At 39.1% G+C, this 461,373-nt stretch carries 374 protein-coding genes, 1 tRNA gene and 2 pseudogenes (2 of these 377 only partly in view); 155 read left to right on the top strand and 222 right to left on the bottom strand.

The features are described 5' to 3' along the window. The 16 genes from BUR11_RS14855 to BUR11_RS14780 form a co-directional block, all read right to left on the bottom strand. Window positions 1-1,031, bottom strand: the 5' portion of a protein-coding gene (locus BUR11_RS14855) for a serine hydrolase domain-containing protein (RefSeq protein WP_074225768.1). It extends 46 nt beyond the left edge of the window; 1,031 of the gene's 1,077 nt are visible here — the first part of the coding sequence; it begins with the start codon at window positions 1,029-1,031; its stop codon lies off the left edge, out of view. Window position 1,032: 1 nt separating this feature from the next. Next, complete coding sequence (locus BUR11_RS14850) at window positions 1,033-1,956, bottom strand: serine hydrolase (RefSeq protein WP_074225767.1); 924 nt, start codon at window positions 1,954-1,956, stop codon at window positions 1,033-1,035. Between the two features lie 92 nt (window positions 1,957-2,048). Further along, entirely contained in the window at window positions 2,049-2,477 is a 429-nt protein-coding gene (locus BUR11_RS14845) for a hypothetical protein (RefSeq protein ID WP_074225766.1), read from the bottom strand. Between the two features lie 151 nt (window positions 2,478-2,628). Further along, window positions 2,629-4,605: a pyrroloquinoline quinone-dependent dehydrogenase gene (locus BUR11_RS14840; protein ID WP_074226149.1), complete on the bottom strand. Its 1,977-nt coding sequence runs from the start codon at window positions 4,603-4,605 to the stop codon at window positions 2,629-2,631. Between the two features lie 293 nt (window positions 4,606-4,898). Beyond that, window positions 4,899-5,819, bottom strand: a complete 921-nt coding sequence (locus BUR11_RS14835) for an alpha/beta hydrolase (protein ID WP_074225765.1) — start codon at window positions 5,817-5,819, stop codon at window positions 4,899-4,901. Window positions 5,820-5,989: 170 nt separating this feature from the next. Further along, complete coding sequence (locus BUR11_RS14830) at window positions 5,990-6,526, bottom strand: dihydrofolate reductase family protein (RefSeq protein WP_074225764.1); 537 nt, start codon at window positions 6,524-6,526, stop codon at window positions 5,990-5,992. Between the two features lie 39 nt (window positions 6,527-6,565). Beyond that, window positions 6,566-8,425, bottom strand: a complete 1,860-nt coding sequence (locus tag BUR11_RS14825; RefSeq protein WP_074225763.1) for a sulfatase family protein — start codon at window positions 8,423-8,425, stop codon at window positions 6,566-6,568. Between the two features lie 229 nt (window positions 8,426-8,654). Continuing rightward, window positions 8,655-10,229, bottom strand: coding sequence for an amidohydrolase family protein (locus BUR11_RS14820; RefSeq protein ID WP_074226148.1), 1,575 nt, complete (start codon window positions 10,227-10,229; stop codon window positions 8,655-8,657). 142 nt (window positions 10,230-10,371) lie between these two features. After that, window positions 10,372-11,736, bottom strand: coding sequence for a D-arabinono-1,4-lactone oxidase (locus BUR11_RS14815; RefSeq protein ID WP_074225762.1), 1,365 nt, complete (start codon window positions 11,734-11,736; stop codon window positions 10,372-10,374). A 117-nt stretch (window positions 11,737-11,853) separates the two neighbouring features. Next, window positions 11,854-12,249, bottom strand: coding sequence for a group I truncated hemoglobin (locus BUR11_RS14810; protein ID WP_074225761.1), 396 nt, complete (start codon window positions 12,247-12,249; stop codon window positions 11,854-11,856). Window positions 12,250-12,342: 93 nt separating this feature from the next. Further along, window positions 12,343-13,437, bottom strand: a complete 1,095-nt coding sequence (locus tag BUR11_RS14805; protein ID WP_074225760.1) for a nickel-binding protein — start codon at window positions 13,435-13,437, stop codon at window positions 12,343-12,345. Window positions 13,438-13,542: 105 nt separating this feature from the next. Next, complete coding sequence (locus BUR11_RS14800; RefSeq protein WP_074225759.1) at window positions 13,543-14,358, bottom strand: alpha/beta hydrolase; 816 nt, start codon at window positions 14,356-14,358, stop codon at window positions 13,543-13,545. A 174-nt stretch (window positions 14,359-14,532) separates the two neighbouring features. Then, window positions 14,533-15,528, bottom strand: coding sequence for an SAM-dependent methyltransferase (locus BUR11_RS14795; protein ID WP_074225758.1), 996 nt, complete (start codon window positions 15,526-15,528; stop codon window positions 14,533-14,535). Window positions 15,529-15,798: 270 nt separating this feature from the next. Then, window positions 15,799-18,309 carry a YbcC family protein gene (locus tag BUR11_RS14790; protein ID WP_074225757.1) on the bottom strand — a complete coding sequence of 837 codons (2,511 nt, stop codon included), beginning with the start codon at window positions 18,307-18,309 and terminating at the stop codon, window positions 15,799-15,801. A gap of 39 nt (window positions 18,310-18,348) precedes the next feature. Further along, entirely contained in the window at window positions 18,349-20,013 is a 1,665-nt protein-coding gene (locus tag BUR11_RS14785; RefSeq protein WP_074225756.1) for a proton-conducting transporter transmembrane domain-containing protein, read from the bottom strand. A gap of 14 nt (window positions 20,014-20,027) precedes the next feature. Next, a complete protein-coding gene (locus BUR11_RS14780) occupies window positions 20,028-20,333 on the bottom strand; it encodes a hypothetical protein (RefSeq protein ID WP_074225755.1) in 306 nt (101 codons plus the stop codon). Window positions 20,334-20,423: 90 nt separating this feature from the next. On the opposite strand from BUR11_RS14780, the gene BUR11_RS14775 reads away from it, so the two are divergent. Continuing rightward, window positions 20,424-21,317 (top strand): LysR family transcriptional regulator, encoded by an 894-nt coding sequence (locus BUR11_RS14775; protein WP_074225754.1) that lies wholly within the window; start codon window positions 20,424-20,426, stop codon window positions 21,315-21,317. A 288-nt stretch (window positions 21,318-21,605) separates the two neighbouring features. After that, complete coding sequence (locus BUR11_RS14770; RefSeq protein ID WP_074225753.1) at window positions 21,606-22,316, top strand: twin-arginine translocation signal domain-containing protein; 711 nt, start codon at window positions 21,606-21,608, stop codon at window positions 22,314-22,316. Window positions 22,317-22,366: 50 nt separating this feature from the next. Here BUR11_RS14770 and BUR11_RS14765 read toward each other — a convergent pair whose 3' ends face one another. The 8 genes from BUR11_RS14765 to BUR11_RS14730 all read right to left on the bottom strand — a co-directional run bounded on the left by BUR11_RS14765 (window position 22,367) and on the right by BUR11_RS14730 (window position 33,030). Then, on the bottom strand, window positions 22,367-24,550 hold the full coding sequence (locus BUR11_RS14765) for a xanthine dehydrogenase family protein molybdopterin-binding subunit (protein WP_074225752.1): 2,184 nt from the start codon (window positions 24,548-24,550) through the stop codon (window positions 22,367-22,369). 3 nt (window positions 24,551-24,553) lie between these two features. Then, window positions 24,554-25,015 carry a (2Fe-2S)-binding protein gene (locus BUR11_RS14760; RefSeq protein ID WP_074225751.1) on the bottom strand — a complete coding sequence of 154 codons (462 nt, stop codon included), beginning with the start codon at window positions 25,013-25,015 and terminating at the stop codon, window positions 24,554-24,556. Between the two features lie 201 nt (window positions 25,016-25,216). Then, a complete protein-coding gene (locus BUR11_RS14755; protein WP_159439232.1) occupies window positions 25,217-25,864 on the bottom strand; it encodes an energy transducer TonB in 648 nt (215 codons plus the stop codon). A gap of 385 nt (window positions 25,865-26,249) precedes the next feature. Further along, window positions 26,250-27,293 (bottom strand): adenylate/guanylate cyclase domain-containing protein, encoded by a 1,044-nt coding sequence (locus BUR11_RS14750; RefSeq protein ID WP_074225749.1) that lies wholly within the window; start codon window positions 27,291-27,293, stop codon window positions 26,250-26,252. A gap of 175 nt (window positions 27,294-27,468) precedes the next feature. Continuing rightward, window positions 27,469-27,801 carry a DUF3291 domain-containing protein gene (locus tag BUR11_RS14745; RefSeq protein WP_074225748.1) on the bottom strand — a complete coding sequence of 111 codons (333 nt, stop codon included), beginning with the start codon at window positions 27,799-27,801 and terminating at the stop codon, window positions 27,469-27,471. Window positions 27,802-27,946: 145 nt separating this feature from the next. Beyond that, window positions 27,947-29,068: a SphA family protein gene (locus BUR11_RS14740; protein ID WP_234982176.1), complete on the bottom strand. Its 1,122-nt coding sequence runs from the start codon at window positions 29,066-29,068 to the stop codon at window positions 27,947-27,949. 69 nt (window positions 29,069-29,137) lie between these two features. Next, window positions 29,138-30,574 carry a DUF1214 domain-containing protein gene (locus BUR11_RS14735; protein WP_074225747.1) on the bottom strand — a complete coding sequence of 479 codons (1,437 nt, stop codon included), beginning with the start codon at window positions 30,572-30,574 and terminating at the stop codon, window positions 29,138-29,140. 50 nt (window positions 30,575-30,624) lie between these two features. After that, a complete protein-coding gene (locus BUR11_RS14730) occupies window positions 30,625-33,030 on the bottom strand; it encodes an arylsulfatase (protein ID WP_084560989.1) in 2,406 nt (801 codons plus the stop codon). Between the two features lie 599 nt (window positions 33,031-33,629). Here BUR11_RS14730 and BUR11_RS14725 point away from each other — a divergent pair. Genes BUR11_RS14725 through alr form a run of 3 tightly spaced genes read left to right on the top strand, consistent with a single transcriptional unit; the run spans window position 33,630 to window position 38,006 of the window. Beyond that, entirely contained in the window at window positions 33,630-34,853 is a 1,224-nt protein-coding gene (locus BUR11_RS14725; protein WP_074225746.1) for an ATP-grasp domain-containing protein, read from the top strand. Window positions 34,854-34,866: 13 nt separating this feature from the next. Further along, complete coding sequence (locus tag BUR11_RS14720; RefSeq protein WP_074225745.1) at window positions 34,867-36,855, top strand: hypothetical protein; 1,989 nt, start codon at window positions 34,867-34,869, stop codon at window positions 36,853-36,855. Continuing rightward, entirely contained in the window at window positions 36,828-38,006 is a 1,179-nt protein-coding gene (alr, locus tag BUR11_RS14715) for an alanine racemase (RefSeq protein WP_234982175.1), read from the top strand. The genes BUR11_RS14720 and alr overlap by 28 nt, the downstream gene beginning before the upstream one ends. Window positions 38,007-38,056: 50 nt before the next feature. On the opposite strand, the gene BUR11_RS14710 is transcribed toward alr, so the two are convergent. From BUR11_RS14710 to BUR11_RS14645, 14 genes are all read right to left on the bottom strand, one after another. Beyond that, on the bottom strand, window positions 38,057-39,547 hold the full coding sequence (locus BUR11_RS14710; protein WP_074225744.1) for an alpha/beta fold hydrolase: 1,491 nt from the start codon (window positions 39,545-39,547) through the stop codon (window positions 38,057-38,059). Window positions 39,548-39,606: 59 nt separating this feature from the next. Continuing rightward, window positions 39,607-40,167, bottom strand: a complete 561-nt coding sequence (locus BUR11_RS14705) for a Crp/Fnr family transcriptional regulator (protein WP_074225743.1) — start codon at window positions 40,165-40,167, stop codon at window positions 39,607-39,609. A 37-nt stretch (window positions 40,168-40,204) separates the two neighbouring features. Continuing rightward, window positions 40,205-41,377: an alpha/beta hydrolase gene (locus tag BUR11_RS14700; RefSeq protein WP_074225742.1), complete on the bottom strand. Its 1,173-nt coding sequence runs from the start codon at window positions 41,375-41,377 to the stop codon at window positions 40,205-40,207. A 288-nt stretch (window positions 41,378-41,665) separates the two neighbouring features. Beyond that, window positions 41,666-42,046 (bottom strand): group I truncated hemoglobin, encoded by a 381-nt coding sequence (locus tag BUR11_RS14695; protein WP_074225741.1) that lies wholly within the window; start codon window positions 42,044-42,046, stop codon window positions 41,666-41,668. A gap of 335 nt (window positions 42,047-42,381) precedes the next feature. Then, on the bottom strand, window positions 42,382-43,236 hold the full coding sequence (locus BUR11_RS14690) for a TolB family protein (protein WP_074225740.1): 855 nt from the start codon (window positions 43,234-43,236) through the stop codon (window positions 42,382-42,384). A gap of 206 nt (window positions 43,237-43,442) precedes the next feature. Further along, the gene (locus BUR11_RS14685; RefSeq protein ID WP_074225739.1) at window positions 43,443-44,312 is read right to left on the bottom strand and encodes an amidohydrolase family protein; all 870 of its coding nucleotides are present in this window, start codon (window positions 44,310-44,312) and stop codon (window positions 43,443-43,445) included. Window positions 44,313-44,559: 247 nt separating this feature from the next. Further along, window positions 44,560-45,093, bottom strand: coding sequence for a YybH family protein (locus tag BUR11_RS14680; protein WP_159439231.1), 534 nt, complete (start codon window positions 45,091-45,093; stop codon window positions 44,560-44,562). 175 nt (window positions 45,094-45,268) lie between these two features. Beyond that, window positions 45,269-45,985, bottom strand: coding sequence for a hypothetical protein (locus BUR11_RS14675; protein WP_074225737.1), 717 nt, complete (start codon window positions 45,983-45,985; stop codon window positions 45,269-45,271). A gap of 2 nt (window positions 45,986-45,987) precedes the next feature. After that, window positions 45,988-47,142 carry a serine hydrolase domain-containing protein gene (locus BUR11_RS14670; protein ID WP_074225736.1) on the bottom strand — a complete coding sequence of 385 codons (1,155 nt, stop codon included), beginning with the start codon at window positions 47,140-47,142 and terminating at the stop codon, window positions 45,988-45,990. A gap of 100 nt (window positions 47,143-47,242) precedes the next feature. Next, window positions 47,243-48,037, bottom strand: a complete 795-nt coding sequence (locus tag BUR11_RS14665) for a LytR/AlgR family response regulator transcription factor (protein WP_074225735.1) — start codon at window positions 48,035-48,037, stop codon at window positions 47,243-47,245. Between the two features lie 178 nt (window positions 48,038-48,215). Then, window positions 48,216-48,425 (bottom strand): GDCCVxC domain-containing (seleno)protein, encoded by a 210-nt coding sequence (locus tag BUR11_RS21320; RefSeq protein WP_074225734.1) that lies wholly within the window; start codon window positions 48,423-48,425, stop codon window positions 48,216-48,218. A gap of 240 nt (window positions 48,426-48,665) precedes the next feature. Then, window positions 48,666-49,181, bottom strand: a complete 516-nt coding sequence (locus tag BUR11_RS14655; protein ID WP_074225733.1) for a nuclear transport factor 2 family protein — start codon at window positions 49,179-49,181, stop codon at window positions 48,666-48,668. A 152-nt stretch (window positions 49,182-49,333) separates the two neighbouring features. Next, entirely contained in the window at window positions 49,334-49,537 is a 204-nt protein-coding gene (locus tag BUR11_RS14650) for a hypothetical protein (protein WP_074225732.1), read from the bottom strand. A gap of 27 nt (window positions 49,538-49,564) precedes the next feature. Further along, complete coding sequence (locus tag BUR11_RS14645; protein WP_200800414.1) at window positions 49,565-50,404, bottom strand: MBL fold metallo-hydrolase; 840 nt, start codon at window positions 50,402-50,404, stop codon at window positions 49,565-49,567. A 581-nt stretch (window positions 50,405-50,985) separates the two neighbouring features. Between BUR11_RS14645 and BUR11_RS14640 the strand changes: the two genes are divergently transcribed. Both BUR11_RS14640 and BUR11_RS21420 read left to right on the top strand, forming a co-directional pair. Beyond that, complete coding sequence (locus BUR11_RS14640; RefSeq protein WP_084560987.1) at window positions 50,986-52,689, top strand: alpha/beta hydrolase-fold protein; 1,704 nt, start codon at window positions 50,986-50,988, stop codon at window positions 52,687-52,689. Window positions 52,690-52,946: 257 nt separating this feature from the next. After that, window positions 52,947-53,999 (top strand): response regulator transcription factor, encoded by a 1,053-nt coding sequence (locus BUR11_RS21420; protein WP_074225729.1) that lies wholly within the window; start codon window positions 52,947-52,949, stop codon window positions 53,997-53,999. 289 nt (window positions 54,000-54,288) lie between these two features. Here the strand turns inward: BUR11_RS21420 and BUR11_RS14630 are convergent, their stop codons facing one another. The 4 genes from BUR11_RS14630 to BUR11_RS14615 form a co-directional block, all read right to left on the bottom strand. Further along, window positions 54,289-55,065: a DUF6090 family protein gene (locus tag BUR11_RS14630; RefSeq protein ID WP_143186022.1), complete on the bottom strand. Its 777-nt coding sequence runs from the start codon at window positions 55,063-55,065 to the stop codon at window positions 54,289-54,291. 446 nt (window positions 55,066-55,511) lie between these two features. Further along, the gene (locus tag BUR11_RS14625; RefSeq protein WP_074225727.1) at window positions 55,512-57,380 is read right to left on the bottom strand and encodes a DUF5060 domain-containing protein; all 1,869 of its coding nucleotides are present in this window, start codon (window positions 57,378-57,380) and stop codon (window positions 55,512-55,514) included. Window positions 57,381-57,693: 313 nt separating this feature from the next. After that, complete coding sequence (locus BUR11_RS14620; protein WP_074225726.1) at window positions 57,694-58,323, bottom strand: hypothetical protein; 630 nt, start codon at window positions 58,321-58,323, stop codon at window positions 57,694-57,696. A 15-nt stretch (window positions 58,324-58,338) separates the two neighbouring features. Next, a complete protein-coding gene (locus BUR11_RS14615) occupies window positions 58,339-59,628 on the bottom strand; it encodes a condensation domain-containing protein (protein ID WP_074225725.1) in 1,290 nt (429 codons plus the stop codon). A gap of 658 nt (window positions 59,629-60,286) precedes the next feature. On the opposite strand from BUR11_RS14615, the gene BUR11_RS14610 reads away from it, so the two are divergent. Then, entirely contained in the window at window positions 60,287-61,654 is a 1,368-nt protein-coding gene (locus BUR11_RS14610) for a hypothetical protein (protein ID WP_200800413.1), read from the top strand. A 138-nt stretch (window positions 61,655-61,792) separates the two neighbouring features. Here the strand turns inward: BUR11_RS14610 and BUR11_RS14605 are convergent, their stop codons facing one another. From BUR11_RS14605 to BUR11_RS14435, 39 genes and pseudogenes are all read right to left on the bottom strand, one after another. After that, entirely contained in the window at window positions 61,793-63,187 is a 1,395-nt protein-coding gene (locus tag BUR11_RS14605) for a sodium:solute symporter family protein (protein ID WP_074225724.1), read from the bottom strand. A gap of 7 nt (window positions 63,188-63,194) precedes the next feature. Continuing rightward, window positions 63,195-64,385, bottom strand: a complete 1,191-nt coding sequence (locus BUR11_RS14600; RefSeq protein ID WP_074225723.1) for a serine hydrolase domain-containing protein — start codon at window positions 64,383-64,385, stop codon at window positions 63,195-63,197. A 343-nt stretch (window positions 64,386-64,728) separates the two neighbouring features. Further along, on the bottom strand, window positions 64,729-65,715 hold the full coding sequence (locus BUR11_RS21310; RefSeq protein ID WP_234982174.1) for an alpha/beta hydrolase: 987 nt from the start codon (window positions 65,713-65,715) through the stop codon (window positions 64,729-64,731). Window positions 65,716-65,718: 3 nt separating this feature from the next. Next, window positions 65,719-66,324, bottom strand: coding sequence for a hypothetical protein (locus BUR11_RS21305; protein ID WP_234982173.1), 606 nt, complete (start codon window positions 66,322-66,324; stop codon window positions 65,719-65,721). Window positions 66,325-66,555: 231 nt separating this feature from the next. Next, window positions 66,556-70,185 carry an amidohydrolase family protein gene (locus BUR11_RS14590; RefSeq protein ID WP_074225722.1) on the bottom strand — a complete coding sequence of 1,210 codons (3,630 nt, stop codon included), beginning with the start codon at window positions 70,183-70,185 and terminating at the stop codon, window positions 66,556-66,558. Window positions 70,186-70,325: 140 nt separating this feature from the next. Beyond that, a complete protein-coding gene (locus BUR11_RS14585; protein WP_074225721.1) occupies window positions 70,326-71,366 on the bottom strand; it encodes a response regulator in 1,041 nt (346 codons plus the stop codon). Then, window positions 71,363-71,758 (bottom strand): response regulator, encoded by a 396-nt coding sequence (locus tag BUR11_RS14580; protein ID WP_074225720.1) that lies wholly within the window; start codon window positions 71,756-71,758, stop codon window positions 71,363-71,365. Before BUR11_RS14580 ends, BUR11_RS14585 begins: the two co-directional genes overlap by 4 nt. A gap of 46 nt (window positions 71,759-71,804) precedes the next feature. Further along, complete coding sequence (locus BUR11_RS14575; protein ID WP_074225719.1) at window positions 71,805-73,205, bottom strand: sensor histidine kinase; 1,401 nt, start codon at window positions 73,203-73,205, stop codon at window positions 71,805-71,807. Window positions 73,206-73,275: 70 nt separating this feature from the next. After that, window positions 73,276-76,974, bottom strand: a complete 3,699-nt coding sequence (locus BUR11_RS14570; protein WP_143186020.1) for a sensor histidine kinase — start codon at window positions 76,972-76,974, stop codon at window positions 73,276-73,278. A 541-nt stretch (window positions 76,975-77,515) separates the two neighbouring features. Next, on the bottom strand, window positions 77,516-82,801 hold the full coding sequence (locus BUR11_RS14565; RefSeq protein ID WP_074225717.1) for a protein kinase domain-containing protein: 5,286 nt from the start codon (window positions 82,799-82,801) through the stop codon (window positions 77,516-77,518). Between the two features lie 85 nt (window positions 82,802-82,886). Continuing rightward, window positions 82,887-85,130: a carotenoid oxygenase family protein gene (locus tag BUR11_RS14560; protein ID WP_074225716.1), complete on the bottom strand. Its 2,244-nt coding sequence runs from the start codon at window positions 85,128-85,130 to the stop codon at window positions 82,887-82,889. Window positions 85,131-85,339: 209 nt separating this feature from the next. Continuing rightward, a complete protein-coding gene (locus BUR11_RS14555; protein ID WP_074225715.1) occupies window positions 85,340-87,475 on the bottom strand; it encodes a tetratricopeptide repeat-containing sensor histidine kinase in 2,136 nt (711 codons plus the stop codon). An 84-nt stretch (window positions 87,476-87,559) separates the two neighbouring features. After that, entirely contained in the window at window positions 87,560-93,730 is a 6,171-nt protein-coding gene (locus tag BUR11_RS14550) for a S8 family serine peptidase (protein WP_074225714.1), read from the bottom strand. 483 nt (window positions 93,731-94,213) lie between these two features. Continuing rightward, window positions 94,214-97,495 carry a sensor histidine kinase gene (locus BUR11_RS14545; protein WP_074225713.1) on the bottom strand — a complete coding sequence of 1,094 codons (3,282 nt, stop codon included), beginning with the start codon at window positions 97,493-97,495 and terminating at the stop codon, window positions 94,214-94,216. 11 nt (window positions 97,496-97,506) lie between these two features. Beyond that, entirely contained in the window at window positions 97,507-101,409 is a 3,903-nt protein-coding gene (locus BUR11_RS14540) for a sensor histidine kinase (protein ID WP_074225712.1), read from the bottom strand. A 46-nt stretch (window positions 101,410-101,455) separates the two neighbouring features. Continuing rightward, the gene (locus tag BUR11_RS21365; RefSeq protein ID WP_262481254.1) at window positions 101,456-101,581 is read right to left on the bottom strand and encodes a hypothetical protein; all 126 of its coding nucleotides are present in this window, start codon (window positions 101,579-101,581) and stop codon (window positions 101,456-101,458) included. A 5-nt stretch (window positions 101,582-101,586) separates the two neighbouring features. After that, on the bottom strand, window positions 101,587-105,000 hold the full coding sequence (locus tag BUR11_RS14535) for a sensor histidine kinase (RefSeq protein ID WP_084560985.1): 3,414 nt from the start codon (window positions 104,998-105,000) through the stop codon (window positions 101,587-101,589). Between the two features lie 90 nt (window positions 105,001-105,090). Next, a complete protein-coding gene (locus BUR11_RS14530; protein WP_143186018.1) occupies window positions 105,091-105,453 on the bottom strand; it encodes a hypothetical protein in 363 nt (120 codons plus the stop codon). Between the two features lie 164 nt (window positions 105,454-105,617). Continuing rightward, window positions 105,618-105,761 carry a DUF6090 family protein gene (locus BUR11_RS21300; RefSeq protein WP_262481255.1) on the bottom strand — a complete coding sequence of 48 codons (144 nt, stop codon included), beginning with the start codon at window positions 105,759-105,761 and terminating at the stop codon, window positions 105,618-105,620. An 88-nt stretch (window positions 105,762-105,849) separates the two neighbouring features. After that, a complete protein-coding gene (locus BUR11_RS14525) occupies window positions 105,850-106,584 on the bottom strand; it encodes a DUF6090 family protein (RefSeq protein ID WP_074225709.1) in 735 nt (244 codons plus the stop codon). 23 nt (window positions 106,585-106,607) lie between these two features. After that, complete coding sequence (locus tag BUR11_RS14520) at window positions 106,608-107,285, bottom strand: DUF6090 family protein (RefSeq protein WP_143186017.1); 678 nt, start codon at window positions 107,283-107,285, stop codon at window positions 106,608-106,610. Between the two features lie 35 nt (window positions 107,286-107,320). Beyond that, complete coding sequence (locus tag BUR11_RS14515) at window positions 107,321-108,073, bottom strand: DUF6090 family protein (RefSeq protein ID WP_074225707.1); 753 nt, start codon at window positions 108,071-108,073, stop codon at window positions 107,321-107,323. Further along, the gene (locus BUR11_RS14510) at window positions 108,070-108,807 is read right to left on the bottom strand and encodes a DUF6090 family protein (protein ID WP_074225706.1); all 738 of its coding nucleotides are present in this window, start codon (window positions 108,805-108,807) and stop codon (window positions 108,070-108,072) included. The genes BUR11_RS14515 and BUR11_RS14510 overlap by 4 nt, the downstream gene beginning before the upstream one ends. After that, window positions 108,804-109,286 (bottom strand): hypothetical protein, encoded by a 483-nt coding sequence (locus tag BUR11_RS21115; RefSeq protein WP_143186015.1) that lies wholly within the window; start codon window positions 109,284-109,286, stop codon window positions 108,804-108,806. Before BUR11_RS21115 ends, BUR11_RS14510 begins: the two co-directional genes overlap by 4 nt. Window positions 109,287-109,373: 87 nt before the next feature. Beyond that, a pseudogene (locus BUR11_RS21295) lies at window positions 109,374-109,562 on the bottom strand (DUF6090 family protein); the annotation flags it as partial. A gap of 11 nt (window positions 109,563-109,573) precedes the next feature. Then, on the bottom strand, window positions 109,574-110,362 hold the full coding sequence (locus tag BUR11_RS14500; RefSeq protein ID WP_074225704.1) for a DUF6090 family protein: 789 nt from the start codon (window positions 110,360-110,362) through the stop codon (window positions 109,574-109,576). A gap of 124 nt (window positions 110,363-110,486) precedes the next feature. Then, the gene (locus tag BUR11_RS14495) at window positions 110,487-111,257 is read right to left on the bottom strand and encodes a DUF6090 family protein (RefSeq protein WP_143186013.1); all 771 of its coding nucleotides are present in this window, start codon (window positions 111,255-111,257) and stop codon (window positions 110,487-110,489) included. After that, entirely contained in the window at window positions 111,257-112,000 is a 744-nt protein-coding gene (locus BUR11_RS14490) for a DUF6090 family protein (RefSeq protein WP_074225702.1), read from the bottom strand. Before BUR11_RS14490 ends, BUR11_RS14495 begins: the two co-directional genes overlap by 1 nt. Next, window positions 111,997-116,733, bottom strand: a complete 4,737-nt coding sequence (locus BUR11_RS14485; RefSeq protein WP_074225701.1) for an ATP-binding protein — start codon at window positions 116,731-116,733, stop codon at window positions 111,997-111,999. Before BUR11_RS14485 ends, BUR11_RS14490 begins: the two co-directional genes overlap by 4 nt. Continuing rightward, window positions 116,723-117,844: a sensor histidine kinase gene (locus BUR11_RS14480; protein ID WP_074225700.1), complete on the bottom strand. Its 1,122-nt coding sequence runs from the start codon at window positions 117,842-117,844 to the stop codon at window positions 116,723-116,725. The genes BUR11_RS14485 and BUR11_RS14480 overlap by 11 nt, the downstream gene beginning before the upstream one ends. Continuing rightward, window positions 117,845-118,984, bottom strand: coding sequence for an FIST signal transduction protein (locus BUR11_RS14475; RefSeq protein ID WP_074225699.1), 1,140 nt, complete (start codon window positions 118,982-118,984; stop codon window positions 117,845-117,847). Between the two features lie 24 nt (window positions 118,985-119,008). Next, window positions 119,009-120,148, bottom strand: coding sequence for an FIST signal transduction protein (locus tag BUR11_RS14470; RefSeq protein ID WP_074225698.1), 1,140 nt, complete (start codon window positions 120,146-120,148; stop codon window positions 119,009-119,011). A gap of 23 nt (window positions 120,149-120,171) precedes the next feature. Further along, entirely contained in the window at window positions 120,172-121,332 is a 1,161-nt protein-coding gene (locus BUR11_RS14465; protein ID WP_074225697.1) for an FIST signal transduction protein, read from the bottom strand. Beyond that, window positions 121,329-126,749, bottom strand: a complete 5,421-nt coding sequence (locus BUR11_RS21290; protein WP_234982171.1) for a sensor histidine kinase — start codon at window positions 126,747-126,749, stop codon at window positions 121,329-121,331. Before BUR11_RS21290 ends, BUR11_RS14465 begins: the two co-directional genes overlap by 4 nt. Then, window positions 126,746-132,052, bottom strand: coding sequence for an ATP-binding protein (locus BUR11_RS14455; RefSeq protein ID WP_074225696.1), 5,307 nt, complete (start codon window positions 132,050-132,052; stop codon window positions 126,746-126,748). The genes BUR11_RS21290 and BUR11_RS14455 overlap by 4 nt, the downstream gene beginning before the upstream one ends. Window positions 132,053-132,442: 390 nt before the next feature. Continuing rightward, the gene (locus BUR11_RS14450; RefSeq protein WP_074225695.1) at window positions 132,443-133,750 is read right to left on the bottom strand and encodes a hypothetical protein; all 1,308 of its coding nucleotides are present in this window, start codon (window positions 133,748-133,750) and stop codon (window positions 132,443-132,445) included. A 48-nt stretch (window positions 133,751-133,798) separates the two neighbouring features. Continuing rightward, complete coding sequence (locus tag BUR11_RS14445; RefSeq protein ID WP_074225694.1) at window positions 133,799-135,964, bottom strand: hypothetical protein; 2,166 nt, start codon at window positions 135,962-135,964, stop codon at window positions 133,799-133,801. A 36-nt stretch (window positions 135,965-136,000) separates the two neighbouring features. After that, entirely contained in the window at window positions 136,001-137,944 is a 1,944-nt protein-coding gene (locus BUR11_RS14440; RefSeq protein WP_074225693.1) for an adenylate/guanylate cyclase domain-containing protein, read from the bottom strand. Then, window positions 137,931-139,472 (bottom strand): FAD-dependent oxidoreductase, encoded by a 1,542-nt coding sequence (locus BUR11_RS14435; protein ID WP_074225692.1) that lies wholly within the window; start codon window positions 139,470-139,472, stop codon window positions 137,931-137,933. Before BUR11_RS14435 ends, BUR11_RS14440 begins: the two co-directional genes overlap by 14 nt. A gap of 479 nt (window positions 139,473-139,951) precedes the next feature. Here BUR11_RS14435 and BUR11_RS14430 point away from each other — a divergent pair, with 479 nt between their 5' ends. Further along, on the top strand, window positions 139,952-142,876 hold the full coding sequence (locus tag BUR11_RS14430; RefSeq protein WP_084561040.1) for a WD40/YVTN/BNR-like repeat-containing protein: 2,925 nt from the start codon (window positions 139,952-139,954) through the stop codon (window positions 142,874-142,876). 100 nt (window positions 142,877-142,976) lie between these two features. On the opposite strand, the gene BUR11_RS14425 is transcribed toward BUR11_RS14430, so the two are convergent. Beyond that, window positions 142,977-143,507, bottom strand: a complete 531-nt coding sequence (locus tag BUR11_RS14425) for a VOC family protein (protein ID WP_074225690.1) — start codon at window positions 143,505-143,507, stop codon at window positions 142,977-142,979. A 57-nt stretch (window positions 143,508-143,564) separates the two neighbouring features. Then, window positions 143,565-144,290 carry a DUF6090 family protein gene (locus BUR11_RS14420; RefSeq protein WP_074225689.1) on the bottom strand — a complete coding sequence of 242 codons (726 nt, stop codon included), beginning with the start codon at window positions 144,288-144,290 and terminating at the stop codon, window positions 143,565-143,567. 255 nt (window positions 144,291-144,545) lie between these two features. Here BUR11_RS14420 and BUR11_RS14415 point away from each other — a divergent pair, with 255 nt between their 5' ends. Continuing rightward, entirely contained in the window at window positions 144,546-147,839 is a 3,294-nt protein-coding gene (locus BUR11_RS14415; protein WP_074225688.1) for a WD40/YVTN/BNR-like repeat-containing protein, read from the top strand. Window positions 147,840-148,149: 310 nt separating this feature from the next. Here the strand turns inward: BUR11_RS14415 and BUR11_RS14410 are convergent, their stop codons facing one another. The 25 genes from BUR11_RS14410 to BUR11_RS14290 all read right to left on the bottom strand — a co-directional run bounded on the left by BUR11_RS14410 (window position 148,150) and on the right by BUR11_RS14290 (window position 174,989). Further along, window positions 148,150-148,866, bottom strand: a complete 717-nt coding sequence (locus tag BUR11_RS14410; RefSeq protein WP_074225687.1) for a DUF6090 family protein — start codon at window positions 148,864-148,866, stop codon at window positions 148,150-148,152. Next, window positions 148,863-149,588 carry a hypothetical protein gene (locus BUR11_RS14405; protein WP_074225686.1) on the bottom strand — a complete coding sequence of 242 codons (726 nt, stop codon included), beginning with the start codon at window positions 149,586-149,588 and terminating at the stop codon, window positions 148,863-148,865. Before BUR11_RS14405 ends, BUR11_RS14410 begins: the two co-directional genes overlap by 4 nt. A 111-nt stretch (window positions 149,589-149,699) precedes the next feature. Continuing rightward, window positions 149,700-151,385, bottom strand: a complete 1,686-nt coding sequence (locus tag BUR11_RS14400; protein ID WP_074225685.1) for a potassium channel family protein — start codon at window positions 151,383-151,385, stop codon at window positions 149,700-149,702. A gap of 168 nt (window positions 151,386-151,553) precedes the next feature. After that, window positions 151,554-152,291 (bottom strand): DUF6090 family protein, encoded by a 738-nt coding sequence (locus tag BUR11_RS14395; RefSeq protein ID WP_074225684.1) that lies wholly within the window; start codon window positions 152,289-152,291, stop codon window positions 151,554-151,556. A gap of 123 nt (window positions 152,292-152,414) precedes the next feature. Continuing rightward, window positions 152,415-153,026 carry a hypothetical protein gene (locus BUR11_RS14390; protein WP_074225683.1) on the bottom strand — a complete coding sequence of 204 codons (612 nt, stop codon included), beginning with the start codon at window positions 153,024-153,026 and terminating at the stop codon, window positions 152,415-152,417. 76 nt (window positions 153,027-153,102) lie between these two features. Then, window positions 153,103-153,846 carry a DUF6090 family protein gene (locus tag BUR11_RS14385; protein WP_074225682.1) on the bottom strand — a complete coding sequence of 248 codons (744 nt, stop codon included), beginning with the start codon at window positions 153,844-153,846 and terminating at the stop codon, window positions 153,103-153,105. 1 nt (window position 153,847) lies between these two features. Next, complete coding sequence (locus tag BUR11_RS14380) at window positions 153,848-154,537, bottom strand: DUF6090 family protein (RefSeq protein WP_143186011.1); 690 nt, start codon at window positions 154,535-154,537, stop codon at window positions 153,848-153,850. 115 nt (window positions 154,538-154,652) lie between these two features. Next, entirely contained in the window at window positions 154,653-154,844 is a 192-nt protein-coding gene (locus BUR11_RS14375) for a hypothetical protein (RefSeq protein ID WP_074225680.1), read from the bottom strand. Between the two features lie 91 nt (window positions 154,845-154,935). Next, window positions 154,936-155,688: a hypothetical protein gene (locus BUR11_RS14370; protein ID WP_074225679.1), complete on the bottom strand. Its 753-nt coding sequence runs from the start codon at window positions 155,686-155,688 to the stop codon at window positions 154,936-154,938. 2 nt (window positions 155,689-155,690) lie between these two features. Continuing rightward, a complete protein-coding gene (locus tag BUR11_RS14365) occupies window positions 155,691-156,479 on the bottom strand; it encodes a hypothetical protein (protein ID WP_143186009.1) in 789 nt (262 codons plus the stop codon). After that, on the bottom strand, window positions 156,460-156,915 hold the full coding sequence (locus BUR11_RS14360; protein ID WP_234982170.1) for a nuclear transport factor 2 family protein: 456 nt from the start codon (window positions 156,913-156,915) through the stop codon (window positions 156,460-156,462). The genes BUR11_RS14365 and BUR11_RS14360 overlap by 20 nt, the downstream gene beginning before the upstream one ends. A 9-nt stretch (window positions 156,916-156,924) precedes the next feature. Beyond that, the gene (locus BUR11_RS14355; protein ID WP_084560984.1) at window positions 156,925-157,461 is read right to left on the bottom strand and encodes a DsrE family protein; all 537 of its coding nucleotides are present in this window, start codon (window positions 157,459-157,461) and stop codon (window positions 156,925-156,927) included. Between the two features lie 22 nt (window positions 157,462-157,483). Next, the gene (locus BUR11_RS14350; RefSeq protein WP_084560983.1) at window positions 157,484-159,517 is read right to left on the bottom strand and encodes a S9 family peptidase; all 2,034 of its coding nucleotides are present in this window, start codon (window positions 159,515-159,517) and stop codon (window positions 157,484-157,486) included. A 109-nt stretch (window positions 159,518-159,626) separates the two neighbouring features. After that, window positions 159,627-160,943 (bottom strand): APC family permease, encoded by a 1,317-nt coding sequence (locus tag BUR11_RS14345; protein ID WP_074225676.1) that lies wholly within the window; start codon window positions 160,941-160,943, stop codon window positions 159,627-159,629. Between the two features lie 4 nt (window positions 160,944-160,947). Then, window positions 160,948-162,246, bottom strand: coding sequence for an APC family permease (locus BUR11_RS14340; RefSeq protein WP_074225675.1), 1,299 nt, complete (start codon window positions 162,244-162,246; stop codon window positions 160,948-160,950). A gap of 142 nt (window positions 162,247-162,388) precedes the next feature. Beyond that, window positions 162,389-164,086: a gamma-glutamyltransferase gene (gene ggt, locus BUR11_RS14335; RefSeq protein ID WP_074225674.1), complete on the bottom strand. Its 1,698-nt coding sequence runs from the start codon at window positions 164,084-164,086 to the stop codon at window positions 162,389-162,391. Window positions 164,087-164,104: 18 nt separating this feature from the next. Further along, entirely contained in the window at window positions 164,105-165,748 is a 1,644-nt protein-coding gene (locus BUR11_RS14330) for an arylsulfatase (RefSeq protein ID WP_074226141.1), read from the bottom strand. Beyond that, window positions 165,741-167,660, bottom strand: a complete 1,920-nt coding sequence (locus BUR11_RS14325) for an adenylate/guanylate cyclase domain-containing protein (RefSeq protein WP_074225673.1) — start codon at window positions 167,658-167,660, stop codon at window positions 165,741-165,743. Before BUR11_RS14325 ends, BUR11_RS14330 begins: the two co-directional genes overlap by 8 nt. A gap of 205 nt (window positions 167,661-167,865) precedes the next feature. After that, window positions 167,866-169,197: a DUF418 domain-containing protein gene (locus BUR11_RS14320; protein ID WP_234982169.1), complete on the bottom strand. Its 1,332-nt coding sequence runs from the start codon at window positions 169,195-169,197 to the stop codon at window positions 167,866-167,868. Between the two features lie 48 nt (window positions 169,198-169,245). Beyond that, window positions 169,246-170,316: a DUF3500 domain-containing protein gene (locus BUR11_RS14315; RefSeq protein ID WP_074225672.1), complete on the bottom strand. Its 1,071-nt coding sequence runs from the start codon at window positions 170,314-170,316 to the stop codon at window positions 169,246-169,248. 17 nt (window positions 170,317-170,333) lie between these two features. Next, window positions 170,334-171,212, bottom strand: a complete 879-nt coding sequence (locus BUR11_RS14310) for a dioxygenase family protein (protein ID WP_074225671.1) — start codon at window positions 171,210-171,212, stop codon at window positions 170,334-170,336. An 11-nt stretch (window positions 171,213-171,223) separates the two neighbouring features. Beyond that, window positions 171,224-171,988, bottom strand: a complete 765-nt coding sequence (locus BUR11_RS14305; RefSeq protein ID WP_074225670.1) for a hypothetical protein — start codon at window positions 171,986-171,988, stop codon at window positions 171,224-171,226. A gap of 237 nt (window positions 171,989-172,225) precedes the next feature. After that, complete coding sequence (locus BUR11_RS14300) at window positions 172,226-173,266, bottom strand: methyltransferase (protein WP_074225669.1); 1,041 nt, start codon at window positions 173,264-173,266, stop codon at window positions 172,226-172,228. A gap of 212 nt (window positions 173,267-173,478) precedes the next feature. Continuing rightward, window positions 173,479-173,895: a DUF3052 family protein gene (locus tag BUR11_RS14295; protein WP_074225668.1), complete on the bottom strand. Its 417-nt coding sequence runs from the start codon at window positions 173,893-173,895 to the stop codon at window positions 173,479-173,481. 11 nt (window positions 173,896-173,906) lie between these two features. Beyond that, window positions 173,907-174,989, bottom strand: a complete 1,083-nt coding sequence (locus BUR11_RS14290) for a P1 family peptidase (protein WP_074226139.1) — start codon at window positions 174,987-174,989, stop codon at window positions 173,907-173,909. Window positions 174,990-175,177: 188 nt separating this feature from the next. Here BUR11_RS14290 and nth point away from each other — a divergent pair, with 188 nt between their 5' ends. From nth to BUR11_RS14275, 3 genes are read left to right on the top strand one after another with little or no spacing between them, the layout of a single operon-like run. Continuing rightward, window positions 175,178-175,843, top strand: coding sequence for an endonuclease III (gene nth, locus BUR11_RS14285; RefSeq protein ID WP_074225667.1), 666 nt, complete (start codon window positions 175,178-175,180; stop codon window positions 175,841-175,843). Then, window positions 175,843-177,618 carry an asparagine synthase (glutamine-hydrolyzing) gene (asnB, locus tag BUR11_RS14280; protein WP_074225666.1) on the top strand — a complete coding sequence of 592 codons (1,776 nt, stop codon included), beginning with the start codon at window positions 175,843-175,845 and terminating at the stop codon, window positions 177,616-177,618. Before nth ends, asnB begins: the two co-directional genes overlap by 1 nt. Beyond that, a complete protein-coding gene (locus BUR11_RS14275) occupies window positions 177,615-178,838 on the top strand; it encodes a glycosyltransferase family 4 protein (protein WP_074225665.1) in 1,224 nt (407 codons plus the stop codon). The genes asnB and BUR11_RS14275 overlap by 4 nt, the downstream gene beginning before the upstream one ends. On the opposite strand, the gene gldB is transcribed toward BUR11_RS14275, so the two are convergent. Next, window positions 178,801-179,805 (bottom strand): gliding motility lipoprotein GldB, encoded by a 1,005-nt coding sequence (gene gldB, locus BUR11_RS14270; protein ID WP_074225664.1) that lies wholly within the window; start codon window positions 179,803-179,805, stop codon window positions 178,801-178,803. The genes BUR11_RS14275 and gldB overlap by 38 nt on opposite strands. Before the next feature lie 106 nt (window positions 179,806-179,911). Here gldB and BUR11_RS14265 point away from each other — a divergent pair, with 106 nt between their 5' ends. The 11 genes from BUR11_RS14265 (at window position 179,912) to BUR11_RS14215 (ending at window position 193,307) form a co-directional block, all read left to right on the top strand. Beyond that, window positions 179,912-180,916, top strand: a complete 1,005-nt coding sequence (locus BUR11_RS14265; RefSeq protein WP_074225663.1) for a radical SAM/SPASM domain-containing protein — start codon at window positions 179,912-179,914, stop codon at window positions 180,914-180,916. A gap of 129 nt (window positions 180,917-181,045) precedes the next feature. Further along, window positions 181,046-183,634: an SLBB domain-containing protein gene (locus BUR11_RS14260; protein ID WP_074225662.1), complete on the top strand. Its 2,589-nt coding sequence runs from the start codon at window positions 181,046-181,048 to the stop codon at window positions 183,632-183,634. After that, the gene (locus BUR11_RS14255; RefSeq protein ID WP_074225661.1) at window positions 183,634-184,701 is read left to right on the top strand and encodes a GumC domain-containing protein; all 1,068 of its coding nucleotides are present in this window, start codon (window positions 183,634-183,636) and stop codon (window positions 184,699-184,701) included. Before BUR11_RS14260 ends, BUR11_RS14255 begins: the two co-directional genes overlap by 1 nt. A gap of 13 nt (window positions 184,702-184,714) precedes the next feature. Continuing rightward, window positions 184,715-186,004, top strand: coding sequence for an oligosaccharide flippase family protein (locus BUR11_RS14250; protein WP_074225660.1), 1,290 nt, complete (start codon window positions 184,715-184,717; stop codon window positions 186,002-186,004). Next, a complete protein-coding gene (locus tag BUR11_RS14245; protein WP_074225659.1) occupies window positions 185,988-186,923 on the top strand; it encodes a glycosyltransferase family 2 protein in 936 nt (311 codons plus the stop codon). The genes BUR11_RS14250 and BUR11_RS14245 overlap by 17 nt, the downstream gene beginning before the upstream one ends. Continuing rightward, window positions 186,914-188,317 carry a hypothetical protein gene (locus tag BUR11_RS14240; RefSeq protein WP_074225658.1) on the top strand — a complete coding sequence of 468 codons (1,404 nt, stop codon included), beginning with the start codon at window positions 186,914-186,916 and terminating at the stop codon, window positions 188,315-188,317. The genes BUR11_RS14245 and BUR11_RS14240 overlap by 10 nt, the downstream gene beginning before the upstream one ends. 158 nt (window positions 188,318-188,475) lie before the next feature. Next, window positions 188,476-189,606, top strand: a complete 1,131-nt coding sequence (locus BUR11_RS14235) for a glycosyltransferase family 4 protein (protein WP_143186008.1) — start codon at window positions 188,476-188,478, stop codon at window positions 189,604-189,606. Further along, window positions 189,603-190,502, top strand: a complete 900-nt coding sequence (locus BUR11_RS14230) for a class I SAM-dependent methyltransferase (protein ID WP_074225656.1) — start codon at window positions 189,603-189,605, stop codon at window positions 190,500-190,502. Before BUR11_RS14235 ends, BUR11_RS14230 begins: the two co-directional genes overlap by 4 nt. Continuing rightward, on the top strand, window positions 190,495-191,655 hold the full coding sequence (locus BUR11_RS14225; RefSeq protein WP_074225655.1) for a glycosyltransferase family 4 protein: 1,161 nt from the start codon (window positions 190,495-190,497) through the stop codon (window positions 191,653-191,655). Before BUR11_RS14230 ends, BUR11_RS14225 begins: the two co-directional genes overlap by 8 nt. Continuing rightward, entirely contained in the window at window positions 191,631-192,806 is a 1,176-nt protein-coding gene (locus BUR11_RS14220; protein ID WP_074225654.1) for a glycosyltransferase, read from the top strand. Before BUR11_RS14225 ends, BUR11_RS14220 begins: the two co-directional genes overlap by 25 nt. Before the next feature lie 87 nt (window positions 192,807-192,893). Then, window positions 192,894-193,307 (top strand): OsmC family protein, encoded by a 414-nt coding sequence (locus tag BUR11_RS14215; protein WP_074225653.1) that lies wholly within the window; start codon window positions 192,894-192,896, stop codon window positions 193,305-193,307. A gap of 195 nt (window positions 193,308-193,502) precedes the next feature. Here BUR11_RS14215 and BUR11_RS14210 read toward each other — a convergent pair whose 3' ends face one another. The 6 genes from BUR11_RS14210 to BUR11_RS14185 all read right to left on the bottom strand — a co-directional run bounded on the left by BUR11_RS14210 (window position 193,503) and on the right by BUR11_RS14185 (window position 198,684). Continuing rightward, window positions 193,503-193,925: a hypothetical protein gene (locus BUR11_RS14210; RefSeq protein ID WP_143186007.1), complete on the bottom strand. Its 423-nt coding sequence runs from the start codon at window positions 193,923-193,925 to the stop codon at window positions 193,503-193,505. Between the two features lie 3 nt (window positions 193,926-193,928). After that, on the bottom strand, window positions 193,929-194,702 hold the full coding sequence (locus tag BUR11_RS14205; protein ID WP_074225651.1) for a DUF4221 family protein: 774 nt from the start codon (window positions 194,700-194,702) through the stop codon (window positions 193,929-193,931). Between the two features lie 4 nt (window positions 194,703-194,706). Beyond that, on the bottom strand, window positions 194,707-195,660 hold the full coding sequence (gene rlmF, locus BUR11_RS14200) for a 23S rRNA (adenine(1618)-N(6))-methyltransferase RlmF (RefSeq protein ID WP_074225650.1): 954 nt from the start codon (window positions 195,658-195,660) through the stop codon (window positions 194,707-194,709). Between the two features lie 139 nt (window positions 195,661-195,799). Continuing rightward, window positions 195,800-196,291 (bottom strand): CIA30 family protein, encoded by a 492-nt coding sequence (locus BUR11_RS14195; RefSeq protein ID WP_074225649.1) that lies wholly within the window; start codon window positions 196,289-196,291, stop codon window positions 195,800-195,802. 75 nt (window positions 196,292-196,366) lie between these two features. Beyond that, window positions 196,367-197,098, bottom strand: coding sequence for an SIMPL domain-containing protein (locus tag BUR11_RS14190; RefSeq protein ID WP_074225648.1), 732 nt, complete (start codon window positions 197,096-197,098; stop codon window positions 196,367-196,369). A gap of 101 nt (window positions 197,099-197,199) precedes the next feature. Next, a complete protein-coding gene (locus BUR11_RS14185; protein WP_234982168.1) occupies window positions 197,200-198,684 on the bottom strand; it encodes a M14 family zinc carboxypeptidase in 1,485 nt (494 codons plus the stop codon). 86 nt (window positions 198,685-198,770) lie between these two features. On the opposite strand from BUR11_RS14185, the gene BUR11_RS14180 reads away from it, so the two are divergent. After that, complete coding sequence (locus BUR11_RS14180; protein WP_074225646.1) at window positions 198,771-199,781, top strand: dipeptide epimerase; 1,011 nt, start codon at window positions 198,771-198,773, stop codon at window positions 199,779-199,781. A 47-nt stretch (window positions 199,782-199,828) separates the two neighbouring features. On the opposite strand, the gene BUR11_RS14175 is transcribed toward BUR11_RS14180, so the two are convergent. Together BUR11_RS14175 and BUR11_RS14170 are read right to left on the bottom strand one after the other, a co-directional pair. Further along, window positions 199,829-200,524, bottom strand: coding sequence for a response regulator transcription factor (locus BUR11_RS14175; RefSeq protein ID WP_074225645.1), 696 nt, complete (start codon window positions 200,522-200,524; stop codon window positions 199,829-199,831). Next, window positions 200,521-202,236, bottom strand: a complete 1,716-nt coding sequence (locus BUR11_RS14170; protein WP_074225644.1) for a sensor histidine kinase — start codon at window positions 202,234-202,236, stop codon at window positions 200,521-200,523. Before BUR11_RS14170 ends, BUR11_RS14175 begins: the two co-directional genes overlap by 4 nt. A gap of 215 nt (window positions 202,237-202,451) precedes the next feature. Here BUR11_RS14170 and lysA point away from each other — a divergent pair, with 215 nt between their 5' ends. The 4 genes from lysA (at window position 202,452) to BUR11_RS14150 (ending at window position 208,431) form a co-directional block, all read left to right on the top strand. Further along, window positions 202,452-203,684 (top strand): diaminopimelate decarboxylase, encoded by a 1,233-nt coding sequence (gene lysA / locus BUR11_RS14165; protein WP_074225643.1) that lies wholly within the window; start codon window positions 202,452-202,454, stop codon window positions 203,682-203,684. Between the two features lie 231 nt (window positions 203,685-203,915). Continuing rightward, entirely contained in the window at window positions 203,916-204,959 is a 1,044-nt protein-coding gene (locus BUR11_RS14160; protein WP_074225642.1) for a PorP/SprF family type IX secretion system membrane protein, read from the top strand. A 376-nt stretch (window positions 204,960-205,335) separates the two neighbouring features. Further along, a complete protein-coding gene (locus tag BUR11_RS14155; protein WP_074225641.1) occupies window positions 205,336-207,402 on the top strand; it encodes a T9SS type B sorting domain-containing protein in 2,067 nt (688 codons plus the stop codon). A gap of 3 nt (window positions 207,403-207,405) precedes the next feature. Further along, window positions 207,406-208,431: a PorP/SprF family type IX secretion system membrane protein gene (locus BUR11_RS14150; RefSeq protein WP_074225640.1), complete on the top strand. Its 1,026-nt coding sequence runs from the start codon at window positions 207,406-207,408 to the stop codon at window positions 208,429-208,431. A gap of 12 nt (window positions 208,432-208,443) precedes the next feature. Here BUR11_RS14150 and BUR11_RS14145 read toward each other — a convergent pair whose 3' ends face one another. From BUR11_RS14145 to BUR11_RS14130, 4 genes are all read right to left on the bottom strand, one after another. Next, complete coding sequence (locus BUR11_RS14145; RefSeq protein ID WP_074225639.1) at window positions 208,444-209,106, bottom strand: hypothetical protein; 663 nt, start codon at window positions 209,104-209,106, stop codon at window positions 208,444-208,446. A gap of 1 nt (window position 209,107) precedes the next feature. Continuing rightward, a complete protein-coding gene (locus BUR11_RS14140) occupies window positions 209,108-209,623 on the bottom strand; it encodes an RNA polymerase sigma factor (protein ID WP_074225638.1) in 516 nt (171 codons plus the stop codon). Between the two features lie 100 nt (window positions 209,624-209,723). Then, entirely contained in the window at window positions 209,724-210,641 is a 918-nt protein-coding gene (locus BUR11_RS14135; RefSeq protein ID WP_074225637.1) for a mechanosensitive ion channel family protein, read from the bottom strand. Between the two features lie 430 nt (window positions 210,642-211,071). After that, complete coding sequence (locus BUR11_RS14130) at window positions 211,072-212,097, bottom strand: glycoside hydrolase family 43 protein (RefSeq protein ID WP_074225636.1); 1,026 nt, start codon at window positions 212,095-212,097, stop codon at window positions 211,072-211,074. Between the two features lie 399 nt (window positions 212,098-212,496). Here BUR11_RS14130 and ileS point away from each other — a divergent pair, with 399 nt between their 5' ends. The 4 genes from ileS to BUR11_RS14105 all read left to right on the top strand — a co-directional run bounded on the left by ileS (window position 212,497) and on the right by BUR11_RS14105 (window position 221,207). Further along, entirely contained in the window at window positions 212,497-215,871 is a 3,375-nt protein-coding gene (ileS, locus tag BUR11_RS14120) for an isoleucine--tRNA ligase (protein WP_074226138.1), read from the top strand. A gap of 16 nt (window positions 215,872-215,887) precedes the next feature. Further along, window positions 215,888-216,529 (top strand): lipoprotein signal peptidase, encoded by a 642-nt coding sequence (locus tag BUR11_RS14115; RefSeq protein WP_074225634.1) that lies wholly within the window; start codon window positions 215,888-215,890, stop codon window positions 216,527-216,529. 222 nt (window positions 216,530-216,751) lie between these two features. Then, entirely contained in the window at window positions 216,752-219,676 is a 2,925-nt protein-coding gene (locus BUR11_RS14110; protein ID WP_074225633.1) for a DEAD/DEAH box helicase, read from the top strand. A 184-nt stretch (window positions 219,677-219,860) separates the two neighbouring features. Further along, entirely contained in the window at window positions 219,861-221,207 is a 1,347-nt protein-coding gene (locus BUR11_RS14105; protein ID WP_074225632.1) for a PhoH family protein, read from the top strand. A gap of 63 nt (window positions 221,208-221,270) precedes the next feature. Here BUR11_RS14105 and BUR11_RS14100 read toward each other — a convergent pair whose 3' ends face one another. Further along, the gene (locus tag BUR11_RS14100) at window positions 221,271-222,035 is read right to left on the bottom strand and encodes a DUF6090 family protein (RefSeq protein WP_074225631.1); all 765 of its coding nucleotides are present in this window, start codon (window positions 222,033-222,035) and stop codon (window positions 221,271-221,273) included. A gap of 384 nt (window positions 222,036-222,419) precedes the next feature. Between BUR11_RS14100 and BUR11_RS14095 the strand changes: the two genes are divergently transcribed. Further along, entirely contained in the window at window positions 222,420-222,665 is a 246-nt protein-coding gene (locus tag BUR11_RS14095) for a hypothetical protein (protein ID WP_143186003.1), read from the top strand. Window positions 222,666-222,744: 79 nt separating this feature from the next. Here the strand turns inward: BUR11_RS14095 and BUR11_RS14090 are convergent, their stop codons facing one another. From BUR11_RS14090 to BUR11_RS14060, 7 genes are all read right to left on the bottom strand, one after another. Beyond that, on the bottom strand, window positions 222,745-223,500 hold the full coding sequence (locus BUR11_RS14090) for a LytR/AlgR family response regulator transcription factor (RefSeq protein WP_074225629.1): 756 nt from the start codon (window positions 223,498-223,500) through the stop codon (window positions 222,745-222,747). A gap of 133 nt (window positions 223,501-223,633) precedes the next feature. Then, a complete protein-coding gene (locus BUR11_RS14085) occupies window positions 223,634-224,368 on the bottom strand; it encodes a LytR/AlgR family response regulator transcription factor (RefSeq protein ID WP_074225628.1) in 735 nt (244 codons plus the stop codon). Window positions 224,369-224,383: 15 nt separating this feature from the next. Next, window positions 224,384-225,439 carry a sensor histidine kinase gene (locus BUR11_RS14080; protein WP_074225627.1) on the bottom strand — a complete coding sequence of 352 codons (1,056 nt, stop codon included), beginning with the start codon at window positions 225,437-225,439 and terminating at the stop codon, window positions 224,384-224,386. A gap of 80 nt (window positions 225,440-225,519) precedes the next feature. Further along, entirely contained in the window at window positions 225,520-228,351 is a 2,832-nt protein-coding gene (gene uvrA, locus BUR11_RS14075; protein ID WP_074225626.1) for an excinuclease ABC subunit UvrA, read from the bottom strand. Window positions 228,352-228,501: 150 nt separating this feature from the next. After that, window positions 228,502-229,779 carry a M24 family metallopeptidase gene (locus BUR11_RS14070; protein WP_200800412.1) on the bottom strand — a complete coding sequence of 426 codons (1,278 nt, stop codon included), beginning with the start codon at window positions 229,777-229,779 and terminating at the stop codon, window positions 228,502-228,504. Window positions 229,780-229,852: 73 nt separating this feature from the next. Further along, window positions 229,853-230,794: a lytic transglycosylase domain-containing protein gene (locus BUR11_RS14065; protein ID WP_074225625.1), complete on the bottom strand. Its 942-nt coding sequence runs from the start codon at window positions 230,792-230,794 to the stop codon at window positions 229,853-229,855. Then, window positions 230,794-231,516: an LOG family protein gene (locus BUR11_RS14060; protein ID WP_074225624.1), complete on the bottom strand. Its 723-nt coding sequence runs from the start codon at window positions 231,514-231,516 to the stop codon at window positions 230,794-230,796. Before BUR11_RS14060 ends, BUR11_RS14065 begins: the two co-directional genes overlap by 1 nt. Before the next feature lie 175 nt (window positions 231,517-231,691). Here BUR11_RS14060 and BUR11_RS14055 point away from each other — a divergent pair, with 175 nt between their 5' ends. The 4 genes from BUR11_RS14055 (at window position 231,692) to BUR11_RS14040 (ending at window position 233,848) form a co-directional block, all read left to right on the top strand. Beyond that, window positions 231,692-232,288 (top strand): YkgJ family cysteine cluster protein, encoded by a 597-nt coding sequence (locus BUR11_RS14055; protein WP_074225623.1) that lies wholly within the window; start codon window positions 231,692-231,694, stop codon window positions 232,286-232,288. A gap of 61 nt (window positions 232,289-232,349) precedes the next feature. Continuing rightward, window positions 232,350-232,721, top strand: a complete 372-nt coding sequence (locus BUR11_RS14050) for a phage holin family protein (protein ID WP_074225622.1) — start codon at window positions 232,350-232,352, stop codon at window positions 232,719-232,721. Next, on the top strand, window positions 232,705-233,097 hold the full coding sequence (locus BUR11_RS14045; protein ID WP_074225621.1) for a hypothetical protein: 393 nt from the start codon (window positions 232,705-232,707) through the stop codon (window positions 233,095-233,097). The genes BUR11_RS14050 and BUR11_RS14045 overlap by 17 nt, the downstream gene beginning before the upstream one ends. Continuing rightward, entirely contained in the window at window positions 233,066-233,848 is a 783-nt protein-coding gene (locus BUR11_RS14040; protein ID WP_074225620.1) for a geranylgeranylglyceryl/heptaprenylglyceryl phosphate synthase, read from the top strand. Before BUR11_RS14045 ends, BUR11_RS14040 begins: the two co-directional genes overlap by 32 nt. On the opposite strand, the gene BUR11_RS14035 is transcribed toward BUR11_RS14040, so the two are convergent. The 6 genes from BUR11_RS14035 to panC form a co-directional block, all read right to left on the bottom strand. Further along, window positions 233,834-234,760, bottom strand: coding sequence for an AraC family transcriptional regulator (locus tag BUR11_RS14035; RefSeq protein ID WP_074225619.1), 927 nt, complete (start codon window positions 234,758-234,760; stop codon window positions 233,834-233,836). The genes BUR11_RS14040 and BUR11_RS14035 overlap by 15 nt on opposite strands. A 141-nt stretch (window positions 234,761-234,901) precedes the next feature. After that, window positions 234,902-236,041, bottom strand: coding sequence for an acyl-CoA dehydrogenase (locus tag BUR11_RS14030; RefSeq protein WP_074225618.1), 1,140 nt, complete (start codon window positions 236,039-236,041; stop codon window positions 234,902-234,904). Between the two features lie 98 nt (window positions 236,042-236,139). Continuing rightward, window positions 236,140-236,826 (bottom strand): zinc metallopeptidase, encoded by a 687-nt coding sequence (locus BUR11_RS14025; protein ID WP_074225617.1) that lies wholly within the window; start codon window positions 236,824-236,826, stop codon window positions 236,140-236,142. A 28-nt stretch (window positions 236,827-236,854) separates the two neighbouring features. Next, entirely contained in the window at window positions 236,855-237,859 is a 1,005-nt protein-coding gene (locus BUR11_RS14020) for a lysylphosphatidylglycerol synthase transmembrane domain-containing protein (RefSeq protein ID WP_074225616.1), read from the bottom strand. Then, window positions 237,859-238,206: an aspartate 1-decarboxylase gene (gene panD, locus BUR11_RS14015; RefSeq protein ID WP_074225615.1), complete on the bottom strand. Its 348-nt coding sequence runs from the start codon at window positions 238,204-238,206 to the stop codon at window positions 237,859-237,861. Before panD ends, BUR11_RS14020 begins: the two co-directional genes overlap by 1 nt. Before the next feature lie 21 nt (window positions 238,207-238,227). Further along, complete coding sequence (gene panC / locus BUR11_RS14010; protein ID WP_074225614.1) at window positions 238,228-239,076, bottom strand: pantoate--beta-alanine ligase; 849 nt, start codon at window positions 239,074-239,076, stop codon at window positions 238,228-238,230. A 130-nt stretch (window positions 239,077-239,206) separates the two neighbouring features. Here panC and BUR11_RS14005 point away from each other — a divergent pair, with 130 nt between their 5' ends. From BUR11_RS14005 to BUR11_RS13985, 5 genes are all read left to right on the top strand, one after another. Continuing rightward, window positions 239,207-240,019, top strand: a complete 813-nt coding sequence (locus BUR11_RS14005; protein WP_074225613.1) for a glycogen/starch synthase — start codon at window positions 239,207-239,209, stop codon at window positions 240,017-240,019. Beyond that, window positions 239,979-241,349, top strand: a complete 1,371-nt coding sequence (locus BUR11_RS14000) for a DUF4270 family protein (protein ID WP_074225612.1) — start codon at window positions 239,979-239,981, stop codon at window positions 241,347-241,349. Before BUR11_RS14005 ends, BUR11_RS14000 begins: the two co-directional genes overlap by 41 nt. Before the next feature lie 119 nt (window positions 241,350-241,468). Continuing rightward, the gene (glmS, locus tag BUR11_RS13995) at window positions 241,469-243,310 is read left to right on the top strand and encodes a glutamine--fructose-6-phosphate transaminase (isomerizing) (protein WP_074225611.1); all 1,842 of its coding nucleotides are present in this window, start codon (window positions 241,469-241,471) and stop codon (window positions 243,308-243,310) included. A 152-nt stretch (window positions 243,311-243,462) separates the two neighbouring features. Next, the gene (gene prfA / locus BUR11_RS13990) at window positions 243,463-244,539 is read left to right on the top strand and encodes a peptide chain release factor 1 (protein ID WP_074225610.1); all 1,077 of its coding nucleotides are present in this window, start codon (window positions 243,463-243,465) and stop codon (window positions 244,537-244,539) included. 84 nt (window positions 244,540-244,623) lie between these two features. Beyond that, window positions 244,624-245,154 carry a GNAT family N-acetyltransferase gene (locus tag BUR11_RS13985; protein WP_074225609.1) on the top strand — a complete coding sequence of 177 codons (531 nt, stop codon included), beginning with the start codon at window positions 244,624-244,626 and terminating at the stop codon, window positions 245,152-245,154. 14 nt (window positions 245,155-245,168) lie between these two features. Here the strand turns inward: BUR11_RS13985 and BUR11_RS13980 are convergent, their stop codons facing one another. Next, window positions 245,169-247,979 carry a YCF48-related protein gene (locus BUR11_RS13980; RefSeq protein ID WP_084560981.1) on the bottom strand — a complete coding sequence of 937 codons (2,811 nt, stop codon included), beginning with the start codon at window positions 247,977-247,979 and terminating at the stop codon, window positions 245,169-245,171. A gap of 205 nt (window positions 247,980-248,184) precedes the next feature. Here BUR11_RS13980 and BUR11_RS13975 point away from each other — a divergent pair, with 205 nt between their 5' ends. From BUR11_RS13975 to BUR11_RS13935, 9 genes are all read left to right on the top strand, one after another. Then, window positions 248,185-248,838, top strand: a complete 654-nt coding sequence (locus tag BUR11_RS13975) for a Tll0287-like domain-containing protein (protein ID WP_074225607.1) — start codon at window positions 248,185-248,187, stop codon at window positions 248,836-248,838. 325 nt (window positions 248,839-249,163) lie between these two features. Then, on the top strand, window positions 249,164-252,316 hold the full coding sequence (locus tag BUR11_RS13970; protein WP_074225606.1) for a SusC/RagA family TonB-linked outer membrane protein: 3,153 nt from the start codon (window positions 249,164-249,166) through the stop codon (window positions 252,314-252,316). A 13-nt stretch (window positions 252,317-252,329) separates the two neighbouring features. Next, entirely contained in the window at window positions 252,330-254,189 is a 1,860-nt protein-coding gene (locus BUR11_RS13965; protein WP_074225605.1) for a RagB/SusD family nutrient uptake outer membrane protein, read from the top strand. Window positions 254,190-254,355: 166 nt separating this feature from the next. After that, window positions 254,356-257,694: a VCBS repeat-containing protein gene (locus BUR11_RS13960; protein ID WP_074225604.1), complete on the top strand. Its 3,339-nt coding sequence runs from the start codon at window positions 254,356-254,358 to the stop codon at window positions 257,692-257,694. A gap of 59 nt (window positions 257,695-257,753) precedes the next feature. Beyond that, window positions 257,754-258,713: a formylglycine-generating enzyme family protein gene (locus BUR11_RS13955; protein WP_074225603.1), complete on the top strand. Its 960-nt coding sequence runs from the start codon at window positions 257,754-257,756 to the stop codon at window positions 258,711-258,713. 19 nt (window positions 258,714-258,732) lie between these two features. Next, the gene (locus BUR11_RS13950) at window positions 258,733-260,043 is read left to right on the top strand and encodes a Gfo/Idh/MocA family protein (protein WP_074225602.1); all 1,311 of its coding nucleotides are present in this window, start codon (window positions 258,733-258,735) and stop codon (window positions 260,041-260,043) included. A 2-nt stretch (window positions 260,044-260,045) separates the two neighbouring features. Further along, a complete protein-coding gene (locus tag BUR11_RS13945; RefSeq protein ID WP_074225601.1) occupies window positions 260,046-260,963 on the top strand; it encodes a hydroxypyruvate isomerase family protein in 918 nt (305 codons plus the stop codon). Window positions 260,964-260,971: 8 nt separating this feature from the next. After that, window positions 260,972-262,003: a WD40/YVTN/BNR-like repeat-containing protein gene (locus BUR11_RS13940; RefSeq protein ID WP_074225600.1), complete on the top strand. Its 1,032-nt coding sequence runs from the start codon at window positions 260,972-260,974 to the stop codon at window positions 262,001-262,003. Between the two features lie 145 nt (window positions 262,004-262,148). After that, on the top strand, window positions 262,149-262,883 hold the full coding sequence (locus BUR11_RS13935; protein ID WP_074225599.1) for a 1-(5-phosphoribosyl)-5-[(5-phosphoribosylamino)methylideneamino]imidazole-4-carboxamide isomerase: 735 nt from the start codon (window positions 262,149-262,151) through the stop codon (window positions 262,881-262,883). 60 nt (window positions 262,884-262,943) lie between these two features. On the opposite strand, the gene BUR11_RS13930 is transcribed toward BUR11_RS13935, so the two are convergent. Continuing rightward, window positions 262,944-263,300: a hypothetical protein gene (locus BUR11_RS13930; RefSeq protein WP_074225598.1), complete on the bottom strand. Its 357-nt coding sequence runs from the start codon at window positions 263,298-263,300 to the stop codon at window positions 262,944-262,946. A gap of 74 nt (window positions 263,301-263,374) precedes the next feature. Here BUR11_RS13930 and BUR11_RS13925 point away from each other — a divergent pair, with 74 nt between their 5' ends. After that, window positions 263,375-263,713 carry a tRNA-binding protein gene (locus BUR11_RS13925; protein ID WP_074225597.1) on the top strand — a complete coding sequence of 113 codons (339 nt, stop codon included), beginning with the start codon at window positions 263,375-263,377 and terminating at the stop codon, window positions 263,711-263,713. On the opposite strand, the gene BUR11_RS13920 is transcribed toward BUR11_RS13925, so the two are convergent. Continuing rightward, window positions 263,710-264,033: a Rieske (2Fe-2S) protein gene (locus BUR11_RS13920; RefSeq protein ID WP_074225596.1), complete on the bottom strand. Its 324-nt coding sequence runs from the start codon at window positions 264,031-264,033 to the stop codon at window positions 263,710-263,712. The two genes, BUR11_RS13925 and BUR11_RS13920, sit on opposite strands and share 4 nt — an antisense overlap. 113 nt (window positions 264,034-264,146) lie before the next feature. Between BUR11_RS13920 and BUR11_RS13915 the strand changes: the two genes are divergently transcribed. Next, window positions 264,147-264,908: a hypothetical protein gene (locus BUR11_RS13915; protein WP_074225595.1), complete on the top strand. Its 762-nt coding sequence runs from the start codon at window positions 264,147-264,149 to the stop codon at window positions 264,906-264,908. Between the two features lie 58 nt (window positions 264,909-264,966). Here BUR11_RS13915 and BUR11_RS13910 read toward each other — a convergent pair whose 3' ends face one another. Genes BUR11_RS13910 through BUR11_RS13900 form a run of 3 tightly spaced genes read right to left on the bottom strand, consistent with a single transcriptional unit; the run spans window position 264,967 to window position 267,833 of the window. Beyond that, complete coding sequence (locus BUR11_RS13910) at window positions 264,967-266,109, bottom strand: cysteine desulfurase family protein (RefSeq protein ID WP_074225594.1); 1,143 nt, start codon at window positions 266,107-266,109, stop codon at window positions 264,967-264,969. Between the two features lie 38 nt (window positions 266,110-266,147). Beyond that, window positions 266,148-267,542, bottom strand: a complete 1,395-nt coding sequence (gene glmM, locus BUR11_RS13905) for a phosphoglucosamine mutase (protein WP_074225593.1) — start codon at window positions 267,540-267,542, stop codon at window positions 266,148-266,150. Window positions 267,543-267,602: 60 nt separating this feature from the next. Then, window positions 267,603-267,833 carry a hypothetical protein gene (locus BUR11_RS13900; protein WP_074225592.1) on the bottom strand — a complete coding sequence of 77 codons (231 nt, stop codon included), beginning with the start codon at window positions 267,831-267,833 and terminating at the stop codon, window positions 267,603-267,605. A 72-nt stretch (window positions 267,834-267,905) separates the two neighbouring features. On the opposite strand from BUR11_RS13900, the gene mazG reads away from it, so the two are divergent. The 4 genes from mazG (at window position 267,906) to fumC (ending at window position 271,108) form a co-directional block, all read left to right on the top strand. Next, entirely contained in the window at window positions 267,906-268,706 is an 801-nt protein-coding gene (gene mazG, locus BUR11_RS13895) for a nucleoside triphosphate pyrophosphohydrolase (RefSeq protein WP_074225591.1), read from the top strand. A 56-nt stretch (window positions 268,707-268,762) separates the two neighbouring features. Then, window positions 268,763-269,143 (top strand): RidA family protein, encoded by a 381-nt coding sequence (locus tag BUR11_RS13890; protein WP_074225590.1) that lies wholly within the window; start codon window positions 268,763-268,765, stop codon window positions 269,141-269,143. A gap of 6 nt (window positions 269,144-269,149) precedes the next feature. Then, complete coding sequence (locus BUR11_RS13885) at window positions 269,150-269,635, top strand: hypothetical protein (RefSeq protein WP_074225589.1); 486 nt, start codon at window positions 269,150-269,152, stop codon at window positions 269,633-269,635. A gap of 72 nt (window positions 269,636-269,707) precedes the next feature. Then, the gene (gene fumC, locus BUR11_RS13880; RefSeq protein ID WP_074225588.1) at window positions 269,708-271,108 is read left to right on the top strand and encodes a class II fumarate hydratase; all 1,401 of its coding nucleotides are present in this window, start codon (window positions 269,708-269,710) and stop codon (window positions 271,106-271,108) included. Window positions 271,109-271,151: 43 nt separating this feature from the next. On the opposite strand, the gene BUR11_RS13875 is transcribed toward fumC, so the two are convergent. The 5 genes from BUR11_RS13875 to BUR11_RS13850 form a co-directional block, all read right to left on the bottom strand. Beyond that, complete coding sequence (locus BUR11_RS13875) at window positions 271,152-272,480, bottom strand: dicarboxylate/amino acid:cation symporter (RefSeq protein ID WP_074225587.1); 1,329 nt, start codon at window positions 272,478-272,480, stop codon at window positions 271,152-271,154. 18 nt (window positions 272,481-272,498) lie between these two features. Next, window positions 272,499-273,575 (bottom strand): chorismate synthase, encoded by a 1,077-nt coding sequence (gene aroC, locus BUR11_RS13870; RefSeq protein ID WP_074225586.1) that lies wholly within the window; start codon window positions 273,573-273,575, stop codon window positions 272,499-272,501. Next, window positions 273,575-275,020, bottom strand: a complete 1,446-nt coding sequence (locus tag BUR11_RS13865; protein ID WP_074225585.1) for a BatD family protein — start codon at window positions 275,018-275,020, stop codon at window positions 273,575-273,577. Before BUR11_RS13865 ends, aroC begins: the two co-directional genes overlap by 1 nt. Before the next feature lie 368 nt (window positions 275,021-275,388). Further along, window positions 275,389-276,618 carry an ammonium transporter gene (locus BUR11_RS13855; protein WP_074225583.1) on the bottom strand — a complete coding sequence of 410 codons (1,230 nt, stop codon included), beginning with the start codon at window positions 276,616-276,618 and terminating at the stop codon, window positions 275,389-275,391. A gap of 31 nt (window positions 276,619-276,649) precedes the next feature. Further along, window positions 276,650-276,988, bottom strand: a complete 339-nt coding sequence (locus tag BUR11_RS13850) for a P-II family nitrogen regulator (RefSeq protein ID WP_074225582.1) — start codon at window positions 276,986-276,988, stop codon at window positions 276,650-276,652. Between the two features lie 279 nt (window positions 276,989-277,267). Between BUR11_RS13850 and BUR11_RS13845 the strand changes: the two genes are divergently transcribed. Beyond that, window positions 277,268-278,173: a nucleotidyltransferase family protein gene (locus BUR11_RS13845; protein ID WP_074225581.1), complete on the top strand. Its 906-nt coding sequence runs from the start codon at window positions 277,268-277,270 to the stop codon at window positions 278,171-278,173. 25 nt (window positions 278,174-278,198) lie between these two features. Here BUR11_RS13845 and recF read toward each other — a convergent pair whose 3' ends face one another. Further along, a complete protein-coding gene (gene recF / locus BUR11_RS13840; protein ID WP_074225580.1) occupies window positions 278,199-279,299 on the bottom strand; it encodes a DNA replication/repair protein RecF in 1,101 nt (366 codons plus the stop codon). 91 nt (window positions 279,300-279,390) lie between these two features. Here recF and pdhA point away from each other — a divergent pair, with 91 nt between their 5' ends. From pdhA to BUR11_RS13815, 5 genes are all read left to right on the top strand, one after another. Beyond that, complete coding sequence (gene pdhA / locus BUR11_RS13835) at window positions 279,391-280,410, top strand: pyruvate dehydrogenase (acetyl-transferring) E1 component subunit alpha (protein ID WP_074225579.1); 1,020 nt, start codon at window positions 279,391-279,393, stop codon at window positions 280,408-280,410. 113 nt (window positions 280,411-280,523) lie between these two features. Continuing rightward, entirely contained in the window at window positions 280,524-281,237 is a 714-nt protein-coding gene (locus BUR11_RS13830) for a tetratricopeptide repeat protein (RefSeq protein WP_074225578.1), read from the top strand. Window positions 281,238-281,319: 82 nt separating this feature from the next. Then, window positions 281,320-281,796: a 6,7-dimethyl-8-ribityllumazine synthase gene (gene ribH / locus BUR11_RS13825; RefSeq protein WP_074225577.1), complete on the top strand. Its 477-nt coding sequence runs from the start codon at window positions 281,320-281,322 to the stop codon at window positions 281,794-281,796. 123 nt (window positions 281,797-281,919) lie between these two features. After that, the gene (locus tag BUR11_RS13820) at window positions 281,920-283,239 is read left to right on the top strand and encodes an aspartate kinase (RefSeq protein ID WP_074225576.1); all 1,320 of its coding nucleotides are present in this window, start codon (window positions 281,920-281,922) and stop codon (window positions 283,237-283,239) included. A gap of 59 nt (window positions 283,240-283,298) precedes the next feature. Then, entirely contained in the window at window positions 283,299-283,625 is a 327-nt protein-coding gene (locus BUR11_RS13815) for a DUF6787 family protein (protein ID WP_074225575.1), read from the top strand. Here BUR11_RS13815 and recG read toward each other — a convergent pair whose 3' ends face one another. The 3 genes from recG to BUR11_RS13800 form a co-directional block, all read right to left on the bottom strand. Beyond that, window positions 283,626-285,719, bottom strand: a complete 2,094-nt coding sequence (recG, locus tag BUR11_RS13810) for an ATP-dependent DNA helicase RecG (RefSeq protein WP_074225574.1) — start codon at window positions 285,717-285,719, stop codon at window positions 283,626-283,628. A 78-nt stretch (window positions 285,720-285,797) separates the two neighbouring features. After that, on the bottom strand, window positions 285,798-286,868 hold the full coding sequence (locus BUR11_RS13805; RefSeq protein ID WP_074225573.1) for a phosphotransferase enzyme family protein: 1,071 nt from the start codon (window positions 286,866-286,868) through the stop codon (window positions 285,798-285,800). Window positions 286,869-286,959: 91 nt separating this feature from the next. Beyond that, entirely contained in the window at window positions 286,960-288,480 is a 1,521-nt protein-coding gene (locus tag BUR11_RS13800) for a choice-of-anchor I family protein (RefSeq protein ID WP_074225572.1), read from the bottom strand. Window positions 288,481-288,827: 347 nt separating this feature from the next. Here BUR11_RS13800 and BUR11_RS13795 point away from each other — a divergent pair, with 347 nt between their 5' ends. Continuing rightward, on the top strand, window positions 288,828-290,603 hold the full coding sequence (locus BUR11_RS13795; RefSeq protein ID WP_074225571.1) for a sodium:solute symporter family protein: 1,776 nt from the start codon (window positions 288,828-288,830) through the stop codon (window positions 290,601-290,603). Here the strand turns inward: BUR11_RS13795 and gldD are convergent, their stop codons facing one another. Beyond that, window positions 290,604-291,176: a gliding motility lipoprotein GldD gene (gene gldD / locus BUR11_RS13790; protein ID WP_074225570.1), complete on the bottom strand. Its 573-nt coding sequence runs from the start codon at window positions 291,174-291,176 to the stop codon at window positions 290,604-290,606. Between the two features lie 76 nt (window positions 291,177-291,252). Here gldD and BUR11_RS13785 point away from each other — a divergent pair, with 76 nt between their 5' ends. After that, a complete protein-coding gene (locus BUR11_RS13785; protein WP_074225569.1) occupies window positions 291,253-291,783 on the top strand; it encodes a DinB family protein in 531 nt (176 codons plus the stop codon). 54 nt (window positions 291,784-291,837) lie between these two features. On the opposite strand, the gene BUR11_RS13780 is transcribed toward BUR11_RS13785, so the two are convergent. The 3 genes from BUR11_RS13780 to BUR11_RS13770 form a co-directional block, all read right to left on the bottom strand. Beyond that, entirely contained in the window at window positions 291,838-292,440 is a 603-nt protein-coding gene (locus BUR11_RS13780; RefSeq protein WP_074225568.1) for a nitroreductase family protein, read from the bottom strand. Between the two features lie 65 nt (window positions 292,441-292,505). After that, complete coding sequence (locus tag BUR11_RS13775; protein ID WP_074225567.1) at window positions 292,506-294,020, bottom strand: S10 family peptidase; 1,515 nt, start codon at window positions 294,018-294,020, stop codon at window positions 292,506-292,508. A 34-nt stretch (window positions 294,021-294,054) separates the two neighbouring features. Continuing rightward, the gene (locus tag BUR11_RS13770) at window positions 294,055-296,295 is read right to left on the bottom strand and encodes a TonB-dependent receptor domain-containing protein (RefSeq protein ID WP_074225566.1); all 2,241 of its coding nucleotides are present in this window, start codon (window positions 296,293-296,295) and stop codon (window positions 294,055-294,057) included. A 214-nt stretch (window positions 296,296-296,509) separates the two neighbouring features. Here BUR11_RS13770 and BUR11_RS13765 point away from each other — a divergent pair, with 214 nt between their 5' ends. From BUR11_RS13765 to BUR11_RS13715, 11 genes are all read left to right on the top strand, one after another. Then, window positions 296,510-299,617, top strand: a complete 3,108-nt coding sequence (locus BUR11_RS13765; RefSeq protein ID WP_074225565.1) for a PVC-type heme-binding CxxCH protein — start codon at window positions 296,510-296,512, stop codon at window positions 299,615-299,617. A gap of 47 nt (window positions 299,618-299,664) precedes the next feature. Continuing rightward, window positions 299,665-300,843, top strand: coding sequence for an FG-GAP repeat domain-containing protein (locus tag BUR11_RS13760; RefSeq protein WP_074225564.1), 1,179 nt, complete (start codon window positions 299,665-299,667; stop codon window positions 300,841-300,843). 226 nt (window positions 300,844-301,069) lie between these two features. Further along, window positions 301,070-303,118, top strand: a complete 2,049-nt coding sequence (locus BUR11_RS13755) for an alpha-L-fucosidase (RefSeq protein WP_074226136.1) — start codon at window positions 301,070-301,072, stop codon at window positions 303,116-303,118. A 113-nt stretch (window positions 303,119-303,231) separates the two neighbouring features. Further along, window positions 303,232-303,804, top strand: a complete 573-nt coding sequence (locus tag BUR11_RS13750) for a gluconate 2-dehydrogenase subunit 3 family protein (RefSeq protein ID WP_074225563.1) — start codon at window positions 303,232-303,234, stop codon at window positions 303,802-303,804. Next, a complete protein-coding gene (locus tag BUR11_RS13745; RefSeq protein ID WP_074225562.1) occupies window positions 303,797-305,506 on the top strand; it encodes a GMC oxidoreductase in 1,710 nt (569 codons plus the stop codon). Before BUR11_RS13750 ends, BUR11_RS13745 begins: the two co-directional genes overlap by 8 nt. Before the next feature lie 319 nt (window positions 305,507-305,825). Next, window positions 305,826-306,209, top strand: a complete 384-nt coding sequence (locus BUR11_RS13740) for a hypothetical protein (protein WP_074225561.1) — start codon at window positions 305,826-305,828, stop codon at window positions 306,207-306,209. A 2-nt stretch (window positions 306,210-306,211) separates the two neighbouring features. Continuing rightward, window positions 306,212-306,679: a hypothetical protein gene (locus tag BUR11_RS13735; protein ID WP_074225560.1), complete on the top strand. Its 468-nt coding sequence runs from the start codon at window positions 306,212-306,214 to the stop codon at window positions 306,677-306,679. Window positions 306,680-306,952: 273 nt separating this feature from the next. Beyond that, a complete protein-coding gene (locus BUR11_RS13730; RefSeq protein ID WP_074225559.1) occupies window positions 306,953-307,471 on the top strand; it encodes a hypothetical protein in 519 nt (172 codons plus the stop codon). A 622-nt stretch (window positions 307,472-308,093) separates the two neighbouring features. Beyond that, the gene (locus tag BUR11_RS13725; protein WP_143186001.1) at window positions 308,094-309,425 is read left to right on the top strand and encodes a hypothetical protein; all 1,332 of its coding nucleotides are present in this window, start codon (window positions 308,094-308,096) and stop codon (window positions 309,423-309,425) included. After that, entirely contained in the window at window positions 309,413-309,838 is a 426-nt protein-coding gene (locus BUR11_RS13720; RefSeq protein WP_074225557.1) for a hypothetical protein, read from the top strand. The genes BUR11_RS13725 and BUR11_RS13720 overlap by 13 nt, the downstream gene beginning before the upstream one ends. Window positions 309,839-310,347: 509 nt before the next feature. After that, the gene (locus tag BUR11_RS13715; protein ID WP_074225556.1) at window positions 310,348-311,001 is read left to right on the top strand and encodes a hypothetical protein; all 654 of its coding nucleotides are present in this window, start codon (window positions 310,348-310,350) and stop codon (window positions 310,999-311,001) included. Window positions 311,002-311,008: 7 nt separating this feature from the next. Here BUR11_RS13715 and BUR11_RS13710 read toward each other — a convergent pair whose 3' ends face one another. Next, window positions 311,009-311,959, bottom strand: a complete 951-nt coding sequence (locus BUR11_RS13710; RefSeq protein ID WP_074226135.1) for a pyridoxal-phosphate dependent enzyme — start codon at window positions 311,957-311,959, stop codon at window positions 311,009-311,011. 288 nt (window positions 311,960-312,247) lie between these two features. On the opposite strand from BUR11_RS13710, the gene BUR11_RS13705 reads away from it, so the two are divergent. Next, entirely contained in the window at window positions 312,248-312,916 is a 669-nt protein-coding gene (locus BUR11_RS13705; RefSeq protein ID WP_084560980.1) for a peptidoglycan DD-metalloendopeptidase family protein, read from the top strand. Here the strand turns inward: BUR11_RS13705 and BUR11_RS13700 are convergent. Beyond that, a complete protein-coding gene (locus BUR11_RS13700; RefSeq protein WP_074225555.1) occupies window positions 312,913-313,683 on the bottom strand; it encodes a type III pantothenate kinase in 771 nt (256 codons plus the stop codon). The two genes, BUR11_RS13705 and BUR11_RS13700, sit on opposite strands and share 4 nt — an antisense overlap. Window positions 313,684-313,758: 75 nt before the next feature. Between BUR11_RS13700 and BUR11_RS13695 the strand changes: the two genes are divergently transcribed. Then, window positions 313,759-314,235, top strand: a complete 477-nt coding sequence (locus tag BUR11_RS13695; RefSeq protein WP_074225554.1) for a GNAT family N-acetyltransferase — start codon at window positions 313,759-313,761, stop codon at window positions 314,233-314,235. 73 nt (window positions 314,236-314,308) lie between these two features. Here BUR11_RS13695 and guaB read toward each other — a convergent pair whose 3' ends face one another. The 4 genes from guaB to BUR11_RS13675 form a co-directional block, all read right to left on the bottom strand. Continuing rightward, window positions 314,309-315,787 (bottom strand): IMP dehydrogenase, encoded by a 1,479-nt coding sequence (gene guaB / locus BUR11_RS13690; RefSeq protein ID WP_074225553.1) that lies wholly within the window; start codon window positions 315,785-315,787, stop codon window positions 314,309-314,311. Window positions 315,788-315,922: 135 nt separating this feature from the next. Then, window positions 315,923-316,375 carry an ABA4-like family protein gene (locus tag BUR11_RS13685; protein WP_074225552.1) on the bottom strand — a complete coding sequence of 151 codons (453 nt, stop codon included), beginning with the start codon at window positions 316,373-316,375 and terminating at the stop codon, window positions 315,923-315,925. Window positions 316,376-316,441: 66 nt separating this feature from the next. Then, window positions 316,442-317,629, bottom strand: coding sequence for an RsmB/NOP family class I SAM-dependent RNA methyltransferase (locus tag BUR11_RS13680; RefSeq protein ID WP_074225551.1), 1,188 nt, complete (start codon window positions 317,627-317,629; stop codon window positions 316,442-316,444). 56 nt (window positions 317,630-317,685) lie between these two features. Beyond that, a complete protein-coding gene (locus tag BUR11_RS13675; RefSeq protein WP_074225550.1) occupies window positions 317,686-318,528 on the bottom strand; it encodes a hypothetical protein in 843 nt (280 codons plus the stop codon). 57 nt (window positions 318,529-318,585) lie between these two features. Here BUR11_RS13675 and prmC point away from each other — a divergent pair, with 57 nt between their 5' ends. Continuing rightward, on the top strand, window positions 318,586-319,425 hold the full coding sequence (gene prmC / locus BUR11_RS13670) for a peptide chain release factor N(5)-glutamine methyltransferase (RefSeq protein ID WP_074225549.1): 840 nt from the start codon (window positions 318,586-318,588) through the stop codon (window positions 319,423-319,425). On the opposite strand, the gene BUR11_RS13665 is transcribed toward prmC, so the two are convergent. Together BUR11_RS13665 and BUR11_RS13660 are read right to left on the bottom strand one after the other, a co-directional pair. Beyond that, window positions 319,426-320,037, bottom strand: a complete 612-nt coding sequence (locus tag BUR11_RS13665; RefSeq protein WP_074225548.1) for a thiamine pyrophosphokinase — start codon at window positions 320,035-320,037, stop codon at window positions 319,426-319,428. Window positions 320,038-320,042: 5 nt separating this feature from the next. Then, a complete protein-coding gene (locus BUR11_RS13660) occupies window positions 320,043-321,032 on the bottom strand; it encodes a dipeptidase (protein ID WP_074225547.1) in 990 nt (329 codons plus the stop codon). 119 nt (window positions 321,033-321,151) lie between these two features. Between BUR11_RS13660 and BUR11_RS13655 the strand changes: the two genes are divergently transcribed. The 3 genes from BUR11_RS13655 (at window position 321,152) to BUR11_RS13645 (ending at window position 324,392) form a co-directional block, all read left to right on the top strand. Then, window positions 321,152-321,664 carry a 3-hydroxyanthranilate 3,4-dioxygenase gene (locus tag BUR11_RS13655; RefSeq protein WP_074225546.1) on the top strand — a complete coding sequence of 171 codons (513 nt, stop codon included), beginning with the start codon at window positions 321,152-321,154 and terminating at the stop codon, window positions 321,662-321,664. Between the two features lie 64 nt (window positions 321,665-321,728). Then, window positions 321,729-323,015 carry a kynureninase gene (kynU, locus tag BUR11_RS13650; protein WP_074225545.1) on the top strand — a complete coding sequence of 429 codons (1,287 nt, stop codon included), beginning with the start codon at window positions 321,729-321,731 and terminating at the stop codon, window positions 323,013-323,015. A 24-nt stretch (window positions 323,016-323,039) separates the two neighbouring features. After that, window positions 323,040-324,392 (top strand): FAD-dependent oxidoreductase, encoded by a 1,353-nt coding sequence (locus BUR11_RS13645; RefSeq protein ID WP_074225544.1) that lies wholly within the window; start codon window positions 323,040-323,042, stop codon window positions 324,390-324,392. Window positions 324,393-324,495: 103 nt separating this feature from the next. Here BUR11_RS13645 and BUR11_RS13640 read toward each other — a convergent pair whose 3' ends face one another. The 5 genes from BUR11_RS13640 to tpiA all read right to left on the bottom strand — a co-directional run bounded on the left by BUR11_RS13640 (window position 324,496) and on the right by tpiA (window position 330,376). Next, window positions 324,496-326,037 carry a GH3 auxin-responsive promoter family protein gene (locus tag BUR11_RS13640; protein ID WP_074225543.1) on the bottom strand — a complete coding sequence of 514 codons (1,542 nt, stop codon included), beginning with the start codon at window positions 326,035-326,037 and terminating at the stop codon, window positions 324,496-324,498. Next, the gene (lptB, locus tag BUR11_RS13635; protein ID WP_074225542.1) at window positions 326,037-326,774 is read right to left on the bottom strand and encodes an LPS export ABC transporter ATP-binding protein; all 738 of its coding nucleotides are present in this window, start codon (window positions 326,772-326,774) and stop codon (window positions 326,037-326,039) included. Before lptB ends, BUR11_RS13640 begins: the two co-directional genes overlap by 1 nt. 1 nt (window position 326,775) lies before the next feature. Continuing rightward, window positions 326,776-328,500 (bottom strand): single-stranded-DNA-specific exonuclease RecJ, encoded by a 1,725-nt coding sequence (gene recJ, locus BUR11_RS13630; protein WP_074225541.1) that lies wholly within the window; start codon window positions 328,498-328,500, stop codon window positions 326,776-326,778. Window positions 328,501-328,779: 279 nt separating this feature from the next. Further along, a complete protein-coding gene (gene prmA, locus BUR11_RS13620) occupies window positions 328,780-329,607 on the bottom strand; it encodes a 50S ribosomal protein L11 methyltransferase (protein WP_074225539.1) in 828 nt (275 codons plus the stop codon). Between the two features lie 7 nt (window positions 329,608-329,614). After that, complete coding sequence (gene tpiA / locus BUR11_RS13615; RefSeq protein ID WP_074225538.1) at window positions 329,615-330,376, bottom strand: triose-phosphate isomerase; 762 nt, start codon at window positions 330,374-330,376, stop codon at window positions 329,615-329,617. A gap of 74 nt (window positions 330,377-330,450) precedes the next feature. On the opposite strand from tpiA, the gene BUR11_RS13610 reads away from it, so the two are divergent. Continuing rightward, a complete protein-coding gene (locus BUR11_RS13610; RefSeq protein WP_074225537.1) occupies window positions 330,451-330,960 on the top strand; it encodes a regulatory protein RecX in 510 nt (169 codons plus the stop codon). Here the strand turns inward: BUR11_RS13610 and crtD are convergent. Next, window positions 330,957-332,432, bottom strand: coding sequence for a 1-hydroxycarotenoid 3,4-desaturase CrtD (gene crtD / locus BUR11_RS13605; protein ID WP_074225536.1), 1,476 nt, complete (start codon window positions 332,430-332,432; stop codon window positions 330,957-330,959). The genes BUR11_RS13610 and crtD overlap by 4 nt on opposite strands. Before the next feature lie 156 nt (window positions 332,433-332,588). Here crtD and BUR11_RS13600 point away from each other — a divergent pair, with 156 nt between their 5' ends. Further along, window positions 332,589-333,446, top strand: coding sequence for a hypothetical protein (locus BUR11_RS13600; protein ID WP_074225535.1), 858 nt, complete (start codon window positions 332,589-332,591; stop codon window positions 333,444-333,446). Between the two features lie 71 nt (window positions 333,447-333,517). Here BUR11_RS13600 and BUR11_RS13595 read toward each other — a convergent pair whose 3' ends face one another. From BUR11_RS13595 to BUR11_RS13530, 14 genes are all read right to left on the bottom strand, one after another. Further along, the gene (locus BUR11_RS13595) at window positions 333,518-334,984 is read right to left on the bottom strand and encodes a glycine--tRNA ligase (RefSeq protein ID WP_074225534.1); all 1,467 of its coding nucleotides are present in this window, start codon (window positions 334,982-334,984) and stop codon (window positions 333,518-333,520) included. A 139-nt stretch (window positions 334,985-335,123) separates the two neighbouring features. Then, window positions 335,124-335,567 carry an outer membrane insertion C- signal gene (locus tag BUR11_RS13590; RefSeq protein ID WP_074225533.1) on the bottom strand — a complete coding sequence of 148 codons (444 nt, stop codon included), beginning with the start codon at window positions 335,565-335,567 and terminating at the stop codon, window positions 335,124-335,126. Between the two features lie 52 nt (window positions 335,568-335,619). Further along, on the bottom strand, window positions 335,620-336,666 hold the full coding sequence (locus BUR11_RS13585) for an oxidoreductase (protein ID WP_074225532.1): 1,047 nt from the start codon (window positions 336,664-336,666) through the stop codon (window positions 335,620-335,622). A 3-nt stretch (window positions 336,667-336,669) separates the two neighbouring features. Then, on the bottom strand, window positions 336,670-337,296 hold the full coding sequence (locus tag BUR11_RS13580) for a response regulator (RefSeq protein WP_074225531.1): 627 nt from the start codon (window positions 337,294-337,296) through the stop codon (window positions 336,670-336,672). A gap of 65 nt (window positions 337,297-337,361) precedes the next feature. Further along, the gene (locus tag BUR11_RS13575; RefSeq protein WP_074225530.1) at window positions 337,362-338,117 is read right to left on the bottom strand and encodes a sensor histidine kinase; all 756 of its coding nucleotides are present in this window, start codon (window positions 338,115-338,117) and stop codon (window positions 337,362-337,364) included. Then, window positions 338,104-338,862 carry a histidine kinase gene (locus BUR11_RS13570; RefSeq protein WP_074225529.1) on the bottom strand — a complete coding sequence of 253 codons (759 nt, stop codon included), beginning with the start codon at window positions 338,860-338,862 and terminating at the stop codon, window positions 338,104-338,106. Before BUR11_RS13570 ends, BUR11_RS13575 begins: the two co-directional genes overlap by 14 nt. 93 nt (window positions 338,863-338,955) lie before the next feature. Further along, window positions 338,956-339,735 carry a histidine kinase gene (locus BUR11_RS13565; RefSeq protein ID WP_074225528.1) on the bottom strand — a complete coding sequence of 260 codons (780 nt, stop codon included), beginning with the start codon at window positions 339,733-339,735 and terminating at the stop codon, window positions 338,956-338,958. 60 nt (window positions 339,736-339,795) lie between these two features. Beyond that, a complete protein-coding gene (locus BUR11_RS13560) occupies window positions 339,796-340,554 on the bottom strand; it encodes a histidine kinase (protein ID WP_074225527.1) in 759 nt (252 codons plus the stop codon). 2 nt (window positions 340,555-340,556) lie between these two features. Then, window positions 340,557-340,961, bottom strand: a complete 405-nt coding sequence (locus tag BUR11_RS13555; RefSeq protein ID WP_074225526.1) for a molecular chaperone DnaK — start codon at window positions 340,959-340,961, stop codon at window positions 340,557-340,559. A 251-nt stretch (window positions 340,962-341,212) separates the two neighbouring features. After that, complete coding sequence (locus BUR11_RS13550) at window positions 341,213-341,599, bottom strand: molecular chaperone DnaK (RefSeq protein WP_074225525.1); 387 nt, start codon at window positions 341,597-341,599, stop codon at window positions 341,213-341,215. Window positions 341,600-341,879: 280 nt separating this feature from the next. After that, complete coding sequence (gene secDF, locus BUR11_RS13545; protein ID WP_074225524.1) at window positions 341,880-344,849, bottom strand: protein translocase subunit SecDF; 2,970 nt, start codon at window positions 344,847-344,849, stop codon at window positions 341,880-341,882. A gap of 94 nt (window positions 344,850-344,943) precedes the next feature. Next, on the bottom strand, window positions 344,944-345,303 hold the full coding sequence (locus tag BUR11_RS13540) for a hypothetical protein (RefSeq protein WP_074225523.1): 360 nt from the start codon (window positions 345,301-345,303) through the stop codon (window positions 344,944-344,946). A gap of 62 nt (window positions 345,304-345,365) precedes the next feature. Further along, window positions 345,366-345,986, bottom strand: a complete 621-nt coding sequence (gene udk / locus BUR11_RS13535; protein WP_074225522.1) for a uridine kinase — start codon at window positions 345,984-345,986, stop codon at window positions 345,366-345,368. Window positions 345,987-346,016: 30 nt separating this feature from the next. After that, window positions 346,017-346,598, bottom strand: a complete 582-nt coding sequence (locus BUR11_RS13530) for a non-canonical purine NTP diphosphatase (RefSeq protein ID WP_074225521.1) — start codon at window positions 346,596-346,598, stop codon at window positions 346,017-346,019. Between the two features lie 139 nt (window positions 346,599-346,737). On the opposite strand from BUR11_RS13530, the gene BUR11_RS13525 reads away from it, so the two are divergent. Continuing rightward, complete coding sequence (locus BUR11_RS13525; protein ID WP_074225520.1) at window positions 346,738-347,301, top strand: LOG family protein; 564 nt, start codon at window positions 346,738-346,740, stop codon at window positions 347,299-347,301. Window positions 347,302-347,483: 182 nt separating this feature from the next. Beyond that, window positions 347,484-347,987 (top strand): hypothetical protein, encoded by a 504-nt coding sequence (locus tag BUR11_RS13520; RefSeq protein WP_074225519.1) that lies wholly within the window; start codon window positions 347,484-347,486, stop codon window positions 347,985-347,987. 72 nt (window positions 347,988-348,059) lie between these two features. Here BUR11_RS13520 and gndA read toward each other — a convergent pair whose 3' ends face one another. Further along, window positions 348,060-349,472: an NADP-dependent phosphogluconate dehydrogenase gene (gndA, locus tag BUR11_RS13515; RefSeq protein ID WP_074225518.1), complete on the bottom strand. Its 1,413-nt coding sequence runs from the start codon at window positions 349,470-349,472 to the stop codon at window positions 348,060-348,062. 314 nt (window positions 349,473-349,786) lie between these two features. On the opposite strand from gndA, the gene zwf reads away from it, so the two are divergent. Together zwf and pgl are read left to right on the top strand one after the other, a co-directional pair. Continuing rightward, complete coding sequence (gene zwf / locus BUR11_RS13510; RefSeq protein ID WP_074225517.1) at window positions 349,787-351,313, top strand: glucose-6-phosphate dehydrogenase; 1,527 nt, start codon at window positions 349,787-349,789, stop codon at window positions 351,311-351,313. 42 nt (window positions 351,314-351,355) lie between these two features. Next, window positions 351,356-352,072, top strand: coding sequence for a 6-phosphogluconolactonase (pgl, locus tag BUR11_RS13505; protein ID WP_074225516.1), 717 nt, complete (start codon window positions 351,356-351,358; stop codon window positions 352,070-352,072). A gap of 152 nt (window positions 352,073-352,224) precedes the next feature. Here pgl and ruvB read toward each other — a convergent pair whose 3' ends face one another. Then, window positions 352,225-353,259 (bottom strand): Holliday junction branch migration DNA helicase RuvB, encoded by a 1,035-nt coding sequence (gene ruvB / locus BUR11_RS13500; RefSeq protein WP_074225515.1) that lies wholly within the window; start codon window positions 353,257-353,259, stop codon window positions 352,225-352,227. Between the two features lie 122 nt (window positions 353,260-353,381). Here ruvB and BUR11_RS13495 point away from each other — a divergent pair, with 122 nt between their 5' ends. The 5 genes from BUR11_RS13495 to acs all read left to right on the top strand — a co-directional run bounded on the left by BUR11_RS13495 (window position 353,382) and on the right by acs (window position 359,420). Continuing rightward, window positions 353,382-354,446, top strand: a complete 1,065-nt coding sequence (locus BUR11_RS13495) for an FAD:protein FMN transferase (protein ID WP_074225514.1) — start codon at window positions 353,382-353,384, stop codon at window positions 354,444-354,446. Window positions 354,447-354,559: 113 nt separating this feature from the next. Further along, complete coding sequence (locus BUR11_RS13490; protein WP_074225513.1) at window positions 354,560-355,312, top strand: ZIP family metal transporter; 753 nt, start codon at window positions 354,560-354,562, stop codon at window positions 355,310-355,312. Window positions 355,313-355,499: 187 nt separating this feature from the next. Continuing rightward, window positions 355,500-355,763: a DUF4212 domain-containing protein gene (locus BUR11_RS13485; protein ID WP_074225512.1), complete on the top strand. Its 264-nt coding sequence runs from the start codon at window positions 355,500-355,502 to the stop codon at window positions 355,761-355,763. 27 nt (window positions 355,764-355,790) lie between these two features. Further along, window positions 355,791-357,476: a sodium:solute symporter family protein gene (locus BUR11_RS13480; protein WP_074225511.1), complete on the top strand. Its 1,686-nt coding sequence runs from the start codon at window positions 355,791-355,793 to the stop codon at window positions 357,474-357,476. Window positions 357,477-357,527: 51 nt separating this feature from the next. Further along, window positions 357,528-359,420, top strand: coding sequence for an acetate--CoA ligase (gene acs / locus BUR11_RS13475; protein WP_074225510.1), 1,893 nt, complete (start codon window positions 357,528-357,530; stop codon window positions 359,418-359,420). Between the two features lie 34 nt (window positions 359,421-359,454). On the opposite strand, the gene BUR11_RS21235 is transcribed toward acs, so the two are convergent. After that, a complete protein-coding gene (locus tag BUR11_RS21235) occupies window positions 359,455-359,628 on the bottom strand; it encodes a hypothetical protein (protein WP_200800411.1) in 174 nt (57 codons plus the stop codon). A 106-nt stretch (window positions 359,629-359,734) separates the two neighbouring features. Between BUR11_RS21235 and BUR11_RS13470 the strand changes: the two genes are divergently transcribed. The 4 genes from BUR11_RS13470 (at window position 359,735) to BUR11_RS13455 (ending at window position 364,229) form a co-directional block, all read left to right on the top strand. Beyond that, a complete protein-coding gene (locus BUR11_RS13470) occupies window positions 359,735-361,681 on the top strand; it encodes a DUF294 nucleotidyltransferase-like domain-containing protein (protein ID WP_074225509.1) in 1,947 nt (648 codons plus the stop codon). Continuing rightward, window positions 361,678-362,346, top strand: a complete 669-nt coding sequence (locus tag BUR11_RS13465) for a 3'-5' exonuclease (RefSeq protein WP_074225508.1) — start codon at window positions 361,678-361,680, stop codon at window positions 362,344-362,346. The genes BUR11_RS13470 and BUR11_RS13465 overlap by 4 nt, the downstream gene beginning before the upstream one ends. Before the next feature lie 133 nt (window positions 362,347-362,479). After that, complete coding sequence (locus tag BUR11_RS13460) at window positions 362,480-363,721, top strand: hypothetical protein (protein WP_074225507.1); 1,242 nt, start codon at window positions 362,480-362,482, stop codon at window positions 363,719-363,721. A 19-nt stretch (window positions 363,722-363,740) separates the two neighbouring features. After that, the gene (locus BUR11_RS13455; RefSeq protein WP_074225506.1) at window positions 363,741-364,229 is read left to right on the top strand and encodes a HEAT repeat domain-containing protein; all 489 of its coding nucleotides are present in this window, start codon (window positions 363,741-363,743) and stop codon (window positions 364,227-364,229) included. 47 nt (window positions 364,230-364,276) lie between these two features. Here BUR11_RS13455 and BUR11_RS13450 read toward each other — a convergent pair whose 3' ends face one another. Next, on the bottom strand, window positions 364,277-365,674 hold the full coding sequence (locus BUR11_RS13450; protein ID WP_074225505.1) for a DUF4403 family protein: 1,398 nt from the start codon (window positions 365,672-365,674) through the stop codon (window positions 364,277-364,279). 71 nt (window positions 365,675-365,745) lie between these two features. Here BUR11_RS13450 and ytxJ point away from each other — a divergent pair, with 71 nt between their 5' ends. Together ytxJ and BUR11_RS13440 are read left to right on the top strand one after the other, a co-directional pair. Further along, window positions 365,746-366,087 carry a bacillithiol system redox-active protein YtxJ gene (gene ytxJ / locus BUR11_RS13445; RefSeq protein WP_074226133.1) on the top strand — a complete coding sequence of 114 codons (342 nt, stop codon included), beginning with the start codon at window positions 365,746-365,748 and terminating at the stop codon, window positions 366,085-366,087. Between the two features lie 122 nt (window positions 366,088-366,209). Beyond that, the gene (locus BUR11_RS13440) at window positions 366,210-369,065 is read left to right on the top strand and encodes a TonB-dependent receptor (protein WP_074225504.1); all 2,856 of its coding nucleotides are present in this window, start codon (window positions 366,210-366,212) and stop codon (window positions 369,063-369,065) included. A 299-nt stretch (window positions 369,066-369,364) separates the two neighbouring features. Here the strand turns inward: BUR11_RS13440 and BUR11_RS13435 are convergent, their stop codons facing one another. Beyond that, complete coding sequence (locus BUR11_RS13435; RefSeq protein WP_074225503.1) at window positions 369,365-369,931, bottom strand: fasciclin domain-containing protein; 567 nt, start codon at window positions 369,929-369,931, stop codon at window positions 369,365-369,367. Window positions 369,932-370,130: 199 nt separating this feature from the next. On the opposite strand from BUR11_RS13435, the gene BUR11_RS13430 reads away from it, so the two are divergent. Next, complete coding sequence (locus BUR11_RS13430; protein ID WP_074225502.1) at window positions 370,131-371,159, top strand: phenylalanine--tRNA ligase subunit alpha; 1,029 nt, start codon at window positions 370,131-370,133, stop codon at window positions 371,157-371,159. 77 nt (window positions 371,160-371,236) lie between these two features. On the opposite strand, the gene ccsA (BUR11_RS13425) is transcribed toward BUR11_RS13430, so the two are convergent. From ccsA (BUR11_RS13425) to BUR11_RS13405, 5 genes are all read right to left on the bottom strand, one after another. Next, window positions 371,237-373,756, bottom strand: coding sequence for a cytochrome c biogenesis protein CcsA (gene ccsA, locus BUR11_RS13425; protein WP_074225501.1), 2,520 nt, complete (start codon window positions 373,754-373,756; stop codon window positions 371,237-371,239). 25 nt (window positions 373,757-373,781) lie between these two features. Further along, window positions 373,782-374,198, bottom strand: coding sequence for a cytochrome c maturation protein CcmE domain-containing protein (locus tag BUR11_RS13420; protein WP_074225500.1), 417 nt, complete (start codon window positions 374,196-374,198; stop codon window positions 373,782-373,784). A 12-nt stretch (window positions 374,199-374,210) separates the two neighbouring features. After that, a complete protein-coding gene (locus BUR11_RS13415) occupies window positions 374,211-374,453 on the bottom strand; it encodes a CcmD family protein (RefSeq protein WP_143185999.1) in 243 nt (80 codons plus the stop codon). A gap of 3 nt (window positions 374,454-374,456) precedes the next feature. Next, entirely contained in the window at window positions 374,457-375,131 is a 675-nt protein-coding gene (gene ccsA / locus BUR11_RS13410) for a cytochrome c biogenesis protein CcsA (protein WP_074225499.1), read from the bottom strand. A 178-nt stretch (window positions 375,132-375,309) separates the two neighbouring features. Continuing rightward, window positions 375,310-375,975: a heme exporter protein CcmB gene (locus tag BUR11_RS13405; protein ID WP_074225498.1), complete on the bottom strand. Its 666-nt coding sequence runs from the start codon at window positions 375,973-375,975 to the stop codon at window positions 375,310-375,312. Window positions 375,976-376,150: 175 nt separating this feature from the next. On the opposite strand from BUR11_RS13405, the gene htpG reads away from it, so the two are divergent. The 9 genes from htpG (at window position 376,151) to BUR11_RS13360 (ending at window position 385,742) form a co-directional block, all read left to right on the top strand. Next, complete coding sequence (gene htpG, locus BUR11_RS13400) at window positions 376,151-378,037, top strand: molecular chaperone HtpG (protein WP_074225497.1); 1,887 nt, start codon at window positions 376,151-376,153, stop codon at window positions 378,035-378,037. Window positions 378,038-378,156: 119 nt separating this feature from the next. Continuing rightward, complete coding sequence (locus BUR11_RS13395) at window positions 378,157-378,573, top strand: RrF2 family transcriptional regulator (protein ID WP_074225496.1); 417 nt, start codon at window positions 378,157-378,159, stop codon at window positions 378,571-378,573. 75 nt (window positions 378,574-378,648) lie between these two features. Then, window positions 378,649-378,921, top strand: coding sequence for a DUF2061 domain-containing protein (locus BUR11_RS13390; RefSeq protein ID WP_074225495.1), 273 nt, complete (start codon window positions 378,649-378,651; stop codon window positions 378,919-378,921). Then, window positions 378,896-379,600 (top strand): phosphoadenylyl-sulfate reductase, encoded by a 705-nt coding sequence (locus BUR11_RS13385; RefSeq protein ID WP_074225494.1) that lies wholly within the window; start codon window positions 378,896-378,898, stop codon window positions 379,598-379,600. The genes BUR11_RS13390 and BUR11_RS13385 overlap by 26 nt, the downstream gene beginning before the upstream one ends. A 98-nt stretch (window positions 379,601-379,698) precedes the next feature. Continuing rightward, window positions 379,699-380,598 (top strand): sulfate adenylyltransferase subunit CysD, encoded by a 900-nt coding sequence (gene cysD, locus BUR11_RS13380; RefSeq protein WP_074225493.1) that lies wholly within the window; start codon window positions 379,699-379,701, stop codon window positions 380,596-380,598. Between the two features lie 156 nt (window positions 380,599-380,754). Continuing rightward, window positions 380,755-382,011: a sulfate adenylyltransferase subunit 1 gene (locus BUR11_RS13375; RefSeq protein ID WP_074225492.1), complete on the top strand. Its 1,257-nt coding sequence runs from the start codon at window positions 380,755-380,757 to the stop codon at window positions 382,009-382,011. A 135-nt stretch (window positions 382,012-382,146) separates the two neighbouring features. After that, window positions 382,147-384,246 carry a nitrite reductase gene (locus tag BUR11_RS13370; protein WP_074225491.1) on the top strand — a complete coding sequence of 700 codons (2,100 nt, stop codon included), beginning with the start codon at window positions 382,147-382,149 and terminating at the stop codon, window positions 384,244-384,246. Next, window positions 384,243-385,013 (top strand): uroporphyrinogen-III C-methyltransferase, encoded by a 771-nt coding sequence (cobA, locus tag BUR11_RS13365; RefSeq protein WP_074225490.1) that lies wholly within the window; start codon window positions 384,243-384,245, stop codon window positions 385,011-385,013. Before BUR11_RS13370 ends, cobA begins: the two co-directional genes overlap by 4 nt. 153 nt (window positions 385,014-385,166) lie before the next feature. Beyond that, on the top strand, window positions 385,167-385,742 hold the full coding sequence (locus tag BUR11_RS13360) for a precorrin-2 dehydrogenase/sirohydrochlorin ferrochelatase family protein (protein ID WP_074225489.1): 576 nt from the start codon (window positions 385,167-385,169) through the stop codon (window positions 385,740-385,742). 24 nt (window positions 385,743-385,766) lie between these two features. On the opposite strand, the gene BUR11_RS13355 is transcribed toward BUR11_RS13360, so the two are convergent. After that, window positions 385,767-387,401: a DUF885 family protein gene (locus tag BUR11_RS13355; protein ID WP_074225488.1), complete on the bottom strand. Its 1,635-nt coding sequence runs from the start codon at window positions 387,399-387,401 to the stop codon at window positions 385,767-385,769. A 241-nt stretch (window positions 387,402-387,642) separates the two neighbouring features. Here BUR11_RS13355 and metK point away from each other — a divergent pair, with 241 nt between their 5' ends. Further along, a complete protein-coding gene (metK, locus tag BUR11_RS13350; protein WP_074225487.1) occupies window positions 387,643-388,896 on the top strand; it encodes a methionine adenosyltransferase in 1,254 nt (417 codons plus the stop codon). Between the two features lie 73 nt (window positions 388,897-388,969). On the opposite strand, the gene BUR11_RS13345 is transcribed toward metK, so the two are convergent. From BUR11_RS13345 to BUR11_RS13330, 4 genes are all read right to left on the bottom strand, one after another. Next, window positions 388,970-389,455 (bottom strand): hypothetical protein, encoded by a 486-nt coding sequence (locus tag BUR11_RS13345; RefSeq protein WP_074225486.1) that lies wholly within the window; start codon window positions 389,453-389,455, stop codon window positions 388,970-388,972. A 634-nt stretch (window positions 389,456-390,089) separates the two neighbouring features. Further along, window positions 390,090-390,575, bottom strand: coding sequence for a hypothetical protein (locus BUR11_RS13340; protein WP_074225485.1), 486 nt, complete (start codon window positions 390,573-390,575; stop codon window positions 390,090-390,092). Window positions 390,576-390,795: 220 nt separating this feature from the next. Continuing rightward, window positions 390,796-391,779, bottom strand: a complete 984-nt coding sequence (locus BUR11_RS13335; protein ID WP_074225484.1) for a D-alanine--D-alanine ligase — start codon at window positions 391,777-391,779, stop codon at window positions 390,796-390,798. A gap of 173 nt (window positions 391,780-391,952) precedes the next feature. Continuing rightward, complete coding sequence (locus BUR11_RS13330) at window positions 391,953-392,192, bottom strand: hypothetical protein (RefSeq protein WP_074225483.1); 240 nt, start codon at window positions 392,190-392,192, stop codon at window positions 391,953-391,955. A 107-nt stretch (window positions 392,193-392,299) separates the two neighbouring features. On the opposite strand from BUR11_RS13330, the gene BUR11_RS13325 reads away from it, so the two are divergent. The 3 genes from BUR11_RS13325 (at window position 392,300) to atpC (ending at window position 394,746) form a co-directional block, all read left to right on the top strand. Next, window positions 392,300-392,779 (top strand): C40 family peptidase, encoded by a 480-nt coding sequence (locus BUR11_RS13325; RefSeq protein WP_074225482.1) that lies wholly within the window; start codon window positions 392,300-392,302, stop codon window positions 392,777-392,779. A 154-nt stretch (window positions 392,780-392,933) separates the two neighbouring features. Then, window positions 392,934-394,436 carry a F0F1 ATP synthase subunit beta gene (gene atpD, locus BUR11_RS13320; RefSeq protein WP_074225481.1) on the top strand — a complete coding sequence of 501 codons (1,503 nt, stop codon included), beginning with the start codon at window positions 392,934-392,936 and terminating at the stop codon, window positions 394,434-394,436. Between the two features lie 64 nt (window positions 394,437-394,500). Further along, a complete protein-coding gene (gene atpC, locus BUR11_RS13315; protein WP_074225480.1) occupies window positions 394,501-394,746 on the top strand; it encodes an ATP synthase F1 subunit epsilon in 246 nt (81 codons plus the stop codon). A 196-nt stretch (window positions 394,747-394,942) separates the two neighbouring features. Here atpC and BUR11_RS13310 read toward each other — a convergent pair whose 3' ends face one another. Further along, window positions 394,943-396,283 carry an alpha-L-fucosidase gene (locus BUR11_RS13310; protein ID WP_074225479.1) on the bottom strand — a complete coding sequence of 447 codons (1,341 nt, stop codon included), beginning with the start codon at window positions 396,281-396,283 and terminating at the stop codon, window positions 394,943-394,945. A gap of 151 nt (window positions 396,284-396,434) precedes the next feature. Between BUR11_RS13310 and rpsU the strand changes: the two genes are divergently transcribed. The 4 genes from rpsU (at window position 396,435) to BUR11_RS13290 (ending at window position 399,654) form a co-directional block, all read left to right on the top strand. Beyond that, on the top strand, window positions 396,435-396,629 hold the full coding sequence (rpsU, locus tag BUR11_RS13305; protein WP_074225478.1) for a 30S ribosomal protein S21: 195 nt from the start codon (window positions 396,435-396,437) through the stop codon (window positions 396,627-396,629). Window positions 396,630-396,848: 219 nt separating this feature from the next. Beyond that, a complete protein-coding gene (locus tag BUR11_RS13300; RefSeq protein WP_074225477.1) occupies window positions 396,849-397,733 on the top strand; it encodes a tyrosine-type recombinase/integrase in 885 nt (294 codons plus the stop codon). 35 nt (window positions 397,734-397,768) lie between these two features. Next, window positions 397,769-398,074 (top strand): ribosome hibernation-promoting factor, HPF/YfiA family, encoded by a 306-nt coding sequence (hpf, locus tag BUR11_RS13295; RefSeq protein ID WP_074226131.1) that lies wholly within the window; start codon window positions 397,769-397,771, stop codon window positions 398,072-398,074. 68 nt (window positions 398,075-398,142) lie between these two features. Continuing rightward, window positions 398,143-399,654, top strand: a complete 1,512-nt coding sequence (locus tag BUR11_RS13290) for an ArnT family glycosyltransferase (RefSeq protein WP_074225476.1) — start codon at window positions 398,143-398,145, stop codon at window positions 399,652-399,654. On the opposite strand, the gene BUR11_RS13285 is transcribed toward BUR11_RS13290, so the two are convergent. Further along, window positions 399,651-401,327, bottom strand: coding sequence for an ArnT family glycosyltransferase (locus BUR11_RS13285; protein ID WP_074225475.1), 1,677 nt, complete (start codon window positions 401,325-401,327; stop codon window positions 399,651-399,653). The genes BUR11_RS13290 and BUR11_RS13285 overlap by 4 nt on opposite strands. 119 nt (window positions 401,328-401,446) lie before the next feature. Here BUR11_RS13285 and BUR11_RS13280 point away from each other — a divergent pair, with 119 nt between their 5' ends. Next, window positions 401,447-402,400, top strand: a complete 954-nt coding sequence (locus BUR11_RS13280) for a glycosyltransferase family 2 protein (protein ID WP_074226130.1) — start codon at window positions 401,447-401,449, stop codon at window positions 402,398-402,400. Window positions 402,401-402,459: 59 nt separating this feature from the next. After that, window positions 402,460-403,356, top strand: a complete 897-nt coding sequence (locus BUR11_RS13275) for a lysylphosphatidylglycerol synthase transmembrane domain-containing protein (protein ID WP_234982167.1) — start codon at window positions 402,460-402,462, stop codon at window positions 403,354-403,356. Here BUR11_RS13275 and BUR11_RS13270 read toward each other — a convergent pair. Then, window positions 403,351-403,767: a hypothetical protein gene (locus BUR11_RS13270; protein ID WP_074225474.1), complete on the bottom strand. Its 417-nt coding sequence runs from the start codon at window positions 403,765-403,767 to the stop codon at window positions 403,351-403,353. The two genes, BUR11_RS13275 and BUR11_RS13270, sit on opposite strands and share 6 nt — an antisense overlap. 64 nt (window positions 403,768-403,831) lie before the next feature. Between BUR11_RS13270 and pyrF the strand changes: the two genes are divergently transcribed. The 5 genes and pseudogenes from pyrF to BUR11_RS13245 all read left to right on the top strand — a co-directional run bounded on the left by pyrF (window position 403,832) and on the right by BUR11_RS13245 (window position 408,639). After that, window positions 403,832-404,647, top strand: coding sequence for an orotidine-5'-phosphate decarboxylase (gene pyrF / locus BUR11_RS13265; RefSeq protein ID WP_074225473.1), 816 nt, complete (start codon window positions 403,832-403,834; stop codon window positions 404,645-404,647). 137 nt (window positions 404,648-404,784) lie between these two features. Next, window positions 404,785-405,825, top strand: a pseudogene (locus BUR11_RS13260) (DUF2851 family protein); the annotation flags it as partial. A 268-nt stretch (window positions 405,826-406,093) separates the two neighbouring features. Next, complete coding sequence (locus BUR11_RS13255) at window positions 406,094-406,732, top strand: acetyltransferase (protein ID WP_074225472.1); 639 nt, start codon at window positions 406,094-406,096, stop codon at window positions 406,730-406,732. 67 nt (window positions 406,733-406,799) lie between these two features. Then, on the top strand, window positions 406,800-407,795 hold the full coding sequence (trhO, locus tag BUR11_RS13250; RefSeq protein WP_074225471.1) for an oxygen-dependent tRNA uridine(34) hydroxylase TrhO: 996 nt from the start codon (window positions 406,800-406,802) through the stop codon (window positions 407,793-407,795). Continuing rightward, window positions 407,776-408,639 (top strand): nucleoside phosphorylase, encoded by an 864-nt coding sequence (locus tag BUR11_RS13245; RefSeq protein WP_074225470.1) that lies wholly within the window; start codon window positions 407,776-407,778, stop codon window positions 408,637-408,639. The genes trhO and BUR11_RS13245 overlap by 20 nt, the downstream gene beginning before the upstream one ends. A gap of 6 nt (window positions 408,640-408,645) precedes the next feature. Here the strand turns inward: BUR11_RS13245 and BUR11_RS13240 are convergent, their stop codons facing one another. Both BUR11_RS13240 and BUR11_RS13235 read right to left on the bottom strand, forming a co-directional pair. Next, window positions 408,646-408,921: a hypothetical protein gene (locus tag BUR11_RS13240; protein WP_074225469.1), complete on the bottom strand. Its 276-nt coding sequence runs from the start codon at window positions 408,919-408,921 to the stop codon at window positions 408,646-408,648. Window positions 408,922-409,035: 114 nt separating this feature from the next. Beyond that, window positions 409,036-409,665: a response regulator gene (locus BUR11_RS13235; RefSeq protein ID WP_074225468.1), complete on the bottom strand. Its 630-nt coding sequence runs from the start codon at window positions 409,663-409,665 to the stop codon at window positions 409,036-409,038. A gap of 504 nt (window positions 409,666-410,169) precedes the next feature. Here BUR11_RS13235 and BUR11_RS13230 point away from each other — a divergent pair. Continuing rightward, window positions 410,170-410,886 (top strand): DNA alkylation repair protein, encoded by a 717-nt coding sequence (locus BUR11_RS13230; protein ID WP_074225467.1) that lies wholly within the window; start codon window positions 410,170-410,172, stop codon window positions 410,884-410,886. Window positions 410,887-411,097: 211 nt separating this feature from the next. Here the strand turns inward: BUR11_RS13230 and BUR11_RS13225 are convergent, their stop codons facing one another. Both BUR11_RS13225 and BUR11_RS13220 read right to left on the bottom strand, forming a co-directional pair. Beyond that, window positions 411,098-413,008 carry an ABC-F family ATP-binding cassette domain-containing protein gene (locus BUR11_RS13225; protein ID WP_074225466.1) on the bottom strand — a complete coding sequence of 637 codons (1,911 nt, stop codon included), beginning with the start codon at window positions 413,006-413,008 and terminating at the stop codon, window positions 411,098-411,100. A gap of 139 nt (window positions 413,009-413,147) precedes the next feature. Further along, window positions 413,148-414,377: a 6-bladed beta-propeller gene (locus BUR11_RS13220; RefSeq protein WP_074225465.1), complete on the bottom strand. Its 1,230-nt coding sequence runs from the start codon at window positions 414,375-414,377 to the stop codon at window positions 413,148-413,150. 489 nt (window positions 414,378-414,866) lie between these two features. On the opposite strand from BUR11_RS13220, the gene BUR11_RS13215 reads away from it, so the two are divergent. The 3 genes from BUR11_RS13215 to BUR11_RS13205 all read left to right on the top strand — a co-directional run bounded on the left by BUR11_RS13215 (window position 414,867) and on the right by BUR11_RS13205 (window position 418,606). Continuing rightward, window positions 414,867-415,352, top strand: coding sequence for a peptide deformylase (locus BUR11_RS13215; RefSeq protein WP_074225464.1), 486 nt, complete (start codon window positions 414,867-414,869; stop codon window positions 415,350-415,352). Window positions 415,353-415,504: 152 nt separating this feature from the next. Then, on the top strand, window positions 415,505-418,324 hold the full coding sequence (carB, locus tag BUR11_RS13210; RefSeq protein WP_074225463.1) for a carbamoyl-phosphate synthase large subunit: 2,820 nt from the start codon (window positions 415,505-415,507) through the stop codon (window positions 418,322-418,324). 24 nt (window positions 418,325-418,348) lie between these two features. After that, window positions 418,349-418,606, top strand: a complete 258-nt coding sequence (locus tag BUR11_RS13205) for a DUF4834 family protein (protein ID WP_074225462.1) — start codon at window positions 418,349-418,351, stop codon at window positions 418,604-418,606. A 13-nt stretch (window positions 418,607-418,619) separates the two neighbouring features. Here BUR11_RS13205 and BUR11_RS13200 read toward each other — a convergent pair whose 3' ends face one another. Together BUR11_RS13200 and BUR11_RS13195 are read right to left on the bottom strand one after the other, a co-directional pair. Continuing rightward, window positions 418,620-419,807: a class I SAM-dependent methyltransferase gene (locus tag BUR11_RS13200; protein WP_074225461.1), complete on the bottom strand. Its 1,188-nt coding sequence runs from the start codon at window positions 419,805-419,807 to the stop codon at window positions 418,620-418,622. Further along, window positions 419,807-420,796, bottom strand: a complete 990-nt coding sequence (locus tag BUR11_RS13195) for an aspartate-semialdehyde dehydrogenase (protein WP_074226128.1) — start codon at window positions 420,794-420,796, stop codon at window positions 419,807-419,809. The genes BUR11_RS13200 and BUR11_RS13195 overlap by 1 nt, the downstream gene beginning before the upstream one ends. Window positions 420,797-421,041: 245 nt before the next feature. On the opposite strand from BUR11_RS13195, the gene BUR11_RS13190 reads away from it, so the two are divergent. From BUR11_RS13190 to scpB, 4 genes are all read left to right on the top strand, one after another. After that, window positions 421,042-422,817 (top strand): lamin tail domain-containing protein, encoded by a 1,776-nt coding sequence (locus tag BUR11_RS13190; protein WP_074225460.1) that lies wholly within the window; start codon window positions 421,042-421,044, stop codon window positions 422,815-422,817. A 67-nt stretch (window positions 422,818-422,884) separates the two neighbouring features. Beyond that, window positions 422,885-423,055 (top strand): hypothetical protein, encoded by a 171-nt coding sequence (locus tag BUR11_RS21175; protein ID WP_159439229.1) that lies wholly within the window; start codon window positions 422,885-422,887, stop codon window positions 423,053-423,055. Window positions 423,056-423,308: 253 nt separating this feature from the next. Further along, on the top strand, window positions 423,309-423,692 hold the full coding sequence (locus BUR11_RS13185) for a TraR/DksA family transcriptional regulator (protein ID WP_074225459.1): 384 nt from the start codon (window positions 423,309-423,311) through the stop codon (window positions 423,690-423,692). An 8-nt stretch (window positions 423,693-423,700) separates the two neighbouring features. Next, a complete protein-coding gene (gene scpB / locus BUR11_RS13180; RefSeq protein ID WP_074225458.1) occupies window positions 423,701-424,261 on the top strand; it encodes an SMC-Scp complex subunit ScpB in 561 nt (186 codons plus the stop codon). 42 nt (window positions 424,262-424,303) lie between these two features. Here the strand turns inward: scpB and BUR11_RS13175 are convergent, their stop codons facing one another. The 4 genes from BUR11_RS13175 to era form a co-directional block, all read right to left on the bottom strand. Then, on the bottom strand, window positions 424,304-424,927 hold the full coding sequence (locus BUR11_RS13175) for a SprT-like domain-containing protein (protein ID WP_074225457.1): 624 nt from the start codon (window positions 424,925-424,927) through the stop codon (window positions 424,304-424,306). A 65-nt stretch (window positions 424,928-424,992) separates the two neighbouring features. Continuing rightward, window positions 424,993-425,190 (bottom strand): hypothetical protein, encoded by a 198-nt coding sequence (locus tag BUR11_RS13170; protein WP_074225456.1) that lies wholly within the window; start codon window positions 425,188-425,190, stop codon window positions 424,993-424,995. A 76-nt stretch (window positions 425,191-425,266) separates the two neighbouring features. Next, a complete protein-coding gene (gene der / locus BUR11_RS13165) occupies window positions 425,267-426,580 on the bottom strand; it encodes a ribosome biogenesis GTPase Der (RefSeq protein ID WP_074225455.1) in 1,314 nt (437 codons plus the stop codon). Between the two features lie 2 nt (window positions 426,581-426,582). Next, window positions 426,583-427,476: a GTPase Era gene (gene era / locus BUR11_RS13160; RefSeq protein ID WP_074225454.1), complete on the bottom strand. Its 894-nt coding sequence runs from the start codon at window positions 427,474-427,476 to the stop codon at window positions 426,583-426,585. 315 nt (window positions 427,477-427,791) lie between these two features. Here era and BUR11_RS13155 point away from each other — a divergent pair. After that, a tRNA-Met gene (locus BUR11_RS13155) sits at window positions 427,792-427,864 on the top strand. Between the two features lie 220 nt (window positions 427,865-428,084). Here the strand turns inward: BUR11_RS13155 and BUR11_RS13150 are convergent. Beyond that, on the bottom strand, window positions 428,085-429,461 hold the full coding sequence (locus tag BUR11_RS13150) for a Fic family protein (RefSeq protein WP_074226127.1): 1,377 nt from the start codon (window positions 429,459-429,461) through the stop codon (window positions 428,085-428,087). 444 nt (window positions 429,462-429,905) lie between these two features. On the opposite strand from BUR11_RS13150, the gene BUR11_RS21230 reads away from it, so the two are divergent. From BUR11_RS21230 to BUR11_RS13115, 7 genes are all read left to right on the top strand, one after another. Further along, complete coding sequence (locus BUR11_RS21230) at window positions 429,906-430,619, top strand: hypothetical protein (protein ID WP_200800410.1); 714 nt, start codon at window positions 429,906-429,908, stop codon at window positions 430,617-430,619. A 77-nt stretch (window positions 430,620-430,696) separates the two neighbouring features. After that, window positions 430,697-431,596, top strand: coding sequence for an RHS repeat domain-containing protein (locus tag BUR11_RS13140; RefSeq protein ID WP_200800409.1), 900 nt, complete (start codon window positions 430,697-430,699; stop codon window positions 431,594-431,596). A gap of 6 nt (window positions 431,597-431,602) precedes the next feature. Next, window positions 431,603-431,935 (top strand): hypothetical protein, encoded by a 333-nt coding sequence (locus tag BUR11_RS13135; RefSeq protein WP_143185996.1) that lies wholly within the window; start codon window positions 431,603-431,605, stop codon window positions 431,933-431,935. Beyond that, window positions 431,935-432,183 carry a hypothetical protein gene (locus tag BUR11_RS13130; protein WP_074225450.1) on the top strand — a complete coding sequence of 83 codons (249 nt, stop codon included), beginning with the start codon at window positions 431,935-431,937 and terminating at the stop codon, window positions 432,181-432,183. Before BUR11_RS13135 ends, BUR11_RS13130 begins: the two co-directional genes overlap by 1 nt. 141 nt (window positions 432,184-432,324) lie before the next feature. Beyond that, window positions 432,325-432,528 (top strand): hypothetical protein, encoded by a 204-nt coding sequence (locus tag BUR11_RS13125; RefSeq protein WP_074225449.1) that lies wholly within the window; start codon window positions 432,325-432,327, stop codon window positions 432,526-432,528. Between the two features lie 168 nt (window positions 432,529-432,696). After that, on the top strand, window positions 432,697-433,359 hold the full coding sequence (locus tag BUR11_RS13120; RefSeq protein WP_143185994.1) for a hypothetical protein: 663 nt from the start codon (window positions 432,697-432,699) through the stop codon (window positions 433,357-433,359). A gap of 192 nt (window positions 433,360-433,551) precedes the next feature. Next, on the top strand, window positions 433,552-434,019 hold the full coding sequence (locus tag BUR11_RS13115; protein WP_074225447.1) for a hypothetical protein: 468 nt from the start codon (window positions 433,552-433,554) through the stop codon (window positions 434,017-434,019). Between the two features lie 117 nt (window positions 434,020-434,136). Here the strand turns inward: BUR11_RS13115 and BUR11_RS13110 are convergent, their stop codons facing one another. Both BUR11_RS13110 and BUR11_RS13105 read right to left on the bottom strand, forming a co-directional pair. Next, window positions 434,137-434,409 carry a type II toxin-antitoxin system RelE/ParE family toxin gene (locus BUR11_RS13110; protein WP_074225446.1) on the bottom strand — a complete coding sequence of 91 codons (273 nt, stop codon included), beginning with the start codon at window positions 434,407-434,409 and terminating at the stop codon, window positions 434,137-434,139. 4 nt (window positions 434,410-434,413) lie between these two features. Beyond that, window positions 434,414-434,650 (bottom strand): ribbon-helix-helix domain-containing protein, encoded by a 237-nt coding sequence (locus BUR11_RS13105; protein ID WP_074225445.1) that lies wholly within the window; start codon window positions 434,648-434,650, stop codon window positions 434,414-434,416. Window positions 434,651-435,706: 1,056 nt separating this feature from the next. Between BUR11_RS13105 and BUR11_RS21105 the strand changes: the two genes are divergently transcribed. Then, window positions 435,707-436,024 (top strand): LamG domain-containing protein, encoded by a 318-nt coding sequence (locus BUR11_RS21105; protein ID WP_143185992.1) that lies wholly within the window; start codon window positions 435,707-435,709, stop codon window positions 436,022-436,024. Here BUR11_RS21105 and BUR11_RS13100 read toward each other — a convergent pair. Then, window positions 435,963-436,805: an AraC family transcriptional regulator gene (locus BUR11_RS13100; RefSeq protein ID WP_074225444.1), complete on the bottom strand. Its 843-nt coding sequence runs from the start codon at window positions 436,803-436,805 to the stop codon at window positions 435,963-435,965. The two genes, BUR11_RS21105 and BUR11_RS13100, sit on opposite strands and share 62 nt — an antisense overlap. A 172-nt stretch (window positions 436,806-436,977) precedes the next feature. Here BUR11_RS13100 and BUR11_RS13095 point away from each other — a divergent pair, with 172 nt between their 5' ends. From BUR11_RS13095 to BUR11_RS13075, 5 genes are all read left to right on the top strand, one after another. Continuing rightward, complete coding sequence (locus BUR11_RS13095) at window positions 436,978-438,141, top strand: cytochrome P450 (protein ID WP_074225443.1); 1,164 nt, start codon at window positions 436,978-436,980, stop codon at window positions 438,139-438,141. A gap of 4 nt (window positions 438,142-438,145) precedes the next feature. Then, complete coding sequence (locus BUR11_RS13090) at window positions 438,146-438,454, top strand: 2Fe-2S iron-sulfur cluster-binding protein (RefSeq protein ID WP_074225442.1); 309 nt, start codon at window positions 438,146-438,148, stop codon at window positions 438,452-438,454. An 8-nt stretch (window positions 438,455-438,462) separates the two neighbouring features. Further along, entirely contained in the window at window positions 438,463-439,704 is a 1,242-nt protein-coding gene (locus BUR11_RS13085; protein ID WP_074225441.1) for an NAD(P)/FAD-dependent oxidoreductase, read from the top strand. A 135-nt stretch (window positions 439,705-439,839) separates the two neighbouring features. After that, window positions 439,840-440,958 (top strand): alcohol dehydrogenase catalytic domain-containing protein, encoded by a 1,119-nt coding sequence (locus BUR11_RS13080; RefSeq protein WP_074225440.1) that lies wholly within the window; start codon window positions 439,840-439,842, stop codon window positions 440,956-440,958. A gap of 11 nt (window positions 440,959-440,969) precedes the next feature. Continuing rightward, complete coding sequence (locus tag BUR11_RS13075) at window positions 440,970-441,773, top strand: alpha/beta hydrolase (protein ID WP_074225439.1); 804 nt, start codon at window positions 440,970-440,972, stop codon at window positions 441,771-441,773. Window positions 441,774-442,202: 429 nt separating this feature from the next. Here BUR11_RS13075 and BUR11_RS13070 read toward each other — a convergent pair whose 3' ends face one another. Continuing rightward, complete coding sequence (locus BUR11_RS13070) at window positions 442,203-443,117, bottom strand: TolB family protein (RefSeq protein WP_074225438.1); 915 nt, start codon at window positions 443,115-443,117, stop codon at window positions 442,203-442,205. Window positions 443,118-443,502: 385 nt separating this feature from the next. Then, on the bottom strand, window positions 443,503-443,907 hold the full coding sequence (locus tag BUR11_RS13065) for a DoxX family protein (RefSeq protein WP_074226126.1): 405 nt from the start codon (window positions 443,905-443,907) through the stop codon (window positions 443,503-443,505). A gap of 493 nt (window positions 443,908-444,400) precedes the next feature. Between BUR11_RS13065 and argB the strand changes: the two genes are divergently transcribed. The 4 genes from argB to argJ are packed head-to-tail and all read left to right on the top strand — an operon-like array spanning window position 444,401 to window position 448,681. Continuing rightward, window positions 444,401-445,216 (top strand): acetylglutamate kinase, encoded by an 816-nt coding sequence (argB, locus tag BUR11_RS13060; protein ID WP_074225437.1) that lies wholly within the window; start codon window positions 444,401-444,403, stop codon window positions 445,214-445,216. Next, window positions 445,217-446,413, top strand: a complete 1,197-nt coding sequence (locus tag BUR11_RS13055) for an aspartate aminotransferase family protein (protein ID WP_317045268.1) — start codon at window positions 445,217-445,219, stop codon at window positions 446,411-446,413. Window position 446,414: 1 nt separating this feature from the next. Then, window positions 446,415-447,458: an N-acetyl-gamma-glutamyl-phosphate reductase gene (gene argC / locus BUR11_RS13050; protein WP_074225436.1), complete on the top strand. Its 1,044-nt coding sequence runs from the start codon at window positions 446,415-446,417 to the stop codon at window positions 447,456-447,458. Between the two features lie 11 nt (window positions 447,459-447,469). Beyond that, window positions 447,470-448,681, top strand: a complete 1,212-nt coding sequence (argJ, locus tag BUR11_RS13045; protein ID WP_074225435.1) for a bifunctional glutamate N-acetyltransferase/amino-acid acetyltransferase ArgJ — start codon at window positions 447,470-447,472, stop codon at window positions 448,679-448,681. Between the two features lie 77 nt (window positions 448,682-448,758). Here the strand turns inward: argJ and BUR11_RS13040 are convergent, their stop codons facing one another. From BUR11_RS13040 to BUR11_RS13025, 4 genes are all read right to left on the bottom strand, one after another. Further along, window positions 448,759-450,006, bottom strand: a complete 1,248-nt coding sequence (locus BUR11_RS13040; RefSeq protein ID WP_074225434.1) for an NAD(P)/FAD-dependent oxidoreductase — start codon at window positions 450,004-450,006, stop codon at window positions 448,759-448,761. 34 nt (window positions 450,007-450,040) lie between these two features. Then, entirely contained in the window at window positions 450,041-451,045 is a 1,005-nt protein-coding gene (locus BUR11_RS13035) for a 4-hydroxyproline epimerase (protein WP_074225433.1), read from the bottom strand. Window positions 451,046-451,132: 87 nt separating this feature from the next. Next, window positions 451,133-452,587, bottom strand: coding sequence for an aldehyde dehydrogenase (NADP(+)) (locus BUR11_RS13030; protein WP_074225432.1), 1,455 nt, complete (start codon window positions 452,585-452,587; stop codon window positions 451,133-451,135). Between the two features lie 121 nt (window positions 452,588-452,708). Continuing rightward, window positions 452,709-453,599, bottom strand: a complete 891-nt coding sequence (locus tag BUR11_RS13025; protein WP_074225431.1) for a dihydrodipicolinate synthase family protein — start codon at window positions 453,597-453,599, stop codon at window positions 452,709-452,711. Window positions 453,600-453,732: 133 nt separating this feature from the next. Between BUR11_RS13025 and BUR11_RS13020 the strand changes: the two genes are divergently transcribed. From BUR11_RS13020 to BUR11_RS21170, 3 genes are all read left to right on the top strand, one after another. Next, on the top strand, window positions 453,733-454,599 hold the full coding sequence (locus BUR11_RS13020) for an AraC family transcriptional regulator (protein ID WP_074225430.1): 867 nt from the start codon (window positions 453,733-453,735) through the stop codon (window positions 454,597-454,599). A 210-nt stretch (window positions 454,600-454,809) separates the two neighbouring features. After that, complete coding sequence (locus BUR11_RS13015) at window positions 454,810-455,355, top strand: hypothetical protein (protein WP_074225429.1); 546 nt, start codon at window positions 454,810-454,812, stop codon at window positions 455,353-455,355. A gap of 66 nt (window positions 455,356-455,421) precedes the next feature. Continuing rightward, the gene (locus tag BUR11_RS21170) at window positions 455,422-455,586 is read left to right on the top strand and encodes a hypothetical protein (RefSeq protein WP_159439228.1); all 165 of its coding nucleotides are present in this window, start codon (window positions 455,422-455,424) and stop codon (window positions 455,584-455,586) included. 55 nt (window positions 455,587-455,641) lie between these two features. On the opposite strand, the gene BUR11_RS13005 is transcribed toward BUR11_RS21170, so the two are convergent. Continuing rightward, window positions 455,642-459,286: an ABC transporter permease/M1 family aminopeptidase gene (locus BUR11_RS13005; protein ID WP_074225427.1), complete on the bottom strand. Its 3,645-nt coding sequence runs from the start codon at window positions 459,284-459,286 to the stop codon at window positions 455,642-455,644. A gap of 9 nt (window positions 459,287-459,295) precedes the next feature. Beyond that, window positions 459,296-460,183, bottom strand: coding sequence for an ABC transporter ATP-binding protein (locus BUR11_RS13000; protein WP_074225426.1), 888 nt, complete (start codon window positions 460,181-460,183; stop codon window positions 459,296-459,298). A 277-nt stretch (window positions 460,184-460,460) separates the two neighbouring features. On the opposite strand from BUR11_RS13000, the gene BUR11_RS12990 reads away from it, so the two are divergent. Next, window positions 460,461-461,373, top strand: the 5' portion of a protein-coding gene (locus tag BUR11_RS12990) for a VOC family protein (RefSeq protein WP_159439227.1). It continues 290 nt past the right edge of the window; the window shows 913 of its 1,203 coding nt (coding positions 1-913); the start codon lies at window positions 460,461-460,463; its stop codon lies off the right edge, out of view.

The raw sequence follows: 461,373 nt of genomic DNA, 5'->3' as shown, positions 1-461,373 counted from the left end.
TCCGGATCAGAAAAAGTAAGATGGATCATTCTTTTGACAATGCTTAGGCCATTTTGGCTATTGGTGAAGTAGACAAGCCCCACTTCTGTTTTGGGAGAAAAGATAAAGAAAGCTCTAAAAATGCCATTGTCTCCCCAATGCCAGATATATTGATCTCGTGAAGTAGTATTGATTCCTAGGCCTAAACCCCATCCCAGAGAAGGATCTTTGGAGTCCATTAGTGTTTCTTGGGAAATCATTCTTGACACCAATGCAGGATCTATCAAACTCGGGTGCATGAGTTCTATCAAGAATTTCGAATAATCCTCGGCAGTAGTGTGTAAGCTATAAGCTGCATTTGCCTTATTAGGCTTGAATTTTGGATTGGGTTCATTTTTTGGGTTATGTCCTACTGCAAAATCATCTGTTTCAGGAAAAGTCAGGAAGCTCCGTTGCATTTGCAAAGGTTGAAAAACAAATTCCTGAGCAATTTCTTCCAACCTTTTCCCTTCGATGTGTTCCATTACTTTTTGAAGGAATACGAAGCCCTCCCCTGAGTATCCAAATTTGGATCCGGGTTCGAATTTGATTTCTAACTTATTGCTATTCCTGTTTTTCCTCCAGTTTGGGAATCCCGTCTGGTGGGATAGCACCATTCTTGCCGTGATCATTTGATACCTAGGATCGGAAGCTACATCTGGATATTCCATGTACTGGAAAAGAGGCTTATCCAGGTCCAACTTTCCCATTTCTACTAACTTCATGGCACAAAAGGCAACTATGGGTTTGGTCAAGGAAGCGGCCTCAAAAATGGTTTGTTTACTTATTTTACCCTCCTTTCCTTGCTCCTTACTTCCGAAAGTTTTGGAATAAGTGATCTTTCCTTGGTCGAGGATGGCGATGCTGATGCCAGGTATGTTGGCACTATCCAAAATTGTTGGAAGGGAGCCTTCAATCTTCTGAACATTCACCTGGGCGGATATGGAGTGGGAAATTAGAATTCCCCAAAAAATGAAGTGAACACCAAATTTGAAAAGCTTAACCTTCCGCATGTCAATTTTGAGTCATGAAGTGATCATAAATAAGCTTTGAAACTTTAGCCAATTGATTGGTTCCTTTGTCAAAATCCTCTAAGTTTTTAGAAAGTAGTACAAGCACGTAACTTCTACCATCTGGCAAGTAAACAATTCCTGCATCGTGGTGAACACCCGTAATGGATCCAGTTTTATGGGCGACAGTAACATCCTTGGGTAGGTAAAAGGGAATTATTTCATTGAATTGTTGATCTTTCAAAATGGAGATCATTTCCTCGCAATCAGCAGGAGTACCAGCTTGATCCTCAGCGATGGCTTTCATAATCATCATTAGGTCATTGGCTGTAGTAGAATTGCTCAATCCCAGATCATAAGCCTTTTGATCTTCCACTCCTCTTAGGACTTCAATTTTGTCAGCACCCAATGTTCTCATCGTTGCGGTTACATTTTTTGCATCTACCAATTCAATTAATACATTGGTTGCCAAATTGCTACTGACCGTAATCATGCTATACGTCAGATCATTTATTGAAACGGTAGTTCCAATTTTACTGTAAATCACATCGTCACTATCATCTCCTATGTCCATGCTGTATGGACTCCCATCGACTATACTTTTGAATTCATTGACCAAAACAATGGAATCACTAAGATCCAATTTGCCTTCTTCTTGTTGTTTGTACAATTCGATCATGACAGGAACTTTCATCGTGCTGGCAGCATGAAATTCTTCAGATGCACGGATCATTAATGTATCAGAAGGATCAGCCAAATTGATATATGCCACAGCTACATCCCCTTGGATCGAGTCAAGCTGAGCTAGCACATTTTCCCTAAGACTTGGTATTTCTATAGGTTTCTTTTGGCAGGAAATTAAAGTGAAGAATGTTAGGATAATCGTTACTAGTTGAAAATAGGAAGGAATAGAAATCAATTTAATCATTTGTGCAGGGTTCACTTAAAATTAGAAATAGGGATCTTCTAATTTATGAAATCTGGTTTAGATCAAAGGGATGAAGAAGTATTAAAAAGTTTTCATTTGAGGATCCTAGCAATGATGAGACCTTCAACTAATGAGCCAAGCAATAGAACCACCAACTCCAGCAAATTCAATAATATGGGCTCTCCAATCAGTGTATGGTAAATGAACCATTCTTGGAATACCCAGTATAGTAACCAAATAGTAAACCCCCAGAATAAGCCTTTTTTCACCCAAGTGGTTCCGGGAATAGAGTTTTTAAAGAGGGAATAAAACCATGCATGGGCTATGCTCAAGATTACCATTCCTGCGATGGACAGGGCTAAGTTTCTCTCTGGAGTAAGTTGGATAAAAAGCTCGCTTTGTAAAGAGGGGTTATATAAAATAGAATGGATCGGTGGGCTCATAAAAAGAGCTCCCATGATACCTTCACCAACAAAACCTCCAATAAGTCCGGCAAGAATAATTTTGAATTTCCTCTCCATACGTATGTTAAAGATAGTCTTTAGGACGAAAACATTTCAATTTATTCATTTCCAAAACCTGCATTGGGATTCATTCAATGTACAAATGAAGGGTTTTTCAAAGTAGCTGAGTTGATCCATCAAATGATAGGGGAAATGGTTTTGTCCACTTCTATTTTAAACCTAAGGCAATAATTTTCGCTGGGCCTATTGATCCTCCCACTGCAAAGGCAATGTACTGTTTTCCATTGGCCATATAGGTCATTGGCGCACCTGTGACATTGAGAGGGAGTTCAAGTTCAAATATCAATTCCCCATTTTCCTTATCGAAAACCTGCATTTTTGGATCAAACTTGATGATTTCCTGGGTTTGTACTTCAGTTAACTTAGCTCCTCCCACCAGTGCTGGAACGTACTCCCAGTACTTACCTTCTTGGCCAATAAATAAAAGTGTTTTCGTCAATACTGGAGAGCCACGTAAATTCCATCCTAGCCTAGGCAAGTTCAAATCTTTTAAAAGGGGATGATTTCTTGGTCCTTCCCCCATGGGAGATTGCCAAATATGGTTACCCTCTTTCATATCTATTGCGGTGATCCTGCCATATGGAGGTTTTAAGAAGGGCAATCCATTTGGGCCGGGGAATCCGAAATTTTCCCATTCGTAATTAGCGTCTGTTTTAGATGGATCAGATTTGATGATTCTAAAAAATACCGGGAAGGTCATGGACGGGACATATAAAATTCCAGTTTCAGGATCTACCGCAGCGCCGTGCCAGTTGGCGCCGCCAAGTGCTCCGGGAAGATACATTAACCCATTCTCAGTAGGAGGAGTAAAAAGTTCACCTAAGTCCACCCCCTCTAAACTGGACCAGGCGTCCTCGAAAATTTTCGGTGTAAAGTCAATAATATCTTCTTTTGTGACTCCTTGTCTGTCAAATGGGGCTGGTTTGGTTGGAAAAGGTTGAGTGGGAGAAGTTCTTTCTCCTGGGACAGTAGATTGGGGTACAGGCCGCTCCTCAATTGGCCAAATGGGTTCGCCGGTTACCCTGTCAAAAACATAAGTAAATCCTTGCTTACTAACCTGAGCGACTGCTTTAACAGTTTTACCATCTTTGGTAATATCCAATAAGTTGGGAGCAGCAGGGAGATCATAATCCCATACACCATGGTGAACCATTTGGAAATGCCAAATTCGTTCACCGGTCTTGATATTTAGACAGACTAAGCTTTCGGCAAAGAGGTTGTCTCCTAATCGATTTCCTCCATACCAGTCGTTGGTTGGGGTGCTGATGGGAAGATATACATAGCCTAACTCCTCATCGGCGCTCATTCTAGTCCATACATTGGTGTTTCCAGTGAATTTCCAGGATTCATTTTCCCAAGTTTCATTTCCAAATTCCCCTTCCTGCGGAATAGTATGAAATACCCAAAGCTGTTTTCCGGTTTTCACATCAAATCCTCGAATGTCTCCCGGAGGTCGCATGCTTTGAGGGTTATTGTCTGTGATGGATGCGCCAATTACAATGATATCATTAGCGATAATAGGAGGAGTCGATACTCCGTAATGAGATGGGTCAAATTCTCTACCCAGTCCTTTGGAAAGGTCCACAATCCCCCCGTTTCCAAATGATTCGACCAAACTCCCATCCTTTGCATTCAAGGCAATCAAACGGGCATCAGGAGTACCAAAAATGATTCTTCCCTCCATGCCATCATCCCAATAGGAAACCCCTCGATGGATAAAAGCACCATGGGCTGGAGCATTGGACTTATAGGTCTCAGGGTCATAGGTCCAAATCGTTTCTCCAGTAACACCATGAATTGCTGATACAATTGCCGAAGAAGAACTTACGTACAATATTCCATCAATGGCAATAGGGGTCGCTTGGTAGATAGAAACTGGGAAATTGAACTGATTAACCAAGGCATTATCCGGGGAATCCCATGTCCATTTTATGGTTAGGTTTTCAACATTGTCTTTGTTGATTTGATCCAACGGGGAATACTTAGAATTGAATTTGTCTGAGGCATATGAGGACCAATTTACACTTTGGGTAATAGGAAGGGTACTATTACTATTCGGGCTGGAACATGCAAATAGAAAAATCCCAAGTACTGACCCCACTAAAAATGAATAAAAAGATTTCATTTCTTTATTGGTTAGGTAAAAATTTAAGCAAATGATGTCTACATGTACTAGCTTTAAAAAGGAAGAACTAGACAAGAAAAATTGAATTCCAAAAAACTTAGACCATTCATTTCTCTTGAGATAGAAAGCAAAGGCTTGTCTTTTAAATACAATTATTCTGCATCAAAATACAAAAAAATTATAAGATAAATACAATTTTATAAGAAAAAGCACATTAATCCTTAGGAATTAGTTAACAAAAAATCCCCATATTTTTATGGGGATTTTTAGAAATAGGTAGTGATCGAATGGCGCTATTCTGTCTTGGCAATAAGAAATTGATTGACATCTAGCCAATGAATAAAAGCATCGAACCAACGGTTACTAGTTCGATTTGGATTGCCTAATCCGAAACCATGACCTCCATTTTGATACAAATGAAACTCAACAGGGATTCCAGCTTTGTACCAAGAGTCGATTAACCCAAATTGACCTCTAAATAAAAAGTCATCAGAAGCAATGACATTAAACATTGGGGGAGCATCTTTTGGAACTTCTACAGGCCCCATCCCACCATAAATTGGACCTATAAATGCCAACTTCATAGTGTTGGAGTTTAAAGTAGAATGCATGGTGAGTCCAGCTCCAGCAGAAAATCCAATCATTCCAATTCTATTAGTGTCGACTCCCCACTCCTCAGCACGATCGAGGATCATTGCATAGGCAGCTTCCGCATCTTCAAGTTGGTTGGTAAGATCCATAGGTGCAGGGCGAGGGGCTGCATCTGAAGATGCCGCAGGAGTAGTAGGTCGAGGACGATTCATCCAGTCGCTAAAATCATCCAATGATTCAGGAGTAGGATGTAAGCGGTATTTGAGGACGAAGGCGGCGATTCCCTGTTTCGCAAGGGCCTCAGCTACTTCCCATCCTTCATTTCCCATAGAAAGCCATCTAAATCCACCTCCTGGAGCTACGATCACAGCTGCTCCATTGCCAGTTCCTGGCTCTGGAAGAAATGGAGTTAAGGTTGCAGTGGTAATATTTCTAGCCATTGGATCTCCCCATTGTCGAAACCAAGTTTCGGAGGCAGGTTGATCATCTACCCCACCGGTATTAAGTAAAATGGCATTCGGTTCAGAGGGGGTTTCTAAAGGGTAAATGGTTCCATCTTGGGCAAAAGCGGATGCAGTAATGCACAGCAAGCCAACAAAAGTGGCAATTTTTGTAAATTTCATAGGTTTATTGGGTTAATAGAACTAATTGATAGTTAGGTTTTTAAAAATATATGCTTTCCGTCAAATTAAAAATCTTTCTATCCTATTCTTATCAAATAATTAGTACCTCATTTAACGATGGTAACTTTAGATATAGGCTCTAATCCCATCAACCAGAAAGGGATGTTGATTTAATCTTTACTAATAGAATAGGTTATAATTTTTAGACCATCGTCGAAGGTTTCATCCTGGATTAAATCCAACTTTACATTTGTCTTGGAAGGACCAAAAAGGCGGGTTCCAGCACCTAGAATAATTGGGTTAAGCTTTATTTTTAATTGGTCGATCAGTTGGTGATCCAATAGCCATCCTGCAAATACTCCACCACCACATAAATAAATATCTGAGGAAGCAGATGCTTTAATTTCTTGAACCCGAGAGATTTTTCTAGGTTCCACATGGACCGATTCTGCTTTGGTTTCAAAGGTGAGCGAATCTGAAAATATATGATGCTGCATGTGTTGATAGGCTGCCTGACCTGGGACAAGACCGTATTTGTATCCAAATTCATAGGTTTTTCTTCCCATGATCACTGTCTTAAAATCTTTTAAATCCTCGAAGTATTTTTTTATTCCTTTTCCTCCAGAACCAAACATGCTAATATCTTCATTGGGACCAGAAATAAATCCGTCCAGAGAGCTTGCGACATAATAGATGATCTTTCCCATGTTTCACTAAGTTAGGTTACAAAAATTTCAGCAAAGGATTCAATCTCCTTTTAAATACGCTAGCCTTCTTTTCACTTCACTGTCTTGGATGACGGCAGATGTAATTTTGCTAGTATCCAATATGATTTCATAGCCATATTCAAAAGAATTCAGGAGAACAATCGAGTTTAAAATGAGCAAAGCTTCCATTGGTTTTTTGCTTTGGTACAAACTTTCTACCATCACTTGACTTGGGTCAGTTTGGTTGGAAATAGCTAAAAATTCGGCTGCTCTTACTCTGTTGATTAATTCCTCATCTTCTTTTGAGATTTCGGAAATGAGAGGGCTTAGATTTTTTGCCTCTGGACCAAAATTACTGGAAGTAATTAACCCCCAATACCGTTCCCAGGGATCCTTTGACATCAGACTTGTCTTTAAAAAGTTTTCAACTTTTTCAAAAGGCAAAATGCTCCAGTTGGCTATTTCTATATATCGTTGAATATCTTTTTGATGTGCTATTCCAAAATCTGTCGGATTTGAAAATGCCTGATCTATTAGTACATGCTCAGGGTAGAAAGAGAGGTCAGGCATTTCTTGGAGCCAGTTATTCAGTTCCATTCGTAGGTCCTCGACTATTTTTCTGTAGGTTGGATCTGAAATAAGATTGACCGTTTCGTAGGGGTCTGATTCTACATCAAATAGCATTTCTACTTCCTTTGGTTTGAAGAATGCAGCCTGTACCTCATTTAAGGCTCCTTTTTTATATAGTTCTTCCCATTCTTGATAGGCTAATTGGATGTAACGGTAATTATTCATCATCCCATCAAAATTGAAAGATTGATAATTTCTGATGTATTTGTATTTCCCTTTTCTTATCGCTCTTACCATATCGTACTTTTCATCGAATCGATCTGCATAGCTAAAGCTGGTATTTCTAGAAGCGATCATTTCTTTGGTAACATCGGCTCCTAAAAAGGGCATTCCATCCATTCCATCAGGAGTTTTTATACCTGCCAATTGAAGTACTGTAGGCCCTAGATCAATGAAGCTCACAAACCCATTCACCTTGCCTTGTTCTCCAATCTGGGCGAGGTTTTTATACTTCTCAGGCACATGAACCACCATGGGAACGTGCAATCCAGTTTCGTAGAGGTAGCCCTTACTTCCGGGAAGTACACCTCCATGATCTCCAAAATAAAAAATGAAGGTATTTTCCAATAAGCCGTCATTTTCAAGTTCTCGGATTACTTCACCTACTCTTTGGTCCATTTCTATGATCTTATCCCGATAATAGGAATTGGTGTAGCGGAATAATTCCGTATCCGGATGGTTGGGCTGGATTGAAAATGAACTTAGATCGGTTTTAGTGGGAGTAGTCTTCATCTTTTCTTCAGAAAAGTGCAGACTTGATTCATGGCTAACTCCAATATTAAAAACATGAAAAAAGGGTTGATCAGGTTTTCTAGATTTCCAACTTGCCTCTCGTGAAGACTCATCCCAAACCTCTTCTCCCTCGATGATATTATAGTCCTTTTTGTTGTTGTTACTCGTGTGATAGCCTGCTCTTCTTAAGTAAAAGGGAAACATTCGAAGGGAATCCGGCAGTGGAACAGTCTTGCTTTTTCTATGAAATTGAGAGCCGATTCTTGGAGCATAACTTCCTGAAATGATGGTGGATCTGGCTACGCTACAAACGGGAGCATTTGAAAATGCGTGAGTAAATAGCAATCCATGATCTGCCAAGCTTTCAATATTTGGAGTTGCTACGCCATTTTCATTGAAGAGCTTTAAATAATGCATGGAATTATCCTCAGAGGTAATCCATACAATGTTTGGAGGAGGTGTTGGATTATTTTGTGCAAGTAAGCTGTAGCAATTGATAATTAGAAGACTGCTCAGTAATAGGACTCGAAGAGACATCTTAAGTTTTTTGGAAGGTTGACGGGAATCAATTTGTCATATGGTAGATTCTGTTTTGTTGACTAGGAAGACATTCTAAATGAATCGATTCGAACCATGAAAAGTGATCCTTAAGTCATGATAAAAATATTGATTTTGAAGAAACATATCAGTGAAAGACAAAATCAAAAAAGGGTAAAAACCCCCAGAGAGGAAACCACTCTGGGAGATGTTTTTAAACAGGAAGTTCTTATTTCTTTTGATTTCGGACCATTTCTTTAATATCCTCTCGAAGTTGAACTGCATCGTAAACTATTCCATCTTTGATGGTGTATTTTACTCCACCCACTCGTTCCATTTCCCCAGTCTCATCATTGAGCTTCAAGAAGCCAGTTCCATAAAGTACCTTGAGATTTTCTATTGGGTTTTCATCCACAATCACCAAATCTGCCAATAGACCAGGACGAATAACCCCAAATTCAATTGGCTTTCCTTTGGGTTCAAAGATGGCTTGGGCTGCGTGAAGGGTTGCCCCTCTGATGACTTCCAATGGATGGAAACCTGCCTCTTGAAGTAATTCCATTTCTTCTATCAAACCAAAGCCCCAAAGATTGTAGATAAAGGAGGCATCGTCACTGACAGTAACCCTACCTCCCGCATTTTTATAGTCGTTCAAGAATGACATCCATACTCTGTAGAAATTTCGCCAGGCAGTTTCATCCCAAGAAGTCCAATTGTAAAAATAGGATCCATGGTTTTCACGGTTTGGTGTATAGAAATCCCAAAGAGAAGGCAAGGTGTATTCCTGATGCCATTCAGCATTTCGCTCTCGCATAAGATCTCTTCCGGCTAAATAGGCAGTCATCGTGGGATCTATAATGAAATCATGCTCCAAAAATTCCTGGATCAAAGCATTCCATTTTTCACTTCCTCTTGGATGAATTTTGTCCCATTGGTAAGCTACTTGACTAAAGCGATGCTGCTCGTCATTATAGTTGAATTCAGCAGGCCAATGCTGTATGTCTTCATCTTTATACAATGCTTCAAATAAACCGTAATAGTGGGTCATGTTGTCAAGGCCCATTCTTGCTGCATCCAAGGCATTGGTCTGAGCGACCATTGGCTGAGCGATATGAGCGACCGTTCCCATTCCATTTTCATGGGCAGCGTCGATGGCTGCTTGAAGCACATCTGGATCATGGTTAAAGAACTTGATTCCCTCTACTCCTTGGCTGGCAGCCCAAGAGACCCATTCTTTGGCTTTTTCAGGAGTATAAACAGGTCCTCCCTTCCAGTTTTCTCCTTGTCCCAAGGTATGAAATGCAACGATTCTGGGAGCCACAATTTCATTTGCTGCGGAGCGTTTTTTCTCGCTTTGAGTCCAAGCTACATTGGCAGCAGGGACTCCTCTAATCGTGGTAACTCCATGTGCCAAATACAACTTATAGGGATATTCTGAATTGGGTGACTTTTCAGCTCCCCCGATGTGAGCATGAAGATTGATGAATCCAGGCATAATGTAGGATCCATGAGCATCGATTTCCTTGGTGGCCCCTTGAGGTCTGGAAGCATCGTCTATTGGGACATTTGGAACTCCCACCTGTCGGATTTCCACAATTTTATTTCCTTCAATAACGATGTCGGCTGGTCCTGCTGGAGGAGCCCCTGAACCATCAATGACGATGGCACCTCTAATGATTAACCGTTCAAAGGGGCCTTCTCCTTCATCAGCTCTTCGATCTGGAGCAGGGTTGAGTTGAACTTGGGAATACACACTGGAACTTAGGAGTATGAGCCCAAGACAAAAAGTTAGTAGATGTTTCATATGCTTGGTGGTTGATTGCTTTAATAAAAACGCTAAAAAGTACTTGATTACCAAAGTTTTGAGGGAATCAGTCGAATTCCTGACAAAATACAATCAGTACCAGTTAATAAACAGCAAAACTTTAAATTGAATGAGTTGCCCGCTACATTTTATAAATATTCAAATCCAGATAACTATTTCGAAACTTTCCATCAGGATCATAGCTATTGGCCAAGGCTAGGAATTCAGGAAATTTCTCATACAAAACATGAAGGAGGGCAGGAGAAATCGTGAATAATTTGCCCCAGTGAGGTTTAACTCCGAATGGAGCCAGTACCTCTTCAATTTTTGGTAAGGTTTCCATTACTTCCTTGGTTTTTGGCTTCCAGGTAAAGTGAATGGCGATTGAATCTTGTTGATAGCATGGGCTCATCCAAAAGTTGTCTGCAGCGATGGTTCTAATTTCAGTAATCATTAAGTGAGGGTTAATTTCCTCTTTCAGTTTTTCTACTGCCATGATTGCCGCTACTGCGTGTTCTCTGGGAATAAAATATTCAGATTGCAATTCCTCTCCAGCACTTGGGGTGAATCCCATTTTAAAATGAGGAAGTCTATCGTACCAAGGACCGGGAACTCCCATTTGCTCTGAACAAGCTTCCGCAGATAGTTCTACGATGGGATGCAGGTTTTTAGTAGCTGCTTTTGCTCCATAAAAATCATCTCCCAACTCTTGTGGATTGTTGTCCATTCTTCTTTTTACCCAAACTTCGCTAACCTTATTATCCATCCAGTCTGTAAACAAGCTGACACTATAACCACTGGACATGATTTCATCAAAGTTATTTTCCACAGATGAGAGTGGTAAATCCTGGAAAACATCTTGTCTCACGTCAAAGGCATCCTGAATTGCTAATGTAACTTTACTGATAATACCAAAAGCTCCTAAGCCTACTACCACAGCAGGAAAGTCTGGGTGTTCTCGATTAATTTTAACCAGTTCACCTGTTGGCTTGATTAATTCTACTGCTACTACCGAGGTCGCTAAATTTCCATTATTTACACCAGAGCCATGCGTTGCCGTGGCACATGCACCGGCCACAGTAATATGGGGCAAAGAGGCTAGATTATGTAGGGCGTATCCTTTTTGATAGAGTTCTTCAGAAAAATCCCCATATCGAGCGCCTGCCTCTACGGTGAGGGTCTTATTTCCTTCATCCAGTGAGACAATTTGATTTAAGTTTCTGGTGGAGATTTGATTTTCCGGGCTATCGGCAATATTATTAAAACAATGTCTGGAACCTAAAGCTTTTTGCTTGTTTAAAGACTTGATTAGATTTTGTAGTTCTTCTACCGAGTTGGGCTCATATAGGTTTTTTGCTTGGTAGGTATAATTTCCAGCCCAGTTTTTCCTAATGATTTCTTGAAGGTCTTCTTTCGTTGTATTTTGGGGAGTACATGCTAAGTAGGGGGAAAGTAGACTCCCAGCAAAAAGTACTGATGATGTTTTGATAAATTCTTTCCTTTTCATATTCCTTATTTTCAGTAAGATAAAGAATTTTGAATGGAAAAGAGGAACGGAAAAATTGGATTTATAAGAGCCGTTTCAGTTTACTTTTTTTAAGTATCAATGAAAATCAGGATAGATTTATTGCCCAATGATCATCCCTTTTAGGGACTCAAGAATTTTGATCACCTCATTTTGGGAAGCCTCATCTATTTGATGCTTTCCCAATACCCCCATGATATCATCTACTACGCATGCATATTCCTCCGGAGTAATGTTCATCCCCTTATGGGTAGTCACCATATCTCTTCCTTTGTAAACTACTGGTCCACCACTTCCTTCACTAAAAAAATCTACGGTATGTTGGAGGATCACCTCTAGCTTTTCAGGAGTATCCTTGTAAGGAATAAAAATTGCCTGGATTTTGGGATTCTCCATATGAGCTTGAATCACATCTTCAACAATCCTCGTGATTCCATCAGTTTTTCCCAATCTATCGAAGAGGGAAACGTCTATTTGTTGAGTTGAGTTTGACATGGTTATCTATTGGTTTAAGAATTGAAAAATAAAGATTGGCAGTTCTCAAAAGTACCGCGATCATCTTCCCTCAACGTGCACAATTAGTTATTTTTACTGCACATTTGGTTCAGGATCACTGAATGTTTTTAAATAAGAGGAAGGAAGAGTCCCAAACTGTTTTCGGAAGCATTTTGAAAAATAAGTTCCGCTGTTAAATCCTGATTCAAAGGCGATTTCGGTGAGTGATTTTTCCTGCATGGTTAATTGATCCAATGCTTGATCCAGCCTGTATTTGCGTAAAAAGTTATTCGGGGATTTTCCAGTGAGTCGGATCATGTTTCGGTACATCAAAGTTTTGCTCAATCCCAATGTATGACCAAAATCTTCGACCTTCACTTGTGGGTTTTGCCATTCCTTTTTTACAAACTCTAAAAGATGATATAGTATTTTTAAATCCTCTTTAGATAAATTGATAGGCATATTTTTTTGTAGGCCTTTTTGGTTTATCAAATAGGAATCCGAAAGAATGATCCCATTTGTTTTAAAATAACTCAATGCGATTGACTTTGATATTACATGCTCAAAAAGATCATTGCCATCGCTGAGAGGCATGCCGGTAGATAGTCCGATTTTTATATTGAGTAGAGGCTTTCCAATTTTTAAATGCTTTACTAGCTCTTGGCCATAGCTAATCGCATCTTGAAGGTCTTTAAATGACAATAAAAATTGAGACCCAACTTTATTTCCTATGCTCCCTTCGTATTTGTTTAGCTTTTCTTTAAGGACATTCAAGAAGCTTTGAAGAATACTCTTCCATTTCAATACAGTTAGATCTCTTAGTTGTAGCGGTTCAAACCGAAGACACATAATCACCCTTTGTGCGGATTCATTGATTAATTCTTGTGTATTGGGAGAAGATTGAAAAGGGTCTTTGATCCTACCTAAAAAGGATTCAACTAAATGAGGGTCCACTTCTATGATTTGATTGGGAACTTCTCCATGGGCATGTTGATGCATCTTGTGAATTGCATCTTTATTGGGGGCCTCAATCAGACAAAAAGCTATTTTTTTGGATTCGTCAAACCAGTAGGTTAAACCCTTGCAATTGAACTTGGCTTGAATCTTAAGGTCTTCTTTATGCAAATCAGCCACGTTTTCTGCAGTAACATCTGCTGAAATATCGTGTCGGTCCATGTAAATGGGCATCGTTTTTTTTCTTAAGTGTTACAAAATTGAATCGTGGTATAAAAGCAGGACTTAGGCTACTATGAAAGAGAAAGAATATTAACTTATAGCCTGAGGAGGCTTTAATTATTTTCGTATGAATTCTAAAATTGGTCTATACAAACTGTCGGATACGTTCTGATAAATGGCATTGTGTCCATACTTTTCAAGAAGCAAGAGAGATCCATTCTCACCGGTATGTTCTAGGAGCTGTTGACTATGTTTATAAGGGATAGTATGGTCATTTTTACTGTGGACGAATAAAATAGGGAGCTCGATTTCTTCTACAAACTCTGCATTATTCCATAGATTGGGCCAGAGTAATTTGGAATTACTTGTAGCAATTTTTAAATCTATTAGGAGTTCTACAATGGAAGAAAAAGCAGCATGCACCACAAGCTTTTCGGGCGCAGGATCAAGTTGACTTGCAATGCCCAAAAGGGGAGTTCCTCCAAGAGAATGAGACATTGCAAAGCGCTTACTGGCATTTGGAGTAAGTAAAATAAACTGTTGGTATGCGGCTAATGCATCTTCAAATAAACTGGTTGAGGTTGTCTTTCCTGTACTATTTCCAAACCCGGAATAGCTAAATACAAATGAGGAAAATCCTTGCTCATAGAGATATTGTTGAACTTCCAGCCATTCATATAAAGCTTCCCCATTGCCGGTACAAATGAAAATTGCAGGAGCATTTTCATCCTTTTGGTAGTAGTTCGCAGCAAGAATTCTTTTTTTAATGGGGATTTTTATCTTTTGGATAGGTAAAGAATCCAGTGGGCTGGGTTTTTCTGGAACAGTAACGATTAAAGCTACAATTGCCTCTGTTTTGATTTGTTGAATTATGAAATAGGCAGCAATGATCGATAAAGCAACCAAACCTCCTATAGCTACAAATCTTTTCATAATTTCTTTCGGTTGAGCAACATCGACTTACAAAGAGAAAATACGCTTGCCTTTTAGCAAAGGGAATTCAGTAATTGTTGGATGATGGGTAAACACAAAATTAGTTACTGAATATACTAATATTTATTGTATAAAATTAGCCTGAGCAGGAGCTATAAATAAGTAGAGTGAATATCATTGAACCCTATATTTCAATTCAACTTCAGGCTCCAAATAGTAATTGAAAATCAATGATTGAGCATTAGCCGCACATTCTATAGGTAGTTCAATGGGTAAAGTAAGCGAGGATTCATTTCTGAAAAGAGCAATGTTCTTATAGATGTGGACAATAGTATCAAGGATAAATCGGTGATTGGGCTGAATTTCTATTGTAGAAATAGGGATGACGACATCAGGTAAAAAAGCGCTGGAAAGTTGTTCTTTTGATAAGGTAGATAGGGTTTCCCGAACATTTAAAATGGTGCTGATTTCTTCCTCTTCGGGGTCTTGTGTGTCGGAGTTTTTTCGTGAGCTGAGGTGAATGGTCACATTTTCCGGAATCAAGATCACCTCTGAATCAAATTGAGGCAGTAAATTATTCAAAATTGGAACATAACATTCCCGGTATAACAAGGCATCCAATGTTTCACTGATTAGAATATGGTAGTGGCCTGGATCAGGAACTTGAACAGTTACTGCATCTTCGAGAAAAGCCGTCTTTAAAAAGTCTGATAAACCTAAAGATTGGATTAATTTATTGGCTGAGTTGAGGGAATTTTCATTGATCTCTAGGAGAGTGAATTGAATCTCATCAGAAGAAAAAAGTGGAGCTATTAAGGTTAAAAAGGGGGCATATGGGCCGCATCCAGCATAAAAGACCTGAATTGCTTCTTCTGGGTGTAGCGCTTGCCTTTCTTTGATGGCTTGTAAAATAGCCTTGACAAATTTCACCGTTCGACGGTAATCCAATAGGCATTGAGCAGCATGATTAAGACCAAGCGCTTTTCCTTTTGAAGTTGGGACGGCGGCTAAATATTCAACTTTCAAGTCAAAGCCAGAAATATCAGTCAGCTTGGAAAAATGACTGTGGATATCATTAATTAATCGTTCGGCCTGAAGTGACTCTATCTCACTGTTTTGTAATGAAGAGCTGAATTGTTGGATTAATGTAATAGCTGGGTGATCTGGCATCTATAAGGATGGTTCATCTTTGTGAAAAGTTAATTGAAAATACTCAAGATAAACCAAAAACTTAGAGCACTCTAATAAACCCGAGGATAAGGGAGAAAAAACAATGAAGCTGTCTCATAAATACTTTTTATCACATTGAGCCCCCGGTAAATGTACGGGATCGAAATCTAATTTAATTCGCTGCATTAAACCTTCGAGATACCTGACTTTCGTCGCTCCAGTGCTCTGATTGACAAAATACTCGGCTTTTGAGACAGCCTCATAAGAAGTTTAGGCTACATGTTGGGTTAAGCTTTCCCATTTCAGGTTCCCTTTGTACCTATCGGAAATGTGGCCTTCCTCATCCATGGCCATTAGAAATATCCATTCATTATCGCATAGATTTTTTACAGAGGGGTGCTTTTCTAAGACCCCATTGATAGCCTCAAGAGGCGCATGAATAATCACCTGTAATCGATTGGGCTCATGTTGATAATTCTCTCCATCATGAACAGCTTGAAAAGGAAGCCCTACTCTTAAATCTCCGGAGAATCCTTCTATAACTCCCAGTCCAGATGTGACATTGTGTAAGGTTTTGTTCCCAGATCCATGGTGCTTGTTGTCCACAGTTGATCCATAATATTGGAGGTTGATCCAACTCGTCACAACCATAGGAGCAGTCATAATCAACTCGAGGATGGAGAAGCCTTGATCTTTTTTCCAATCATAAGAATGTAGGAAAGATTTTCCTTCTAGGTCCAGATTTCTTGTTTTCTCCCGGTTGGCAACCACAAATGTGGAGCAGCCAGCCAATCCCCATTCGGGTCGGGTTTCTGACCAATCCTTGCTTTTGGCAAAAATCATCTTTTCTACACTTGAATTCTTTTGACTTGACATTCGAAGTGCTCGCTCTGTTCTGGAAGCTTTCCCGGCATTTTTTAGGGAATTTTTCAGTTCTTCCAATTCTTGTGATCTGTGGGAGGGTACCTGCTGTTCATTGAAAATGGTCACCTCGTCAGTAGTAGTATCATGTAAACAGGCCAGGAAGATGGTCTGAACAGGGATGAAGATATTTTCTTGGAGTAAGCCGGTTCTTACTTCCCGGTTGTTTAACACGGCTGCTGCTACTTTGGCATTGGCCTCGCCTGTATGTCCTCCACAGGCCCCACAATCATATCCTGTGGCATGAGGGTTATTTACGGTACTAGAACCATGTCCGACTATTAGGACAAATTTTCCAAAATCATCCGTTAGCGACATGGCTTTTAAGGCATTTTTGGCCATTTGAATTTGTTGATCAAGTGGAATCCCTGCCGTGTCTGTTTCATGGTAATGTGGTTCCAATTGGACGGTTTTACCCTTTAAAATGCTGGAAGAAATTCCTTGTTTATCTGGATGGGGAACCGGTCTTGTCCACCGGAAGGAATCTGTGAAGATCTTAGGTAGATAAGAGATACCCATGGGACTCACAAAGCTGAAGCAGGTGACCGCTCCCGATTTGAATGATTTCCAAACATTTCCAAGTTGATGGGACAAAATACGTTCTTTGACTGCTTTCTCATGGGTTTCAGGATCAGGAAGCTGCTCCTCAATTGTAGGTCCTGTTTTCAGTAAAACCGGACATTGTGCCTCTCCACTTTGATGTCCTAGGGGTATGTAGTTGATCGGGAATCCGAAAAATCCGGCAAATCCCAGGGTTTCGATCGACTGATCCACTAATTCCAAGTTTCTTCGGAAGACTTCGGATCTTACATCGATGCAAAATACTGCCTGAGCCTTAGGCTGCTCTTTCTTTGTTTTATTTTCGCCTTTAATATTTTTAAATTTCTCTATCAGCTTACGTTGAGTAGCCAAATCAAATGCTTCTTGAAGAATCAGATTTTCGGTGAGTTGCTTGTTGACTTCCAAGTCTGCTTCACTTCCGATCCATTGATCTTTTAGATCTTCCCACAAAGTCATGATTTCAAAACCTTGAAGGCTTTTCAACAGACCAGCTTCCCAGCAAATCAGTACAGCAAGAAATTCCTCCATCATCCCATCTTTTCCTGCTGCTAATTGATTATCCCAATCTAATCTAGCTACATGAGCTGCCCATCCTCCTTGTTTCAGGAGTAGTCTATGAAAGTAAAATGAGGTTTGATCAACTGGTATTCCAAGTAATTCAATTGCTTTTTGAGCAGCTTGGATCGGATGGTCAGGAAAAGATTGGATGATTTTTCTAAAATCCTTTAAACCACTCAGCTCAGGAGTTTTATCAAATTGGGCTTCCGTTTTCCAAGCTTTGAAAATACTTTCCTTTTGATCTGCCGCAATCCAGATCGCCTGTCCCTTGTCGAAATAGGAGGCTGCCCATTGAGATATTCTGGAGGTGACAAAACGGTTCCAGTCCTTTTGGGTGACTTGCGTAGCTAAGTCTGCCACTGTAGAGACATAAATCATGGATTCATCGGAATCCTTGTTTTTTTCTACTGATTGAATAAACTCCTTATATCCTAGTTTGCTTTTTCTTTGCTTCAAAACCTGAAGAATGTCCTCCTTTTTCAAACTTCCTTCCTCGATTTTTTTGAGGTAGAAAGAGCTAGGAAGGGTCATTTGAATGTCTCCCGCTGTAGCCAATTCATGTGCTACCTGCTCAAATCTCTTTTCAGTAAATCCGAGGTAGGGGTTTACAGCTACAAAATTCTCCAACGGCCAGACAGGTGCGATTTTCTTTCCTGCTGTTTTCATGGATTTCATCAGGATTTTAAAATCCTGATCCAGATTTTCAAGTGTATTCATGGTAGAGGTTTTGAGATGGCTCATTTGATGACATTTAGCGGGTTGAATAATTCTAAACTTGGATTAAGCTTCTGCAAGAGTTTTTTCCAAAGTTTCCTCTTGTCGGGATTTTTGTTTAACTGTTCTTGAAATCAAAACCGGATGCTGAAGAGGTTTGTGCGTATACAGCGATCTCACCATTCTGTCAAATATGGTATTGATATATAACCCATTTCTAATATGAACCGCCAGTGCCAAGTAGGTAGGATTGGAGGATAGGGTAGGGGTAATGATTTGAATGAACACTGTAATTCCAAAGGCCATCAACATGATGCCTAATAAGATGCTTTCAAACAAATTGGGCTGAGTCAATTCTGGAACCTGAGATGAAAGCAGGAAGTGTGCACCTGATTCAAGGGTGAAGAAGGATAAGGTGACCAGGATTGATAATGCAATGGCTTTTAGGATCAGCTTCTTTCCTCCATTAGAATCTAATGCGGATGTAAAGAGTCGAGTCAGCCCCAAGATGATGATTCCTCCAATGGCGAGTAAGGATAGCTCTTTTTCTGGGTCTATGCCCCAAAGCATGGCGAACCCTGAATATAAGCCCAAAGCCAAAAGGGCACCCATCAATATTCTTATTGGACTACCAATTCGTTTGGAATTAATAACATTTGAAGCTCTGATTACCTCGATTACACTTCCTGAGGATAGGAAGGAATGGGCTTTATAAAAGGAATGTGAAACCAAGTGAAGCATCGCGGCAGGATATACTCCCAAACCACAAGTCATCAGGCTAAATCCCATGTGTGCCACACTTGAATATCCCAAAGCTGTTTTGACAGATGTTTGAGTAAGGAAAACTACCGATGCAAAAAGCGCGGTAAACCCTCCAATTCCGATTAGGATTCCCGATGCGTAAGTACTTGCATCCATTACAAAAGCCATTCTAATAATCAGAAATGGCCCTGCATTAAGTAGCCCTGCATGCAAAAGTGCAGATACAGGAGTAGGGGTTTCCATCACTTCTATCAACCAACCGTGGGTAGGGAATTGAGCAGATTTCAAGATAGCTGCCAATGCTAGTAGTACTGCAACCAGCTCGATTCCTGGCATGGAGATTCCAGTAGCCAGATTGGTTTTTATTGTTTGGAAAAGTACTTCCAAATTTCCAGTCCCAAATTTTGAATACAGTAGAATTACTGATGCCAAAAGGCTGACATCTCCAAGACGTGCCACAATGAATTTTTTGCGGGCAGCAATGATAGCACCAGGTCTTTCCTTGTAAAATACCAGTAATCTATGAAGAGACATGCTAGTGAGTACCCAAGCAATAAATAGTATTCCTAGGTTTCCGGAAAGGACCAAGAGCTGAACAGAAGCAATGGCTGCTGCCAGTCTTCCGATGAATGTTCCATGTCGGGAATCACCATCTAAGTAATTCAAGCTAAATCTGATCACAATAAATCCTAATAAGGCAATCATATTCAGCATAATTACACTCAGTGAATCCAATCTAATACTGAATCCCAAATCTGCTATTCCATAAAATGGAGATTCCAATAAGGAGTATTTGGCTACAAAAAAACCGCTTAAAGCGGCGATGGAAATACTTATGATCGAAGCAGCCGTTGCCAATTTTTTAAGAAAAAATGGTCGAATTCCCGGTTGGAACCAAGAAACTATTGCTGTCAAAATAAAGACAACAGGAGAAACTAAGGTGAGAGATGTAAGTAGGTTTTGAAGCATAGCTAATTGATTGCTTAAATAAGTTCTACAGAAATCGTGGAGGAAATTCTCAGGTTTCTACCCTGCTCTTTTGCTTCATTGATTACTGCATTAAACGAGGATAAGCAGGCTTTTAATTGCTGGATACGTTCGACTGAATGCTGATCCACTTCTCCAAACCTGATTTCGCTGCTAAAATTCCTGTGTTCGTGGAAATTTATCTTCTTGGAGATCATATGATAAATCATTTCAGAGGCATCCTCCGGAGAAAAATCTCCTTTGATCAAGTCATACTCTAGGAGTTCAACTGGTTTTTTTTCCGTTAATTCTGTTTGTATCATACTTCTTGTCTTTAGTTTTCGATACAAATTTTGGAAATCTTATTTATAAATTTTTATTTATATTTATTATAATATGCATAAACAATATTTATGAATTACACGATACATCAGTTACAGATCTTTTTAAAAGTAGTACAGACAAGGAGTATTACTAAGGCCTCTGAGGAGCTTTTCATGACGCAACCAGCAGTCTCTATCCAGTTGAAAAATCTTCAGGATCAATTTGAAATCCCTTTGACTGAGGTCATTGGTCGCCAGTTGTACATTACAGATTTTGGGAGGGAAATCGCCCAGGTAGCAGAGCGGGTGATACAAGAGTTGGATAATATCACCTATAAAACCCAAGCTTATCAAGGGATTTTGACTGGGCGACTAAGCATTTCTTCTGCTTCAACCGGGAAGTATGTCATTCCATACTTTCTATCAGGATTTATGGAATTGCATACCGGCATTGATTTGGTTTTGGATGTGACCAATAAAAGCCGTGTGATAGAGAGCCTAAAGAACAATGAAACCGATTTTGCCTTGGTGTCGGTTGTTCCTGAAAAGCTACCTATTGAAGAAGAGCTATTGATAGAAAATAAACTTTATCTTATTGGAAATCAAGATTTTAGAGATGAGAAAAAGCCCTTGATTTATAGAGAAGAAGGGTCTGCTACCCGATTGGCCATGGAAAAATATTTTGAGGAGCACCAAGGAAAGCAGAGAAAAAGGATGGAGTTGACTTCCAATGAAGCAGTAAAACAAGCAGTGATTGCAGGACTGGGTTATTCCATCATGCCCATGATTGGGATTCATAATGAATTAGTCAATAAAGAATTATTTATACTTGAATCTGTGGATTTACCCATCAAAACAGAATGGCGTTTGATTTGGCTCAAAGGCAAAAAACTTTCCCCCATTAGTCAGGCATTTCTAGAATTTATTCGTTCTGAAAAGCAACATATCCTGGAACAAAGCTTCAGTTGGTATTTAAGTCATTAACTCTCAGAATGTCATTTATATTTTTTGTTTCTATCATTATTTGGAGCTATCAATCCTAGAACCATCTCACACTATTGTGTGATTTTTTAAAATCACCTTTTTGGGTGTAGTATCCTTTTTTTGCTCTTCGCAACTTTGACTCATCATTATTCCTCACAATTGAAGAGGTAATGGAAAACTAGCTTCCTGAAATGGTATAGGGCAAGGAAGCGGATTGTTTTAAGTATCAGAAGTCCCCATCCTCAATTCTGCTTTTTAATCAATTTAAATCATAAACCACATTTTATTATGAAAGAGGATATCAAACAATCAAGAAGAAATTTCATTGGCTTAGTTGCCACAGGGGCGGTTGCCTCTGGTCTTAGTTTACTTCCTAACAGCCTTCAAGCTAAAATCAACAAAGATGCTTCATCCGGATTTGCCATGAGCAATATGGGGGCTGGTGGAGCGGAACTGGATGAGGAGATCAAAAAAATAGGGAAGAAGAAGCATCCAGTTTCCTACGATATCTCTCAAGCTATTCCATGGGGATTCATTTGGTCCAATGTGTATTATATGACTAATGCAGAGACTGGTACCCCAGGCGAACAGCTTGGTGTTTTTAATGTACTTCGTCATCACGGGATGATATTCGCCTTGAACAATGAGACGATTTCCAAGTATAAGCTGGGAGAATTTTTTGGGTATAATGACCCAGTTACCAAGCAACCTGCAGTAAAAAATCCTTACTATATCCCAGAGGATGGGGTTTTTCCACTTCCGGGTCTTGCTGGGATCAAAGGATTGCAGGATCAGGGTGCAGTTTTCTGTGTTTGTGATATGGCTAGAAAAGTAAATGCCATGTTTGTGGCCCAGAAGATGGGCTTGAAACAAGAGGAGGTTTATCAGGATTTTGTATCAGGAACTCTTCCTGGGATTCTACCTGCCCCTTCAGGAGTTTGGGCTTTAGGTCGATTGGCAGAGAATAAAATTGCCTATATCGATTCAAGCTTAGGTTAAAACAAAACACCTTCTGAAGTAAAAATTCGTCAGAAGGTGTTTTATATTTTTTATGAATTCAAAGCCTCTAAGACCCGTTCTGGGGTAAAAGGCATATGCCTTAAATGTTTGCCTGTGAGATGTAAAAAAGCATTGGCAATGGCCCCGGCTACCATCGGTGTAGCTGTTTCTCCGACTCCTTGAGGAGTTTCTCCGGACGGAATCAATACCGTTTCAATACTCTCAGGGGCATCTTGCATTCTCAACAAAGAATAATCATTGAAATTGCGTTGCTGAACCTGACCATTTACTACAGAAATTCGCTCCTTCAAGGCACTGCTAATCCCCATAATAATCCCACCTTCCATTTGCGCTTTGACATTATCAGGCTGTATGATGGTTCCTGCGTCTAGTGCGATCCAGACTCGATGTACTTTGATTTCACCGGTTTCCTTATTCAGAGAAATCTCACAAACTCCGGTTCCCAAAGAGCCATGTTCCACGAATGAAATCCCTTTTGCATAACCCTCAGGAGATGGTTCTTCCCAGTTAGAAATTTCTACGGCTTTCTCCAAGGTAGCCAAAGCCCTAGGAGAGTTGACCATCAACTTCCTTCGTAGAGCCACAGGATCCATTTGTTGATCATAAGCGATTTGGTCCAACATGGATTCTATGGCGAATTTATTTGGGCCATGTCCTACTGAGCGCCAATGTTTTAATCGAATCCCATGGGAAGTGGATCTCCAATCTGCGAATTGATTGGGTATGGCATAGTGATCATTTCGGATGCCACTGGCCACCAGATTTCCACCGTCTCCCACTACCGTGTGAGAAAAGGCCTGGATAGTTCCCGAAAAGTCTACACTTGCTTTGATTCGTTGAAGGGACATGGGCCGGTATGTTCCATAACGCAAGTCATCTTCACGTGTCCAGATCAATTTCACTGGTTTTGGAGCTACTTCCTTGGCCAATACTGCACATTCTTCCACAAAATCATTGAGGCTTCTTCTGCCAAAGCCGCCTCCCAGATATTGTAGATGAACGTTGACATTTTCAGGAGGAATTCCCAACACTCCAGGAACCCCAAGTTTAGTATCTGTCCCTTGTTGACTGCCCACCCAAACTTCGGCTTTCTGAAGATCTTCGGTAACCTGAATGACCGCATTTAAGGGTTCTAGTTGGGCATGATAGACATAATCGTTTTTAAAATCGGCTTGATAAACTTTGGAAGCATTCCGAAACGCTTGGTTTATATCCCCTTCATTGGTGATGACTTCCCCTGATTGATTTTGGTTGGCGATCTTTTCGTATTCTCTGTAAATTTCTTCTGAATTGAAGCCTGAAGCATTCGAGGTACTCCAATCGATTTTGAGCTGGTTTTTTGCCTTTAAGGCTTGTTCTAGCTTCGTGGCAATGATTCCTATGGCATAATCGAAAGGTACGATTTTGACTATCCCTTCCAATCCCATAATTTCAGACTCATTAAGTAAGGTTGGTTTGGCTCCATGAAGATTTCCTCTTTCCAGTACTCCATAAAGCATATTTGGGAGGCGAACATCAATCGCAAATTGGGCAGTGCCATCAACTTTGGATGGGATCTCAGTTCTGGGAATATCTGTTCCGATTAACTGAAAATTGGCTGCATCTTTCAATGCTACTTCAGACACATCTGGTAGCGTTTCCATCTCAGTTAGGTACGGGATCAATTCTGCATAACTTATCTTTTTTCCGGAGCTTTTATGGGTGATTATGCTATTGCTAGCGCTAAGCTCTTCTACCGGTACTTTCCAATGCTGAGCAGCAGTGAAAAGTAAAATTGTTCGAGCTTGTGCCCCTGCCTTTCGCATCACATTGAAATAGCTATTGGTAGTTCTACTGCCTACTGTAAACATTAATTTACTGCCCGGAGCCCAACCTGGAGAGCCGTAAATATCACTTTCTTGTGGAGAGAATTCTACATGTACCTTGGACCAATCTGCATCCATTTCTTCTGCAAATATCAAGGGTAAAGAGGTCATAGATCCCTGCCCCATTTCCGAAGCTGGATTATAGATTAAAATCTGTCCATCTTCTGAAATCTTTACCCATGCAGTAATGGCATGTTTTTCAAATTGCTCTTGGATTTTTTTGGTATCTGTACAGGAAACCAAAGCGGGAAAAATGCCCGATGCTCCGATAAATAAGGCAATTCCACTCGATGATTTCAGGAATTCTCTTCGATTCAAATTTCCAGTTTTAGATGATTTATAGGACATGGCTTATTGGCTTTGGGCGGCTAATTGGATGGCTTTGATTATCCTCAGGTAGGTTCCACATCGGCAAATATTACCATTCATATGTACTTTGATTTCCTCTGTTGAAGGGCTGGAAGTGTTTTCTAAGAGTGCTGCAGCCTGCATGATCTGTCCAGAATGACAATAGCCACATTGGGGGGCCTGAACCTCCACCCAAGCTTTTTGGAGAGGATGATCTCCCTTTTCGGATAATCCTTCGATGGTTTTGATTTTTTCTCCATTGGAAAAGTCTTCCACAGAAAGTACACAAGCTTTCATTGGGGTATTGTCTACATGAATGGTACAAGCACCGCATTGGGCTATTCCACATCCATATTTAGTTCCCGTCAAACCCAAATGTTCTCTCAACACCCATAATAATGAGGTGCCTTTGTCTACTTCCACGGTATGATTTTGATCATTGACCGATAGTTTATAAGATGGCATAATGTAAAATGGTTATCCTTCAAATTACTGAAATTAAGCCATTTGTCAATGGGTGGTATCTGTAATTTAAAGACAATAAAATCTTTCTAGTCCAAAATTTCTTTGCACTCATATAATAAAAAAACCAGATGAAATTTTCATCTGGTCTCTTCAAGCAATCAGGTAATAACCAATTACTTTTCATAATTAGGGATCATGATATTATTTCATGACTGCAGGTAATGTTGGGTTTTTCTGGAAATCAAAAGTGATAGGTAACACTTCTAGAGAAGATACTTGAACTCCTTCTACTGTAGCTGGTTCCCATTCTCCAGAAGTAGCTTCTACGGCCTCCACAGCCTGATTTTGAAGATCTTCTAAATAAATATCTACAGAGGTTTCAATGTTGCTGGAAGTGGTGGCAAATGGAATTTCTCCATCTTCATCTACTACAAATTTAACAAATATGGTACCTTCCACTCCCCAATCTTTTGCATCTTCAGGGTATTTCAGATTATTTACTACAGTTCTGGTCAAATCCCCTTTAAAATCCGCGGGATCGTCAACAGAGTAAAATACACCGACTCTGTTGGCTTTATTTTTCAGCATGTTTCTGTTGCTTTGGAGATCAAATAAGATTACCTCCAATCTTTTTCTATCCATGTCTGAGTCAACTCCTGTAACGATGACATCAGATATTTCTCCATCATTCATCGTGTATTCATAGGAGAAGGCTGGGTAATTTTTTGTGATCTTATGGAGTTGCTTCATGAATTCCATGTCTTGATCCTGCATGTGCTCCATTTCTTCCATCGTTAATGCTCCCTCTACCTGCGCATTTGCAGGTAGTACAAAAAGACTTAATAACAATGTTCCTATAATTATTAGTATGTTAGTATAATTTTTATTTTTCTTACTATATGTAAATTTCATTTCTTACTCCTTATTCTTTCTTTCAATGTAAAATAATATATAATTCAAGTGATTTTTATTTTCACTCTTACTATTACTACAAATATAATAGGTAAATCGTTCCATAATATTTAAAAAATATAGTTATATAATAAATTTTATATTAAATACATCTATTTATGTATCGTATAAAATAAATTAATTAACAATTATATATTTATTAGGGTAAGTTGAATTCTATTTAAGAATAAGGGAAACTATTATATAAACTGGGGCTTCTGGATGTTGAAAAAAATTGAGAAGGCAGTCGAAGGGTTTTGAATTCCAAATCTTACTAAGGGTGTTACTTGCTATTTGGCAGATGAACGGCGTAAAGTCGAGTTTGGCTTTCCTTTCCTTTAAGTTCGATGCTGCCCAGGGCTGAAAAATCAAAATCAGAATCCTTCCATTCATTTTTTAATCCTTCTGAAATCAAAAATTCCTGGTTGAACTCGTTGCATTTTCCTTGGATCCTTGCAGCAGTATTGATCGTATCTCCATGGTAAGCTATTTCTTTTTTGTATTTGCCTACCTCAGCCACCGTGACGATACCAGCGTTCATACCGGCTTTAAAATTAGGTAGGCAATCATAATTTTTTTGGTAGTAGTCTTTCCTTTTTATCAATTGCTTTTTGAAATTATAGTAGGCATTCAAACAGTTTTGTTCTCTTATCCCATCACGAAGTTTCCAGGTCAAAATGGCTTCATCCCCTACATATTGATAGATTTCTGCATCATTTTCCAGCACAACACCTAGGTCAATAAAGCAATCTTGAATCATCTGGCTATAGTTAACATGGCCTAATTTTTCTGCATGACTAGTGGAAGATTGAAGGTCAAGAAACATAAATATTCGCTCTTCTTCCCGAGGTGTATAGAATTTTCCACGAAAAAGATCCCAAAAGTTACTGCCTCCAAGAAAAAGATTTATGAGCCGCACGGCGTACATAAAAATATCTACACTGAGGATATAAAAGTAAATCGCGAAACTACCTGGTTCAAAGGCAAATTGAAGAAGACTAATGTTACTGCCGAAAATGAAATAAGCAATTATTACAATGGATGTTAAAAATATAATATCAAATAAAATACGTAGTAATGTCAGTTTTAGTAATGTGATCTGTCGGTATCCAATCTCCTCTGTTATGATCTGACCAATGGCTGAAATACTGCCAAAAATAGGTCCCATGAATAAGGAGGCGGAAATAGCTTCCCATAAATCCATCTTTACTGAACCTAGCTCTGTGGTGCCTTCTCCACGAACAATACTTAATAATATAAACCCCAACGTCCAACCAATGATGTATTGCTTCAGGATTTGAAATCTGCGTTTGTTCTGGAAATTCATGTAGTAGGATTATTTAAAAACTTCAGTCTACTTCAAGAGATTGATAGGAAAATTTTAATAATTAAATAAAAATTGGTTAGCCTGGTCTTCAAATTACTGAAAATTAGCTGATTGGCAAGTCATGGATATCGCTTTACCAAGGCAGGAGATTAGAAGGAAAGTTGAGAATTGGGCTTTAATATTGGATGGTATTTGCCTGTTTTAATAATTCCATTGCCTCTTTCCATGAAGGGAGTGTTTCGGCATCAATGGTGATTGTTCGGATTTCTTTTGCAATTCTACTGCTGGTTTTCATGGCTTGAAGATGAGGTCCACTTCTCGCAAAGGATTTTAACTCCTCCTCATTATTCCATAGGGTCATGGTATAATGTTTGGTCCAATATCCTTTTTTCTTAAAGCTTTTGCAGTCTGTATTTTTCAATTGCCGGATGATGCTAAATGCTTCGGAGGATAAAGCAAAAAATTGAAGTGGACCTCTTAATTCAATGGAAGTAATGGTAGCTTTCATGGTTTAAATAAATAGCTACCGAATATACGGTATTGAGAAGCTTAATGCTAGTCGCTTTATTCATGCAAGCTTCTATTTCCTGTGATATAAGTTGAATGAGCCAAAGATTTAAGCCTAAGAACTTTCAATTTCATTGTTTTGATGGTTATTTACTTGATTTTCCTGTAAATGCATTGGTTACAAATACGAAGTTCAATAGCCAAGAATTCATTTCGAAACGCTGTCTGGCACCATAATCCGTAGTGTATTTCAAATTAGCCATCAATCGGTTGCTCCAAAGCCAATATCCAGCATTGAATGCGATGGTATTTTTTTTGTCGTGGAAAGTTGGATCCCAATACACCTGCTCTCCTTTATCATCTGAAACTTGCCAGTTGTGTCCGCCCATTACTCCTACTTCCAGTCTTTCACTAAGGTATTGACTCAATCCCCATTCTAAGGAAAACCTGTTACCAGGAGTAACCTCTGCATCTTTTATTTTACTATTTGCTTCATAGGTTAAACCCAATAAAATGGCAGTGGATTTATCTGCAGTGGGATAAAAATATCCAAAACCTTGAAACTGATGGGTCCAAAATCCAAGGCCTAAACCATCCGATGAGCCAGTCTCATATTTGCCGGTAGGAGCATAAAAACCATAAAGGAAAGTGAAATCAATTTTTTCTTTGTCCCAAGACAGGCCAACAGGAGCAAAAAAAGTATCACTGAAACCTGAAACTTTACTTTTAGAGATGTTGGTATATACCGTGTCAATGACGATTCCATTCCGTTCTGTAATGAGTGAAGCATCTACAGACATGTAGCTTGGAGAAATACCAGCCATGAAATTAGCTCCTCCCAAAATTTTGAATTCAGATGCCCAAAAAATAGCGGGAATGGTTGTAAATCCATTCAAATCAATGTCTACGTTGATGTTCGGCAGTTTGGGATGGAATTGGTCAAGTTTAATGCTCTTGAATTTGTCGCCATTTCTATCCACGTATGTATTACTGGAAAAGGAGGAATTGTACCAAAGCACAAATAAGCCCGAAGGTGGATTTGCCATGTCCCGGATATTTTTCAATCCAGTAGTATAATGTCCTCCCTGAAATGGGGAGACTACTTGAGCCTTCAGATCAGCAATGGAAAATACCATCAGTGCTCCAAACAAGAAAAACAAGAATATCGATCTTTTTAATGTTCTGGAACGAACTTTTTGAGCACATTTTCCATCAAGGAAAGAGAGATCTTTCTCCTTTCCTTGATTAATGTTTTTGACTCTTTTCATGACTTTGTGATTTAGAGATTAGATTTCACTACATATGATTGATTTTTGAAGACAAAGATTTGATTTAAATTATTTTACCACCTTTACAGCTTTTGGGGGAGTCCAGGTTGTATATTTTTCAAGATCCGGTGCATAAACCCTTAATATGACATCAATATTCTGGTCAATTCTATTGATAGGAAGCCAGTTGTCCATGGGGATGTCGTCTGGTTTTTTCTCGGAAATGTAAATTTTAATTCCTCCGTCTGGATTCAATTGCATGCCTGAGTTTTCCCCTACACTGTATTTCTTATGGTCATTTGGGATGAAAAATCCATTCTCTGTATCATAGAGAGTCAGCGACCAAAAAGCAGTAGCTGGAGGGATTTCCTCTTTTGACATTTCAATGACATAATCATTCATAGCATTCATTGGAGCTCCATCTGAGGTTACCACAGGAGGATATACTGCCTCTTTGAGTGGTAGGCCTATAGGCCCTACAACAGATTGCAATACCATGGGTTCTAGAGTCATATTTCCTTTCAACTGAAACAACTTTGGTAATAGACTTTTACTTTCTTCTGGATTATTCATTTTAGCCAAAAACTCCTCTTTGATTTGGATGGATTTTTCCCGAAAACGCTTTCCATCTATCTTGTAAGCTGTTTCAGGATCATAAGTTTTGCCTGGTTCTATCCCCAAGGGTTTGTATGCAGTTAATACAGCCTTATCCAAAACCTTGGTGGTATCGAATGTGGTATGGTTGAAGATGAATTGCATCACCTCCAATAAGTTATGTTCGAATATATCTGCATCTGTGGCTCCATAATCGGGGAATTCAATGGGGTCTTCCGGAAGTTTTGGTTTACCCTGAAACTCCGAAAGTGTCATGCCTTTGATCTGATTAATTTGGTCTACAATCCTTTGAAACTTTTCTGGTTCGTTGGCATGAGGCATAACTCTTAGTACCACAGATACAAAATCACCTGTCATTTCGAAGATTTCGTCTACACCTTCTACAGGAGATCCATCGTAATTTTCTGTTCGCTGAGTATAGAAAAGAATAGTGGTTGGTTCTTTAAAATCACCTTCAGTGGTAGTAAGAGGCACATTGACATAATGATCATAGGCAGTGGCCATCAAGGAGACATATTTGGATTCCATGGCAGGAAATTCAAATACGGCGGCATCTTTTCGTAAGTCCAACATGGCCATTTGATACATCACATCATTGTTGGGCCTTGCAATGGCTTTTACGGTGTGGTCCAACAATTGGGTGTTTTTTAGGCCCTTATTATAGCCTTTAGTGGTCATACCTGATTTAGCTAGTGCAAATTTGTTGTTGACATTGTACATGGCTACATACTGGTAAGAGCGCTTGATTAAGTTTTCTACCTCAGCGTCGGTGAGCATTACATAGCCTTGTTCGCCGACTTTCAATTCCCCTGTTTTTTCGGTCTGCATTGAGCAGGCCCCCAGAAAAATAGATATACTAAAAGCAAATAGAAGAGTACTTAGAATTTTCATTGTATTGATTTTTGGTATGCCTTATTATTAAAGAGATAGCGGTTATTCTACTATTTTGAACCTGTATATTTTACTTGCATTTCATCTATAGTTCCGTTAAATCGGAAAGGAGCTCTGTCATAATAGTCTATGGAAACAGGTGATCCCAAGTCTATCCCTACATCCAAACAATCATTGGCGGTGAACCCTAAAGGAGCACTGACTGGGACTATCCCTTTGGCCACCTCTTTTCCATCTACATAGATGGAAACTTCTAAAGGTCCCGCAGGTCTTTTTTCTACATATTTCGTGATGACTTCAATCTTTTTTGCGCCTGGAGAAAGTTTGCTTTTGGCTTTTATGTGAGTCCGTGAGATTTCAAAGAGATTGTATTCATAGGATAGGATACCTTTTTCCATATACAAACTGAGGCCAGCAGAAAACCCACCCAAGGAATAGATTACCCCATCTGCATTTGCAGGGAAGTTTGCATTGATCGTCACTATATTTTCTTTGTTACCCAGAGCTGGAGCAGCAAATTCCGGCATTCTGGTCATGTTTCCGGCAAAAGTCCATTCAGTATATGGAGAGGAAATTCTCAGGTCAGGTCTCACCAAAGGAACAAATAATCCTCCGCCTACTGGCAAGCCTTTGTTTTGACCAAATTCAACCAAGAAAAGATCTTGCATTTCCCTAAGTTTCTTAGGCATTTGACCGGATAGATCATTGGCTTGAGACCAATCTTCCTCCAAATTAAAGAGCTCCCATTTGTCATCATTGGGGTTCCAGATCAATTCTCCTTTTTCATTAAACATTCCTTTAGGTATCCCAGGAACCCAAGGTTCCCTTGGTCCTTTAGCACTTGCAAACCAACCATCATGATAAATTCCCCGACTTCCCATGATTTCGAAATATTGGGTAAGTTTTTCACCTTTAGCTTGACCATTGTCGAAGCTGTACGACATACTTACTCCTTGAATAGGGTCTTGAGGGAAACCATTTACCACCTTGGGAGGAGTAATATTTAGGATATCATATATGGTAGGGACAATGTCATTCACATGATGAAATTGTGTATGTGGTTTTGAATCAGGCTTGATATTCTTGGGCCAACGGATGGCCATAGGATTTCTAGTTCCTCCGAAATGGGCGGCAATCAATTTGGTCGATTGGTATGGAGTGCTGCCTGCCCATGCCCAACCTCCATGGTACATGTTGTCAGTTTTTGGGCTACCAAGAACATCTAGCCCCCCTAAATCATTCAATGTTTTAATATGCTGGTCAATGGTAGTAGGTATTCCATTTTGGGCCAACAATTCACTGATAGTTCCTCCCTGCCCCTCTGCTGAAGCTCCATTATCACCCCAGATATAAAAGATGAGGGTGTTGTCACCATAACCCAAACGATCCACTTCATCGATTACCTTACCTACTTGTACATCGGTATGTTCTACAAAACCTGCGAAAACTTCCATTAACCTTCTTTGAAAAGGTTTTTCGCTTTCTGGAATATCATCCCAAGCCGGCAAAGTTGCTGGTCTAGGAGTCAATTGAGCATCTTGAGGAATCCATCCTTTGGCCTTTGCATTGGCAAATACACGTTCTCGGTAGGCGTCCCAGCCATCGTCAAATTTCCCTTTGTACTTGTCAGCCCATTCTTTGGCAACATGATGAGGTCCATGGACTGCACCCGGAGCCCAATACATGAAAAAGGGTTTATCTGGTGAAAATGCTTTATGGTCTTGAAGCCATTCAATTGCATCATCAGCGATATCTTCTGTTAAATGATAAGGTTTTCCATCTTTAGGTTCATTGGGGTGTACAATGGAAGTATTCCGAACCATATTTGGCTCATATTGAGAGGCTTCTCCAGCTAAAAAACCATAGAAATATTCAAAGCCATATCCGGTGGGCCAATAGTCAAAAGGACCCGCTGCAGTAGTGTATTGGGCAGGAGTATTATGCCATTTCCCCCAAGCCCCAGTGTGATATCCATATGCTTTTAAAACCTCAGGAAGCATGGCACTGGTTTTAGGCTGAACTCCTGAATAGCCATCCCAATCATTTGCCAATTCTGCAATTTGACCTGCTCCGACCATGTGGTGATTTCTTCCCGTCAATAGGGCAGCACGGGTAGGAGAACACATGGCTGTGGTGTGGAATCGATTGTAGGTAATCCCCTGTCCAGCGATCTTGTCCATTGTTGGAGTATTGATTTCCCCTCCAAACGTATTTGACTGAGCTGGACCTACATCATCAATTAATATGATAATGATATTAGGAGCGTCTTTACTTAAATAGCTTATTTCTTTGTTAGGGCTATAAATTGATTCCTGAATCGTCAAGCCTGGAGTTCCACCTGATTTCTTTTGTGGAAATGGGATCACCTCTTGAGCTATGCCAGTAGGAATTTGGCTAAAGATACCAAGTATAAATACTAGGCCTCCCCCTGCTTTTTGCAAAAATGAAGAATTCATAACTGAGCTAGGTTATTCGATTTGTTATATAATTGATTTGCGTATTCTCAGATCTTGTCTTCGTTTTAAAAACTGAATGGCGGACTATTTGTGCAGCGATTAGAATTGGGAAAAATTACTGACTACTGAAAAGAAGATTTCAATCTTTAATACAAATGTTAAGTTAGTCAATAAGGGTAGGATTAAATATGATTAAAATCATGTAATAACTTATTATAAATCAATTTGAAGCTCGTATAATATTCTGATAATCAACAGGTGTTAGAAAATAAATAGATGAGTTTGTACTTAAATTGTATTCCTTTATAACTGTTTTAAGCAGCTAGGTTATTTCCACAAAAAAATAGGTGCAGGTGTAAACTAGAATACAGTTTGAATCTGCTTTTTCAACTTCCTAAAATCCAAATTCATTCTAATATTCTAAGAATCCTTGTACTCTACTAAGGGATTGAAAATTTATGGAACGAACTTCTTGTAAGATCCCTTGTATAAGAGGATGTCTGATCTTTTGACTGATCTGTCCAATTCTCTATCACACCATCCAGTGTTGCATTAGACATCCAATTAATCAGTTTTTTAACCCTTAATCCATTTAAATCATGGCTAAATGTTTCGCACTAATGGGCTGGAGTTTGCCCGTCATAGAAAGTATGCAAAAAACAGGAAGACCCTTTGTAGTAGTTTCCTTTCCAGATTTTGAACCTTATGCACAAGAAAATAATATCCCTTTTCTTCCCTATCAACTGGATGAGTGGAGTGATAGCTCCAATTCCCTTGACCTTTATGAAAAGCTGAAAGCATTCGACGCGGATGTGGCAGTTCCTTTATACGAAGAAACAGTGGAATGGGCAGGAGCTCTTAACTCTATTTATCGTGGAGACCCACGTGTACTTAATAGGGCATTTTTATTTCGTAACAAGGCCATGATGAAGCGAAAAGCATTGATTGGTGGTTTACGAGTTGGACTGTTTGAAGAGGTATATAATAAAGAAGGTGTTAAGGCCTTTATGAAACGGTTGAATCAAGCAAACCTTCAGCTGGAAGGAGAAGAAGATAGCTGGGTACACATCAAGCCATTTGCTTCAGCAGGTACAGTAGGACACAGACTACTTCGCTCCATGAGTGATATAGACGAAAAATGTGAGGATAGTGATTTTCCTTGTTTGGCGGAAAGCCATTTGCCAGGTCGTGAGTTTTCATGTGAAGCATTTATCAACAAAGGAAAAATCAGATTCCTCAATATCACTGAATATGTGAAACTAGGTTACTCAAACTTTATCCCAGAAGGAAGGTATTTGGAAAGCAAGCGGGATTTGATCCACAAAGAAGTTCAAAAGATGGTAGACATCTTTGGAATCGAATATGGTATGGTTCACCCTGAGTGGTTCTTGACTGAAAAAGATGAGCTTAATTTCGGAGAAACTGCCTGTAGAATTCCAGGAGGTCATATCCTGGAATTATGTTCTAAATCGTATGAATTTGACGCCTTGGCTGCCTTTGTGATTAGCCATGATCCAAATATTACCGAGGAAGAATTGGATGAGATATTTCCTGCCAAAGATTTCAAACCCAAAAACTACCATGGAAATGTGATGATCTATCCACAGAAACGTCAGTTCTCCAAGTTAGAAATTCCTGAGTCCCTCAACAATGAGCCTTATTTCGTGGAGCATACGTTGATTGCACCTTATGAAGGGCAGAAGTTAAGTGCAGACCGAAATGGATTTGGTAATCACTTTGGAACCATCAATTTCAAAGGGGAGGATCCGGATCGGATGACTGAGCTTCTAAAACATTATGAGGAAGAAGAATTTTATGTATAATCTGAAGTAATTAATGGGATTGACGACCGAAAAGGTATTTAATAATTTCGATCAAAGTCTCCAGGAGTTTATCGACTCTGGAGCACTCACTAAGAAAGAGAAAGCAACCAAGTTGGCCAGCCACATTGATATTTTGAGTTTGACAAGATCAGGTCTTGCTTACCTCTATCACAAAAGTGTCGAGCTGGAGAAAGCGGGCTTTTTTCAGGGTACATCCTGGAATGATCCTGATAAGCTGGTTCCATTTTTAGTGAAAGGTACGCTCAAATATGGGCATCCCTCCTCTAGTTTTGAAACCCTATCCGAACTGCGCATGCTTCGCTATGCCAATGGAGAGGATGTCCACGAGCTACTTTCTGCAGAGGATGCGCAAAGCTTTCTAGAAGAAGTCATTGTGCATAATCTGGAATTTGCCCTTAGGGAGCCAAATGAGGAAACCCGAGTACGGATGTCGGACCGGGAGTTGAAAAAAGCCTTCAATCTCTTTGGCTTTATCATGTCTGAAATGGACCTCAATGGGGTCTATGGAAAGTTGGTGGATGAGGTTCAGATGGTTTGTGAGCAACGACCTATTCGGACCCAAAAAGCTCGGGAATTGATCAGCTTGGTCAATAGAAGATTTGATACTTCCGGTACTACTAAGAAGGATAAAGCGATTCGCATTTACATAGATGCGCTTTTCGCACCATCCGAAGGAGCCAAACTGCATGAAGGAAAAGAAGCCTATCTAGAGTTTTTAGATCAGGCTTCTGAAACGGAACTCGCATCGGAATCTCTTTCCATGGGGGAGTATATGAATGCCACAGGATTGGTAAGTGGATATCATGCCCTCATACTACGATTTATAGTTGAGAAAAATCCAAACTTGGTTCCAATTTGTCTGGATCTGAATGATCGTGGAATTGCCGAATGGGAAAAATTCCATGAAATGGTCTCCAACTTGATTTTGGAAACAGTCAGTTGGGACAATTGTCAATGTATTTATGGTTTGGCCAGGATGCTTGGCAAAAACCTGTTTTCCAGAAGGGCTGTTAGAATAGGTTTGGAAAACCTACGACGTATTAAAATCAATCCTCAAGTGGAGAAGAGGATTATGAAATCCTTGACAAACCCAGATGCGGAAATTACGGCACTTCAATATTTGATTGGGGGTACGATCAAGGTACTGGGTCAACCGCTTGGTGTGGGTCAAGGCAATAACCCTACCTGCCAATCGGCCAGAGGGATCAGTATGTGGAGTCAGCATTCTCCCGCAAAACTGATTGATATGATCATTACCGTGTCCACCCAAAACAACCTGATCATGCGATTTGAAAACCAAAACTTGGTTTCAAACAATCTGTTGAAAGGCTTGGTGGATCAGCTCGACTACAACTTGGATGTAGTATCTGTAGTGTTGGTTCCCCACTTGGATAAGATCTACAATGAAATGATGAGGTTATCCGCAGGTAGGTTAGACGACCCACACAAATGGGTCAATCCTGCGATGTACGGTCAGTGGATACAAGTTGGATTTGCTTCCTGTTACGATTACCTAAGTAACTCCATCATGGATTATCCAGGCTATCTCCGAATCTTTTATGGAGCTTTTCATCCCAACTACAATGGGAATCAACAAATGGTATATCCTAACCCCGTAGGAATTTTCATCACGAGCAATAAGGGAGATATGATCGGGTTTCACGCTGTATCCCTTCTTAGGGTTGATGAAACCAAAACCGGTGAATTGCGGGCTTATTTTCTCAATCCAAACAACGAAGGCCGACAGGACTGGGGACAGGGAATCAAGCCATCAGTGCATGGTCAAGGAGAAAAACAGGGCGAATCATCCTTGCCTTTCCATCATTTTGCTGCGCGAGTTTATGCCTTTCATTATAGTACTTTGGATGTGAGAAATAAGCTCAATGAGGTGCCCCAAGAAGAGCTCATTATGGTGGAAAAAATGGCTAGGGAAAGCTGGGGCAAATCGTATGTATGGAATCAACAAACAAAATTATGGTAAGACATTCGTCGAGAATAGAATTGAGTCAATCCTCGCTAACGAATAATATAAATTTCATCAGGAAAAAGGTCGGAGATGGGGTTCGGATTTCCTCTGTGGTCAAAGCTAATGCCTATGGCCATGGTATTCGATCTTTTGTAAAGATGGCCGAAAAAGCTGGAGTAGGTCATTTTGCTACTGCTTCAGCTTTTGAAGCAGAGGAAGTTCTGGAAGCCAAATCAGAGGTCAGTGATGTGATGATTATGGGTATTCTCTATGATGAGGATATTGAATGGGCAATCCGAAATGAAATTGAATTTTATGTGTTCAACTATGAGCGCCTACCGCTGGTGCTGGAGTTGGCAAGGAAGGTAGGAAAGCAGGCAAAAGTGCATATCGAGGTAGAGACTGGTGCCAACCGTACCGGAATGACCAAAAAAGAATTCGCTCCTACTTTAAGTTTTCTCAAGAAGCATCCAGAGGAGATTGCTTTCAAAGGTCTCTGCACTCATTTTGGGGGAGCAGAAAATTTTTCAAACTTATTCAAGATCAATGCACAGCATGAACGGTTCAAAGGGTTCCTAAAGCAATGCCAGCAAAAGAAAATTATTCCTGAAATCCGACACATCGCTTGCTCTGCGGCCGCCTTGGCTTACAAAGATACCGTGTATGACATGGTGAGAATAGGGGTAGCACAGTATGGATTCTGGCCCAGTCCCGATATTTATTATTCCCATTTGCAGGAAATCGGGAAGCAATCTGATGGAGCACTTAAGCGAATTTTTACCTGGAAAACTGATGTGATGGATGTCAGGGATGTGGAGGCTGGTGAGTTTATCGGCTATGGGACTTCCTATCAAGCTTCCCAAAACATGAAAGTGGCTGTGATGCCTTTAGGCTATTCCAATGGATATCCGCGAGCCCAATCCAATCGAGGACATGTATTGATCAAAGGAAAGAAAGCCCAGATTGTGGGATTGATCAATATGAATTTGTTTATGGTGGATGTCTCCCATATCCCGGATGTACAAGTGGGAGATGAAGTGGTGCTGGTTGGTCGGCAAAACAACAATACCATCAATATCAGCTCATTTACTCAAGTGACCCAGCTGTTGAATAATGAAATGTTGAGTCGCTTGCCTTCGGCGATACCTAGGAAGATTGTAAAGTAAGATTTACCCAATAGATAACAAACGTTACCTGCTTTCCATAGAGGGAAAAATCAATAATCTGTATAAAACTCCAGGTTCTCCAGCTCATTCAGACATAAGGGATTTGGTAATCTATTCGGGTTATTGAAAAACTCGCTTGCTGCTTCCATGGCGCAAGGATTACTCCAATTGGTGGTAGGGGTATGTTTCCATCCTTTAAAAATTAAATGGTAACTTTTGCTTAGATGAGTAGTCATTGATTCAGCCCATTTGACTGGAGTTTCATGATCATATTCCCCGCTGATTAACAAGACAGGGATATCGCTCTCCACTGGTTCATTTTCAATTTCAGACACAGTTTTCACTGACCAAATTTTACAGATTTCATCCTTGAAAACGACAGGAGACAATCCTGTTACTTCTGGGTATTTGTATGTTTCATTTTCAATTACTTCGCTTGAATTGAATGGGTTTTCCTCTGCACACCAAACAGAAAGTCTCATTCCCCTTCCGGCTCCATCTCCTGGCTCTTGAAACAAGCTGATTAATTGCTCCTTCACAGAGGATAAATCACCATCTAGAAGCTTATTGATCTCAAAGGGAATTCTTGCTACTTCTTCAGTGGAAGCAGATGAGAATATGGATATAAGATCTTTCCCTTTTAGATAGAATGTTTCTCTTTCCCCATTTTTAGGGTTTTGAACAGAAACCTCCAATGGATTTTTTGTTTTTTCGATGAGGTAATCAAAAAATCGTCTTTTTATCAAGGGGAATGCATAATTACAATTCTCCTCAGATTCACAGTCAGCAAGTAACTTCTCTGCGGTCTGTAAGAGATTGCCTACGCTTTCCTCATCATAGTTCACCTCTAAAGGAAGAGGGGAATCCATGACCACACTTCTGATCTTTTCAGGATAGTCACGCATTAGAACCTGAGCGATTTTTGTACTGTATGAAATGGTCAAAAGGTTGTACTCCTCGATTCCTAACACCTGAACAAGGTCATGTATGTCTGCTGCAATTTCATTTGTGGTAAAAGCATTTAAATCTATCCCCCTATTTTCCAGCTTCTCTTTGCAAGCTCTTGCAGCATTTTCGAAAAGTTCATCTTTGTTTCTTGAATCAAAATTCGGTTGGTTGGATTCATAAATTGCTAGTGACCATTCTGGGCAATCCAAGTGTGGTTCAGCATAGTAAGTTCCTCTTTGTTCTATCAAAATGAAATCCCTGTCATCCAGGTATTGGTAGGAATTCATATATTGAGCTGAAGGCATGGTACTTGATCCCGGACCTCCAACGGTATAGATGATCGGGTCTTTTTTTGGATTGGGATTTCGGCTTTTGAAAATGTAGACCGGGACCTTAATAGTTTTACTTGAAGGGGACTTCCTGTTTTCAAGAACTTCCAAATATCCAAAAGTATAAATCTGTCCTTTGGGAATTTTATGTGTTGGATTCTCTGAAATAGTAAAAGTTGGGGTAAAGTCAGATGCTTTTTTTTGCTTTAAACTAAAGCTTGAAATAAAAAGGAGAAATGTGGATAGATAGATCCCGAGTCGCATGTTTAGAAGAATTTATTCACAAAAAAACAATCCATTCTTTCACTAGGCATTCACAAATGTTAAGAAAAAGAATCTTTTTTAATTCTGCTTAAACTCTGTTCCGAGACGCCCAGATAGGAGGCGATGTACTTTTGAGGAACTTTCTGAAATAACTCCTTATTCTTTGCAACCAGTCCTTGGTACCTTCCTTTTAAATCGAGTGTTTGGATATCATTTAATTTTTCAACTGTTGACAGGAAGGCTTTTTCGGCGATGATTCTTCCAAGTTTTTGAAATTGTGGGTGAAGTTCATAGAGTTGCTCCAAGCCATCTTTCTGAAATTCGTAATAGGTAATTGGTGTTAGGGCTTCGACAAATAAAGATCCGGATTTGCCGGTTAAAAAACTTTCAAAATCAGTCGCGAACCAATTTTCAGAAAAAAAGTGATGGGTAAAATCTTTGCCTTCACTGATCTTAAAACCTCGTAAAAGCCCATTTTCTATGAAAAGGATTTTTCTACAGATATTTTGAGGGGTAAAAAGCAACTCACCTTTTGCCGCTTTTTTCTTTTTTGATGCATTGGAAAAGAGTTGAAAATTCTCTTCTGTAAGGCAGATTATTGAATTAAGCATCTCTTTCATAGATTCAATTTAAAAAATAAGTCTTGATCATGCCTTATTACTTACTTGCTCTTAAAATTTCAATCTTTTTCTTGGCATGTTCATGGGCGGGATTAAGATTTAGCGATTGTTGATAACTCTCAATTGCCCTTTCAGTATCACCTAAAGTTTCATATGCTTCTCCTAGGCTGTCAAAAGCATTGTAAGATTCAGGATAGTTTTGGGTATTTAGGAGAAAGAATTCCAAGGCCATGGCTTGCTCTTCCGGATTTTTGCTTTGAAGGAAACCATAACCGACTCTATTGACCAAGTATTCCGGAGGGTGAAAATCATTGGAAAGTCGTTGGGAAATCAATTGATACTGCTGTAGCAGTTGATCCATGCTTTCTATATCTCTGTAAGAAATCCCATATCCATCAAACATAGTAGAGATGCCCTGATAAAAGGCAATGGGAGGAACGGATCCATGATTTTCATGTTCGAAGTACTCCAATTTGGCGGGAAATTCCCCAGGGCTTTTGCTATGCAAAGACTCATATAATCTCACATGTCTATCTCGGTTTCTGATATTCCTTTTTCCCCAGTTTGCGGTGGCCAGATACAGGTATCGTTGATAAGTCTGATCGGTCACTGCTTCGAGTTTTTGGTCCATGGTTTCCGCATCCCAAGTTCCAAAGCTGGGGTCTACGGCTATAAATGCATTAAACAGCGTTTTTTCTTTCATATAAGCATGTGTAGCCAATAGGCCACCTAAGGAATGTCCGAATAGGATACGATAAGAATCCGTTCTGTAGTTGGCGTCCAACTCAGGAATCAGTTCTTCTTCCAAAAAACTTAAAAATTGCTCTCCACCTCCGGAAGTATTTTCCCGAACGGTGATGATTTTGTCTGGAGTAAAGTCCCTTCTTCGGTCCACATTCTGAATGGCTACTACGATCATTTCAGGAATAACCCGATTGCCATTGTAGCCTGTACTCATATAGTTTACCATCCCTGTGATGGACCGAAAATGTGCATTTCCATCTAGCAGGATCAGAAGTGGATATTTTTTATAGGAAGAGCCATCTTGAAGGTAAGATTCGGGTAAGTTGACCCAATATTCTCGATCCTCATTAAGTTGATCAGAGTGAATTTGGTGTACGGTACCGATGGAGATTTCTTTTATTTCTTGGGCTTTGATAAGTTGAATTCCAGATAAGAAAAAAATAAGGAGTAGGAGGTTTTTACTCATGCTTTTTGGGGTAAGGGGTTTAATTCCCTAAGATAATGGACTTTTTATTTTGGGTTTTAATCCAATTAATGTTGGATTGTGGCTATTTCACGGGAATTACCTAGTCAAGGTTAAAATTTTCCTTTTAGTGTTGATTTTAAGGAAGTAACTTCTTGATAACAATTCTATTTGTGATTAGGGGAATACTGTAATTAATAAAATACTGAAAAAGTTGAAAGTAAAATAGGCGTAGTAATCCCTACGCCTGAAGTTTTAATGAATTATTTATGGTCTAGGAGCGATGAACGATTATACTCCAACTATATCACCCCTCATCGTTTCAAGTATAGCAATGACCTCATCTCTGGTTGATGGATCCACACCATTTTTATCCAGAGCCCATATCGTATCTTCAGTTCCGCTATCCCATTCCTCGTCCGTAATATTTAGACCTGTATGGGCTGTACGCATGTCTCTTCCTGAATAAGAATGAGGTCCTCCAATACCCATAGAGAAAAATTCAAATACTAGTAGCTTTAGCCGGTCCATATCTATTTTTTCAAAATAATAGGCAATCATCGGGTTACTTGCATTCTTGTCTAAAACATCATCGACAATGATCTTAAGTTTCGTTTCGCCTCCTAATCGTTGATAAAGGGTTTGGTTAGAATGTGAAGCTTGAGTACTCATGGTTTATGTAGTTTAAGTTGAAAAATATATAAACTGCAACACGGCAATACGCGAAGCAAGAAATTAAAAGCAAACTCAAAACATGGAACAAATACCACCAAAAATCGAGGGAAGGATTTGCTATCGTACTAGATATGTGTCTGCGAATCGAGAAATAGACACAAAAATAAATTCAGCTAGTGAAAGGGAGAGTTGTAAAATGATGAAAATCAATCCCTTATATTAAAGTTAAGAAAAAATAGTAAAAAAGAGTAGGTGGTCTATGAATATTTTAAGATTATTTTTAAACTAAAGTTCAACCGATTTTTTTGATTTTAATTATTGCAAAAAGCTTATTAAAATATTCTTGGATCTCCATCAAAACCCTCATGGAAAGTTAACCTTTGCGTAGATTGGTCTTTCAAATCATACACATAAATCTCCCAGTTTCCTACTTGATTACTTCCAAAATAAAGGGAAGTTCCATCTGAATTCCATCTAGCAATTAATTCAGTTCCCACGCTAGAGGTGATATTTCTCAGCTCTTTGGTTTCCAAATTCATTATCAAAATGTCTTGATTCCCTGTTTCGAAATGGTCTGAACTGAAGACTAGAAGTTCATTATTTGGAGAAAGTGCTCCCCTTTCTTCATTGGAATCATAATGAGTAAGCTGGGTCATTTCCCTGCTATTTAGATCCATCACATAAATATCATTTGATCCGGATTGATTATTGGTAAAAGTAATTTGATTCCCGTCAAATGACCAGCTAGGATAGGAGCATGTGCCCAAGATTCCTTCAGTTAGGTTAAGAGTGCTGCTATCCTCTCGATTAAATAGATAGATGTCGCCTCCGCAAGGGTATAATTGTAAATTCCCTTCCGCGGAATATAATATGTTTTTATCATCCAACCTGCAATTTACAGGATGTTGGAGCTCTGATTCTATCCCTGTTTCAATATTGATAAGATGTCTGGTAATAACTTTTCCTTTTTGCCTTAAAAATGAGATTTCTTTAGAATTTACCCAGGTCGCAGCCCATTCTTCGGCATCAGAATAGGTGATTTGTTTTGGTGTTGGACTCTTTGGGGAAAGCAAATAAATATCGGAGTTCCCTGATCTATCCGAAGAGAATAAGACTAAATCAGTTTGCTTTTCTTGTACAGAAAAGAAGGGAAGAATTGTCAAAAAAAATAAAATGATGAGGTCCATGTCTTGCTACTTACCCCCTTGGTTAAGTTTTAGGATTAAACTTCTTGAATTTCAGAAAGATATGCTAAACTAACCGAATAGCGCTTTATTTGTTTCTCTTAATGCTTATTGAATCATGATATTTTCCAGTTTATCGACATGAAAAAAGAATTCATTTACCATGCATTTAATTACAGAAAAAAAGGGGGCTTGGTTAGAAACAAACTTCACTTTTTCAAATAATCCAATTCAAAAAATTCTAAAGCATTTTCATAAAATATTTTCCGTTTATCTTCTTCCGAAAGAAATTTGAAAGAATCAAGAGTTTCGATACTGGTTTTCACATTATCTGGCCAATACATTGCATCTGAACCATACATAATCCTGTCGATCATTCTTCCTTTTTTTGCCTTCATCAAAAAATCCTCTACATAAAGAGCGGTAGGAGTATCTTTTATCCATAGTAAAGCTCCTAAACCACAATACAATTGAGGGTACAATTCCATTAGGGCAAGGGAGTTGTCATAAAATAGGCCACCTGAGTGCATCAAGTATATTTTGAGCTTCGGATAGTTAATCAATACTTCCTCGATAAGTAATGGGTCTCCTAAGCTCAATCTAAATTTTTTGTATTGGTTTGAAATTCCAGGAGGTCCACCACCAGTATGAAGAGCAATAGGGATTCCTTCACGTTCACAAATGGCCAAATAAGGGGCGAATTTTGGATCTGCCAGTGTCAAGCCATTGAACATAGGCATAAATTCTCCCCAGACTTGAATTTTTCCTTCTTCGATCATCTTCTTAAACTCCAGCGTATCGAATTTCGGATAGTTATTGGACTCATAACCCTGTAAAAATTTTTCTTCCATTTCAGGATTATACATTCCTCCACTTTTCATGGCAGCCACGATGTTAAATTCTTGAAAGTTCTTTTTCATTTCCATTTTAAATTCCTCTAAGGTGGCAGGAGCACCTGGAATTGGGAAATAAGAGCGTTCTGTATACCCATGTAAGTGAACATCAATGATGGGTTTTACCCCATCTTGGGCAAATGCCAGGTTAGAAAAAAAGGTCAGGAATAAAAAAATACGTTTCATAATTTTGGGAGAGCTACTGTCAAAAGTTGATTTAGGTGTAAACGCCAAGTCGAGTTGTCCCAATAATTAATTCCCACAAACAGCCCCCGTTAGGCAAATGGACAATTCCCAAAAAGCGATCAATTAAATCAGGTGTTTCTTAAATTATTCATTTTCATTGTATTATGCAAGAAATGAAAGTCTGATAAAATGGGTTTGAAGAGATTGGGTAAACATAGTTTTTGGTAGAGAATCCCGTATAACCTTGCTATTCTTGCGGACTTGTTTCAGGACCTGATCCTGGTAGGGGCAGATCACTTACCGGCGCATCCCAAAGCACTTTCCATTCCTGATCTATTTTTTCCCACAACACCACATAGCTTCCATGATCTGTCATCGCTGGTATGGGTGAATTTTCATTTGGCGTAAATGAAAGCGTATAGGTTCCATATTCTGTTGCCAGATCTCCACTGGCCTTCACTTTCTCTGTGCTTAAATCAAAATCCCATTGACCAATTTCAATATTTTGATTCCACATCTCTTTAAAATTTTCATTTCCAATTATAGGAGGCTGATTAGGAGGTAATTGAATGCAGTCTTCTGCAAAATAAGAGGCTACAGAGTCGATTAATCCCGCAGCGTACCATGTTTCTATCTTCGCATTTTTTTCTTCAATGATTTTTTTGATTTGCTCTGAATATTCAGCACCTGATGGCAATTCTGGACTTTTGGAATCTTGGCAACTTGAAATAGAAAGGGAGAACAGTAAGGCAATAAGTAGGCTTGAAATAAGGTTTTTCATAAATTTTTGATCTTTAAAAAAGTGTCCATTATTTGATGCTGCCATAGAGATAATTACTTAAATCGAATATATCTCTATGTGCATCAATTGTTTATAGATCATAAAAGTTAGGAAATTCCTCGAATCCTTCAAGAGGAGCAGGGTAATTTTGTCTTCCAAACTCGTTTTAAAAGATTTAAAAACTTTTTAACCTCTGGTATTTTCGTTGAATGCCTCGATTGCTATCTGAAATCCCGGTCATTACTAATTTCTTTTCATCCACTTCGATTTTCCAGCTTTCAGGGCCCTGATCTCCTTGATGGGGGAGTAAGGTGATTTCTGGCCTATGCCCATTGATATGCCAATATCCTGAAAGTCTTTTTCCTTCTGGAGAAAAATTAATGTAGATCCTGTCCCAACGTATAAATAATTTATGTTTTCCCTCTCCATCGAATTCGTTTAAAATGGATTGCTCGTTTTCTGTGATTTCCACCAAATCCCAAATTCCTTCCAAATAATCTGCAGGTGACATCGGTAATTTTTCGATGGGTACTAACATCACTTTTACATGCATCCCCTCTTCTTCACGTTCGAAAATCATTTTTTCTCCTGTAAATGAGACGTCAAAAGCCCCGAAATCATCTGCCACATCTAAATTGTCTTGAGCAGCATACTTATTTGTTTCCGCGTCGAAATCCCAATGACCCTCCCCATTTTGTAACCATCCATTTCCTGCTTGATAGGTTCCATCTTGGTTTATTTTGAACCATTTGGCCACCGGCGTCATGTTTTCTTCTCCAACCATTACATTTTCAACTGCCCAAAATCCTAAGACCTTTTCTTTTTGGGCTTGAGCAGGGATAGAGAGGAGTAAAAGGATACATCCTAGGAGATAGTTCAATTCTTTTTTCATCTTTAGTTTATTAGAATGTTTACAATTGCTTTTGCGAGTTGGATTTCATTAGTCTTGCTTCCCACATTACTTAGGAAGCTGATGACATATGCTCCATGATTGATATTGATGAGCATGCCTTTGTACCCTTCCGTACTCCCCCCATGAATGATGTAGGGTTGAGTTATTCCTAAATCGACCATCCTACTTTTGTTTTCTTCGTTTATGACCACCCAGCCGTAACCATAGCTAAAGTTTTGGTCTATGGTAGCTTGGTGGTTTTGCTGCATCAAATTCAAGGATTTTGCAGATAACCATCCCGGATTATCCATGACATGGGCCCATCGGTTTAGGTCAGAGGGAGTAGAAAATATTCTTCTTCCTAGGCTTAAGTCAATGAACCTATTCTCATGCCAGCTTCCTGTCTGCTCTTGGTAGTTATATGCTCTGGCAAGTTGTGGGATGATGATTTCGTTTTGACTTTCAGAGACTGTATGTTTTAGTCCCAAAGGACGAGTCAGTTTTTCCTTTAACAGTTCTGCAAAAGGCATATCATAAGCTTCTTCCAAGAGGATAGCAAGGAGGTGATAGGCAAAATTGCTGTAGTAAAATTGTTGACCTGGGCTATTGATCGACTTGAGGGTACTGATGAAATCAACATAGCCCTCATTCGTAAAACGCAAACGCTTAAAAGGCAAAAAGAAATCTTCCTGTAATTCTTTGGCCACGCCATCATAATCAGGTAATCCCGAACTGTGACTCATGAGGTGATGGAGGGTAATGTCCGGGTGAAAACTTCCCTGATAAGAAAATGAAGATAACAAATCCACCAATTTATCCTCTAGGCTTAGCTTTCCTTCTTCTACACCTTTTAAAACAAGTGCAGCAATCATGGATTTGTTGACCGAAGCAATATCGAATTTGGTGTCATTCGCCACAGGAATCCCCCAGGTTCTATCTGCCAGTCCCAGGTAGTTTTCGTAGAGGGTTTTTCCTTTTTCGGTAATGACTACTCCCCCGTGGAATTGATTCTGTTGAAAATGTGCCTGGATCAGTGAGTCTATTTTTTGAGCTCGATCCGGCATAGAAGACACGTTGCCATCCTCTTTCTTTGATTGGCAGCCGATTGTGAAGCTCAAGAATATTCCCCAAAACAGCAGGTTTAAAATGTTCTTCATGGACTTTCGTTTTTTACAAATATGAAAGCCTAGAATGCTGTTTGACGAATAATTTGGCCGTTTTGGGATGAAAAATTTACTGGAGGGACGAAACGAAGGCTTAATTTAGAAAGTGTGTTTGAAACTGTTTGGATACAGGCAAACTGTGACCATTTATTTCAACATGTACTTTCCCTTTGAGTTGCTTTACAGCCTGAATATTCTTTCTATTGACCAAATAACTTCTGTGGGCACGCTCAATTTCTATATGGGTTTTTAATTCTTTTTCCAGCACCTTCAAGGGCTTTCGGATCAAGTGCTGCTTGCTTTGGTTATGAGACAGATAAAAAATGGTGATGTAGTTATCAGAAGAGTTTGCAAACATAAAATCACTCAACTTCACCTTTAAGAGGTCTTTGCCATTTTCAGATTGGAATAGTAAATAATCCGCGTCGATCCCTTTTGGTTTGGTTATGGCTTTTAGAACCAAATAAAATGATAGAGGGAGTACCATCATCAAAGGGAATTCTTTAATAATCAATCCATAGCCTATTAGATCCCACTCTTGCCAATTCCAGAAATAATTGAATAGGATAAAGATGAGATGGCTGCCCAACATCACCAAACCTACATACCAGGCGGTTTGATTCAGCCAGCGACCCTTTGCCCATTTTGGCTTGAGCCAAGTTTCGAATATTGTGAGATAGGTAAAAGTCAACACACCGAAACTGATGCTTCGAAATAAATGGGAATGGCCTGAGTATGACAGCCCTTTTTGAATTCCATAGGCCTCAAAAAAATACAGAAAATAGAAGACCGAAAAGCCGGAAAGAATCCCGAAAACAACTGGAAAATACTTGAATAAATAGCGTTTGTTAAAATTTATGGATCCTTCTATTTTCAATTCTTTGGTCACTATTTTTCAACCTGTTTTAGAGTGGAATACTTGATTACCATTCAAATCACTAAAAGAACTGAATGAAGTTTTGCCAAGTGATGTACTAATTTAGCAAAGATTCAGAGATTGAAAGTTTGTGTGTTTTAAGAATGCTTGGGGAGGATATAGTTTTAAGAATTATTAATTCAAATCAAAATTATCCACAGCAGTTCGTTCCTTTTTGAATCGGAGGACATTTCACTGTTCCATAACTGCAATAAACACAGCAGTCACCTTGTTTAGGTTTTAAAATTTTCTTACAGTTTTCACATTCGTAAAAGTATTGACATGCATCGGTAGGCATCCTTTCTTCTTTTTCATGTCCACAAGCAGGGCAAGTGATTGTCGATTGTAAAATAAGATTCATAGTTCTTTATTCAGAGCCGACGACAAGTTAGTAAATCCAACACACCTTTAAATGGGCGAAAGTTTACTTCAAAATAGCCGTTTTTTAAAAATTATTTAAAGATTAAACGAACTTGGCAAAGAGAAGCTGCATTAGGGTGGAAAGAATAGCATAAACATAAGAATTGAAAATCCCTAGAAATTGAAAATGCATAGATTCAAACTATTGTTATTTTGGTCCACACCTCGTGAGGGCTAATAATCAAATATTTGGGCGTTCTCGTTCATCCATTGTTACTTTGTCCCGAAGTAACCAGACTCCATTTTCTTTGGTGATTATATAGGTAGTATTTACTCTTCTTGTTGGGGTAACCACTTCATTTATGACTTGTCCTTCTCGTTCATGATATTGGTGAACTACTACAACATCAGGCCTTAAAAACTTAATTTCTGGATCAGAATAGTTCTTTGCGATCGATTGGGCATATCCGGGATTAGCATGGAGGAATTTGATGAAATTGATAATGGTGTCTTTTCCGTGGAAAACTCTACCGAATGCCTGTAACCAACGACCGTCTTCCGACCATATTTTTTCACGCTCCTCAAAATTCCCGCTCTTTGTTTGAATAGTGATTATATTTTTAATGTCTAGGCTGTCCTGTAGACTTATTTCCTCATAGTTATCTTCACCTGAACTAGGAATACCCTCGTAGTTCATTTCCTTTTGACCACAACTATACAAAAGAATTGCAATAAGAGATAATCCTAAGAATTTCATGGTTTAAATATTTTTTTGATACGTACTACCTTTGTTTTTGGTACAATGTATACATTTTCATTCTAGCTTAACTATCTAATTCTAAGCCTACTATTTGCTAGCTATTTAATTAGCATACAAATTGATTAACAGTTTTGTATCCTTAATGTCCTCTAATCCCAAAATACAGCAAGCTTCAAGAAAGCCAGAGAAATCAAAAAAACATCTTTCACAATCGTCTCATTATAATATCGTCCTTCTTTCCCATGATACTTGTTGGATATATCAAAAGCAAGACCCCATATTTTGGTGAATTTTGGGCTCATGATTTTGGCTTTCCATTTGAAGCCATCGCTTTGCTTGAAGTTAAGAGCCATGATAGAATGGATGTTAAAGCCCTTATTTTACCTTGCAATAGGCCCCGCTTTAATACCATTTTGTAAATCAAAAACATCACCTACAGATCCAACCACAGCATCACTACGGTCTAGTTCTAATAATCCTCTTAAAGTGTATAGCGAATTAATACCTGTACAGTGGGCTCCAATTATTTTCGAAACTCCAAAATCCCTAAGTTTACTTGCCGTCCAGTTCAAATGCTCTTCTGAGGCATTGAATAGATGAAATCCTCCAATAATCGCAAACACCTTTTCTTCTTCACTATTTGCAACAATATGATCAAGGGTATTAATAAGACCAGCATGCCCACACCCTGAAATCAGAACAAGTCCATTTTTTGTGTTTATCACCAAAGACTGATCTTCAGGTATAGTATCTTCTACCAGCCCACTGGCTGTTTCTATTTTACCATTTCCAGACCAATTTCGCTCATTATGAATTCGGTTTATAGGCCCTGTTATCCATACGCCTGGGAATAATTCCTGTTGATTTTCATAAATGTAAAACTCCACGCCATCGGCTTCTAATTCTTCTCGAATTGCCAAAATGGTATTTTCGGAATTCACCCTTTTACTAAATATGCCCTCTCCTACATGGATTCTTTTGAGAGCATTGGGGTTTTGTTTTTTCAACTCCTGTCTAAGGGTAAGAAGACCGCCAATGTGATCCCAATGATTATGGCTGAGCAAAACATCTTCTACATCAGATAAATCAATGTCCATTTCCCGCGCATTTTGTAAAACAGTTTCAGGTTTTGCCCCTGTATCAAAAAGTATTTTTTTTCCATCCACTTCAATTAATGCCGAATATCCCCATTCCCCAACACCTTTTAAGTTTACTAACATGGTGGATAAGGTTGTAACCTTTAATTGAGAAACGGAATGATCCTCTTGCTGACCAAAAAGTAAATTGGTGTTTAAAATGATTAGGAGGAGAAGCGCCAAATATTTTCTTATTACCATAAATCCTATATCTATTATTTAAAACACTTAGATACACCCGGATTCGATTTGACTATTGCCTTCCTACCAATCTTGTCCAAAGCGGTTTTTATGTAAAGTAAGAATTTCATGCTTTCCATCCTTTACACATTAAAAAAGGTTTTGATCTAAAGCATTGAAAGTCAAGTTACATAACTTGACTTTATTATTGGCTTGGCTTAATACCATTTTCTAAAGCAAAACATACTTATTGACGCTACTATTGCATCATTTTGGTCAAGTTCTAATTGGCCTTTTAGTGTGTATAGCGGATTAATAGCTGCACTGTGGCTTCATTTTTTTGAAGGCTAAAATACTTAATATTAATAAGTTACAGTCTGTTGAAATAAAAATCATCCTAGGGACTAGTACCAATTTCCACCTAGGTTTCTATCAACTGTGTCTAGTATGCGAGATACATTTGTTCGAAACAACCACATCACAAAATGAACCGAAAAATAATTGTATTCGCGCTATCAATGCTTTTTGTAGGGAAAGCATTTGCTCAAGAGAACGTAACCATCAAGGTCATTGTACCTAATAAAACCGATGAGGTTTTCATTACGGGTAACCAAGAATCTCTAGGAAACTGGGACCCAGGTGTTGTGAAAATGGATAAAGTATCAGATTTCGAGAGAGAAATCACAACAGCTATTACTTACCCTGCTGAGTTCAAATTCACCAAAGGAAAATGGGAAAATGAAGGGATTATTAATCAACTAGATAATAATCCGAATCAAAAATTATCTGATGCTAATTCCAAAAATATATTTGTCGTTAAGGGTTGGGCAAATGAAACTATTGCAGAGTCTTTAGGACTAGGATACAGCACTAAAATATTTCAATCCAACTATTTAGGAGCAGAGCGTTTAGTTAAAATTGCTTTACCTGAGAACTATGATCCTGCTAAAAAGTACCCTGTATTTTACACCACTGATGCTGGATGGAATATGTTTACAGTGGCCAAAAATTATATTTCTAATCTTTCTCTGGATGAATATAGGCTGATGCCTGAAAGTATTTTAGTGGGCATCGTTCATGGTACGACCAACGACCGCTCTAATAGAAATGACGACTTAGATGTTTATTACAAAGAAACTGGTCAAAAGTTTAAAAATTTCATTTTTGAGGAACTCGTCCCCTACATCAATAGGACATACAGCACTTCGGGTTTCAATGTGATGATCGGACATTCCAATGGGGCTGAGTACAATCACTTCCTTTTACTCGAGGAAGAAAACCCTTTCAGAGGATTTATATCGCTATCAACGAATTTCTTCGCCAAAGATGTCAGACAAGAAATAGGTGACCTCATGAAAAACTACCAGGGAAATAATCTTTATTATTTCGTGGCTAATGCAACAACAGATTCGCCAGATAGAATTGAAGCAGGAAATGATTATGAAGAAATTTATCAGGAAAATATGAATCCCAATTTCCAGTTCAAAAAGCAAACCTATGAGGCCAATCATAATTCAGTTGTACCTCTCGCATTAGTAGATGGGATTCAGTTTATTTTTAAAGATTACAGAAATGTAGAAAACTACAAGAATTTAGCTTCTTATCGAGACCATTATCTAAAAGATATGAAGGCTAATTATGGGATAGAAGAAGAGTATTCTATACGTGATTTAGAATCTTTATTGATGGATATTATAATGGGTAAGAAAAAAGAAGGGTTAGAAGAGTATTTAAAATTTGTTGAAGACAATAAATTATGGCAGCTCCCTAAAATGAGAGAACCAGGTGGGTATGATGGAGTAAACAAAGGGAATTTCTACTTCTTTGTAGAAGATTATAAGAAAAGTGCAGAAAGTTACAGACAGGCTTTAGATCAAATGCACACGCATACTGAATCTGTGGCATATTTTGGGAACTTTGATAAAACTGTATTAGCCTTTAAAAAAATAGAAGATTATGAAGGCTTAATGAATCTTTTGTTAGACACGAAGTTCTATTTAAACTCAGATAATGAACTTACGCCAAAGAGTGTAGAAAGCAATTTGTTGTATATCAATTATCAAATTGCTAAGCTAGCGAGTGAACATGATATTAACCGAAAAGAAGGTAAAAAAGCTCTAGCCTATTGTAAAGATAATTACAGGGAAAATAGAATCTTTACCGTAGAAGAACTTGAAGGATTACTATAGGTTTACTTGACTAAGATGGATTGATAGCATAAGCTTTCTAAGCTTAAATAATTAAAATGGAATGAGGCTAATAACAGGTTTGTTAGCCTCATTTTTATTTAAATAAGTTTCCGTGAAAACTGCATTTGGTTGTTTGTACTCTGTTAGGAAGTATTCAATTTCAGTTCAAACCGTCAAATCCTCATAAGTAAAGTATACATTGTTAAAGTTTCAGTTTGATTTTAACAATAATTGAAATTCTTTACTTTAGCCTTAGTATGAAGCGTAACTTATTCCTTTTCGGACTTCTATTCTTAGTTTTTAGCAATTTCTGTTTTGGGCAGTATTCTATTTCAGGATATCTGGATACTCCTACTAAAAACAAGAGGGTGTATTTAAGTCTGTTGAGGTTTAATGAACAAAATACAATTTATACGGAGCAAGTATTAATGTCTACTTTGACGGATAGCTTAGGTTATTTTTCTTTTGAGGGTAAATTGCTTTCCGATAAGTATGCACTTTACCGTATTCATGCTAGAGTTGATGAGAGTGGCCCCATATTACAAATGAGAGATGAAGGGGTATACAAGAACTTTCAGAATTTTGTATTTTCTAACAAGGATACCATCGTTTTTCGAAAAAATACTAGATCCTGGTTTTCCAGTTATACTACTACAAACCCTATTGATATTGAATTGCAAGAGTTCAATAGCTACACCCTTCAATTAAACAGGGAACTCTCTTCGGTAACGGACCCAAAACTACAAGATCAATCGTCTTATCAGATGCTATCTGAATTGAAGTCCTATGCCGATAGCAATGAGGTGCATCCTTTAGTGACTTTGGTTTTGCTTTCCAATGTTGAAGACCGTGTTCTGAAGGATGATCTTGAAAGCAACCCTGAGTTTTATGAAAAGCTCCAAGACAGCCTGAATGTCTATTACAATAATACCTCCTACGCAAACCAATTGGACGAATTATTTATTGATCTTTCTAAAACTGAAACACAAGAGGAATTGGAATTCTATAGACTACTGGCCTTTGTCCTGGGGGCTATTAGTTTTATTTTAGGTATAGGTGTGGTTTTTTTGTTAGTGAAATTAAAGCAAAAAAAGAACGTAGGGTTACCACAGGAAAACATCAATTTAACTAATCAAGAAGAACGTATTTCCGAACTCATTATTCAAGATAAAAGCAATAAAGAAATTGCAGACGAACTCTTCATTTCCTTAAGTACCGTAAAAACTCACATCAGAAATATTTACGCAAAGTTAGAAGTGGCGAATAGACAAGAATTTGTGGATAAGCTTAAAAACTATTCTAAGGATTAGTCTCCATTTATCGAAACAGTCTCTCGACCTCTTTTGGATAAGGATATAATATTAATCTAACTTTATTTTCTCTTTCCAACTTTCTTTCAATCAATTCGAGGAATAATCGTTAAAACTTAAGGTTGAATGGGTTGTGGTGGAGGGTTTAGCCCGCCGGTTTTCAGGGGTTTGGGTATGGATTCCAGCTTCTGCTTTAAAGTTAGCAACCGGTAAAAAGTTGTATGGAGAGGCTCAGGATTTCCAATTGAAACTGACTTGAAAATTATTTTTACTCGATATTGAGCATTCGCTATTTTTTAATCTCGGAAATTATTTCCTGAGCTAGTTCAATAGTTTGAATATAGAAATCAGATAATATTAATGTTTGGTATCTCCTGTGATTCACCATTATTTCAAATCTCTTATCTTCTATTACATTTTTTAATTTTCCGTCAATATTTTCTATAGGCCTTGGGTCATTTTTATACACATCAGCTTGCCTGTGCCAAGGATTTGTTTTATTGTAAATCCAATAAAAATTTTCTTTTACATAGGGCTCATACATTGTTTTAATTTCTGAATTGGCATTTATTTCTCTACTTTTTAATTGTTCGATATGCCTGTAATAATTGAATATTTTGACTTGTAAATCTTCATCTACAAATGACATACTATTCGAATTTAATAGTGCCGTTAACCCGCTATCATTAACTTCAATATTCCGTTCGAACATCAGATAGATAATATACATCTGAATATTTCTGTCAATTGGTTTTAGTGTCTTGAATTGGTCTAAAAAGATATTTGAATAGTCAACAGTGGTTTGCGTTTCAGCCAGTAGTTTTTCCGCTTGTACTATATCATCTTTTAGGTTTAGGCGAATTGTTTCTAAATGTTTATTCGCTTGATTTATATTATTTTCTTTTTCATTCCAGTTATTAATTCCTAATGCAATCAATATTCCGATCACCACTAGGGTTATTTCTCCCAAAGCATATTTCAAATATTTTCCCATTTTGTTTTTCTCCACCAGGTCCTGGCGTAATTTTCTAAAGAAATTTATCATTGCTTGGTCGAAAGGAAACACAAGTTTAGTGTTGATATAAAGGTGTTTATCCGGCTTTTTTGATTGGTCAAATGGATTAAGTCTTTGGATTTTAGGAGTTTTGTCTGAAAGGAATATAATCTCTTTTTTCGATTTTCTCTGTTTTTATCCTGAATGGTTTTAGATGATATTCAGCGCTCCTTCAAATCCATGATAGGCACTAATCACCAATTCTAAATTTTTCTCAGTTTCTCAAATAGGGCTATGGAAATAGTGAGCCTTTTATTGACTGGTATGACGGAAATGTTGTAGCCAATTTTTCTAATCAGAAATGGCTTGGCGAGAGGAATTTTAATTCCTAAAATTAGAAAAGCGTAGATGCACCCGATAGTTAGGGTGGTCTACGCTTAGGGGAGAGCAATTTGTGGGATTTGATCTTTTGCCTTTTGGTAGAAAACTTACATCAGAAATTAAATAATGGAATTATTTTAATTGGACCGCTTGATCAATACGACCCAATCTTGATCAGGGGCCGAAGTCTCAGTTTTAGGAGGATTTCCTAATGACCGAATTTGACCTCCGTCAATTTTATTCACCGAACCGATTTGTAATTGATCTCCTGTTAATGGATTAAACCATTGTACGGTAAAGCTTCCATTTGCGCTACTTAAATCAATCGTATAGGTCTTGGAGTTTGGTAAATAGATAGCATAAACTTCATTCTTTTTGCTCAGGCAATAGGCATCTTTCGAGTTTATCAAACTATGCTCAGGATGCATTTCCCAATACGGCAGGTAGGTGTTAAAAAACGTCTTCGCATAATAGGTGATTTCCCAGAGTCGGTCTCGCTGCCGCCAGTCTTCGGAGGTTAGATCGGTGTGTGGGTGTTGAGCCCCAAAATACCATTCTACGCCAGCTCCTCCTGATAGTAAAGTTCCCCAAAGTGCATAGCGTCGAAGTGTCGTATGATTAGGATCTTCTGCATCAGTTTTGGCACCGTCAAACCACATCCCAATTTCATCCATTGTGACTAGCCACTCATGTCCGGCATTTTTAGACCTTTCTTTAAGATCTTGTACCACCTCTGGTGCATTCTTCCGCTCGTCTTGTTGTAATGAAATCCCGTCCACATGAGGAAATCCAAGTAGACTGTCTAAAACTGTAGCTCTTAACTCTTCGGTAGGTAATGTATGGTTTACTACTGGGTGAAGATAAGGGTCATTCTTTTTAATAAATGTTGCTGTGGCCTTCCGCTGTGCATCCGTTTGAGCTCCGGTTGTAACCCATGGTGCAAGTCCATTTTCCTCTCCCAAATTCCAAATTAAAGCATTGTGATGTCCAAACCGGGCAATCAATTCATAAAGGTATAGCTGACGTAAAGGACCTGTATCACCACCGTCTAACATGGTTTCGTTTTCAGTCTCTTGGATCACCATATGTAATAGTATCCCTTTTGATTGCATGTGTTCAAATAGGATCTCCCATTGATCTAATTTACTCACATCAAATCGGGTAAAATCATCTGGGGCCACATAAGGCCATACATCTTTGCCATCACCTAAAATGTTTAGAGTCAAGAAATAGGCTGCATTCATGCCTTTTGACGCTAAATAATTGATGCCGCCGATCAATGATTTTCCTTTCCCATTTTGCCATGTGGGGTCTCCAGTTTTCCAATCTTTCAGGTGTGGCTCATAGGTATGAATTTCGCCCGAGGTAGCAGCTTCTCCCTCTCTTGCTTCCGCTTTGATACGATATGTATCATCAAAATCAATGTAAGCCAATAAGTTTTCAGGACTATTTGTACCGGCTTTAATCCAATATTTATCAGTGCCGGTAAATTTAAAGTACCCATTAGAGGCTTCTATTCGTCCATGAGCTCGAAAATCATTTCCTTCTTTATCTGATTTGGTCACTTGGAAATTGCCTTTGGCATTCGAGATAGAAACCAATTCGCCACTACTTGGATCATCGTTTAATGCAATGCTATCTCCCTTGAATAATTTTGCCGAGTATGACCAGGTCCCTATTTTATCGGGAGTAAAACGAACTTTCCAGATAGGACCTGCGTCTGAACTCGTTTCAGAAGCATTTCCGTCAGCGGCATAAAATCCACGGATCGTATATTGGGTTTCTTCGTTTTTAAATTCAACACTCAATCGATAGTTTAAAAATGGATTTTCCTGAGCCAATTCAGATGATTCTGGCCCTTTGAAGGAAAGTGTTAGGGTGTGCCACTGAATGTGGACTGTTGTGGTATCTAATTTTTCTGATATTGGTTCTGAATCGTCACAGCTTTGAAGAAACAGTATACTGAGGAGTGGAAAAAAAAGAAATACTTTAAAAATATACTTCATGGTTTATGCTAGTTGACTTCGCCTGGTGATATAGATTCTTTACCACTAATTTCAACAATTTTTGAATACTTCTCTTACTTACCCCTAAATGGCTGTCTTTGGTCGGAGGGAATTACAAATTCCTAAAAATAGAAAAGCGTAGATGCACCCGATAGTTACGGTGGTCTACGCTTAGGGGCATTTAAACTTAAAGAGAATTCATTCCAACTCTCCTTAATTTAAATCCCTATAAATTGGTAGGTTCGTTCACGTTTCTTTTAAAAAATTTTGCCAACAATATTCTGATTGGGTTATTTTTAACTTACTCTAATGATTACCTAATCAGAACGGGAATATAAAATCCCTTAATCTTGCTGTCGAAGGTTACCACTCCAGGTTGAAATTGAATAATCCCTGTTGGATTAAACTTACGCGAAATATGGGCAGGAAGTGTAATGGGGCGAGGGATTTCCAAGGTTTGTATCATCTCCATCTCTGAACCATCGTAGGACATTCGCATGAATGTTTTCCCGTTTTCGTCTTCTACAAGAGTTTGTTTAAAAGTATATGTAGAAACAGGTTTTCCTTTGGTATCCTTCATAAAATCGCCAAAATCTTTGTTTCCGTTTTTCGGGCGATTTTTATCTTCCAAATATTTTTTTGGAGACATCCCTTTGTTAGAGCTGCTTTCTGCTTTAATATTATTGACTACCAATCCTGGTCGTCCAGTTTTCCAGGCATTGTTCATTTTGAAATCAACATACATGCCTTTTCCCTCTACTTTGTCATTAAGAGATAACTCAAGACCAGAGTAGTCCATCGTATTTATAGAAAAGTCAAAACTAACTTCATCACTTATTTCAGCACGGATGTTGGGTATAGGAGGAAGTGGTTCTCTAATAAATCCCATCCAACCTAAATTGGTTATAATGAAAGCGCCTAAAAAAATTACAATCTTTTTCATCTCGTTTTAATTTACCTATTTATAAGGAGCATTTGCAATCTCTTCAAGGTTTTCTTTGATTTCCTCCATTATTTTTTCTGCTTGGTGGGCTTCCATTTCAGCAGTCAAATAGTTAAAATCTAGGCTGATAGAGCCAAACAAGATTTTTCCAAAGGCGGAAAATTCGGGCCCCAAAGGGTTATTTGAGATAAAAGCATTTACATTATGTAATTGAATCGAGCCATAATTTGATTCCAAATCCAACTTCCCTATAAAGCTGAGTGCTGCTACACCAAGTCGCATATTTTTTAGCTTCAACACCATCTTGATAACATATTTGCTCATTTTTGACATTATAAACACATCACCTTGCCTACTTGCCTTATAAATGTTGTTGCGAATATTTGTGGCCAATAAAAGAACAGACTGTTGAGGTGAAATTGGAATACTCAATCGCAGCATAGAAATATTACAACCCAACTCTTGTTCAGGAACAGGAGGAAGCATAGACGAACGTAGATCTGCAAAGCTAATCACTCTGACCAGGCGATTTCCTTTGTCAAAATGTCTATGATGATATACTTTCTGGACTATTGCAGCCAAAAGCACACTGTTTAGGCTAAGTCCTTCCCGACCGATTCTGACACTTAATTTTCTGGAAACTTCTGGTGACAATTTGAAGCTTAAGATGGCATTAGTAGAATTACTGGGAATCGGTGCTTTCACTCCTTTATTTTTATACCTCCATTCATCCTTCATTTGCCTTCCCAAAAATCTCACTAGTCGTTTAGCCAAATTCCATTTTTGAAAAGAAGGAGGAAACTTTGAAATCGTAGGAACCTCCGAGGACTCCGGAAGTGATAGTCCTCCCGCAAGGCTAAGCAATTCGTGCAGGAGCAATCGTGCTGAAATCCCATCGATGATGGCGTGATGAAAACAAACAATCAATTCACATTTAGCTTTTTCAGGGCTTGGAAGAAACCAGCATTTCATTAATGGCCCAGCTAGGTCAAAGGTCGTGTTCAACGCATTTTCTGTGACTCCTCGCCATGTATCTTCATCAGTTCGATTAATCAAACTAAGATCTATAGGTGAATTAGGGTTTAATAATTGAAAGTAGAATCCACCGTTTTTCTTCACTATTCCAGACCGGAGTAATACGTGTCGAGCTTGCAGTTGCTGTAACGCTACTTTTAGTGATTTGGAGTCTGGTCCTGATGTTAAATGAAGAGCACATACGACAGACAAAGGAAATGATTCATTAGAGAAGGTGAATGCTTGTTCAATTTCGCTAAGGTTTCTGACGTAGGATTGCTTAAAATTCATATACAATCAAAGATAGAAAAATCAGGATAGGCGAAATACATAATATTCGTAGTGGTTGTAGGAAGTGTTTTTTAATTAATTCTTGGTAAAAAGAACAGTTCAAACACTATATACTTATGTTTCTAAAGCCTTTCTCCTCAAGGTAGGTAGGACAGCTCTACATTTTCTTTATTTTTTCTCCTACTAAAGAAGAAAATCAGATCGTTTTTGAGGGAGTGATGAAAAATTAAAATAACTATGGTTTTTATAAACGCTATATATTTGAAATAGTGTTATGTTGCTTTCTTTTTTTAAGTAGGCAGATTTGGTGGAATTGATTAGAAACACTACCGCTTGAATACCCAAAGAAACCGCTAATGCCTATATACATTGTTAGCTAAGTACTTTGTTTATACCTTCATATAATTCCAAATACATACTCGTACCCAAAGTTTGCATCTATTTCAAATCCTTTGATTAATTTCTTTCATAAAAAAGGAAGGCTACTTGCCTGATTCAAATTATGGGGTAGCAAAGGATCGGCTGCTGTTTTCTTTGCTCTTTCGTGTAAAATGTATATTCATTTCAAACAATGTAGGGTTAATACAGTATCTAGGTTGATATCTTCTCCTCGACTTCGATTGAAATGAAACGATCACCCCGAGATACCCCTAAAAAAATGAGAAAATTACCACTGTTATTGATTCTGATATTTTTTTCCTTGAATCCTTCCGCAATTAGTCAAACATTAATTGGGAATAACAGCCTACCCAATAAACTCAGAGTGTTTATCGATGGCTGTGACCGGAGGGATGGAGGCTGCGATATGGATTTTATCAGAACGGAAATTACAGCTGTCGACTTCTATCTGGATAATCAATCGGCTGATGTTTTTGTGCTGATTAATAATAATAGATCGGGTGGGGGAGGAAGACAATATCAACTTCTATTCATAGGTCAACAAAACATCCATGCGGGAAGAACCGATACCCTTTATGTAAATAACAAACAGACGGATACCGACTTTGAGGTGCGAGAAAAACTTACTCGGTATATCAAATTAGGTTTAGCCCCTTTTGTTGCAAAAACCACAGCTGGAGAGAATATTGAAATAAATATGAAGACAGGGGGTGGCATACAAGAAGATACCCTTCAGGAAACCGTTGATCCCTGGAATTATTGGGTTTTTAATTTGGGGGGTGATTCTAATATTGAAGTAGAGGAATTGAGCAAGCAAATAAATTTTGGTGGAGAAATCGAGATTAACCGTATCACGGATGAATGGAAAATAACTGTGAATGGTAGAATAGACGAAAGGCTGAGAAGAACGATTCAAAAAGTACCAAGAGTAGATGAAAATGGCAATCCGGTTCTTGGAGAAGACGGTAATCAGATCATCGATGAAGTGGAAAATAGTTTTGATGTATCAGAATTTGGATTTAGTCACCAGCTGGTGAAGTCTTTTTCACCCCAATGGTCTTATGGGTATGATATTGCAGGTCGTCAGAATACTCGCTTTAATTATCAGTTTCAGACCAGCTTTAGACCGGGTATAGAGTACAATTTCTTTCCAGAATCCGTGCAGAATTCCAGATTTCTACGATTGAACTACGGGGTTGAAGTCAGGAATAATAAATATGTAGAAGAAACAATTTCAGGGGTTGTTAAAGAAACCAGGGTTCTCCATAGTTTGAGAGCTAGTTTGGGACTCAATCAGCGTTGGGGTAACCTGGAAGTAGGGTATCGTATTAGAAATTACCTAGATGATTTTAGCTCTTGGTCCACTGGGTTAAATATTAGTGCAGAAGTTCGTGTCACTGGGAATTTTTCATTTTTTATGAGGGTAGAGGGGAACTACGTAAAGGACCAGATTTACCTGGCATCGGGAGATTACACCGAACAGGATATTTTGAGTGGGAGGGTAACCCTACCTTCCGCATATAACATCGATTCCAGATTTGGGTTTAATTACCGCTTTGGTTCTAATCTCAATAACTTCGTAAATCGAAGATTTTTTGGAAGAGCCAATTTTGTTGGAAATGATTGATATATCATTTGATGGAATAAAGAACTAAAGGAAATTGAATGCTCTAGGAAAAGAGCATTGGAAAATAGGGATTCCAAATAGGGATGCCTTTGCACGTAGTGCTTTTACCTACTTCTTGTAAGTCAATTTTCTTGAAGCCTAAGGTGCTAAATTCATCGCTTTCTTGGTCAGGAAAAAATCACTTATTAAATAAGATAGAATACTAAGTGAAAAAGCCATTAACAACTCTGGCATGATGGAACTGAAAAACTGTTTCCAAATAATGTAGGAAATAAGTCCTACCAACATAGAAATAAGTGCCGATTGCCAATGCAACTTTTTCTTGAGGATTGAGAAAACAATTACGGGAATCATAACTGGAATGTAATATTCGGTTATGATCATAATTACTTCAAGAATTGAAGACAAATAACTAGCCAATATTATACAAATCACTCCCATCAAAAGGGTAAAAAGTTTTGCGATCTTAAGTTTTTGCTTTTCTGTCATCGGCTTCAATACGCCTATAATATCTTCGCTAAATAGGATACTACCTGCATTTAGTACAGTATCCTGAGACGACATGACTACCCCTAGCATGGCAATGATGAAAATGCCATAGAGGATGCCAGGAAAGTGTTCTGAAGCAATATGAAGTAATACTTGATCATTATTGTCAAGTTCAGGATACAAGTAATACCCTGTACTTCCAATAAAAACCATTAAGACTAGCCAAATAGCCATAAATACACCTGCGGCAACAGTCGAATTTCGACCAACTTTATTGCTTTTTGAAGCAAGAAACCTCCCCAGTCCACCTGAATCAAGGCCTGTTGAACTAAGAAGCCATAACAATCCGAAACTGAAGATCATAATTATTGGGTGCGAATCGAATGCACTTGATGTCTTGGAAGAAGTTGTCTCTAAGTAATCTTTCCAAATAAACCGGTCCTCTGATAATATCAAAATAGCCAATATGGGTATCAGAATTATAAAATGAACAAATTGAATTGAATCGGTTTGAATGGTTGCCCTAATACCACCAAAATAAGAATAGACTATTACAATTGTAGTCACTATTACTATAGACCATATTTTAGAAAAGCCAAAAACGTTATTTACCAATTCACCACCTGCATAACTCATCGCCACTGTGATAGATCCAAAAAAAAGAAGAGAGAAAACTCCAGTGACGATCCGAACTATTTTATGATTGTGACTTTTTATACCTCCAACTAAATCTCCAATTGAATAAATATCATTGAATTTATTTCTAATTCTGGGAACCAAAAAGACACCTACAAATGCTAAACCCAACCCGCAAAACGGAAGTAGATAAGCCATAAACATTCCTGAGGAGAAACCTTCCCTTACTAACCCCATAGACCAACCTGGCCCTATAAAAGAAGCACAAAGCGAAGAAAAAATAAGAAAAAAGCCAAGGCCTCTTCCAGCTACTGAATACTCTTCAAAATTTCCTTTTTTTCGGGTAAAAAGGATGAAGCTAGAATACAATATTCCGAAAATAAGAATTACCCATTGGCTTGAGTTCATAGGACCCTTATTGAGTGTTGGATTGAATCACAGCAGTTTTGGTCGCTTTCAAAATATCCTCTGTTTCTGCATCAAAAATATTCCAGGAATTGACTACTACTATGGTTTTATATTCCGGAAAAACCAGAAGGTATTGATTGCCAAAACCATGACAAGCCCAAATTTCTATACCATCTTGATCGTCTCTCCACCATTGATACCCATATCCTTTTTCTTTGTCGAAAGAGACCTGTTTTGTGACACTCTTTTTTACCCACTCAGAAGAAATTATCTGCTGTCCTTCCCATTTACCATCTCTTAGCATTAAAAAACCAATTTTCGCCAAATCTTGGGCTTCTAAATACAATCCACCCTCAGTATCGGTATATCCAGTGGGTGTTTTTTTCCAATGATAGTTTTCTATCCCTAGAGGTGTAAATAGATGTTTCTCTGCATATTCGTCAATGTATAATCCAGTTGCTTTTTTGATGATCCCTGACATTAGGTGACTCGCCCCGCTATTATAAACCCATTTAGTTCCTGGAATCGTGTCCATGGGTTGATTCAATGTAAACTGAATCCAATCTTGACTTGCTTCAAGCTGTCCTGTAGTATTTGTTGAATCTATTGGCCTGTCTATTTCGTGCCATTCCATCCCCAATTGCATAGTCAGCAAATTTTCTAAGGTTGCTGTTTTGAGAGATTCGTCAGCCATTGATAAGTCATAATCTTCAAAAAAATCAACTACTCTGACGTCTGTACTGCTAATTTTCCCTTCTTTAATTGCAACGCCAATCATGATAGAAGCAATTGATTTGGTAACAGATTGTAGGGTGTGAATCTTTTGATTTTGATAATATGGATGCCAATTGGGATGATAATAATTATAGTCTCCAAAAATCGTCGAATCTTCACAGGTTGCAAATCCGCATCCAAGAACACCTGACTTTCCTTTACTTATTTTTTCATAATCATTCGTAAATGATTGGTCAAATACCAATTTCCCGTTTTTTATTAAAAGCAGTTGGTCAACATTCCCGTAAACTCCATTTTCTATCCCACTTAGTAAATCATCAAAAGGAGCTTTATTCAAGCCTTCAGCTTCAAAAGTTGACTCTTTCCATGACTCTTTGGGAAACTGATTTTCTATATTTTGATTATCACATGATAATAGAAAAAAGAGAAGGATACTGGTAATAATTACATTCTTAAGATCCATTTTTTTATTATTGATAACGCTTGTAAAAATCCAAATCCAGATTGTCTACTACGTTTATTTTCAGGGGATAAAGCAATTAATATAAGGATTTCGGGTATGACTTCCTTGGGGATAGTGGAGAGTTCCGGTTTTATTTTTCCCCTAAAGCAAAAAAATCCCCCAGATCGCTCTGAGGGAATTGCAAATTTCTAGAAAACTTAGGTATTCCAGTTCGTTACCGTGATCTATGATTAGTGGGAGGTAGTTAGTTTCATTCTAAATCATCAACAATGATTAGTATCTAAAATATAGCGAGGGACGTGCTAGTAATTCAATTATACAGTACTGTATAATTTGGTTGCTTTTAATTTATCCCAATTAATGATATTAAACCATATGAAAGTGTTCCTCTCCAATTTAGGTAATTGTGGCCTCCTTTAAATTCACGATAATCTACCTCATATCCTTTTATTTCAAGGATATCTCGGAACTGTCTGTTCATTCCGAGCATGGATGCTCCTGCATCATAAAGTCCAATATCCATATAGAATTGGATGGGTAATCTTTCACTTTGTTTATACAGATTAATTAGTTTCCCATTATCCTCTGGATATATCCAATGATTTTCATTGTCAGATCCTTTTATCCAATATGAACCTGATTGGGAAAGAACATTTCCTATTACATCTGAATGTTTGAAGGCTATAAAACTTGAAGCAAAACCTCCACGGCTTGAACCTGCTAAAACTACTTTATCTGATTTAGTCTGAATGTTATATTGTGAGCGAATCCAGGGAATAAGTTCTAATGCGATATAATCACCAAATTTTTCACTGATTAAATCACTGCTTCTTTTTCCCATTGCCCAAACCAACACGGTTACAGTTGGAGTAATTTTGTTTTCCGCTAAAAGGTTATCCATGATAATTGGTGTTGGCACTCCTGACCTACGATTTGGTCTTGCTCCATAGGATTCTCCGTCAAAAACAATTAAAAGATTATGTGGTTTGGAGGAATCATAATTGGCAGGTGTATGTATGGTGATTTTCCTTTCTTCGCTAAGAATTTCACTTTTAATTGATGTAACCAATAATGTTCCTTTTTCTACTTTATTTCTTTCGGTTATATACGGTTGCTCAGGTGCGTTTGGCATTTCTAAAGTTCCGTCATAAGCATGCTGGATACTTCTGGACTCAATTTCATGATTTGGACCGGATGTATCTAGATTAAAATAATTGAACCCATAATTGAATCGAGCATCTTTAGGTACCCTTTGCGTTACAAAATGAAGTTTTGTATTTGGTAATCGTTGAAAACGTAATCCCAAAAAATCAGGACCTCCACTTAACATGACCTACTCAGTATTATCATTAGGTATGCAAAAGTAAGTGACCAGCATATCTGTATTACTTCCTTCTATTGACTCGATAATGTGTCTTTCAGGTTGGTTTTCAATGAATTTGTCAATGGCAGTATTATCTGTCAATGAAGATTCCCATAAATTGTATAGCGTTTCTGTTGGAAGTTCATTTTTGGTGATACGTTTAGTGTTTTCAGACAAGCTTAATATCTGCATCACCTTAAATGTGTAATTTCCAGTATTTGCTTCTTTATTGAGAGGGTGTACCATAAATTCGTACTCGCCTGATTGATTGGATGTAATGTCAATCAGTTCATCTCTAGCTGTTCCATTTGGGATGTCAATTTGTTTATAGAGTTCCCCATCAGGCGCGTAAACGTCAATGGCAAGATCAATTCCATCTTGGGTGAATTTTCCAATAATAGCCATTCCGTTTTCCAATTCAACTGTGTAGGAATGGCTCTCTTCAGAGGAGATGGTTTTATTTATTGTTTCATTTGCTACTAATTGCAAGCTTCTGCCTGCTTGTGCTGAAACGAGTTTAATAGAACAAATTGTAAGAAAAAGTATAGCTATTGCTGATCTATGAAGCTTATTCATTCAGTATTATTTCCTGTATTGGATAATTTAAAATATGAATAACACTTAATAAACCCAAGTCCGGCTTGTCAATTGTCAAGCTATTCGCCTGGTTTACAGGGGCTGGAATTTAAAAAAAGATTTTGTTGATGACTTCCTTGGCGATTCAGGATAGTTCAGAATTTTAATTTCCTCTAAAGGGAAAAAATCCCCCAGATCGCTCTGAGGGATTTCTATTAGTTCTAGAGTTTCTTACTTCAAACTGGTATTCGGAACAGGAGCGACTTTAGTCCAAGGACTTACATCCATCTTTCTGGGCGTTGGATAGACCTCATCCAAGGTATTGCCATCGTAGATTCTTCCGTTCTTCACCACATGGGAAATGCTATTGGTGTTTCGGATATTCTCCAATGGATTGCTGTCCATAATCACCAAGTCAGCCAGTTTCCCCACTTCGATACTTCCCAGTTCTTTATCCAATCCCAAAGCTTCCGCTCCGGAGATGGTTGCTATTTTCAGCGCATCGTGTGCTTCCATGCCTCCGCTGGCAACAGACCAAAGTTCCCAGTGATAACCCAAGCCTTGCAGCTGACCATGCGAACCTACACCAGCTAATCCACCTTGCTCGAAGATGGATTTGATACCTTCCGCATGCTTCATAAATACATGGTCTTCCGGAGCAAACCATCCACCTAATCCACCGGCTCTTCTTCTTGCCTTCGCATTCAGTTCCTCATACGGAGTAAAGCGGTTCAGCTTCGGATCATGAAGCGGGCTTTCAGTCGTGTAGTAATAGTTCTCTGCCCAAGGTCCACCGTAGGCTACCAAAAGGGTAGGAGTCACCGCCATCTTGCTTTCTGCAATGGTTTTGGTCACATCCTGATACAATGGATGGATAGGAATGGAATGCTCATGTCCCGGATAGCCATCGATCAGCTGGGTCATGTTTAGTTTGAAATCCAAGCCACCCTCAGTCGTAGGCATGAGTTCCTGCTCTTTGGCCGCCATAATCACCCACTGTCTATGCTGACGGTTGCCCACCAGATACATTTTGATGTACTGGGTATTGTAGTACTTGCTGTACTGCTTCAGTACATTTTTGGTCTGGTCTAGAGACTTTAGATTATACATCCAATAGCCTACACCTGGCCCTGTGCTATACACTCTAGGCCCTGGTACCATCCCTGCTTCTACCATATCTCCATAAGTCAATACGTCGGTAGTAGCTGTTTGTGGATCTCGGGTGGTGGTCACTCCATAGGCCAAGTTGGCTGCATAGATCCAAACCGAGTTTTTATGCAATCCCCAAGTTGGCCACATGTGCGCATGGGTATCGATAAAGCCGGGGGTAATGGTTTTTCCAGAAAGATCGATGACTTCGGCATTGCCAGCATCCAAAGTACCTGAAGCACCCACTGCTTTGATGCGATTATTTTCGATCAGAATATCTCCCTGCTCAATAATTTCATCCCCTTTCATGGTGACGATTCGAGCATTGCTCAATAAGACGGTTCCCTTTGGAATATCTTTTTGGTAATACACAGAAACCTGCTTTTCTACCGGTTTGTAGGTTTCTTTTTCTTTTTGCTCGGCTTTGTAAATGCTATCTGCTTTGGCTTTTTCTTTGTCGTTCTTTAACAATTCTGCCAAGGCTTCTTTTTTGGCTTTGGCTACCGAATCAGCTGCTTTTACTGCTTCAGGTCCCAAAGCTTTCAAGGCTGCCACGGAATCTGCTTCGGCTAGTTTCTTCGCTTTTTTGGCTGTCTTCACAGAATCTTCGATAAACTCAGCTCTGTCGATGTCATATACCCAGTGTCCATTGCCCAAAGACCAGTGAACTTTCTTACCATTGGCTTCCCAAGCAGGCCATTCTCCTCCGATTTCTGTGAGTTGACGGGAAGGGAAATTACTGGATTCCGGATTACCCACATTGATGCTAGGGGTTTTACCTGCCGTAGGAATCGTTACCACATACACATTGTTATTGACCTGAGCCAAGGCAAGATTTCCTTCTGGAGCCATCAAAATTGTACTGGCACTACTAGGTCTCATTTGAGGCTCCTGTGCTGAGGCTCCCTCAGGAAGCATGCAGTAATTCACTGCATCGGCATTGGACCTAGGAAGTCCCATCACATAGCGGATATCTGATGCTTCTTCTGGATTGGTGGTATGTCCATGATCATCATGGGATTCAGCAACTGACCCAAAAGGAGTGATGCCTGTGATTTTTGCATATTCCTTTTCGTCGGTTCCATCCCATCTGACACTTAGCAAGGTGCCACCAGGACCATTCAAGAATACTCGGGATGTGTCTTTGGTGAAATGTACGTTGCCATGATTTCCGGCATCCATGATCTTTCTGAATTCCCCACCAGCAGATGGGATCCACACCAATTCTGCTTCTGAACCATTGATTCCTGGGCCCTCCGCATCTTTCATGACTTGATTGGATGCTTTGAACACGGCGATTCTATTTCTTGGACTCCAAGCGGGCTGCATGTATAGCGCACTTTCGGAAGTAAGCTGAGAAACGCTGCCTCTGTTTCCTAAAGTAGCTTTGTAGATATGTCCTCCTTCGGTTTCATTCCATCCTACAAATGCCAGTTGGGTTCCATCAGGACTCCAAGTAGGCATGGCTTCGGTGAAATCATGATTGGTGATTCGTTTTGGTTCCCCATCCGGGTAGTCCATTACATATAACCTGTTTAGAGCAGTAAAAGCTAATTTCTTGCCATCAGGAGAAGGAACTGCATCTCGAATCTGAGTGGCTCTTGCAGCGGTAGTATCTTTGATTTCGTAGTTGAAATACAATCGAGGACCCATAGCCAGGTTCACATCCACTTCGAATGGAATTTCCTGAGGGCTCGCGCCATCCACGGAGATTTTCCAGATTTTACCATCATAAGAGGCGATGACATGTTTGCTGTCAGGCGTAAAGGCCATGGCTGGTAATACTCCTTGTGGAGCGATGGATTCTTGTTCGTCTCGCTGAACCGGGTAAGCCAACCAATTTTCTTCTCCTGTTTCCAGGTTTCTGAGTACCAAGCCGGTTTTTTCTTCCCAGCGAGAACCATAGACCATCCATTTGCCATCATCACTTAGGGTAGGTGTGAAAGCAGATCCATATCGGGAGGTAATCCGGTTGATTTCTCCTTTTTCAAAATCATAGGTTCCGATTTGGTATTGGGGAAGCAAGGCATTGTAGTTCCAAGATCCACTTCGCATAGAATAGTACACCTTTTTTCCATCCGGGCTGACAAAAGGATCGATGGTTTTAATGCTGCTCGGGTTTTCATTCAACTGAATGCCTCCGCCTCCATCTTTATGGTACATCCATAATTTGGAGATCCTTCTTCCTTTGCTGACCACGATGTATTCGGAGTCTGGAGTCCAGTCTGCACCAGGTACATCCCCATTTTTGTCTTTGGTGATCTGTACCGTGTCTTTTTTGACCAGATCGATGTACCAAAGGTTGTCGTTTCCGGCGCGATCAGAAGTGAAAAGGATTTTCTCTCCATCCGGAGAAAATCTAGGGTGGGTTTCATAAGCCATTCCGGTAGTAACCGGAGTTGCTTTTCCACCTTCGATCGGAATGGTGTAAATGTCTCCCAGCAGGTCAAAAGCCAAGGTCTTTCCATCCGGGCTCACGTCCACACTCATCCAAGTACCTTGTTTGGTATTGAATTTTACTTCTCGTTCGGGCTTGAGGGGAAGGTCTTTAAACTTCGGCGTTACAATGGAATCTTTTTTTGTGCTGTCTGTCTGAACCATTGTTGCGTGGTCCATTGGAAGTAGTTTCTTCGTTGGTTTTGGAATCATCGTGGCAAAACTCACCGATGCTCCCAAGGCAACCAACAAGGCAGGTTGGGTAAATTTTTTCATATAGTGGTATTTGGGTAAATAATCTACAGCATAATCTTGTTTGAAGGCAAATGATTGGCCCTGAAATTAAAAAAATTGACCGCTTGCGGCCAATTCTTTATTAATTACTGATTATTTGATTGCTGCTGTGGCTGAATGAGTTAGGAATTTACTTCATATACTGTGACAGGTTTTGCTTTATTTTTCAAGACCATTTCCCCAATCTTGGAGATCTTAAAATCATCTTTCACTTCATGTTGGTATTGTTCCAAAATTAGGATTTGCCCAGGGCTGGCTTTGGATTGCAGTCGGGATGCTACATTGACGGTATCCCCAATCACGGTGTAGTCCAATCTCTTTAGTGAAATGGATCCGATGTTACCAGAGACCATTTCTCCCTTATTGATTCCGATGGATACTTTGGGTTGGAATCCGGATTTTTCTGAAAACACCGGCATGGCGTTCATCTTATCCCTAATGGCGATACTGGCACGAATGGCTCGCTTTTCATAATCTTCTCCTTTGAACACTGCCATTACCGCGTCGCCAATAAACTTGTCTATAATTCCTTGTTCGGCGATGATTTCCCTCACCATCATGTCAAAATAATCATTGAGCTGGCCCACCACCACATTGGGTTCTTCGTTTTCACTGATCGCTGTAAACCCGCAGAGGTCAATAAAGGCCACCGCTGCTTCCATGGTTTCGTTTTCGATCAGCCCACTTTCTATTTCCCGGCCTCCCATAAAGTTCAGTACCGTTTCATCCACATACATCCTCAGGATGTTATTTTCCTTCATGGCTTTGAGGGTATCCTTGATCTGATTGATGTAGGTGATGGTTTTTTCAATAGTAATTTCCAGATCTTGAAAATCTACTGGTTTGGTGATAAAGTCAAAAGCACCCAAGTTCATGGCGGTACGGATATTTTCCATATCTCCATAGGCGGAAATGATGACCGTTTTCAATAGTGAGTTTTGTTCTTTAACCCGCGAAAGCAGGGTCAACCCATCCATTTCAGGCATATTGATATCACTCAGAATCATGTCAATATTCTTTGATTCCTCCATGAGTTCCAATGCTTTTTTACCGTTGAGGGCAAAATGGAATTCGTATTCCTGAGAACGGATTTTCTTTCTGAATTTCTGTCTGATCAATACCTCAAGATCCGCCTCATCGTCTACCACTAATATTCTGATCATGGCTTGTTTGATTTTTGTTTGTGAACCAAATTGGCGATTTCTTTTTTTAAATATTCAAAGTCAATAGGTTTGGTAAAAAACTCCTTTGCCCCTGAATCAATCGCCTTCTCATAGTTTTCGGTATCCCCATATGCGGATATCATGCTTACATTGATTTGTGGAAAACGTTCCTTAATTTTTTTCAACAGTTCCAAGCCCGTCATTCCGGGCATATTGATATCCGAAAACACATATACAACTTGGGGAGGATTTTCTTGTTCTAAAAAATCCAATGCTTCTTGTCCGGAAAAGGCAAAAGACAAGCTGATCTCTCCTTTCTTTATTTCTTTCCTGAATTTTTGACGAAAAAGTATTTCTACATCCGTTTCATCATCTACTATCAAAATATTCATTTTTCTTTCGTTAAAGTAAACTCATGATGACTTTTTACTCTTTTTTTTATTCTTCCGATTTATCTGATTTTTCCAGCTTATCCAGTGGAAGAATAATGGTAAAGGTAGTTTCCTCTCCTTCTACCGAATCCACTTTGAAATCTCCTCCATGAGCTTTGACAATATCGTAACTCAAACTCAAGCCTAAGCCTGTTCCAGACCCTGTAGGTTTGGTAGTAAAAAAGGGCTGAAATATTTTTTCTTTGATGGATTTAGGTATTCCACTTCCATTATCGGATACCGTAATTTTGATCTTATTATTTTCGAGAGAAGTGGTGACTATTACGGTAGGATGGTAGTTTTTTCCCTCCTCCGAATTAGGATCCAATTTGCTCTTTTTCTCATTGACCGCGAAGAAAGCATTGTTGACCAGATTTAAGATCAGCCTGCCGAAATCTTGTGCTACCACCTTCACTTTAGGAAGGTTGGGGTCTAAATTCAACTTGAAATCCGAATTGAAGCTTTTGTCTTTGGCTCGCAGCCCGTGATAAGAAAGCCTTAGAAATTCATCTGCCAGAGCATTGAGGTCGGTCAATTCCTTTTCCCCTGAATTGATTCGGCTATGTTGTAGCATTCCTTTGACAATGGAATCAGCGCGGTTACCATGGTGCGCGATTTTTTGTAGGTTTTGCGTGATGTCATCCACGATTTCCAAAGCCAGCTCATAATTTCCCGCCTCGATTTCTTCTTTCATCTCCACTAAAAGCTCATTACTCAATTCAGAGAAATTATTCACAAAATTCAGTGGGTTTTGGATTTCATGTGCAATGCCGGCGGTCAGTTCCCCGAGAGAAGCCATTTTTTCAGCGTGGATCAGTTGGGATTGGGTCGATTTTAGTTCCTGCACGATTTTCTCCAACTCGTTTTTCTGGGCAGTCAATTCTGCTGTTCGGGCTTTCACCTGTTGCTCAAACTGATTTTTTAACTGCTCAGTGATTTCCAGTTCCTTTTCCTTCTCCAGTGCCTTGATTCGCTCTTTCTCCAGGTTTTTCTTTTGCTTGGCATTGATAATCCACATAGCAATGGCCCAGATAAACGCAAATGCCTCAGCGGTTTCGAAGTAGGAATCCCATTTATTGTAAAAGTCCGGTGCCAGCGCCACAAAAATCTCCGTAATGATGGAAATGACGATAATTGGCAACCAGGCATAGACTACACCTTTCTTGTGCTCTAGCGCGGGAAATTGGAGGGTCACATAGACAATCGCACTGATCAATAGATATCCTGCGATGCTGGCAATGAAGGAAATGAGCGAAGGCATAGGAATCCACTCAATCACCATCAAGGCTATCGCTGCTATTATTCCATAATTGAATAAACGTTTCCACTCTTCAGAGACCTGAATAGTACCAAGGGGCCTCTTGAGAGTGAATAGAAGAATGATGGAAATGATATTTACTGAAAGCACGTCGTTTTTTTGTTGTTGTAAAAGCTATTAATTAGATAGTTTTAAAAGAATTAAAGTCCTTCCAAAAGAATTATTCTGGAATATAAATAGTAAATGCGGTTCCTTGGTCAGTTGTGGTACTACTTTTTACTCTCAAATCCCCTCCATGGGATTTAATGATGTCATAACTTAAAGAAAGGCCCAGCCCAGTTCCTTGCCCTGTTGGTTTTGTGGTAAAGAAGGGTTGGAATATCTTATTGATGATTTCAGTAGAGATACCTGGCCCATTATCCTCTATGGTAATTTCTGCTCCTCCCAAGATGTGTCTGGTGGTAATTTTAACATAGGGATGGTATTCAGTACCGTTTACTGCTTTCGATTTCTCGTTTACTGCATAAAATGAATTGTTTACCATATTCAGAATGACTCTTCCTATATCTTGCTGTATGACTTCCAACTGAGGTAGTTTTTTATCAAAGTCAGTAAGAAAATCAGCATTGAATGTTTTGTCCTTGGCTTTGAGTCCATGGAAACTCAAGCGTAGACATTCATCTGCCAGTGCATTGAGGTCTGTGGGTTCTTTTTTGCCCGAACCTACCCGACTATGTTGCAACATGGCTTTGACAATGGAGTCTGCTCGTTTTCCATGCAGGTTGATACGCTCAAGGTTTTGTTTGATATCCTCGGCAATGGCTTTGGTCTCTTCCATATCCCCATTTTCTAATTCCTCGATCATTTCATCCATCAGTTCATTGCTGACGTCGGAGAAATTATTGACAAAATTCAAGGGATTTTGGATTTCATGTGCGATTCCTGCTGTCAACTCTCCCAAGGAAGCCATTTTTTCAGCTTGGATCAATTGTGACTGGGTTTCTTTCAAGTGCTCATGGGAGGCTTCTAACTTTGCATAAGCCTTTTCAATTTCCCGCGCATGAGCCAATTCCCGTTCTCGGGCTTTCTTTTGTTCTGCTTTTAGTACTTGATTCTTTTGGTATCGGGATACAGGGTAAATCAATGATAGAAAGATCAGGGAATACAAACCATAGGCCCACCAGGTCCTAAACCAAGGAGGTAAAACGGTAAAGGTGTAATTGGTCGGGTTGGTCCACTCCCTTGTTTCTGTTGCTGCAGGTCCATTATATCTGGCCATGACTTTGAAGGTGTATGTTCCTTCACTGATATTACCAAAAGTGGCCTCGGATTTTTTGAGAATGGGGCTCCATTCCTGATCATAGCCTTCCAACATGTACCGATATTCAATTAATTCGGGTTTGGAAATTTCGTTGGTACCAAAATCAATCGTCAAGTGATTGTTTTTATAGGGCAGCTCCAAATTAAGTGGAATAGGATGGAATGGTGCGATACTATCGAACTCAATCGAATTGAATCGGTTTCGCATGGCTTCCCGTTCTTTTTCACTTAGGCTTCTTCCAAAAACACTGACCTCTTCATTGATTTGAGGAGCGGGAATGCCTTCACTTTCTGGATTATTTGCAGCTTGAGCCAAGAGGTTCCAGGAGAGGTTTTCCTCATTGATCTTTATTTGCTTCAAGGCTACCTCTGGTAAATCTTCATTTCTAAGTAAAGAGGAGTAATCCAACCTGCTCAAAGCCGTTTTGTTGCTCCCTGTGCCCGCCCAAAGAATGCCCCTGCTGTCCAAAAACATTCCTTTTTGACCGTCTGTTAGGTCTTTAACGGGATAGCCTGTGTTGGAATTAAAAAGCTCAAGGTTTTTGAGCTCCTGCATGGGCTCATTGGCTGTAGGGCTATCAAAAATCGCCAAGCCTAAGTTCGTACCAACGGCTATTTTGCCGGTTGGGAATGATTCGATTTGAAGGATGACATCATTGGGTAATCCTTCGGTAGTCGTAAAGGATTTGAAAAGATTTTCTGTTTCTGAGAAGTTTCCTTGAAGCAGGGCATTCAAATCATTGGAGCTGATAAAGTTTAATCCATGTTCAGTGCCGACCCAGAAATTCCCTGCAAAATCTTCCTCAATGCTAAGGACTGTGTTATCAATTAATCCTTGCTCTGTAGTGAGATTTGTAAAGCTTTTACCGTCAAAAATACTGATTCCTCCATCGGCAGCACCAAACCAGATTCTACTGGATTTGTCTTCTATAATACTGAGAATGGCATATCCTGCCAGGCCTTGATCTGGGGTAAAATTGGTAAATGATTCTCCGTTAAATTGAGTGACACCACCTCCATCGGTACCTATCCAGAGAATTCCATTTTTATCTTCCAAAATGCTAAAAACATCATACCCAGTGAGACCTTGGTCAGATGAATAGTTGGTAAAACTCTTACCATCAAACAAGCTGATTCCACCCACGCGACCTATCCATAGTTCTTCATTTTGGTTGGCATATAGGCTGAATATGACATCCGAAGCCAAGCCTTGGGCGGTGGTGTAGTTAATGAAATTTTTCCCGTTAAACTTGCTGATACCTCCCAGAGGTGTTCCAAACCAAAGGTTTTGCTGGGGATCTTCGGCTATGCTCATTACAATATTTGCCGCCAGTCCCTGAGAAGTGGTAAAGGTGGTAAAACCTAGCCCATCGTACCTGCTGATTCCTCCTCCATCGGTTCCAAACCATAATTTTCCAGAATTATCTTCAGAAATACTGAGGACATTATTGCTCGCCAATCCTTGTCCAGTGGTGTAAGTAGTGAATGTGTTTCCATCAAATTTGCTGATTCCTCCCCCTGAGGTAGCAAACCAGAGGTTTCCTTTTTTGTCTTCAGCAATATTTCGAATTAGGTTGCTGGCCAGCCCATCTTCAATGCGGTAGTTTTCAAAAGTTTCTCCATTATATTTTGTGATCCCTTCTCCTACAGTCCCAAACCATAAGTTTTCTTTGGAATCTTTTAAGATTACCCGAACCCGATCGCCTGACAGTCCTTCGGTAGCGGCAATGGAAATGAACTGATTACCATCATACTTGCTGACTCCATTTCCATAGGTACCAAACCACAGGTTGCCTTCTTTATCTTCTTCTATACTCACCACTACATTTCCAGCCAGCCCTTCTTCGGTGGTATAATTGATGAAAGTGTTCCCATCGTATTTGCTTACTCCTTCATTGGTGCCAAACCAGAGATTTCCTTGCTGGTCTTCTTTGATGATAAAGACAATATCATCCACCAATCCATTGCTGGTATTGAAATTAGTAAAACTTACTCCATCATATTTACTGGCTCCTCCACCTACAGTTCCAAACCAAATATTTCCACTTTGGTCCTCAATAATGGATCTTAAGTTATTGGCTGCCAATCCTTGAACTGTAGTGTAATTGGTAAATGTATTTCCATCAAAATGACTTACTCCTCCTCCTGAAGTACCAAACCATAAGTGACCTTGACGGTCTAATAAGGAAGAGTTGACCGCATCTAAAGCCAATCCGTCATCAGATGTGTAGGTAGTAAATTGTGCTCTTCCTCCTTCTCCAAGAATGAAGGGTCCATTTGTGCCCTCTACGGGATTTCCATCTTCATCCTGCAACACCATTAAAGGAGAGATAGTAGGTGGGCTGAGGTTAATCAGTTCTCCATCGTTGAAATAGCTTCTTTGTTCTGAGAAACTCAGAGGAACTCTTACTACTTGAGGTGCTTTTAATTTTGATATAAATCGAGGATTAGGCTGTAAAGAATCGGGTAATGCATCCAGTTGCACCACAGTTGGTTTGGAGATAGGGGTTTTTACCTCAGTTGCCGCTTTTTCTGGACTTTCTGAGCAAGAAAAAATAAAAACCAAAGATACTACAAATGAAAAATAATTGGTTTTCATTTGATGTGGTTTGATAAATACGTGAAGAATTGATGAATCATATACTTGTATTCCTCCTTTACAAATTTTTTCCAAATAGGGTGGAGGTCATGTAGGTTTCAAAAATCTGCATTTGAGAGCAACCTATGCTAAAGGTGTTTGCCTGGTATATCCTTTGAAAAAATGAAACCAGTTGTTCACCGAATGTGATCAATAGAAAAAGTACTTAGAGGTATTTCGCTTTTGTTGATTGGGTTTCATTTAAAAAAAGCTCACACAACTTTGTATTCAATTCTATCTAGCACCCTTCCTTCCTGTTTGGCATTTTAATCTACATTTTATTACGGGAATTTCCATAGGTATTCAGAAATAGAATCAAAACTAAATCCTTCAATATCAAGCAATAGGTAGCCTCAAAACTAGTTTTCGTAGTATGAAAAATGAGGATTGTTGGATTTTCAATTGAGAAGACTGGAGTTTTCTATAGCAGTCTAAGGCGAAATTGATAAGGTAGGGAAATCAAGATTTGTAGTATGAAAAGGAAAGGATACAGCGGAGTGATTTATTTCAGGGGCAATGAAACGATGAATTCAGCTCCTTCTCCTTCTTTACTTTGAACAGTTAATTCCCCACCATGGGAAATGATGATTTCATAAGCCAAAGACAATCCCAAGCCTGTTCCCGATCCTGTGGGTTTAGTGGTGAAAAAAGGTTGGAAAATTTTGTCCTTGATGGAATCAGGGATTCCCATGCCATTGTCTTTCACCTTGATCAGGATTTTTTTACCGCCATTTCCATGACTTTCCAGTTCCGTACTCACCTTCACAAGGGGTTGGTAGTCCACCTTCATTTCCTCATCCTTTAATTTCCGGTCGAGAACTGCATAAAATCCATTGTTTAATAGGTTTAGTAAGGCTTTCCCTATTTCCTGAGGAATCACATTGACTTTTGGGATCTTTTCATCGGTGGATATGTCCATTTCAATTTCTATATCCTTGGAAATGATGTTTTTATATTTTGCCAGAAAACTGTGGTAGGAGATTCGGAGGAATCCATTGGCCATAGCATTGAGGTCAGTCAGTTCATGTCTTCCTTGACCTTGCTTGCTATGTTCAAGCATATTTTTGACGATGGCATCTGCTTGTAAACCATGCTTTCTGATCTTTTGCAGATTGGATTTCACATGCGAAAGCAATTCTTGAAACAGAGATTCATCTCTGGAATCTACTGACTTTCGGTATTCCTCCAATAGCTCATCAATCATCTCATCACTTACTTCGGTGAAGTTGTTCACAAAATTCAATGGGTTTTGAATTTCATGTGCTATTCCCGAAGCCAATTCTCCCATGGAGGCCATTTTTTCAGAGTTTACCAACTGACGCTGTGCTTTTTTGAGGTCGTTTAAGGTTTGTTCCAAATCTTCTTTTTGAAGCTGGAGTTCTTTTGTTCTAAGCAGTACTTTTCTCTCCAGGTTTTCGTACAGTTGGGCATTGGAAATGGAAATCGCGATTTGAGTAGAAAGCGTCTGAAGTAATTCTTCATGTGAGCTGGTAAAAGCTCCTACCGAAAGGGAGTTTTCCAATAAAAGAATGGCGGATAATTTACCCTGGTGAATGACCGGAAGACAAAGCATGGACTTGACTTCCTTGGCCTTTAAATAAGGGATGAGTCCAAATTCCGGATGATTTTGTGCATCCTCCAGCAAGAGTGATTTTTGACTGTTTTGCACATAATTGATGATCTCCACAGGTAATTGAACCGTATCCGAAGGATAAGGAATTCCTTGTAGCAGGGTATAAAAAGGAGGGTTGATGGTTCCTTCTGCTTCTATTTTCCACACACCTTCGGTAAGCATCAGAAAATACCCTTTTTCTGCACCTGCATTTTCCAGAACCACTTCCATCATTTTTCCAAGCACCCCTTTGAGGGTTACTTGTTGGGAGATGGCGGAGGAGGCTTTGATTAGGGTATGTGAATCGAACATTTCCAGAGACTGGATGGTCCGTGTAGTTTCGCTGAGCGTTAAGGTTTTTTCTGTCTTCCCACTTTGGAAAAGGGTAGGGAAGTCTTGTTGAAGCTGATCCAGTTTTTTGCTGGCTCCATATTCCAAATAGGCCAGATATGCATCTTTGAGGTAAATTTCTCCAATTCGGATTTTTTGATTACCCAGCATCATTTTTCCAGCCTTTTCAAATGCGATGGCCTTCAATGGCAACATTTCCTGCTTTGATGCGAGGCTAATTACCGAATCATAAAGGTCCAAGGCTTCCAAAAGATGTCCTTTTTGCTCCAACTGAGTAGCCTGGATTAAATCAATTCGAAATTGAAAATTTTCTGAAATAGAAGCATTCCACTTTTCAAGGATCGCCAAGGACTCATCTATCTCAGCCGTTATTTCTTCAGAAGGTGTTTTTCCAGAAACTAACTCTAGGGCAATCAAGGGAAGATAGGTATAGTAGTCTGCTAAAACCGTGGAGCCGGGGAGGGCAGAAAGGTAGTTTTTGGCAATAGATACTTGTTCGTATGCAAAAGGAATATCTCCTAATAAATAGGAAGAGAAGCCCTTGTAAAGGAAGAAATAGAAACGCCCAAAATAGTTTTGCTCTTTCTCTAGATGTGAATAAATCACACTTTCCGAATCGATCGTTTCAAGTGAAGAAGGCCCTCCTAAATCTTTGATCATTTGGTAAAAAGCCAGAATGGTACTCTTCACAAATTGGTTTTTGGTCTTTTCTACGATTTGCAAACCTTGATAGAGCTTTTGATCTAGTTGGGCTAGTGAATTTCCAGCAGTAGTGATGGTCTGACCCATACCGGAAATATTATAACCTGCAAATTGCAGTTCACCCGATTGAAGTCCAGATATCAATCCTTCATCCATGTAAGTTAAACTATCCTTTGCAGGTCTGGCATAGATATTCAAGAAGGCCCCTAAGACAAAGCAGGTGTTACTCCTTTGGCGAAGGCTGTTAAGTTTTTTGGTGAGCTGATAGGAAAGGTCTCCATAATCGTATCCTTGTTGGAAATCGCTAAAAGCTAAACCACATAAAATTCCATATGAACTATAGGCAGTACAACTTTCTGCATTATTGCCATGATCAATAGAAATAGCCGTACTAGTTAACACTAAGTAAGACCATAAATTGCTTTGTCCGCTCAAGAAAGCTGGAGAAAGCATATTGACCAGAAGTTTGAGTTGGATATTGGGTATTTCCGAATCCGACAAGGTTCTATTCGAAAGGAGATCAATCGGCTTCTTGTTTGCCATTAAACCCATGATGGTTCCAAATCCCTGACCAACCGCTGCTTCTATAGATTGCTCCTCTGGAATAGTTAATCCAATCAATTCCAATCCTTTTGCTCCATAATCCAAGGCTTCTTGAAATTGGATTTTCATAGTAGAGAAAATAATCAGCTGATTATAAATCAAGGCTTTCTCTAAGTTGGTTTTACCGTATTTAATTGCCTCTTCGGCTAAATTAAATGCCTTGGATTGTTCTCCTGCGATAAACTCTACCTCGATTTGTGCGGAAAGAATTTTCCATTTCAAATCGTATTCTGTTACCCAAGGATCTTTATCCTCCAGAAGACTCGCCGCTTGGTTTAACAAATTCAATGATTCATCAAAGGCCACCGCATCTTTGGCCTTGATACCTGCCTCGTAGTTGTATTGGGCAAGTTTGATCTGCTTTTTAGGATCCTTAATTAAGGATTTTGCCCGGTTCAATTGATTGGTGATCAAAAAGGCCCAATCCTCTTTTGTTCGGTCCAGATTCAATTCATAGAATTCGCCTATCTCCAAATGGACTTTCTTTTTGTCCTTTAGGTAGAGGTAGGAAGCCTGTTGAATTCTATCATGAACAAAGAAATAATAGGAACCATCAAAAAGAAGGAAGGAATCATTAACCGCTGGAGCTAAATTTTCTATGAACTGGGTTTCGCTTACACCAAATAAACTTGCCATTTCTGAACTCGAAAAGCGATTTCCTATAGCAGCACCGGTTCCTAAATAGATTCGTACTTCGGCAGGCAGGCTTTCCATTTGCTTCATCAAGAAATCCACTACATTTTCTGTGGCGCTTTCAATGGCAATTCCTTCTTTATTCCATTTCCAAAGTCCTTGTTGTGTATCCGGATAGATAAGCCCTTTGTCGTAAAGGCTGGTGATGAAACGGTGGACATAAAATGGGTTTCCACTTGTTTTTTGGTGAATCTGATGAGAGACATCGGCTACCTCTGAGCTATCCCGCATCAAACAATAACTTAAAATATGAGTGATTTCAATGACTGGGAGCAGATCCAATTCTATTTGATTGAATTCCACCCCAAGTTTGGAAACATCCGAAAGCATCCGACTTAAGGGATGAGTTTCATCCACTTCATTGTCCCGATAAGCCCCAACGATTAAGAAGGTTTGATTTTGATTATTTTTCAATAGCTGGGCAAGTAAATTTATACTTGCTAAATCCATCCATTGTAAATCGTCTAAGAAGAGGGCAATAGGATAGGGTTGTGCTGTGAAGACTTTGATAAATTCCTCAAATACATATTCAAATCTATTTTGGGATTCCAGTGGGGATAAGGATTCTAAGGCATCCTGAACTCCTATGATTTTCTCCAGCGTAGGAAATACTTCTGTTAAAAGTTTTCCATTTTGACCAAGGGCATTGGTCAATTGATCTTTCCAAAAGGTCAGAGAAGTTTTGTGTTCCGTGAGTAATTGAGTGAGAAGACTTTCAAAAGCCTGAATTAATCCACTGTATGGGATTGGTTGATTAAGCAACTCGTATTTACCTTGGAGGAAAAATCCATTCTGTTCTAAAACGGGCCTTTTTAATTCCTGTATGAATGCGGACTTTCCAATTCCTGGAGCCCCTTTGACCAGAAGAAATTGGGTTTTCTTTTTATCCAGGCATTTCTTCCAATGGGAATTCAGCTCTTTTAATTCCTTATCTCTACCAAACAGCTGCCTAGGCAGTCTGAATATGGAAGAGAAGTCATGTTTCGCGAGCTCGAAATCAGGAATTTCTCCAAGCTCCTCAAAATAATCTGCACAGATGATGAGATCCCTCTCCAACCCCTCAGCCGATTGGTATCGATCGTCAGCAGATTTGGATAGCAATTTGAAAATAATCTTTTCCAAAACCGAAGGGATCGATTGCAAGTAATCTTTTAGTGGAGGAGGGGGTGAGGCTATGTGTTGGTGAATGATCTGAAATGAATCCTCACTGTCAAAAGGGAAAACTCCCGTAAGAATTCTATAGAACAAAACCCCAATAGAATAGAAATCTGTTCTATAATCTGTTAATCGATTGATCCTTCCTGTTTGTTCTGGTGAGAGGTAATGGATTTTTCCTCCTCCTATTCTTTCATTGCTGATTTCAAGGAAAGTAGCCGAAACCCCAAAATCGATTAAGCGAATGGCACTAAAGTCTTTGGACACTAAGATATTATCGGTACTGATATCGCGGTGAACAATTTTCTGACGGTGCATCTCGCCGAGTGCATGAACTATTTTAGGAGCTACTTTCAAAAAATTACCGATGGAAAGGTGCTGGTTGTTTTTGACAAAATTATCCAGAGATTTTCCATCAAAATACTCCTGGATGATCGCAAATCCATTACCAATTCTAACTAGCTCTAAGTAATGCGCTAGGCCTTCCCCGGTAATTCCTTCTCCTAGCTTGAACTCATTTTTGATCCGTTCAATTTTCTGAGGAGATGGAAAGTCATCCGAATGAACCTTTATAATTACTTTGACCCCGGTTTGATGATGTACCGCTTCATATACAGAAGTTTCGGAGTCTTCGTACAGTTTATTCTTTAATAAATATTCTCCTATGTTCATTTACTCAAAAACGATACAAGTAGTTGACTTGTAGTGGGTTGTATGCTGCAATTAATCTAAAATTTTGATGGAATCAAGGATTCCTTCAAAAGTGTGGGAAAATCTCCTTGTCGAAGAATTCCTGGATCTTGTGTTTGTCCAGCCAGATTTTATCAATCATGTATTGATAATCTTCTTTCACAGGAACTAGATAGGGATCTTCCGGATTGGTTTCCAAGGAAGGTGTCCATACCGAATGTAGGGTAAACGCAAAATTCAAGTCTTGGTGAGACAAAACGGTTTTGGGCCCATCTTTCAAATTGGCGGCATCAAATATCCAGACCTCTCTAAAGAAATTTTTCACGCCATTTACTTCATCTTCATTAATCATCAGTACAGTGATGTACCCATCAATTCCAGGTCTCGGGTTTTTGATAGTTTTTCTATGTGTAAACTGCAAAGACCTGATTTCATAGCCTTTGGGGAATTGAAAGTAATCCTCAAGTTCAAAGGTTTGGGCATTGAGTCGTACTAACTGATGAGGAATGCCTTCCTCAGAAAGTTTTTTCACCTCTGGAGCAGGCACCTTCCTATTGGGATAATCCTTATAAAGTTCATAAATGAATTCCGTCAATCTTCGTGGTTCCAATCCATAGCATTGGAAATAGATATCTGTAATTTCATTGCTTGGGATACTTCCGGAAATGATGTCTCGGAAGGTATAGATTCCAACTCCCCAAGTATGAGCTCCCAAGTCTTCAGGTTGATCCAGTTTTCCTACAGCATCCAGAATTTGTTCTGAAATCAGGCTTCCTTGTTCTCCATCCAATTCGTACTTGCTTATTCTACCAATATCCATGACACCCGCGGAGATGATTCCTGCCGTGTCTTTTTCTATATCGGATCCGTTTACCAGTTTATCGAAAGGCCTTACCCATTCTGCCAGACAGGCGGCACTGTTGCTGGCTCCATATAGCGTAAGCTTGCCGTCGGGGTTTTTATAATTTAGGTAGCAGTGGATAAACTCAGGTTCCAGTTTTATTTTCTTGGCAACCACAGTTTTCGAGCCCCCTTTTAAATCCTTTCTTGCTACAATGTAGACATAGGTGTACGGTTCCTGAGGGAGGGTTGTATGCTTACGAATGAAGTTGTCAATTTCATCATTGTGAGGAAATGGATTGTTGAACATCAAATCCATAGAAATTTTGAAAGCAGCGTCAATAAAGACAAAGTAATCCTCGGAAACAGTAGTTTGATGACAGCATTGCGTGATTTGCAGGTCATTTCCTTGTTCATCGACTAATCTCCAGGTCTTCAAATCTTTGGATCCATCAAACACATGCACATAAACCTCGTCTTTCACTGCAAACTCATTGGATGGTATTCCAAAGAATTTCATGACTTTCCCAAAGAATTTTGAAATGGAGTGTTTTAATTTTCTGAAAAACCTCTTGGATTTACTTTCATGGGAGGGGAATTTTTTATGAACATTCCCAAAATACTCATTCAGTTTTTCGCGGGCTTCTGTCTTATCCTCGATGGAACTCCAAGCTTTAACTTTACCCTCCAGGTCCTTCTCGATCGAATGGTGGTGTCTATGCAGGGAGGGCCATAGATTAGATTCTTGGAGTTGAAGTTTGGTAGATTTTGTATAGTTGACCGAAAAGAGTTCTTTGGTAACAGGGTCAAAGGCTGGGTGAGCTGTAGTTTGTAGTACCGGAAATGGCCAAGGTACAATGCCCGGAACCCCGTTGGCATATTCCTTTAAGTAGCCAATTGCAGTTTTAAGTTCTAAGGTCTTGGGATCAAATTCAAAAGGCCTTCCCACGTCGGTAGTAGCGACCAATCGATCAAATTGATCATTCCCATAACGGATAGGAGTGATGGCTGTAGATAGCAAGTCACAGCACCCTAACCAAAATGACATTCTGGTAATCCCCAGGTTTTTGAAAGCACTAAATCCTTGTTCCCATTTTGGGTATTGGGGATGACTTCCGTGCTTTAATGCTTCATCTGCGTAATAGGCTGGGGATTTTAACAATCTAGCTTTAAGAGAAACCTTTCCCTCTTGATCAAAATCATATCTCATTACAAATCCCCCACCTAGTAGAATCGGAGATCCATATTCTGGATTTTTACTTCCATCTGGAAATGTTTTGGGATAAGGATAAGGGGAGTTTACTGAGCCACTAGATGAGTTGATAAAAACATGGCCTGTGATATCATCCGGAATTTCACCATACACTACTTTCAACTCCAAATCCAAGGGATCTCTAGTTGAAGAAATCAAAGGTCTAATCGGTGGGTTTAATTCAGCCCTACCTTTTTGGAGATTATTAAGTTGAAACATAATTATAGATGAAAAACGTTGGTGTTTATCAAGATAAATAAAACTTTTCTTATTGTAACACTCATTTAAACAGCCATTAGTAAAACAATGTCTCATAATTAAACAATTGTTTCAACGCGGTTAATAGGTATATCACATGGACATAAATGTTTTTTGCAAATTTGATGGCCTATGATTAATCATGGTACCTCTGATCATTTCTCCAAAAATCAAGTGGGTAGGAAGATGGTAAATTCAGTGCCTTCCCCTTCTTTACTTTCTACCTTTAGCTCCCCATTATGGGCTTTAATAATGTCATAGCTTAAACTCAAGCCAAGACCTGTTCCAGAACCTGTTGGTTTGGTGGTAAAAAATGGTTGGAATACTTTGTCCTTGATAGACTCTGGTATACCACTGCCATTATCCTGAATGCACAGCTCTATGCCGTTATTAGTTTTTTTGGTTTTCACACGAACCATAGGGTGGTAATCAGGAATTCCGGTTTTTGATTTTTCGTTGACCGTGTAGAAGGCATTATTTACCATGTTGAGAATGACCCGTCCAATATCTTGGGGTACCACGATCACTTTGGGGAGTTCCTCATCTAATTCCAGTTCAAAGTCTGCATTAAAAGCCTTGTCCTTGGCTCTAATACCATGATAAGAAAGTCGTAAAAATTCATTGGCCAGTAAATTCAAATCGGTAGGTACTTTTTCTCTAGCATTGGATCTACTGTGTTCCAACATCCCTTTGACAATGGAGTCCGCACGCTTTCCATGCAATCTGATCCTGGATAGATTTTGTTTGATTTCTTCTCCGATGGATTTTGCTTCTTTATAATCACCTTTATCCAGTTCTTCCTTCATTTCATCCACCATTTCTTCACTAACCTCTGAGAAATTGTTTACAAAATTGAGAGGATTCTGGATCTCATGTGCTATCCCGGCGGTTAGTTCTCCCAAAGAAGCCATTTTCTCTGATTGGATCAGTTGGGCCTGGGTCGATTTCAATTTATCATAAGCCGAGACTACATTTTCTCTTTGGATGCGGATTTCTTCTTTTTGGATTTGCAACAGGCGGTTGGCTTTTTGCTTACTCAGATTATTTCGGAATAGAGAAATGCTGATAATGACAAACATTGCCAAGCCTCCCAAAGAAGCAAAAATGATCACTCTTTGGTTTAATACTTCTGCGTTTTTTAGCTCTGTATCCTTTTGAAGGAGTTCGATTTCAGCCTCTTTTTTGTCCAGCTCAAATTCAAATTGGAGTTGTTGTATTTTTTTTTCGGTACTTGATTTTGCTATTTCTTCTTTGACAGATTTGGCATTGATTTCATTTTCATATGCAGCCTTATAGTTTCCAATCTGTGCTTCTGTGTTTGCGAGATTTTCATAGATGTCCACCAATTCATTTTTGGCATCAATTTCTATCCCCAAGGTTTTAGCCCGCTCAAAACTGGAAATAGCTCCACTATAATCTTGCTGCTTAATCTGGGTTTTGGCCAGTCCTATTAGACTTTGTGTCAATTCGAACTTGGCATCCAACTTTTCTGAAATGTCCATTGCTCTTTGGTGGTATCCATAAGCATCCTGAAAATTTCCCAATTGAGAACTAATCTCTCCGAGTTGGGTGAGGGGGAAAGTGGCATCAATCGTTCCATCACATAATTTTAGAGCCTTTTGGTGGTAGAAGGTTGCAGAATCATAATTGGAATCTAAAAAATAGACTTCCCCTATATTCATGGCAGCTATGGCCATTCCCGACTCTAGATTAATTTCTTCGAATACCTGTAGCGACCTTTTAAAATAGGTTAGGGCTTCCTGGATGGTCGAATTGTTTTTACTGTAAACAGTCCCAATATTATTTAGAGAGGTTCCAATTCGAAGCTTATTATCTAATTGTTCGGATATATTAAGGGACTGAAAATGTAATTCCAGCGCTCTGGTACTGTTTCCAAGCCTAAAGTAAATGGAACCCTGGTTACTCAAAATATTGGCCTCCCCTGTTTGGTCACCAATTTCCTGGTAGAACTTTAAAGCTTCCTGAAAAGTCAGGATAGCTTCCTGAAAATTTCCCAGCTGGGCATAAGCTCTTCCTTTTAGATTGTAGGCATCGGCTAATCCTTTTTTGTAATCGACTTTTTCGCCTAATTGAATCGCTGAATCCATGTAATGGATAGTCATACTCAGATCAGTATCAAAGTATTCGCGACCTATATCTATATAGGCTGTGACCATTGTACTATCTTCATTTAATTCTCCAATGGACTGTACAAGACTATCTATCCTATTCGTTTGGGCAAAACTTTTGGGTAAATAGAGAGCTGCAAACAAAAATAGAATGAGCACATATCTAAAAGTAGTCATATAATGGTCCTGGTTCCTTAGTTTCTGCGAATTACGTTACCTTCATTTAGTCGGTGGATGTTTCGGTTGAATGGAAATGTTTAATTATGGGTCTTTGATGATATGAATGGTTTTCATCCCTTTTGTGGTATTGATATTGATAATGTAGAAACCGACATTCATTTGAGAGAAGTCCAACTCAAGTCTACTTTCGCTTTCGTGCCATATTCTTGGCAATTGACGGATTCTACCCATGGCATCAAGAATTACCAAAGAGAAATCACTTGGCTCTTCATCGACCAATCCTTTCAGATTTAGGTTCAATCGATCATTGACAGGATTTGGATAAGCAATCAATTCACTTGAAATTCCCTCTTGATCCAACTCCTTGCTGTTATAAGATAATGAAATTTCAGGATTGGTTTCTCCGGTTACTGGTTTTACTCTAGCGTTTTCAAAATTTGTCACAATTGGTCTGATTGCAATTGCTTGAGCCACCCAATGCTCACTTTCAGACGCCTCAGCACTTAAGGCTCCTGTTTCGCCTGCATCGCTTTGAATAAAATAGCTCATCATATTAGAGGTCAGACCTTGCTGATCATTCGGATCATCATACACTTCAATAGTACCTGCAGGTGGGATCCAGGTAGCATTTTTCTTGTTAGTGTAGAATAGCATAATCAGGGTATTACAATCCGTGGTGGTCAAGGATGGTGCAGTTCCTACAGAACCTTGGGATCCTGAATCTCCACTGAAGGTAACAATCGGCCCATCTGGATGATGGATATCTGCCCCTTCCACTCTTGTAATTCCCATGGTCCATTTTGGCGCTTGATTGATTCGGAACCCATAATTTTCTGGCTCATTATTGTTTTCCACCACTTTGTAATAGGTGACCATGGCGACTTGATTTTCCTGATTGACCCGCTGGATTAAGACCCACCCAGCTTCTTCAGGAGTTACTGAAGGGGCTTCTCCTTTTTCGAACATTAGTCCCACAATCAATAAATCTCCGATTTTGGTATTGGCAGGTTTTTTAATGATTGCAGGGTTACTGGAGCTTCCAGCTCCCATGGCGGTTTCAAAATCTCCAATTTCAGGAGCTTCATTGGCACATCCTACTATTAGGAAAGGCGCATACTCAGAACTTGCGAGATTGTAGTTTTCATCCCCTGCGAATTGTGCAATTACCTGATAGGTGCCAGGGAATACAGGAGCAAATGTCGTAGGCCCGTAGCTGGTTTGACCAACTCCTTCGTATTCAATGGAGATAAGTTTTTTATCCAGCAAATCTTCCTCTCCTCTAATACCATATGCGTAAGCGCTAGCTTCAATTGGTTCTCCTAAATATTCAAATTCACCACCGGTTACAATAACCGTAGGTGTAGCTTTTCCTACTGAAAGAATTCCTTTATTTATAGGATCAATGATATAATTTGAAGGTTCAATAGAGGTAATTTCCGGATCTATTTCATATGTCCCTACTGGAATCACCCCCACTCGTGGGAATGCAATTTCCTGATACAGCAGTTGATAGGTTACTGTATCCACGACGGATTCGGCATTTTCCTCTAAGGTGATTTCCACTTCTTCAGAATTGAGGAAGCTGGTGCTCATTTTAAATCCTTCAAATGAGGTACTTAATGGAGGAATAGAATCTCCATAAATCATGGTATCTGGTGTCGCTGAAGTTTCAGCAAGTAAGGAGGCAGGAGTAATGGTAAGATCAGCTGGTAGATAGTGTGAGATATAATTCCTGGATTCAAAAGTACCCGGGATAATTACTTGTGGCCCCACGTCAGTGCCAGTTACCATGGTGATGGAGAAGAATTCCAAGTTGAAATCATCGTTATTTTCTCCTGTTTCAGCACCAAAGTCATAGTACTTCCCGATTTCTGCATTTTCCCCTTCTTCAGCTAATTCCAGATCTTTTTCTCCAAAAATGACCAGGTTATTGAAGTTTGTTTCCTCTTCTTCACCTCCGGTACTATTGATGATTGTTCTGGAATTAATAATGCTTCGTCCATTAATGATGCTTCTAGCATTGATAATGGTCCGTCCATTGATGATAGTTCTTCCATTGATCATACTTCGAGCGTTAATCATGGTCCGAGCATTGATCATCGTTCTTCCATTAATGCTGACGGCTTGTAATTCTTGATTTTCAGGATCTTCTAGGTAATCTAAGAAGGAGTCTGAAGGAACATCAAATGCAGAATTGATAATGGTTCGCCCATTGATGATGGATCTGCCATTGATGATGGTTCTTCCATTGATAATGCTTCGTCCGCTGACCATGAAGCTTTTGTTAACAAAGCTTTCTTTGTTGATAATGGATCTTCCATTAAAGATTCCCAATGGAAGGCTATTGTCTCCTGTTCTTTTTGCAAGTTCCAAGTCCTCCATATACTGAGTAAGCACGCTGTTTTTCAACCCTGCCACATCCATGATTTTCGGATTGCTTTCTGGGCCTATGAGGCTATCTGCAATCAAAACCTCAAACTCCAATGCATCACCAATGGACTCTCCGTATTCTACGGCAAATTGATCGATCAGGTCTTTCGGCTTGATAGTGATCGGTAAGGCTTCCACGGTGATAATTCCAGGACCATAATTTCCAAAATCATCATTGGTTCCGTCATAGAAGAAAGTGCCATCTTCTTGAAGCACTCCTACATAATTGAAGAAATCTGAGTAGGTATAGGTAGTTTGAGGATGTGAAGCGGTTATAACATAAGTTCCTACTTCGGCCAAATTACCAGTAATGGTACTGGATAAGGTCAATAATTGTAAAGAAGAATTCGGATTCTCAGGATCCAAAGTCAATCCTACTTCCTCCAAGCTCAGCTCGCTTAATACCCAATTATTTTCAATTCTTTCATAAACACTTGCTGTAAAATCAGGAACTTCCTGTGCATATTTTTTGGATAGATCATCTGCCCGGATGGCTATGGTTTTTTTAACCACATCAAAGAAATATTCAGGTCCAGCAGTACCCCCATCTAGTTCACTATCAGAAATGGAATTATTGACGACTGTTACGCCTGGATTTCCTTCAAAAGTTGGTACTGTCACTTCCAAATAGCCGGTTCCAAATTCATCTACACCATATACAGCGTTTAATTGTTCTTCTCTCAAGTACACATTCGAACCTTCGTAAATATTGGTCCCCTGGATGATCAATTGAAACTCTACCTCTCCAGGATTTATTCCCTCCTCATACACCAATTCAATATTATTGGGATTAGGAGTTGCTAAGGTCAATAATGCTTTATCTGCCCGGACCATTCCCGCTCCGGAAAGGAAGTCTTCTCCAGGATCATGCATGTCTTGGGCCGTTGTTTTAAGTACTCTTCGGATGTCCCCTGGTGTGGTAGTTCCTATTTCGCCTTCCCAGTCGGGAGGAGAACTTTCTGGGTAATATTTGACTCGGGCTTGTTTGATCAAGGCAGCAAGAGCAGCTGCATGAGGAGCTGCGGCAGAGGTACCATAGAAATTTGGAAAATCATCACCCTCTAAATTGGGAGCACCCAAATTGACGGTGGTATTCACCCCATTGGGAGCTGTAAAATCTGGCTTTGCTCGAACTACCCCATTGGTGGTGGTTCCTCCTCGGGAGGAGAAAGAGGCTACTGTAAAGGGCTCTGTTCCACTAGGCACCAATGCTGGGTCAAATCCATATACTGAAGTATTGGCGTAAAGTACAGCGCCTATCGTCATGGCTCCTTCGGAATTGGCATGACCCACTACTGTGGATGCATTGATGCCATTTTGATCATTCGGATCCAGTTCACCTCTATATATTACATACTTAAATTTAATGCCTGTGTTTGTATCCAGGTCGTTGCAACTCTCGCATTCCCTTGCAATCAAGAGTTCGATGGTTGTTGGCTCTGTGATGGTAAAAGAAAGGATTTCAAAGGGGTCTCCATTGGCATTATCCCGATTAAAGCCAAAAAGTGGGACATCAAAGTTTTTCAAATAAATGTCTAGATCATATAAACTTCCTACCTGATCCACGGAATAAAGCGGGTCCTCCCATTGCAATGCAATCATATAAACAGCAGGCCCATTTTCTGCCGGGAAGACATTGATGGATTGTGTGGTGGATCCGTTACTAAACTGATGAACTCTTCCTTGTTCTTCCCAAGTACCGCTATTTAAAGGCAATTGAATAGTGGGATCGATTACTGGGTTAAAGGTCGATTCAAAGGATTTGATGCCAAAATTACCAGCAGAGGTAAAATAGGATACTCCTTCAGCAGTCACGTCATTGATGGCATTTGCGACTTTACCATCTCTAAAACTAGGTTCGGTCATATAAGATATGTCATCCACTAGAACATCACTTCCAGCGGCTGCTAAGTCCCGTATTCCTTGGGCAAAATCTCCTGCAGTAATTATTCCGGTACGGAAGGCCAACTCTGCTCCCGGAGCAATGTCATGGATGATTTGCATCATGGCACGACCTTCATCCGTGCCTGTTCCAAATCGACTTGGCAGATCTCTCAAGAAATAGATGCTTTCAGGTAAATCACCGTTTGAAATATCGGTCTCCAAGGTATTTACTCCTGCATCTGTTCGTGTAGCATAGCTATCCGAAAGCACCCCTATTTTTATTCCTGTACCATCAATGGGCTGATCTCCTTCAAAATGTGTATATCCGGCTCGTACCAGATTAGATCGCATGACCCGATCGCCTTGGGTAGTGGTTGCTCCTTTATTGGCTACAGGAGGAAATGCAGGTCGAACGTGGTTTATAATTTCGAAGTATTGATTTAATTCCAGCAGGTTTGCAATTGGGAAAAATCCAGCAATAATCAACGAGTTGGGATCTTGCTTAAGCTCTTCCTCGGTAGGGGTTACAAAGCCTAAGTTTTCTAAAATTGCCTTTGCTTCTGCAAATCGATCTTTAAAATAAACTACCTCAATGAGTACCTCATCCCCATCGATGTAGAATACTTCATTGGATTCCACGGTTTCCCCTTGATTGAATATTTCATTCAAAGCACTCAATTCAGAACCTATCAATTCATAGACTTTTCCTTGGGAACAAATTCCAAAAATCTGACGATCATTGACTGTAACTGTGAAAGATTCTGAAGTGCTGCAATTTCCGACAGTAGAAACTTCGAAGACATCTCCGTCAGTGACTAAAAGTTCCTCCGGAGTTTCGATTGTTTGACCATTGCGAACAAAAGTTACCTCTCCAAAATCTACAGAAACAAAATCATATAGATTTCCAATGGCAGTATTTCCTCCATTTTCAGTGCTACACAGTACTGCTTCAAATACAGAGAGGGTTGGTGGGATCGTATAGGTAACATCTAAGCTGCATTGGATGGGCAGGCAAGTTCCTTCATTTTCTATTGCAACGGCAACTGTTCCAGATCCTGCCCAATTGACTGTAATACTATTAGTACCTTGACCCGCACTGATTTCTCCCTCTCCGCTGATTGTCCAAACATAGGAAATACCTCCTTCGGGGGCATTATAGGTAGCTACAGATCCTTCACAAACTTCAGTTTCTCCTTCAATCAAGCATTCAGTTACGGATTCAAGAACTTCTGTCGCAGCCTGTACAGAACTGCTTTGGCTTCCTACGGATTTGTCGTCAAGAGAAACTACTCTGGTATGGTAAGGAGATCCGTTGATACTAGCGGCTGAATTACCCTCTCCCCAATCTTGAGCTTTGGCAATATGGCCTCCCCAGGCAATGACTGCAGTATTATTGGCCCCATTGTCTCCCTCTACAACAAAAGAAATACGAAGGCGGGTGATTGTTGTGGAGGAACTGTTCTCCTGTATCGTGTAAGATACATCTTCAATCGTTCCACCAAAAATGGCGAGTTTCCGCTCGTCTTCTGTAAGTTGATTAAAACTTGTTAAAGGTTGTGGAGTTCCTTCTGGTGCAGGAATTGTAGCCAAACTGGGAGTGCCTGTGTCAGGGATAACTTCCTCGCAGATTCTATTGAAATTGGTGATATAATCAATGGCATTTTTATCGTCCTTTTTGGTGTCCCATTCAATTTCTACTGTATGGATTCCTGCTTTAAGTTTGGAAATGGTAAGACGATAAGGAATGGATTGACCTTCAAAAAAATGGCTATTTCCGGAGTTGGAGTTTCCTGTTGACCAAATTACGGGACTTGTAGCTTCTTTATCGACTCCACCATTTTGTCCTTGCTCCAACTTGACTGATTGGGCATTGGAGAAATTTGATGCAAGTAAAAAAACTATCACTATCCCCTTTGCGAGCGTCAGTAATTTCTGCATAACATTCAGTTTAAAGAATAAAACGTTTTGTAGACCGTGTTTTTGAAAAATCAGAAATCAGGTAAAAAGTGTCAAAAACAACATTTTTCTACGAGTGAAAAACATTTAATATCTTGTGAAATATATTCTAAAATAAGAAAAATTCTTTCAAAAAGTTAGTAATCAGGAATTTATAAATCTTTAAAATATTGCCTGATTTTGGCGCTAAAAAGTTTTAAAAGACTGGAGATGGTTTTTTTTAATAATTTATTTTGGTTTCGAAAAATATATAAAAATACCAATATTAAAATTGAATTTTTTTTGAACCAACTAAGTAAAACTTACTTTGTGATTTTTTTAATTCTTGGACTCATTCCTTCAATAACTTTTGAAGGAATGAGTTTAGATTACAATTAGGCAGATATGCTTTTGGAGTAGTTCAGGAGATAAACTGCTTTTCCCAATTTGATGCAATGATAAAACGACCTTTTCATATCATTCGAATTAATTTGAAAAAGGGAGAGATATTATGAATTCGGTCATTTCCCCTTTTTTAGAAAAGACTTTAATTTTCCCGCCGTGTGCCCTAACTATATCATAGCTCAGCGATAACCCAAGACCTGTCCCAGAGCCTGTTGGCTTGGTGGTATAGAAAGGTTGGAAGATTTTTTCTTTGATGGAGTCCGGAATGCCTGGACCATTGTCCCTCACCGAGAGTTCGATCCCATTTGGAGTCTGCCTGGAGCTGACAATTACTTCTGGTTCGTATCCATTGTCTTGATGGCCATCTTGAACAAGTTGTGCTTTTCCATTGCTGGTGCTTTGGCTTCTATCTGCACAGGCATAAAAGGCATTATTCACCAAATTTAAAATCACTCTTCCGATATCTGAAGCCACTACTTTTACTTTAGGAAGAGTAGGGTCGAGATCAAGCTTGAAGTTTGCATTAAAACTCTTGTCTTTTGCACGAAGCCCATGATAGGAGAGCTTCAGAAATTCCTCAGCAAGGGAGTTGAGATCGGTTTCCTTTTTCTCACCGGAATTAGCTCTGCTGTGTTGGAGCATTCCTTTGACGATTAGATCTGCACGCCTACCATGTTGTTGGATTTTGGCCTCATTCTCCTTGATGGAGGCGGCAATTTGCTTCACTTCAGCAAGGTTTCCTTTTTCGATTTCGTCTTCTAATTCATCGATGAGCTCTTGATTGAGGTCGGAAAAGTTGTTTACGAAATTCAAGGGATTTTGAATTTCATGAGCAATTCCAGCTGTGAGCTCTCCAAGAGAAGCCATTTTTTCGGATTGAATTAGTTGAGCCTGTGTAGCCTTGAGTTCTTTATATGCTTTTTCAATTTCTTTGGCCTGAGCTAATTCCCGTTCCTGTGTTTTTACTTTTTCTCTTGCCAAAACCCTGTTAGTCTGGAATTTAACCAGCCCATAGACGATTAAGACAAAGACAATAAAGTAAATGAGGAATGCCCACCAAGTGGCATACCAAGGGGGAAGTATTTCAAAGGGGTAGGCGATCTCATTAGAGATGGTGTTAAAGGTGTTTTTTGCACGTACTCGAAAGGTGTACGATCCATAAGGGAGATTGGAGAATTCCCTTGAGACATTTTCTGTCCAGTCAGACCATTCTTCATCCAGTCCCTCTAAAAATGTCTGATATCGAATCTGATTTTCTTTTACAAAAAATGGTGCAGTAAAGTTAAAACTAATGGAATTGCCCTTATATGGAATTTCCACAGTTGATCCTCCGGACTGCATGCTAATCGGTAAAATATTCTCGCTCGTCGATGCAGAAGTGAAATAAAGTGGAAGCGGATGGTCTGTTCTATAATCTTTATTGGGATCAAGCCTGATCAGTCCGTCATCTGTACCAAACCATATTACCCCATTGGGTTCAGTAAATCCAGAGGCCACTGAACTGGCCGTAATCAAATTAAAGGGATAAGATTGGAGCTGAAAGCTTCCATCATCTTGCCGCACAGCCAAGCGTTTTTCTCCTTTGAAGTCTAAATATACATTGCCGGTTTCGCCCACTCCAAGGCCATAAGTGTCTAAGTTGATATTGGCTACCTCATCAGAGAAACTGAATACAGGGTCACGCTCAAATTCATTGATACTTGAATTGAAAAAATAGAACCCATCGATACCAGAAGTATATACTTTACCTTCGATCGGACCCACGGCAAGACCTGATAAACCTCTAACTCCGTCTTTTTCGCTGATTTCTGTTACCCTTGCGTTGGGAACATCTAGATTGCCAGATGCCGTTTTTTGGAAAACAATCCTAAATAGTACCCCTGCCTGGGTACCGCCCCAGAGTTCACCTTCTTGATTTTCGGCCAAACTATAGATCGATCGTTCCACACCGGAAATTGAGCCGATATTTTCATAATCATACTCTCCGTTGATCCCCTTTTCTCTCTTAAATACCTGAATTCCAAAACCACCACTAATAAACACATAACCTGGATGAAATTCCGAAATCACTATTTTAAGTGTCTGGTAGCTCTCCGTGCCTGGGATAATCTTGGAGGTTTTTCCCCTAATTGAATAAACCCCAACTCCAGTGCTCAACATCTGATTACCATCTGGAACAAGATCAAATACCTGAGTATTGGGAATTCCCTCTACCTGCTTGACGATCCCGTCGGACTTATCTAGGTACAACACATTAGTTGATGTTCCGATGTATAAATTGTCATCGTAGGCACCAAGAGATAATGGACTACCTATTTCATATTGATCAGAATCAAATCGAGAAATCGGTGAAAAGATTTCAATTTTTGAAAGGCCACTATTCGTACCCACCCATAAATTAGAAGTATTGTCCAGGAAAAAAGCATAGACACTTTGGTCGGTAATAGAATTTTTGGTGTTGAACTGGGATTTTATTTTCCCCTCTTGATCGATGATAAAAAAGCCATGACCCAAAACACTAAGGGCATAGGTGTTATCAGGAAGACTAAGTGCTTTGTATAAGCTTCTATCTTTTAGAAGAGGGTCGATTTCAGTTGGAAAAGGGATGAAATCCTGACCATCGTAATGATACAGTCCTCCTGAGAAGGCGCCTACCAAAAACCCCTTAGAGTCTTGATAGGGTAATAAAACCTGTACTCGATCCTCTCCCAAGAATTGACTGCCGGGAACCAACTCCAATGCGCCATTTTGTTCCTTAAACAGGCCCAGATTAATCTGATGGGCGTAATAAGTATCATTTAGGCTAAATCCATACATGAATTCGGTGTCCGGTTTCCAAACTTTGAGATTGCTTCCCTGATTTTCCGAAGCTGGCGTATAAATAAAAATTGCTTCTCGGGCTTGGAAGTAAATTTTCCCCTGACTTTCGCGAATCGACCAAATATCATTAAAAATCAAGTCCGAAGGATAGCCATCAATGAGTGATGTTTCTATGGTTTTTCCAGTGGAGTCAGTGGTGACAATACCAAAATCCCCAAGCGATCCGAAATAGAAGGTGCTATCAGAGGCAAGTAGAGTAGACCTAACATTGGTATTGAATTCAGTAGTAGGAGAGGAAAGGAGTTCCCAGTTTTTACCGTCAAATTTTTGAAGACCTGAACTTGTGCCAACAAATAAAAAACCTTCCTTATTTTGGTTCACATCCCAGATTTGTTGACCGGCAAAATTATCATCACCTACCACATAATTGGTAAAGCTAGGTACTCCTTTTGATGCATTAATTTGGCTGTAAGATTGGAAAGCCAGTAAACTTAAGATGAGCGTACTGGACAGTGCTAGATATTTCAAAAAGTCGTGTTTCATGATTTCATCTATTAAGGTTGAGTGTTTGGGGTCAACACTTCATTTATTTTTATTTGATCTGTTAATGGTAAGAAGAGGACCATTTCAGTACCCTCTCCATCCACACTTTTCACACGTAAGTCTCCTCCATGTGCTTTCACTATATCATAGCTGAGAGACAATCCTAGCCCAGTACCAGAACCAGTCGGCTTGGTGGTAAAGAAAGGTTGGAAGATTTTCTCTTTGATGGATTCCGGGATGCCCGAACCATTATCTTTTACTATGAGCTCGATTCCTTTTTTTACTTTTCTCGTGCTCACTACCACTTCTGGATGATAGTCATTTGATCCTGATTTCCCATTCTCCTTGACTGAACTTCGGCTTCGCTCAGAGCAGGCGTAAAATGCATTATTCACCAAGTTCAGAATCACCCTTCCAATATCAGAAGCCACAACATGAAGGTTTGGAAGATCAGGATCGAGCTTCAAGATAAAATCTGAATTGAATGTTTTGTCTTTGGCACGAAGGCCATGATATGAAAGTCTAACAAACTCATCTGCCAATGCATTGAGGTCAGTAAGTTCTTTCTCTCCTTTGTTGGTTCGGCTATGTTCTAGCATTCCTTTGACAATGGAGTCTGCACGTTTCCCATGGTGGGTGATTTTGTTGAGGTTGCCTTTAATTTCTGAGGCTAGGAGCTTGACTTCCTCCAACTCTCCTTTTTCCAATTCTTCATGAAGTTCATCTAACATTTCTGAACTTACCTCTGAGAAGTTATTCACGAAGTTGAGCGGATTTTGAATTTCATGGGCAATGCCAGCTGTAAGTTCCCCAAGCGAAGCCATTTTTTCAGATTGGATGAGTTGATTTTGGGTGGATTTCAGCTCTGCATAGGCTTTTTCTATTTCTTTGGCATGGGCGATTTCTTTGAGTCTGGTTTTCTCCCGTTCCTTTAATTGGATCCTTTTTCTAAATAGGGCAAAAACAGCTGCAATAATGCCTATTGCAATCAATAGGTAAATCAGATAAGCCCACCAAGTTTTCCACCAGGGAGGTAGTATTGTGATTTGTAAGTTCTTACCTTCTTCATTCCATATCCCGTAGGCATTGGAAGCGATGACTTTGAAAGTATAGGTTCCTGGCTCAAGGTTGGTGTAAGATGCAAAATTTCTATTATCATAAATCCAATCCTGGTCTAAACCTTCGAGCATATGCGCATATTGGTTTTTCGTAGGATTGGCATAATGAAGTGCCGCGTATTCAAAACTCAAATCATTCTGATCGTACTGAAGGCTAATTTCATCTGAGGAAAGTAAATCCACCTCCAATGGAGAGTTTTCTCCCATCTCGTACACGGAAAGATTGGATATCAATAAATTTGATATGATCACTGAAGGGGGAATTTTATTTGAGGCCACGGTGGAGAAAGTAGTAAGCCCATGATCTCCTCCGAAATAAAAATTACCTTCTCGAGTTTTATCCGCTGCAAGGGAAATAAAGGAATCACCGCCAAGACCATCATCCTCATTGTAATTAATAAAAGTGACTTTATCCAAAGCTTCACTTTGCATCATTTGGATTAGTCCATTTTGGGTTGAAAACCACATTTCTCCATTTTCCCCTGGCAAAACAGTTTCTATAAAATTGGTGGGCAGGCCATCCTGTTCTGTGTAGTAAGTGATTTCATCGCTTGCTATATCCAAAATATTAATCCCTCCATAAGTCGCCATCCAAAGCTGCCCATTGTATTCCATGACATCAAAAACCTGTGTATTACTTAAAGTTGTAGGGTCTAAAGGATCACTGGTATAGTATCTCACCGAATTGGTTTCAGGATCAATTCTAGTAACTCCTGCATTGGCACTGGCAATCCATATATATTTCTCACCCATTTCTATGTCAGAGATATTGGCATCCTGAATAATGATTTCGACATTCTGTTCATTGACATTGACTACGGTGGATTGTTTTGCTAATTCTCCGTCTTGCTTAAAAATAGCAATACCATAAAGTGGTAACAAGTCAGGTTCTAGATCATTCCAACTATTGAAATGGTGGCTATCATCTGATCGATACCGTAGAGAATAGGATCCAGGATTGAGTTCGACCTGAGTGATCTGAAGTCTATTTTTGAAAGCCCCACCTGCCCAAAGTGAATTATCTATCGATTCCATTCCAATGATGGTTTCTCCTGCGGAGTTTTGAAGCCATCCATAATCAGCCATACTTGCAGCATCTCCTTCTCCTACTGTTACTAGGTAATATGAGCCCCGTTCAGAAATTTCAAATCCTTGCGTTAGCTCTTCGGATTGCCCCACTTCCTTGATACTTGTAATCTCCTGCCCCGTCTGCAGCCAGGTTCTTACCTGATCGAGAATTTCATTGGGGTAGGTTTGGCTGTATTTACTTACTATTTCATTAAAATCATCTGAAGCAGGATTAAGTACTGTTAACCCGCCGTTGGTTCCAATCCATATATTCCCCTTTTTATCTTCTCGGATTACCCTTACTTGATCATTTGGCAACCCCTTTTTGTCGTCCTCATTGGTTCTTTTGTACCGTTTAAGTTCTTGGTAGTTTTGATCCATTTTAATCAACCCGTCCCCCCAAGTACCCACCCAAATGGTGCCATCGGCCTGCTCATAAATTGATCTAGCAGACCCTCCAAACATGTCATTTGCTGATGAGAATCCTACTTTTTGTATACTTTCATCTTCTTCATTGAAGATGTTTATTCCATTTCCACGAGTACCTATATAAATTTTCCCCGGTGAGATCTTGGAAGCAAAGAGTCCATACGTTCCTCCCTGGCTCAATGAATTTGGATCTTCTGCGTTGTGGCTATAAAACTTAAAAGGTTGATTGACAGGATCGTATTTGAATAGGCCTTCTGCGCGTGAACCGAACCAAAATATTCCACTTTTGTCAATCATCAATTCTGTCAATCGATTTGTCCAAAACCCAGTATTCATTTTCCGATTTCCAGGTATCAAAACTTCGGTGTATTGGTCGCTGTTTCCTTCAAACTTGAGTATGCCACGATAGTTGTTCAAAATCCAAATATTACCCTCAGAATCCTCCCTTATCGAATTTAAAAAAGTAGCAATATCTTCATTTCCAGAATCATAAGTGACTATTTCCCTGAGCTTGTTATTTGCTACATCATATTTGAAAATTCCTTGGCGGCTGGTAATCCAAAGAATTCCATCTTTGTCTTCATAGATTTCTGAAATGGTATTTTCAAAGCTGTTTAAGGTGTTTTCTATATCAAATTTTATGGGTCTAAACTCTGAAGCTCCTTTGGGAAGGTACATGAGACCATGGTTGGCTGAACCTCCCCATATTCCTCCTGCATTATCCTCATAAACAAACATGGATATGTAAGAATGGACTGCCGGCTTTCCATTTATATTTGCATAGGGGGCTTGGATCCATGTATCTGATTCCGGATCAAATTGAATAATTTCAAATCCTAAAGTACTGGCCCAAATTCTACCTTGAGAATCAGGAAGGACCTGGAGCGTTCTTGATGCTCCTGCTGTCTTAAAAGTGGAATCAATATTATAATTTTTGAAGGTGTTTTTTGCCCGGTCAAAGTAGGTAAGTCCAAATTCGTTAGCAATCCAAAGGTTGCGGTTGGCATCTTCCGCAATATCAAAAATCATATTATGTTGAAGGCTATTCGCATTTCCAATGATGTTACGGTAGGTTTTCCAGCTATAACCATCATATCGTTGAAGCCCATTTGAAGTACCAACCCAAATTAATCCATAACTATCTTGCATTACATCCATCACTTGAGGAGATGCGAGTCCGTTGGAGATAGAGATGGTTTCCAGTTGGATTTCCTGGGATTTAGCTTCAGGGATAGTTGCCCAAATCAAACCAAATAGAAAAAAGAAAAGTTGGGTTGAGTTTAAAATCGAATGGTTCATATTTGACCGGTTTTATTAATTGAAATTTTGGTTTGGAAGAGATAATTCATAGCGATCCAAACCTGTTATCGTACCTGTTGGAAATAGTCTCCAAATCTCCTTTAAGATGACTTCCCCAAAAGTTGTCATCTTTGATTTCTGCTACAGCTAATTGAATTTTGGTTCGTATCATAAATTCTAAGGTTCAATTGGCAAAATGATACTTATCTCTGTTTCTTCTCCCTCTATACTCTTGACTTGTAAGTATCCTCCATGTGCTTTCACTATATCATAGCTGAGAGACAATCCTAGCCCGGTACCAGAGCCTGTCGGCTTGGTGGTAAAGAAAGGTTGGAAGATTTTCTCTTTGATGGATTCAGGGATGCCGGATCCATTGTCACGGACGGAGATTTCTACCCCTACCTGACCGTCCGGCAGGCCTGAATGGGATGTGGTCGTCGTTGTTTTTACAGTAACCTCTGGTTTATAGACTTCTCCACCTTGAGAGCCAGTCCCGATATTTCGGGAGGGTTGGGGAGTATTTTTCGCTTTTTCATCTACAGCATAAAATGCGTTATTCACCAAGTTCAAAATCACTCTTCCTATATCGGAAGCCACTATCTTTACTTTAGGAAGATTAGGGTCAAGATCTAGCTTAAAATCAGCATTGAAAGATTTATCTTTTGCACGTAAACCATGGTAAGAAAGCCTTATAAACTCATCAACTAGCGTATTAATGTCGGTTAGTTCCTTTTCTCCTTTGTTGGTGCGACTATGTTCGAGCATTCCTTTGACGATAGAATCTGCTCGCTTCCCATGGTGGGTGATTTTGTTGAGATTACCTTTAATATCGGTAGCTAGGAGCTTGGCTTCTTCCAACTCTCCATTTTGCAATTCTTCTTGGAGTTCATCAATCATTTCAGAGCTTACTTCTGAGAAGTTATTGACAAAATTGAGGGGGTTTTGAATTTCATGTGCAATTCCTGCTGTCAGCTCTCCAAGTGAAGCCATCTTTTCTGATTGGATCAGTTGGGCCTGAGTAGATTTAAGTTCGGAGTAAGCTTTTTCAATCTCTTTGGCCTGAGCTAGCTCCCGATCTTTTGCTAATTCCCTTTCCTTTCTAGCGGCTCTTTTCCTTTGTTCCCGAATGAAGCCATAAGCGGCAAGGAAAAATAGGCATGAATAAAGTAGATAAGCCCACCAGGTTTGATACCAAGGAGGTAATACCTTTATGGATAACAGTTTAGGTTCTTCACTCCAGATCCCATCAAGGTTTTCTGATTTCAATTCAAGCGTATAATTTCCTGCTGGAAGGTTGGTAAAAACAGCATTTCCATTTGCATCTTGCCAATTGTCATCAAAATTGACCAATCGGTATTGCGTATTATTATTCCCGCTTCCCCCAAAGTGAATGGCCGCAAAATTGATATTTAAAGTGGTGATTCCAGGAGGAATAAGCAGAGAAGAAATGGTATGGTTTGGTTTCCTTTCTGTGGAGTCCAAATAGTTTTGGTAATTTTTACCATCTAGGGTTATTCCTCTAATAATGATTTTTGGAGGGTATGGATTAGTTTGAAGTTCACTGGGATCAAACACATTCATTCCACCATTTCCCGAAAAGTAGATTTTTCCAGATGGGCCACGATTTTTCAGTTTGGGATTGAATGAACTGGATTGAAGCCCCCTTTCAATACCAAATCTTACTGTTTTGCCAGTTTCTGGGAGGTATTGAAAAATGCCATCCGAAGTTCCAAAATAGAGGTACCCATCCACATCATAGCTCAAGGCTCTGATTTCAAGGTCTCGAAATCCAAACTCTTCATAAGTCTGCCAGAATTTTAATCCATTGTATTCCTCATCTGCATAGCCAAATCCATCCACTGTAGCAATCCAGACTCTTCCTTTCGTATCAAGAACCGGCCGAGAGGGTGAATAACCTAAATCTTCACCGAAGAATGTACCTTGTTTAATTACAGATTTAGATTTGGTGTCGATCAATATCCAAGAGCTTCCACCTTCAGTTCTTTGGACCAAAAGATTTTCCTGAGAATCAATCAATACTCCTCGAGGTCTGGAATTGGAAGAATCTTTGACCATTGCGGTGAATTTTTCTATTTCAGGATCAAAAAAATCTATTCCATCGGTATGACTGATCCAAAGTTTGTCCCTAGCATCTACATGAATTCCAAAAATCCAATTTTTACTTAAAGAGGTTGAATCATTTGGATCATTTCGATACCGGGTAATCAAACCTGTTTTTGGGTCTATCCGATTGAGTCCTCCATTTTGATCTCCAGGAGAGCCTGTTCCTATCCAAAGTGTAGAATCAGAAGTCTCTGCAATTGCCCAAGGATAGGGATGCGATAATTCTGACCCGAATGTTTTACCAGCAGGAGGATTATCCTGGGAAGCTCCAATTCTGTGGAGAATGCTCTTTCCATCTGCAGCAAAATGAATGAGTCCACTTTCCATAGAAATCCGCTGACCTATCCAAAAAGATCCATCTTCCAGTTCGTAAGAAGAAAGGATATCAGGGATGATTTTTCCTTGTTCATCCCGTAAAAGGCCAAAATCAGATTGATGCGTATTTAAAAGGCTGATTCCATAGGCGAATCTAGAGATCCATATGACCCCTTGTCGATCCAAATATAATTTGCATCCGTGATCACTGGACATTGGAAGTAGTTCTTTGTGGGTATTCGTACCAGAATGGATGGTTAAGGATTCCCCTGTTTCTACATTGATTTTGGTGATCGCATTCCGTTGGTTGAGCCATATAAATGGACCATGAATTATATAAGAAGCTTCACTCCCAAGGCCTCTTTCCTTCAATAGTTCAGGTTCACTGAATTTTTTAAATGTCCAAGGTTCAGTATCGGATTCCCGTGTAGCCAATCCACTCGGATTTAAAAGAACTGTGCCTGAATTCCCGTAAGGAAGAATGATAGTTTGGCGGTATTTGGCAAAGGATGTTTTATTTATAGTGTTTTCATCAAGAGGAAATTGTTCATAGTGAAATTTCCCATCAGGATGCCTCTTCCCCATTTTTGCCTCTTTCCCATTTTGAACTAAAATAAAATTTACTCTTCCGTTATCCCCAAGTTGAAGATTATATACTTCACCTGATTCCTGCCCAGGCTCTAAAATAAATTTTTGAGTTTCCGGGTCTAGCTTCATGATTCCTTTTGTGGTGGAGGCAAATACTTCACCTTGCTTTCCCAAGAGGACTTGGACATACCTCCTATTCAAATCAATATCCCAGTAAAATGAAAGGCTATCTTTATTGGAGTCATAATAAACCAAATCCCCATCTTCGGCTTCTATCCAGATCCCTCCCTTTTCATCTGCTTCTACATATCGGCCTTCATAAAAAATCTTTTTAAAATTTTTTCCATCAAACTGGAAAACTCCTTCCCAGGTACCCAGATAGATAAATCCGTAGGTGTCCTGAGTCACATCGGTGACTGAAGTACTTGGCAGTCCCTCATCTGATGTGATGTTGTTGAAAACTGCATTCTGAGAAATGTTCTGAGCGTTTAGAGCCAAAGAAATCATGGCCAAACCGCAGAACTGAAACATCATAAAAAATGGTGTTTGGAATAGCTTTTTCATTAAAAAAACTGTCTAAATAACATGTGTCAGAATGCCACTGGATAGATCAACTAATGAATGAAGAGAGTCGGGAAACAAGAATTCAAGTTGTTATTCCGCTGTTTGGTTTAGTTCTCCTTCAATCAAATCTATAATTCTAGTTAATCCCGGTCTGAGGATACGCTCCTTATATCCGGCCTCGGAAACACTCTTTTGGATAATAATTTTCAGAAGATACTGAATTTCAGGATCATTTGACATGGCTTCAAGGTCAAATTTTACAGAGGCATATTTTCTTGACTCATTGAAAGTGATGTTCACATCACCAAAATCGGGTTCCATGTATTTCAAGATATGCTCGGAATATTCTTGAATAGGCTCCTTGTTTCCCCCTTCTAACCTGAAGCTGTATTCCAAAAAAGTTTCATAACTGGACAAAACAGGTTTTAGGTCCTTATTTGTTATCAGACTCAAAGTCCCCGAGTATTTCATTTCTTCATCGGCAGGTTATGATGGATTGAAGTAGTGAACAAAGCCTGCTCTTTCTAAAGCAAATACGATATGAAAGCTGTCAAGCTCTTCAGGAAGGGTATTTAATAAAGTAGTTCTCTAGTATAAGCTTCCCTATTTTCTAAAAATTAAAAAATACGGTCCAAGCAGTTGAGGTTTTCTTGGTAATCCTGTCTGAGATTTTCTATTAAAATCGCTTTCTGGTTTTTTAGTTTTCTGTTTTCATTCCAAGTGTTGACTTCGAGTGCGATCAAAATCTCTAAAACAACCAGAAGGATTTCACCCAGAGCATAGTTGAGGTACTTACTTTGTTATCAACCAATAAAATTTTCCTCATATGGTTAATTACTCTTAATGTAATTAATTGGCTTTTTGCTGGAGGTATTCTTGAATCGACTTCATATTTTCCAAAGTGGAATCATAAACTTTTCTATAGGCCCAATTCCATCGATTGACACGCGATCTTCGGAGTAACAGAAAATCCTTAAATTCTTGCGAATTTTTCATCTTCTCAAAATCTATTGGGAAAATTTTTAAGTCAAAGATTTCAGAATCTTCGTTACGTTCCACTTTGAAAAATTCTTTTTGAATAGGTATGCTTCGAAATTCATTGAAATTTTTATCCTCCATAATTATTAAATCCAGATAGAACCTGGAGTTATGATAATGGGAATTGATTTGTTTTCTCAGTTGGTCATTAAAAGGAATCTGAATATTTCCAGATTTGATGGTTTCTAAGGCTTTCGTGTTTTGGATGAAGTACACTCCTCCGAATAATTGTGGGTCTACATCTTTTAGTTCTTCCCAACTTAAGAGGGGTTTTTCTAAAGCAACAAGGCTACTTTCAAAATTTTCTATGCGGCGTAATTGTAAGTGCATGAATGCAGTGTCCAACTGCATATCTTCAATTAATTCCAATAGCATCTTTCGCTCATAAATCTTTTCTTTTCTATCCTCATTCCAAGTATTAATGCTCAATGCTATTAGGATCCCGATGGTCACCAGGAAGATTTCACCTACAGCATAAGTCACATACCGAGTAATTCGATTTTGTTGAAGGAGTTTTTGGCGGATTTTGCGGAAGATTGAGATCATGATTCTTGAGTTTTGATCAGAGTTTAAGATGAAATTTCATTTTCAATCAAAGCAAGTATACCTTGGGCTTCAACCATGATCTTGGAATAATTCGAAATTTGACGAAGAATCAGTCCATTTTTGTAATACAGAGAATTTAGCAAAAATGGATCATCCCGGTAGGCTGCTATAGCTTTCTTTTTAAGTTTTGGATGATCTCTGACATGATCAAATTCCATGAAAAACTTCTCGATGTCACGACTATAATTTCTGAGAGAAAAATCTGTGCCCTCTTGAATGATTTTTATGGATCTATAATACAGCTGTAGACGTTGGGTCAGACTGTCATTTTGGATAATTTCAATCTGACCTGAGGATAGCAGATTTTCAAAAGCACTTTGATTGGGGTAGAACAATGGCACCCGAAATCTGGCACTACTAGAGGGATCTAAGTCATCGACCGAGTTGGCATCCATGATTTGATTGGACAGCTTACTCAGGTTTTCATAAATTGTGGAGTCCTCTTGGATTATTTCTTGTAGTAGATCAATGTCCTCTTGAAGATTTTGAGCTATCTTTTTCAGACTTGTTTGCTCTTTCTTCATGGTCTTTCGGGATTCATTCCAGTTATTGACCTGAAGTGCAATCAAAATTCCAATTACCACCAAGAATATCTCACCCAAGGCATAGAGGATATAGGAACGAATTTTATTCTGTTCCATAAGTTTTTTTCTGATTTGTCGAAAGAATTTAAGCATCAGTTTTTAATTCTTGATTTAAGTTCTTTTGCTATCATAGCTTCCCCTTTTCTGTTGGATTCAATTACAGCATCAAGCCTCGCTCTGTTATTTTTATAAACAAAACTGCGGAGATTGATCACTCTTAACAGATTCTCATCTCTGATATCATTTATATTGGGTACTTCACGCAAATAGGGTTTACCGACTTCATCCACAGTTAATTCATCTTTGATAAATTTCCTTAAATAGATCTTTATTTCCTCTTCACGTTCATCCTTGAATTCATTGATGAACAGGGCATAGCTTGGAAGTACTTGGCCGTATAGGTTGGAAATATAATTTCTCAAGGAATCATTCTTAATAATATCAAGTCCATTTGATTTCAAATTTTCATAGGGCCCAGAGTCAAATCTGTATAAGAAGTCGGTTAACATTTTGCCGACTAACCGCCTTATAGTTTCTTGGTCAGGCATTTCATTCATTTGAACATATTGTAAAAGACTATCTACCCCTTCTTTATTCTGCTGTACTCTGGGTTCAAAGAAGTTTTTGATCAAGAACAGATCATTATTCAGAGCATTTTGCATCTGCTTTAATAGGATGGTCTCGTACTGTTCAGCCCTACGTTGTTCATTCCAATTATTCACCTGAAGGGCAATCAGTATTCCTATCACCACCAAGAATATCTCCCCCAAGGCATAGAGGAGGTATCGAGTGATTCGATTCTGAGAGAAGGGTTTTTGGCGGATTTTGCGGAAAAAAGAGATCATAAGGAAGTATCAATTTCTTTTTGAATCAATTCGTGGAGCTCAGTTGCTTGGTTTTGAAGACTTCTAGAAAAGGAACTTTTGGTCTTCCAGTGAAAAGCATATCTAGATAAGGTGTTAATTACGACACGATCTCGTTGGATTTTTGAAAAATCATATCTGAAAGCATTTTTGGTTACGCTTCCACCAGCCTCAAACTTTAAATAGGGATCGATGAAAGTAGTTTGATTGACCTTTTCGTTTAGATCCTCGTAGATGGTGCTCACCAGTTTTTGTTGTGTGATGTATTTGCTCAACTCTTCTCGAAGCTCCAGATTATATATCAACCCCAACTGTCCAGAGCTTTTCATTTCCTCATAGGCAGATAATTCGGGAAGGTGGCGGGAAAGCCGAAAATAATTGCCAAATGCAAAGTCCAATATCTGCTTGTTCGAATCGTTGAATTCACCGGACTCTAAAAGTTCCACTGCCTCATCCAATTGGTTAGCTACTAAACTGGAATACTCTTCAATTTCCCCAAGGAAAATAATGATCTGATCCAAATCATTGCTAAGACGCTGGTGGAATTCCTTGGATTTTCTCTTTTCCAAGCGATCCTGATTCCAATTATTCACCTGAAGGGCAATCAGTATTCCTATCACCACTAAGAATATCTCACCGATGGCATGGGGGAGGTATCGAGTGATTCTATTTTGTTGAAGGAGTTTTTGACGGATTTTTCTAAAAAGTGAAATCATTTATTGAGCTTTTCAAGTTCTTCTATTAATTCATCTCGTAGCTTAATGGCAGATTCATTTAAGTCACGAGAGAACATCATATGGTGAGACCATTGCACCGAAAATTTAGAGAGATAATTCACGAACTTTATATCATTAGCCATCTCTTCAAAATTTGTCTTAATCCCTATTTCGACATAGTCCGTTGATACTACGCTCGTGTCCGGAATGGCTCGAATGTATTGATCTATATAAAACACATGTTCTGCAGCATGATGCCCCATTAAGACCAATACTTCATCCGTGGACAAGATTTCCTGTTCAAATTGTATGAGCTTTTTTCTTAAATCAAGATTGTCCATTAACTCTAGATCTCCATTACTTCTCATTTCTGTAATGGTAGAAAGGGAGGGGATTCGATAAGGTACTTGATAGTACAGATGCATCGTTCTTTCAAAAATCCGAGCTTTATCATCTGGTAGCTTTTTGGCTTCCAACATATCGATCGTCTGCAGAATTAATTTTCTAATGGATGACGACCGCCTAATTGACCGTTCAGTTTCGCCGATGAAAATATCAAGGTCTTCAATGATACGTTTATGATAGCTTATAGCTTTCATATTGGCCTGGCGTTCCTGGTTCCAGTTGTTCACCTGAAGGGCAATCAGTATTCCTATCACCACTAAAAATATCTCGCCTATTGCATAGACCAAGTATCGGGTTACCCTGTTTTGAATGAGAAGTTGCTGGCGAATTTTTCGAAAGAAAGAGATCATAGCTTGTCAAGTTATTTTACTAGCGAGTTGATTTCATCTCTGAGTTGTGCTAATAATGGCTCCAAATAGGTGTCCATATTTTGCCGATATAGTCTTGATAATTCCATATTTAGGGCAGTCATACTTCGAATCTGATAACCTGCATTGGCATCATTCCTAAAACCTTCAATGTCTATTCCCAATGATTTAAAGTGGTCTAAATCTTCTTCAGAAATCCCCTTCCTTCCTAAATCCCATATTGAATCCATGATTAAAGCGGAGAAGTATCGTTGGATAAATTTGTTGTATTCGGTTCTTCGTTGTTCTCCTTCCCTGTACACAAAGGATTCCAACCCATTTGTACGATTTAGATACTTTTCTAATAGTTCAATGATTGTTTTGTTATAAATAACATTTACCTCACCCGTTGAAACTAATTCTTGGTAAGCAGGAATATAGGGAGAATAACTACCCCCTCTTCCTATCAAAAAGATGTCCCAAATAAACTGGGCACTATCAGGTAAATTTGAATCTAACTTATTTAAAGATAAAAGTCTTTTACCCTGTTCAACCTTATAAGAAGTTAGATTAATAGATGAGTGTAAGCTGGCACTATCCCTTTCAATTTCCGAAAGAATCCTATAGAGGTAATCGATTTCTCTTTTTCTATCTTTCCTCTCCTCATTCCAGTTATTCACTTGTAGAGCAATTAGTATTCCGATCACGACTAGGAAGGTCTCCCCGATAGCATAGAGAATGTACGTTCGAGCTTTATTCTGTTCAATGAGTTGTTTTCGAATGACTCGGAAAAATTTTAGCATTTGAATCGTGGATTTTCGGGGTAAAAGGATTTTGCTGGTTTTGTGCGAAAGCAACTAATCCGTGTTGATCCAAGCATAAGGTAAATCCAGAGTTCAGACGAGATATGTCGGGTTACTTTGAGCATTATGGCTTCAACTCTTTATTTATAAAATTCAATACATTATTTACGTTACTTTCAATGGACAGCAACCATAGATGATTAATTGTATTTGTTATATGTATCTGATAGAGGCTTTTGTAAGTTTCTTCATTCCTAAAAAAGGCTTCTCCGCTTGTCTTAAGATCCAAGTCGGGATGCATATCAGCTGAAATGGAATATCCAAGGTTGTCTAACTGATCCACTGATTTCAACAGATCAGACCTAACTAAAATATCTCCATAATCGTTGGTCGCCATTATCCTAAGGATACTCTCTCCTATTTTGCTGTGCCCATTAAAGCTGTATTCAAGTGCACTCAGGGCATTAAACAGGCTGTCGCTTTTGATAAGGCTGAGCTTCCCGCTGGACTTGGCTTGATCAAGGGTAGTTTTGAAATTAACAAGCTCGGAATAGGAGACTATCCCTTGTAGCAAAAATTGTAATGAATCAGTAGGAATATCTTCTGTGCCAGCAGCATAATTGAGTAGTCTTTTATTGTAGATGAGTCGATTTTTAGAAGCCAACTTTTCCTCCTCAATAGCTGATATCAGCACATTAAAGTCCCATAGAAGCTGATTAAGCAGCTCAAGTCGTTCTTTGTTGGCAATACGGTTTTGGTTCCAATTATTTACCTGTAATGCGATAAGTATCCCAACCACCACTAATATGATCTCACCCAAAGCATAGAGGAGATAGGAGCGTATTTTATTTTGTTCCAAAAATGACTTTCTGATATATCGTAAGAATTTTACCATTATTTCGAGATCTCGTTTTCCACTAGCCTTTGAACCTCATTCATTTGCCTGAGTATGCCCTGTAAACGGGGTTTGACAGATGAAACTACATCATTACCAACTTCTATCAATTCCATAAACTCATCAGTATGAACCACCTCTTCAAAGGTTGAATAATCGAGGGATTCAATTATGACGCCATCAGGTCCGGGGGTTAGTTGCTGAGGAAAGACCCGATAAAAAAGTTCAAACTTTTCTAACATGTCAGGCCGTGCCAATTCATTTACATAGATAGACATCAGTTTGAAATTGTAGCTGTATAATCGAATCAGGTCGTTTCTGAGTTTTTCATTTTGGATCTTATCAACACCACCTGATTTCAGAGCCTCATAAGCACCATCTGAATAAGGAAAAAATAACCCTACAGTACCTAGATTATTGAGATGCTGCTCAAGGGAATCTCTGGGGTATTCGTTATCTATCCTCATATTCAGGAGTTCATTTAGACTTCTTTCTGCCATGATGAAAATATTCAGAGCGCTTTGTTTATCCTCAATCTCGCTAAGGAGTTCCCGGTTGATCTCTGAAAGCATTTCCAATTCATAGGCACCGTCTTTCCGGCTTTCATTCCAGTTATTGATCTGTAAAGCTATCAGAATCCCAATCACCACTAGCAAAATTTCCCCCAAGGCATAAACCAGGTATCTCGTTACCCTGTTTTGTGAAAGCAGTTTTTGGCGAATTTTTCGAAAGAAAGAGATCATTTTTTAAGGGGTAGATGAATAATAAACTCACTTCCAACTTGTTCATTTGTTTCTAAGTGTAATTCTCCACCATGTGCTTTGATAATATCATGGGTGATGCTGAGTCCTAGTCCAGTGCCTTCGGTTCCTTTTTTTGTAGTGAAAAAAGGCTGGAGAATTTTATCCTTTATTTCTTTTGGGATTCCGGGACCATTGTCTGAAATGGAGAAATGAATTTTGTCTTTCAATAAACTAGTGGTCACCGTAAGTTTGGGTAGATAATCATTCGTTCCTACGGTTTTGAGTTTTTCTCTCATAGCATCAAATCCATTATTGCAGAGGTTCAGAATTACTCTCGAAAAATCTTCACTGATTAGCGATACTTCGCCTACTTCAGGATCCAACTTGAATTCTATGTCCACATTGATAGGAGCTTTGCCTGCTCGCATTCCATGGAAGGAAAGGTTCACAAACTCCCGTACCATTGCATTAAAGGCTTTGTCCTCCCGCTTACCGTCAGAAGCCCGGCTGTGTTGCAGCATGGATTTGACAATGCTATCTGCTCGAGTACCATGTTCATGAACTTTGAAGAGATTGCTTTTTACATCATTCAGGATGGCAATGATTTCTTCTTTGCTATCCGAATCATCCAGATTTTCTAATTCTTCAAATACCTCCTCAATCAGTTCCCGACTGAGATCTGAAAAATTATTGACAAAGTTGAGTGGGTTTTTGATCTCATGAGCTATTCCAGCTGTCAGTTGACCCAGAGAGGCTAATTTCTCTTGTTGAACAAGTTGCTGCTGAGTGGATTTTAATTCTTTAAGGGCTTTCTCGGCTCGAGCTTTTGCTTTTTTCAACCGCTTCAAATCCTCTTTGGCTTGTGAAAGATCCTTGAACCTGGAGTAGGCTAAAGAGAAAACCAATGCTGCTCTCCGCAATAAGTCCCAACTTTCGCTAGAAATTTCACCCGGGGTAGCGGCTCCAATTGCCCCATTCGAAAATTTGGTCAAATGATAAGTGCGTTCGGGGATAGTTTTCCCATAATACCCTTGGATCGCAGGAGACTGTTCAGAACAATAGTTGATCCATTCTATGCGATTGGCTCCTTTCATGACGATAGAAGTATCCTGTTGCTCACTTTGGTAAAAAGATAGCATCTGTTGGCCTACCCATGTATCATTGTAATTCAGATTAAAATGATCAGCTACATAGGTTTTTTTTCCATCGCGGATATCTTTAAGCGAATACCAACATTCCGCATCTCCCTGAGAATTTTTATTGATGTAAATGGAACTAGTCTCTAATTCCTCTACTCCTAGAAGGCCCATTTCCTCCCGCATTACATTTGCCACCTCTACCAATTCCTCAGGTTCTTGCATGGCCATAGCCCTCGCTCTGACACGCTCCAATGCCAGTTCAATTTTTGCTTTTCTGGTTTGCTTTTCTGAGATAAGTAAATCCTCAAAACGTCTGTAAGCCAGGTCAAATACATTGGCAAAGCGGACCAATGTAGTTAAAGATTCTTCCGGAGGATTAGGAACCTGTCCTGCCAGGCTGAATCCAATTTCCCCGTGTGTAGTGCGTGCTATGACAAAGGTCAGGCCCCCTAAAGCCATAATATCCTCTTTGGTAGGCGCATGAGGATCTGCTTGTTCATATTTGCCATAGGTATTCATCTTATCGATATAATCCCAGGCTTCTTGCCCATTCAGGTCTAAAGCTATGATGGAGGAATCACTTTTCTCCCATGCTGCTAATCTAGGGATCTCATCGTGGACGAACTTTGGGACTGAAATGATCATGCCTATTCTCTCTCCATCCTCGGAGGTCATCGACATTTCATAGCTATCAGGAGTCCATTTCATATGCCAGAAGTAGTCTGCCTCATGTCCAAGGAGAACAAATTCCCTTCGCATGGAAACCATAATATCGAAAAGCTCATCTGAAAACCTCATGGCAGTCACTTGAGCTCGGATCCGTTCTAGACTAAGTTCCAGCTTTGCTTCTTTTGCTTGAGTCTCCGCCTTGGTGAGATCAAGAAACCTGGTGTAGGTAAGATCAAATGCCTGAGCAAAACGCTTAAATATTTCCTCTTCCTCACAAGGAACTTCAGTGATCATCACCAAATACCCAGTCTTGAAATAGGCAGCATGCAAGCGTTGCCATTTTGGTCTTGCAATGCCAGAAGCCTCCATATCTTGAAAAATTTGCTTGGTAATGGGAATTTCCATGAGCCAGTCGTAGTGCTCCTTTAGTTTTTCCCCTTCTAGGGTCACCGTTCGGTAAGGCACTCCCTTTTCCCATCCTTCGTAGAGATTTTCATGAGCATAGTCTCCTTCATTGGAAATGTAAAACGGTTTGATTAATCCATTATCCAAACTTAGCCACCATTCGTCCTCTCTGCGATCCTTTTCACAAAGCACAAAACCACAAGTCCAAAGATTATCAACGAGGGATTTTAACTCGTCAAACAATACGAGGGCAACCTCTCCCAATTCCTCAGCTCTTTGCATTCCCATGGTCCTAGATCTAACTCTTTCCAGAGCAGCCTCAATACGAGCTTCTTTTGCTTGTTCCTCTGCTTTTTGAAGGTCAAGGAATCTGGTATAGGTTTGTTCGAAAACCTTCGCAAAACGTCGGAATAAACCATGCGCTTCAGGCAGAGGTTCTAGTGTGATAAGTAATAGATTACCAGATGCAAAATTAGCCACGTGATGTATTTGCCTTTTTGGCATAGGATATCCTGCGTCTATTGATTTTTGAAATGCTTGGCTAAGCATAGGAAAGGATTGCAAATATTTGAAATAGGCTTGCAACTCATCCCCTGATAAGTCTTTGACCAAAAAATGCTCTCCTCTTTTCCATGATTCAAATTGGGATTGATGCCATTCATTTTCAGCAATAGGCATGATGAATGGAGGATTCATGGAACCATCAGCATTGCACATCCAAGAAATCAACTCATCCTTCTCCTCATCCCAAATAGTGAATCCACTGCTGTAGGTGTTCACTCCTAAATCATGCAATTGCTGAAAAAGTAAAGAAGATGCTTCCGCAAGTTCTTTGCTCTCTTGCATCGCCATCGTACGTGCCCTTACCCGCTCCAAAGCAAGTTGGATTTCTGATTCCCTAGCTTGTGCTTCTGCTTTTTGGAGATCGAGGAAGCGGCGGTAGACCAAGCCAAAAACCTTTGCAAATCGAAGTCCTATGCTCAATTCACTTTGCAAAAGCTTTCTCCTAGAAATGACATTAACGGAACCTTCGGCAAAAAAGAAACCATAATAAAATTCTCGTTCAGGAAATTCTTCTGGGGTGGGTACATTTAAACTAGTAGAGGCAATTTTGTAATATTTCTTTAGCTCTTTGCCGACCATTTCAGCAAAAAAGTAGTCTTCGCCATTTCTGGCTGCCGCTATATAATTTCTGTAAAAATAATGTTGTCCTCCCTTCGCCGATCCCAAAATTTTGGTTTCAGATTTTCCATCTTTTTCAGCCACTAGCCAAAGTTCTGCTTGATCCTTTTCAGTATCTATTAAGGCAATTCCTCCGCGCACAGAATCAATTCCCAATTTATTTAGCTCCTGAAATACAACTAGTGCAGTATCCCCAATTTCGGAGCTGGAATGCATGCTCATGGATCTGGATCTTACTCGCTCCAAAGCCAGTTGGATTTCTGATTCTCTAGTTTGTGCCTCAGCTTTTTGGAGATCTAGAAAACGGGTGAAGGCCTGCTCGAAAACCTTACCGAATCGCTCAAGAATATCTAAATCCTGCTCGGAAATATAATTTTCACTGACTGTTTGAAGGCCACTATATTTAAAAAATGTAAAGCCGGCTACATAACGTTCAAGGGCTTTATTGGCATCTTGGACATGCTTTGGAAAACGGCTGAACTCTGTCTTTGAGTAGAGATATTCATCATAGATTTTTTTCTCTTCTCCTTCTATGGTGTAAACAAATCGCTTTTTCTGAGCCTTCCAAGCATCCCACATCGCATGATGAAATGGATAATCTTCAAATTTCATGTAATAGGACTCCGGGTCTTTTCCTGTTTCCGGATTGGCAGCCCAAACTGTGTTACTCATATCTTCCTCATCAATAAGGTTGATGATACAAAACGTAAGTGTGAATTCCAGATTGGTAAACTCTTGAAGAAGCGTGTCCACAACAGAGGATAATTCGGAGGAATGATGCATAGCCAGACTTTGGGCTCTCACCCGTTCCAGAGCACTTTCGATTTTCAGCTCTCTGTTTTTCAACAATAATTCTTCTGTCTGTTGATCCACAAGGTTCTGGAGTGTTTCTCGCTCTCTGCGCCATTCTTCTAAGTGCCAAGGATCATTTTCTGTATTAGCGGCAGTAGAAGCATGCCAATGTGTTAATACCCATGTTCCATTGATAAATTCCATTGAGCAACTGGTTCTTAGCTCAAGGTGAATTGTCACATCCTCTGATGCCATATTCATATTTACCAGCTCAATGATGATGGCATGGTTGCCATCTAGAGAAAAGTGTGTGGTGATCCGCTTTCTCTCAATTTTCGAGTCAAGCTGACTCATTTGAATATATTGGGCTTTAAATAGCTTGTCTATTTGTTCAAAAGTAAAAAGTTGCTCATCCTTTGCAGTACCAAAAACTACTGCATCAGGGTGAATGATGTCACGTAAGTTCTCATAAGGAGTTAAGCAATAGCCTACATTGACGATACGATCGTAATTTTTTTCAAGTAGCTGTTCCTTCTCAGATCCCATTCTTTACATTTTTGTTTAGTTGAATGATAAAGCTCGAACCTTCTCCTTCTTTTGTATTTACAAGTAGTTCTCCTCCATGTGCCTTCACAATATCATAGCTCAAAGACAAACCTAATCCAGTCCCCGAACCAGTAGGTTTGGTGGTAAAGAAAGGTTGGAAGATTTTTTCTTTGATGGTGTCTGGTATGCCGGGGCCGTTGTCTTGGACAGAAATCTCGATTACCCCCCTCCGGATATCTCGAGACTGGCCCTGTTCCCCTGATAGTGGGGAGTAGATGCTGCTCACAGTTACGATTGGTTTATAATCGGAATTTCTGATTTCTGATTCCGCTTTTTCTTGAACTGTACTTCGACTTCGCTCAGCACAGGCATAGAAAGCATTATTCAAAAGATTGAGTAATACTTTTCCGATATCCTGAGGAATAACTGAAATCTGCGGAAGATTGGGGTCGAGTTCTGTTTTTAACTCGCAAATAAATTCTGGTTCCTTGGCCAAAAAAGATTGGTAAGTCAGTCGAATAAACTCCTCTGCCAAAGCATTCAAGTCGGTGGGAGCTTTTTCTCCCTTATTGGTTCGGCTATGCTCCAGCATTCCTTTGACGATGGCATCAGCTCGCTTGCCATGTAGGTTGATTTTATGCTCGTTTGCCTCTATGTCCGTGGCAATTAATTTGACTTCTTCTAAATCTCCTTTTTCGATTTCTTCTATAAGTTCTGCAATCAATTCTCTATTTACCTCAGAGAAGTTATTCACAAAATTCAGTGGGTTCTGTATTTCATGGGCAATTCCAGCAGTGAGTTGGCCGAGGGAAGCCATCTTCTCTGATTGGATCAGTTGGGCTTGGGTGGATTTGAGTTCTTCCAATGATTTTTCTAGCGCTGAGTTGGATTCTTCTATAGCCTTTCTTTTCAGCTCCAGTTCTTCTATAGTCTCCTCAAGTAGAATTGCGGTGGTTCGTTTTACTTTTTCAGTTCGATCTAGTTTGAATTCCAAAATGGTCAGTTCTTTATCTGCATCCTTCAGGGATTTAGTTAATGAAGATTTTTGCTCATCAGAGATGGCATCAAGCTGAAGAAGGGTGTCGAGAATTTGCTGGAGATGTTTGTTCATTTATTTTTCTTTTAATGCCACACAACAGGTAGTTAGGTTGTGCATTTCCAAGTTTCCTCCTGCCATTCTTCCCAATTCTGCATAGGAAAACATACCAATCATAGGAACATTCCAAACTTTCTTAACCCCTTCAATCTCAGCATTCATCATGGGTCCAAAGGAAAGTACTCTGCCAGCACAACTGAATACCACCAAGGCATCGGCTTCCGGCATTTCAGTGTCTTTCAGATTTTGAACACCTTTCACGACCTTCTCCATCACATCCCAGTCCGGCGGTAAGGAAAATCTTATTTTGGAGCCTTGTGGAACAGACCCACTTGTATAAAATGAATGGTCAGACCAATCCACAACCAGACCGGGGCGCATGACTGGATCACCTTTTTCACGTTGCAATTGCAGGGGGAAATTGGCAGCCAGCTCCAACAATACATCTTTGTTTTCTGGAGTGATATTTTCAAGCCCTCCATATTTGGTAGTGATATCGAGTGCTGGTTCGTTATCGATGGTGAACACATGGTTACCTTCGCTTTTGGTAACCGTTTTTTCCGTTCCCATGGCTTTCCAGCCACAGGTGGCAATCCCGCTGACTGATACTTTTTCTTCATCTAAAGCTAAACAAACCATCCCATGATCACTTTCCCATCCGTTTGTAAAAGCCCAGGTTTTACTAAAGGCCAAATCATCACCGGCAGCTCCACCAAATGCATTGACTTGTTCACCTGCGATTTCCTGAAGGCCCAGCAACACTTCTTCGCCATCAGTTGCCGCATTACTCACCGCCATGAGGAAAGCAACTTTTCCAAATTCCTTTTGAGCTTTTTCGGCAATGGATTTAGAGGTGTTCCGATAGTTATTATGCTGAAATTCAGCTGAATAAATTTTGAAATATTCTTTTTTCATATCCAGCAAAAGAATGGCCGCAGCACCTCCTTCAGTTTCCTCATCAATAAACTCACCATTGGTAGTTGAGCCAAAAATAGCTATTCCCGCTTGGTCGAGGTAGTCACAAATTGTCTTACGGTCTTGAGAAACAGACAGGAAAACGAATGCCAGTGTGGGCTTATAATTATCCTCTATACATTCATTGAGCGCTGCTTTAATTTCATCAGAAGATCTTCCTTTGATTGATTTTGCTTTCATTTTTTTTAATGTTTTTAAGTAAGACTACTTCTCTTTCAATGCTACCCAGCTTACAGTTGTACCCTGAAATTCGCAGCGGCCTTCATCCAATTTCCCAAATTCACCCAGTGAAAAAAAGCCGATCATAGGCTTTCCCCAGGTAGATGCCAGTCCTTCTATCTCTGTGGAAATCAAAGGTCCGAAAGTCCCTAACCTTCCTACACAGGAAAAAACCATCAATACATCGGCATCCGGCATCTCTTTTCTTTTACTATCCCTGGTGCTTTCCACCACTTTGTCAATCACATCAAAATCCGGTGGAAGGGAAAACCGGAATTGATCTCCTTCATTTACACCACCTGCTATCATGACGGATTGTTCGGCAGGATTAAAAAACAGCGCGGGCTTCATAATAGCATTTCCTGATGCCCTCTCGAACTGTAGAGGATAACCTAGATCTGTTGGAATAAATCCACTTCCTTCAGCATTCGCTCTAACTATATCTTTCCCTAAGAATCTTTGAATGACATGCATCGCAGGTTCATGATCAATAGTGAAAGCCCAGGAGCCTTCACTTTTCGTGATTTTTTTGGTTGTTCCTACAGGTTTCCAGCCTGAAACTGCCAGACCGCTTATTGCAACCTTGTCCTGATCAATAATGAGAGCTAGCAAACCACCTATACTTGATGCATCATTGGTAAAAACGACCCCTGAAAAATCAGCCGGATCACCGCTTCCACCACCTGCGATCAGGGTATCATGGCCTGCCGCATCCGTCAATCCTCTGATCAGTTCATCGTTGGAAACTCTGAAATCCAATGGTGAAATGATGAAGCCGGGATTAGCAAAAGCGTTTTTTCCAGATGTGCCTGCATTATACCCGGCTTGATAGGCAGTCGATCCCCCGTAATCGTTCAATACTATTTTAAAATGGTCAGGTTTAATATCCAATAGCATGACAAGGATATCCGCTTCTGTAATTCCATCTTCAGAAAATTTCTCCGGAGAGGTAATTCCGAAGATCTCAACCCCTTGTTTCCCAAAAATGGAACGGAGCTCTTCAGCATCCATTTTGTTGGTTAGAATGATAATGGCTAAGGTTGGAATGAAACCTTGGCTTTTGCATTCATCTAATTCCTTTTGAATTTCATTAGGGGTTCTTCCGTTGATGGTTTTTGCTTTCATCTATTCAACAATTTTTATTCAACTCATTTCTCTTTCAAAGCCACCCAGCAGCATGCCGTAGAATGAAAGTTTTGAGGGCTGTTTTTTGCCCTACCAAATTCACCATAGGTGAAGAAACCAGCCATAGGACTGTTCCATACCTCAGCCAATCCTTCGTTTTCTATCGTTACAAGTGGTCCGAGAGCCGGCTCTCTACCCGCACAAGAAAAAACCAATAAGGCGTCTGCATCCTTGCCTAAATTATTCCTGACTTTTCTTGCTTCATCGGTGATCTCCTGAACAATATCAAAATCCGGAGGTACCGAAAACCAAAACCTCTCACCCTCAACCATCTCCATATCCATGTTGAGCGCATTTTCTTCATAATCAATACTCATCGGAGATTTGATGAGAATATCATCGCTGCTTTCCCGCTCCACAATAAATGGGTAATAGAAAGATAGCTCGTTTAATACATTAAACTCCCGGTTTTCACCTTCCTTACCCTTGCCTAGATAATTCAAGTACATATCCACTGCTGGCTTTCCATCAATGGAATACAGAAGTTTACCTTTGCTGTGGGTTACTTTCCTAGAAATTCCTAGCCGTTTCCAGCCTGTAATGGCCATACCATTTAGTGAGACTTTATCAGCATCAAAAACCAAGACTATCAGGCCATGATTTGTTTCATGGGTTTTTGTAAAAACGGCCGTTCCTGCTAAGGTAAAATCGTCACCGGCCATCCCTCCAAAAAAGATCTTTTCCGGTCCTATTGCTTCGGTTAATTCTTGAACCAGAGTTATTCCGTCAAACAATTCAGAAGTTGGTGTTACGCCGGTACTGCAGACAATCATAGAGGGATTGACATACTGGCTAAGTGCGGAATTTGCCACTTGCTTTACAACTTCTTGAATACTTTGTACTCCTATTTCCTTCAATAAAATAGAATAAGAATCTCTTGCCAAATCCATCAAGAGGAGGGCCGTTTCTCCATTACTTTGGTGACCATTTACAAATTCACCACAGGAAGTAGCTCCAAACACGTCGATATCGTATTTGGAAAGGATTTCCCTTATCACTTGCCTGTCCTGAACTACAGAAATAAAAACAACGGCAAGGGTAGGGATGAAATCATCAGCAATAGCAGATTGTATTGCCTTTTGGATTTCCTCAGGAGATTTACCGTGAATGGATTTTGATTTCATGTGTTTAATTTGATTATAAACTTCGTTCCCCAATTGATCGATGTTTCTACCTTCAACTCCCCTCCATGCGCCTTCACGATATCATAAGATAAGGATAATCCCAAACCAGTTCCCGAGCCTGTCGGCTTAGTGGTAAAGAAAGGCTGGAAGATTTTTTCTTTGATGGAGTCTGGAATGCCTGGACCGTTGTCTTGAACAGAAAGCTCGATCCCTTTTTCAGTTTTCTTCGAACTGACAATTACCTCCGGTTTGAAGTCTTGGGGGGTAGTCTTAGCTTTTTCATGGACTGCGTAAAAGGCATTATTCACCAGATTGAGAATCACTCTTCCGATATCTGAAGCCACGACATTTACCTTTGGCAAATTGGGGTCAAGCTCCAGTTTAAAGTCTGCATTAAAGCTCTTGTCTTTTGCCCGAAGTCCATGGTAGGAAAGCCGTACAAATTCATCCGCCAGAGCATTTAAGTCAGTAGGAGCCTTTTCACCTTTATTGATGCGGCTATGCTCCAGCATTCCTTTGACGATAGCATCTGCGCGCTTACCGTGAAGGTTGATCTTGCTTAAGTTTTCTTTTAGGTCTTTGCCTATTGCCTTCGCTTCTTCTAATTCTCCATTTTCTAATTCCTCATTCATCTCATCGACCAACTCGTCACTGACTTCTGAGAAGTTATTGACAAAGTTCAATGGGTTTTGAATCTCATGGGCAATGCCTGCGGTCAGCTCACCCAAAGAAGCCATTTTTTCAGATTGGATAAGTTGGGCTTGGGTGGATTTCAGTTCGCTGAGGGTAAATTCAATCTTTGATTTTGCATCTTCCAACTGCTTGAAATCTTCGTATCGGGCATAGGCAACAGAAAAAGCATCTGCTAGATTCTGTACCAGATCAATTTGAGCAGGGGTTAAATCTGCAGCACTTCCCACATACAACATTCCTTGAGGGAAAGGGAGGAATTGTAATGTCAGTGATTCCGGAGCTTCTTCCCCTCCCTGATAGGTAATAGGGTTTTCTATCTGCTGTTGTTCCAGTAGCGTTTTTGCAAAAGCTAAAAACTCCTCTTTGTTCCAATGGGCAATGTAGGGCTGTTGTTTTCTCCAGTGTTGTACCCCATTGGAACTGATCTGATTGCTCTCATAGTCTAAGTTCAGGGCAGCTAATGGTTTGCCATCAGGAGTGGATAAATAAAAACGGATTTTCTCCTCTTTTTTATCGACTATCATCAAGCCGCATCGAAAGAAAGGAACCCCTAGTGTCAAAAGCTCTCTCCAAATCAGAGGGGTAATCCGCTGCAAATCCTCCGTTTTTCGCATGGAGGCGATTTCTGCTCTGACGCGATCTAAAGAAGATTGTTTGATAGCTTCCTTTTCACGAGCTTCAGCTTGTTTGATGTCTTTGAATCGGGTATAGGATTGATCGAAAACCTTTCCAAATCGTTCCAGAACAGAAAATTTGTCGTCAGATAAAGGTTCGATACAGGCAAGAAATAAGACTCCAAAATCATTAAATGTATTGTATAAATAGACTTTTTCAGGAGCTCTCATTGCTTCTTGGACTTCCTTGGGTAGTCTTCCCAATTCCATTTCATTGAAAAGTACATCACACCAGCTTACCATGTTTTCACCTTCCAAAATGTAAAGTTGTTTAGTTCTTTTTTCTTCCCAATATTTCCAATATTCCAGATAAACTGGATGATCCTGATTGGTAATTAAAAAGCTATCTGTTCCGCTTTCCGCTTCTGGATTGGCTGCCCACCAACGAACGGATTTATTTTCTGGATAATAAATCCAGATCACAGCACGCTCCATCTGTAATTCCAGATTGGTTAATTCTTCAAAGACCTTGGCAAGAATTAAATTCAGTTCGCTGGAATGTTGCATTGCCATTGATTGGCTACGTACTCTCTCCAGAGCAGCCTCGATCTGTGCTTCTCTTGCCTGTGCTTCTGCTTTTTGAAGGTCAAGAAATCGGGTGTAGGTTTGTTGAAAAACCTTATTGACACGGATCAAAATGTCATTTTCCTCCTTGGTATAAATGACTTTTTGATAATTGAACATCGTGATACCAGAGTACCTGCCCAATGCAGCGGAGCCGGATAACCCTGATCCTTTAGCAATAAAATCCCTACGACTTTTAGGGACATCTATACCAATTGCATTAGGGTAAAAGTGCTCAAAGTATTCATCCTTCGATTTTTTATCTTCATCAAAAGTGAAGAAATCCACACCATTTTTTCTGGCATTTTTATTTAACTGATGGATGGGGTGACCAAAGTAGGGTAGCTTCACTTGTTTAGGGTGTATGGCAGTACTTGCACCAATCCAGAAATTAAATCCTTGGTTGTCTTCGTCAAAGATGTCTATGTAGCAAGTATCAATGACCAGGTTTAATAGTTCAAATTGCTTGAAGAGTACTAGGATGACCTCTGATAATTCACTGGTCTTATGCATTGCCATTGAGCGTGATCTAATTCGCTCAAGAGCAGCCTCGATCTGTGCTTCCCTAGCCTGTGCTTCCGCTTTTTGGAGGTCGAAGTATCTATTGTACGTTAGGTCAATTACACTTACAAACCGCTGAATTATCTTAAGCTCCTCCTTGCTAAAAGGTTCTTGAGTCCAAGCATAAAAACTACCATGTTTGAATGGGAGGAAGTAACCGTATTGTACTTCATTTTTTGAAAACTTTGGTTTCGGTAAATCACCGTAACTTTCAAGAATAAGATCGTAATATTCCTTTAATTCCTGCCCATTTAGCTTTGGACAATAGATCTGCTTCTTACTCCAATGATCGAATATTGATTCTAAAACTTCATTTCCAGTCAATGATATTTTCCCAATCAATAGAAGATTGTTCCCTTGACCAGATCGAACTGTGGCATACATGGTTCCCTGTTTAGTTTCCTGCTCAATCAATCCTATCCCTGACCTTAATGGGGAGATTCCTAATGAGTTTAATTCATTAAAGACTACACTATTGGCATTTGCAAGATCACTGGTGTTGTGCATGGCCATGGCTTTAGACCTGACTCTTTCAAGTGCTGCCTCAATCTCTGCTTCTCTTGCTTGAGCTTCCGCTTTTTGTAGGTCAAGAAAGCGGGTATAGGTTTGTTCGAAGACTTTAGCGAAGCGATCAATTAGTAAATTCTCTTCTTCTGTGAATTGGTGATTAGTAAAATTGAAAACCCAAAGACCCGTGTTCTTCTGAATTCCCCAAGAGGTTTTAAATCCATGTTCTATCGATTGAATTTTCTGCCACCTTTCTTTGGTCACAGAAATTCCAAGATTTGTTTTATCGTACAAGTGATTATAAAAATCTAAGGTCTCCTGCCGAGTTAAATCAAAACTAGTGAAAGAGGCTCCCTTATCCCGCGCTTCCCAAAATTTTGAGAATAATGGGTGGTCAAAATAGGGGATATTCAACCGGGTCGGGTAAATCATGTCAGGCGTAGCTGACCAAAAATGGAAATCCTTTGATTGATCTTCAAAGGTGATTAATTGACAACCATCTATGGGTAGCCTTAAGTTTTGAAGTTGGCGGAAAGTCACTTCTACCACTTTCTCAAGCTCTTCACTTCGGTGCATGGCCATTGAAGCGGATCGAACACGCTCTAATCCGGCCTCAATCTCCGCCTCTCTAGCCTGCGCTTCTGCTTTTTGAAGGTCTAGGAAGCGGGTGTAGGCTTGTTCGAATACTTTGCCGAAGCGTTTAAAAATTTCTTCTTCTTCTTTTGTGAACTCAGTTAGACTGAACCTTTGAATTATCAGGATAGAGTTCTTTGATCGCACGACAGCTCTTACCCAGCCAGGTGTTTGATACACAAATTCCTGTCTGTCCTTTGGTATAATTTTAAAATCGGAATACTTAAATAACCACCTGAAAAACTTGTTTTTTTCTTCTTTCGAATATTTTTCAGTGTAAAACGGGAGACCATCTTCAGTTGGATGGGTTAAAATTCTGAAGTGCTCCTCAGAAAATGGAATGTGGAATTTATTAAGGTATCCTTGCCCTTCACGTGCGAACCAACTATTAAGACCTTCGTTAATATTTGAAAAGTCGGTGATAATTTGTGAACCATTAAATTCGATACCAAGCGCGATTTGCTCTCGATCTAGCACCCGAACCACGTCAACGAGTTCTTCACTTTTATGCATGGCCATGGAGGCCGCACGTACTCTTTCTAATCCGGCTTCTATTTGTGCTTCCCTAGCTTGAGCTTCTGCTTTTTGGAGATCGAGGAAGCGGGTGTAGGTAAATTCGAATGCTTTGGCAAAACGGAAAAGTATTTCAATGGCTTCCTTTTTCAAAGGCTCAAAACTCATGATGCCCAGGAATCCTTGCAAAAATCCGGCATCTGTCATCACAATTTGATCAGGCGGAGATTTAAATAGTTTTTGATAATCCTCATCCTTAACCACGTGGGGTAGGGTAGCGAGGAATGCCATGTAGTTAGCTAAATCCTCTCCTTTATAGAGACGGATATTAATGATTCCTCTGTCTTCCTTCCACTTCGTGTAAAATGCTTTTAATTGTGCTGATTCGTTCAATGGGGTAAAATGACTTCCCGACATGACCCGTCCGTCTGCATGAGTCATCCAGACTTCAACTATATCTGTCTTGGCATCAACATGACTAAAATAGGTTCTTGCTCCCTTTGGTAATAATTCTAATAGATCAAACTGCTGAAAAAAGACTGATACTGTCTCATTCAGTTCAGCACTATCTTTCATAAACAGTGTTCGGTTTCGAATTTTTTCAAGTGCTACTTCTATCTGTGCTTCTCTTGCCTGAGCTTCTGCTTTTTGCAGGTCTTGGTAGCGTGTATAGGTTAAAGAAAAGACCGTGGCAAACCTGGATAAAACTTGGAAGAGTTCCTTTGAAAGTTCTTTTTCTGTCATTACCCAAAGCGATCCCTCTGGAATAATCACATTGTTCAAATACAGCTCATCTGGAAAATTGGTGAGGTAGATAGGCGCTTCAAAAGTATCTTGCGCATAAATACTTTGGAAAAAAGCTTCTACCTCTGGTCCTTGGATATGCGTTACATGGGTATTTTTCTGTTGTATCCAATCTTCAAATAGCTTCCTAGTCCCAGGATGATGGTTCATATCGATAATTCCACCGGCGATAAATACCCCTTCATTGCCGACAGCCGCAGACCAAGATTCCATTTTGCAATCCGGATGGATGATGTTGAGCCCATTGACGAAGCTTTCAAAACCAAGTTTTTCAAGTTCTTGAAATAGTTTATTGATTGCCTCTCCAACCATTTCACTGGAATGCATGGCCATTGCCTTTGCTCTTACCCTTTCCAATGTTGCCTCAATCTCCAGCTCTCGATTTTTAGATTCCAACTCCAAGGCTTGTGCCTTGACGGACTGTTGGAGTCTTTTGATTTCCGCTTTTAATTGGGCCTCGCTTATCATTGGTTGTCTGGGTCTATTGGTAAAAAGAGAGTCATCTCGGTACCTTCTCCCACTGCACTTTGAACTCTAAAATCTCCGCCGTGTGCCTTTACGATATCATAGCTCAAGCTTAATCCTAAACCTGTACCAGAGCCAGTCGGCTTGGTAGTAAAAAATGGCTGAAAAATCTTTTCTTTCGCCGATTCAGGAATTCCGTTCCCATTGTCTTTTACAGATAATTCAATTCCATAAAGAATCTTTTTACTGGTCAATACCACCTCGGGTTGATAGGTGCCATTTGAAGCCTTTGCTTTTTCATTGACTGCATAAAAAGCATTGTTTACCAAATTCAGAATCACTCTTCCGACATCCTTTGCGATGATATTTACTTTTGGAAGCTCGGGATCTAATTCCAACTTAAATTCCGAATTGAAGCTTTTGTCTTTGGCACGAATCCCGTGATAGGAAAGTCGTAAAAACTCATCCGCCAAACCATTGAGGTCCGTCAGAGATTTTTCTCCAGAACTTGATCTACTATGGTCTAGCATGCTCTTAACAATAGAATCTGCTCGTTTGCCATGATGATTGATTTTGTGGAGGTTTTCTTTGATGTCTTCAGAAATGGCTCTTACCTCTTCCAAGTCTCCATTTTCAATTTCCTCGATTAATTCCTCCAGCATTTCACTGCTGACTTCTGAGAAGTTATTCACGAAGTTTAAAGGATTTTGAATTTCATGTGCAATCCCAGCCGTGAGTTCTCCCAAAGAGGCCATCTTTTCGGATTGAATTAGTTGGGCTTGTGTAGCTTGTAAATCCTTTAAGGTCCGTTCTAATCTTAATTTTTCTTCGATCAATTTTTTACCCTGCTCTTCTTTTTGTTGGAGATCAAGAAAACGAGTATAGGTTTGCTCGAAAACCTTGGTGAAACGCATGAAAATATCATGGGCCTCAGGTACCCGCTCATAGGTGATGAATAGTAAAAAGCCATGAGTAAAGCGTCCCAGATGATTCACCTGGAAAGTAGGCAAGGAAATACCTGCCGCATCAAATTGTTCTAAAACTGGCTTTAGCTCGGGGAGCTCTCCCAAGTATCGATAGTGTTCAACTAAATCTTCGCCTCCTTGCTCGTAAACAAAAAAATCTTGTTGGTCCAAAATAGCTTGGTGCCAAGGAAGCATACTTTCATGTTCAGTAAGCGGTAATCGAAAAGGAGTCTGAATTTCATTTTCACTGCTCATCCAACACATGGAGGATTTAAGGTCCTCTGATAAAATATTATATCCGCAACTCCAGGCGGGAATACCTAATTTTCTTACCTCATTGAATAAAACATTTGCAGCCTCTGGAAGCTCATCACTTTGCTGCATGGCCATCGTGCGGGATCTTATTTTTTCCAGAGCGGCCTCAATTTTGGCTTCTCTTACTTGAGCTTCTGCTTTTTGTAAGTCTTGGAAGCGCTTATAGGCCAAATCAAAAGCAGCTCCCATTTTTACCATAATGGATTCCATTTCGGCGGGAGGAGAAGTATTCAAAATGTCAACCGACATTTTTCCATTTGCCAATTTTACAGTGGGATGGAGTAAATATTCAAAAGTGTTAGTTGCTAAAAATTCAGCTACATTATCCGCCTCTTCTGCATTATATTGTTTCAGCCAATCGATCGTGATGGCCATATCTTTTGGATCCTGCTTTTCAACAAAATACTGTGCCGTATTATTCCAAATTCTTCGAACAAAGAACTTAGGATGGGTTTCTGATAATTTGAATTTCAAATCCAAAGTAACCTGAAAGCCATCAGCTGAATCTTGTACAGAAGTAAGGTCCCACATCCGGATCAAATCCTCTTCTTCCTTTAGATAAATCGTTGCAGCCACTACCCCTGAGATTTCCAAGCCAAGCATTTCATTTTTCAAAACATCGACCACCTCTAGAATCTGCGATGAGTTATGCATGGCCAATGCCTTGGCTCTTACCCGTTCAACTCCTAAATTTATTTGTGCTTCCCTGGCTTGTGCTTCTGCTCTTTTTAGGTCTAGATATCGTCGGTAGGTTTGACTAAAAAGAGAACTGAAACGATGAATAATTTGGATTAAATCAGTCGGAAATTCGATTGGGCTAAAGGCATAGAAAAAACCATGTTCGAATACAAAACCATAGTGGAACTCTCTTTTGGGAAGTTTTTCTAGTGGTATTTGGATTTTGTAATCAGGAGCTTGGTTCAGCATTTTATAATAATTGAGCAAATCCTCGCCTTCCAATACATAAGTATGGAGTGGAATCTGTTCCTTCCAAGCCTTCCTTGCACTTTTCAACAAAGGATGCCAAGACATTTCCAAATGCCCAATATGCAGTTTGAATTCTGCTCCAATTTTTGAGGCAGTCCAAAGCTGATTGTTTTCGTTTTCATGGTTTAGAATCCCGATACCAAAACGGGTTTTTTCATTTACCCCTAAGGCAGTGAGTTCCTCAAACATCATCACAATACACTTTCCAATGTCCTGGCTATTATGCATAGCCATTGTTTGGGCACGGACTCTCTCTAAGGAAGATTCAATTTGTGCTTCTTTTGCCTGAGCTTCTGCTTTTTTTAAATCGAGAAAACGCGTGTAAGTCTGTTGGAAAACTTTCCCAAATCGCATGAGAATCGCATTTTCTTTGGGGGTATAGGGCTTACTTTCGAAGTTTTCGATGTACAGCCCGATGTTATCTAATAATACGGTGGAAATCGCAAGTCCTGGATAGGATAAATAGATTTCTCGGAGACTATCCCCAGCACCAGGAATCAATTCAAAGAGGTCATTGTAAAACTTATTTTTTTCTTCAAAAGAATGGAGGTTGGCGAAAAAATTGCCTCCATTTTTCTTTGTCTCCAAAAAGCTGTTCCAGTGGGGACAATCAAAGTAAGGAAGTGTGATTTGAGAAGGAACCCCATTTTTATCTGCCAACCAGATAAACATGTCTTCCCGGTCTTTATAATCCAAGATAAATCCGGTATGCTCAACCAGGATATCCAATGAGACAAATTGTTCGAAAACCACCTGAATGACTTCTTGCAACTCCTCACTTTTCTGCATTGCCATACTACGGCTTCTAACCCGCTCCAGTGCAAGTTCGATTTGAGTTTCACGCGTTTGATGCTCTGCTTTTTTTAAATCCTCAAAGCGTTGGTAGGCCAAGTCAAATACTCTTGCAAATCGTACCAGCGTGTCCATATCCTCTTGGGGTGGATTAGGCACCGAACCAGGGAGACTGTAACCGATCTCTCCATGTGAGGTTCTTGCCATCACAAAAGTCAAACCTCCTATATGACGGATATCATCAAGCGTTGGAGCTTGAGGATCTACTTTTTCAAAATCTCCCCAGGTGATCATTTTATGCACATAGTCCACCGCTTCCTCTGCTTCCATTGCCAATACAAAAAGAGGGTCGGAGCTTTTTTCCCAATCGGCTACTGCCTGAATATCTCCGTGAATTTGTCTTGGCAAGCTCATGACCATCCCAATTTGAGTACCATCCCCTGATGTCATAGCCTTTTCATAGGATTCAGGAAGCCATTGCATGTGCCAGAAATAATGGGCTTCATGTCCAAGATTTACAAACTCTTTTCGCATGGAAACCATGATTTCCAAAAGCTCGGAAGATTCTCTCATGGAGGCGACTTGACCTCTTATCCGCTCTAGTGCAGATTCTATTTTTGCTTCCTTGGCTTGATTTTCCGCTTTTTCTAAGTCCAAAAACCTAGTGTATGCCTGATTAAATACCTTGGCAAATCGTATAAAGATGTCATGAGATTCTGGTACAGGCTTGTAGGTGATAAACAGTAAATGGCCATGGTTAAAAAATGCTACATGGTCAATTTGCCTTTCGGGAAGCGGGACTCCAGAATCATGTAATTCGGTTAAGGCATCTCCTAAAACAGGTAGAGATTTGAGGTAATCGTAATGTTCTTTGATGACTTCTGGACCAAATTCCTGAATGTAGAGGGGATTTCCTTTTTTACTTTCCTCATAGTATTTGAGGAAAATATTTTCCCGAGGTGTTTTGTAGAAGGGAAGGAATCCAGCAAATGAAGTAAACCATTCTAAATCCCAGGGGGTCCCATCAGCAGTTTCCTCATCATAGATATGAAAAGCACAACCCCAATTTTCAATCCCCAATTTTCTTATTTCTTCTTCCAAAAGAATGGATGCTTCTGCTAGTTCATCACTTTTTTGCATGGATAAACTTCTGGCTCTCAATCGCTCTAAAGCCGCCTCTATTTGCGACTCACGTGCAAGAGCCAAGGCATTTTGAAGATCCAAATAGCGCTTGTAGGTTAATTCAAAGGTGTTTTTGAACAACTTGAGAACACCTAGTTGATTCTGGTTGATAGGTTCATAGGTGGAAATTCCAATTGACCCATTTTCGAAAGAATAGAAATAATAGCTGAGAGTAGTCGTCGTATCCAAAGCTGGATCGTCTGCCTCTCCCATTCCTTTTCTATAATTTCTCCATTCCTCTAACTCTTTGCCTTTTACCTGAAATTCGGAGAATACGTCTTTCGAACTTCGGGTTTCTTGGATTAGGTTTTCAGTAAAGGGGTGACTTTTATACTCAATGGTGGTAAGGGTTTTGCCTGAATTTGGAGAAAAATCATAATTAAGGAAGGATTCAAGCTGGTCCTGATAAATATTGATCATGGTATTTCGAAGGGAGTCGAATCCATGTTTTTTAAGTTCAGTGAAGATACTTTCTGCGATATCCAATAAATCATCGGTACTACTCATACCCATGGCTATTGCTCTTATCCGCTCGAGTGAGTTTTGGATTTCCAAGTCTCTTGTTTTGTTTTCCAGCTCGGCCGTCCGTCGGATGATGGCTTCTCTCAGTTCCTTGTTTTCTGCACTGATTTGATCATATCCTATAGTTTCACCTTCATTTGCATTACTATCTGGAGTAGAAAAATGTTGGTAAATAAAAAGCCACCCTCGTTCAGTATGGTGTAGGGCGGATGAACATCGAAAACGGTCGTAATAGGTCCATTCAGTACCACTTAAGAAATAGGCATCAAAAAAGTGTGTAATGAATACGATATCCCCTTGTCGCTCAAAAGTTTTCTCGTTATTTCTAAGCTGTGTTTTTCCAGCTAGTTGGTCCGCTGTTTTCCGAAAGAAATCAGTAGTCTCTTTGCGGGATAAATATTCCTCATTATTGGTAGAGCCGATAAAATGATATCCATCGTCAAAATAGGAATCGTAGGTTTCTATATCTCCTGAAATATAACTGTTCAACCAAGTTTCATAAACTTGAGCTATTTCAGAAGCTTCTATATTACTCAACTTCATTTTGTTAAAAATTAAAATTTAAGTTGGTAGAAATTGATGTCCCAGATCTGAGAAAAATGATTTGATGATCTAAAAATCAATTACTAAACTCAAATACTAATACAAGTGGTAATCCTGAAAGAAAGCGGTCTGAACTCCTTCAAAAGCTTAGTTTCTACTAACTAGTTGGTGTTATTCTGTTTGGTTTAAACAAAATACAAAATCAAATGCTGATACCCGCTAAGAACTGATTGATTTTTAATTAATTGCAGAAAATAATTTAAAAACAACATTTTAAAAATGTAATTGAAAGGTAAAAAAATGCATTTACACTTGAGCTGTGTCAGTCTTTCTCGGGAGGTCTTTATTGTATTGATCCGCCGTTCTATGGGATGCTAATTTCTTACTAACCTATCCTAATCTGCTCCTCGTAAGAGTCTGAAAACTTTTGTCTTCATTTTTTTCCAGCAAAACCTTGTATATAACTTGGTTTACCCGAGTGGGGTAGATGGTACTGGAAGTAGGTCTTTGAGCTTCGATTCCTCCATATAAGTGACCAATTGTAGACACCTGATTTTTCAAAAGGCTATAATCAATAAGAGATTCTTCGTTTTTAAATGCTGAAGAAGGGATGAATATTGCATTGGCACCAAGAAGTCCTGGCATTTCTGGGTCTTGTGGAGGGGATTGAATGTATTGGTACATCTGACCTTTTGAAAAGATCATTTGAGTAATGCTTTTCACAAATGGAATTTTTGCTCCACTATCTCCATTTTCCCAAGAGTTTCCAGCAGTATGATATTGGTTCTGACCTATACCTCCTAATAGAACTGTAATGCAGCTATTGGATTCTTTGTCAAAAATACTTGCTTTGGCACAATTGTATTGATTGCTAAGCTGTTTCAAAGGGTCAACAGTAACTGAACATTCATCCTTTTTAGGGTCGTAATAAACGGGATTATAATACCCGTTCCCTTTGGGATCAAATACTCCTCCAAGTCCTGCTAGGAATGTTTTTTCATTTTGATAAATTTTTACTGCATTTAAATCCCTTCGGTGTAAACTTTCGTGTTTGATTTCCCGGACTAAGGTTATTTCTTGATCCTTAAGTTGAAATACTCGGATGGCTCCTGTGTAAAGACCAGATTTCCCGGGATCATATACGCCCTCAAAGCATTGTCCAAAACAGAGATAAAAGAAGTCTCCGATTTTCAGTAATTCTCCTCCCGTAACTTTTAAATGAGGGCTACAAGCTTTTGCTACAACAGCTTTTGAAGGATCTCCTTGTCGCTCAATTTCGATCATCAATTTTGGTAAGTCAAAAGCAATCAAGGAATCAAAAGTGTCATCACTCTGCTTATCCGTGGAATGTCGGGCTCCAAATCCTCCTACGATATAGAGGATGCTTCCATCTTGTTCAAATTGCATATTGGAAGAGAACAGCTGCTCCCATTCAGGATTCTTGAGGTCTAACTTTAATTCAAGAGATTCAAAACTGCTTAAATCTATCGCCCAAATCGATTGATTGACTCGGCTTTGTTTGAAGGGTTTTTGTAATTGATTTAAGCCATGAAAACCTTCATCTCTACCTCCAAGAATTATTAATTTATTATCCCAAACTGCCCAAGCTCCAGATTGTATCAAGGGCATCCTTTCAGGTTGGATCAAAGGCTCAAGCCGAATGGAAAAGGAAGGAAAATCTAAAGAATCAGTATGCATAAACTTTAGGGTTAATAGATGAAAAACTTGGTATGTGAAAACAAAGGATTACTCATACTTTTTAGCCCAGGCCAGAATCAATTCTCTTTGGGATCTGCTCAACTCCCTGGATCTTCCCATATATAACACGTCGTCCCAAAGGCTTGGATTTGTACGTTGTTTGACCATGCCTGCCATGATACCATTCTCCCATGCTTCTTTTGTAAAAGGATGGATTTCCGCCATGATTGGATACACCACATCGTAAAGCTTGAAAACCTCTTCGTACATGACTTCAAAAGTAGGAGGTGCATATTCCGGATGGTTTGGATTGGTATATTTTTCGTAATCTTTCTTCGGATAAACCCGTAGGGTAGCAAAACTTCCAGTATCCATGATGGTATAATTGGAAGTGGTGAATGTAGGGATTACATCGTCCGGATATTGACCCTTGTACACAAAGTAGTAAACCGCAGTGTTTTTTATTTTGATTTGATTGGATACCAAATGAACGATGTCTGTGTCTGCAACCTGCTGAGTCCACACATTGTCCGGTCCTTTTAAAGGATCATTGGCCGCCTCCGGAACAATGTATTCAGCGATATAAATCTCTATGGGTTGAACGATCGGTTTACCTCTTTGGAAAATCCTTAATCTACAAGGTTGCTTCTGCTCAGAGAAAGACATATAGCCCTCATCAGGATCGTCTCCTTCTTCCCCATAAAGACCCTTTTCGTCTGTTAAGATCATGTAGGTGGATTCTTTTAAAACAAGTTTTTCTGAGCCGTCAATTAACCCATACACATAGATGTACTCGTTTTCTATGGTGTCAATAGTAGCAGGATCAGTGATCACAAAATCGAATAAACAGCCCTGAGCAAATACTTTAGAAAGGGGATTATTCATTGGGTCTACCTGAATTGAAGCAAATTCCGAAGATGAATCGGGTCCGGTTCTAAAGCTTAATGTACCCAAGTTCAAAGTCTCAAAGGTTGCTTCCCCTCTTTTGGCGGGCTGAACTTTGTCAACCTGAAATGGAGGGTCCATCAATTCCGGCCAACTATTACCCATGTCCACAGAGAAAATGGATAAGGTTTCAGAAAGTTTACGGTTAGAGGCAATTGCTGGCGTCAATTGAATAGGAATCTTACCATCGTTACCTGTATTGGTAAAAATGGGCTGAGTATTCAATGCAATCAAATTTCTTCCCGATACGGCTGATTTCATATCTTCTTCATACCAAGGAGAAATACTTCCTACTGTAGTGGCTTGTGCAGGATTTTTGATTATTCCTTCGGGTTGATAGAGTTCTGGATCATATCTATTTTCAAATACTTCGAAGGTGGAAAAGCTGACAAAAACGCCTTTCAAAGGTCTGCCGTCATAATTATTCTGAGATTCGAAAAATGAGATCAGTTTGCTTTGTTCTGAATTTGGGATGGAATCCATAGGAATGCTCGAAACCCATCTTGCAGAACCTGCCATGGCTGGAAGCCAATTGACTACTCGCCAACTTCCATAGATCATTGCTGAAAATCGGAAGGGTTTACCTTGGAGAAATACTTGATCTGGTTCAGTTTCTTTGAATAAATTCACGGAAGAGCAAAAGATATTAGCATAGATGCTTTGGCTAGAGATGGTTTCCGCAATCACAGCAGTACTAATTCCACTATCCGGTTTCGTGTCTAGGTTAAATGCACAGGTTAGTAATTCTCCAATTTCTTTGGTTTGAGAAGGGTTGTTTTCTGTCCAGGTATTGACTTTACCTCCCTGATAGGTTTGGACACCAGCCACTTTTGTATCATACATTTTCACGCTCATGTCCCCATACATATTCCAATAGCCAGGTGGGTTTCCTATCAAATCGGCTCCTTCTACCTTTCCTAAGTCCTTGTCAGCCGCTTCATAATAAGGATTATAAGCAACATCCAAAGCTTTGGAATCTTTTCCCAATGGGTTTCTACACCAATCCCGTAGTTTGTCAATCGTATTGATAGGCTCGACTTCTATGTACCAATATCCATTCTCAACATCATGGATGATCTTGGGGTTAATTGTTGGCTTTACCTTTTCAGGAATAGCAGGATCAGAAAAGTATAACCTTGGGGGCAAAAAAGCTTTCGACCTTGTTTGGTCATACATGGTTAAAGGGAAATAATAAGAATTATTAATAGTAGGTACATTGATGTCAATTTTCCCACTAAAATGAATCCTTGGAAAGTCAAAAAGTCCCATAAAATTTTAAGTTTCTTACTAGTGATGCATGGTGTTTTATAATCTTTCGACAAAATACATGTCGATCATTCCTTTGTTTTTGGCCTCTATTTTACCTCGATAGGTACATTTAAAATCTTCTTTGACGTAATTATAGGTAGCTTCAGAAATATTTACTCTTCCGATTTCTCCAGAGCTTTCCATTCTACTGGCTAGGTTTACTGTATCCCCCCAGATGTCATAGGCGAACTTTTTTATGCCTACGATACCTGCCACTACTGGACCTGTATGAATTCCAATTCTCATCTCAAAAGGGGATTCCCCATTAGCGAGTTTTCGTTCTTTGTAGGATGCTAGGTATTCCTGAATTTCTAAACCGGCCTTGACCACGTCTCTGGCATGAGTTTGATTGGGAACAGGTAAGCCTCCTGCTGCCATGTAAGAATCACCAATGGTTTTTATTTTTTCTACATTGTATTTGCCCATGATTTTGTCAAAAGCGGAAAAACACTCATTGATTTCTTTGACCAAATCGGAGGGGGACATACTTTCTGATAAGTGTGTAAAATCCTGAATGTCAGCAAAAATTACTGTTACTTCTGAAATAAGTTTTGCTTTGGCTTTTCCCGTGTTTTTTAATTCTTCAGCAGTTTCTGCAGGTAAAATATTCAGAAGTAATTCATCACTTCTTTTTCGCTGATATTCTGCTTCATTTTTCTGTTTTACCACCTCTGCTGTTCTCTGCAATACTTTTTCCTCCAATTCCAGATTGACTTTTAATTGAAGCTTTTCATTTTCCTCCAATTGAGCGATGATCTTTTTCTGATTCTGTTCATTTTCCTTTTTAAGGATGTTGATCTGGTCTGCTAACGCAAATGACAACAACAGAACCTCAGACATATGACCAATAAAAATGGAATGGGTGGTGAAAAAATTACCTGAAATAACCCCATTCAAGGTAAGGATATACACTACTACCAAAACCAGAAATATTGACCATCCGATGAGGTAGTATTTTGCACTTTGAATTCCTCGGAAGTAGCTAATGACTGCGACTACAATAAAGTAAATACATGTGATCAAGCTTAGTAATTGTGCTAATCCCAGCCCTACAGGATAAGCGGGCGTAAAGTTCATGATGGAGATCAACCCATAGGCAATGATGGTGCCTACCCCTATATAGTAGATGACTTTTTGCTTCTTGGTGATCCGAAGAAAATTCATGGTAAACACCGTGATAATGATATTGGTGATACAAATCAAGAAGCCCAATCTAATATTCAGAATAGGGTGGTTTGGCCATAAAAACTGGAAGGAATAACCCTGTAATCCCATGTAAAAAATAACCGAACCCAGAATATATAAGAGGTAATAGAGGTATCTTTTTTCCCTAATAGAGAAATAAACAAATAGGTTATATAAGAAGGCAAACAGGATAGTACCGGCATAAAGACCCCAAAACAAATTGTGTTCTTGATTGTTCTGGGAAAAGACTTTATAGGTCGAGACTTCTATTGGTAAGAGAAGAGGGAATTTACTATGTACTTTTAAATAGATAGAACTCCTGCTTCCGGAAGCAATCGGTAATTTAAATTGGAAATTTTCTGATTGAATAAGTCGGTTTTTGAAGGGTTTGAGAAAGCTGCCCTCGAAATGGTTGGTAACTACTCCATCCGAAATGATGTATACCACAAGTTCCTCAAGAAGTGCATTGTCTAAGGTTAAATAAATTTCCTCCTCTGTTTGTCTTTCAAGGTCAAACCTGACCCATGCATCAAAACTGAGGTTTTCAAGGTTTAGAATTTTAGCATTGCTTCGTTCAAAAGAAAGACTTTGAACGTCTTCAATAGCCAAGGAATTTGTGGAATCTACATAATATTCAAGCTGAGGACCTAAAGTCACGCCTTCATTATCCCCAATTTTGATAAGGGATTGAGCCATCGAAAAGCTGATAGCAGCAAAGAATAAAACAAGAGATAGAATTGTTTTAATAAGCTTCATATTCAATAGCGCAATTTTCGAATAATGTGACTTGATTTGGATCCTCTATTAAATCAGGCCCAATGGATTGTTGATACCAAAAGAAATTATCTGGATCATATTTTTTCTTAATTTGAACTAGTTGGTTGTAATATTTGCCCCAATAGGCAGTTCTGAAATCCTCTTGTCCCCTGTATGGGTAGTTTTGATAGGAGCGACCATTTGCTAGTGGTTTCATAAATTCAAACAGATCATTGACCCATTTTTCACTAGCTCCCCTGTCATGGGTTTCTTTATTGAAAAATGCCTCCGTAAAGAAATCCATGGTGACATTTCTATGAATAAATGCACAGTTATCTTCAGGAATTAGACTTACGTTTCCACCATAGGCTTCCATGTCAATCATGGTGTATTGATTTGGCGCATGTTTGTAGAAAAATTTAAGAATGTCATACCAGTGATTGTAGCCTAATGGCTTATCGATATAGGTACTTCTACTAAATGCCATCACATCTTCCGGTATATCAGGAGTGCCTTCTAAAACTAGATTGTTGACCTTGGAATACTTTCCTTGATAGGAATCCATGGAAAACCCAGAGATATCCAATAATGGCTTTAAAGCATCCATAAAATCTTTTTCGGATCCTATCCAAGTCGCGCAGAAAAAGACCATTTTCTCCTTATTGTCATTACTTGAAATGATCGTTTCAATCCCCAGCTGGGGGAGTTTGCCGGGTTTTAAATAAGATTCCTGAATCGTAAATAGAACCTTGGCTGCAAGAGCAGGGTCTTTCTCGATGGGCCATCTCATTTGAACCCCAAAAATGGTTTCAAGGGGATGGAGCTTCAATTTTGTATTTAATAAGACTCCGAAATTTCCACCGGTTCCTCCTCGAATTGCCCAAAACAAATCTTTGTTTTTTTCTTCGTTTGCAATGACAATTTTTCCGTCAGCCAGCATTACTTTGACCTCCTTTACATTATCGCATCCCATGCCGTACATTCTGGAGGTTATACTGTAACCTCCTCCCATCATAAATCCTGATGGACATACCGTAGGACAATCCCCAGTAGGTGTATGAAGGTTGTATTGTTCAATTTTGGGGTAGAGATCCCCGAAATTTGCTCCTGATTCTACATCGGCAATTAATTGATCTTTGTCTACATGGATAGACTTCATCAGACTCAAATCGATCACCATTCCATCACAGACAGAAAAACAAGCTAAGCTATGCCCGCTTGACCTAATAGCCACCTGAAGATTTTCTGATTTTGCAAAAGTCAGGCATTTCCTGATGTCCGTGAAAGAAAGTGAATAGACAATTAGTTTAGGGTAAGTAGGGTATAAATCATCAAACTCCTGACGATCTTTATTATATCCCTTGGACCAAGGATATACTACTTTTCCATGAAGTTTCTCTTCCAGTTTGGCTAGTTTTTCCAATGATAATTTATAGCTGGAAGGAATCTTTTTTGAAGCCTTTTTGCTCCTTAAAAAATTTAGGGACTTGGCCTTTTTCTCTTGCAAAGGTGTCAATCGGTGACTCATCAGTTTACTAAGTATTGGTAAAAAAAAGTTATTATCTCAATGTAAGAATTTAGATCAATTAATGAGTGTTTGGGTCTTGATTTTATCCAATCCCTGATAAAAAAAATATAGAAATAATCTATTTGATAAATAGGTCAACTTATTATTTAATTTATTAAGCATCAGTTTATTTGAATAGATGGTTGCTTTTGGTCATTGGAGATGAGGTTTCTTTTATTGAATTAATCTGAATCAGGTTTGAAATATATTGATATCTTGAATTTCAGTTTCAAAAAAAGGAAGGCATTCTCATGAGTAGGCTAGTAGATCGCTTTCTAAAGCATAGTTTTTTTATCTTTCTATTTATAAGTAAAACCAATCTTTGCCAAATGCTTCAATTTCAACAACTCCGAATTCTATTAGTAGGGATACTTATTTTTTCTCTCTCCCCAATATTTGGGCAAGTTTCATCCTCTCACTATCAAAACCTTGAATACCGTATGATTGGTCCGTTTAGGGCTAGTAGAACAGTCGGGGGAGTGGGGATACCTTCCCAACCAAATGTGTTTTTTATGGGAGTAAATAATGGAGGGGTTTGGAAAACAGATGATTATGGTAGGACATGGAATCCTATTTTTGATGAGGCTCCTACGGGCTCTGTTGGAGATATTGCGGTAGCTCCCAGCGATCCTTCTATTTTATATGTCGGTAGTGGTGAAGGGCTTCATAGGCCTGATTTAGGGGTTGGAGATGGTATTTTCAAAAGTATTGATGGAGGAAAGACTTGGACCCACATAGGACTGAATGACATACAGCAAGTAGGTAGGTTAATTGTGCACCCAACTGATCCTGACATTGTTTTTGTCGCAGGATTAGGCCACCCTTATGGAGCAAACGAACAAAGAGGAGTGTTTAAGACAGTGGATGGTGGAGAGACCTGGAAAAAAGTACTCTATATCAATGAGAATACAGGTGCAATTCAGGTAGAATTTGACCCCAATAACCCATCAATTCTGTTTGCTGATATGTGGGAGCATCAGGAAGGCCCTTGGGAAAATGCAGCATTTTCTGGTCCTAATAGTGGGCTTTATAAAAGTACAGATGGAGGCGAAACTTGGAGAAAGATTACTAAAGGGCTACCGGGGGCTGATCAAGGCTTGGGAAGAATTGGGGTAGGAATTGCTCCAAGTAATTCCAACATTATGTTTGCTACTGTCGATGCCAGGGACAATGGAGGGATTTATAAAAGTGTGGACGGTGGAGAAAGCTGGTCTTTGATTCATCAAGACAGGAGACTTTGGGGTAGAGGAGGGGATTTTGCAGAAATTAAAGTTCACCCGAAAGACCCCAACCGGGTTTACGTTGCCAATATTGCCTCTTATACTTCTGCTGATGGTGGGAAAACCTGGTCTTCTCTGAAAGGTGCACCGGGAGGAGATGATTACCATAGAATCTGGATCAATCCATTAAATCCAGATATCATGCTTTTCGTGGCAGATCAAGGAGCAGTGGTTACAGTGAATGCGGGTCATACTTGGAGTTCTTGGTACAACCAGCCAACTACACAACTTTACCATGTCACTACTGATAATGCATTTCCTTATTGGGTTTATGGTGGTCAGCAAGAAAGTGGTGCCATCGGTGTTGCTAGTAGGGGAAACGGTGGGCAGATTAGTTTTAGGGAATTTATAGGTGTTGGAGCAGACGAATATGCTTACGTGGCACCTGACCCAAAGAATCCTGATATTATTTATGGAGGCCGTGTGATGCGTTTTGATAAGCGAACAGGCCAATCAACCAATGTAGCTCCGGAAGCTTTGCGTTCAGGTGATTACCGATTTGTGAGGACCATGCCTTTGCTATTCCATCCTGCGGATGATTCGATGCTTCTTTTTGGTACCAATGTATTATGGAAAACCACCAATGAAGGGCAAAGCTGGGAAATAATAAGTCCTGACCTGACCTACGAACAACCAGAGGTTCCGTCCAGTGTAGGCCATTACAAGACTCCTGAAATGGAAACGATGGCAAGAAAAGGGGTGATTTATGCGCTTGGGCCTTCTCCTTTGAATGTAGATATTATTTGGGCGGGTACAGATGATGGACGTGTACATTTGACTACTAATGGAGGGAAAGACTGGAAAGAAGTTACTCCTCCTGTGATGAGTTCTTGGGACAAGGTATCCCAAATAGATGCAAGCCATTTTGATGAAAAGACCGCATATATTGCCATTAATGCCATTCGAAAAGATGACATGGTTCCTTACATTTATCGGACGCGAGATGGTGGGGAAACGTGGGACTTAATCACGAATGGCTTGAATCCGAACGGTCCAGTGAATGTAGTCCGTGAAGATCCAGTCAAAGAAGGGTTATTATATGCAGGAACAGAGCGGGAGGTGTATTTTTCAATAGATGATGGGGAACATTGGCAGTCCCTCAGAAATAATATGCCAGCTACTTCTATTCGAGATATAGTGATTCATGAAAATGATTTAGTCGTAGGAACTCATGGTCGATCTGCTTGGATATTAGATAACATTGCTCCATTGAGAGAGATGGCTCAATCCCGAGGAAGGTCCGCTTATTTATTTACTCCTTCTGATACATATCGAGTAAGGTGGAATATGTTTTCAGATACACCTCTTCCTCCGGAAGAGCCGACCGGCCAAAACCCTCCCGATGGGGCGATTTTGGATTACCAACTCAATCAGTCGGCTCAGCAAGTCAAATTGGAAATTGTAGATGAACAAGAGCAAGTAATTAGGACCTTTTCAAGTGATCAGGAACCGGAAGAAATAGACAGCACAGCTTTGCCTCATCCTACCTATTGGATCAGACCAGAGCAAAAAGTAGGTGTTTCTCAGGGACACCATCGATTCATATGGGATTTAAAGTACGAAGCTCCTAGAGGTTCCAAGAGAGAGTTTTCAATTGCAGCAGTTTACAAAAACACGCCGAGTGCACCCCAAGGACCTTTTGTGAAGCCTGGAACTTACCGTGTACGATTGGCAGTGGATGGTGAGGTCTTTGAAAAACCATTGACGATCAAAATGGATCCCCGGGTAACTATTTCGGAAGAGGCATTACAAATGCAAACGGATTTGAGCAAAACTTGCTACGACAGTTACCATGAATTGCAAAGGATTGTTGAAGCGATAGATGCTTATTCCAAGCCAAGCGAGGAGCAATTGGCACTGAGAGGAATGGGAAGGGTAGGAAATCCAGATACTATGTATGGAAGTATCCGTGAGACAGATCCGGCTGATGAAACTTTGGTAGGCCTTCAGCAAAAGTTCCTATTTATGATGAATCTGATCCAAGCAGCGGATGTGCAACCTACCCAGCAAACCATTCGAGCGGTGAACTCTTTAAAAGAGAGTTTGGAGAAAATTAAATTGCGTTGGAAGGAGGTGAAAGAATAATTTGGGCGGAAAGTTTTGTTCTGCCCATCTAGCATTTTAATGAAGAGTACTATTTATATTCTAACAGTTTTAGGCTAGTGCTTAATAGGTTTTTAAGGAGTTAAATTCCTCCGGAGATAAGTTGGAGTAGCTCTATGGTCTCTCCGTCAGGTCCTGTGAAAAACATGGTTTTGGCTGTCACGCCCTCTATTTCAACCAAAGATAAAGGTCGTGAAAGTATTCCACCTGCTTCTTCCACACGCTTTCCTGCTGTTTCTATATCTTTCACTTCGACGCATACATGGAGATAATTTGCCGAACTGTTTTCAGGTTTAAATTCAGGGTTTTCGCCAACTTCTAATACAAAACCTTGCCCAGGAAATCTGAAAAAGGCCAAATTGATGTCAGACTCTGTAGAAACCCCATCAAGGTTTGTCCTTTTTAGTTTTTTGACATGCTTTGCTACTTCCAAATCGAATGCATTGGTATAGAATGCAATACTCCGATCCATATCAGCAACGCTCAAGTAAACATGATTGAACCGAGTCAAAGGCTGAAGGTCATTCGGTTTGGTCTGGCATCTAGCAAAAGCCAACAATATCCAAAATAGCTGAGCTCGTATAAATAAATAAATTGGGAATTGCTTTTTCATATTTATTTACTTTCTAATTCAGGAGACCTTTTTCTTTGAATCAAAGTAGAATTCTATTCAAGACACCTTCTTTTTGATCAAATTACGGAGTGCAAAATTTCTACTTTCCAGTTCTTCAAAGAACTCCATTGTTTCTGCAGCTTTAAGATTTGCCTCAAAAAGAACCTGTCCAAAATCATCCTGTAAAATTACTTTAGCGAATTGATCTAGATCCAATGGAGATTTTTCTTCTTTCTCATTGTCAAAAAGATAATCAGGGTTTAATGCCAAGTTTTTTGCTAAATAAGGCCTGACTGTTTCTTTGACCACATTGTCATATTGTAAATAAGAGTTGTCAACTCTTGCTAGGAATTGATAGTAGTCAAGAATTTCATTTATGATTTCATCATCCATTACTTGGGTGCCTATGTTTGGATGATTGCTTAGGGTAATAGAATGGTACCTAATTGAACCTCTGATTAATTGTGGATTTTCGATTTCAGAATATGAAAGAATTCCTTTTCCTGACATAAAGAGTTGCTTGTGGGTTTGCATCACAGCTGATAAATCAGATTCATAATCCTTGAGCAGTACCGAATCGGCCATCAGATCCACCATGAAATTTGACAATAGATTAAATTGGGCGGCATCTACTTTCCTGTTTTCATTCCAGTTATTTACCTGAAGCGCAATTAATATCCCGATCACAACTAGAAGTATTTCTCCCAAGGCGTAGGCTAGGTACCGAGTAAAGGTATTTGCTTTTAGAAGTTCTTGGCGGATTTTTCTAAAAAATGAGATCATTCAATTAGGGTGAGTTTCGCTTTTGTTGAAGTTAAGCATTTCTAGCATTTGTTTTTTTATCCTTCAGATTATCGAATGGCAAAAAACAGGGAAATGCCTAGGCACTAGGAGGATCTGTGAGTATCAAACATGAAATGTCCCCTCCCTATTGATTGGAACTTGATTTGGTTCAAGATGGCCTTTTGGGTAGAGAAACCTGCTATTTTCTAAGAATTTTTATAACTTCCTCTATACTACTGACCTAAGTAACTTCTTATGCTACAAAAAACCATCGCTTTTTCGCTGTTGCTTCTACTACTTACCGGTTCTGCTTTTTTCGCAGTAGCTCAAAAAAAGGAAGATGATAAACCTGCCATTTATAAAACCAATTGGAATAGCCTTTCCTTCCGATCCATTGGGCCTGCATTTACTTCGGGTAGGATCGCAGATTTTGCTGTAAATCCAGACAATCCAAGTGAATTCTATGTGGGTGTTGCCGCTGGAGGGGTTTGGAAAACTACCAACAAGGGACTCAACTTTGAGCCGGTATTCGACTCTGAGGGATCTTACTCGATTGGTGTGGTAGAGATGGACCCCAATAACCATAACGTCATCTGGGTTGGAACAGGAGAAAACAATAACCAGCGAAGTGTAGCTTATGGGGATGGGATCTATAAAAGTATGGATGGAGGAAAAAGCTGGGAGCATAAAGGACTCAAGGCATCAGAGCATATTGGGATGATTGCTATTGATCCGAGAAACTCGGATGTAGTATATGTGGCGGCTACTGGCCCTCTTTGGAGTGCCGGAGGTGATCGTGGATTGTACAAAACGACAGATGGAGGTGATAACTGGACAAAGATTCTGGATATTAGTGAGCATACAGGCATTCATGAGGTGCATCTCGACCCTAGAAATCCTAATGTGATTTATGCCGTAGCACATCAACGAAGACGCCATGTGTTTACCTACATCAGTGGAGGGCCAGAATCCTCTGTTTACAAGTCCACAGACGGAGGGGAGAATTTCCGCAAGATTGTCAAAGGACTTCCGAGTGGTGATTTAGGGCGAATAGGACTAGATATTTCACCAGCCAATCCAGACGTAATTTACGCGGTGGTAGAAGCGCAAGAGGATAAAGGAGGATTTTACAAATCCACTGATCTTGGAGAATCCTGGGTGCGCCAAAGTGACTATTCATCCAGCGGAAACTATTACCAAGAGGTAATCGCTGATCCAGTGGATGTCGACCTGGTCTATGTGATGAATACCTATGCGGCTGTTTCTGAAGATGGTGGGAAGACATTCAAGGAAGTTGGGGAGAAAAACAAACACATTGATAATCATGCCTTGTGGATTGACCCCAATAATCCCAATTATTTGCTCAATGGAAATGATGGGGGAGTTTATGAGTCTTGGGACCGTGGAAAAACTTGGCGTTTCTTCCCAAATCTTCCTGTGACACAGTTTTATAAGCTCGGAGTGAGCACTGACTATCCCTTCTACTATGTTTATGGAGGCACCCAAGATAATTTCAGCTTCGGAGGTCCCTCACAAACAACAGAGACTACCGGAATTAGTAATCGCGACTGGTTCGTGACAACACTGGGTGATGGTTTTGAACCACATGTGGATCCCGAAAACCCAGATATTATTTACAGTCAATCTCAGTATGGTAACCTGGCGAGATTTGATAGGAAAACAGGCCAGACCAAAAACATAGTACCTCAACCTTTGGAGGGAGATTACTCCTACAATTGGAATTGGGATTCACCTTTGCTGGTGAGCAGTCACGATCACAAACGCTTGTATTATGCTTCTGATCGAGTTCATCGAAGTGATGATATGGGCGAAAGCTGGCGTGAAGTGAGTGGCGATCTGACCAGAGGTATAGATCGAAACAAGCTAGAAGTAATGGGTAAGGTTTGGCCTATGGACGCGGTAGCAAAAAATCAATCTACTACGCCTTTTGGTAGCATTGTGGCCATTGCAGAATCTCCCATTGATGAGAATCTGCTTTACGCTGGCACCGACGATGGATTGATCCACGTGTCTGCAAATGGAGGAGAAAGCTGGACGCGTTACAGTTCATTTCCAGGCGTACCTGACATGACCTATGTGAATGAAATCATTGCTTCTGCCCATGATAAGAATACCGTATATGCGGCATTTAATAATCACAAACAAGGTGATTTTAAACCCTATATTTTGAAAAGTACGGATATGGGAAAAAGCTGGACAAGCATTAAAGCAAATCTGCCCGAAAAAGGATCCGTTTATGCTATTGCAGAAGACCCTGTAGCTGCAAACTTATTATTTGTTGGTACTGAGTTTGGGTGTTATACTTCGCTCGATGGAGGTCAATATTGGCAAAAACTGTCAAAAGGACTACCCACCATCGCTGTTAGAGATATCAACATTCAGGATAGAGAAAAGGACCTGGTATTGGGTACATTCGGAAGGGGATTTTATATTCTCGACGATTACTCGGCACTTCGTGAGTTGTCCAAGGAACTTTTAGAGAAAGAAGCACATATTTTCCCTGTTTCAGAGGCTTTACAATATGAACCTTATAGTCCCATCGCTGCAAGTAAAACCATCTCTTGGTTAGGCCCAAAAGGATTTCAAGGGGAGACGTACTACTTGGGTGAAAACCCTCCATTTGGAGCCGCCTTTACCTATTTTCTAAAGGAAAAATACCCTACGCTAGAAAGTGAACGAAAAAAAAGTGAGGATGAGAAAAGGAAAGCTGGTGAGACCGTTTATTATCCAAGCTATGAGCAGCTAATGGCTGAGAAAGAGGAAGAAAAGCCCTTCCTGATTTTTACCATTAAAGATGTGAATGGTGAAGTAGTTAACGAGATTAGAAGAGGTGCAACAGAAGGTATTAATCGAGTATTCTGGGATTTAAAATATCCTGCCATCGATCAAGTAAATACCAGTCTCGCAGATCCCATGAAAGATCTCCCATCAGGAATTATGGTACTGCCTGGAACCTATACTGTTGAGCTGGCAAAAAGTATCAATGGGGAAATAACCCCACTCACGGAAGCGGTACCCTTCGAGGTAAAAACATTGGATAATCAAATTGTCCCAATCGCAGATCCTGCAGCGATGCTCGCATTTCATCAGGAACTGATGGAGCTTTCCAAATCAGCAAATGGTGCGAGAAATTCTTATAATCAGTTGCGTGAAGCATTGAAATATTACCAGGCAGCTGCAAGAGTAGTGAAAAGCACCTCTTTGGATGAAAAAATTGATGCCATGGAAAATGTATTGGATGAGATTGAACTGACCATGTTTGGGGATCCAATCAAAAGAGAGCTAGAAATCGATCAGGCGCCATCGCTAAGTAGTCGGGTGAATACGGCAATATATTCTGGATCTACCAGTTTAACGGATCCCACCACTACTTCTAAAGAGGTTAAACGAATTGCAGAGAACTATTTGAATCCAGTCATTGCAAGTCTGAAGCAACTGGTAGAGGTTGATGTACCGGCCATCAATGCAGAGCTCGACGCAAATCAAGCTCCATGGACACCAGGAAGAATTATTGAGATAAAGAACTAAAATGAGGTTTCTGAATTTCGTTTCGCTCAACCCGGAATGACGAAGAAGGTTTATGTCAATCCGATTTTGTTGATCTGTGCAGGTAAAATAGATTCTAACCCGAGTCGAAACTTATTTTTGACTTTTTGGGGTTTCCTAAACGGTTATTTCTTTGATTGGTTTTCTATACCCATTTGTTGACTTGAAGCGCTAACATAGTTTCTATAACAACCAAAAATATTTCCCATACAGCATTTACTAAATATGTAGTGAGAAGTTGGTCTTCAGGAGTTTGTCTCGGATTTTTCTAAAAATTGAGATCATTTTTAAGTTAGTTTTTTAACTCGTTTTCAATGAGTTGCAAAATAAGAATGTTTAACGCTTTTACCTGATGTAATTCCTTTAGGGCATCGTTCATATGACTATATCGTTCTGATATATATGTTTCGAATTCAGGGTCTAAAATCAGTTTTTTATAGTTTGCAGGATGCTTGCTTGCCCCCATTTCCTTGTTTTTGAAACTTCTATAGGTCACTTTTGGAACATACTTTTCAATCACAAAGTCTTTGTTCATTCGGTGATCTAAACTCCATGACTCATTTTCATTGGCATCACTTACTATATCTTGCCAGCTGAATAATAAGTTTACCAAACTGTCATTTTGAATCAAATGAATATTACCAGAGGAAATGCCAGATCTTAATGCCCCAGATCTAGAATCGAATGTCCAAATCCAACTGGAATTTTGAAGAAGAAACCTCATGGTATCTTCAGGTATCAACTCCATATCTTTTTCTTCTAAAAGCAATAATCTCAGAGAGTTTTTGGAAACCAATTCATCATAGAAAATGACTTCATTTAATTGTGAGAGATTGGATTGGAACTCTTGAGTCAAGGCATTTAGAAGTAGGGCTTTTCTGATATTATCTTTTTTCTGCTCATTCCAGTTATTCAGCGCAAAAGCACCCAAAATACCGATGGTAATTACCAGTATCTCCAGAATATATTCCGGCCATTTTTCTTTGAGTGTGGTAAAGATTCTTTTCATGATTCAAGTCTTTGGATTTCTTCCTCCAAATCTTGAATCATAGATACCACTGATTTCTTAAGATTTGTATAAAAGAACTCGATATACGATCTGGTACGGTTTCTCTGGGTTTTGATGAAATAAAGGTACTCCTGGTCCCTTTTAAGGGATTCAAAGTCTATAGGAACCATGGTGCCTGAAAACGTATTATCCGAATTTGGATAATTCCAACCTTCTTCAAACCTTCCCTTCAGGATATGCCTCATCCCATACTGGACCTCTGCTAATTCCTCTGCCTCACCCTGTAGGAAAAAATCATATTGCGAATCATATATTGAAATCAGCTTAGTCCGAATATCCTGATTGGAAATAATGTCGAGTCCCTTGGATTTTGCAGTTTCAAAGGAGCTGGTGGAATGAACAAAATGCATCGGAAGAATTGAATAATTGAAATGGAATGCAAGTGAATCATGGTAAGTGCCGTCATTTTCCAATACCTCCAGGATTAGGTCTAATGAGCCCTTGCTTTTTCTGAGTTCACCCATATTTAAATCAATTTCCGCCAGATCGGTCATCAGTTCTATCTTGCAACCTTTCAGGATTTCAAGTTCTGCTTTTCGCCGGTTTTTGTTTTCCCCATAGTTTGTTAGCTCAAAGGCACTAAAGATGCCGATGATCAAAACGAGAATTTCCAGGATGTATTCCGGCCATTTTTCTTTGAGGGTGATAAGTAATCTTTTCATGTGTTTATAATTTTTTATGGCACATGCCCGCCCGGCTGACACCATTTGGGTGGGGAATCTCTCTAGGAGATCATCACAGTATTTACTGAATTCGACATGCTCGATTTCATATCAATTCAATAATTGACTTATCAATGAAACAGAGAATATGGTCAGCATAAACCAGCCGATAAACCCCTGGATTATTGCGAGGTATCTGGGTAATCCCTTGATGGGAATCTCTCCAAAACCTAGTGTAGTAAAGGTATTGATGGAGAGCATGAGTGCATTCAGTACTTTAATCAACAGATCATAAGTCAAGGCTAACAAAAAAGTTCCGGTCAGCAGAAATGACTTCCAAGCTTTTTGGCTTCCAGGAAGATCTTCCCAAGTCCCTTTTAAAATGTCGAATTTACTTAGGATTTTAGCAGTCATTCGTTTGCCAGAAACAGCCCAATGATAAAGAGGGAGAGCTGTTGCAGAAAAGAACCTCGGTATTGATTTTCCCGAATTCGAAATCAGAATTTTGAATTCTTCATACCCCATTAGGTCTTGTTTTCTTTCTTCGAGATAAACCTCGTGAACTCCGGCATTTCTCTGAAGGTATTTAATGAAAAAGCGGTAGCGATCCAAGATTCGGTTTTTGCCATGTGCATCCCAAGAATTGGGGAAGAAAAGGTAGATGAGGGCAAATCCTAGGATCACATAAATAGAAATCAAAATTGCTTTGGATGGACGTGTGCCATAATCACTAAATACACTCAAAAAGCGATTGAGCGAAAAAACCAGCCAGTTTTCAAAAGACCTATCTTTTTTATAATGGTATTGAGAATAAGCAGTTTGTTTATTTCTCATCTCTACATAGCAATCATTATAGCTGTCCATTTCCGATCTTGATTTATAGACCGCCAACAGTTTGGCATATTGTGCTATTACGTGATCATAGTTTGTTTTGGAAGAAAAGTCCTCAGCTTTGTTTGCGAAAAAATAGGTCTGATCTGTGAGGGACTGAACTCCAATTTTATGACTAATTTGACTGAATGGGAGATAGGTGTTTTCAGTTGGAAGCTTGCTGCCATCCAGATTGATAAATGAAATAGTGGAAGCTATTACTTCTAGTGTATTATCAATTTGAAGGCGACTTAATAATAGATCAGATTTAAAGGTGCTTTGGTGAATGCTAACAGTGTTAAACTTACTGGTTTCATTGAAGCTAACAATTTCTTCAAAAGTTGAATTTTTGATATAAACATTTGGGATACCCTGGTCACTGGAAAGCTCAAATGACTTATGAAATCGACAGTTATAAAAGAGGATATCCAATGGCTCTTGAGGATTGTTGTTTCTAAATTCATCTTTGAATTCACAATCATAATAAGCCAAATAAAAAAGCGTGTTGATGATACGGACTTGGTGTTCATTATCAAAGACGCAATTTTTAAAGGATAGTCTCCCATTTTTTATTCTAAAGAAATCTACTCGTTCTTTGAAATGTAAATTCTTCAATGATAAACCACTGAACAAGTACGGATCACCCATAAACTGAATATCCCAGATATTGATCCTTTTGTTTATAGTCATCCTGGGGAAGGAATCAACCGGTTCATAGGCAACGCTATCTGAAAAGGAAATGTAATCCTTGTCCTTTATAGGGTCAATCAAGATTTTAAGATTTCTCTCCCTGTAGATTTCGTCTGGCCAATTATTGACTTCTTCAACCCAATCGGTGAGAGATGGGATCGTTCTCCATTGTGCACCTTCCTGACAAAATGCAGTTTGGCTAAAAAAAAGTAGAAAGATAATAGTAAACTTCTTCAATTCGATTGGGCTGGTGATGGCTGATAAAAACTTCCAAGAAGATAAGGAAATTATTGGAAATCATGCATTTGGCTTCCCTTCAAAAAATACAATTTAAACTTTTGATAGAAGTAGTTTATTTCAATACAGGCCAACAATTAAGCAAGAAACAAATCATAATATATTCCTCTAACTGTTTGTCTCTTCAATCAATTGTTCCAATGTTTTCTTAGCAGTTTCTAACCATTTCTTCGTCAATTTGTACATGTACAGTTTATCGTCGATCAGGTTTTCGAATCTAACATCTGATAACAAACCGCTATTACTTTTGCCTAATGTTGAAGATTCGTATTTAAAGTCAGAATGGGTCGTATCGATATTCCTTAAGGATCCAAACTCTTTGACATAAGAGATGATTTCCTCGCCTGTCTCCTCTGACCTCAATTGCACTTCCAACATTTCATTTTGTTGTCTTGACCATTGATATAGTAATAGTTTTAATCGTTCGTTTTTTAGGTTAGTTATACTCCCCGAACTGGTTAAACTATTTAGAATATATTGACTTGGTTTCCAATTTGGTGATTGAAGGCCCGAAGCTATCCACCTATCGACCGAGTCTCTCAAATTAGGCGAGGGTTCCCTTGAGAAAGAGTCAAATAATTTTTCTAAGGAGTATATAACCTCTTCAACTTCGATTGATATAGAATCCAAGTCTTTCAGGTTGTCTTTAAATTCAACCTGTAGGTTTGTCAATAATTGAATTTCCTTTTCTGCATCTTTTCTATTTTCATTCCAATTATTTACCTGTAATGCAATCAGAATTCCAATAACCACCAGAAGGATTTCTCCCACAGCATATGCAAGGTACCTGGTCACTCTATTTTGAGCTAGGAGTTTTTGACGGATTTTGCGGAAGAAGGAGATCATTTGAGTTTGATTATTTCTGATTCAATCAAGTTCCTCAAGTTTTCTACTTGTTTTTGAATTCCCTTATTGAAAAAGGCCACTGCCCTCCAGTTTACACCAACTCTTGATAGTTTATTTTGGTATTCAAGATCTTGCCATTTTTTCAAAGTCATAAGAGAATGAAAGATTCAATGATTGTGCATTAGTTTCTGACCTGATGTACTTATCGTAATAAATAAGGTTGTTTTGAATTGATTGCCCTGCATTTCCCAAAATTAATTCGGTTGACTCAAGTAGGCTGATAAAGGCGTTCAGCTGGTTTCTGACCTCTAAGTTGTAAATCAAGTCTAGTTTCCCACTACTTTTCATTTCATCGTAGGTAGCCATTGGCAGGGCAGGATAGGTAAATCGGTAAAACTGTCGAATGGCAAGGTCAAATTTTACTTCTTCTCCCTTGGGAATGCTTTTTTGATCAAAACACAAAAGGGCGAAGCTAATAAGCTCCATAGACTCAGTTGCATCAGCAATAGAAGATTGAGTACGAATTTCTATCAACTCGAAATCCTCCAGAAGTCGTTGGTGAAGTTGTAAAGAGATTTTCTTATTAATCCGTTGTTGGTTCCACTCGTTAATCTGCAAGGCAATCAGAATTCCAATCACCACGAGAAGAATTTCACCCACAGCATATGCAAGGTACCTGGTCACTCTATTTTGACTTAAGAGTTTTTGACGGATTTTGCGGAAAAAGGAGATCATCTTAATTTTTTTTATGCAGATTTTTAAAACTTTTCAAGTTCTTCAAGAATCAGAATCACAGCCATGCCTTTACCAATTAGTTTTGACTTTCTTCAGAAAAGTATTTCTTAAGAATCTGAGTTGTCCTCTCTTGTGCTTGATTCAAATATGGCAATATGATTCTATAATAGTTCTTTTTGGAAGTACCCCAAGAGTTCAATCTGACTCCAATAGTTTCAATATTAGTCGCCTTCCATATTGCATCGGTGACTGGTCCATTTTGTAATAATTGAATATCGACCGGAATTGGTAGTTTAAAAGCCTCGATATTACTGAAATATAGATCAATATATTTTTCTGAATCGCGCTCAACAATTACTTGAAATGAATTTAGTTTAAATAGATCTTCTTGGAGGTCCAAACTTATAAGTTCAAGCCTTCCGGAGTTGGCAAATGAACGATAAGTGTTATTATTGAACCCACTAAATGGGGTAATAAAAGGCACCATTTTAGTATTTATTAAGCCTATCAAAGCATTTTTATCAGTCCCTATTTCATTGATGAGACTTTTAAACTGCGTTAATTGCTCACTTTCCAATTGAAGTTTTTGAATAGTGGCTTTTAGATAGGAAGTGTCTGCTTGGAGATCTTTCTTTAGGGAACTTCGAAAGACCTCACGTATTTTATTATTCTTTCTTTCTTCATTCCAGTTATTTACCTGTAAGGCAATGAGAATTCCAATCACCACGAGAAGGATTTCTCCTACAGCATATGCAAGGTATCTGGTCACTCTATTTTGAGCTAGGAGTTTTTGGCGGATTTTTCTAAAAAATGAAATCATTCTATTTTTTTTTATTCAATTCTTCCTCTATCATCTGGAGTGTTATTTTTAGAAAGTCTTTTAAGTTTAATTCGTTTATTGACACGTAATCATTGTTATGCTTGTGATGCCAAATTTGATTCTCAAACTCTAAATATTCTTCCTTAGCTATATTGAACTTAAATGGGGATTTTTCCTGGTAGTTCTGGAGATATTTTTTCTTATCAAAAGGAAGTTTTTTAGTAAGCTCTCCATTTGCTAAAGGGAAATGTTTCATTAAAAAAGGCATCATGTTCATGGTATAATTATCAGATCTAAAAAGAATATCCTCTTCTTGATCTATTAAGAGTGTCAGCCAATTAATAATCCGAGTGCGAAGGGCATCATTCTTAAGTAGGGTTAATTTTCCTGAATTCACGATTTCACTAGATACTCCTGTTTGAGCATCAAAAGAATTAAATGTACCAATCCTCACTAGTAGGTCATCCAACAAATCGGAATCATTTGCGATAGAATTGGATCTTATTAATTGGGTGAGTTGCACACAGGCCTCAGTTACTTTAGTATTGATAGTGATACTAAAGTTTAACTCCTCAAGATTATTTTCAAATTCATCTTTTAGCCCTAAAAGAATTTCTAATTCTTCATTATTTTCAATTCGCTGCTGATTCCAAGTATTTATCTGCAAGGCAATCAATATTCCGATTACCACTAAAAATATTTCTCCTATAGCGTATGCTAGGTATTGGGTGACCCTGTTTTGACTCAGGAGTTTCTGGCGGATTTTCCTTAAAAATGAAATCATCGTTTTTTATTATCGGAAAGGTTTAGCCTACTTTTCCATCCCCATCAATATCTTTCCCGAGTTCTTTTTCGAGGAGATGCAGCGTTTTTATTAACAAGAGTCTTGTCTTTTCAAGCTCTTCCTCTAAGTACAATACACGTTGCTCGATAGAAACTGCCTTTTCCTTTTGTTCTTCTATTTCACTTTGCTGAATTAAATCCCAAAACATTCCCATGATTTCCTAATTTTTTGTTTACATCCATTTCAACTGAATTTTTCAGAAGGTTTATAAAGTAAAAAATATAATATCGATATTTTTCCAGAGATTACCGAGATTCTAGCTCAGTAATAAGGTCCTCTGCCAAAGCAAGTTGAGACTCATACTCCTGAAGAGATCTCCCCATCATTGTCCGAACAACGGCGACATTATTGATAAGAATATCCAACGTGTTTTTATCGGGAATCTTGAGGTACATTTCTTTGGTTATAGGTTTGTTAAACCGTAATTCTCCAGTTACTTCAAAATTGATCAGAGTACCTGCTAACGGAACTAATTCCCATTCTGCCTTTTCAACAATTTCATCTCTAAAAACCGTTTTCTTCAGTTGGTTGTCATAGGCATTCATTTGATTGACCAGTATTTGATTAAAATAACGAAGCGTTCCAGATGATTTCATTTGGGAGTAGGTTCCGTCTGTTGGGGAAAAAGGGAAAGTGGTGAAAACTGTTGTCATACTTTTATAAATGGCTACTGTATCCCAAGATTCTTTTGGGGTGTGAAGCATTTGGAGGAAATTTTCGATCACCAAGTCTTTTTCTTCAGCGAAACTTATCGCTTCCTTTAATGCTTTTCTGTCCTGTTTTAAATCCTCCAGCATCGATTGGGTAAGTACTTTGGCACTTTGCTGCTCCACATAGGACTCCCGAAGATTTTCCACAAAAAAGCCGAGAACGATTGCCAGGAATAACATCAAAAATTCCTTGATATAGGATTCCCAGTTCTTTTTATCCAGACTTAATGGTTGAATAAACTGACTTCTTTTACTAGTGGGGTCTTGGTTTTTTGAGGACTTTCCCATAGTCAATTTAAGTTATATTCTTCGTGTACAAGGCTCAATAGTTCTTTGGCGCTTTTTCGTAAGGATTCTGCTCGATTACTATTGCCCAAGGACATTTTGGATATAAAATGAATTTGAAAGGCCAACTCATTAATGGTGTTGAAATCATCTGTAATCAACTGGGGATTAGTGGTGGGTAGGACAAATTTCATGGTTGCATCCATTGTCGCGTTAAGGTCATTGGAATTAAATACTTTACCTCCCATCTCTCGGAATGTTGATTTTGTTTTGCTTTCATTTTGGTCCCATTCTTCCAGGATCCTTACTTTCTTTTCATATTTGAGTAATTCATCGACAATGTTTCTTTTTTTGATTAGGCGAAGGTTTCCGGCATTTTTTAGCTGTTGGATGGTGCCATCAGAGTAGATAAATGGCTCTTCGTTAAAGACTTGCCTTGCCAAAAAGTATATCTGATTTCCAAATTGATTTCTTTCATCAGAAAGCATCATCACTGCTAAAGAATCCATGATTTTGCTCCTTTCTTTCATTGATGAGATATAAGATTTAAGATTAGTGGTGTCTGTTTTCAGATCTTCCATCAGAGAAACCATGTATTCTTTTTCAATCTTTTGGGCACTCAGAGATTCCCGGTAATTTTCAGCTAGGAAGCCACAAAATATTGCCAGAAAAAGCATGAAGAATTCTTTGAGGTAGGAGGTCCAACCTCGTTTTTCCTTTGGTTTTTTGGGAGTGGATTTATTTACTCCCTCTTCATTCTTTCCCATCATCAGGTCAATTAGGTAGTGTAACAAACAGCTGCGATTGGATCAGCCAAATTCCAGATTCCTTCGTCCATTGAGCGGAATACTTTCCACCTACAACCGATTCCTTTGATCCCTCTACAAACCCTTTCCAAGTTCCAGTTTCCCAGGCTAAATTGGATTCTGGATTTACCTTGATTTCATCAGGGGTTCTCACCCAATACATTCTTGGGCCGCTTGAATTTTTGATATATTCCATCAGCTTAGCTTTTCCAGATATCAAGGTTCCTGCTCCCGTAGTTATCAATACCTCCTCAGTCAAGAAAGTACTATTGAGGTCCTCATCAAAATTTCTTAATGCTTGATTGGATGCTTCCCTTTGGGTAAGGATTTGATTGATTTCAGCTTGCTGCCCAAATACTTGGAAAGTCTGAAGCATCAATATGACTAAGAAAAACTTTAAAAATGGCTTTATAAAAGGCTGCATAGGATAAGATTAAAGGCTGAACAATAAGTACCCTTTATTCATCAAATCAGTAGTTGCAGTAAATCTGGATACTGCCATTTCTATTCCAGGATAAATCATGGCAGGGTCAAGCCTTTGTTTCATCATGGATTGTCCACATACAATTACTCTGACACCATGTTTTTTAAACTCGTCCAAAAGTTCACTATTTGGATTTTCCACCCCAAATCGCTTTTTGTATTCTTCGTTCGAAAGGACAATAGACGTCGAACCTGAAAAAACTACGAAGGCCAGATCGATATTCTCCTTTGGTACGCCTGCATAAATATGCAGATTGTACATTCTGGCAGCATAGTCTAAATCATCTGATACCTTTTTTTTGTCTTCAATCCTGTTGCTAAATTCGATCACGAAATGATACTTCTTAGTAGGATCTGGTTTAATTGTTTCAAAGGGGACTTCGTTGACGCCTCCATATCCTTGAATGGCTGGATATACGATTCCTTGGGCATGTATGAATGCCATCACGGAACAGGTAATAATCAAAGTGAATAAGAGCTTTTTCATGGCAATGTGAGTTGAAGGGAAGTTATTTTTGATCTCTGTAGTGGTTGAACCAACTTAAAATAGAAGCTGATTTGCTCATGAGCATACTGGGTCTATCGACCAAACCGTGGGAGGCATTGGGAATGCGTACCATCGCGGTCTCCACCTCCTGTAATTTCAATGCTGCATAGAATTGCTCCGACTCGGCTATAGGAGTTCGGTAATCTGCTTCTCCAGTCAGGAGCATGGTAGGAGTTGTGACATTTCCAACAAAAGTAATCGGGGAGCGCTTGGTATAATTTTCAGGTTCTTCCCATGGATTTCCGGGAAACCAGTATTTCGTAAAAAATGCAGGGTTATCGGCATATAGGACATGTGTGGACCAGTTGATCACGGGCTTTGCAACGACAGCAGCTTTAAAACGATCGGTTTTTCCTACAATCCAGGCAGTCAGCAAACCACCGCCACTACCACCAGTGACAAAGAGGTTGTCGGTGTCTATATATCCTTTTTCAATGACCGCATCTACTCCGGACATCAAATCTTCATAATCATGATTCGGATAATCATGATGAATAGCGTTCCCAAATTCCTGCCCGTAACCGGTACTTCCTCTCGGATTGGAATAAAGCACGACATAACCTGCAGCGGCATATTGCTGAATTTCATACGAAAATGCAGGACCATACATGGCAAAAGGACCTCCATGGATTTCCAGAATGAACGGATATTTTTTATTTGGGTCAAAATTGGGTGGCGTTACGATCCATCCTTGGATTTTCAATCCATCAAAAGATGATTCCCACCAGATTTCTTCCACTTTTCCCAAATTACGGTAGGAGAACACATCGTCATTTAGAGCTGTTATCCTTTTGATTTCCCCATCAGACCAAACCGCTAAATCAGAAGGGTGTTCCGGGCCTCCCAGGGTAAATGCAAACTTAGCGTTGTCAGAAACTGAAAAATCACCGGCATTGTAAGGCCTCCCTAGATCCAAACCACCAAGCCCTTCTACCACTGTTCTTATTTTGCCGGTAAGCGCTACATGCCCAATTTTTGTATCGCCAAATTCATCATATTGAAAATAGATCCCTTTTCCATTTGCTTCCCATTGTGGATTTCCAGCATCTCGATCCAGATCTGCAGTCAGGTTTTTGACCCCTGAACCATCCATGTTCATTAAATAAAGATTTGTAACCTGATACCCTTGATACGAATCATCAAATCCTGTGTACGCAATCTGTGTCCCATCAGGAGAAAGTGCAGGTCCACTATCTGGCCCAAATCTCGAGGTCAATGCGGAGACATTTCCCGAATGAAGATCGAGTTGGTAGATTTCAGAATTGCCAGGTTCCAAATCATGATTTTCATGAAGATTGGCAGAAAAAAACAAGCTTGCTCCATCTTTACTCCAAATTGGGGAACCGTAATTGTTATCATCAAAAGTCCTTTGTCTCGCTGTTCCGCCTGATAATCCGATTGTAAATATCTGAGAATTTCCGGCTTTGAAATATCCCGCACCATCACCGCGGTAATTCATCTCATCGATATAGATGGGGACTTCATTCCAGTTAGCCCCTTCAGGCTTATTTGGAATGTTCAGTATTGATTTTTTGGCTTTAGGCACAAACTGAGTGAAAGCCAATTCCCGATTGTCATAGGACCAGGAAGCTGAACCTGGAGCATTGGCAGAATTGGTTAAAGCCACAGATTCTTGGGTGTCCAAATAGAGGACAAAAAGCTTCATCTTCTCATCTTGCTGATTGGATCGATAGGCGATTTTGTTACCATCATGAGACCAAACTGGGCCTAGGTCCCGATGATTCCCTTGAGTTAATGGGCGATTTTGAGTCCCATCAACATTACTGATCCAGAGGTTGGAATAATCTCTGTCAGTCATGATGTCTTTGAAATTTCTGACATAAACCACTTTGGTACCATCTGGTGAAATGGATGGGTTTGTTACATACTCCAGATCAAAAATGTCTTTGAGTTCCAAGTTTGATTTCTGCTGGGCATTTATCGGCAGGGATGATACAAGCGCTAATACCACTATTAGATAAAATTTAATATTCATATATAGTTGATTTTTAGATGAATGGAATGGGTTTTAGTATTGGAACAAGATTGGGGGAAAAAACACAAAATTACTTTTGTCATCAGAGGCAAGGTTTTCATGAAAAAAGCTAAGTAATTTCTTTTTCCCTTTTAATTTTCAGATAGTTAAGAGTAAAATAGATCAGGATTAAGGTGACAAGGGAAATGAAAACTCCTTGAATCTCCACCCATGGTAATCGTGAAAAAACCCAAGCCAAGGCAATCAAGGCAAATACTCCAATAAAGTATCCTCCTTTTACTTTGAATACTTCTGGACCTGTTTTTTTATCTATTAATCTAAATTTGAAAAAGGCTAGAATCGCACCGAAATAGATAAGGATGGAGTTAGCCGTGACTAAAATCAATAAGTATCGAAAGGTTCCTGTGCTTGCAATTACTAATTCTAATATTGCTAAGAATAGAATGGCGATAGCAGGCGTGCCATATTTGGGATGAAGTTTTGCGAATATTTTTGGTAAAAGGCCATCTACAGCCCCAGCATAAAGAATCCGGTTTTTAAGTAAAAAAATGGAGCTAAAGGTGCTCCATACTGCAATAAATGAGACTATAAGTATCAAAATAAACCCAATATTTCCAGCCAGGTTTTTTGCTAATTCTGCAAGAGGGGCATCCTGATTGTCGATCAAAGTCTGGCCAAGGACTCCTTGAACTGCCAAATGGATTAAACAGAAAATTAAAACCACTCCAAATATTCCAATCACGAATCCTAAAGGTGCGGTTCGCTTTGGGTTTTTCATTTCACCCCCGATACTTAATGCTAATTCACCCCCCAGAAAAGCGAATATCAAGAGAAGGGAAGCTTCTCCAATTTTGGAAAATTCAGGAAATCCAGTCCACATGATGTTTTCTATATTGATGGCTGAAAATCCGAAAATCACCAGTGCTAGAATTGCCAAAACCTTTGTGAAAGTCAGTAATTTCACAAAGACCATACTGTCCTTAATTCCTCGTACACTAAGCAGGGATATGATACCCAAAATCAATACGAAAAATAAGATTCTTGCCCAGGATTCCTGAAGAAGCGGAAATGAGGTGGAGGCAATATCCGCCATGGCATTAAGCAATGCCGCACATGCCAATACGGCCACTCCAAATAAATAGGTGATATTAGCTAGAAAACCAGCCAAAGGGCCAAATGCCCGCTCTATGTAAACATACATCCCTCCTGTATCGGAGATTCGACTACTTACTTCCGCGAAGCATAAGCCAAGGGCTAAAAAAATCAGTCCACAAAAAATATAAGCTAGAATACTTCCGTTTCCTAAAATAACAAATACCAAGGCTGGCAAGAGAAATATTCCACTTCCAATTGAGATACTAAGAACATTGGTGACTACGCCCAATATACCAATCTCACGTTTCAAGCCAGTTTGGTTGTTTCCCATCAAATCATGATTTTTTAGTTCGAATAGCTTTCACCATATAATAAATTACTGTCAATGCGAGGAAAAAAACGAAAAGACCTGTTTTCTCATATCCCGTCAAATTGGAAAGGAAAAAAAGAATAATACCTGCTGAAAGGATAGGCACCGTATTGCCGAATGGAATTTTGAAATCGCCTTTTTTGGCTTTTTGTTTTTTTCTCAACCAGATAACAGATAAACAAACTCCAAAATAAACCAACAGCATACTCGCTGAAGCGATAACCGCTAGTTGACGAAAGCCTCCCAATGTGGCCAGCGTAAAACCTAAACTCGCATAAAGCAGAATGGCCATGTATGGAGTTTTAAACCTTGGGTGAATTAATGCCAACTTATCTAGTGGTATGACTTTGTCACTGGCCAGTCCAAAAATTACCCTTGGAAGATTAAGGATTTCTCCGCTTAACATACCGAACATGGAAATTCCAGCGCCTACTAATAAAACAGAATACCCTATTGGTCCAAAAACCACGTTAGCCACTGCCGCTAATGGAGCCTCCTTATACTCAGGTAATTGATCTCCCATGACGCCTTGTGCCACGGTTTGAATTAAGACATATAGGATTAATACAAATAGAATTCCAGTAAAAATTGCTTTTGGAACGGTCTTTTGAGGGTTTTTGATTTCACCTCCAACTGATAAGCCTGCATCCCCACCCTGAAAAGCAAAGAACAATATTAGACAGGCCTGTCCAAATTGATTAAAGGAGGGAGCTGTTTCCCAATAAAGGTTGGAAAATGATACATCTTTCCAACTAAAGAGTATCAGTAATAAGATGGGGGTAAGTTTTGCAACCGTATTGATTTTGACCAAGCCGATTCCCTGTTTTATTCCAATGACATTTAGAAAAGCCAAACTGGAGAAAAACACAAACATTAAAAGGAATCTATTGACAGGGTCTGTAAAAACCGGAAAAGCTAAGCCGATCAACTCTACTAAGGCATTGGCCACAGCTGCATCAGAAAACACACTGCCCGCTACTATAAAAATGGCTGACAAAAATCCGGGGTAAGGACCGAATGCCGTTTCTATATAAGCATACCCTCCTCCAGATCGGGTGACTTTACTTCCAGCTTCTGCGAAGCAAAGCATGACCAAGGCGATCAAAAATCCACAGAAAAGGTAGACGATGATTCCCGAGGAACCCATGATTTCTGCAACAATGGCTGGCAAGACAAAAATCCCTGCCCCTACTATAATGTTGACAATGTTGGCAGAAAGCCCCCAGACGCCAATTTCTCTTTTTAAACCTGTTTCTTTTTCCACCTGTATTTGTTAATAATTATCGGTTAATTCCTTGTTTGTATTCTAAATCTCCAATATCAGCCTGAGCGGAGTCGAAGGCTATTTTTTCCTGATGATTCTATTCTGAATACTGCCTACTGCGACTGTCTTCTGCCTACTGAATTTAATATCCTCTAGCCGCTCCATCTTCACTTGAAGAATCGGCTGCCCCCATGTATACTTTTAAATTGGAATCGTATGTGATTCCCATCAATACACCAAGATTGGTAGTAGGGCGTAAAGTATGTCCCATATCTTCCAATGCTTTTCTTGTGTCTGGTGATAATAGATTTCTTTCGTAGAGAATTTGATCTGGTAACCATTGATGATGGATTTTCATAGCCTCAATGGCCCGGTCTATTCTCATATCATATACCAATACATTGAGCACTGTTTGGAATACGGTGTTGATAATGGTTCTTCCTCCTGGGCTACCAATGACTAAATAAGGTTTTCCGTCCTTGGCTACAATCGTTGGTGTCATGCTGGAAAGCATGCGTTTTTCTGGAGCTACCAGATTAGGGTCGGAGCCAATGAGTCCAGTGGAAGTTGTTACTCCGGGGATGGGATTGAAATCACCCATCTCATTATTGAAAATAAATCCGAGTTTAGAGGACCCCATTTTGACTCCATAAGAATTCTCCAAGGTATAAGTCATGGAAATAGCATTTCCATCTTTGTCTACCACTGAAAAATGGGTAGTATGATCACCTCCATAGAGCTGCCCAAATTTTGAAGAATCACTTTTCGAAGCATGTTTTAAATCCAGGTTTTTGAATCTTGCTTTGGCAAATTCCTTGGAAATTAACCTTTCAATAGGCATGTCGGGATTGAAGTCTGGATCCCCTAAAAATTCTGCTCTATCTGCGAAAGCTCTTCTCATGGCTTCGGCTACCAAATGCACATAAGCAGTAGAATTAAATTCCACGGAAGAAATATCGGCTGCTTCCAATAGGTTCATCATTTCGATCAATGCCACCCCACCCGAACTCGGGGGAGGCATAGAGAAAATCTCAAATTCTTTAAACTTGGTTGTTACCGGTTTTCTTTCTACCGCCTCATATTTGGCCAAATCTTCTTGGGTGATGATACCCCCATTTGCTTGCATGTAGGCCTCAATTTCTGCGGCTATTTTCCCCTTATAGAAACCATCTCTACCATGCTTTTTGATTTCTTCTAGGGTTTTTGCTAATGCTGGTTGCTTCCATAGTTCCCCGGGAGCGACCACATCGCCATCTGCGTTTCGGAAATAATCATTCATAATATCCCAAGAGTCATCTCCCTCTGACATTCTTAAAGCTGCCTTGTATAAACCCCAGGACATGGGGAAGCCTTTTTTCGCCAATTTAATAGATGGTTCAACCAAGTCTTTCCAAGGCAGTTTTCCATATTTTTGATGAGCTTGATAGAGCCCAGCTACTGTTCCGGGAACTCCCACTGACAATAATCCTCGATGATTGGAATTGTCCTTGATTTTGCCGTCTTCTCCCAAAAACATCGTCGGACTAGCAGCCAATGGAGCTTTTTCCCGAAAATCAAAAGTGGTCACTTCTCCATCTGAGGGTAGGTAGACGATAAAGCCTCCTCCACCTATATTTCCTGCTTCAGGATGGGTTACTGCCAATGCAAATGCAGTGGCCACTGTGGCATCTATGGCATTACCACCTTTTTTTAAAATTTCTACTCCCACTTCTGAGGCTAAATAATGGTCCGAAACCACCATGCCGTTTTGACCATAGGTCTGGGCAAAAAGGTAAGTTGGAAGGAATGTGCTTAAAAGTAGGCTAAGAGCTAAATAATTAAGGTAAGGGTTAATCTTCATGTAAAATATACTGGTGGTTTAATTTGATTCTGGACTTGGAGTGGGGTAAACGACTCCAACTTCTTTGGAAAAGCGTGCCCACTCGGAAAGCATTTCTTGGTATTTCTCTGGGTAGATTTCCTTCAAATCTTGTTGTTCCGCAAGATCAGTTTGGAGATTCGTCAACTGGAAATTTTCTATGAGAAAAGGCCGATCAATATTAACTATTTTCCAATCTCCTTTTCTGATCATAGAATAGCCTCGATGCTCTAATCCAAAAACGTAGGTAGAATCATGTACTGTAGCTGATTTTCCTGAGAGTAAGGGCAAAATTGATTTGCCAAGTAAGGGCTTAACTACTTTTCCTTTCCATTCATTTGGGTATTGTACATTGGCCAACTCATAGAAGGTAGGTGCAAAATCCATTAAAGTCAGGAATGAGTCATTGATTTTTCCATTATTTTCTACTCCTGGTCCTGAAATGATCATTGGAGTGTTGATTCCCCCTTCTGTAGTAAAACCTTTAAAATATCTGAAAGGGGAAGATCCGGCTTCAGCCCACTGAGCTCCATAGGAAATAAAAGAGTTTACTTTTCCCATTTCAGAATATTCATCCGAATAATGTTCTTTGATGAAAGGCCCAAAGTAATTATGGTAATAAAAATCCTCTGCGGCAGCGCCATTGTCTGACATAAATACTATCAGCGTGTTTTCGTATTGTCCTGTTTCTTTTAGATAACTGATCAATCTTCCAATATTGTAATCCAGATTGTCTACCATGCCGGCATATAGCTCCATCTTACGGGACTCCTTTTTTTGCTCCTCTGGAGAAAGAGAATCCCAAGCCTTAACACTGTGATGGGTTTTTGGAAGTACGGCATCTTGAGGAATCATTCCAGCTTTCTTAAGGCTTTCAAATCGTTTTTCTTTTAAGGATTCATACCCATCATCATAGCGTCCTTCATATTTCTTCCAGTATTTTTCATCCACTTGTAATGGCCAATGCGGTGAGGTGTAAGCTGCAAAAGTGAAAAAAGGCTTTCCATCTTCCCGGTGTCTATCAATGTATGAAATAAGTTTGTCTGTATAAAAATCGGTGGAATAATCTCCTTCCTTCCAGTCAGCTTTTTCTCCATCTTCAGTATATCCTGTAATTGCAGATTCCGAGAAAATGCCCAATTTACTATAGTGATTTGCCGCCCCTTCCCCGTTGATCGAAAAGGAATGCTCAAATCCTTTAGCCATAGGCCCATCTTCCAATCGATCTCCTAAATGCCATTTTCCTGCCATGTAGGTATGGTAACCTGCGGATCGTAGCAAGGCTGGCAATGGTATGATTCGATCCGTTAGATGACCTTCGTAACCTGGAACTTGGGTTTGTAATTGTTGTGATCCCATACCAGCAATATGGTTATTATTACCTGATAATAACATGGCCCGGGTCACCGCACAAAGAGGAGCAGTGTGAAATCGGCTAAACCGAATTCCACTGGCAGCCAATGCATCAAGGTTAGGGGTTTCTATATCTCCACCATATGCTCCCATATCTGCGTAACCCAAATCGTCTGCAACAATTAATAAAATATTAGGGCGAGAATCTGCTGATTCTTCTAATTGGTTATTAGTGCAACCAGAAAACCATATACTAATAAGAACTACTAGCCCAAGATTTTTTTTATACATCAATTTCCTTTTCATAAGATTCCAAATACCACATTTTCATATCACCTTTTCCTTTTACAGGTAGGGCTCCTCTTTCTGTAAAAGTGAATTGTGGATCCTCTTTTAATAGCAAATAGGTGTTTTCAGAAATATTTATTCTGTTTATTTCACAATTTGCTTCCATTCTTTGAGCAGTATTTACCGTATCACCCCAGATATCATATTGGAACTTCTTGATCCCTACTATTCCTGCTACAACTGGCCCCGTATTGATTCCACATCGCATATCGAATTTGATTTTTTTGGGAATATTTGGGTCGGCATTTCGCTCATCAATAAATTTCTTCATCTGAATTGCCGCTAAGGCAACTTCTTTAACTCCAGCTTTGGAATTGAGTCCCCCAGCTGCCATGTAGGCATCCCCGATAGTTTTGATCTTTTCTAAACCGAGGTTTACAATGATCTCATCAAATGTTTTGAAGCAAATATTCAATTCTTTGACAAGTTCTTTTGCGCTGAGATGTTGGGCTTTTTTGGTGAAGTCTGCAAAGTCTGTGAAAATAACAGTTACCTGATCAAAGTCTCTAGCGTCTGAACTTCCTTTTGCTTTTAGTTCCTCAGCTACTTCTGAAGGGAGGATGTTTAGCAAAAGTTTATCTGATCGATCCTTCTCTTTGGTAAGAACTTCTTTTGATTTTTTAATGAATTGGTACCTGAGGAAAAGCCCAACCACTAAAAGGAAAAGGAATAATCCGGAAATCATGAAAATGATCTTACGGCTTCTTTCTAATTCGAGACGTTCGTTGAAAATTAAATCACGCTCCCGCTTTTCTTGTTCATTTTTGATACTATCTAGAATTTGTTTTTTCTCGAATTCATAATTAAGCATCATCTGGGTGATACTTTTTGTATTCGATTCATTCAGGATACTATCCTTGAGTAAGGTTGCCTCCTTTAAATAAGCTAATTCAGCCCGATAATCCCCCATTTTTTCTGCTACCTCTTGAAGTCGTTCATAAGCCATTCGAAGTACTTTTACTTCTCTTGCTTTTTGGGCATGTTCCAATGATTTATCCGCATGGAATTTAGCTTTTGATAACTGATCAGTCTTTTGATAAAGATTGGCAAGTCGGTTATGAGTATAAGCGAGGCCGCGAGAATAGCCTAAAGAATCTCGAATTCGTAGTGCCTCGAGTAAAGTTTCTTCGGCTAGCTTAAGGTCTCCTTTGTTGGCATAATTATTTCCCAAATTACTGAGGGCTAAACCTATGGAATAGGGATTTTCATCCTCTTTTGCATATTCCAAAGAAAATTTATGGTAATAAATCGCAGAATCAAGCGGGCCTGTGTGTTCAAATATGATGGCTAGATTGTTATAGCTACTTTGAATGTTTTCTGGATTCCCTAAGGAGAGATCCATTTCCAACGCCTTCCTAGCATGATAAAAAGCCTCCTCGTAATCATGTTGATCATAATAAAGCAAACTGAGATTCGAATGGGAAGAAGACACACCAGTTAAATTGCCAGTAGATTCATAAATGTCCATGGCAGCCTGATGATTTTCAACCGCTTTTTCTATATCTCCGAAGCGGGCATAGGTATTAGCCAGAAAGTTATGGGCTCTTGCTTGCTCTAACCTTAAACCTAAACTATCCATTTGGACTATCATGCGCTCGATTAATTCTGTATCGGATTGAGTAGGATCCCGTTCTTGAAGGCTCAGCGTTTTATAAAACTCCCCGATGAGCAAAGCAGACTCATTTCCTTCTTTTTTTGCAAGAAGAATTGCTTCATCCGCAAATCGGATGGACTCCTCATAGTTATAATCTGAATAATAGGAATAAGCCTTTAAAAGGAGGCTATCTAAGTCTTGTCCTTTCAGTGAAAAAGAGATGATGAAAAGTAGAATAAATAGAAACCGAAATTTTGCCATAGCCAAAAAATTCTCATTCTCAATCCATAAGATTTGAGCTTAAATATTTAAGATTCAATAATTTATATTTTTTTTCCAAAGTCTATGCTGAATTCCACAATAAGTTACTTCTGAATTGGAAATTCAGTGTTCATGATCCATGGGCTGTTTTATTTGAATGTCAGCTCCGAAATCACTGATGTTTTTTTCTTCAACCTTTAGGCTTTTACTGTACTGCCAATGAAGGAGGGCTTATTTTTGGTCGTTTAAAGAGTTGTCTTTTCTGATAACTCAAGCTTCTCCAGAGCCATTCCATAGGGCCGAAATAGAAATACTTAAGCCAAATTGGACTTAGGATTAACTGAAAAATCCAGATACTGAAAACCACATAGAGTAATTCATATCGTTGGAGTTTACCGAACATTCCAAATCCTACCCCAGTGAAAATAAACATGCAGATAACAGAATGCATCATGTAATTGGTCAAGGCCATTTTTCCTACGGCTGCCATACTTTGTTGAAAACCCGCCAAAATTCCGGATTTACAGAAAATCATGATGGCACCCACATGTCCGAATGAGATAAAGAGCCTTCCCCAATAATAAGTGATATCGGATTTCGAAAAAGCCAATAAGGAGAAGTCCGCATTCAGAATGTTTTTCACTTCATAATAGTTGATGGCAAGGCCTAAGGCATAGCCTATGAGTGCCATAGATCCATAAAATCTATAGGACTTGGCACCTGAAAGTACATTCCACCGAAAAAGGGCAATCCCAATGAGCATCATACTCAGGACATCCCAAACATCACCTCGATAAGGCCAAACGGTGTCAAATTCAAAGTTGATAGGGGCAAGGAAAGCAACTACGCTAAAATATCCCTTGTGCATTTCTGCATTATACTCTGCAATAGCTTCGGGGGAGCGGTCTTTTTCTCTTTTTTCCCATCGCTCTGAAGCGCCTTTCAATTCCTTGGTCAGCTCTTTATCCTCAGCTTTGTAAACAGCAACTTCTTCCACATTTGCCACAAACTTCTTAGTGTCTTTATAATCCATATAATTCCAAAAAGTGCCGATGGAAATCAATAAAATAGACACTGCAATCAAACGTTTGGGGGCCATCTGTCTAAAAGAATAGACCAAGAAACCCATCAAGGCATATTGATAAAGGATCTCTCCCACCCAAAGTAAGAGGTATCCATGTATGAGACCGAAGACCAAGAGGTACATGAGCCTCCTGAAGTAAATGTCTGCGGCTTTGATCCCCGCATCCTTTTTTAAAAGCCTATCCAAAAAAATAAACATCCCTACTCCAAATAAAAGAGAGAACAAGGCGCGCATGGTGCCTTCAAAAAACATATTGGTAGTGATCCAGGTGTACAGATTATATCCGGTATATCCACCAGCCACCGTTGGGTCATTATAGGCTTTAGCTAATCCGAATCCGTTGATATTCATTAATAGAATACCAAATAGAACAAAGCCTCTCATGACATCGAGAGACTGAATGCGCTCCATCCCAAGGGTAGCAGCAATTTTTGGTGAAGTTTGATCTAGCATAGGTGATAAAATGGTACATGGGTAAAAAGAACTTTTTGGCTATTGGTATTAATTGTGATTATGTTCCATTCGATGCTTTCTCAAAAGATCGGCACCGAAATCGTTGTTGTTTTGTCTTAGGATAGAATGGATGTGGTTGGCATTATCCAAGAACCCTACATTGTCATATTCAATGATAAAATCTGGGCTATGGATGAGGTAATAGTGTGGTTTCATGGGTTCTAAACTTCCGATCCAAGAGAAATAAACTTGGTCCAATCCTCCTTCATGAAGAATAGCCATATACTCCTCTGCTTTTTGAGTTTCTAGATTTCCGATATATTCCTCAATTAAATAATGTAGTATTTTCTGCTGCTCGGGATTCAGTTCAGAGCCTTTGATTCCCCTAAAATCAGAAATCCATTGAGGTCGGTCTGGACTGGTTATGATATCTCCAGGGACCTTATCCTCAAATACAGCTTTGGCTTTTTGTTCATCATTAAGCAGGTTCACAAACCAAAACCCATAATCTTCTTCTTTACTCAAAGGTCTTAACCCAGCATATTGGGTTTGTTCCACCACTGCTGGATCAGATCCAAAAAACAGAGGAGTCATTGAATATTCTGAATCCACCATGGTCAGGTTGATAGAAATATGATGTCCCTCAAACTTTATTCCCCAGGTGCCTTCCGCTTTGGGCTCTCCCCACACTGCCGCAAAATAATTCCCATAATCCCAATTGAGTCCTCTGATCATCTGAATGGTATTTTCAGGAATCTTTCCCTCTTTGTATTGGATCTCAAACAATTCATGTAAAATATCATCCACCTGCATGATGCTGAAGGTTTTAAGATATCCTTGAGAGCTGAAAATGGCACTCAATACTTTATGGAACTTGATTTTCGATTCTTCTGAAAAATCTCCGTAGCGAAGGCCTGCTCTTGGTGCAAGGCCCAAAGGAAGATTGGTCCATTTGGTTCTCATGGAATCTTCCATGGTGAACAGGACTTGGCTTTTTTGATCTGGATCTAAGGAGCTTAGAAAGTCTTGTGTAGTATGGATAAGTTTTTCGGATGTTTGAGCTTTCAGGCCCAAACCAGTAACTGCCAGAATAACCAAAAGAAGAAGTGATTTTTTCATTTAATAAATAAGTTGCTTTAAGAAATTTTGGTAAAAGATCGTGATTTTACTTCTGAACCAGGTTGAAACATTTCCTGCTTTAAAACTCCATTCTGAAATATTAATCTTCTATAGGAGCCATCATGTAAGCCAGGGAACTCGAACGTATTATTTCCTAAGTAATCGTAAACAATTCCAAAGACCTCATTTTTTTGCCAAAGCCTTCCTTCCTTTTGGAAGAGTTCTAGGGAATCATCCCCATTTTCAGCCGTATACGTTCCCGTTAGTTTTTCCAAGGATGCTTCTTCCACATTTAATTTTTTGGAAAGCCCTACATGATATGTGACTATATTTCCATTCCTGCCATCGGGTGATATTTCCAACACTCTATTTTTTGCAGCATCATTAGATGCCCATGGATCTTTTTTGATGTTTTCATCTCCTGAAAAATAAAGTTGTGTCACTAGGGTTTGGTATCCTGCTGCCGTAACCATCATATGGTAATGTGCGGGTCTGATCAATCCTCCTCCAGCATCATAAGGAACTGGTAAAATGGTATCAAAAGCATATTGGCCCTTTGAATCTGTCATCACAGTTCCGCGGTAATTGTATGCGGGTGTAGAATTATCATAAACCCCTTCATGATCACAATGCCAGAGTTCAACTTTTGCATTGGCATAAGGAGTTGTGCAGTCCTCATTTAAGATAATACCTGTCAAATGAATGGGTTTCCCTTTGCTTCCCGAAATATTCAGATTACTTCTCATAGGACTATCAGGTCTATAAAAGGGCCCTAAAATATCTGTGGTAGTTTCACAATCTCCCACATATTTTTTACCGTCAAATCGAATAAATCCGAAAGAGCTGATTGCAACTACACTAAGGGCAGAGGCTTCGATAAATTTTCTTCGTTTCATTTTACTTGGGTTTAACTAAATAAGAATTTGACTAGGCTGGAGAATGGCTCTGTCTTTGGCACCAGCGTATAAAGCACCTGAAACAGAATGTAAACCCCCAGGGAAAAAGCAACAGGCATATAGTTCTTTTCTTTTCGGACATCCTTGATAAGTAGGTAGCAAAGAATCAAATCAATTAAAAAGAAAGAAGCATATTCTGCAGGAATGCCCGGAAGAATAAAGGGCATATCAAATAGGTAAAATAGTATGCGATCAAAGGTGGGACCTACGAAGGTGAGTACCGCTGCGATCATGTATCGAGCATGTAAGCTTGGGCTTTTCTTATTGTAAATAGCCAGCGTATAAAAAATGGCCAACCAGATCAAATAAACGATGGGTAGAGCTTGATAGGAACCCAGTAGAACTAAACCCTGCTCCAATGACATTGACTCCATACCTGAGGCTATATTTTCTGTCATCAGGCTCAATTGGGTTTGATAACTATGCCTGATCATGAGTAAGGAGGTAATAATCACGAGAGGCAATACCACATAGCTTAACTTTCCTACTTTACGGTGTAAAGAAATCTTTTTGTATTTGATGAGTAAGGGTTGGGCAATGGCCATGGCCATCCAGGTGCCCATAAAAGCAAAATGGATGTGAACTATACCAGGGAAGGTATAGGTGAGCTTTGAAAAATAGGTGACATAAAACCCTGCGAACGTGGCAAAAATAAATAGCATCAGCCAGTAACCCAGGTTTGGGTAAATTGCACTAATAGACTCTTTGGCTTTCATCAGAAAGAGAATTAATATGGGGTATCCGTTTTTTTCGGATGGAACAGATTTTTTGGTCTAGTTTTAAAAAGCACTATGGTAATCCAAATTAGAAAAACTCCTATGGGTTATTAATATACTAAAAAATGCAATTCATATGCTAAAAATATAAATTTCATAGATAAAATGTAGAGCCAGTTCAATTTAAGATAGAATTAGTTAAATCATGATTCCATATCATTTGAACTGGCATTTTTATTATTTGTAAGCGATTGCCGCACTAGCTGGTCCTTCCAATGGCATCAAATTGAAGGATTTGAAGCCCGCTTTTTCTCCCCAAGTACAAAAATCGCTAAAGGTATAATCAAATCCTCCTTCTGTTTCGATCAGCATGTTTAAACTCATCAATAAGCCAAAGACATTTTGCTTTCTCTCTTGATCGATGATGTTTTCGATTGCGACAAATACACCTCCTTCTGGCAAGGATGCGTATGCTTTTTTCATGAGACTTATTTTTTCTTCTTCATTCCAATCATGGAGAATATTACCCATTACAATCATATCAGCACTGGGTATCGGGTCCTCAAAAAAGTTTCCATCCATACTTTTCACCCGGTCCTCCAAATGAAATTTTTTGATAGTGGACCTGGTAATTGGACCCACAGGGGGGAGGTCAAAACTGGTGCAGGTCATATGTGGGTTTTCTTGCGCTACCAATAAGGATAGGTATCCCGCAGACCCTCCTGCATCGGTCAATGTGTTGATATTTGAGAAGTCAAATTGCTTCGCAAATGCCATGAAATTTCCCAGCTGCACTCCGGTCATTCCGTTTACAAAATTTTCTAAAAGGAAAGGATCTTGGTAAATCTCCTCAAAAATGTTAACTCCATGAACAGCTTCATTTTGAGGTTTGCCGGATTTCAATCCCACATCCAAATTGTCCCAAAACCCATATAATCTGGCATCCATCATTTCCAGAATACCTCCGATGTAAGTGGGTTTATTCTTATCTAGAAAAACTTCTGTGTCTGGACTGTTAGCATACAAGGCATTTTCCAATAAACCGGTTCTTTGAAGAAAGCCCAGACCGGTCAATGCATCCATGAAATCATAAAAATGCCGATCAGAACATTTTAAGTCCAACTGCTTTTTCAATCCCAATGCCGTTTGGTCGGGATGAGCAGCTAATTTGGTAAAAAGCTGGAATTTTACTGCAGTAAGTAAAGCCTTGCAAGCCATAAACCCAGATCCAATTTTTAATATATGTTCAGGTGTGGGATGATTTGATGAAGATTCCATTAGTGTTTTTGTTTATCAATTGAAAAAAGTACTAGTTGAGTAATCGGTTAGCTTGCAAAGGAAGCAAGGTGCAAACTGACAACAGGCCTAACAACTTTAAAAATTGGAGTTACTAGACTTAAAAGTTAACCGTTTTTATTAGAAAAGTTAAATTATTAACTACAAATATTTCAATATGAAATGGGTGGATAAAGAATAATACTAAATCCCAACTACCTATCCTTCAGTCGATACATAAATTTTAGCCCACTCCAATCCTGATCAATAGCAGCAACTTTGACATCTACCAACCCCACATCCAATCCATATTTCATGATTGGGTATTTATCGACTTCCGTAGGAATTCCTGAAGTCCTTTTAGGCCAACTTACCCAAGCCGCCCCAGTTTTTTTTAAGTGTTTTAATACATGCTTGAAACCACCTTTCAGCTCTTCTTTACTTGTCACAAAAAAATGAATCAAATCTACTTGGGGAGAAAATGGAGTATTTTCTTCGATTACGACTTCATTTGGGAAATCATGGAAAAACTGGATATAGGGCTTTGGTGAATAGAGAGCCTGGATCACCATTCCTGGTTTGATTCCAAGTTTTTTAGCTAGTGGTGTTCCTGAATATCCAATTTCTGTCATCGCAATTTCAATTATTTATACCATTCGATGATTTTTTCAGTAGGTAGTTTTTCCACCTTTTTCCCACCTTTCCCTTCCATGGTTTCAGCCGCAAAAAGTGAATTGATTATGGCTTCTTCCGTCGCTTCAATTACAGCCAAAAAAAGTGGAGTCATGTCGTCATTTCTAAGCGTTTCAGTTTGCATCAACTCTCCTGATTTTGCTGAATAAGGGATTCTTAATCCTTCAGCAGTACTGAAAGCAATCACATAATCTCCCGAACCATTGGAGGCTATTCCTCCAGTTTTTGCCAATCCCATCATGGCTCTTTTTGCCAATCGCTCTAAGTTCCGATCAGATAAAGGAGCATCAGTAGCCACTACAATCATGCAACTCCCATCTGATTTTTCCAGTGCATCTTTGAATGGGTATTTCCCTAATCGTTCCCCAACGGGAATTCCTCCAATCTGTAGGTTCCCACCAAAGTTAGTTTGAACCAATACACCCAAAGTATACCCTCCCAAGCTTTCAGGAAGTTTTCTAGAGGAAGTTCCGATTCCACCTTTCCATCCAAAACAAACGGTTCCGGTACCTGCCCCCACATTTCCTTGGGTTACAGGACCAGATTTGGCCGACTGGATCGTTTCTAAAACTTCTTCTACTGAAATATGCATTCCTCGGATATCATTCAAATACCCATCATTCGTTTCTCCTACCACTGCATTCACAGATTGTACCTGTTCGTTTCCAGGAAGATTCAAACTGTATTTTACGGTTCCCTCTATTCCTGCTGCCACGCTCAACGTATTGGTCAAAACAATCGGAGTTTCTAGGTTTCCCAATTCCTGTACTTGAGTAACTCCAGCTAATTTTCCAAAGCCATTTCCCACATAAATCGCGGCGGGTACTTTCTGCTGAAAAATATTTCCTCCATGCGGAAGGATTGCGGTCACCCCAGTTCGTATAGAATTCCCCTCAATTTTGGTAAGGTGTCCCACCTTTATTCCTGGCACATCTGTAATTGCATTGTAAGTTCCAGTAGGTAGAATTCCGAAGTGAATTCCCAATTCACGTGGTCCCTGCTGTGAAAAACTAGCTGAAGTGATGGAAATCATATATAGTGCGAATAATAGTTTAGGCAGTCCTAAGTTGGATCGGTTCAGTTGCATGATGAAAGATAAAATTGTCAGGACTCTTTTCCTCATTCCAATAAAGTTTTCTTAAAATTCAACTAAATTCTTCCCTTTGATACTTCAAATTTTCCAATTTAACTATCTTCAAAACTCAAAGAAATTTTGATTCCATGCTGAAGAAAGAACGGTACGAAGCTTTTATAAAACACTTTTCTGAAAATATGCCAGTGGCTGAAACTGAGCTGCATTATGAAAATCCATTTCAATTGCTGGTGGCAGTGGTATTATCTGCTCAGTGTACAGATAAGAGAATCAATATGGTGACGCCCGCGCTTTTCAGGGACTTCCCAGGACCGGAATATTTGGCAGCTTCCAATTTTGACGAGCTGTTTCCTTATATCAAATCTGTTTCTTACCCTAATAATAAAACTAAACACTTGTTAGGGCTAGGCAAAATGCTAGTGGAGGACTTTGGAGGGGAAGTTCCAGAGACAGTAGCGGAGTTGATCAAATTGCCTGGAGTGGGCAGGAAAACTGCAAATGTGATTACTTCTGTAGTTTGGAACCAACCCAATATGGCCGTTGATACACATGTTTTCCGGGTCTCCAAAAGATTAGGCTTAGTTTCCCAAACCGCCAAGACTCCCTTGGAAGTGGAAAAGCAGCTGATACGACACATTCCAAAAGAATATGTGCATGTGGCGCATCACTGGTTGATTTTGCATGGAAGGTATACATGCTTGGCTCGGAAACCGAAATGTGAGGAATGCTCCATTACCCATCTCTGCAAATACTTCGAGAAGAATTACGGCACTGTGACCAGATCTGAAAAGTAATGTGTGGGATTCATCTTTATTGGGGGAAGGGATCAAATAAAGCTGCTATTCAAAGCCTGATGGGCGAAGGTGCCTACCGGGGTCCAGATCAGGAAGTGGCGCTCAGTCCTTGGCCAGGAATGTGGGTAGGAGCAAATAGACTCAAGATCTTACATCCAGGTCCAGAGGCGGATCAGCCCTTTTGGTCTAGTGACGGAAAGACTTTGTTGGTCTGGAATGGTGAAATATATAATCATAAAACACTTCGTAGCTTATTGGAAAAGATGGGGATTGAGTTCTCCACCAATTGCGATACTGAAGTTCTGATCAATTGGATTCAGGTTTTTGGCGTCAAGGGACTAGAAAAGCTAGAGGGGATGTTTGCCTTGATCTTTGTAGACCTAAAAGATAATTCAATTTTAGTGGCGAGAGATCCAAATGGAGAAAAGCCACTCTATTACTCCCAGAATCAAGATAGATTGATCATTTCCTCGGTAGCAAGTGGCATAGCAAAACTTTCAGAGCCAAAGCTGGACAAAAAACAAATAGAGAATTATAGTTTTTTGAGGACCCCTATCCCGGGTAAGACTTTTTTTAAAGGTGTAAAAGAATGGAAGCCTGCCAGGTATAGCCATATCCAGCAGCATTCTACATTTAGATGGGACAACATCCCCATTGCTAAATCAAAAGCTCAGGAGTTTACTAAAAAGGAATTCAAGAGTATTTTATCTCAAGCGGTCACCACACAATTTCAAGCGGATGTTCCTGTGGGAATCATGCTAAGCGGAGGAATGGATAGCAGTTTGTTGTATTCGATTTGGTATGAACTATCCGGCACATCCTTACCAGCTTATACCATTCAGGTCGAAAAGAAATACAGAAAAAAATATGCTGACGGAGATGCTGCCATCGCATTGACCAAGAGGATCCCTATGGAGCATCATCTGATCCATGTGGACCAGCAGGTATTTTGGGATAATTGGGAGGCATATCTGATGTCATTGGATTTTCCAATTGGTGATTCTGGGGGATTCTTGACTTGGCTGATCGGAAAAGAAGCCAAAAAAAAGGTAAAAGTGTTAATTTCTGGAGCCGGAGCCGATGAACTATGGGGGGGGTATTCCAGACATGGAGCATTTGATTTTTACCTAAAAAATCAAAATTTATTGATGATGCTTCAGCCCTGGTTGAACTATTTGCCTATGGGAAGGAAGACAAAGAAATTTCTAAACTCGTTAGAAAATAACCCATCTAAAACTTTTCTTAATTTTACTGCTCTAGAGCCTATTTCCGATGATCTAGCTTCAGAATATGACCGGGTTTTCAACTCAAAATTGAGTCCATATAAAAGGGCATTAGATTTTGACAGACAAGTTTATTTAGTGCAGGATGTGCTCAAAATCCATGACCAGGCATTGATGGCGCATAGCCTGGAAGGGAGAGCCCCTTACCTTTCCGGAAGCATGCTTGCATTTTGGAATGAAATAAAGGAAGAATCCGTAATGAAAGGGAAAGTTTGGATCAAGGAGCTGCTGATTGAAGCAGGTTTGGAAATGGTTACTAAAAGGGGAAAATTTGGGTTTGGTTTACCTTTGCAAGAGTGGTTTGCAGAGGAAGGATCGTTTTCAAAAATGGTATTCAACCGATTGGAATTATTTGAAAAATCATATGGTGAATATATTCCCTCCCCTATTAGAGAGATGGTTCAAAATCCAGCACCTGCCGCCAAATCGCATTTTTTGATCTTATACAATATCTTTTTGTTGGCAGAATGGATTGAATTAAAAAAGCTATGAAAGTCATCTATATCCATCAGTATTTTCGGACTCCAAGCGAAGGGGGAGCTGTTCGGTCCTACCATCTGGCCAAAGGTATGGTGGATGCTGGGATCAATGTAGAAATAATTACAGCTGGAAAGCAAAAGGACTACGATCAGCGATGGATAGATGGGATAAAGGTGCATTATTTGCCAGTTGCCTATGATCAAAAATTTGGATTTTTTAAGCGAAGCAAAGCATTTTATGAGTTTAGTGTCCAGGCAAAAAAGCTTTTAAAAAAGCTGAGTAGACCTGATCTTCTCTACATTACTTCCACTCCTTTGACTACTGGGTGGATCGGACTTTGGGCCAAGCGAAAAATGGCAATTCCCTATATTTTTGAAATTAGGGATCTTTGGCCGCAAGCACCTATTGAGGTGGGAGCGCTTAAGAGCAGATTCCTGATCAACTACTTCCGCAGATTGGAGAAGAAAATTTATAGGAATGCCTTGAAATTGGTGGCGCTATCTCCTGGGATTGCAAGTCATCTCAGGCTAGTGAGTCCTACCTCTGAAGTGTTTCTGATTCCAAATTTCTCCGACATTCAACTTTTCAAACCAGAGCAAAAGAATACTACCATTCTGAATAAATATGGGCTTTCAGATGCTATAACGATTGCCTATACTGGGGCTTTGGGCCAAGTGAATGCAGTGGAAGAACTGTTGGATTTGGCAAAGTATGCTCAGTTCAAAAAGAAGAACTGGCAATTTTTGATCATGGGAACAGGAAGTTTGGAGATAGCATTAAAGAAAACTGCGGAATCAAATGGGTTGAAAAATGTTAAATTTATACCTTTTGGCTCTAAGGAGAAGGTGAAGGAGGTTTTATCCCTTGCTGATTTTGCCTGGATTTCCTTTGCACATTTACCTGTATTAAAAACCAATAGCCCCAATAAGTTTTTCGATGCCATTGCCGCAGGAAATGCAATTTTGGTCAACCACAAAGGCTGGGTTTATCAGCTTTCAAAACAGAATAAATTGGGGGTGTCATTTCTTCCCGGAAAACTGGAAGAGAGTTTTTTGAAATTGGAAAAGCTGGAAGAAAACTCGGCACTTTTGCTGCAGATGAAACAGAACTCCAGAACCTTGGCCGAACGGTATTTTTCTAAGGATTTGGCCGTTTCAAAGGTCTTACAGGTGATTGACCCTAGTAAATTCCCCGCTAATTTTGGGAACGAGGCCTATATCCTGACTGCCTAAAAATCTCCTCTGCATCTGGGTTATCCATCAATTCCGTTATGGTTACATCTTGGTTAAACTGATAATCATCCACGATGTTCCATCCTAACCATCTTCCTAACCGACCTGGGGCTTTGGTGCTGATGGCATCTGTAAATGGGGCTTCTCCCAAGTATTTGGTGATTTCAAAAGGATTGGTTTCGTACAGGAGTTCATTTTCTACAAAATGAGCCCAAATGTATTCCTCATTAGCATAGCATTCAGCAATTTCATCCTCGGTATACCCAATAATAAATTGGTCTGAAGTACAGGGCATAATGGCTTTGGTAAAATGATAGGCTTTGCCATAATAGATCATCTCTGCCAGCATGGTATTGTCCTGTGGATTGATTTCATTGAATTGAGATGAAATGGCCGTGACAATCATAGGTACGATGTAGGGACGAGCATAACGCTCGGCCATGTATCGTGGTAAGTCCGGCTGAAATGTGTGAGTGATGGGTAAATAATAATCCAATCCAATCACAATCATGTCCTCAGTAAGAATCAAATCTGAATTGAAGCCACTTAAAAAGGTATAAACTTTAGGAACCCGAAACTCGGGGAAGTAATATTTGATGGCTTTGAAGGCATTTTCTAGGTCTTTCTGTATCTCGGAAATATCTTGAAATTCCACTTTTACGGAATCATAAAGCACATTCATTGCAGAATCCTGATGAATGGCGAGTAGTTCTGAAATCAAAGAATCAGGACTTGAATAGAGACTTTTTCCTAAATATCCTTCCGCAAAATCCGGGTATTTTTCAAGTAGAAATTCAAAATCTTCTTTCGACTCAGCTGTGAAGAATTCATCTTCTAACCGGACAATTTCAAGGGTTAAGTCTTGATCTAATATCTCAGAGTCAAGTTCACATGCTACTTCCTTTTTCCCACAGGAAAAGGCGATGATTAACAAGAATACGTAAATCGAAAATCTTAGAAGCTTCATGAATGATGGTTTTGACTTTCAAAAGTAAGTAAACGATCGGAAGTACTTTTTATTAATTCAAAGAAATACACTTTGTAGCGACAAAGCATTTGATTTACTTGCTAAGGTGAAAAACAAATGGATTACAGCAAAAGCATTTCTCAACTACCTGACTTTTTGGAAAGTTTGGAATTATTTCTTGCTGCGAATTTCATTTCAAATTTCCAGAATCATAGGAAGGCCGATTCTATGGGGATTACCCACTACCTTATCCATTGAACCAACGACCAGCTGTAACCTCAGATGCCCGGAGTGTCCTTCAGGGTTAAGATCTTTTTCCCGTCCTACGGGGATGCTCCAGGATCAGTTGTTTGAAAAAGTCATCCTTCAATCCAAAGCCCATCTTAGCTGGCTACATCTATATTTTCAAGGAGAACCATTCTTAAATCCAAGATTTTTAGAAATGGTCAAATTTGCTGACTCTCAAAAGATTTTTACTTCAACTTCTACCAATGCGCATTATTTGAAAGAGGAGACCGTACAGGAAATTTTGAAAAGTGGGCTCAAGCAATTGATTGTTTCCATGGATGGAATCACGCAAGAAGTTTACGAACAATATCGGGTAGGAGGTGATTTGGAAAAAGTCAAAGAAGGACTAAGCCTTCTAATAGGAGAAAGAGAGAAATCAAATTCGATGTATCCTAGGATTGTACTTCAGTTTTTGGTGACTGGGCAAAATGAACATCAACTTCCTAAATTAAAGCAATGGGCCCAGGAGGTGAGGGTAGATGAATTGCAGTTGAAAACTACCCAGATTTATGACTTTGAAAATGGTTCTGAGTTGATTCCTTCTGATCTGGGATATTCTAGGTATGTGCCCAGTAATGATGGGAAATGGAAACTCAAAAAGAAGTTGGAAAACAAGTGTTGGCGGATGTGGCAAGGAGCTGTGGTTACTTGGGATGGTAAAGTAGTCCCTTGTTGTTTTGATAAAGATGCAAATCATGTCATGGGAGAATTGAAAAAACAACCTTTATTGGATGTTTGGAAATCTCCAGCTTATCAACTTTTTAGGAATCAATTACTTGCGGATCGTTCCCAGATTGATATCTGTCAAAATTGCACCGAATAGCCTGAAATCAGGAATACTAGAAAGTAGGTTTTTGGAACTATATTTGGTAGAAATAAGAAATTCACGGATTTTTAATGTCAATATTTGTTCGACGTACACCCAAGTTGATCGGTACAGCTAGCCTATAACATGATTTTAAAGAAAAGATTTTGGTACTTTTTTGCCTTACTTGCCTCCCTAGGATTGGCAACTCCACAGGTAATTGCTCAGCAAAACAGTGATTTCACCAAAATACAGGTGGATGATATGAGCGATGCCGAAATTCAGGAGTTATTGAACAGGTCCGCACAAGCAGGCCTTTCCATTGAGGAATTTTTGGAAATGGCAGAGTTAAGGGGAATGCCTACCATGGAAGTGACGAAGTTAAAAGCTCGTATTGCCAAATTGGATTTGGGAGAACGAGGTCTCAAAAGGTCCTCGGAAGCCTCCAAAAGAGATCCGAGAAAGCAAGCTGACTTTGATTTGATTGCTGGAGGGATTTTTCAGCCTCAAGCGGAAATGGAGGAGATCGACCCCGAGAATCAAATTTTTGGAACCTCCCTTTTTTATAATAAGAAGAGAAACTTGAGCTTTGAGCCAAGTTTGAACCAAGCAACGCCAAGCAGTTATATTTTGGGCCCAGGGGATTTGTTGTATGTAGATATTTATGGCGAATCTGAGCAGTATTATGAGGCAACAGTAAACCCTGATGGGTTTGTGCTATTGGATAATATTGGGCCGGTATCTGTTTCAGGAAAAAGTATTGAAGAGGCCACTGGCATTATTAAAAATAGGGTTTCCAGGTATTATACCGGGTTAACTGGAAGTAATCCATCTACTTTTTTGAACGTCACCTTGGGTGATGTTCGTACGATCAAAGTACATATTTTGGGTGAGGTAAGACTCCCAGGCACTTTCACTTTAAGTGCATTTTCTACAGTTTTCAATGCGTTGTATGCAGCAGGAGGGCCAAATGCAAATGGTACCATGCGTGCCATCAAATTGGTAAGAAACAATAAACAGATTGCGGAGATCGATGTCTACGATTTGTTGATCAAAGGGACGGCTGACTTGGATAAACAGCTACAAGATCAAGATGTGATATTGGTTTCTCCATTTATTTCCAGAGCAAAAATCAAAGGAGAGGTAAAGCGTCCTATGACCTTTGAAATCGCCCATGAGGACACCTTTGAGGATTTACTTCAATATGCTGGAGGATTTACGGATGAAGCATTTAAAGATCGGGTAGCCATTTCCAGAATTACCGGGAATCAACGATCAGTTTCGGACTTATATCAAAGCCAGTTTAACATGTTCCCCTTGAAAGGTGGAGATGAGATCACAGTTCAGCGAATTTTAAACAGGTATTCCAATCGAGTTCAAATCAAAGGGGCGGTTTATAGAGAAGGTACTTTTGCTTTGACCGATGGGCTGACCCTTTCTCAATTGATAAAGAATGCCGAAGGGCTCAGAGGAGATGCCTATACACAGCAGGCAAGTATCCTTCGAACCAAAGATGATCTTAGTACGGAAATGGTGCAGGTAAATCTCCAATCTATTTTGGATGGAACAGCTTCTGATATTCCTTTGCAGCGTGAAGACGTGGTTAGAATTGCCAGTATTTATGATATCAATAACGAAAAATATGTTCAGATTCTTGGGGAAGTAAAGCGGCCAGGAATTTTCCCTTATTCCTCTGAGATGAAAGTGGAGGAGTTGATAATCATGGCTGGGGGACTCCAGGAATCAGCCAATACTAATGATATTGAAATAGCAAGAAGGCTGGAAGATGCAGATTTAGGAACTTTGTCTGAAATTATCCCTGTCCAGGTCAATGCTGATTTGTCTTTCAATTTAGATGGAGAAGTACTACAGCCCTATGATCAGGTGATTGTAAGAAAAAGGGCAAATTTTAATATGCAGAAGTTGGTGGCAGTGGAAGGTCAAGTCAATTCGCCGGGTATTTTTGCCATTCAAACCAGTGAAGAACGAATTTCCGATTTGGTGAAAAGGGCTGGAGGACTCAACCAATTTGCGTATTCTAAAGGAGCTACCTTGATCCGAAGAACCGAATTTTTCAATACCGAATCCGAGCAATTAAGAAGACAGAGGAATTTGGAGAATTTGAAACTTCAATTGTTAGCTGATCCGAATAATTCCGAAGCACAGGAACAACTTTTGGAACGATTATTCAAAGACTTACCTAAAGAGAAAGACTCCCCAGTTGATACCCAGTTAGCTCAAAATAAAAAAGAATCCTTGGATCAAATTGCTTCGGAAACCCCTGGATTTGCAGTCAAAATCAAAGAAACAGAAGCGGTTGCTATTGATTTGGAAGCAATTGTAAATAACCCAGGTTCCGAAGATGACCTATTACTGGAAGAAGGTGATATTTTATCCGTACCCAAACTATTGCAAACGGTTAGAATGCGAGGGGATGTGGTGTATCCAACGACTTTAAGACATGAATCCAATAGAAGTTTGAAGCATTACATCAATGGTGCAGGAGGATTTGAAAGAAGGGCCAATAAAAAGCAAACCTATGTGGTTTATGCCAATGGGGCTGTAAAAAGAACCAAAGGATTCTTCGGAATCAGAAATTATCCTCCAGTAGAGCCAGGAGCTGAAGTAATTGTACCTACCAAAGGCCCAAAGATTCCATTGCGTTTAGGTGAGATTGTAGGAATCACCACTGGCTTGGCTACCTTGGCATTGGTCGTATCCCAAATTAACTGGTAATGGCAGGAGGAAAGCACTTTTCGGAAAATCAATTTACATTGAAGGAAGTTTTTCAAAACTTTTCCAGTTGGATCGCTTATTTCCTTTCACAGTGGAAAATTTTGATCCTAGCAGGGATTATTGGGATGGTACTTGGAGCTCTGGTTTCCATTTTTAAAAAACCGATTTTCAATGCCAGTACCTCTTTTGTATTAGAAGAAGGAGATGCAGCTAGCATGGGGCAAATGTCTGGATTGGCCTCCTTGGTAGGAGTAAATTTAGGCTCCTTGGGAAGCACTAGTGGTTTGTTTCAGGGAGATAATATCATGGAACTGTACCGCTCGGATAGAATGCTAGACGAGGCCTTACTTAGTCCATTCAATGAAAATGAACTCCTAATAGACCGTTTTATAGCATTTGAAGAGATTGATAAAAAATGGGCGTCAAAAGTAGATATTCCGTCCATGGATTTTTCTATTAACCGGGAGGACTTTACAGTATCTCAGGATTCAGTCGTCAAAGAAGTAGCGAAGCTTATTCGCGAAAATCAACTGAGTGTAACCAAGCCCGATCGGAAGTTGAGTATTATTCAGGTAACGGTATCTTCAAAGGATGAATTGTATGCTAAAGTATTCAATGAGCGCTTGGTAGAAAATGTCAATGAGTTTTACAAAGAGACAAAAACAAAGAAGACCAGTGAGAACTTAGCCATTTTACAATCTCAGGCAGATTCTGTGAGAGCTATTTTGGATGAAAGTATTGGTGCTTATGCCACTGCCACTGATAAAGTTCCCAATGCGAACCCATTGTTGAGTTCAGCCACCATAGAAAGTAAAAAGAGGCAAATTGATGTCCAGGCAACTGGGGCTGTTTATGAGGAAATCGTAAAGAATTTGGAGATTGCAAAAGTAAATCACCGTAATAATTCTCCCTTAATACAAATTATTGATTCACCAAGATTGCCGTTGGAGCGAACGGAGATACGATTGGTTAAAGGAATGTTTTTTGGATGTGCAATTGTTGGGATGTTGACCCTATTGGTGGTGTATTTCCGCCGATTGTATCACAAGCATGTGCAGGAAAGCTAAATGAAAAGCTGGCATGTTTGAAAAATTATTACTCCTTCCGATTGGCAATATTATCAGGAACAAATCCATTCAAAATTTTTTGTTTTTGGCGATTATTCAATCTTCCAATGTACTGATTTCCATTATTAGCATGCCTTTACTTATACAAAGTATTGGGGTCGATCAATTTGGGTTGGTAAACCTTTCGCTTGCGGTAATTATCTTGTTGAATATTTTGGTAGGCTTTGGGTACAATCTAAGTGCCCCACGTGAAGTTGCGATCAATCAAGGGGATAAGACGGCTTTATCTCATTTGGTATCCAATGTATTTTCTGCCAAAATCTTATTGGCAACAATCGCCACGTTAATCATTCTGATTTCGGTATTTGGACTGAACTTATTCAAAGAGTACCAGATGATTTTGGTTTTTTCCTCTTTAATGTTGTTTTCCGAGGCCACCCTCCCCCTTTGGTTTTTCCAAGGGATGGAGAAAATGAAGTTGATCAGTATTGCCAATATTTTTAGTAAACTGCTATTCTTGATGGGGATCGTCTTATTTATTCACAACCCAGGTCAAAGCAGGTGGGTGAATTTTATGATGGGATTCTTCGGTTTATCCATCAATATTTTATTGCTCTTTTATATCCACACTTTTATGGGGATCAGAGTGTATCGACCTGAGTTTTCAGCGATCCGAAAAAGCTTAAAAGATAATATTCTATTATTCTTTAGTAATCTGGCTAGCCATATTTCAATTAATGGAGGATTGATAATTCTAAGTTTCTTCTCCGTGGCGGAGACCTTGGGGATGTACTCTTTGGCAGAACGTGTGGTGATGGTTTTGAGAATGTTTCCTGCATTGATCATACAGGCGATTTACCCGAATGCAGCCAAATTATATAAAAGTGATGAGGCCGGATTTTATAAATTTTTGAGAAGTGTTTATTTCAGGGTACTCGCTTTTGGAGCATTTTTGGCAGGTGCAACCTATTTGACGGCTCCTTGGACAATTCAAGTACTTTCAAGATCTGAGTTGATTGAATCAGTTACGTATCTTCAATTGTTGGCCTTGGTTCCATTCTTGGCTTGCCTTAACATTGCCAATGTAATCATGATGTTGGTAGCTGATCTCAAAAATCTATTGTTTAAAGCCTCTTGGATGATGTGTTTGTACATGATTGTAGCGGCTACTATTTTGACCTCTATGATGGGGGGAGTAGGGGTGTGTATTGCCATTATTTCAACGGAGGTAATTGTCTTTTTAATTTGCATGGTGTTGTTGTATCAAAATAATAGAAAACTGATCCATGGCTTTTATACCTGAACCTTCGGTAGCTATTGTATTAGTAAACTGGAATGGGTTTGAGTTTACCGAAGCCTGTTTGCAATCGCTTCAACATCTTGAATTTCCTGATTACAAAATCATTGTAGTAGATAATGCGTCAGATAATCAGGAAGGAAGCCGTCTGAAAGCAGTATTTCCGGATATCCTTTTGATACAAAACGAGCAGAACCTGGGATTCACAGGTGGCAATAATGTAGGAATCAGGAAAGCTTTAGAAGATGGATACACTCATATCATGTTGTTGAATAATGATACGGAGGTAGAAGCTGATTTTTTGGGAGAAATGATTCGAAGGTTTCAGTCTAATTCCAAGTTGGGAATGGTTCAACCCTTGATCTGTTTTCTTCACGAAAAAGAACAAATCTGGAGTGCAGGGGGGAAATGGAATTCCTTTCTGGGTAGGGCAATTACCTTAGGTGACAGGAAATTTTTATCGAATGCCTACGTTGCTGATCGTCCTTTGGATTGGGCTACAGGATGCTGTATGCTGGTGACAAGGGAAGCATTATTGAAAGTTGGATTACTGAATGAGGGGTATTTTGCGTATTTTGAAGATGTAGAATGGTCCTTACGATTTCGAGAAAATGGATATGGGATTGCGCTGGCCTCCAAAGCAAAAATTTATCATGAAGCTGGGGCTTCTTCCAAAAAAAAGCATTCGGAAGGTACGTTGAGTGCCCGAGTGTTCTATCTGCATGTAAGAAACCAGTTATTCCTACTAAGAAGTGCCTGTTCTGGATGGGAGAAACCTTTTGCTTTTGCCTATCATTTCAGTAGGTTCTCATTATGGATGGGGTATTTTTTTATTCGGGGTAGGTTTCAGAAATTAAAATCTGTGGCAAGAGGGATCAGAGATGGCTTAAATTTTCCATTACAAAATCCATTGCAATGGCCTTGATTCTTTTTATTTTAATTGTCTTTGTAGTCGCTGCGGGTTTATTCTGGGTGGTTCAGGAAATTGCGTTTAAAGGAAATTGGCAATACTTTATTTATTTCCTAATCGGATTGCTTCCTTTTTATATTACCACCTTGAGTTTGGTGTATTTGACTACTGGCTCCAGTTCATTAGTGGGAGTTTTTCAGGTGTTGAAAGAAGCAATCGTACTTTTAGCTTTATTCTCCTTTATATTTTTTCGAAAGAATATCTTCGAATACCCTTTTCGATTACAATCGGTAGATTGGTTTATGATGGCGTTTTTGGCTCTGGGAAGTATTTATTTAGTTCTTCCTTTGGGACAAGCCTCTTTTATTAATAAAGCCCTTTATTTTAAGGGGATGCTGATTCCCGGAATTGTCTACTTTTTGGGGAGGAATACCACCTTCAACCAGGATGAGATTCGAGGTTTATTTCAGATGATTTTTGTCATCGCCATCGGGGCTTTCCTAGTCAATTTGTTTGAAAATTATCTGCTGAATGCCCATTTGCAACAATACACGGGATATGCGCTGTACAATCATGCTATCAATGATATTGATCCAACTGGAAATTTTGGATTGACTTGGACATTTGAAACTCAGGCCGTGACCAAGCGTTTGGCGAGTTTTTTTTCAGATCCATTGGAAATGGCCAGCTCCGTGCTGATGGGGTTTGCTGCCGGCTTAATTTGGTTTTTGACCAGTAAAAAGGAATATAATTGGTTGTACATCTTAGTAATGATTTGCTCTTTGGGAAGTCTGGTGTTTTCAGCTTCTCGAGCTGCATTTGGAGCCTTCTTCGTGATGATTTTCTTCTTGGCTTTGGTGTTTGGATTGTATAAGTTGATTGCCGCTGGATTTTTAAGTTTGTTAGCCTTTGGAGTCTATGTGATCTTCTTCGCTTCTGATGACTTTTACTTTTTTGTGGTGGATACCTTAACATTTGAAAATACTTCCAGTATTGGCCACGTGGTAGAATGGTTATTGGCATTGGATTCCATGATAGGAAACCCTTTTGGAATTGGACTGGCGATGAGTGGGAATGCTGGTAGTGTCTCAGATGAACTTCGTGTAGGAGGGGAAAATCAGTTTTTAATTTATGGGGTACAATTAGGATGGTTGGGCATGATTTTATACATCTTGACACTAACGTCCTCTGTTATATTGAGTTTACGTGTTTTCTATCGATCTGATAATACCATGGATGCCCGGATAGCATTTGTAGCAGCAGCTGTGAAAGTAGGCTTGTTATTACCTCTTTTTACCGCCAATGCTGAAATGTATACCTATGTTGCCTGGACTACTTGGTGGATGGCAGGGTATTCAGTTCATGCCTACAGCAGATTAAAAGTGGAGCAAAGAATGATGCTTGGATAAAATAGATTTTACAATTTTGAATGGGAGTGTGTGCAAGTATTCTCCTTGGTCGGTTTATTGCTTTATTCAGAATGGATATGAGACTACTAAGTACATGCTCAAAGTATCCCCAACTATTTTTCCTCCAAAATCTCTAAATTCGAGTCAAAATCAATCCTTTGAAAGTACTTTTAGACTTACAATATCTTAATGTAGCTACTACAGGCATCAAGACCTACATGATGGAATTGGCCCAAGCTGCATTGGACTTTCCGCATCCTGAAATAGAATGGATATTTTCCCATGATCCAAAATCCCAGGCTGCTGATCAGACTTTTAAAAATCCTGAATCCAAATTTCAGCGTCTGAATTATCATTTGGATTACTTTCGGTGGAAAGAGTTTCAACTTCCTGATTTAGTCAAGAAGGTTCAACCGGATATCTTAATCTGTCCTGATTTTGTTTCACCTGCTGCCAGTTTACCTTGCAAACGACTTACTGTCATTCATGATGCTTTTTTTTGGCAGATGCCCCAAAATTACCCGCTTTGGTGGAGGAAGTATTTTCTAAGCTTAATCCGAAAGGGACTAAAAGAGGATACAAAAATTATCACGACCACGGAATACTCTAAACAGGCTTTGATCAAGTATTTGGGTAATAGTCTTCCGATCGATGTGATTTACCAAAGTCCCAAAAGTATAAGTAAGGAAGTGGATCAGCTTCTGATTAAAAAATACTCATTGGACCGAACTCCTTATTTTCTGCATGTAGGGACTTTTGATAAGCGAAAGAATTTACCGCTTTTGGTAGAAGCATTTGAGGCATTTTTGAAAAGTCAGGAAGAAGCATTCAAATTGGTGCTTGCTGGAGGACCTGGGCAAAGTGTCCAAATGAATGATTATCCTTTGATAGAAAGACTTATTCTTGAAAAAGGGTTGGAAGATCGTGTGATTTTGCCGGGATATATCTCAGATGCCCAGATCAGGAGTTTATATCAACATGCTTTTGCCTATGTTTTTCCTTCTGAAAATGAGGGTTTTGGAATACCGATTCTAGAGGCGATGCGAGAGGGCATTCCGGTCATACATTCAGATCAGGAGGCCTTAATGGAAGTAAGTGGATCAGCGGGAATTGCATTCAAGACCGGTGATTTATCAGATTTGGCAGAAAAAATGATACTTTTGGGCCGGGAAAAGGCATTTCGGGAAGAATTGGTCAAAAAAGGTCTTCAACGAAGCAAAGAGTTTTCCCCTCAACATTTTATAGAAGCTTTTCAGCATTTGATTTTGAATGCTGCCCCTAGAATATGAGGCAAATTGCATGTCCAGTCTGCAACCAAGAACCTAATTCATCACCAGAGGAATTTTCAATTATTAATTGCCCTAATTGTCGGGTAAAGTGGACTTTTATTTCTGACGAATTAGATTCAGATGCACTCTATGAAGATGAAGTATATGCAGTGGTGGATAATAGACAATCTGTATTTGAAAAGCTGATTTTTCGTGAAGCTCGAATAGTCTTAAACAAAGCAAAACATTTACTTAAGCCAGCTCAAAATAAGTTGTTGGACTTTGGATGTGGAAAAGGGCAATTTTTAGCAGAGGCCAAAAAGTTAGGTTGGAATGGTATTGGTATTGAAACTGCCAGAGATAGAGCGGTTTTTGCTGTGGATAAGTATCAAGTGGAAGTGATACAAGAGTTTTATTCTCATGGAAAAGTTACTGGTCAACCATTTGATTTGATTACGCTTAACCATGTCCTAGAGCATCTCCCAGCCCCTATTTCAATGGTTAAGGAGTTGATTGAATCGAATTTGGCTGAAACGGGTCTATTGTATATTGAAGTTCCAAGGACTGATTCTTGGCAGGCAAACATTGCAGGAACCAAGTGGTTACATTGGGATATTCCCAAACATTTAAACCACTGGACGGAATCGGTATTGGTGAAACAGTTTGAGGATGTTGGATACAAGAAAGTAGGAGGAAAATCCTTTTCCATTCATTTGGGAGTATTAGGAATGCTTCAAGCTTTATTCAGCTTATTTGGATATAAAGACCATTTGATTTTGGCATTAAAAAAGAAGAAGACAGTTGGATTAATAGTGGGTGTTGCCTTGTTGACACCTGTCGCTTTTTTGTTGGAGTCTCTTGCTTCCGCTTTTGGGAAATCTGGTATAGTGGGAGTTTATTTTAAGAAGAATGGGTAAGAGGAGAAACGTACTTTTTCTTCAAAGTAGTTCAGAGCTGTATGGTTCTGGCAAAATCTTGCTCCAGGTATTGAGGATTTACAGAGATCAAGGATTGAATCCGGTAGTGGTCATGACTGGAGAAGGTCCTCTTGGTGAATTAATGGAGTCTGAAGGCTTTATCGTAAAAGTTCAAAATCTTGGGATTTTACGAAGGAAGTATGTGAATGCGAAAGGCTTGGTCAACCGATTTTCAAAAAATTACAAAGCTTACCAGTTTTTGGATCAACTACATCAGGAGTTTCAATTTGAATTAGTGTATTCCAATACCCTTGCAGTAATCGTTGGAGCATATTGGGCCAAGAAAAATAAACTTGCTCACATTTGGCATATTCATGAAATAGTCTTGGGTCCTGGTCCACTGGTGAAGTTGCTGGCAAAGATGTTGGATTCCAGTACCCCATATCCGATTGTGGTTTCGGAGGCGGTGAAAAATCATTGGGATACCAAGCTGAAAATGGCCAAACCAGAGGTGATTCACAATGGAATTCCATATGAGGAGTACATGGCTTCCTATTCAGATCCCAAAGCAGATTTAGGCTTGCCAGAGGATAAATTGGTGATCACCATGGTGGGGAGGATTAACCCTGGAAAGGGTCAACTTTTCTTTTTAGAAATTGCAAAGCGTATATTGCAGACTTATCCACAATGTCATTTTGTTTTAGTGGGTGATCCTTTTCCTGGATATGAATCAATCCAAGAAGAAATAAAATCCGTAATTAGGGACAATGGATTGCAAGAATCCGTTAGTGATTTAGGGTTTCGGAAGGATATTCCGGAAGTTTTAGCAGCAACGGATATTTTTATGTTGCCATCTATATTACCTGATTCTTTTCCCACAGTAATCTTGGAGGCAATGGCTTCTGCCAAGCCAGTAATCGCTACGCAATCTGGAGGAGCAGAGGAAATGGTTGAACCTGGTAAAAGCGGATTTTTGATTCCGATTGGGGATGTGGAAAAGGGAGTGGAAGCTTTAAAAACGCTGATATTGGATAAAGAAAAAATTAAAAGCTTTGGTGAAGCTGGAAGAAGTAAAGTGTTGATTGAATATAATTTGAATACATTTAAGGAAAAAATGCAAAAACACCTATGGAGGCATCTCAACGAAAACTAAAAGTAGCAATCATGGGTGCCAAAGGATATCCTTACGTTTACGGGGGATATGATACCATGGTGAAAGAGCTGGGAGAAAGGTTGGTTTTGAAAGGCGTACATGTTCGAGTTTACAACCATAAGGCCTTGTTTGTAGAGAAACCTAGGTATGTCAATGGAATTGAATGCATCTATACTCCAGCGATTGAGTCAAAGTATTTTACACAACTATCTCATACTTTTTTCTCTATGATCCATGCCTGTCTATCGGATGTAGATGTGATTTTTGTAGTCAATAGTGGAAATGGCCCTTTTGGGTTGATTTCTAGATTTTTCCGAAAAGCTACCTTGATTAATGTAGATGGTTTGGAATGGCTACGGCCTAAATGGAGAGGACTAGGATCTAAGTATTTTTTTTGGGCCTCCAAAATGGCGACCAAATATTATGATCGAATTATCAATGATTCGGATGAAATGCAACGGGTATATAAGGAATTATTTAATGCCGAATCTAAAGTGATTGCCTACGGTGCTAATCCAAAAGAGGAAGTGGAACCTTCACCGGTAATGAAATGGGGAATAGAGCCTCAAGATTACTTTCTGATTGTGGGTAGACTGGTGCCAGATAATAATGCTGATTTAATTATTCAGGGATTTTTGAATTCTGATTCAAAAAGAAAGTTGGTGATAGTGGGTGATGTTCCTTACTTGGATGATTATGCTCAAGTTTTGAAAAATATTGAAGATGATCGCTTGTTGTTTTTGGGTTACGTCACCGATCCTATTGATTTAGCTGCTTGGTACACCCATTGTTATGCCTATTTCCATGGACACGAATATGGTGGGACTAATCCTGCGATGCTGAAAGCCTTAGGGTATGGGTGTGCGATCTTAGCATTGGATACTCCTTTCAACCAGGAAATGCTTCAAGAGGGAAAACATGGCTGGTATTTCAAAAAATCAGTGGACTCTGTGAAGGACATTGTCGAGGCTGCAGAAAACAGCCAAGAACGTATGGATTATTTTCGGAAGACCGCTCGAGAGGGATTGGTGAAAAAATATAATTGGGATCATGTCACAGATCAATACCTGGAAGTATTTGAAGAATTGGCTGGTTTTAAAATCGAAAAAGTTTCCACTGAAAAAAGAAAACTGGAAGGGGTGGATAATTAATTTGGATCAAAGAGAATGGATTAATTCTGAACTTTGATCTCTAACTTTGGTTTATATAAGCATACTTTTAACCCTAAAAATAAAACCATGATTAGAAAAGCAACGGCCGTTTGGCAAGGATCCGGAAAAGACGGAAAAGGTCATTTGACTACGGCAAGCACAGTTTTAGACAAAACACAATATTCTTTTAAATCACGTTTTGAAGATGGGGTAGGTACCAACCCGGAAGAGTTGGTGGCTGCTGCTCACGCTGGTTGTTTTGCCATGAAATTAAGTTTTAATCTACAGGAAGCAGGCTTTACTGCTACTGAGCTGGATGTTACTTCCAATATCACTTTTGAGGAGGGTACACTTAAGAAATCCCATCTGGTGCTGAAGGCAACAGTGGATGACGTGACACAAGAAAAGTTTGATGAATTGGTAAAAGATGCTGAAGCAAATTGTCCAATTTCCAGAGCCTTGAATATGGAAATCTCTGTGGAGAGTACCCTTAATTCTTAAGGTAATTAACTGGGTAAGGGTGTGTCCCATATCCATAAAATGAAAAAAAAGCGACTTGATAATTCATGTCGCTTTTTTTTGAGTCTAGCCTTTGTTCCATTTCATCCTCCTCCAGTTTTCCTGCTTTTCGGGAGATAAAAATGTCCAAGCCAGAATTCTGCTTTTTTTATTGCCATGAGTCTTTTGGAGAATTGTTCAAGAATCTCTCAACTGTTTTAATTTTGCCAATAAAGATTCAAATTCCAAAATATCAAAGTGCAATGCACCTTCATTGCTTACTATTAATAATTGATCTTGAAAGTCAACAAAACCTTTATCAATTAATTTGTTTTTTTCATCCAAGTATACGGGTACAGGGGATTTTTCAAATAATGGATTTAATCTCATTGACTTGTTATTTTTGGCAATGATTAGGATTGCACCTTTTGAAATGTTTAGCTCACTTAGTTCATGGTATAAATGATCTAAACAGGTTTTGCAACCTTCGGGGTTAATAACTAGAATCCATTCCTTGGGTTCAGGAAATGACATAGTTTCAGATACTGAAGATTTGGTCGTTTTTGCACAACTCCAAATTAAAAGTAGACTACAAAAAATTATTATTTTTCTAATCTTCATAGTTTAGCCCCTCAAACTGAATGATATCATAACGGAGTAAATTTTCATCAAAATCCCCCCCCTATTAGGATTTTTTGTTGATACATACAATCCTTTTCGTCCTACGAAGTAGTTCCAACTTTCAATGTAGTTTGTCCCAAATGTATATTCTCCAATTATATCTAATTTATTATCTAAAATCAGTATACCAATTTTTGGGTTATTTGAGAGTTGTTGTCTTGGAGAGAGGTTAAATTTTCTGGAGTCAATTCCTGGGTAAAAGAAGCGGTAATATACTTTTCTAAACTTATCATAAAGCAATATTTCGTATCGTCCATTTTTTAGAGTTTTAATTATTTCTTCGTCTCCTATTGGGTAGCCTTCAATAATCCGAAAACTATTGATTTTGTTTGCCTTTGCTTCTTTATATTTTAGTAATTTTTCACCCTTTTTAGAAATTATCCATAACCGATGATCCATATGGGGAGAAACAATAATAGAGTCACCATTTTCAGCCCAATTAAGATCAGGACTTTTTTTTCCATTTGACCATTCATCAGTTGGTCTATTGATGTCTAACCATTTAATATTATCTTCTTTTCCCGAAAGTTCTACTTTAAAAAATGGTTTGGATTTTTTTACTTCTTCTTCAGTGGTCTTATATATGTCTTTGAAATTGGGCTGAGTTCCCCATAAAGAATTATTGGAAAATAAAAATGGAGTTTCATTTGTGGAAGCAATGTAATTAGCTTTATTCTCCGGGTCTAAAACCCTTATACTTTCTTTTTTTGAAAACACTTACTCATTTACTCCCCCATCGTCTTTTTCTCCAACCTTCCTGCTTTTCTGGATTCAGAAAGGTCCAAGCCAAAATCCTGCTTTTCTTATTTCCCTGGGCCATATCAATGATTCTTCTTTCCGATACTCTAGCTTTTTTCAAAGCTAGGATTAGTTCTTTGAGATGTTCTTCTTTGCTGACCAAGCTGGTAAACCAAAAGCAATTGTATTTGTATTCCACACTTTCCTTGATCATGGTTTTAATAAACGTGAGCTCTCCTCCTTCACACCATAATTCATTGCTTTGTCCTCCGAAATTGAGAGGTATTTTTTTTGCTACCTTGCCTTTTAAGTTTTTCACTTTTCTTCTACTTCCTGCTTCAGCTTCGGCCTGAGATTCGTGAAAAGGGGGGTTGCAAATGGAAATATCGAATACATCATCAGATCGGATAATTCCTTTTAAAATCAGGGCAGAGTTTTCCTGATAACGAAGGGTGATTTCTTGCTGGAGTTTCGGATTGGAATCCAGGTTTTTTTGAGCTGCCTGAAGAGCCTGGGTGTTAATGTCAGTTCCTACAAAGGACCAGTCATAAATCGCATTGCCCAAGATGGGATAAATACAGTTTGCTCCAGTTCCAATATCCAGCACTTGAACTTTTTCTGGAATAGTATCGGCATTGTACTGTGCTAATAAATCAGCCACATTATGAATATAGTCTGCCCTTCCTGGGATCGGAGGGCAAAGGTATCCTTCTGGGATATCCCAATTTGAAATCTGGTAGAAATGCTTTAGTAAAGCTTTGTTGAGTTCCTTTACTGCTTTAGGGTTGGCAAAATCAATACTGAGATCTCCGTATTTATTTTCCGAGACATATTGCTTTAAGGAAGGAAGGGAATGAATCAATTCAGGGAAATCGTAGCGTTCCCGATGGGTATTTCGTGGGTGAAGTTCGGATTTGGTCTTTTCTTGTTTTTTCAATTCAATCTACTTCAAAAGTATCAAGGCAAATTAATGTTAATCGACGGGTTTTAGTAGTTATCTAACAAGTAATCTCCACCTAAGTCTTGAGATTCAAGAGTAGATCTACCTTTTTTTACAATCAAAATCGATCAAAAAATCAGATTAGTTGGATAGACTTTATTTCCAAATGGAATTCTTGTTCCTTTTTATTACCTATCAAAAATGCTAACTCTTCAATCTGATCCTTATCGAAGTTTGGAATCGAAAGTGATCGCCCTCTAAAAGCTGGGTACATAGTAGTGAGTTCAATTTCAATTGTTTCCCATTCTCCGCTGGTTGTAAACTCAGCGATATAGGAATGGCGGTCATAGGAATTTGCTTTTACTCGAAATTGATACTTGTTTCCATCTCCCTTTAATTGGATTCTAATAGTGCTTTGGTCCTGAATTTGAAATGCCTCCCTATATCTCACCGAAGAAAAACCCCCATTATTTTCCAAGGAAACGAAACCTTCAAATACCCCGTTTCCGGATTCATTGACATAGAAATTGCCTGATGATCTTCCTCCCATTACCCCATCATCTACAACCCTCCAGTCTCTTGAAGGTGAATTTTTGTCAAACTGATAAAGGATAGTGGTCGAGGACATAAGTAATAATATGATTAAAGCTTTCACATTCTAATAAGGCCTTAATGGGTCTAATTGTTTGAAGCCAACCTTTTCTTAATCCACTTCAAAAACCAGTTTCATGGTAATAGAAGCGGTTTTGTTTTTGTCTGCGGTATTGAATGTACCACCCCAGGAATAGTCCTCCCCGGAATTTTGGCCAGTAATCTGAAAAATACCCATATTCGCTGAAATTAGGTCTCCAAGATCCCCTTTGGAGTTTTCTGCGATGCGCTCAGCTCGTACCCTGGCATCTTCTGTCGCTTTGGCTATCATTTCAAGTTTCAAAGATTCCAGTCCGGTATAATAATACCGTGGAGCTTGTGAATAGAATGCAATCCCCTGATTTAATAACTCTGTGATTTCACGACTGATCTTTTCAACTTTCTCTACTTCTTTAGATTCTATTTTGAGCGATTGATTCAAAGAATAACCATCAAATGTCTGTCCTAGGTATCTTCCAGTTTCGGAATAATTTTGCTGGTATTTTGGGTTGGTCTGAACGGCATTGAAGATCAACTTGTCTGCTGGGATCCCTTTGGAAATCAAGTAATCGGACACTAATTTCTTGTCTTTTTCCAAATCCTCGTAAGCAGATTTTAAGTCAAAACTTTCTCGGGAAAAATTCCCTTCCCAAACCACTAGGTCTGAAGTGAAGTTACTTTCGCCCAAACCGGTCACATTGATGGTGCCTTGAGGCCTATTTCTATTAATGATTGCATTTCCTAAGACGATCGAGGCAAGGACGATTGCCAAAGCAAATAGTATGGAGGACAGGTTCTTATTCATAGGGCTAAAAGTTGCTTTTGAACATGAAATAATACTCACTTGAATCATCAAAAAACCCGCCAATCAGCGGGTTTTAGTACTATGGAAACATTAATTAACAATTAATAGATTCTTTGCTTAAAGTCTTGCTGTTTAGGGTTTTCTAAGTCTATCAGATAACCATTGACAATGGCATATTTTAAGTCTCCATCTTTAGCTAAATAAAAGTTTGGGGCAGAACCTGTAGTCCATACACTTGGAAAAGAATCCACGCTTTTTAATACCAGAATAGGTAAGGAATGAAGGTCTTTAGATGCTCCATTTTTTACTTTCACTGCCAAATATCCTTGTTTCAATAAGTCTATTGCTTGGTTAAAATCTAATGAGCCAATGTCTTCCAAAGTAGATTCGTATACCTTGCCTTCTTCAAACTCAAACCCACTTGCATCAAAAACCTCCTGAGCATAATATACTTGCATATCGCCTAGATCTTCAATGGATCCAGATACGTAATAACCTCCTGGTACTTCAGATTCTCTCCTTCTGATGATAAGGTCTATTGGATATTTCTTTCCTTCTACCTCAACCTGCATTTCATTGATCATCAAATCTGCCAGTTTGGAATCGTTATCTGGGATTGCAAAATACTCCTCTGTAGTGAACTGTTCGTACCCTTGGGTTGCTATCTGGTGTAGGGCATCTAAAATGATCATGAAATTGAGTTGGCGGATATACTGCTTATCCGGATCTCCCCAATATCCTCCTGATTCGATCAGAATTGTGCTTGTTCCCCATTTTTGAATGTTATCTCCAAATGCCCTTGGTTCAAATGCGTCATCATACTTTCCTACCTGCCCCGGAACAACTTGTTGAAGGACTTTATTCATACCCACAATAGTCTGCATGGCCCTTTCTCTAACCTCATTCACATCGGTGGCGACATTGTATGCTGGGGCCAAAACGGAAATGGTTGCTTGTTTGTCAGTGCCTTCTACATTGTAATACACTTGCTGATCGTGTAGGTTAAAACCGAATTCTGGTTCGAAATCATCTCTCGCATTCTTTAAAATAATAGCTTCAGGGGAGATTTGAGAGATGGCGTCCCTGTTCAAATCAATGTCCAGACTATTTCTCCTTTTGAATGCCTCAGCACCGTCAGGATTAATCATGGGAATGAATTTGATATTCAAATTGCTTCTCAATGTGTTTCTGATATCTTCATACTCATCTCCACTGCCTTCCAAAAAGTTAAATAAGTCAAAAAGGGCCATGGTAGCAGTGCTTTCATTTCCATGCATTTGTGACCAAAGCATGACTTTCGTTTCCCCATTTCCCCAGTCTAAACTGGAAATACTTCTACCGTCAATGGAGTTTCCTAGAACTTGTGTTTCAAACTGACTTGCATGTTTTTGAATCAAAGGCTGTAGGTCTTCGTGCTTAAATCTTCGATGGGTGATTGCCGATTCCTTAAAATTGTTGAAAGCTGACTCTAAAGTTTCAATAGAAAGTGGTTCGGTAGTATTTTTATTTGCAGTTTTACACCCAATTAGGGAAATTAAAAACAGCAAAAAAATGCGAGTGTAAATGCCCTTTGAAACGCTCATCATGGTTGGATTTTCTTAATAGTGAAGAGTAAAACTAGCCAATGTGATTTAAATAGTATATGTCTTAAGCTCAAAATTTCAAATCGAGAATGAAGCTATCGTATTTTGTAGAAGATCTACCCCTCAAACATACATTTACCATTGCCCATCAAAGTAGGGATATTCAAGATACCTTGATTGTCAAACTGGAAGAGGGTGATTTGGTGGGCTTGGGTGAGTCCACTACCAATCCTTTTTATGGGATGACTGTAGAAAATATGAGTGAGGTACTGGATGCATTCCAAGGAGTAGTGGAGGGTGGAAACTGGGAAAGCCCAGAAGAATTATGGGAGCTAGGGAAAACGCATTTTAAGAATAATCCCTTTGCTCAATGTGCCCTAGATATGGCTGCTTGGGATTTATATACCAAGAAAAAAGGCAAAAAACTGTATGAATTTTTAAGGCTGAACCCTACAGATATTCCTACCACTAATTTTACCATTGGGATAGATACAGTTCCAAAAATGGTCTCGAAAATGAAAGAAGTCCATTGGCCTATCTATAAAATAAAGTTGGGGACATCGGATGATTTGGAAATAGTAAGGGAGTTAAGAAAGCATACGGATGCTATATTTAGAATAGACGCCAATTGTGCTTGGACTGCGGATCAGGCCATTGAATATTCGGTAGCACTTCAAAAACTAGGGGTGGAATTTATGGAGCAGCCTCTTGGTAAAGATGATTTGGATGGGATGAAGGAAGTATTCAAATATTCCAAACTACCGGTAATTGCAGATGAGAGTTGCATTGTGGGAAGTGATGTGAAAAAATGCCATGGGCTATTCCATGGGATTAATGTGAAGTTGGTAAAGGCTGGGGGAATTACTCCTGGGCTTCGAATGATCCATGAAGCAAAATCTTTAGGGATGAAAACCATGGTAGGATGCATGACAGAATCTTCTATTGGAATTACTGCCATTGCGCATATCGCTCCTTTACTGGATTATGTGGATATGGATGGTGCCATGTTGTTGGCAAAAGACCCTGCCACTGGAGTGAAGATAACGCCAGAAAAAGTAACCTTCCCTGATGGAAATGGTATTGGCGCAAGTTTAGTATAAAGCTTGCTTCTAGAATTAGATAAAGGCAGTGATTTCACTGCCTTTTTTTAGTCTTCTGAGACGATCAATTTAAAACCTTCTCCGTGTACGGTGATGATTTGAACCTTTGGATCATCCTTGAGCAGTTTTCGAATCTTGCTTAGGTACACATCCATACTACGGGCATTGAAGTAGCTGTCATCTCCCCAGATCTGCTTTAATGCATGACTTCTATTGACCAATTTATTAATTTCTGAGGCCAAAAGTCGGATGAGCTCATTCTCCTTGGATGTAAGTTTATGTTTGCCTTTAGGCCCTTCGAGGTATTGCTCATCGTAATGAAGAACAAATCCCCCAAATTCATAAATTTTTAATGGAGTGACTTCTGTACTTTTTTGGGTTCTCCTCAGGATTGCAGTGACCCGCAGCAACAACTCTTCCATGCTAAATGGCTTGGTGATGTAATCATCTGCTCCGATTTTTAACCCTTCAATAATATCGTCTTTTTGATTTTTTGCGGTCAAAAACAGCACAGGGAGATCCTCTTGTACTTTTTTGATTTCTTTAGCAAGGGTAAAGCCATCTTTTTTAGGCATCATGATATCCAATAAGCATAAATCGTATTTACCCTTTTTGAATTTATTCCAGCCTTCTTCCCCATCTCTGCATAAAGTTGGTTCATAGCCTTTCATTTCTAGATATTCCTGAAGAATATCCCCTAGGTTTGGGTCGTCTTCTACGACCAATAGTTTAGCTTTGCTCATTGCTTTTTGGGTAAAGTTATAGTGAACGTTGTCCCTCTTCCTACTTCACTTTCTACTTGAATGCCTCCCTGATGTGCTTCAAGCATGGTTTTTACATATGATAATCCTAAACCAAAACCTTTCACATCGTGAACGTTTCCGGTAGGAACTCTATAAAACTTATCAAAAATTTTCTTTTGGGCATCCTTAGACATCCCAATCCCATTATCTGTAATCTTAACGATGAACTGATCTTTTTCTTCCGTCGCTTCCATTTTTATGGTTGGCGTGTGTGGAGTGTATTTCAACGCGTTATCCAGTAAATTATTAAAGATGTGGGTTAAATGAAAAGCATCTCCTTCGACTGAAGGATCTTTTAGCCGATCTGTAAATGAAAGGGTTCCTCCTCTTTTTTCCACTTGAAGGCTGATATGCTGCATCGTAGATTCCAATAATTCACTCAGATTCAACTCCTCTATTTTTAATTTGAAATCTTGCTTATCCAAAGCAGCAGCCTGTAAAACTTTCTCTACTTGAGTGGTCAGACGTTTGTTTTCATCTTTGATGATCCCAAGGTAGCGCTTCCTGAATTTGTCTTGTGTAGATAATTCAGGGTCTTGTAATGCTTCTACTGCAAGACTCACTGTAGCTAACGGAGTTTTGAACTCATGGGTCATGTTATTGATAAAATCATTTTTGGTATCCGAAAGTGCTTTCTGTCGGATGATGACTTTGATCGCGTATATGAAACAGAATATGATTACTCCAATAAACAGGATGGAGCTTGAAATTGGAATCCACACTTGACGGATGACATGATAGTTCTTTTCAGGGAAGAATATATAAAGGAAATTTTCCTTACCTAGGATGTCATTTGGAAAGAGTTTAGCCTTGATTCCGTTTTGAAGTAGGGTACTTTGTTGGGTTACCGGACCTAATGGTAAAACTTCTCCATTGTCTTTTAAAAGTCCCAATTCAAAAGATTCGGTAATCCCTCTTTCCAAAAGATGGTTTCGTAGAAGCTCCCTTACTTGGAGCGTGTCTAGTCTATCCAAGATTTCTTTTTGTCCTGCCGCGAGTTCATTCCAGGTACGTTCCACCATGTCAATTTTGAAATTGGCTCGCCGGATTTTGTCTAGAATATCATCCGAAATATTTATTTCTGTCAATACTTCTGGAGCGGGGACTATTTCAACATTAGGCCTAACTCTTGTACTTTCTGCTTTACTTAGGTAGTTGAGTTGTCGTTCTTTTTCTTCTAAAAGAATTTCCATCTCATCTGGAGTAAACATGCTAGAAGCCAGTTCAGGAGTCATATAGGCAAAAAACATTTCCAATTCTTTCAACGCATTCATGTCAAACCCTCTAGATTCAAGGATTCTCCTGAAAGTTGGACTTACTTCCGGTGCTGTTTCATTGAGAAGCGTGTCCACAATAGAAGGTCTATTTCTATAGACGGGGCGTTGCTGGATCTGGAAAGTGATTGGTTCAATTTTTTCAAATAAGGATTCCTGAAAAAGTGAATCTTTCATCAAGTAGCTGAGTAAGACGTCAGAAGTCTCCCCTTTTTCCAATTGCTCTACTGTCCCGGATAACGCCATATACACGTTTTGGTCGAACCGCTCACGGTTGATCCTTACCGCATTTCTTACCCAATAGTATTGGAATCCCATTAGGCCAAAGCTGGCCAGGGACATCAAAACGATGATAAGAATTATGTTTCCTTTGGACATTTTACAAATTTAGCCTGATTCTTAGGGGTGAAATAGGGCTTAACAATATTTAACTGCTATTAAGGCACAAACGCTTAAGTTTTTTAGGAACAATCTCAAAATTGATTCCGTTCTTTAAATTATGATTTCTTAATTACATTTACGATAAAGGAAAAGAGGAGGCTTATGCCTCCTTTTTTTGTTATTTGGCTATCTTTGGGCGCAAATTTCAGATCATGTCAGCATCTCACAACCCTATTTCAATCCAAGGGGTTTCCTTGGAAACTATTGCAAAAGAATTTGGCACTCCAGTGTATGTTTATGATGGTGAGAAAATCACTAATCAAATACTTACTCTAAAGAAGGCATTTGAAAAGGTTCCTTTGAAGATTAAATATGCTACGAAGGCATTGACCAATATTTCGATTTTGAAATTGGTGAAAAGAGCAGGTGGTGAGGTAGATGCGGTCTCTTTGGAGGAGGTAAAAATATGTCTTGAAGCGGGCTATGAAGGGAAGGACGTCATGTACACCCCGAGTGGAGTGAGTATGGATGAAATCAAAGAGGTAGTTGGACTGGGCGCCATGATCAATTTGGACAGTATTTCAATATTGGAGCAATTTGGGCAGACATTTGGAGATTCAATACCGGTTTGTATCCGAATAAATCCGCATATTATGGCTGGAGGAAATGCGAAAATTTCCGTGGGGCATATTGCCAGTAAGTTCGGTATTTCCATCCAACAATTAGACGAAATCCTAGAGGTAGTAGCACGCTATCAGATGAAAGTGACAGGCCTCCATTTGCATACTGGTTCGGATATTCTGGATGCAGAAGTATTCTTGAAAGGGGGAAATGTTCTTTTTGATGCTGCTATGAAGTTTCCTGACTTGAAGTTTCTTGATTTTGGAGGAGGCTTTAAAGTGGGTTATAAGGAAGGTGATGTGGTAACGGATATCATGGCAGTAGGAAATCGGGTATCCGAAGCTTTTCTGGAATTTTGCGAGAAGTATGGGAGAGATCTGGAATTGTGGTTGGAGCCTGGGAAATTTGTCGTAAGTGAATCAGGATATTTATTGGTTGAAGCCAATGTGGTAAAAAAGACTCCGCAAATTACCTTTGTAGGAGTGAATTCTGGGTTGAATCATTTGATTAGACCCATGATGTATGATGCTTACCATGGAATTTATAATGTAAGTAATCCATATGGAAAGCCTGCTACTTACAACGTAGTGGGATACATTTGTGAAACAGATACCATCGCTGCTGGGAGAGCAATTGAGGAAGTTAGAAGGGGAGATATATTAGCTATCAAAAATGCTGGAGCATATGGGATAAGTATGGCCTCTAATTATAATTCAAGGTTAAGGCCGGCTGAAGTCTTGGTATGGGAAGGTAAAGCACAATTGATTCGAAAAAGAGAAGAATTTCAAGATCTTATTCGCAATCAGGTAATTCTTGATATTTAATTAGGAATATTTCCAAATAAAATCTCTTTGGTATAATTATTGAGTTTCAAAGCCATTAATTGACTTAATCGCATAGGAAAAATGCGTTTAATCATAACGGTTTGAAACCCAATAAGATTGTATTTCTCAATCATAAGCCCTAGTAGTTTCACAACCTACATTTCATTTTAAATTCACGGTTTTCCGTTGCAGGTATTTTACCTTTGCCGTATAGGGATCGTGATGAAGATTATGTTGAGGAAGATCTTAGGCGTATGTGTGTTTTTGATAGTACAATTTTTTGTACGGTTGGATATCTATGCCCAAGATACCCAGTACTCCCAGTTTTATGCAGCGCCTATTTATTTAAATCCTGCCCTTACAGGAGCAAGTGAGCTCACACGGATTGGTGTCAATTACAGAAACCAATGGCCTGGATTAGATCAAAGCTTCAATTCCTATTCCGCTTATATAGATCACTATATTATGGATTACAATTCGGGTATAGGGTTGATTTTTAATGGAAGCCAAGAAAGCATGGCGCAGCTTTCCACCAATGAAATTGGTTTATCCTATGCCTACCGTTTACAGATAAGCCAGGATATATTCTTCCGAGTGGGAGGGCAAGTCAGCTTTATGCAGCGGAATGCCTTTTTCTCAGACTTGGTATTTGGTAGTCAAATAGATATTGTAAATGGAACCATAGGGGGAATCACTGATGAATTGGATGGGGTACCGCTGGATTCCAAGTATAGCTTTATGGACTATGCGGTCGGGGGGTTATTTTATACCAACAAATATTGGTTAGGAGTTTCAGCCCATCACTTGTCGGAACCTAACCGGTCTTTTGTAGAAGGTCAAATTTCTAAACTCCCCATGAAGCTTTCTGCTCAAGGAGGCGTAAAGTTTGATTTAGGACATGGGGGGAGAGATTATTTTACTCATGCTTATTCCGAAAGATCTATTTCATTTGCCTTCAACTATAAGCAACAAGATCCTTTTAATCAACTTGATTTAGGTGCCCAAGTCTTTCTTGAACCATTAGTGTTGGGGCTTTGGTATAGAGGGCTTCCAACCAAGAACTCTTTGCCTAACAATGAGGCCGTAATTGGATTGGTTGGTGTGTCACTTCCTTCCGGATTGGATATTGGATATTCCTATGATGTGACTGTCTCAAAATTAGGACAAAAAAACAGTGGAGGTGCCCATGAACTATCCATCAGATATACTTTTTTATGGGGTGATCCAAAATCCAGAAACCAAAGAGGAAGAGTCATTCCTTGCTTTAAATACTAGCGTTGAGCAACATTTCGTAAACTTTTTTAAAAAAAAATCGAATTTTTTTAAAAAAATATTCAGAGCCTGATTTTCAGGCTTTTGTCTTTTATGATCAAAAAAAAGCATCATTTCATACTTTTTTTGATTATGGTAATTTTTTAATAAAAATGATACTTTTTCAAGTTTGAACTATTCCCTTTTGACTTGATTCCAATCTTTGGATATTAGAATTTTTCTGCACTTATTTTAAGATAAACACCAAACGAAAGAATATCATTTTGTTGTATACGATTTGCAAAAAATATTATTCTTAAAAACGAAATACAAAAACCCTATTATATAAGGCAATTTTACCCAATTGAAAATCAGGCGCTTGAGATTCAGGCGAAAAAAGATGAAGAAGGCATTTTCTACATATGGCTTAATGATATTTCTCCCCCTAATGGTGATGGGATATATCAATGCCATTCATGCGCAATCATCTTTGAAAGACCCTGATTTCGTGCAGGCTCGAACAATGGGAGCTTCCGGAATTCAGGTTGCTGTTTCAGGAAAACTTGCACTTTGCTCTCATTCAGAGAAAGGCCACATTAATTTAACGGTCACCGGAGGCGAGGCTCCATATACCTATAAGTGGAATACACTTGAAACAACCAAAGACCGTACCAATTTATACGCAGGAACCTATACTGTTGAAATTACTGATGCAAAAGGTGCTGTCCATAAAGAGAATATAATAGTTCAGCCTCCCTACCCATTGATTTTAAATCCTATTGAAATTACTTCAGCTACTTGTGGATCGGGGGCTGATGGTTCGGCTAAGCTTAGTGTGAAGGTAGGAAGAGGGGAGCCTTATAAAGTCACTTGGAGCAATGGAGTAGTGGATCAATGGGAAGTAGATGGCTTGGCACCAGGAACCTATTCAGTGAAGGTTGCTGATATTTATAATTGTGATGTAACGGTATCTTTTGAAGTAAAATCTGAATCTGAAGGTATTTCAGTACAAGAAACCACAAAAGACCTGTCTTGTAGTGGGATTGAGGATGGGGTAATCAACCTTTCTGTCAGTGGAGGACAAGCTCCTTATATATATAGCTGGAGCAATGGAGCTACTACCCAAAATGTGGATAATCTCTCTGCAGGTAATTACACAGTAATCATCAAAGATCAAACGGGTTGTTCCTTTACAGCAAATTACGAGGTGAAAAGTCCAGAGGAAATGACTTTAACTGAGTCAATCCTTTCTCCTAGCTGTGATGGAAATGCAAATGGAGAAATTGAGGTAGGAGTAATAGGAGGAAAAGCTCCTTATACTTACCAATGGAGCAATGGACAGAATTCAAAAAAGGCCACCAACCTTTCTTCTGGTAACTATTCTTTGCTTGTCTCTGATGCTTCTGGATGTACCATTGAAAAGCAGTTCAATCTTTCTAATTCTTCCAATCTGGATCTCTTTATTACAAATAGCCAACCTGTTTCTTGTGAGGGAGGTGAAGATGGCTTAGTAGAACTGGAAGTTCAAGGCGCTTCTGGAGAATATTCTATAGAATGGTCAGATGGGGTCAAGGGGCTTTCTAAAAGAGAAGATTTGGCTCCAGGTACTTATTCAATTTCTGTTAAAGATGGCTCAGGCTGTGAAATCAATAAATCTTTTGAGGTGAAGGGTTCTGGAAATATCAATGCAAGAATTGAAAGTATGCTTGATGTGGATTGTGAAGAAGGTTCTTTCACTGGAGTCGCTTGGGTCTCTATAGAAGGTGGTGTGGAACCTTATACCATCGAGTGGAATAATGGGAATACCAATGCCCGAGAGATCAATTATTTTAAAACGGGAACCCTAAAAGTAAAAGTAATTGATGCTACAGGTTGCTCAGTGATTACTGAGGCCAAAGTAGATTACCCTAATTTGAACACTCAGGGAAGCAGATTGAATTTCCAGTATAGAAAATTGGAAATTTCAAATGAACCAGAAGTTCAGGTGGATGAAGAAATAATTTTTGAGAGTGAAATCTCTGAGGAATTCATCGCCTGGGAATGGCATTTTGGAGATGGAAATAAATCATCTGAAAAAGACCCAATCCACATTTTTGAAAAAGCAGGGTCATTTGAAGTCACACTTACTGCCTTCGATATCTATGGCTGTTCAAGCATCGAAAAAAATACTGTTCAAGTAAATGTGCCTGAGGAAATGATTGTCATTCCGAATGCATTTACTCCAAATGGCGATGGCCTCAATGACGTGTTTATCCCCAAAATGAAGGCCGTTTCAAATTTCTCTATGGAGGTATTTAATACCTGGGGAGAAAGAATGTTTATGACCACCAGCCTGGAATCTCAAGGTTGGGATGGTACTTACAAGGGGCAGGCTTTACCTGCCGGTAACTACCTATATAAAATTACCTACACCAATGCTGCTGGCGAAAATCAAAGTCGCAGAGGCGGAATCACCCTTATTAGATAGGTTATGAAAAGAATTTTTACATTAATTATTTTAGGAATGCTGAGCCTGACTTTACAAGCTCAGGATGTGCAGTATTCCCAATTTTATGCAGCTCCTCTCTATTTAAATCCAGCGATGGCCGGATCCTCCGAAATGACTAGAATTGGAGTTAATTATAGGAATCAGTGGCCTGGCTTAGATCAATCCTTCACTTCCTATTCTGCATATGTGGACCATTATATGTTTAATATTAATAGTGGGATAGGATTAATTTTTAATAAATCCCAGCAAAGCATGGCCAACCTCAGTGTGTCTGAAATAGGAGCTGTTTATTCTTACAGGATGAGACTAGGGTTCCGTTCCTTTTTGAGGATTGGAGGGCAAGTTAGTTTTATGGATAGGGATGCTTATTTTGGAGATCTGATCTTCGGAAGTCAAATAGATGATCAAACTGGATCAATTGGTGATTTCAGTGGAGAAAACCTTGGCCAAGATGTTCGCAGGCAATTCATGGATTATAGCTTTGGGTTCCTTTACAACAATGAGAAGGTTTGGTTTGGAGTATCCACAGCGCATGTTACACAACCTAATTTGTCCTTTGTTGATGGTCAAAATAGTAAGTTACCACTTAAAGTTTCCGCTCATGGTGGGGTGAAATTTGATCTATCTGGTGGTTCATCTATTGCATTTTACAATCAAAAATCAGGGACCAAAGAGTTAACATTGGCTTTTAATTACAAAAACCAAAAACCTTTCACCCAATTGGATATGGGAGCCCAGCTCAATATTCAGCCTTTAGTTTTGGGAGTTTGGTATAGAGGAATTCCAGTTTCCAATTCCGAACAGCCTAATCATGAATCTATCATTGCCCTAGTAGGAATGTCATTAGGTGGAGGCTTAGATGTGGGATATAGCCATGATTTTACTATTTCTTCCCTTGGAAATGCTAATACGGGAGGTGCACACGAAATATCCCTTCGATATAGTTTCCTTTGGGGAAAAGCTTCTGGAGCTGGCAGAAAATCCTCTATGCCTTGCTTTAAATATTAAGAATTTAGCTGATTAAGAATCAGCTTTAAAATCTTTTAATTCTTGTAATTGGATTAATGATTTTTCAATGTGACTTATGCCGGCGCTTGAAATCACCCATTTTACCCATTTTTTTCCGGCATTTTTTGGTTTTATATACCAAAATAAGAATACTGCCAAACAAGCAAAGAGACCTGTTATTACATATTGAATAATTACCCAACTTGGATTCGCATGATTAGGAAACCATGAATTGCCCAAATGCCAAGTAGTGTAAAATGGAATTTGTAAAACCACAAATCTCGTACTGTTTATCAAGGATAGCTTGAGAGTCAATAGTTGTTCCTGTATATCTGCTACAGGCCTTTCAAAATTAATTTGACTAACCATAACCAAATGCCTGATGTAATCAATAAATACTTTTAGGTTTACCAGGAATATGGCCCCAATAGAGAGGACAAAGAAGTCTATTTTATAAGGGGTGGCAGCAACCCCGATCCCAAGAAGAGCTCCCAAAAATAAAATGTAAATGGCTCCAGTAACAATTCCGAGAACTTTTTCTGCTTTTAATCCTACCAATGCTTTTCTCGCTTTTTGGGAAATCTGTTCTTTGAGTAGTTGAGAATTGATATTCAATAGTTCATCTATTTTGTTTTCTTGTTTTTTCCAAAGTCTGAGTAATTCTTGATCTTCCATTTTACAGTTGGTTTAGTTTTTGAAACTTTTCTTTGATCACCTTTTTAATACGACTGATTTTCGTAGCGACATTAGACTCCGAAATCCCCATGATTTCTGCAATTTCCCTGTAGGAATTTTCATCGAGATATAATAGCATGAGTGCCTTGTCAAATGCATTTAATTCTGAAATAGAAGCATACAGAATACCAATCTGATGGTCTATTGGGTCCTCTTTCGTATTTATGAGTTCAATGAGGTCAACTTGTATCGCTTCATTGATTTTCTTACGCTTGGTTTCTTTTCTCAAGTAGGAGATAGCCACGTTTAGGGCAATTCTGTAAAGCCATGTGGAGAATTTAAACTTGTCGTCATAGTTTGGAAATGCTTTCCAGACATGGAAGGTGATTTCCTGAATTAAATCTTTTCTTTCCTCTTCAGAATTACAATAAGAACGAGCCACTTTATATAGGATTCCTTTATTGGTTTGAAGGAGTTCTATAAATTCGGAGGGCTTATCAACTTGCTTAGATTGCATCTGTTTTGCTTTTCTCAATTATTCGCAAAGCCATTTAAAAAATCACAGATGGATGAAAATTTTTTCAAGTAATTCGGTAAAATAAAGAGGATTGAGGGGATTAGCTCTTTTCTTTTTCCATTAATACACGGGTTTTTGGGAGGCATTCAGGATAATTTTTTTGAATGAATTCAATCATTTTTTCCCGAACATAAACTCTCAAATCCCAGGCAATTGGAGAATTTTTAGCACTTACCAAAATCCTTGTTTCTACTGTGTGTTCTTTCGTATCGCTGACCTGTAATACTTTTACTTTCTTGTCCCAAAGATCTGTTGTTTCCAGAATGCGGTCCAATTCTTTTCTGAGTTCGTTAAAAGGAATTGTATAATCTGTATAGAGAAAAACAGAGCCCAGTAAATCACCTGAAGTTCTTGTCCAGTTTTGGAAAGGGGTTTCCAAAAAATAGGTGGTTGGAAGTACTAATCTTCTTAGATCCCAAATTCTTACCACGATGTAATTCAGATTGATTTCTTCGATCCATCCCCATTCACCTTCTACTACTACTGCATCTTCCAGTCTAAAAGGTTGGGTAAAGGCAATTTGAATTCCGGCAATCAAGGTTCCAATAGCTTTTTGCGCAGAAAAACCGATAATGATTCCAGCGACCCCGGCTGAGGCAAAAAATCCGACCCCGACTTTTCTGACAGATTCAAAAGATAATAGTACTAACCCAATGGAGAAAAGAATGATAATGAAATTGGCGATTTTTACAAGGATATTGATCTGTGTATAGACTTTTCTTGCCCGGAGATTGTCCTCCTGAGAGATGTCATATTGTTTTAAAAACATGGACTTTACTATTTGCATCCCTACCAATAAGCACCAGGTAAATCCACTAATAATCAATACAGTATTGATAGAGGGTAAATAAGCCATCCATCCCTCCCAATCTTTAGATTGTCCTCCCAAATAAAGTTTCAATGCTGCAAGAATGATCGTAACCAACAATGGGATAACTAAGCGAGAATAAAGTTTCATATGCTAAAGTTTAAAGAATGAAGCTTGAACTGATTGGTAACTCCAATCATCTAAAAAGGCGATTTTGGGCGGTATAAGACTGGAAATTAGACAAATAGCCTTAGAAAGACAAGTTTGGTAGATCCTCTCGTTTATTTTTCCTAAAAGCCATGAATTTGTAAAATTCATAGAATCAAGACTTTTAAGATTACATTGCCATTTTTCTCAACAGTTTGATCTAATCCTCTTTTCGATTTTCTGATATTAAGATGAGTTCAATAAATATGTTCCCAGAAGTTAGATGGGAAAAAGGTTTTCTTATGATTCTGAGAGCAAAGAATCTGATATATCATAAAAAAACCGCTACCTAGGTAGCGGTTCGTTTTCATCTTATCCTTTCTTGTTTCTTTCAATTACAAAAGGCTTAATTTTAAATAAAGAAACTTTTCTCTTATTCAATAATAGGGTTGGCTGCTACTCCTTCAAATGTCATTTCAATGGGCTTAATGGTACCATCTTCATTGAATTCCATCACATCCACACAGGTTACTCGGTGATCTCTACCCTGATTAGGGATTGGTCTTCTATGGTATACCATATACCAGTCATCTGAATTTGGTTTTTGAATGACAGAATTATGACCAGCTCCAGTAGCTACGGTAGTATCTGATTCCAGAATGGTTCCAATTCGTTCGTAGGGTCCAGTCACCTTGTCTGATATAGCGTATGCAACTTTATAACTGTCGTTGGTCCATCCACCTTCTGACCACATGAAATAATATTTACCATTTCGGATAAACATGAAAGGTCCTTCTACATACCCTTCAGGAGTGATTTCGTGAAACAACTCTCCGTCTTCCCAAGGCTCAAATCCTGTAAAGTCATCATTCAATTTTCCAATGTTGCAATGGCTCCAACCTCCATAAAACATATAATATTGCCCATCGGTATCTTTAAATACAAATTGATCAATCGGTTGAGCATCATTGTAAAAATCATCAATCAAGGGTTTCCCTAAATAATCTTTGAATGGTCCAGCTGGTGAATCAGCAACTGCCACTCCAATACCTCCATAATGATTGATATCATTGTCAGGATCCCATCCTGCCCTGCTCGGTCTTTGAACATCATTGGCAGAAAAGAATAAGTAGTATTTGCCATCCTTTTCTATGGCAGCCGGGGCCCACATGGCTTGTTTAGCCCATTTTATGGCTGAGGTATCCAAGATGTTTTCATGTTTTTCCCAGGTTACTAAATCCTTAGAAGAGAACGCGTCAAAGTGAAGCTGGTCTGTATAGCCCGCCGAAAAGGTAGGGTAAATCCAATATTCGTCCCCAAAAACAATTCCTTCCGGATCAGCATACCAACCGGTGGAGATAGGGTTGCCAGATAAAACTTCAGCAGACTCTTCTTTTGGACTAGCGCATGAAATAGCCAAACTTACCAATAAGGTATAAAAAGGGATTTTTGTATTCATCAATAATAGAGGTTTGAAATTTCTTGAAAATTACAAACTCCATTTCAGAGCAAATAGTCACTGGTGTAAAATTCTCGATAAAAATGCCTGCTTGATTAAAATAGCCTAGAAAATCCTCCTAATTGGAGAAGCACTAAAAAGGCGTATAATTTCCAGAGGACCTTCACACTTGCTCATTTGTTTTCAAAAATAAAATCAGTCTTGCCCAATCCCGCCATTTTTTCCCTCCAACTCACATAAAAAGGGGTAATTCTCTTATCTTTGTGCCTGCTTTTGAGGAGCATGAAAACCTTTTGGTTTTCTTTCCGATAATAATGAGTCTGAACAAATTGGACTGTTGGGAGCTTAAAAAGCAATAATTGGAATCAAATCACCTACTTGCTTACAAGAAAGGATATTGTGAAAACATATAAAGAGTTCAAACAAGTCGATTACCCGGCTATAGGAGAAGACGTACTTCAGTACTGGAAAGACAATCAGATTTTTGAAAAATCTATTTCAAATCGTGAGGGTGCAGAAACCTTTACTTTTTTTGAAGGACCACCATCTGCCAATGGTACTCCAGGGATCCACCATGTCATGGCGAGAACCCTAAAAGATATTTTTTGCCGATATAAAACCTTGAAAGGGTTTCAGGTAAAAAGAAAAGGTGGTTGGGATACACATGGCCTTCCGGTAGAACTTCAAGTTGAAAAGGAATTGGGCATTACCAAAGAGGATATTGGTAAGAAAATATCTGTTGAGGAATACAACAAGAAGTGTAAGGAAACAGTCATGCGATTCAAAAATGAATGGGATGAATTGACTGAAAAAATTGGCTACTGGGTAGATTTGGATGATCCCTATATCACTTTTGATTCCAACTACATTGAAACGCTTTGGCATTTGCTGAAGAAGTTTTATGATAAAGGTTTGTTGTATAAAGGATATACCATCCAACCTTTTTCTCCAGCTGCTGGGACCGGATTGAGTTCACACGAGTTGAACCAACCAGGAACCTATAAAGATGTGAAGGATACTTCCATCACTGCTCAGTTTAAACTCAAGGGAGAGGACAACACCTTCATCCTTGCTTGGACTACCACACCTTGGACATTGCCATCCAACTCAGCCTTGGCAATTGGCGAGAATTTGGATTATGTGAAAGTAAAAACATTTAATCCATATACCCATGAGCCTTGTCAGGTGATTTTGGCAAAGGCACGTATTAATGCATACCTGAACCCAAAGGCGGCTGAACTTAAAGTAGAAGATTACAAAGCTGGAGATAAATTAATTCCTTTTGAGATCGTAGCTGAGTTCAAAGGAAAGGATATGCTAGGTTGGGAATATGAACAACTTTTTCCAATTGAAGCCTTAGCACTTCCTGCACCTGCATTTACTGTTGTTTCTGGAGACTATGTGACTACAGAAGATGGTACTGGTATTGTCCATTTGGCAAAGGCTTTTGGGGCGGATGACTTTAGGACGTTGGTTCAAAACGACGTGCCTGGTGTTTTTGTGAAAGATGAGCAAGGTAATGAATTGCCAATTGTAGATCGCCAAGGGAAATTCATTCCTGTGGTAGGAGAATATCTATCTGCAAAAATGAAAGAACATGGAATCACAGCCCATAAAGAATATGGGGTGAATGATTTCTATGTAAAAAATTATACAGAAGATGATGAGAATGCCGCTGATTTTAAAAATACAGATGTCATCATCTCCATTATTTTAAAGAATGAAAATAAAGCTTTTAAGGTAGAAAAGTATGAGCACAGTTATCCTCATTGCTGGAGAACAGATAAGCCTGTATTGTACTACCCATTGGAAAGCTGGTTTATTAAAACCACGGCCTATAAAGACCGTTTGGTTGAGTTAAACAAGACCATCAATTGGAAGCCGGAAGCAACAGGGACTGGACGTTTTGGAAACTGGTTAGAGAATTTGGTGGACTGGAACTTGAGTAGATCAAGATTCTGGGGGACTCCTTTGCCTATCTGGAGAACAGAGGATGGAACGGAAGAGAAATGCATTGGATCTATTGCTGATTTACAGGCTGAAATAGAAAAGTCTGTTGCAAAAGGATTCATGGAAAAATCTCCTTATGAAGGCAAAGAGCTTGACCTACACAGGCCTTATGTGGATGATGTGGTGCTGGTATCAGAAAAGGGTGAAAAAATGTTCCGCGAGCCAGACTTGATCGATGTTTGGTTTGACTCTGGAGCCATGCCTTATGCACAGTGGCACTACCCATTTGAGAACCAAGATGTTTTTAAAGCGAATTATCCAGCTGATTACATTGCAGAAGGAGTAGACCAGACAAGAGGTTGGTTCTTTACGTTACATGCAATCGCAGTGATGTTGTTTGACAGTGTGGCATTCAAGAATGTAATTGCAAACGGTTTGGTTCTGGACAAAAATGGAAACAAAATGTCCAAAAGATTGGGCAATGCAGTGGATCCATTCAAGACCTTAAAAGAATATGGTCCAGATGCAGTTCGTTGGTACATGTTGAGTAATGCCAACCCTTGGGACAACCTGAAATTCAATTTAGATGGTGTTGGAGAGGTACAAAGGAGGTTCTTTGGAACCCTTCAAAACACTTATAATTTCTTTGCTCTTTATGCAAATTTGGATGCTTTTGTATATGATCCATCCAAGCTTGTTCCTGTCAGTGAGCGTGCTGAATTGGACCAATGGATTGTGTCCAAATTACAGTCTTTGATCGTAGAAGTGGAGGATGCAATGGATAACTATGATGCTACCAAAGCTACCCGAGCGATCATGAATTTTACGGTAGATCAATTATCCAATTGGTATGTAAGATTAGCAAGAAAGAGATTCTGGAGGGGAGATATGAATACCGATAAGCAAGCTGCTTATGAAACCTTGTATGAATGTCTTCTTACGCTGACACAGTTGATGTCATCCTTCTCTCCATTCTATTCGGATTGGATGTACCAGAATTTGACTAAGTCCAGCAAAGAAGGAAAAGAATCCGTTCACTTGACGGACTGGAATAATGCAGATTCCAATTTGATCAATAAAGATCTGGAAGAAAGTATGGAGTTGGCTCAAACCATCTCATCTTTGGTTCACTCTTTGAGAAAGAAGGAAAAAGTAAAAGTACGTCAGCCTTTACAGCGAATATTGATCCCTATACTTAAGGAGAAAACAAAGGAACAAATTCAACATGTGGAAGAGTTGATTAAATCAGAAGTGAATATCAAAGAAATTGAATTCATTGACGATGCTTCCGGTATTCTTGTGAAAAGCGTGAAGCCAAATCTTCCTGTATTAGGCAAAAAGCTTGGTCCTAAAATGAGATTTGTAGTGGCAGCCATCAATTCATGGGGACAAGAAGAAATTGCTTCTATTGAGCGTGATGGAAAGATTTCTATTGATGTGGATGGAGAAGCTTTGGAATTATTGTTAGAAGAAGTATTGATCACTTCACAAGATATTCCTGGTTGGTCCGTTGCCTCTGATATGGGAGTTACTGTAGCCTTAGATGTCACCATCTCGGAAGAATTGAAGCAAGAAGGAGTGGCAAGAGATTTGGTGAACAGAATCCAAAACCTAAGAAAAGATATGGGGCTGGAAGTTCAGGATAAAATCAAAATTACCATCGAACCTTCTTCTGATTTGGTAATTGCTTCTACGGAGAATTTTGGAGATTATATTCAATCTGAAACTCAGGCATTAGGTCTTACTCTTGAAAAAGACCTTCAGGAAGCGATTACTTTGGAGATGGATGATTTTGAAATAGCAGTAAAAGTAGAAAAGGCCTGAGGTCAATCGATTAAGAATGAACAAATACATTAAATATTTTGGCATAGCATTGTTGGTGATCTTAATTGATCAAGCGGTGAAAATGCTAGTCCATTTCGAAATGGATTTCGGTTCGCCGGGTCAAATCCCGATTTTCGGTGATTGGTTTAAGCTTCATTATACCACTAATCCTGGAATGGCTTTCGGGATGGAAATCGGATCTGAATATGGAAAATTGATTTTGACTTCCTTTCGTTTGGTGGCAATGGCTGGAATAGGATACTATTTATACCATATTATCAGGCAAAAAAGTCACCCAGTATTTATTGTATGTATTGCGATGATTTTAGGAGGCGCGATAGGAAATTTGGTAGATTCCATATTTTATGGGGTTTGGTTAAATAATGCTCCATACAATGCTCCTTCACCGTGGTTTCATGGGCAGGTTGTAGATATGTTCTATTTTGATATATGGGAAGGATATATACCAGAATGGGTTCCAGTCTGGGGTGGTGATTATACTGCTTTATGGCCTATATTTAATGTTGCCGATGCTTCTATTTTTGTTGGAGTAGCAATCATCTTGATATTTCAAGGGAGATTTTTTCCAGAGCACAAAGAAGAGGAGCCCAAAAAGGAAGAAATAGAAGAAGTTAAATCTTCCGTAGAAAGTGAATAAAAGAAGCTCTCCTTTTGAATTCAAAAGGAGAGCTTTTTCTTTATTTTATCACTTTTTTTCATTGTTTGGTGAAAAAAGGGCCGTTCAGGCTCCATTCTGATCAATTTTTATGTAATTTTCAAGCTGGATTCATCGCAAAAAGTGATGAATACTACATTTTTGGTTGCTTTTGTTAAATCTCACTTTAATAAAAGACCGTGCTGTTATACTAAGACCCTGATTATGATAGTAGATCCAGAGAAACCCTTTGAGATTATTTATTCCCTTTTTAGTCATGAATACCTCGGCTTATTACTTGACTCTTTTGTAATCCAACTCGATGAACAAGGAAGGCTTTCTTTGGCGCATCAAAATATCAGTTCTGTCAATGCCCATGAGTTTTCTTCCAAATTGGATAAGGCAGATTTTGAGCTGATCAAATTAATGGACAGTATGCAGCAGGAAGTGGTGGTTAGAAAACACAACAAAAGAAACCTGAAACCAAAGGAATTTCTTCGTAAAATTTATGATGAGAACTCCGGGAATGAAACCATTCAAAAGCTGATTGAGGAGAATTTAGAGCATACTAGATCCAAGATATTTCCTTTGCTGAAAGGCAAGAGATTTTTTGAAATGGGTAACGATGGGAATCCAATTTGGAAGGAAATCGAGGTGACGGATCAGAAAGCAACCGTGTTATTCCACTTTAGGAAAAACGAAGAAAATACCCATTATTTTCCTACGATTAAATACAAGGGAGCAAAGCTGGAATGGCAGTATAAACATGGCTATTTAGTCTGCCACAATCCTGCTTGGTTAGTAGTGAACCAAATGCTGTTCAGCTTTGAAAAAGGCATAGATGGCAAAAAGCTTAAGCCCTTCTTAAATAAGAAGTTTATTGTCATTGATAAGCGCTTCGAAAGAGAGTATTATAGGAAATTCATTACCCAGTTACTTTCAGTGTTTGATGTTTATGCAGAAGGTTTTGATATCAAGGTAGAAAGAGGCAATCCACAGCCCATACTTTGTATTGCTGATCTTCCGGGGAATTCTGGAAAGGACCTCTTTGGTGAAGAAGTAGAAAAAAGCCAAGAGGATCAATTGGTGTTTTCTCTCAAATATAAATATGGAGACTATACGTTTGACTCTGCAGAATCCATCAACAATTCAGTACGATTAGAAGAAAATGGAGAGCATTACATTTTCCATAAAGTAATTAGAAGCAAAGAAAAGGAAAGAGCTATTGTTAAGTACTTGGAAGAACGAGGACTTGATTTTGTTCATGGTAAACGTGCAATGAGCAAATCCTTGGCTTTTGACTGGATCAGTGAGCATTTGGATAGGCTGGAAATCGAAGGGTTTAAATTTGAGCAAAAGGAAAGTCCAAAAGGGAAAACGTACCATATCGGTCGGGCTCAAATTTCGATCGAAGTAAACGAAAACATCGATTGGTTTGATGTAAATGCCCAGATCAAGTTTGGTATTTACCTGGTGCCATTTGCCAAATTGAGGAAACTATTAGTACAAGGGAAAACCGAATTTGAGCTTCCCAATGGAGAATATGCGGTGATTCCTGCTTCATGGTTTGTCAATTATTCAGAACTCTTTTCATTTTTAGAAGATAAAGGAGGAACGGGCCAAATGATGATGAGAAAACATCATTTGGCTTTAGCAAAGACTTTGGAGTCAGGAAACCTTGTTCAATTGACATTGAGCAGGAAATTGGAACAGCTCCGTGATTTTGAGACCATAGAGGAATATGAAGTTCCTAAGAAGTTTGCAGGAACCTTAAGACCTTACCAACATGCCGGCTATAATTGGCTTAGATTTCTTAATGAATTTAAGTTTGGTGGATGTCTGGCAGATGACATGGGTTTGGGTAAAACAGTCCAAACTTTAGCCTTGTTGGCGCATGAGGCAGAGGTGAATGAAGGACAAACTTCCTTATTGGTAATGCCTACTTCTTTGATTTACAACTGGGAACTAGAGGCTAGAAAATTCACTCCAGATTTAAAGATTCTGGTTTATACCGGCACAAATCGTATTAAAGACCCCTATCGGTTCAGTGAATATGATCTTGTACTGACATCTTATGGGATCATTCGGTTAGATATAGATATTCTCAAGGACTTCTTTTTCAACTATGTCATACTAGACGAATCTCAAGCGATCAAGAATCCTAATAGTAATATTGCTTCTGCGGTAAATCAACTGAAAAGTAAACAGCGATTGATTCTTACAGGTACACCTGTAGAAAATGGTACCATGGACCTGTGGTCGCAAATGAATTTTGTGAATCCTGGATTGCTTGGAACTCAACATTCCTTCAAAAAGCAATTCCTTTTGCCTATTGAGAAGCAAAATGATAAGAATAAGGCTACTAAGCTTCATTCAATGATTAAGCCTTTTATCATGAGAAGGCTAAAATCCCAGGTGGCTACGGATTTACCTGAAAAGATCACCAACGTGAAATATTCCGCCATGACTGCAGAGCAGGAATCGGTATATGAGGAAGTGAAAAGCTACTATAGAGAAAAGATTATTTCAGATATAAAAGCAACAGGAAGAAATTCACAGCAATTCACCTTACTAAGAGGTCTTACCCAATTAAGACAAATTGCCAATCACCCAAAATTGGTTAGAGATGATTATGAAGGAGAGTCCGGTAAGTTAGAAGATATTACTTATATGCTTCAGTCTACCATCTCGGAAGGTCATAAAGTACTGGTATTTAGTCAGTTTGTGAGGCATTTGGCGATCGTGAAAGAATATCTCGAGAAAGAGCAAATTCCATTTTCTTATTTGGATGGTTCAACTAAGGACCGACAGGCTCAAGTAGAGGCATTTCAAGAGCAAGAAGATATTAAGGTTTTCTTAATCTCGTTGAAGGCAGGTGGTGTAGGTTTGAACTTGACAAAAGCAGAATATGTATTCTTGCTTGACCCATGGTGGAACCCAGCAGTGGAAGCTCAGGCCATCGATCGAGCTCATAGAATAGGACAAGAAAATAAGGTGATTATATACAAGTTTATCAGTCGAAATTCTGTGGAGGAAAAAATTATGGCTTTGCAAAATAGAAAACTGGCACTTGCAGGGGAGTTAATTGGAACTGAAGAAAGCTTCATGAAGAGCTTGGATCAAGATGATATCGCTGCCTTGTTGGCTTAATTTGAAGTTTAGGCTTTTTAAAAGGGTGGGAAGATAATTTCCACCCTTTTTTATTCACTTGATAGTCAAATAAATAGGCGGTTTTTCAGTTTTTTTAATAATAATTTATTGTAGAAATGGAGGCATTACAAACAATATTTTTCTAAATTATACTAAGTCAGTACCATTAGAACCTACCGCACGCATGCCAAGAGCAAAAGCCGATAAAGATCGGAAAATCTTTGTGCTGGATACATCAGTAATCCTATATGCACACAACTCCATCATGAATTTTGCCGAACACGATGTGGTCATTCCGATCACTGTGTTGGAGGAACTGGATCAGTTCAAAAAGGGCAATGACACCAAGAATTTTGAGGCAAGGGAATTCATTCGATTATTGGATAAACTATCCAAAGATCAGATGATTCACAATTGGACTCCTCTGAATGGAAAGACGAGAGGAAACTTTCGAGTCTTAATGAATCCAGAGAACCAGATGAATGCCAATGAAATTTTTGGTGAAGAGAAGAATGATCATAAAATTCTGAATGCTGCGCTTTATCTCAAACAGCATGAAAAGAACAGGAAGGTCATATTGGTATCCAAAGACATAAATCTTCGACTCAAGGCGAAATCCCTGGAATTACTTGCTGAAGATTATGAAACCGGTAAAATTAAGAATATTACAGAGCTTGAAAATACCGGTAAATATGTCTTGGATAATGTAGATCCGGATGCGATTAATAAACTGTATGAAATTGGATACATAGAGGCGAAGTCGGTTTTAGGAACTCGAAAGAGGAAAGCCAATGCTTATTACATACTAAAAAGCGATAAGAATTCTGTTCTAGCCTATTTCAATCCGGAAGAGAATATTTTGGAGCGCGTGGATAAGAAATTGGCTTATAATATTAAACCGAAAAATGCCGAACAGACCTTTGCGCTTAATGCGATCACCAATCCCAGAATTCGTTTGGTATCTATTCAGGGGGTGGCAGGTACCGGAAAGACTTTATTGGCGTTGGCTGGAGCTTTGGAACAACGAAGAGATTACAAACAGATATTCTTGGCGAGACCTATAGTTCCTTTAAGCAATAAAGATATTGGGTATTTGCCTGGTGATATCAAGTCTAAGTTGAATCCATACATGGAGCCGCTTTGGGATAACTTGAAATTTATCCAAAACCAATACAAAGAGACCGATAAGGAATTTCAGAAAATCACTGAATTGGTCAACCAGGAGAAATTGGTGATCCAGCCTTTGGCTTATATCAGAGGTAGATCCCTGTCGAATATTTTCTTTATCGTGGATGAGGCTCAAAACTTGACACCACACGAGATTAAAACGATTATTTCCAGAGCAGGAGAAAATACGAAGATTGTTTTTACCGGAGATGTGCATCAGATTGATACTCCTTATTTGGATTCTCAATCAAATGGATTGTCGTATCTCATCGACCGGGTCAAAGACCACCCGCTATATGCTCATATAAAACTGGAAAAAGGGGAACGTTCTGAATTGGCAAACTTAGCCAATGAATTATTATAGAATAGTTTCCAAACAATTTAATAAGCTCCGATCAAATCGGAGCTTTTTTCTTTTAACCCTTCATCAATCTATTTCTTTCTGGATCAAACTTAAAATTTGTTCCATTTCCCGCATCAATGGTTGGTAATGCGCTTCTCCTGTGGCATAGCTAGCCAAAATGAACATCAGGATATTGTTTTCAAATGCCGAGGAGGACAATAGTTTCAAGTTACTTTGCTCTTTTTGCCCAATAGGGATATCCAATTGTTGGTAGACTCCAACTTGCTTTAAAACTGTTTGAAGGCTATTACCTTCGGTTCGAAACTCATTTAACACGTGCTCTCGTTGTATATCCAGTTCATTTTCCTGTCTCTTGATATCTTCTAGCGTAGAAATCCAATTGGTTAGCAAACGCCGTAATTCGGAGTTACTTAAAATTTTTAGATTCCCGGAATTGATCATTTCATTTAACAGGGAATTATTGGGATTAAAGGCGATGTCAGAAGAAAATGATTGATAGAGTAATTCTGAAAACTCTTTTTCTCCCGGGCTGTTGTTAGGGTCTGCGATATATGTCAAGATACTTTTTGCACCATCAATATTTCCTTGATTAACCTGGATTAATTCCTCCAGTTTGAGCTTACTTGTCTGGAACTCTTCCTCCAGCCCTTGGAGGTAAATTTGTTCGGTGTTTTTGTTGATTCTTTGTTGATTGAGATTGTTGATTCCCAACGCGATCAGAATGCCTATAACTACCAAAATAATTTCTCCAAAAGCGTAAACCAGGTATTTACTCACTTGATTCTTTGAAAGAAGTTGCTGTCTGATTTTTCTGAAGAATTTGATCATTATAAAAAGCTTAAGGTTTCAAACTTGCAGATTTCCCAATAAAGTAGCTGTAGGTAAACTTTACCTAGGTAATATAATTACAAATGCTTTTTACTCAAATGATGAGTTTTTTGTGTCCACTAAATGAAATGCATTATTTGTTGATTTTAAGGGTCTAAATAGGAAGCTTTTAGAATTTTAGGAATAGTCCTGAAAAAACTACTAAAAAGGGCAACCAAATTTTGTTTGGGTTTTTGTCCGTCAATGGGGATGTTGTGTACGTTATTGTACAGTCCAAATTAGGCAAACCTGCTCTAATTGCTGTTAAAGACCGATTTTACACTTTGGGTCACTTTTTGGCATATACCTATCATCGAAATTAAACCAACTATAAATACTACTGCCATGATAGCTACATATTTATCCCAAAAAAACATTTGTGCTGTACTTGGCTTACTAATGGCTTTCACCATTGTTTGGAAAGCTAAAACAGAAGCAAGTTCAATCACACAAGAGCATACTGCCCGATTTGAAAATACTAAACCAACGAATACTATCGGACAAAATGAGGATGTATATCACATCTACTTAAAAACACTAAAGCCTGAGAATCAAACTGAATTGATTGATCTCAGGCCTGTAAAATCTTAAAGATAATTACTCGTAAGGGTTAATTTGGTTGATTGTTTGGTTATCAAAAGAGGTGAGTTTTGCTCACCTTTTTTGTTTATTAACTTTCAGTAATAGTATTCAATTTGGAAAGGAAGCTATTATAATACTGTCTTCCTACTTGTACGACAGCACCTTGTTTGAGAGTGATTTCTTTGGTGTTGAAGAACTCAATTTGTCCTAAATGTACAATGTATGATTTCTGAACTCGTAAGAAATATTGGGAGGGTAGTATATCCTCAATTTCTTTCATCGACTTACGAATACTGAAATCCCGATTTTTGGTAAATATGGTGACCATATTTCCATTGGCTTCTACATAATAGATGTCATTATAGGGAACCCGTTCAAAAGCATTATCTGCTTTGATGAATACTGCATCAGTGACCAAGAAAGGACTGTCGTTGGTAGATTTAGACACCGCAGCTTCTGTGCTTGGCTTAGTACGCTTATTATAAAGAACAATTTCTACGATGGCATGAATGTCATTCGTGTTGAATGGTTTCACTATAAAGCCAGCAGGATTAATTCTTTTAGCTCTTTCGATGATGGTAGGGTCACTGTAAGAGGTCACATAGACTAAAGGCGCATCGACCATTTGTTTTACAATTTCACCTAATTCAATTCCATCTTTGTCACCTTTTAGTTTGATATCCATAAATATCAAATCTGGTCGGTATTTCTTGATGACTTTAATACATTGGTTTGCCGAGTTAGCGATATCAATATTGACATAACCCAAAAGTTCTAGTATCTCTTGGATATTTTCAGCAATACTGAGTTCGTCTTCGACTATTAAAATCCGCTCTTCTTTCATAAGACGCTTAAGGTATTCAGTTAGTGATGATTAGTTTTGGATGAAATTCATCGAACTATAATTTACACTAATTACCGAATTTAATGTATAAAATCAAATGCTTTTTTTTGCGTACGAAATTTTTGACTAAAGATTAAAGACTCATCATTTCCTTAAATCGTGCTGCTTGTCTTCTACTTACTTCAATTCTATCACCTCCTTTTAAGGTAACTACTAAGCCTCCATTAAACCATGGTTCTATCCCTTCAACCCATCCTAAATTAATGATATGCTTTCTACTGGCTCTGAAGAAGGACTTTTCGTCCAATCGTTCATCCAAAGCATTTAATGATTTATGAATCATCGGTTTGAAGTTGTCAAAGTATACTTTGATGTAATTACCATCTGATTCAAATAATCGGACATTTGAAAGTCTAACGAACCAGCATCTGTCACCATCTTTGACAAATACTTGATCGTCTAACGTAAGTTTTTTCTGATTATCGGAATAGGAGACTTCTTCCTTTTTGGACCCGCCTTCAATTTTGGTTGATAATTTATTAATTGCCTCTTCGAGTCTTTTAGGCTCAATAGGTTTTAATAAATAGTCTAGTGCATTCACCTGAAAGGCCTTCAAGGCATATTCATCATAGGCAGTAGTGAAGATCACATGAGGTACCTGGTCCAATTCCTCCAATAATTCAAAGCCTGTTTTTTCTGGCATTTGAATATCTAGGAAAATCACATCTGGATTAAGTTGGTCAATTTTTTCTTTGGCATCGTCCACGTTCACAGCTTCTCCGACTACCTCTACACTTTCCAATTGATTTAAAAGGGTGATCAGCTCTTTTCGAGCCAGTCTTTCATCATCTATTACAATTGCTCGCATGTTATTTTTTATTGATTACTCTAAGTTAACTCTTTGTTTTGGGATTTTAATTTCAGTGATAACGAACTGGGTTCCTGAGTTAAAGATACGCAATGTACCCTTTTCTCCATAAATGAGTTTGAGTCTCTGCAGGGTGTTACTGAGACCATGTCCGCCTTCTCGTTTGGTTTTTAGGGTAGGAGGGGTGATTAACCTGCCACTATTTTTTACTTGGATGTAGAGATCGTCATCGATTCCTTCTCTACATTTTATTTCAATGAGTCCTCCCTTGACTAAATTGGAAATGCCATGTTTGATTGCATTTTCCACAATGGTTTGAAGCATCATGGGAGGGATTTTATAGCTGTAAGCGTCCTCTTCGATGTTGTAAATTACTTCCAGGCGCTCCTCAAATCTAATGCTTTCTAATGCCAAATAATCCTTTACAGTCGCTAATTCATCAGCAAATTCAATCACCTGCTTTTTATCCATCATAAGGCTAAAGCGAAGTATATTGGAAATTCGGGTAATTGCAGATTTGGCTTTTACAGGATCTTCATCTACCAAAGCCCGAACGCTGTTTAAGGCATTGAAAATAAAATGAGGATTCAGCTGACTTTTCAAGTGGTTCAATCGAATTTCATTGATCTTGGCCTCGTATTTTAATGAGTTGTTATAATTATCAAGGAAATGAAACAAAAAGTAACATAAAAACCACAGCGCATAAAATAAGAAGCTTAGGAATAGATTAGCAGAAATAATTAAGAACCTGAAGTCTTCTTTTGGATTCAAAATTCCAAAACCAAGGTTGATAAATATTTGAGCGATGGTAGTTACTAAGCTTAGGGCCAGCAGTGCCAACAATACTTGCAGGAGTAGTTGGGGTAATTCTAATTTAAACCATTCATAGGTCTTGACGATATACCTTAAAAGATGGCTGGATAATAAGTAAAAAGCGGATAAAGTAATAAAGGCCCAAATTTGTGCGGGCGTAAGACTGCCACTGGATAAAGAGGCAAAGAAAATATTGATGGAAGCAAAGGATCCCCAGCCTATGATCTGTAGAATCCAATATAAACTAAATCTGTTCATTCGATTCCAAAGATAGTTATCACATAAGATTGATTTCCTTTAATGTGATAAAAGGAGTAAAGCATTGATTTTTATTCAGATCAGTTATTTAATTCTAACCTCAAAAACTTGGCTGTATGGCTTTTTGGGTTTTTTGCAACATGCTCTGGGGTGCCCTGATCTACAATCGTTCCACCCTTATTACCTCCTTCTGGACCTAAGTCCACAATGTAATCGGCCATTTTGATCACGTCCATATTATGTTCAATGATCAAGACTGTATTACCCTTATCTACCAATCTGTTTAAAACAAGCATCAACAGATCGATGTCCTGAAAATGAAGTCCAGTGGTTGGCTCATCCAAAATATAAAAGGTTTTCCCAGTATCTTTTTTAGATAATTCTGTTGCCAATTTTACACGCTGTGCCTCTCCTCCAGAAAGTGTGGTGGCATGTTGACCTAAGGTAATATAGCCTAAGCCTACATCATTGAGGGTGCTGATTTTCCTCAAAATTTTAGGTTGGTTTTCAAAAAACTCTACCGCTTGCTCAACGGTCATATCCAACACGTCGGAGATTGATTTTCCTTTAAACCTAATTTCAAGGGTTTCTCGGTTGTATCTTTTTCCTTTGCAGGTTTCACATGGAATATGCACATCTGGCAAGAAGTCCATTTCAATTAATTTCATCCCTGCACCTTCACAATCTTCACATCTTCCTCCTTTGACATTGAATGAGAAACGACCCGGTTTATAACCTCTGATTTTGGCTTCTGGGAGCTCCGTAAATAATTTACGTATATCCGAAAATACTCCGGTATAAGTAGCAGGATTGGATCTTGGGGTTCTGCCAATCGGGGATTGGTCCACTTCTATAACCTTATCCAGTTCCTTTAGCCCATCAATGCTTTTATAAGGCATGGGCTCTTTTTTAGAGCGATAAAATTCCTGACTTAATAAAGGGTATAAAGTTTCATGGATTAAAGTACTTTTCCCACTCCCGGAAACTCCGGTGATACAGATCATTGTACCCAGCGGAAGTCTAAGATCCACGTTTTTCAAGTTATTACCTGAGGCACCTTGAAGTACCAATTCTTTTCCTTTTCCCCCTCTTCTTACTTCCGGGATAGCATTTCCAAGTTTGCCCTGGAGGTATTTTGCTGTAGTCCCAGAAGAACTCAAGACTTCTTTAGGAGAGCCAGAAGCAACTACATGTCCTCCGTGTCTACCTGCACCTGGCCCCATATCAAGGACAAAATCAGACTCCAACATCATGTCTTTGTCATGCTCTACCACCAAAACAGAATTACCTAGGTCCCGTAAATTTTGAAGAGCCTTGATCAGTTTGACATTATCACGTTGGTGCAAACCAATGCTAGGTTCATCTAATATGTAAAGAACACCAACGAGCTGTGTACCTATCTGGGTGGCCAATCGAATTCTTTGAGCTTCTCCTCCCGATAAGGTTCTTAATGGTCTGTTAAGGGAAAGGTAATCCAAGCCGATATCCAAAAGAAAACCGATGCGTTTTCTGATTTCCTTCAAGACTTCACTTGCGATTATATTTTGCTTATCTGTAAGTCGGTCTTCTAAGCCTTCAAACCATTCACCCAGCCCACGAATGTCCATGACGGCAAGTTGACCGATATGTTTGTCGTCGATTTTGAAATGAAGAGATTCTTTTTTCAAGCGATATCCATCACAGTCTGGACATATTTGGGTGGTGGTAAACTCACTGACCCATTCCTGGATTTTGTCGGAGCTACCTTCTTGGTATTTTTGGAGGAAATTGATGATTCCTTCAAATGTAGTATGCCATTTGGTCCCAGGGTATTTGACAGAATCTACTGCCACTTCCATTTTATCCCCATTGAGTAAAATTTCTACCACTTCTTCGGGAAGATCTTTAATCGGGGAACTCATGGAGCATTTGTAATGCTTGAGTATTGCTTCGATTTTTTTGAAAATCCAGATATCCCGATATTCTCCCAAGGGAGCAATACCTCCTCTGGTAATACTCAAGTTTGGGTCAGGTATAATACTTTCACGAGTGATTTCTTCTTTGATACCTAAGCCATTACAGGTAGGGCAAGCTCCATAGGGGCTATTGAAAGAAAAGTTATTTGGGGCAGGCTCATCGTAAGAAAGGCCAGTTTCAGGGTCCATCAAATACTTAGAGAAATGATGGATTTCACCTTCTTCATCACGAACCATCATGACACCTTTCCCATGTTGCAATGCAGATTTCAAGGATTGAGTGATTCTAAATCTATCTGATTCTTCTGCAACGATACGGTCTATGACTATTTCAATATCATGGATTTTGTATCGGTCCACTTGCATTTTGGGAACCATGTCCAACACTACTCCATCTACCCGAACTTTGGAAAAGCCCATTTTTCGAATCTGTTCAAAAAGCTCTCGGTAATGTCCCTTACGTCCTTTGACCACAGGGGCCAATAAGTAGAGTTTCTTGTTGGCAAAGTTTGAAAACAACTGCTCTATAATTTGATCTTCGGTTTGTCGAATCATTTTTGCGCCGGTCAGGTAGGAGAATGCCTCTCCAGCTCTTGCGTAGAGCAAACGCATAAAATCATAAATTTCCGTGACGGTACCGACGGTAGACCGTGGGTTCTTGGAGGTGGTTTTTTGCTCAATGGCAATTACCGGTGAAAGCCCATTGATTTTATCTACATCAGGTCTCTCCAAGCCTCCCAAAAAAGATCTTGCGTAGGCAGAGAATGACTCCATATACCTTCTTTGGCCTTCCGCATAAATCGTATCAAAAGCTAGGGAGCTTTTTCCACTTCCACTCAGTCCTGTTACGACCACTAATTTATTTCGTGGAATTTTAAGGTCTAAGTTTTTTAGATTATGCTCTCTGGCACCAAAAATCTCAATAAATTCTTCTTGATTAGAAGTAGATTGACTCATAAATCGCTTGGCAAATACAATCGGCAAAGGTACGAAATTTAGAGGGTAAGAGGTAGTCGAATTCTAAAATGTAACCGGCTTTTAACTTGGTTGTTACATTTTCAGACATTTTCCTTCAAATTAAAGGTTCTTATCTCTAATAATTCGGTATTAAGCAAATGGCTGGCTGATTGAAGGGCTCGGTTGAGAAAACCATTTTGGACCAGATTCTGTCATGTAAACACAATCTTCGTGTCTTACTCCAAACTCCCCAACGATGGAGATGTTTGGTTCTATGCTAAAGCACATTCCAGGCTTGAGGACTAGCGAATTACCTTTCACAGCATTCCCCCATTCATGGCCATCCATTCCAATTCCATGTCCTGTTCGATGTGGCAATCCTGGCAATTGATACCCGGGGCCGAAGCCTGCATCGGTAATTACTTTTCTTGCGGCTGCATCTACCTCACCTAAGGTGGCACCTAGTTGGGCCGCTGCGAAACCAGCTGCTTGAGCTTCTTTTTCTAAATCCCAAATTTCTTGTTGCCTAGCGGTAGGCTCTGCTCCAAATACGATGGTCCGACTGATATCGGAATTGTATCCTTCTACTTCACACCCGCAATCTATAAGGACTACATCTCCTTTTTTAAGGATTTGGGGCTGTATGCTTCCGTGTGGAAAAGCAGATGCTTCTCCAAAGTTGGCTAAAGCAAATGCATGTTGAGCTCCCATTTTCTGGTGAGCCTGTGCTACTGCAGAGGAAAAGTCTGATGGGCTCCCACCTTCTCTTAAGAAGGTTAAACCGAGGCTCATTGCCTCAATCGTGATTTCTGTGGCTCTTTGCATCAAGGCGATCTCTGCCGGAGATTTGATGAGGCGGCAAGGAATCGTCACTGGATCTGCACTGATTAGGTTCAAGGAAGGGGCTACATTCTTCAATCCATCTACAATGAAAAAGCGGACTCTCTCTTCCATTCCTACATCTCCGCTGGTAATTCCAAAGTCACTTAGGGCTTGTTTAATCTGTAAATAAGGACTTTCATCTTCTTGCCAAGGATAAACTCGGTTGCCAATCTTGATGAGTTCTTTTAATCGATCCTCTTCAAAACCTGGACAAACATAGCTTACTTCACCAGATGCTGGAATCAGAGCAACCATCGGTCGTTCACTACCTCCCCATTTGATTCCTGTAAAATAATCCAAAGAAGTGCCGCCATCGAGTAAAATGGCTTTCATACCAATGCCATTCATTAGGTCCTGAGCCTTGGCTATTCTTGATTTTCTTTCTTCTACAGTAATCGGTTGAATGTCGGTAGTTCTTGAGCTGAGTTGTTCCAACGGAGATATATTTAGGTGGTTGACTTCTTTAGATTCACATGCGATGCCGCCGGCCATCATGCTGACTCCAGCACTCATTGCAGATAGGTTGATAAAATCTCTTCTTTTCATTCTTAGTAGTTTAAGGTCGTGTGGTTAACCAAATTAACTAATAAAAATAGGAAGTTGGGAGAATTCAGTTCATCTATTTAGGAAGGATAATCTCATAAGATTTACCTCTCCTTACATTTAAGTTTTTATCTCTTAGCCAAGGGTTGTACAGTTTCAATTCTTTATAGCTGCTTCCTTCGTTTTTAGCCCAACTAGCTAGGTTTTTAATATCTGAAGATACCGAAACGGTCTTCATTTCAGGGTTTTGATAAAAATCAGATGCTCGAAGATGGAAGCCAAATTCACCTGGATTTTCAAAAATCACTTTAAAGGCTAGAATCCTGAACATATACCTGCTGGTTTCATCATTCAAATACAGGTCATAGTAGTTTTGTTGAAGCTGCTCGGTTTGTCTTCTTGCAAAGCCCGTCTGTCCCATGTTATAACTTGCAGCCACTGCAGTCCAGTCACCGAATTTTTGATGGGCCTTCTTAAGGTATTTGCTTGCCGCCACCGTGGCTTTTTGAAGATGGTATCGTTCATCTACATCTTTGGAAATTTCTAAGCCATATTCTTTCCCTGTCGAAGAAAGAAATTGCCAAAAGCCTTTGGCTCCTGCAGGTGAAGCTACATTCATCAATCCCGATTCAGCCATGGCCAAATATTTGAAATCGTCTGGCACTCCATTTTCTTTTAAGATCGCTTCAATTTCCGGCAAGAATTTGGAAGATCGTTTCATCAAAAGGATCATGTTTGACTGCCAATAAGCATTCACATATATTTCTCTTTCCAATCTTTCTTTTACATCCGGAATATTCAGTGGGACTTCTTCTCCCGCAAAAGAAAGTTGTGATGGAATGTCAAACAACATCAAAGAATCTCTGGAGGGGCGGGGCATGGACTGAAGTACTCCCTCACTTGCGACAGGGTTTAAGAATGATGTGGTTGAAGGGGAGGTTTTGAATACTGCATATATAGCGAGTCCAAGAGACAAGACTACTAACGCATAAATTGGAATTAGTTTTTTTTGGGACATTAGAAATTAGGACTAAGAAGGTATTTGCTGTAGAAATCATCAATTACTTTAACAGCTTCTGTAGCATCTTCTACTATGCTGAAAAGCTCTAGATCTTCTTCATTGATGTAATTATTTTCCAAAATTGTGTTTTTGATCCAATCCAACAATCCTGTCCAATACTTCTTTCCTACTAAAACAATGGGAAATCTTCCGATTTTATTGGTTTGTATTAAGGTTAAGGCCTCAAAGAATTCGTCCATGGTACCGAACCCTCCAGGAAGTACCACAAACCCTTGAGAATATTTTACAAACATTACTTTTCTGACAAAGAAGTAATCAAAAGTTAAAAGTTTATCTCGGTCTATGTAGATGTTGTTAAATTGTTCGAAAGGAAGCTCAATATTTAATCCTACAGATTTTCCTCCTTCAGAATGGGCCCCTCTATTTCCAGCCTCCATGATTCCTGGGCCACCACCAGTGATTACTCCATATCCGTGTCGGACTAGTTTGGCTGCAATTTCTTCGGCCATTTTGTAATGCTGGTGATCACGAGGAGTTCTAGCGGAACCAAATACAGAAACACAGGGTCCAATTTTAGCCAGTTTTTCAAATCCTTCCACAAATTCTGACATCACTTTAAAAATCACCCAAGAGTCAGAACTTTTGATTTCATTCCAATCCCGTTCTTTAAAAGCCTGTCGGATTCTATCTTCGTGGTTTTGTTCGTCCGTATTGCTCATAATTTAAATCGTTTATTAAAGAAAACGATCTCTAGTTAAAAATGGACAGTCCATGCCAAGTTATTCCTTACTTTATTTTGGTAAATCTCTGTAAATCAGCTCAAAAAATTAAGTTCTTCGATTTGAATTTCGTGTCATTCCTTTCTGTAGATTTGCGCACTATTTGAACATATCGTTGAATCTCGAAGAAAAGTCTCTGGCCGTATTGAAAGTTTTCAAAGAGCTAGAGGAGGAAGCAAAGCAATTTACTTCCGGGAGTGGCTTAAGTTGTCTTACAGGATGTGGCGCTTGCTGCGCCAATCCCCAAATTCCAGCTTCAGCATTGGAGTTCCTACCCTTAGCATTTGATTTTTTTAACAAGGGCCTGGCAGAAACCATCCTAAGTCTTATTGAGTCTGGAGATGACCAAGGTAATTGTATCGTGTACCGAACCAATTCCATTTCAGGTAAAATGGGATATTGTACCAATTATGTAAACCGAGGGATGATCTGTAGGCTTTTTGCTGCATCTGCCAGGAAGAACAAATATGGTCAGAAGGATATTATCATTTGCAAGACTTTAAAGGAACAAAAGCAGGAAGCATATTTGGCTGTTACAAAGAGAATAAACGAAGATCTACCGATTCCAAGTGCTTCAAAATTTTACATGTATTTAGAGGAAATTGACGAATCTCTTTGCAAACAATTGCCGATAAACCAAGCCATAGCCTTTGCACTGGAACTAGTGTTGAGGTTTAAATACTACCAACAAGAGGTCGACCTGACTACTTGATTTTTTTGCTCTTTCGATTTCAAGTATATTGTGACATAAATCGGAACCGAATTTTGCCTTTATGCTAAAGATTGGAGAAATCATACAGACCTTAAAAGGTATTGTAGAAACTAAAATAGACATCGTAAAACTAGAAATCCAGGAAGAATTCTTAGGGATTGTTTCAAGACTGGTCCTGCTCTTTTTTATGTGTGCAGTTTTCCTTTTGGTCTTGCTGTTTTTTAGTTTTTCATTAGCTTTTTTCTTGAGCCAATATACCAATTCTCCTTACATGGGATTTTTGTTGGTCGGATTGATGTATCTCGCTTTTCTGGGCTTTTTATACTATACTCGATACTCAAAAACTATCCAGAGAAATGTTCAGGATGGCTTGAAGATTTTTATTTTAAATGCTAGAAAAGTCAAAAGAAAAGAAGATGAACCAGGAGCTTGAAAAGAAGGCTGAAGAGCTGGAGCAGACTTTGGCGAAGCAATTAGAGTTACTTAAAAAGGATTCTGAGGAATGGGTGAAAATTGGTGGCTTAGCTTTGGCGGGTGGGCTGATTGCCTTTGCTATCCTAAAAACCAAAAAGCGGAAGAAAAACCGAAATACGGAGAAAGCCTTAGCCTTATTGGAAAAAGAGGGATTGCTTACTGAAGAGTTAGAAGAAAAAATTAAAAGTAAAGCCAAGTCTAGCGGTTTTTGGCCTTCCCTAAGCCAGCGTTTATTAGTGTTGGGATTGGCTTATGCCAAGGAAAAGTATCTTCCAAATTTGTTTAGCGACCAGGCCTCAGAAGATGCTGAAAAGGGAGAAGAAGAAAGTCAGTAAGTTATTGAAGGAGATATGCCAGTTCAAGAGAAAAGGTCTGGCTTGGCTGATAGATCCAGATAAATGTCCTGATCCAGAAATCTTAGCCAAGAATTTTGCTTGGGTGAAAGATTCTGACTTGGATTTGATATTTGTTGGAGGAAGTAGCAATGGCAAAAAAGACTTTTCGACGGTGGTAGATGCTGTGAGGCAGATTGCTGGACCAATCCCAGTTGTGATTTTTCCAGGGTCTCAATTACAAGTGTCTAAAAATGCAGATGCAATTTTGTTTCTTTCTCTGATTTCTGGAAGAAATCCAGATTACCTCATAGGCCAACAAATTGCTGCGGCTTCTAAGATTTCTAAGTTGGGAATAGAGGTTTTGCCAACGGCTTATCTTTTGGTAAATGACGGGGAAATCACCAGTGTTCATGCGGTGAGCCAAACATTGCCCATTCTTAACTCCCAATCCATTTTAGCGAAAGATACCGCATTGGCAGGTCATTTTTTAGGGATGAAGTATGTGTTCCTTGACGCAGGTAGTGGTGCAAAAAGTCAAGTTTCTCCTCAAGTGATCAAATTGGTCAAGCAGGAGGTTCCTTGCCCGGTAATTGTGGGAGGGGGGATCGATACGTTGGATAAACTAAAGAAAACTTATGAGGCTGGGGCAGATTTGGTCGTCATAGGGAACTCCATAGAAAAAGACCCCAGCTTTTTGGCTGAGGTCTTAAACTATAAATCTGTATATAATCTATCCTTAAACGTTAATTAAGGATTCTCTTCTTCTCATTTTTCCAGCAGGCACACCATACATCATTTTAAATCTTCTACAGAAATAAGCGGTGTCTTTATATCCTACTTCTTTTCCAATATCTCGAATTGATTTCTTAGTGGTTCTAAGTAATTCCACTGCTGCTTCCATTCGCTGGTATTCAATGTAGTCTTGAGGATTGATTCCTGTCAACATTTTGAAATACTGGCCCACATAGTCTTCAGATACATTCGCAACTTTGGCAAGGATTTTATTGGAAAGATCTCCTCCCAAATTGGTTTTGATATAATTGAATAGATCAATCAATCGAGGGTCCTTGAAATAGGTAGAGTTGGTAGAAAGTTCTTCCAAGAACAATCTGTTTTTAAGAATATGTCTGAGCAATTCTATAACGAGAATTTCGGTCAAAGACTTTAATGCTCTTTCTCTACCCACGTGAGTTTGCTCCATTTCCTTCATTAAGTCCTCAATAATGGTTGCCAAGCGATCATTAAAGCGGATAATAAAAGGAGGTATGTCCAGCGAGTTGAAGAAATTGACAACGTCAAAAACCTTTGACTCAAAGCTGACCATGGAGATACAGTCGTCTTCTGTATTTTTGATCTCCCTAAAGCTTAAACTTTGAAGGTGTTTTTTCTTCGATTCAGTAAACTGATCTAGATTAATTTCACTTTTTTTAGCGCTTCCACCGATGGTAAGCACGGTCTTTTGACCTCCAGGTAAAAACAAAACCTCCCCTTCATTTACCAATTCTTGGTCTTCCCCAAACTTCAGGGTACCATGGTGTAGTAAAACAAGGGTATTGTCTGGTTCTTCGTAATTTACAATTGTCGCAGGCTTTTCCACGCGATAATTATTACCTCTTAAGAAGCGGACATTTATTGATTCAATTACTTTGTTGTAATATTCCATTATTTATTAGTAGAAAAACAGAATCACAAAAATATGATTTTTCTTACTTAATAACGTAAAAATTTGATAAAAGGTATATAAAAATAAAAGGAGGGTATAATTTTATGTTATTATACCCTCTGATAACTAGAAAAAACTGGATTATCTCAATATCCCTCTGGATATTACAATTTTTTGAATTTCGGAAGTACCTTCATAAATCTGGGTGATTTTTGCATCCCTCATTAATCGTTCTACATGGTACTCTTTGACGTAACCATAGCCTCCATGTATTTGAATGGCCTCTACTGTCACATCCATTGCTACTTGGGAAGCATATAATTTTGCTATCGCTGAAGCTTGCGAGTAATCTTCTCCTTGGTCTTTGGTCCAAGCTGCCTTGTATACTAGAAGTCTTGCTGCTTCAATTTGGGTAGCCATATCTGCCAGTTTAAACTGGATAGCCTGATGTTGACTGATCGGCTTTCCAAAAGCTTTCCTTTCTTTTGAATAAGCCAAGGCCAATTCATAGGCTCCGGCAGCAATCCCCAACGCTTGGGCAGCAATTCCGATTCTACCTCCATTTAAGGTTTCCATCGCAAACGTAAATCCAAATCCTTCTTCCCCAATTCTATTTTCTACAGGAACTTTAACATCGGTAAACATTAAGCTATGTGTATCGGATCCACGGATGCCTAATTTATCTTCTTTTTTACCAACCACAAACCCCTCCCAGTTTTTTTCAACTATAAATACAGAAATACCTTTATGTCCTAATTCTGGATGAGTTTGAGCTATGACCAGGTAAATGCTTGCTGAAGAACCGTTTGTGATCCAGTTTTTTGTCCCGTTGAGTAGGTAATGATCTCCATTTAAAACAGCTTCAGTTCTTTGAGAAGTGGCGTCTGATCCAGCTTCTGGTTCGGAAAGACAAAAAGCGCCTAAAACCTCTCCGGCTGCTAAAGGTTTAAGGTATTTTTCTTTTTGTTCCTCGGTTCCATATTTTTCAAGACCCCAACAGACTAAAGAATTGTTGACGGACATAGCTACAGAGGCAGAAGCATCTACTTTTGATAATTCCTCCATCGCAATGACATAGGAAAGCGTGTCCATTCCCCCTCCATGGTATTTTGGGTCTACCATCATTCCCAAAAATCCCAATTCGCCCATCTTTTTGACCTGTTCTTTTGGAAAAATAGCATGGGTATCTCTTTCAATGACTCCAGGTAAAAGCTCAGTTTGGGTAAATTCTTTTGCGGCCTCTCTAACTGCTAAATGTTCTTCTGTTAATTGAAAATCCATATTCAATAATTGGGTTTATGATCTTATTTTGGAAGATATAGCAAAAAAAGAAGAGGGACAAAAGCTTGCCCCTCTTCGAAATTCTTATTTGATCTGGATCAATCTCTATTTCCAAAAAACACCATAATATAGTATGCAAGTGTGGTAATAGAGGCTAAAGCCGCTACTACGTAAGTCATTGCAGCCCATTTTAAGGCATCTTTGGACATTTCATATTCCGAAGGAGTCACAATGTTTCTGTTTTTTACCCAAGCAAGTGCTCGATTACTAGCATCAAACTCAACAGGTAAGGTGACAATAGTAAATAGAGTAATCACAGAATAGGAGCCTACTACAATATATCCAATGAATGGGACAGGTAACCCTAAGGCAAAACCTCCAAATAAAGAGGCAATCAATACAATATTCAGAATCTTACTAGCGCTATTTTGAATAGGGACTAGAGTGGATCGCAAATTGAGCCAAGCGTAAGACGTGGCATGCTGTACCGCGTGACCACATTCATGGGAGGCAACTGCAGCAGCTGCAGCATTTCTACCATAATAAACATCTGGGCTAAGATTGACAGTTTTATTAGCGGGGTTATAATGGTCAGTCAATTGGCCCTCTACGCAGACAACTTGTACATCGTGGATATTATTGTCTGCAAGCATCAATTTAGCAATGTCAGCACCGGATAGATTGGCTTCCAGGCTGATTTGAGAGTACTTTTTGAATTTGCTTTTTAATCGATTGCTGACCGCAAAGCCGGCAATTGCAAAGACAATTACAATTAGGATAATCATAGTTTATTAATTTGCTATTGATAACGATTTATGCTTGTTCGGGTTGTTTCCAAGTTGGTAATTTCATCATAGAAAGCCAACTAATAATTCCCAGAACCAAAACAAGAATTAACTGGGTGCCATGGATGATGGCTGCGAAAATTTTACCATCAACCTCGGTTACTCCAAGTTGGATCAAAATAAAGGCCACAAGTGCATGGAAGGTTCCAATACCGCCTTGAACAGGTGCTACCATGCCAATACTTCCCATAACCATGACTAAAAGAACTTCTCCAGAGGACAAATTGGCAGTACTTTCAATTCCGAGAGATACTGTATACATGGTTAGAAAATAAATCACCCAAAGTACAATAGAGCTTATCCAAAACCCAAGTGGATTTTCTAGTTGGTTGATTCTTTTAATTCCACCGCCCATTTCCCGAAAGAAATGTTGGATTTTATTGATAAGTCCATGATCTCGGAACCTATTCAAAATAAACCGAACTACCAGGATTAGGATTAGGATACCGCCAATGACAATTGGTAGGTTAGATTTCAAACTTGCTAATAGATCATCTAGGTTGACCAATTGTCCTGCAAGTTCAAGGAACATGGAGTTTTGTAAAATGAATGCCAATAGGATGGTGCCAACCAAGCACAGTAGATCTACACTTCTTTCCAAAATGACTGTGCCCAATAAATGGCCCATAGAAATACCATTTGTTCTATTCAACACGCCGCATTTGGCAACTTCACCAGCTCTGGGTATTAAAAGATTGACTAAGTAACCAACCATGGTCGCATGATAGGCACGAGCGGGAGTAACTTTCTCTCCCTGTTCAGGATGAATCAGCAAGGTCCATCTCCAGCCTCTTAGAAAGTATCCAAAAAATGAAACAAAAATGGAAGTTCCTATCCAAAACCAATTACTGGATTGAAGTTGCTCTAATAAACTTTCAATCGCGATGTCTTTGTATAAAAACCAAAAAATCCAGACAGCTATTCCCAAAGAAATTGCGATCTGGATCCATTGTTTAAGTTTTTGATTGATCATCAAATAATTTTATTGCTATCGTCAGGGAATACTAACACAGGTTTGTGTTGTTTAGCTTCCTCTAGTTCCATTCCTGCATAAGAAATGATAATTACTACATCTCCTACTTGTGCTTTTCTTGCTGCGGGTCCATTAAGACAAACTTGACCGCTTCCTCTTTCTCCTGTAATTACGTAAGTTTCTAATCGTTCGCCATTGTTGACATTGACAATTTGAACTTTTTCGTTCTCGATCAGATTTGCAGCATCCATCAGATCCTCATCAATGGTGATCGATCCTACATAATTGAGTTCTGCTTGAGTAATTTTAACTCGGTGTATCTTGGACTTTAATACCTGAATTTGCATTGTATGAAATTTGCCGCAAAATTAAGGATTAATTGATAGGTTGTCTATTAATCTGACATTTCCTACAAACGAGGCCACGCAAATGGAGGACTTTTTATGTGGATCAAATTCACTGAAAACCTCAAATGTTTCAGGGTGAACCAGTTCAAAGTACTCTAATTGCGTCAGCGCCTCTTCCTCAAATAATTGCTGAACCTTGTTCCGAACCTCCAACCAACTTTCGCCGGTCAATAGTTCATTCTTTGCTTGATTTAAACTTTTTATTAGAAGCAGGGCCTTTTCTCTTTCAATAGAAGTTAATCTCATGTTCCTTGAGGAAAGCGCCAATCCATCTTTTTCCCTTTTGGTAGGGACCACTTGAATTTCCAATGGAAAAGAAAGGTCTAGCGCCAATCTTTTGATGATAGCAACTTGTTGGAGGTCCTTTTGTCCAAAAAATGCAATGGTGGGTCGTATGATATTAAATAGTTTGGATACGATAATTCCAACTCCACTAAAATGTCCCGGTCTAAATTCTCCCTCCAATACGTTTTCCAAGTTCCCAAAATTGAAACTTAATACCGGTGATTCTGGATAAATGGTTTCCATGGAGGGTAAAAACACATAATCCACTTCTTCCTGTCTTAATAAAGACAAATCTTGATCAGTCAGAACCGGATACTTCTCAAAATCCTCTGCATTATTAAATTGAATAGGATTGACGAAGATGGAAACAACAGTGATGTCGCAGGTTTTTTTAGATGCTTTGATCAAGTCTAAATGGCCTTCGTGAAGAGCTCCCATCGTTGGGACAAATCCTATTGATTTATGCGTTTGGAGGGTCTGAATCCAGTAATTATGCCATTCGGCCCCATTATTGAATACCTGCAAGGGAATAGGGTGTTTGATAGGTAAATAGCCGCAAAAGTAGATTAATATTTAGAAAAACAATGCGTTTTGGGCTTTTTTTATTATCTTTGTGTCGTTGTTTATCACCTAATAACGCTAAAATCCAAAGAGCATGTCTAAACTACGTATTCTCTACGTTGCCAGTGAAATCAACCCTTTTCTCGAAACTTCCGAAGTAGCCAATTTCCTAAGATCGCTTCCTCAAGCTATGCAAGAGCGCGGTATGGAAATTCGTATTTTGGTTCCAAGATTCGGTTTGATCAATGAAAGAAAAAACAGACTACATGAAGTAGTCCGACTCTCAGGAATCAACATCGCAGTCGGAGAAGAGGAAAAGCCATTAGTAATTAAAGTGGCGTCTATTCCAAACGCCAAACTTCAGGTTTACTTCATCGATAACGAAGACTACTTCCAAAGGAAGAGTGTATTCCACGATAAGCAGCAGAAGTTTTATGAAGATAATGACGAAAGAGCCATTTTCTTCTGTAAAGGAGTAATTGAAACTGTTAAAAAATTGGGTTGGGCACCTGATATTGTGCATTGTAATGACTGGATGACCAGCTTGATTCCAATGTACTTGAAGACCACCTATAAAAATGAACCTCTATTTAAGGAGACGAAATCTGTATTTGCTATTTATAACAACGGATTTTCTCATACCTTTGGCGATGATTTGTTAAACAAGGTTAAGATGGTAGACATAGATGATACTATTTTAGCACCTTTGAAAAGCAAAGACTTCGAAGGCTTTATCAGCATGGGTATGCAATATGCAGACATGGTGGTGAAAGGCGGCGAAGTGTCAGATAAATTGAACCAACTAATAGAGGATTTCTCAAAAGACAAGAAGTTTGAAATCAGCATCGAAGCAGAAGAACAAGCTCATGAAGAGCTCTACGGCATCTACACAAGTCTCGCCGGTTAAATTGGCCGTTTTGGCCCTCTTGTCCATTATTCTAACAAATTCTTGTAGCGACCCTGCCTCTGTAGGTATCGAACTTGGCCCCGGAAACGACCAAATTGGTGTGTTTTTCGAGGAGTTCGAATTCCCTGCAGAGGTAGTGTTGTTGGATTCGTTTAATACTACCAACAAAGGAAACTTGATCGTTGGGGTGGAAGAGGACGACTATTTCGGTAGAACAGAGGGCACAGGTTATACCCGTATGTATATCAGTACTGCAGCAGAGCGACCAGAATCTGAAGCATTTTTAGATTCTATGTTGTTTGAGGTAGACGTAATAAGTGTGAATGGTTCAAATCTTGATGAGCCAAAGCTCCTTTCTATCCACCGCTTGACGGAGCCAATACTCGATACAGTTTATTATAATTTTGATAAACTGGCCTACGAAGAAAGTCCAATCGCGTCAGGAGAATTTGTATTTGGAGAAGTGAAGGATACTGTGGTGTCCATGGCTGTCAATGAGGAATTCCAGGAAGAGCTATTTGGTAAAATGAAAAGAGGATTAGAGTTTGAAGATATTTTCAAATTCAGAGAATTTTTACCTGGAATGGTCTTCAAAGGAAGAGAGGGAGATAATACTTCTTTTGGAATCGATTTGAATGAAAAAACAAGGATAATCACCTATTACCATTATGCTGGGGATACGGTTTCTACTTCTTATGAGATCAATACTACTTCTTCGAGGTATTTCAATAATGTGGATAGCGACAGAAGTAATACTCCAACCAGTGTGGTTACCGAGCCGGGTAAAAATTATTCTACTGGATCCACAGTAGGTTTGAAATCCGGTCTTGGGATGATGATTAGATTGGATACCAGTCCTTTGGATGCATTCTTAGATACTTTATCTGGTATAACATTTAATCAAGTGTTGTTGACATTTGGGGAGATAGAGGAATTTCCAGAAGGCCAAACTCCACCGTCTTCTCTTGCTATGTATTATACGGATGCAAATAATAATTTCTTGCAGAGTAAGAACACAGTTTATCTAACTGTGCAAGCAGATGGGCAATCTCAAGTTTACACAAATGAAGATGGAGATGTCGTTCCAAATGTTACTGCTCCTGCATCAGTGAAATTTGATTCTGAATCAAATACCTATTCTCAATTAATCACATCGCATGTGAATGCTGTTTTCAGAGGTCAATTAACAAGGAGAGATTGGTTGATCTATGGAGGTTATATTAGTAGTCCTATAGGCATCAATAATGACCCATTCCGGGAGTCTTTAAGGCAATTCAAAGTGGGAAGAGATAAAGTAAAAGTTCGAGTTATCTATTCCAAGATTAGGTAACTCCAGATTTTAATAAATAATATAGGCCGGCTTCTTTCTTTTTAAGAAGTCGGCTATTTTTTTTGGCATGAATACTGTTTATTTGTGCAAGTTCAATTATTACTCAAGAATTTTTAAATATGTGTGGAATTGTTGCATATGTAGGCCAGCAAGATGCTTTGCCTATTATCATCAAAGGACTTCGTCGATTGGAATACAGAGGATATGATAGTGCTGGAGTCGCACTTTTGGATGATCAAGGATTAGGAATTTATAAGAAGAAGGGAAAAGTTTCCGAATTGGAAAAACACCTCCAAGGCAATGGAAACCTCCGTTCCAAGATAGGGATTGGGCATACCCGTTGGGCTACTCATGGAGAGCCCAATGATGTGAATGCACATCCTCATTATTCCTCATCGGAGCATTTGGCGATTATTCATAATGGGATTATCGAAAATTATGAAGTCCTCAAAAAGGATTTGGAGAAAAAAGGATATCAATTCCAAAGTGAAACGGATACCGAGGTATTCATCAAGTTTATTGAAGATATCTATACCAATAATGACTGTAGCTTGGAAGAAGCTTTAAGGTTGGCACTTCATAAAGTAGTTGGGGCATATGCTATTGTATTAATCAATAAAGATGAACCCGATACCTTGATTGCCGCAAGAAAAGGCTCTCCTTTGGTGATCGGGGTAGGTGAAGATGAATACTTCTTAGCTTCTGATGCTACTCCAATTATTGAATACACCAACAAGGTCGTTTATTTGGATGATTATGAAATCGCCGTAATTCGAGACAACAGGCTTCAAATCAAAACGATTGAAAATGTGGAAACCAATCCCTATATCAATCAATTGGAATTGGAACTGGAAGCCATCGAAAAAGGTGGATATGAGCATTTTATGCTCAAAGAAATTTACGAGCAACCTAAATCTATTGCAGATTGCTTGAGAGGTAGATTGGATGCAAAATCTGGGAGATTAGTCCTCGGTGGCTTAAGGGACTATATGAATAAGTTCCAAAATGCCGAACGGATCATTATTACTGCTTGCGGTACCTCTTGGCATGCCGGTTTGGTAGCCGAATATCTGTTTGAGGAGTTTGCCCGTGTACCTGTGGAAGTAGAATATGCTTCTGAATTCAGGTATAGAAATCCTGTGATAAGCGAAAAAGATTTTGTGATTGCAATTTCCCAATCCGGAGAAACTGCTGATACCTTGGCAGCTATCGAATTGGCAAAATCCAAAGGAGCGACCATTTTTGGGGTGTGTAATGTGGTTGGATCCTCCATTCCTAGGGCTACACATGCAGGTTCCTATACCCACGCGGGCCCTGAAATAGGGGTGGCTTCCACGAAAGCATTTACGGCCCAAATATCAGTATTGGCAATGATGGCTTTGAAGTTGGGCTACCAAAGAGGTACTTTACCAGAAAGCAGGTATATTCAATTATTGCATGAATTGGCTTCAGTCCCATCAAAAGTAGAGACTGCATTAAAAACCAATGAGGTGATTCAATACATTGCCTCAGAATATAAAGATGTAAGAAATGCACTGTATTTGGGAAGAGGCTACAATTTCCCAGTTGCATTGGAAGGTGCACTGAAGCTCAAAGAAATTTCTTATATCCATGCGGAAGGGTACCCTGCTGCAGAGATGAAGCATGGTCCGATCGCATTGATCGATGAAGAAATGCCCGTGATTTTTATTGCCACCCAGGATAGTTCCTACGAAAAAGTGGTGAGCAATATTCAAGAAGTAAAGGCAAGAAAAGGAAAAGTGATTGCAGTGGTGACAGAAGGAGATACCACCGTTAAAAATATGGCAGACCATGTGATTGAAATCCCAGCTATTCATGAGGCTTTTGTTCCATTGGTAGCCGTGGTGCCATTACAATTGCTATCTTATCATATCGCAGTCATGCGAGGTTGTAACGTAGATCAGCCGAGGAATTTGGCCAAATCAGTTACAGTAGAATAAAATCTAAGGTCGTCTTTTAAGACGGCCTTTTTTTTAATCTTGTCTATTTAAGGAACACTTCTAAATTCAATAGGATTCTTACGTTTTACTTTTTTTTGGGATTTTCAAGCATCGAATAAAAATCCCTACTTTTGCAATGCGAAAGAATAACTATGCTAGATAAATTACAAGCCCTAAAAGATCGATTTGAAGAAGTTGGCCAGCTCATTGTATTGCCGGAAAGTATGGCAGATATGAGTAAATATGCCAAACTCACCAAGGAATACAAAGACTTGGAAAAAATTGTAGAGGTCTATGATGAATACAAGTTGGTCCTTCAAAACATCACCAGTTCAAAGGAAATCCTGGATAAAGAAAAGGATCCTGATTTCCGGGAAATGGCCAAGGCTGAGATTGAAGAGTTGAAGGATAGAAAGGAAGTGTTGGAGGCAGACTTGAAGCAGTTATTAATTCCAAAAGATCCTAATGATTCCAAAGATTGTATCCTAGAAATTCGTGGTGGAACTGGAGGAGATGAAGCGGCCATCTTTGCTGGGGACTTGTTTAGAATGTATGAACGCTTTTGCGAAATGCAAGGATGGAAATTAACAGTGCTCGATTTAACCTTTGGTTCAGCTGGAGGATATAAAGAAATCATCGCTACAGTTTCTGGGGCAGATGTCTACGGAATGCTTAAATATGAATCAGGTGTACACCGAGTTCAACGAGTTCCTGCCACCGAATCACAAGGTAGAGTGCATACTTCTGCGGCTTCTGTTGCCGTGCTTCCCGAAATGGATGAAGTGGAAGTACACTTGGATATGAATGATGTTAGAAAAGACACTTTTTGTTCTTCAGGTCCAGGTGGGCAGTCGGTCAATACCACTTATTCGGCAGTTCGATTGACTCACGCACCCACAGGTTTGGTGGTGACCTGCCAGGATGAAAAGTCTCAGATCAAAAACTTTGAAAAGGCCCTGAAGGTATTGAGGTCTAGAATCTATGAGATTGAACTTGCCAAACATAATGAGGCGGTAGGAGCCCAAAGAAGATCCATGGTAGGAAGTGGGGATAGATCTGATAAAATTAGAACTTACAATTATTCACAATCTAGGGTGACGGATCATCGAATTAATAAGACCGTTTATAATCTACCAGATGTGATGGATGGGCACATTGAGGATTTTATCTCAGCATTGAGAATGGCGGAAAACCTTGAAAAAATGCAATCAACTGGGCTAGAAGATTAGCAAATCTGATTAAAGAGAATTTTTGGCAATTTTATTGTTTTTGAGATAAGCATAGTATCTTAAAGGATTAATCAAACGACTTTTATGAACATCGCAGGAGAAAGAGGAATTAACTTAGTTACATGGAATGAATCTCATTTCCATCAACTCTATCCTCTTGCCAATAATCCGAAAATTGCGATGAATTTGAGGGATAGCTTTCCGCAACCCTACACAATTCACGATGCAAGGCATTGGATAGAACATAATCAGAAGTTTAATCCACCACAAAATTTTGCCATTGAGTTCGAGGGTAGGTTGGCTGGAGCTATTGGTGCGGAACGAGGAAAGGATGAACTCAGAACCAACATGGAATTAGGTTTCTGGGTAGGGGAACCTTTTTGGGGCAAAGGAATAGCCAATGAGGCGGTGAAGTTGTATACCAAATACATTTTTGAAAAATTTGACATTCAGCGATTGTATGCCCAAATCTATGATTTCAATGGGCAATCCATGAATGTATTGGAAAAAGCAGGATATATACCTGAAGCAATCCTAAAGAAAGGGTTCATTAAAAATGGAGTAGTTGGAGATTTGTTCCAATATGTCATTGTAAGAGGAGAGCAAAATAGTTAACCCTCTAAATTCATTTACCTCACAATAATTTTTTTCACAACAGTTTTGGAATGATTTCGAAGTCGAATCAATGCCAATCCTCTAGGCAAGTCAGTAAAATAGATTTCCCTTTGACCTTCTTGGATTTCCGAATGAATAAGTTCTTTTCCGAGTGTATTCAAAACGGATACTTCTTGGTATACGGATAAATTATCTGAGGTAATTGTTAAACTTCCCTGACTAGGATTAGGATAAAAACTAAGAGAGGGATCTGGTTTGGGCTCAATCCCAGTAATAATATTCACCGTAACTTCAAGATCTCGGGCTTCTCCTTCATTGCAATTATTTTGAGGAGTGACTGTCAACATAAAATCTCCTTCCAATTGCCAATCTACTATGATGGAAGAACTGCCTTGTCCCGATAAAATGATGCCTCCATTTCCCGATATTTCCCAACGATAATCTACTCCTTCCTGTAGTTCAATGGTATAAGAGGCTTCTCCAAGTCCCACTAATTGTTCTCCTACTATAATACTTGGCTGTTCAGGAGGCGCTCCAATAATAATGGTTTTTGTAATTGGAGCTGTACCTCCACAACTATTTTCTAAAACCACTGAAAGTGTATTTGGACCCACGTTTTTCCATAGAACCTCTATTTCAGAACTGTTTTGGCCAGAAAGGATTTCTCCTCCTTCTATTGTCCAAGTGTAGGTAACCCCTTGTTCTAAAGGTACAGAATAGACTTCTGATTGATTTGTACAAACCGAACCAAGGCCTTCTATTTCTAAATCTATGATAGGTGTGGTTAATACTTCCACTTCTAAGGCAGAGGTTTCGCCATTACCACAGAAATTTTGTCGACTTACAAAAAGCCCTTGTCTCCCAGTCTTGCTCCATTTTACTTCCACTTGGGAAGTTCCTTGTCCTGAAATAATTTCACCTCCATCCACTCTCCAAACTATTTGAGATCCAGAAATGGCTTGATCATCCACTTGATAGGTGGAGTTGCCCAAGCATACACTTGTCGCTCCTTTAATTTCACTGATTCCAGGTGGGGTGCTGCAAGTATAGTTTAATATGGTGCCATCATCACCAGCAGCAAAAGCAACTAAAGATGTTCCCATACTGACTGAATTCAAATTTCTGCTTGTCCCGGTCTCAATTTGAAGCCAGGTCTCTCCTCCATCTTTGGTTTGTAGCGTCAATCCATTATCTCCTGCTATGATCCCGATATTTTCATCCCAAAAATCTATAGAGTTTAGGTTTTCTGTGATATCAGAGGGAATGATTCTCCAAGTTTTGGCCATATCCTCTGATTTTAGAATAATACCGCCATCACCAACAATTACGGCGGTACTGGAATCCACTTTTGCTAAGGCGTTTAAATGTTGCTCTCTGAGTTTTGGAAGATTTTCCCATGTATTTCCGCCATTGGTCCAACTGATCTGCCCATTCTCTCCCATGGCAAAGCCGACCTGAAAATCAAAGTAGGTAACATCTTTCAGATTTTCGTTTGTATTAGTTACAATTTCAGAATCCCATGTTCCACCTGAATTAAATGATCTAGCGATATACCCATTCGTTCCTGTTACATACAATACCGAAGGTGCAAACAAATAGAATCCAGTGATATCCTCTGGGGTATTTGCTGGTACAGGTACCCAAGAAGACCCTGAATTACTGGTTCTAAATATTTTTCCAGTATTACTGGAGACATACCCAAATCCATTATTCCAGAAAGAAATGGAAAGAATATCTGTAGTTTCAGGTAAGGACCTATTAATAATAGATGTAGCCCCATTAGTAGTTAGATATACCGTTCCTTGTGTTCCAGCGATGTACCCAACCCGCTCAGATTTGAAGTCAATAGAGCTAAAATCATTTCTATAACCCGCTAATTTGGTACTATAATTACTTCCAGCATTCCCTGAGCTGATCACATAGCCATTTTCTCCAACGGCCAACAGAACATTTGATTCAGGAATGAATTCCAACGCATTCAGGTTTCTTAAATTTCCCGAACCTAGATTCGCTTTTGAAAAAGTAGCCCCAGCATTGATAGATTTTATAGCGGTGGCTTCGGAACCAATTATCACAATAATGTTAGGATTAAGAGGGCTGAATCCAATATCCTTTAATTCATTGGTTAAACCTGAGTTTAATAAGTTCCAGCTACTCCCTCCATCCTCTGTTTTAATAATGGTTCCTTCGGAGCCTACTGCATATCCAGTTGTTTCATTAGAAAAAGTGATGGCATTCAATTGTGTGTTAACCGAGGTAGTCAGTTTTTCGAAAGAGGTACCTCCATTTATGGTTTTGAGGATAATCCCTACATCCCCGGTGACGAAACCTAAGTTTTCATCAATAAAATAAAGGTCATTTAGGTTGGCAGAAACAGAGGAGGTAATTTGTTGCCAAGAATTGCCCATGTCTTCACTTCTATATATGGTACCGGATTCCCCGATGATCAGAAGTGTATTTTCATTGATAAAAGAAACCCCATTAAGGTCCACGGGAGAAGGGCCTGCTAAAGAATTCCAAATCAAGCCTCCATCCCTGGTTATTAATAGTTCTCCAATATCTCCAACTGCAATTCCAATTTGCTCATCCCAAAATTCAAGATCATTAATTCTTGTGGTCGTGGGAATCAATTGTTCTTCCCAAGTCAGACCGCCATCTACTGTCTTGATCAATAGGTTTTCTCCGCCTGCATAGCCTACCAAATTATTAATCCAGGTAATGTCTTCTAAATCTAAGCCCCAGCTTTGCATTCTTTTCCAGCTTTGCCCAAAAAGTGAGTTTCCTATAAAAAGGCAAACTATAAGTAAGTAAAAAGCTTTACGCATAAGTGGGATGCATTGATAAAACAAAAATACGCGAATTCCTTACTTGACAAAGTGGCCTGTGCGGTATTTACTACATCTTTAATTGGAATAGATGATCCAATGACCATGATTTTCAAATTTATTTGTTTGCATATCCTAAGAAGGTATGAGGACAAACCTTCCAGATTATTTGTAGTTTTATCTGCTCTTATTTAATCAAAGTACAATGAAAAACAAGTATCTACTTCTCGCTCTCTTTTTAGTGTTGATATCCTGCGGGCCCCGTGAACGAGTTTCGAAGGAAGTATTTGATGAGGTAAATAAGACTATGGAAGTAAAACGTCTAAGTGATGCGGAAATCCTTCAAGAAGCCATGATTTGGGGAGATTCATTGACCTCAGAAGCCCAGAAGAACTTGATTTCCAGTCTTCAAAGAGCAATAGAGGAAGGAGGATTTGAACATGCCATTTCCTTTTGTAAGGAAAATGCTTCTACCATTACAGGCAGTAAGCTTCCAACAGAAGAGATCCAGTTGAAAAGAGTAGCGATTAAAAATAGAAACCCCCAGAATGTGCCTGATGCTGATGAGGCCTTGATTATAGATGCCTATGCATACAATGCGGAGAATGGAATTGATAATCAACCCAATATTCAAAAAATTGAGAATGGGGAAGTTTTTTTATATACCAAGGCAATTATGTTTCCGGGTGGTATTTGTTCCAATTGCCATGGAGATCCTGATTCGGAAATTTCCAGTGAAGTTTTTAAATCAATAAAAGAACTATATCCAGGAGATCAAGCGACTGGGTTTAAGCCAGGAGATTTAAGGGGAATGTGGTCTTTAAAGATTCCCAAAAAAGAAGTGGTAAAAAGGTTGTAAAGCCTAATTTTTTTTAAATCTCCACTGATTAAAGGGGGTTTTTCTACTCTATTTTCGATTATTTTAAAAATATTAATTATTGTTAATGATTAGTTAACAAAAAAATCATTTCATTGAAAAATCGATAATAATACTTCTTAAAATTTGTTAAAATAATCTAATGATTCTTTTAAAAGTACAAATGAAAGAGCGTTTTTGAGCTATGCAATCGATTGAATAGGATAAAATACAGTCAGTTTTCAAAAGTATTCAGTGAGATTTTGCCTAGATTTATAGGCAATATTGTTAGTTAATATTTTAATGCAACCCAAACCAATAACCGTGTATGAAAAACTCTACTCGTTTTAAGCTTTTTGGCTTAACATTTTTAATGTTTCTGGGCCTAATGGGCTCAGTTTTGGCACAGACCCGGGAGGTGTCTGGTGTCGTAATTTCAGGGGAGGACAATTTGCCACTCCCTGGGGTTTCCGTTTTAGTGAAAGGTACTACCACTGGTACTGTAACTGATATAGACGGAAAATTTAGTGTAAACATAGATGGTAATGACGCCTCATTGGTATTATCATTTATTGGTTTTACTACTCTTGAAGTTCCTGTAGGAAGTCGTTCAACTCTAGACCTTACTTTATTACCTGACACCAAATCTCTAGAAGAGGTGGTGGTAGTAGGTTATGGTGAGCAGAAGAAAGAAACGATTACAGGTTCGGTAGCTACCGTTAAAGGTAAAGACTTGGTGAAGTCCCCAGCTATGAACTTATCCAACTCTTTAGCCGGTCGTATGGCTGGTGTGGTTGCGGTAAACAGATCTGGTGAGCCGGGGTACGATGGATCCGGTATTCGAATTAGAGGTAGTAATACCTTAGGAAACAACGAAGCACTAGTTGTAATTGATGGTATTCCAGCAAGAGCAGGTGGTCTTCAGCGATTGAATCCAAATGATATTGAGAACATCTCCGTATTGAAGGATGCTTCTGCTGCCATTTATGGTTCAAGAGCTGCAAACGGTGTAATCTTGGTAACTACCAAGAGAGGGTCTTCAGGGGCTCCTGAATTGACTTTCCAGGCAAACCAAGGATGGGCGCAGCCTACCGTTGTTCCAGATTTGGCGAATGCTGCTCAGTACGCAGAAATGTTGAATGACTTGGATATCTATGCATTGCCTACTGATGAGTGGAATGCTGCTAATGAAGCGTATAAGCAAAGTGGCGAATACACCAGACCAAATGGTCAGGTTCGTTCTGCTCCATATGCTCCAAATGAGTTGGAATTGTATAGAAATGGTTCTGACCCTTGGTTCTATCCAAACACTGATTGGTATGATGCGACCTTGAAAAATTGGTCTCCTCAAAGCAGATATAACCTTCAATTGGTTGGTGGTAGTGAAAACGTGAAGTATTTGACTTCTTTGGGTTATCAAAACCAAGATGCTTATTACAAAAATGCAGCTACTGGTTACAAGCAGTATGATTTCAGAATCAACCTAGATGCGAATGTTAATAAGTATGTGAAAGTGGGTTTAGGGATTTTGGCAAGAGAGGAATATAGATTCTTCCCAACCAGAGGTGCTGGTGCTATCTTCCGTATGCAAATGAGAGGTAAGCCAAATCAACCTGCTTATTGGCCAAATGGATTACCAGGACCAGATATCGAAAATGGTGAAAACCCAGTGGTAATTACTACCAATGCAACAGGTTATGACCGTGATAAAAGAGATTACATTCAAACTACAGGTAATTTGGAAATTAAAATTCCTGGAGTGGAAGGTTTGAAATTCACTGGTACAGCAGCAATCGATAAATATATCAGATATACTAAAAGATGGGAGATTCCATGGACTTTGTATCAATTAGGAAATGGATTTGAAGATGACGGAGTAACTCCTGTTTTAGTACCAAGTAAAAGAGGTCCTGCAGAGCCAAGATTGAGAGAAGCAAACGAGAATCAATTGAATATCTTATTAGGTGGTGTACTAAGCTACGATAAGACATTTGGTGAAGATCATACCATCAACGTGGTAGCTGGTGTAAACAGAGAGACAGTTGAAGGAAATAACTTCAATGCTTTTAGAAGATTCTTTATCTCTACAGCTATTGACCAGATGTTTGCTGGTGGTGACTTGCAAAAAGACAACGGTGGTGGAGCATTTGAACGTGCTCGTTTAAACTACTTTGGTAGAGTTGCTTATAACTACAAAGAGAAATACCTAGCGGAATTCTTATGGAGAAATGATGGATCTTACATCTTCCCAGAAGATACTAGATTTGGTTTCTTCCCTGGCATCATGTTGGGTTGGGTAGTTTCTGAAGAAAATTTCTGGAAAAACTCTTTGGGTGGAACATTCGATTTCTTCAAAATCAGAGGATCTTGGGGACAATTGGGTAATGACCAGATCGCGGAATATCAGTTCCTATCTACATACGGATTTAGCTCTTACATCATCGGTGGTGCTGAGACCAAGACCTTGTTTGAAACAAGAGTTCCTAATACTTCTGTAACATGGGAAGTTGCAAACAACTCGAACTTAGGTTTTGAAGGTCAGTTCTTACAAGGTAAAGTGTTCTTCGAATTTGATTTGTTCTACAACAAGAGAACCAATATCCTGTGGCAAAGAAACGCTTCTGTTCCTCAAAGTACAGGACTTTCCCTACCTGCTGAAAACATCGGTGAGGTGGAAAACAAAGGATTTGACTTGAACTTAGGTTATAGAGGTGGTAAAGGAGAATTCCAATACTCTTTCAGTGCTAACGGAGGTTATGCGAAAAACAAGATTTTGTTCTGGGATGAGTCTCCAGGTGCTCCAGAGTGGCAGCAATCTACTGGAAGCCCAATGAATACTTTCTTGGTATACCAATATGATGGAGTATTCCCAGATCAGCAGTCAATTGATGCAGAGTCATTGGATTATACTGCAATTACCAATAACCTTCGTCCTGGTGATATGAGATATAAGGATTACAATGGTGATGGTAAAATTACTCCAGATGACCGTGTAAGAATGGATCAAAATAATATCCCAACATTCCAAGGTGGTGTGAATATTTCTGCCAACTGGAAAGGATTTGATTTGGCAATTCTATTCCAAGGCGCATTAGGTGCAAGACAATATGTAAGTGCTGGAGAATCTGGAAACATTGGTAACTACTTGTTAGATATCTATGAAAACAGATGGACTATTGATAATCCAAGCAGCACTCATCCAAGAATTGCTAACAGATCTGATCAATATTATTCCAATGGTAATACATACTGGTTCAGAAAAACTGATTATCTAAGATTGAAAAACTTGGAAATTGGATACAACTTGCCTGCTACTCTAACTGAAAAAGTTGGAATCAGAAATGCTAGAATTTATGTGAACGGTTTGAACTTAATCACTTGGGATAAGTTAAAAGTGTACGATCCTGAATCAAGCAACGCTACAGGACAATATTACCCACAAGCAAGGGTGATTAACACAGGTATTTCTGTTTCATTCTAAACAACCCGAAATAATGAAAAGAAACATAAAACATATATTCGTACTCGTTGCAGCCCTTTTTACAATTGCAAGCTGTAACAATGATTTCTTGAATACTGATCCATTAGGGGAGGTGTCCCAAGCAGCTGTTTGGACTGACCCTGCATTAGCAGAGGCTTTCGTTACAGGTATTTACCAAGGATTTGGAAATGGCGGTTTCGACGAGCAAATGCTTGCTTCTCTTACAGATGAAGCCATCTTTACCCACCCAGGTAGAGGTATCACTACTATCACAGAAGCTAGAACTAACTCAGCTGATGACGGATGGGTAAACAATACCATTTTCTGGGGTAACATGTATAGCTACATCAGAAGAGCAAATATTGCAATCGAGGAGCTTTCTGAACCTCAGTTTGCAAATGACGGAGGTATTGTAGACAGATTGTTGGGAGAAGCTAAGTTCATGAGAGCTTACTATTATCAACAATTGGCTAGATATTATGGTGGTGTTCCTATTGTGGATAGACCATATGGATTAGGTGAAGAAACCTATGAAGCTCCTCGTAATACTTGGGAAGAAACTATCAATTTCATCGTTTCTGACCTAGATGATGCTGCCTCTTTATTGGCTGGAAAGTCAATGGCTGCAGGTAGAGCTTCTGAATTAGCTGCTCTTGCCTTAAAATCTAGAGTATTGTTGTATGCAGCTAGTGACCTACATGATGGACCTACTGCATCTGCAAAATCTTCTCTTTTGGCAGGTTATTCTGATTTAGATTTATTGGCTTATCCAAGTGGAGATAGAACTCAAAGATGGCAACAAGCACAAGCTGCTGCAAAAGCGGTGTTGGATAAAGCTTCTGGTAATTTGTACGGTCTTTCTGAGCCTGTCTCCCATGAAGAAGGTATACAGAACTATATCAATAATTCACTTTCCAGAAATGGAGGAGAGAATGAATTGATCATGGCGAGATACTTCATCAATGCAAAGCAGGAAAACGGTGGACGTCAAGGCCTATTCAATGGACCAAATGGATATAATAACTGGGCAGGAAATAGCCCTGTACAATTATTGGTAGACGATTATGAAATGATGGATGGTACTAAATTTGACTGGGATAATCCAGAGCATGCTGCTAATCCATATGAAAATCGTGATGCACGTTTCTATGCGTCAATTTTGTATGATGGTGCTCAGTGGAAACCAAGATCTTCAGCAAATCAGGCGAGAGATCCACTAGGTCAAATCCAAACAGGTACTTATGAAATTACTGATGAATCTGGTAATAAAGTAACCCACTTCGGGTTAGATACTAGAAACAGCCCAATTGAGGACTGGAACGGTAGCTACACGGGTTATTATGTTAGAAAATTCATCGATCCAGATCCAGCGATTGTAGATCAGAACACTTGGCAAGAAGTTCCATGGCCAATCTTAAGATATACTGAAGCTGTATTGAATTACGTGGAAGCATCCTTGGAGTTAGGTCAGGAAGATGAAGCAAGAGCTTGGTTGAACCAGATCAGATTTAGAGTAGGTCAGCCTGCTTTAACCTCTAGTGGTGAACAGTTAATGGAGGATTACAGAAACGAACGTAGAATCGAAATGGCTTATGAAGAACAAAGATATCATGATGCACGTCGTTGGATGATTGCAGAAGAGACTTTGGGAAGAAAAGCGAACACGATTAGTATTACAGGTACATTGAAACCTGGAGTGACCAACTCCTTGTATAGATATGATCCTGAAATCTATAACTACGTTTACAAGGTAGTTCCTATCGATCCAGGAAAAGAAAACAGAACTTGGTTAGATAAAATGTATTATATCCCAATTCTAAGGGATGAATTAAACAGAAACACACTTCTGGTACAAAATCCAGGATTCGAATAAGTTTCAAAAATTCCAAGCCACCTTTTTTAGGTGGCTTGGTTCTTTAATTTGGTTTTGAAATCAAGCATAAAGACAATTATGCGTAATTGGATATCAACTATTTTTTGCAAGATTCTAACTTTATGCCGTCAGGCAAATATGGCCTCTGAAAGACAGCTATTAACTCATGAAAAAATTAGTTCCCTATCTTACCCTAATATCCCTATCCATTTTTTTTTCTTGTTCCAATAATTCAGAAGTCGAGCAATTAGAAGAACCAACTGCACCCCCTCTTTTTAAACTAATAAATTCAGCCGATTCAGGGATTAATTTTCAAAATACCCTGAATGAATCTCTTAATCTCAATGTCCTGATGTACGAATACCTCTACAATGGAGGTGGAGTTGCTGTAGGAGATTTGAATGGAGATGGGTTCGAAGACATTTACTTCTCCGCCAATGTTTCGGGAAATCAACTCTACCTGAATAAAGGAGGGTTTAAATTTCAGGAAATCTCAAAAATTTCTGGAACGGAAGGAAGACCAGGACCCTGGAAGACAGGGGTCACTTTTGTGGATATCAATGGAGATAAACAGTTGGATATTTATCTCTGTTATTCGGGCAATTTGAGGCCCGATAAACGGAAAAATCAATTATTTGTCAATCAGGGAAACGACGAAAATGGGATTCCTATTTTTAAAGAAATGGCTGAGGAATATGGAATTGCATCTGGTTCTCCTAGTACTTCAGCAAGCTTTTTCGATTTTGACCGAGATGGGGACTTAGACCTATTCTTATTAAATCACAATACGAAATCAACTCAGATCCTCGACATTTCTGTGACCAAAACCGCTTTAAAGCAAAAGCATGAAGCAGGACCTCAGCTTTTTGAAAATCAGAATGGAAAGTTCCTAGAAATCACAGAGAAAGCTGGTATTTCAAGTTCCAGTTTATCTTATGGCCTTGGACTTGCCATATCAGACATTAATAGAGATGGCTGGCCAGACATTTACATTGGGAATGATTATACCATTCCGGATTACTTATATATCAATCAAAAGGACGGGACATTTAAAGATCAAATTCTGGAAATGATGGATCATGTTTCCAACTTTTCCATGGGGAATGATATCGCTGATATTAATAACGATGGATTAGTAGATGTCATGACTTTGGATATGATGCCAGAAGAAAATACACGTCAAAAATTATTGTTGGCTCCTGATAATTATGAAGTTTTTGACTTGAATGTGAGAAAAGGATTTCACCATCAATACATGCGTAATATGCTGCATGTGAATAATGGTGATGGCACTTTTTACGAAATTGGTCAAGTGGCGGGAATATCTAATACTGATTGGAGTTGGGCCAGTTTGTTTGCTGATTTCGATAATGATGGGTGGAAAGATCTATTTGTAAGTAACGGGTACTTGAGAGATTACAATAATATGGATTTCTTAAAGTACATGGACAATTACGTTCAGACTTCAGGCGGTAAGTTGAAAAGAGAGGATTTGTTGAATATGGTAAAGAATATGCCTTCCTCCAATTTGACAAATTACATTTACAGAAATAACAGAAATCTAACTTTTGAAAATGTCACCCAAGAATGGGGGCTAAATCAACCTGCTAATAGTAATGGAGTAGCCTATGCTGACCTGGATAATGATGGTGATTTAGATTTAATCGTAAATAATATCAACTCGAAAGCTTTTGTTTACCAAAACCTCTCTGTTGAAAAAGACCAGACAAATTACCTTCAAGTGAAGCTAGTTGGGGATGATCAAAACTCTCTTGCATTGGGTGCTTCGGTTAAACTCTATAGTCAAGGAAAAACACAGTTTCTGGAACAAAACATTCACCGAGGCTTTCAATCCTCTGTAAGCCCGATCTTGCATTTCGGTTTAGGGAATGTTTCTAAAGTAGATTATCTAGTAGTTACCTGGCCAGATGGAAGGGAGTCAACTGAAATCAATGTACAGGCAAATCAGCAATTAGTCCTCAACCAATCTGAGAGTGGAAAGTCTTCCAATTCAAGTACTTCTACTCCTGCTAGTATTTTTAAAGCTTCGAATACTTTTGAAATTCCTCAAGGAAAACAAATCAATGATTTTAAGAGGCAGCCACTTTTAACCAATCAGATTTCAGGTAATGGGAAAGCTTTTGTAGCACAGGATTTCAATGGAGATGGACTAGAGGACCTTTTCGTAGGTGGTGGAGTTGGAATTAGTGCAAGGCTCTATTTCCAAAGTCAATCAGGAAGCTTTAACAAAGTCGATTCCTCTGCATTTGTAACTGCAAGAGATTCTGAAGATTCTGATGCGATTGCATTTGATGCGAACGGAGATGGGTTTTTGGATTTGTATGTAAGTAGCGGAGGAGTATTCGATTTTACAGAATCCGACTCTCGATTAGCTGACCGTTTATACCTCAATGATGGGAAAGGTAAGTTCACCCTTTCACCCAATGCTTTGCCTGATGATAACTTTGCAACAGGCACGGTAGTCGCATTTGACTTCAATCAAGATCAAGCCTTGGATTTGTTTGTAGGCGGCAGGGTTGTTCCAGGTCAATATCCTTTATCTCCTGGATCTAAACTATTAATCAATGATGGAAGTGGCATGTTTTCGAATCAAACTTCTGGTATGGCTCCTGAATTCATGGAATTGGGGATGGTGACTGATGCAGAAGTGGCGGACTTGGATCAAGATGGCTTCATTGAATTGGTGGTTGTGGGAGAAGCAATGCCAATAAAAGTTTTTGGAATTCAGTCAGCTACAATCTCTGACAAAACTTCAGATTTCTTTGATCAACAAGAAGTTGGTTTTTGGAATAACTTAACCATTGATGATTTTAATGGGGATGGCCAGATGGATATTTTTGCGGGGAACCTTGGATTGAATTCCCAATTGAAAGTTTCTGACCAAGAACCGGCGGAGCTCCTTTACAAGGATTTTGATGGAAATGGTTCCATCGATGCTCTATTGAGTTCCTATATTGGATCAGAACGATATCCTACCATTAGTCGAGATGAATTATTGGGGCAGGTTAATTTTTTGAAAAAGAGATATCTGGACTTTAAATCATTTGCCTCTGTAAAAACAGATGATATTTTCACAGTCCAGGAAAGGGAGGGGGCGAAACAAATCTACATTAATCGATTGAAATCGACCCTATTTGTCAGAAGCAGTTCTGGTAAATTTGTAGAAAATCAATTACCTATCCAGGTTCAGTTTTCTCCTGTATTCACCAGCACTTTTGCGGATATCAATGGGGATGGTAACAAAGACCTGATCATTGCTGGCAATATGAATCAGACTAAGCTGCGTTATGGAAAGTATGACGCAAACCATGCGATGGTTTTTTTAGGAAATGGAAAAGGTGATTTTACTTATCTAGACAAAATAGTTTCTGGAATTTCTGAAAAAGGAGATATCAGGAATAGTCAGATTTTCGATCATAAATTGCTTTTTTTAGTAAAAGATAAGGGGATCGTATCCTATTCTTTCCTTTCGTCAAAAGATTGAATGTATTTACATAATTACTGATTAATTTACTTCTTAATTTCTTTCGATTACTATTTAAAATGAAAAGAGTACTTGCTCCGGTCTTGTTGATCGGTATTTTGGCATTTTACATGATTGAAAAGCCACTATTCGAACCCTACAGTCAAAAAATCCCTGGAACTCCTGTTGTATTTGACATGACACCTATAGAGGGAGGGACTTTCAAAATGGGGTCTTCCACAAGCTCCAATGCAGATGAAAAACCTGTACATGAAGTAACACTAGACCCTTTTTGGATGGGAACTCATGAAGTCACTTGGGATGCATTTGAATTGTTTTTAGATAAGAATTATGAGTTAGCTATATCAGAAGAACCGATTGGTGAAATCGTAGATGGTTTAACGAGACCTAGTATCCCGTATTTAGATATGACCTTTGGAATGGGTAAAGAAAATAAGCCTGCTATTGGAATGACTCAATATGGAGCCATTCAATATTGTCATTGGCTTTATTTGAAAACGGGTATATTTTATAGACTACCCACCGAAGCAGAGTGGGAATATGCTGCTCGTGCAGGATCTGACAGCAAATATTTCTTTGGTGAGGATGCATCCAAATTGGAAGAATATGCTTGGACCAAAGAGAATAGTGATGGAATGACCCAATTGATAGGCCAAAAGAAACCTAACCCATGGGGACTTTATGATATTTATGGGAATGTTTTAGAATGGACTGCTGATCAATATGATCCTGAATTCTACAAAAACTCCCCTTCAAAAAATCCAGTGAATCCTTCGGATGAACTTTATCCTCGAATTGTAAGAGGAGGAAGTTTTAAAACTCCAGCTGAAGAAGTCAGTTCTGCCAAAAGATTTGTAAATGATCCAAAATGGAAACAATTAGATCCTCAAATCCCAAAAAGTCAATGGTGGTTCCCAGAAGCGCCATTTATTGGATTAAGATTGGTTAGACCACTTAATCCACCTAGCCCTGAAGAAATTAATGCATACTATACCGCAGCTCCTATTGCGGACTATTAAACCCTGAAATGACAATACTATGAAAAACACAAGAAGAGACTTTATTAAAACTTCAGCAATAGCCACAGGTGGAGTACTTGCTGCAAATTCTTTCATTGTTCCGGGAGCTTATGCTGCCCCTGAGACTCATCTTAAACTTGCGTTGATCGGTTGTGGAGGAAGAGGAACCGGAGCCGTTTTCCAGGCAATGGAAACTGGGCATCCTATCAAATTGGTAGCGATGGCCGATGCATTCCGAGATAGATTAGATGGAAGTTTAAAGCCAATTTTAGACAAGTATGGTGCTGAAAAAGTAGATGTTCCTGAAGATAGAAAGTTTGTTGGTTTTGATGCTTACAAACATGCAATTGCAGAAGCTGATGTGGTAATTCTAGCAACACCTCCGGGGTTTAGACCAGACCATTTTACGGAAGCTGTGAAGCAAGGAAAGCAGATTTTCATGGAGAAGCCTGTTGCTACGGATGCAGTAGGGATTCGTAAAGTATTGAAGGCAGCGGAAGAAGCAAAAGCCAAGAAATTGAATGTAGTAGTAGGTCTTCAAAGGCACTACCAGGATAATTATAGAAAGACCATAGCAAAGATCCATGCAGGTGAGATCGGTGATATCATTGGTGGACAAGTGTATTGGAATGATGGGGGTGTATGGGTTAGACCTCGGAAGCCAGAGCAAACTGAAATGGAATACCAAATGAGAAACTGGTATTATTTCAACTGGTTATGCGGAGATCATATCACTGAGCAACATGTTCATAATATTGATGTGGCAAACTGGGTGAAGAAGGGGTATCCTGTCAAAGCAGAAGGTACCGGTGGTAGAATGGTAAGAACTGGAAAAGAATTTGGTGAAATTTTTGACCATCATACGGTACAATTTACTTACGAAGATGGAACGGTAATTCACAGTGAGTGTCGTCATTTCCCAGGTGCAGCTAACCGCGTGGACGAAACCTTCCAAGGAACAAAAGGGACCGCGTATCTAAGTGCTGGTAACCATGGTGTATTGACCGATTATACTGGTAAGAAATTGTACGAGCATGATCGTGAGAACAATATCAATCCATATCAACAAGAGCATAATGAGCTATGGGCGGCTATCGTCAATGGGGAATACAAATTTGCTGATGCTGAAAATGGAGCAAGAAGTACGATGACATCTATTCTGGGTAGATATGCGACCTATTCTGGCAAAGTGATCACAATGGAAGAGGCGATCAATTCAGATATTAACCTATTCCCAGATACCTTGGCTTGGGATGCAACTCCTAAGTTGGTACCTAATGCAGATGGATTCTATCCACATGCTATTCCTGGTAAAACTAAAACGGTCTAAACATGCAGAGAAGAAAGTTTTTAAAAAACCTAGGACTAAGTAGTTCCGCATTGACGTTGGCTTCTGGAGCTGTATTGCCTTCTTTTGCAAGTAATTCTGCCAAAGCAGAGCCAACATTTAAAATGGATTTTGCACCGCATTTTGGAATGTTCCGAAATTCAGCTCCAGGTGGATTTGTTGATCAACTCAAATTTATGGCAGACCAAGGATTCAGATCATTGGAAGATAATGGGATGCTAGGAAGATCTATTGAGGATCAGACATTGATCGCAAAAACGATGGAATCATTGGATATGCGTATGGGCGTGTTTGTGGTTGATGGAGGAGATAATTGGAAAGTTTCATTGACTTCTGGAAAACAAGAGTTCATGGATCATTTCCTTGATACCTGTAGAAAATCAGTGGAAGTCGCCAAGCGGGTAAATGCGAAATGGATGACTGTAGTACCTGGATATTTCGAAAGAAACTTACCAATAGGAGTGCAAACCGGAAATGTGATTGAGGCGTATAAGCGAGCTGCAGAAATATTTGAACCGCATGGTTTGGTCATGGTCATGGAGCCCTTGAGTGATAATCCGGACTTGTTTTTAAGGCATGCTGACCAATCTTATATGATTTGTAAGGCAGTGGATAGTCCAGCTTGTAAGATTCTTTATGACATCTATCATATGCAGCGAAACGAGGGGAATCTTATTGCTACCATGCAGAAAACATGGGATGAAATTGCCTATATCCAAATTGGAGATAATCCAGGTAGAAAAGAACCTGGAACCGGTGAAATAAATTATGGCAATGTATTTAAGTTTATCCACGAGAAAGGATTTACGGGTATCTGTGGCATGGAACACGGAAATGCAAATCCAGGGGTTGAGGGAGAAAGAGCATTAATTGAAGCGTACAGAAAAGTAGATATATCTTAATTTCGCCTATGCGAAAAATCTTATCCATATTGTCTTTGGGAATTTTATTTTCCTGCCAGACAAGTGAAATAAAAGTCCCTGAAAAACCCTTTGGGTGGGAAATATTTGAAGTACCTGTGAAAGCCTCCTTAAGGGGGCTTTCACCTGTTACGAATGAAATAGCCTGGGCATCTGGAAGCGGAGGCACTTGGTTACGAACCCTTGATGGAGGAGCTACTTGGGATCACGGCGTAATTTCCGAACTCGATACTGTAGATTTTAGATCCATTCATGCCTTTGATGCTGAGCAGGCTGTAGTAGTTTCTGCAGGCCAACCTGCTGTGATTTATAAGACTATTGATGGAGGAAAAACTTGGGAATTGAAACACCAAGAAGTGGAAGCCGCTTTTTTGGATGGGATTTCTTTTTCAGGTCCTGACCAGGGATATGTTTTTGGAGATCCTATCGATGGCAAATGGATGATCTTACAATCTGCCAACCAAGGGGAATCATGGTATTCCCTTCTTAATTTACCTTCTGCAAAAGAAGGAGAGGCAGGATTTGCAGCAAGTGCTTCTTCTTTGATATCGGATGGCGAAAACCTTTGGCTAGGTAGTGGTGGTACTGAAGCAAACCTACACTTTTCTCCGGATCAAGGAACTACATGGAAGCAGTGGAATTCTCCTTTAATGCAAGGTGAAGCAAGCAAAGGAATTTTCTCCCTTACCAATCTCGGAAATGGTGGAGTTTTTTTAGTGGGTGGAGATTATCTCAACATGGAAGATACTAGTTCAGTAGCCGCTACTTTCAACCTGAGTGAAGAAGAATGGAAACTACCAAAAGCTGCTCCAAAGGGGTATAGATCAGGTGTGGTGTATTTTCCAAAATACCATTGGTTAATAGCTGTCGGACCAACAGGTTCTGATTTCTCTAAAGATGGTGGGACCAGCTGGGAAAACTTTTCATCTGAAGGCTTTCATGCTGTGAAGCTTGGGCATACGGAAGGAACCATATGGGCTTCAGGATCCAACGGTCGTATTGCCCGTTTAAAAATCCAATAGTCTTAGTATTTATACCAATTTGGGTAAAATACGTTTGAATTTTCACTAGATTTCAAAGTTCGAAGGATAGGATTGGTACTTCTGTATTATCTTTATGGAAAAGTTTCCGACTAGAATTCGAACTATACTCTTTTAATTTTAACTCATGTTTGAAATAATTCCATCGATTTGGCTAATTAATGGCAAATGCGTCCGCTTAAAAAGGGGCGATTTTTCTACTGAAGAGGCTATTTCCAATAATCCTCTCGAAATCGCACAGGACTTTGAGTCTATCGGTATTGAGCGCCTTCATTTGGTGGATTTGGATGGAGCTAGAAGAGGAGAGCCTAAAAATTACCATATTTTGGAAGCCATAGCTGGTTATACAAACCTAAAGGTTGATTTTACAGGAGGAATTTCCACTGATGGAGATGTGATCAAATGCTTTGAGTTCGGAGCAAAGACTGTTACGATTGCCTCTGCGGCAGCCAATTACCCAGAAAGGTTCAGTCAATTCATCCTATCCTATGGTCGGGAAAAAATCAATCTAGCAGCAGATACTAATCCGGAAGATTTAAAAATTAAAATTAAAGGCTGGTTAAAGAAGACGGAGATTGACCTTTATGATCATATTGAGTTCTTTCACGATAGAGGTCTAAAATACTTGAAGTGTTCTGATGTGACGAGAGATGGGGTGATGCAAGGTCCTAATTTTGAGCTGTATGCCCAGTTAGTTAAAAAATTCCCTAATCTTAATATTGCTGCGAGTGGAGGGGTGAGGAATATTGACGACTTTAAACGATTAAGAGATTTAGGACTTGGTGCTGCGGTATTTGGACGAGCTTATTATGAGGGGATGCTGAAGCTTAGTGACCTTGAGAATTTTATTTCTGAAAAGTAAATTACCTAAACATAAAAAAAGAGGCTTTTAAGCCTCTTTGGATTAACTTTTAAATTCAGATTAATCGGCTTTGAATTTATCCACGATATAAAGGAATATATTAAAGGATAAAGTGGATGGAACAGATTCCTCTTTTTTGATTTCTTTGTCTACTCCCCCAGCTGGTAAATCTCTTTTCACAGCTACTTTGTTGGGAGAATTTGTTATAACCTTAGGAGACAATATTTTAGTAGAAATATTTTCAGAATTTTGAATCTGATCCTCTAAAATTGGTCTATCCGAAGATTTTGCATTTTCCAAATCCACCTTTTCCTGCTCGCTTTGGGCGAAAGATTCACCTGCGATTAGGCATAATCCAAAAATGGTTAATGCTAAAAAGCCGATTTTCTTAAAAGGAAATAAAGGTTTTGTGGACATTTTTAAAATAGTGTTCTTACTAGGTTAACTACAGAATTTGCAAAAGGTTCCTAAAATTATAAAAAAATTTGTCTATGCAAACGATTGACTATAAAGAATTCGACAAAATTCAACTAATTATTGGGACAATAATACGTGCAGAAATTTTTGAGAAAGCCCGGAAACCCGCCTATAAAATTTGGATTGACCTGGGAGAGGAAATTGGTATAAAAAAATCTTCTGCTCAGATCACGGATCATTACCAGCCTGACCAATTAATAGGAAAGCAAGTGATCTGCGTCTGTAATTTTATGCCTAGACAAATAGCCGATTTTATGTCAGAAGTATTGGTTACTGGTTTTACTGCAGAGGATGGTGGAATTATGTTGGCTACCGTCGATCAACCTGTTCCAAATGGGTCCAAATTACATTAAGGTATAGAAATTTCTAGACCCTGATCTTTCAACTGAGTAGGAAAGGTTTCTAGGTCAGGACATGCCCCAGCTTTTACCTCTCCGGACCGTATATCAAATCGGTATTGGTGCAAGGGACAAATGATTTCATTCGTGTTATTTAAGGAACCTTGATACAAAGGAGCTCCCCTGTGGGGGCAATATCCTTGAAATGCATAAAACTCAGCAGCGACTCTCACTAAGGTTATATTTTTGTCTCCTAAAATGATCTTTTTAACAGATCTTTCAGGAATCATTTTCATAACGGATTCTTTTGAGGTTCCTAGCGTGTATTTTTTCATAACTTTTGATAAGTATTCTATCAAATTACTCGGTAATTAAAATAGAAATGATTGGTTTTGTCCAAATTCTTAGTGAATTTTCAGAATAAAGAAATTTTTAAACCCTAAAAGCCATGAAAAAATTTGTTTTCCTTCCGTTGTTATTACTCTTCGGATGGGTAAATGCCCAAGATTTAAATGGTGCTTGGAAGCTTACTCACCAAAATGGAACTGAGGTTACAGATGAGGAATATGTGAAAATCTACCAGGACAATTACTTTGCCTTTGGGGCGAAAAAGGTGGCCGATAATCATTTCATAAGTGCAGGAGGAGGTCCATATAGGTTCGAGGATGGGATGTATTATGAAACACTTGACTTTTTTACTTTGGATCCATTTCAAGTAGGAACTACCAATAAATATCAGTTAGACTTGACCAATGGTAAAATGGTGATCTCTTCAGAAATAAATGGAAGAATGCTGGTAGAAATCTGGGAGAAATTGCCTGAAAGAGTGGATGATTTGACTGGTAATTGGGTGATCACCGGAAGGAAAAGAGATGGTGAGATTTCAAGATCTACTCCAGGTGCTAGAAGAACCATCAAGATTCTAGGTGGAGGAAGATTCCAGTGGGTTGCATTTAATTCAGAAACGAAGGAATTTTCAGGATCAGGTGGTGGAACCTATACCGCAGAAAATGGAAAATATGTAGAAAGTATCACTTTCTTTTCAAGAGATGATAGCAGAGTAGGAGCAAATTTAGGATTCGATTATGAAGTAATAGATGGCGAGTGGCACCATTCCGGGAAGAGTTCTACCGGAAATCCTATCTACGAAATTTGGACCCCATATGCCATAGGGTATAAGCCTCCTGTTTTAATGACGGAGCAGCAATAAAAAAAGGAGCTTTTTGATGTGCCCCCAAAAAGTTAGACACTTATTGGGGGCATTTTTATTAAACCTCTACGGTGTATAATTCTTTTAATTTAGAGATAGTGTAATCAACCTCCTCTATGGTATTAAACCTACTAAAGGAGAATCTAACGGCATCGCGTTCAGGCTTATGATTTAAAGCTCTCAATACATGGGAGCCAACAGTAGCTCCGGAGCTACATGCGGAACCTCCAGAAGCTGAAATCCCCTCTAAATCTAGGTTGAATAATAACATCCCTCTATTGGCTTCAGATGGAGGAAGGCTCACATTCAATACCGTATATAAAGATTTATCCATCTCTGCGGAAAGTCCATTAAATTGAACATCGGGGATCGCTTCAGTTAAGCTCTTGATAAAATGTTGTTTGATCGCCCCAACATGTTGTTGATGACTTTCCATTTCTTCATAGGCCAATTCAAGGGCTTTGGTGATTCCAATGATCCCAATGACATTTTCAGTTCCCCCTCTCATATTTCTTTCCTGAGCTCCACCATGAATAAAAGGATGGATTTTTTTGTCCTTATTTACATATAAGAACCCTGACCCTTTTGGGCCATGAAATTTATGACCTCCAGCTACCAATGAATTGATCGGTAGTTCTTTTAGGTTATGGGTATAATGTCCCATCGTCTGTACGGTGTCAGAATGGAAAAATGCTCCATATTCCTTACATAAGGTTCCGATTTTTTCAAGGTCATTAAGATTTCCAATCTCATTGTTGGCATGCATCAATGACACCAATGAATTTGGATTGGCTTTAAGGAGTTCCTCAAGTTGAAATAGATCGATTTCACCTTTTCCATTAACATCCAGGATGCTTAGCTTGATCAAGCCTTTTTTCTCACATACTTCTAAGGTATGAAGTACCGCATGATGCTCTAAAGGAGAAGTGATTGCGTGTTTGATGCCATGACTTTCTATTCCGCAAACAATTGCTGTATTGTCAGCTTCTGTGCCTCCAGAAGTAAAGAAGATTTCCGATGGAGTGGCATTTAGTAATTCAGCTACTTTTTTCCTTGCTCTTTCTATCGCTGTTCGTACTTCTCTACCTTGACTATGGACCGATGAAGGATTTCCATAATGGGATTTCATGAACGGAAGCATCGCTTCGATCACTCGATCATCCATTGCTGTGGTTGCAGCATTATCTAAATAAACTTTCATCTTCAATATACTTGGGTTATAGACTATCTAGGAATCTCTCAAAGAAGGGATTCACTTACAATTTCCTTGATATCCTGCATGATTTTTTTTGCCAAGTGCTCTGCAGTGGCCTCGGACTCAGACTCAGAATAAATTCTGATGATCGGTTCGGTATTTGATTTTCGCAAATGTACCCATTCCTTGTCAAATTCTATTTTTACCCCGTCGATATCGTTGATCGGTTGCTTCTTATACTTTTCCTTTATCTCGATTAGAATTTTATCTACATCGATTTCTGGAGTAAGCTCGATCTTGTTTTTAGAGATAAAATAGTTAGGGTAAGTGGCCCTTAATCTGGAAATTGATTTTCCAAAATTTGCCAGATGGGTTAAGAATAGTCCAACTCCAACTAATGCGTCTCTTCCGTAATGAGAAGCAGGATAAATGATTCCTCCATTTCCTTCTCCTCCAATTACAGCCTCTACGGCTTTCATTTGGTTGACTACATTTACCTCACCTACGGCAGCAGCAGTATAAATTCCACCATGCTTTTCGGTTACATCTCGAAGTGCTCGAGTGGAACTTAAGTTGGATACGGTATTGCCTTTGGTTTTGGAAAGAATGTAATCTGCGACTGCTACTAAAGTATATTCTTCTCCGAATGGAGAACCATCTTCATTGATAAAAGCTAATCTATCCACGTCAGGATCTACTACAATACCGAGATCGAAACTTCCCTTCTCCAGTTTTTGTGAAATATCTCTAAGGTTTTCAGGAAGTGGCTCTGGGTTGTGGGGGAAATGTCCGTCAGGCGTACAAAACATTTCTTCGATTTCAGAAACTCCCAATGCCTTTAGCAATTTTGGGATAGCAATTCCTCCTGTAGAGTTAACCGCATCTACCACAATTTTGAATTTTCGGTCAGCAATTGCCTCTCGATCAACTAGCTCTAAATCCAATACATGCTGAATATGTCTATCTATATAATCTTCAATCAGCGTGTAGTCTCCCAGTTTCTTTACTTCGGCAAATGAGAAATCCTCTTTTTCTGCTTTTGCAAGAATATCTTTTCCTTCTGAATCTGAAATAAATTCACCCTTAGAATTTAATAATTTCAATGCATTCCATTGGATAGGGTTATGGCTGGCTGTTAGGATAATTCCTCCTCCAGCTTTTTCCAAAGGAACCGCAAACTCCACAGTTGGGGTGGTACTTAAGCCTAGATCAATAACATGAATTCCCATGCCTTGAAGTGTGGCTGATACCAATTTGGAAACCATTTCGCCAGAAATTCTTGCATCTCGACCAATCACAATTTTGGGGTTGCCGGTATTTTCCAATACCCAGGCTCCGTATGCAGAAGTGAATTTAACAACATCGACAGGGGTTAGACCCTCGCCAGCTTTTCCTCCAATAGTACCTCTGATTCCAGAGATAGATTTTATTAGCGACACGTATGGTAATTTTATGTGTGAAAAATGGAAATTTTCTAAGCTTAGGCTCAGATTGAATAATTATTTGAATTTGGCCAATACTTTGTCCACTTCATTGTCAGGATTTCCACAGCTGCTGTTCGCATCCACAGTTTTCCCACAATAGCTGCAGGTTTCGCCATCTTTATTCAAATAAGGGTTTTGTGAAGCACAGGTGCCTTTGAACTCACCGTTCTTTAAGAAAATCAGCCTTACTGACATCAAAATGAAGAACAACGCCACAAAGCCCAGAGTTAGATATACAGTTGCCATAACGGATAAATTTGCGCAAATTTAAAGCTTTACTTCGAAAACGTCCACAATTCTAGCTTAGTTTCCTTCCGAATGACAAAATTGAGTACCAGAGCCCAACAATTGGCTGCTTTTGATAGATTATTGACCATCATGGATGACCTTCGTGCCCAATGTCCTTGGGATAAAAAGCAAACTACGGAGAGTCTACGTCATTTAACCATTGAGGAAACCTTTGAATTATCGGATGCCATTTTGGAGGGAAACCCGGATGAGATCAAAAAAGAACTCGGAGACATTTTGTTACATATTGTTTTCTATGCCAAAATAGGGTCTGAGGAAGGAAATTTTGATATCAAGACCTTAATTGATGCCCTGTGCGAAAAATTGATCAGAAGGCATCCACATATTTATGGAGATACCAAAGCCGATGATGAAGAGGCGGTAAAACAGAATTGGGAGAAAATTAAACTGAAGGAAAAGGGGAATACGTCGGTTTTAGGTGGAGTTCCAAAATCTCTTCCTGCTTTAATCAAGTCCATGCGGATTCAAGAGAAGGCAAGAGGAGTAGGCTTTGATTGGGAAGAGAAGAGCCAGGTTTGGGAAAAGGTAGAGGAAGAAATGCAGGAGTTTAAAGAAGAATTCAATGCAGCCAACGGATTGGAAATTGATAAGGAAAAGGCTACCGGTGAATTCGGGGACTTGTTGTTTTCACTAATAAATTATGCGCGGTTTATAGACATCAATCCCGAAGAAGCGTTAGAAAGGACAAACCTGAAGTTTATCAAAAGATTTCAGTATCTGGAAAATGCAGCGAGAAATTCAGGCCGAAGTTTAGCTGATATGACCTTGGCCGAAATGGATGTGTTTTGGAATGAAGCAAAGAAGCAGTGACAGATTTATAGATAATTCAATAATATTTAATTCTATTCCCATAAGAAGTTTAAGAAATGGCAAATCAAATTATTTTCACGAAAGAAGCTCCAGCACCAATAGGCCCTTATTCCCAAGCAGTACTTGCAGGTAATACACTTTATGTATCGGGACAGATTCCTTTAGATGCAGATACTGGGGAGTTGATCAATGAGAATATCACGGAAGAAACACATGCAGTCATGAAAAATCTGGAAGCGGTTTTGCGCGCAGCAGGATTTTCATTTGCTGATGTAGTTAAATGCACCATTTTTATTAAAAGTATGGATGAGTTCAGTACGATCAATGAAGCTTATGGTCAATATTTTAAAGTGAACCCACCTGCAAGAGAAACCGTGGAAGTAAGTAAGCTTCCAAAGAATGTGAATGTGGAGATTTCTTGTATCGCAGTGAAATAAAGCAACGTGAAACTTTTACCATACCATACTGAAACCTTAGTTAGTGCTTTGAGTAAGCAAGAGGTCTTGGGGCACTTAATCCGGGTGACGGCTGAGGTGAATTACCTGGATCAACGGACCAGAGGTAACAAAAAAATTCTTTTCAATGGGATGGTAGGTCAAAAAGGATTTAGGATATCAAAGGTTGTAGATAAAGGAGACACTTTCTTGCCTTTGGTATTGGGTCAGGTAGAGGAAACGCCAAGAGGGAGTATTATTTTTCTGAAATATAGATTGTTTCCAGGAGCTATTTTCTTCCTGGCATTTTGGTCTTTTATTCTGGCAGCCTTTACAGTGTACTTTTTTGCTGTAATACATCAGTACAATTATGGAGCAATTTGTCTGGCTCTGGGTTTGGTAAATTATGGCTTAGCCATGTATTTTTTTCAAAGGCAGGTGAGGGCTTCACGTAAGATATTCCATCAATTGATCAACTTCCAATTGAAGGATTAAATGAATCCAAACTAGGGAAAAAAGAAGCCAGAAGTTAATTTAGCGGCGAAATCAATTCAATATTCCGAAAATATGAGCATAAGAATCGAAAATGATACCATGGGGCCCGTAGAGGTGCCTGCTGATAAATATTGGGGAGCCCAAACTCAGCGATCTATCAACAATTTTAAAATTGGTGGTGAGAAAAATAGAATGCCTATTGAAATTATCAGAGCATTTGCCGTTCTGAAAAAGGCAGCTGCATTTACCAATGCGGAGCTAGGGGTTTTGGATAAAGATAAAGCCATCATCATAGGGCAAGTTTGTGATGAGATTTTGGAAGGGAAACTAGACGATCAATTTCCTTTGGTAGTTTGGCAAACGGGTTCTGGTACCCAGTCCAATATGAATGCGAATGAGGTGATAGCTTACCGTGCCCATGTATTGCTAGGAGGGTCACTAGAGGATGCTAAAAAGAAAATACATCCGAATGACGATGTGAATAAGTCTCAATCTTCTAATGATACTTATCCTACGGCGATGCATATCGCTGCCTATAAAATGGTGGTAGAAACTACCTTGCCAGGAATCCAAAAATTAAGAGATACCCTTCAGGATAAAGCTGAATCTTTTAAAAAAGTGGTGAAGATTGGTCGTACCCACTTCATGGACGCCACGCCTCTCACCCTAGGTCAAGAGTTTAGCGGTTATGTTGCCCAATTGGATCATGGTATCAAAGCCATTAAAAACACCTTACCACACCTTTCAGAATTAGCTCTTGGAGGAACTGCCGTAGGTACTGGATTGAATACTCCACAAGGATACGCGGAATTGGTTGCACAGAAAATCGCGGATATTTCTGATTTGCCATTGATCACTGCTGCAAACAAATTTGAAGCCCTTGCAGCACATGATGCGATGGTAGAAACGCATGGAGCATTGAAACAAGTAGCAGTTAGTTTGATGAAGATTGCCAATGATATCAGAATGTTATCCTCAGGGCCAAGATCAGGAATTGGAGAAATTTTGATTCCGGAAAATGAGCCAGGTTCATCCATTATGCCAGGAAAAGTCAACCCAACTCAAGTGGAAGCCATGACTATGGTGGCATCACAAGTAATGGGTAACGATGTGGCTATTTCAATCGGTGGAGCGACAGGACATTTTGAATTGAACGTATTCAAGCCCTTGATTGCAGCGAACTTTCTTCAGTCTGCGAGACTAATCGGGGATGCTTGTGTGTCCTTTAATGATAACTGTGCTGTAGGTATTAAGCCAAACAATGCAATGATCAAGAGACACTTGGAGAACTCGTTGATGTTGGTGACTGCATTGAATCCTCATATCGGATATGAAAATGCAGCAGCAATTGCGAAGAAAGCACATAAAGAAGGTACTAGCCTAAGAGAAGCTGCCATAGCATTGGGGCTTTTGACCAATGAGCAATTTGATGAATGGGTGAAACCAGAAGATATGATAGGAAGTTTGAAATAAGGCTTCCAAATCAAAAAAGGCTTCCAATCGGAAGCCTTTTTTGTTACACGTCAGGAGTCAGGGGATTGGATTTTCGAATCAATCCATCTGGCAATTCCCCTTCCGTACTGGCAACGATCGTACATACAGTTGCGTCTCCAGTGACATTGACAACGGTTCTAAACATATCTAATATTCTATCTGGGGCAATAATTAATGCGATCCCAGCTGCTGGAACTCCAATAGATTCCAATACGATGATCAACATAATTAACCCTGCTCCTGGTACCCCTGCAGATCCAATGGAGGCCAAGGTAGCAGTCAGGACGATCATTAATTGTTGCGAAAAGGATAAATCCATTCCCAACGCTTGAGCAATAAATACTGCTGCAACTCCTTGGTAAAGACTGGTTCCATCCATATTTACGGTTGCTCCCAAAGGCAATACAAAACTGGAAACTTCTTCAGAAACACCTAATTCTTCCTCAACTTGTTTCATAGTGACAGGAAGCGTGGCTGAACTAGAACTAGTAGAAAAAGCAAGAAGCTGTGCTGGCCGGATAGCTTTAAAAAAGTCTTTGTATTTCACTTTCGTAAATGCCATTAAGATCAATGGATAAACGATCAGGATCATGGCAAATAAACCTCCCACAACGACCAAACTATATTTTAACAGCGCAAATAACAATTGTAATGCAGAGTCTGGATTATCTCCGGCTATTTCCACAATCAAAGAAGCCATCAGAGCAAAAACTCCGTAGGGAGCAATCAACATGATGTAATTGACAATTTGGATAATGACATCATTCATGCCATCAAAAAATGCGATGACAGGTTCCGCTTTCGATTTTTGGATTTGTAATAATGAGATACCAACAATGATTGCGAAGAAAACTACCTGGAGCATCGCGCCATTATCGGTGGTTGCTAAAAAGATGTTTTGTGGAACAATATCTACTAATGGTTGTAAAGGGCTTTGTTGTTGTAATTGAGCTGCTTGACCAACCCTGGAGCCAGCGTCACCTTCATAAAGGCTCATTAAATTCTCCCTGGTTTCAGGAGGAAGGCTCTTACCGGGGGCAAATACATTCACTAAGATTAAGCCAAAAGAAATCGCGATGACAGTGGTAACGAGGTACGTTCCGATCGTTTTTCCTCCAATTCTACTTAGTTTGGATATATCGCCCAGATTGGACACCCCTACAATTAAAGAGGCGAAAACCAAAGGAACGGCGATCATTTTCAAAGAATTGATGAAAATGGTTCCTATTGGTTTAATGTAATCTAAGGTAAACGTATTGGGGATTGATGTTTTGATGACGACCAATCCAAAAACCAACCCCAGAACAAGGCCTATGATTATTTTTGTATGTAAGGGTATTTTTTTAAACATCTAGTAGTTCTTTAAGCCTTAAAGTTTATTGCTTTTTGCCAATAATGTATAATCAGCTATGACCAATGCAGCCATGGCTTCCACAATCGGTACTGCACGAGGTACTACACAAGGGTCATGTCGTCCTTTTCCTGAAACTGTGATTGTTTCTCCAGCTTCATTCAATGATTCTTGATCCTGCATGATCGTGGCAACAGGTTTGAATGCTACTCTAAAATAGATGTCTTGTCCATTGGAAATACCCCCTTGGATTCCGCCTGAATAATTGGTCTTTGTCTTAACCTGTCCCTCTTCTTTATAGAAAGCGTCATTGTGCTGAGATCCTCGCATGCTGACCCCATCAAACCCACTTCCAAATTCAAATCCTTTAACTGCATTGATACTCAGCATAGCTTTGCCCAATTCAGCATGCAATCGATCAAAAACAGGTTCACCTATTCCAATAGGTGTATTTTTAATGACACAGGTAACAACCCCTCCAATTGTGTCCCTCTCTAAACGAACAGCATCAATCAATTGAATCATTTGATCAGCCATTTCCGGATCAGGACATCGGACAATATTTTCCTCCGCCTTATTAAGATCCATTTCCTGATAAGGCTTTTCTAACTTCAGGTCTCCTACTTGAGAGACAAATGCCTGAATAGAAACTCCATAATGGTCTAACAATTGTTTGGCAATGGCTCCAGCTGCTACTCTAGCGGCAGTTTCCCTTGCACTGCTTCTTCCTCCTCCTCGATAATCTCTGATTCCATATTTCTCAAAGTAAGTGTAGTCCGCATGAGAGGGTCTAAACTTATCTGAGATATGAGAGTAGTCTTTACTTTTTTGATCTGCATTTCGAATGACGATTCCTATGGGTGTGCCCGTACTTTTTCCTTCAAAAATTCCTGAAAGAATTTCAATTTCGTCTTCTTCTTTTCGTTGTGTGGTAATTTTGGATTGGCCTGGTTTTCGGCGTTGCATCTCCTGACGGATTTTTGCCTCATCAATTTCCAGCCCTGCAGGACATCCTTCCAACGTTACTCCTAAAGCTATTCCATGGGATTCCCCAAATGTGGTGATCTTGAATAGCTTACCAAATGAATTCCCCATTACTTCTTTCTTATAATCAAAACCGCCAACAATATGACTGATGCTAGCAAAAGCACGTTGATTGCGGTCGTAAAATAGTATTTATATTGCTCGTTTAAAAACCTGTTGTCTTCTACATCAATTCGATCGTACAGTCCTCCTAATCTTTGGTTGGACAGTGCTTGATTTACTTTGCTTTCCCCTATCACTTTTATTTTTGCCTGCGGACGGAGAGTGTCGTAAACTTCCCTGGAGGGGTCGAAATATATCCATTCAAAATGGTCTGCCAAATCAATGTCTCCAGCTTCGTTGATCGTGATGTAATAATTGAATTCTTTGATGCCTGAAACCCTTCCATAGCCACGATTGATCTGTTGACGTACGTTGGGATCATAGGTATTAAGATTCGCAGTTGAGAGCATTCTAGGAGCCTGTATGGCATTGATATTTCCTATTCCGCTGACTCCGAAATTATAATCAAAGCCCTGCCCTGTTTCTACCTCAATATTTTTTATGTTCTCTCGAATCTGATATTCACCTACACTTACCTCATTCTTTAGAGGGTGAGGTGGAAGAGGCTTTACTTTAATATTTTTTGCGCTGGAATAAAATGTTTTGAAATCTTCCTGTCTATTTGCTCCAAAAAACGTTGGGTTTTTGGCCACTCGATATTTGATCATTTCCCAAGAAATTCTGGGGATTTCTATTTCTCCTTCTGAAAAAGGGAAGAAAGTAGCCTCAAACACCTTGTATCTTGTCCAACGCTTGCCATTGATCGTTACTTGTTCTGGCTCAATATTGGTGATATTGTAATTCTCTTCCCAAACATTCGTAGGTTTTACTTTTTTCAGAATCTCATCCAGTTGCCTGCCCGGTTCATAGAATTGAAAAGGAGCTTGATTGGCTTCAGACATATAAAAAGCCAAGCTCAGGTTAAACCCTTCTCCTACATAGACTTCTTCCTTATCCACTGCTAAAGAAAAGAATGCATCATCTTCCAGTTCCACATATTCTGGTTCCTCGGATGGGGAAGACCTACCAAAGAAATCAGCAAAGGGATCCGGAACCCTTGATGAAGATGCACTGGAAGCATCTCCCACTGTGATGGTTTTCCCTGGGGAAGAATAAGCATTCCCATTGATCAAGATGTCAAAGGAAGGTAAAGTGAAATCCCCTTTACGGGTAGGCTTATAATATTGGATAATACTATTAGAGCTACTCATCTGTCCATTGATTAGGTTCATGGAGGATGATTGCGAAATACCTTGTTTTTGAAAGCTTGGGATATCTGGGAACTGGTCGTATGACTTTATTTTATCATTGGATAATGTTACTTTAATGGTAAACGTTTCATTTAATCCAATTTCATCAGGACCCAGCTCTATTTGGACATCTTGGCCATAGGCGTTACTAACAAATAGCAAAGCCATGTATACCAAAGTTGTTTGAAGGATCGTTTTAATCATGGTTGCGAAATTAGGGATTATTCTATTTTTAGAAGCCCTTATTTTACGTAACATATGGATAAATGCTTCCGTACTAGTAATTAATTTCAGTTAATAAACCCTAAACTCTTTAAACTATGATAGAATATGTGAAGACCATTCTGCAAAAAGTTAGCTTCAGCGCGTATTTATTTGAACGAGAACTGAAGAAAGGCCTTAAGCTTATTTTACCATCAGAAATAGAAGAATTTAAAGACTGGTGTTACGAGATGTTCGGTAAAATTCATCAAAATACCCTGAATCGATACTTTCAGCCCATTTAAGAATTGCAAAAGCCCCGTTCCAATGAAGGTTCGGGGCTTTTTCTTGGTTGGTGGTAGTTATTATTTTTAATCTTTTATGTTAAAATCAGGATATGCGCTCATGGAATGCTCGTTGATATCCAAACCTTCAGTTTCTTCTTTTTCATCTACTCGGATTCCAACCGTTTTCTTCAAAGTGAAGAATATAATCCAGCTAAACAATACGCAGAATACCCCTACTGAAGCAACTCCAATCAGCTGAGATATGAATTGTCCCATTCCAGCTAAATCTCCGAAGATTCCAACAGCTAAAGTTCCCCAGATTCCACCTACTAAGTGAACCGATATTGCTCCTACTGGATCGTCTATTTTGACTTTGTCAAAGAAGACCACTGCAAAGACAATCAGTCCTCCTCCTATAAAGCCAATAATAGCAGATTCTCCTACTCCCATTTGGTCTGCACCAGCGGTGATTCCTACTAATCCAGCAAGGATACCATTTAGTACCATGGTAATATCATAGGACTTAAACTTCAAATAGGATACGATAAGTGCTCCAAAGGCTCCAGCAGAAGCTGCAATACAGGTGGTCACAAATACCTTTGACACCAAACCCGGATCAGCACTTAATACAGACCCACCGTTGAATCCAAACCATCCAAACCACAATAAAAAGACTCCTGCTGTAGCCATTGGGATGTTATGTCCTGGAATCGCAGTCATTCCTCTCTCTGTGTATTTCCCTATTCTTGGGCCTAATAAATAAGCTCCTACCAATGCTCCCCAACCGCCTACGGAGTGAACAATGGTCGATCCTGCAAAGTCATAAAATGAAGTATCTAGCGCGTCTAAGAATCCACCTCCCCATTTCCACATCCCTACGATTGGATAGCAAATCGCCACATAAAGGATTGAGAAAAAGATAAAAGGACCCAATTTCACGCGCTCAGCTACAGCTCCAGAAACTATGGTGGCCGCAGTGGCAGCAAACATTGCCTGGAAGATAAAATCGGTGAAAAATGTATATCCTTCATTGTAATTGCTGGAATCCCAGCCTTCTGGTAGAGGAAGTCCAAATCCGGCAAATCCAAAGAAAGATCCTGCAAAATCAGCTCCTGGATACATGAGGTTAAATCCTACAAAAGCATAGGTTAAAAGCCCAATAGCAGGGATAATGGTGTTTTTAAAAAGAATGTTTACAGTGTTTTTGGCACGGGTCAATCCAGCTTCCAAACTGGCAAACCCCAAGTGCATGATGAAAACCATCGTAGTGGCTACCATCATCCATAGGTTATTGACGGTAAATAATTCTTGCATAGGTTTGATAAGTCTTTAGTGAAATTGAAAATTATAGGGCTTGCTCTCCTTTGTCTGTGTTTCTGATTCTATATGCTTCCAAAACATCATAGACAAAGATTTTTCCATCCCCGATTTCTCCGGTTTTTCCTTCGGAAAGGATGCAATTGATGACTGGCTCGACCAGTTCTTCGACTGTTACGATTTCAAGCTTTGTTCTCGGGATATAAGCAGGTTCATAAGCTACCCCACGGTAGGTTTGTTGACGTGCATGTTCTAAGCCCATCCCTTTTACCTCATAAAAGGTGAGGAACTTTACTCCCAATGCAGCAACGCATGAATGAATCTGATCAAATCGAGATGTTCGAATAATCGCCTCTATTTTTTTCATATTTCACAATGGGTTTGGTGGTTTATTGAAATTTTGGCATGAAGGTAATAGAAAAATTAAATCAATTTCAATTGCTGGTTAAAAAAATAACCTCCGTTGTCATAAAAAGCATAAAAAAAATAAAGTAGGGGTTTTCATAATACCCTATAATGGGTTTGATTCTATGATTTGTTATGAAAAACAGTTCATAATATACCCAGAAGAATGGAAAAGGTAGTTTTATAAAGTTTGTGTCCAAACAATAAAAAATTAATTTTGCTGCCTTATTAGCAAGAAACTATGAATCAGAAACCAACACTTTTAGTATTAGCTGCCGGTATGGGGAGCCGTTATGGCGGGAATAAGCAAATCGATGGATTTGGGCCTAATGGTGAAACTATTTTAGAATATTCTATTTACGATGCCATTCAGGCTGGATTTGGTAAAGTAGTATTTATCGTAAGGGATGAGATTTTGGAAGAGGCAAAAGAAATGTTTGTTCCAAAAATGGCAGGTAAAATTGAACTGGATTTTGTGGTTCAAACTTTGGATAGCTTTGTGCCTGCTGAATTGAAACAAGAAGGGAGAAAAAAACCATTTGGAACAGCCCACGCAGTTTTATGTGCAAAAGACGCCATCAAAGAGCCTTTTGCGGTGATTAATGCGGATGATTTCTATGGTCGAGAGGCCTTTGTGGAGGTTGGTAAATTTTTGTCCACTGAGGTGAAACCTGATTTGAATGCAATGGTGGGTTATGCCATTCAAAATGTACTTTCTGAGAATGGTACCGTGAGTCGTGGAGTATGTGATACCAATGAAAAAGGGCAGTTGATTGGGATGGTAGAGAGAACTTCCATCGCTCGAGAAGGGGAAAAGATTGTGAGTAGAGGAGAAAATGAAGTGTTGGAAATTGCAGAAGATACACCTGTGAGTATGAATTTTTGGGGTTTCCATCAGGAAGTATTCCAAGATATTGAAGAAATGTGGAATGAGTTCCTTCCGGCTAACCTCGATAATTTGAAATCTGAATTTTATATTCCTACGGTAGCAAATAACTTGATTCAATCCGGGAAGTCTGCTTTCGAAATTTTAAAAGGAGGAAAAGTTTGGTTTGGAGTAACCTACACGGATGATAGGCCTGTCGTTATTGAAGCATTGAAGAAGCTTCATGCAGAAGGTGAGTATCCAGAAAACTTGTGGAAATAATTGAAAGAGGCTTCGGCCTCTTTTTTTATGCTTCTATTTTTCCTGCTTTTAAGGAGAAATAAAACACCTCGGAATCTAGCTCACTTAAGATTTTTTTGGACCTCTCTGGTCTTGCATCTGTCAAGAATATTTGGCCAAACGTGTGATGCGAAATCAATTCCATCATTTTGGCAATTCTCAAATCATCCAGCTTATCAAAAATATCATCTAGTAAAAGGATGGGCTTTTCGCCTTTCGCTTTTTCAAAAATTTTGAATTGGGCGAGCTTTAAGGATATGATAAAGGATTTTTGCTGACCTTGGCTTCCAATTTTGCGGATAGGGTGTTCCCCAATTTGGAATTTGAAATCATCTTTATGAATTCCTGCATTGGAATTTTTGGTAATAAGGTCTTTCTTCCTTTGACTTTTGAAATAGGCTTCGAAATCTGTTTGTATGGCTTGGGTGTCATACTCTATGTTGACCAGTTCTTGTCCTTGGGAGATATCTGCATAGTGACTTTGTAGCAAAGGAGCTACTTCCTCTAATAGCTCATTTCTCCTTTTGGATAAGATGATACTGAGCTCAATTAATTCTGTGTCATAGCCGTCCAATAGCGTGAAATCCCTTCTTCCTGTTTCTGCGAATTTTTTCAACAAAGCATTCCGCTGTTTTAAGAAATGGTGATATCGAATCAACTGATCTAAGTAACTTCGGTCAAGTTGAGATAACAATCCATCAAAAAATTTCCTTCGCCCCTCGCTTCCTCCTTTAATTAAATCCGTATCGTCTGGTGCGATCAAGACGAGAGGAATCAAACCTACATGTTCGGAGGTTTTATCCAAGGCTTTTCCATTTTGATAAATGAGTTTCTTTTTTCCTAATTCTACTGTACAGCGAACTTCCAAAGGTTTTTGGGAAAGTTCGAAATTCCCTTTAATCGCAAAAAAATCTTTTTCGTGCTGAACGTTGAGGCTATCGCTTGATTGAACCGCACTTTTGGTAAGGGAGAGGTAATGAATTCCATCAAGAATGTTGGTTTTACCACTTCCATTCAATCCTACGATACAATTTATCTGTGGTGAAAACTCCAATTTGGTCTTCTCATGATTTTTGAATTGTAATAGCTCCAGCGACTTGAGGTACATGAGTTTGGTGAATTATTTTGGCGGCAGCCTGATTTTTAGGTCGGGATGATTATATTTGAGGCCTAAAATAGCATATTTTGATCATTACGATATGGCAAAGAAAACTGCAGCGACTAAGTCTAAAGTAAAATATTCGAAAGAAACCTACGCTTATTGGTATGAGAGCATGCTCTTAATGAGGAGGTTCGAAGAAAAAGCAGGACAACTTTACGGTCAGCAAAAAATTAGAGGATTCTGTCATTTATATATTGGACAGGAGGCTTGTGCTTCCGGTGCAATCACAGCCTTGACAAAAGACGATAAGTGGATCACTGCTTACCGTTGTCATGCTCATCCACTAGGTTTGGGTACAGACCCAGGTGCGGTGATGGCAGAACTTTTTGGAAAAGCAACTGGTACGACCAAAGGTAAAGGTGGATCCATGCACATTTTTGATAAGGAAAGAAATTTCATGGGAGGTCATGGTATCGTAGGTGCACAAGTTCCTATGGGACTAGGGATTGGCTTCGCTGAAAAATATAACGGTACCAAAAACCTTTGCATTACCTATATGGGAGATGGTGCAGTACGTCAAGGAGCCTTCCACGAGGCCTTAAACTTGGCGATGTTGTACAAGACCCCAGTTATTTTTGTAATTGAAAATAATGGGTATGCCATGGGTACTGCTGTTAAAAGATCTTCTAATGTGGATGATTTATCTACTTTGGGAGAATCTTATGACATGCCATCCTTTGCAGTAGACGGAATGAACGTAGAGGCAGTTCATGAGGCGGTTGCTGAAGCTGCAGAAAGAGCAAGAAGAGGGGATGGGCCGACTTTGTTAGAAATGAGAACCTATCGTTATAAAGGTCACTCTATGTCTGATCCTCAGAAATACAGAACCAAAGAAGAGGTAGAGGAATACAAGAAGCGTGACCCAATCGAACAAGTTTTATCTACTATCAAGGAAAATAAAATTTTGACAGAAGAAGAAATTTCTGAAATAGTTGATAAAGTAAAGAAAAAAGTAACGGATGCAGTGAAATTTGCTGAAGAGTCCCCTTGGCCAGACGGAATGGATGCTTTCAAGGACGTTTATGTTCAGGAAGACTATCCATTTGTGATGGAATAAACAGAAAAAAGCATTGTTCAGAAAGCCATGAAGTTACAAATGCTTCGTGGCTTTTTTATTTGACTTTGTGTAATTCATAAAAAGCGTATATTTGCGGTCGAAATTTGAGTATCATGGCAACGAAACAATCTAATAAAGCACAACCTCACCATCAGTCAGATATTTTGGAGAATCCAGAAGAACTGGCAGAAAGACTTGGTCAAGGCGAAGCTTTTTTAAAGAAAAACAGTAAAGTATTGGGAGGCGTATTAGCCGCAGCGATTATTTTGATTGGTGGAATTCTGTTTTTCCAATTCAATACCCAAAACCAAAACAAGGCTGCTCAGGCAGAAATGTTCCAAGCAGTTTATTATTTTGAGCAAGATTCAGTTGATTTTGCTTTGAATGGCGATGGAATTAATTCCGGCTTCTTGTCTATCGTAGAAGAATATCCAAGAACTGACGCAGCGAATCTTGCACATTTCTACATTGGTTCCATTTACCTTTCAGAAAGAAAGTTTCAGGAAGCAATCACAGAATTGGAGCAGTTCTCAGCAGATGACTATTTGATGCAAGGACAAGCCTATTCGCTTTTGGGTGATGCCCATTTGGAACTTGGAAATAATGAGCAAGCAATTTCTTTCTTTGAAAAAGCTGCATCTTATGAGCCTAACAAATTCTTCACTCCTAAGTATTTGATGAAGTTGGCAATCGCTTATGAAGAAGCGGGTCAAATCCAAAATGCAATTGATGCATATGGAGAGATTGAAGAAAAGTATTTTGAATCATACGAATTTTCTGCAGCACGAAAACACAAGGCACGATTAGAGGGTCTTGCTGCTCAATAATGCTGCGTTATAAAGCATAATAGAGAAGAGTAAGACCAAAAGTCTTACTCTTTTTTTTGTTTAAAAATTTAAAAATTAACATATGGCAACTTCTTTAAAAAGCCTAAGCGATCATTCTTCAAAGAATATCACCGATATCAGTACAAAAACATTTGGCATTATTGTTTCCGAATGGAATGAGGAAGTTACGGAAGCACTTTACATAGGTGCGTTACAAACCTTATTAGACAATGGGGCAAAAAAAGAAAACATTATCCGGAAGAACGTTCCCGGTTCTTTTGAACTCTCTTTAGCGGCTCAATGGTTGGCGCAAGAAGAAAGTATTGATGCGGTAATCTGCTTGGGTTGTGTGATCCAAGGGGAGACCAAACACTTCGATTTTATTTGTGATGCAGTAGCACATGGAATCACCAATGTCAGTCTGAAGTATAATAAACCAGTGATTTTTGGTGTGTTGACTCCTAATACACAGCAACAGGCTTTGGACCGTGCAGGAGGAAAACATGGCAACAAAGGAGATGAAGCTGCGATTACCGCGGTAAAAATGCTCGGATTTTAAATTACGCTTTCAAACCTATACAATTTACCCTTGATGGAATCGAACATGATTTAAGTCTTCTTGACTGAATCGAATAGTAATAATGTGAGATTTCATTTGACCATTAAAAATCTATTATAACACATGAAAATCATGAAATTCGGTGGGACCTCAGTAGGTCGACCCGAGCGAATGCACCAGGTGAAAGACCTGGTTACCTCTGGTGATGAGCCCACCATCGTAGTTCTTTCTGCACTGTCCGGCACCACCAATGCCTTGGTGGGGATTGGAGAAGCATTAGCAGATGCCGATAAAGCTTTGGCCAAAGAGAGAATAGATGCCCTTCATGCCCATTACTTAGTGTTCTACAAGGAGTTGCTTCAGTCTGATTCAGCTCGAGCAAAAGCAGAGGGGATTATCAAGGAACATTTTGAGTTTTTAAATATCCTATTAAAAATTTCATTTAATGAAGCGATAAATAGAGATATCTTGGCTCAAGGAGAACTGCTTTCCACTAAGTTGTTTTATACTCTTTTGGAAGAATTGGAGATACCTGCGGTATTTCTTCCAGCGCTCGATTTTATGAGCATTGATGAAAATTCGGAGCCTGAACTAGGAAAGATTTCAGAAAAGCTAAAAGCAATTTTAGCTGAGTATGGTGATACAAAGCTTTTTGTGACGCAAGGATATATTTGTAAGAATCACAGAAATGAGGTTGATAACCTGAAGCGTGGAGGGAGTGACTATACTGCATCTTTGATCGCTGCGGCAATTCAGGCTTCAGCATGTGAGATTTGGACGGATATTGATGGGATGCACAACAATGATCCAAGAATTGTGGACCAGACTCGTCCAATTGCTGAGCTTTCATTTGATGAAGCGGCGGAGTTGGCTTATTTCGGAGCTAAAATACTTCACCCTGCCTCCATCTGGCCTGCTCAACTTTATAATGTACCTGTGAAATTACTCAATACCATGCAGCCTCAAGCCCATGGTACATTGATCAAAGCAGAAGTAGATGCTATTGGAGTTAAAGCAATCGCAGCGAAGGATGGGATTACAGCGGTGAAAATCAAATCCAGTCGAATGTTATTGGCTTATGGTTTCTTGAGAAGAATATTTGAAATTTTTGAGAAATACAAAACCCCAATCGATATGATTACTACTTCAGAGGTGGCTGTTTCGGTTACCATTGACGATTTAAGTCATTTGGGGCAAATTACAGCTGAATTAGAAGCCTTGGGATCTGTAGAAGTAGATAGAAATCAAGCGATCGTATGTATTGTTGGTAATGAGATTTCCGAGACCAAGGGAGTGATAAAATCTGTGATGGATGCCTTGGAAGATATCCCAGTGAGGATGGTATCTTATGGAGGAAGTAGACACAATGTATCTTTACTGATTGATGCGAAATTCAAAAACGAGGCATTACAAAGACTAAATACAGGATTATTTTCCTGGTAATTTGATAACCGGCCTCGTGCCGGTTATTTTCTTTAGAGTGATTCTTATTACTTTTGGGTATGCCAAAACCAAAAAGCCGTCCAGGATTTCTTCAAAGACTTCAAACAAAATGGAAGTTGGATTCGGTTTTTCAGGTCATCCTGGTTTTGGTGGTATTTGCCTGTACTGGATTTACCATACTTTTTATCAAAGCTCCTATTCTTGATTTTTTTGGAGTAGAAAAAGGTGGCTTTGTCAATACCCTACTATACTTATTGTTGGTTTTGCCTCTATATCAGATTTTCCTGTTGGTATATGGGTTTCTATTTGGTCAGTTTAATTTTTTTTGGGAAAAGGAAAAGCAGATCTTTAGAAGAATCGGTAGTCTGTTTTCCAAGAAAAAATAATCAAGATATCCGACTCCAGTTGACTGCGGTCTTTTTTTGTTGTTTTACCTGTCGTAGGACCGGAGCATTTTCAGTTGAGCTCAAATGAGGATCTTCTGCTAATAATTGTTGAGCGGCATCTCTAGCTAAAGTTAATATTGGAGCATCCTTACTAAGGTCAGCAATTAAAAGGTCGGTAATTCCACTTTGTTGTGTGCCCATCAAATCTCCCGGTCCTCGTAATTTTAAATCTACGTCTGCGATTTCAAATCCGTCATTGGTTCGTACCATGGTCTCTAAGCGGATTCTGCCTTCTTTGGAAAGCTCATATTTACTCATAAGGATGCAATAGCTCTGTTCTGCACCCCTTCCTACTCTTCCTCTCAATTGGTGAAGCTGGGATAGTCCAAACCGCTCCGCATTCTCAATGATCATTACTGAGGCATTGGGAACGTTCACCCCAACTTCTATTACCGTGGTAGCAACCATGATTTTTGTTTCCCCCTTAACAAAACGCTGCATTTCATAATCCTTGTCCTCGGATTTCATACTGCCATGGACAATACTCAATGGGTATTGGGGAAATGCCCTTGCAATACTTTCGTATCCATCCATTAAGTTTTTAAGATTGAGGCTCTCAGATTCTTCGATTAGTGGGTAGACTATATAAACCTGTCTCCCTTTTTTAATCTCCTCATTAATAAACCCAAAGACTTTCAATCGGTCCTTATCATAGCGATGGACTGTTTGGATAGGTTTCCTCCCGGCAGGTAATTCATCGATGACTGACACATCTAAATCACCATATAAAGTCATGGCCAGGGTCCTAGGAATTGGAGTTGCAGTCATGACCAATACATGAGGTATATACTCTCTGTTTTTAGCCCACAATTTGGCACGTTGCGCCACGCCGAATCGATGCTGCTCGTCTACGATTGCCAGACCTAGGTTTTGGAATTGCACTATATCTTCTAATAGCGCATGTGTTCCTATAAGGATCTTCAATTCCCCAGAAAGTAGCTTTTCATGGATGATTTTACGCTTGGATTTCTTGACTGATCCTGTTAGGATTTCAATCTCCAAATCCATCATATCCGCAAACTCCTTCAAGCCTTCATAATGTTGGTTGGCAAGGATTTCCGTGGGAGCCATCAAACATGCCTGAGCACCTGAACCAATGGCTATGAGCATGCAAATAAATGCCACCATGGTTTTTCCACTGCCTACATCCCCTTGAATTAATCGATTCATTTGAGTGCCTGATTTCATATCGGCAAATGATTCTCGAATTACCCGCTTTTGAGCATTGGTGAGCTCAAATGGGATGTGGTTTTTATAAAATTCAGTCAGTAACTCAGTATTGCCTAATGATTGTCCTTTAAACTTTTCTGTTCTGGTGACCTTCATCAATAACAATCGTAGTTGAAGGAAAAAGAATTCTTCAAACTTCAGCCTTTTCCTTGCCCGATGAAGTAATTCAGGTTGGGTAGGAAAGTGAATTTGTCGAATAGCTTCTTTTTTATCAATCAACTGGTATTGCTGGAGGAGTTTAGCTGGCATGGTTTCATGGATATGAGGCAGACAGGCCTGCACGAGTGATTCCATGATTTTGGATATGCCTTTCGAGTCTAAAAATCGGGCCCGTAGTTTTTCGGTAGTAGAATAAACAGGTTGGAAATTATTTCGCTGCTCATTGGCTGAGCTAAGAGGTTCCATTTCGGGATGCGCAATACTCCATTTATTCCCAAATCGTGCTGGTTTTCCAAAGAATACATACACTGCCCCGGCAGGAAGTTTTTTCTGAACCCATTGGATTCCTTTAAACCAGGTCATTTCCATTTCGCCAGTTTCATCAAACACCTGGGCTACCAACCTCCGTTTATTCCCCATACCGATCAGTTCGATCTTCTTGATTTTGGCGATCACTTGGACGTTTTCTACGTCTGGGTTGAGTTCTTTTATTTTAAAAAATCGGGTTCTGTCCTCATACCTGAATGGGTAATGTTGAATCAGTTCTCCATAAGTGAAAATCGCCAATTCCTTATTTAGGAGAGCGGCTCGTTGAGGGCCTACTCCTCTTAGGAATTCTATTTTCGTGTCAAAAATACCAGGCAAGTTTTTGGATGGTTAGGAAGCTGGCAAATTAATCGTAGACTGTTCAATTGCCAACTGAATTGACAGGAAATGTCCAGATCAATTTTTTAGGCCAGTAATTTTATTCCATAAAGATTTGATCTCTTCAGCATGATCTTGCTGACTTTTAAGGTAGATCATCTGGTTTTTTGCCCTATGAAAGTTTTGCTCTGGGTATTGAACTTTATAATATACATTTCCTTGTAAGTGGTCAGTCAAAAACCGCAATCCCATGATGCAGGTCATTACCTCTCCAGCGATCAATAGAGATTGAGCTTCTTCTTTAGATGCCATTTCTGAGATCCCTTCCCAATAGCCTTTTAATAACTCTTCAAAAATGGCAGGACGAAGGCCTAAGTGATCCCAGTTTTGGCTGGTTTCGACTTCTGAGCAAGCGACTGTTCTAACTAAGTCTCCAAAATCATATAAAAGCAATCCTCCCATCAAGGTATCCAAATCAATTACTGCGGATATGGTTTCTAAATCTTCTGAAAAAATGAGGTTGTTGATTTTTGTGTCGTTGTGTGTGATTCGTAGTGGACAGGAGGCTTGGAATTCAAGATACTTTTCAACCAGGGGCTTTTGTAATAAATAGAAATTGAGCACTTTTTGCTCCTCAGCCGATAAGGTATTCGCTTCTTTGGCTGCTTTTTCCAAATTTTCGAATCTCCAATCCAACTGATGGAATCTAGGAATAGACTCTTGCATTTGATGGGCATCAATATCTTTTGCCCAACTGGCAAAAATGCCATAGGCTTTGGCTGCTAAATAGGCCTGTTCAGGCTTCTGAATCTCCTGGAGCGTTTCTCCATTGACAAAATCAAATAGTCTAAAGAGCTTGTTTTCAAACTTGGTGAGTGAATCTCCAGACTCGTTCAAACGAGGTAAAGGGAGGGCAAAAGGCAGTTCATTTACGTTTCCTTGTTCGCCTAAAATCCAATGGTTGTTGGCAATTCGTTCAGGATACCAAAAAACAGAATTGTTGAATTCTTGTAAAATGAATTTTGATTCAGGAGTTTCAACCAAAAAGGTTCCATGAATGAGTCCTGAACCAAAAGTTTTGAAAGAGAACGCTGTTCCTTTTAAGAAATCGTATTGATTTAAGATAGCTGCGATTTGCTCATTATTCATTTTGCAAAGCTAGCCCTTCTTCAAAAATTAAAAAGATGAGAATTAAAAAAGCCGACCATTCGGTCGGCTTTCCTTCAATTTAATTATAAGATTAATTCTGATAGACAGTAATTTTTCCATCATCCTCAGAACTCACAATAAATAGTGGCTTCCCATTTGGACTTTCTTCAGCTGGAATAAATAGCAATCCTTCCGGAGCATCATGTCCTGTGTCTCCAGGTTTATCAATTCCATCCAAAACCTGAAGAAGTTGTAAACCTGCAGCCCCATTTATTTGGTAGACCATTATTGCATCTGATCTTTCTAGACCTACAAATACGATGTTTTTTCCTCTTATTTCACCGATTTCAATTCCTTCCGCCTCTACCCCTTTATTATCACTTCTTCCATCATCATAAAGATTTGGTTGGGCGGAGATTAATTCTTTTTCCAGCCTATTATAATCCCTTACCAATTCTCCAGTGCTTCCATTCCAAATAGAAAAAGACCTTCCTCCGATCCCATAAAGAACATCAAAATCTCCATCTTGGTCTATATCACCTTGACTCCTTGTAATGGTTAGCCTACCCATATTTTCGTCTTGCTGAAGCAATTCAGCATTTGGAAAAGCGACAGGGTCCAACTCTAAATCTTTGATCCTTTCTTCTTCACTGTATCCGTCATAATCTCTAGTGTCACCTTCATTCGCCGTGATTAAGAAATTGTTATTTCCGACTTGGAAAGTTTCAATGGCATCAGGCATGTAAAATGATAACAAAGGCCAATTTTGGAAATTTCCTGAGATACCATCTCGATCACTCACATCAATTTCATTTTCTGAAAGCATATGGTCTTTCAATCCCATAGGAAAAATATCAGTAATCATTTTATTATTCAGGTCCACTTTTGCGATTCCATTATTTTCCTGTAGGGTTACCCAGGCGAAATCAGAAGTGGGGTCGATTGTCACATATTCTGGCTCTATATCTTGAGCAAATGTAGCATTGGGTCCAAAGATCCTAAAACCCTTAGCCTCTAACTCAGCACGTTGATTTTCGAAAGATGCAAAGCCGAGTGTACTCACTTCAAATCCTTTTTGAGTATCTATAATTGAGATGGAACCTTCCGGGTCGATATCATAATCATCATTTGGCTCCCCTTCATTGGCGGATACTATATAGCGGCCATCAGGGCTAAACGCAACCATGTCTGGAAGTGCGCCAACCGTCAAATTAGCAACTGGGGCCAATAAATTAGAAGTTTCGAATACCACGATGGTACCTGGATCCGTTTTGGTTTCAGCTTCAATCGCGATGGCCAGCATTCCATTTTTTACTGCAACCGAATTAAGACCACCTCCAAAAGGAGTGATTTCAATTGGACTTAGTAAAGTTGGGTTTACCGGATCTGAAAAATCAATAACATCCACTTGCGAAAGCCCATCACTATTGTTTACTACGAAAAGTTTTTGGGTGATGGGATCATAAGTAGTGATTTCAGCTGCTGCTTCTCCTCCAACTTTTAAGCTACTGATTTCATCAAAAGTGAGGCTAACTGGACCTGGAGAAGAAATCCTCTCTCTACAACTGGAGGCTAATACTCCAAATAAAAATACTAAGTAAAACTTTCTCATTTTTTATAAATGTTATTTAAAACTTTAGAGAATTAAATTACTTACTTGTTGGGGGTATTGCCCTTACTTGTTGATTATGATTAGTTTAAAAAATCTTTCAAAAATTTAGGATTCCGTAATGTGAACTTAGCTTATGGATAATAAATTGGAATGATGGAAAGAGCATAGATCATTCTGCCAATCCAATTCTTTACCTTCGGATTTGGCTAGGATTTTCATTTTTACCGCTAAATCATGCGAATATTATTATCAGATTAAAAAAAATAAATACATTAGTAAAAAATATTAATAAAGTCTTTCTCATTTATGAAAAAAATGAGAGAAATTGAGTTTCAAAACCCATCATTATGAATGTAACCGCCATAGATTGGGGCATTATAGCCGCCTTCTTTGTGATCTCACTGTTAATTGGTCTTTTCACTGCCAAAAAAGCGGGAAGCTCTGCAAAAGAATTCTTCCTTTCAGGTAGAAACATGCCTTGGTGGCTATTAGGTGTTTCTATGGTTGCCACCACCTTTTCTGCAGATACTCCAAATTTGGTGACTGATATTGTCAGAAAGAACGGAGTTGCAGGTAACTGGGCATGGTGGGCTTTTCTTTTGACAGGGATGCTTACTGTTTTTGTGTATGCCAAGTTGTGGAGAAGATCAGAGGTTACAACAGACTTGGAATTTTATGAATTAAGATATTCTGGAAAAGGTGCTGCTTTCTTAAGAGCATTCCGTGCCATCTACTTGGGGGTGTTTTTCAATGTGGTGATTATGGCAACAGTTTCTCTTGCTGCTATTAAAATTGGTGGGGTCATGCTTGGGTTAAGTCCTATCCAGACTTTGTTAATAGCATCCATCGTGACGGTGATTTACAGTTCCTTAGGCGGACTTAAAGGAGTATTACTAACCGATTTTTTCCAGTTCTTTATCGCGATGATTGGTTCCTTCGGGGCGGCATATTTTATTTTGGATCTCCCTGAAATCGGGTCCTTAAATAATTTGTTAGCCCATGAAAATGTTGCTGATAAATTAAATTTCCTTCCTGAGTTTTCAGATCCAAATGTCTATATACCATTGTTTATTATGCCAATTGCTATTCAGTGGTGGGCTACTTGGTATCCAGGGGCTGAGCCTGGAGGTGGTGGATACATCGCTCAGCGAATGCTTTCGGCAAAGGATGAGAAAAATGCGATGGGTGCAACTTTGTTTTTCAATATTGCCCATTATGCTTTGAGACCATGGCCTTGGATCCTTATTGCTTTATCTTCTTTAGTAATCTTCCCGAATATTTCAGATTTGCAAGCGGCGTTTCCAGAAATCCCGGTTGATAAATTAGGTGATGACTTGGCGTATTCAGCGATGTTGACGTATCTACCTACTGGGTTGATTGGTATCGTTCTGGCTTCTTTAATTGCAGCAGTGATGTCCACCTTATCTACTCACCTGAACTGGGGATCATCCTATGTGGTAAATGATTTTTATTTAAGATTCATCAAGCCTGATGCTTCAGATAAGCAACTAGTAGCTGTAGGAAGAATTTCTACGGTATTATTAATGACCTTCTCAGCGATTTTAGCGTTGGCATTATCCTCAGCATTGGATGCATTTAATATTCTATTACAGATTGGAGCTGGAACAGGTTTGATCTTTATTCTAAGATGGTTCTGGTGGAGAATTAACGCGTACACTGAAATATCCGCAATGGCGATTTCATTTGTAGTAGCTATTTTCTTTGAAGTGATCAATCCAAAAGTTAACTGGATTTTGATTCCTGAAAATCAGGCTTACCTCAAATTGATTTATAGTGTAAGTATTACGACCGTAGGTTGGTTGATCGTAACCTTCATTACCCAGCCAGAGAAAGACGAAGTATTACTTTCTTTCTATAGAAAGGTTACCCCAGCGGCTTTCGGTTGGAAAAAAGTATTAGATAGATATCCTGCTGAAAAGCAAGTAATCGGCCAATTGCCAAAAGAGATTGGTTTGATGGTGATCGGAACAATTATGATTTATTCAGCATTATTCTCTACCGGATTCTTTATCTATGGGAATCTACTGGGTGGAATTATTGCTGGGGTAATTGCAGTGGCAGGAGGATTTATTTTGATTAAATCCTGGAAAAGTATCCATTAATCAGTTTTGAAATTGTACGGAATTCATCAGGTGGGCCATGTCCACCTTGATGTATTCTATCACAGGAGCGAGTGAATCATTTTTTGTCGCAGTATTGAAATACAGCGCACCTCTTAAGAAGTTTTTTGTAGAGTCGGTCACAAAAAACTGAAATTGAGTAGGAACTTCTCCTGTCAGCTCTGCAATGACTCCAGTATAACCTTCAGGCGTAAGAGCTACAGATTCCTGAATCCCATAGGCTTTCACTTGATGCTTTGCAGTTAATTTGAACGCATCATTGGACAACTTTTCGAAACTCACTCCATCTCCGATTTTCTTATAGGTTAAATGGACTTTTGCTCCAAAATCCACATAGTGTAAGTTTATCCACTCCTCTTCCTCTATATTAAAGGAATCTGCTTCTACCTGACTGTATTTCGAAAATTCCAACTGATATGGATACCCACTTGATAAAGTTTGAAAACTATGGGCAGGTAAGTCTATTCGGTTATATCCAGGAGGTTTTGGAAGATATGAATCTTCACAAGCCGTAAGTCCTAACAAAATAGGTATATACAAAAGAATTTTTCGCATAGCTTAAAATTAGACAATAGGTTTGAAATGATGGGAGAATAGATGAAATTTAAAGTAGAAACAAACTCTTTATTCCATGAACAAAGTAATACGATTATTTGCGGGAGCGGTTTTCGCTTCATTTTTGATGCTGACAGCAGGAGTTGTCAATGCACAGACTACGATGGATGAGTATATGGTAAAATGGGAAAACGCCAAAAATTATACCCTTGCCATTTTAGATAAAATGCCTGATTCTGGGATGGATTATAAAACCGACCCAAAGGCTATGTCTTTCAAAGGGCAAATCCATCACGTTGGAAATGCAATTGTTGGGATTTCTCAGGGGTTTCTCAAAGGTTCTGATCCGGGATTTGAAATCAATTTGGAAACCGCAAGTAGATCAGAATTAGCTGAATATGTAGGCAAATGCTTTGATTATGGGAAGAAAACCATAGCAGCATTATCTGCGGAAGATCTTGGTGAAAAAATAGAGGTTTTTGGTAATACTGTTTCTAGAAGGCAAGTTGCAGCATTATTGATGGATCATACTTCACATCATAATGGATCAGCAGTTGCTTATATTAGAGTTCAAGGTGCTGAACCGCCTGCTTATGTAGGCTTCTAACATTATGATCATTTGAAAAAGTAAAGGCAGATCGGTGGATCTGCCTTTACTTTTTTATTCTGTAATCCAGGCAACTTTATCCTCCATTGTATCCCTTTTGCCAGCAGGCCATTGGTCGGTGGCTGGTTTAGCGACATAGAAGAAACCCATCAGCATATCTTCCCCTTCCAATCCAAAATCCTCTCTAGCTTCTGGCCAAAAGGTAGGACCCCCCGTGCCCCAATACCCTGCTAATCCATGAGCTGAAGCAGTCAAATACATGTTTTGAACAGCCATCGCTACGGCAGAGATCTCTTCCATCAATGGAATTCCCTCTGATCGATTCAATAGAATTGCAATGACATGAGAAGCTTTTTGAGGATTATTCAGAAATTTTTCATAAGTGGCCTCTATAAATGGAGTTCCATTTTTTTCTGCTCTTTTTTTATAAAGTTCAGCTTGATATTTGCCAAAAGTCTTTAATCCTTCCCCTTTATAGACGATAAATCTCCAAGGCTGAGTAAGTTTATGGGTAGGAGCCCATCTGGCATTTTCCAACATCTCTTCAATGATGCTGTCCTCAATCGGATCATTTTCTTTAAACTGAGCGACAAACATGGATCTTCGTCCACGAATGATTTTATTGACTTCTTCTATATTGAAATCAGGTCTTTGCATGGTGATTTAATTTTTACTTTAATTCAAATCGGATTTTGAGCAATTAAAGTTCAACGATTTGTTTTTTATTGGATCAATTTGGTCAAAAACTCACGAATGTCCTGGGATAATGCATCAAAGTCTTCTTGATGATTATACATCATATGCCCAGCCTCATAATACTTCATTTCTATTCTCTCCTGAGGGAAATTATGCCTTGCAAAGGTGTATTCTGCATCAAAGAAGGGGGTAATTAAATCATAATATCCATTGGCCACCATAACTTTCATAGCCGTATTTCTGTGCATGGCTTCACTTAAAGATCTGGCAGTACTCACGTAGCTAGGCTCCCAATAGGCGCCATCTGGTACCGGTTTCCAATTCCAGTTTCCCCCCATTCCTACCGCAGAGGAATAATATGGTCTATCCATGACCACACCCAATTCTCTCGTGACGTAATCATTCCAGGTAGCTGTATAAGCGGCACCAGTCATATAACTACTTGGATCTCCTAGCACTGGTCCCTCAGCAGCTTTGTCTGTTTCAGTAGCTAAATAGCGACCATCTAAAGTTCCGATTGCCTTTCCTTGGTCTCTTAGTAGTTCCTTTTTAAACCGATGCATTAAGATTTGATTATCGGAACGTAGGATGAAATCTTTATCTAGCCCGGTAAAGTAAACCAGTTTATCTGCAATGGCTGATTTTTCGCCTTCAGTCTGTTTTTCTCCTTTATAAAGGGCCGTCAAATAATCATTATAAGCGAATTCTCTTGCCTCCTGAACAAAGGCCTCCAACTCTTTTCCCTCTCCTGCTTTATTATGGTACCAAGCAGTGGCCGCCATAGAGGGAAGGTAAGTGAAGAACGATGTGATATTGTCCTCCCAAGAGGAAGAACCCGCGTAATCCAAGGCTTGTGAAATCAATATAATTCCATTAACTGCCATGGTTTGTCCTCCACCTTCCAGGACTTCCGCAATTTTTGCTGCTCTTGTGGTTCCAAAACTCTCTCCTGCGATAAACTTGGGTGCTTGCCATCTTCCATGTTTGGTAACCCAAATTCTCATGAATTGGGCAATGGATCTCGCGTCTTCATTCAATCCCCAAAAGTCCTCGTTTTCACCAACTCCTTCTACTTGACTATAACCTGTGCCTATCGGGTCTATAAAAACCAAATCGGTGATGTCCAATAGCGCCTGTGGATTGTCCACAAATGTGTAAGGAGCAGACCCATCATCCATTGTAGCTCCTGAGTCAGTCTTGACTACTTTAGGCCCAAAGAAGCCCATATGTAGCCAGAATGAGGCTGAGCCGGGTCCGCCATTAAAAATAAAAGTGACAGGACGCTTAGAAGAATCCACACCCGTTCTGATATAGGCAGTACTCCATAAGCCAGCCGTAACTTCTCCTTTTGAATTGCGAAGAAATGTCTCACTTACTACTGCATTATAGTCTACCTTTTGACCATTAAAAGTACCTGACATGGCCTTTTCAAACTTAATTGGATCTCGGTTCACCTCAGTTTTTTCAGCCTTCTCCTCTTGAGCAAAAGATTGGGAGATCATACCAAGCAAAAAGACTAAAATCGAAAGATTGGTTTTCATGGTTGATGTTGATATTAAATCGTTGAAGATTATTTTAATAATTGAAGGCTACTTTGATACCTCCATACCAATTTCTGGTGGGGGCTGGTTGATAATATCTTCCGCCAAACGGATTCAAATCATTCCCCAAAGAATAACTTTCATTCAGTAAGTTGTCTACCCCACCAAAAGCTTCAAGTTCCCAGGATTTGCCCAGCCACTTGGCCCAACCAAATCTTAGGTTGACCAAGTTATAGGAATTCTGGTAGACGGTATTCGCATCATTTAATGGGATTTCATCCGAAAACTGATGAGTGAAATTAAGGTAGATTCCTGGAGCAGTTCGAAAATCTAACCTACTCACCAACGTGTTGGGCGAAACTCCGGTAAGGTCATTTCCTGAATAGTCGTTATCTCGTTTTTGGTAGTCTTTGAATTTGAAATAATGTCCAGTAAAGGCGGTACCGATTTTCAAATCTCTTAGAAATGCATTGTTGTTTTGAATCAAGGCATAATCGATGGAAGCTTCAATCCCTTTTTGGTCTGTAGCTCCAGCATTTCTGAATAATACCACTCCTTGCTCGTTGGTGTAAGTTGTAATGGTTTGTTTTAATTGAAAGTAAAACGCGGTGGCTTCAATATTCAATCTGTCTTTTCCCATTCTATATCCAATCTCTGTATTCAATCCTTTTTCAGCCTCTAAGTCCAAATTGAGGCTACCCTCATTGGTTCTTACTTCGTCGATTGTTGGAGGTGAAAAACCACTACTGATACTGGTGAATAGGGATGATGAAGGATTAAGCAGGTAATTAAATGCCAATCTTGGAACTACTATTGGATCAAAGCTTCTTTTCTGTACTCCTAAATCCCCTCCTGCAGCATCTACTAATCTGTCAATTTCAAAACTTGAGAAATTCTCACTTAGCCCAAGCGTTATCAATAATTTTTCTGTCCCCTGCCATTCAGCCTGTTGGAAAAGGAATCCTTGAGTTGCTCTTAGTTTATCTGCAAATCGTATGGTGTCCGCAACTCCACCCCGGTTACCAAAGTTTTGTGCGTCTGTATAACTGGTTTGATATTCTCCACCTGCAATGATTCTTAACTCTTTTCCTCCAAGGTCAGTATCAAATGTAAATTTGGTCCTACCTCCAAAACCAAATCCCAATTCTTTTTTGTAATCCAAATTGAATGGGTTTTCAAAATCATTGGTATTCAAATAGACTACCGTGTTGTTGTTTATTTTTTCTGAAAAATTGTACAAATGAGCGAATGAAGCAAAAACAGATTGCTGGAAAATTGAGCTATTTTGTTCAACTGATCCAGGTCTTGCCTGGGTTGGGTCCTCTGCAACTTGGTCGGCATTAAGGCCTCCTGGAATTTGATAATTCAAGTCTGAAATCAAGAGCTGGGTTCTAATTTCCTGCTTATTGGAAACAGGGAAATAACCTCCCAATTGAAAGACTTTTCTATCCATGGCAGATTGCTCCCGGTACCCATCCGATTTTTGTTGGACAAATGCGGCGTCAAAGCCCCCTTGTGCTACTTGCTGGGATAAACCAATCCGATACCGGGACATCCCAAAGCTTCCGGCAGAAAAATCCGTACTGACTCTTCCTCCATTGGGATCCGCTTTACTGGCCAAATTGATTACCCCGCCATTACCAGCACCATAAATACTTCCTGAAGGCCCCTTGATCACCTCTGCAGTCCGAATATTTGTCAAGTCTAAGAGGTTTAAGGCCGTGGTGCCATCTGGGGAAGTAAAAGGCACTTCATTCCAATAGACTTTTACATTTCTTACGCCAAATGGTGCCCGTAGAGAACTCCCACGAATAGAAATTCGATAGGAGGCAGGTGCTCTTTCTTCAATTCTAATCCCTGGTTTCGTGTTAAATGAATTGACAATAGAAGTTTCGTTAAAGCGACTGAGATCTCTTTCATTGACTACCGAAATTGAGGCAGATTGCTCCAAAATAGGACGTTCTGATTCAAATGCAGAAACTGTGACAGCGGAAAGATTGTAGATAGATGGCTGAAGAGAAAGTTCATGATTTCCCGGACCAAATGTTTTTTCAACTTTTTCATATCCTTCTAAAGCAAATGATATAGCAATGGTATTGGTTTCTTGGATCGAAATCTCTCCTTCCGAATCTGTACTTGTTAAGGGATGTCCTTCTGCTTTCACCCTCACATTTTCTAAAGGTGAATTTGAGTTTCCATCTAGAACTCGAATGTTGATTTGTGCACTTAGGTGATAACTAAAGAGCAGGAATAGTAGCGTAAATGCTTTTTTCATAATCGAAAAATAACAGGATTGTCCGACAGATAAGTGAGATTCTCCACCAAAGGTTTCATTAAATTAAATCAAAAGAAGAATTTCAATGAATCTATTTTGGTATTGATGTAATTCTATTTGGAATATTTAGCGAAATAGGATACTTTCTATGGCTTTCTTTTGCGAATTCAGTGCTGAAGAAAGAATTTTAATAAACCCAAAATAATTCTTGAATATGCGAGTTGGCTTTCCTCTTTGCCTGGGGATTTTGATTCTATTTTCATGTGATTCGAATCAAAGCTCCAATGAATATGATCCTGAATCGTTTATTGATCCGGAACTTTTTAAAGATCACATTCGAGTAACAGACTTTCAAACTCCAGAAGAAGAGATGGCAGGCTTCCACCTACCTCCCGGGTTTGAAATTAATCTTTTTGCCTCTGAACCTGACATTACCAAACCTATCAATATGGAGTTTGATGATCAAGGTAGGCTTTGGGTAACTCATTCCATTGAATATCCTTATGAAGCTTCGATAGGCTCTGGTCAGGATAAGATTACGATTTTAGAAGATACCGATGGAGATGGGAAAGCAGATAAGTTTATTGATTTTGCAAGTGATTTGAATATTCCCATTGGCATTATGCCGGTAAAAGGAGGGGCCATTGCCTACAGTATTCCGAATATCTATTTTTTCGAAGATAATGATGGGGATGATCAATACGATGAAAAAAGGGTGCTGGTTGGACCATTTGGCCATGAGGATACACATGGTATGATCAATAATTTTATGAGAGGCTTAGATGGGTGGATTCATTCATCTCATGGCTTCAGAAATGAATCAAAAGTGGCTGGTGCTGATCATGATTCTATCAGCATGACTTCTGGAAACACCTTCCGTTTTAAAATTGATGGGAGCCAGGTAGAACAGACCACCTATGGAAGAGTAAACCCTTTTGGTTTTGCTTTGGATGATTTAGGGAATCTCTATTCAGCTGATTGCCATTCCATGCCGATATACCAACTTATCAACCAAGGGGATTATCCTCATTTTGGAAAGAAGGCTCCTGGCTTGGGTTTTGGACCCGCCATGATGGATTATCAGATTGGATCTACAGCGCTTTCCGGATTGGAATATTACAATGGTTCGGCTTTTCCTGAGGAGTATAGAAATAGTTTTTATTCAGGGGATGTAGTGGCTTGTAGAGTGAGTAGGAATACCATTGTTTATAACGGATCTACACCTCAAGCAGTCCCTCAGCAGGATTTCTTAGTGAGTGAAGACCCTTGGTTCCGGCCAGTAGATATTAAAATTGGGCCAGATGGGGCACTGTATATCGCTGATTTTTACAATAGAATCATTGGACACTATGAAGTTCCTTTGGATCACCCGGGACGGGATAGAAAAAGTGGGAGAATCTGGAGGATTACTTTTAGAGGAAGGACCAATGAAAAGATGGATTGGTCGAAAGCTACCATCGATCAATTATTGGAGGGTTTAGGAAGTAGTGTCATCAGTCAACGTATTATGGCCTCAAACCGATTAGTGGATTATAAAGCTGAGGAATCAGTTCCTGCTTTGAAAAAGCTGCTAACTGACCGAACGGCTTCCACGAAGCAAAAAGTTCATGCGCTTTGGGTGTTAAAAAGGTTAAATCAACTCGATCATGAAGAGTTAGAAAATGCTGCTACAAGCGATGAACAGGAATTGAGTGTGCATGCATTTCGGGTGTTAAGTGAGTATGAGAAGATAAATGATCCGGATAGGCAATTGGCGAAAAATGGTTTGAAGTCACAGGATCCTCATGTTCAACGAGCCGCAGCCGAAGTTTTGGTTAGACATCCCGAAGCTTCTCAAATCACGAATTTGGTAGAGGCTGTTCAAAAAGTTCCTGATAGGGACTCTCATCTGAAATACACCTTGATGATTGCGCTACGAGATCACCTAAAAAATGATGAGATTTTAAATAGGGTAGTCGCAGAGAATTGGGCAATACCGGAAACTTCCATTCTGATGGACGCGATGACGGATGTGCCTTCGCCTATCGCTTCTGAATTTATTTTTACCAATCTGAAGAAACAAGAATATCCTCACGATAGGTTGGTTCAATACTTCGCGCATGTAGGGAGATATATCCCAGAAGGGCAAATAAATGAAGGGATTAATTTGATCCGTGAAAAATTTGAAAACGATCCCTCGGCTCAATTTACTTTGTATCAGACCATTCAATCAGGATTGGATCAACGTGGCGGAACCATTGATAGAGAACAAATGAAAGACTGGTCTATCAGTTTTGCAAAAGCTTTCATCACTGATTTGGAAGAACAACCTGCCCCGGTAGCAGATGATCCCTCAGCCCATGCAGATGAGGCGTATGAATTTTATGAAGAGATTGCCCGACAACAGGCCTTTGCAGCGCAGATTGCTAGCGAATACTCCTTGCTGGATTTTCAAAAGGGGTTGACAGAATTACTTCAATCCGATTGGGCAAAAAATAGGCCTCGGGCCCAAGCTGCAAAAGCATTGATTGATATCAGCCCAGAAGAGCAGATTGATTTGGTTGCGGAAATTTTAAATGCTCCTGGGGAAGATCTTGCTTTCAGGGAAGAATTGGCCAGAACGATTGGTGCCAGCAACGATCCTAAGGTCTTAAACATCCTGAATGATGCTTTAAAAGATGCTCCGAGTGGACTACAGGTGGCGATTGCTTCCGTTTTTGTGAATAGCCCGATAGGGAGAGAGTATTTGTTGACAGCTGCTAAATCAGAAGTGATTCCTCCTAGAATTTTGTTGGATAGAAGAATAAATGAGCAGCTTTTGGCTCAAATGAGTTCCTCCGAAAGGAAAGATTACGATCAACTTACCTCAGGATTGGAGTCCGTATTGGAAGAGCGGGAAAAGCTAATTGAAGCGCGATTGGCCAGGTTCGTACCAAAACCAGATCTAGAAAAAGGGAAAGCAGTTTTTGTAAATGTTTGTGCAGTTTGTCATCAAATTGAAGGCCAAGGAGGAGTAGTTGGCCCCCAGCTGGATGGAATTGGGAATTGGGGTAGAAGAGCTTTGACAGAAAAAGTATTAGATCCCAATAAGACTATTTCTCAGGCGTTCAAAACTTATACGATTACTCTAAAAAATGGAGAAGTATTGTCTGGATTGTTCCGTAGAACAGAGGGTGAGTTGGAGGTATATGCTAGCAATGATGGGAAAGAATTTTCGGTCAGAAAAGATGAAATTCATGACAAGAAAGTATCCCAATACACCTTGATGCCAGATAATTTCGGGGAAAGTATATCCGAGGAAGACTTTGATGCGTTGATCGGGTATTTATTGACTCAAAAATAAGTTTTGAAAATTAAAAGTATGAAATAAGAATTCTGAATTAATTGGTCATGAGATTCTTTCCTTTTTCATTTCTATCTGTAATGATCATTAGCATTACTTGTGAAGCTCAATTGATGGCGAATCGAGATAAAAGCCTGGATATTCCATTCAAGAAAACGGTTCTGTTTACTGATTTTGTATCAGAAGGGGTAGCTATAGGCGATGTGAATCAAGATGGATTGACAGATGTTATGGCTGGGCCGTTTTGGTTTGAGGCACCTAATTGGGTCCGACATGAGATTTATGAACCTAAGGTGTTTGTCCCAGAAAAAGAATGGAGTAATTCCATGCTCAATTTTTCTATGGATGTAAACCAAGACGGGTGGATTGATTTCATTAGAGTAGACTTTCCTGGAAAAGCGGTGTATTGGCATGAAAACCCCAAAGGTATGGAAGTGCATTGGAAGGAGCATTTAATCCATGAAACCGTCGGCAATGAGTCTCCTGGCTTTTATGATATTGACGGTGATGGTAGAAAAGATATTCTTTGTGGAGATGTTGCCATGAAGCAAATGATATGGCTCAAGGCTCCTAATGACCCCAAAGATTTATCCTGGGGAAAATATACGATTAGCCTTCCTAATACACCCGGTTCGGAGAATTTCTCTCATGGTTTGGGTTATGGAGATATTAATGGAGATGGAAAAAACGATGTAATCATTCGTGAAGGCTGGTGGGAAGGTCCAGCAGATGTAACTCAGCCTAATTGGAAATGGAATCCAGCTAACTTGGGAGAACCTAGTTCCCAAATGTATGCTGTAGACATGAATGAGGATGGACACATCGATGTGTTTGCTACTTCGGCACATGAACGAGGGATTTGGTATCATGAAAATCTAGGCGATGGAAGTGACCAAAAATTCAATACCTATACATTGACAGAGGAAATGTCTGAAACCCATTCAGTAGCTTTTGCAGATATAAATGGGAATGGGAGAAAGGATTTTGTCACTGGCAAAAGGTATTATGCCCATATGAGAGAAGGTACTGGGGCCTTAGAGCCAGCCTATTTATATTGGTTTGAATATATCCCTGGGGAGGATCCTAAATGGCTAGCACATCAAATTGATGATGACTCTGGAGTAGGACTCAATGTGGTAGCAGAGGATATCAACCAAGATGGTTTGGTAGATGTAGTGATTGCCAATAAGAAAGGGATTTTTGTTTTTGAACAAATCTCGAATTAGTCCCTCCAAGTATAAATTTTGGGCTTCATTTCCTTGTGTTGGAAAGAAGTAATTGTAAAATGACTTGCTGAAGAAGAGGTTTGGGTGAATTATTATTTTGAAAATTTGATTTCAACCAAACGAATAATGGTTGTTTGTTTTTTTAGAAAAACCCAAGGGTACTTTTTGTAAATTTTTCATTAATATTCGAGTCAGAATTTGCTTTACCCATCAGAAATTTAAAGTCATGAAGAAGTATATATGGCCAGCTTTATTGCTGGGACTTACCTTTTGTCAAGAAAAAGGAGCTCCAATTACACCTGTTGAACCGACTCCAGCACCTCGCCAAATTGCTTGGCAGGAATTGGAATATTATGGATTCCTTCATTTCAACATGAATACATTTTCTGATCGTGAGTGGGGTTTTGGGGATGAAAAACCAGAACAGTTCAATCCTACAGCATTGGATGCCAGGCAATGGGCTAGAGTAGCCAGTGAAGCTGGAATGAAAGGGTTGATCATTACCGCCAAGCACCATGATGGATTCGTTCTTTGGCCATCTGCTTATACAGAGCATTCTGTCAAAAACAGTCCCTGGAAAGATGGAAAAGGGGATTTGATCAAAGATTTATCGGAAGCTTGTAAAGAGTATGGATTGAAATTTGGGATTTATTATTCTCCATGGGATAGAAATCATCCTGATTATGGAAAGCCAGAATACATCACCTATATGAGGAATCAGTTGACCGAGTTACTAACTAATTATGGGGAGATTTTTGAAGTTTGGTTTGATGGAGCCAATGGTGGAGATGGGTATTACGGGGGAGCGAATGAAACCCGAAAAGTGGATAAGTTAACCTATTATAAGTGGCCAGAAGTTTATGAACTGGTAAGAGAATTACAACCGAATGCGGTGATGTTCAGTGATGGTGGACCGGATGTCAGATGGGTTGGAAATGAGCATGGAGAGGCTTTTGAAACTAACTGGGCGAACTTGATGCGTGATTCAGTGTATGCAGGCATGCCGGATTATCCTCAGAAATATGCTCCTGGTCAGGAAAATGGAACGCATTGGGTTCCTGCTGAGACCAATGTATCCATTCGTCCAGGATGGTATTATCATACCTATGAAGATCATAGGGTAAGAAGCTTGGCTAATTTGGTGGATATCTATTACAATAGTATTGGTAGAAACACTTCTTTATTGATCAATTTCCCGATTGACACTCGAGGGCTGATTCATGAAAATGACGAGGAAGCCATTTTGAAGTTGGGAGAAAAGATCAAAGAAGATTTTGCGGTCAATTTGGTCTCTCAGGCTGCTGTTTCTGCTTCTGTAGAAAGAGGTTCGGATTATGTCGCTGAAAATGTTCAGGATGAAGATTATGAAACCTACTGGTCAGTACCAGATGGACAAAAATCAGGAAGTTTAGAAATTGATTTTGGTAAACCAACTGTTTTCAACAGATTATTGATTCAAGAATATGTGGTCTTGGGTCAGCGGATCAAAGCTTTTTCTTTGGAAAAAGAAGTGAATGGAAACTGGGAAAAGGTAACAGAAGCAACGACTGTAGGTCATAAAAGGATTTTAAGGTTCCCAGATACGGAAGCACAAAAAATCAGAGTAAACTTCTTGGATTCCAAGGATGTGCCAGTGATTGCAGAAGTGGGCGTTTACCATGCACCAAAGCTATTGTTACCACCGACTACTAAAAGATCCACTTCAGGAGAAGTGACTTTAAATGCGCCAGATACCAATTTGGAATTATATTATACCTTGGATGGAAGCAATCCTACGAAGGATAGCCAAGCATATACGGGTCCAATTCCAGTAACTAAAGCGACAACCTTGCTGGCAAGTTCTTATGATCCTGCCACAGATAAAATCTCCGACCCGGTTCGACTGGATCTGGACTTACCAAAAGGGACATGGAAAGCCATTGGAGATGAGGACGCGAAAGCCATCGATGAAAATACCTATACGTATTTCACCAGCAAGAATGGGAGGTTGACCATAGATTTGGGAGAATCAGTCGAAATCCAAGGTTTCAGCTATATGCCAATGCAGGCAAGATATCCAAGTGGAATCATTACCAACTTTGAGTTTCAGGTAAGTATTGATGGGAATTCCTGGAAAACAGTGGCTTCTGGTGAATTTTCCAACATTGTGAATAGCCCAATTGAGCAATTGGTACGATTTGATCCGGTTAATGCGAAATTCATTCGATTGAAAGCATCCAAAACTGCCGATGGCAATGGAGCTACATTTGGTGAAGTAGGAGTCTTAACAAACTAGTCTAGCAGGTAAGTTTGGGCAAATTGTGCCATCAATCATAAAAAAATAGATTTTGATGACCTTTTTGGTTACATTATTTACCCGATTTAAAAATTACCCAAAATAATATATCTATGAATAGAAGGATTGCCTTGAGGCATCTGGCATTGATTTCCGGAGGATTGGCATTTATTCCCTCCTGTGATTTCAGTTCAGATGATATCCTCACCGCTTATGAGAATTTAAAAATTACCCAATCCCAGAAGCAATTGCTGGGAGATATATCCAATGTCATTATTCCAGCTGGAGAGATTAAAGGTGCTCTTGAGATTGAAGTACCTGATTTTATTTTGGTCATGGTGGATGATTGCTTGACATCAGAGCAGCAAACGCTTTTCACCATTGGGTTGACCGCATTCCCCGAATATGCAAAGAATACTGGGAATGAAAACTTTAGCGGATTGAGTAATAAAGAAAAAGAAACTGTCATCCTTTCTGGACAGAAATTGGAAGGAGATGAAACAGAAGAAGGAGCTACTAACAAAGCTATTTCTTATTTTTTGAATACAACCAAACGATTTACCATTCAAGGCTATATGGCCTCTGAATATATCCAGTCTGAAATTATGCCATATTCCTTAATTCCAGGGGCTTACAATGGCTCTGTTTTGATCTCGGATATCCAAAAACCTAGAATCAATGGCTAATCTAAATATCCAAAGTAAAGAACAACGTACGTACGAAGCCATTGTCATCGGATCTGGGATCAGCGGAAGCTGGGCAGCGAAAGAATTATGTGATTTGGGTGTAAAAACTCTGATGTTGGAACGTGGAAGGAATGTGGAGCATATCAAGGATTACCCAACCACCAATATGCTTCCTTATGAATTTGAGCATAGAGGTCAGGTTCCCCAAAAAATAAAAGATGAAAATCCTGTAGTCAGCAAGTGCTATGCATTTCGTGAGGATGCGATGCATTTCTTTGTCAAAGACGCTGAGCATCCCTATGTGCAGGAAAAACCCTTTGATTGGATTCGTGGCTATCAAGTAGGAGGAAAGTCACTATTATGGGCCAGACAAGTACAGCGTTGGTCTGACTTTGATTTTGAAGGACCGGCCAGAGATGGTTTTGCGGTAGATTGGCCGATCAGATACAAGGATATTGCTTCTTGGTACAGCCATGTGGAGAAGTTTGCCGGAGTTTCGGGTAATAAAGACGGATTACCGAATTTGCCAGATGGGGAGTTTTTGCCTGGATATGATCTTAATATTGTGGAGAAGCACTTTCAGGAACAACTGAAAAAGAATTATGGCAATGATCGTCATATGATTTCTGCCCGTTGTGCACACATTCATGAGGCTAGGCCAGAATTTACCGCTCAAGGCAGGGCTTTTTGTCAAAACAGAAATCTTTGTCAACGAGGATGTCCTTTTGGAGGCTATTTCAGTTCCAATTCATCGACTATTCCTTGGGCTTTGAAAACTGGGAATCTGACATTGAGACCAGATGCCGTGGTTCATTCCATCATTTATGATGATGCGGCGGGAAAAGCAACTGGAGTAAGAATCATTGATGCGCATACCAAAGAAATGGAGGAGTTTTATGCTCCGGTGATTTTCCTGAATGCAGCGGCTTTGAACTCCAATTTGATCTTAATGAATTCTACTTCCAATCGTTTTCCAAACGGTTTAGGAAATGACAATGGTCTATTAGGTAAATATGTGGCCTTCCATAATTACAGAGCTCAGGTTTCTGGGCAGTATGAAGGTCATTTAGAGTACACCACTTCGGGAGGAAGACCTACCAGTGGGTATTTTCCAAGATTCCGGAATGTGTACAAGCAGGAAACGGATTTCCTTCGTGGTTATGCAGCCGGTTTCTCTGCCAGCCGTGGGGTAAGGCCTAATACAGAAGGAATCGGAATGGATTTGAAAAATAATTTGCTGAATCCTGATCAGTATGGGCCTTGGTATGTGGGTTCGCATATGATGGGAGAGACTATTCCAAAGGAAAGCAATTATGTGGCCTTGGATCCTAACTTGACGGATCCATATGGTATGCCTCAGCTGAAAATCCATGTGGATTACGATGACAACGACGAGAAGATGATCAAGGATTATCAAGAGCAGATGTCAGAGATGTTTGAGAAAGCTGGTTTTACCAATATTCGAGTGAATGATGACCACCGGGTTCCGGGTTTAGATATCCATGAAATGGGAGGCGTAAGAATGGGCAAAGACCCGAAAACATCCCTGCTGAATGCCAACCATCAGCTTCATGCCGTACCGAATGTGTATGTTACAGATGGAGCAAGTATGACTTCTACTTCTACGCAAAACCCTTCCTTGACTTATATGGCCTTTGCGGCAAGAGCAGCGCATCATGCGGTTGCGGAAAGCAAAAAATAAGTCTGAAAGTCAGAAATCTAAAATCAGAAGTCTGAAAATGGGCTAGAAGTCATTTCGACTGGAGCCTTCCTACTGGAGGTAGGAAATCTCTCTAAAATAAACCATTTCAAAAACCCTCTTGGAATAGATTCTGGGAGGGTTTTTTGATCTTCGGGTTTCTAAGATTTTTTTAGCTCTTCGGGATTTGCAATCCCGAAGTTTTTTCCGAAGATTTTTAATCTTCAATTAAGTATCGACTTTACTTTAAAGAATATTATTTCAATTAAAACAAGGATTACCTAAATTATTAGATGGTTCAGTTTGCCGGATTGAAAATCTTATGATTAAGGTTCAGGATTGCATCCTCGATAGAAATCGGGACCTGAACAGCGGGGATTTTGAATCCAACTTTGCGAAATATATATCTTTATATTCGGGAGACTCTGAAATTCAACATAATTATATGGCTGAAAATATGGTGGATAAGATAGCTAGCGTACTTTCTCAAATTCATTCAAGTTTGGGTAAACAAAGTTTTCTTAGTGATCCTGACGTAATAGCTGAATTTCCAAAAGGATTGCCATCTGATTTTTACCATGGCATTGCATGGAATGGGTTAAAGTTTACTGATCTCTGGAGGTATAATCTACCCGATCGAGTAAGTTATGAAAAGTATCAAAGAGTGGGGGCAGAAAACCTTACTTATAATTGTAATTCTAATTAGTCATGAAAAATGTTCTATTTTTCATTTTATTTCTTTGCATTTTAGCTTGTAATCCTTCAAATACAAATGGCTCTAAGAACTATAATCAAAGAAAAATTGGTCAAAAAGGTGAACTTGTTATTGTGTTTAACAGGTATTCAGAAAATACTGAATTAAATAAAAGGTCTACCGAGCCAAATAAAAGTTTTCAATATTGGAGAGAAGGCTTTGAACCGCCTTTTGAAGACCCAAACCTTTATATTAGCGTTGCCCATGGTTTAGATCAAGGAAAGAAAAAAATTTCAAGAAGGGATTTGGCTGAGATGGAAGTCTGGTTTGATTCTGAAATGGGATATTTGGACTGGTTTCGACTCAATTTTGAAAAGTATTATATCATTTATGAAGATGAGTATTTAGTAAAAGGATCCCTACATCCTGAATTTGAGTTTCAGGCTTGGGAAGTGAAAATTGGTACAGGAGGGGTAGAATAGAATTAGGTAAGACTCTACTCTTCGGGTCCCGATGAATATGGATGATGTAACCCCGAAGTCCTTTCCGAAGATTTTTAATCCTCGATTCAATAATAACTTGATCCTGAAGAATGTTATTTCAAATTAAACTAGGTTTAACTAACTTGTTCTAAGGATTAGGTTTTATAGGATTAGAAATCCTACGATCTAAGTTCAGGATTGCATCCTCGCTAGCAATCGGGACCTGAACAGCTGGGCTTTAGGTGTGAATTTAGAATCCTGTAACGATGATTAATGATGAAAAGATATAATATAATTTTCGTTTTAAGTTCAATGATTTATATGCTCATTGCTAATGAAAGTTCTGCGCAATTGTCTAAAGAACAATATGATGTCCTCAATGTTAGTTACAAGGATACTTCTGTAAAATTGTTCAACTACACTATTGAAACTAAAGTCTGGAGTAAATTTTTAAATTCAAGTGATTTAGACTTTTACAAGTCTGCAACTTGTGATTTCTTCGATGAAGAATTTATTTTGGCTAGCCAAGAAGTTGAATCTAAACTTTGGGGATTGCACAGCAAACACTTAGAAAAAAAGAAACTCCCCGCTGGGATCGAGATTGTTGATAGATATGATCTTGCTCTTGTTAGAACAACTGAACCTATTATTGTTGGTAAGTATGCTTTTGTTTTTCAAGAGGCCGAAGATAATCAGTTTCTGTTTATCCTTATTAAAGAAAATGGAAAGTGGAATAGGCGATGTTCATTGGATTTATATCAAGAACCGTTTGTGGACCCAATTATCAAGTAGTATAAGTCTTCGGAGTTTGTGTTTGAAAAAGGGCCATACTCACCTGTTACTAAGGATTTAAGTTTTAAAGTTAGAAAACAAATCTAATAATGGTGTCAGTCCGAGCGGAGTCGAGGACAATTAAATTTTCATGTTTGAACAAGGCTTCGACTCCGCTCAGCCTGACACATTAACTAGCTCTTCGGGATTTGCAATCCCGAAGTACTTTTTTTAAGTTTTTCAACCACTAAATTACTGGATTATTAATCCTATGATCTAAGTTTAGGATTAAAAATCCTTAACAGCCGAGTTTTTAGAAATAAATGAACTAATTCTTGTTTGGTAATTTTTAAACTATCATTTTAAATATGTTTTTAAAGTATCAACTAAACAAATTTCATGAAAAACACTTTATCCCCCCCCCAAGTACAAAAACCTGAATAAATATTCTTCAGGCTTATTTTTGATGCTATTTTTAGTGACATCTTTTCTTTTTACTTCCTGTGTAGAAGAACCAGAAGCTCCAAAAATCCAAGCAGTAGAAAACGGTCAACTGATGAAAGTCAAAGCCTGGTTTGAAGAGAATAAAACGAAACTGAGACTTCCTGAGCGAGGCTTAAATTTCAGATCAGAATCCCAAGAATTGATTTTACCCTTTTTTGAAAAAGAACCTGATTGGGATAAATTTCATCATTATTACTTTACGGATGGTAGAGAAGTTTTTGAGGTGAGTTTAGAGGGTAATTCTCTTTATTTTCCAAAAGAAAAATCTAAACCAAAAAAGACTGCTGAATTAAAATACTTTCAGAATATTCTATTTGTCAAACACCAAACTGAAGATCGATTTGATCCTTTGATCATAAGGTATTACCCTGAAGAGATTGAATCTAATAGAAAATTTGAGGAGGTTAATTATCAGATGATTGATGAAAAGTGGAATGGTTGGATCGATTTATTTTCCTATGACGAACATTATTTGGTTGGGTATAAGATAGATAGAGGGCAGGTTACCCACACTCGAACTATGCAAAAAGGAATGGAAAATGGGAAAAAGTCTTTTGGATATGAAAATAAAGATGTGGTATATAGATGTTATGAGGTAGCCACAGACTGGTACGATGGAAGAACTGGAGAGTATTTGGATACTACACATAGCACGACTTGTGATTTTGTAGAAGATGGAAATACTACAGGTGGAGGGGCCCCAGTCGGAGGAACTTATTCAGGAGGAAGTTCTGGTTCAGGATATTATCCACCAGAAGTTCCCGCACCTAAATTAACTATTTATATAGATTCATCTATTAGGAATGACCCACGAATCAGTTGTATATTAGATAAGTTTTCACTTGGATCTTTCGTTAAAGATATTGCTGAAATCACAGAAACAGAAGATTTAAATACAAATTCAATATTAAAACTAGAATCATTACCATTAGATAGAAACGGTCAGACTGTTAAAAGGAATGGTCAATATGTAATATCTATTAATTCAAATTATTTAGATAGGCCAGATCTTTTGATTGCAAGAACATTTCTTCATGAACTAGTTCATGCTGAAATTATGGCAACATTAGAAGCAAATGGTATTACCCCTTTGGATGCAAATTTTGCTCAAAATTTCAATAATTCCGTAAGTGTTTTATACGGAACAACAAATCTTAGTGGAAACCAGCATCATACTTACATGGCCGAGCAACTTTTGTTCGAAATGGGGACTGAATTGATGAATATTCATAAAACCTATTTTGTGGAAGATTTTGAAAAATTAATTCAGGAAGCTAACAGTCAAGGTGCATACCCAAAAGGAATACCAGTTGATTTTTATATGAATTTATTTTGGGATGGGCTCAAAAATACTCATGCTTTTGATATAATGAAGTCTATAGAAACCAATTACCCAATTTTATCACCATACGAAAAGTATATTAGAGATTCAGACCTTTCAATGAATTTGGACAAACCATGTGGAAACTAATATTGATCTTAACCTTATTTTGGAGGGTTTTTCCTTTTGATCAAAAGGACGCAGTAATAATTGTATTGGATGATTGCGAAAAATGGAGGATCGTAAGAAATGGATTAGGTGATGAAAGAAATTTCATTTACAATAAAGAATTGCCAGACTATCTAGGAGTCTTTTTAAGTCACGTTAATAAGAAGGATAAACCTGAGCTTCAAACTAGGAAATTGACACTGAAAGAGATTCAAGATAAGGAGTTTTATTATTCTTCTGAATTAAATTTTTACGATTGGAATGATATTGACCAATTGAAAAACAGAAAGGTATTTATTGTAATTGCCGAAGATTTTTGTTCCAGAAATAGGTTTGTATATGGTTATTCATTTACACTTTATGAGGTGAACATATATTTTCAAAGGAATGAATGAAAAAAGTTAAATTGTAAAATCTAAAGTCTGAAATTTGAAAACCTTTGCTAGGCCTAAATTGAAATTACGCCTTCATATTCTATCGAATTTGTAATTCGATTAAAAGGTGAAATTTCATCAACTAAATTCCAAACAGTTGGAGATTTATAAGAATAGTAGAGTGGTAATACAAATCCCATCCAGTTCATCGTGAAATTGGAGCAATTGGATAAGAACCAATCAATATTAAAAACTTCTTATTATGAATATTTTTAGGTCTTTGAGCTTCTAATAACTTAAAATCATCAAAAAAAATCAGAATATTTTTAGCTGTACTTAAAAAACAATTAGACTTTTTCATTATTGATATTGATTAATGTCTACATATAATCATGAATATATCAATAAAAAATATAATATAAACTATATAAAAAGCATTTCATATATATAAAAATGAATTTCATTTTCTTGTTACTTTCATATTAAAATCATTTAATTTACTCTTAGATATTTTTATAACTTTTTTAATCATGAAAAATTTCAAGAAAAATTATGTGGCTTTTATACTGATTTTTTTCCAATTGATCTTGGTTACTGCCTGTCATTTGGATGATGAAAATACCAGTATAAAGCCTACTGACGAAACTGGATTCTCTAAGCCTGATTTACCAGTGCCAGGAGAAGGTAAAAAGGATCCTACTTCGGGAGAAAATACTGCCTTAGTTGGAGATGGTTGGGCGATCGCAAAAGATATTCCTTTGTCTTTCGGTGCAGAAACTATTTTTGGTGAAAGTTCTGAAGTACATTCTTACAAAGCTACTGTGATTAATGGAGTAGTAGGTGGTTCGTTTGAAGCATTTAACTATGACAAAAACGGTGTTATGAGAAAGGATGCAAAAGGGAATGTGACCTGTGTTGTTTTTCAAAAAGATTGCAAAACTGTTAGAATGACTGGCATCATCACCGAAAGTACTGATCCGTTTTATATTGGGAAATATGCAATTTGGACAGTGGTGGACAATGGTGATGAATTAGATCAGACCACTGATTTAAGATATGGCGTACCAGAAGCTACAGCCTTGTACCATTGCTCGAATGGCTATTCCTTAGATTACTTTTCAGAAGGTCTATTCTTGACTACTGAAGGAGATATCAAAGTAGAATGTAAGGCATGCGATGATTAATTTTTCATTAGAAAGGTAACTTCCCCAAATCCACATTTCCGCCAGATAGGATAATCCCGACTTTCTTTCCTTCAAAGCGATCCTGATTTGCCAATAAAGCTGCTAAGGGTACTGCACAGGAAGGTTCTATGACTATTTTCATTCGCTCATAAATCAAGCGCATGGCTTCGATAATCTGAGGATCAGTTGCCAGAAGAATATCTGAAACGTAATTCTGTATCAGTTTGAAATTCAAAACTCCCAATGAGGTCAATAGTCCGTCAGCAATCGTATTGGGTTCTGATTGCGGAATGATTTTTCCCGCATGGAAGGATTGAAAAGCATCATCTGCTCCTGCTGGTTCTCCTGCGATTATTTCAATTTCCGGGTTTAGATAATGGGTCGTCAATGCCGTCCCTCCTAATAGACCTCCGCCTCCTACTGGGGCCATGATGATATCCAAATCGGGTTGATCCTCTAATAATTCCAACGCACAAGTCGCTTGTCCTTCGATCACATCCATAAAATCGTAAGGAGGGATGAAGGTTGCTCCGGTTTTGGCGACTACTTCCTCCAAGGTGGTTTCTCTTGCTTTGAGATTGGGTTCGCACTCAATTATTTCTCCACCATAGCCTTTGACTGCTTTCTTTTTGATCTCTGGTGCATTGGAAGGCATTACAATGTAAGAGGGGATTCCTGCTACATTAGCTGCTCTTGCCAAGGCAGCGGCATGATTACCACTGCTATGAGTCGCAACTCCCTTTTTTTTCTGCGCATCAGTCAATTTCATCACCGCATTGGCAGCCCCTCTTGCCTTAAATGCTCCCACTTTCTGAAAATTCTCGCATTTGAAAAAAATCTCACAACCAGCAATCTCATTGATAGCAGAAGAACTTAAAATTGGAGTTCGATGGATAAATGGCTGAATGCGTTTGTGGGCAGCTTTGATGTCAGCTAGTGAAGGGAAAGATTGGCTCATGTTTCGAAAATAGGGAATTGAAGAGAATTTTTGAATTAAAGTTTTTTCAATTATCCATAGTGGAGAGAATACTCCTTTGAGATATTTAGGAAAAAAGTAATAGCTGTCAGTCCGAGCGGAGTCGAGGACAATTAAATTTCCTTGTTTGAACAAGGCTTCGACTTCGCTCAGCCTGACACCTTAATTAAATATAACTAATCGCCTATAAAACAAATCCCCATTGACAGCTCCTCTCAAATTGTTTTCACATATGATTCAAACAAATCCCCGGAGTTTTTATCTTCAAGCATGAATTGGAATGAATTGGATTTTTACCCTGTGATGGGTGAGGCCCTAACAGAAAGTAATACGTTGAAAATGGATTTTAGTCCATCTAACAAAGCATTGGCTTCCATAGAACTAAGTAATACCCAGTCTTTTCACGATTATGTGTTCCAAGAGCTTGCAAAGGAAAATAAAAAGTATGGAATTGGGGGGTACTTTGAACATCGAGCGATTTACCAACGCTCCGAAGTATTTTCTACTCAGGAATCTGATTTCCGAAATATTCATTTGGGTGTAGATATATGGGCAGAGTCAGGGACTCCTGTTTTTACACCTTTTGAAGGGGAAGTGTATAGTTTACAGGATAATCAAGGCTTTGGAGATTATGGGGCTACCTTTATCATAAAACATATAATTAATGGACAACCTCTGTATTCCCTATATGGTCATTTGATGCGTACCGATCTTACTCTATGGAAAGTTGGAGATCAGGTAAAGCCTGGAGATTTGTTATGTCATATTGGACCTTTCCCCGAAAATGGGGATTGGCCTCCGCATTTACATTTTCAATTGATGTGGGATATGTTAGGGAATTTTGGCGATTTTCCAGGAGTATGTTCTCAACGTGAAATAGAAAAGTTTCGGACCGTTTGTCCTGACCCTAACTTAATGATAAGATGCCCTTTGATTTAAGAATTGGCCTTAGTAATTAACCGTAGCCCTTCTAGAGTTAGGTTTCTATCAATTTCATTGAATACTTCGGTCAATGGAGTCAATACAGACGATAATCCTCCCGTTGCTATCACTTGGTAGCTTTGTTGGGTTTCCTTTTCTATCGTCTCTATCATCCCTTTGACTAAGCCTGTATAGCCATACAAAATGCCGGCTTGAATCGCATGAACTGTGCTTTGCCCCAAGGCTGATTCAGGCATTTTCAATTCTACGGCAGGAAGTTTAGCTGTATTGTTAAACAGTGAATTGATGGCGGTTCTAAGTCCAGGGACAATGTTTATTCCTTTGATCTTTCCTGTCTGGTCAACCACAGTAAAGGTCAATGCAGTACCGAAATCTACAATGATGACGGACTTTTGGTACTTGGAATAAGCGGCCATTACATTGCACATCAAATCAGATCCAATTTCTGTGGGACGCAAAGATTTGACTGGAAGTTTTGGGTAGCTTTTGGGAGAAATCACATAAGGGTTGGTTCCAAAATAATTTTGACAAAACTCTATAATGGAATTATTTATTTCTGGCACTACGGAGCTAAATCCAATTTCTGAAATGCTGGTAGGAGAGATTCCATGTTCCAAAAAATAGAGTGGTACTTTTTTGCTGAGTTGTGAATGTAGTTTAGGTCCTTTGGTTTCTATCCTAAAGTGATTAGTCCATTTTTTATCCTTTTCATGGTAAAGGGCAAACACCACATTGGAATTACCTGCATCTATTGCTAAAAACATTGTTTCTTTGATTTCATTAAATTTAGCTTTTCAAAAAAGGAAATTCCAAATAATAACCTCCTAATTAAAATAGAAATGTATTCATTGCGAGAAGGCCAAGTTGAAGACCTCCCAAGGGTTTTAGAATTAGTACAAGAATTAGCGCTGTATGAAAAAGCACCGGAACAGGTGACTAACACGGTGGAAATGATGAAAGAGGATGGCTTCGGTCCTAATCCTGTATATGGAATGTTCGTTTGCGAGAAAGATGATACCAAGGAAATCATTGGAATTGCCATCTATTACTACCGATATAGTACTTGGAAAGGGAAGAGACTTTATTTGGAAGATTTGATTGTGACTCAATCGGAGAGAGGGAAAGGAGCAGGGAAATTGCTTTTAGAGCGTGTCATGGCCAAATCTTTGGAAGATGGCTGTACGGGAATGATGTGGCAAGTGTTGGACTGGAACGAACCAGCGATCAATTTTTATAAAAAGTATGGAGCGAGTATTGAAGGAGGGTGGTACAACGTACACATCCAAGATTATGAGATCAAAGAGGTATTGTCTTAAGGTTCAGCAAAACACTTTAAATAAAAAAATCCGGCACATGGGCCGGATTTTTTTATTTAGATCTGATGTCAAATTAGCCTTTGATGCTGTAGTTTGGAGCTTCTCTGGTGACACTTACATCATGAGGGTGTGATTCTTTTACCCCTGCTGCAGTGATTTTCACAAATTTGCCATCTCTTTGTAAATCTTCAATGGTTTTGGTGCCACAGTATCCCATACCAGCCTGAAGTCCGCCTACAAGCTGATAAAGTACTTCTGCTACCAAACCCTTATATGGAACTCTACCAACGATACCTTCTGGGACCAGTTTTTTGATATTGTCTTCAGCATCTTGGAAGTAACGGTCCTTTGATCCGGATTCCATAGCTTCTAAAGAGCCCATTCCTCTATAGGACTTGAATTTTCTGCCTTGGAAAATAATCATCTCTCCTGGAGCTTCTTCTGTTCCTGCCAATAGTGACCCGATCATGATTGAACTTCCTCCAGCAGCAACCGCTTTTACCAAATCTCCTGAATATCGAATACCACCGTCTGCAATTACTGGAACTCCACGGTCTTTCAATACTTGGGAACATTCAAAAACAGCTGATAGCTGAGGAACTCCTACTCCTGCGATGATTCTGGTAGTACAAATGGATCCAGGGCCTACACCTACTTTTACAGCATCTGCACCAGCATCTGCTAATGCTATGGCTGCTTCAGGAGTAGCGATATTCCCTACGATTACCTCCAAGTCTGGGAATGCATCCTTGATTTTCTTACACGTATCAATTACTCCTTTGGAATGTCCATGAGCAGTGTCAATAGAAACTACATCCACGCCAGCATTTTTCAATGCCTCTACTCTTTCTACAATGTCGGCAGTAACACCTACTGCAGCTCCGACTCTTAATCTTCCATATTCATCCTTACAAGCATTAGGCTTGTCTTTTCTCTTTAGAATATCCTTGTAGGTAATTAAACCTGTCAGTTTGTTGTCTTCGTCAACAATAGGAAGCTTTTCGATCTTGTATTCCTGAAGGATTTCTTCTGCCTGCTCTAGAGAAACCCCAGATTTTGCAGTGATCAGGTTCTCAATCGTCATGATCTCTCTTATCGGACGATTTTGATCTTTGATGAATCGAAGGTCTCTGTTGGTGATAATGCCCTTTAAAGTTCTATTTTTATCCACAACCGGAATACCACCAATATGATATTCACGCATAATTGTTTCTGCATCACGAACTTTGGCATCGATGTTTAATGTGATAGGGTCCAAAATCATCCCAGCCTGAGAGCGCTTTACTTTGCGTACTTGCGCGGCTTGTTGCTCGATAGACATGTTTTTGTGGATGAATCCCAAACCGCCTTCTAAAGCAATAGCAATTGCTAATTCAGCCTCTGTAACCGTGTCCATTGCAGCGGAAACCAAAGGAATGTTCAGCCTGATTTTTTTGGTGAGTTGTGTGGAGGTATTCGTGTCTCTTGGCAAGACTTCTGAATATCCTGGAACAAGAAGCACATCGTCGTAGGTGAGTGCTTCATAAAGGAACTTGTCGGAGTTTCTATTCATGGCAAATATTGGTTGTAGGTAACCCTATTTGCCCGTCAAAATTACAAACAAAATTCTTTATCAAACTAATCTTTGACAAAATTAATATTGAAACTCAGCAGAAAATTTGAAGAAAATGAAATTTCCTTTTAAAAATCAGGTAGAGAATTGCTGTGCAAAGGGCTCTTGAACCAATTTTTTGGAATGGATTACCCTGATGATAATATAAAGTAAAAGACCTGTGGGGCCAGCTATAAATGTCAAAACCAAACATGGAAGTAAAATCCACCGGTTAATTCCACACTTGTCTGCATTATGACAAATCCACATACCCACGAATAAATCAAACGTTAAGTAATGAATCCAACCAGCCAAAAGTGCATCATCGCTACTGAAAAGCAATTTCACATTCGCTAAGGTATCGAATCCTCCTCCTGTGTCGGCTCCCATCCCACGGATAATATAAAACAGGTAAAGCCCACCCAGCAAAACGAAAATAATGCTGAATAAAAATTGGTAAACCCATCGTTTTTGGTACAAGACAAACAGAAAGATCCAGCACAGAAACGCGATGGAGTTGGCGATGGTAAAAATCAATTCTAACTTCATTGCTTTAAAAATTAAGCTATGAAGTTAGAAATAACTTTTTGATTTTGAGGAATATAAGTTCTAAAACTATTTTTTAAGAAGTCGGGCAATATAGAATCCATCAAACCCGCTTTCGTGAGAAAGAACTTTGTGGTCTTCAATCAATTCAAAATTCTTTCCCGCTTCACTGTTTAGGAATTTTTGTACCTGTTCCTGATTCTCCGAAGGTAAAATACTGCAAGTAGCATAAACCATTTGTCCGCCTGGTTTAAGCATGGATGGATAGGATTGGAGAATCTCCTGTTGCGTTTGCTTTACTTTTTCAATTGACTCTGGACTTAGCTTCCATTTAGTGTCTGGATTTCTTTTTAAAACTCCTAAACCAGAGCAAGGAACGTCTAGCAACAAACGGTCGGCAGATTCTTTTAACCTTTTGATGGTTTTGGAGCCTTCAATGACTTTTCTTTCGATGATGGATACCCCATCTCTTCTTGCTCTTAGCTTGGTCTGTTGTAATTTCCATTCTTCCACATCCATGGAGAGGATTTTGCCTTTGTTTTCCATTAAAGCTGCTAAATGCAAGGATTTGCCACCTGCACCTGCACAAGCATCGATCACTCGCATTCCTGGTTCAACCGCAAGCGAATCCGCTACTAACTGAGAGGAACCATCCTGTACTTCAAATAAACCTTCTTTGAAGGCAGGGTGTCTGAATACATTTTGTCGCTCATCTAAGATTAAAGCATCTTTATATCCTTTGATGATATGAGTTTGGATATTGGATTCCGCAAGTATGTTCTTCAGTTTTTCGCGAGTAGTTTTTAGTGTGTTTACCCGCAAAACCACATCTGCTTCTTGATTTAAGCTGTGGATTTCCGCTTCCCATTTATCTCCCAATTCCTTCTGCCCTAGTTCCTCTAACCAATCAGGGATAGATTCAATCAAAGCTGGGTCTTCCAGTTTCTCATACTTTCCTTTGAGTTTCTCAGGCTGGATTTTTTGAAATTCTTCCCAAGGCGGAAGACTGTGTCCTTGCATGAGCCAATATGTTCCGAAAAGATCATATGGATTATTGGAAGGGCTAAGGTAATTGATGAGCCTCCACCAACGAACCATTTCATAAGTCGTTTCGGCAATAAATGAACGGTCACGTGCTCCCCATTTAGGGTTGGACTTGAGTGTTCTTTCAATCACTTTATCGGCATATTGCCCTTCTTCGAAAATCGCTGCAAGTGCAGAATGCACCCCGCGTATGGTATTGTTATGTAGCTTCATGGGAAAGAAATTCTCCACAAAGGTAGTTTTTCTTTCTGTTCTCTGGGAATCAGTTTTTAAAATGGGCTAAAGATCAAGCCAAAACGTACTCCATCTCTTGCAACAGCCGAGCCAAAATCGGTGTGATTTCCAAAATATTGGGTAGAAGCACCGTAAAAAGGATCGTAAGCAAAATCTATGGTAGGATTCACTTCTCTTTTATCTTTTAAGATTTGTTTTCTGTATTCCAGAAGATTGGCTCTTATTTCCATGCTAATCCAAGGTTTCCATTGGTAAGCAAAGGCGAGATCCATCCCAACTCTCCAATTGGTTTCTTTCATCGGAATTTCCATCCGATAATAGGCGATACTCAGGCAAGTGGAACAGTAGTCATTTAATGATTCTTCGTAGTTGCAATTTGGGCAAGGAAAATAGAACCCGAAATCAGGAGCCAGGACTATATTCCCATCCTTTCCAGATTCTTTCATTCCATACAGGTTGAAATTCAGGGAGGTCTTTTTACCTAGACTGATGAATTTCTTTAAAAATAGCCCATACCCACGAAGATTATTTTTCATGGAAGCTTCCTGATACACATTCCTAGAACCGATGATTGGGTAATACTCATTTTCATCAGGTTCCCCATAAATTGGATAGCTAAACTCGATGGGGGAAACCTGACTTTGATAAGAGCTAAAGTTGGACAGGATTCCAATTGACCAATCGTTTTGTAGTTTGAAACCAACCATGGGGCGGATACTTCCCAGCATATTTCGTTGAACCGCCAATGGGTCAGATTGGCGTAAGCTCCGTTGCCAGTAGCTGGCATCAAAACCAAAATAAAATTTGGAATCTGCATTTTGCGCCATGCTGCCCAATGAGAAAAATAGGGCAAAAATCAAGAGTTGAATTTTTTTCATCTTAGAAAGAATAGGGATTGCTACCTTTACGGTAAATTAAGGTCATTCGCTACAGATATGAGCAACTATAACGAACTAGTAAAACAATGGGCGAGTGAGCTCACTCAGTATTCTCCAGAAGAGGCAAACAACTTGATAAACTGGCTTTTAGAATACCATTTAGGAATCCGAAAAGTAGATATGTTAGATGCATTTGAGGAAAATAGTTTGTCAGAATCCCTCTACCAGGACTTCGAACGACTAAAGTCTGGAGAACCTGTTCAATACATCATTGGGAAGGCCCCTTTTTATGGAAGAGAATTCTTTGTGGATGAATCTGTACTCATTCCAAGAAATGAGACAGAGGAATTAGTGCATATGATCATCAAGGAAAACCCAACTCCAGGAATGAAAATCTTGGACATTGGGACAGGTTCCGGTTGTATTCCGATCAGCTTAGCCTTGGAAATGAAAGACTCGGAAGTATATACGGCCGATGTATCTGAAGATGCCATTGAAGTGGCCATGGAAAATGCGGAACATCTTGAGGCTGAAGTGACTTTCCTACACTTGGATATTTTAAAGGAGATGCCAAACCTATCTGATTTGGATATTTTGGTAAGCAATCCTCCTTATGTGCCTGAAGCGGAATGGGTGGATCTGCACAGTAATGTGCGCGATTTTGAACCCGGATTAGCCCTATTTGTTCCAGATCATGATCCCTTGTTGTTTTATCGAGTGATTGCTGAAAAAGCGAAGATGTTATTGAGGCCAGGAGGCAAACTGTATTATGAGATTCATAATAATTTTGGACCAGAAACAGTGGAATTGTTGGAAGGATTGGGCTACAAGGAGATAAATTTGGTTCGTGATCTAAATGATAAGAACCGAATGGTTTCAGCAATTTTTCCTGGTTGATCAGCGGATTTGTTCACCAATCCAAAATATTCCTGAAGCCTTAATTTCAGTTATCCCTTCTGGAACTTCCAAAAATGTTGCATAGGTGATGGGCAGTATTAGCTTCCCATTTTCGTTGATAACTTCCACAGGAAGGCCTTCTTTTGCATGAATATGGATGGTGGACTTTGCAAACCACTTTTTAAAGTCCCCTTCTTTAACTGGATAGTACTTCCAATCTCCATCTAGTAAGGTAAGGTCCATTAGCTGAATCTTATCTTGCAGGTCTAAGGCTTGCAGATGAGGGATTCCAATCAAATGGGCTGCGTAGTGTTTGCTCGCCAATAAATATTGTAAGCCTTCTTCCAGGGCATTTTCAGGTGTTGAATTCAAAAAACGCACAGGGTATTGTTCCTCCAGAAGCTGAATATTTTCCTTTTGGAAGGACTCGGAGCCTAAGATTACGTCAATTTTGATTCCCCAACTCAGGACTTGATCCAAGGCCTGTTCTGCAACCAATACTGTTGGAACCCATTCTAATAAAGGAGAAACCTGGTCAAAATGAATCTCATCCGCATTTAAGATAAAAACGGCTGGTTCTTGTTGTTCTTTGACGAAATGATGGGAAGACATAGGGATTAACTCCAGAGTTTTTTGTAAAAATTGACAGCATTTTCGTACGCTAAACGTACCAAATTTTGTTCACTTAAATCCGTTTCTAAGTGGTCTAACAGGCTAGGATATTTACTTGAATTCTCTGCCAAAGGAAAGTAAAAAGGTATCCTCGAAGGATCTCCAAAATTTTTGGTGTAGAAGAAGTCCGAACCAAAACACATGGACTTTTTTCCTCCAATTTCAAAGCCGTGAAGTAAGTGCTCGAATAACCTTTCTGGAACATCATTGTCTAGAAAAGCCCGTAAAAAGTTCACGCCAATTATCCCACCTCGATGGATTACTTCCTTTGCAAATTCGTCAGTCAGATTTCTTCTATGATTCCAGATCTGTCTAAAATTAGAATGGCTGGCAATGATAGGAATGTTAAGCTTTTCCTGATCAATATGGTTTAAAATGCCCTCAGCCAATAAATCTGAAGTATGAGACAAATCAATTGGAATCTTTTTTCCTGCCATGTAATCCAGAATAAATTTGCCATCATCTTTTAAGCCTATTCCATCTGTATAATTCCCACCTCCAAATCTATTTTCAGTATGATGGGTCAAACTGATATAAGCTAGTTTTTGAGTTCTTTTCAAGATGCTGTCAAACTGGGATTTTATTTCAGTTAGAGAAGCTGTTTCATGACCGATTCCAGCAGCATTTTCTATGGAAGCAAGGATGCCTATGTTATTCTGGCTTTTCCAGTTGGCAAGAAAATCCTCATTGGCAAAACTCAAATCCGAGGGATTCTTTTCCAGTAATTCCAAAAAGATATCGGCTTGTTTGCTGGCCAATATCATCGAGTCAGGATTCACATCTGTATAAATTGCCATGACCTGCAAACGTACCCCGCCTGATTTCATTAAGGGAATGGCACAAGCTATATCATCTTTGGAATATGGGTTGGCTGCAGGGACTTTCGCGAGGTAAGAAAGCATGTCACAGTGTAAATCAGCAATAGGAAGACGCATGTTTTTGGGCTTTGGGACAAAGTAAACCAAAAAAGAGGATGATTTTTAATACTTTTAAGCCTGATATGTGTTACCTACTTTGAAAGGCAAATTTTATTTTTAACCGAAACAAAAAGCTAATGGCAATTGCAAAACCCTTCAATTTTAAAAAATGGATTGATGATAATAGACACCTGCTTAAACCACCGGTTGGGAATAAGCAAGTTTACCTTGAAAATGAGGATTTTATCATCATGGTCGTAGGAGGCCCTAATTCAAGAAAAGACTATCACTACAATGAGGGAGAGGAGTTTTTCTACCAAATAGAAGGGGATATCGTATTGAAGATTATTGAAGATGGTAAGCCAGTGGATGTACCGATCAAAGAAGGTGAGATTTTTCTACTTCCTCCAAAAGTTCCCCATTCTCCAAGGAGACCAGCTAATACTATCGGATTGGTCATTGAGCGATATAGAAAAGAAGGGGAAAAAGATGGGTTTATCTGGCACTGCGAAAATTGTGGAGAAAAACTGTATGAGGAATATGCCGATGTAACCGATATCGTCAATCAACTACCTCCCATCATGGAAAGGTTTTGGTCTAGTCCAGAGCATACTACCTGTAAAAACTGTGGAACGGTAATGCAAAAATAGTAGCTAAACAAACCAGTGAAACAAATAGCGGATGCATGATACAGCATCTTCAACCTTTAAATATATGACCCAAATAGATTATCAGTTTACCGAAGAATTTGCTAGAAAAATGGATGCAGAGGATCCCATCAATTCCTTCAGGGATCGATTTTTATTTCCTGAAGTAAATGGGGGAAAAGCAATTTATTTCTGTGGAAATTCTTTAGGCTTACAGCCCAAGTCAGTCAAATCCTATTTGGAGAAAGAATTGAATAATTGGGCAAATTTAGGAGTGGATGGGCATTTTCATGGAGAAGATGCCTGGTATCATGCAAGACAAAAGTCAAAACCGGCCTTGGCGCAGATCATGGGGGCACATACGCATGAGGTGGTGGCTATGAACAATCTCAGCTCCAATCTTCATTTTTTGATGGTGTCGTTTTACAGACCTACTTCAGAACGATTCAAAATCATTGTAGACGGAGGAGCATTCCCATCAGATATGTACATGTTGGAGACTCAGGTCAAATTTCATGGGTTGAATCCAGATGAAGCTATCGTTGAGTTGATTCCAAGAGATGGGGAGCATATCCTTCGGACGGAAGATATTATCTCCGAGATAATAAAGCATGGAGATTCCCTGGCGATGGTGAATATGGCGGGTTTACAATATTATACTGGTCAATTATTTGACATTAGGGAAATCACAGCAGCAGCGCATTCAGTAGGAGCGTATGCAGGGTTTGACCTGGCTCATGCAGCAGGAAATGCAGTACTTAAACTCCATGATTGGGAGGTGGATTTTGCCACTTGGTGTAGTTATAAGTATATGAATTCTGGTCCAGGCAATATTTCTGGAGTATTTGTCCACGAGCGATTTGCCGATAGACCTGATTTGCCAAGGTTTGCTGGATGGTGGGGACATGATGAGGGACAAAGATTCCTCATGGAAAAAGGATTTGTTCCGATGCATGGGGCTGACGGTTGGCAGGTTTCTAATACCAATATCTTGGCTTTGGCAGCCCATCAAGCTTCGCTGGATATATTCATGGAAGCTGGAATGAGCAATCTGCGGGCAAAAAGTGAAAAATTGACGGGGTATTTGGCCTACCTAATTGAGCAAATCAGTGGAAAATCAGGCATTTTGGAAATTATTACTCCGAAAAAACCTGATGAGAGGGGTTGTCAGTTATCTTTGCACATTCATCGTGGAGGCAAAGCTGTATTCGATGATTGGTATAGTCATGGAGTGGTAGGTGATTGGAGAAACCCAAATGTGATCCGATTAGCGCCTACTCCGCTGTATAATAGTTTCTTGGATGTTTTCAGATTTGCACAGATTTTGGAACAAAGCTTGAAAAAATTCGCTTAAGAAACTGGGATAAAACTTATCCGAATGAAAAAAAATGAAATAACTATTCTTGGAGCCGGTCTGATTGGCTCCCTGATGGCCATATATCTCAAGCGTCAAGGTCTTGATGTCACTGTTTACGATAAAAGACCTGACAAACGGAAAACTCCCTATTACGAAGGTGGTCGATCCATTAATATGGCATTGAGTCATAGAGGTTGGAAAAGCTTGGAAGAGGTGGGATTGAAAGATCAGGTGCTTCCTTTGTCTATTCCAATGTATGGTAGAAAAATCCATGATGAACATGGGGGGACTTCCTTTATCCCATACGGGAAAAAAGATCAAGCAATTTATTCCATTTCAAGAGGTAAATTCAATCAATTGTTGGCTGAAGAAGCTGAAAGACTTGGAGCTGAATTCAAATTTGAACATAAATGCCTAGAGGTAGATTTCCCATCGCAGAAAATCACCTTTGAAACAGCCGAAGGGGAAGAAACTTTAGATGCACCTGTGATTATTGGGGCTGATGGAGCATATTCAGCCCTTCGTTTAAGCATGCAAAAGCAAATCCGCTTTAACTATAAGCAGGAATATATTTCGCATGGATATAAGGAGCTGACCATTCCTGCCACCGCTGAGGGTGAGTTTGCAATGGATCCAAATGCATTACATATATGGCCAAGAGGTAAGTTTATGTTAATTGCTTTACCTAATCCCGATAAATCATTTACCTGTACTTTGTTTTTGCCCTTTGAAGGCACAAAAATCTGTTTTGATAAGATCACAGATGAAAAAGATCTTAAAAGCTTATTCAGCAATTATTTTGATGACGCTTATCAACTCATGCCTGATTTGTTGGAGGAGTTTTTCAGAAACCCTACCTCTGCGCTAGTAAATGTGGATTGTTATCCATGGGTGCAAGGAAAGAGTTTATTGATTGGAGACGCCTCTCATGCCATGGTGCCATTTTATGGTCAGGGGATGAATTGCGGTTTTGAGGATTGCTTTATTCTGAATGGACTAATAGATAAATTAGGAACTAACACCTGGGATCTGGTTTTTGAAAAATTCCAGAAAAACAGAAAAAGAGATACTGATGCGGTTTGTCAGCTGGCAATGGAAAATTTCATTGAAATGAGAGATTCTGTAGCTGATCCCAAATTTTTGTTGAGAAAGAAAATTGAAGCAAAACTTCATGAGTTATATCCTAACGACTGGATTCCACTCTATACATTGGTTACATTTTCAGATATCAGTTATTCTGAAGCCTATGCACAGGGTAAGTTGCAGGAAGAAATCATGGATAAAGTAATGGCTGATCCTTTGATTACTGAAAATTGGAATAAGCTCGATTATGAAGATATTATATTCCAGATGGAAACAGCAAAAGCGGTCTAAAAGGACCGCTTTTTTTATTTAATAGCTAATTGTGTCAATTCTTATTTTAAAATCTACGGGACGGAGAATCATAAACTTTGTTTTGAGAATGAAGCTATGGTGATTACTGCTTTGGAATTTTGATTTCTTCCTTCAGATTTAAAATCTCATCTAAATATTCCCTGCTATTGGAAAGTCTAGGGATTTTGTGTTGACCACCCAACTTTCCTTTTTTGCCTAGCCACATTTCAAAGATCCCGTGAGGTGCAGTATGAATGATAGGAGCTACTAAAGCAAGATCCTTGTGCCTTTTGGCATCATAATCTGAATTGACCTCACGTAAGTGCTGATCCAGAAGCAAGTTAAATTGATCTTGGTCTATGGGTTCCTTGTGGAACTCAATGAGCCATTCATGCGCCCCTTTGGATCCTGAGGTATCAAAATAAACCGGAGCAGCAGTGAAATTTGAGATGGTAGCTCCTGTATGTTCTGCGGCATATTGGATGGCTTTCTCAGCATTTTCTACAATGACCTCTTCTCCAAAAGCATTGATAAAATGTTTGGTCCTGCCTGAGATTTTGAATCGATAAGGTTTGGTGGAGGTAAATTTGACGGTATCTCCAATTTTATACCTCCATAGCCCTCCATTAGTGGAAATTACCAAGGCATAATTTTTCCCTATTTCCACTCCTGCCAATGGGACTACATTGGGGTCTTCTTTTTCCCAGTCTTCCATCGGAATGAATTCATAGAAAATTCCGTAATCCAACAGCAGAAGTAATTCTTCTGAGTTAGGTTTATCTTGGATGCCGAAAAATCCTTCAGAGGCATTGTAGGTTTCTACATACCGCATTTTTTCAGAAGGGATCAGTTCTTTGAAAAGACTTCTATAAGGCCCAAAAGCTACAGCACCATGAAAGAAAACTTCCAAATTGGGCCATACCTCCAATATGTTTTTTGCCTTTTTTATTTCTAGAATGCGCTGCATTAAAACCACTGTCCAAGTAGGAACACCTGCAATACAAGTGACATCCTCGTTCATGGTTTCTCTGGCCATTTTCTCAATTTTCGCCTCCCATTCACTCATCAAGGCTGTTTCCAAAGATGGAGTTCTGACAAATTGTGCCCAGATGGGGAGGTTTTGCATGATTACAGCGGAAATATCTCCAGCTCTGGCGGAACCTTGAGGATTTAAAGGATTCTTCTCTAGGGTTCCTCCAATGGTCAAGCTTTTTCCTGCAAATAGTCTGGAGTCAGGGTTATTGGCGATGTACAAGGAAACCATGTCTTTTCCACCGCTGTAATGGCAGTCCTCCAAGCTTTCGGTAGTAACAGGGATGTATTTGCTTCGGGAAGAAGTGGTTCCAGAAGATTTGGCAAACCATTCAATAGTGGTATTCCAAAGCACATTTTGAGTGCCTCTCATCGTTTTATCGATGTAGGGTTTGATCCCTTCATAATCAAGGATAGGAACTTGTCTGGCAAAATCATCATAGTGTTTGATTTTAGCGAAACCAAACTCCTTTCCAAATTCAGTGTTTTTTCCAGCCTCTATTAATTCAAAAAAAGTAGTGTCCTGGACCTGTATTGGGTTTTTTTTAAAGTTTTCTATTTGACCAATCCGATTTTTAAAAATCCAGGTCATAAAGGAATTTAATACCTCCATTAATTAAAAATTTTGCGTTTTAGCTCAAACTGACTACCCAAATAAACTTTTCGGACTTGTTCATCAGCAGCAAGCTCTTCGGCGGTTCCGGCTTTCAATAATCTTCCTTCAAACATCAAATAGGCTCGATCTGTGATAGAAAGTGTTTCATTTACATTGTGGTCCGTGATCAGAATCCCGATATTTTTGGTCTTTAGTTTAGCTACTATTGTCTGGATCTCTTCAACTGCAATGGGGTCGACTCCCGCAAATGGCTCATCTAATAATACAAATTTAGGATCTACTGCCAAAGCCCTGGCAATTTCCGTTCTTCTTCTCTCTCCTCCAGAAAGTACCATCCCTAGGTTTTTCCTCACATGTGTTAAACTGAATTCTTCTAATAAACTTTCTACTTTCTCTTTACGCTCTTGCTTGGGCATTTTGGTCATTTCCAATACGGCCATGATATTTTCCTCCACAGAGAGTTTTCGAAATACCGAGGCTTCTTGGGCTAAATACCCTATTCCTAACTTAGCTCTCTTGTACATGGGAAGGCTTGTGATATTTTCACTTTCTAAAAATATCTTGCCTTCATTAGGTTGGACTAACCCCACAATCATGTAGAAAGAGGTGGTTTTACCTGCTCCATTTGGACCCAGCAAGCCTACAATTTCTCCTTGCTCTACTTGTACTGAAATATCATTCACTACACGGCGACCTTTGTAAATTTTGACGAGGTTGTCGGCTTTTAGAATCATATTAGTCAAATTTGATGTCTTTTACGTAGAGCTGCAAGCTGGATTTGTCACGGAAGAAATTTTCCCGCATTTCAGCCACAATATCAAAACGCATTTTTCCTTGTAACATTTTAACAATCGTGTGATCTGGATCCTTTACTCGGTCGGCTAACCCAAACCCTAAGCAAACAGGTTTCGTCACTTGACCATCTTGTACGATATTAAATCGAAGGTGTTTATCTTTTAGAATGATCACATTTTCGGCATAGGCTTGAGAAATTCTGAAAATAGGCTCCGTATTTCCTGGGCCAAAAGGTGCCATTTGCTTCAATATATTATAAAACTTATAATTTATTTGATCCAGTAGCAATTCATCGTCAATTTCTATGACAGGCTTCCTATGTACTTCTTCAATTCTTCTTTTGACTACCGACTCAAACATCCTTTGAAAGTCGGGTACCTTGTCTACCGAAAGGGTTAAACCAGCCGCATATTTATGTCCTCCAAATTGATCTAACAAACCAGAACATTCAGCGATTGCTTCGTAAATATCGAAGTCTACCACTGAACGTGCGCTTCCAGTAGCTTTTCCATTGGATTCGGTTAATATGATCGTAGGTCTATAATATTTTTCTATACATCGACTGGCGACAATTCCAATGACTCCTTTGTGCCAATCCTCTTTAAACAATACCGTAGAATTCCATTCTGAATCCATTTCTTGATCCGCGATCATCTCAAACGCCTCTTTGGTGATATTTTCATCAAAGTTTCTCCGAGTGGTATTCACCTCATCTACTAATTTGGCCCGTTCGATGGCTAAATTGAGATCGGTAGAAATTAACAACTCTACCGAAGCCTTGGCATGTTCCAGTCTTCCAGATGCATTGATTCTTGGGCCAATTTTAAAAACGATATCCGAGATGCCGATTTCTTTTTCAATTTTGGCACTCAGCATTAAGGCCTTTAATCCTGGTCTCGGGGTATTATTGATTCGGTCCAATCCATAATAAGCCAGAATTCTATTTTCTCCGGTTATAGGGACAATATCTGCAGCAATACTGACGACCAACAAATCCAAATATGGATACAAACCTGCTTCATCTATTCCGCGTCTTTTAGCATGTGCCTGAATTAATTTGAAACCTACTCCAGCACCACTAAGCTCTTTATAAGGGTATTCACAATCGGTTCTTTTAGCATCAAGTACGGCAATAGCCTGCGGTAATTCTTGTCCTGGAGTGTGGTGATCACAAATGATGAAATCTACACCTAGCTCTTTGGCAAGCTTCACTTTGTCAATGGCTTTGATTCCGCAGTCTAGCGCAATGACGAGCTTGTAATCGTTATCTGCAGCAAACCTTACTCCTTTATCGGAAATACCATAACCTTCTTTGTATCGGTCCGGGATATAAAAATCTACTCTACTATAAAAAGTCTGGAGAAAACTGTAAACCAAGGCAACCGCAGTAGTGCCATCTACATCATAGTCTCCATACACCAAGATTTTTTCATTTTGATCAATGGCTTGTTCAATCCTATCTATAGCTTCAGGCATATCTTTCATCAAGAAAGGATCATGCAGATGGCTTAAACTAGGTCTGAAATAGTTTTTGGCCTGCTCATAGTTCTCCACACCTCGATTAATCAACATATTAGCCAGGATTGGATTTACGTTGATATCCCTTCCTAGCTGCTCTACTAATTCTGGCGTTGCTCGTGGTTTCTGCTTCCAAACGTACTCCATGGTTTGATACTTGGGTTTAATAAAAGGTAGAAGTGAATCTAACTTAATCCGATAATTCGATAAAAAAGTTCTAAAAAAGAGAAATTGCCTTAAGCTTTACTCTTTTTGTATTGAAACCAAAAATAACCCGGAAATATGAGTGCTTTCAATTTCCAGTCATTTTTCTCTCTCAATGTTAGGCCTGAATCCTGATGCACAGTACGATACATTTTGCCTGCTAATAAGCAATGGCCTATTAATGCGGCGAATACAACTGCATAAATAATCAGTTCATTCATATTAGTCTTTTTGCAATATTAATGCAGCCCAATTGTCTTTGCTGTTTTTCTTGTAGAGGCTGAGACCTAAAGGAGCGGCACATTCCAGTAAATCTTCAATGTCTTCCGTATAGAATCCGCTCAGCAAAAGAAATCCTTTGGAATCTAATAACTCAGCATAGATCTCCATTTCGTCCAATAGGATGTTTTTATTGATGTTGGCTAAAATAATATCGAATTTCCCCTGTGGATTTACCTCTCGAATGGTTCCAATATCCATTCTGGTAGAAAGACCATTTAAATCGAAATTCTCATTGCCATTTTCCACACACCATTCATCAATATCAAAGGCTTCTATTTCTTGCGCTTCCAGCAAATGAGCCATAATTGCTAAGATTCCAGTTCCTGAACCCACGTCCAATACGCGTTTTCCTTTGTGGTCAATCTCGGCTTGATGCTTTAACATTTGGTAGGTGGTAGCATGGTGCCCAGTACCAAATGACATTTTGGGGTTGATGACAATTTCGTATTGAAACCCTGGGGCTGGGTCGTGGAACGAAGCTCTTACAAAAACAAGATCATCTACTTCTATAGGATCATAATTTTTTTCCCATTCCTCATTCCAGTTGACTTTTGGCATTTTACTTTCATGCCAGGAAATTTGAGCGGGAAGCTTATATTTTTCGATTAATTCCAAAAAAGCCTCCCGGTCAAATTCTTGTTCTGGTGCATAAGCATCCACTCCTTCTTCTGTTTCCAAAAAGGAATCAAAGCCTATCTCAGCTAATTCTGCAATTAGGATTTCCCGGAAATCTTCCAGGCAAGTGATTTTTAATTCCAGGTAATCCATTTCTAAATTAGAATGATTTGATGATGTCCATAAAGTCTCTTGATTTCAGAGAGGCTCCGCCGATCAATCCACCATCCACATCTTCCTTGGAGAATATTTCTTGTGCATTCTTAGGGTTGCAACTTCCACCATACAAAATAGAGGTTTCAGCAGCGATGTCTTTACCGTATTTGCTGGCAATATGTCTTCTAAGAGCAGCATGCATTTCCTGTGCCTGCTCAGCAGTGGCTGTTTTTCCGGTTCCAATTGCCCAGATAGGTTCATAGGCAATCACCACTTTGCTAAAATCTTCTGGGCTCAAGTCAAAAAGGCTTTCAGTTAGCTGAAATTTTACATTCGGCTCATGTGTTCCGGCAGTTCTGATATCCAAGGATTCGCCACAGCAGAAAATAGGTTTTAACCCATGGGCCAAAGCTTCTTTTACTTTGACAGCTAGCAGTTCGTTTCCTTCATGGAAGTATTCTCTTCTTTCACTATGACCAATGATGACATATTCTACTCCAAATGAAGCCAGGATTTTAGCAGATACTTCACCGGTAAATGCTCCAGATTCTTTATCAGAACAATTTTGAGCTCCTATCTTAACTCCTGCCACATCGCCTACCAATTTCTTAACTGGAAAAATATGTGGGAATGGAGGATTCAAGATCGCTACAACATCCTTGATGTTTTCGTCTTTATACATGTTGACAATCTCAGAAGTCAGAATTTGACCTTCTTCAAAAGTCATATTCATTTTCCAGTTGCCGGCTACAATTTTCTTACGCATGGTTGTGGGTTGTTTATCTAATTAAGATTTGAAAGAATCTAATTCAAGGGTAATTTGGCTTAAAATTAAAGAAAATGTCCGTCTGGCGAAAAAATAACTCAGAACAGTCAATAAAAAAGTCTTGGTCTCTAGAGGAAGCGAAAGAAAAGCTATCTACTTTTTGTGCCTATCAGGAACGTTGTATTTGGGAAACCAAGCGGAAACTTTACGAAAAGGGGATCAAAGAAGAGGATTCTGATGAATTAATTACCTATTTGATAGAGGAGAAATTTATAGATGAGGAGCGCTTTGCAAGGACTTTCTCTCGAGGTAAATTCAGGCTGAAAAAATGGGGTAGGGGAAGGATAAGGCAAGAATTGAAGATGCGCCAGATTCCGGAAAACTTGATAAAAAAGGGACTTTCTGAAATTGATCCCTATGAATATTACGATACCTTATTATCTCAAGTGGAGAAACATTGGGGAAGAATCAAAGAGTCGGACCCTTATAAAAAGAAGTTTAAAGTCATCCAGTACTTATTTTCCAAAGGTTTTGAAATGGATTTGATCAAGGAAGCGGTTGAGGAGTCAAATATGGGTGGTTAAACCGAATCCGGGATCATATCTGACATAATTTTGGCAGAAAGCAAACAAAGCGGGATACCTCCTCCAGGATGGACAGATCCACCGCAGAAATATAGGTTTTGGATTTTGGAGGAATAGTTTGCATGCCTTAAAAATGCGGAGAACTTATTGTTTGAAGAGTTTCCATAAAGCGCTCCCTGGGCTGAGGAGGTCTTCAACTCGATCGTTCTTGGATCCAGAATTTCTTCTACCTCAATTAAAGGCTCTATATCTGTTTTTAAAATTCTATTGAGTTTATGGATAATATTCTTTTTGGATTCCAAAATTAATTGGTCCCAATCCTGGCCTTGATTATTGGGGACATTAATCATTGTAAACCAATTCATGCAGCCTTCAGGGGCGTCATCAGGTTTGTATAGGGAGGTGATATTGATGTAGACAGTTGGGTCATGGTAAATCCTTCCTTTTTTAAAAATATGGTCAAATTCCTCCAAATAATTATCAGAGAAGAAAATATTATGGAGATCCAAATCTTCGAACTTGCGCTTGATACCCCAATAAAAAATTAATGCTGAACTAGATTTAGGTTGATTTAAAAGGAGTTTTGGTTGCTTTTGTTTTTTTAAAATGGTCTTATATGCATTGACCATATCCATGTTATTGACTACGATCTCCGCCTCTATTTTTTTATTGTCTGCAAGGATAACCCCTGTAGCTTTTCCTTCTTCTACAATAATTTCATCCACTTTTTGATTGAAAGTGTAAGTAACTCCAAGGTCCAAGGATAACTGAAATAAGCTGTTAGTAATGTCATGCATGCCTTTTTTCGGAAAAAAGGCTCCGATATTAAATTCTAAATGAGGGATAATATTTAGCGTAGCAGGGGTTTCGTAGGGGTTGGATCCATTGTAGGTGGCGTACCTATTGAATAATTGAATGAGTTTAGGATTGTCAAATTGCTTTTCGTTGGCTTCATTCATGGTGGAGAAGATGCCCAGTTTACCCATTTTTAGATAAGCCTTCATTGCATCCTGGTTGGTCCATGTTTTCCAATCGTGTAGGGACTTGTGCATAAAAAGTGGAGCCAAATGATCGTAGATATAGGAGGAGTTAATCAAAGCCTCTTTGATATGGGACTTTGGCTCGCCCAGTTGCTGATTTACCTCCTCAGCAAATAAGTCTAGGTCAGCGTATGCTTTCAACTTTTTCCCATCTTCCCAAAAGTAATGACAGGTGACTGGAAGCTTGAGGTAGTCAAAGTGTTCCTTTGGGTCTTTCTCGGCCAAATGAAATAATTCTTCTACTTGTTCTGGTAAAGTAAAAAGGGAAGGACCAGCATCAAATCGGTATTCTCCTAGATCAATTTTTGAAAGTTTTCCTCCAGGGTAAGAATTGGACTCGAATACCTCTACGGTGTATCCTTTTAATGCTAGGCGAATGGATGAAGCGATGCCTGCGATCCCTGAACCAATGATTATGGCTTTCCTATTCATATGGCTAGCAAGATACAATTATTCATTGGATGAAGCTTTTTTGAACAATATTGAATAGCATATAAATATTTTTCTAAAAATATTATGAATGGCTTTTTTTTGTATTTGAAATACATTTAAATTTAAGTCAAATATTTAAAAACCCTTTACCATTCTATGAAAATTTTTACAACAAAACTGCTGGGGTTAGTGATCTCGGCGTTGCTCTTAGGAGCCTGTAGCCAAATGGCTACCTATGAAAATGAAGATCTGACCAATACCTTGGCTAAATCAGATCAGTCGGGATTCACGTTGAGTCCATATGAAACTACAAGATTTGAGAATGCTATGGTTTCTGAAAGTGGAGACTTTATTTTGACTTACACTGAAAACGTTTGCCTTGGTGATGATATTTTATTCACTTTTGGAGGTACAGGTTTTACAGGAAATCGCACTGTCCAAGTTCAGGAATTTGTAAATGATGAATGGGTACAGGTTTTCCAACAATCTCAGGCTTCTTCAGGTGCTTCTGGAAATTTATCAGGGTATGAGGTTGGCACTTATTTGTTTAGATGGAAAGTAGCTGGTCAAGGAGGAGTTCAAAATGTTGAGTTTACTGTTGAAGTTGAGGATTGTAATGTGTCCTGTGAATATGAAACTGGATATGTAGGAAATACAATTGGCGAAACAGAACCTGCACAAGGTAATGGAAATAATAACGCTTGGTGGTATGCATTTGACATTGAAGGACCAACAACTCAGAATGTTTATCAAAAAAATAATGTGATAGGTACTGCAGTTTATGATGAAAATGCAGGGACAATAACAATTAATTTTGATTCAAGCTATTCCTTAAAAGAAGGAGAATCAGAATCTGTAAAATGGTCTAGCTATGCGGATGGATTATTGCCAACAGGAGGAAGACCGACTCCAGGCCAATCATTAAATAAAGGTACAGACTTAGTTATTGATACAAATGGTGACCGTTATTATGTGATCCATCTAGATGTTCAAGTTTGCACTTCCGCAAGCTGAGTTCGATTAATAATCTTTAATAAAAAAACCTCTGAAATTACTCTCAGAGGTTTTTTTGATTTTATTTCTAATTACAGCTTTTCAAATACTCTTCTAAAGCTGGTAGCTTCAGCGATTCTTCCATGAAGTTCTGCTATTGGCACTCGCTCTTGTTCTGTAGTGTCTCGATGACGGATAGTCACTGTATTGTCTTCTAAGGTCTGGTGATCCACAGCAATACAGAAAGGTGTTCCGATTAAATCCTGTCTTGTATAACGCTTACCAATGGAAGCTGCTTCTTCATAAATGATATTGAAATCATACTTCAGCAATTCCACGATTTCCTTCCCTTTTTCAGGAAGGCCATCCTTTTTAGTAATAGGAAGAATGGCTGCTTTTACTGGCGCAATAGCAGGATGCAATTTCAAATAGGTTCTACTTTTCTCTTCAGTCTTTTCTTCGGTGTATGCGTTGCAAAGTGTCAGTAAGAATAATCTATCTGCTCCGATTGAAGTCTCAATTACATAAGGAATGTAATTTTGATTGACTTCCGGATCAAAGTATTGCTGTTTCTTTTTAGAAAATTCCTGATGGGATTTCAAATCAAAATCAGTTCTAGAGTGAATCCCTTCCACCTCTTTAAATCCAAATGGGAATTCATATTCAATATCCATGGCAGCATTAGCATAGTGAGCCAATTTTTCATGGTCATGCTTTCTCAACTTATCTTCAGGAGTTCCAAGAGCCAAATGCCATTTCATTCTCATTTCCGCCCATTGCTTGTACCAATCCAATTCAGTACCAGGTCGCACGAAAAATTGCATTTCCATTTGTTCGAATTCACGCATTCTGAAGATGAACTGGCGAGCAACAATCTCATTTCTGAAAGCTTTACCTATTTGGGCGATTCCAAAAGGAACTTTCATTCTGGCTGTTTTCTGCACATTCAGGAAGTTGACAAAAATCCCTTGGGCAGTTTCAGGGCGCAGGTAAATGGTAGAGGCATCTTCTGCTACAGAACCTACCTGAGTAGAGAACATCAAATTAAATTGACGTACATCCGTCCAGTTGGAGGTTCCGGAAATAGGACATTTAATGTCTTCATTGATGATCAAATCCCTTACACCGGCCAAGTCTTCTGCTTCTAGCATTCTTGCTAATGCTCCAGTTAATGAATTGGCTTTTTCGATGTCACCCGCTCTTTCAAACGTAGCAGCATGCTCCTCGATCAACACATCCGCTCTATATCGTTTTTTGGAGTCCTTGTTATCGATCATTGGATCATTGAATGAATCCACGTGACCTGAAGCCTTCCAAGTGGTAGGATGCATAAAAATAGCTGCATCGATCCCTACAATATTATCTTGGACTCTGGTCATGGTTTCCCACCAAAGTCTTTTCAAGTTATTCTTTAATTCTACCCCATATGCACCATAATCATAGACTGCCTGAAGCCCGTCATAAATCTCAGAACTAGGGTAAACAAAACCATACTCTTTGGCATGGGAAATAATATCTTTCAATTGGGCGTTTTCCGCCGGAGTTGCTGTTTTTGCCATGGGCGCAAAAATAAAGAAACATATTGATATCTATGAACCTAAAAAAGTTCTAAATCTCTAAAAACTAGTATTCTCTTGTTACAAATTGAAAAAGGCCATCATTACTTGGGTAAGATGGCCTTAAAATGAGTTGGTTAGTTTATCTAAATGTATACTTGACACCGACTCCTCCTCTAAGATAACTATGGGAATGGTCGGCAAAGACGGGTGCGGCTTCCACTAGGAACCCTAAATTCCTAGTATTGCTGAATGGCTTGATCAATACCCCTACCGGGATTGCTAAATAAATGTCATTGTGGTCCTCGTGATGCTTATGGTTATGATGATGACCCAACAGGCCTAACCCTGCTCCGACATAGGCATTCACTTCACTTTTTCTAACAAAATTATATCCGCCCATCAGCTCTAGGCCTATATCATGACCAATACCAAGTCTTGCTTCTCCGAAAAACTCCTTGTCTGGATTTGTTCCGACAGTGATAAATGTATCTGAACTTTGAAAGTTAACTCCTACTGCAACCTGAGCTTTGGAGATCGATATAAAGCCGAATAGGGCAAATGCTAATAAGAATATTTTATTCATGGTGGTTTAGTTTATTAACCTAATACACCAAGAAGAAGCCAAACTTAAAAAATTACCATTTCCCTTCAGCTTTAGAGATAGTGCGTTGTTCTTTGGAGCTTTGAAAGGAGGCTTCTATCATTTTTAAAACACTGATTGTCTGAGGGATGGTGACTTTAAGTGGATTTCCTTTCAAAATAGCATCAGCTACATTAGTGTAATAAATTCTATAATCGCCTGGGACGCTTTGGTAAGATTTAGTTTCTGACTTGAGGAATATTTTTCCCCAATTTTCCTCAGGTTCTACACCCCAATCCTTTCCATCTGGCTTGATACCTTCTTTAAAAGCTTGTTCTTGTACGTCCATACCAAACTTCAAATAAGAGCCATTTTGACCCAACATTAGGTATTTTGGAGTAGGTGCATTGACCAAAACACCGGCGGTTACTCTGGCTTTAAAGTTCTCATAATGCATGACGATGTCGAAATGATCATCAGCCATGGCTCCTTTTCTTTGTTTTTGGATATCTGCTTGAATACTATCGGGTGCACCAAATATCATCACCACTTGATCGATCAAATGGGAACCTAAATCATAAGTAATTCCATTTCCTGGACCTGCTTCTTCCCTCCAATTACCTGAAAGTTCTGGTCTGAATCGGTCAAAGTGAGATTCCAAATACACCAAATCACCGAGTAACCTTTCTTGAATTAGTTTTTGGAGGGTCATGATATCTCCGTCAAATCTCCTATTATGAAATACTGAGCAAACTTTTCCAGTTTTGTTTGCTAATTCCAGTAGCTCTTCTGCCTCATGAGAATAAATAGTGACGGGTTTGTCTATCACCACATGTTTTCCGGCTTCTAAACATTGTTTGGCCATAGGGAAATGGAAGGTGTTTGGGGTAGTGATGACCACTAATTCTACCTCGCTTTTTTCCAGTAACTCCTCGAGACTTCTGTAAATAGTAACTGACGGATACTTCTCCTTGCTTTTATTGGATTTACGTTCTACCACTGCCACTAGCTCTAAGTCTGGGCAAACGGTAATCAAAGGAGCGTGCATTTTTTCCGCAACTGAGCCATAGCCCACGATAGCAGTTTTGATAGGAGTGTTCATAATTTATAAGTGCATATCCTGGACCTTATTGACTAGTTCGATCCTAGAGGAGACTTGTAATTTGCTATGTATGTTTTTTCTATGGGTTTCAATAGTCTGCACACTCAAGCTGAGGTCATCTGCAATTTCTTTATTCTGACGTCCTTCTTTGATTAATTTGATAATCTGTACTTCCCTTCTGGATAATTTGAATTTTTCTCGGAAAGCATCAAAAAATGAGCTTTGGTTGGCTTGCTGGATCACCCTTTGAAAATTTGGTAAGTGTCTTCCTTCAAATACTTCATGGATGGTGTATACCAATTCATCTGGGTCGGCATCTTTTAATACAAAGGCATCTGCCCCATCATGCATGCACTTTTTATAGATTTTTTCTTCGTCATACATGGATAATACAACAACTTTAATCTCGGGGTGATTTTTTTTTGCGTATTCTAGGACTCCAAATCCATCGAGTACGGGCATATTCAGGTCAGTAAGGATCACATCCGGAAGATCTGTAGCGATTTCATCTACCAACTCTTTTCCATTAGGATAAAGACCGGTAATCAATAAATCGTCATATTCCTCTAAAAGTCCTTCTAAGCCTTTAGCGAATAGTTTATGGTCATCAGCTAAAGCAATTCTGATCATGTGGGGTATTCAGGGTATAATGTAAGCTTTGTACAAAAAGATTAGTACAAATTACTTCATGGATATTAATTAGGCAACAATAAATGGATAAGTGTTCCATTTCCTATACTGGAGGTAATAGAAAAATCTCCTCCAATGGTTTCCATTCTCTTTTTTAAATTATACATGCCACTTCCAGAAGACTCTATGGAAGTATCGAATCCTTTACCATTGTCTTTTATTTGGATGGTTCTAGTTGCACCATCTTTCCAAATTTTTACCTTGATTTCCTCTGGTGATGCATGCTTCATCGCGTTGTTTAATACTTCCTGGATTACCCGAATCAATACCAATTTTTGATCTTTAGGTAATTCCCCAAGTTCTATGGAATGTTGAAAGGAAGTTTTGCAAAAACCTGTGGACTCTATCTTTTGTAATTGTTGACCTATAAATTCTTCAATTGTCAGAGATTCCACCCAGTCCAAGTTTAAATTTTTAGACAAAGCCCTTACTTCAGAGATTACTTGGTTGATGGTTTCTTTCCCTTCTTGTTGTTTTTCTGGCTTGGAAGAACCTAAATAAAGTTTAGCTAAGGAAAGTAACTGGCCAATATTGTCGTGTAGTTCTCTTCCTACATGAGTAAGAGTGTCCTGCTGAATTTCATTCTCTATGTTTAGCAAGGTTTTTTCATGTTCAGACTTGATCTGATCAAGCTTTTGTTTGTTTTGTGCTTGTCTTTGTCTATGGATAAAGACCATGGCAACTACGAAAGTGGACATCAGGCCTCCTAGAAAAAGAGTGCTAAAAATGATGACGTAAATTTGATCTTCAGTTGGGTTCATATAATGGTTCTCTTAAAAAAACATTTGGTAATAAAGGGGATGCGATAATTAAGATCAATATGCCAATGTTGATGATACCCATATACATATCAATTTGAGAAATACTTTGACCCAAGTCTGGGTTGAATTCATAAAGATATAGGTAAGCAACAGAGCTAATATATGTCAATGAGTAAGTAAAAAGCAAAAAGGTCATTTGCCAAAAAGAAATTAATCGGAGTGGCTCGGTTTCTAAATAGTACTGGTTGGTAATTAATCCCATAAAATATAAGCCACTTCCTATCAATATCATATTGGCACCCATGGCAGAAATGATGGGTTGATCTAAATACAGGGGTTCTATTCCAGTAATCTGTAAAACGAAAGCGGTGATTACAAAAAACAAGAGCATCCAGGTGATGATTTTTTTCTTGGTGGGCTCTAGCCAATTTCTAATTAATAGTAGGTAAAGAATCGTAGTGATTTGCTGAAAACAAATATTAAATACCCAAAGATTATAATTGGGATTTTCAGTATTTCCCAATAAAGCATTTACAGATTTTTTAAAGTCTAAATTGTAATTAGTGTAAGCGCCTAAGTTTTCATAAAAAACAGTAAAAGCTAAGATGACATAGGGGAGCCAATAGAAAATTTTGGTTTTACGTGAGTTAGGTAGACGGAAGAATATTAGGCTTCCAATTATCAAAAAGCTATCAATTATAATTAGATACCAACTCCCAAATTGCTCAATAATGCTTCTATCCATAATAGAAAAAAATAGACTCTCTGCTCAAATACATTTTAAGTTTTTAAAACTGGCAAAAAGCTAATTTTAAATAAGAAATGAAAAATAGCAAAGTTAAGCTGAAGTTTCGTGAGATATATAGAATGGTTCTTCCTCAAAAACCCTTGGAAGAAAAGGAGAGGCAATTGTCAAGGTAAGAATTCCAAGATTGATGATCTTCATAATGATATCTATTTTTTGGATAGCCTCACCTAATACAGGGTTCACCTCATAGAGGTATAACAAGGCCACTGAACTGACGTAAGTCAAGGTAAATGTAAACATGACAAAGGTCATTTGCCAAAAAGAAATCAATCGTAATGGATTTTTGTCCAAATATTGAGGGTGGGTAATCATGCCAGTGAAATACATAGCACTTCCAATTAAAATTAAGTTGGCACCCATTGCAAAAATGATAGGTTGGTTCAGGTAAAGTGGTTCAATTCCTGATAATTGTAAAGTCATGGTAACGACTATAAACAGGATGATCATCCAATTGATGTATTTCTTTTTGGATGGCTCCAGCCATGATTTGATTAATAATAAATAAAGGATAGTGCCGATTTGTCTTTTGGCCACATTGAATAACCAAAGATTAAACCTTGGGTATTTATAGTTCCCTAAATATTCATTGACAGATTTTTTAAATTCATAATTATAGTTAGTGTAGCTTCCGAAATTTTCATACAAAAAAGTAAAGCTCAAGATGATAAAAGGAAGGTAAAAATGAATGTTCCCTCTTTTTTCCTTAGGTAATTTAAGAAAACAAACAAATCCAATAACCATCAGTACATCCATAGGAATGGTATCTAATGGATATGCTGTAAATAAGGCTTCAATCAGTTTACTGTCCATTAAAAGTGATTTGGTTTATTTTTTTGCTAAAATATAAGAGTGACAAAATTTATAAAGCACTTAAGCGGCTCTAAAAATAGGTTCTTTCACAAAGACCTTTTTTAATAGAGGTGAAGCGATAATCAACACCAAAATCACTTTATTTAAAATACCCAAAACTCGATCTATTTGGACAATTCCAATTCCGAGTTGGGAGTTTATTTCATAAAGATAAATAACCGTCATCGAATTAATGTAGGTCAGGGAGTAGGTAAATAGGAGAAAAGTCATTTGCCAAAAGGAAAGAAGTTTTAAGGGGTTGGAATTCAAGTAATATTGATTGGTAATCAAGGCTACAAAATAAAGCCCGCTTCCTATTAAGATCATATTGGCACCCATGGAAAAAATGATGGGTTGATTCAAGTAAAGAGGTTCAATCCCAGTGATTTGTAAAACTAGAGAGACGATCACAAAAACAATCAACATCCAATTGATGTATTTTTTTTTGGTAGGTTCCAGCCAGTTTTTTATTAAAAATAGGTACAAAATGGTCGATATCTGCTTATTGGTAATATTATATAACCATAGATTATACTTTGGGAATTCCGTGTTCCCTAAAAGTGCATTGACTGATTTTTTGAACTCAAAGTTAAAATTCGTGTAAGCCCCCAGGTTTTCATAAAAAACCGTAAAAGCAAGAATAAAAAAAGGAAGCCAATAATAACTATTGGCTTTTTCCTCTTTCTTTAGCTTAAGAAAATAGAATGTACCTATCAATAACAAGGCATCGATAGCAAATAAATACCAGTCTCCAAAAGCAGTCCAAAAAGGGCTAGGCATCGCTAGGAATCAGTGGGTGAGGGCTCGCAGCGGTAAGGGCATTGGGAAGTTCCATTGACATAATCTCCTCCACTCCCTTCCAGCTTTAAAGTTACTACCTGATTATCTTTAAGATTAGCAGGGCGCATTACCAAGGTCATCTGACCTGTATAATCATCATGATTACTAGGATAGATTTCTTTGGCGGTTTCCTCCGTGTATTCTGTAAAGTAAAACTGAATCCCACCTACTTTAGGATCTTCATCCGCTTTTGCTAATAGGTTTTCCAACGTCTCTCTATCCAAAAATACCCAGCTGGTTTGATCAGTTTTGTCTTTGCCTTTTTTGTCTTTGGCAGGCTTTCCTTTTTTTACTTCTTTGTCATACTTGTCCTTCATGGACTTGAAGTCTTCATTTGAGATATTCATCGAAAAATTAGTTTTTTGAAACAATAAAATTCATTTCTATAATGAGTCACAAAAGATACCATATTTTGCCTTGTAGAGGCAACAGGTATGAATAAGGTTTTATGATTTATTATTTAATTTAAATAGATGATTGGAGCAATTCTTTCATGTTTGAGATAAAAGAAAAGCCAAAATTATTTTGGCTTTTCTGGTTTGTTAGTCAGTATGTTTTTGTAAGAAACACGTAATGGTTCTTGTTTAAGGTATAAAATTTACTCGCAAACATAAGGGCATTGAGTACCTCTGTTTTGATACTCTTCTCCACCTTCTTCTACCTCAATCGTGGTGATTTGATTTTCACTGAGATTCGCCGCTCTCATCACTAGTGTCATTTGACCGGTATATTCATCAGCCTCATTCGGATAGAATTTTTTGGCTGTTTCTTCGGTGTATTCGGTAAAATAAAATTGAATACCTCCTACTTTTGGGTTTTGATCGGCTTTTGCCAATAATTTTTCTAAAGTTTCTCTATCAAAAAATATCCAATCAGTTTGGTTGGTCTTGTCTTTGCCTTTTTTGTCTTTGGCGGGTTTGCCTTTCTTTACTTCTTTGTCATACTTTGCCTTCATGGACTCAAAGTCCGCTTTTGAAATTTTCATAGAAAAATGTTTTTCGTTAAGTGATAAATCAATTTCGTAATAAGAATAAGATTCAAAATATACTATATTTTTTTCCTTCCGGGCAATGGTGTATAGAAGGAATTAGTGCTATTCGACTAAAAATCAACTTGTTTTGATGAGTAAGTGATAATTTAAAGAGTTTAGTTTTTCATTTAATCCATATTTGGATTTTGAATATCTATAAATCAAATTTTCTATTGGGTATAAAAAAAGAGCGGGAAACACCCGCTCTTTTACAGTTCTCGAATTCTACATTTTCTTAAGCCAATTTCTTGGATTCTTTTGGTTCTTCTTGATCGATTTCTCTTTTCATCAAATCCACTACGATAGGAGTAGCGATAAATACAGATGAATAAGTACCTACCAGGATACCTACAAGAAGTGCGAATGAGAACCCTCTCAATACTTCTCCACCGAAGATCAATAATACAAGAACCACGATTAAAGTAGTAAATGAAGTAATCAAAGTTCTACCTAGAGTTTGGTTGATCGCATCGTTAAATACTTTCACCAATCTGTGTGTACCTCTGTTTTCAATATTTTCCCTGATACGGTCAAATACGATTACGGTATCATTGATAGAGTAACCGATTACGGTAAGGACCGCCGCAATAAATACTTGGTCGATTTCGAAAGTTGCACCCAAAGCACTCGCAATTGCAAAGGCAGCAATTACAAACAAAGTATCGTGGATCAAGGCAATGATAGATGCCAAGGAGAATTGCCACTTACGGAATCTTAATAAGATGTACAGGAAGATGGCAATCAATGCAACAACCATTGCTTCAGCAGAAGAGGCTTTGATATCATCAGCAACTGTTGCTCCTACTTTAGAGGAACCTGTAATCGCAAATTCTTCGGTGCTAAGGTCTTCCGCGTCTTCTGTAAATTGTAGCCCAGTTACAGTAGCGATTCCCTCCTTCACTTTCGATTCTACTTCTGCATTGGAAGCGTCATCATCTTCATTGATCAGGTAAGAAGTTGTTACTTTCAATACGTTGGTTGCACCATAGGTTTTTACTTCTACAGAGCCATCAAACTCACGATCCAGACCAGTTTTCAAATCAGAAGCTGCTACAGGTTCCGCAAATGCAACGATGTAAGATCTACCGCCAGTGAAATCCACGCCGAATTTCAAACCATTGATTCCAGCAATTGCAAGACCTACGATGATGATACCTGTAGAAATCAAATAAGCTACTTTTCTCTTTCCAAGGAAGTCTATACTCAAGGTGCTTAGTGCATTCTTAGCAAATGGAGTGGCAAAACTGATGTTGCTCTTATCACCTTTTTTGCTCATCCAAGAAACAATTACTCTAGTGATGAATACTGCAGAGAAGAAGGAACAAGCAATACCGATCATCAATACAATTGCAAACCCTTTTACAGGTCCTTGTCCTAATGCGTATAGGATTGCACCAGTCAAGAAGGTAGTCACGTTGGAGTCAAGAATCGCAGAGAATGCCTTGTTGTAACCAGCATTAATCGCGGCAATCAGACCAACCCCATTTCGGAGTTCTTCTTTGATACGTTCAAATATCAGTACGTTGGCATCAATGGACATACCGATCGTCAACACAATACCGGCAATACCTGGCAAGGTCAATGAAGTTTGAAGCTGTGCTAGGATTCCTAAAATGAAGAAGATGTTGAAAACCAATGCAGAGATAGCGATCAAACCACCTTTAGCATAATAAGCAACCATAAATAGTACTACGATCGCCAAACCAGCTACCATGGAGATCAAACCTTGATTCAAGGCTTCTTTACCCAAAGTTGGACCGATAATACTTTCTTCAACAATTTGTGTTGGTGCAGGTAGAGAACCTGACTTAAGGATGTTTGCTAAATCCTGAGCTTCTAATAATGTGAAATTACCAGAGATTTCAGACTGACCTGTTGGGATTTCACCATTTACTACGGGAGCAGTGTACACATAGTCATCCAATACTACAGCGATTCTTTTACCGATATTCTCAGCAGTTAATTTTCTCCACTTTCTAGCACCTTCAGCATTCATTTGCATGGATACAGCAGGCCTGGAAGTTTGATCCAATACTTGTCTTGCGTCTGTAACCACATCACCTTCCAAAGGAGCTTGATCAGATCCTTTTGGAATTTTGATTCCGTAAAGTTCCAAGGCTTCTGTACCATCTTCTAACACTTGAGGCTTTACAGCCCAAAGCAACTTGATGTCTCTTGGAAGCATTGCTTTGTACTCATCTCTTTTTAGGATTCTGTTGATGGTAACAGTATCTTTTACATCATATACCAAACCGTAATTCGCTTTCAACAAGCTGAAAATAGGAGAGGTACCCGCGTCTGGATTCATGGGGTCAATTTGACTCAATTGCTCTTCCAAAGCCTTTCTCAAAGAGTCTTCTTCAGAAAGTGGCTCAGTAGATTCTTCTTCAGTTTCTACTGTAGAAGAAGTAGATTTTTGATCAGCAACATAAGCAGTGTTGATTGCTTCTAAAGAAGAACCAAATTCGTTTACTTCTGCAACTTCCCAGAATTGAAGTTTAGCAACTCCTTGTAGTAAGTTTCTTACACGCTCTTGGTTGTCTACACCAGGAAGTTCAATCTGGATTCTTCCAGAACCCTGAATTCTTTGAATATTTGGCTGAGAAGTACCGAATCTGTCAATACGAGTTCTTAGGATGTTGAAAGAACGTTCAATTGCATTTTCGATTTCAGTATCGATGATATCCAGAATTTCAGAATCTGAAGTTTCCAAAGAGATTTTTCCTCTGTTGGCAGCAGTTGCGAAAATGGAGCTAAGGTTTTTGTCTGGACTATTTTTCTGCCATTCAGCATAAAACAAGTCTACAAATTTGTCATCAGAAGTTTTTGCAATTTCCTTGGCATCATCTACTGATTTGTTGAATGCCACATCTTTTGGATTTCCTGCAATTCCCTTCACGATCTCAACTGGAGAAACCGCCAAGGTAACATGCATACCGCCTTGAAGGTCTAGACCTAATCCAAGTTCGGTTTCTTTTACTTCCTGATACGTATAGTCAGCACCTAGGAAATTATAAACTGGCTCTCTCCAAACTGAATCGAGATAAGCTCTTCTCAAGGCAAAATCAACATTGCCGGATGCGTCGGTAGCATAAGCTTCTGCTTTTTGCTGTACGCCATTTGATACAAATGTGAATGACAGATAATACAGACAAAGTGCTGTAATAATCGCTGTCAAAAACACAATGACACCTTTATTTTGCATAAGGATTAGATATTAATTAATTGAATTGTAAATACAGATGAATTGCTTTCCTATTCGATAGGAAGCGTGGGTGATAGGGAACTCAGAAGAAGATTCAGGGTCCTTTGGTAGAGATAATCCGCTCAAATAGAATTTCTACCAGTTGATTGGGATGCGAGAATACATTGGTTTCAACATGATAGCCAGGCGTATTTTCTTGCTCTATTTGGTAAATAAGGTACATTACAGTGTGGGAAACATGTACCACAAATGGTACTACCGCATCAACTGCAACATTTAAAAAAGTTTGGTGTTGATCCTGATCTGATGAATTCTCCTGTTGCTGTTCTTCGTAAATAGCTTGGGTCGTCTCAGGAAGGTATTCTACACTCGAGATAAATAAACACAATAGCAAAGCCAGCATCATTGTGATGCGCTGTTGAAAAATCTTGCTATTTGGATTATTACCTTTCATGCGGCGCAAATATAGGTATTATTTGAAAATCACACGAATTCGTGGAACTTTTTTCACGATGACTACTTTCCTGACCTCGCTCTAAGGTATATTCTGATGACTTCCAGTGCCTTATCAAAATTATGATTGTTTGGAACAATCAAATCAGCTTCGTTTTTAAAGGGCTTGATATACTTCTCATAGGTGGGCATCACATGCATTTCGTACCTATATAATACATCGTCTAAGTCATAGCCTCGCTCTACTTTATCACGGATAATTCTGCGTTTAAGTTTTATATGATCTTTCGCGTCAATAAAAATTTTGAGATCAAGTAACTCTGCAAGTTCTGGGTAATAGAGGACAAAGATTCCTTCTACCACCACCACAGGTGCAGCACGGAAGGTGAGGATTTTTGGTGTTTTTGAGGCATTATTGAAGGTGTATTCTTCCCGCTGAACAGATTCTCCAGCTTGAATTTTTCGAATATCAGATGCGTATTCCTCAAAATCAATACTATGTGGAGTGTCAAAATTGTGAATTCCCTGAGCATCGATGGGCTGTTGATGTCGTGGTTTGTAATAATTGTCCTGTGAAATCAAACATACTTCGTCAGGTTCAAATGAGCTAAGTAGCTTTTCTAAAAAAAGAGTTTTGCCAGAGGCAGAGCCTCCGGTTATCCCAACGATAAATGGTTTTTTCATGGGGCAAAGTTAAAATTTTTCAGACCTTTCTCAGGATTTTGTTTGGTTCAAAAAGTTGATAAGTCCCCTTACGGCCTTTCCACGGTGACTGATGGCATTTTTTTCTTCCATATTCAATTCGGCAAATGTCTTTGAAAATCCATCAGGTTTAAAAATAGGGTCATAACCAAAACCGCCTGAGCCGATTCTTTCTTTAAGTATTTCTCCTTCTGCTATTCCTTCAAATTTATATTTTTCATCTCCGATGAGGAGTGCAATTACAGTTTTAAAACGAGCTGTTCTGTTGCTGGATGCTCCTAAGTTTTTAAGCAGTAAATCGATGTTTCGCTCATCACTTCTCGGCTCTCCTGCATACCTTCCAGAATATACTCCTGGCTCTCCCTCTAGAGCATCCACTTCCAGTCCAGTATCATCTGCGAAACAATCGACCCCATAATGGTCCTTGACATATTGGGCTTTTTGAAATGCGTTATGCTCTAATGTGTCTCCGGTTTCTGGAAGTTCTTCATGGCAACCAATTTCTTCAAGGGATAAAATCTCTACATCGTTTCCTAAGGCAGCTTTGACCTCTTCAATTTTCTTTTGGTTGTTGGTAGCAAAACAGATTTTCATAGCTTAAAATTAACATATCCTTGTGAAATTTGTGTTAAGAATCGTGTGGATTGGCTCGGGGATCGGATTAATAGATACGGTTTTATCTAATTTGAACCTGAAAGTCGTAATTTCGAATTCAACTTTTTATTGGAAGACTATGAAAAAGATCACCGTTTATTGCGGTTCTCGAAAAGGGGAAGGTCCGTACTATGAAGCTGGAGTAAGGTCATTGGCTTTAGAAATGATCAAAAGAGATCATTCATTGGTATATGGAGCAGGAAGAGTAGGATTGATGGGAGTGATTGCAGATGAAATGCTGCAAGCGGGTAAAGAAGTGATTGGAATTATCCCTCAAAAGCTAGTAGATCGAGAAGTGGCTCATCGAGGTTGTACAGATTTGGTTATTGTAGAAACTATGCGAGATAGAAAATGGCTAATGGCAGAGAAAGGAGATGGGTTTATTGCACTTCCCGGAGGAATAGGTACACTGGAAGAATTGTTTGAAATCATGACCTTGAACCAGCTGCATTACATTCAAAAGCCATTAGCACTTTATAATGTGAATGGATATTATGACAAGTTGTTGAATTTTTTAAAACATGCCATGGGAGAAGGTTTTCTGTATCCCGAGCAGGAAGAATTGTTGATTGTTTCTGACGATCCAGTAGAAATTTTAGATAAAATGAGTGCTTACAAAGCCAAAGGACCGGGGGATTGGTAAAATAATTTTAAATTTTAAAATCAAAAGTATGAAATTTGGAATCCTAATTTATTGAGTAGTAAGTTCTATTTCTCTCAACTTTTAATACCCTTATTTTCAATTCTTATTCTCTTTTTTATTCCTATTATTTAAAATCATACTAAAAATAATATTTCTTATTTTTGCGGGTCAACAGTATTAAAATGATTCAAAAGCTTTTTCCATTAGATAAAAACTACATCCTGCGCCAGGCTCAATCAGAGTTGGAGGAGGATTTAATCGATCGAATGGTATTTGAATTAAAGAGATCCTATACGCTTTTGTATAATCCTCTACGATTGATGGATCAAACCTATGCACAAATATTGGATACTTTTGAATTCCCAAGAGATCGAGTAAGGTTAATCTACAGACAACTTTGCGGGATCTATCGATTTAAGCATGGGGATAATCAATTGGAGATGTTGTTTGACGGAAGAACTCACCTAGACAAATTCAAAGAAGATTGGTCTGCTGCATTAGTTGGATATGTGCAAGAGATGGGTATTTATGAGCAATACGTCAAAACGATGCTCCGAATGACTTTACTTTTTGATACCGAGTCCAGAGCAGAGTGGGCGGAAAACCATTGCAAAGGATTTATAAATCAATATTTTGAGCTCAAGGTGGTTAAAAGGCACGGTGAACTGAAACTAAAAATCGGATAAAAAAAGGAAGTAAAATATTTTACTTCCTTTTTTTCTGTTTTCTGATCACTGACTACTGACCAGTACTTTTTATCAAGCTCCCCACTCGGTGTGGAAAATTCCATCTCTATCAATTCTTTCATAAGTATGAGAACCAAAATGGTCTCTTTGGGCCTGAATTAAATTTAGGGGAAGTTTGCTGGAAGTGTAGGCATCAAAATAGCTAAGCGCACTAGATAGACCAGGTACAGGAATTCCTGATTTGGCTGCAAAGGCTACCATGTCTCTCACTGCAGGTAAAGTCTCTTGGACTTTGGGAACAAAAGAAGGGGAAAGTAAAAGGTTAGGAACTTCTTTATCAGCAGTATATGCTTCGGCGATATCGGCTAATAAACCTGCTCGGATAATGCAGCCTGCTCTCCAGATTCTGGCAATTGTAGCCATATCCAACTCATAACCATAATCTTTTGATGCATAGGAAAGCTGATGTAATCCTTGTGCATATGCGATGATGAAAGCAAAATACAGTGATTGTTCTGCCTTTTCAATCAATTCTTCTTTTGAAATTGAAGGTATTTCAGGGCGATTGTACAGATTGTCTGCCAGAATTCTTTCATCTTTCAAGGCTGAAATTTCACGCATGCTAACCGCCATGTCAATGGTTGGAACAGGTATTCCTAAATCCATCGCATTTTGAGAAGTCCACTTACCGGTTCCTTTTTGCTTGGCTTTATCCAGGATCATATCCACCAAATCACTATCAGTAAGATCATCTTTTTGAGTAAAGATTTCGGCTGTAATTTCCACCAAGAAGGATTGAAGTCTACCTTCATTCCATTTGGAGTAAACCTGATGAAGTTCTCCATTGGACAGTCCACTGGACTTCTTCAACAAATCATAAATTTCAGATGTCAATTGCATCATGGCATACTCAATCCCATTATGCACCATTTTTACATAGTTTCCGGCAGATTTAGGGCCCAAATAGGCGACACAAGGCTCTCCTTTGTATTTAGCTGAAACTGCTTCAAAAATTGGTTTAACATGCTGGTAAGCTTCTTTATCTCCTCCAGGCATAATGCTTGGGCCTTTTCTTGCCCCTTCAGCACCTCCAGAAACCCCAGAACCAAAAAAGTGAATTCCTTTATCCTTCAAATAAGCCTCTCTTCTGTCGGTATCAGTAAAAAAAGAGTTTCCTCCATCGATAATGATATCGTCTTCATCTAAATATGGAAGTAGACTTTCAATGGCTTGATCTACGATTTTACCGGCAGGTACCAACAACATGATTTTTCTTGGGCTGCTTAACGCCTGTACAAATGTCTTGATATCTGTAGAAGCACTTACTTTTGAAAGGTCTCCACCTTCTGTCTTTAATGCTTCCACTTTCTCCTCATCTAGGTCATATCCAAATGCCTTGAAATTATTATCCGCAACATTCAAAATAAAATTTCGACCCATTACTCCTAGACCAACCAAGCCAAAATCGTAGTCTTTATAATCCATTTTTTAGTTCTATTGTACTTAAAATTATCAAGGCATTCATTTTTAGATCCTATGTTAATTAAAATAAATAAGCCTTAATTTTGCGACTGCAGAGCAAAATTAAATTAAAGTGGCAATTGTTCACTTTTTTATCTCAATCAATTAACCCTGTTTCTCAAATTTGGCCTATTCAACTATAAAAAATGAAGCATGAACCTTCTGAAGTGAATTAATTTTGGTGAATTATCCCTAAAGAGGAACCTGTTTGCCAAAAAATACATTGGGAGATTCAAGGCATTCAATTGGATTGAAGAGCTGAAAATACAGACCTACACATGAAAAAAACATTAAACCAGATGCTCATTATTTTTGGGGCATCGGGAGATTTAACAGCTCGAAAGCTAGTACCAGCTTTATTCAACTTATACAAAGGCAAGCACCTACCTGAAAACTTTGTGGTGTTAGGAGCGAGTAGAAGTGATATGAGTGACGAGGTGTTTCGGAAGAAAGTAGTTCAGGAAAGTAAATTTTTAAAAGAGAAAATCAGCAAAGAGGAGTCTTCCTATATCGAAGAGTTTGCTGATAAGCTTTATTACCAAGATTTGGGTAAGGAATACGATACAGATTATTCGATGCTTGCCAATAGGATTGCCCACTTGAATGAGGAGAAGGGATGTGAAGGAAACTATATTTTTTATCTGTCTACTCCTCCAAGTTTGTATGAAGTCATTGCCAAAAATCTTTGTGAGGCTGGATTGACAAAAGAGGATAATGGATGGAAGAGAATTATTGTGGAAAAACCTTTTGGATATAGTCTAGAGACTGCCAAAGAATTAAATGAAGGCTTGCATAAGTATTTTAACGAGCAACAGGTTTACCGAATCGATCATTACTTGGGTAAAGAGACAGTTCAAAATTTGTTAGTGACTCGTTTTTCCAATTCAATTTTCGAACCTACATGGAATAGAAGGTATATCCATCACGTAGAGATTACCAATGCAGAAACAGTAGGTGTGGAGAAAAGAGGAGGTTATTATGATAAGTCTGGAGCATTGAGAGATATGTTCCAGAGCCATTTGCTTCAAATCTTGTCTTTGATTGTCATGGAGCCTCCAATCAATGCGAGTGCTGAAGAGATTCGTGATGAAAAAGTGAAAGCATTAAAATCCCTTCGAATCATGACAGATGAGAAGGTATTGGCTACTCATACCATGAAAGGTCAATATGTAGCCTCCACTATCAATGGTGAAAAAGTAAAAGGTTATAGGGAAGAGGAAGGAGTGGATCCCGAATCGAAAACGGAAACTTTTGCTGCGATCAAATTCTTCGTGGACAATTGGAGATGGAAGGACGTTCCTTTTTATGTGCGAACTGCCAAATACATGCCTACCAAAGTTACTGAAGTAGTCATCCATTTTAAATCTCCTGCACATGAGGTATTTAAAAGCCATGACGCCTATCAAAAAGACAACAAGTTGATCATCCGAATTCAACCCGACGAGGGTATTTTGATCAAATTTGGAGTGAAGGTCCCAGGACTTGGTTTCAATGTGGAGCAAGCTAATTTAGACTTCTATTATTCTGACTTGGATTCTGCACAGGTGATGGATGCTTATGAGCGACTATTGTTAGATGCCATGCAAGGAGATGCTACCTTGTACGCCAGAGCGGATGAAGTGGAGGCGGCATGGAGATTTGTGGATCCTATTTTGAAGTATTGGGAAAATGAGGATGTTCCAACGTATGGTTATGCTGCTGGTACTTGGGGCCCTAGAAATTCAGACGAGATGTTTGAAGGGCATTTTGGATGGAGAAATCCAGGAAAGCGCCTAACTGACGAAACTGGCTTCTGCATTCTTTAACGCCTTCCATTTCAATCCTTTTTCAATAAAAAATTAAAATCGATGAATATTACTGTTTCAAGTTCAAAAGATAGCCTTGCAGAAGAATTTGCCTATGTTTTGAAGGAAATGTCGGATACAGGAGAGAAAATCCATGTAGCTCTTTCTGGAGGAAGTACTCCTAAAGTCATATTTGATTACATCGCTGAAGAGCTAGGAGAAGACATCTTGTGGGATAATATCAATTTTTATTGGGGCGATGAACGATGCGTTCCTCCTACAGATTCGGAAAGCAATTATAAAATGACGGTAGACCACTTATTGTCAAAAGTGGATATGCCTGAGGAGAATATCTTTCGTGTTTTAGGGGAAAATGATCCGGAAGAAGAGGCTATTCGGTACAGCAAGGTATTAGAAAGTGAATTGCCAATCGTCAATGGAATCCCCCAGTTTGATTTGGTCATGTTAGGAATGGGAGATGATGGACATACTGTTTCTATTTTTCCTTACAATATTGAATTATGGGATGCAAAAGAAACTTGTGTAGTGGCGGTTCATCCTGATTCAGGACAAAAGCGAGTGACCATCACCGGAAAGGTGGTTAACAATGCAAAGGCGGTAGCATTTTTAGTAACTGGAGCCAATAAAGCTGAAAAAATAAAAGAGATCGTGATGCTAGAAGGTAATTATGAAAAGTATCCTGCCTCCTTAGTAAAACCTACTTCCGATGACTTGACTTGGTATTTAGATAAAGAAGCTGCTAAAGAATTGGATTTTTGATCAACTAGAAAATGTATGTACTAGCCCTCTGAAATTCTTTTAGAGGGCTTTTTTATTTGTTTAAGGACAAACCTTTGTTCAGAATTTTTTTTTGATTAGATGGTTGAAATCCTGGGTTTAATCGACCTCCATTTTTTGATTTAACCCAAATATTAAATCCCATCAAATAATCCCCCCAATCCTTGGGTGGGTTTAATGTTGAGGTGTTTATAGGCCATTTCAGTGGCCATTCTACCTCTAGAAGTTCTTTTTAAATACCCTTCTTGGATCAGGAAGGGTTCATATACCTCCTCGATTGTTTCTGCTTCTTCTCCACAGGCTGTGGCGATGGTGCTTAGTCCTACTGGTCCACCCTTGAATTTATCGATAATGGTCATCAGGATTCGATTATCCATTTCATCTAAGCCATTCATATCTACATCCAATGCATCCAAGGCAATTTTAGAAATTTCTAAGGTAATGGTCCCATTTCCTTTCACTTCCGCAAAATCCCGGGTTCTTCTCAAAAGCATATTGGCAATTCGAGGGGTTCCTCGGCTCCTCCTAGCTATTTCATAGGCTGCTATTTCATCTATTGGAGTTTGCAAAATGCCTGCAGATCTACTGACAATGTCTGTTAGTAATTTCGCATCATAGTATTCCAGTCTTGAATTAATACCAAAACGAGCCCGAAGAGGAGAAGTCAACAGTCCTGACCGTGTAGTAGCTCCGATCAAAGTGAACGGGCTGAGCGAAATTTGTACCGATCTGGCATTAGGGCCAGAGTCTAACATGATATCGATCCTGAAATCTTCCATTGCTGAGTACAAATATTCTTCTACAATGGGATTTAGTCTGTGAATCTCATCAATGAATAGTACATCGCCTTCCTCTAGATTAGTCAATAGACCAGCTAAATCAGAGGGCTTATCCAACACAGGGCCTGAAGTGATTTTAATTCCAGCCTGAAGTTCATTCGCAATGATATGACTCAGGGTAGTCTTGCCTAATCCTGGAGGGCCGTGTAACAAGACATGATCTAATGGTTCGTTTCGGCGTTTTGCGGCCAAAACGAAAACCCGCAAGTTTTCAACGATTTTGAACTGTCCAGTGAAATCTTCAAAGCTTAACGGACGTAATGCTTTTTCATATTCCTTGTCTTTAGAACTTAGATGCTCGTCGTCACCTGTCAGATAATCTTCTCTCATAATTTTAGCGTACTCCTACAAAGATAGAAAAATACCTGTCTTGGAGAGAGGCTTTTTGAAGGGCTTCTGAATCCATTAAACTGAAAAATATCTCTTAACTTCGCAGCGAAATTAAGAATGCTATGCGTCCCAATACTCGAAAAAATATCATCTATTCACTGGTGCTGTTGGCAATGGTGATCCTCGTTTATATTTGGAGAAATCAAAACCCTCCTAGCACAATTGAAAGGGAGGAAGTAGTGGTGAACGGGAAGATGACACTTTCTGGTAAAACCATGGGGACTACCTATAACATCACTTACTTGGATGAAGAGGGAAGAGATTTTCAAACATCTATCGATTCAATCTTAGTGGTTTTCAACCAAAGCTTGTCTACTTATATCCCAGAATCTGAGTTAAGTAGATTTAATACAGGAGATACACTGGAATTTGAACTTCCCTATTTATTGCCAGTTCTTCAAGCAAGTAAAGAAATTAACCAAAAAACCGATGGAGCTTTTGACCCAACAGTGGGGCCATTGGTCAATATTTGGGGATTTGGTCCGAGTGGTCCAGAGTTAAAGGATAGCGTGGATATCCAAAACCTCCTAAAATTAGTAGGATTTGAAAAAGTAGACTTTGATTCCAAAGAAGTTAGAAAAAAGCTGCATGATATTTATCTGGACTTTAGTTCGATTGCGAAAGGATATGGAGTAGATGTAGTAGCTGAGCTCTTAAGGGATAAAGGGATTAACAATTATCTAGTCGAAATTGGAGGCGAACTAGTAGCACGAGGGGTGAATGAAAGTGGAGAATTATGGAAGGTAGGTGTAAATAGACCAGAGGAATCTGCAAATGCTTCTGATCTGTTTAGCATCATTGCCTTGCAGGATAAAGCCATGGCTACCTCCGGTAATTATAGAAATTTTTATGTGAGAGATTCTGTCAAAATTTCTCATACCATTAATCCAGAAACAGGTTACCCTGTTGAGCACAATTTGTTAAGCGCCACTGTACTCGCAGAAGACTGCATGACCGCCGATGCCTATGCTACTGCATTGATGGTGATGGGGACAGAAAAAGCAATTGCATTAGATGAGGAGCTGGAAGAAATCCAAGTATTCCTGATTTATAGTGATTCCAATGGTGAATATCAAACCTATGCTAGTCCGGAAATCAAGCCCTATTTATCCTTCATTCAAAATTAAAACTTGGAAGGCTGTATTAGACTATCAATATTTAAATGCAACATTATTGAATTTTATTACCTTTGCCGCGGTTATACCTCCAACTTTCCATATAGGAAAGGGCTAACTAGGTTATGGTTTTAAATTTTCTTCTTCTTTTTTTGACCGCAATGCTTGCCGGTTCTTTGGTTTTTATCGCTCCGAATTTCAGGGATAAATACTTTAAGCTGGTATTGGTATTTGCTGGCTCCTACCTTTTTTCCATCACTATTTTGCATATTCTTCCTGAGCTATTCCATAGCGGATATGAGGGAGGAAAAATGGGACTATATATTTTGATTGGATTTCTCCTTCAGCAATTGTTGGAGTTTTTATCCAGCGGAATTGAGCATGGCCATATTCATCACCATCATGGAGAAAACAAAGCCGGGATTTTAACGGTGATGTTGGGATTGTTTGTACATGCATTTTTAGAAGGAACTTTACTTTCACATGGGAGCTTAATTGGGGCAGATTCTGAGGCTTTTGGGCATGTACATAACAGTAAAACTGTTTTAGCAGGAGTAATTCTACATAAAGGTCCAGCCGCTTTTGCCTTGGCAGCAGTGTTGTCCAGCTCCATGAGTAAAAAGTGGACTTTGATCTTATTGACTTTGTTTGCGCTTGCTTCCCCAATGGGTATGTTTTCCAGCGCGTATTTATTTCAAAGTGGTTTATTGGAAAGAGAAGGAGTAGGTATGCTTTTCGGTCTAGTAGCGGGAGGGTTTTTACATATCTCCACGACCATCTTCTTTGAAAGTAGCCCACATCATAAATTTAATTGGAATAAGTTATTGGTTAGTTTCTTGGCAGCTGGGTTGGCAATCCTATCAGAATATATGTTTTAGGATACTGATTTTTTAGGTCCGGTTTGATTCCATAAAATGATTGGAGTTTTATCTATCAATCAGAATATTATGAGGGGAGGAGAGTTCTAAACCTTAATTTTTCATTAATTAATGACGAATGGGTTGCATTTCGTAAGAATCTACACTTACTTTTAAATTTGATTCCAAATAATAAACCCGCACGATTATGGCCAAGGATTCTGGCAAAATGAAAGCCTACTGGAAAAAGAACCTCAAAACCTTATTTTTTTTATTGCTCATCTGGTTTTTAGTCTCCTTTGGCTTTGGGATTCTTTGGGTAGAAGAATTGGATTCGATTCGTTTGGGAGGCTATAAATTAGGGTTTTGGTTTGCTCAACAGGGCTCTATTTATGCATTTGTTGTATTGATATTCGTCTACGTTTATCGCATGAATAAGCTGGATAAGGAATTTGATGTCAACGAGGAGTAAACCCAATCACCAAACCCCTTTTATTTTATGGATATTTTAACCTGGACATATATACTTGTTGGACTTTCATTCTCATTATACATTGGGATTGCCATTTGGTCCAGAGCAGGTTCCACCAAAGAATTTTATGTAGCGGGAGGTGGAGTTTCACCCCTGGCCAATGGAATGGCCACAGCAGCAGATTGGATGTCCGCTGCTTCATTTATTTCCATGGCAGGAATTATTTCTTTTGCAGGGTATGATGGCTCCGTTTATCTGATGGGATGGACAGGAGGCTATGTATTACTTGCGTTGCTGTTAGCACCCTACTTGAGGAAATTCGGAAAATTCACTGTTCCTGATTTTGTAGGGGATCGCTACTATTCGAATACGGCCAAAGTAGTGGCAGTCATATGTGCGCTTTTCATTTCATTTACCTATGTAGCTGGTCAGATGCGAGGAGTAGGAATCGTGTTTTCAAGGTATTTGGAAGTCCCTATTGAGTGGGGAGTGGTTATTGGTATGTGCATCGTATTTTTCTATGCGGTATTGGGGGGAATGAAAGGAATTACTTACACTCAAGTGGCTCAATATTGTGTATTAATATTTGCCTATATGGTTCCTGCGATATTCGTTTCCATGCAATTAACCGGAAACCCCGTACCTCAGTTGGGGTTAGGAGGAGAGTTGGCGGATGGAACCCCACTTTTAGATAAACTGGACGGTGTATTAGGAGAACTTGGCTTTGCAGAATATACGGCAGGTAGGAAAGGGATGATGGATATTTTTATGATCACCTTGGCCTTAATGGTAGGTACTGCAGGATTGCCTCATGTCATCGTCCGATTCTTTACAGTACCTAAAGTAAAAGATGCCAGGCTTTCGGCAGGTTATGCTTTGGTTTTCATTGCCATTTTATATACGACAGCACCAGCAATTGCAGCCTTTGGAATCTATAATGCGATCAATAGTACTTCTGAGAAAGAGATTTCCAGTCTCCCGGTTTGGGTGTCAAATTGGCAAAAAACGAATTTGATTGCTGTGGATGATAAAAATGGAGATGGGAAAATCCAATATGTAGCTGATCCGGCTACCAATGAATTAACGATTGATCGGGATATTATGGTGCTGGCTAGTCCGGAAATTGCAGAACTTCCCAACTGGGTAGTTGGCTTGGTAGCTGCAGGGGCGATGGCAGCGGCTTTGTCTACTGCCGCTGGATTACTATTGGTGATTTCCACTTCAGTAAGCCGTGATCTTTTTAAGACCTTTAAACCTGAAATATCTGAAAAGAAAGAGTTGAGGATAGCAAGATTGGCTGCTGCTGGCGCCGTGCTTCTAGCTGGATATTTTGGTGTGAATCCTCCTGGATTTGTAGCACAAGTGGTTGCTTTTGCATTTGGATTGGCTGCAGCTTCTTTCTTCCCAGTGATTATCATGGGGATTTTTTCTTCAAGAATTAATAAAGAGGGAGCAATTGCAGGAATGGTTTCTGGCTTAGTATTTACGCTGGCCTATATCATTTACTTTAAATTTATTTCACCAGAATTAAACACAGCAGACCATTGGTGGTTTGGAGTTTCTCCAGAAGGAATAGGATCTATCGGAATGTTCATCAACTTTTTGGTTTGTATCGTAGTATCTCAATTTACTCCGGCACCACCCCAATCTGTACAAGATATGATTCAAGAAATAAGAATTCCTAGAGGCGCAGGCAAGGCTGTTGATCATTAATCGTAACTTAGAAGAATCAATTAATAATGATTTCGATAACCCAATAATATCATGAGTGATAGAATACATACCCTAAGCGGATATTTACACGAGTACCAAAAAAGTGCCACCCAACCAGAAGAATTCTGGGCAAGGATTGCAGATTCATTTTACTGGAGGAAGAGGTGGGACAGAGTGTTGAAATGGAATTTTGACGAACCTAATGTTCAGTGGTTTGTCAATGGAAAGTTGAATATTACAGAAAATATTTTTGAGCGGTATTTATTTACTATTGGTGATCGACCAGCGATTATTTGGGAACCAAGTGATCCTAATGAGGAAGGTAGAACGCTTACCTATAAAGAGTTATATCAGGAAGTTTGCCGTTTTGCAAATGCCTTAAAAAGCAAGGGGATTGGCAAAGGCGATAAAGTGATTATTTATATGCCTATGGTGCCAGAAGCAGCCGTAGCCATGCTTGCTTGTGCCAGAATCGGGGCGATCCACTCAGTAGTTTTTGCAGGATTTTCAAGTACTGCTTTGGCAGATCGAGTAAACGATTGTGAAGCAAAAGCTATTTTAACTTCCGATGGAAACTTCAGAGGCAGTAAAAAAATAGCTGTGAAGGCAATAGTAGACGAAGCTTTGGAGAAAAGTTCGGTAGAAACTGTCATCGTATATCAACGCACCAAGCAAGATGTGACGATGAAAGATGGAAGAGACTTCTGGTGGCATGATGTGATCGCATCCGAATCAGCGGAGTGTGTGGCCGAGGAAATGGACAGTGAGGATATGTTGTTTATTCTTTATACTTCCGGGTCTACTGGAAAGCCTAAAGGGGTTGTGCATACTACTGGAGGGTACATGGTGTATACCAAATATTCCTTTGAGAATGTATTCCAATATTCTTCTGGAGATATCTATTGGTGTACTGCGGATGTAGGATGGATTACTGGTCACTCTTACATTGTTTACGGACCTTTATTAGCAGGGGCCACAACCTTGATGTTTGAAGGAGTTCCTACTTACCCAGATGCTGGGAGGTTCTGGGCGATTGTTGAAAAATATAAAGTAAATCAATTTTATACGGCTCCTACAGCCATAAGGGCTTTACAAGCTTATGGGACAGATGTGATTCAAGGATATGATCTAAGTTCCTTGAAAGTTTTGGGTTCTGTGGGAGAACCTATCAATGAAGAAGCTTGGCATTGGTACCATACTCATATTGGCCAAAATAGATGCCCAATAGTAGATACTTGGTGGCAAACCGAAACAGGAGGAATTATGGTTTCTCCAATAGCGGGTATTACACCTACTAAACCTGCATATGCAACATTGCCTTTGCCAGGAGTGCAGCTTTGTATCGTGGATCCTGAGGGGAATGAATTAAAAGGGAATTCTGTTGAAGGTAACCTTTGTATCAAATTTCCTTGGCCATCAATGATTAGGACGACCTATGGAGATCATGATCGATGTAAACAAACCTATTTCTCTACCTATAAAGGCATGTATTTTACAGGAGATGGAGTAAAGAGGGATCATGATGGGTATTATAGAATCCTGGGACGTGTAGATGATGTGATCAATGTCTCTGGCCATAGAATGGGAACTGCTGAAGTAGAAAATGCGATCAACGAACATCCAAAAGTAATCGAGTCTGCTGTCGTGGGTTATCCTCACGATGTCAAAGGGCAGGGGATTTATGCGTATGTCATCTGTGACATGACGAATCGTACGGAGGATAACTTGGTGAATGAAATCAAAGAAATGGTATCCAAAATCATAGGACCGATTGCCAAGCCAGATAAAATCCAAATAGTCCCTGGTTTACCGAAAACAAGATCAGGAAAAATCATGAGAAGGATCTTAAGAAAGGTAGCTGAAAATAGTCTGGACAATATGGGTGATACCAGTACACTTCTTGATCCGGAGGTAGTTACTAAGATTATCGAAGGAAGGAAATAAATGAGACTGAGCCATGGGAAACTATGGCTCTTTTTTAATCCTTTGGGGAAGAATCTTCCTCCTCTGCATCTATTTCAATTTGAGAAATGATAGTATCGGGAGAGTCCATTTCTTGTTTATAAAAATTATGAACCCCGACCATGAAGGCAACGATCAATGCCCAAACTATTCTACGTAATGGTCTAAAAATTTGCTTAAATAGCCTCATATGGTTTAAGGTTTAAATTAAAATACCAATTTTTATTCCATATTCGATTGATTGTCAGTTTGGCACTCGTCCATGGCCAATTTATTCGAAATTCAATTTTCAAAGCATGTCTAATGTAATTGTCAATCGGGTAGCAGAGTTCCTAAAAACGTATCCTCCGTTTAATTTTTTGAGCAAAGATGATTTGGAGAACGTAGCACAGCAGGTCTCTATCAAGTATTTTGAGGAGGGTGAACGCTTATTCTCCCAAGGTGAACCAGCCCAATCTCATTTTTTTATTATACGGGAAGGATCTGTCAAACTGACAGAGAATCAGGCATCTGATGAGGTGGTGAAAGAGTATTGTGACCAAGGTGATGTATTTGGAGTCTTAGCCCTTATGGGTAAAAGGCCCTATGTGTTGAATGCAATTGTAGCAGAAGAAACAATCGTTTACTTTGTTCCAGTATCCATCTTTGAGTTGATTCTAGAGCAGAATAGTAAAGTAGCACTCTATTTTGCAGCCGGATTTGCAAGTGGTCAGGTGGTCGTCCGGCAGGATTTATCGCAAGGACAAAAAGCAAGGGGAGTTTTTAGAAATGAATCGAATGACCACTCCTTATTGATTTTTTCAGATCCTTCAGTCATCAAGATTTCAGAAAACGTGTTAACTGGGTTAAAAGACCTCTCCATTCAGGAAGCGGCCCAACAGATGAGTTTTGAAGAAGTAAGCAGTATCGTAGTGGTGAATGAACACAAGTATCCACTAGGAATCATTACTGATAAGGACCTGAGAAAAAAAGTGGTAGCAGGAGGGTTATCACTGGACGCTCCGGTTTCTGAAATAATGAGTGAAGAATTGATTGTCCGCAAAAGTGACGCGTCTTTTTCAGACCTCTATTTGTGTATGATCAAGAATAGACTTCACCATTTGGTGCTTACAAAAGACGGAACTTCTCAAAGTCCGGTAACTGGAATAATTTCTGATCATGATGTGTTATTATCCATGGGAAATAGTCCAGCTATTTTGATTCATGCCCTGCTCAATACCATGGATCTTGATGAGATGAAAAGTATTCGACTTAGAGCCGAGCAAATGCTTCGCTATTATTTAGAAAATGAAGTAGCGATGGATTTTGTGGCATCGGTCATGACTGAAATCAATGATGTGATTATCAGCCAGGCAAGAATCATTGCGCTTACGAAATATCGAAGAGAATACCCTGAAATGGAAGGAATTAAATTCTGTTTTTTGTCATTGGGTAGCGAAGGAAGAGAAGAGCAGTTGTTACGGACAGATCAGGATAATGCGATAATTTATGAAGATGTCCCTCAAGAACTCCAAGATCAGGCTGCTGAATTTTTTCTGAAAATAGGGTCCGAAATGGTGGAGGTATTAATCCACTGTGGAATATCCCCCTGTCCAGGAAATATTATGGCAAGTAATTCCAAATGGGTTCAGCCGATTACTACATGGAAAGATTATTTTTCTGAATGGATCCTCAGGCCCACGGAAGAAGCTTTATTAAACTCTACCATATTTTTTGATTACAGGGCAATTGGCGGGACAAATTTCTTGGCTGATCAATTGACAGATCATATTTATGAAGAAGTTAGGAAGAAGCATTTTTTTCTAAATTTTCTAGCTAAAAACGCTTATATGAAACCCGCTCCATTAGGGTTTTTCAGAGGATTTATGGTGGAGAGATCCGGCGAACATAGAGACCAATTTGATATTAAGGCCAGGGCGATGATGCCTTTGGCTGACCTGGCGAGGTTGTTGATTTTAAGTCATGGAGTAGTTGGGATTAACAATACGTTTAAGCGTTTTGAAAAACTTGCTGAATTAGAGCCAGTCAATCAAGAATTATATACTCAGGCAGGAAAGGCCTACGAAATACTGATGCGAATGAGAGCATTGGAGGGACTTCATCATGAGAATAGTGGGAGATTTATAGATCCTGAGAGTCTTGGAAAGCTTCATAAGCAACTATTGAAGAATACATTTACTCCACTATTGGAGCTTCAGGAATTAGTGAAAGTAAGGTTTCAATTAGACTTCTTTTCGAAATGAGTTGGTCGTTTTTCAAGAAAAAGATTTCTCCAAAGTCCTTTGTCAAAGATTTTCTGAAGGAGTTTAAAAGTAGTATTCCCGAAGTTAGGCAATTTGATGAGTTATCTTTTGTGGTTTTGGATACAGAAACCACTGGGCTTGACCTTTCCAAAGATCATATATTATCCTTTGGTGCCGTAAAAATACAAGAACAAAAAATCCATGTTTCTACAGCAGTTGAATGGTATTTAGCTTCTTCCAAAACGGGAAAAGAGGCTATACCAGTACATGGTTTACTAAAAAATGAGGAGGAGATTTCCTTGGAAACATTTGCTATTCAACTCTTGTCTTACTTAGGGAATCATGTGATTATAGGCCATTCCATCAATTTTGATTTAGCAATGTTAGAAAAAGCGCTTAGGCCTTTTGGGCTGGTTGATTTCCCAAACTCAAGTATTGATACCAGAGATTTGGCAATTCGATTAGACCATGGCTTAATGGTGGATCCTAGTAGGATAAACTTTCAGGACTACACGCTAGACTCACTTTGCAAACGATTTGAGATCGAAACAGATGATCGACATACGGCTGGAGGAGACGCTTTTTTGACAGCTAATTTATTTTTGAAGCTCTTAAAACTTGCCAGCAAGAAAGGCATAAATAATTGGGGACGGTTAAAAAAATAATTGAAACCTAATTCATTGTTTGATTTTTATATATCAGTAATTGAATAAAAAATATCATTTAACCTATTATTTATCAGTTAAATATAATTATATTAAAGAAGGTTTTTTTGTCTAATTTTTCAACTCAATACCGATGTCAAAATTTAAAATAGACCCACAATTACTGGTGCAAAACGAGCTTCTAGAAAAGCTCAAAAATTTACAGGCTATTCCAGTTCATCCTATTACCACAAAATATTGGTCATTAGGAGGATCTGGAGGATGGCTGGGCACGTCCACGACAGGGATTTTAAAATGTCCTGACGGAGTAGGTTCATTCCAGCACTATGTGAATGGATCCATTTATTATCATCCCAATACAGGGGCTCATGAAGTACATGGATTAATCAAAGCCCGTTGGAAGTCATTGGGATGGGAACGAAGTTTTCTAGGATATCCCAAAACGGACGAAACAAAAACTCCAGATGGAATTGGCCGGTTTAACCATTTTCAAGGGGGTAGTATTTATTGGTCTCCCGCTTCAGGGGCCTGGGAAGTACATGGAGCCATCCGAAGCAAATATGCAAGCCTAGGTTGGGAAAGAAGCTTCTTAAGGTATCCTTTAACCAATGAAACTACTTGTCCAGATGGAGTAGGTCGATTTAATCATTTTCAAGGAGGTAGTATTTATTGGACACCAAGCACAGGAGCGCATGAGGTTCATGGTGCTATCCGTGCACATTGGGCATCCTTAGGATGGGAAAGGAGTTTTTTAGGCTATCCCACCTCCGATGAAATAGTAGTTTTTGGAGGCGAAGGAAGGATTTCACATTTTCAGCATGGAAGTATTTATTGGTCCTCTACTGCAGGGGTAAGAGTCTTGCGGGAGCGGATTAGAGTTCATGTGAAAATTTTGACTACTCCTACTCGGTTTACAATTAACGAACAGTTTGCTGCCATGCAGGAAGTGTTTGCGGTAGCAGGGATTCGGGTGGATTGCGCAACCACTGAAACACTTAATTTGCCCTCTCTTAATGATGTAGATGTAGGAGGTTGTACCATGGGATCAGTTACGCCAGAACAGACAACGCTATTTGGGAACAGGAATTTCGTTGGAGCCAATGACGTCGTAGTATATTTTGTAAATAGTACTGTGCCTGGATACAATGGATGTGCGGCATTTCCATCAGGAAGGCCTGGTTGTGTGGTCGTAAGGACCGCAAGTAGATGGACTTTGGGCCATGAATTTGGGCATGTTTTAGGACTTAGCCATGTGAATAATAACGATCGGTTGATGACTGGTAATGGAACCTTTAATATAACCAACCCTCCGCCAAACTTGACTTCTGGAGAGTCCAGTACCATGAGATCAAGTGGACTTAGTACAAATCTTTAACCCAAAATTTTTAGAACTTATGGCACAATCAAGAAAAAAAGCAGCCTCTAAAGGCTTCGATCCTGAAGAATTATTGGATTTCCTAAGACAGGATGAGTTGGATTATCCAGCAGGTGCAAAAAAGTTTGGGAAAGATGCATTACCCTTACTTTCGGATTTGATAGAAGGTTCTGATGAAAACCTATCTATGAAAGCAGCCTATTTGGTGGGATACATTGATGATGACAGTGTAGGAGATATCCTAAAAAATGCTGCAGAAAAAGGATCATCCACCATTAGAATTGCAGCCGCATTTGGAGCTCAGAAAAGGCCTCCAGAAGTGGCAGAAGCCATATTGGCGAAATCTTTAGAGGATAACAATCCTTCAGTAGTGAAATTCGCTATGCGCTCCGTTTCTTCAATGAAATTAGGTAAAAACCTGAAATCTAAAATCGATCATATATCCAAACACTTTTTGGATGAAGACATCAAGAAGTCAGCAAAAGATCTGATGAAAAAAATCAAATGAGGATCGTTTAATTGATAAATGGGGAGTATTGAGGTACTTCCCATTTTTTATTTCCAATCAAAATTCACTTTGCCCCGTGCCTTCATGTGCACCGTCAACCCATTTTTGGTAGGGTAGAAATCTTCTGGAGTGATTACTAGATCTATTATTTGCAAATCAGCAATTCCCGTCTTCAAAGCCAATCTGTCCTGAATGCTAAGCATTCCTTCATCCAAATAGTCTCCAATTGGAAAGACAGCTCTTTTTTCAATATTTCGGATGATCTTTTTCTTTTTGAGACCAATACTTGTCTGGGCTCCCAGGTTGCCACTTTCCAATTTAAAATTGATATCCGTGAAATAAAGATTTTGATTTTCGGCATCATATGCTGGCTTCCCGATGATGTAGAGCTTTCCATCCAAGCTTTTCCCATTGGTTTGTTCTGCCATAAAATCCATGGTTATTTTCAAAAGATCTCCAAAGGATTGGCTTTGAATATTATTAGGGGTGAGTATGGTCTTTTTATCCACCCGAATTGGGCGATTATTCAGGTTCTCTCCCAGTAGTTGATTTAATTTTTCATAGTCAAGGACCCAAGGTAGAGTAATTTCCAAATGATTTTCAGAATCGAGGTTAGGGCTAAGTTTTGGGAGAGGGAATGCACGGCTTGGTGATGCATTAACCGGATGGGTATTTACCTTTCCGTTCAAACCTAGCCATACATTTAATTGATCCTCTTGATCAAAGAATTCTTGAAGTTTAACAGAGTCAGGCTGAATAGAAAATGTAGAAGCTTCTCCTTCCCAATTGATTGTAAAAGGCCTTCCTACTTGATTCCAGGCTAGATCAATAAAAGTCTTTAAACTAACGATGGATTTGGAGGAGTTTAAGTTTTGTTCTCCCCAGCGATTGATCTCCTTCTCTAAAAGCCCTGAAAGATCCACTTCCATTCCTAATACTGATAAAGCTAGTTTTCCTCCTAAGTCAACCAGTTCAAAGTCAGCTATAGAAATGCTCCAATCCGGGTTGATCGAGGGGTTTAGGATAAAAACCGGGGTAAGGGTTTCGTCTAAAGGGATTTTGGATTGAATAAAACTACCTAGACCACCTCTTTTTAACCCAATCTCTCCCTGAAGTTTTAAAGGAAGTGTTAATTGAATTCGCTGGCTGTCCAAAGCGGTATAGAAAGGACTTCCGTTTCTAGTCAGTAATAAGTTTCCTTCGAAATTTCCAGACCCGATCGATTCATCATTCACCAATACCTGAGGGATGGCCTGATTAAATATTTTATCCAAGGTTTTCTTTGGGATTTGCACAGGTACATTGACCGAGGAAAATGCCGGAGGAGCAATTTCTGGCTCAGGGTTTAAATGCGGATTAAAAGTTTTGCAAGAAGCGAAGCTAGCGATTACAAAAACGAATAGTATAAATGATTTGACTAAAGCAAACTTGGATTTTAATTTCATTTGTAAATTCCTTGGTTAATCAGGGAACTTTATCTTCCCCAAAAATATTGCCCTTTATTAAAGGATGGAAAATGAATTGGAATAAATTAACACAATTGGGTCAAATAGAGGACATCAAAGTTTTAAGTGAGGATGTTCCAGTGATGATATTTAAACATAGCACCCGTTGCTCGCTAAGCAGTATGTCTTTGGATCGACTACTTCGAAATTGGAAAGAGGATGACCATAAATCTGTCATTCCTTACCATTTGGATATCATCGAGAACAGAGAGTTGTCTAATCAGGTAAGCCAGGAATTTGGAGTTCCTCATCAATCTCCTCAGGTAATTGTAATAAAAGGCGGAGTGGCGGTTTATGATAATAGCCATTTTGGAATATCCTATCCTGAAATCATGGAAGTGGTGAAAAAATAATTCATCTTTTAAATCATTTTTTAGCCATTTATCCTCCCGATATTCCATTCTAATTTTTCTTTAGTTGAGCACTAAACCTTTGGCACTTTTCTAGGGTCAAAGAAACAGATATTTGCGCAACTATGGGAAACATATATAGATACCTTTTACTGATTTTTTGCCTGCTACTAGTTTTTAATGTGTATGGGCAACGGCCTCAGGGTCAAAGACCTCAAATTAAACTTACAGGTACCGTCATGGACGGAACCACGAAAACTCCAATGAATGGAGCCAATGTTTTAGTAAAGACTGTTACGGATTCTTTGTTAGTGGGAGGCGTAACAGATGCCCAAGGGAAATTCGAATTGAATAGACCGATGATTCCTCAAGTAAAAATTGAAATAAAATTCATTGGCTATGAAACAATTTCCAAAACTCATAGCTTTCGTGAACCGGCAGATCTAGGGACCTTGGTCTTAAATGAAGATACCCAAACTTTGGGAGAGGTAGTGATTGAAGGGCAGTCTCCAGTTGGGGAAATGAGAGGAGATACCACTTCTTTTAATGCTTCAGCATTCAAAACGCAGCAAAATGCCCAAGCGGAGGATCTGATTAGAAAACTTCCAGGTGTCACAATTCAAAATGGTGAAGTGCAGGCTCAAGGGGAAACCGTTCAAAAGATTTTGGTGGATGGAAGGGAATTTTTCGGTTCTGATCCAAATATTGCCTTAAGAAATCTTCCTGCAGATGCTATTGATCGAGTAGAGGTATTAGACCAAAGATCTGATCAAAGTAGGTTGACTGGATTCGATGATGGTTCCTATACCAAAACGATCAACATCATTTTAAGAGAAGATCGAAAAAATGGGCAATTCGGGCGTGTATATGGAGGGTATGGAACGGATGATCGATATTCTGCCGGAGGAAGTTTGAACTTATTTAGCGGAGACCGAAGAATTTCCATTTTAGGGTTGGCTAATAATATCAATCAACAAAACTTTTCAAGTCAGGATTTGGCCGGAGTGAATGCTAATAGTTCCGGTGGAGGCAGAGGTAGAGGACGCGGAGGTTTTGGTGGTGGAAATAATAATTTCAATGCAGGAAACAATAGCGGGATTAACACTACTAATTCAATAGGCCTCAATTACTCTGATAAATGGGGACAAAAAATGAATTTCACTGGTAGCTATTTTTTCAATAACTCGGCCAATAATTTACAGGAAATCACCAATCGTGAGACGGTGGTCAATGAAAGCTTGACCCAGTATTATCAGGAAAATCTGATCAGTACTACAGACAATTATAATCATCGATTTAGCGGAAGATTGGAAGCAGATTTAAATGAAAAGAATTCCTTTATAGTGACTCCCAATGTATCCATTCAAAACAGTACTAGTTTCAGTGACCGGGATGCTTTGACCACGGCAAACACAGGGGATTCTTTAAGTGCGTTAAGATCCATTACCAATGCAGAGAATAAGTCCTACAACATTTCTAACAACATTACCTATCGATATAAATTTGATAAAAAAGGGAGGACTTTTTCCACGGATATCAATACTACTTGGTCCAATCGGGATCAAATTTCCGATTTGCTTGCTGCCAGCATAGATTATAATAGAGATGTTTTAGATACGACGCTGCAGGAGACTTATACCCTGTCAAATGGGTTTAATTATAGGGTCAATGCTACTTTGACTGAACCTTTGGGAGAGAAGTCTATAGGTACTATTGGTTATCAAGTTGGAAATAATAAATCCAATTCAGATCAAAAGACATATGTGCTGGGAGCAGAACAAGGGATTTATCTCTTGGATACTGCCTTGAGTAATGAGTTTGATAATAAGTTTATAACTCAACGAGTACGTTCTGGATATGCTTATAATAACAATGGGTTAAACTTAAATTTCAACTTAGATTATCAAAATGCGAAATTAGATAATGAGGCATTTTTTCCAGAACCAGGAGTGTTTAATAGAAGCTTCAATAATATTTTGCCTGGTGCAAGTTTGAGCTATAGAAATCGAGAGACTGGAATTTCTTACAGGTTGAGGTATAGAACTAACACCGATGAACCAAATGTATCCCAGCTTCAAAATGTGGTAAACAATCAAAATCCATTGAATTTGAGTGTTGGAAATCCAAATCTGGGACAAAGCTATAATCACAATATATTCATCAACATGAGCAAAATAAATATGGAGAAGAACCATACCATGTTTATGTTTTTTAACTACTCAGGCACGAAGAATTATATAGGTTCAAGCACCTTTTTGACAGCACAAGACACCTTGATTAATGGGGAAATATTATTGAGGCCAGGAGGTCAAATTACCCAACCGACCAACTTGGATGGAAACTTTAGAACCACTTTCTTCTTCACTTACGGTACTCCTATAAAAGGAATCAAGACTCAGTTTAATATGAATACCCGAGTGAATTTCAATAGAATTCCAGGGTTGATCAATGGGGAAACAAACCTAAATGATAACCTATCTTTAAGGCAAGGGATCACTTTTACCTCGAACATCAGTGAGAATGTAGATTTCACCTTAAGTACGACAGGTAATTATAACATTGTCAATTCCAGCCTTCAAACTACACAGGATAATAATTACTATGTACAAGAGTCCAATCTGAGATTGTATTATTCTCCAAACGGAGGAAAGTTATTTATTGGAAATAATATTAATCATAGCTTATACAGTGGTTTGTCTGAAGGGTTTGATCAATCGTTCTGGCTTTGGAATATTGAAGGAGGCTACCGATTTGCGAAGAATAACAAGGCAGAGTTAAAAGTGGTGGTTTTTGATTTGTTGAATCAGAATAACAGCATTCAAAGAACCATTTCTGACGTTTCGGTAACTGATGTTTTTACCAATGTGCTGACCAGGTATGGAATGCTGACATTCACTTATATCATAGGAAATTTCAAGCAACCGGAGCCTTCTGATAACCCTTGGGAGCGTAGAAGACCTGGCGGTAGTAGAACTTGGTAAAAACTTAATTTTGATTTAATATTTCTAAGAAATAACAGAGCAAGGAAGTCTAAGCATTGGCTACAGATAAAGATTCCAGAATTGCTATTTTTCAGCTTCCCGATGAATGGTAATAAAAAAAGAGGCTGTCTCAAAAGTCGATTATTTGTCAGCCTGAGCGCCTGCCTGACGGTAGCCAAGGAGTCGAAGGCTTAATTGAGCAAATTAAACCACAATTCGATCCATTTCAATTGTCTGGAATCTCAATGTGTCAAAAAATATTTATGAGACAGCCTCTTCTAGATTGGGTAGCTATATTGTTACATTTTTGGAAGTACTACGGTGTCCACAGAGTGAATGACGCCGTTTTTCTGCCACACATCAGCAATGGTTACTTTTGATTGACCTCCATTTTCATCAGTGATATACAGGTCTTTTCCCTTCATCCATGCGGTTAATTCACCTCCTTGCACCGTAGTGAAAGTTGCTTTCCCATTTCCTTTTTTGATCGCAGCAGCAATGTCTTTTGATCCCATTTTACCTGCCACCACATGGTAAGTCAAAACAGCTTGAAGCTGAGCTTTATTTTCAGGTTTTAATAAGGTTTCGACTGTGCCAGCTGGTAATTTTTCGAAAGCCATGTTGTCTGGTGCAAATACCGTAAAGGGACCAGCTCCTTGTAAAGTTTCTACCAAACCAGCGGCTTTTACAGCTGCTACCAAGGTGGTATGATCCATGGAGTTGACTGCATTTTCTACAATGTTTTTAGAGGGATACATTTCTGCTCCTCCGACTAGGACTGTTTTTTCCATTTGAGCAAAAGCTGAGTTTGCAGATAGAAAAATAAAGGCAGCAAATGCCAATTTGAAGAATTTTTGAATGTTCATGATTTTTTAAATTTTGATGATTCTTAGTTTTTGTATTTGAAAGGAAATACGCGGTAGCTATACCATCTGGATCGCAAGAGATTCAAACTATTTTTTAGGATCTTGTCCCGACTATCATGAAATGCTTGCAATCCCTCCTGATTTTTTGTCCAAAAAATCCTAAAACCCTTAGCTTTGTGGCTTGATAAAATTGCAAAGCATGTATCAGGAAAAAATTGAAGCGATCAAAGCAGCCATTGCAGCGGCTGATGCGAATACCCCAGAGGAGTTGGAAACCTACAGAATGGAGTATATCTCCAAAAAGTCTGTGGTAGGAGAGCTTTTTGCAGGAATGGGAAAGGTTCCCAATGAAGAAAAGCGTGCTTACGGGCAATTGGTTAATGGAGTAAAGCAGCTGGCTGAAGCTAAGTTTAAAGAGCTGATCGAAAAGGTAAGCGAAGCAAATAAAAAATCTAAATCTGCAGATATCGATTTGACTTTGCCTCCTTCCAATCAAGGTCTGGGAGGAATTCATCCTCTTACGGCTACCAGACAACGAATAATTGAAATTTTTGAAAGAATAGGTTTCAATCTGTCAGAAGGGCCAGAGATTGAGGACGATTGGCATAATTTCACTGCCCTGAATTTTCCTGAAAATCACCCTGCGCGTGAAATGCAGGATACTTTCTTCATAGAGAAAAATCCTGACATCGCTCTCAGAACGCATACTTCTTCGGTACAGGTGCGGGTAATGGAAAACCAACAGCCACCTATCAGAACTCTTTCTCCTGGTAGAGTGTATAGAAATGAAGCAATCTCTGCAAGAGCACATTGTATCTTCCATCAAGTAGAAGGACTTTATGTGGATGAGAATGTGGGCTTTGCTGACTTGAAAAACACTGTATACCACTTTGCTAAAGAGATGTTTGGCAAAGGCACTAAAGTACGTTTTAGACCTTCATATTTCCCTTTTACTGAGCCTAGTGCAGAGATTGATATTACTTGTTTGATCTGTGGAGGATCAGGTTGTAATGTTTGTAAAGGAACTGGCTGGGTTGAAATTGGAGGTTCTGGAATGGTAGATCCAAATGTGCTGGAAAACTGTGGAATCGATTCGAAAAAATATACAGGCTTTGCCTTTGGTATGGGAATTGAGCGAATTGCCATGTTGAAATATCAAATCAAAGACCTTCGTTTATTCACAGAAAACGATGTCAGGTTCTTGAAACAATTTACCCCTTTGCTTTAAGTGTAAAGGATATGTTAGATAGCAGAAAAGCCCGAATCATTCGGGCTTTTCTTTTTTTGCTGGTATTTATGTCGGGGCTATTCCAAGCCTTTATCTCTCATTTTCTTGAATTCATCAAACCTTCTGAAAATGGCTACAGTAAAACCTGTCAACATAATGATGGTTCCGATCCATAATACATTGATATAAGGTTTTACAATGGCTTTCATGACCACATAATCTTTCTGGTATTGATTGACCTTGAAGACAAATTTATTCTCCTCTGGAAGAATGTTCTCCAAAGAAATCTTAATTCCTAATTCAGAATCTACTACTGGGATTTTGCCAACTTGACTGTTTCTAATGATGAATGTAGGTTCCAATACTTTTTCTACATCATAATCTAATATTCTAAGTTTGGCTTTCACAGCAACGTCTCCTTCTTGTAAGACATAGTCATCCAGTTCCTGCAATACCTCCGCACCATCAAAATAAGTAACGAAATCAGCTACATGGAACTGCTCTCCAGGAGCCACTTCATAGATTTCATCCTCTTTCCAGTCAGGGTCTTCGTAGTCATTCATGGCTGCTACATAGGTATAAAGATCCTTATCTAAATAAATCTTAGAATCTGGAGAAGAGATCAAACCTCCCATGCCTGCATTGAATTGAGACATAGGGTTTAAGGAAAATTGTAGCGTATTGTTTTGGTAATAGTCGATTTTAAAATAATCATTTTCTTCCAATACCAAATTAACCGTATCCCCTTTTTGGAAATAGTCCTTATAGGATTCCAATGCGATGGATTTGTTAACCAAACCGGTAGTTTCCAGAATTTTTGCAGGAACGTATTCAGGAACTCCTACTACTTTCTTTTGTCGGCCTCTATACGTGACTGTATAGTCTTTCATCTGAGTAGGTTTATTGATCCAAAGCAATACATGCTCCTTGTTCAATTCATCTTCCCAGCTATTGCTATAAGTTAGCCCTGACATGTTGATGGAGATAACATCTGAGTAACCAGAGCTAAACATGATACCAATCAAAACCATTCCTAAGCCAATATGTGCTAGAGATCCACCTGCTAGTTTGAAAGTGGATTTCTTGAGGATCTTAGCCAAAATCACGGAGTTGGCTACGATGGTAAAGGTGCCCGCCAGAATAATAATAATGTATTTCCAGTCGTAAACTTTTGCCAATACAATGATCACTGCAGAAATTAATACGGAAACGATATAAGGCGTCACCAACGTTTCTTTCAATTTCTGCTTGTCCATTTTTTGCCACCAGAAAAATTGTCCTACAGCAGTCAAAAGTGACAAAGCTACTGCAAACCATAATTGGAACTTCGTGTAGAATTCAATTTGGTCAGCAGGAGGTGCCATATTGGAAATTCCTCCAAAGCTTTCTACCAAGGTATTCCAAACAGGTATAGAAGTAGGTAAGATTACCTGGAAAGCCATTAATGCTAAAGTTGTTGCTCCAATGAATACCCAAAATTCTCGGGAGTATACAGAAGCTTCTTTTTCTGAACTTGGGATATGTTTCCATGCTTTTGCAGATAGTACGATAGCCACTACCAAAAAGAACAGCATGTATATTAAAAGCTGACCTGATAAACCAAGATCGGTGAAAGAGTGTACCGAAGCATCTCCCAAAACTCCAGATCTCACCAAGAATGTAGCATACAATACCAATATAAAGGTGGATATCACCAATATGATAGAAGTCTTTAATGCGGTAGCACTTTTTTTGAAAGTGATCATGGTGTGAATGGCTGCCACTAGGATCAGCCAGGGGACGTATACCGCATTTTCTACGGGATCCCAGTTCCAATAACCGCCAAAGTTAAGCGTTACATAAGCCCAATAGGCTCCCATAATGATTCCCATTCCTAGGATCATGGCAGAGAAAATAGCCCATGGCAAAGCAGGACGAATCCATTCTGAATATCTTTTCATCACCAATCCTCCCATCAAAAAAGCGAATGGGACAAGGGTGGATGCATATCCTAGGAAAAGAGTAGGTGGATGTATGACCATCCAAATGTTTTGAAGTAATGGGTTAAGGCCTGTTCCATCTTCTGGTACGAAGTCTGGGTTTACTTGGAATATAGGTGCTTGAGTGGCATCCCGGAGTAGAATGAAGGGTGAACTTCCTATTTTCAAATCCCCAATGACCACTCCCAAAATCATGGAAACCAAAAATGCTTGTACCAAGGCAAATACCACCATCACAGGAGCTTCCCAAAACTTATTGGTCTTGATTAAAACTGCTCCCAGTATTACGTTCCAGAAGATCCAAAGGATAAACGCTCCTTCTTGACCTTCCCAGAAACTAGAGATCATATAATGGACTGGTAGGGCTTTCGAACTGTGAGAATAGGCGTAGAAATATTCAAACCGGTGGTTGTAAATAATTTCAAAAAGTGAAACTGCAATCAGGGTTGCTGATACACCATGGATTAGGAAACTAATCCTACTGAATTTTCTCCAGCTTTCTTTTTCTAGTTCGTTTGCACGGAAATATTGAATGTAAGCATAGGCCGTAACCAATGCACTAACAAAGGCCACGATGGTCATCATGTGGCCAAGATTTCCGATAAAGGTATTGATCATGGGGTTTTTATTCTATCTACGCTTCTCACATTCCCGCTGCCTGTACATCTGTTTCCTGATATTTGGATGGGCATTTCATCAGGATTTTATCTGCAATGAAAATATCATCTGTTTTGTATTGTCCAATCACAACCACCGATTCAGATCGGGTGAAATCTGCTGGAACAGGCTCGTTGTAAAAAACTTCCTGCTCAGTTCCGTCATTATCCACCAATACAAAAGTAAATGAGGTTTTATCTTCTCTAACATTCAAACCAGTAACAGCTCCCGTTTGGTCTTTCTTCAATTGTCCTACTACGTGAATCGGTTTGTCATTTCCATCTTGCTTCATCTCCAAAGCAGTATTGAAACTTTCATAACTACTGGCATCACCGATAGAAGTCATAATGATGACAATCGCAATGGCAATAATTCCAATTCCTATAAGATGTCCTTTTTTCATGATTTCCTAAATTTAGGATTGAATAGTCTTTTCTAGTCTGCTGATCTTACGATCTGTGCTGATCAAATAAATTGTGATTCCTGCGAAGATTAATACAATTACACCTACCAAGACATAAATCTTCCCATCTGCTCTCATGGCATCAGCCATATCTACAGAATTATTAGAGTAATCAGATTCAGTTACAGGAATCTTCTCTTGGGCCATGGCACCAAATGAGAAAATCATTAAAGCTATAATCAGTAATTTTTTCATTTATCAGGAATTAATCATTCGGTCGTCAAGTACCCTTTCCACCCTACGCATTCTCACGCGAACAGTTGCAATCCAGCTGCCTAAAAGCGTCCAACCTATGATAGCCGGATAAAAAACCATTCGAAGTTTAGAGTCCAGATCATAGGCGTTAAAACCCGGGTTTCCACCATTGCCCGGGTGAAGACTATCTGTCAACCTTGGAAGCACAAATATTAATGGAATAAATGCAGCAAAAGCAAAGATGTTGTAAATGGCTCCTATCCTCGCTCTTTGTTGAGTATCGGTAAGAGAATTGCGCAAAATCAAATAGGCAAAGTACATCAGAATGCCGATGGCTGCTGCGTTTTGTTTTGGGTCTCCACTCCAATAGTCTCCCCAAGTAAATTTAGCCCAAAGCATGCCGGTCACGATTCCCAATACTCCAAATAAAATGGCAGCTCCTGCAAATTCAATGGCCATGTCATCATTCTTGATGTCATTGGTTCGAAGGTATTTGATACTGTAGAAAACGGAAACTATTAGCATCAAGATCATTCCAAACCACATGGTTACATGGAAATGCAATGCTCTGATCGTTTCGTTTAGAATCGGGAGACGTGGTACATCCATCAGCAAACCTGCAATCAAGGTATACAGCAGCAGGGCGATGGTAAGGATTTTCCACCAACTTTGGCGCATAGGGTATTTTTGCTAATTCAAGCGCAAAAATAAGTCATAAGTTCCTGATTTCGCTGCTTTTTCTAAAGTCTTTTGAAATGGGAGATCATTTCTTAAAACTTAAATAGAAATCACGCTTAAAGCTTGACTTTATATTTTTGGATGAATGTCAGATAATTCTATTTGTAGATTCCATTGATCAGGACCTCCACAAATAAGGAAATAAAATATAGGCAGCTGCCGCAACGATGGCATTGATGGCAAAAAGAGATATGATTTTATCAGCGCTTACACTCCAATCCAATCCGTCCATGGCATTTTTTGAAATCCGGATTGCCATCAAAAGAATAGGGATGATGACCGGAAAGCTCAATATGGCCATTAAAGTCGCATTATTTCCTGCTTTGGAAGCGATTCCACTCACCATGGTCAAGCTAGCTGAAAAACCCATGGCTCCTAAAATTAAATTCAGAATAAATAAACCTTGGTCTTGGACTTGATTTCCTAGAATTACAGAAAACACCCCATATCCTAAAAGTGCCAATACTAAGGTTAGCCCTGTATTATAGATAATTTTGGATAAAATGATGGACTCAGGTGAAGCGATCATGTAATAATAAAGCTGCCTCCCTTGGTGTTCCTGTACAAAACTCTTGGCCACTGCGTTCACCGCAGAAAAAAGAATGATAATCCAATAAAGTGCATTCCAGGTGGGAGCTGAAATATTTCCTTGCTTTGCTCCTACACTGAGGTAGGTGATAAACACCGCAGAAACTACATACAAAAGAATTCCATTTAATGCGTATTTCTGGCGCCATTCAAGAGTCAGTTCTTTTTGGATTAAAATGGAGATTTCTTTTAACATCGGCCAAAGATAAGTCAGAAGTTAGATTCGGAATACATATGACAAGATTTTTCAAACTTCTAATTTCAAATTTCTGATTTTATTCTCTGTCATCTTGTCACTTTTTTTCAACTGGAACAACTGTTGCAATCCTGAGCCCGAAAAACATTGTGTTTAACTAAACAAATTTATAGCCATGCAGGAAAAAGGCACCATCTCGATTCATACCGAGAATATTTTCCCAATAATCAAGAAGTTTCTCTATTCTGACAATGAGATTTTTCTTCGTGAACTCGTTTCGAACGCAGTGGATGCGACTCAAAAAATCAAACGATTAGCGACATTAGGTCAGTATTCAGGAGAACTAGGTGACACGACCGTAGAGGTAAAGTTTGACGAAAAGAAGAAGACCATTACCATTTCAGACCGTGGTCTAGGGATGACCGCTGAGGAAATTAAAAAGTACATCAACCAAGTGGCCTTCTCCGGAGCAGAAGAGTTTGTGGAGAAATTTAAAGATGCCAAAGATGCCAATGAGATCATCGGTAAATTTGGTTTAGGTTTCTACTCAGCTTTTATGGTTGCTGATAAAGTGGAGATCAACACTCTTTCTTACCAAGAAGGTGCTGAGGCCGCAAAATGGACGTGTGATGGTTCAACTTCTTTTGAAATTTCCAAAGGAAAGAGAAAAGAGCGAGGAACAGACGTTATTCTTCATATCAATAAGGATTCTGAAGAATTCCTGGATAAATGGAAGCTTCAAGGTATCCTAGATAAATATGCGAAATTCCTTCCTGTGCCAATTAAGTTTGGTACTAAGACCGAATCTGTTGAAGATGGAGTAGATGACAAAGGAGAAAAGAAATGGAAATCAGTTGAAGTTGATAATATCATCAATACTACAGAGCCAATCTGGACCAAGTCTCCAAGTGATTTGACTGACGAGGATTATCTGAAGTTCTACAAAGAGCTGTATCCAATGTCAGAGGATCCACTTTTCTGGATTCATTTGAATGTGGATTATCCATTCAATTTGACTGGAGTGCTCTATTTCCCAAAAGTTAAAAATGAATTTGAGCTTCAGAGAAATAAGATCAAGCTATTCTCTCGCCAGGTATTCATTACAGACGAAGTGAAGGACATCGTTCCTGAATTCTTGATGTTGCTACATGGGGTGATTGATTCTCCGGATATTCCTTTGAACGTGTCTAGAAGCTTCTTGCAGGCCGACGGAAATGTGAAGAAGATCAACTCTTACATTACCAAGAAAGTGGCTGACAAGTTGGCTGAGCTTTTCAAGAAAGACAGAAAAGCTTATGAGGAGAAGTGGGATGATATCGGCTTGTTCGTGAAATATGGAATGATTTCCGAAGAGAAGTTCTATGAGAAAGGAAAAGACTTTGCCTTGCTTAAAAATACCAAGGGTGAGTACTTTACTTTAGAAGAATACCAATCCAAAGTAAAGCCTATCCAAACCGATAAAAATGAGCAAACCATCGTCTTGTATGCTACAGATGTAGAAAAGCAAGATAGCTTTATCCAATCTGCTAATAAGAAGGATTATGATGTACTGGTGATGGATTCCCCAATAGACAGTCACTTTATCCAAAACTTAGAGTCCAAATTGGAAAAGACTTCTTTGAAGAGAGTGGACTCTGATGTCGTGGAGAAATTGATCCAAAAAGAAGATACCTATTCTAATTTGCTTACTGAAGATCAGAGTAAAGAAGTGAAGGAGATCTTTGAGAAAGCGATCAATAACAAGACTTACTCAGTAGAGGTAGAGGGATTAAGTCCAGAGGAACTTCCTGTTACCATCACCATGGAAGAGTTTATGCGTAGAATGAAAGACATGGCAGCTACTGGTGGTGGAGGCATGGGCTTCTACGGACAGCTTCCTGATGCTTACAAAGTAGCGATCAACGGAAACCACCCGGTGGTAGACAAGGTCCTGAAAGCTGAAACGGAAGAAGAGAAAACCAAGTTGGCCAAGCAAGCCTTTGATTTGGCGAAGCTTTCTCAAGGTTTATTGACAGGTAAGGATCTCACTGCTTTCGTCAAGAGAAGTGTGGAATTGCTTTAAATAAGCTAGTTTTAATATGAATTTTTAAACGGGTGTGCTTGCATGCCCGTTTTTTTTATCATATTTATAAAAGCCTAGTTCCATACTAGGGTATTACCCGAAATAACTTATTTTTGTCCATGCTTTCAAAAAAGACCAAATACGCCCTACATGCCTTGACTTACTTGGGTAAGCACAAAGATGAAAAAACAGTATTAATCCATGATATAGCGGAGGAACATGGGATATCCCATAAGTTTTTGGAAAATATTTTACTGGAATTGAAAAAGGCTGGGATGCTTGGGAGCAAAAAAGGCAAAGGTGGAGGCTATTACTTGATTAAAGAGCCTAAGGATATTCCGCTTTCCAAAGTAATCAGGCTTTTAGATGGTCCCATTGCATTACTTCCTTGCGTGAGCTTAAATTACTATGAACCTTGTGCTGAATGTAAAAATGAGGCACAATGTGGGATTAATAAGGTCATGATACAAGTTCGCGATGAGACTCTTAAGATACTGGAAAACAAGACCTTAGAGGATATTTTAAAAACAGGTTAAAATTTTTTTACCATAAACCCTATAAATTAAATAGGGTTTGTATACTTTTGTGCTTTACGCTCGTATAAACCTGATATGATTTTAGATCAACCACTTAAGAAACTATTTAGCAACAAGTCTGGAAAAGACAGCAATGCAAAGAGTCTGCTCAAGTCAATTTCTTGGAGAATTGTAGGGACGATTGATACGATTATTATTTCCTATTTCGTCACCGGGCAATTTGTAATGGCCATATCAATTGGTTCTGTGGAAGTGTTCTCTAAGATTATTTTATACTATTTACACGAGCGAGTTTGGGAAGCTGCACCTAAAGCAAAAGAAGATGACACTCAAAAAGAATATGCATGAACTGGAAGCTCAGTTAAATCAACTGAGTGCACAGGAAGGGTTGGCACTCATTGCTGATCTTTTTCCGGGAAAAGTAACTTTCTCCACCTCCTTGGGGCAGGAAGATCAGGTGATTACCCAGCTGATTGCCGATGCACATTTGCCTATATCTATATTTTCTTTGGACACAGGAAGATTATTCCCCGAAACCTTAGAATTACTTTCTAGGACGGAGGCAAAGTACAAGCAACAGATCAAGGTGTATTATCCGAATACTGAATCAGTGGAAAAATTGGTTTCCGAGATCGGGATCAATGGGTTTTATGAGTCTGTAGAAAATAGAAAGTCTTGTTGCTTTGTCCGTAAAGTGGAGCCTTTAAAAAGGGCATTGGCAGGAAATGAGGTTTGGGTGACGGGACTTCGTGCAGAGCAGTCTGCCAATAGATCTGATATGAAGCGAATAGAATGGGATGAGGGAAATCAGATCTTAAAATTCAATCCCTTATTGGATTGGACTTTTGATGAGATGATAGCTTATATCTCTGAAAAGAGCATTCCTTATAATCCTCTACATGACAAAGGATTCATCAGTATTGGGTGTGCACCTTGTACTAGAGCCATTATGGAAGGTGAAGATGCCAGAGCTGGCAGATGGTGGTGGGAAGATTCCAAAAAAGAGTGCGGGCTACATGCCAAGTAAGATATAAGATTTAAGACGTAAGATTTCAGAATTAATTACTTCGAAAAGAGTCCATTCGGAAATAATGAAGTCGATTTGAAGACATAAATAGTAAGGAAATGAACAACCTATTAATACCTAATCCAAAAGAAGCAGAATCGATCCACATCATTCGTGAAGTGGCGGCTCAGTTTGAGCGTCCGGTTTTGCTTTTTTCAGGTGGAAAAGACTCGATTACATTAGTTAGACTTGCTCAAAAAGCATTTTATCCAGCAAAGATTCCTTTCCCTTTATTACATGTAGATACGGGGCATAATTTCCCAGAGACGATTGAGTTTAGAGACAAATTAGTAGAGGAACTAGGGCTGGAATTAATTGTAAGAAATGTTCAGGACTCCATCGATCAAGGAAAAGTTAGAGAGGAAAGAGGCAGGTATTCTAGCCGAAATTCCCTTCAAACTACCACCCTTTTGGATGCGATAGAAGAATTCAAATTTGATGCTTGTATCGGTGGTGCGCGAAGGGATGAGGAAAAAGCCAGGGCCAAAGAGCGGGTTTTCTCTGTCAGAGATGATTTCGGTCAATGGGATGAGAAAAATCAACGTCCTGAGCTTTTTGATATGCTCAATGGTAAAATTCATGTAGGACAAAATGTAAGGTGTTTCCCAATTTCCAATTGGACTGAATTGGACGTTTGGGAATATATCAAAACAGAAAATATTGAAATTCCATCGATTTACTTTGCCCATGAGCGGGAAGTTTTCTTTAGAGATGGAATGATCTGGACTGCTAATGAGCATGTCTATAGAGAGGAACATGAAGAGGTAACCGTAAAAATGGTGCGATTCAGAACTGTAGGGGACATGACCTGTACCGCAGCAGTACTTTCTGAAGCAGTTTCATTAGAGGATGTAGTAGGAGAAATCAGAGCATCTACCATTTCTGAACGGGGGGCAAGAATTGACGATAAGCGCTCTGAAGCTGCTATGGAAACTAGAAAGAAAGTGGGATACTTTTAGAAAAAGTATAAAGTCTCAAGTACAGAGTAGACTAGGCCACCATGTCGTTATGATGCTTCTCCAGAAGCAGCATGGATCAAACTATAAACTCTCAATGTTAGAATTAAGCCAAGTCCAGCTTCTGGAGAAGAAGGACAACTGAAAACTAGAAACAACATGTCTGAAAATAGAAAACTTATCAAAATCGCTACTGCCGGATCCGTGGATGATGGCAAAAGCACCTTGATCGGACGATTATTATATGATACGAAGTCATTGACTACGGATAAAATCGAAGCAATCGAACGTAGCTCTAAGCAGCGAGGATACGATTATCTTGATTTTTCTCTGGCGACGGATGGTTTGGTGGCAGAACGTGAGCAAGGGATCACCATCGACGTAGCCCATATTTATTTCAATACAGAAAAAACAAACTTCATCGTAGCAGATACTCCTGGACATGTGGAATATACCCGAAATATGGTGACGGGTGCTTCTACTTCACAGGTGGCTATAATTTTGATTGATGCCCGTAAAGGCGTAATCGAGCAAACATATAGACATTTCTTTATTTCCAATTTGCTTCGAATGAGCCATGTAGTGGTCGCTATCAACAAAATGGATTTGGTCAATTATGACGAGGAAGTGTTTCTAAACATCAAAAAGGATTTTGATGAGTTGGTAGCTAAATCTGATTTCTCAGAAGATCAAATCACCTTTATACCTGTATCGGCTTTAAATGGTGAAAATATTGCCAGAAAGTCAGAGGAAATGCCTTGGTACATTGGAAATTCCTTATTGGATCACTTGGAGGTTTTGGAGCCAGAAGATTTACAGGAAAGCTCAGTGGCAAGATTCCCGGTTCAATACGTAATCCGACCGAAAACAGAAGCCTTTCATGACTTTAGGGGATTCTCCGGAAAATTGTACGGTGGAAGTTTGAAAGTTGGAGATGAAGTGACTTTACTTCCCTCCATGAATACTTCCTCTATCAAAAGTATTCACTTCTTTGACCAAGAGTTGGATGAGGCGGCCCCAGGAAGTTCGATTACAGTAACTTTGAATTCAGAAGTAGATTTGAGCCGAGGTGATATGTTAGTCAAAAGTGATGCTGTTCCAAGAAGTGAAAAGCAGATTTCGGCCACTATTTGTCAGGTAAATAGCAAAGGTCTTCGAGTAGGAGCTAAGTATATTTTGCAGCACGGAGTCAATCGAGTACTGGCAAAAGTGGATCAAATTGAATCTAAAATTCATACAGATTTTTCTGGATCAGAGGAGGCAGATCAATTGAAATTGAATGATATCGGAAAGGTGAAATTTAGGTTGAGTAAACCTATTCATTTTGATTCTTATAAAGAGAATAAGTCAAACGGAAGTTTTATCCTGATTGAAGAAGGTGAATTTGATACCGTTTCAGTTGGCTTCATCGATTGAAACTTGTTTTAAAATAGACATTGGTAATCAGCTTCAATGAAGTTGATTTATAGAAAATAAGGCGTCCGGGAAAAACACCGGACGTTTCCTCATTCCTTTTAACCACTATCCCTATAGGGAAAAAACAGTAAAGCCATGCAAAGCTTTAGAACCGAATTAGAAAATCCTATTGTAGAAAAAGATATCATCGAGTTGGAGCGCAAAATAGCGCTGTTTAAAGATGGTAAAATTGATGAAGAGAAATTCAGAAGCCTGCGTCTTGCCAGAGGAGTATATGGGCAAAGACAACAGGGTGTTCAGATGATCCGAATCAAATTACCCTATGGTAGGGTGAGTTCGGATCAGCTAAGAAGAATCTCAAAAGTTTCTGAAGAATATTCTACCGGAAGATTACATATTACCACTCGTCAGGATATTCAGATTCACTATGTGAGTTTGGATAGAACACCTGAACTCTGGGCTGAGTTGGAGAAGGATGATGTAACCTTGCGAGAAGCATGTGGAAATACCGTTAGGAATGTCACTGCTTCAGAAACTGCAGGTATTGATCCGAATGAACCATTTGATGTGACTCCTTATGCTGATGCTACCTTCAAATACTTTTTGAGAAATCCAGTTTGCCAGGAAATGGGAAGAAAGTTTAAAATGGCTTTCTCTTCTTCAGATGAGGATACTGGATTGAGCTACCTACATGATTTGGGGTTCATTCCAAAAGTGAAAACAATCAATGGGCAAGAAGTTCGTGGATTTAAAGTGTTGTTAGGAGGAGGGTTAGGTTCTCAACCTAGACATGCCGATGCAGTATATGATTTTCTGGAAGCAGATCAGATTATCCCTTTTATTGAGGCGGTTTTGAGGATTTTTGACCGTCATGGTGAAAGGGCAAGAAGAAATAAAGCAAGAATGAAGTTCTTGGTAAAGGATTTGGGCTTGGAAGCATTTCTGGAATTAGTAGAACAAGAAAAGAAAGCATTGCCTTTCTCTACCTATCCTATTGATGCAGCTACCTATGATTCATCGCAAACCTTGCCCAATGCCCCTGAAGCTAATTTAGATGCAGAGCCAGGTTTGGATTATGAGCTTTGGAAATTAACCAATGTCCTTCCTCAAAAACAAGAGGGTTTTGTTTCTATTGGGGTACGAGTTCCATTGGGCGATTTTTACATCGATCAAGCAAGAAAATTGGCAGACTTGGTGGAAACTTATGCTAATTCTGAGCTTCGTTTTACACTTCGACAGAATTTCTTGATTCGTGATGTGAGAGAGGATTTAGCTCCTTATTTTCATCAGGAATTAAAGAAAATCGGTTTGGCTGAAGGAGGATATAACTCTTTGGCGGATATTACCGCATGCCCAGGTACTGATACCTGTAATCTGGGAATTGCCAGTTCAACAGGAATTGCGGCAGAACTGGAGAAAGTGATTTTGGCGGAATACCCTCAGTATTTGAAAAACAAAGACTTGGTGATCAAGATCTCAGGTTGTATGAATGCCTGTGGGCAGCACAATATGGCGCATATAGGTTTTCAGGGAATGTCTATGAAAGCTGGAAAAGTGGTAATTCCCGCTCTGCAAGTACTGTTAGGTGGCGGAAACCTTGGAGATGGAAATGGCAGGTTTGCAGATAAAGTGACCAAAATTCCAAGTAAAAGAGGGCCAGAAGCATTACGCCTTTTATTGAATGATTTTCAAGAAAATGCTGCTGGAAAAGACTTTCTATCCTATTATGATGAAAAAGGACAGATCTATTTTTATGAGCTTTTAAAGGAATTAGGAGATGCTTCTACCGTGACTCCAGCTGATTTTATAGACTGGGGGAATACTGAGGAGTATAAAGTTGCCGTAGGGGTTGGAGAATGTGCCGGAGTGGTATTGGACTTGGTGGCTACCTTGCTATTGGAAGCTTACGAGAAAATTGATCTTGGAAAAGAAGCTCTGGAAGAAGGTAGATGGTCAGATAGTATCTATCATCATTATGCAGGCTTAATTAATGCTGCAAAAGCAATCCTTCTTGGTGAAAATGTAACCACGAATAGTTATGCGAATATCATCGCAAAGTTTGATGAAAACTTTGTCGAAAAAGGGAAGATTGATTTAGGAGGAACTTTCGCAGAGAAAGTTTATCAGATCAATAAAGATGAGCCTACGGAAGAGTTTGCAAAAGCTTATGCTGCTCAAGCTTTGGAAATCTATGACTTACTGAAAAGCTACAGAGAGGAAGAGGTAGAGGCATGAACAAAAATTTAAACCCTAAAGTGACCCTCGTGGGAGCGGGTCCGGGAGATCCGGACCTGATCACCCTCAAGGGAGTATTGGCGTTGAATCAGGCTGACGTGGTTCTTTATGATGCCTTAATTGATCCTGCCTTGTTGAAGCACGCACCAGAGACCGCCATCAAAATATATGTTGGGAAAAGAGTAGGAAAACACTCCATGCCGCAGCAAGACACCAATGAACTTTGTGTAAGCATGGCGATTCAGCACGGACATGTGGTCCGATTGAAAGGGGGAGATCCATTTGTTTTTGGGCGTGGGTCGGAAGAACTGGATTACATTGAAACCTTCGGGATAAAAACTGAAGTGGTGCCAGGAATAACCTCCGCCATTGCTGTACCATCTGCTGCGGGAATTCCAGTGACGAAACGTAGTGTTTCAGAAAGTTTTTGGGTGGTGACTGGAACGACTTCGCAAGGAGAGCTTTCCAAGGACCTTGAATTAGCTGCACAATCTACCGCTACTGTGGTAGTTTTGATGGGAACCAAAAAACTAAATGAAATAGTCAGGGTATATCAAGATTTTGGGAAATCTGACTTGCCAGTAGCGATTATTCAAAGCGGGACCACTGCAGATGAGAAAATTGTCGCAGGAGTCATTGAGGATATTGCCCAAAAGGCTTTCGATAAACATATAAAAGCACCTGCTATTATCATTTTGGGAGAAGTAGTAAGAGAAAGTCAAAAATTAGCAGAGCTGTACAGAGAGGTGGTAAAAATTAATGCTTAGACTAATGTTAGACTGTTTGACAGGTGATTTATAGCCTTCCTAGTTTTCTAATGTTTAGGGGGCTTGTAGTCCTGCTTTATCAAGAATCGGCCTATTCCAAGATAGATTTCCTATCTTTTGAATAATCATCCAATAATAAACCCCAGAATCTCAATGAATCATCTTTACCCTGTTTTTCTAAAAGTTCATGAACTCAATATCCTTCTCGTTGGTGGAGGGAATGTGGGTACTGAAAAATTAGAATTTCTTTTGAAGTCAAGTCCCAATGCCCAGGTCACAGCAGTGGCAAAGGAGTTTTCCCCTTCGTTTTTGGAATTGGCTTCAAAGGCAGAAACTGTTTCTATGATCACCGATGCCTATGATGAAAAATACTTGGGTGCAAAGCACCTGGTAATTGCAGCTACAGATGATAAGGAGGTCAATAAACTGATACATGATCAGGCTAAGGAGCGATTTTTATTGGTGAATGTAGCGGATACACCTGCCCTATGTGACTTTTATTTAGGGGGGATTGTGACCAAAGGAAATTTAAAAATTGCGATCAGTACCAATGGTAAATCCCCTACGGCAGCGAAGAGATTAAGACAATTGTTTGAGGAGGTACTTCCAGAAGAAATGGATGAGTTGTTAAATAACCTGAATGCCTATCGAGATACTTTAAAAGGAGACTTTGAATATAAGGTGAAAGCAATGAATAAAATTACCAAAGGGCTAGTCACAAACCGTTAAAGCCCTTTGGGTTTACATGAAATCTTATTTGCCAGGTTTCTGATCAATACCTGTCATTTCCCAATGCCCAAGTGAAATAGGAATGCTTCCAATTGAATTAAGTTTGTCAAAGAATTCTTTTAATGGAAAAGACCTGCCTTCATTGATCCTGAAATAATCTGCCATTGCATTTTCCAGTAAATACTTCCCAGTGATATAACTACTTCCATAGCCTGGTTGTCTCATATATAAATGTTGCTCAAAAAGAAGTAATTCTTTTTCAGTTTTCATCCAGCCTCGAGGGGTGTAATTGGAATGAATCCCACCAGCTTCTACCATGGTCATTTCATTAGCTTGTGCATAGAGAGAACCCAAACCTCTTGCAGCTCTTTGTGCAATCATGATGTAAACGATTTCTCTGGATCGAGGGGAGTCTTTATAAAGCCCAGCATCCATAAAAATTTCCTCTACAGCAGTGGCGGTCCCTTCATTTCTTGAATCCCAAATATTATATAATAAAGGAGCTTTTCTTATTTCACTTGGGTGAGGTTCGTTATCCATTCTTGCCAGTTCAAACCAATGATAAAAGTGAGAATACAATGGCCTTGGATCATAATGCATCCCTATGGTAAAGAAGTTTCGTTTTTCTTTAGGAATAAATGAACCCATGTGTTCTCTAAGTGCCGGCTCAAAATACTCTTTGACTGTGACGATGTCTTTTTCATCTAAGAATGTCAAGATGCTTTTTACTGATTCTTCGGCCATGAGGTCAAATTCTTCGGGTGAACTTGCATCTTTCAATTCAGGCAGTCCTGCATTTCTATACTCTTCAAGTTTCAAGGAAGACCAAGCTCTTGCTAACTCCCGTTTCAAGATCATTACCTCATCTTCCCAGGTTAAGGGTACTAAATGTACATTTTGTAAATACCATGTGTAATTTTCTTTCCCTATACCGGATTCTCCGGTTTTGGTCAAAGCTTCTTTCTCTAACCAAGTGACTAGGTCTTGAGTAGCGATTTTGGCTTCATTTAGGGTATTTACTAATTCCGGTTGATCAGAAACCCCTTCTAGTTTCAGAATATTATCCAAGTCTATGACCTGTGTAGCAATAGAAGGAATGCCTGCAGCCCACAATTCTCTGGCATTTCCCGTTAGGTTTTGCTTGGCTTGTTGGTTTAAAGCAGGAATGATTTTAATTTCCTTTATAAATTTAGAAAGAGATTCACCTTGCAAAGGAAATTCGTATTGCCAAAGTTCTAAAACCCCATGATGGGTCGGTCCTTCATGGGCAGGAACATCACTTCTTTCAGTCCAGATGGTTTTATAAAAAGCAGGATCTCTTTCCCAAGGTTTAAGGATTCGTTGATTAAAATCATACCCATTTAATTCCGCTTTTACAATTCGATAATCCACTTGCTCTGGAATAGTCCAACCAGAAGTGTCGAGTTGGGAAAATTGAGTTTGGATTTTCTTAAACTCAGTTTGTCTTTTCTCAAAAGTTTCCTTTCGGTAATCGGGCGCCCCTTCATGTAATGGTGGAGTTTCAAATGCCCTCCAGTTTTTAAATAGTGCTACTAATTCATTGTAGGATGAAACTGGTTGCATTGCCATTGCATGACAATGAAAGAGGAGTGAGCAAAAGAATGTCAGATAGGTGAAAAGTAAAATTTTAAGCTTCATAATGGATGGTGGATTTCATTTAAAAAGTAAGATAATGTATAGAATTGGTAAAACCAGCTTCAAAAAGGGAGGAGCTTTAATTCCTTATAAACTGATTGTTTAGGTGGGCTTTTGTAGAAATATAGGATGTTGCTTAGGCTCAGTTAAAAACAAATTGAAAGGTATTCTACTTCGATTTTTTATTTCGTACAGTTCCTGTATTTTTGTGCTTGCTTAAAAAACGCATTACAAATTAATATTTATGGCATATTTATTTACCTCAGAGTCAGTATCTGAGGGGCATCCAGATAAAATTGCGGATCAAATTTCCGACGCATTAATTGATAATTTTTTGGCATTTGATCCTAATTCTAAGGTTGCTTGTGAAACTTTGGTGACTACAGGACAAGTAGTCTTGGCCGGAGAAGTAAAATCCGATATTTATTTGGACGTACAGAAAATCGCACGTGATGTGATTAACCGGATAGGATATACCAAATCCGATTACATGTTCGAAGGTAATTCTTGTGGTGTTTTATCTGCGATTCATGAACAATCTCAAGACATTAATCAAGGAGTAGATCGAAAGAGCCCTGAAGAACAAGGAGCTGGTGATCAGGGGATGATGTTTGGATATGCAACCAATGAGACTGAGAACTATATGCCTTTGGCATTGGATCTTTCTCATATGATCCTTCGGGAATTGGCCGCATTAAGGAGAGAAAATAAAGAGATCACCTACTTGAGGCCAGATTCTAAAGCCCAGGTAACTATCGAATATTCTGATGACAATGTACCTCAAAGAATAGAAGCAATTGTAGTTTCTACTCAGCATGATGATTTTGATGAGGAAGAGGCGATGCTTGCTAAGATCAAATCAGATATTGTTTCTATCCTGATTCCAAGGGTGATCGCACAATTAAAGCCAGAAATTCAGAAGCTATTTACAGACGATATTAAATACCATATTAACCCGACAGGTAAATTCGTAATTGGAGGTCCTCATGGTGATACTGGATTAACGGGAAGAAAGATCATCGTGGATACTTATGGAGGTAAAGGGGCTCATGGTGGAGGTGCATTCTCTGGGAAAGACCCTTCAAAAGTAGATAGATCTGCTGCCTATGCCACCCGACATATTGCCAAAAACATGGTAGCTGCTGGAGTTGCTGACGAGATCTTAGTTCAGGTTTCTTATGCGATCGGAGTAGCTGCTCCAATGGGTATCTATGTAAATACTTATGGCACTGCTAAAGTAGATATGCATGATGGGGAAATTGCCAAAAAAGTAGAAGAGCTATTTGATATGAGACCTTATGCAATCGAACAACGATTGAAGTTGAGAAATCCGATTTATGAGGAAACCGCTGCCTATGGCCATATGGGAAGACAAAATGAAGTCGTTTCAAAAACTTTCCTTTCTCCTTATAGAGATGAAATCACCTTAGAGGTAGAGCTCTTTACTTGGGAAAAATTAGATTTTGTAGACAAGATTAAATCCGCATTCGGATTATAAAACGAAAAGCCTTCCGAAAACTCGGAAGGCTTTGTTTTTCTATGCTGATATTTAATTAGATGTTTCAAATCTTTTAAGAATTCGAATTTTCTGATTGAAGCTCACATTTCGTTTTGAGCTCATTTAATTTAATCATCCAAAGATCTACGTTAGCTTTTGCTTTCTTTGCCTCACTGGCAAGCCCTTCAAGATTTTCATCATCTTCTATAGTCCATTTTCCTGATGATATCCTTGCAGTCAGGTCTTCAACTTCCTTTGTGTTTTCCTGCCATACGCCGATTAATCCATCAATCTTTTCTTTTAAATTGGCATATTCAGTTTCACAATTACTTGCCTCGCCATTTACGCTAATCGGTATAACCTCTGTGGTCTGATTCTCTTCTTTTTTTGTTTTCAAAAGGAACTGTTGATCTCCGATTTCCTTAGAAAGATCTCCGATCATCTTTGAAGTAGTTTTCCATTCAGCTAGTAGCTTTGTAAGCTTATCCACTTTTTGTTCTGATGGGCCACAGCTGAAAATCAGCCCGATAAAAACAAAAATTATCATATAATTTTTCATATCAATCTAGATTTTAGGATGAAGTTCATTGTTTATTATTTTCCCGAAAATGAGGAAAACAATCCCCTTAACAAGACTAATTAATTTCTTGGAATAGCCTTATACAGACTATTCAGGAGGATAAAATGAACTGTAATAATTTTCATACATAATTGTCCAAAAAATATTCCAATGAAGGAAATGGGCTTTAGTTGACCCGAAAACTAAAATTCGTATTTGGAGACGACTTATCCGGTTTTATGTGGATTCTTATTTTTTATCGGACTTGCTTGTTCTTTAAATGCGCAAGGTATTGTCACACTTAAGGAATATTTAGATAATAATAACCTATATAAAACCGATGGTGAAGACTCGACGATTAAGGGAGTAGCACGTTTAATAGTAAATATTGATTCCAATCCAAAAACTTTGTAAGAGGGAATAAACAGAGGAGAATAGATAGCTGGGTATTTATTTTGGGACTGTGGGTGGGATAATTTGTAAAATGAGGTAAAACAGCGTTGAAGTTAGTGGAGGTCAATATAACTTTCTGAATAAAAATAGCATCGAGTCAAAACCCGATGCTATCTAAATTTATCCTTAAAAACTGTAACGTCTAATCAGGACAAGTCTTTTACTAATAATAAAGCAGAGATTAGGAATTCGAAGAATCTGTATTGATTCCGCAATTTTCCTTCAATTCCTCCAATTGATTTAACCATTGCTCGATGTCTACATCTCTTTCTTTTACCTCTAGATCCAAGGCTTTGAGATTTTCATCATCTTCAACAGTCCATTTTCCTATTGCCATATTATTGGTGAGTTGGTCAACTTTTAAAGAGTTTTCTTTCCAGACGGCAATAAACTCATCAATATCCTCCCGAAGAGTTTTATAGGCAGTTTCACAATTACTCTCCTCACCTTGAAAACGAATAGGAATCATTTCGGTAGTTCCATTTTCTTCTTTCTTCGTTTCCAATAAATACATTTGATTCCCCAGTTGTTCAGAAAGGTCCGCTACTTTTTCAGAAGTATTTTTCCATTCCGCAATGAGGTCTTTTAACTTTTCTTCTTGCCTATCAGATGGACCGCAACTTACAATCAATCCAAAAAGCACCAGTACAAACATGTAATTTTTCATATCGAATTCGGGGTTTTAGGATGAAGTTCACAGACCAAAAATTTCCCAGGAATGGGGATTTAATTACACATGGAATACATGCTTTTGACCTAAAAAAGCTTTCAAATAACTCTTAAAGGCTTGATCAATGAATTAAAAACTATTTCTTGCCTAAATAGTCCAAATGTTATTCCAAAATTCGATAAATGTCCAAGGGGCACTTTTCGTACCCTAAGAGGACTTAAAACATTTCTTCAATTATTTGGGTGTAGAAGTCTTTTACCTCCATGCCAATTGCACGGACCTGTTGGGAAATCAGGCTTGTTTCAGTTTGACCAGGCACGGTATTGATTTCAATAAAGTAGAATTTACCGGTTTCTTTTTGAAGAAAGTAATCGATTCTCACAGCACCTTTGCAGTTCAGTTTTTCATAAATTTTTGGGATGATGCGATTGACTCTTTCTACCTCTTCTTCATTCATTCTGCCAGGAGTAATTTCTTCTGTTACCCCTGCCACGTATTTTGCTTCATAATCAAAAAACTCTTTGCTGCTCACTATTTCTGTAGCAGGTAATACCTGGATATTTCCTTTGCCTTTGAAGCAACCTATAGAAAATTCCCTTCCTGAAACGAATTCTTCCACTAAGACTTGCTTGTCTTCACCAAAAGCTTTGTCCAAGGCTTCTGGTAATTCCTCCCAAGTTTTGACTTTACTCATGCCAATGGAACTTCCGCCATTGTTTGGTTTGATAAACAAGGGTAGAGTTAACTCATTCACCACTTTTTCTTGATTCTCGGTAGAGTTTTCAAAAAGTTGGAGAGACTTTGCAATGTGTAATTCCTCAATGTCATCTACAATTGCCTTGGTATAGCCCTTATTCATGGTGATGGCTGAAGTCAATTGATCACAGGTGGTATAAGGGATTCCAATCATATCAAAATACCCGGCTAGCTTTCCGTCTTCTCCTGGCGATCCGTGGAGGATATTGAAGACACCGTCAAAGGTGATTTTTTGGCCATCTACTTCAATGCTAAAGTCATTCAAGTTGACCGGAATTTTAATTCCCGCATCATTTAAAAAATACCAGTCGCCGGGATAAATCAGAATTTTATAAATATCATAAAGGTTTCGGTCAATTGTTTTTTCAACAACTGCCGCACTTTTTAATGAAATGACTGACTCACCGGTAAATCCTCCAGTCACCAGAGCTATTTTCTTCTTCATTGGGATAAAAATTAGAACTACGAATTACTTGAATTTTCTTTTATTTCCCGCAGTTCCCGCAGATTCTCTCGGATAAATACCGCAGATTTTCGATGAATTAAGAGTTGTTAGAGGGTAGGGAAATAAAAATCAGCTTGGATCAGCGTTTTTTCTGCGGATATCAGCGGGATTTATTAAGCTAATTTGATCTGATCCAGATAAAACTTCATTCTAGAATGATCTCTGGGAAGAAAATCGATTTTGTCAATCTTATCCAGTTTGTGATTGTAAAATACCTCGATGTATTCATTATTTAATAGGTATAAGTTGACCTTATGTCGGTAATAACGAATACCCACTACAAATGTGCCCTCAGTATATAAGGTGGTGATTTTTTTATGGAAAGGGAGGTTTGTGAATTCTTCTCTACTCATATCCTTCGCTTCAAACTACGAATATAACGAAATGATAGGTTGATTTTGATATATTAGGGTTGATTCCTTCGTTCAAGAATCATATACTTGAAAGAGTAAATACGCGAATGATCAAACAAAGATTTTCTACCTTTTTCTATTTGATTCCAATTCTGGCTTTCTTGGCCTTTTCCTGTGCTTCCAAGAAGAAAGTAGCATCGGATCCGTTTGATGTGGTGATTTCTACCGCTAGAAGCTATACTGGGACTCCTTATAAATATGGCGGCACAACCAGAGCAGGAATGGATTGTTCGGCCTTAGTGTACCATGCTTTTTATTCTGTTGGAGTCACGATGCCCCGAGTTTCTGCAGATCAGAGTCAGGTAGGAAAAAAAATTAATCAAAGAGATTTACAGCGTGGAGACTTATTATTTTTTGCTACAGGAAGAAGAAAAAACAGGGTGACTCATGCTGGGATTGTGACTGAAGTAAGCAAAAATGATGTTCGATTTATCCATTCTTCTACTTCTTTGGGCGTTTCGGAGGATTATTTGAGTAATCGCTATTGGTCCAAGGTATTTTTATTTGCGCGTAGAGTGATGGAGTGATTTTTTGACTACAGGTACATTTTTGGAGCAATTCCTTAACAAATAATTGATAAGCTTCGGATTATTTCCCAAATATCCTTTGGGATTAGGCTTTATTGGTTAATTTTGCGGACGAATTCAAAAAGCATATCCTTTTTACATTTCATTCTATCAAATGGCAAATATTGGAAAGATAACTCAGGTAATTGGACCCGTAGTGGACGTTTCCTTCGAAGGCGGTAAACTGCCAAACATCCTTGACGCGGTTGTAGTAACCAAAGAAAACGGCCAAGTAGTCGTTATGGAAGTTCAACAGCACTTGGGTGAAGACAGAGTAAGAACTATCGCAATGGACTCATCCGAAGGGATGGTACGTGGCATGGAGGTAAAAGACTTGGGTCAACCAATCTCTGTACCAACTGGCGAGGCTATTAAAGGACGTCTTTTCAACGTGGTTGGAGATGCAATTGACGGTCTTCCACAAGTTACTACTGGAGCTAGACTTCCTATTCACAGATCCGCACCAAAATTTGAAGACCTTTCTACTTCTACGGAAGTACTCTTCACTGGTATTAAAGTAATTGATTTGATCGAGCCTTATGCAAAAGGTGGTAAGATCGGTTTGTTTGGTGGTGCCGGTGTAGGTAAAACTGTATTGATTCAGGAATTGATCAACAATATTGCGAAAGCATATGCTGGTCTTTCTGTATTCGCCGGTGTAGGGGAAAGAACAAGAGAAGGGAATGACTTGCTTCGCGAAATGATCGAGTCAGGCATTGTAACTTACGGTGATGACTTCCTCCACAGCTTAGAAGAAGAAGGTGGATGGGATCTTTCCAAAGTGGATTTGAAAAAATTAGAAGATTCTAAAGCAACCTTTGTGTTCGGTCAGATGAATGAGCCTCCAGGGGCGCGTGCTCGTGTGGCCTTGACTGGTTTGACTTTGGCTGAATATTATAGAGATGGAGACGGAGAAGGAGCAGGTAAAGATATCCTTTTCTTTATCGATAACATTTTCCGTTTTACTCAGGCAGGTTCTGAAGTGTCTGCACTTTTAGGTCGTATGCCTTCTGCGGTTGGTTACCAGCCAACATTGGCAACAGAAATGGGTGCTATGCAGGAAAGAATTACCTCTACTAAAAATGGTTCCATTACTTCCGTACAGGCAGTTTACGTACCTGCGGATGACTTGACTGACCCTGCTCCAGCGACAACTTTTGCTCACTTGGATGCTACTACGGTATTGTCAAGAAAGATTGCCGAGCTAGGTATTTACCCTGCGGTGGATCCTTTGGATTCTTCTTCAAGAATTCTTTCTGCAGAAATCTTGGGTGATGAGCATTACGATTGTGCTCAACGAGTGAAAGAAACTCTTCAGCGTTACAAAGAATTGCAGGATATCATTGCGATCTTGGGTATGGAAGAACTTTCTGAAGAGGATAAGCAAGTGGTACACAGAGCAAGACGTGTACAGCGTTTCTTGTCTCAGCCATTCCACGTTGCTGAGCAGTTTACAGGCTTGAAAGGTGTTTTGGTAGACATCAAAGACACCATCAAAGGCTTCAATATGATCATGGATGGTGAGTTGGATCACCTTCCAGAAGCAGCATTCAACTTGGTAGGTAGCATCGAAGATGCGATCGCTAAGGGTGAGAAAATGTTGGCTGAAGTTAAATAATTAGAAAATAGAGCGGCGGCTTAGGCTTTTCTTGGCCGCTTGCTTTTATATAAATCCGAATCAGATGCATTTAGAAATCGTCACACCGGACAAAAAAGTATTTCAGGGTGAAGTGACCGAGGCCAGTTTCCCAGGTGCCGGAGGTGCATTTCAGGTGTTGAATAATCACGCTCCGATCGTCTCAGCTTTGGCAAAAGGAACTGTTTCCTTTACCACAGCAGAAGGCAAGCAGTCCATGGTTGTGGATGGCGGAGTAGTGGAAGTAAAAGATAATGTAATTGTATTGCTAGCTGAGAAAGTTGTAGCTTAAGCTATTATGTTTAGATATAAAGGAAGTCCAACTCGTTAGAGTTGGACTTTTTTATTTTAGTATGATTCAGGTTCTCCAAAAAGAAAAGCCCCGTTCCATAAGAACAGGGCTTCATTATTATTTCTGAAATGGGAAGCCTTTCTATTTTATTTTTACGGTTCGAATCAGTCATCCAACTTTCAGACTTCCCAACTTCTTAATTACTCTCAATCACCTGGCCTTTTTCACGATACAAATCCACCGGGCCATCCAATAATACCGCGATTACCGTAATGTCTTTGTCGTATACATTATCTGGAATATCTATGTATTTCATGCCAGGAACGGAACTCCAGTACATTTTTCCCACTTCCCTAGATTGCAATTTGGTTCCATTTCCAACCACCCAGACACGTTGGATTTTATTTTTTAGGCCTTTGATGGCCAAGGATTCATTGACTTTATAGTCCAAATAGATATAAAGAATAGTCTTGTCCTTAGAAAGTGTAGTAGGAGCATAGATATGACCATCAGGAATTCCCGCCTGGGTTTCGTAAATGGCTGATTCATGCTTGGATGTCCAGCGCGCAAATTCGTTTAAAATATTTTCTGCTTCTTCAGGAATAGAACCATCAGGTTTGGGGCCAAAGTCCATCAATAGATTTCCACCCATATGAAGGCAATCCACAAAGATTCTTAAGAGTTCACTTGGAGATTTATAGGCGTGGTCATTTCCCTGATATCCCCAACTGTTGTTCAAGGTCATACACAATTCCCAAAAATCACTGTCGGGTCTCGAAACTGGAACACCTTGCTCTGGAGTGGCATAGTCACCAAAACCTGGGCCCAATCGGGAGTTGATAATCAAGTCGGGATTATAGCCTAATAATTTATCTTTCAGTTCAGCACTTCGCCATTCTTCTGGGCTATGTTCCCAATCTCCATCAAACCAATACAAATCCGGATTGTACTGGGTGGATAATTCGCTTAATTGTGCAAAGTTGAAATCGGTGAATTTACGGAATCTTTCAGGATCATTTTTGTATCGAAAAGTTTCACGAGTATTCCGATCATAATCAGGATGAGACCAATCCAGTACAGAAAAATAGATTCCTTTTTTAATTCCTTCTTTTTCCAAAGCGGTCATAAAAGGTCCTACCAAGTCTGTTCCTGCTGGAGATTTTTTCACAACTGAAAGATCGCTAGCCTTGGTATCCCAAAGCGCCACTCCATCATGGTGTTTGGCAGTGAGTACAGCATATTTAGCCCCGCTTGCTTTGATCAGTTTGGCCCATTTTTCGGGATCATATTTAGAAGCAGTGAAACCATCCAATTGCTTCATGTAATCCTCGTATTTGATGTAATCATTGAAAAAAGACCATGATTCGTCGATTCCATTGACAGAGTAAATACCCCAGTGGATAAAGATTCCAAGTTTAGCATCTTTGAACCACTCCATTTTATCAGGATTTTCTTGTGAAATAGCTGGTTTGGGGGTAAGTAAGGCGATCAGGCAAAAAGTCAGAATTAATAGAGAAGTTGTTTTTCTAAATAACATGGGGTAATTGAATTTCTTTTTTAGAGCCCCGAAAATAGTTAATTGAGTAGGAACTTCAAGGTCAAAACATTGATAAGGATAATTTAGAGGAATATTATTGTTTGTAAAGTATTATCCATACCTTTGCAGTCGCGAAAGGAGGTGTAAAAATATGATCGTAGTAAACGTAAAAGAGAACGAATCTATCGAAAAAGCGCTAAAGCGTTTTAAAAAGAAGTTTGACAAGACTGGTGCAGTCAGAGAACTTAGAGCTAGACAAGCGTTCACAAAACCTTCTGTAAAAAGAAGAGCACAGGTCATCAAAGCGTCTTATAAGCAAAAACTTCAAGAGGAAGCTAATAAGTAATCGTTTTTGACAAAAACATATAAAAGCGTACTGACTTCGGTGAGTGCGCTTTTTTTGTTTTCATCTTAAGGTTCTCTCTTTTTTTTAAGATTCAGAGATTTTATTTGTCTGGTAGTGAGCCATCAATCGTTTTGATGACTTATGTAGCTATTATTTCCTTTCATTTTTCATTACTTATTTCATTTTTTTTCGTGTACCTTAAATAAGTAATCACAGTACATGATCGACTCATTTATCAATTATTTAGAATTCGAGAAAAAATCCAGTCAGCATACCGTATTGGCTTATCAAAAAGACTTGGAGCAATTTGAGGAATTTGTATCCACTGCTTTTGAAAGAGAAGACATTTTGATGTCCGATCATGCTGAAATTAGGGCTTGGGTAATAGACTTGGTAGAGAACGGTCTGAGTACCACTACGGTTAACCGAAAAATCGCCACCCTACGTTCTTTTTATAAGTTTTTGCTTCGCTCCAGACTTATTGCTAAGGACCCAACCTATAAGTTAAAATCCCTTAAAAACCCGAAAAAATTACCCGAATTTCTTCAAGAAACTACCATTTCTTCCGTTCTAGAGGAAAGTGTTTATGAGGAAACTTTTGAAGGAAATAGAGACCGAATGGTGATGGAGTTTTTGTACCTGACGGGAGTGAGGCTTTCTGAGCTCACAGGATTAAAATGGGAAAATATAAACCTTCAGGAAGAAGTGGTGAAAGTTTTAGGAAAACGAAAAAAGGAAAGAATAATACCTCTGACAAAGGGGCTTGTTCGAAATATCATTTTGTATAAAAAAGTATTTGAGCAAAGGTTTTCAAATGTTGCTCAAAGTGACTATTTTATTGTTACAAATCACGGAAAGCCAAGTTACCCTATGATGATATACCGTGTAGTCAGACAATATCTGGACCTTTTTGCACAGACTTCCAAGCGCAGTCCTCATATCCTGCGTCATACTTTTGCGACTCATCTACTCAACAAGGGAGCAGACCTCAATGCTGTTAAAGATTTACTTGGGCATTCCAACCTTGCGGCGACGCAAGTATATACCCACAATTCATTAGAAAAACTCAAGGCTGTGTTTGAACAGGCACATCCTAAAGCGTAAATAAATTATTGTTCAACCATTAAATGCAAATCAATATGAAACTGCAGATGCACTCAATCCACTTCGATGCTGATCGAAAATTGATCGATTTTATTCAAAGAAAAGCAGACAAGCTGGAGACCTTTTATGATCGAATCATAGATGGTGAGGTTTTTATGAGGCTCGATAAGAATGACAACAATGAAAACAAGATTGTTGAAATCAAATTAAATGTGCCAGGGAAGCAGTTTTTTGCAAAGAATCAATCAGATTCTTTCGAAGGGGCCGCTGATGAAGCGATAGAAGGGCTAAGAAGGCAAATTAAGAAGTACAAAGAAAAGGTTGTTCTCGTAAGGCAATAATAGACCCTAAAATCTTTTATAAACCCTCGGAGTTCCGAGGGTTTTTCTTTTTCTTGCGAGCTTTTACTATGAGGTCCAACTTATCTTATAAATCGGCATTTTGGATAGTCAGCCTGGCTATCGTTTTGGCAAAAATAGCCTTCGTTTTCCGCCCCGAACTCGATTTGTTTACAGAAGAAGCCCAGTATTGGCTTTGGTCAAAAAATTTGGCTTGGCATTATTATTCCAAACCTCCTTTGGTAGCCTTTTTGAACTACATCAGTACCTCCATTTTTGGAGTTACCGAATTAGGAGTTCGCATCAACCCCATACTTTTTGGACTGGGGACTGCTTGGGTGACTTATAAATTCGGGTCTTATTTATACAATGAGAAGGTTGGTTTTTGGGCTTCCATTTTCTTACAAGCAATGCCTTTTTGGTGGATGATTTCTTCCTTTCACACCACCGATACCTCTCTAACTTTTTTCTGGTCTTTGACTGTGTTTTTATTATATAGGGCCTTGAAAGAGAAAAAGCTTAATTGGTGGATTCTCGCTGGATTTGCTGCCGCAGTAGGACTGATGGCTAAGGCTATGATGGTATTAGCATTTCCATTCCTTTTTTTATTCATTTTGCAAGAAGGAAAGCTAGGTAAGAAGTGGAGAAATATGCTGCTTTTCTTTCTGGTCATGTCCCTTGGATTTATTCCGATTCTAGTATGGAACTTTCAAAATGACTTCAATACTTTCAAGCATCTAGCAAACCTAGCTGGAGCTGGAGGAGGAAATGAAGAATCTACTGCCTCTTTGGGGAAATCCACAGCTCAGTTATTCGAATTTTTGGGTGGTCAATTGGCGATGCTATCTATATTCTTGCTGCCAATCCTGTTCTACTCCATTAAAAGTGTGTTTAAATATAGAAACCAAGATAAATTTTACCTCATCTTGCCTGCCATACTTACGTTAATCAGTTTCTCTTTTTTAAGCTTCTTTACAGAGGTTCTAGTGAATTGGCCGGTTTTCTCCTATGTGGGATTGCCGATTATCATGAGTGAATGGGTGTTAAATCAATCAAGTAAGTGGAAGAAACTCCGTAATTGGGGTCTTGGAATCAGTATTGGGATACCTTTATTGCTCATCCTTCCTGACCTCACTTTTGTCAAATCTATTCCTCCTATTAAAAAAGGTGAAAAGCAACTGTTTAGAAGAATGTCTGGCTATGATCCGCTTGCTGCAAGAGTTGATTATTTACAGGATAGCTTGGAGTTGTCAGATTCGTTTGTCTTTTCCGAAACTTATCACATGGCTTCCGAGCTATCTTTTTATTTAAAGGACCATCCGCAGCCATATATGTTGAATATGGGTGCAAGAAGAAACCAATTTGATCTTTGGGATGGGATGGAGCAGTTTTTAGGGCAAAATAAGGATGGGATTTTTGTTAGCTGGAATTATGACTCTCCTGGTAAATTTGCACAATTTGACTCTTTACTTTATGAGGAAAAGTTCGAGGTGTATTTTCGCGGAGAGCCGTTGAGGACTGCCACCATTCAAGTATGGAAAGACTTAAAAGAGTTTGATCCCTATATTCCAGAAACCTATTAATCTCCTATTTTTTGTAGCCAATAATAGACTTTCCCATTTTCTTCTAATAGGTCTTTGAAATTTGGGTCTCCTAGATGTTGAAGTAAAAAAGGAATCTTTTTCGAATCCCAATTCATTGAAGCGACTTCGACTTCATAATTTTGAAGTGGAAGTTGCTGCAGGTATTTGTCTTCTACGATTAAGTTCGGATAAATGGAAGACCTTTCCAATAATTCCTGCTCACTCAAGGATTTCTCTCCAGTAATATCAGTCATGTAATAATCGGGTCCTAAGTATACCCTAATCTTGCTGCTGACATGAATGTTGCCAATGAAACCAATTTCCTTTGTAGGGTCAATTTTATTGGAAGAAACAAAAGCTTGAACTTGGGCTCCTTGCTCTGGAAGAGAGATTTTTGCGGTAACAGTAGAAAGAAAAAAGAATACTAGTAAAATGGAAAAGGATAATCCCCATGGCAGCTGACTTCCTTTATAGACTAATTGGACTAAATAAATCAAAAGGGCAAATCCAATTGCCAATTGCAAATAAACCCAAAAGGTACTCCCTAATTGGAAATTGATCCAGAATCCTGTAACACCGACTATGAGGGATAATAGAATGAAAAATGCTGCACCTATTTTCAAGCCTTTTTGACGCAATTGGAAATCAGCTTTTACCAGGATCCAACTCAGGAAGATTGCCAAAATAGGCGCAACTGGTAATAAGTAGCGTTCATAAAATTTGGTAGTCATAGCTCCCATTCCTAGAATGGCCAATCCCCATAGAACTGCGAATCCAAAGAATACTGCATTTTCTTTCCAGGTTTTCTGAATGGTCTCTTTGAATTTCGGGAAAGGATAGAACCCCCAAGGCAGATAAATTACAAATAGAATGATTGAGGCAAGTGCTCCGTTTTTTAGAATAAGTAAGTAGCGTGATGCTACTCTTCCTCCAACTTGATCTTCTAAAAAGCTATCTAGGTAAGTAGGACCATGAATTTTCCACATGGCCACAAACCAGAATAATCCGATAATAATAGCGAGAAGGAGAGAAGGTAAATGAAGGAATGTCTTCCATGATATTTTTTTCCAGGGATTGAATAGCAGGTAAAGTATTCCGATTCCTCCTAAAGCAGCGGCTGGTAGTCCTTTTACTTCAAAGGCCAATGCCAAACTGAGATATAATATCCATATAAACTTTTTTGGAGCTTGGTCTCCATACCTCATTAATCCTGCAAATCCAATGGCACTGGCTGTCATAGTAAGGCCTAATAACACGTCTGGTATGGAACGGGTGGAGGCAAATATCAAAACAATATTGGAAGCGATAATCAGGGCAGATAGTCCTGCAATCTTTTTGTCTGAGAATAAGACTTTTGCAACCAGATAGGTGATTCCGATAGTCAATGAACCGGCTAATAAAAAGAAGATCCTGGATGAAAAAGCACTGACTCCAAATATTTTGAATCCAGCTAAAACCACCCAGTAAGTTCCTATGGGTTTTCGAAACCTCAACTCTCCGTTTCCGAGGTACGTGGTGAGATAGTCTCCATTTTGCATCATTTTAACAGAAGCATCACTATAATACATTTCATCTGGAAAATGCATGTGAAAGCTCAGGGCAAATGGTCCTACCAAAATGGCAAAGGCCGCCATTATTACCCATGGATTAATATGAAGCTCTTTTGAAAACATCTTGCAAAGATAAGATGAATGAACTTTGTCACACCAAATTTTCGTTGGCAACCGAAAGCCGATACGCAGTTTATTGGCAACGGAAGTATTTTGCCGTATTTTTGACCAAATTTATGATCATGAGCAAGCCCCTGTTGTCTGTAGTTATTACGATCTACAACGAAGAAGAAAACATCAAGCCATTATTGGAAGCCACCTATTCCGCACTTTCTGAAATCGACTATGAGGTCATTCTAATAGAGGATGGTTCTACTGATAAGACAGTGGCCGAAGTGAAAAAGTATGCAAATGATCGGACAAAGCTGATTATTTTCAATCGGAATTATGGTCAAACCACCGCATTGGCAGCGGGAATTGACATGGCTACAGGCGAGTATATTTCTACCATGGATGGGGATTTGCAAAATGACCCCACAGACATTCCTATTATGCTTCAAAAAGCGATTGATGAAGACTGGGATGTAGTAGCAGGTAGAAGGGCCAATAGAAAAGATGGGTTTGTGTTGAGGAAGATTCCGAGTAAAATAGCCAACTGGGTGATCCGAAATACGACCAAAGTCTATTTGAATGATTATGGTTGTACGCTCAGAGTTTATAAAGCTGAGATCGCTCAAGGAATGGGGTTATATGGGGAATTGCACCGTTTTATCCCGGTTCTTGCCAAGCAACAGGGTGCGAGGATGACAGAAATGGATGTGAAACATCACCCTAGAATCCATGGTGAATCTAAATATGGGTTGAGCCGGACTTTTAAAGTAATGGCTGATCTGATCTTAATGCTATTTTTTCAAAAGTATTTCCAACGTCCGATTCACTTGTTTGGTGGAATCGGAATAATCGCTTTCCTAATAGGTGTTCTCATCAATATTTACCTGTTGGTACTGAAAATCATGGGAGAGGATATTTGGGGAAGGCCAATCATGATTTTAGGCTTTATATTGGTGCTTGGAGGTATTCAATTTATCACGACTGGAATTATTGCCGAGATCATTGTCCGAACTTACTTTGAATCTCAAAATAAAACTACCTACACCATTAAATCAGTTTATCAAGGGGAAGCTTTGACAGCATAAGACTGTCTCATTCCCAATTCGTTGAGCTGTTCAATTCAGAAGAATAGACCTGACTTTCCTTGGAAAAAAAAGCAAGTACTCTAGGTAAGAAACTCAAAACCGGACTGAAACTTCTTTTGACGGGGTTGGCAATATTCCTGGTATTCCGAAAAATTGATACCGAGGAACTCTGGTTGATCACCAAGTCGATTCATTGGTTTTGGTTAGTACCTGCCATAATCTTATTTGTAATGAGTAAGGTTTTTACAGCATTGAGGTTAAATCTTTATTTCAGGAATATTGGCTTGAATATTTCTGAAAAGCTGAATTTCCGATTGTATTTGGTAGGCATGTTTTATAACCTATTTCTTCCTGGAGGAATTGGAGGGGATGGATACAAAATCTATTTACTCAATAAGAATTATAAAACTTCCGTAAAATCACTGATTCAAGCTTCTCTTTTGGATCGTTTAGGAGGGCTGGTTGCCATCGTGTTTTTGTTACTTATTCTTGTTCTCCCAGTAGATTTAGTGCTTCCATTTGAATCTCAAGTACCTTGGGAAGTATTGATCGTAATCGCTTCAGTGTTGGTGTTTCCTTCATTTTGGTTAGTTCAAAAGCTTTTCTTTAAACCTTTTTTACCTTCTTTTTTAAAATCCAATAGTTGGTCCATGTTGGGACAAATCTCCCAGTTGGTCTGTGCCTTGTTTATTTTGTTGGCGCTAGGAGTTGAAACAAACTTCTTAGCATATCAATTGGTGTTTTTATTATCCTCTATCGTTGCCGTGCTTCCTTTGACCATTGGTGGCGTTGGAGCCCGTGAACTGGTGTTCATTTATGCGCATACTTATGCAGGGATAAATGAAGCTACTGCAGTGGCCTTTAGTTTAATCTTCTTCTTGATCACCGCATTGGTCTCACTTACAGGTGCTATGATCAAAGTGGAATTTGACAAAAAAGTAGAGTCAGAATTATAAGCTATTTTCTCTTTTTAGGATCGCGTCATGTGGAAAATAGAATTGACCTGAGGGATTTATTATTTCCCAAGACAATTGATCTTTGTCAGGGATGTATGTAACTCTAATCTTGGAAGTTTCTCCAGAAAAGTTGCTATTAATGCTTCCTGTCCAGCTATTTGGAAGTTCTCCTGGTTTTAAAATCATGGACGTTGTGGAAGCGCAATCTACTCGGCCTCTATTGTAATATTCACCACAATGAATTCCTTTAATGAGTGATTTTGATGAGGATTTGTCTTGATCTTGGAACAAAGTGACCCTAAAGGATCTTTCCTCTGTATTTTCAATCCATTCCCAATTCCCAAGGAGTTTTTGCCCAAAGGTTAAGGTATAGCATAAAAAAAATAAGAAAGTAAGAAGGACTGTCTTCATAAATTAACTTTTCCCAAAAATAGCTAAACAGCATTTCTTACCTTTGCCCAAAATCCTATAATTCATGAACAAAGCCGAGCTATTTTCCCAAATTCAGAAAAAGTCATCCTTTCTATGTGTAGGGCTCGATGCAGATATCCAGAAAATTCCAGCACATCTAAAGTCGGAGAAAGATCCAATTTTCACTTTCTGTAAAGAAATTATAGAACAGACCGCTGATTTTGCAGTAGCCTACAAGCCAAATATCGCATTTTTTGAAGCCTTGGGTCCTCAGGGTTGGGAAACGCTTCAAAAAGTAAATGAATTAATCCCTAAGGATATTTTTACAATTGCCGATGCAAAAAGGGGGGATATTGGAAATACCTCTAAGCTATATGCCAAGGCCTTTTTTGAAAAAATGGATTTTGATTCGGTGACAGTAGCTCCATATATGGGGGTCGATAGTGTGACTCCGTTTTTAGAATTTGAGAATAAATGGGTTATTCTTTTGGCGCTAACTTCTAATGCTGGATCAATGGATTTTCAACTCATTAAGGATGAAACTGGCAAGCCGATGTATCAATCTGTATTAGAAAAAAGCCAGCAATGGGGGAACTCCGATAATATGATGTATGTGGTAGGAGCTACCCGCGGTGAATTGATTGGAGAGGTAAGGAAGGTGGTGCCGGATCATTTCTTTTTGGTTCCGGGAGTGGGAGCTCAAGGTGGTAGCCTAGCTGATGTTGCCAAATATGGAATGAATTCTTCCTGTGGGTTGCTTGTGAATTCTAGTCGAGGAATTATTTATGCGTCTCAAGATGAAAATTTTGGAAAATCGGCCAGATCAGAAGCACAAAAACTTCAGGAAGAAATGTCCAGTCTATTGGATACTTATCTTTAATGAAGAAGATTTATAATTGTTTTTAAAGCCAGTTTTTACTGGCTTTTTATTTTAGTAAAGTTTTTTTAATTTAAAGAAGACTTTAGGTGATTTTTATGAATTTCAGAGAAGACTTTTTATAACTCGTCTGGAAATTTCAATATTTCGAAAAACGGGATTTCCAAACTACCAATCAGGAACAAGTTCAAGTAATCCAAATTGGTTTCCATAATCTAGCGGAAGGCCCTGATTTTTTAGATTCAGTGGTTATGATAGATGGGGTAGCCTTTCATGGTCATGTAGAGGTTCATAAATATGCTTCCGATTGGAAGAACCACGATCATGAAGCGAATCCCGCTTATAATTCAGTAGTCCTGCACGTAGTATGGGAAAATGACAAGCCAGTGCTACGAAATGATGGAACCTTGATTCCAACTGTGGAATTGAAAGGGAAAATATTCTTAAATATCTGGAGAAATTACGAGCGGCTGTTGGATTATCAATCTGAGCTCCCCTGTGCTTATGCAGTGCACCAAGTTCCAGAAATCATTCGCTTTTCGAGTTTGGAAAAATCCCTGGTAGAACGGCTTCAAGAAAAATCTCAATCAATTTTAAATCTGTTAGAGGAAAACAAAGGAGATTGGGAGGAGACATCCTATCAATGGTTATTTACCACTTTTGGGTTCAAAACAAATAGTAAAGGTATGGCCGAGTTGGCTAAATTATTTCCGTATAAAATCTTGATGAAACACCGGGATAAACTACCCGTATTGGAAGCCATACTATTTAGACAAGCGGGCTTGTTGCCGGAAGATTCTGAAGAGCCTTATGTTCAATATTTAATCAAAGAGTCGGATTTTCTAAAGAAGAAATATCAATGGGAGCGTTCACTGAGCCCTCAGCACTGGTCTTTCATGGGAGCCAGGCCTAGCAATTTGCCTACTTTGAGGATTGCACAGCTAGCGGCTATTTTATCCAATGCGCCCAGCTTATTGAGGGCAATTTTAGAAGATTCTAGAGATTTTTCCTCGATTAAGAATTTGCTTCAAATCAGCCCAAGTGATTACTGGGTCCATCATTATTCTTTTGGGAAACCCGCCTCAAGAAAAGTCTCAAATGGTGTTTCCAATACAGTCTTACAGTTGTTGATTATCAACTATGTTTTGCCTTTGTGGTTTGCCTATGGGAGATATTTCTAGCAATCGGAATGGAAAGAACTTTGTTTTGATTTAATTCAAGAGGTGGCGCCTGAGGATAATAGGATTGTTAAGAAATTCCAAACTGCCAATTGGATTCCTTCCAATGTCTTTGATACCCAGGGGATGCTGGGTTTATACAAAAAATATTGCCAACCCAAGGAGTGTCTTCAATTTAAAATCGCCCAGAGTTTGGTAATGAGAGACAGCAAATGATTTTTGCGTAAGGATATGATTTACCGTACTTTTGCAGTCCGAAAAGGAAAATACTATGGAAAAACCAGTAATTATTTTGGGAGCAACAGGTATTGCTCATCCCGCTCTTGAAATATTTAACAGTAATGATGTCGTGGTATATGGTTTTCTGGATGAAGATGAAAATCTTCATGGCACTGAAATCAATACCGTTTCTGTTTTAGGAAATCCTGAAGACGATGGGTTTTTAAAGCTAGTAGGGAAAAAAGCGGAAGCTTTTGTGGCTGTAGATGATGTCAAGTATCGAAAATTTCTTGTGAAATTGTTGAACGAGCGAAGAAAGGTTCAGCCTATCAATGCTATACATCAAACAGCCTATATTTCTACCGATGCTGTTATTGGTCATGGAAACTTTATTAATGCCAAAGTAACTGTAGGAACAGGAGTAGAGATCGGTCAACATTGTATTTTGAATACAGGTGCGATCATTGATCACAAAGCGAAGTTGGGAGATTTTGTTCAAGTTGGAGCAGGCTCTATTATCAACTCTGAAGTAACCATAGGAGAAGGAGCATTTATTGGTTCCGGAGTGACAATTGTATCAGGTGTGACCATCGGGAAAAATGCGAGAGTAGGAGCCGGTTCAGTAGTAATTTCTTCTGTTGGAGACAATGAAACGGTTTTTGGTAACCCAGCTGCAAAAATTAAATCTTAAATTTGCCTTTTAATTTATAGTACAAATCATACATCCTTAAACACCCTGCCGAAACAGGGCTCTAGTTATGGAAAACAACAATTATTACATCCTCCTTTATTATTGCTACGCCAAGATTGAAAATCCTGAAGAATACCGGGAGCAGCATCACTTGTTTTGCGTAGAAAACAACATCCGAGGTAGAATCATAATCTCCGATGAAGGTTTGAATGGTACAGTTTCCGGCCTGAAAGAAGACTGTGAAAAGTACATGGCTTATGTTCATGCTGATCCAAGATTCGCCAAAACTGAATTTAAAATCGATGAGCACGACAAGCATGCATTTACAAAGATTCATGTAAGGTATAAGCCTGAAATTGTTCATTCTGCACTAAGACATTTGGACCCAAATGTCAAAACTGGAAAACATCTAGATCCGGAAGAGTTTAAAAAATTGAAAGATCAGGAGGACGTGGTCATACTAGATGTACGGTCTAACTACGAGCATGAATTAGGGAGATTCAAAAATGCCCTAACCTTGGATATCGATAACTTCCGGGATTTTCCTGAAAAAGTAAAGGAACTGGAACACTTGAAAAACAAAAAAGTACTGACCTATTGTACTGGAGGGATCAAGTGTGAAAAAGCTTCGGCTTTTTTATTGGAGCAAGGCTTTGAGGATGTATACCAACTTCATGGAGGGATCATCAAGTATGGAATGGAAGCTGGAGGAGAAGATTTTGAAGGGAAATGTTATGTTTTTGATAACAGGATCGCAGTGGATGTCAATAAGGTGAATCCAAAAGTAATTTCAACTTGTCATGTGTGCGGTACTGACTCCGACAGAATGGTCAATTGCGCCAACCCAAGCTGTAATGCACATGTTGCGATTTGTGAAGAATGTGGTTGGAAAATGGAAGGTGCATGTTCGGATGAATGCAAGGATCATCCTGAAAAAAGAACCTATGACGGAACGGGTTATTACCAAAAGAATACCAATGGATATAATCCTTATAAAGGCTTGAAACGTTCTGGCAATAAAAATCAAATTACTAAATTAGAGGGTGAGCCAACGAATTCCTGAATCCGAACTAATACTAAACGCTGATGGAAGCGTATATCATTTACATTTGAAGCCAGAAAATCTGGCTTCTTTTGTTTTTACGGTAGGTGATCCAGACAGGGTCCCTCTGGTTTCCCAGTATTTTGATGAGATTGAGTTTCAGACTAGAAAAAGAGAGTTTGTGACCCATACTGGAAGGATTGATGGAGAGCGAGTCACAGTCATGAGTACAGGGATGGGGACTGACAACATCGAGATCTTCATGACAGAACTCGACGCTTTGGTTAATATTGACCTAGAATCCCGAACCCTCAATCCCACCCACCGAAGTCTACAGATAGTTAGAATTGGCACCTCTGGTGCAATGCAATCGGATATTCCTGTGGGCTCCTTATTGGCCTCTTCAAAAGCAGTAGGGATGGATACATTGATGCAGTTTTACCCTACGTTAAACAGTCCTCAAGTCTGGGGAGAAGCAATCCGCCAAAAATTGAAATTAGGCTTTACGCCCTATCAAGCTGAGGCTAGCTCAAATTTACTATCAAGGCTTGGACCGGAATTTTTGAAAGGAATTACTTTAACCTGTCCAGGTTTTTATGCACCTCAAGGAAGAACAGTCAAATTAAAACCAGTAATTGATCAGATGCTGGACCGCTTGGCAGCAATGGAAATGGAAGGTGAACGATTGACTAATTTTGAAATGGAAACGGCTGGATATTATGCCATGGGGGCCTTATTGGGGCATCAGGTGCTTAGCCTTAATGCGATTGTTGCGAATAGAATACTAAAAGAGTTTGATAAAGAGGCTGAAAAAACCTTGGATTCCCTGATCCGCGCAGCTCTGAAGTTGCTTGTTAAAAAATAATCACCCTTACGCTAAATACGTTCGATAAGAATTCACTTCACCCAATTTGAAATCTTCCCATTCGTTATAGTTAATTGACAAAAGCAGCTCGCCTAAAAAATCTGTACATTCTTGTTTGCACACATAAATGCCAAACAAGCTATCAGGCTTATTTACTAAAAATATTCGGCTGCTTTCAAAGTTGTTTACAAGATCATTCCAGGAACCAAGAATTAGAAGTTCGTCTTGATTCTTGACAGTTTGAATGATTTTAAAATTTCCTTTTGATGTGGATATTTTCATGACGTAAAAAGTTGGTTTAACTGATTTGATATATCAAAACTAGATCAAAAATCAGCAGTACTCAATACGTATTAATACCTATTTTTAAAAATGTGAAATGCAAAAAATATTATTTCAATTGATGATATCTTTATTTTTTTGTGCCCATAGAAGTAGGGAATTGTGCTTTTTTTCCAGTTTAAGCTTTGCAATCATATTACTTCTGTGCTTATCCACAGTTCGTTCAGCGATGAATAATTTCTCTGCGATTTCTTTGGTAGAAAGTCCGTCGGCAATTAGCCTTAGAATTTTCTTTTCGGAAGGGGTTAATTGGGTCTGTTCCGAATCCAAATTGCCAATTTCTTTGTCTTCAAAAATTTTTTCACTAAAAAAATGATTTCCATTTAAAACGGTTTCAATGGCTTTGGATAATTCTCCTAGAGCAAACTCCTTTAAAATATAACCAGATAGATTCAGCTCTTTGGCTTGGTGGTACAAATACAACTCTTTATGCAGTGTCAATAAAATGATCTTGGTGGGAAGTTTTAGTTTCTTGCATTGAGCAGCAATTTCTAGCCCAGAAAAATGAGGCATTTCCATGTCCAAAATCGCCAGTTGTGGATGGTGCTTCAGGATTTTTTCTAAGGCATCTTTACCATTACTAGCAGAGTCCAAGACATCAATATTATTTTCCTCCAAAAACTCCTGGAGCCCTTTCAATAACAAAGGGTGATCGTCTGCAATGACTACTGTTGGCTTAGACATAGGTAATGAAACTTAAACTGGTGGCCTTTACTATTTGGCGGATTACTTTGATGCTTTAATCTTATTGAAGCAACTCTTTTCTTTATTGTTTTTAGACCGAGGCTCTAGAAATCATTAGATTATTCAGAATTATCAGATCCTTTCCAGATGCCTTCCATTTTTAAAATAATACGTAGATCTAATTTTAAATATAGCTAAATCAATTTATTACTTGGGCACTAGGTAATTAGAATCATGTGGTTTACGTTTTATGGATTTTTGATGTCCATATAAGCAAAATAAATGAGCCATTGCAAAAGATTATAAAGCCACAGTCAGTTAGAATGTAATTGATACCCTCAATACGCCTAATTTCAGAATTGAGATTAATGAGGAATGATTCAACCAATTACGTAAATTAAATCTTGAATCCAGGATTAGTTCCTCTTCCTACACCTATCGTTTCAAAGAGTTAAAAGAGGAGTAGGCGATGATATTTAATCAATCTTCTCCTAACTTTAAAGAATGACTTTACTTGTTGAACAAATCAAAGCAGCTTTGGAGGATAAGGCCATCCCAGAAAAAGCTGCTTTTTTTCCGAGATTTTTCAAATCAGGACCAGGTGAATATGGGGAAGGAGATAAATTCTTAGGAGTTAAGGTTCCAGAGCAAAGGAAAATAGCCAAGTCTGTATACAAAGACATAAGCCTAGATGAAATTGAGACCTTGATTCAAGATGAATACCATGAAGTTCGTTTGACGGGTGTTTTGATTTTAGTCTATCGCTATGAGAAACTTAAATCTGATGAAGAGCGAAAGAAATTGGTTGACTTTTATCTATCGAATTTAAAATGGGTAAATAACTGGGACTTGGTCGATAGTTCATGCCATCATATTTTGGGTCATTATTATTTGAATCGAGACAAATCGCTTTTTTATGAATTGGCTGCAACAAATCATCTCTGGAGTCAGCGAGTAGCCATGGTGAGTACCTATTATTGGATCAAAAGAGGAGAGTTTAAGGATGCATTGGCCTTGGCTGAAAAATTCTTGGATCATCCCCATGACCTCATGCATAAAGCTGTAGGATGGATGCTTCGTGAAATTGGAAATCAAGATTTTAAAGTCGAATATGTGTTTTTGAAAAAGCACTACCGACAAATGCCAAGAACCGCCTTACGCTATGCCATCGAAAAATTTGACGAGGAAGTAAGGCAGGATTTTTTGAAAGGAAGAGTTTGAAGTCAGAAGTTTAAAATCAGAAATCTGAAAAAGTCAGGATGAGCGGAGTCGAAGCCCCTGGCGCCTCAGACAAATATTAATTTTTTAAAAAGATAGCTCTTCGAGCAGATATTTAGTAAGATAGCTTCGTAGTTAATATGAAAATCAAGTTTATCTCGCGAAGCCTATCTCGCCACAGGCGTATCCCAGGGAAGCTTATTTCTCTTTAGCTTTATTCTATTCCCTCCAATTCACTGAGTTCTAACCAAGTCAATTCTGACTCCTCTAACTCAGCATCTATTTCTGCAATCCGATTCGACTGCTTGATCAATTCTTCATGATCTTCAATTCCAGCAGCGATTTTATTTGTGATGTTAGCTTTTTCTTCTTCCAACTTGGCAATAGTAGTATTTACTTTTTTGAATTCCTGCTTTTGCTTATAGCTTGCTTTTACTTTTGTCTGGCTGGGGGGAGTCGAAGCCTCAACTTTAGTTTCGGCAACTTTATTTTCAGGTTCTTGAATCTTGATTCTTGAATCTTGATTCTTATTCTCCTTTTCCCACTCTCTGAAATCAGTATAGTTGCCTGGGAAGTCTTTGATCTCGCCTTCACCTTCGAAAACAAACAAATGCTCGACTAATCGATCCATAAAATATCGATCGTGGGACACAATGATCAAACAGCCAGGGAAAGTATCCAAAAACTCCTCCAGGGTATTTAAGGTCATCAAATCCAGGTCATTGGTAGGTTCATCGAGAATCAAGAAGTTTGGATTCTTGATCAAAACCATCAATAATTGAAGTCTCCTGCGCTCTCCTCCACTTAATTTTGCAATAGGAGTATGTTGTTGCTTTGGAGGGAAACCAAACTGTGTTAAAAACTGAGAAACAGTAATTGTTGCACCTCCTGCAATATTCACCACTTCGGCAACTTCCTTGACAATATCAATCAGACGTTTTTCCTCATCAAATGAGCTTTCCTCCTGTCTGTAATAGCCAAAAGCAGTCGTTTGTCCTATCGAGATTTTTCCTGCATCTGGTTCAAGTTGTCCAGTAATCATATTAAGGAAAGTAGTTTTTCCAGCTCCATTGGGTCCTACAATCCCTACACGGTCTTTTTTTCTGAAGGTATATGAGAAGTCCTTGATTATGGTTTTATCTCCAAAGGACTTTTGCATCTTTTCGATTTCGATGATTTTATTTCCTAGACGCTGGGTAGTCACGGTCAGTTGGATGTCACGTTCCTCTCTCTTCTGAGAGGCCTTTTCTTTCGTTTCCTCAAATGCGTCTACTCTGTATTTGGCTTTGGTTCCTCTGGCTTTAGGCTGTCTACGAATCCATTCCAGCTCCTTTTTATAAAGGCTTTTCGCTTTTTCCAACTCCACGTCTTCCTGCATCATTCGCTCAGCTTTCTTGTCCAAGAAATAACCGTAATTACCTAGGTAACGATGAACTTTCCCCTGGTCTAGTTCCAATATTTCATTGGTGACTTTTTCCAGAAAATACCGGTCGTGAGTGACCATAAAAAGGGCAAGATTCGCTTTTGATAAATAATCTTCTAGCCATTCGATGGTATCCAAATCCAAATGGTTGGTTGGTTCATCGAGAAGCAATAAGTCAGGCTTTTCCAAGATTGCTTTTGCTAAGGCTACTCGCTTACGCTGACCTCCAGAAAGAGTACCTACTGGTATATCAGTGTCGTGGAGGCCTAATTTACCAAGCACTTCTTTGACTTGGTATTCGAAATCCCAGGCTTGAAATGCATCCATTTTTTCAAATAAACCTGCCATTTTTTCGGAGTTATCAATGCCTCTTTCTGCTTCCAGCATGGCTTTATGATAATCCTCAATGACTTGCAGCACTTCAGAATTACTTTGATCGAATATCGTTTGGTAAATGCTCAGGCTTCCCTCAAAAACTGGGTTTTGGTGAACGTAGGCCACTTTTACCTGTTGATTGATAGCTACGTTTCCTGTGTCTGGGATTTCTAAACCCATGATAATTTTCATCAAGGTGGATTTACCTGCACCATTGATGCCGACTAATGCGATTTTTTGTCCTTGGGAAATGCCAAAAGAGATATTGGAAAAAAGCTTGCGTTCCCCGAAAGCTTTACTTAGGTTTTCGACCGAAAGGTAATTCATGCCGCAAAAGTAGTGAAAAGGAAAGGGAGTATAGGCATGACCAATTATATTCCCCTTATAGTAATTAAAATATTCGAAAACTTATCGCTCTCCTGTGGTTCAATAATGAGTTGCATAAATATTATGAGTAGATAAATTATTATTTTTCTATTTGGCTTTTGATCTTCAGCGAAATCAGGACATACCTATCCTCCTTTAAAAGATTCTGATTTTTCTCAAAAAAATCATGAACATTGTTCGGTTTCACAGTGACTTTTTTGCCAGAAAATGTTTTGATATAATCATTATAAAAATAAACCGAGTTGATCATAAAAATAAGTTTATCTTCATCGTATGTCCATGGGATTCCTCTTATTAGCATCTGATCCAAATCATTCTCCAAACTTTTAGACTGGATTAAAACCTTAAAATCCTTATTCATAAAAATTAAATGGACTCCTTTATAGTACTGCTGAAGGGATAGAAAGTAATACGGTCCAAGTTTTGAAAATAGAGAAATGCCTTCTACTAATTCTTTTTCCCGGATGAATTGTTGGTAATCATCTCGACTCATATTGTTTAGTCTAACAAAATCCGTTTTATCAACTAGTGCATCACCGATATCAAATGTTACTTTTTGAGTGCGATTTAGATGATTGTCAAAGAATAATACCTCGGTAGAATATGGGATCGGGAAAACAAGTCCTCCGTCAAAATCTTGGTTGAAACCATTATTGTCTCCATATTGAGCTTTTTCAAATCCTGGTCTAATTCTTTCCCATTCCCCTATCACCTGTTCATTTTCATAAAGAAGAAAATTGAATTCAGTACCATCCCTCCGATTATTCATGAAATAAAGCATTCGATTGCCTCGCTTTTCAAACATGGGAATGTTTTTGGTGATTTTCTCCTCATAAATTAAATTTTGAAATGGACCGTAAGTCACAGCTTTACCTAGGACTCTATCCAAAATGGTAATTGTTGAATCTTCCAAAAAAAAGTAATCCGATTGCCTAAATTCTCCAGGTCCCGAACCTGTCGCTTGGTAAACAAATTGAGGCTGACCTTTCTTATCAAACTTATGGATATGGCCAGTATAAAAGTCCTGAATATACATCGATTCATTATCAAATTTCATTAGATAGGGTTCTACGAGCGGCGATGAATCAGGAGCATTTAAAATTGAATAAGAGATGCTTTCAAAAGCTTCAGATAATCTATTATTTTTTGAGTCTTTAAGATTTATGACAACAATTAACTCACTTGAATTGCGTTCACTGTTGTTATTTTCACAGGAAATAAAACAAGCTGTGATTAGTGAAAAACCTAAAGTGAAAAGAAGGTGCCTTATAAAAACAGTTAAGGTTCTTTTAAGAATATTTAGTAACAATGAGCGAAGTTAAAATATGGCATAAATTGAATAGTTAGGCCTTCAACTTCGCTCAGACTGCCAAAAGGTTAACTTTTTTGACAATATCAATCATTTTGAACTTTAAGTAATTGGAGTTACTTCATCACAATGTTTTTGACCTGAAACATCACAAGATTCATTACCTCCTGGCCTACATCTATATACACTACCACCAAGTGGCCATTTAATATTTTGCATATAATAAACTCCTGAAGCATGAGCCGAAAAAGAGGGAAAGAATAAAATTGTCGGAAATACTAACATCGAAATTCCTAAAATTACTTTTTTTATTAAATTTTTGGTTAAAATAAAATCCCCTTGGCCAAGAGCACTAACCAACTAGTTAGCTTTTACTAACATGTTATTATTATTATTATAGTCCAAATAGAAATTCATTTAAATTCACTTTCTAGTTGAAAAATACCCAATATTGGGTAAGTGATTTTTTAAGAATGTTAGATTTAACCTATGAAAACTATCCACGACATTCTCAAACTAGGAGATCCTAGACTTTATGAAATATGTGAGCCTGTATTAGAATCAGAATTAAACCAGGTTCCGAATTGGGTTCATCAGCTCCATGAAGCCATGGAAGATATCCGAAAAGTCTATGGTTTTGGAAGAGGAATCGCTGCACCACAGTTGGGAATTATGAAGCGTATGTTTTATCTTAATCTGGATAAGCCTTATGTAATTTTAAATCCTGAATTAAAAAACAAAAGTGAATCAAAGTTTGAGCTTTGGGATGATTGCATGAGTTTTCCGAACCTTGTGGTCAAGGTGCGTCGACATCAGTCCTTGACGTTGAAGTACTGGGATGAACATTGGAAGGAACAAGAATGGAAGGTTTCTGGAGCCGAATCTGAATTGATTCAGCACGAGTATGATCATTTGGATGGAATTCTATGTACCATGCGTGCAATTGACCAGAAAAGCTTTCGATGGAAAGAATGATCTTTAGTTTCAATTGATAAGTCACTTTTGTTGAGCTCATTGAGGTGACTTTTCCATTTTAATCTGGATTTATCCTTCCCCTTCGGGAATTTTTTTCTAATTTTGCCCCAATTTGGACGTAAGTAATTTCATCTCTCTATTCCCCTTTTGTAATGCCAAAAGACAGTAGCATCAAGCACGTATTAATTATCGGTTCTGGTCCCATCGTCATCGGTCAAGCTTGTGAGTTTGACTATTCTGGTTCCCAGGCTGCTAGGTCCCTTCGAGAAGAAGGAATTATCGTGACATTGATCAATTCCAATCCTGCCACCATCATGACTGACCCGGTGACAGCAGATCACGTGTATTTGCTTCCACTGGAGAAAAAATCCATTATCAAGATTTTGACAGAGCATCCGGATATTGATGCAGTTTTACCTACCATGGGTGGTCAGACAGCCTTGAATTTGGCAATTGATTGTGAGAAAGCAGGTATCTGGAAAAAATTCAATACTCGTATGATCGGTGTAGATATCGATGCCATCGATACTGCAGAAGATCGTGAGAAGTTTAAAGAATTGATGAAGAAAATTGGAGTGGGTGTCTGTAAAGGTGATACTGCTACTTCCTTTCTTCAAGGTAAAGAAATTGCACAGGAGATTGGCTTTCCCTTGATTATTAGAGCTTCTTATACCCTTGGTGGGGCAGGAGGAGCTTTCGTGGAAAAAGCTGAAGATTTTGAGAAACTATTGAGTGCAGGTCTTCAGGCTTCTCCAGTTCATGAAGTGTTGATCGAGCAAAGTATAATGGGATGGAAAGAGTACGAGCTGGAGGTCATGAGGGATAATATCGGGAACATGATTGTGATCTGTTCCATTGAGAATTTTGACCCAATGGGTGTTCACACTGGAGATTCTATCACTGTGGCTCCTGCCATGACTTTGCCTGATACAGTGTATCAGCGCATGAGAAACTATGCAATTACCATGATGAATAGCATCGGTAATTTTGCGGGTGGATGTAACGTGCAATTCTCAGTTAGCCCTGACAACGAAACCATCATAGGGATAGAAATTAACCCTCGTGTTTCTCGTTCTTCTGCCTTGGCATCTAAAGCGACTGGTTATCCAATCGCAAAAGTTGCAGCTAAGTTGGCGATCGGATATAATTTGGATGAGTTGCCAAACTCCATCACAGGTACTACCTCTGCTTACTTTGAGCCTTCTATTGACTATGTAATCGTGAAGGTGCCTCGTTGGAACTTTGACAAATTCAAAGGATCTGATAGAAGATTGGGTCTTTCCATGAAAGCAGTAGGTGAGGTAATGGGAATCGGTAGAAATTTCCAAGAGGCCTTACAAAAAGCTTGTCAATCCCTTGAGATCAAACGCAATGGACTAGGGGCTGATGGAAAAGAGTTGAGAGATCAGGAAAAAATCTTGTATTCTTTAGCCAATCCAAGTTGGAATCGATTGTTCCATATCTATGATGCCTTCAAATTGGGTATCTCATTCAGAACAATTTACGATTTAACAAAAATCGATAAGTGGTTCCTAAGACAAATTGAAGAACTGATCCATCTCGAAGAAGAGATTGGAAAATATAATGTGAATACCATTCCATATGAAATTATGGATATGGCCAAGAAACGAGGATATGCCGACCGTCAGTTGGCACATTTACTTGGTTGCTTGGAAAGTGAAGTATTTAATAAGCGTTACGATGAAATGGGTATCAAGCGAGTTTATAAACTTGTTGATACGTGTGCTGCAGAATTTGAGGCGCAAACTCCATATTACTACTCTACATTTGGTGAGGAAAATGAATCTATAAAAACTGACCGTAAAAAAGTAGTTGTATTAGGTTCAGGTCCAAACAGAGTAGGTCAAGGAATTGAATTTGATTACTCCTGTGTGCATGGGGTCCTTGCAGCCAAAGAGTGTGGTTATGAGACAATCATGATCAACTGTAACCCTGAGACAGTGTCTACAGACTTTGATGTGGCGGATAAGCTTTATTTTGAGCCAGTATTCTGGGAGCATATTTATGAGATTATCTTGCACGAGAAGCCTGAGGGTGTAATCGTTCAGTTGGGTGGACAAACTGCCTTGAAACTGGCAGAGAAATTAGAGAAATACGGAATCAAAATCATTGGTACCAGTTTCGAAGCATTGGATCTTGCAGAAGACAGAGGAAGATTCTCTACCTTATTGAAAGAAAATGATGTTCCTTATCCTGAATTTGGAACGGTCCATACTACTGACGAAGCTTTAGAACTTTGTAAGACCATCGGATTTCCATTATTGGTACGTCCAAGTTATGTATTGGGTGGACAAGGGATGAAGATTGTAATCAATGAGAAGGAACTAGAGGAGCACGTGGTGGAAGTCTTAAGGGATATTCCAAACAATGAGATTCTTCTGGATCATTTCTTGGAAGGTGCTATTGAGGCGGAAGCGGATGCGGTCTGTGACGGAGAGAATGTTTACATCATCGGAATTATGCAGCATATTGAGCCTGCAGGTATTCACTCTGGTGACTCCTATGCGGTACTTCCTCCTTACAATTTGGGCGATTTGGTAATCCGTCAGATTGAAACTTATACTGAAAAAATTGCCTTGGCATTGAAGACAGTAGGTTTGATCAACATTCAGTTTGCCATCAAAAATGATAAAGTATTCATCATTGAAGCAAACCCAAGAGCATCTAGAACCGTTCCGTTTATTTGTAAGGCATACAAAGAACCTTATGTAAATTATGCCGTAAAGGTGATGCTTGGAGAGAATAAAGTAACAGATTTTGAATTCAAACCTTACAAAAAAGGTTATGCAATCAAGGAACCTGTTTTCTCATTCCATAAATTCCCGAATGTTAACAAAGAATTGGGGCCCGAAATGAAATCTACTGGTGAAGCGATTTACTTTATAGATGACCTGATGGATGATTATTTCTTGAAGATTTACTCAGAACGAAACTTGTATTTGAGTAGATAACCCTGATTAAAAAAATAATTAGTTTTGATAAAATTTCTTGTCATAGTTCTTGGAGTTGGCTGGCTTTTGGGCCAGCTAATCCGATACTTTCTCAGATCTAAGTTGGCTAAATTTGCCCAACAGGTAAACGAAGCTGCAAAAGAACAGCAGAGGGCCCAGGCTCACGCCTCCAGACCAAAAGATGAGGTGGTAGTGGATTATGTGCCTAAGCAGTTTAAAGAGAAAAGACAGAAAGATATTAAAGGCGGTGATTACGTCGATTTTGAAGAAGTGAAGGATTAATCCTTCACTTTTTTTATTTAACTCTTTTACACCAGACTAATTTATAGCCATTGTTGGTTTTAGTACCTATTAAAAAGTCCTCCCCACCATCTTTTAATCCTAATTTCTTTTTCAGCTCGTTTGCACCTTGAACATAGTTTCGGGTGATTACATTTGCTTTCCCCTTTGGAAAAAGTTTCTTGATCTCTTTTTTATTTGCCGCAACTTCCTGAATGACTTTAAAAACTCTACCTGGAATGTTTTCAGGAAGGAAGTCACTGGTAAAAATATGGCTATTTGGCTCGAGTTTTTTCAATTTGAATTGATTTCCGAATAGCTTGAATGCTCCAGCTTTTAGAATTCCACTCATCGGTTCAATTAGATATTCGGCGATCTCTCCGAATTCAGACACAGCTTTTTCTTCCTGCTCCATGGAAAAGGAAAATGCCGGTAGATCACTTCCCAAATCATTTATTTCAATTCTTTTTTTGGATAAGTTTTCTCGTTTTTTCCAATGTAACAGAAGTTCCTTAACCTCATTTTTTGAAGATACGATTTGAATCAGTTGAAGATCTGGTAATTCTAAAAATGCTTGGGAAATGTCCAGCATGGGAGAAGCTTTGATCAAAATTTGTTCTGATTTTTCCGTAAGCTGGTCCCAAACAGAAACTACGTCAGGTTGACAGTCTTGGAGCTTATATAACTTCTGATTGCCATCACCTCTTCTGGCAGGATCCACATAGATAAGGTCATAGGTGAGTTTGCTGGATAATAAATGAGCTAGTCCATCACCCGCTACGAATTCAAATTTGCCAGGAGCAAGGTGTTCCAGATTATTGGAAACGATTTGGGCAAGCTCCTCTTGATATTCACAATAGGTCGCTTTTTCAAAAGCGTGACTTAAATAAAAGGAATCCACACCAAACCCACCAGTCAAATCGATCATCCATTTTCCTGAAAGACCTTTGGATTTGAATAAGGCAGTCTCTTCTGATGATGATTGCTCTAGGGAAATACTGGCTGGAAACACAAGGTTTGGGTCTTTTGCCCAGGAGGGAAGCTTCTTGGAAATTTTCTGCCTAGCTGCGATTTGATGGACAGCAGCTTTCAGGTCAAAATTTGTTTTTCCTTGATATTTAAAAAGCAAAAGTGCAGGATCTTCCTGGAGATGATCCTGCACAAATTTTTGAAATTCGGGACTATGAACGTCTTCCCAGTTCATCAAACTAGGCTATGTTCTTTTAAATACTCTGCGATTTGAACGGCATTAGTTGCTGCACCTTTTCGAAGGTTATCAGCCACGATCCACATATTCAAGGTATTTGCCTGAGATTCGTCTCTTCTTAATCTTCCTACAAACACTTCATCCTTCTTATGAGCATGGATAGGCATGGGGTATATAAAGTTGGCAGGATCGTCCTGAACAATGATTCCGGGAGTTTCAGAAAGTAATTTTCTAACTTCTTCTAGATCAAAATCCTCTTTGAACTCCACGTTTACAGCCTCAGAATGTCCACCCATAGTAGGGATTCTAACGGTAGTAGCAGTTACCTGAATGCTATCATCAGAGAAGATCTTTTTGGTTTCGTTGATCATCTTCATTTCCTCTTTAGTATATCCATTTGGTTGGAATACATCAATGTGAGGAAGTACATTCATATCTATCTTGTGAGGATATACCATTTCAGGGGTCTCTCCTGCACGTTCTGCCATCATTTGATCTACTGCAGCCTTTCCCGTTCCTGTCACTGATTGGTAGGTGGAAACTACGATTCTTCTAATTCCATATCGCTGACGCAAAGGCTCCAATGCCAATACCATTTGGATGGTAGAACAGTTTGGGTTTGCGATGATTTTATCCTCTGAGGTCAGTTCTTTTGCGTTGATTTCGGGCACCACTAACTTCTTACTTGGGTCCATTCTCCAAGCAGAAGAATTGTCTACTACGATGGTTCCAACTTCTGCGAATTTTGGAGCCCATTCCAAAGAGGTGCCTCCGCCAGCTGAGAAAATTGCAATTTCAGGTTTTAATGAAACAGCTTCGGCAAGTCCTATCACAGTATACTGTTTACCCTTGTACTCAATCTGTTTACCTACAGATCGCTCGGAAGCAACTAATAGAAGTTCGTCAAAAGGGAAATTGTGCTCATCCAGCACCTCTAAGATTTCGGAGCCCACCAAACCGGTAGCTCCTACCACTGCTAATTTCATCAGACTGGTTTTTAATAGGTTGTTTTTATTTTGGATTGCAAAAGTAATGGCTATGGGTTCATTTTCAGGATAATCTGCTAAAAAAATTATCAAACTCGAGTTAAAATTCTATTCTGAATCTACTAATAGTTTAATATTCATCATTATATTTAGTTAATAATTTTTTAATTAATAAACTATGAAGCCTTTATTTTTGGATTTTAATTTATTGGTTCATCTTTTTTTTTGCACTGCTTTTATACCAAGTGTCAGAAGTTCATGCACAAACTCAAGCCTTCGAACTTGATTTTAATCCGGTAAGCTTTCCATCCCAATTTTTACCAGGATGGTATGGGAATGAGGTAAGGAATTCCAGTTCTAGAATCTTTCAGGGGAAAGATCATGGAGTTAATCAATCCCATGCCTTAGCGGTTCAACCAATTTCAACCTTTAATGGTGAGTTAATAGTCAGGCTTTCCGTTTCAGAATTTACTGCTCCAAAAATCCAATTTTTGGCCAAATCCAGTAAGAATGGAAATGGAAGCAGGGCTGCCGAAGTATACTCTTCTTGGTCTAATAGTTTAAATGAGAATTTTTTAACTCCCCAGGTTTTAGGTTCCCTTGTGGAGTTTCCAAATGAGGAACAGGAATTTCGTCTTTTTGAAATTCATATTCCAGATCAGTTTCAGGGGAGTGATTTACTATATTTTAAGCTGGAGGTACGATATGGGACTGGAGCTGGGACTAGTGCTCGTTGGTTCATGGATGATTTTGTGTTTGGAGATATAGCTGAAGACACTGTGCCTCCTACTGTTCAAATGGTTCGAGGTTTTAGTGAAAATGAAATTCAGATGTTGTTTTCCGAAGCTATTGATCCGGTATTTTCTATTATCCAACTCAATTATAAACTGGATGGTCAAGAGCCTGAGTTGGTTAGATTGGATAATGATTCTTTGGCTATTTTGACTTTTTCAAATCCTCTTGCTCATGGAAAAGAGATTAATCTACATATTTCTCAAATACCTGAATTGAGTGTTGATACGGTATATTTGAGTGGGCCTAATACTTTAAAACTTGAATTGAAAAGTGCAGCTACAAAATCAATTGAATATGGACTGAATTTGAGTTCTATTCTTGATTGTGCTGGGAATGGTTTAGAAACACCAATAGCAACTGTGATTTTACCAGCAAGTCCTTTGGGAGGAGATGTTGTCATCAATGAGCTATTATTTAATCCTCAATCTGGAAGGCCGAAGTTTGTAGAACTATACAATAGGAGTTCGAATTACTTGGAAATCGGGGGCCTTCAGTTGGGAAATCTGGATGCAAATGGTCTTCCGGGTCAACTCAAGAAGATTAGTGAATCCGGATTTATTTTTCCTCCTCAATCCTATTTGGCTATTACCACAGATACGATTTTGCTTCAACAGGATTTCCCGAAATCGTCAAATGGGAATTTTCTTCAGGTGTCTACCTTACCCAGTTATCCTATTAGTGGAGGAACAGTGGTGCTACTTTCGGAAGAACAAGAATTGTTGGAAGAATTTTCGTTTGATGAAGAAATGCACCATCCATTATTGAGAGATCCCAAAGGAGTGTCCTTGGAAAGGATATCCATTAACGTTCCATCCAATTTAAAAAGTAATTGGCATTCCGCATCTGGGTTAGAGGACTATGGAACCCCTGGCAAGAAAAACTCCAATTCATTTACTGGAGAATTTGAATCACAGCTGATCACCATTAGTCCAGAGGTATTTGATCCGGAAGGAAATAATGGGAATACGCTCACTGTAATATCCTACGAATTGGACCAGCCTGGTTGGGTGGGGGCCTTTGAAATATATGATGTCGGGGGTAGAATTGCTAAAGTATTGGATCGAAATGCAATTTTAGGTAATTCAGGAATGTATAATTGGAGTGGTACGGATGATTCAGGAAGAAAGGTAAGGCCGGGTTATTATGTTTTGTTGGTGGAACTATTTGATTTACAGGGAGAGGTAATCAGATTTAGAAAAACGATGGTGGTAGCGACTCAATTTTAACTTTCTTGAAATATTTCTATTAGTTGACAGGAAAAATAAATAAATTAGATATAATAAATGGAGAACTATGGAAAGAGACCTCATTACCCTTGCCCTACAGAATCTTTGCATACAACAAGGAAAAGACCCTAAAGAAGTACATCAATATTTGCTGATGAAGTATAGAATGGACGTGGATCTTCTGGTGCTGCAAAAAAGATTAGAGAAAATTTTAAGTGAAGAGAAAGCTGTTGCATAACAGCTTTTTTTATTCCATCCCTCTGATTAAAATCATATTTATCAATAAATAAAACTTTGGAAAAAGTGCTGGAATTTATAATGGCTTGATAATGAGAAGTGTTTTTATTTTTTAGTTTAATTTAGTTTCCGTTTCCTTCTTTTTTTAAATTCTTCTCCGTACTTAATCTTTGTAATTAAGCTAGCTAAATGTATTTTAGGGAACATTTATTGAAATTATTCGTCCCAAGTATATCATCTAATCCCAGCGTATTATGAGTCAGGAAGGTAAGACCGCTTACTCTGCGAGTGAGCTAAAAGAATTCGAAGAGATCATTCTTCAGAAGTTATCAGTAGCTAAGGAAGAATTACATTCGTTAAAGGAAACTTTGAGCAAGAAAAATGATAGTGGGACTGATTTTACTGCCTCAACATCAAAATTGCTTGAAGATGGTGCAGACACGCTAGAGCGAGAAAGCCTCAATCAATTAGCAGCTAGGCAACAAAAGTTCATTATCAATTTGGAGAATGCCTTGATCCGTATTAAAAATGGAACTTATGGTGTCTGCGTGGATACAGGAAAATTAATTTCCAAGGAGCGATTAAAAGCTGTTCCTCATACCATGCATTCAATTGAAGCGAAACTAGCTAAAAAGTAATCTGATCATTGGAATTTCTTCATAGGCATATTGAAGCATTGATATTTTGTGCCCCTTCCCCATTGGGGGTAGATGAAATTGGGAAGTGTCTTACAGAAATGTTTGAGGCTGAGGTGCCCAAAGATCATGTCCAAAAAGCTATTGAAGAGTTAAGGGAAAAGTACGATTCAGAAGAGTTTTCTTTTGCATTGGAAAATCTAGGTGGAGGCTATCAATTCCTAACCAAACCTGCCTACCAGACTAGTATTAGTATTCTGCTCAAGCAACAATCCCAAAAAAGATTGTCCACTGCTCAGTTGGAAACCCTTTCTATCATTGCTTATAAGCAGCCTGTTACCAAAGGGGATATTGAGCAAATAAGAGGGGTAAACTCCGATTATTCAGTTCAAAAGCTATTGGAGAAAGAATTGGTGGAAGTCAAAGGTAAATCAGATGGAATAGGGCGACCATTACTTTTTGGTACTTCCGACAAATTCATGGAGTATTTTGGCATTAATTCCATTCAGGATCTTCCTCAACCTAAAGATTTTTCCCAACCTGAAAACCAGATTGGAGAGGAGAAAGAGTGATATAATACTAATTGTTGAGGGGTAATCAGTTGGAAACTGATTCTATTCCAGAGGCTGTATTTTTGCCAATTGAGCAATCAAGTATTTTTTTCCAGTATTCACCTCCTCACAAAGGACTCGTGTTCTTCTAGTTTCACCTTTTCTGAACACTCTTCCAGAAATAGTAAAGTTACTTCCTGGTTTTAGGTCAGATAAAAAGAAGGTGGCATTTCCTGTTAGATGCTTGTCATATTTACTCATTTCCTTCATCAAAAACAGATCCGTAGCCGAACTTGCTTTTGGGTTTCTCATGTGTTTTTTGAGAGGAATTAGAATATCTATCGGAAAGATATTTTCCATCAAAAAAGGAAAAAGAAGTTGTTGGAACGTAGACTTCCATTCTCTCCCATGAGGGGCAATAGCATATCCGAATTTTTGAAATGCATGTAAGTGGGCTACCTCATGGACAAAAGTTAAAAGAAACTGGTAAGGGTTCAGATCAGCATTTAAGGTGATGGTCTGGAACTGCTGGTCCTTCCTGTATCTAAAGTCTCCGAGTTTGGTTTTTCTACTAGACGTAATTTTAAAATGGAATGGTTTTTCTTCCCAAAGTTTAAGACAAGGGTTAACCGCATTTGCAGGTAAGTGTTTTGAGAAAACTTCTTCCAATTTTGGGGGAGCAAGCATGGCGTAAAATACAAAAAAAAGAGTCCCGAAATTTCAGGACTCTCAATTTTAGGAAGTGGTTTCTTTTATTTTACCTCTTCAACCGTTTCTTCAACGATTACAACCTCAGTAGAGTCAGAAGTAGACTCTTCAATGATCACTTCTTCTTCAACAGTTTCTACTGTTTCAGTTACTTCTACAGTCTCTTCTTTCACTTCTTTGTTACCGCAAGAAGTAGCGAACATTACGCTGGAGATTGCGAAAATTGCAAATACTTTTTTCATTTGTTGTGATTTTCTTAATTACAGTACAAAGTATTATAGGATTTCGCAATTAAACAAGTGACCGTTTAAATATTTTTTACTTGTTTTTATAAATAATTTTTACAGGTACTCCGTCGAATTCAAAGTTCTCTCTTAAACGATTTTCTAAGTACCTAGTGTAAGGAGATTTAATGTATTGAGGAAGGTTGCAAAAGAAGGCAAAAACAGGGTTTTTGGTAGGTAATTGCGTGACATACTTGATTTTAATGTACTTCCCTTTCCATGCTGGTGGAGGATATTTTTCTATTTCAGGAAGCATGACATCATTCAGTTTAGAAGTCTGCACTTTTCGGGTTTTGTTTTCATAAACTTTTACTGCCAGTTCAATTGCCTGAAAAATCCGTTGCTTCTCTGTCACTGATGTAAAAATTATGGGGATCCACTTGTTTTCTCCCAAACGCTCTAGCATATCTTCCTTCACTTTATTCATGGTCTTGTGGTCCTTTTCAATCAGATCCCATTTATTGACCATGATCATGATACCTTTATTATTTTTGATACCTAAGGAAATCAAGTTCATATCCTGAGCCTCTAAACCTCTGGTAGCATCTACCATGACTATGATGACATCGGATTCTTCAAGAGTTCTCAAAGATCTCATCACGGAATAAAACTCAATGTCTTCATGGACTTTGGCTTTTTTCCGAATCCCTGCAGTATCAGTGATGATAAAGTCTTGGCCGAAAAGCTTGTACCTCGTATGGATAGCATCTCTGGTCGTACCTGCTTCATTGGTGACGATTGATCTTTCTTTTCCTAGTAAGGCATTCAGGAAAGATGATTTACCCACATTGGGTCTTCCTAGAATGGAGATTTTAGGGATACCGGCATCAGGGTCTTCTGTGCCTTCATCTTCAAAATGTTCAACAACCTTATCCAATAAATCTCCTGTTCCGCTACCACTGGCAGCAGCAATTGGAAATACCTCAAAGTCACTGATTCCTAAAGAATAGAACTCAGCAGACATAAAGCTGAGGTCTTGGTTATCTGCTTTGTTGGCTACAATATAAATGGGCTTCTCTGTGCCTCTCAGTTCATTTGCGAACTCCATATCTAAATCAGTTAATCCGTCGTGGCAATCCACCACAAATAGGATTACATCCGATTCTTCTACGGCAAGTTTTACTTGCTTTCTAATCTCAGCTTCGTAAATGTCATCCGAACCGGTCACATATCCGCCCGTATCGATGACTGAGAAAAATTTACCGATCCATTGAGCATGGCCATAATGACGATCCCGGGTCACACCACTCATGTTGTCCTCGATCGCTTTTCTCTCCTCTACCAGTCTATTAAATAAAGTAGACTTACCTACGTTGGGTCTACCTACAATTGCTACAATATTTGCCATAATCAAGTTGGGTCGTACCCAAATTTTTTCAGTTTCAATTTATTTTTTCTCCAGTCTGACTCCACCTTTACAAAGGTTTCGAGCATGACTTGCTTGCCAAAGAATTTTTCTAGCTCCTCTCTCGCTTCAATTCCTACTTTTTTTAGAGCTTTCCCTTTTTCACCGATGATAATCCCTTTTTGACTATCCCTTTCTACATAAATAGTAGCTCGGATTCGGATGATTTTGTTCTTTACATGAAATTCTTCAATGTTTACCTCGGAACTGTAAGGGATTTCTTTTTTATAGTTTTTGAAGATTTTCTCACGGATAATCTCAGAGGCAAAGAACCTTTCTGAGCGGTCAGTAAGTTCCTCTTTATCGTAAAAAGCCGGGTGCTCAGGAAGTCTGGCTAGTATTTCCTGTAAAATTTTATCGGTATTGAATTTCTCACCGGCCGAAATTGGGATTACTACTGAAGATTTAATTCTGGAAGTCCAATACTCGGTCACTGCATTTAATTGACCTTCTTTGGCTAGGTCTATTTTATTGATCACTAGGATGACTGGGATTCCAGATTGATTGATTTTCTCAATCACTTCTTCAATTTCCTCATCTGTTTCATACAGGTCTGTGACAAACAAGATGATATCCGCATCTTCTAGGGAGATGTTGACAAAACTCATCATGTTTTTGTGAAGCTCATACTGAGGCTTGAGCATCCCCGGAGTATCAGAAAATACAATTTGGTAATTCTCAGAATTGGTCAAGCCTAAGATTCTATGCCTGGTGGTTTGGGCTTTCGAGGAAATGATGGAAAGCCTCTCTCCAACAAGGATATTCATCAATGTAGATTTTCCTACATTGGGTTTGCCAATAATATTGACAAATCCGGCTTGGTGTTTTACTTGAGTCATTCTGAGAAATTTTCCACAAAGGTACTTGATTTTTAGACAATACAGGACTTTTTGGGTTTTCAGCAAAATAAAATTTGGTGATTTTTAAAAGATTTAAAGAAGTTTTTCCTGGATGGCTAAACAGATTGCTCTTGAGGGGCTTAGCGCAAATTGTTTTTTCTTTTAATTGGATAGATTAGGGAAGTTAGCCTTGAATCAAATTTTTTTTGGTATGGTATTTTGCATTTGAAATTTAAACCACTACTTTTGTATCACAATTCGCCACAAGGGCAGATTCAGAATAGAAAAATTAGCTTTAAAAGCTTAAAAATATATCGCGGGATGGAGCAGTTGGTAGCTCGTCGGGCTCATAACCCGAAGGTCACAGGTTCGAGTCCTGTTCCCGCTACTAAACAATTAGTTGATCGTTTTACGGTCAACTTTTTGTGTTTAAAAGGGTTTCTGCTGCGGTATGTAAATTCGAGTCAATTCCATTTGATTCGAATTGTCCCCGATTCTGTCCCCCAATTCGTCCCCTTTTTCTTTTTTAAGGTTTTAGAGCATAGTGAAGCCAAGAATTAAGCAGTTTGCGAGAGTATTAATATGGTTTTCGTTATTTTTTTTTCTAACTAGGAATCCCATTTCATTTTCCAAGCAGAAAATTCAGAAGGTCTGATCCGATACCGTGCAAAATTTCCTTCATGTAATCCAAGTAGTTCAGTTTCTACTACTTCAGCTAATCGGGATCTATCTGGTTCTTGCAATTTTTTTACTTCAGATTTTATTGCTAGGGATGCTTCTTCTTTTCCCATTGCATTGCTTACGATTTGGCTGACGATCCCGCGTATTTCCTCCCGGTATTTCATTCGGAAAGGATCCGGCTCGCCAAGAGACTGACGAATGGCCGCATACCTTAAGGCAGACCGCTCATAGGCCCACAGAAACACATCCTTGAATAATTCGATGCGATTTAATTCATAAATGCCAAGCATTCCTTTGATATAGCTTTCTTCTGGTACATCTATAAATGAAAGAGGGGCAAGGTTATGTTTGTTTAATGGAATATTGGCTGCCAATCTGGATACTCGCTTATTGACATCATCAAATGGTTGGAGATAGGGAAGTTGAATCAATACAAAAAAAGCCTGCTCAAATGGATTTTCGATTTGGCTAACCTTTTCCAGGATTAGGTCAAAGGATTCTTCGATGAGTTGCGGAATTCCCAACGGAGTAAATACCGAATTGGTGATTCCCACGCCAAATGTTCTAAGCTTGCCGGATGCAGCCGGATTTGGCAACAGGTTGTTTGAAAGCAGGGCATGGAGATTAAGAAAAGTGTAGCGATTGAAGCCCACCCCATCAGACGATTCTACCAAAAACTCGATAGCTTCCTTGTGATTGAGAATCATCTGGGTTTCCATCGGAGACTTGTTCGAGGGGGTTTTTCCGTTGTGGATTAACAACTCTGTATCCAACAAGGAATAGGTGTTCCCTTCCAGTCTGCTTGAATTCCAAGATAGGTCGATCAAAAGGCGATTTAATATTTCTCTGGCATAGGTTCCTGCTGGCTGTTCTCCATTCCTGGTATTTCCCCATTCAGCCAGTTTTTGTTTTTCTTCTCCGCTAAGAAAGCTGTCGATGTTGGGACGGTAATTTTCCAGGAAACTTCGTTCGTATCCGACAGGTTTTCGTTGTGCTACAGGACGTGAGACCAAGGCCCAAACGTCTTTGCCTTCTTGTGAAAGGGGAATGGTCGATTGAAGTTCCTTTTCTGATTTTATCTTTCCAGAATTATGGGTTTGTTCAGGGACATTTGCATAATACTTTGTGGATCGAGCTTCACCTTTTTTTAGAATCAGATTCTTTTCTATGAGGCTTTTTAGTCGTCGTTGAAGCGCTCTCTTTTCAATTTGAAATGGGAGCAATCGAAGGAGTTGTTCTATTCCTATTCCATCAGATGATGCAATTATATCTTTAATCAGTTGGAGCTCATCTCGATTTTCCATTTTTAATCCCATTTGTATCGCGACAATAATAGCATAAAAATGACGCAATAAGAAGAATAGCGTCACGATAATTGACACAATAGTTAAATCGCGTCAAAAAGTGGTTCAATACTTTTAAATGATCAATACAGCATTGTCATTACCTACAATCATCTAAACCTGCCCAAGTCTATTGTCTTCTCAGAGACAGGTAGAAGCCTCATCTATTGGTACAATGCGGAAGGAGTGAAGGTTCGTCAGTTAAATGTAGAAGGGGCCACAACCACCTTAGATTATTTGGGGGAATTTGTGTTTGAAAAAGTCAATTCAGGAGCCAATACGATGTCCTATATCATGCATTAAGAAGGACGCGCGGCCTATGAGAATTCAGCGTTTCAATACGAATTTTTCGTCAAAGACCACCTGGGAAATGTTCGTCAGGTAGTGAGAGCTCCGGTTTCTGCAATGAGGATCGCCACAATGGAACCGGAAAAAGCGGAGGAGGAGGAAGAGCTGTTTGACAATATCCGGGAATCCAGACAGGGAGCGGGTGAGCACAACAAGACTCCTGGAGGGTATGCGACGGCCTGGCTCAATGCGGATCGGGGGAGGATACTCGGGCCGTCCCGAAGTCAGGAAGTTCAGCAGGGAGACAGCGTAGAGGTAGGGATTTTTGGGAAGTATGTGGATCCTAAGAAAGTCAGACTAAGCCCGGCTAGTTTCGTTCGAACAGGATTGGACCAAAAGATTATCCGAACATTAGGCGAGTATGGTCAGAATTTGGCAACTGCTCCTAATGAAATCGCCAATGCCAATGTGATTGCCTTGGTAATCTCAGAAGTCCAGCAAAAACCTGCCCCGGAGGCCTATATGGGCTATGCTCTCTATGATTCTGATTCGGTCCTTTACGAACAGGGCAAGGTAGTATTATCAAAAGAGGCACGAAACAAACACGAGGAACTGATACAAAAGCTGGCGGTCAAAAAAGACGGCTATATAGAAGCTTACTTGGTCAATGAGACCGATGACAATGTCTGGTTTGACCAGTTCAGAATCCTAAGTACAGGACCTCTGATCGTCCAGGAAACCCACTATGACCCCTGGGGAGTGGAACTTTCTGGGTTGGGCTATCAGTATGCAGGTATCAAAGTGAATCCATATCTTTATAATGAGGGTTGAGCGTTAAGAAATGATCCCTTTGGATCATTTTAGCGAAGAGCCAGCATGCAGCGTGGGAGGCAAACGGCCACTTGGGAGTGAACCTGTATGATTTCGGAGCCAGGATGTATGATCCTGCTATTGGAAGATGGTTTGTATCGGATCCGATGGCTGAGAAGATGCGACGACATTCTCCATATAATTATGCTTTCAATAATCCGCTGAGGTTTATTGATCCAGATGGGATGGCACCCATCGAGCCGAATGGGGGGATGACGTACGATGGCTACGTGGACGTCGATGAAAATGGAAATGTTCATGGAACTGACGGTAGAAAGAAGGATGACGAAAAGAAAGCGAAGGGAGGGAGTGATAATTCCGACCCATCGACTTCAGCTGGCAATCAAGGAGGCGCAGATAACTGTCCTGAATGTATAAATATTAATCTTGAGGAGTTTACTGTAACTGCACCGCGGTCGTTTCCAGGAGTACTGGGGAGGGCAGCAGATAGGTGGTACGCTCAAGGTCTTGCGAATAGTACATTTGGAAATATTGGATTTAATTATACTCAAATTAGAACTTCGAATATTTCAGCCTTCAACTCTGGAGGCATTTATTTGAATGGTTTAACACCTGGCGGGGGAGCAAGCTTCTCAATAGATCGAATTAGAGCGTATAACCAAGAAGGAAAGCTTACAACGGAAACGTATTTAACATATTCTTTGGGTCTTGGGCTAGATGTAGGAGTTGGAGGAAAAGTTTCTAGATATAATTCGAATGGCCCTCTTCAACACAGAGATTTATCAGGTCCATCTGTTTTTTATGGAGCATCAAATTACTCAATAAGTCACTCCTTTACTCTCAACAATGGAAAGCTTGTTTTCAATCAGGTATCTGGATACTCTATTGCATTAGGAATAAGTCCTACTTTTCCTATTAAATCAAGTTTTGGTGCTGGAGTTAGTTATAGCTTTAATTTATCACAATTATTTAGATAATTTAAAATGAAAAAAATATTATATGTATATGCTATACTAATGATTAGTTCATGCAGTTATTGTGATTTTATTAATGAACAAAACTCTAAAGAATTCTCTGGAAAAGTTGTAAACTTAAAGGTATATGAATGGGATAGAGGTAAAAAGGTTTTGGAGGTCAACAGCGAAAAAGGAAATGGTAAATACTATTTTCCTACGGACTATAAATATGATCCCTTTTGGGAGAAAATTATAATCGGTGATTCAGTATTTAAAGCTAAAAATAGTACTATTTTTTTTATATATAGGGAGGAAAGATTGTTGGATAAAATGAATCTTGATTTTAACTGTTTAGATTAATGGCTGGCCCCTCCCTCAAGAAATTAAGACTTAGTTCTGCGACGTTTGTAAGAACGGGCTTGGATCAGAAAATCATCCGTACACTAGGCGAGTATGGGCAAAATCTCGCAGCTTCTCCAAATGAAATCGCCATTGCCAATGTGATAGCCTTGGTGATCACCGAGCTGCAACAGAAACCTGTACCAGAGGCATATATGGGCTATGCACTATATGATGCAGATAGCAATCTGTATGAACAGGAGGGCTGAGCGTAAAGAAACAGTCCAGTGGACTGTTTGAGTGAAGAGCCAGGTTGAGCGTAGGATACCATTTCCAAAAAATCAAGGAACAAACATGAGGAACTGATCCAGAAAATAGCGGTCAAAAAAGACGGCTACATAGAAGCTTACTTGGTCAATGAGACCGATGACAATGTCTGGTTTGACCAGTTCAGAATCCTAAGTACAGGACCTCTGATCGTCCAGGAAACCCACTATGACCCCTGGGGAGTGGAACTTTCTGGGTTGGGCTATCAGTATGCAGGTATCAAAGTGAATCCATATCTTTATAATGAGGGTTTAGCGTTAAGAAATGATCCCTTTGGATCATTTTAGCGAAGAGCCAGCATGCAGCGTGGGAGGCAAACGGCTACTTGGGAGTGACCCCGATTGCTATCGTGGGTATGATTTCGGAGCTAGGATGTATAGCCTGTCCCGATAGCGAAGCGTATCGGGAATCCGGCTATTGGAAGATGGTTCGTTTTGGATCCGATGGCCGAAAAAATGACTCGACATTCTCCCTATAATTACGCTTTTGACAATCCTATCAGATTTATTGACCCAGATGGGATGGAGCCATATTCTGTGGCAGGAAGTACTACTACATCTGGTGAAAGTATGAGTCAGGAAGATGAGGATAATGGCCAGACAGTAAAAGGAGGGTATGGTGAAGAAATAGATATCGGGTTTGTATGGAGCCATACAGAAGATGGAGGTTATCTTTCAGATATCAAGAAAAATGATAATAATCAAGGGAATAAAGATTGTTGTTCAGGAAATAGGGAACCGAAACAAAAAGTGGCTCCAAATGAAATACCAAGAGAAAATGGTAAAGGATATGGATATGTGGGGAATACCAAGGACTTGGATGGCATCACTTATTTTAAAATGTCTGATAAAAGAGGCAATACATTCTGGGTTGATAAGGATTGGAATTCTATTCCAGGTTCATCATTTAATTTCTGGGAAACATATATGGGGAAAGATTTACAGGAGTATTTCCCAATGCTTCAAAAGCCTGAAAATAGAATTTCAATAGGTAATATTGGAGTGAGTATTTTTGAAACTTTTTATCTTGAGAAGTTGATTCGTTGGCCATTTCCTCTGCCTATTTATGTTCCATCAGAATTTATATATAATGATGGACCAATGAATTTCAATCAATAGTAATAAAACATGTCAAATTAAATTAAAAAAATAATGCCTTTAATGCCTTGGAATAAGTTTAGTTGGAGATTGATGATAAGTTTATCATTACTTTTTTTATTGATTTTAATATTGATAATAATCTTCCATAAGTAAATGTTTTTGATTAAAAATACTGTTGGAAAATACAGGGGATGGGTATATAAGTGAATCGTGTCAGGGACAGAGCTAGACTTTACGACTCTGTTATCGGTTGAGAACAATTCCCTTTCCTATATTATCTATGAAGAAGGTAGGGCTTCTAAGGAGAGTTCTGTTTTCCAGTATGAATTCTTTATTAAGGATCATCTAGGAAATGTCAGGCAAGTGGTCAGGGCTCCAAATTCGGCTATGCGTATCGCTACCATCGAACCAGAAAATGCCGAAGAAGAGGAGAAATATTTCAAGAACATCCGAGAGTCGAGACAAGGAGCTGCTGAGCACAATAAAACCCCAGCGGGGTATGCCACAGCTTGGTTAAATGCAGATAGAGGGAGGATTTTGGGCCCATCTAGAAGCCAGGAAGTACAACAAGGGGACAGTGTGGAACTGGGAGTTTTGGGGAAATATGTGGCCCCCAAAACTTACCAGTTGAGGTACTGGTCCAGCCATACCAACTGGATAGGAAGCATGAAAAACTGAGTGGTTGAATTCCCTATATACCAAAATCCAAAATTCGTACACCTCGTACGGCTCGTACCCCTCGTACCGTACGAATTGTACGAGGCTGAAATGAGATTCATAGCTAATTGGGGTGTTTCATGTGAATTTTTGTTTCCCAATTATTCGAATGATGTTAAACTGCTCCTCTGAAGTAAAGTAGATAGTGTGTGAGCTATGAACACAGTACCGGTAGCCAGTTCTGATATCATTTGCCATGGGGTACATTTCAGGATTTTGAGCAATCCTCTCAAAAGTTTTTTCCAAAGAGTTGAAGTATCGCTCGGCTTGTAATTTGCCGAACGTTTCCAATCCATAGAGATAAATTTGAATTAGGTCTTCCTCTGCTTGAAGACTAAGTGTAAAAGTCATGGTCTTATTTTCCCCGCCTTTTAGCCTCCTTTAGAATTTCGGCCATTGTCTTGGTAGAAAGGCCACTTTTCTCGCCCTTAATCAGTTCATTTTTTAACCAGATTCTATCTAATTCCTGTTCTCGCTGACGGCGAATCAAATCGTTGATCAATTCGCTTTTACTAGCATATTCATTTTCCTCAATTTTCTGCTTCAACCAGCGATCATTCGGTTCTGTAACGGTTATTGTTTGACGTGCCATAGTTGTGTAATTACGGTGTAAATATACACCGTAATTTATTTGTTTCTGATTTATATTTTCGGGATTTTAAAATTCGTACATCTCGTACGGCTCGTACCCCTCGTACCGTACGAATTGTACGAGGGAGAAAAGTGATTCTAATCCTTTCAAATGAATTCAATCCAGAGACGGCTCAAATACCTTCAAAATTGCAGGAAATTCAAAGGTTCGTTTTCTGATTTTGACCCTGCTTAAAACAGGTTCGTTTTCTGATTTCACATCAAAAAGAAAAAAGATCATTCAAAAACCATAAACAAGAAAAGTGCTTATACAGCATATAGAGCTACATTTTTAGAGGTTCAAAATGGTTCGATTTAAATAAATTTAAAAATGTAAAAGCAAAATGAACCTGTCCCCCTTTTTGTCCCTCTTTTCTTATAAGTTGCTGAAAATCAGGATAAGTTTGTAGCGCTGTTCCCGCTACTACGAAGCCGATCAATTTTGATCGGCTTTTTGTGTTTTATAGGGTTTCTGATGCGGTTTGTGTAATGATGAATTCCAAATGATTCCAAAGGAGTCAATTTTGTTCCACTTTTAGATTCATTTTTTTCAAATATTTTAAACTTTCCTTTTCAACAAATTCCAGAGGTTAGTTTATTCTTTGGAATTATTGTTTTTCAATTACTCTGAATTTCCATGACTCATCTCAAATTGGAATTTGACGCTTTCTTTAAAGTCATTTATCTATGATGGATTTAAACCTGAATTTATTAATCTTGAAGCACAACACCCTAAGTAAGATTTGGAAAGTGAATAAAAAGATGGCTTAAATTGGCAAACTTTAGAAACTCCTAATCATGTCTTAATATCTTTAAAGAGACACGGTTTTTACTCAGTTCAATGGATTCATGTAAGACACTCTATTAGGATTATCAGCCTACAGATTCCGGTTCATGAAACATAGTTGGTGCAACCTAGAAGAAAGAGTTTCATCGATATTGCGTCAGTTGGAAAGATTCTTGGGATTTGGAATATTAAATTGAAGGGGAATTGGTTCGTAGGGTTTTGGGCAAAGATATGATCGATCCAAAATTTTATACGAATGCTGAAGAGCTCGGGAATACTGCCAAGGATACACGAACCGGGTTGAGTAAGGAAATGGATATCATCATCAATGTGGAGGATCAAACCTGGAGATCCAGTCCTGAATCAGGTTTACAATCAGAAACCTACACGCCTATTGATTCAGAATTGGCCAATGTAGAGGATCATACCTTCAGAGTGAAGTGGATAAGAGTGTATAAGCCAGTGGAAAAAAATAGGCGATCATATTTTAGCTTTTCTGGAAAAACTGTTTCCTGTACTTTGCAGGCGATACTTGGTAGGATTCGTTGAATTTCTTATGGAAAAAAGGAAGTGAATCGTAACCACAGGCATAGGCGATTTGCGCTATGGGCTCCTCCGTGTCCAACAGCATCCTCGCTGCATGGTTTATTCTATATTCATTCAGAAAGGTAAAGAATGGCCTTCCCATCATCTTGGTGAAAAATCTTGAAAAGGATTGCTCGGAGAGATTTACTAAATCCGCTAATTCTTTTAGATAAATTTTCCTCCCAAAATTTTCTCCTACAAAGTCATGGATTTTGGCCATTCGTGTGCCGTATTCGCTGGGAATATCATCTGTAAAACTCGCGGCTGAAAGTGTGTTATAGGATGCTTTACTAAGTGCTGAAAGTATGCCCAGAAGTTGAATATAAAGCTCTTGCCCTGACAAATCCGGGAAGGTTTTAATCAGAGGAATTAGGTGATTCACCTGCTCCTTGTCAAAAATCAAACCTCTGGAGGCTGTCTTTAACAATTGATGAATTGAGTCTAATTCTGGCACTTTGGGAAAAATCCCCAAATTCCATTGTACTACGTATGATTTGGAGTTTGATGCCTGAGAGGTGTTGTTTTTCCAACAATGGGGAAGATTTGATCGCAACAAAACCAATTCTCCTGGCTGGTATCCACCTACATAGTCCCCAATAAATTTGGTTCCCACACTTTCTTCAATGTAGGTCAGCTCATGCTGAGGATGGAAATGCCAGGGTGTTTCAAAATCCTTTTTATCAAAACAGAAACCTAAGATAGATTTCTGATTTCCTAAGGGGATGGGTTCTAAAATTGGCTTCAAAATCTCGTAGTGATAGTACGGTTAAATTTACTATTTAATCAATTTTTTTCCCAAAAATATATATAGGCGACATAATAGATTACTTATTGGTGAAAATAGGGAAGTTATCTGAATAGTTTTTTGGCAATTATTGTAAATCAAGAAACAAGGCCCTAACCTGAAACCGAACTCCATGAAAAAAAGTGAAATACCCGATCCTTTTGCAACGCAGAGATCCAAATGTGGCTATGAGACTGTAGATGACCAAAATGATCCAGTGACCATGTTGCTGCGACACAAAGATGTCAGGAAGACTGCACATAATTACAAGACCTTTACCTCAGAGACGATTCCTGGAAGGATTGTCGTTCCCTCTGAAGTGAATATTCGTGATACGCGGCAGATTCCATTTGAAGTGGATCCTCCAAAACATGGAGCATACAGATCAGTTTTGGAAGCATGGTTTAAGCGTCCCATTTATGCGGATTATCAGGAAGCATTGACTAAGATAGTCTCAAGTATTATTGAGGAGATGTTGGCTAAGGAATCCCTGGAAGTGGTCAATGAATTTGCGCTTCCCTTACAGTCCCGTGCCCTGACGCTTTTGCTCAATACGCCTTTCAAAGAGTCAGAAACCTGGATATCCTGGGGGACACACGTTTTTCGTAGTGAAGGAGAAGCTTTGGATGCGGATAAAGCCAATGTACTTTATGATTATATAGACCGTGAACTTGATCGTGCGATCGCCAATCCATCTGATGACTTGTATTCGGTACTTATGCAGTCAGATTTTGATGGGAGAAAGCTGACCAAAGAAGAAGCAAAAGGGGTGATGGTTTTGACTTTCGCCGGAGGTCGTGATACAGTAATTAATGCAGTCACCAATGCAATCGCTTATTTTGCAGATCATCCTGAATCCTTGGAAAGGCTGAGAAAGGAGCCTGAAATCATTACTAATGCAGTAGAAGAAATGATCAGATACTTTTCGCCTTTGACGCATATGGGTAGGGTAGTAACTGAAGATACAATTGTCTGTGAGCATGCAGCAAAAGCAGATAGTCGGGTTTCTTTATGTTGGGCATCTGCCAACAGGGATGAAAATGTTTTTGAAAATCCGAATGAAATAGTTTTGGACCGAAAAATTAATCCGCACGTGGGATTTGGTTTTAGTCATCACAATTGCCTTGGAGCTACACATGCCCGACAGATTATGAGAATTCTAGTAAAAGAATTTTCGGAGAAAATTAAATCAATAGACATTCTTGATATGAAAGAGAATATCGAAAAATGGGGCAAATTCCAACGAAAGGTAGGTTACCATAAAATCAGTGTGAAATTCAATGCAACAACCCAATAAAGAAATGGCAAAAATTACCTTTATAACGAGTGATGAGCAGAGGATTACTTTGGAAGGGTTTTCGGGTTCGGTGATGGCATTAGCTGTGGAGAATGGAATAAAAGGGATCGACGGTGATTGTGGAGGAGTATGTTCTTGTGCCACCTGTCATGTTCATGTGGCTCCTGAGGATATCTCGAAAACCGGTGAGGCAAGCGAAATCGAAGCAGATATGCTGGAATTGGATGATGATACGGATCAATACAGTCGTCTTTCATGTCAGTTGCAGATCAGTGAGGAGCTTGATGGATTGGTACTTCGTGTTGCCAAATAAGATTGCTCATGTCTGAAAACTTAGGGAAAAATCAAATCTGTTTGATCATTGGAGCAAGCCATGCAGGGGTAAATTGTGCATTTGCGTTGCGAAAGGAAGGGTGGGAAGGAAAAATAATACTACTGGACTCAGATCCAGAGTTGCCTTATCATCGTCCTCCTCTTTCCAAAACTTACCTGTACAATGCCGAAGCTATAGGTCTAAATCTTTTGAAGTCTGCAGAAAGCTATGCCAAGGAAAACATACAGTTACTCCTTAAAATCAGAGCGCTGAGAATAGATCGAAAAACTCAAATAGTACAGCTGGATAATGGAACATGGCAAGCTTACGATAAACTGGTCCTTGCCACTGGAGCTCGGGCGATGATCCCGTCTATCCCAGGTTTGTCCGAAGCAAAACATGTTTATCCGTTACGAACAGCCGCCGATATCAATGAAATTCGGAATAAAATTTCTCAGAATTTCAGTCAGGAAGTAGTCATCATTGGTGGTGGGTATATCGGTCTGGAGATCGCAGCTTCCTTAAGAAAGTTAGAAGCAAAAGTTACGGTATTGGAGCGGGAATCCAGGGTGCTTGCACGTGTGACTGCGCCTGAATTGTCTTTGTTTTTTGAGAATCTTCATGCTGAAAATGGAGTATTTATTCACTGCAATAAGCAGGTCACTGCCATAAAGGGAGGAAGTGAAAAAACACAGATTATTTGTGCAGATGGTTCCAGTTTTTCTGCTGATATGCTAGTGCTAGGAGTGGGTATTCAGGTGAATTCTGAATTGGCCTCGGCATCGGGATTGGAAATGGAAAATGGAATACGAGTAGATTTAACAACTCTTACTTCGGATGAGCATATCTATGCGATCGGAGATTGTACCAATCATTTCAACCCTCACTACCAGCGATATCTCCGGCTGGAATGTGTTCAGAATGCGGTGGATCAGGCGAAAATCGCTGCTGCTGCGATTTGTAGTAAGGATGTTTTCTATGATACGATTCCTTGGTTTTGGTCTGATCAATATGAAGTGAAATTCCAAATGGTAGGCTTATCTACTGGTTATGAGGAAGTAATTTTGAGAAAAGAATCAGAAAAGGTCTTCTCTATTTGGTATTTTAAGGGAAATGAGTTGCTGGCAGTTGACGCGGTGAATTCTGCGAAAGCTTATGTTTGGGGTACCAAATTTATCAAAAGTGGAGAACAGATAGACAAAGCAAAATTGAAGAATTCTGAAGTTGAACTCAAATCAATCGGTAAGTAAACTCACTTGATCATAAATATTAGTAATCTTACTGAGGGTTAGGTTCTTAGTATTTGAGTTTACTGATAATAGCAAAATATATTGTGACCTCTGAGCCAATCTTTGTGTTCTCTGGAGTTTTAAAAATTTTATGCAATGTCAATTATTTCAAAATCAGCTGTAGCAAAAGGAGATGGTACTTTTAGCATTTGTAATGTCAGTATTTCTGAACCGGATTCAGATGAGGTGCTGGTAAAAATGAAGGCTGCTGGGCTTTGCCATACAGATTATGACTCCTTAAGCTGGGGCAAACCCATAATAATGGGACATGAAGGTGCCGGAATAGTAGAGAAAGTTGGAGCTAAAATAACTCATGTAAAACCTGGTGATCAGGTGATTTTGAACTGGGCTACGCCATGCATGCATTGCTTTCAATGTCAGGAAGGCAATCAACATATTTGTGAAAACAATTCTCCTGTAGTCGCAGGAGGAAATGGACATACCCCCGGACAAGCGTCTTTGGGAAGTACCAAGTGGGAGGGAAATGCTATTGAGCGCTCATTTAATCTGGGTACTTTGAGCGAGTATACCCTAGTTAAGGAGTCAGCAGTGGTGAAGGTAGAAGAGCCAAGTTTGAATTTTTCTGCCGCCAGTATTATCAGCTGTGGTGTGATGACCGGTTATGGCTCAGTTGTGAATGCAGCCAAATTAAAAGCTGGAAGTTCCGTAGTAGTTTTGGGTTGCGGAGGAGTAGGTTTGAACGTGATCAATGCCTGTCAAATCTCAGGAGCCAGCCTAATCATAGCGGTGGATATCAATCCAGCCAAATTGGAAATGGCGAAGGAGTTTGGAGCTACAAAAGTGATTTTGGCTGAAAAAGATGATGTCGGGCTGATCAGTGCTTCTTTAAAAGTAAAAGAGATGCTAGGAGGAAGAGGGGCCGATTATGCTTTTGAATGCACTGCGATTCCTGCCTTGGGTGCTGCTCCCTTGGCTATGATCCGAAATGCTGGGACAGCAGTACAAGTGAGTGGGATCGAAGAAGAAATCACCATAGACATGCGACTTTTTGAATGGGATAAAATATATATCAATCCCCTCTATGGAAAATGCCGACCTCAGATTGATTTTCCTATTATTATGCAATTGTATAAAAATGGGCAGCTTAAACTAGACCAAATGATCAGCAAAGAGTATAAACTGGATGATTTACAACTTGCATTTGATGATATGCTCGCTGGAGTAAATGCCAAAGGAGTTATCGTATTTCCTTAAAGCTATACGCTATGAACAGTTTTAGATCCATAGAATTGTCAGACGAAATGTTTGAACAATCAGGCCTTCGTTTTTTGACGGTCAAAACGCCAAATCTTAAAGGAAGAGGGGATATTTGCCTCTATGTGCCAAAAGGGATAGAGAATCTAACCGACCTTCCTATCTACATTTTGCTACATGGAGTTTATGGATCTGCTTGGGTATGGGCGATGAAAGGCGGGGCACATGTGACAGCAAAGCGACTTATGGAAAGTGGTGAAATACGACCAGCTATTATTGCGATGCCTTCGGATGGACTTTGGGGAGATGGTTCGGGATATTTAACTCACCAAGAGCTGGATTTTGCGGAGTGGATTGTATCGGATGTACCAAAAGCAATCAGAGAGAATATTTCAAACGCCAGTGAAAAATCCCCAATCTGCATAGGGGGGCTTTCTATGGGAGGGTATGGGGCTTTGAAATTGGGAACTCAATATCCTGAGATTTTTTCTGCTATTTCCGCGCACAGTGCTATCACTAGGTTTTCGGAGATGTCTTTATTTGTAGAAGAATCTCTCGAATCCTATAAGCTTCGAAATACTGAAAATGATGTAATAGATTTGGTAAAAAGGAAAGTAGACTCTTTACCAGCTATCCGCTTTGATTGTGGATTGAATGATGAGTTGATTGAAGGAAATCGTCTACTCCATAGTCAATTTAAGAAACTGGGAGTAAACCATGAGTATGTAGAATTTTCCGGTGGTCATGAATGGGAATATTGGCGGAAGCATTTGAAAAAAAGTCTTTATTTTTTTGATATCCACTGTAGAAATTAACCCTTTTATTGCAAGGATTAAACGGGGTTTGGAATAAAATGTCTTCTAAAATTGGTCATAATTTCAACTGATCGATTTAGTAATATTTTAAGATGCTTGAGTTAACTAACTGTAATCTAGGAACTGATGATTATTGTTATATTTCGTGCCCTCGGAACGTACTAAAGTACGAGGTGAAGTAAAATCCAAAAACATTCAAATAGATTCAATTCTAAAGAAAAGAAAAAAGACCATTCAAAACCCAAATGCCTCAAAAGTGCTTATAGGGCGTTTTGAGCCACTTTTAAATGATAGTATTCAAATAAATTTAAAATTGTATAAGCAAAATAAACCTATCCCCTTTTTGTATAATACGCTGTAAAAATAGTTGTTTTTAGAGCCCTGTTCCCTCTACTACGAAGCCGATCAATATTGATTCGTTTTTCTTTTTTAAATATCCTTCAACGCATATCGTACATAAGCAAACTTGGTTCCTTCAGGATTCCAAGAAGGCACGTTGATGGTTCCCTGGCCTCCATAAAATTCCTCAGTTAAATCCGTCACTGCTTTGGTTTCCAAATCAAGTAACCTCAGCTTTACCTGCCTGCCAAAAGGATGACTTTCTTTTTGATCTTCGATGTAGGTAATGATCGTTGCTACCTTGTTGTTCGGGGATATATGGGCAAACCAGTTGGAATGATTGTCAAACGTCATTTGTTCGGGGTCGGAACCATCAGGTTTCATCCTCCAAATTTGCATCATTCCAGACCTATAGGAATTAAAATAAATAAACTTACCATCGGGAGAATATTCAGGGCCATCATCCAGACCTGATTCCGACGTCAATCGTATTTCTTCACCTCCATTGGTGCTAATTTTATACACATCAAAGTTATTGTTTCTCTGGGCGCAGTAAACGACATCTTTTCCATCAGGAGAAACTCCATGCCAATAGGATGGACTCAGTTCAGTGATCAATTCAGGTATTCCGCCTTCAGCTTCTACTTTGTAGATATATGAACCTCCCCGTACATCAGGTTTTCCGCTGGAAATAAATAGGGTTTTTCCATCAAAAGCATATCCATGATCGTTATTGGCTTTTTGGATTTCTCCGGTAATTAAAGTACCTAGATTTTTTCCATCCAATCCGATTTTCTCCAATTTTCCCGCACTGTTTATTAAGAGAAATCTTCCATCAGGAGACCAATTTGGGGCTTCAAAGTGTCTTTCCTCTTTTAAAATTAAAGTGGATTCTCCTGATTGAAGATCATAAATGTATAAAGAGCTGATCACTTGCTTTCCTTCCGGAACCTGCGCTAATAAGACATTGCTTAAAAGGAAAAAGAGTAGGGTGATACGTTTCATCTGGTTGCTTTTGGGTTGAAAACTTGAAATCCATCAGGGATTATTCGCATAGATGGCTTTCCTGTACTTAAGATAATGATTTGAAAATAATCCAGATAACAAACATACTTCCCGTTTGATATTTACTATAATCTTAATTTGGGGCTAGGTTGTTGTATTTATTTCTTTTCTCTACTCATTAAGAGTCAACCCCGTTTTTTTTGACTATAAAAAATTGTGCAAGGGGGCTAACTGTTTCTGTCTATGTCAATTGCAAATTACTCTGTTAAAACGATAGCAGTTTCTTAGCAGGTATATTTTTATACCAATAGCAAGAGAAGATTCCAATGAATTATTGTTTTGGTTTAATAGGAATTTCAAAAGAGTTACATGCATTTCCTAAGACTTAGAAAAGGCTTCGTTTTTTCTTTTTTAACCCATCAACAGAATATTTTCCGGGTCCCATAATAGCGATGGCTATAAACACGACAATAAATAATAGCGGTTTTTCTTTGGTACCAAAAGGATCATCAGCATGCGCATAGAATGCAGCAGTGAGCATTGTTAGAATCAAGGGAATAGTAGCAAGCCTTGTTTTAAATCCAACCATGATCAAAGCAGTACAAATTACTTCTGCTATGATTGCTAATGCCAAGGATATTTCCGGTCCTAGTCCGAACGGGTCATGAAATCTTACAGGACCTTCTCCGAATAATCTGCTGATTTTAGGAATACCATGAGTAAGCATCATGGCTCCAGCGCTCAAGCGAACCAATAATTTTCCAGCATTTTTTAATATAGTATCTATCATGATTAAGCTATTTCTAGTTGAATAGCTTAATTTATAATTATAGCGTTCATTTAAAACCATATTTATAGAAACTGCTCTATATTATTAACAATCGGTATTAAGACGATTATTAAGGAAATTATTTTCCCTAAAAACTCATGTCCAATTATTTCCCCAACCTGGGGAATTCCGGTTTGAAAAAATGGGCGTTTTAAGTAAGTCCTTTAAGTTTTTACTGACAGCTTGTCACCATTATTCATGAAATAATAATGTGTAATTGAATTATTCTAATAATGAACTTTAATTTTTTCTATAGAACCATTGATTTATACAATTGGCCATTTTCGGTATGATGGTTGTTCCAAAAAGCCTATGCTCAATCTTTTAAAATAGCATAAAAATCAAGTATTCATTATTAAACAGTAGAAATTCAATTCTGATCGATTTTAGGAATGAGGATTCAAACGGAAAATTCATTTTAGGAAAAGATCAATTTATTATAAAAAAAGTAAAAATGTCTAAGCAAAGAATTCTCATCAAGTATGGTGGGAATGCGATGGTCAATTCAGACTTGCAAGAAGAGATTGCGATGCAAATTTTTAAACTTCAGCAAGCTGGTTTTGAAGTCATCATGGTTCATGGAGGTGGTCCATTTATCAATAAAGCGCTAGAGAAAGCAGCAATTACCACCCAGTTTGTGGATGGTTTGAGAGTAACGGAGAAAAATGCTTTTGCGGAAATCCAAAAAGCATTGATTGGCGAAGTCAATGCCGACCTTATATCCACACTCAATAAAAATAACTTAAAAGCTATTGGCCTATCTGGAAAAGATGCTGGAATGGTTCAGGCCAAGAAACTGCAACATACATCCGCCAATGGGGAATTGGTGGATTTAGGCTTAGTAGGTGAGATAACAGAGATTGATAAGGGATTACTGGAGACTTTATGTGATGCAGGTTATGTGCCAGTAGTAGCATGTATCGCTGATGGCCCGGATGGTCAAAGTTATAATATCAATGCGGATACTTTTGCAGGAAAATTGGCTGCAGCAGTGAAAGCAGATCAATTTATCGTACTGACGGATGTAGATGGGTTATTTTTAAACTATCCAGACCCTGACTCAATCATTCAGGAACTTAATGAATCTCAGGTAAATGAATACATGGGGAAAGCTATTCAAGGAGGTATGATCCCGAAGATTCAGTCCTGTGTTTTGGCATTGAAAGAAGGAGTGAAGAAGTCCATTATTCTGAATGGAACGAAACCTCAACAAATTGCAGATTATGCGATTAAAGGAAAACAAATTGGAACTACACTGACACTCAAATAAATGATGAATAACCAAGATTTATATACTCAGGACAGGGAGAATTATTTACCAACCTTTAACCGGTTTCCTATTGCCTTTATCAAAGGAAAAGGAAGCCGACTTTGGGATGCAGATGGAAAAGAATACGTTGATTTATTGGCGGGAATTGCAGTTAATAATGTAGGTCATTGCTATCCCAAAGTAGTTTCTGCGATCCAAAAACAAGCTGCGGAATTGATGCATATTTCCAATTTCTTCGTGAGCCCACAGCAGGTAGCACTTAGTGAATTATTGGTTAAAATTTCTGGCTTAGATCGGGTTTTTCTAACCAATAGTGGTGCTGAATCGGTAGAGGGAGCCATTAAAATTGCGAGAAGATATGCCCATAAACATGGTAAAGGGGGGAAAGTGATTTCTATGGAAAACTCCTTCCATGGTAGGACTTTGGCTACCATTGCTACCGGTCAGAAGAAATATCAAGAAGGATTTGGACCTATTCCGACAGGTTTTGCACAGGTTCCATTTAACGATTTAGAAGCTATAGCTTCTGCGATCGATCAAGATACTGCTGCTGTGATCTTAGAGCCTGTACAAGGAGAAGGAGGGGTAATTCCGGCTGACAAGTCGTACCTTGAAGGACTTCGGAAGCTTTGTGACGAACAAGGAGTACTTTTAATTTTTGACGAAATCCAATGTGGAATAGGACGAACTGGAAAATGGTTTGCTAAAGACCATTATGGAGTGCAGCCTGATATTATGACCTTGGCAAAAGGACTGGGTGGAGGTATGCCTATCGGGGCTGTGCTTTGCAATGAAAAAGTTGCAGATGCGATCCAGTTTGGAGACCATGGGACCACTTTTGGTGGAAATCCTTTGGCAGCAGCTTCTGCTATTGCAACTATTGATACTATAGCTGAAGAGCAATTGTGTAAAAAAGCCTTTGAAACTGGGGCTTGGTTAAGGGAAAAACTCGAAGAACTAATTGGCAAGCATGAGGAAATGGAATTTGTACGAGGTCTCGGTTTGATGATTGGTGTGAAGTTAAAATCTCCTGGAGCACCTTTAGTCAAAAGATTGCTGGAAGAAGGAATTGTTGCAAATGCTACCGCAGGTGATATCCTAAGATTAGTCCCAGCTTTGAATATTCATCAGGAAGAGCTTCAGATTTTCTTGGACAAACTGGATGAAATATTAATTGAAACTAAAACAAACGCCTAAGATGAATCCTGAAAAATTAAAAGTTGCTATCGTTGGAGCTTCTGGATTTACGGGTTCAGAATTGGCTCGATTGCTAATTAGCCATCCAGAAGTAACCATATCAATGATTACTTCTGAATCTCATGTAGGAAAACCATTTTCTGATTTACATCCTCAATTTTATTCCAGGTTGGATATTCCTTTGGAGAGTGCAGATCAGGTGGAAAAAGTGGACGTGGATGTCATTTTTCTTGCCTTACCTCACGGAGTTTCTATGGACTTTGTAGCCAGATGGAAGGATAAAGGAGCAAAAATCATTGACTTGTCAGGTGACTTTAGGCTCTCTTCCAAAGAGGTTTATGAAGAATGGTATGGTAAGAAACATACCTATCCTGATGGATTTAAGACCAGTGTGTATGGTCTACCGGAATTATTTTCCAAGCAAATTGGTGATGCTGATTTAGTTGCGAATCCAGGTTGTTACCCAACCGCGTCCATTTTGAGTTTGGCACCTCTTTATGCACTTGGGATAATAGAGGCTGATTCGGTTGTCATTGATGCAAAATCAGGTTTAACTGGCGCAGGGATCAAAGCGAATGCCACCACGCATTTTTCCAATGTGAATGAAAACTTTAAAGCCTACGGTATTGCGGGGCATAGACATACCATTGAGATCGAAGAACAATTGGGTGGTTTAGCGGGTTCTGCTACCACGGTACAGTTTACACCTCATTTATTACCTGTAGATAGAGGGATTTTGGCCACTTCTTATGCCAAAGTCAAAGGAGAAATGAACCAAGAAAAGCTGACAAAAATTTATCATGAATTTTATCAGGATAAACCGTTTGTCAGACTTAGGAATCAGGCTCCGGGAATCAAAGATGTCAGAGGAAGTCATTTTTGTGATGTTTTCCCTGTTTGGGATACAAGGACATCCCGTGTGATTGTCCTTTCGGCTATTGATAATTTACTTAAAGGAGCGGCTAGTCAAGCTGTTCATAATATGAATCTAATGTTTGATTTACCAGAGGATACAGGACTAAATCAACTACCACTTAAACCTTAACAGGAAAAATAATGATCAAGAATATAACGAATGTAAGAGGTATTAAATGTTGGGGAGCACATACCGGCGTCAAGTCAATGAAGCGTGACTTGGCAATTATATATTCTGAAGTTCCCGCCGCTGCAGCAGGGACATTAACCCAAAACAAAGTGCGGGCAGAACCCATCAAAATCACGGAAAAGCATTTGAAAAATAATAAAGCTCAAGTGATAATCTGTAATGCAGGGAATGCGAATGCATGTACAGGAGAGCAAGGAAGAGAAGGTGCGGAGGCAATGGTAAAGACTACCGCAGAAATTTTGGAGATACCAGAAGATGATGTGATTGTGGCTTCTACCGGGATTATTGGTGTGGAGTTTCCTACAGAGGATGTGGTAGAGGGACTGAAAGTAAATCTTCCAAAATTGAGTGATGAGCTGAAAGCTGGTTCTTTTGTTGCAAATGCCATTTTGACCACGGATACCTTTGCCAAAGAAGGTTTTGTGGAATTCAAACATGAAGGGGAGTCCATCAATATGGGAGGCGTGGCCAAAGGTTCAGGTATGATTCATCCCAATATGGCTACTATGCTGGCATTTATTGTAACAGATTTTAATATCGATGAACATCTACTCCAAGAAGCGGTAAGCTATTGCGTAGATCGTTCTTTTAATATGATCACGGTAGATGGGGATACTTCTACCAATGATATGGTAGCTGTAATGGCCAATGGTTTGGCAGGCAACAGAAAGGTGACTAGCAAAGAAGATCCAGGTTATGAGTTGTTTCAAAATAAGTTATTGGAGATCTTAACTCACTTGGCAAAACTGATCGTCTCTGATGGAGAAGGAGCTTCCAAATTCATTGAATACAAAGTAACGAAAGCCAAAACAGAACAAATTGCGAGGACCTTAATCCGGGCAATTTCAGATTCTACCTTAGTAAAAACAGCCATGTTTGGTCGAGATCCCAATTGGGGAAGAATTGTGGCAGCATGTGGCAATGCCGGTGTTCCATTCAATTATAAAAAAGTTAATCTATTTATTGGGGATCAGAATCACCTTGTTCAGGTTTTGGATAAAGGGAATCCTTTGGAATTTGATAAAGCTTATATGAAAAAGCTACTAAGAGAAAGTCAAATTCAAGTGTTATTGGAGCTTAATTCAGGTGAGGAAGAAGGCATAGGATGGGGCAGTGATTTGACCACCGATTATGTAATGTTTAACTCTGTATATACTACCTAAGTTTTAATATAATAGAATCTAAAAAAGGCTTCCCAGATCACTGAGAAGCCTTTTTTAGATTAAAGAGATCGGAAGAATTAATTAAACCTGCCTACTTCAAATCCTTTGATTTCCAGGCTGGCATCTTTTTGTTGATGAAGCTCTGCAGTGACTTTTCCAGAGGCGGGAGCCAAGCTCACTCCCATCATGGAATGACCAGAGTTTACCAGCACATTGGAATATCCTGGGGCAAAACCTATGTAAGGTAATCCATCTGGAGAGCAAGGTCTCAGGCCTTTCCAAATTTGATCCGTTTCCGGGAATTTTGCTTCGAAATCAGGGTAATAGCGATTGATCGATTCGTAAATCCCCTTAACTCGATTGAGGTTTATTTTTTGATTGGTACCTGTTATTTCCATGGTGCCTCCGAATCGGATTTGCTCTCCATAAGGACTTACAGCTACCTTCATTTCAGTTAAAATAGCAGCTTGTTTAATCTCAGGTTTGTTTTCCTGAATAAAGGAGTATCCTTTTCCTCCCATCATTGGAAGAGTGAAACCAAGCATTTTAGCCAACTCCCCTGACCAGGATCCTCCACAAAGAATGACCTTCTCTGCTTCGATTTTTCCTTTGTCAGTTAATACCGCTTGTACTTTTCCTTGGGATTTTTCAAAGCCATGAACCTGCGTATTAGAAAGGAATGAAACTCCTTTCTCTTCCAAATAGCTTTTTAAGAAACTATATAACTTTCCAGGGTCCAAATGGGCATCTCCAGGAAATAAAACAGCTCCCCTGGCATTTACTTCAAGATTTGGTTCGATTTTCTGAATATCTTCTGGGCTTAGGATTTCGGCTTCCAAGCCATTTTTGCGAGCCAAGTGGGCAAATTCAACCTCCTCTGTTTCCACAGCTTTGGTTTGATAGATCATCATCAGCCCTTTCTCCTGCAATGCAATAGCAGATTCTGGATGCTCTTCCTTAAAATCAAGATAAAGTGCTTTGCTGAGTAGACTTAGATTTTTCAAATAAGGGATGCTTCGCTCTACATGGGCAGGGTTAGCTGCTTTGTAGAAAAGCAGTCCCCATTTTAAAAGCTTGGCATCCAATCTTGGCTGAATATAGAAAGGGCTTTTGGAAGAAAACATCCAAGATATGCCTTTGCTGATCATGCCAGGAGCGGCCAATGGGATAATATGACTTGGTACAATCATCCCTGCATTTCCAGTAGAACAATTGGCCTGTAGGTCAGTTTGATCAATAATCTGAACTTCGACCCCCTCTTTTTGAAGAAAATAAGCGGTAAATAACCCCGTAATTCCGCCTCCAATGATGATAGTTGGTTTCATAATTTAGCTTCAAGTACTTGGTACTTGGTACAATTTATATTACTTGGAATCCATGTACATAAGGATCATCATCGTCCAAAAGGATGGTATTGTACCCATACACTTTGGCCCAACCTTCAATGCTTGGGATGATCGCTGGTTTACCATTAATTTCTGTTTCTTCTTCTATTCTTCCTATGAACTTGGATCCGATAAAGCTTTCATGAATAAAGTCCTCTCCAGGCTTCAATAGTCCTTTGGAATACCATTGTGCAAGTCTAGCAGAGGTACCTGTTCCACATGGTGATCGATCGATGGCTTTATCTCCATAGAATACAGCATTTCTTGCAGTGCTAGTAGGGTCTAAAGTTTTACCTGTCCACAGGATATGCGATAATCCTCGAATTTGAGGATGTTCGGGATGGATGAAGTCGTACTTCTCATTCATCTTTTTCCGAAGTGAGCGGGCCATTGAGATTAATTGTTCCGCCTTGAAATGCTCCAGTCCTGGAAAGTTTTCCTGAGGATCCACGATGCAATAGAAGTTTCCTCCATATGCTACGTCCACCGTCAATTTTCCTAATTCATCCGATTCTATTTCCAGCCCTTCTGAGGCGAGGAAACTTTTGACATTGGTGAGTTTGACGGACTTCACTTTTCTACCTTCCTGCTTGTATTCTACCAGTACCAATCCGGCAGGAGTTTCAAGTCTTAATTGTCCAGGGGTTTTAGGATATATCAATCCTTCCTCTATGGCGATGGTGACTGTCCCGATGGTTCCATGGCCACACATGGCCAAACATCCACTGGTTTCGATAAACAATACAGCAACATCATTTTCAGGGTTGTGTGGAGGGAAAAGCATGGAACCCGACATCATATCATGACCTCGGGGTTCAAACATCAATCCTGTTCTAATCCAGTCATAGTTTTCAAGGAAAAACTGTCGTTTTTCCAACATGTTATCCCCTTTTAGAAATGGGACACCTCCTGATACTACCCGAACAGGGTTCCCACAAGTATGTGCATCAATGCACGAGAAAGTGTGTCTTGTTGACATGAATTAGTGCGCAATTATACCTTGAAGAGCGTTTGGGTATGATAAACTGAACTATCCATTTCAAACACCCTCTAAGGTCTTGGAATATTAAATTTTATCTGACGTGAATTTCCCGTTCACTTGTCTCATAATACCTAAAGGATTTTCGTCTTTCAGGGCGTCCGGAAGCAATTCAGAAGGCATGTCCTGGAATGCAATTGGTCTTGCAAAACGCTTAATGGCATGCGCCCCAACAGAAGTGCTTCTAGAATCCGTAGTAGAAGGGAAAGGCCCACCATGTTGCATCGCATAGCCAACTTCTACTCCTGTAGGAACACCTGTAAACAACAATCTTCCGCATTTTTCTTCTAGAAGGTTGATCAGTTCAGATTGAGCTTTCAATTCAGATTTGTCCGCCCAAAGGGTGATAGTTAATTGTCCGTGAAGTTTTTTGGCTATCTGAATCAATTCACTTTCATCTTCATAGACTACCATCAAGGCAAAGGAACCAAATACTTCTTCTTGGAAGAGATCATCTGCAATCCAGTCAGAAGCTTTAATCTCTGCCAATGCAGGACTGACATTGATAAGGTGCTTGGCATCTGGAACTTTTACCCATTTTAATTCTGGACGGGCTTGAAGATTTTCAATGGCCGTATAGTAGGAGGAAGCAATTCCTTCATGCAACATTGGGCCAGCTGCCGCAGATTGCAAGGCTTCAGATACTGCATTTTCAAATCTTGATGCCAATGCTCTTGGAACAAAGATTAATCCTGGGTTGGTACAGAATTGACCGGCTCCTAAAGTAAGTGAGCTTACGTAGCTTTGAGCCATCGGTACCAATTCATTTTCTAATCGCTCAGGAAAAGCAAAAACTGGATTAACCGAACCCATTTCCGCATATACGGGAATAGGTTCTTTACGATCATTAGCAATATTGAAAAGGGATTTTCCTGCTCCATAAGAACCAGTAAAACCTACTGCTTTCGCCAATGGATGTTTGACCAAGTCTTGCCCCATTTTTACTCCACCTTCTACGTGTGTGAACACTCCGGCTGGTAAGCCTGATTTTATTACTGCCTGAGAAATACATTCTCCCACAAATTTTGAGGTGTCAGGGTGTGCTGGGTGTCCTTTGTATACCACAGGGCAACCCGCTGCTAATGCAGAAATCGTATCACCTCCTGCAGTAGAAAATGCCAAAGGAAAGTTACTTGCTCCAAATACCACGACAGGGCCTAATGGAGTCAACATTCTTCGAATATCTGCTTTAGGTAATGGAGTTCGATTAGGATCGGCAGGATCAATAGTCGCTTCCAACCAGCTTCCTTCTCTAACTAGAGATGCAAAAAGTTTTATTTGGCCAGTAGTCCTTCCAAGCTCCCCATTGATTCTTCCTTCCGGAAGATTAGATTCTCTCACAGCCATCAGAACAATAGCACTTCTGTTTTCCTCCAGTATTTCAGCGATTTTTTCCAAGAAATCAGCTTTCTTACCGGCAGGTAAATTTTTATAGGATAGAAATGCTTCTTGAGCTGCGGAAAATATTGTATCGAGATTCATAGAAATTTAAAATTGAAAAGGTTATCAGATAAGAAAATTCATTAAGCTAAAAGCCAGAGCTTAAGTTACAATTTTTGTTCCTAAGCCCTGACTTTTTATTCTGGCGATTACAACTTAATGATTAAAGACTAGGCCTATTGGCAATTCCGTCTTTGATAATTTTTTCAATTCGTTCTCTTTCTTCTCCTATTAGCGTCAATCTCGGTGCACGAACATGTTCAGATCCGATTCCACAATGATGTTCAGCTAATTTGATGTACTGAACTAATTTTGGATGGATGTCTAGTTCTAGCAATGGCAGGAACCAGCGATAAATCTTACGAGCTTCTTCGATTTTTCCTTCATTGACTAAATTGAAAATAGTAACGGTCTCTTTTGGGAAAGCACAAACTAATCCAGCAACCCATCCTACAGCTCCCATTAACAATTCTTCCATCGCAAGTGTATCTACACCACATAATAATTGGAAACGGTCACCAAATCTGTTGATCATTCTGGTAACATTAGAAATGTCACGAGTAGATTCCTTGATTGCTTGAATATTAGAACAGTCTGCTAACTCAGCAAACATGTCAATCGTCACTAATGTTTTATAATCCACTGGATTATTGTAGATCATAATCGGTAGGTCTGTACTATTTGCTACAGTTTTGAAATAAGTGACTACTTCTCTGGCATCAGCAGCATATCTCATTGGAGGTAGCATCATCAATCCTGAAGCACCTAGTTCTTTTGCCTTAGCAGCCCAGAATAATGCGTCTTGGGTAGCACCTTCAGCGATGTTTAGGATGACAGGAACTTTACCTGCAACATAATCCACCGTTTCTTTGGTCAAAGTGATTTTTTCCTCTTGGCTCAATACAGAGCTTTCTCCAAGAGTTCCGCCAAGGATAATTCCATGTACTCCTGATTCCAATTGGAAATCAATGTTTTTGAAAAACAAATCCATATCTAGACTTCCGTCCGCATGGAATTTAGTAGTTACCGCAGGGAATACGCCTTTCCAGTTCATATCGTTTTTTTTATTTCAAAATTAGGGGATGCAGGAATGTTTTTCGCTCACTGAATTAGTAAAAAATGATTCTATATTGACGAAATAATTAAAAAATTGTTAAAATTGCGGCAATTTAATACCATTATAGCTTATGAGTAAAGTAATTTCTTTCCAAATCCCTAAGTCTGGAAGGACCTTTGTACAGTACCAAGAAGATAGAGGAAAGTATTTTTATAATAACCTTCACCAGCATCCACAATGCCAGTTGACTGTGATTTTAGAAGGTCGAGGTCAGCTATTAGTAGGAGACTATGTAGGGCGTTTTGAAGCAGGTGATGTATTCCTATTAGGTGAAAGTATTCCCCATGTTTTTAGAAGTGATGCAGAGTATTTTGAAGATGATAGTAAGTTATCTACTGCAGGAAACACCATATTTTTCGATTTTCAAGCTTTTGGAAAATCGTTGGAGGAGGTGGATGAGTTTAAAGAACTGATTCAATTAAATGAGCGAATTAATGGCTGTTTCAAAATAAAAGGGAAGACCAAAGAAGAAATTATGAGACTGTTTGACGGCTTCTCCTCTTTATCAGGATTAGAAAAGCTACAGCGGGCACTTCATATGTTAGCTCTATTGAATTTTGAATCCAAGGATTTGAAGGCATTAAACATGATTCCTGTTTCTAAGTCACTATCCGAGCGAGATGGGAAAAGAATGGATCAGGTTATGCGATTTATTCTGGAAAATAGTTCCAGGCCTATTTCTTTGGATGAGGTGGCAGAGCAAGCATTTATGAGCAAAGAAGCATTTTGCAGATTTTTCAAACTAAGAACGAGAAAGACATTTACCCAATACCTCCAACAACTACGAATCACCGAGGCCAAAAAACTTTTGATTGAAACCGATCTGGGGATTTCACAGATCTCCTTTCAGGTAGGTTTTCAAACATTATCCCATTTTAATAAAACCTTCAAAAGCCTCACGAATCAAACTCCGAAGTCTTGGAGAAAGTTAAATTAGATTCAATCAAAGGGGACTAAATTCCCCGAAATAGGGTGGTTGCTATTTATTTTTAATATGAAAAGGGTAGGAGATTCTTAGAAATAATTAATTAAAAAATACATTTAATAGTCTGGTTATAAGTGTTTTAAAACATTTTAACCTTAATTTTTTATGCCCTATTGAAGTGAGGCACTTGCTTTGGCTTTCATAGTTTAAAACTAACCAACTATGAAAAAGCTTATTTTATCCATTACACTGCTGATTGCAGGTCTTACAGTTCATGCTCAACAAGTAAGAGAACTTGATGAAATCAACGAGGATAACTCCTGGTTGAAACTAGGGGTCAATTTAGGTGCTCCCGTTGGGGATGTAGGAAACTATTCTTCCTTTGCTTTAGGCCTTGATGTAGCGGCTCAGTTTATGAGAACAGACAATTATGGATTAGGCATCGCTACTGGCTATACCAAGTATTTTGAAAAATCCAGTGCTGAAAATTATGACGGCTTAAATGATGGGTTTGGTGCTATTCCAGTTGGAATCATGTTTCGATATTATCCTCAACCCGAAGGATTCTTCATAGGAACTGACGTGGGTTACACGTTTTTGACAAGTGTTAACTCTTCTGACGGAGGGGCCTATATCAGACCACAGCTTGGATATCACAATTATGATTGGAATATCTATGGGTATTACAATCAAGTTTTTAGAGCTGACCCATCTATCGATGTCCAAAGTATAGGTGTGGCTGTCACCTATAATATTCGATTTAAATAATTCACTAAAACCATTTCAACCATGAAAAATCAATTGATTAAATACACGCAAAATCTTTTTTTAGTGATGATGGCAATGACTGCAAGTCTTACATCATTTGCACAAGACGGGGGGCTGGACATTGATGTCAGTATCGGTGAGCCAGAATGGTACGAACAAACCTGGGTTTGGGTTGTAGGCGTGGCAGTTTTTGTACTAATTCTAGTTGCCATACTTAGAAAAAGAAAGTAAAGATTTTCTAACTAAGAAAAGCCATGTTCAAAGAAGTAGAACATGGCTTTTTGCATTATAAAATTTCCACAGAAATCGTATTGTCATCAGGAATTCGATCTATCAATTTATTGTAGGGATCAATTCCAGCTTTGACGGGTTCTCCTTTCACCCTAATTGTAAGGGTGGTTTCACCAGGTTTTATTTTATATTTCTGGACATAGAGGGGATTTACACGATCCTTTCCATTTTCGTCTTGGTCCTCCGCAGCGAATACGCCAATATCTATATAATCACCTTCATAAGAGGCATCAGATTCTTCACCGGCTGAATCAGCATAAAGTTTCTGAGAATGGATTTTGATGGTTACATCATATTCATCCTCAGCAATTTTTGTAGCCGTGACTTCCTCCGCTTTGTTGTCGTACAATGTGATTTTGTTCCAAGTATCATCCAAATAATACCGCAAACTATCAGGAGTATACGCTTCCAAGTGTCTATACAGATCTGCACTTCCAGGGAATGGAGGGATAGTTTTTAAACCAAACTCAGCATTAAAATTATATAGCGCACTATCTATCGCTTCTTCACCGATCAAATCCCTAAGTCCATATAAGATCAAACTTCCTTTGTTATACCATTGGTAGGGCCTATTACAGTTGATGAACACATTTTCTTTTTTGCTTTCGTTCGATCTACCCCGTAAGTAATCATCTAATTCATCCTTGAGGAATCTTTTCATGTTTTCCTTCCCATATTTCCGTTCAGAAAGAATCAAAGCTGAAAATTCCGCCAAAGCTTCAGAAGTTAAATTGGCTCCTCTTGTATAGTTTGGCGTAATTTGATGCCCCCACCATTGGTGAGCCAATTCGTGAGCAGTAACATAATAGACATAATCAAAGCTGTTTGGATCGGAGAAATCTGCTACCCAACCAAAGCTTTCTGCAAAAGGAACTGTGTTTGGAAAAGATTGGGCAAAACCTGCATAGCGAGGGAATTCCAAAATCCTCATTTGCCTGAATTGAAATGGTCCATACGTTTCAGAGAAATAAGTCAATCCATCTTTATAGGATTGTACAAATCGATCCAGATTGTATTCATGGCCTTTTTGGTAATAAATTTCAATATCTATACTCTGTCCATTCGGTAAACTGGTTTTGTCTCTTAAGACTTCATATTCTGCTGACAAAACTGAAAAGAATGCCTGAATTGGACTGTCCTGTATATAATGGAAATAGCGTCGGTCTCCCTCAATCCATTCCCTTTGCAAATACCCTGGTGCCACAGCAATTTGGCTCGGAATAGTACTGACAGTTGCCTCAAAATCGATGAAATCCGCATCGTCTTGAAATAACAAAGTTCTTTTTCCATAGGGATCATTATGTGGAGGTAGATCATCTGGCTTTTCTGGCAATTCATATTCTCTTCTTTTTTCATCACTACTCAACTCAATACTTGATGAATAGCCAATTTCCGGCATTCCTCCAGCAATAAAAGAACCATTATGAACTAACTCTCTTCCAAAACCTGAGTTAGGAAATTTATCATTGATGACCTTACTCTTGATCACCAGGTCCAAGGTGTCCCCCGGCATCAGTGTTTGAGGTAAGGCAGTAATTCGATACCATTCCTTCTCAGCTTTTTTACCAAAGATTTGAAACTTTCTTGGCTCGTAATGGAGAGGAAAACGATAGGGCAATTCCTGACCATTGTAAAGAATTTCAAAGTCGGTTAATGAGGCACTATTGAAATGAACCGAATCTATAGGCTCGTCAGTTTTGTTCACCATGCTTACTTCAGCCTCAAAATAAGCATCTCTCTCTAGCGGGTAAAGATCCGCTTTTAGATTAACCTTAATGATTTTAGGTTGGGCCATAAACTCATATTGCTTGAGTTGTTTTTCATAGGCCACTTGTCTTTTTTCGCCTTCCTCTGAAGTTTGATAGCCATTGTCATATACTGTCGATTGGTATATGTAGGCACCGGAAAGAAGGGCTATAAACAAAAATCCATAAGAAGTCAAAGCAGTCTTTTTACCCAATTTATTTTTTGCGGTGCTAATCCTACTTTTTGTGGAGCTATCAGTTCCCCTGCTATAGAAAATGCTGAAAAATAGGATTAGAAATATTCCGAATGCCGTCCAATATAAGTTGAACCAGAATAGCGGTTCCCCAAAGTGCCCCAACCCATTCATGTCACTCCATCTATATCCCGGTTTATAGGAGAAGAAGAACATGTTGAAATCGTAATTGGCGAAATTCCTTAAAACTATAATCAAGACCCAAATTCCAATGGCAGCAGCATGGCCTGCGAATTTGTTATTGACTAACAAATGGACAGCAAATACCAACATGACCATTTGAAGGTAATCTGGCAAAGAAATGAGGTAACTATCTACTAGGTAGACGCCTAAATCATAGTTGAAATATCCTTTTAAAGTTTGGATAATGATCCCAACTACGATGGGCAAAGTCGTCAATAAAAGGCAGATAAAAGCCATCCCAGAGAATTTGGATGCAATTACCGCCCCATCTTTTACAGGAAAAGTATCATTGATGACGGAGTAACCCGAAGACTTGTCTCGATGCAGTGTTTCTCCAGTGAAAAACACGATGATGATGAAGACAAAAATATTATAATCAAAGGTTTTGTACTCCATCAAAAAGGAGGTGGAAGGGAAATTTGGTACGCTATAAAGTGTATTTCCAATCCAAAAATCCAAAATCAAAAATACAGAACCGCCCAATAAAATGGAACGGAAATAGACATCCTTGAGGATGTTTTGTACTTCTATTTTGGTAAGTGTTTTAAAGCTATTCCATTGATAGTTTCCTGTGAAATCTGCTTTTGCCAGTACTTTTTTCAATACGGGTGTTTCGCTCTTTTCAGCTTCTTTTTTGCTCTTTTTCTGAATCGTACTGAAGAAATACGAGAAGCTAAATTTGAAATAGGAAGCTAGGAAAAATGCCAATCCAATCCCAGACCAAATTATCCTATTTAAAAGCAAGTTTCCACTAAGGGGAAGGATGAAATTGTTTTGCTCAAAGGGTGTTAAATACCGAGTTTGGTAATCAAAGGTGTTTAATCCAAACGGATCCAAAAGCTGTACTAAATCCTTGTTTTCTATATCGCTGGCCAGGAAATTTGCCAATAGGTAGGCGATGAATACCACGATTCCTCCAGAGTAAATGGATTTGATGTTTCTAGTAAAAACAATCAATGCAAAGAATAATGTCGATGCAAACCATAGATTTGGCAAGGTTAAAGTCAGCCAAGGTTGAAGGTAGTTCCAAAGTAGGTTTGGTCCATATCGAAGCGCATCGGTTCCAAAGGTAGGTCCCAAAATACTTCCTAGGTAAATACCAATAAGGCTTCCTAAAGAAATGAAAAGCAAAGTGACAAAAGAGCCCCAAAACCTTCCCATAAAATAGCTGAATTTGGAAATGGGGTAACTGAAAAGGAATGTACCTGTTTTATGCTCTAAATCTCTATAAAGGGGAACACCCATTACAGCAGAAGCCAACAAGATTCCAAACAGAGAAATCAATAATTGAAGGTTGGCAATTACAATAGGAGCGTTGTGATATACTTTTTCGGAAGCAGGCGTGTTTCCGAAGCCAATTAATAGCATTGCCACAATAAGCAATAGTCCAAAGTAGATATAAGTAGCCGGCCGACTAAACCGGTATCTCAGTTCAAAAATGAAAATGTCTAAAAACATGTCAATTTCTTAAATAGTGATAGGATCTACTTTTTTTGAAATGTGACTGAAATAGACATCTTCAAGATCAGCTGGAGTTGGTTCAAATCCGTTTCCAGGGTCTGTTTCACTTTCAATTCTTAGACTTAATCTTCCTTCAATTAATTTGGTGGAAATAAGATTGTATTCGTTTCTATAGGTGTCTAACTCCGATTTATCTATGGCTTTCTGATAGATCCTTCCCTGAATAGAGGTGATTCCATCTTTGGGTTTTCCTTGCATCAATACCTCTCCTTTACAGATGATGGCCATATTAGAACAAAGGGTATTCACGTCTTCTACGATGTGGGTAGAAAGGATTACAATGGTGTTTTCCCCGATTTCGGAAAGCAAGTTGTAGAATCTGTTTCGTTCGGAAGGGTCTAAGCCAGCGGTCGGCTCATCTACAATGATTAAGGAAGGATTTCCTACTAGTGCCTGTGCAATACCAAATCGCTGCCTCATTCCCCCGGAATAGGTGCCTAATCCTTTCTTTCTATCAGCGTATAGGTTTACTTTTTGAAGGAGATTCTCGACCAATACCTTACGGTCGGATTTATTTCCTATTCCTTTCATTTGAGCTATATGGTCCAACATGACCTCCGCATTAATTCTAGGGTATAATCCAAAATCCTGAGGTAGATAGCCTAAACGCTCACGAACAGATTGTTTGTCTTTCAATACATTTATGTCATCCAATAGGATACTTCCATTGTCGGCATCCTGAAGGGTGGCAATAGTTCTCATCAAGGTGGATTTACCTGCTCCGTTGGGACCAAGTAGTCCAAACATCCCTTGTGGTATAGTGAGAGAAATGTCATTCAAAGCCTTTACTCCATTAGGATAAGTCTTTGATAAATTTTTGATAATTAACTCCATATTAAATTGATTGGGGGTTGAAGTGATTGTTAAAAAAAGTCTAGAAAAGCATGTGTTTGGAAGTGATATTTTTTTGCTATTGGAATATAAGAAATTGTTTTTAAATGGTTTAGGTGTTCAGGAGTATCGCAGTTCTTTGATAATAGATGCAGGATTTCCCTGTGTGGTTGCTCCTTTTTGGAAACTTATTCCTAAACTCGATTATTAAATCAAAGAATCTACCCTTATGAACTTTAGGAAAAATCATCTTCCTCCCTTGTTTTTGATCTCTTTAATTATGATTCTATACTCCTGCCAAAAAGTAGAATTTAAAAAGGAATCAGGGGCTTTTGAAGTGTTTGCTGAAATGGTCCAAGCTGGTGTGAAACCTATTGCTTTGAGTCAACCTTTAAGTCCTTCTGAAATGGATTTATTTATGCCGGAAGCAACGAGTATTGCTGAGAAATATGAAATTTCAGTTTTTCGAGAGCCTAATCTGATTGGAACTAGTTTGTTTGATTCCTCAGTGGTCCAGGGAAAAGAGGTATTAATTCTGTATAAAGGAGAATCCTTAGAAGCTTATCAAATGCTGAAAAAAAGAGCAAATGAATTAGAAGCTTCAAAGGAATACTCAGGTCAAAAAAAGGAAGATGTTTCAAGGACTTTTGGAAGAATGCTTGGGTATCCTGAATCGAATATTAACAATTTGCTGGCTCAGAATTCAGATTTTAAAGACCTAGGAGACTTTGGGATTACCGGTCAAGAATTAATTTGGTTTTATAAGGATTTACCTGAAGCAAAGAAATTTTACAGCGAGACGCTGGGGTTGAAAATACTTTCTGAGGAAGAGAAATCCGCTACTTTTCAGATTGTTGGGGACTCAAGACTTGTTATCAAAAGTGTAGAGGGAAGTGGGTATTCAGGGAATGAAGCAAAATCCGTTGCCCTAGCTTTATTGACTGATAATTTGGAAGAATGGTATAGCCACTTACAAAAGGAAAAAGTAACGATCAAATACACCCTGAAAGTTAAGCCAGATGGTGCACATGATGGGTTTGTTGCGATGGATCCGGAAGGCTATTTATTGGAATTTGAAATGTTCAGAATGCATCCTGAAAATGAAAAATTCATTCCAGAATTGAAAGGTAGGAAACCCTTGGCAACTTCTTTAGGGACTGAATATAATTTTTATGCAAGCATCACTTGGCTTT

The sequence above is a fragment of the Algoriphagus halophilus genome (genome assembly GCF_900129785.1).
In the GTDB taxonomy this organism is placed as follows: domain Bacteria; phylum Bacteroidota; class Bacteroidia; order Cytophagales; family Cyclobacteriaceae; genus Algoriphagus; species Algoriphagus halophilus.
This window is presented reverse-complemented; position numbering and strand designations above follow the sequence as displayed.

Excerpts from the sequence above, each read along its gene's own strand:
- BUR11_RS14455 (WP_074225696.1), bottom strand. The coding sequence starts at position 132,052 with ATGAAGTTGAGTAATATAGAAGCTTCTGAAATAGCTCAAGTTTATGAA.
- BUR11_RS14395 (WP_074225684.1), bottom strand. The coding sequence starts at position 152,291 with ATGATCTCCTTCTTCCGCAAAATCCGTCAAAAACTCCTAGCTCAAAAT.
- BUR11_RS13730 (WP_074225559.1), top strand. The coding sequence starts at position 306,953 with ATGATGAAAAGATATAATATAATTTTCGTTTTAAGTTCAATGATTTAT.
- BUR11_RS13525 (WP_074225520.1), top strand. The coding sequence starts at position 346,738 with ATGAAAAAGATCACCGTTTATTGCGGTTCTCGAAAAGGGGAAGGTCCG.
- BUR11_RS14475 (WP_074225699.1), bottom strand. The coding sequence starts at position 118,984 with ATGAAAGCAAAATCAATCAAAGGAAGATCTTCTGATGAAATTAAAGCA.
- nth (WP_074225667.1), top strand. The coding sequence starts at position 175,178 with ATGCTGAAGAAAGAACGGTACGAAGCTTTTATAAAACACTTTTCTGAA.
- ruvB (WP_074225515.1), bottom strand. The coding sequence starts at position 353,259 with ATGAGAGAAGATTATCTGACAGGTGACGACGAGCATCTAAGTTCTAAA.
- BUR11_RS14160 (WP_074225642.1), top strand. The coding sequence starts at position 203,916 with ATGTTGAGGAAGATCTTAGGCGTATGTGTGTTTTTGATAGTACAATTT.
- BUR11_RS14020 (WP_074225616.1), bottom strand. The coding sequence starts at position 237,859 with ATGATCAATCAAAAACTTAAACAATGGATCCAGATCGCAATTTCTTTG.
- BUR11_RS13025 (WP_074225431.1), bottom strand. The coding sequence starts at position 453,599 with ATGAACTGGAAAGGCGTATTCCCTGCGGTAACTACTAAATTCCATGCG.
- BUR11_RS13865 (WP_074225585.1), bottom strand. The coding sequence starts at position 275,020 with ATGATTAAAACGATCCTTCAAACAACTTTGGTATACATGGCTTTGCTA.
- BUR11_RS13900 (WP_074225592.1), bottom strand. The coding sequence starts at position 267,833 with ATGGCAACTGTATATCTAACTCTGGGCTTTGTGGCGTTGTTCTTCATT.
- BUR11_RS14105 (WP_074225632.1), top strand. The coding sequence starts at position 219,861 with ATGCCAAGAGCAAAAGCCGATAAAGATCGGAAAATCTTTGTGCTGGAT.
- argB (WP_074225437.1), top strand. The coding sequence starts at position 444,401 with ATGTCTAAGCAAAGAATTCTCATCAAGTATGGTGGGAATGCGATGGTC.
- BUR11_RS14295 (WP_074225668.1), bottom strand. The coding sequence starts at position 173,895 with ATGACAGAAATTGGATATTCAGGAACACCACTAGCTAAAAAACTTGGA.
- BUR11_RS13965 (WP_074225605.1), top strand. The coding sequence starts at position 252,330 with ATGAAAAGAAACATAAAACATATATTCGTACTCGTTGCAGCCCTTTTT.
- era (WP_074225454.1), bottom strand. The coding sequence starts at position 427,476 with ATGACTCAAGTAAAACACCAAGCCGGATTTGTCAATATTATTGGCAAA.
- BUR11_RS13030 (WP_074225432.1), bottom strand. The coding sequence starts at position 452,587 with ATGAATCTCGATACAATATTTTCCGCAGCTCAAGAAGCATTTCTATCC.
- BUR11_RS14815 (WP_074225762.1), bottom strand. The coding sequence starts at position 11,736 with ATGAAAAGGAAAGAATTTATCAAAACATCATCAGTACTTTTTGCTGGG.
- BUR11_RS21105 (WP_143185992.1), top strand. The coding sequence starts at position 435,707 with ATGATCGATCCAAAATTTTATACGAATGCTGAAGAGCTCGGGAATACT.
- BUR11_RS14735 (WP_074225747.1), bottom strand. The coding sequence starts at position 30,574 with ATGAAAATTCTAAGTACTCTTCTATTTGCTTTTAGTATATCTATTTTT.
- BUR11_RS14725 (WP_074225746.1), top strand. The coding sequence starts at position 33,630 with ATGGCTAAATGTTTCGCACTAATGGGCTGGAGTTTGCCCGTCATAGAA.
- BUR11_RS14025 (WP_074225617.1), bottom strand. The coding sequence starts at position 236,826 with ATGATTATCCTAATTGTAATTGTCTTTGCAATTGCCGGCTTTGCGGTC.
- argJ (WP_074225435.1), top strand. The coding sequence starts at position 447,470 with ATGATCAAGAATATAACGAATGTAAGAGGTATTAAATGTTGGGGAGCA.
- BUR11_RS14835 (WP_074225765.1), bottom strand. The coding sequence starts at position 5,819 with ATGAAATTTACAAAAATTGCCACTTTTGTTGGCTTGCTGTGCATTACT.
- BUR11_RS13435 (WP_074225503.1), bottom strand. The coding sequence starts at position 369,931 with ATGAACATTCAAAAATTCTTCAAATTGGCATTTGCTGCCTTTATTTTT.
- BUR11_RS13600 (WP_074225535.1), top strand. The coding sequence starts at position 332,589 with ATGAAAATTTTTACAACAAAACTGCTGGGGTTAGTGATCTCGGCGTTG.
- BUR11_RS14325 (WP_074225673.1), bottom strand. The coding sequence starts at position 167,660 with ATGGCAAAATTTCGGTTTCTATTTATTCTACTTTTCATCATCTCTTTT.
- BUR11_RS14705 (WP_074225743.1), bottom strand. The coding sequence starts at position 40,167 with ATGAAAGAGATGCTTAATTCAATAATCTGCCTTACAGAAGAGAATTTT.
- BUR11_RS14135 (WP_074225637.1), bottom strand. The coding sequence starts at position 210,641 with ATGAAACTTTATTCTCGCTTAGTTATCCCATTGTTGGTTACGATCATT.
- BUR11_RS21310 (WP_234982174.1), bottom strand. The coding sequence starts at position 65,715 with ATGTTAAGTGGAGGTCCTGATTTTTTGGGATTACGTTTTCAACGATTA.
- BUR11_RS14375 (WP_074225680.1), bottom strand. The coding sequence starts at position 154,844 with ATGGGAATGTTTTGGGATTTAATTCAGCAAAGTGAAATAGAAGAACAA.
- BUR11_RS14640 (WP_084560987.1), top strand. The coding sequence starts at position 50,986 with ATGAACCGAAAAATAATTGTATTCGCGCTATCAATGCTTTTTGTAGGG.
- rpsU (WP_074225478.1), top strand. The coding sequence starts at position 396,435 with ATGATCGTAGTAAACGTAAAAGAGAACGAATCTATCGAAAAAGCGCTA.
- BUR11_RS14490 (WP_074225702.1), bottom strand. The coding sequence starts at position 112,000 with ATGATCTCTTTCTTTCGAAAAATTCGCCAAAAACTGCTTTCACAAAAC.
- BUR11_RS14190 (WP_074225648.1), bottom strand. The coding sequence starts at position 197,098 with ATGAATAAGAACCTGTCCTCCATACTATTTGCTTTGGCAATCGTCCTT.
- BUR11_RS14645 (WP_200800414.1), bottom strand. The coding sequence starts at position 50,404 with ATGTTAGTAAACTTAAAAGGTGTTGGGGAATGGGGATATTCGGCATTA.
- recJ (WP_074225541.1), bottom strand. The coding sequence starts at position 328,500 with ATGGAGTACGTTTGGAAGCAGAAACCACGAGCAACGCCAGAATTAGTA.
- hpf (WP_074226131.1), top strand. The coding sequence starts at position 397,769 with ATGAAACTGCAGATGCACTCAATCCACTTCGATGCTGATCGAAAATTG.
- BUR11_RS14800 (WP_074225759.1), bottom strand. The coding sequence starts at position 14,358 with ATGAAAAGATTTGTAGCTATAGGAGGTTTGGTTGCTTTATCGATCATT.
- BUR11_RS14700 (WP_074225742.1), bottom strand. The coding sequence starts at position 41,377 with ATGAGTAAAAACCTCCTACTCCTTATTTTTTTCTTATCTGGAATTCAA.
- BUR11_RS13460 (WP_074225507.1), top strand. The coding sequence starts at position 362,480 with ATGTCAAAATTTAAAATAGACCCACAATTACTGGTGCAAAACGAGCTT.
- BUR11_RS13830 (WP_074225578.1), top strand. The coding sequence starts at position 280,524 with ATGGCAACGAAACAATCTAATAAAGCACAACCTCACCATCAGTCAGAT.
- crtD (WP_074225536.1), bottom strand. The coding sequence starts at position 332,432 with ATGAATAGGAAAGCCATAATCATTGGTTCAGGGATCGCAGGCATCGCT.
- der (WP_074225455.1), bottom strand. The coding sequence starts at position 426,580 with ATGGCAAATATTGTAGCAATTGTAGGTAGACCCAACGTAGGTAAGTCT.
- BUR11_RS13020 (WP_074225430.1), top strand. The coding sequence starts at position 453,733 with ATGAGTAAAGTAATTTCTTTCCAAATCCCTAAGTCTGGAAGGACCTTT.
- BUR11_RS13310 (WP_074225479.1), bottom strand. The coding sequence starts at position 396,283 with ATGTTATTTAGAAAAACAACTTCTCTATTAATTCTGACTTTTTGCCTG.
- BUR11_RS14315 (WP_074225672.1), bottom strand. The coding sequence starts at position 170,316 with ATGAAAAAATCACTTCTTCTTTTGGTTATTCTGGCAGTTACTGGTTTG.
- BUR11_RS13240 (WP_074225469.1), bottom strand. The coding sequence starts at position 408,921 with ATGAAAATATCCACATCAAAAGGAAATTTTAAAATCATTCAAACTGTC.
- BUR11_RS13950 (WP_074225602.1), top strand. The coding sequence starts at position 258,733 with ATGAAAAACACAAGAAGAGACTTTATTAAAACTTCAGCAATAGCCACA.
- BUR11_RS14320 (WP_234982169.1), bottom strand. The coding sequence starts at position 169,197 with ATGCTAGATCAAACTTCACCAAAAATTGCTGCTACCCTTGGGATGGAG.
- BUR11_RS13555 (WP_074225526.1), bottom strand. The coding sequence starts at position 340,961 with ATGAATATCTCAAATGAAGACTTCAAGTCCATGAAGGACAAGTATGAC.
- BUR11_RS13185 (WP_074225459.1), top strand. The coding sequence starts at position 423,309 with ATGAGTCAGGAAGGTAAGACCGCTTACTCTGCGAGTGAGCTAAAAGAA.
- BUR11_RS21170 (WP_159439228.1), top strand. The coding sequence starts at position 455,422 with ATGATGGCAATGACTGCAAGTCTTACATCATTTGCACAAGACGGGGGG.
- BUR11_RS13945 (WP_074225601.1), top strand. The coding sequence starts at position 260,046 with ATGCAGAGAAGAAAGTTTTTAAAAAACCTAGGACTAAGTAGTTCCGCA.
- BUR11_RS13820 (WP_074225576.1), top strand. The coding sequence starts at position 281,920 with ATGAAAATCATGAAATTCGGTGGGACCTCAGTAGGTCGACCCGAGCGA.
- prmA (WP_074225539.1), bottom strand. The coding sequence starts at position 329,607 with ATGGATTACCTGGAATTAAAAATCACTTGCCTGGAAGATTTCCGGGAA.
- BUR11_RS14050 (WP_074225622.1), top strand. The coding sequence starts at position 232,350 with ATGCTAAAGATTGGAGAAATCATACAGACCTTAAAAGGTATTGTAGAA.
- BUR11_RS14720 (WP_074225745.1), top strand. The coding sequence starts at position 34,867 with ATGGGATTGACGACCGAAAAGGTATTTAATAATTTCGATCAAAGTCTC.
- BUR11_RS14185 (WP_234982168.1), bottom strand. The coding sequence starts at position 198,684 with ATGATGAGCGTTTCAAAGGGCATTTACACTCGCATTTTTTTGCTGTTT.
- BUR11_RS13550 (WP_074225525.1), bottom strand. The coding sequence starts at position 341,599 with ATGAAAATTTCAAAAGCGGACTTTGAGTCCATGAAGGCAAAGTATGAC.
- BUR11_RS14785 (WP_074225756.1), bottom strand. The coding sequence starts at position 20,013 with ATGCTTCAAAACCTACTTACATCTCTCACCTTAGTTTCTCCTGTTGTC.
- BUR11_RS14145 (WP_074225639.1), bottom strand. The coding sequence starts at position 209,106 with ATGGAAGATCAAGAATTACTCAGACTTTGGAAAAAACAAGAAAACAAA.
- BUR11_RS14515 (WP_074225707.1), bottom strand. The coding sequence starts at position 108,073 with ATGATCTCTTTTTTCCGCAAAATCCGCCAAAAACCCTTCTCTCAGAAT.
- BUR11_RS14095 (WP_143186003.1), top strand. The coding sequence starts at position 222,420 with ATGATAGCTACATATTTATCCCAAAAAAACATTTGTGCTGTACTTGGC.
- BUR11_RS13415 (WP_143185999.1), bottom strand. The coding sequence starts at position 374,453 with ATGAAAAAATTACTGATTATAGCTTTAATGATTTTCTCATTTGGTGCC.
- BUR11_RS13235 (WP_074225468.1), bottom strand. The coding sequence starts at position 409,665 with ATGTCTAAGCCAACAGTAGTCATTGCAGACGATCACCCTTTGTTATTG.
- BUR11_RS13755 (WP_074226136.1), top strand. The coding sequence starts at position 301,070 with ATGAAGAAGTATATATGGCCAGCTTTATTGCTGGGACTTACCTTTTGT.
- BUR11_RS14220 (WP_074225654.1), top strand. The coding sequence starts at position 191,631 with ATGGAGGCATCTCAACGAAAACTAAAAGTAGCAATCATGGGTGCCAAA.
- pdhA (WP_074225579.1), top strand. The coding sequence starts at position 279,391 with ATGGCAAAGAAAACTGCAGCGACTAAGTCTAAAGTAAAATATTCGAAA.
- BUR11_RS13055 (WP_317045268.1), top strand. The coding sequence starts at position 445,217 with ATGATGAATAACCAAGATTTATATACTCAGGACAGGGAGAATTATTTA.
- BUR11_RS14465 (WP_074225697.1), bottom strand. The coding sequence starts at position 121,332 with ATGAAATCAAAATCCATTCACGGTAAATCTCCTGAGGAAATCCAAAAG.
- BUR11_RS13710 (WP_074226135.1), bottom strand. The coding sequence starts at position 311,959 with ATGAGCCAATCTTTCCCTTCACTAGCTGACATCAAAGCTGCCCACAAA.
- BUR11_RS13960 (WP_074225604.1), top strand. The coding sequence starts at position 254,356 with ATGAAAAAATTAGTTCCCTATCTTACCCTAATATCCCTATCCATTTTT.
- BUR11_RS13450 (WP_074225505.1), bottom strand. The coding sequence starts at position 365,674 with ATGAAATTAAAATCCAAGTTTGCTTTAGTCAAATCATTTATACTATTC.
- argC (WP_074225436.1), top strand. The coding sequence starts at position 446,415 with ATGAATCCTGAAAAATTAAAAGTTGCTATCGTTGGAGCTTCTGGATTT.
- BUR11_RS14060 (WP_074225624.1), bottom strand. The coding sequence starts at position 231,516 with ATGAGCAATACGGACGAACAAAACCACGAAGATAGAATCCGACAGGCT.
- BUR11_RS14035 (WP_074225619.1), bottom strand. The coding sequence starts at position 234,760 with ATGGAATATTACAACAAAGTAATTGAATCAATAAATGTCCGCTTCTTA.
- BUR11_RS13580 (WP_074225531.1), bottom strand. The coding sequence starts at position 337,296 with ATGATCAGAATTGCTTTAGCTGATGACCATAAACTATTCGCTAAAGGC.
- BUR11_RS13490 (WP_074225513.1), top strand. The coding sequence starts at position 354,560 with ATGGTTTTAAATTTTCTTCTTCTTTTTTTGACCGCAATGCTTGCCGGT.
- recF (WP_074225580.1), bottom strand. The coding sequence starts at position 279,299 with ATGTACCTCAAGTCGCTGGAGCTATTACAATTCAAAAATCATGAGAAG.
- BUR11_RS14215 (WP_074225653.1), top strand. The coding sequence starts at position 192,894 with ATGATTAGAAAAGCAACGGCCGTTTGGCAAGGATCCGGAAAAGACGGA.
- BUR11_RS13340 (WP_074225485.1), bottom strand. The coding sequence starts at position 390,575 with ATGAAAAATTACATGTTTGTACTGGTGCTTTTTGGATTGATTGTAAGT.
- carB (WP_074225463.1), top strand. The coding sequence starts at position 415,505 with ATGCCAAAAGACAGTAGCATCAAGCACGTATTAATTATCGGTTCTGGT.
- BUR11_RS14615 (WP_074225725.1), bottom strand. The coding sequence starts at position 59,628 with ATGAATTTTAAGCAATCCTACGTCAGAAACCTTAGCGAAATTGAACAA.
- BUR11_RS13855 (WP_074225583.1), bottom strand. The coding sequence starts at position 276,618 with ATGCAAGAATTATTTACCGTCAATAACCTATGGATGATGGTAGCCACT.
- BUR11_RS13270 (WP_074225474.1), bottom strand. The coding sequence starts at position 403,767 with ATGAAGACAGTCCTTCTTACTTTCTTATTTTTTTTATGCTATACCTTA.
- BUR11_RS14480 (WP_074225700.1), bottom strand. The coding sequence starts at position 117,844 with ATGAACAAACATCTCCAGCAAATTCTCGACACCCTTCTTCAGCTTGAT.
- BUR11_RS13175 (WP_074225457.1), bottom strand. The coding sequence starts at position 424,927 with ATGCTTGCTCCCCCAAAATTGGAAGAAGTTTTCTCAAAACACTTACCT.
- BUR11_RS14810 (WP_074225761.1), bottom strand. The coding sequence starts at position 12,249 with ATGTCAAACTCAACTCAACAAATAGACGTTTCCCTCTTCGATAGATTG.
- BUR11_RS14830 (WP_074225764.1), bottom strand. The coding sequence starts at position 6,526 with ATGGGAAAGATCATCTATTATGTCGCAAGCTCTCTGGACGGATTTATT.
- BUR11_RS13665 (WP_074225548.1), bottom strand. The coding sequence starts at position 320,037 with ATGTCTTCCCATCATTTCGTCAAAGAACAACAAGAACCAGCCGTTTTT.
- BUR11_RS13065 (WP_074226126.1), bottom strand. The coding sequence starts at position 443,907 with ATGATAGATACTATATTAAAAAATGCTGGAAAATTATTGGTTCGCTTG.
- BUR11_RS13375 (WP_074225492.1), top strand. The coding sequence starts at position 380,755 with ATGTCTGAAAATAGAAAACTTATCAAAATCGCTACTGCCGGATCCGTG.
- ggt (WP_074225674.1), bottom strand. The coding sequence starts at position 164,086 with ATGAAGATTAACCCTTACCTTAATTATTTAGCTCTTAGCCTACTTTTA.
- BUR11_RS13385 (WP_074225494.1), top strand. The coding sequence starts at position 378,896 with ATGACACTCAAAAAGAATATGCATGAACTGGAAGCTCAGTTAAATCAA.
- BUR11_RS14090 (WP_074225629.1), bottom strand. The coding sequence starts at position 223,500 with ATGAAAGAAGAGCGGATTTTAATAGTCGAAGACGAACTCAGTATTGCT.
- BUR11_RS14170 (WP_074225644.1), bottom strand. The coding sequence starts at position 202,236 with ATGTCCAAAGGAAACATAATTCTTATCATCGTTTTGATGTCCCTGGCC.
- BUR11_RS13800 (WP_074225572.1), bottom strand. The coding sequence starts at position 288,480 with ATGAGAAAGTTTTACTTAGTATTTTTATTTGGAGTATTAGCCTCCAGT.
- BUR11_RS13940 (WP_074225600.1), top strand. The coding sequence starts at position 260,972 with ATGCGAAAAATCTTATCCATATTGTCTTTGGGAATTTTATTTTCCTGC.
- tpiA (WP_074225538.1), bottom strand. The coding sequence starts at position 330,376 with ATGCGTAAGAAAATTGTAGCCGGCAACTGGAAAATGAATATGACTTTT.
- BUR11_RS14350 (WP_084560983.1), bottom strand. The coding sequence starts at position 159,517 with ATGAATATTAAATTTTATCTAATAGTGGTATTAGCGCTTGTATCATCC.
- BUR11_RS13705 (WP_084560980.1), top strand. The coding sequence starts at position 312,248 with ATGAATTGGAATGAATTGGATTTTTACCCTGTGATGGGTGAGGCCCTA.
- BUR11_RS14565 (WP_074225717.1), bottom strand. The coding sequence starts at position 82,801 with ATGAACATAGGAGAATATTTATTAAAGAATAAACTGTACGAAGACTCC.
- BUR11_RS13660 (WP_074225547.1), bottom strand. The coding sequence starts at position 321,032 with ATGCGTCTTCCTATTGCTGATTTACACTGTGACATGCTTTCTTACCTC.
- BUR11_RS13005 (WP_074225427.1), bottom strand. The coding sequence starts at position 459,286 with ATGTTTTTAGACATTTTCATTTTTGAACTGAGATACCGGTTTAGTCGG.
- BUR11_RS14605 (WP_074225724.1), bottom strand. The coding sequence starts at position 63,187 with ATGAACTCAAGCCAATGGGTAATTCTTATTTTCGGAATATTGTATTCT.
- BUR11_RS13325 (WP_074225482.1), top strand. The coding sequence starts at position 392,300 with ATGATCAAACAAAGATTTTCTACCTTTTTCTATTTGATTCCAATTCTG.
- BUR11_RS14085 (WP_074225628.1), bottom strand. The coding sequence starts at position 224,368 with ATGCGAGCAATTGTAATAGATGATGAAAGACTGGCTCGAAAAGAGCTG.
- BUR11_RS14570 (WP_143186020.1), bottom strand. The coding sequence starts at position 76,974 with ATGAAAACCAATTATTTTTCATTTGTAGTATCTTTGGTTTTTATTTTT.
- BUR11_RS14330 (WP_074226141.1), bottom strand. The coding sequence starts at position 165,748 with ATGTATAAAAAAAATCTTGGGCTAGTAGTTCTTATTAGTATATGGTTT.
- BUR11_RS13610 (WP_074225537.1), top strand. The coding sequence starts at position 330,451 with ATGTCCGTCTGGCGAAAAAATAACTCAGAACAGTCAATAAAAAAGTCT.
- BUR11_RS14765 (WP_074225752.1), bottom strand. The coding sequence starts at position 24,550 with ATGTCCTATAAATCATCTAAAACTGGAAATTTGAATCGAAGAGAATTC.
- BUR11_RS14275 (WP_074225665.1), top strand. The coding sequence starts at position 177,615 with ATGAAAGTCATCTATATCCATCAGTATTTTCGGACTCCAAGCGAAGGG.
- BUR11_RS13955 (WP_074225603.1), top strand. The coding sequence starts at position 257,754 with ATGAAAAGAGTACTTGCTCCGGTCTTGTTGATCGGTATTTTGGCATTT.
- pgl (WP_074225516.1), top strand. The coding sequence starts at position 351,356 with ATGAATATTACTGTTTCAAGTTCAAAAGATAGCCTTGCAGAAGAATTT.
- BUR11_RS13495 (WP_074225514.1), top strand. The coding sequence starts at position 353,382 with ATGCGTCCCAATACTCGAAAAAATATCATCTATTCACTGGTGCTGTTG.
- BUR11_RS14310 (WP_074225671.1), bottom strand. The coding sequence starts at position 171,212 with ATGAAACGAAGAAAATTTATCGAAGCCTCTGCCCTTAGTGTAGTTGCA.
- BUR11_RS13255 (WP_074225472.1), top strand. The coding sequence starts at position 406,094 with ATGGAAAAACCAGTAATTATTTTGGGAGCAACAGGTATTGCTCATCCC.
- BUR11_RS14435 (WP_074225692.1), bottom strand. The coding sequence starts at position 139,472 with ATGAGTCACCGATTGACACCTTTGCAAGAGAAAAAGGCCAAGTCCCTA.
- BUR11_RS14155 (WP_074225641.1), top strand. The coding sequence starts at position 205,336 with ATGAAGAAGGCATTTTCTACATATGGCTTAATGATATTTCTCCCCCTA.
- BUR11_RS14150 (WP_074225640.1), top strand. The coding sequence starts at position 207,406 with ATGAAAAGAATTTTTACATTAATTATTTTAGGAATGCTGAGCCTGACT.
- BUR11_RS14780 (WP_074225755.1), bottom strand. The coding sequence starts at position 20,333 with ATGATACAAACAGAATTAACGGAAAAAAAACCAGTTGAACTCCTAGAG.
- BUR11_RS21230 (WP_200800410.1), top strand. The coding sequence starts at position 429,906 with ATGAGGATCGCCACAATGGAACCGGAAAAAGCGGAGGAGGAGGAAGAG.
- BUR11_RS13785 (WP_074225569.1), top strand. The coding sequence starts at position 291,253 with ATGAACAAAGTAATACGATTATTTGCGGGAGCGGTTTTCGCTTCATTT.
- BUR11_RS14080 (WP_074225627.1), bottom strand. The coding sequence starts at position 225,439 with ATGAACAGATTTAGTTTATATTGGATTCTACAGATCATAGGCTGGGGA.
- BUR11_RS13290 (WP_074225476.1), top strand. The coding sequence starts at position 398,143 with ATGAGGTCCAACTTATCTTATAAATCGGCATTTTGGATAGTCAGCCTG.
- BUR11_RS13845 (WP_074225581.1), top strand. The coding sequence starts at position 277,268 with ATGAATCAGAAACCAACACTTTTAGTATTAGCTGCCGGTATGGGGAGC.
- BUR11_RS13000 (WP_074225426.1), bottom strand. The coding sequence starts at position 460,183 with ATGGAGTTAATTATCAAAAATTTATCAAAGACTTATCCTAATGGAGTA.
- BUR11_RS14685 (WP_074225739.1), bottom strand. The coding sequence starts at position 44,312 with ATGAAACGTATTTTTTTATTCCTGACCTTTTTTTCTAACCTGGCATTT.
- prmC (WP_074225549.1), top strand. The coding sequence starts at position 318,586 with ATGAGCAACTATAACGAACTAGTAAAACAATGGGCGAGTGAGCTCACT.
- BUR11_RS13120 (WP_143185994.1), top strand. The coding sequence starts at position 432,697 with ATGACTCGACATTCTCCCTATAATTACGCTTTTGACAATCCTATCAGA.
- BUR11_RS13105 (WP_074225445.1), bottom strand. The coding sequence starts at position 434,650 with ATGGCACGTCAAACAATAACCGTTACAGAACCGAATGATCGCTGGTTG.
- BUR11_RS14625 (WP_074225727.1), bottom strand. The coding sequence starts at position 57,380 with ATGAAGTATATTTTTAAAGTATTTCTTTTTTTTCCACTCCTCAGTATA.
- BUR11_RS13530 (WP_074225521.1), bottom strand. The coding sequence starts at position 346,598 with ATGAAAATCTGTTTTGCTACCAACAACCAAAAGAAAATTGAAGAGGTC.
- BUR11_RS13930 (WP_074225598.1), bottom strand. The coding sequence starts at position 263,300 with ATGTCCACAAAACCTTTATTTCCTTTTAAGAAAATCGGCTTTTTAGCA.
- BUR11_RS14355 (WP_084560984.1), bottom strand. The coding sequence starts at position 157,461 with ATGAAAAAGCTCTTATTCACTTTGATTATTACCTGTTCCGTGATGGCA.
- BUR11_RS14115 (WP_074225634.1), top strand. The coding sequence starts at position 215,888 with ATGAACAAATACATTAAATATTTTGGCATAGCATTGTTGGTGATCTTA.
- kynU (WP_074225545.1), top strand. The coding sequence starts at position 321,729 with ATGACCCAAATAGATTATCAGTTTACCGAAGAATTTGCTAGAAAAATG.
- BUR11_RS14740 (WP_234982176.1), bottom strand. The coding sequence starts at position 29,068 with ATGAAAAGAGTCAAAAACATTAATCAAGGAAAGGAGAAAGATCTCTCT.
- BUR11_RS14850 (WP_074225767.1), bottom strand. The coding sequence starts at position 1,956 with ATGATTAAATTGATTTCTATTCCTTCCTATTTTCAACTAGTAACGATT.
- BUR11_RS13465 (WP_074225508.1), top strand. The coding sequence starts at position 361,678 with ATGAGTTGGTCGTTTTTCAAGAAAAAGATTTCTCCAAAGTCCTTTGTC.
- BUR11_RS14000 (WP_074225612.1), top strand. The coding sequence starts at position 239,979 with ATGAAGAGCTCTACGGCATCTACACAAGTCTCGCCGGTTAAATTGGCC.
- BUR11_RS13735 (WP_074225560.1), top strand. The coding sequence starts at position 306,212 with ATGAAAAATGTTCTATTTTTCATTTTATTTCTTTGCATTTTAGCTTGT.
- lysA (WP_074225643.1), top strand. The coding sequence starts at position 202,452 with ATGTCAGCATCTCACAACCCTATTTCAATCCAAGGGGTTTCCTTGGAA.
- BUR11_RS13700 (WP_074225555.1), bottom strand. The coding sequence starts at position 313,683 with ATGTTTTTAGCAATAGATGCAGGTAATTCCAATGTGGTGTTTGCCCTT.
- BUR11_RS14760 (WP_074225751.1), bottom strand. The coding sequence starts at position 25,015 with ATGCCATCTTATAAACTATCGGTCAATGATCAAAATCATACCGTGGAA.
- BUR11_RS13195 (WP_074226128.1), bottom strand. The coding sequence starts at position 420,796 with ATGAAATTAGCAGTGGTAGGAGCTACCGGTTTGGTGGGCTCCGAAATC.
- BUR11_RS13815 (WP_074225575.1), top strand. The coding sequence starts at position 283,299 with ATGCCAAAACCAAAAAGCCGTCCAGGATTTCTTCAAAGACTTCAAACA.
- BUR11_RS13680 (WP_074225551.1), bottom strand. The coding sequence starts at position 317,629 with ATGAAGCTACATAACAATACCATACGCGGGGTGCATTCTGCACTTGCA.
- BUR11_RS14065 (WP_074225625.1), bottom strand. The coding sequence starts at position 230,794 with ATGTCCCAAAAAAAACTAATTCCAATTTATGCGTTAGTAGTCTTGTCT.
- BUR11_RS14730 (WP_084560989.1), bottom strand. The coding sequence starts at position 33,030 with ATGAATTCTTCATTTTTGCAAAAAGCAGGGGGAGGCCTAGTATTTATA.
- BUR11_RS13420 (WP_074225500.1), bottom strand. The coding sequence starts at position 374,198 with ATGAAAAAAGGACATCTTATAGGAATTGGAATTATTGCCATTGCGATT.
- BUR11_RS14690 (WP_074225740.1), bottom strand. The coding sequence starts at position 43,236 with ATGGACCTCATCATTTTATTTTTTTTGACAATTCTTCCCTTCTTTTCT.
- BUR11_RS14440 (WP_074225693.1), bottom strand. The coding sequence starts at position 137,944 with ATGAAGCTTATTAAAACAATTCTATCTCTTGTTTTATTCTTTGCTGCT.
- BUR11_RS13655 (WP_074225546.1), top strand. The coding sequence starts at position 321,152 with ATGGCAATTGCAAAACCCTTCAATTTTAAAAAATGGATTGATGATAAT.
- BUR11_RS13085 (WP_074225441.1), top strand. The coding sequence starts at position 438,463 with ATGTCTGAAAACTTAGGGAAAAATCAAATCTGTTTGATCATTGGAGCA.
- BUR11_RS14845 (WP_074225766.1), bottom strand. The coding sequence starts at position 2,477 with ATGGAGAGGAAATTCAAAATTATTCTTGCCGGACTTATTGGAGGTTTT.
- BUR11_RS13675 (WP_074225550.1), bottom strand. The coding sequence starts at position 318,528 with ATGAAAAAAATTCAACTCTTGATTTTTGCCCTATTTTTCTCATTGGGC.
- BUR11_RS13685 (WP_074225552.1), bottom strand. The coding sequence starts at position 316,375 with ATGAAGTTAGAATTGATTTTTACCATCGCCAACTCCATCGCGTTTCTG.
- ccsA (WP_074225499.1), bottom strand. The coding sequence starts at position 375,131 with ATGCGCCAAAGTTGGTGGAAAATCCTTACCATCGCCCTGCTGCTGTAT.
- BUR11_RS13575 (WP_074225530.1), bottom strand. The coding sequence starts at position 338,117 with ATGAACCCAACTGAAGATCAAATTTACGTCATCATTTTTAGCACTCTT.
- BUR11_RS13560 (WP_074225527.1), bottom strand. The coding sequence starts at position 340,554 with ATGCCTAGCCCTTTTTGGACTGCTTTTGGAGACTGGTATTTATTTGCT.
- BUR11_RS13935 (WP_074225599.1), top strand. The coding sequence starts at position 262,149 with ATGTTTGAAATAATTCCATCGATTTGGCTAATTAATGGCAAATGCGTC.
- BUR11_RS14670 (WP_074225736.1), bottom strand. The coding sequence starts at position 47,142 with ATGAAGAACATTTTAAACCTGCTGTTTTGGGGAATATTCTTGAGCTTC.
- BUR11_RS14600 (WP_074225723.1), bottom strand. The coding sequence starts at position 64,385 with ATGGATCTTAAGAATGTAATTATTACCAGTATCCTTCTCTTTTTTCTA.
- BUR11_RS14710 (WP_074225744.1), bottom strand. The coding sequence starts at position 39,547 with ATGCGACTCGGGATCTATCTATCCACATTTCTCCTTTTTATTTCAAGC.
- BUR11_RS14240 (WP_074225658.1), top strand. The coding sequence starts at position 186,914 with ATGGCCTTGATTCTTTTTATTTTAATTGTCTTTGTAGTCGCTGCGGGT.
- BUR11_RS14110 (WP_074225633.1), top strand. The coding sequence starts at position 216,752 with ATGATAGTAGATCCAGAGAAACCCTTTGAGATTATTTATTCCCTTTTT.
- atpD (WP_074225481.1), top strand. The coding sequence starts at position 392,934 with ATGGCAAATATTGGAAAGATAACTCAGGTAATTGGACCCGTAGTGGAC.
- BUR11_RS14425 (WP_074225690.1), bottom strand. The coding sequence starts at position 143,507 with ATGAAAAAGCAATTCCCAATTTATTTATTTATACGAGCTCAGCTATTT.
- BUR11_RS13805 (WP_074225573.1), bottom strand. The coding sequence starts at position 286,868 with ATGAATAATGAGCAAATCGCAGCTATCTTAAATCAATACGATTTCTTA.
- BUR11_RS14195 (WP_074225649.1), bottom strand. The coding sequence starts at position 196,291 with ATGTCCTCGACCACTATCCTTTATCAGTTTGACAAAAATTCACCTTCA.
- BUR11_RS13135 (WP_143185996.1), top strand. The coding sequence starts at position 431,603 with ATGAAAAAAATATTATATGTATATGCTATACTAATGATTAGTTCATGC.
- BUR11_RS13370 (WP_074225491.1), top strand. The coding sequence starts at position 382,147 with ATGCAAAGCTTTAGAACCGAATTAGAAAATCCTATTGTAGAAAAAGAT.
- aroC (WP_074225586.1), bottom strand. The coding sequence starts at position 273,575 with ATGGGGAATTCATTTGGTAAGCTATTCAAGATCACCACATTTGGGGAA.
- acs (WP_074225510.1), top strand. The coding sequence starts at position 357,528 with ATGAGTGATAGAATACATACCCTAAGCGGATATTTACACGAGTACCAA.
- ytxJ (WP_074226133.1), top strand. The coding sequence starts at position 365,746 with ATGAATTGGAATAAATTAACACAATTGGGTCAAATAGAGGACATCAAA.
- BUR11_RS13225 (WP_074225466.1), bottom strand. The coding sequence starts at position 413,008 with ATGAATTACCTTTCGGTCGAAAACCTAAGTAAAGCTTTCGGGGAACGC.
- BUR11_RS13745 (WP_074225562.1), top strand. The coding sequence starts at position 303,797 with ATGGCTAATCTAAATATCCAAAGTAAAGAACAACGTACGTACGAAGCC.
- BUR11_RS14585 (WP_074225721.1), bottom strand. The coding sequence starts at position 71,366 with ATGATCAGAATATTAGTGGTAGACGATGAGGCGGATCTTGAGGTATTG.
- fumC (WP_074225588.1), top strand. The coding sequence starts at position 269,708 with ATGAGCATAAGAATCGAAAATGATACCATGGGGCCCGTAGAGGTGCCT.
- BUR11_RS13390 (WP_074225495.1), top strand. The coding sequence starts at position 378,649 with ATGATTTTAGATCAACCACTTAAGAAACTATTTAGCAACAAGTCTGGA.
- asnB (WP_074225666.1), top strand. The coding sequence starts at position 175,843 with ATGTGTGGGATTCATCTTTATTGGGGGAAGGGATCAAATAAAGCTGCT.
- BUR11_RS13765 (WP_074225565.1), top strand. The coding sequence starts at position 296,510 with ATGCGAGTTGGCTTTCCTCTTTGCCTGGGGATTTTGATTCTATTTTCA.
- BUR11_RS13910 (WP_074225594.1), bottom strand. The coding sequence starts at position 266,109 with ATGAAAGTTTATTTAGATAATGCTGCAACCACAGCAATGGATGATCGA.
- BUR11_RS14070 (WP_200800412.1), bottom strand. The coding sequence starts at position 229,779 with ATGAAAAGAAGAGATTTTATCAACCTATCTGCAATGAGTGCTGGAGTC.
- BUR11_RS14470 (WP_074225698.1), bottom strand. The coding sequence starts at position 120,148 with ATGAAAGCAAAAACCATCAACGGAAGAACCCCTAATGAAATTCAAAAG.
- BUR11_RS14385 (WP_074225682.1), bottom strand. The coding sequence starts at position 153,846 with ATGATTTCATTTTTTAGAAAAATCCGCCAAAAACTCCTAGCTCAAAAT.
- BUR11_RS14100 (WP_074225631.1), bottom strand. The coding sequence starts at position 222,035 with ATGATCAAATTCTTCAGAAAAATCAGACAGCAACTTCTTTCAAAGAAT.
- BUR11_RS13925 (WP_074225597.1), top strand. The coding sequence starts at position 263,375 with ATGCAAACGATTGACTATAAAGAATTCGACAAAATTCAACTAATTATT.
- BUR11_RS14695 (WP_074225741.1), bottom strand. The coding sequence starts at position 42,046 with ATGAGTACTCAAGCTTCACATTCTAACCAAACCCTTTATCAACGATTA.
- BUR11_RS14540 (WP_074225712.1), bottom strand. The coding sequence starts at position 101,409 with ATGAACCATTCGATTTTAAACTCAACCCAACTTTTCTTTTTTCTATTT.
- BUR11_RS13570 (WP_074225529.1), bottom strand. The coding sequence starts at position 338,862 with ATGGATAGAAGCATTATTGAGCAATTTGGGAGTTGGTATCTAATTATA.
- BUR11_RS13285 (WP_074225475.1), bottom strand. The coding sequence starts at position 401,327 with ATGTTTTCAAAAGAGCTTCATATTAATCCATGGGTAATAATGGCGGCC.
- cysD (WP_074225493.1), top strand. The coding sequence starts at position 379,699 with ATGAACAACCTATTAATACCTAATCCAAAAGAAGCAGAATCGATCCAC.
- panD (WP_074225615.1), bottom strand. The coding sequence starts at position 238,206 with ATGCAAATTCAGGTATTAAAGTCCAAGATACACCGAGTTAAAATTACT.
- BUR11_RS13780 (WP_074225568.1), bottom strand. The coding sequence starts at position 292,440 with ATGCAAAGACCTGATTTCAATATAGAAGAAGTCAATAAAATCATTCGT.
- secDF (WP_074225524.1), bottom strand. The coding sequence starts at position 344,849 with ATGCAAAATAAAGGTGTCATTGTGTTTTTGACAGCGATTATTACAGCA.
- BUR11_RS14795 (WP_074225758.1), bottom strand. The coding sequence starts at position 15,528 with ATGCCAGATCACCCAGCTATTACATTAATCCAACAATTCAGCTCTTCA.
- BUR11_RS14245 (WP_074225659.1), top strand. The coding sequence starts at position 185,988 with ATGGCTTTTATACCTGAACCTTCGGTAGCTATTGTATTAGTAAACTGG.
- BUR11_RS13645 (WP_074225544.1), top strand. The coding sequence starts at position 323,040 with ATGAAAAAAAATGAAATAACTATTCTTGGAGCCGGTCTGATTGGCTCC.
- BUR11_RS13695 (WP_074225554.1), top strand. The coding sequence starts at position 313,759 with ATGTATTCATTGCGAGAAGGCCAAGTTGAAGACCTCCCAAGGGTTTTA.
- BUR11_RS14770 (WP_074225753.1), top strand. The coding sequence starts at position 21,606 with ATGAAAGAGGATATCAAACAATCAAGAAGAAATTTCATTGGCTTAGTT.
- BUR11_RS13095 (WP_074225443.1), top strand. The coding sequence starts at position 436,978 with ATGAAAAAAAGTGAAATACCCGATCCTTTTGCAACGCAGAGATCCAAA.
- BUR11_RS14580 (WP_074225720.1), bottom strand. The coding sequence starts at position 71,758 with ATGAATATTTTGATAGTAGATGATGAAACGGATGTAGAAATACTTTTT.
- BUR11_RS21320 (WP_074225734.1), bottom strand. The coding sequence starts at position 48,425 with ATGAATCTTATTTTACAATCGACAATCACTTGCCCTGCTTGTGGACAT.
- BUR11_RS13040 (WP_074225434.1), bottom strand. The coding sequence starts at position 450,006 with ATGAAACCAACTATCATCATTGGAGGCGGAATTACGGGGTTATTTACC.
- glmS (WP_074225611.1), top strand. The coding sequence starts at position 241,469 with ATGTGTGGAATTGTTGCATATGTAGGCCAGCAAGATGCTTTGCCTATT.
- BUR11_RS13405 (WP_074225498.1), bottom strand. The coding sequence starts at position 375,975 with ATGTTAAAAGAAATCTCCATTTTAATCCAAAAAGAACTGACTCTTGAA.
- BUR11_RS13850 (WP_074225582.1), bottom strand. The coding sequence starts at position 276,988 with ATGAAAAAAATAGAGGCGATTATTCGAACATCTCGATTTGATCAGATT.
- mazG (WP_074225591.1), top strand. The coding sequence starts at position 267,906 with ATGACAAAATTGAGTACCAGAGCCCAACAATTGGCTGCTTTTGATAGA.
- BUR11_RS14675 (WP_074225737.1), bottom strand. The coding sequence starts at position 45,985 with ATGAAAAAAGAATTGAACTATCTCCTAGGATGTATCCTTTTACTCCTC.
- cobA (WP_074225490.1), top strand. The coding sequence starts at position 384,243 with ATGAACAAAAATTTAAACCCTAAAGTGACCCTCGTGGGAGCGGGTCCG.
- BUR11_RS14030 (WP_074225618.1), bottom strand. The coding sequence starts at position 236,041 with ATGGATTTTCAATTAACAGAAGAACATTTAGCAGTTAGAGAGGCCGCA.
- BUR11_RS14775 (WP_074225754.1), top strand. The coding sequence starts at position 20,424 with ATGAATTACACGATACATCAGTTACAGATCTTTTTAAAAGTAGTACAG.
- BUR11_RS13335 (WP_074225484.1), bottom strand. The coding sequence starts at position 391,779 with ATGAAGAAGAAAATAGCTCTGGTGACTGGAGGATTTACCGGTGAGTCA.
- BUR11_RS14300 (WP_074225669.1), bottom strand. The coding sequence starts at position 173,266 with ATGGAATCTTCATCAAATCATCCCACACCTGAACATATATTAAAAATT.
- BUR11_RS13170 (WP_074225456.1), bottom strand. The coding sequence starts at position 425,190 with ATGAAAAAAGTATTTGCAATTTTCGCAATCTCCAGCGTAATGTTCGCT.
- BUR11_RS13775 (WP_074225567.1), bottom strand. The coding sequence starts at position 294,020 with ATGAAAACCAATCTTTCGATTTTAGTCTTTTTGCTTGGTATGATCTCC.
- udk (WP_074225522.1), bottom strand. The coding sequence starts at position 345,986 with ATGAAAAAACCATTTATCGTTGGGATAACCGGAGGCTCTGCCTCTGGC.
- BUR11_RS13280 (WP_074226130.1), top strand. The coding sequence starts at position 401,447 with ATGAGCAAGCCCCTGTTGTCTGTAGTTATTACGATCTACAACGAAGAA.
- alr (WP_234982175.1), top strand. The coding sequence starts at position 36,828 with ATGGAATCAACAAACAAAATTATGGTAAGACATTCGTCGAGAATAGAA.
- BUR11_RS13985 (WP_074225609.1), top strand. The coding sequence starts at position 244,624 with ATGAACATCGCAGGAGAAAGAGGAATTAACTTAGTTACATGGAATGAA.
- BUR11_RS14250 (WP_074225660.1), top strand. The coding sequence starts at position 184,715 with ATGTTTGAAAAATTATTACTCCTTCCGATTGGCAATATTATCAGGAAC.
- BUR11_RS14180 (WP_074225646.1), top strand. The coding sequence starts at position 198,771 with ATGAAGCTATCGTATTTTGTAGAAGATCTACCCCTCAAACATACATTT.
- BUR11_RS14650 (WP_074225732.1), bottom strand. The coding sequence starts at position 49,537 with ATGGCTCTTAACTTCAAGCAAAGCGATGGCTTCAAATGGAAAGCCAAA.
- BUR11_RS14520 (WP_143186017.1), bottom strand. The coding sequence starts at position 107,285 with ATGGAACAGAATAAAATTCGTTCCTATATCCTCTATGCCTTGGGTGAG.
- BUR11_RS13430 (WP_074225502.1), top strand. The coding sequence starts at position 370,131 with ATGTATCAGGAAAAAATTGAAGCGATCAAAGCAGCCATTGCAGCGGCT.
- BUR11_RS13975 (WP_074225607.1), top strand. The coding sequence starts at position 248,185 with ATGAAAAACAAGTATCTACTTCTCGCTCTCTTTTTAGTGTTGATATCC.
- BUR11_RS14225 (WP_074225655.1), top strand. The coding sequence starts at position 190,495 with ATGGGTAAGAGGAGAAACGTACTTTTTCTTCAAAGTAGTTCAGAGCTG.
- BUR11_RS14790 (WP_074225757.1), bottom strand. The coding sequence starts at position 18,309 with ATGAGCCATCTCAAAACCTCTACCATGAATACACTTGAAAATCTGGAT.
- BUR11_RS14620 (WP_074225726.1), bottom strand. The coding sequence starts at position 58,323 with ATGAAAAAGATTGTAATTTTTTTAGGCGCTTTCATTATAACCAATTTA.
- BUR11_RS13355 (WP_074225488.1), bottom strand. The coding sequence starts at position 387,401 with ATGAAGCTTAAAATTTTACTTTTCACCTATCTGACATTCTTTTGCTCA.
- BUR11_RS14590 (WP_074225722.1), bottom strand. The coding sequence starts at position 70,185 with ATGAAAAAATTTACCCAACCTGCCTTGTTGGTTGCCTTGGGAGCATCG.
- BUR11_RS21365 (WP_262481254.1), bottom strand. The coding sequence starts at position 101,581 with ATGATACGAACCAAAATTCAATTAGCTGTAGCAGAAATCAAAGATGAC.
- BUR11_RS13360 (WP_074225489.1), top strand. The coding sequence starts at position 385,167 with ATGAATCATCTTTACCCTGTTTTTCTAAAAGTTCATGAACTCAATATC.
- BUR11_RS14545 (WP_074225713.1), bottom strand. The coding sequence starts at position 97,495 with ATGAAACACGACTTTTTGAAATATCTAGCACTGTCCAGTACGCTCATC.
- uvrA (WP_074225626.1), bottom strand. The coding sequence starts at position 228,351 with ATGAGTCAATCTACTTCTAATCAAGAAGAATTTATTGAGATTTTTGGT.
- BUR11_RS14360 (WP_234982170.1), bottom strand. The coding sequence starts at position 156,915 with ATGCAGCCTTTTATAAAGCCATTTTTAAAGTTTTTCTTAGTCATATTG.
- BUR11_RS13330 (WP_074225483.1), bottom strand. The coding sequence starts at position 392,192 with ATGAGTAGAGAAGAATTCACAAACCTCCCTTTCCATAAAAAAATCACC.
- BUR11_RS21235 (WP_200800411.1), bottom strand. The coding sequence starts at position 359,628 with ATGAGGCTATTTAAGCAAATTTTTAGACCATTACGTAGAATAGTTTGG.
- BUR11_RS13485 (WP_074225512.1), top strand. The coding sequence starts at position 355,500 with ATGGCCAAGGATTCTGGCAAAATGAAAGCCTACTGGAAAAAGAACCTC.
- BUR11_RS13890 (WP_074225590.1), top strand. The coding sequence starts at position 268,763 with ATGGCAAATCAAATTATTTTCACGAAAGAAGCTCCAGCACCAATAGGC.
- BUR11_RS13565 (WP_074225528.1), bottom strand. The coding sequence starts at position 339,735 with ATGGACAGTAAACTGATTGAAGCCTTATTTACAGCATATCCATTAGAT.
- BUR11_RS21115 (WP_143186015.1), bottom strand. The coding sequence starts at position 109,286 with ATGTTGGAAGCCAAAAAGCTACCAGATGATAAAGCTCGGATTTTTGAA.
- gldD (WP_074225570.1), bottom strand. The coding sequence starts at position 291,176 with ATGCGAAAAATTCTTTTGTATATACCTATTTTGTTAGGACTTACGGCT.
- BUR11_RS13035 (WP_074225433.1), bottom strand. The coding sequence starts at position 451,045 with ATGTCAACAAGACACACTTTCTCGTGCATTGATGCACATACTTGTGGG.
- BUR11_RS13090 (WP_074225442.1), top strand. The coding sequence starts at position 438,146 with ATGGCAAAAATTACCTTTATAACGAGTGATGAGCAGAGGATTACTTTG.
- ccsA (WP_074225501.1), bottom strand. The coding sequence starts at position 373,756 with ATGATCAATACCTTTATCGGAAATCTTGGCCACATGATGACCATCGTG.
- BUR11_RS14420 (WP_074225689.1), bottom strand. The coding sequence starts at position 144,290 with ATGATCTCATTTTTTAGAAAAATCCGCCAAGAACTTCTAAAAGCAAAT.
- BUR11_RS13875 (WP_074225587.1), bottom strand. The coding sequence starts at position 272,480 with ATGTTTAAAAAAATACCCTTACATACAAAAATAATCATAGGCCTTGTT.
- BUR11_RS14525 (WP_074225709.1), bottom strand. The coding sequence starts at position 106,584 with ATGATCTCAATCTTCCGCAAAATCCGCCAAAAACTCCTTCAACAAAAT.
- BUR11_RS13750 (WP_074225563.1), top strand. The coding sequence starts at position 303,232 with ATGAATAGAAGGATTGCCTTGAGGCATCTGGCATTGATTTCCGGAGGA.
- BUR11_RS14535 (WP_084560985.1), bottom strand. The coding sequence starts at position 105,000 with ATGAAAAAGCTATTCCAAACACCATTTTTTATGATGTTTCAGTTCTGC.
- trhO (WP_074225471.1), top strand. The coding sequence starts at position 406,800 with ATGGAAAACAACAATTATTACATCCTCCTTTATTATTGCTACGCCAAG.
- BUR11_RS13595 (WP_074225534.1), bottom strand. The coding sequence starts at position 334,984 with ATGGCAAAAACAGCAACTCCGGCGGAAAACGCCCAATTGAAAGATATT.
- BUR11_RS14210 (WP_143186007.1), bottom strand. The coding sequence starts at position 193,925 with ATGAAGATTAGAAAAATAATAATTTTTTGTAGTCTACTTTTAATTTGG.
- zwf (WP_074225517.1), top strand. The coding sequence starts at position 349,787 with ATGAAAAAAACATTAAACCAGATGCTCATTATTTTTGGGGCATCGGGA.
- BUR11_RS21305 (WP_234982173.1), bottom strand. The coding sequence starts at position 66,324 with ATGAATAAGCTTCATAGATCAGCAATAGCTATACTTTTTCTTACAATT.
- BUR11_RS13080 (WP_074225440.1), top strand. The coding sequence starts at position 439,840 with ATGTCAATTATTTCAAAATCAGCTGTAGCAAAAGGAGATGGTACTTTT.
- htpG (WP_074225497.1), top strand. The coding sequence starts at position 376,151 with ATGCAGGAAAAAGGCACCATCTCGATTCATACCGAGAATATTTTCCCA.
- BUR11_RS13740 (WP_074225561.1), top strand. The coding sequence starts at position 305,826 with ATGATTAAGGTTCAGGATTGCATCCTCGATAGAAATCGGGACCTGAAC.
- BUR11_RS13395 (WP_074225496.1), top strand. The coding sequence starts at position 378,157 with ATGCTTTCAAAAAAGACCAAATACGCCCTACATGCCTTGACTTACTTG.
- BUR11_RS14495 (WP_143186013.1), bottom strand. The coding sequence starts at position 111,257 with ATGGTAAAATTCTTACGATATATCAGAAAGTCATTTTTGGAACAAAAT.
- BUR11_RS13455 (WP_074225506.1), top strand. The coding sequence starts at position 363,741 with ATGGCACAATCAAGAAAAAAAGCAGCCTCTAAAGGCTTCGATCCTGAA.
- BUR11_RS13640 (WP_074225543.1), bottom strand. The coding sequence starts at position 326,037 with ATGGAGGTATTAAATTCCTTTATGACCTGGATTTTTAAAAATCGGATT.
- BUR11_RS14045 (WP_074225621.1), top strand. The coding sequence starts at position 232,705 with ATGAACCAGGAGCTTGAAAAGAAGGCTGAAGAGCTGGAGCAGACTTTG.
- BUR11_RS14230 (WP_074225656.1), top strand. The coding sequence starts at position 189,603 with ATGAGGCAAATTGCATGTCCAGTCTGCAACCAAGAACCTAATTCATCA.
- BUR11_RS14805 (WP_074225760.1), bottom strand. The coding sequence starts at position 13,437 with ATGCCCATTTACATGGACCGACACGATATTTCAGCAGATGTTACTGCA.
- BUR11_RS14305 (WP_074225670.1), bottom strand. The coding sequence starts at position 171,988 with ATGAAAGCCAAAGAGTCTATTAGTGCAATTTACCCAAACCTGGGTTAC.
- BUR11_RS14255 (WP_074225661.1), top strand. The coding sequence starts at position 183,634 with ATGGCAGGAGGAAAGCACTTTTCGGAAAATCAATTTACATTGAAGGAA.
- BUR11_RS13980 (WP_084560981.1), bottom strand. The coding sequence starts at position 247,979 with ATGCGTAAAGCTTTTTACTTACTTATAGTTTGCCTTTTTATAGGAAAC.
- BUR11_RS13520 (WP_074225519.1), top strand. The coding sequence starts at position 347,484 with ATGATTCAAAAGCTTTTTCCATTAGATAAAAACTACATCCTGCGCCAG.
- BUR11_RS14005 (WP_074225613.1), top strand. The coding sequence starts at position 239,207 with ATGTCTAAACTACGTATTCTCTACGTTGCCAGTGAAATCAACCCTTTT.
- BUR11_RS14655 (WP_074225733.1), bottom strand. The coding sequence starts at position 49,181 with ATGAAATTCTTAGGATTATCTCTTATTGCAATTCTTTTGTATAGTTGT.
- BUR11_RS13720 (WP_074225557.1), top strand. The coding sequence starts at position 309,413 with ATGTGGAAACTAATATTGATCTTAACCTTATTTTGGAGGGTTTTTCCT.
- BUR11_RS14510 (WP_074225706.1), bottom strand. The coding sequence starts at position 108,807 with ATGATTTCACTTTTTAGAAAAATCCGTCAAAAACTCCTTCAACAAAAT.
- BUR11_RS13480 (WP_074225511.1), top strand. The coding sequence starts at position 355,791 with ATGGATATTTTAACCTGGACATATATACTTGTTGGACTTTCATTCTCA.
- BUR11_RS21420 (WP_074225729.1), top strand. The coding sequence starts at position 52,947 with ATGAAGCGTAACTTATTCCTTTTCGGACTTCTATTCTTAGTTTTTAGC.
- metK (WP_074225487.1), top strand. The coding sequence starts at position 387,643 with ATGGCATATTTATTTACCTCAGAGTCAGTATCTGAGGGGCATCCAGAT.
- BUR11_RS13470 (WP_074225509.1), top strand. The coding sequence starts at position 359,735 with ATGTCTAATGTAATTGTCAATCGGGTAGCAGAGTTCCTAAAAACGTAT.
- BUR11_RS14555 (WP_074225715.1), bottom strand. The coding sequence starts at position 87,475 with ATGACTACTTTTAGATATGTGCTCATTCTATTTTTGTTTGCAGCTCTC.
- BUR11_RS14370 (WP_074225679.1), bottom strand. The coding sequence starts at position 155,688 with ATGGGAAAGTCCTCAAAAAACCAAGACCCCACTAGTAAAAGAAGTCAG.
- BUR11_RS14485 (WP_074225701.1), bottom strand. The coding sequence starts at position 116,733 with ATGGGATCTGAGAAGGAACAGCTACTTGAAAAAAATTACGATCGTATC.
- BUR11_RS13970 (WP_074225606.1), top strand. The coding sequence starts at position 249,164 with ATGAAAAACTCTACTCGTTTTAAGCTTTTTGGCTTAACATTTTTAATG.
- BUR11_RS13130 (WP_074225450.1), top strand. The coding sequence starts at position 431,935 with ATGGCTGGCCCCTCCCTCAAGAAATTAAGACTTAGTTCTGCGACGTTT.
- gldB (WP_074225664.1), bottom strand. The coding sequence starts at position 179,805 with ATGAAGCTTCTAAGATTTTCGATTTACGTATTCTTGTTAATCATCGCC.
- BUR11_RS13585 (WP_074225532.1), bottom strand. The coding sequence starts at position 336,666 with ATGAACACTCCTATCAAAACTGCTATCGTGGGCTATGGCTCAGTTGCG.
- BUR11_RS13300 (WP_074225477.1), top strand. The coding sequence starts at position 396,849 with ATGATCGACTCATTTATCAATTATTTAGAATTCGAGAAAAAATCCAGT.
- BUR11_RS14290 (WP_074226139.1), bottom strand. The coding sequence starts at position 174,989 with ATGATTTCCATCACTTCAGCTAGTTTTTCACAGCAGGGACCACGTGAA.
- BUR11_RS13230 (WP_074225467.1), top strand. The coding sequence starts at position 410,170 with ATGACTTTACTTGTTGAACAAATCAAAGCAGCTTTGGAGGATAAGGCC.
- BUR11_RS13590 (WP_074225533.1), bottom strand. The coding sequence starts at position 335,567 with ATGAATAAAATATTCTTATTAGCATTTGCCCTATTCGGCTTTATATCG.
- BUR11_RS14840 (WP_074226149.1), bottom strand. The coding sequence starts at position 4,605 with ATGAAATCTTTTTATTCATTTTTAGTGGGGTCAGTACTTGGGATTTTT.
- BUR11_RS13915 (WP_074225595.1), top strand. The coding sequence starts at position 264,147 with ATGAAAAAATTTGTTTTCCTTCCGTTGTTATTACTCTTCGGATGGGTA.
- BUR11_RS13760 (WP_074225564.1), top strand. The coding sequence starts at position 299,665 with ATGAGATTCTTTCCTTTTTCATTTCTATCTGTAATGATCATTAGCATT.
- BUR11_RS13075 (WP_074225439.1), top strand. The coding sequence starts at position 440,970 with ATGAACAGTTTTAGATCCATAGAATTGTCAGACGAAATGTTTGAACAA.
- BUR11_RS14750 (WP_074225749.1), bottom strand. The coding sequence starts at position 27,293 with ATGAATTTCCAGAACAAACGCAGATTTCAAATCCTGAAGCAATACATC.
- BUR11_RS13015 (WP_074225429.1), top strand. The coding sequence starts at position 454,810 with ATGAAAAAGCTTATTTTATCCATTACACTGCTGATTGCAGGTCTTACA.
- atpC (WP_074225480.1), top strand. The coding sequence starts at position 394,501 with ATGCATTTAGAAATCGTCACACCGGACAAAAAAGTATTTCAGGGTGAA.
- BUR11_RS14610 (WP_200800413.1), top strand. The coding sequence starts at position 60,287 with ATGAGAAAATTACCACTGTTATTGATTCTGATATTTTTTTCCTTGAAT.
- BUR11_RS21290 (WP_234982171.1), bottom strand. The coding sequence starts at position 126,749 with ATGATAAGCGAGGCCCAATTAAAAGCGGAAATCAAAAGACTCCAACAG.
- gndA (WP_074225518.1), bottom strand. The coding sequence starts at position 349,472 with ATGGATTATAAAGACTACGATTTTGGCTTGGTTGGTCTAGGAGTAATG.
- BUR11_RS14745 (WP_074225748.1), bottom strand. The coding sequence starts at position 27,801 with ATGAAAGCTACCATTACTTCCATTGAATTAAGAGGTCCACTTCAATTT.
- BUR11_RS13150 (WP_074226127.1), bottom strand. The coding sequence starts at position 429,461 with ATGGAAAATCGAGATGAGCTCCAACTGATTAAAGATATAATTGCATCA.
- ribH (WP_074225577.1), top strand. The coding sequence starts at position 281,320 with ATGGCAACTTCTTTAAAAAGCCTAAGCGATCATTCTTCAAAGAATATC.
- prfA (WP_074225610.1), top strand. The coding sequence starts at position 243,463 with ATGCTAGATAAATTACAAGCCCTAAAAGATCGATTTGAAGAAGTTGGC.
- BUR11_RS14450 (WP_074225695.1), bottom strand. The coding sequence starts at position 133,750 with ATGCATACTGATTCTTTAGATTTTCCTTCCTTTTCCATTCGGCTTGAG.
- BUR11_RS13920 (WP_074225596.1), bottom strand. The coding sequence starts at position 264,033 with ATGAAAAAATACACGCTAGGAACCTCAAAAGAATCCGTTATGAAAATG.
- BUR11_RS14175 (WP_074225645.1), bottom strand. The coding sequence starts at position 200,524 with ATGAGCAAAGCTAAACTATTGGTCGTAGAAGACGACCCAAACCTAGGG.
- pyrF (WP_074225473.1), top strand. The coding sequence starts at position 403,832 with ATGAACAAAGCCGAGCTATTTTCCCAAATTCAGAAAAAGTCATCCTTT.
- BUR11_RS14500 (WP_074225704.1), bottom strand. The coding sequence starts at position 110,362 with ATGCTAAAATTTTTCCGAGTCATTCGAAAACAACTCATTGAACAGAAT.
- BUR11_RS13070 (WP_074225438.1), bottom strand. The coding sequence starts at position 443,117 with ATGAAACGTATCACCCTACTCTTTTTCCTTTTAAGCAATGTCTTATTA.
- BUR11_RS14825 (WP_074225763.1), bottom strand. The coding sequence starts at position 8,425 with ATGTCTCTTCGAGTCCTATTACTGAGCAGTCTTCTAATTATCAATTGC.
- BUR11_RS14405 (WP_074225686.1), bottom strand. The coding sequence starts at position 149,588 with ATGAAAAGATTACTTATCACCCTCAAAGAAAAATGGCCGGAATACATC.
- BUR11_RS13215 (WP_074225464.1), top strand. The coding sequence starts at position 414,867 with ATGAAAACTATCCACGACATTCTCAAACTAGGAGATCCTAGACTTTAT.
- BUR11_RS14390 (WP_074225683.1), bottom strand. The coding sequence starts at position 153,026 with ATGATCTCCTTTTTCCGCAAAATCCGTCAAAAACTCTTAAGTCAAAAT.
- BUR11_RS13715 (WP_074225556.1), top strand. The coding sequence starts at position 310,348 with ATGAAAAATTTCAAGAAAAATTATGTGGCTTTTATACTGATTTTTTTC.
- lptB (WP_074225542.1), bottom strand. The coding sequence starts at position 326,774 with ATGATTCTAAAAGCCGACAACCTCGTCAAAATTTACAAAGGTCGCCGT.
- BUR11_RS21175 (WP_159439229.1), top strand. The coding sequence starts at position 422,885 with ATGGAAAGAGACCTCATTACCCTTGCCCTACAGAATCTTTGCATACAA.
- BUR11_RS14560 (WP_074225716.1), bottom strand. The coding sequence starts at position 85,130 with ATGTTTCAACTTAATAATCTCCAAAAAGGTAGGGCTGAATTAAACCCA.
- BUR11_RS13200 (WP_074225461.1), bottom strand. The coding sequence starts at position 419,807 with ATGAACTGGGAAGACGTTCATAGTCCCGAATTTCAAAAATTTGTGCAG.
- BUR11_RS14130 (WP_074225636.1), bottom strand. The coding sequence starts at position 212,097 with ATGAATACAAAAATCCCTTTTTATACCTTATTGGTAAGTTTGGCTATT.
- BUR11_RS14260 (WP_074225662.1), top strand. The coding sequence starts at position 181,046 with ATGATTTTAAAGAAAAGATTTTGGTACTTTTTTGCCTTACTTGCCTCC.
- BUR11_RS13770 (WP_074225566.1), bottom strand. The coding sequence starts at position 296,295 with ATGAAAAAAGCATTTACGCTACTATTCCTGCTCTTTAGTTATCACCTA.
- BUR11_RS13345 (WP_074225486.1), bottom strand. The coding sequence starts at position 389,455 with ATGAAAAATTATATGATAATTTTTGTTTTTATCGGGCTGATTTTCAGC.
- BUR11_RS13540 (WP_074225523.1), bottom strand. The coding sequence starts at position 345,303 with ATGAAAGGTAATAATCCAAATAGCAAGATTTTTCAACAGCGCATCACA.
- BUR11_RS14820 (WP_074226148.1), bottom strand. The coding sequence starts at position 10,229 with ATGAAACATCTACTAACTTTTTGTCTTGGGCTCATACTCCTAAGTTCC.
- BUR11_RS14140 (WP_074225638.1), bottom strand. The coding sequence starts at position 209,623 with ATGCAATCTAAGCAAGTTGATAAGCCCTCCGAATTTATAGAACTCCTT.
- BUR11_RS14445 (WP_074225694.1), bottom strand. The coding sequence starts at position 135,964 with ATGGGACTTTTTGACTTTCCAAGGATTCATTTTAGTGGGAAAATTGAC.
- BUR11_RS13795 (WP_074225571.1), top strand. The coding sequence starts at position 288,828 with ATGAATGTAACCGCCATAGATTGGGGCATTATAGCCGCCTTCTTTGTG.
- BUR11_RS14550 (WP_074225714.1), bottom strand. The coding sequence starts at position 93,730 with ATGCAGAAATTACTGACGCTCGCAAAGGGGATAGTGATAGTTTTTTTA.
- BUR11_RS14410 (WP_074225687.1), bottom strand. The coding sequence starts at position 148,866 with ATGAAAAGAATCTTTACCACACTCAAAGAAAAATGGCCGGAATATATT.
- BUR11_RS14680 (WP_159439231.1), bottom strand. The coding sequence starts at position 45,093 with ATGAAAAACCTTATTTCAAGCCTACTTATTGCCTTACTGTTCTCCCTT.
- BUR11_RS13440 (WP_074225504.1), top strand. The coding sequence starts at position 366,210 with ATGGGAAACATATATAGATACCTTTTACTGATTTTTTGCCTGCTACTA.
- BUR11_RS14040 (WP_074225620.1), top strand. The coding sequence starts at position 233,066 with ATGCTGAAAAGGGAGAAGAAGAAAGTCAGTAAGTTATTGAAGGAGATA.
- BUR11_RS14415 (WP_074225688.1), top strand. The coding sequence starts at position 144,546 with ATGCTACAAAAAACCATCGCTTTTTCGCTGTTGCTTCTACTACTTACC.
- BUR11_RS13110 (WP_074225446.1), bottom strand. The coding sequence starts at position 434,409 with ATGACTTTTACACTTAGTCTTCAAGCAGAGGAAGACCTAATTCAAATT.
- BUR11_RS14345 (WP_074225676.1), bottom strand. The coding sequence starts at position 160,943 with ATGGGAAACAACCAAACTGGCTTGAAACGTGAGATTGGTATATTGGGC.
- guaB (WP_074225553.1), bottom strand. The coding sequence starts at position 315,787 with ATGAATAGAAACTCCGACAAGTTCCTTTATGAAGCACTCACCTACGAC.
- BUR11_RS14430 (WP_084561040.1), top strand. The coding sequence starts at position 139,952 with ATGATTGGTCCGTTTAGGGCTAGTAGAACAGTCGGGGGAGTGGGGATA.